The following is a 440,007-nucleotide window of genomic DNA, read 5'->3' on the forward strand; positions in this document are numbered from 1 at the left end:
CGAGCAAGCCGAGCGCGAGGCGAGCGCCGCGCTGGACAAGGCGCTGTCGGAAATCCCCAACACGCCGCTCGAGCAGGCGCCCTTCGGAAAAGACGAGCACGACAATGTCGAGGCGCTGCGCTGGGGCGTTCTGCGCAATTTCGACTTTCCGCCGAAGGAGCATTTCGACATCGGCGAAGGTTTGAAGCTCATGGATTTCGAGAGCGCGGCGAAATTGTCCGGCGCGCGCTTCGTCGTGAACAAAGGCCCGCTCGCGCGTTTGGAACGCGCCCTTGCGCAATTCATGCTCGATCTGCACACGGATCGGCACGGCTATTCGGAAGTCGCGCCGCCGCTGCTGGTGCGCGACGACGCGATGTTCGGCACGGCGCAATTGCCGAAGTTCCGCGACGATCAGTTTTCGGTGACGGCAGGCCGGCAGATCGGCAATGAGCGGTCGGATGCGGCCATGGCCGACTATTGGCTCATTCCCACCGCCGAAGTCCCGCTGACGAATCTCGTCCGCGAGTCCATCCTCGACGAATCGCAGCTCCCTCTGCGCTTCACCGCCGGCACCTATTGCTTCCGCGCGGAGGCGGGCGCCGCGGGGCGCGACACGCGCGGCATGATTCGGCAGCATCAGTTCTACAAGGTCGAGCTCGTCTCGATCACGACGCCGGAAAAATCGCTCGAGGAGCACGAGCGCATGACCGGCTGCGCGGAAAAAGTGCTGCAGCTCCTCGATCTGCCCTATCGCAAGGTCACGCTCTGTACGGGCGACATGGGCTTCGCCTCGCAGAAGACCTATGATCTCGAAATCTGGCTGCCGGGGCAGGGGAAATATCGCGAGATTTCGTCCTGCTCGGCATGCGGCGATTTCCAGGCGCGGCGCATGAACGCCCGCTATCGGCCCGCCGAAGGCAAGGCGACGCGCTTCGTGCATACGCTCAACGGCTCGGGCGTCGCGGTCGGCCGCGCGCTGGTCGCCGTGCTCGAGAATTATCAGGAGGCCGACGGCTCGGTCATCGTGCCGACGGTCCTGCGCCCTTACATGGGCGGGCTGGAGAAAATCGCGAAGGCGCGGTAGCGGGGCGCGCCCTTCTCCCGCTCGCGGGAGGAGGAGCGCCAACGATCGGCATCGAAGAGGCCATGCGCATCCTCATCACCAATGACGACGGCATTCACGCGGCGGGCCTCGCGCTCGCGGAGCGGGTCGCGCGCACGCTCACCGACGACGTCTTCGTCGTCGCGCCGGAGAGCGAGCAGTCGGGCGTCGCGCATTCGCTCTCGATCAATGATCCGCTGCGCCTGCGCGAAATCTCCTCGCGCCATTTCGCCGTCAAGGGCACCCCGACCGATTGCGTCATCATGGGCGTGCGCAGGCTGCTCGCCGACAGGCCGCCGGATCTCGTGATCTCCGGCGTCAACTCCGGCCAGAATCTCGCCGAGGATGTGAGCTATTCCGGCACCATCGCCGGCGCCATCGAAGGGACGCTGCTCGGGATTCCCTCGATCGCTCTGTCTCAGGTCTATGATTTCTTCGCCGGCCGACAGCACATTCATTGGGCCTGCGCCGAGACTCATGCGGCCTCGGTGATTGGGCGCCTGGTCGAGGCGGGCATTCCGCCGGGCGTGCTGATGAACGTCAATTTTCCCAATTGCCGCCCGGAGGAGGTGAAGGGAATCTCCGTCACCATGCAGGGACGGCGCAGCAACGATCTGATGCGGATCGAAGACCGCAAGGACGGTCGCGGCATTCCATATTACTGGATATCCTTCCAGCGCGGCAATTTCACGCCCGGGCCCGGCACCGATCTCGAGGCGGTCGAGCAGAACAGGATTTCCGTGACGCCCCTGCGCCTCGACTTCACCGATCATCCGACGTTGACGCGGCTCTCCGCCGCCTTCGAATAGGAGGCGCAATGGCGGAATGCGCAGACGGCCCCACGATCGAAGAGCGCGCCGCTCTGCTGCTGCAGCTGCGGCGCGTCGGCGTGCGCGACCTCGCCGTCATGCGCGCCTTCGAGACGACGCCGCGCGAGCTCTTCGCGCCTTATCGCTTTCGCGATCTCGCCGGGCGCAACATCGCTCTGCCGATCGGCTGCGGGCAGACGCTGCCCGCGCCGGCCGATCTCGCGCGGCGGCTCGAGGCGCTCGCCGTCGAGCCGCATCATCGCGTGCTGGAGATCGGAACGGGCTCTGGCTATGGCGCGGCCGTGCTGGCGCAACTCGCGCGCGCGGTCGTGACGATCGAGCGCTACGAGACTCTGGCGAGCGAGGCGCGGCTGCGGCTCGCCGAGCTCGGCGCCGGGAATGTCGAAGCGATGTTCGGCGACGGTCTGGCGGCGGGGGCGGCGTCCGGCGTCTTCGACCGCATCGTGCTGCATATGTCCTTTCGCGCGGGCGCGCCGCAATGTCTGCTCGACTCCCTGGCGCCGGGCGGCGTCGCTCTGTTCGGACGAATCGAGCCGGCGGAGAAGGCGGACGCGCGTCCGCAGGAGCGGCTGCGCCGGCTGCGCCGCGACGGCGGCGCGCTATGGAGCGAATCCGATCTCGGCTCCTGCCGGCTCGGCGCGGCGCTGGAGGGGACCGCTCGGGCGATGTGAGCGCTGCAATCGCTGGAATTTACTTAAATTCTCGTTGGCCGTCGTGAACGCGCATTCATCTTAAACGCTCCCTTAACCGTCGCATGGCTAGATGAACGCACTGAAGTCGCGTTCGAGTGTGGGTCGCGTCATGGCAATTGAGCGTCGTGTTTTCTTGTCGCGAGTCGCGTGGCGGCTCATGTTCGCCGCCGGCGCCGCCGGATTGCTCGCCGGCTGCTCCGATGCGACACGTTTTTCCGATCCGTTGGCCGATCCGTTCCAGGATCAGGCGCACGTCGATCGCGCGCCCACCGGGACCATCCCTCCGCGCACTTATGCCGAGGCCGCGCCGCCGCGCAGCGTGATCCAGTCGCGCCCGCTGCCTCCGCCGCAGCCGGCGCCTCAGGCCGCGCATTATGCGCCGCATACGCCGCCCGCTCCGGCGCCGGCCGCGCGCGTCGCCGGAAGCTATAATCATTGGAGCGCCGAGGGCGGAACGCCGATCGTCGTCTCCGACGGCGAGACCGCCGGCGTGGTGGCGACGCGTTACGGCGTGCCCGTCGACGCGCTGCTGCGCGTCAACGGCTTCTCGCGGCCGGCCGAGGTTCATCCCGGTTCGCGTCTCGTGATCCCCGTCTATCGCGCCGGCGCCGCGCCCGTAGCCGTCGAGCCGCGCGAGCCGGTCCGCGCTGCAGCGGATCTGCGCGACCGCGCCGGCCAAGGCCGCAGGCAGAGGGACGCCTCGGACGAGCGCAGCCGCGCGCCGGTCGCCGAGGCGCGCGCCGAGAAGCGCGCCGCCGAGCCGCGCAGCGTCAAGCCGGCGGCCGCGGAAGCGAAGAGCGAGAAGCCCAAGCCGCAAGTCTACGAGGCGAAGACCGAGAAGCCGAGGCCGGTCGAAGCGAAGGTCGAAAAGGCGAAACCCCAGGTCGCGGAGGCCAAGGCGGACAAGGCGAAGCCGCAGATCGCCCGTGCGGAGCCCGAGAAATCGGCGGCGCCGGCGAAGCAGGCCGCTCCCGCCGAGCCTGCGCGCAAGGCCCCGCACGAGGCCGCGCGCAAGCCCGAGGCCGAGCCTGCCCGCAAGACAGCGGCGGCGCGTGTCGAGCCCGCGCGCAAGGAGCCTGCCGCCGCGCCCAAGGAGATAGCGAAGGCCGAACCGCGCAAGGCGGAGCCCAAGGCGCAGCAGATCGCCAGGAAGGAGCCTGCGCCCGAGCCCAAGCGGCAGGTCGCGGCGGCGGAAAAGACCGAGAAGGTCGAGAAGCACGAGCAGAAGGTCGCCGCTGCGCCGCAGGCGCAGCGTGTCGACAGGACGCCGGTCGCCTCTCTGCCGCCGCAGCAGCAGGCGGAAGAGAAGCCCGCGCCGGCGCCTGTCGCCGCCGACGCGCGTCCCGAGTTCCGCTGGCCGGCGCGCGGCCGGATCATCCAGGGATTCAACTCGGGCGGCAATGACGGCATCAACATCTCCGTCCCGGAAGGCACGCAGGTGAAGGCGGCCGAGGGCGGCGTCGTCGCCTATGCCGGCAACGAGTTGAAAGGCTACGGAAATCTCGTGCTGATCCGTCACCCGAACGGCTTCGTCTCGGCCTATGCCCACAACGGCGAGCTCGAGGTGAAGCGCGGCGACCAGGTGAAGCGCGGGCAGACTATCGCCAAATCGGGCCAGTCGGGCAATGTCGGCTCGCCGCAGCTGCACTTCGAGCTGCGCAAGGGGGCGACCCCGGTCGATCCCACCAGCTACCTCGCGGGGCTCTGACCCCGCGCGCCGAGACCTCGGGCGTTCGCGAGACATCACGCCGGAGCAAGGGCGACGGGCGGCAAAGACGCCCGTCGCCCGTTTCCTTTCTTGCCCGAAGACTCTATGAGGGGCCGCTCGCCGGCCCGGCCCGGCCCGGCGTCGTTCACAGGGAACTGCGCGCAGTGAAATCCGGTCTCGCCTTCGCTTTCGCCCTTCTGCTCTCGACCCCTGCTCGCGCCGTCGATCCGACCGGCATTCCCGAATGCGACGCGCTGCTGAGGCGCTATGAGGAATGCTCGGTCGAGCTGCCGCGCGCGCAAGTGCACGCCGCGCAGAAGGAACTGCTCGAGGGCGCGATGAGCCTGCGCGCCAACGCCGCCAATCCCGAGCTGCGGCCGGCGCTGGAGAAGTTCTGTGTCGCGACCTTCGAGGACATGAAGACGAAGAGCGACATCAAGACCTGCATGTCGAAATAGCCCGCGGGCGACCCGCGTCGCCGAATTCGCGATCGCGAGCCCGCAGGCTCGCGTCTCGACTCGTCTGTTCGTCGCGCCGCTAAATCGCCTTAGCCGCGGCCAGCGCCGCCGCCGCATGGCCCGGCACTTTCACCTTGCGCCAGACTTTCGCGATCCGCCCGTCCGGGCCGATCAGGAAGGTCGAACGCTCGACGCCCATATATTTGCGGCCGTACATGCTCTTCTCCACCCACACTCCATAGGCTGCGAGCATCTCTTTCGTCTCGTCGCTGGCGAGCGGGAGGGTGAGATCGTATTTGGCGCGGAACTTGTCGTGCTTGGCCGGCGAATCGGGCGAAACGCCGACGACCGTCGCGCCCGTTTTGGCAAAATCTTTCATCAGCGCGTTGAACTCGATCGCCTCTTTGGTGCATCCGGAGGTGTCGTCCTTCGGATAGAAATAGAGAACGAGCTTCTTGCCGGCGAAAGACGCGAGCGACACGCGCTCTCCGCCGGCGCCCGGAAGATCGAAGGACGGGGCGGCGTCGCCCTCGCCCGGCACAGAAGTGGTCGCAGCCTCGCTCACCTTCGCCTTCCTTTCGTCTCATCGCGGTCTACATTCTCGAGCAAAGCAGACCGGCCACGCGCTTCGCAAGAGCGTCGCCGAAAAAACTCCGATTGCGCCCGGCCCGGGAAATGGCCATCACATCTCATTGCAGAATCGGCGCCGACGAGGCGCTCGGAACTCACTGAAAGGCGGGGGTGGGTGACGCAAGGCATCGACGAGGGCTCCCCGATGGGGCCGCGCCGCTCGCGGGCCTTCTCCCGGCTCGGGGCGTCCGAGGGGCGCACGGCGGTGCGGCTGCGCTCCTTCTGCCTCGGCCGCTGCCTCTCGGCGCTCGGTTTTTTTCTTCTGCTCCTCGTCGCTCTTTCCGTCGGCGCCTTTTTCGCCGCGCTCGCGCGCGGGCCGATCCGCTCCGACTGGCTGGTTCCCAAGATCGTCGAATCGCTCGACGATCTCTATGGCCATCGCTATGCGTTCACGCTCGGCTCGGCGGCGATCGACCATGGAAGGCTCGGCCTCACTCTGACCGTCGACCGGCTGGAGGTGAAAGACGGCGAGCGCACCATCATCGCCGCGCCGCGGGCGCAATTGTCGATCGATCCGCTGGCGCTCATGCTCGGCCGGCTGATGCCGCGGCGGCTCGAAGCGCTCGACCTCGAGCTGCGTCTGGCCGTCCGGCCGGACGGGGTCGTCGCCGTCTCCACTCCCGGCGCCGATCCGCTCGAGATTCCGCTCGAGCGCACGCCCCCGCCTCCGGCCGCGACAGTCGCCGCCGTCACGCCTATCGCGCGCCCCGCGCTGGCGCGGCAGGCGGGCGCCGCGGTGCGGGCGGTGATGGATTTCGTCACCGGACCCGACAGCCCGCTCGCCGCCATCGACCGCGTCGGCGTCTCCAATGCGACGCTGGTCATCGACGACCGCACCATCGATCGGACCACCGTCTATCGCGACGTCGCCGTGCGATTCGAGAAATCGGCGGGCGCGACGAATCTGACGCTCGGCGCGACGGGCCCGTCCGGGCGCGCGACCGCCGAGGCCAAGGCGGAAGGGCGACCCGGCGAGCGGCGCGCGATCGATGTGAAGATCCGCCGGCTCTCGCTCGACGAAATCTCTCTCGCCGCAGGGCTGCGCTCGCTTCCCTTCGACACCGACGCGCCCTTGTCGCTCGATCTCGGTCTCGCCGTCGACGGCGACGACCGCCTGCTCGAGGCGCGCGGACGTTTCTCTATGGGGGAAGGGTTCTTCCGGCTCCAGGAGCCGGACGCCGAGCCCTTCATGGTCGGCGCGCTCTCCATATCCGCGCGCTGGGACGAAGCGCGCCGCCGCATCGCCATCGAGCCGATCGAGATCGCGGCGGGCGCCGCGCGGCTCGCCTTCGCGGGCGCATTGACGCCGCCGGACGACCTCGGCGCCGAACATTCCGATCTCTGGACCCTCGCCGCCGCTCTCGCCAAGCCCGGCCGCTTTCTGCCGGACAGGCCGGGCGAGGCGCCGATGCTGATCGGCAGCGCGAGCCTTTCCGCGAGTTTCGATCTCGCCGCGCGGCGCGCGACGATCGAGCGAGTCGCGCTCGACGGGCCGGAGATTCACGCCTCCGCCTCGATCGCCTTCGACGGCGGCCGGCCGGACGGGCCGCATCTGACCTACCGCATCGAGGCGAAAGACACGCCGGTCCGCTCGGCGCTGCGCATCTGGCCGACCCATGTGGCGGCGCCGACGCGGGGCTGGATGGAGACGCATGTGCCCGCGGGCGTCCTGCGCTCGGGCTTGCTCACCGCCGATCTCGATCAGCAGGCCATGCTCGAGGGGCGCTATGAGCGGCCGCCTCCGGATGCGGCGCTGCGGGGCGATTTCGATCTCGAGAATGCGACGATCGCCGACGCCTTTCCGGGCCTGTGGCCGCTGACCGGGGTGACCGGCCATATCGCGCTCACCGGCCGCACCGTCGCCTTCGTGGCGACGGCGGGCGCGATGGAGAGCGCGGCCGGCCACAGGCTCGCCATCACGCAAGGAGCGTTCCGCGTGCCGGCGCTCGGCTTCGATCCGGCGCCGGCCTCGATCGACCTGCGCCTTTCCGGCAATGTCGAGGCCGTCGCCGACATTCTCTCGCTCGAAAGCATCGCCGCCGTCGCCGACGCGCCGGTCGACGCCGGCGCGCTGCATGGACAGGTCGACGGGCGCCTCCGCATCGCTTTCGAGCTGGGCAAAACGGCGAAAGACGAGAAGACCCGCGTCTCGATCGAGGCCGAAGCAACCAATGTGTCGATCGAGCGCTTCCTCGGCAGGGAGCGGCTCGAGGGCGGGACGATGAAAGTCGTCTCCGATGCGGAGGGCTTGCGCGTCGGCGGCTCGGGCCGCGTGTTCGGCGCGCTGGCCGCTTTCGAGATGCGTCGTCCGCCGGGCGAGAAGTCCAAGGCGCAGGCTCAGATATCGCTGCAGCTCGACGACGCGGCGCGCGCCAAGGCCGGCTACGCTGTCGCGGGCGTTTCCGGAATCGTGGGCGCGCAGGTCGCGACCAACCTGCCTTTCGAGGAGTCGGACGCACAGATCGAGCTCGATTTCCTCAAGGCCGCGCTGGACAATCCGCTGCCGGGCGTCGCCAAGCCCATGGGCAAGCCCGGCAAGGCGAGCTTCAAGCTGGTCAAGCGGCCGGACGGCTCGGCGCTGGAGCAACTGACCGCCGAGGCGGGCGGCGCGCAGCTGTCCGGCGTCGTCGAGTTCGCGCGCGACGGGGCGTTTCGGTCCGCGCGGCTCGCGCAGGCGCGTTTGTCGCCGGGCGACGACATGCGCGTCGAAGCGACGCGCGTGGGCGACGGGCTGAAGCTCGTGGTGCGCGGCGCCAATATCGACGCGCGCCCGCTGCTGCGCTATCTCGCGCGTCCCTCGGCCGAGCCGGCGGCCCCCTCCGAGGGCGGCGGCAAGCCGCTCTCCGACGATCTCGAGCTCGATCTGAAATCGCCGATCGTCACCGGATCGGGCCGGCAGATCCTCGCCAATGTCGCGCTCGACTATCGGCGCCGCGGCGGACGCCTCGAGCAATTGTCGCTGACGGGCAGCTTCGGCCGCGAGCCGCTGGCCGCGACGCTCGCGCGCCAGCAGAACGGCTCGCCGCTGATCGAATTGTCGACGAGCGACGGCGGCGCGCTGCTCTCCTTCCTCGATCTCTATCACCGCATGGAGAGCGGCGCGCTGACGGCGAGCGTGCTGATGGGGCAGGGGCGCTCTGACGGCGTGATCAAGATCAGCGACTTCTACCTGCGCAACGAGCCGGCCATGCGCCGCCTCGTCATGCAGGGGGCCGCGCGGACCGACGACAAGGGAGCGCTGCATTTCGATCCCGATTCGGTGAAATTCTCGCGCGTGCAATCGGGCTTCAGCTGGACGGGCGGACGGCTCGCCATGCGCGACGGCGTGATGTCGGGACCCGAGACCGGCCTCACCGTCGACGGCTATATCGACGTCGCGCGCGACAAGATCGACGTGTCGGGGACCTTCGTGCCGGCCTATGGGCTCAATAATCTCATGTCGAATATTCCGGTGATCGGCGTCGTGCTCACCGGCGGCGAGAACGAGGGCATGTTCGCGGTGAGCTTTCGCGTGACCGGCGCCTTCAGCGCGCCGGTGCTGACGGTCAATCCGCTGTCGGTGATCGCGCCGGGCCTCTTGCGCAAGCTGTTCGGCATATTGGACGGGACCGGCCGCCTGCCCGAGGCGGGAACGACGCGATAACGGCGTCGGTGCGCGGAGCGCAGCGACGAAGCAAGCCCGGAGCCGCCACACGGCTGAAGAATTGCTTCGCTCGCAATGACGCCGATGAAGCGCCGGCCGTCCCCGCGGAACGCGGCCAGCGGACGCGCTCTCGTCAGCGTTAACTGCGCTTATACCCTGTTCGGCGCAAGCTGCGGGCCCATGATGCTCCGCTTCGTCCTGCGCTCTCTGCTGTTCCCGGCGCTGCTCTATTGCGCGGCCGGGCTGGTCGCCGGCTATTTCGTCTGGCACGGCGTCAACGGCCAGCGCGGCCTCAAGACGGGCGAGGAATATGCCGAGCGCCTCGCCGAGCTCGACCGCGAGCACGCCGCGCTCGTGGCCGAGCGCAAGCAATGGGAGCGCCGCATCGCGCTCTTGCGCGGCGACGCCATCGACGCCGACATCCTGGACGAGCAGGCGCGCGTGACGCTCGGCCGCGTCCACCGCAACGAGGTGGTGATCCTCACGCCGCAGACGGGGAGGCGGGAGGAGGGGCGGTGAGTTAGGCCTTCCGAGCGCCGGTTCCCTTCCCTCGAAATCTATCCTATCCAGGCGCCATGACAGCGCCTCGTCCTCTCTTGCTCGCCGATGCGCGGCTCGTCGATCCCGCGACCGGCGTCGAGACCCGTGGCGGCCTGCTCATTCGCGACGGCCGCATCGCGGATCTCGGCCCCTCCGTCACAGCCGCGTCCGCGCCCGAGGGCGCGCGCGTCATCGCCTGCGGCGGCGACGTCGTCGCGCCGGGGTTGATCGACATGCAATGTTTCGTCGGCGAGCCGGGCGCCGAGCACCGCGAGACCATCGCCAGCGCCACCGCCGCGGCGGCCGCGGGCGGCGTCACCACCATCGTCGCCGCGCCCGAGACCTCGCCGCCGGTCGACGATCCGGCGGTGGTCGATTTCGTGCTGCGCCGGGCCCGCGACACCGGCCGCGTGCGCGTGCTGCCCATGGCGACGCTCACCAAAGGCCGCGAGGGCCGCGAGATCTCCGAGATCGGCCTGCTGCGCCAGGCCGGCGCCGTCGCCTTCTCCGACGGAAAGCGCTCGGTGCGCAACGCGCAGGTGATGCGCCGGGCGCTTACTTACGCGCGCGATTTCGGCGCGCTCGTCGCTCATTTCCCCGAGGATCGCGACCTTTCCGGCGAAGGCGTCATGAACGAGGGCGAATTGGCCGCGCGCCTCGGCCTCGCCGGCGTTCCGCGCGAGGCCGAAACTCTCGTTCTCGACCGCGATTTGCGGCTCGTCGCGCTCACCGGCGCGCGCTATCACGCCTCGATCGTCACCGCGGGGCTCTCGCTCGAGGCGATCGCGGCCGCGAAGGAGCGCGGGCTCCCCGTCAGCTGCGGGACCTCGATCAATCATCTGACGCTCAACGAGAACGACATCGGCGACTATCGCACCTTCCTGAAGCTGCGCCCGCCGCTGCGTCATGAGGACGAGCGCCGCGCTTTGGTCGAGGCGCTGGCCGGCGGCCTCGTCGACGTCATCGTCTCCGATCACGATCCGCAGGATGTGGAGACGAAGCGCCTTCCCTTCGCCGAGGCCGAGGCCGGCGCGGTCGGCGTCGAGACCATGCTCGCCGCCGGCCTGCGCCTCGTCCATTCGGGCGACGTCTCCCTCGCCGGCCTGCTGCGCGCCATGTCGACCCGGCCGGCGGAAATTCTCGGGCTGGAGCAGGGGCGCCTCGCCGAGGGCGCGCCGGCCGATGTGATCCGCTTCGATCCGGACGAGCCTTTCGTCGTCGATCCCGCCGAGCTGCGCTCGCGCTGCAAGAACACGCCTTTCGATACGGCGCGTCTGCAGGGTCGGGTTAAATCGACCATTGTCGCGGGAACAATCGTCTTCGAGGCTCGAGCGCCGAACCGGTGACGAGCGACGGTTGCGACGCGTTGCTCGGCCGAAATCGGGAAATTTCGGCAATTCAAAGGTGAAACTTTGCAATAGGCGCGGCGTCTCTTCACCCCTAATTTGCCCGAGCCGAAGGTCGCGGCGAGCGGAGCTGGCGTGCGCCTTCGGCAGAAGGGCCGATCGGGGGGATCGGCTCGCCGGAGATGGAAGAAGCAAAATGCCTGGGCGCCGTTCTCGAATTTCCCTCGTCGCGCTGCTCGCCGCCGCGACGTCCCCGCTCGCAGCGCGCGCTCAGGAGATATTGCCCGAGATCGAGATCGCGAGCGCGCCGGAAGCAGGGGCGAAGATCGAGAAATCGAAGATCTCGACCAATCCGATCACGCTCTCGCGCAGCGATCTCGATCGCGACCACGCCGTGCTCGTCACCGACACGCTGCTGCGGCGCAACGCCTCGGTCGAGTCGAGCGAGGTGGCGGGCAATCCCTTCCAGCCGGACATCAGCTATCGCGGCTTCGCGGCCTCGCCCGTTCCCGGCACGCCGCAGGGCCTCGCGGTCTATCAGGACGGCGTGCGCATCAACGAGGCCTTCGGCGACTCGGTCAATTTCGACCTGATCCCGACCGTCGCCATCGCCAACGGCGACATCGTCAGCGGAAATCCACTGTTCGGGCTCAACGCGCTCGGCGGCGCGCTGACCCTCGAGATGAAGAACGGCTTCACCTGGCAGGGCTATGAAGCGGACGGCCGCAGCGGCTCCTACGGGCGTCGCTTCGGCAGCATACAATATGGTCAGAAGTTCGACGATTTCGCCGTCTATTTCGCTTTCGAAGGGCTGGGCGAGAACGGCTGGCGCAAGCGATCGGGCTCTTCGCTGCTGCGCGGCTACGCCGACATCGGCTACAAGGGCGACAAGACCGAGTTTCATCTCAATTTCACCGGCGCGGGCACGCGGCTCGGCAATGCGGCGGCGACGCCGGTCGAGATGTTGCAGCGCGATTACGGCTCCGTGTTCACGACGCCGCAGAATTCCTACAACGATCTCGCCTTCGTGAACCTCAAGGGCGTCTATGAGGCGACCAATCATCTGAGGTTCAACGGCAACGCTTATTTCCGCCAGTTCCGCCAGCAGCACATCGACGGCAACCTCGCCGATGTCGAGACCTGCGGCGCCGACGATCAATGGCTGTGCCAGGAGACCGACGGATTCGCCGAGGAGCCGTCGTTCCGGCAGAGCGTCCTGCGCAATGTGTTCGGCGGGCGGATTCCCGCCTCCGTGCTGAACGACGGCGGCGTCGGCAGCCTCGACTATACGCGCGTCAATTCCCGCGCCTACGGATTTGCGTTGCAGGGAACCTACGACGAGCCGATCTTCGGCTTTGCGAACAAGCTCGTCATCGGCGCCTCGCATGATCGTCAGCATTCCGATTTCCGCGGCTATTCCGAGCTCGGAATTCTGCAGAACGACCTCACCGTCTCCGGGACCGGCCTCGACTATTCGAACCGCGTTCCGGAGGGGGGCTTCCAGCCGGTGCATGTCGGCGGCCGCAATTTCTATTGGGGCGTCTATGCGCTCGACACGCTCGAGGTGACGGACAAGCTCACGGCCACCGCGGGCCTGCGTTTCAACAGCGCCGACATCGCGCTGTTCGACCATCGCGGCGTCTCGCTCAACAGCAGCGCGCTCTATCAGCGGGTCAATCCGGTCGCCGGCCTCACCTATGCCTTCCTGCCCGAACTCACCGTCTACGGCAATTATTCGGAGGCCAACCGCGCGCCGACGGCGCTCGAGAACGGCTGCTCCGACCCGCAGCATCCCTGCATGATCGACAATTTCCTCGTCTCCGATCCGCCGCTGCGGCAGGTGGTGGCGCGGACCTGGGAGACGGGCCTGCGCGGTCGCCATGACTTCGGCGGCGACTACGGCCGCCTCGACTGGCGCGCCGGCCTCTTCCGCACCGACAGCGTCGACGACATTCTGTCTCTTCCTTCCGATGTGATCTTGGGCCGCGGCTATTTCGCCAATGTCGGGCAGACGCGCCGGCAGGGCGTCGAGGCGGGCGTCACCTGGCGCAACGACATTCTCCAGGTCTATGCGGATTATGCGCTCATCGACGCGACCTTTCGTAGCTTCCTGACGCTCAATTCGGGCGACAATCCCTATGCCGACGAGAATGGCCAGATTCACGTGCGTCCCGGCAATGTGCTGCCCGGCATTCCGCGTCATCGCGTGAAGCTCGGCTTCGACTTCAAGGTCACGCCGCAATGGACCTTCGGCCTCGACTATATCTTCCGCACCGGCGTGCATCTCGCCGGCGACGAGGCCAGTCTCGACAAGACGCTGCCGTCCTACGGCATCGTCAATCTGAAAACCTCCTACAAGATCACCGACAATATCGAGGTCTATGGCGTCGTGCAGAATCTGTTCGACCGCCGCTTCTACAGCTTCGGCACCTATTTCGAGCGCGACTCCGAGGCGATCGAGTTCCTCGGCCTCACCAATCCGCGCACGCTCGGTCCGGGCGCGCCGCTCGCCGCCTATGGCGGCGTGAAAGTGCGGTTCTGAGCGTCATCGAGCGGTCGCATCACGGTTCATGAATGGCGACGTCGAAGGTCGTGGCGGCAGACCGCCGCGGCCTCGCGCCGTCTCGGCCGGGCGATCGCACTTGAAGATTGCCGGCAACCGCCTTAAAGCCTCGCGCGCGGAATGCGAGGCGCGCCGCGACCACAGCTGGAAACGAAAAGCATGGCCAAGGAAAAGTTCTCACGCACGAAGCCGCATTGCAACATCGGCACGATCGGTCACGTGGACCATGGCAAGACGTCGCTGACGGCGGCGATCACCAAGGTTCTGGCCGAGACGGGCGGCGCGACCTTCACGGCCTATGACCAGATCGACAAGGCCCCCGAGGAGCGCGCGCGCGGCATCACCATCTCGACGGCGCATGTCGAATACGAGACGCAGAACCGCCACTACGCGCATGTCGACTGCCCCGGCCACGCCGACTATGTGAAGAACATGATCACCGGCGCCGCGCAGATGGACGGCGCCATTCTGGTCGTGTCCGCCGCGGACGGCCCCATGCCGCAGACCCGCGAGCACATTCTGCTCGCCCGCCAGGTCGGCGTGCCGGCGCTGGTCGTGTTCCTGAACAAGGTCGACATGGTCGACGACCCGGAGCTGCTCGAGCTCGTCGAGCTCGAAGTGCGCGAGCTCTTGTCGAAATACGAGTTCCCCGGCGACGACATTCCGATCGTCAAGGGCTCGGCGCTGTGCGCGCTGGAGAACAAGAATCCCGAGCTCGGCCATGACGCGATCCTGAAGCTGATGGCCGAGGTCGACGCCTATATTCCGCAGCCGGAGCGCCCGAAGGATCAGCCGTTCCTGATGCCGGTCGAAGACGTGTTCTCGATTTCGGGCCGCGGCACGGTGGTGACGGGGCGCATCGAGCGCGGCATCATCAAGGTCGGCGAGGAAGTGGAGATCGTCGGCATCCGCGCGACGACGAAGACGACGGTGACGGGCGTCGAAATGTTCCGCAAGCTGCTCGACCAGGGCGAGGCGGGCGACAATGTGGGCTGCCTGCTGCGCGGCACGAAGCGCGAGGACGTGGAGCGCGGCCAGGTGCTGTGCAAGCCCGGCACGGTGAAGCCGCACACCAAGTTCAAGGCCGAGGCGTATATCCTGACGAAGGAGGAGGGCGGCCGCCACACGCCGTTCTTCACCAACTACCGTCCGCAGTTCTACTTCCGCACGACGGATGTGACCGGCGTGGTGCAGCTGCCGGAGGGCGTCGAGATGGTGATGCCGGGCGACAATGTGGCGATGGAGGTGAGCCTCATCGTTCCGATCGCCATGGAGGAGAAGCTGCGCTTCGCCATCCGCGAAGGCGGCCGCACCGTCGGCGCCGGCGTCGTCGCGAGCATCATCGAGTAACGGGAGGAGCTTTGTGCAACTCTTCTCCCGTAAACGGGAGAAGGAGCGCGCCCGACCGGAGCCGACACTCAGGCGGCGAGGTCGTCCTCGAGGATCGCCGGGAGAGGCTGCTCTGGCGCCGGCGCCTTCTTCGGCTCGCTCGGATAGGTCATCACATCCAGCGCGGCGGCGACCGCGGACAGGCCGATCTCCCGATAGAGGCGTGCGAGCAGGTCATTGGGACGATCGCCGGCGCGCGACTCGCTGAAATCCTTCACGAAGATGTTGGACATGGCTCGAACTCTGCTACTCGAGTTTGCGGAGAATTTGATTTAAAGTCTCTCTTTCCCGCGTTAACGATCCGTAAAATTCCCGCACCCGTTCACATATGCGGCTTTGCTGGCGACGCCGCGGCGATCGGTGCTATATTTTCGGCATGCTGCGCCAGATTCCCGAGGAGCCGGTGTCCAACGCCGCCGTGTGGTGTCGGCGGCTGGGTCTGTTCTCCGTCCCGGTCGCGGCCATAGCGGTGGCGCTCGCGCGGGCGGGCGCGGTCGAGCCGCAAGCGAGCCTCGCCGTGCTCGGCGGAGCGATCCTCGTCGCGCTCGTCGCGATGCTGCTGTTCTTCGCCGCTTGCGTCGTCATCTGGCAGACCGGCCGCCGCGGCCTCGGCGAGGCGCTGATCGGCTTCGTCCTCGCCGCGCTGACGCTCGCCTATCCAGCCTATCTCGCCTTCGAGGCGGTGCGCTTGCCGGTGCTCGCCGACGTTTCCACCGACCTTGCCGATCCGCCGCAATTTTCTCTGTCGAAGGCTGCGCTCGAGGCCCGCCATTCCTATCGGCCGCGGCCCTATTCGCCGGATGCCGCGGAGGCGCAGCGCGCCGTCTATTCCGACATAGAGCCGATCGTCGTCGACCTCGAGGCGGACGAGGCGTTTCAGCTCGTGCTCGACACGGCGAAGAACCGCGGCTGGCGCGTCGTCGACCAGCGTCCGCCCAACGGGCGCTCCGGCGTCGGACATGTCGATTTCGTGGTCCGCACGCTGGTGATGGGTTTCGACGACGACGTCACCGTGCGCCTGCGCCCGCTCGCCGGCCAGACACGCATCGACGTGCGCTCCACGTCGCGTAACGGGCGCCACGACTTCGGCTCCAATGCGAAGCGGATCCGGCAGTTCGCGGAGGAGCTGCAGGAGGGATTGAACGAGAAGTGAGAGCGAATGGCGAGTAGCGAATGGAACGACTCGCTATTCGCTACTCGCTCGGAAATATCTCGCCCTCAACGTCGGCGGCCCGTCGCATGTCGCGAGCCCGCGCTCGACCAGATCCTCGAGATGGGCGAGCACCGAGAGCGCCGCCGCTCCGTGCAGGCGCACGTCGGTCCCTTCATAGATGCGCGCGACCATGTCGGGGATGCTCTCGTCACCGGCCTCGAGCCGTTGCAGTATGGCCTGCTCGCGCTGGCGGCGATGATGGACGAGCGCGCGCGCATAGCGCTGCGGCTCCGGCACCGGACCGCCATGCGCCGGCCAATAGACCGCATCGTCGCGCGTGCGCAGTTTCTCCATCGAGGCGAGATAATCGCTCATCGAGCCGTCAGGCGGCGCGATCACGGTCGTCGCCCAGCCCATCACGTGATCGCCGGTGAACAGCGCGCGCGTCTCGCGCAGCGCGAAGCAGAGATGATTGGTCGTATGGCCCGGCGTCGCCACCGCTTCGATCGTGAGGCCGCCGATCCCGATCGTCTCGCCGTCGCCGAGAATGCGGTCGGGCGCATAGGCGCGGTCGTGCGACGCGTCGAGGCCGGGGCCGGTCGTCTCGAGATCGGGCGGAGCGGAGTAGGGCGCGCAGCCCGCGATGATCGCGCCGGTGCGCTCCTTGAGAACGCGCGCGGCGGGGGAGTGGTCGCGATGCGTATGGGTGACGAGAATGGCGCGCAGCCGCTCCCGGGAGATCGCGGAGAGCAGCGCCTCGATATGAGACTCGACGGCGGGACCCGGATCGATGATCGCGACTTCGCCTTCGCCGACGATATAGCTGCAGGTTCCGGTGAAAGTGAAGGCGCCGGGATTGGGCGCGACGACGCGGCGCGTTCCGGGCGAGACGCGGATGAGCGCGCCGGGCGGCGCGTCGAACGACGTGAGGATGTCGGTCATGCCGGGCGGACAGTAGCAAAGGTTCGAGCAATCGTCGCCGGATCCGAGGATCGGCGCGATTCTTTCGATCCGAGGCATGGTCGCCCTCGTCGCGACAAAGGCGGGCCGTCCGGCGCAAATGACGCGAGCCGAGCAGTCCCCCCGCCGGCGGCGGCCCCCCGCCGGCGGCGGGACCGGCGTCTCTTCGCCGGCGGAGGCGGGCGCAGCAGACTGCGCCTCGCCGAAACACGCTCATGAGCCGCTTATTGCGGAACGCGCTCGAGCTCCTGCAGCGCGCGCTCGGCGATCGTCGTCGCCGCCTTGCGTTTCTTCTTGCCGAATTTAATCGTCTCCTTCAGACGAGCGATCGCCTTCTCCAGCGTCCGGTTCGCCTGCTCCTTCTGAGCCTCCGTCGCGTGAGCGAGCGCTTCGGTGGCGTGGATGACGAGGGCGCTCGGCTTGTTTTCGCGTCCCGCCGCGACGGCTTCTCGCGTGTGGGAAATGGCTTGCGACAAATGATCTTCTTCCTGCGCATAAGAGAGTTTCGGCGCCGCCGAGAAGGCGAGCGTCGCCGCGCACAGCAAGGCGATCATCAACCTGCGACTCGTCATATCAACCTCCCGTTTCGATGTGTTCGACGATCGCCCTCGCGACGTTGGCCCGGGGCGATCCCATGTGACTTAGGCACGACGCATCGAAGCGTCAACGCCGCGGCAACTGCGCCTTTCGGTTCAGGCGGGGATGGCGAAGATGCGCACGCCGCCGGCGACTGCTCGGGTGAGCGCGGTCCGTGCTCATTTCCTCGATTTTCTGCGCGATCATATGCGCGATGCCGGATACGATCCGTATGCGGCCTGTCGCCGCGACGCGCCGCGAGCCGATCATCTCCATGCGCCGGCTCGAGCAAATTCGGCCGGGCGATGATATTGGCGATTCCCGCCTCGTCCTCGATCGTCGGGGAGCCGACGCCACTCGCCGTCCTCGGCGCAACAACTCAATCCGACGACGGTCCCCCGTTCCGTCTCGAACCATCGCCCATTCGGCCATGCGCATTTCGATCTCCTTCGCGCATGGCGCGAGGAATGCGCGCGAGAGAGCGCAACGGCCCGATGCGTCTTCGCGTTTGGCGAACGCTGCGAGCGAATCGTCCGGCGACGAGCTCGACGACGATAAACGCGCGTGTCGAGGCAGAATGCGAGCGCGCCGATTTGCAAGAGCGCGGCTGGAGGCCTCGGAGGGAATCGAACCCCCGTACAAGGATTTGCAGTCCTCTGCGTAGCCACTCCGCCACGAGGCCCCGTGCGCCGACGTTCGACCAATGGCGTCGCTACGGGCAGGCCCGCTCTTACAGGAGCGCTCCGCGGACGGCAAGCGTCCGACCGAGGCTCTGTCCGAGTTGCTCGGGGCGGAATCTTCCGCTCCGCCCCGAGCCGTCATGCGTCACCAATGGCGCCCGCGGCGCCACGGGGGCGGGTGGCGGTAGGGCGGCGGCGGGGCCCAGCCCCATTTCGGCACGCAGCGCCCCCATCGATTGATGCGCCGGCCGGGACCGCAGGGCCAGGAAACGTCTTGCACGAGGGGCGCGAGTTCGGAAGCGCCGGGAGCGGGCGAAATGGGCATGGCCTGCGACGCGGGCGTGCTCGCCAGAGCCGCGCCCGCGGCCAGCGCCGCGGCGAATAAGAGTTGCGATGTCTTGATCATTATCTCCTCATCTCCTCCAGAGTGAAGCGGAGCGACGGCGCAATACTCACGCATCAGGCTTGAACGAGTCGTGAATGGCTCGTTAAGCGATCGTCAACCATCGAAATGCGACGCGCCGCGCGCATAAGCCTTTGTTCAGCTCCGCCGGCCAAGTTTCCGGCGTCTCCTTGCGTCCGTGGAGCTCCTGATGCGATTATCGCCTGCGTTCGGCCGTTTGCTCGCCTCGAGCGGAATCGTTCTTCTGGCGTTCGGTCTCACCGCGCCGCTCGCCGCCCAGCCGGCGCGTCGTGCGCCGAGAGGCGAGGCGACGGTCGACGAAATGGCGCCGCCGCGACGCGAGGGGTTCGACCGGATCATCGTGCAGCTGCCGCCGCTGGCGCCTGCCCGCCGCAACGCGGCCAAGGCCGCAGCCGCGGCTCCGGCCGAACCCGTCCGCGCGCAGCCGGCTGAAGCGTCGCCAGAAATCGACGCGCCCTCGGAGGCGGCGGCGGTCGCCGTCGCCCCGGCGCCGGAGAAAGCCGCCGAATCGCCTGCGCAGGAGCCGGAGGCGGCTTTGCTCGAAGCGCCGGCGCCTGAAACCCCGGCGGATTCTCCGCCTGCTGCGGAGACCGCTCCGGCGACGTCGGCGCAGTCTGCCCCGCCGACGGAGGTCGTCCCCGCCGCGGAGCCGACAATCGAGTCGGAGACTGCGCCTCGCGCCGAGGGACCTGAGAAGGCCGCGCCGCCGGAGTCGGCAGTCGAGGCCGCTCCCGCGCCTGCCGTCGAATTGCCGCTGCCGACGGCGACCAATGTGCAGGAGGAGGAGCAGGACTCCGGCTCATGGACCGATTGGGCGCTCATATTCGGCGCTTTGGCCTTCGCGAGCGTGGCGGCGGCGCATCGCATGAAGGCGCGGCGCGGGCCGGCCGCAGCCGCGCCGACGCCGCCGAAGCGCGGCCGGCTCCCGGCGCTTTTCGCCGTCATCCGCGAGAAGGGCGTTCCGGCGGCGCTCGCTCTGCTCGCATGGCTGCGCAATCTGCGGCGCGGCGAAACGCATGGCGATCGCGAGGCGCAGACCGCCGCCGAATGGGCGCAGATTTCCGCCACGCTGCGGACGCGGGCGGCTTCGGCGGTCGCTCCGTCGGCGGCGGCGCAGGCCGAGGACGCCGCCTCCGACGCGCCGGAAGCGCCTGCGCCGAGGGCCGATGCGCGCCGCTGGGATCAGGACAAGGAGGAGGGCGTCGAACTGCTTGAGCCGGGCTCCCCCGGCGCTCGCGCGCTCGTCATGAACGTCCGCCGCAAGCTGCAATCCGCCAGCCAGCGCTGATATCGTCAGCGGAACAAAAGGGCGTCACAAACTGGCGCCTCACGGCAGAATCGCTTATAGATCATCGATGATCGCGCGCGTCGTCCGAGGGACGGCGAGATCGCCGATGACGGGCCTCGACGGCGCGACCGACAAAGCGCCCGATATTCCCCGGCGCGGCTTCGGCGACGCTCGGCGCCCAAGGCGGCGAGGCGGCGGTTCTTCTCGAATAGGGGCGGCTGCGCTGCGACCCGTGGTCGGGCCGCAGATCATCGCCCGCGACGACTATCGGATTGGCGGAGCCCTTGGCCGACGACGACTCAGAGAAGACTGGAGCTGCCGCGCCCGGCTCCGACATTCGCCCGGTTTCGATCGCCGACGAGATGAAGCGCAGCTATCTCGATTACGCGATGAGCGTGATCGTGAGCCGCGCATTGCCGGATGTGCGCGACGGGCTGAAGCCCGTGCATCGCCGCATTCTGTTCTCGATGCACGAGAACGGCCATACGCCCGACAAGCCCTATGTGAAATCCGCCCGCGTCGTCGGCGATGTGATGGGTAAATATCACCCGCATGGCGACGCCGCGATCTATGACGCGCTGGTGCGCATGGCCCAGCCCTTCTCGATGCGGCTGCCGCTCATCGACGGGCAGGGCAATTTCGGCTCGGTCGACAACGACCCGCCGGCGGCGATGCGCTACACCGAGTCGCGCCTCGCCAAGCCCGCGCTCGCTCTGCTCGAGGATATCGACGAAGGCACCGTCGACTTCAAGCCGAATTACGACGACAAGGAGCAGGAGCCGACGGTTCTTCCGGCGCGCTTCCCGAACCTCCTCGTCAATGGCGCGGGCGGCATCGCCGTCGGCATGGCGACGAATATTCCGCCGCACAATCTCGGCGAAGTGATCGACGCGGCGATCGCGCTGGTCGACCGGCCCGATATGACCATCGCCGAGCTGATGGAGATCGTGCCCGGCCCGGACTTCCCGACCGCTGCGACGATCTTGGGCCGTGGCGGCATTCGCAACGCCTATGCGACCGGGCGCGGCTCGATCATCATGCGGGCGAAGGCGGAGATCGAGACCTCGCGCAAGGAGCGCGAGGCGATCGTCTTCACCGAGATTCCCTATCAGGTGAACAAAGCGGCGTTGATCGAGCGCATCGCCGAATTGGTGCGCGAGAAGAAGATCGAGGGCGTCGCGGATCTGCGCGACGAGTCCGACCGCGAAGGCATGCGCATCGTGGTGGAGCTCAAGCGCGACGCGGTCGCCGATGTGGTGCTGAACCAGCTCTGGCGCCACACCGCGCTGCAGACGAGCTTCCCGGCCAATATGATCGCGCTGAACGGCGGCCGTCCGGAGCTCTTGACGCTGAAGGACGTTCTCGTCGCCTTCATCGACTTCCGCGAGAGCGTCGTCACGCGCCGCACCAAGTTCCGCCTCGCCAAGGCGCGCGACGCGGCGCATCTGCAAGTCGGTCTCGCCATCGCCGTCGCCAATATCGATGAGGTGATCCGCCTGATCCGCACCTCGGCCGACGCCGCCACGGCGCGCGAGGCGCTGATGGCGCGCGAATGGCCGGCCAAGGACATGGCGCCGCTCGTCGCGCTGATCGCCGATCCGCGCCATGTTCTCACCGAGGATGGCGCGATCCGCCTCTCGGAGGCGCAGGCGCGCGCCATTCTCGATCTGCGCCTGCAGCGCTTGACCGCGCTCGGCCGCGAGGAGATCGCCGAGGCGCTGAACAAGCTCGCCGCAGAGATCGCCGAATATCTGGAGATCTTGCGCTCGCGCGAAAAACTGTTCGGGATCGTCAAGGACGAGATGCGCGCGGTCAAAGAGCAATATGCGACGCCGCGCCGCACGCAGATCGTCGAGGGGGACGGCGACGTCGAGGACGAGGACCTGATCGCCCGCGAGGACATGGTCGTCACCGTCTCGCACGCCGGCTACATCAAGCGCGTGCCCCTCTCGACCTATCGCGCGCAGCGGCGCGGCGGCAAAGGCCGCTCCGGCATGCAGACGAAGGAGGAGGATTTCGTCCACCGTCTCTTCGTCGCCTCGACGCATACGCCGGTGCTGTTCTTCTCCTCGCTGGGGCGCGCCTACAAAGAGAAGGTCTGGCGCCTGCCGCTGGCGGCGCCGCAGGCGCGCGGCAAGGCGCTGGTCAATCTTCTGCCGCTCGAGCAGAACGAGCGCATCACCACCATCATGCCCCTGCCGGAGGACGAAGCGAGCTGGGATACGTTCGACGCGATCTTCGCGACGACCCGGGGCACGGTGCGTCGCAACAAGCTCTCGGATTTCTCCGACGTGCGCCGCTCCGGCATCATCGCGATGAAGCTCGACGAGGGGGAGGCGATCGTCGACGTCGCCACCGCGACAGAGCAGGACGACGTGCTGCTGACGACGCGCGAGGGGCAGTGCATCCGCTTCCCCGTCACCGATGTGCGCGTATTTCAGGGCCGCACCTCCATGGGCGTGCGCGGCATTGCGCTTTCGGGCGAAGATCGGGTGATCTCGCTGTCGATCCTGAAGCATTTCGAGGCGAGCGGCGAGGAGCGCGCGGCCTATCTGAAGCGCGCGGCGGCGCAGCGTCGCGCCGGGGCGCTGGAGAACGGCCTCGAAGAAGGCGCGGCCGAGGCCGAGGAGGCGTCGGCCGCGATCGAACTGAGCGAGGCGCGCTTCCGCGAGATGGAGCAGGCCGAGCAGATCATTCTGACCGTCTCCGAGAACGGCTACGGAAAGCGCAGCTCCTCGTTCGAATATCGCATCACCGGCCGCGGCGGCAAAGGCATCGTCGCCATGGCGGTGAACGCCCGCAACGGCAAGCTCGTCGCGTCGTTCCCCGTGGGCAGCGGCGACGAGATCATGCTGGTGACCGACGGCGGCCAATTGATCCGCTGCCCGGTCGAGGGCATCCGCATCGTCGGCCGCGGCACGCAGGGCGTCATCGTGTTCGACACGGCCGAGGGCGAACGGGTGGTGTCAGTGGAGCATATCGGCGAGACCGGCGCCGAGGCGGAAGCGGCGGAGGAGTAGGCGCGCTCCTTCTCCCGCTCGCGGCGCAAGCGGGAGAAGGAACGAGCGCGGGCAATGCGCTGCCGAGTTTCGATCACCCCTTGCACGGGGGAAGAAGAGGCGCTTTTTTTCAGAACGCCAGCGGCGCGCGTCCGGCCCGTCCCGGCATCGGCGGAGGAATATTTCATGCTCACGATCTACGGACGGCGCAATTCCTTCAATGTTCAGAAGGTTCTCTGGCTCGTCGGCGAGCTCGGCCTCGACCACGCCCATGTGCCGCTCGGCGGCGCCTTCGGCGGGCTCGACGATCCGCAGTTCCGCTCGCGCAATCCGCATGGACGCATTCCCGTGATCGAGGACGAAGGCGTCACCGTCTGGGAATCCCATGCGATCCTGCGCTATCTCGCCGCGCGCTACGGCGGCGAGCGCTTCTGGCCGGCCGATCCCGCGACCCGCTCCTACCCCGATCGCTGGATGGACTGGGCCCAGACGAGCCTGCAGCCCGCCTTCGTCGACGGCGTGTTCGTCGCCTATTATCGCACGCCGGAGGAGAAGCGCGACTGGCCCGCGATCCGCGCCGCCGTCGCCCGCTGCGCGCTCCATTACAGCTTTCTCGATCATTGGCTGGCGGACCGGCCGTTCGTCGCCGGCGACGATCCGACGCTCGCCGACATTCCGGCCGGGACCACGCTCTATCGCTATTTCGAGCTGGACATCGAACGGCCGAAGGTTCCCAATGTCGAGGCTTGGTATGCGCGGCTGCAGGAGCGGCCGGCCTATCGCCAGCACGTGATGGTTCCCTTTGCGGATCTGAAGGGTTGAGCCGATGAGCGCGGTTCCGAAGCCGAAGATGAGCGCGGAGGAGTTCGTCGTCTGGGCCGAGACGCAGCCCGGGCGCTACGAACTGGTCGACGGCGAGGTCTTCGCGCAGGCGTCCGAGCGCGTCGCCCATGCGAAAGCGAAGCTCGCCGTCGCGCTCGCCTTGATGGACGCCGTACGGCTGGCCGGCGCGCCCTGTCATGTGCTGCCGGACGGCGTGGCGGTGCGCGTCGACGCTTCGACCGTGTTCGAGCCGGATGCGCAGCTCTATTGCGGTCCCGAGCTCGCGCCGGACGCGCTTCTCGTCCGCGAGCCGCTGATCGTCGTGGAGGTGCTCTCGCCCTCTAACGGCCGGAACGACGTGTTCCGTAAGCTCGGAGGCTACTTCCGCCTCGCGAGCGTCGTCCATTATCTCATCATCGACCCCGACAAGCCGCTCGTCGTCCACCATCGTCGCGGAGAGGGGAGCGATATTCTGACGCGCGTCCATTACGAAGGCGAGCTCATGCTGGAGTCGCCCGGCCTCCGCCTTCCGCTATCCGCGATCTATGGCGACGCGCGCTGAACGCGCGCCGAGAACAGCGCCGCGCAGCCGACGATCTGGATCGACACGTCCCGAAAGCGCGCCTCGAGCGCGCGGCGCAGTCCGTCGAGATCGTCTCGCTCGTTCGAGAACACGCCCTTGCGATTGTAGAAGGCCATCAGCCGGCGCGCCGCCGCCGGTTGCTCGACGCCGCCCTGCAGCAAGGTGGAGCCGAACAGGACCGCTCCCTCTGTCATCAGCGGCTTCAGATGATCGAAGACATTCGCCTTTTCCTCGATCGAGCCGGGCAGACAGTGCAGCAGATAGTTGACGCCGACCGAGTCGAAAGGCTCCGCGTCGAACGCGATCGGCTCCAGCACATTACGGCGATAGGATTGCGGCGCGTAACGCGCGACGCGGCGCGCCGTGAAGCGCAGCGCATTCTCGTTCAAATCCATCAGCGCGACGCGTGGCGCGGCGACCGGGAAGCGGCAGCGATCGAGGAAATAGCCCGTGCCGACGCCGACATCAATATGGTTCGCGGAAACATGCCGGTCGTAATGGACGACGAGGCGCGGCGTCGGGCATTTCCAGATGAAGCGGTTGGAGAGGCCGAGCACGAGCAAGTCGTAGAGCCGCAGCACGGCGGGCGTATAGACGGCCTGGCCGGCTTCGACTTCTTCGGGACTGGCGGTCATCTTTCGAAAGTCCTATTCGCTATGCCTTACGCATTTCGACCGGGAAGGATCGTCCATGCCCATCCTACGCTATTCCGCCGCCTCGCCCTATGCGCGCAAGGCGCGCATCGCGGCGGAGCTCTGCGGCCTCGGCGCGAGCCTGACGCTCGCCGGCGCCGATACGGCCGATCCCGCCGATTCGCTGCGCGCGCAGAACCCGCTCGGCAAAGTTCCGACGCTGATCCTCGACTCGGGCGAGACGATCTTCGACAGTCGCGTGATCTGCGACTATTTCGATCTCCTCGCCGGCGGCGGCAAGGTCATCCCCTCCGAGCCCGGCGCGCGCGTCGCGGCGCTGACGTTGCAGGCGCTCGGCGACGGGATCAACGACGCGGCGCTGCTCATCCGTTACGAGGTCACGCGTCCGGAGACTTTGCGCGATTCGAATTGGGTCGCGCTGCAGCAGGGCAAGATCGACCGCGCCCTCGCCGCGCTGAACGCGCATCCGCCGGCGGGACCCATCAATGTCGGCCATATCGCCGTCGCTTGCGCGCTCGGCTATCTCGATTTGCGCTTTGCCGGCGCCTGGCGCGCGACGCATCCTGCGCTCGTCGATTGGCTCGACGACTTCTCGCGCGCGGTCCCGGCCTTCGAGGCGACGCGCGTCGCATGAACGCGGCCAGAGCCGCGGAGCGCGCTCCGTATCGGCGGCTCACATCCTGGCCGGCAGCTTGTCCTCGTCGGCGAGATTGGAGAAGCGCGTCACTTCGGCCTCGAAGGCGAGAGTCACCGTGCCGGTCGGGCCGTGGCGCTGCTTGCCGATGATCGCCTCGGCGCGGCCATGTACGCGCTCCATCTCGTTCTGCCAGGTGATGTGTTCCTCCGTGCCTTCGCGCGGCTCGCGATTGCGCAGGTAATATTCCTCTCGATAGACAAAGATCACCACGTCCGCATCCTGCTCGATCGAGCCGGACTCGCGCAGATCCGAGAGCTGCGGACGCTTGTCGTCGCGCGACTCCACTTGGCGCGAGAGCTGCGACAGCGCGACGATCGGCACGGCGAGCTCCTTGGCGAGCGCTTTCAAGCCGGTGGTGATCTCGGTCAGTTCCTGCACGCGATTGTCGCCGCGCGTCTTGGAGCCGGACAGCAATTGCAGATAGTCGACGACCAGCAGATCGAGTCCGCGCTGGCGTTTCAATCGCCGCGCCCGCGCGGTGAGCTGCGCGATGGAAATGCCGCCGGTCTGGTCGATGAAGAAGGGGATGCTCTGCATCTCGCGCGCGGCTTCGGTGATGCGGCGGAAGTCGTCCTCGTTGATGTCGCCGCGGCGGATCTTGTAGGAAGGCACGCCCGATTGCTCGGCGATGACGCGTGTCGCCAATTGCTCGGCCGACATTTCGAGCGAGAAGAAGCCGACGATCCCGCCGTTCGTCGTCTTGTGCGAGCCGTCGGGCTCGACCGAATATTCATAGGCCTTGGCGATGTTGAAGGCGATGTTCGTCGCGAGCGCCGTCTTGCCCATGCCGGGACGGCCGGCGACGATGATGAGGTCCGACCTCTGCAGCCCGCCCATCTTCTCGTCGAGATCGACGAGGCCCGTCGCCGTGCCGGAGAGATGTCCGTCGCGCTGATAGGCGCTGCTCGCCATGTCGATCGCGGTGACGAGCGCGTCCGAGAAGCGCTGGAACCCGCCGTCGTAGCGGCCGGTCTCGGCGACCGAATAGAGCCGGCGCTCGGCTTCCTCGATCTGCTGGCGCGGCGTCGAATCGATCGGCGCGTCGAAGGCGGCGTTGACGATGTCCTCGCCGATCACGATCAATTCGCGCCGCACCGCGAGATCGTGGATCGTGCGGCCGTAATCCTCCGCATTGATGATCGTCGTCGCTTCGCGCGCGAGGCGGGCGAGATAGGCCTGCATCGTCTGGCCGCCGGGCAGTTCGACATCGCCGAGGTGGGTTTTCAGCGTGACGACCGTCGCGATGCGCCCGGCGCGGATGATCTGCGCGCAGACTTCGTAGATGCGCCTGTGCAGCTCCTCAGAGAAATGCGAGGATTGCAGAAAATCGGAGACGCGGTCGAAGGCGTCGTTGTTGACGAGTATGGCGCCGAGCAGGGCCTGCTCCGCCTCGATGTTGTGGGGGGGCGTGCGATAGCTCGGCGAGTCGAGCGGCGGCGCGACCTGCAACGTCCGCAGGCCCTGCAATTGTTCGATTGCTGGCATGGTCTCTCGAGTCTGGCGCTGAAAACGTCTTCGATGCCGTGTGACGCGACGCGACGAGCACTCGAAAGAACGAGTGCGACTTTGCCTGAACCAGAGCGCGGCGCCAATAGCAAATGAGGCGCGGCGGCGATATGGCGCGCTTGTGAGTCATTTCCACACGCCGGACGAAAATGATTCGGCCGTTGCGCGAAATGCGGTTGAGTGTGGCAGATCGGCAACGCCGCCGCGCAAAGGAAACGGCCGGAGGGAGAGCGCCTCCGGCCGTCGTCGATCCTCGTGTTGCGGCAGAGCGCGCCGCCGCGCGGCGGTCAGAGCTCCACGTCGCCCGCTTCGGCGAGCGCCGCGCCGACCTCGAGGCCGAGGTCGTCGAGCGTCGTCTCCTCGCGGGCCGCGGCCGCCTCGCCGCGCGCCTGACGCTCGGCCTCTTCCGCCGAACGGGCGACATTGACGACGATCCTCACTTCGATCTCGGGATGCAGATGCACCGGCACCTCGTGCAGGCCGAGCGCCTTGATCGGATGCTGCAGCACGATCTGATTGCGATTGAGCGAGAAGCCGCCGGCGGTTGCCGCATCGGCGATGTCGCGCGTCGCCACCGAGCCGTAGAGATGGCCGCTCTCGCCCGCCTGGCGGATGATGACGAAGCTCTGCCCCTCGAGCTTCTCGGCGACCTGCTCGGCCTCCTTGCGCGCGGTGAGGTTGCGCGCCTCGATCTGCGCGCGCTGCGTCTCGAAATGCTTCTTGTTCGTTTCCGTGGCGCGCAGCGCCTTGCCGCGCGCGAGCAGGAAGTTGCGGGCGTAACCGTCGCGCACCCGCACCGTGTCGCCCATCTGGCCGAGCTTGGCCACGCGCTCCAGAAGAATCACCTCGACCATCGTCTTCTCCTCATGTCTCTCGTTGTGGAACGCCGTCTGTGGCCTTCGCTCCGTCAGCCGCGTCGTTCATGCGCGGCCGCCCGCCTGCGGGCGCGGAACGAGAAGGCCGCGTCGGCGACGCCGACGGCGGTGAACAGAAGGATCGGCCAGCCGAACAGGCCGATCGTGAAATAGGCGACCATCAGCGCGACATTGCCGATCTTGGCGTCGCGCAGCAGCATATGCGCCACGGCGAGCCCCTGCAGCGCCAGAGCGAGGCCGAGCGTCTCCGCGACGATGAGGGCGATCTCGCCGGGGAGATCGCCGATCGCGGCGAGGGCGGCCGCGACGACGAACACGGGCGCGACGACGCGCGGCAGCGTGAATTCGGCGGCGATGTCCGGCCAATCGGTCGTCAGCAGGCCGGAAGCCTTCACCAGCTTTCCGGCGCCCCAGAGGTTGAGCGAATGGATCAGCAGCGCATAGCCCGCGACCGTCGCCGGAAAGGCGAAAGCCGCGACGCCGGAAAGCTGCTTGGCGTCGATGCGGTCGCCGAGGTCCTGGGCCCGGATCATGTCCTCGATGATCATATAGGCCTTGGCGCGCAGCGGGTTCAGAGCCTCGTCCAAGCTGCCGAAATAAATGGACGCGATCACGACGGCGGCGCCGAAAGCGGCCGCGAGCGCCAGGCCCGTGCTCAGCACGGCCATCGCCGCGCGATTGCTCGCGACGAGCTCCCGGCCGCGCAACGGCGCGCCCATGGCGACATAGCACGCGAGCGTCGCCGGAATCGCCAATATGCCGGCATAGGCGAGGCCGAAGGCCGGATTGGGCCAGATCGACAGCAGCCCGGTCGCGATCAGCGCCGAGGTCGCGCCATGGCGCAGCCCGAAGCCGAGCGCGACGATCATCAGCGGCAGAGGCGCGAGATGCGCCAGCAGCAGTCCGGCCAGCGTGCCCTTGGTCAGAACGGCGAAGACGGCCGCCGCCGCGACGCCGCCGCCGAGCGAGGCGAACATGTTCGGCAGGGAGATGTCGCCATTGTCCGGAGCAGGCGGCTTTTTGCGTTCTGGCAGTAATTGGGGCATGTCGGGCGACCCAGCTTCGAGGGCAAACGCGATCGTGTCGCGTCCAGCCTTCTGAACGCCGGTGAAGGCGCCCTTTTAAGGCGCATGCGCGCTTCGGGCAAGGGGCTGGCGCCGCAGTCCCCAAAACGCCGCCCTCATACCCTTCATCCCGAGTGGGCGATTACTCGGCATCCCAGCCGCCCCCGACCGCCTGTTCGCGGCAACGCCGAACTCGGCAGCTCGCTCTCTCGCAGAAGGTCTGAGCTCGGCGCGCCGTCGGCGCTCCATTCGCCGGCGGCGGGACGGCGCCTCCCCGAGAAGGGCAGCCGGCTCTCGAATCGATGCCGGCTGCGCTGAAGCTCAAGCGAGCAGCTCTCTTACGACATTCCCGTAGACGACGGTCGGACGCTCCGAGCGGCCGGCTCTCAGATAGGTCGTCTTCAGATGGTCGAGCCCGAGCAGTTGCAGCACCGTGGCGTGCAGGTCATAAGTGTCGACCGGCTTGTCGACGGTCTTCAGGCCGATCGCGTCCGTGGCGCCGTGGGTATAACCCGCTTTCACGCCGCCGCCCGCCAGCCACTGAGTATAGCCCCAGGGATTGTGATCGCGACCGTCGCCGCTCTGACCGAAGGAGGTGCGGCCGAACTCGGATGTCCACACGATCAGGGTCTGATCGAGAAGGCCGCGGGATTTCAGATCGGAGAGCAGGCCTGCGATCGGCTTGTCGACGGCGGCGGCGTGCGCCGAATGATTCCGATCGAGATTGGTGTGCGCGTCCCAGCTCTTGATATCGTCGCCCGCCGCGTCGATCGGACCGGAGACGACTTGAACGAAACGCACGCCGCGCTCGACGAGGCGCCGGGCGCGCAGAAGGATCGTGCCATATTCCTTCGTCGCGTCATTGTTCAGGCCATAGAGCTCTTTGGTCGCCTCGGTCTCCTTCTCGATGTCGACCGCTTCCGGCGCCGAGGCTTCCATGCGGTAGGCCAGCTCATAGGACCTCGCCCGCGCCAGCAGCTCGCTGTCCGCGGGACGCGTCTGCGAGACATGCTCGTTCAACTTCTTCAGCAGATCGAGGTTCTGCCGCTGCTCCGATTGCGAGATCAGCTCGGGTCGCTCCAGATGAAGAATGGGCGAGGCGCCCGGCCGGAAGGCGACGCCCTGGTGAACCGCCGGCAGGAATCCCGAGCTCCAGTTCACCGATCCCGCGGTCGGCTCGCGCTTGCCGCCGTAGAGGACGACATAAGGCGGCAGATGTGGATTGGCCGAGCCGAGCGCGTAGCTCACCCAGGCGCCGAGCGTCGGCCGCCCGGGGTTCACATCGCCGGTGTTGAGCTTCAGGATCGAGATGTCATGGGTCGCGCCGACCGTCACGCTCGACTTGACGAAGGCCAATTCGTCCGCCTGCTGCGCGAGATTGGGCAGCAGATCCGAGAACCATGCGCCACTCTGGCCATGCTGTTTCCAGGTCCGGTTCGATGCGAACACCTTGCCGACCCAGCCGCTGGTCTTGATCCCATCGAGAAAGGACGCCGGAACCTCCTGACCCGCGAGCCTGACGAGGTCGGGTTTGTAATCATAGAGGTCGAGCGTGCTCGGCGCGCCGTCCATATGAAGCCAGATGACCGACTTCACTTTCGGCGTGAAATGAGGCTCCTTGGGCGTGAGCGGATCGACGAGCGTCGCCGCATGCGCGAGAGGAACGGAGAACAGGCCGCCGCCGGGCATGACGCCCTCGAGCGTGAGGCCGCCGAGGCCGTAAGCGGCTCCGAAGAGCCAATCGCGTCGTGTCGAAGAAGTCATGGTCGTCACTTCCTTTTGCTCGAGCGTCACGATAAAAATCAGAAGCGGTAGATGAACTCGTTCGAGTTCACGACGGAGTGGACGAGATCGACGAAAGCCGAGGCGCGAAGCGGATCGCTCGTCGGAACGCCGGAGCCGACGGGAACGGCGAGCGACAAGCGGCCGTCGGCCGAGACCTTGGTCGGAACGATCTTGGGCTGATCGTTCAGGAATTCGAGCAGAGCGGCCTTCTCATATGCGTCCGGCTTGCGCGAGAACAGGATTTGATAGAGGCGCTCGAGCCGAGCCGCTTCGTCCTCGCCCGCTTCGCGGATCACGCGGCCGGCGAGGGCCTGCGACCATTGGAAGACCAGGTCGCTGTTGATCAGCGCGAGCGCCTGCAGCGGCGTCGTCGTCACGTCGCGCTTGCTGTGCGCCTGCTGCGTGTTGGCCATGTCGAACGTTTCGAGCAGCGGATAGGGAACGCTGCGGCGGGCGAACACATAGAGGCTGCGCCGGTGATGATCTCTCGGATCCTCCGAGGTTCTCCAGAAGCGATTGCCCTGGAAGTTCTCGCCGCCGTCCACGCCCTTCGGCAGAGGCGCATAGACGCTGGGGCCGCCGATCTTGTCCTCGAGCTTGCCCGAGGCGACGAGGAGCGAATCGCGTATCTGCTCCGCGTCGAGCCGCTTGCGCGGGAAAACCGCCAGCAGCTTGTTGTCGGGATCCTTGGCCGCCACGTCGTCGCGCGGCGCCGAGGACTGCCGGTAGACGCGCGACAACAGAATCTCGCGGTGCAGCTTCTTGACGCTCCAGCCGTCCTTGACGAATCGATCGGCGAGATAGTCGAGGAGCTCGGGATTCGCGGGTTTGTCGCCGGCCTTGCCGAAGTCGCTGACCGTGCCGACGATTCCCTTGCCGAAATATTCGTTCCATACGCGGTTCGCGAAGACGCGCGCAGTCAGCGGATTGCTCGGGTCGACCAGCCAGTTCGCGAGCGCGAGCCGGCGCCCCGTGGAGGTCGGCGTGGGAACGATCGTCGGAGTCTCGCTCGTCAGCGCCTCTGGGAAAGCGGGCTGCACTTCCTCGAGCGGACGTTCGTGATTGCCGCCGAAATAGACGTGAGTGGGCGGAGAGTCGGAGCGGCCGAGCTCGGTGACCGCTGTGATCTCGAGCGATCCCTTGGTCGGCTTCAGCTTATCGAACTTCTTCAATTCCTCGGAGAGCTTCCTATAGCGCTCCCATTTCTCCGCGATGGCCTTGCCGTCCGGGCTCTCCTTGTCGTCGCTCGCGAAGCGCAGATAGACGGTGAGCGCCTCGTCGTCGGTCACGCTCGCGACGCGATGATTGACCCAGCGGTCGAGCGCCGTCCAGTCCTTCTCGGGCTTGAAGATCGCCTGCCGGCTGTCGGTCAGATAGCGCTCCTTGTGATAGACGAGCGCCTTCTCGCGCACCGAATCGATGATCTCCTTCTGTTTCGCCTTGATGTCCTTGACGGCTTCCTCCCATTTGGCCTGGGCCGCCTCGAACTCGCGCTCCGCGTCGCCGCGCTTCGCCACCGGGATCTTGTCGTCGATGGAAGCGTTGGCGAAGAACGCCTGAAGCGAGAAATAATCCTTCTGGGTCAGCTTGTCCGACTTGTGATTGTGGCAGCGCGCGCAGCCGACCGTCGTGCCGAGGATCGCGGTCCCGATCGTGTCGGTGATGTCGGTGATGATCTGATAGCGTCGCTGGATCAGATCGCGGGAGTTGCTGTTGTCGGGAAAGCTGGTCAGGAAGCCGGTGGCGATCAGAGCGTTTTCGTCGCCGGGCGCGAGCTCGTCGCCGGCGATCTGCTCCTGGATGAATCGCGAATAGGGCTTGTCCCGATTGAAGGCGTCGATGACATAGTCGCGATAGCGATAGAGATTGGGACGCGTCGTGTCGACCTGGAAGCCCGAGCTGTCGGCGTAGCGCGCGAGATCGAGCCAGCGGCGCGCTTGACGCTCGCCATAGTGAGGGGAAGCCAGCAGACGGTCGACCAGCTTCTCATACGCGTCGGGCGACGCGTCCGCGACGAAAGCATCGACCTCCGCCGGCGATGGAATGAGCCCCAGCACGTCGAGCGTCGCCCGCCGAATGAAGGTGGCGCGGTCGGCGTCCGGCGAGGGCTCCAGCCCCTGGGCCTCGATCGCCGCCAGGATGAAAGCGTCGATCGGCGTGCGCGCCCAATTCTCGCGCCGGATGGCCGGCGTCGCGGGAGCCTTCACCGGCTGCCAGGACCAGGGAAGACGGGACGCCGCGCTCGCCTTGGCGGGCGCGTCGACGCTCTTGTTCTCCGCGGCGGCAATCGTCGCCGCGGACACGTTCATCAATAAGATCAGACATGCTCTCTTGATCGGTTTCGTCATAGCCCGCCCCTCGGTTCGCTCCATCATGAGTAGGATGCGACAGGATTGTCCTCTCGCCGCTTCGAAAACCTCCGACCGGCCCCGGCGCGCGCATCGTCGCCGTGTGAGTTCTCGATCTTCACGCAATCGTCGTCGACGGCGCCGGTCGAAATCCGCAGATCGGCGCGGGCCGTCACGCGGTCCGAGCCGAGAGCCTCTCGTCGGAGAGGCGATTACGCCGCATCGGCGGCGCTCGGCCGGGCGCCTCCGCCCGGCCGCGCTGCGTCCTCAGTACAGTTTGACGAGCAATGTCCCGCCGAAGGTTCGCGGCTGCGCGGGCAGTCCGATCGAGGCCGGATTGACGGCGTCGCCCTGATACCATCCGGCGGTGTTGCTGATCGGCGCGCCGATGAGCTTTCGTTCCTCGAAGACGTTCTTCGCCCAGATCGAAAGGCTGTATCGCTCATCGTCGGTACGAACGCCGAAACCGGCGTCGACGAAGGCGAAGGGCGGCTGCCAGTATTGAAACACCGACCGAGGATTGGTGAACTGCGTCTTGTCGAACCACGCGATATTGGTGTAGGCGAATGCGGTCAGGGACCCTTCGGCCCATGCTCCGAGCCCGAGGCCGCGCAGCGCGGGTCCGAGCGGATGCTCGTAATTGGCGCCGATGTTGAACGCCCATTTGGGAAGGTACTCCCAGCGCGTGTTCGATCGCGACAAGGTGAGCGGCGCCTTCACGAAGTCCGCCGGCGCATTGGCCGGGGTGGGCCAGAGCCAATCGGATGGCGGCGGCGCCTTCTCGAAGTCGAGGTATCGCGCCTCCGTGTACGCCGCAGAGAAATTGATCCACAATCGCTCGATCGGACTCCATCGGCCCGTGAGTTCGACGCCGCGAAGCCGAACATGCGGGACGTTGCCGACATAGACGAGACGCAGGACCTGACCGGTCGCATCCGTGTAATCCGTGTTCACCAGATCCGACTGGAAGTTGTAGATATCGTTCCAGTAGAAATTCACATTGGCGATCAGCTTGTTGTCGAACCAGCTCGTTTTCGCGCCGAGCTCGTAGTCCCAGGAGACCTCCGATTTGGTGAACAGGTCCTGATAGCCGACGATGTTCCCGTTGAGGCGGATCGGACGCGAATTGACGTTGACCGCCGGCGCTTTCTCTCCGCGCCCGATCAGGCCATAGAGAAGAACATTGTCGTTGAGCTTGTATTGCGGATTGATGATGCCGGTCAGCGCGTTGCTGCGGGTGGTGTGGCCGCCCGTGTCGAAGAAGCCGGCGCCGCCGGCGCCGCGAAGCGCGGCGTCGATCTGCTCGAATGTGAATTTGTCGCTCCAGAACTCTTCCCAGCCGAGGGCGGAGCCCGTGCGGGTCTCGTAGCTGTCGCGCAGCCCCAGAGTGAGCGCCCAATCGTCGTCGAAGTGATAGGTTCCCTGACCGTAGCCGGCGAGCTGGAAGTTCCCGGCTTTGGCGTCCAGATGGTTTCTGAAGCCGTTGAGAAGCTCCGGATCGGTCGTCGGCGTTCCGAACCAGCGGGCCGCGTCCGAGCCATAGATCGTCCTGCTATAGGCGAAGACTTTCTCGTAGAGCGAATAAAGTCCGATCTGCCATTCGAAAGGCAGCCCCCTCGGAGACGTCAGACGAAACTCCTGCGAGTATTGGTTCGTCCAGTTGTTGGAGTGGCCGTTCTGGATGTCGAGCAGCTGATTGCCGGTTGCGTTGCGGGGCAGAAGTCGAAACTCGCCGCCCGCCGTAATCGAAGTGAACGTATACTCGCCGATCTGCACATTCGCCTCGTTCGAGACGGTGAAGGATCGTTGGTGCAGAACGCCCTGGTTGACCATGTAGGGCTTATAGGGATCGAAGGTGAGAACCGGGCGGCCGAGCCTATTGAAAACAGTTTGGGAATAACGTGGAGCGACCGCGCCGTTCGCGAAGAGCTGGAACGAATCGGCGAATGGGCCGGAGTTGTTGTTGTTGTATTCGTTGGATTGTCCATAAGAGAAGATCAGGCGATCCGTCATGTCGTCGCCCACGAAGAGAAGCTGCCCGCGAACGCCCCAGCGGTTGTTGTCCAGATAGCTGGCTCCGGTCGCCTGGTCTCTGATCCATCCGTCGCCTTTGTCGAAATAGCCGGTGACGCGATAGGCCAGCCTGTCGTCTATGATCGGTCCGGTCACGTTCAGCTTCTCTATGATGTGGCTGTAGTTCGCGAATGACGTTTCGATCGTGGCTTTGCGCTCGAAGGACGGAAGCTGCGTGCGCAGGATGACATTGCCCACCGTCGTGTTCTTTCCGAACGCCGTTCCCTGCGGTCCGAGTCCGAGCTCGAACGATTCGAGGTCGACGAAGTTCGCCCATTGAAAGCCGACGGCCTTCCAGAACACATTGTCGACGACGAAACCCGTATCGGACTCCGATCCGAGCTGAACGCTCGAGCCCGAGCCGACGCCGCGTATGGCGGGCCGCCCCGTCTGCGGATTGTGCGTGTTCGGCCGGTAGTTCGGAACGCGCTGGGCGAAGTCGTCGAGACGGTTGAGATGCTCGCGCTCGGCGGCTTTCGGCGTCACGACGACGATCGGCCGGGACGCCGCTTGCGCCTTCTCCTCCCGGACCGAGGTCTCTCTGCCGACCTTGACGTCTTCGATTTGAACTTGCTGCGCCCGGGCGCGGTCTGCGAACAGGCCGCCGCCGAGCGCTATCGCCAGCGGCGCGATCGCGGCTCGGGAGAGCAGACGGCGGTCGAACGATCGGGGAAGGACGCCCACAGCGGATCTCCTATTTCATATAAATCAGGTAGACAATATAGACAAAGAGGCGGCCTGTAAAGGATCGTCGGGGCCGTCGACCACGCTCGTTATTCCTGTCTCGGCTGCTCGTTCTATCGCTGGCACAAGGCGGCTCCCGGCCGCCGCCCGAGGATCCGCCAGCTGCCGGCGAGGCCGAGCGCAATGGCGAAAATCATAGCTCCGAGAGTGGTTATTGCGACCGGCCAGGGCCGGAACACAAAATCCATCCGCATCAGAGTCGTCAGGATGAACGCCGCCGCGCCCGTTCCGGCGGCGACCGCGATCGCGCCCGCGACGGCGCCGAGCAGGGCGAATTCGATCGCATAGGCGCTGGTCAGAAAGCCGCGCGTCGCGCCGAGCGCGCCGAGAATCACGGCGTCCCGCAGCCGCGTCTCCTGCGAAGCGGCGACGGCGCTGCCGAGGGCCAGCGCCGCGGTGAGCATGGCGATGGCCGCGGCGCCCCGCGCCGCCGTGGTCAGCCGGTCGGCGATCTCGCCGGCCGCATCGAGCGCGTCCTTCACCCGCAGCGCGGCGATCGACGGAAAGCGCCGTGCGACCTCCCGCGTCAGCCGCGCGTCGCGGCCGTCGTCGCGGGCGTCGAAGGCGACCGTATACATTTGCGAATAGGGCGCGTCGGCGAAGGCTTCGGGCGAGAACACCATGACGAAATTAATGCCGAAGCTGCGCCAGTCGACGCGCCGCAGATTGGCGACGCGCGCAGTCACTTCCCGACCGAGCACATTCACTGCGATCTCGTCGCCGATCGCGAGGCCGAGCCCCTCGGCGACGCGCGCCTCCAGCGAGACGAGCGGAGAATCGGCCCGATCTTCCTCCGCTCGCCACCAGCTTCCCCCGGCGAGCGTCGAGCCTTCGGGCAGAGTCGAGGAGAAGGTGACGCCGCGGTCGCCTTCGAGCGCCCAGGCGATATCGTCCGGCGGCTTCAAAGTCTCGGCGCGCGCGCCCTTCACCGTGACGATGCGTCCGCGCATCATCGGCGCTTGCTCGAGCCGTGCGTCGGAGGCGAAGGAGGAGAGGAATTCGGAAAATTCCGCCGCCTGCTCCTTGGCGACATCTATAAAGAAGAAGCTCGGCGTGCGGCTTCTGTCCGTCGGAGCGAGTTCGGCGTGGACCGATGCCTCGACCAATGTGAGAGCGACGAGCAGCGTCTGCGTCAGCCCGATCGACAGCACCAGCGCCGCCGACAGATTCTTGGGGCGACGGATATTGGCGATCGCATGACGCAGCCCGAGGCTTCCAAAGGGCGGGGCGCGCGACGCGGCCAGAACCACCAGCGTGGCGACGCCGCGCAGCAGCACAAAGGCCGCTCCGGTCGCGGCAGCATAAGCGGCGGCGAGTTTGAGGTCGGCGGAGACCGCCATTACGGCGCCGACGAGCAGCGCCGCCGATATGATCGCGCCGGCGACGAAGCGGCGAGGGGTCTGCGCCTCCTCCGTCTCTTCTCGCAGCAGCCGGGCGACGGGCGTCGCATAGGCGCGGCCGAGCGGGCCGAGCGCGAAGATCAGCGTCACCAGCACGCCGCACAGCGCGCCGGCGGCGAGGCTGCGCAGATCGACCGAGGGCGCGAAGGGCAGGCCGACGGAGCTGGCGAGCGCACGATCGAGCAGGAAGGGGAGGGCCGAGCCGAGCGCGAGGCCGCCGGCGATGGCGAGAGCCGCGACCAGCAGCACCTCGGTCAGCGCGATGGCGAAGACGCGCGAGGCCGGCGCGCCGAGCGCCTTCAGAATGGCGAAGGAATCGCGCTTGCGGGCGACGAATCCGTCGACGGCGTTGGCGACGCCGGCGCCGCCGGCGACCAGCGCCGTCAGCGCGACCAGAGTCAGGAGCTGGGTAAAGCGCTGCTGATTGCGTGAGAATTGCGGCGAGACGGCGTCGCGCCGGCGCAGCTCCCAACCGGCGTCCGGAAAGGCGGCGGCGAGCCCATCGACGAAACTCTCGACCTCCGCGTCGCTCGCGACGATGTCGCCCGCGCCGAGCGCGACGCGGGCGACGCGGCGCAGGATCACGCCGGGCCGGTCGAGCCCTGTCGCCGCGAGGCCTGCCTCGCTCATCAGCACGCGCGAGCCGAAGGCGAGGCCGGCGGCGAGCTTGTCCGGCTCGGAGACGAGCTCCGCGCGCAATTGAAAAGAGGCGGCGCCGATCTTCAGCCGATCGCCGATCTTCAGATCGAGCCGTGCGATCAGCGTCGCATCGGCGGCGACGCCGAGCGCGCCCTCCTGTTCGCCGAGCGCCTTCTCCAGCGTCTGGGCCGGCGCGAGCGTCACGGTCCCGGCGAGCGGAAAGGCGGCGTCGACGGATTTGATCTCGATCAGCGCGGCCTCGCCCGCGTCCGAGCGCGCCATCGCCCGCACCAGCGCGATCTCGCCGACGCGTCCGGCGCGCTCGAGAAAGGCGCGCTGCTCCGGGGCGAGACGGCGCGAGGTGACGGCGAGGGCGACGTCGCCGCCGAGGATCGTCCGCCCTTCGCGGGCGAGCCCCGCCGCCAGCGAATGCGAGGCCGCCCCGACGCCGGAGATCGCCGCGACGCCGATGACAATGCAGGCGATGAAGACGGAAAATCCGCGCAGATCGCCCAGAAGGTCGCGCAGGGCGAAGCGCAGCGGCAGAGGCAGGCGCGAAACGGTCATTCGCGCGCCCCGGCCGTTTCCGCGGCCTCGATTCGCCCCGACCGCAGCCGCACGGCGCGATCGCAACGCGCGGCGAGCGCGGCGTCATGCGTCACCAGCACCAGAGTGGCGCCTCGCCGCGCCTGCTGGGCGAAGATGAGATCGATGATCGCCGCGCCGGTCTCCGAATCGAGATTGCCGGTCGGCTCGTCGGCGGCGAGGATCGCCGGGTCCGGCGCGAGCGCGCGCGCCAGGGCGACGCGCTGCTGCTCGCCGCCCGACAATTGCGCCGGATAATGGGCGAGCCGCTGGCCGAGCCCGACTGCGCCCAGCTCCTCCTTCGCGCGCGAAAATGCGTCGGCGCGGCCGGCGAGCTCCAGCGGGACCGCGACATTTTCCAGCGCGGTCATGGTGGGAATGAGCTGGAAGGATTGGAACACGACGCCCATGCTGCGGCCGCGGAAGCGCGCCAGCTCATTCTCCGAAAGGCGCGTCAGATCGGCGCCGTCGACGAGGACGCGGCCGGAATCCGGCCGCTCCAGCCCGGCGAGCGTCATCAGCAGCGTGGATTTTCCGGAGCCGGAGGGGCCGACGAGTCCCACGGACTCGCCTTTGTTGACAGTCAGGCTGATTTTTTTCAACACATGGGCGCGCGAAGCGCCCGCGCCGAGCGTGAGATCGACGTCCGCGAGTTCGATGATCGGCTGTGGCAGCAAGAGGATTCCCGAAGATGACGAGAGGCGCCGAAACAGGGCGCGCGCGCGGCGGCCGCGACGATCCGACTTATGCGAAGGCGCCGCTGATTTCCAGGACCGGCAGGCGCATTTCTGCTTTTCTCGCCCTCGGCGCCGGTCTGCTCGCCGCCGCGACGACCGCGCGGAGCGAGCCGTTGCGGATCATCGCCTTCGGCGACAGCCTCACCGCCGGCTATCAGCTGCCGGCGGACGCCGCCTTTCCCGCCGCGCTCGAGCGGCGGCTGCGCAAGGACGGCTATGACGTGAAGGTGATCAACGCCGGCGTCTCGGGCGAGACGACGGGGCAGGGGGCCGGGCGCATCGCCTATGCGCTGCGCGGGGGCGGCGATCTGCTCATTCTCGAGCTCGGCGCCAATGACGCCCTGCGCGGGCTTGATCCCGTGAGCGCCCGCGCCAATCTCGAGACGATCATCGCCGCCTGCGACGCCAAGGGAATTGCGGTGCTGCTCGGCGGAATGGTCAGCATCGCCAATTACGGCGACGATTACCGGCAGGCGTTCGACGCGATCTTTCCCGCACTCGCCTCGAAGCGCGGACTGCCTCTCTATCCGTTCTTCCTCGAAGGCGTGCTGGGCGTCGACGGCATGACATTGCCGGACGGGCTGCATCCGAGCCGAGCCGGGGTCGAGCGGATCGTCGCCGGGATCGCGCCTCTGGTCGAGAAGAGCCTCGACGCCATACGCGCGGAAAAATCGGCCGGGGCGGCGCGCTGAGCGGGACGTCGGCAGCGGCGCTAAGCTTCGGTCTGGACGAAAAAAAGCCGCGCGGCGCCTATAGGAGAGGCGCCGCGCCGCCGCCGTTCGGGATATAGTGGTTGCGGTTCCCCCCGCTGCGCGCGACGCACGAAATCTTTCAGGAGGCGCCCGCCAGAGCCGCTTCGATCCGCCGGGAGCGGCCCATCCGACGACGAGACAATCGCTATCGGCGACAATCCACGCCCGCGATCGACCAGGATGGAGGACCCATGCCGAGACTGTTCACCGCCCTCGAAATCCCGGCCCGGGTGGCCGCCGATCTCTCCATGCTGCGCGGGGGCCTTCAAGGCGCGCGCTGGATCGACGCCGAAAATTATCACATCACTCTGCGCTTCATCGGCGATGTGGACGAGGCTATGGCTCACGACGTGGCCATGACGCTCGCCGGCGTCCGCCGGCCGCCGGTGACGGTACAGCTCGACCGGCTGGATTCGTTCGGCGGCGACAAGCCGCGCGCCGTCATCGTCAAGGCGCGCGCCGACGCCGCGCTCGCCGAGCTGCAGGCCGAGCATGAGCGGCTGCTGCGGCGCCTCGGCGCGCCGCCCGAGCCGCGCAAATTCGTGCCGCATGTGACGCTGGCGCGGCTGCGCGGCGCGCCGAGCTCCGCAGTCGCCGCCTATCTCGGGACGCGCGGCTATTTCCCGCCGCTGCGCTTCGAGGCGCCGCGCTTCGTCCTCTATTCGTCGCGCGATTCGGTCGGCGGCGGGCCCTATATCGTCGAGGCGGATTATCCGTTGCGCGGCAAGGCCGCCGCAGCCTGAAGCAAGGGCGATCGGGCGACGGTCCTCATGCGGAGGGTCGCGCCCACGGCTTTGCTTTCGCTCGTCGAAGAAGGCGAAAAAGGTTTCCCTCGTCGCTCGACGGCGCCTTTCGGGGGCCGCGGTCATGCGCCGTGCCGGGTGTCTTCTCGCGCAGCGGACCGTCCAAAAGCGAGGAGCCCGCAGCGGTCGAGCGTCTTCGAAGCACGAGTTCACTCGATCGCCCTGCTTCCCCGGGGCGCGCGCATTGCGCCGCCGAAGCCACGAGTGGTATAGCGCGCAAACGACCTTGGAATGGAGCTCGCAAAAATGTCCGTCGATCAGGCGACCGTTCGCCGCATCGCTCATCTCGCGCGCATCGCCGTCGAGGACGAGGAGGTCGAGCGGCTCGGCGGGGAGCTGAACGCCATTCTCGCCTTCGTCGAGGAGTTGCGAAGCGTCGACGTCGAGGGCGTCGAGCCGCTGACCTCGGCGCTGCCCATGCAAATGAAGAAGCGCCGGGACGAAGTCACCGACGGCGGGCTCGCCGACGACGTTCTCGCCAATGCGCCGGAACGCGATGACCATTATTTCGTGGTCCCCAAGGTCGTCGAATAGATCATCGAGCGCATGGCCCCGCGAGCGGCGGGGCGGCGCCTGCGACGAAAGAGCGAAACAGCTTCATGTCCGATCCCACGCATCTCTCACTCGCCGAGGCGCGCGACGCGCTCGTCGCCAGGACGCTCTCGGCGGTCGAGCTGACGCGCGCCCATCTCGACGCCATCGAGAAGGCGCGCGCGCTCAACGCCTTCATCACCGAGACGCCGGAGCTGGCGCTCGCGGCCGCGCAGGAGAGCGACGCGCGTATCGCCCGGGGCGAGGGGCGGCCGCTCGAGGGCCTGCCGCTCGGCGTCAAGGATCTCTATTGCACTAAGGGCGTGCGCACGACGGCGGGAAGCCGCATCCTCGACGATTTCACGCCCACATATGAATCCACCGTCTCGGCCAATCTGTGGCGCGACGGAGCCGTAATGCTCGGCAAGCTCAATCTCGACGAATTCGCCATGGGCTCGTCGAACGAGACGAGCGCCTTCGGCCCCGTCGTCTCGCCCTGGCGGCGCAAGAAAGGCGATGGCTTCGACGAAGCGAAGATCGTTCCCGGCGGCTCCTCCGGCGGCTCCTCGGCAGCGGTGGCGGCGCGTCTCGCGCTCGGCGCCACGGCGACCGACACCGGCGGCTCGATCCGGCAGCCGGCCGCCTTTACCGGCACGGTCGGCGTCAAGCCGACCTACGGCCGGTGCTCGCGCTGGGGCATCGTCGCCTTCGCCTCTTCGCTCGATCAGGCCGGGCCGATCACGCGCACGGTGCGCGACGCGGCGATCATGCTGCGCTCCATGGCCGGCCACGATCCGAAGGACACGACCAGCGTCGATGCGCCGGTTCCCGATTACGAGGCGGCGGTCGGCGCCTCGGTGAAGGGACGGCGCATCGGCATTCCGAAAGAGTATCGGATCGGCGGTGGCGCCGAGATCAATGCGCTGTGGGATCGGGCCGCCGCCTGGCTGCGCGACGCGGGCGCCGAGATCGTCGAGATTTCCCTCCCGCATACGCGCTATGCGCTGCCAGCCTATTACATCATCGCGCCGGCCGAGGCCTCCTCCAATCTCGCCCGCTACGACGGCGTGCGCTACGGCCTGCGCCAGAAGGGCCGCGACATCGTCGACATGTACGAGAAGACGCGCGCAGCGGGTTTCGGCCCGGAGGTGCGCCGGCGCGTGATGATCGGAACCTATGTGCTCTCACACGGCTATTACGACGCTTACTATGTGCGCGCGCAAAAGATCCGCAGCCTGATCAAGCGCGATTTCGACGAGGCGTTCGCCGCCGGCGTCGACGCCGTGCTGACGCCGGCGACGCCGTCCACCGCCTTCGCGCAGGGCGAGAAGGGCAAGGCCGATCCGGTCGAGATGTATCTGAACGACGTGTTCACCGTGACGGTGAACATGGCGGGCCTGCCGGGCGTCGCCGTGCCGGGCGGGCTCGGCGCCGACGGATTGCCGCTCGGCCTGCAGCTCATCGGCCGCCCCTTCGACGAGGCGACCTTGTTCTCGCTCGCCGCCGCGCTCGAGAGCGCCGCGCCCAGAGTCGAACTCCCGCAGCCCTGGTGGACCGAGGCGAAATGACGCGCAGAGCAGAGGCCGCAAAGCTCGACCCGCGCGACGAGATGGCCGATGTGCGCGCGACGATCGACGCGCTCGACGACGAACTCGTCGCTCTGCTCGCCTGCCGCCAGCGCCAGATCGAGCGCGCCGCAGCGGTGAAGCCCGGCCTCGGCATTCCCGCCCGCGTGCCCGAGCGCGTCGACGAAGTGCTGGCGCGCGTCGCCGGGGCGGCGCGCAGTGAGGGCTTGTCTCCCGAGCTGGCGCAGAGTTTGTGGCGCGCGCTGATCGAATGGTCGATCGCGCATGAGGAGCGGCTGATGGGCGACGCTGCGCCGCAAGGCGAGGACGAGGCGCCTTCCCGCCCCTGAGCCGTCATCGTGAGCCGGAGGCGAAGCGATCCAGAGCCGCGGGCGGCCCCTGGATCGCATCGTCGCTGCGCTCCTCGCAATGACGGGCGCGGGCCTCTGATGTAGACTCCTTCCAATCGAAGACGCAGGTCGAGGACGAAGAGACATGAACACGCGCGAGACGCAGCCGAGCAAATTGATCAAAGGCGCGACGGGCGACTGGGAGGTCGTCGTCGGCATGGAGATCCACGCCCAGGTGACCAGCAAGGCCAAGCTGTTCTCCGGCGCCTCCGCCGAATATGGCGGCGAGCCCAACGACCATGTCTCGCTCGTCGACGCAGCCATGCCGGGCATGCTGCCGGTCATCAACGAGGAATGCGTCCGCCAAGCGATCCGCACCGGCCTCGGCCTGCAGGCGAAGATCAATCTGCGCTCGGTCTTCGATCGCAAGAATTATTTTTATCCCGATCTGCCGCAGGGCTATCAGATTTCGCAGTACAAGCATCCGATCGTCGGCGAGGGCGAGGTGGTCGTGGATGTGACGCCGACCGAGCGCATCACCGTCGGGATCGAGCGGCTGCATCTCGAGCAGGACGCCGGCAAGTCGCTGCACGACCTCTCCGCGACCGAGAGCCATGTCGACCTCAACCGCTCGGGCGTCGCGCTGATGGAGATCGTCTCCAAGCCCGACATCCGCTCGGCCGAGGAGGCACGCGCCTATGTCTCGAAGCTGCGCACCATCCTTCGCTACATCGGCTCCTGCGACGGCAATATGGAGCAGGGCTCGCTGCGCGCCGACGTGAACGTCTCCGTGCGCAAGCCGGGCGCGCCCTTCGGCACGCGCTGCGAGATCAAGAACGTCAACTCCATTCGCTTCATCGGCCAGGCGATCGAGGTCGAGGCGCGCCGGCAGATCGGCATTCTCGAGGACGGAGGCGTCATCTCGCAGGAGACGCGCCTCTTCGATCCCGGCAGGGGCGAGACACGCTCCATGCGCTCCAAGGAGGAGGCGCATGATTACCGCTATTTCCCCGATCCCGACCTTCTGCCGCTCGAATTCGATCAGCCTTATGTCGACGCGCTGAAGGCGGAGCTGCCCGAGCTGCCGGACGACAAGCGCGCGCGCTTCATCGCGCAGTACGGCTTGCCGCCCTATGACGCGGGCGTGCTGGTCGCCGAGCGGGCGAGCGCCGATTTCTTCGAGGAGGCGGCGAAGGGCCGCGACGCCAAGCTCGTCGCCAATTGGGTGATCAACGAGCTGTTCGGCCGTCTCAACAAGGAGGGGCTCGAGATTGCGCGCTCGCCGGTCTCCGCCGCGGCGATCGGCGCCATCGTCGACCTCATCTCCACCGGCGTCATCTCCGGCAAGATCGGCAAGGACGTCTTCGAGATCGTCTGGCGGGAGGGCGGCGATCCGCGCGCGATCGTCGAGACGCGCGGCTTGCAGCAAGTGACCGACGCCGGCGCGATCGAGAAGGCGATCGAGGAGATCGTCGCGGCCAATCCGGAGAAGGTCGCGCAAGCCAAGGCGAAGCCGACGATGCTCGGCTGGTTCGTCGGACAGGTGATGAAGGCGACTGGCGGCAAGGCCAATCCGCAAGCGGTCAACGAGCTGCTGAAGAGCCGTCTCGGCATCTGAATCCCGCGATTTCATATCCCCGGAGCGAATCGTCCGCTTTGGCGATTCGCGAAATCGAATGGCGTCGGCGACTGCGTCGACGCCATTCGTGCGTCTCGCGCCGACTCTTCGCACAATTTTTTTTTGCTTCCCGCGGATGCGTCTCGTCGCTGCGCGCACAAGTGGCTCCCGGCGTCGGGATTGCGCGCCGACGCGCGCCGAAAGACGTCGCGAGCGTCGACATAGGAAGACCGCGAGCCCGCCGCTCGCTTGCGAGCGCTGACGCGAATGCTGCGCGAGCGATTGCGCGCGCGGTCTTCATCAATAGCGAAAACAATGAATTGGCTGCCTCTCGGCGAGCGCGCTTCTGCGGCGTCGCGCCTTTGCGGAGATTGCGCATGCGACGTGTTCGACGCGGCTGCGATTGTTTCGACGACGGCTCCATCGCGACGCGCCTTGCGCACGAGCGGCGCGTTCTGTGCTCTCCCTCGCGCGCTGCGAAGCGTTGCGGTGATGCGTTTCGCCTTTCATCGCGCGCACAATTCGCAATGACGCCACTTGAACCGGTGATTAACCACGTTACGCTATTCACGCCTATTGTCCGGTGAAGCGACATTCCGGCGATTTGGGATCAAGGGGACTGACGATGGCGAAAGCAACGACGAAGCGTAAGCCGGCGAAGAAGGCCGCCGCGAAGAAGGGCGCCCGCAAGACGGCGACGAAGAAAGCCGCGACGAAGAAGAGGACGACAGCCAAGAAGACGACGCGCAAGGCCACGCGCAAGACGGCGACGAAGAAAGCCGCGACGAAGAAGAGGACGACAGCCAAGAAGACGACGCGCAAGGCGGCGACGAAGAAGCGCGGCGCGACGAAGAAGTCCACGAAGAAGGCCGCGCGCAAGGCCCCCGCCAAGCGCCGCGCTCCGCGAAAGGTCAAGGAGCCGACTCCGGCGCCGGAGGCCCCGGAGACGGAGTGACGCGCCGAACATCGGAGCCCGCAGTCCAGCCGGCTCGCGAGCGACGTTTCGCCAATCGACGCTGCGAGCCGTCAGAATCCCTCGCGACGCGCGGCCGATCGAATCCGTGGGAGCGTCGCTAGCGGCTGAGGCATTCGGTCGCGAATTCCCGCCATGTCGTTCCGCCCGTCTGCCGTTCCTGCCTGAGCTTCAGCCATTGCAGCGCGCAGAGCTTCATGCGCTCGCGCGAGGCTCGCGGGAGCGACGGCGGCGGCGCCGATGTGTCGAGCGGAGGCAATTCGGGCGGCGGCGCGGGCGACTGCTCGATCGCCACGGGCGGCGCAGAACGAGGCGGGGGCAGGGGAGCGCGCAGCTCGCGCTTCTCCGCGGGCGCGGCGCGGTGGCTGCGCTGCCGCGTGGATGGTGCGATGTCGGGAGCCGCTGCGGCCGCGACGACACAGCACCACACTGCGCCTGCGATCGCCGCGCATCGTTTCGGGGAGCTTCGTGAGCTGTCGCCCGCGCGGGCGTTGCGTCGGATGGCCATCCGCTTCCGTCGTGACGACGCCGCATAGCGAAGAGTTCTCTTGCGAGCGGCGCGTCCGCTCTAGACCGAAGCGATGGCGGGCGTCAACGCGGGGACGCTGCAGGCTTTCGCCTCTTTCGCCATCGTGTTAGGCAGAACGCGCCGCGACTTTTAGCGTCTGCGGCTGCGCTGGAGGCCGACGCCATGGCAGCTTTCGACACCGGGCCGGGCGGCGAGACGCGCGCGCCGCGACTGACGCTGGCGCAACGCCCGCGTCGCAATCGCAAGAGCGACTGGGCTCGGCGGCTCGTCCGCGAAACGCGCCTTTCCGTCGACGATTTGATCTGGCCGGTGTTTCTCGTCGACGGCGTCGGCCGCTGCGACGAAGTGGCCTCCATGCCCGGCGTGTTTCGCTATTCGCTCGACACGGCGGTCGAGGCGATCGAGGAGACGGCCTCGCTCGGCGTTCCCGCCGTCGCTCTCTTTCCCAACACCGATCCGGCCTTGCGCGACGCGCGCGGCTCGGCGGCGCTCGATCCGGAAAATCTCGTCTGCCGCGCCTGCCGCGCGTTGAAATCCGCCGTGCCGCACATCGGCGTGATCACCGACGTCGCGCTCGATCCCTATACGAGCCATGGCCATGACGGCGTTCTTGCCGGCGACGAGATCGCCAACGACGAGACGGTCGCCGTGCTCGCGGCGCAGGCGCTCAATCAGGCGCGCGCCGGCGCCGACGTGATTGCGCCCTCGGACATGATGGACGGCCGCGTCGGCGCGATCCGCGCCGCGCTCGACGCCGAGGGCTTCGAGAGCGTGCAGATCATGAGCTACGCCGCCAAATATGCTTCGTCTTTCTACGGACCGTTCCGCGAAGCCGTCGGCGCCGACAAGACCCTGCGCGGCGACAAGCGGACCTATCAGATGGACCCGGCCAATGGCGACGAAGCGCTGCGCGAAGTGGCGCTCGATCTCGAGCAGGGCGCCGATATGGTGATGGTGAAGCCCGGCTTGCCCTATCTCGACGTCGTGCGGCGCGTCGTCGAGGCTTTTCATGCGCCGACCTTCGCCTATCAGGTGTCGGGCGAATACGCGATGATCGAGGCCGCCGCCGCCAATGAGTGGATCGACGGCGAACGGGCGATGATGGAGAGTCTCCTCGCCTTCAAGCGCGCCGGGGCGGCCGGCGTCTTTACTTATTTCGCGCCGCGCGCGGCGGCGGCGCTACGACGCGGCTGACAAGCCCGAACCGGAAAGAAGGTTCGCCGTTGCGAGAGCGGGGCCGCCGGCGCTTCGCGAGCCTTGGATATGGCGCCCGAGTCCGCCTCCCTCTCCCGCTCGGCCGCCGCAAGGCCGAGGAGGAGGCGCGGAAGCATGCGCTTTCGCCGCGCGCCCGACGGAGCCTTTGCGGCGTGCAGCGCTCGCGCGGGGTGGACAAAGCCGCCGTCCCGTGGTTTGGCTGTGCGCCACGTCGCCCCGACGCGGCGCGAAGACGGCCGATCTTCCACGCAGCGACCTCCCATGTCCGGACGAATTGCCCCGACTGTAATCTTTTCGTTTTGGCTTTGCGCTACCACCGCGGCCGAGGCGGATTTCCGGTTGTGCAACAGCACGAGCAACCGGGTGAGCGTGGCGCTCGCCTATACGGATGGGCGCGGCTGGCTGTCGGAAGGGTGGTGGAACCTTCGCGCCTCCGCCTGCGAGACGCTGCTGCGCGGGCCGCTCGCGGCACAATATTACTATATCTATGCGATGGACGAACGCGGCGGCGAATGGAAGGGCAAGGCGTTCATGTGCACGCGCGATCGGGAGTTCCGCATCGACGGCCGCGAGGACTGCTTCGCGCGGGGCTTCGACCGCACCGGCTTCTTCGAGATCGACACGGGGCGCGACGCCAAGAATTGGACGGTGCAGCTCACCGACCCGACGCCTGCGGCCGCGAAGTGACGGCGAAGGCGGATACGGCTCGACAGAATGGGATGGCTCTTGAAATGAGAAGGTTGCGGCGCGTCAAGATCATCGCGACGCTCGGTCCGGCGAGCGTCGAGAAGTCGATCGTCGCCGGCCTGTCGACGGCCGGCGCCGACGTGTTCCGGATCAATATGAGTCACACGGATCACGCCGGACTTTCCGCCTATGTCCGCATGATTCGAGAGATCGAGGCCGAGACCGGCCGCGCCATCGGCATATTGGCCGATCTGCAGGGCCCCAAGCTGCGCATCGGCGCCTTCGCGGAAGGAGCCGTGCATCTGCGCAAGGGCGATCATTTCGTGCTCGACGCCGATCCGGCGCCGGGCGACGCTTCGCGCGTCCAGCTGCCGCATCCCGAGATTCTGAGCGCGCTGAAGTCGAGGGACACGATCCTCATCGACGACGGCAAGGTGCGGCTCCATGTCGTCGAGACGTCGGAGACGATGGCCCGCGCGGTCGTGGACGTCGGCGGCCGCATCTCCAACCGCAAGGGCGTCAGCCTGCCGGACACCGAGATCCCGATCACCTCGATGACCCCCAAGGATCGCGCCGACCTCGACGCGGCTCTGGCCGAGGGCGTCGATTGGGTGGCGATCTCCTTCGTTCAGCGGCCGGAGGACGTGCTCGAGGTCAAGCGCGTCGCCGGAAAGCGCGCGCAGATCATGGCCAAGATCGAAAAGCCACAGGCGATCGCGCGGCTCGACGAGGTGATCGAAGTCGCCGACGCGCTGATGGTGGCGCGCGGGGATCTCGGCGTCGAGGTGCCGCTCGAGAAGGTTCCCGGTCTGCAGAAGCGCATCACCCGCGCCGCGCGCCGGCTCGGCAAGCCGGTCGTCGTGGCGACGCAGATGCTCGAATCGATGATCCTCGCGCCGCTGCCGACGCGTGCGGAAGTGTCCGACGTGGCGACCGCGGTCTATGAGGGCGCCGACGCCGTCATGCTGTCGGCCGAGAGCGCGGCGGGCCAATATCCGATCGAGGCGGTGGCGACGATGAGCCGCATCGCCGAGGAGGTCGAGACCGACGCGGTCTATCGCTCGATCATCAACGCCCAGCGCGCCGCGGCGCCCGATCCGACCGCCGCCGACGCCATCGCCGTCGCTGCGCGCGACGTGGCGGAGACGTTGCATTCGGTGGCCATCTGCGCCTGGACATCATCGGGAGCCACGGCGCTGCGCATCGCCCGCGAGCGGCCGCGTCCGCCCATTCTGGCGCTGACGCCGAGTCGCGACACGGCCCGTCGCCTCGCGCTCGTCTGGGGCGTGCATGCGCTCGAGACACAGGACGCGCGCGATGTCGAGGACATGGCCGAGCGCGCTTGCGTGAATTCGGCGCGCGAAGGATTCGCCTCGCCCGGCGATCGCGTCATCATCGTCGCGGGCATGCCGTTCGGCTCGCCGGGCGCGACCAATATGGTGCGCATCGCCATCGTCGATCACGACTGAGAAGGCGGGACGCTCGTCCATTCCATGATGAGCGTCCGCCGGCCCGAGAGGCTCGGCGCGCCTTCGCCCTGAGAGACGAAGCCTTCGCGCTCGTAGAAAGCGAGGGCGCGGCGGTTGTCGGCGTTCACGTCGAGGCGCAGCCGTGCGGGCGAGACGCTGCGCGCCGCCTCGATCAGCGCTTCCGCCGCACCCGAGCCGAAGCGCGAGGGATGCACGCAGAGCTGGTCGAGCCAATGGGTCGCGGGGTCGATCACGACGAAGCCGATCGGCGCCGGCGGCGCGCCTTCGCGCAAGAGAAGCGTGTGCGAGCCGTCGCGCTCGAGGCGCAAAATCCGCTCCTGAAGCCAATCCCGGCGCGCTTCGAAATCAATGTCCGGACAGGTTGCGCGCCAGGCCGCGACCCAGAGCTCGAGCAGGGCGGCCCAATCCTCGTCTCGCCGCGCGGCGATGCGGGGACTGACGAGGCCCGGCCGCGTCATCGCCGTCAGACCTTCCGCAGCGTGTCGAGCAGGAGGCGGTGGATCGCCTCATTGCCCGCGCAAATGGCGTTCTTGAAGAGCATGTCGGAGCCGCCGTCGAGATCGGTGACGAAGCCGCCGGCCTCGCGCACCAGCACAATTCCCGCGGCGATGTCCCAGGTCTTGATGCCGCGCTCCCAATAGCCGTCGCAGCGGCCCGCCGCGACGAAGGCGAGGTCGAGAGCGGCGGCGCCGAGGCGACGGATGTTTCCGGTCTTCGCCATGACGGCGGCGAGCTCCGTCTGGAAGCGGGCGTGCCGCTCGATTCCGGCGAGCGGCGGAATGCCACAGGCGACGAGCGACTCGCCGAGAGTCTTGCGGGCCGAGACACGCATGCGCCGATTGTTGAAATAGGCGCCCTGTCCCTTCTCGGCCACGAACATCTCGTCGCTCGCCGGATTATAGACGACGCCGGCGACGAGCTGGCCCTCGCGCTCGAGCCCGATCGACACGGCGAAGATCGGGATGCCGTGCAGGAAGTTCGACGTGCCGTCGAGCGGATCGATATGCCAAGTATGGCTCTTGTCGGAGCCCTCGACCGCGCCGCTCTCCTCCATCAGGAATCCATAGCCCGGCCGCGCGCGCGACAATTCCTCGAACAAAGTCTTTTCCGCGCGCTTGTCGGCCGCGGTGACGAAATCGCCCGGGCCCTTGATCGACACCTGCAGATTCTCGACCTCGCCGAAATCGCGCTTCAAGCCGCGGCCGGCCTTGATGGCGGCGGCCGTCATCACATTCATCAGTGCGGATCGGATCATGGAGCCCTTGAAAAGCGCGGCGAGAGAAGGGAGGGCGCACAAATGCCCTGGCCGCCGCCGCGGCGTCAAGCGCGTTCGTGGCTCTGAGCAGGGCGCGCCGCGCCGAGATCTTCGCGCTTCGTCGTCGCGGCGGAAGATCGTCGCTTCGCGCGCCGACGCTTCGCGCTCTTTCTCCCGCGCGGCGCCGCGGGCGTCGACGGTTGCATGGTTTTCCACCGCGCGCTCCAGCGATTTTGCCTTCCGTCATATTGATGCTATGAGCACGCGCCAACCCGGAAGACGGCTCGCGCGCCGTTTTCACCGCCCCGAGGGAGTTGGCTCCATGACATCCTACGCACGACCGGCGTTGCACGAGGCCTTGACCTTCGACGATGTGCTGCTGCGCCCTCGCCATTCGCTGGTCGTGCCCTCGCAGGTCGATATCTCGACGCGCCTCACGCGCGAGATCACGCTCAACCTGCCGATCGTCTCCTCGGCCATGGACACGGTGACCGAGGCGCGGCTCGCCATCGCCATGGCCCAGGCCGGTGGGCTCGGCGTGATCCACCAGAATCTCACCCCCGCCGCCCAGGCCGCCGAAGTACGCAAGGTCAAGCGCTACGAGAGCGGCATGGTGGTCGACCCGATCACCATCTTCCCCGACGAGACGCTCGCCGACGCGCTGGCGCTGATGGCGCGCTACGGCATTTCCGGCATTCCGGTGGTCGAGCGCGGCGCCTCCGAGAAGCCCGGCAAGCTCGTCGGCATTCTCACCAATCGCGACGTGCGCTTCGCCGACGACATGTCGGAGCCCGTCGCCGAGCTGATGACGCGGGAGCTCATCACCGTGCGCGAAGGCGTGGATCAGGACGAGGCCCGCCGCCTGCTGCACCAGCACCGCATCGAGAAACTGCTGGTCGTCGACGAGGATTATCGCTGCGTCGGCCTCGTCACGGTGAAGGACATAGAGAAGGCGACGCTGCATCCCCACGCCGCCAAGGATTCCGAAGGGCGGCTGCGGGTCGCCGCGGCCTCGACGGTCGGCGACCGCGGCTATGAGCGCGCCCGGCATCTCATCGACGCGGGCGTCGACCTGATCGTCATCGATACGGCCCACGGCCATTCTCAAGCGGTTCTCGACCAGGTCGGACGCATCAAGAAGATTTCCAACAAAGTGTCGATCGTCGCCGGCAATATCGCGACGCGCGAAGGGGCGAAAGCGCTGATCGACGCCGGCGCCGACGCGATCAAGGTCGGCATCGGCCCGGGCTCCATCTGCACGACGCGCATCGTCGCGGGCGTCGGCGTGCCGCAGCTCACCGCGATCATGGACGCGGCCGAGGAGGCGCACAAGTCCGGCGTGCCGGTGATCGCCGACGGCGGCGTCAAATATTCGGGCGATCTCGCCAAGGCCATTGCCGCCGGCGCCTCGGCGGTGATGATCGGCTCGCTGCTCGCCGGCGCCGAGGAGGCGCCGGGCGACGTATTCCTCTATCAGGGCCGCTCGTTCAAATCCTATCGCGGCATGGGCTCCGTCGGCGCCATGGAGGCCGGTTCGGCCGCCCGCTATTTCCAGCAGGATGTGAAGGAGAGCCTGAAGCTCGTGCCGGAAGGCATCGAAGGCCAGGTGCCGTTCCGCGGCCCGGTCGCGCCGATCCTGTATCAGCTCGCCGGCGGCCTGCGCGCGGCGATGGGCTATGTCGGCGCGCCGACCATCACCGAGTTCCAGGCCAAGGCCGAGTTCGTGCGCATCACCAACGCGGGCCTGCGCGAGAGCCACGTCCATGACGTGACGATCACCCGCGAGAGCCCGAACTATCCGACCGGCGCCTGAGATGCGCATCGCGATCCTCGGCGCGGGCGGCGTCGGCGGCTATTATGGCGGACGCCTGGTCGAGGCCGGCGCCGACGCGACCTTTCTCGTTCGCGAGGGGCGGGCGCGCCGTCTCGCCGAGCGCGGGCTCGTCATCGAGAGCCCGCTCGGCGACGCGCGTCTCGCGGTGAAGACGGCGACGCGGGCGCATTCGCCTTTCGATCTCGTGATCCTCACCTGCAAGGCCTATGATCTCGACGCGGCGCTGGAGACGATGGCCGGCGCCGTCGGGTCGGGGACGGCGATCCTGCCGCTGCTCAACGGCCTCGCCCATTTCGAGCGGCTCGCCGCGCGCTTTCCCGATGCGAAGATATTCGGCGGCGTGGCGCAGATCAGCGCGACGGTCACGAATGACGGAGTCATTCACCATTTCGGCGAGCTGAACCGCATCATTTTCGGCGCGCGCGACGGCGTGGCGGACGAACGGCTCGCGGCGCTCGAAGGCGCCTTCGCGAAGACGCCGGTCGAGGCGCGTCTTTCCGACGACATCGAGCAGGAGCTCTGGGACAAATTCGTGTTTCTGGCGACACTCGCCGGAATCACCTCCTCGATGCGAGCGAGCATAGGAGCCGTCCTCGCTGTTCCTTCGGGCGAATCGCTGATTCTGCGCCTGCTCGCCGAATGCGAGGCGGTCGCGCGCGCCGAGACCCATGCGCCGGGGGTGGAGAAATTCGCCGGTTTCCGCGCCGAGCTGACCAAGCGCGGCTCGCCGCTGAAATCCTCCATGCTGCGGGACATGGAGCGGGGAGGGCGCACGGAGGGGGAGCATATTCTGGGCGACATGCTCGCGCGGGCCGAGCGGGCCGGCGTGGAGACGCCGGTGCTCGAGATCGCGCTCACCCACGTTCGCGCCTATGAGATCGCGCGGCGAGCCTCGGCGTGACGGCATGATATTCGCGTATTTCCGGCATGGCCGGCGACAGGCGCCGGCGAGCGGGGACGATCATCATGACCGAGCCGAGCGAGACCCTCGCCAAGGCGGAAGAAAAGCTCATCGCCGACGCGCGGCGCGTATTCGCCGGTTTCTTCCGCTGGGTCGCCTTTCTGGACGACATGATCAAGAAGGACATCGCGCCGAAGTTCGGCGTCGACGTGTCGTTGAAGGCGAGCGCGGTCGAGCAGAAAGTGATGGGGCTGCTCTATGTCACCCGGCCCCTGAAAGAGCCGCTGGCCATTCCCTTCGAGATCGATGGCGCGTCGATCGCGCTCGGCCACGCCAAATTCGAGCGCGAGGACGAGGCCGGGGAAAAGACCAGTCGCTACGACGTTTCGGCCCTCGACGACGTGAACCGAATTCTGGGCGACGTCGTGCAGGACTATATCGGCTGACACGGCGAGGCATGGCGCCGCGATTGCTACCATATTGTGAGACAGGCAATCAGGGGCCGTAGGGCGAGCTCGTGCGGGACGGGGGCGCTTCCACCTTCGAGGGGAGGGTGGGGCGCGCCGCCGAGATCGTCGCGGTCCTTTGTCGGAGATCGCACATGCTTCCGCAAGTCGTGATGGTCGATGGCGTTCCGCGATGCGTCATTCGGCCAACCGATCAGAAGGCGCTCGATCGATTCGTGCGCAACAGCAAAAAGTGGCTGCAGGCGGGCAATTCAGACGGTAAATGCACCTATCGGCCGGCCGACACGACGGAGACGGCCGTCTGGAAGGACGCCTTCGAGCTGCACAAGGCGTCCGGCGCGGATGACGAGAGCTTTTTCGGCATTCCGCTGATCGCGCCGGCGCCCGCCGCGGCGGAATAGATGGTCAATGCGGGCAGGGCGGAACGGTTTCCGCCCGCGCCAGCGCGGCGTGCGCGGCCGGACAATCGGAGCAATCATGGCCGGCGCAGCCGCTGCAGGGCGAAGGCGCCGCGACGGCCTGCGCGGGCGCGGGGGCCGACAGCTCTGCCTGCGTCTGCGCATCCTCCGTCTTCGGCGCAGCCATGGCGGCGCAGGCGACGAAGACGGCCGGCAAAGAGATCAGCAACGCTTTCTGCATGTGTCGCGCTCCTCAATGGACGCCGGGCGTGAGCTTCATGCCCCGCCGCTCGAATGTGATGTAGGAGACGAGCGCCGTCATCCGCGGATCGTCCGCGGCCAGATTCTGGCCCTGGAGCGGATTGCGAATGCACCAGTTCACCATCTCGAAAAGCTGCGCGACCTTGCCGAGCTGCTTCTGGAACTTCGGATAGGTTTCCGGATGGGTGTTGGCGGCGTTGGGATGGCATTGCGCGCAGGCGACGCCGTTGGTCCCGACCGAACCGCTGGTCCACAGCTCGCGGCCCTGCTTGGCGACGGCTTCATATTCCTTCTGATAGCGGTCGACGTCGGCGCGCGTGAATTCGTCGGCGCGAGCCGCTACGCCGAGCGCTGCGAATATGATGGCGAGAAGCAGTATCGAGCGACGCATCGCGAACTCCCGATCAATAATGGTTCTGGGGCAGACGGCGCTGTGTCGGCTCCTGATAGGCGACGTCGAGCGGATGGCCGGCCTTGCGGTCGTAAGCTACGGTGCGCGGCTCGTTGTCCCAGAGCTGATAGCGCGCCGTGACGCGGCCCGAGCCGATGTCGATCAGCTGCCAGCCGGTGGCGTCCCGCTCGAAGAAGGGATCGGCTCTGTTCATCGGAATGGTGAGCACGGGCAAATGGCTCTCGGCTTGCGCATAGCTCTGGGGATAGGGCCACGGCCAAGCCGTCGCCATCACCGAATTGAAGCTGATGGCGCCGATCTGGTTATATTGAATCTGATGCACATGGCCGTAGACGACGGTGACATTCTCGAAGGGCTGCAGCAGGGCCTGGACATCCTCCGCGTCCTCGGTCCAGAAATTCCAGCCCTTGTAGATCTTCTGCAGCGGCGAATGCGAGAAGACGACGAGCGGCGTCGCCTTGTCGACTTTGGCGAGATCGTCCGCGAGCCATTTGCGCTGCCTGTCGCCGACCATGAAGGGCGAGCCGTTGGGATTGTCGAGCCCGGCCATCTCGAGCATGCGCTGCTCGGCCGTGGGCCAGCGGTGGAAGGTCCATTGCTCGTTGGTCAGGATCGAGTTCAGAACGACGAAATGAACGCCCTTGTGGTCGAAGCTGTAGTAATGCGGACCGTAGAGCTTGCTCCAATAGTCTCCGAGGTCGAGATAATAATCGTGCTCGCCCATCACGCAGTAGAGCTTGCCCTTCAGCTTGGAGAGGATCTCGGCGCCGTGGTCGAGCTCTTCGCGCTTGCCGAGCTGGGCGAGATCGCCGCCGAACATCACGAAATCCGATTCCGGCTTCACCAGATTGGCCTCGGCCACGGCGCGCTTCAGACCCAGGTCCCAATTGCGCACGAAGGTCGCGCCTTTGATCTGCTGGATATGCGCGTCGGAAATATAGGTGAAGGTGAAGTCCTCGCGCGTTCCGCCGAAGGCGAGGGTGACCATGCTGATGGGCAAGGTCGTGATCGCCGCGCCGGCGCTCGCGCCGGCGAGCACGCTGCGCCTCGTGATCAATTCGCTCATCGGCTTCGTTCCTCTTTTCGTGACGGCGCCGTTCGGCGTCCTATCTGGTCTTCGCTCCGAAATAGGCGGGCGTGGTGAGCGTCTCCATGAAGGCGACGAGATCGTCCATCTGCTGCTCGGAGAGATTGAGCGGCCTGATGCCGCCCGAGAGATAGTCGTTGACCTGAGCCGGATCGCCCTCGCTGCGGCCGCCGTTGTTGTAATGGCGCACGACGTCCTTCAGCGTCTTCAGCGAGCCGTCGTGCATGTAGGGCGCAGTCACCGCGACATTGCGCAGCGTGGGCGTCTTGAAGGCGCCGATCACGTCGAACTGGTCGGTCACGGCGAAGCGGCCGAGCTCGGACGTCTTGGGATCGGAGAGCACCGTCTTGTCGACGTCGGCGCCTTTCGCTTTGGCGGTCAGGAACTCCGCCGAGAGGCGCGGGACGTCGAATTGCGCCCGATTGATGCCGACGCCGATATTGTGGAAGCGATTGTCGGTGAAGAGCGCCTGCGTCTCCTCGATGACATGGCACGAGACGCAGCGTCCCTGTCCGACGAAGGCCTCGAAGCCGCGCTTGGCGCTCTGCGAGATCGCATTCTCCTCTCTGCCGAAGCGCCAGCGGTCGAAAGGCGAGTCGCCCGAGACGATGGTGCGCTCATAGGCGGCGATTGCCTTCTTCACATCCTCCATGGTGATGTCGGCGCCGGCCTTGCCGAAAGCGCGCTTGAACAGCTCGAGATAGAAGGCGTCGGATCGGGCGACGTTCAAGATCGGCTCATGCGTCGGCAGGCCCATCTCGACCGGATTGAGGAAGGGATGCTGCGACTGATCCTCGAGCGAGGCGGAGCGGCCGTCCCAGAAAAAAGCGGTGAAATAAGCGGCGTTGATCACCGTCGGCGCGTTGCGCGTGCCGATTTTCCCGCCGATTCCCTTCGACGTGCGCAGGGGGCTGTCCGTGAAGGCCTTCTCGTCCGCGTGACAGGTCGCGCAGGCGACCGTGCCGTCGCTGGAGAAGCGCAGATCGTGAAAGAGGCGATTGCCGAGGGCGATCTTGTCGGTCGTCTGCGGATTGTCGGCGGGGATGGGAACAGGCGGAAGGCCGAGAGGCTCGGCGAGCGCCGCGCCCGAAAGGCAGAAGCAAGCCGCGAACGCCGTCGCGACGCGCGTGAGCACGGCCATGGTTTCCTCCCCTTGCGCGCCCGTCGGACGGAAGCCGTTTCTTTTTCGGCGCTAATGACGCGATATTGCTCCCAATCCCGCCGATCGGCAAGGCATGATCGCAACAAATCGCCCAGTCATCCTCGTAGATCCACTGCCGGAGACACAGTATCCTGGCTTGTGCAGCGCAGTAAATGCTTACGTGACAAACCTCACCACATGCTCGGTCGTGAGTGACGACTTCATCTCTGGCGTTCAACCGCAGAGGCTGTCATGGTGACGTCACAGATACTTGAAATTTCAAATTTAGCTGCAGTCGTTCGCCTTTGATCGCCGGCCGCGGTTGTGCTAGGCGGACGAGGCATCGAGCGGCCTCATTCGCACTGCACGCTCGACTCAATCCAGGGAGCCCGTCCAAAATGTCTCGTTCCTTTGTCGCGTCGCTGAGCGCGATGCTGTTGCTGCCCGCCGCCGCCGTGGCGGGCGATCTGAGGGCGGACGCCAACGCCCTGTTCACGCCGGTCACGCCGGCCGCCGCCGCCAAAGCGGTGAAGAACAATGAGATCACGCCCGCCAAGATCGAGCTCGGCAAGAAGCTCTTTTTCGATCCGCGCATGTCGGCCAGTCAGATCATCAGCTGCAACTCCTGCCACAATCTGAGCCTCGGCGGCGTCGACGCCGGCTCGACCTCGATCGGCCACGGCTGGCAGAAGGGTCCGCGCCGCGCGCCGACCGTGCTCAACGCCGTGTTCAATGTCGCGCAGTTCTGGGACGGCCGCGCCGAGGATTTGAAGGCGCAGGCCAAGGGCCCGGTGCAGGCCGGCGTCGAGATGAACAACACGCCCGCCAATGTCGAAGCGACGCTGAACTCGATCCCCGCCTATGTCGCCGAGTTCAAGAGGGCCTTCCCGAACGACTCGAGGCCGGCGAATTTCGACAACTTCGCCAAGGCCATAGAGGCCTTCGAGGCGACGCTGATCACGCCCGGCTCGCGCTTCGACAAATTCCTCGCCGGCGACGAGGCCGCGCTCGATGCGACCGAGAAGCAGGGCTTGCGCCTCTTCATCGACAAGGGCTGTGGGGGGTGTCACGACGGCGTCAATGTCGGCGGCGCCGGCTATTTCCCCTTCGGCGTCGCGCAGAAGCCGTCCGCAGACGTGCTGCCGGCCGCGGACAAGGGCCGCGCCGCGGTCACCAAGAGCGCGTCGGACGACTACGTGTTCCGCGCCGCGCCGCTGCGCAATGTCGCGCTCCGCGCTCCCTATTTTCACACGGGCAGCGTGTGGACGCTGGAGGAGGCCGTGTCGATCATGGCGGCCGACCAACTCGGCGTGACGCTTTCAGGCGACGAGACCAAGGCGATCGTCGCCTTCCTCGGCGCGTTGACGGGCGATCAGCCGCGCGTCGACTATCCTGTCCTGCCGGGACGCACGAACGACACGCCGCGTCCCACGCAGGGCGCGGCCACTGCGACGGCCAGCGGGCACTGACGCGCGCGAGCGCATGACGGAACGCCTTCGCGCCGACGGCGCGAAGGCGCAGCCGTCACGATTCTGTCTGCTTGTGTCCTCATTCTGAGAGGATCGACACGACAGCAGCCGGATCGCCCATGAGATTGTCGACTCTCCGTTCTTTCGCCGCCGCGGCGGCGCTGCTCGCCTTTGCGGCCCGTCCGAGCCCGGCTCGGCAGACGGCCAATCCTTTCGCCGAAATCGGGCACATCGTCGTCATCTACACGGAAAATCGAAGCTTCGACAATGTGTTCGGCCTGTTTCCGGGGGCTGACGGCCTCGGCCTCGCATCCGATCGTTTCGCCCAGGTCGACGCCGACGGCTCGATCCTGACGAAGCTTCCGCCCATTCCTGCGGGGAAAGGCGCCGACGGGCGCTTTCCGCCGACTCTCCCCAACGCGCCGTTCCCGATCGACGCCTTCGCGCCCAACGGCGAGAAGACCGCCGACCTCACCCATGACTTCTATCAGGAGCAGGAGCAGATCGACGGCGGCAGGATGGACCGCTTCGCGGCGGTCTCCAGCGCCGGCGGCCTCGTCATGGGCTATTACGACGGCCGCGGCCTCGCGCAATGGCGGCTGGCCGAGGAGTTCACCTTGGCCGATCATTTCTTTCACGCGGCCTTCGGGGGATCCTTTCTCAATCACATCTTCCTGATCTGCGCATGCGCGCCGATCTATCCGTCGCCGCCGCCGAGCCTCGTCGCCGAGCTCGACGAGACGACCGGCTTTCTGGCGCGGTCCGATCATTCGCCGAAGAGCGCGCTCGACGGTCCTCCGCGCTTTCGCAGGACCGGGCGCGTGACGCCCGACGGCTTTGCGGTGAGCACGCTGCAGCCGCCCGCGCCGCTTTCTCCGATCGACCTTCAGGTTCCCTCCGAGCTGACACTGCCTCCGCAGTCCGCGCCGACGATCGGCGACCGCCTCACCGAGAAAGGCGTGTCCTGGGCCTGGTATGCCGGGGGCTGGAACGATATGCGCGCCGGCCGCATCCGGCAGCGCGACGCGCCGGACCATTTCCAGACGCACCACCAGCCTTTCCTCTATTTCGAAAAATATGCGCCGGGAAGCGCCGGGCGCGAGCTGCATCTGAAGGACGCCGAGGATTTCTTCGCCGCCGCCGCCGCGGGAGCCTTGCCGGCGGTCTCCTTCTACAAGCCGATCGGCCGGGTGAACCAGCATCCCGATTACGCGGACCTGAAGAGCGGCGACGCGCATCTTTCCGAAGTCGTCGCGCGGCTGCGCGCGAGCCCGAATTGGAAGGACATGCTGATCATCGTCACCGCCGACGAGAACGGAGGGGCCTGGGACCATGTCGCGCCGCCCAAGATCGACAGATTCGGGCCGGGAGCGCGCGTGCCGACGCTGATCATCTCGCCCTTCGCCAAAAAGAGCTTCGTCGACCACACGGTCTATGACACGACCTCGATTCTGCGAACGATCGAGACGCGCTTCGGGCTCGCGCCGTTGACGGAGCGCGACGCGCGCGCCGCGGATCTGCGCAATGCGATGCTGCCGTCGTCGTCGCAGGCCGACAGCGCCGCCGCCCGCTGACGATCTTCCGCGCCCTCTCCGTGAGACCCCGGCGCCGCACCGCCGATACGGTCCCGTCAGCTCGCCCTATCGGGGCGGCTTTCGGGCGGGGAGCGAGCCGCGCCTGCGCCGAGAAAGAATCTTATTGTTTTTTAGTATATTATGAACAAGGCGGCCGGCGTCGCCGCTCTCGTCGGCGAGGTGGTTCGGGGAATTTTGCGGCGCCATATAAACAGCCTGAGAGGCTTTCTATTACCACTCGATAGATTACTTTAGCCTACCCTATCGGATATTGTCATTAGAGACGCGTACGGAAATGGTTGCGGCTCGCCGAACGAGGGTATGGGCGTGGCGTTTCGGGGTGGACCCGGAGTGTTTCGCCATTTGCATTCGTTCTGCGCGGCGGCTTGGGGACTTCGTCTTCGAGTAAGGAAGAAGAAAGCCGGGCTCGTGGCCTTTCGGGGGAGCGGGGACCGGCGCGACGGGAGATCGAAAGACGCGCCGGCGACGGCGCGCGCATTTCACGGAACCGGGAAGACGAAGGCGTTTCCACGCAGGGAGGGGGAACGCGAGGGGCCGCCCCTTGAGAATCCCTGGGAGCACTTAGGAGGATTGAGATGAGCGTAACAACAGAGACGACAGCCGGCGCAGCCGCCGGCTCGGACGCCATCGTGGATCTGCGTGGCATGTGGATCGGCGTTGCCGGCCTGAACATCTTCTATCTGATCGTCCGCATTTACGAGCAGATCTACGGCTGGCGCGCGGGCCTCGACTCGTTCGCTCCGGAGTTCCAGACGTATTGGCTGTCGATCCTGTGGACGGAGATTCCGCTGGAGCTGGTTTCGGGCCTGGCGCTCGCCGGCTGGCTGTGGAAGACGCGCGACCGCAACATCGACGCGGTGGCTCCGCGCGAGGAGCTGCGCCGTCACGTCGTGCTGCTTCAGTGGCTGACGGTCTACGCCGTGGCGATCTACTGGGGCGCGAGCTTCTTCACGGAGCAGGACGGCACGTGGCACATGACGGTGATTCGCGACACGGACTTCACGCCGTCGCACATCATCGAGTTCTACATGAGCTATCCGATCTACTCGATCATGGCGGTCGGCGCGTTCTTCTATGCGAAGACCCGCATTCCGTTTTTTGCGCACGGCTACTCGCTGGCGTTCCTGATCGTGGCGATCGGCCCGTTCATGATCATCCCGAACGTGGGTCTCAACGAGTGGGGCCACACCTTCTGGTTCATGGAAGAGCTGTTCGTGGCTCCTCTGCACTGGGGCTTCGTGTTCTTCGGCTGGATGGCGCTCGGCGTGTTCGGCGTGGTTCTGCAGATCCTGGGCGGCATCAAGCGCCTGCTGGGCAAGGACGGCGTCGCGGCCCTGATCGGCTGAGACGATTGAATTGGACCGCCCGTCTTTCGGGCCGGGCGGTCTGCAGCGACATCTCGCGATCCACAGTCTCCTGATGAACGGGACCTTCGTCCGAACGGCCGCGCGAGGCGCGGGGCCGGCTCGGGCGGGGTTTCGGGAGCGGCGGGGAGCGCGGGGCGAACGATAAGACAACTCGGCGCGAGAGAGCCGGGGACTGGTCGACGGCTGCGGCGGGAACCGCCGGGCGGACCGACACCAAGGAGAAGAGTGATGTCTACATCGAAGAGCGGGGGGGCGATCGGGCCTTTCCATTCGGTCGCGGAAGCGGCGGGATGCGTGAAGACCGCCGACTGGCTGATTCTGACGCTGCTGTTTCTGGCGGTTCTGGGCGGCTATCATATTCATTTCATGCTGACGGCGGGCGACTGGGACTTCTGGGTCGACTGGAAGGATCGCCGCATGTGGCCGACGGTCGTTCCGATCCTGGGCGTGACCTTCGCCGCGGCGACGCAGGCGTTCCTGTGGACGAACTTCAAGCTGCCGTTCGGCGCGACCTTCGCGGTTCTGGGCCTTCTGATCGGCGAGTGGATCAACCGCTATGTGAACTTCTGGGGCTGGACCTATTTCCCGATCAGCCTCGTGTTCCCGTCGGCTCTGGTGGTTCCGGCTCTGTGGCTGGACATCATCCTGCTTCTGTCGGGGTCCTATGTGATCACGGCGGTGGTGGGCTCGCTGGGGTGGGGCCTTCTGTTCTATCCGAACAACTGGCCGGCGATCGCGGCGTTCCACCAGGCGACGGAGCAGCATGGCCAGCTGATGACGCTGGCGGATCTGATCGGCTTCCACTTCGTCCGCACGTCGATGCCGGAATATATCCGCATGGTCGAGCGCGGCACGCTGCGCACCTTCGGTAAGGACGTCGTTCCGGTCGCGGCGTTCTTCTCGGGCTTCGTGTCGATGCTGGTCTACTTCCTGTGGTGGTTCGTCGGTCGGTGGTATTCGACCACCAAGGTGATCTCGAAGATCTGATCGAAGAGACGCGAACGAGCTTCTCTTTGGTCCCTCGGAAAAGAAGAGGAGCGGTTTCCCGCGGGGGGAGCCGCTCCGGAGAAGACGAGCGAGGCCGCCGGCGCGCTCATGCGGCACGGCGGGCTCTGTAGAGAAAACTGGGAGGTAGGTTCACATGAAAGCTTTGGAGAGAATGGCCGGGCTGGCGACCTCGCGGGTCGCGAAGCTCCTCGGCCTGAGCGTCGCGGCGGCTGTCGCGGCGACGGCGGCTTCGGTCGCCCCTGCGGAAGCGCACGGCGAGAAGTCGCAGCAGGCGTTCCTTCGCATGCGCACTCTGAACTGGTATGACGTGAAGTGGTCGAAGACCTCGCTGAACGTCAACGAGTCGATGGTTCTGTCGGGCAAGGTTCACGTGTTCTCGGCGTGGCCGCAGGCGGTCGCGAACCCGAAGGCGTCGTTCCTGAACGCGGGCGAGCCGGGCCCTGTCCTGGTCCGGACGGCGCAGTTCATCGGCGAGCAGTTCGCTCCGCGCTCGGTTTCGCTGGAGATCGGCAAGGACTATGCGTTCTCGATCGATCTGAAGGCGCGCCGCGCCGGCCGGTGGCACGTCCATGCGCAGATCAACGTCGAAGGCGGCGGCCCGATCATCGGACCCGGCCAGTGGATCGAGATCAAGGGCGACATGGCGGACTTCAAGGATCCGGTGACGCTGCTGGACGGCACGACGGTCGACCTCGAGACCTACGGGATCGACCGCGTCTACGCGTGGCACTTCCCGTGGCTGATCGCGGCCGCGGCGTGGATCCTCTACTGGTTCTTCAAGAAGGGCTTCATCGCCTCCTACCTGCGCATCAGCGAAGGCAAGGACGAGGAGCAGATCGGCGATGACGACCGCCGCGTCGGCGCGATCGTTCTCGCGGTGACGATCCTGGCGACGATCATCGGCTATGCGGTGACGAACAGCACCTTCCCGCGCACGATTCCGCTGCAGGCCGGCTTGCAGAAGCCGCTGACGCCGATCACGGAAGAGGGCACGGCGGGCGTTGGTCCGAAGCTGGTGACGACGGAGCTGAAGGGCGGCGTCTACAAGGTTCCGGGCCGTGAGCTGACGATCCAGGTGAAGGTGTCGAACAAGACCGACGAGCCGCTGAAGCTCGGCGAATATACGGCGGCGGGCCTTCGCTTCCTGAACCCCGACGTGTTCACGACGAAGCCGGAGTTCCCGGACTATCTGCTGGCCGACCGCGGCCTGTCGACCGATCCGACCCCGATCGCCCCCGGCGAGACGAAGACGATCGAGGTCAAGATCCAGGACGCCCGCTGGGACATCGAGCGTCTCTCGGACCTCGCCTACGACACGGATAGCCAGATCGGCGGTCTGCTCCTGTTCTTCGGCCCGAGCGGCAAGCGCTATGCGGCCGAGGTCGGCGGCCCGGTCATTCCGAAGTTCGTCGCCGGCGACATGCCCTGATCGACGCGACCCCTTCGATCCACAAATCACCCGGCCGGACCGAAAGGTCCGGCCGGTTTTCGTTCGAGGCCGGCAAAGCCGCCCGCACGGTTTATATCGCAATGCGATCGAATGCGGCGTTTCGACGCATGTGAAAAGGTCGCGTCTGCGTCCGAACACGCTTAGAATTTCTCTTGCGCAAGGACGCGCTGGCCGTCTTTCCCCTCGGCGGTGTCGCGCGATTTCATTTCGTATCGTTTTTGCACTATGAAAACGACGCGCCTACGTCTCGAAGGCCGCCGATATTTCGCGGACCTCGTCGACCGCGAGGCGAGTGACAGAAATGAAAGCGGCGCCCTCCTCCGATCGAGGAGCCGCATCGTTCAGAGGAAGAAAAGCGATGATCGTTCGGGCTATGAAATCATGTCTCTGGGCGCTGGCGCTATTCGTCGCGTCCCTGTCCGCGACTCCCGCCATGGCTGCGGCCGGCGACGGCCCTGAAGCGATGGTGATGGACAATATGTGCATGGTCATGTTCGGCTATGACATGATCCATATCACCGCCTACGAAGCGAATGGCGCGCGCGACCAGTATTGCGAGCATATCCCGGTCGTGGGCAGCACGATCTTCACCTTCGACATCGCCAATCCGGACTTTCGCGATTATCCGATCGAGGTGCGGATCATTCGCGATCCGCTCGTGCCGCTCTCGTCCGACGCCGATCTCGAGCCGCTCACCATCATTCACCTCCCGCCCAAGCTCTATAAGACGGGCACGTTCAATTTCGAGCATACGTTCACGGAGAAGGGTCATTTCCTCGGCTTCGTCACGCTCACGCGGCCAAACGGCGAGAAAGAGACGCAGCAGTTCAAATTCATGGTCGGGCAGACTTGGTGGGCCTTCGTGCCGCAGGCGCTCGGCGCAATTTTGATCGCGCTGATGGTCGCCGCCTATTGGCGGCACAGCCATCCCAAGCCGAAGGCCGCCGACGCCGCGAATGCTCTGAAGTCGTCTTGAACGAAGGCCGCGGCCCGACCAGATCATGATCATAACGCGCAAAGCGCGATAAACAGGGGAGGAGCCGAAGGATGAAGCCGAGATTTGGAGCCGGCCTCGTGGCTGCGGCGATCTGCCTGAACGCCGCGATGGCGCTCGCGCATTCCTTTCTGGTCGACGCGTCGCCTTCCGCGAAGGATCATGTCGCCGCTTCGCCGAAGTTCGTGAAGCTTCGTTTCGGCGGCGGCGTCGAGCCGGCCTATTCCTCGATCTCGATCCTCGACTCGACCGGCAAGGTCGTCGTCGAAGGGGCTAAGGGACAGCCGGACAAGCCGCGCGAGCTGACGCTCGACGCGCCCGAGCTCGCGGCCGGCGGCTATGTGGTGAAATATCGCGTTCTCTCCTCCGACGGCCACATCGTCGAGGGGAAATACGAGTTCACGGTCGACCCTCGCTAGCGCGTGCTCACGAATACATGAACTTCGGGCGGCGCCGAACGGCGGGGCGCCGCGTTCGCGAGCGTAACGGAAGTCGAAATCCATGGAATTGGCGACGCTTCGCTTCGTGGAGAGCCTGCTCTCCGCCCTCGCCGTCGGTCTGTTGCTGCTGCCGCGCCTCATCGAGGAAGACGGCAAGCGATTCGGCAAGGCGATCGCCGTAGCGGCGGTCCTGCGCGTGCTGTTCGGCTTCGGCCTGATCGTGGCGACGGCGCGCAACATCATTCCCGCGCAACGGCCGCTCGATTGGCCGACGCTGAGCCAGTTCGTCTCGGGAACGATGATCGGCAGGGCCTGGGTGGCGACGCAGATCCTCGTTGCGATCTTCGCCGCGGCGACGCTATTGCGCCTGCGCGTCCATAATCTCTGGCTGGATCGCGCCACGCTCGGGCTCGGCCTTCTGGCGCTCGCCGTCGTCTCCGTCACCGGCCATGCTGTGGACGACAGCCTGCCGATCTACACGCAGCTGAGCTTCCCTTTCCACACGCTGGCCGGGCTCGTTTGGGTCGGCGGCCTGCTGGGCCTCGTCTATTGGATGCTGACGGGACGCGAGAAGCCGCCCGAAGTGGCTTGGCGCATCGCGGAACGCTGGTCGCGCGTCGCCAAAGGCGCAATGCTCGTCGTGCTGATCAGCGGCCTCGTCATCGCGTGGGAGACTGTCGGGCTGTTCGGCTTCATGCTGGCGACGCCTTATGGTCGGCTGCTCTCGCTGAAGCTGCTTCTCCTCTGCGCGGCCTTGATGCTCGCCCTCTCGCTCGCGCGCTATTTGACGCTTCCGCACAGCAAGTCGCGTTTCGACGTCGCGTGGTATGCGAAGGTCGGCGGATATGAAGCCGGATGCGCGGTCTCGCTGCTGTTCATCGCCGGCTGGATCGCGACGATCACGCCGGCGGCGCATGAGACGAATGTCTATTGGCCGCTTCCCTTCCGCTTCACTTATGCGGGCACTTGGGGGCTGAAGGTCACGCCCTGGGGCGACCCGACCTGGAACTTCGGCGTCGCCGCGCTCGCGCTCGCGGTCGTCGCCGCGCTCGCCTGGTTCGTCCCACGGCTGCGTAGATGGCGGCGGTTCTCGACGCCGGCCGCGGGCGCCGGCGCGCTGATCTGCGGCCTCGTCTCGGTGTCGGTGCAGGCCTATCCCGAAACCTACACAGATCCGCCGATTCCTTATGTCGCGGCCTCGGTCAAGCGCGGCTTCGAGACGTTCCAGGCCAATTGCATCCCGTGCCATGGCGTGACCGGAGAGGGCAACGGCCCCTTGGCCAAGGGGCTGCCGGTCCCGCCGGCCGATCTCACGGCGCCGCATGTCGCGACGCATACGCTCGGCGATATTTTTCACTGGCTGACCTATGGCGGGCAGAGCGGCGTCATGCCGCCCTTCGCCGATGCGATCAGCGAGGACGAGCGCTGGGATCTCATCAACTATCTCACCGTTCTTTCGAACTCGAACCAGTCGCGCTTCCTGAGCCCGAAGGGCGTCATCCAATGGCTGGTCGCGCCCAATTTCGCCATCGACGATCCGAAGGGCGAGATCGTCGACGTCGAGAAGCTGCGCGGCGTGCCGACGCTCGTGTCCTTCGCACGCTGCACGGCGGATGATCCGGCCTTCGCGGAGAAGACGGCGAGCCTCGCGGCGGCGGCGGAGACGACCGCGGCGACGGGGGCGCATCATGTGACCGTCTATTTCGGCGATTGCCCGGCCGATCCACGCGCCTATCTGACGAGCCATCCCGACGCGGTGGAGCTCACCTATTCGATCATCAACCACTATCTGGACGAGCCGGTCGTCGACGAAATTCCGGAAGGACATTTCCTGATCGACCGCTCGGGCTATGTGCGCGCCCGCTTCCGCCATTTCGGCGCGGGCGATGGAAATGCCTCACTGCTGAAAGCGCAGATCGCTCTGACCGCTTCGGAGCCGGTCGTCTACGTCTCTCCGCACCAGCACTGAGCGGGACGGACCAACGCCATTCGCCGCATGGTCGCGATGCGGCGGACGAGGCCTTCGGGCCTCTCGTCGAGAAGAATGCGACGCGAGTCTGAACGGACCGACGAGACAGTCGGCCACGCAAGGGAGAATGCGAATGGTCATCAAGCGGCGTGATCTGTTGTCGGCGGGCGTTCTGTTGGGCGGAGCGTCGCTCTGCGCGCTGATCCCGGCGACGAGCGCCCGGGCGCATGAATATGATCTCGGCAAGCTCACTGTCGAACATCCCTGGGTGCGCGCGCCCAAGGACGGCGAGACGACGGCCTATTTCTACGCCTTCATCCACAACAAGGGCGATACGGCCGACAAGCTCATCGCGGTGAAATCACCCAATGTCGGCAAGGTCGCCTTGCATTCCGACGCCAAGCACACGCCGGCGGAAGGCGGCATAGCGATTCCGGCCGGCAAGACGACGACGCTCTCGCCCGAGAGCGCGCATGTCGTGCTCGCCGAGGTGAAGAAGATCAATCCCGTCGGCTGGGGAATAGAGCTGGTGCTGGTGTTCGAGAAAGCGGGCGAAGTGACCGTCGATGCGGCTGTCGACGCGCCCGACGCCAAGCATGCCCACGACGCGGAAGCGACGGCGCGCTGGGAGAAGGATCATCCCGACGGATACAAGTCCGCGCCGGCCGGAGAACGCCACGACCATCATGATCATGGCGAGCATCATCACGGGGATCACAAGGACGCGCACGACGCGTCGAAGAAGTAACCGATCCGCAATATCGACGGCTCGTCCCTGTGACGGGCCGTCTCATTTCCGGGAGCGACGTCGCCTCGAGTGGCGCTTCACTCGGCTTCGAATGTGACGAGCCGGCCGGAGAAAGCCCCGCTGTCGGACAAGGACGCGGGCGCGGGGGGAGTGCTGCGCGGCGCATTGAGCGGCAGAGCGAAGCCCAGAATGAAGGCGGCGAGCGCCATTGCGGCGACGAGCAGCAGTGACACGCGGAACTGGCGCCGGGCCGACTCGGGATCGAAGCTGCGTGTGAAGGCGGGCTCGAGCCGATCTTCGAATTTGTCCACTAACGACATGACGCTTCCTCTTTCGGGACGCTATTCACGAGGCTCTGCGCGCCGCAGCGGCCCCCACCCGCTGCGATTGCGCGCGCCGACCGATCGATCCGCCGCCAGATCGTTCGACGTAGCGATAACGGCGATGCGCCGTGGAAAGTTGCATCGGCGACGCCGGGCAATCGTGATTTTTTCGTGAAAACAGCGCGGCGAAATGCGCGAAAGATCGTATTCGAGCGATCGTCCGCTTCGTCGCCCGAGCGCAGCGCGTCGCGGAAAATGACGATGAAGAGGGCGGCGAGCGTCACAGCGCCGAGCGGCAGATCGGCGACGCTCGCGAATGGACGCGCGACGAGCGGAAGCACGAAAGCCGCGGCGAGCGTCGTCTTGACGAAGGGTCCGAAGCCGCGTTCCGCGCCGAGCGCCGCCATGAACGCGAGGGCCGGCGCGAGCGCCGCCATGTCATAGTCGAGGCAATAGGGCGTCGCGAGCAAAGCCGCGACAATTGTCGCGGCGGCCTTGGCGCGCTCGTCCGCCGCGGAGCGCCACAGCAGCGCGAGCGCGCCGACGACGAGCAGCGTCGTCGCCGATTGTGCAGCATAGGCGAGAGGCGCATCGCCGCCGACGAGACGCACGGCGGCGAAGACGCTCTGGATTTTCGCAAATCCCGCTGCGCCTTGCTCGAGCACGATCGACCGCGTGTCGGCGAGGCTGCGCACGAAAGCGATCCAGGTTTCGACGCCGAAGACGGCGGCGCTCGCGGCGATCATCACGGCTGTCGTCGCGCTCGCCGAGGCGATCGCCCTCCAGCAGCCGCCGGCGACGAGCGCAATCGGCAGGACGAGCGCGAATTGCGGCTTGTAGGCGAGCAGGCCGAAGCAGACGCCGGCGACGAGCGGATGCGGACGCAGGGCGAGAAAGCCGAAGCCGAGCAGAGCGGCTGTGAGGAAACCGTTCTGCCCATGGCCGAGATTGACGAGGGTCGCAGGAAAGGCGAGCGCCGTGAGAGCGACGCGCCAGGGAGCGACCGCCGTCCTGCGCAGAATCGCCAGAACGGCGGCAAGAGAGAGGAGGAGCGTCGCGAATTGCCAGAGCGCCAGCGCGTGCAGATAGGGCAGCGCGGCAAGCGCCATCGCGGGCGCGAGAAAGAAGGGCGGATAGTGCCAGCCATAGACATCGCTCGCCGCGCCGAATTCGGCGCGCTGGGCGGCGATGTGGCGGGAGAGATCGAATGGCGCCTCGGGCTTTCCGTGGAGCGCTTCGAGGCCGGCGACCCAGACTTGCGAGAAATCCGTGCCGAGTGGATGGCCGTTAGCGTCGAAGCGGCCCTCCGCCAGGGCGAGCGTCGCCGCGATCGCGACAACGGAGAGAACGAGGAACATCGCCGGATAGACGGCGAGGCGCTTCTCGTCCAGCCAGGCTCCGCTGCGCAGACTCCGCCACATCCGCATCTCTCCCGATCGGCCGCGACGCGAGCGCAGCCATGGGAAAGCTAGGACGCATGCGTATAGAAACCGGAAATCCGCGGACGTCGCGCCGGCCTGTCGCATGTCGCGTGGTGAATTTCGATTGAATGGCGCGCGGGCGGCGTCTATGGTCACGGTTCGAATTGTGCAGCGCACACTTCGCTCGCATCAGCACCGAACCGCTCTAGAGAGGAGCTCCGCCGATGGCCTTCATCGCCGACGCTTTGTCCCGCGTGAAACCTTCCGCCACGATCGCCGTGACGCAGAAGGCGCGGGATCTCAAAGCGCAGGGCAGGGAGGTGATCTCGCTCTCGGTCGGCGAGCCGGACTTCGACACGCCCACGCATATCTGCGACGCCGCGGTCGAGGCGATCCGCCGCGGCGAGACGCGCTACACGCCGGTGCTCGGCATCCCGCCGCTGCGCGAGGCGGTCGCCAGGAAGTTCGAGCGCGAGAACGGGCTCGACTACAAGGCGTCGGACGTCATCGTCGCCACCGGCGGCAAGCACATCCTGTTCAACGCCTTTCTCGCGACGGTCAATCCCGGCGACGAGGTGATCGTGCCGGCGCCCTATTGGGTGAGCTATCCGGAGATGGTGGCGATCTGCGGCGGAACCACCGTCTTCGTCGACACGACGATGGAGCACGGCTTCAAGCTGCAGCCGGAGGATCTCGAGCGCGCCATCACGCCGCGCACCAAATGGCTGGTGCTGAACTCGCCGTCCAACCCGTCCGGCGCCGCCTATGCGCATGACGAATTGAAGAAGGTCACCGATGTGCTGCTGCGCCATCCGCAGGTGCATATCCTCACCGACGATATCTACGAGCATCTCGTCTATGGCGATTTCAAATTCGCCACTGTGGCGCAGGTGGAGCCGAACCTGTTCGACCGCACGCTGACGATGAACGGCGTCTCCAAGGCCTATGCGATGACCGGCTGGCGCATCGGCTTCGCCGCGGGCCCGGCGCCGCTGATCAAGGCCATGGACATGCTGCAGGGCCAGCAGACGTCCGGCGCGTGCTCCATCGCGCAATGGGCGGCGGTGGCGGCGCTGGAAGGTCCGCAGGATCATCTCGCGACCTTCCGCAAGGCGTTCCAGGAGCGGCGCGACCTCGTCGTGTCCATGCTCGGCCAAGCGAAATATCTGCAGTGCCCCTCGCCAGAGGGCGCGTTCTACGTCTTCCCCTCCTGCGCCGGGGCGATCGGCCGCAAGACGCCTTCAGGAAAGGTCATCGAGAGCGATGTGGATTTCGTGACCGCCCTGCTCGAGGCGGAGGGGGTGGCCGTGGTGCAGGGTTCGGCTTTCGGAACAGGACCGAATTTCCGCGTGTCCTATGCGACGTCGAATGCGACGCTCGAGGACGCCTGCGGGAAGATCCAGAGGTTCTGCGCGAGCCTGACGTAACCGCGATCGTCGTTGCGGCGAAGCGAATCCAGGGCCTGCGGCCAGCCTCGCACGCCGGCGTGATCCGCGCTATATTGTCGCGCATAGCAAGCGGCGAGGGATCGATCCGGTGAGCGTCTCGTTCGACATGCTGAAATTCGTCGAGAAGCTCGAAGCGGGAGGCTTCACGCACGAGCAGGCCAAAGCGGCGGCCCGAGGCCTTCGCCGAAGCCACGAGCTCGCTACGAAAGCCGATTTGCGGGAACTCGAATTGCGCATGCCGATCAAGCTCGGCGGGCTTACGGTCGTCGCGACCGGCATGATTCTCGCGGCCATTCGCTACTTCTCGGGCGGACATTGAGGGTCCAAGCGCGCGGCGGCATTCAAACGATCGATTGGAATGCACGAGATGGATCGAAAGAGCGAGCTGAAGCGAGCCCACAAGGAAACGCCGAAAGAAATGGGCGTTTATCGCATATTGAACAAGACGTCTGGGCATTCGCTGCTCGAATGCGCACATCAGCGCGCCTCAACCGGCACATGACCGAGCTGCGATTCGGCTCGCGCGGGAGAAGCTCTACAATCCGTCGCGCGTCCGAGCAGGCCGAGCGTCGTCCTTCGTGTTCACGGCGGCGTCGCGTTCGCGTCGCCGCCGTATCGCGTTTATTTCAAAAGGCGGCGATCGTCACTTCGTCGCCGCCTCGAGACATTGCTCGACATATTCCCAGTTCACGACATGGTCGAGGAATGCCTTGAGGAAGTCGGCGCGGCGGTTGCGGTAGTCGATGTAATAGGCGTGCTCCCACACATCGGCGACGAGCAGCGGCTTGGCGCCATGAACGAGCGGGTTCTCGGCGTTCGGGGTCTTGCGCACGGCGAGCTTGCCGTCCTTGACCTCGAGCCACACCCAGCCCGAGCCGAATTGGCCGAGGCCCTGGGTCTGAAACTCCTCCTTGAACTTGTCGACCGAGCCGAAAGAATCGACGATCGCCTTCTCCACCTTGGCCGGAATCGCGCCGCCGCCGTTGGGCTTCAGCCATTTCCAATATTCGGAGTGGTTGTAGTGCTGCGCGACATTGTTGAACACGGGAACATTCTTGCCGAAGGAAGAGACGACGACATCCTCGATCGGCTTGCCCTCGAACTCTGTGCCCTTGATGAGATTATTGGCGTTGGTCACATAGGTCGCATGATGCTTGTCGTGATGATATTCGAAGGATTCCTTCGACAAATAAGGCTGCAGCGCGTCATAGGCGTAGGGGAGGTCGGGGAGGGTGAAGCTCATAATCCATGCTCCTGACTGGGGTTCGCGAGCGCAGCACGGACTCGTCGCGCTCGCCTCTACCTAGAACCCGGCAGGGCTCCAAGCAACTTCGCACACCCGCAGTCTTACAAATTTCATGCAAGGAGCGAACGACAAGCCGCCCGCAGTGAAAAAGCCCGCCCCGTACGGATCGGGGCGGGCTCGACCGTCATTCGGCCTGATGGAATGCGGCGACCGCATCCGCGGACTCTGCCGGTTTCGTCCTTCGCCAAGCGAGGCGCCACAGACCGGCGCTCAAAGCAGGAAGCCGATGACGTATAGAACGTAATCGATCGAGTTCCACAGGCTGAACACGCCCACCGTGAAGGGGAAGCGCGCGCTCCATTCCTGTCCGTCGCGGTCGGCGACTGTGATGATCGCGACATATCTCCCAGCCTTCTGGAAGTCGTGCTCGAAGGTCATCGTCGCATTGCGATGGATTTTCGGCGGCGCGTAGAATTGCGTCGCCGCGGCGATATCCGCCTTCTCCCTCGCTTCCCCGACATCCTTGACGATGCGCACGCCGATGGCGATCTCGCGCAGATCGACCGCCGACGCGGCCGGCGCCGGGGCGGGAGCCTGGTTCTCCACGATATAAGAGTCGGGGAGGCGTCCGGATTCGATGGCCGAGAGCGCGATCACCGTCGGACCGGTCTGGGCGATGTCCTCGCAGAATTCCTGTGGCTCGCCTTTGCGCTGATAGCCGATGAAATGGATCGTGACGGGTCCGACCTTCACCACGCAAGTGTCCTGCTCGAGCTTGACTCCCTCGTGAGCGAAGGCAGAGCCTGCCGTCACTATTACGGAAAGCAAAGCGAGCGCAAATATACTACGCCTCGATGAGCGCGTATCCATCGTGTTCGACTCCCCTCTATAGACGGATCGTTGACGCCGTTCCTTCAAAGAGACATTCGCCTCTTTCTCAGATGTCAGTATTCGACTTTACAGTTACGATGCGGCGTGGCGCCGCAGGCGGAACGACTCGACGTCGCCGACGGCGATGGGACCGCCGTCGAATCCCGGTGAGCGATCGAATTCCTGTCCGCAGAGCGCTCGTTTCGCGTCCTGGCCGCGCGGTTTCAGCCGCGTCTCCACAATCACGCCGAAATCTTCGCGCGGAATGCATATGATCGGCGCTCGGCCGCTTCGACGAGAAGCGCGCCGCCGGCCGGGCACGAAGGGACGAAAATGCGGCGCTGGTTGTTCTCTCTCTCACGTTGGGCGGTCGCCGCCGCCGGGCTGGCGCTCGCGGTCTGGGGCCCCATCGCCATGTGGAAGGGCTGGGAGACGATCCAGATCGAGCGCGGCTGGAGCCTGTTCATCGCCGGCGCCGTCGCGATCTCGGGCGGCCTCGTGACGCTGGCGCTCGGCGCGGTGCTGTCGCGGCTCGATCATGCGATCCGCATCGCCGAGCGGCAGGCCGACCAGGCGGCGGCCAAAGAGGGCGCCGCGGCTCGGGAAAATCTCGTGTCGCGGCTGCGTCCTTCGGCGGAGGACGGGCCGGTCGAGGTCGACCGCTATATCAGCGGCGGAGCGGTCTATGTGATGTTCTCGGACGGTTCGGTGGAGCTGCGCGGCGCCGGCGGCGCGAGGCGCTTCGCCTCGGTCGCCGAGCTGAAGGCGCAGGTCGGCGTCTGAGGACCTCAGACGGCGAGGGCGACCGTCACCGGCACATGGTCGGACGGGCGTTGCCAGCTGCGCGCCTCGCGCAGCACAGTCATCTCTTCGAGCGCGCCCGACAGCGCTCCGCTCGTCCAGATGTGGTCGAGCCTGCGGCCGCGGTCGGATTTCGTCCAATCGGCGGCGCGATAGCTCCACCAAGTGTAGAGCTTTTCCTGCTCGGGCACGAAGCGGCGCATGGCGTCGATCCAGGGGCCGGCGCTGAACACGGCGCCGAGCTTCTCCACCTCCACCGCCGTATGGCTGACCACTTGCAGCAGCGCCTTGTGGCTCCAGACGTCGTGCTCGAGCGGCGCGATATTGAGGTCGCCGACCAGCACGACGCGCCCGTCGGTGACGCGCTCGCGCACGACCCATTCCTTCATCTCGTCCAGAAAGCCGAGCTTGTGAGCGAATTTGGGATTGATCGTCACATCGGGCTCGTCGCCGCCGGCCGGCACATAGAAATTATGGATGGTGAGCGGCGTCCCGCCATTGGGCAGGCCGACCGAGACATGGCGCGCATCGCCCGTCTCGCAGAAGTCGCGGATCTCCAGCAACTCCAGCGGATGCTTCGAGATGATGGCGACGCCGTGATAGCCCTTCTGCCCATTGATGGCGAAATGCTCGTAGCCGAGCGAGCGGAAGTCGGAATAGGGAAATTCGGCGTTGCGGCACTTCGTCTCTTGCAGGCACAGCACGTCGGGCGCGTGCTGCTTCAGGAAGTCGACGACGAGCGGAATGCGCAGGCGAACCGAATTGATGTTCCAGGTCGTGATCTTCATCCGGCGGACATTTCTCGAACGAGTGACATTATGACGGCGGCGCGTCAGCCCTTGGCCTTGTCGCCGAACAAAAAGGGCGCCACATCGGCGACGCCGGGCGGCTTCTCGGCGCAGAAGGGCATGGGCCGGCAGACCGCCATGGCGGAGAGGCCGACGCGCGCCGTGAGAAGGCCGTTGAGCACCCCCTCGCCCAATCGGGCGGAGAGCTTGGCGGCGAGCCCGTGCCCGACCACCTGCTGCAGCAGCGAGTCGCCGATCGCCAGCCCTCCGGTGATCGCGAGATGGGCGCCGACGGAGCGCGCCAGCTTGAAGAAGCCGAGCAGCCCCGGCCGGCCGCCATAGATCTCCGCGATGCGGCGCGTCAGGCGGACCGCCTGGGCGGCGACGAACAGAACGTCGAGCAGGGCGCGCGGGCTGACCGTGGTCACGATCGAGACGCGCTTCGACGCCTCCGCGATCTCGCGGCGCGCCTGCGCGTCGAGCGGCAGGACGAGGTGGCGCTCCGCGAGATCGACGAGATCGCTGCCGTCGATGATCTCCTTGGAGAATTCGATCACCAGCGCCCGCGCCCGCCCGGTCTCGGGGCGATCCTCATAGATCTTGCACAATTCGACTACGCGCTCGCGCGCAGCCTTCACATCGTCGCGGCTGCGCGCCTCGGCCAGCGCCAGATGCAGCTGGGCGATCCGGTTCTGCCGCAGGATCGCGAAGCTCTCCCGGGTGAGCAGGGCGGCGAGGGCGACGCCCGCGACGCCGGCGAGAGCGAGGCCGATCGCGCCGAGCAGGGCCGAATGGGCGAAGAGATCCTCGACCAGATTGGTGAGCCACATTCCTGCGGCGAGGGTGACGAGGCCGAAGACCGAGGAGGCGAGAAGGCCGCCCCAGGAGAAGAGCAGGCTGCTGAGCACGCCGCTCTTCTGCGCCGCCTCGACAGCCTTCTCTTGCTCGGCCGGGTCGCGCGCCGGCTCCTCGAGCTCGAGAGAGAAGATGTCGGCTTGCGGCTCGATGAAGCTCGCCGGGGGGACGCGTTCCGGCTCCTGCGGGCGGGCGCTCCTGGGCGGAACGATCTGCTCGCCCTCCAATCGAAAGGCGCGCGGCCGGGGCCTTCGCTCTGCGTCGCTCATCTCTTGCTTTCGCTGTCCGTCGCCTCCGCTTTCTAGCGCAAGGCCGCCGATACCGCTCGGCATTTTCGTCGCCGCGTCGCCCGCGCCTGTGGACGACGGCGCGGCCGAGTTCGAGGCGGCTCGATTTCGCCGGCGGCGGCCTGTAGCGTCTGGTCTCCGCCGTCTCGGCGCGATTCGAAGTCTCATAGAGCCGTCGATGTCGGATTCGATCGCTTTGCGCGACGAGCGCCAGTTTTTTTTGGGCGTCGAGCGCTCGCTCTCCGGGCGCGCCTGGCGGCCGCGCCTCGAGGCGGCGGCGGAGGGGCAGGCGCTCGCCATCTCTCAGGTCCATGGTTTCGTCGACCTTCTCGCGCGCGTGCTGGCCGGGCGAGGGGTGACGCAGGAGAGCGCGCCCGCATTTCTCGACCCCACCTTGCGCGCGCTGATGCCCGATCCGCTCGTGCTCCAGGACATGGACGCCGCGGTCGATCGGCTCGCCCGCGCCATCGAGGCCGGCGAGCAGATCGCCGTCTTCGGCGATTATGACGTCGATGGGGCGGCCTCCAGCGCCCTCATGGTCGAGTTTCTGGAGGCGGCTGGCTGTCCGCGGCCGTTTCTCCACATCCCCGACCGCATTCTCGAGGGCTACGGCCCTAATGTCGAGGCGATCTCGGAGCTGAGGGCGAGGGGCGCGAGCCTTTTGGTCACGCTCGATTGCGGGACGACGAGCCATGACGCGCTCGCCCACGCTCGCGGCATCGGGCTCGACGTCATCGTCGTCGATCATCATCAGGCGCCGGAGCGCCTGCCGGACGCGATCGTCGTCAATCCGAACCGCGCCGACGATCTCTCCGGCCTCGGGCATTTATGCGCCGCCGGCGTCGCCTTCATGACCCTCGCCGCCCTCGCGCGCACGCTTCGCGAGCGCGGCTTCTGGACGAGCGCGCGTCCGCAGCCGGACCTGCTCGCCGGTCTCGACCTCGTCGCTCTCGCGACGGTCGCCGACGTCGCGGCGCTGCGGGGGCTCAACCGCGCCTTTGTGACCAAGGGGCTCATGGTGATGCGGGGGCGCCGGCGGGTCGGCCTCGCGGCGCTGCTCGACGCCGCGCGCGTCGACGGCCCGCCGCGTCCCTACCATCTCGGTTTCGCCCTCGGCCCGCGGATAAACGCCGGCGGACGGATCGGCGACGCCGCGCTGGGCGCCCGCCTGCTCACGCTGCGCGACCCGATCGAGGCGGCGCGGATCGCCGCCGAGCTCGATCGGCTCAACGGCGAGCGGCAGGCGCTCGAGAAATCGACGCTGGAGGAGGCCGAGGCCGAGGCCGACCGCCAACTGATGTGCTCCAACCGTCTCTCCTGCCTCGTCGTGGCGGCCGAGGGCTGGCATCCGGGCATTGTCGGAATCGTTGCATCACGGTTGAAGGACAAGTTTAAAATCCCTTCCTTTGTTATTGGACAAAAAGGGGAAGTCTGTTCAGGTTCAGGTAGAGCTTCAACGGGCGTCGACCTCGGCCGCGCGGTGCGGCGAGCGGTCGAGGAGGGGCTCGTCGAGAAGGGCGGGGGCCACAGGCTCGCGGCGGGCGTCACCCTCGCCCCGCAGCGGATCGAGGCTTTTCGCGCCTTCATGAATCTCGCGCTCGAGGAGGAGGTGGAGCGCGCTCGCGCCGGCGATGCGCTGCTGGTCGACGGCGCGCTGACCGCGCGCGGCGCCGACGCGGACCTCGCCCGGATGCTCGAGCAGGCGGGACCCTTCGGCTCGGGAAATCCGGAGCCGCTCTTCGTTTTTCCCGACCATCGCATCGTCGACGCCGGAATCGTCGGCTCCGATCATGTGCGGGTCCGGCTCCAGTCCGGGGACGGGGCGCGGATCGACGCCGTCGCCTTCCGCTCGGCCGGGACCGAGATCGGCGACGCGCTGCTGCGCAGCCGCGGCGAGCTCATGCATGTCGCCGCGCGGCTCGGCGCCCGCGTGTTTCGCGGGCTCGAGCGGGCCGAGACGCGGATCGTCGATCTGGCCCGACCCGTTCGGCTATCATCGTAAATGTCGCGTTACTCCTTGTGAAGCAGGAGGTTTTCCAATCTGTTTCCTGGGGATTGTCGCATTTTGGTCGCAATTGGCCGCTCTCATGGCCAAGCTCGAGAGTAGCGATGGGGCGCGGCGGCTTCGCGTTAACTTTTACGCAATTGCCTCGCGTCAAACTGGAGGAATGCGATTGCTGGAGACCGACGTTTCGGCGCGCGCGAGCGGCGCAAATCCGAATCCGGATAGTCCGAGGCGATTGCTTTTCACACGAGCGAATGCGCGAGACATCATGGTTCTGCGACCTGGACTGCCGACTTTTCGTCGCTCCCTCGCCCTTCTCGGCCTCTGCGCTCTGGCCGGCTGCTCCTCGGCGCCGCCGCCCGTTCAACGCCTGGCCCATCAACGCGGGCAGATCGATGCGCGCTATGGCGTCGCCCCGAGCCCCCGGGTCGTCGCGGACGGCGAGCCGGTGCCGCGCGGCGGCGGCTCTTATATGGTCGGCAAGCCCTATCAGATCGCCGGCAAGACCTATTATCCGAGTGAACGGCCTAATTCTTCGATCGGCCTCGCTTCGTGGTATGGCTCCGATTTTCACGGCCGCAGGACGGCCAATGGCGAAGTCTTCGACCGCGAGTCGATCAGCGCCGCCCACCCCACCATGCCGCTGCCGAGCTATGCGCGCGTCACCAATCTGCGCAACCAACGCTCGATGATCGTCCGCGTCAACGACCGCGGGCCCTATCACGGCGGCCGCGTCATGGACGTATCGCAGCGCGTCGCCGAGGCGCTCGATTTCCATCGCATCGGCACGGCGCGCGTGAAAGTCGACTATGTCGGCCGCGCGAGCCTCGCCGGCTCCGACGACGAGAAGCTGCTCGCGACGCTGCGCGACGACGGTCTTCCGGCGGCGCTGCCGGGCGCGGCGCCGATCATGGTCGCGAGCCGGCCGGAGCCGGTGCGCATGGCGATGCTCGAAGCGCCGCCGCCGCGCGCCGAGCGCGCCGCCGTCCCTCGCCGCGACACGCCCGAAGAGGCGGTCGCCGCTCCCGCGCCGATTTCGGCCAAGGCTCTCGCGATGGCGAAGAGCGCGCCGCTGCCGCCGTCGCGCCCCTTCGATCTCGGCGCCGCCTCGCACGGACGCATGAAGCAGGCCGCCAACTGACGCCCTTGCGCGTATTCAGGGCAATCGGGTGAAGGACCTTGGTCCTCGCCCTCATGCCGAGGAGCCCGCGGGCGTCTCAAAAGCACGAGGGCGAGCTCCAGATCACGGAACGGAGGTCTCCGCGCTTCGAGACGGCTCCTTCGGAGCCTCCTCGGCATAAGGAAACCTTCACCCGATCACCCTGCGCGCGTATCCCGCGCGGTTGCTTTCTGAAGCCGAACGCGCCACATTCCTGCGGACAGGCTCGCATCGGGCGCCTCCGCGCGCCGAGCGCGATCGAACGGAGGCGAGAGCGCGTGTTTCTTCTCCTTCCCAGTCCCCTCGTCCGCATCGTCCTGGCGCTCGCCGCGCTCGCGGCCATTCCTGCCTCGGCTCTCGCCGAAGGTTTTCAGACGAGCGTTCCGCACGCCATTCTGGTCGACGCCGGAACGCGCACCGTGCTGCTCGAGAAAGCCGCGGACGATCTCGTGACCCCCGCCTCGACGGTCAAGATCATGACCGCCGAGATCGTCTTCCATGAGATATCCGAAGGCCGCCTGAAGCTCGACGACGAGTTCACCGTGTCCGAGCACGCCTGGCGTAGCGGCGGCGCGCCGGCCGGCGGGTCGGCGATGTTCCTCGCGGTCAACAGCCGCGCGCGGGTCGAGGATCTCATCCGCGGGCTCGTCATCGTCTCCGGCAATGACGCCGCCATCACGCTCGCCGAGGGCGTCGCGGGGTCGGAGGAGGCTTTCGTCGGCCGCATGAACAAACGCGCCTCGGAGCTCGGCCTCGCCAAGTCGATCTTCGGCAATCCCTGGGGACAGGCCGGACCGGACCAGAAGGTGACGCCGCGCGAGATGGTTCATCTCGCCGCCTATCTGATCGACGCCTATCCGGACTTCTATCGCTATTTCAGCGAGAAGGAATTCGTCTGGAACAAGATCCGCCAGCAGAACCGCAACCCGCTGCTCACGATGAGCCTCGGCGCCGACGGGCTGAAGACCGGCAATATCGACGATTCCGGCTTCGGCCTCGTCGGCTCCGCCGTGCAGGACGGCCGCCGGCTGATCGTCGCCGTCTATGGCGCGAAGACGGCCAAGGAGCGCGCGGAAGAAGCGCGTAAGCTGCTGCAATGGGGATTCCGCAATTTCGAGGAGAGGGCGCTGTTCAAAGCGGGCGAGGTGATCGGCCAGGCTCAGGTCTACGGCGGCGATCACGGCTCCATCGACGTCGTCTCTCCGACCGACGTGAAGGTTCTTCTGCAGAGGGGAGGGACCGAGAAGCTCTCCGGCAAGATCGTCTATGAGGGGCCGCTGATCGCGCCGGTCGCCGCCGGCGCCAAGGTGGCGAAATTGGAGATTCGCCGCGGCGCGACGGTCGTGCTGGAGCAGCCGCTCGAGGCGGCGGAGAATGTCGACAAGGGCTCGCTGCCGAGCCGCGCCTTCGATGCGGCCTATGAATATGCGGCCGCCGCCATCCACAGCAAGCTCGCGAAGAAGCAATGAGCGCCGAACCGCCCTTCGGCTCGCACGGGCGGGACAAAGGCCGCCCCGGCCGCTTCATTACGCTCGAGGGCGGCGAAGGCGCAGGCAAGTCGACCCAGATGCGGCTCCTGCAGGAGAGGCTCGCCGGGCGCGGCGTCGAGGCGATCGCGACGCGCGAGCCCGGCGGCTCGCCGCATGCCGAGGCGCTGCGCGAGGCGCTGCTCGGCGGCAAAGCGGCGCCGCTCGGCCCGCTCGGCGAGGCGATCCTGTTCTCCGCGGCGCGCATCGACCATCTCGACCGGCTGATCAAGCCGGCTCTGGCGCGCGGCGCCTGGGTGATCTGCGACCGTTTCGCCGATTCGACCCGGGCCTATCAGGGCGCGCGCGGCGGCGTCGATCCGCGGCTCATCGCGCTGCTCGAGCGGGTCGCCCTTCTCGGCGCCAAGCCCGATCTCACCATCATCCTCGATATCCCGCCGGAGGTCGGCCTCGAACGCGCGAAGCGCCGCCGCCGGCCCGGCGAGGAGCCCGACCGTTTCGAGCGCGAGGGGCTCGCTTTTCACGAAGGGTTGCGGCGCGCCTATCTCGATATCGCCGCGAGCGAGCCCGGCCGTTGCTGCGTCGTCGACGCCCGCGCCCCGGAGCAGGAGGTCGCGCAGGCGATCTGGCACATTGTCGAGGCGCGCTTTTTTCGGCCCGAGGCGCCGTTCGCCGCCGCGAGCGCGACGGCGTGAAGGACGAAAGCGAGGGCCTGCCGGAAAGCGACCGCTTCGCCGGCGCCCCACATCCCAGGGAAACCACCGGCTTCTTCGGCCATGCGGAGGCCGAGCGCGAGCTGCTCGACGCTTTTCGGCGCGGCCGGCTGGCGCAGGCCGTGTTGATCGGCGGCCCCGAGGGCGTCGGCAAGGCGACGCTCGCGTGGCGTTTGGCGCGTTTTCTCGTCGCGCATCCAGATCCGTCCGCAGCGGCGGCGCAGGCCGCCGTCTCGCTCGACGTGCCGCCGCACTCGCCGGTCGCGCGGCGTATCCGCGCTCTGGCGCTGCCGGACGTGACGCTGCTGCGCAGGACTTGGAACGAGAAGAGCAAGAAGCATTACACCGAAATCCGCATCGAGGATGTGCGCCGGCTCATTCATCTGTTCCAGCAGAGCTCCGGAGCCGGCGGCTGGCGGATCGCCATCGTCGACAGCGTCGACGATCTCAACCGCTCGAGCGCCAATGCGCTGCTGAAGCTGATCGAGGAGCCGCCGGAGCGCTCGCTGTTCCTGCTGGTCGCGCACCGGCCCGGCCGCGTGCTGCCGACCATTCGCTCGCGCTGCCGCAAGCTGACGCTCGCGCCGCTTCTCGAAAGCGAGATCGTCGCGGCGGTGCGCTCGCTCGGCGCGCCGTGGAGCGAGCGTCCGGAGAACGAGCTCGCCGCTGCGGCGGCCGGCGCCGAAGGGTCCGTCCGCGAGGCGCTGCGCCTTCTCGACGGCGACGGCGTCGCCTTCGACTCCGCGTTGCGCGCAATGTTCCAGCGCCTGCCGCAGGTCGACTGGCTCGCGGTTCATGCGCTCGCCGACCGGCTGACCGGACGCGACAATGAGAGCGCCTATGAAACCTTCCTGACCGCCGTGTTCCGCTTCCTCGGCCGCGCCGTGCGCGCGAAGGCGGAGCAGGGCGCGGGCGCCGCGAGCCTCGCGCCCTATGCGCGCGCCTTCGAGCGCATCGACGAAGCGGCGCGCGCAACGGAGATCTATAATTTCGACAAGCGCGGTCTGATCCTCTCGATCTTCGCCGATCTGGAGGAGGCGGCGCGGGGCGGCCGGTGATCTCAGCGGTCCGGCGGCTTCGCGGCCGGCGCTTCGCGCGGAACCCAGACGGAAGCAAGCCGCGCGCGCCGGCGCGGCAGCTCGGCGACGATCCGCGCGCGCTGCTCCTCGGAGGCGTCGCGCCAAATGGCGATCTCGGCGGTCGTGCGCGCGCATCCGACGCAAAGGCCGGCGCGCGGATCGATGCGGCAGACGCCGATGCAGGGACTATCGACCATTGTGCGAGCGTGCGATCATGGCAGTCGGGACCGGCGACCGATAGCCGAGACTCGCCGTGAAGCAAAGGGCAAATCATGATCTGCCCGCAGCGAGGCGGAATGCTCGCTCTTTCTCCGCGGCTTCAGGGATGGCCGGCCGGAAGATGGCGAATGGCTGCGAGGAGGACGCCGACGGCGACAACCATGATCGAACCGAATCCGATTTTCAGATCGCGCACGGCCGTCTCGATCTTCGCGTCGAGTCGAAGCTCGGTTTCCCTCGGGTCCCCCTTCGTCGCCGGCTCCTGTCGCGTCGCCGCGGCCTTCGCCTGCGCATGGCTGAAGCCGCCGGCCTCCGGCGTTTCGACGAGTTTCAGCGTATCGAAAGGGACAGAGCCGCTCATGGGCTCGAAATAGGCGTTTCGACTTGCGCGATCAATCGACCATTTCGAAAGGCTTTCCGCCCGTCGCCGGCGCCGACGCCCGCATCCTGATTCTCGGCTCGCTGCCGGGGCGGGTCTCGCTGGCGCGCATGCAATATTACGCGCAGCCGCGCAACGCCTTCTGGCCGATCATGGGACGGCTGTTCGGCGCCGGGCCGGAACTGCCCTATGAGGAGCGGCTGTCGCGGCTCGTCGCGCGCGGCGTCGCCCTATGGGATGTCTGCGCTCGGGGGCGAAGGCCCGGCAGCCTCGACCAGAAGATCGATCCCGCGAGCGTCACGCCGAATGATCTGACCGCTTTTCTCGCCGGTCATCCGGGCGTGGGGCTGATCGCTTTCAATGGCGCCACGGCCGCGGCTCTCTTCCGCCGCAAGATCGCGCCGAGACTGCCGTCTCCCATTCCGCGGACGATCCGGCTCCCGTCGACCAGTCCGGCGCATGCCGCAATGTCCCTCGAGCGCAAGCTCGATTTGTGGAGGGAAGCGCTGCGCGAGCTGCTGTGAGCGAAAAACCGTCCCCGGGCGCGCCGGGGACGGTTCTGACGATCTTGCGAAGGCTGCTTCCATCACTTGACCTTCGGCGAGTCGACCGCGTCGGTCGAGGCCGTCGTCTCGTCCACGAGCTTGACCTTCGCCCGGTTCTCGTCGAGCCGGATGACCTGCGCCTTTCCGCCGAATGCGCTCTTGGCCGTGGTGGTGACGACGGCCTTGGCTTCGAAGGCGCCGTGATGGTCGAAGCCGGTATGCACGATGCGCACCTCGCCGGCGTCCTTCACCTCGCCGCCATAGCTCACGTCCTGGGCCGCGCTCTGGAAGGCGGAGCGCTCCGAGGGCGAGGCGAGCTTCGACTTCAAGGCCAGCGCTTGGCGCACCACGCTCGCCGGAATCGCAGGCCAGTAGGCCCCTTCGGTGATGACTTTGCCGTTCTTGTCGAAGGCGGCGAAGGCGTATGAATTCTCGACCGGAATGCCGTTCAGCTTGCGCTCGAGATGGGTGGTGTAGAACAAGAGCTGCGACTTGCTCGGCTGGACGCCGGCGGAGATCGGCCCGCCGCCGGCCATGGTGGTCGTGACATGCGTTCCGCCGACTTCCTTCGCCGGAACTCCCGCCTTCGTCAGATAGGTCTTGGCGACGGCGTTGTGCTTCACCGGATCGGTCGAGAGCGGCTGCGGCAGGGCGGGCAGCAGCGTCGACGATTCCGAGCGCTGGCCGACCGGGGGCTTCGGGATCGTGGGCGATGTCGGCACTGCGAGCGTCGCGCCCGTCACCGTATCCACCATGAACACGCCCTTGTCGCCGATGTGGCGCCGGTAGGGGCCGGTGGTCTCGACCCGCGCATTGGGGCCGAGGTCGAAGCGCGAGGCGGAGGCCTGGAGGGTGAAGGCGGCGCCAGCCGCCACGCCCGCTTCCGCCGCCAGGGCGGAGCCGCATCCGAACGCCGCGGCGGAGAGGCCGGAGAGCAGAGCGGCGGTGGTTGTCGAAACGAGTTTCATGGGAGTGTCCTTTCCTGTTCGCGCCTCGGGATCAGGGCAGAATGATGGGATGATTGTTGCAGTCGTAGTTGCAGGTGAAGATCCAGGACATCCATCCGGTCGGGCCATAGGCGTCATAGGACGGATTGCGCAGCTGCACCCAGGTTTCGGTGCGATTCTGCCATTCGGCCCATGTCCGCGTCTTCTCGGCCGAGATGATGATATGCGCGCCGCAGCCGACGATCCCGTGCTTGCCGCCGCCGAAAGCGCAGCTGGAGCCGCCGGTGACCGAGTTGATGGAGCCGGTCCAGGAAGAGCCGACCGAAGAGTTCGGATTGGCGACATAGCGATCCGCGAAGGCGCGGCCGCGGCCGGATACGTCGGCCGTGTCGCTGCCTTGGCGGGTCGGCATGATCGAGGCGATGCTGGAGATGCCGGCGAAGGCGTTCCAGAACTCCGCGACGTAGAGATCTGGCGTGACGCCGCAGCTGTTGTCGATGACGGCGAGATTGATGCCGCCGTTCGTGCCCGCGCCGGCCCATCCCGACGGACTCGAGGTCGTGCTCTCGCCCCAGCGCACCGGCCCGGTCGAATAATTGACCGACTGGCAGGATTTTCCCGTCTTGTCGACGATGATCTGGCGCGGCCGCGAATACATGCAACGGCCGGAAAGTCCGGAGCTTCCGTCCGTGTGACGCACACAGCGCTTCTGCAGTCCCGAAATGGTCGGGCAGCCCGCCGTCGTCGTGCAGCTCGTCGTCGTCTGATCGTTGCAGGTGCCGTGGCCGCTGAAATAGGCGATCGCGTCGCCGGCCCGATCGAAGTTGTAGGTGTCGGAGCCGCCGGAGACCTTCTGCGGATCGGTGAAGTCGGTCGGCCACACGAGGCCGTCCGTGTAGCGCACGCCCGCCGTATAGCCGGAGATCGAGAGCATGCGATTGCGGAAGCCGTCGACATTGGCCTTGTTCTGCGACAGCGCGCCGCAGGAATATTTGTCGACCGCTTCGATGGTGATGCCGGTGTCGGCCGCGAAAGCCGGCGCGAATCCGGCGAGCAAGCCGACAGTCCCTGTCAGCAAGCCGAATGCGAAATGTCTGAAGCTCATGACGTGTCTCCATCGGTGCCCCTCGTCGCGAGGGTGAGGAAATTGAAGTGCGCGCGCAGGATCGGCTCTCTCGAGGGCGTCGAGCGCACCAGCGTCGAAGCGAGTCGGTTCCTGTCGGAGAAACGGAACTGCTGTTGTGATTTTCCGATCGAGGAGTCTGTCCCTTTCGACCCACGTAATCTCGCCGAAGATCACGAGTGGCGCTGTGCGCTCGCGCATGTCTCGGCCGGTCGGCGTGTGGGAAATGCGCGCGCGTCGGAGAGGCGGCGCGCATGGTCGAATCCGGGGGATTCCGGAGAGCCGCAGCGATTCGTTCCCACTGCGCGTGGAGATGCAGAGGGTCTGTCGGCATTGCGGCGATCGCAGGAAAATCCTTCGGCTGCCGGCTCTTCTCACCAGTCGTTCACGAGCGGCGACATGCGATCGCCCGCGAGACGAATTCGTCGTTCGGAGCAAATGCGTCCGCTCGTCGCATCAAGGAGAACGACTCGCGTCATTCCCCGCTCGCGCCGAGGGCATGCGGAGCTCGTCGGTCGATCCGTGCGCTGCCGCACTCGCGATCGAAAAGATCGGGGCAGGGAAATCGAGGCGCGCCGTCAAGCTCAGGCTCGCTGCCGCCTTCGGCGACTCAGCGCGCGGCTTCGGCGACCGCCAGAAAATCTTTCGCGGTCAGCGAGGCGCCGCCGACGAGAGCGCCATCGACATGAGGCGCGCGCAACAATTCTCGCGCGTTGGACGGCTTGACCGATCCGCCGTAGAGAATGCGCGTGGGCGCGCTCGTCCCGGCGTCGAGCAGAGCGTCGAGACGCGCGCGGATCGCGGCGTGCATGGCGGCCACGTCCGCGGTTGTCGGCGTCAGTCCCGTGCCGATCGCCCAGACCGGCTCATAGGCGACGACGAGCCGCGGCGGCGCGACGCCGTCCGGCAACGAGCCGGCGAGCTGTCGCTCGACGATCTCGACGGCTCGCCCGGCGTCGCGCTCGGCGCGCGTCTCGCCGACGCAGACGATCGGCGTGAGGCCGGCGCGCAGCGCGGCGCTCGCCTTGGCGCGCACGAGCGCGTCGCTCTCGCCGTGATCGGCGCGTCGCTCGCTGTGCCCGACGATCACATAGGCCGCGCCGGCGTCGGCCAGCATTTCGGCGGAGAGATCGCCGGTATGCGCGCCCGACTCCGCGGGATGGCAATCCTGGCCGCCGAGCCCGAGGCCGAAGCGCGCCGCGATCGCGGCCGCCGCAGAAAGCAGCGTCGCCGGCGGACAGACCACGAGTTCGACGCGCCCGCCGAAGGCGGCATAGCCGGCGCCGATCGCCGCGATCTCCGCGAGCGCCGCCTTCAGCCCGTTCATTTTCCAGTTTCCGGCGACGAGCGGACGCGGATCGGAGGTCATGACCAGCCTTCCCTTCGAAGAAATCGGATCGGGCGCGAGGCGAGGCCATATCAGCGGCGCCGCGCTTCCGCAATTCGCGCGGACGGGCGAAGGTTCCGCGCGCCAGGGGTCGGCAGGCGCCGGCTGCGCCGCCGGACATTTCGCGAGGGGGCGGGTTGCCGCGTCTCCGGCCGCTCGCTATAAGCGCCGCGCTTCTTCAATTTCGACCCCGAACGGACGAGACGACGCGCTCATGGCGATCGAACGCACATTCTCCATCATCAAGCCGGACGCCACCAAGCGGAATCTGACCGGCAAAATCAACGCGCTGATCGAGGACGCGGGCCTGCGCATCGTGGCGCAGAAGCGCATCCGCCTGACGCGCGAGCAGGCCGAGACCTTCTATGGCGTCCACAAAGAGCGCCCGTTCTTCGGCGAACTGATCGACTCCATCACCTCCGGCCCGGTGGTCGTGCAGGTTCTGGAAGGCGAGGGCGCGATCGCCAAATATCGCGCCGTGATGGGCGCGACCAATCCAGCCAACGCCGATCCAGGCACGATCCGCAAGGAGTTCGCCGTGTCGATCGGCGAGAATTCGGTGCACGGCTCCGACGCGCCCGAGACCGCCGCGATCGAAATCCCGCAGTTCTTCTCCGGCAACGAAATCGTCGGCTGATCGCGCGCCGCGGCCTCATGCCGAAAATTTCGGAAAATAGGCCGAGAGCATGCGGTCGCGATAGGCGACGAGATTGGCTTTCGCCAGCGTCGCCGCGCGCAGCGGCGAATTGATCTCCGGGGAAAGCGTCTCCGCGACGAAGGCGAAGGCCGTCGCATCCGAGCCGCAGGGCGCGTCGCCGAACAGAAAGCGCTTGTCGCCGATGAGAGTGGCGAGCGCTTCGATGTCGCGCCGTCCGAGCTCGGCGATTTCCTCCTGCGAATGCCGGCCCATCCCATGCGCCTTCAGATTGGCGGAGATCTTCCTGCGCACGAGCGCCTTCGCCAGCGGCCGGATCGGCGCCGGAACGGCGGCGAAGAACTGCGCCGCGCTCCCCGCGAAATTGGCGTCGTCGATCCAGCGCGCGTGGACGAGCGCCCAATAATAATGATCCTCCAGCATCTTCTCGATCGCCCAGCCGCTCGCGCGCTGCTCGGCCGACAGTCCCGCGTCGAAATCGACGCCGTATTTCCGTTCGATATGGAAGCGGATGAAGGTCGAGTCGGCGACGATCGTCCCGTCGTCGTCGATGAAAGGCAGCTTGCCTTTCGGCGCGCGGGAGTAGCCGCCATGGTCCTCGACGTAACGCAGGCCGGCGAGCCGGAGCAATGTCATGGCCTTGAGTACGAAAGGGCTGGCGTCGGGGAGACCGAAGAACGGCCCGAACGAATAAAGGGTGATCATGGAAATCGTCCTCGATGGTTATGCGCATCGGTCGATATCAGAACAAAAGAGGAACTTCAAGCCTCGTTCGTACAGCGTGTCGAGAGGAGAATTCGAAAAGATCGGCGGCGCCGACCTCAAATCGAGCGCGAGCGACGAACGGGCGGATCGATGACGATTCGAGGACGATGGGCCTGGCGTTGGGGCGGCTCGGCGGCGCTCGCGGCGGTTCTGCTCGCGGCGCCGTCGGACGGGGCGCTCGATCTCGCGAAATTGCTGGCTTTGGGCGCCTATTTCTTCGCCTTTGTCGCGCGCAGCCCGTGCCGCAGCGGCGCGGCCTATCCATTCGGCCATGGATTTCGGCCGGGCGCCTCTTGCTCCCCCGCGCCTGCGAGGGAAGAAGGAACCAGTAGCGCCGGCGCGGCGGCAGGGACGGCGCCCAGCACACGATTGCCTTCCACCCGCACCGCGCCCGAGGCGACGAGCCGGAGCGCGCGCGGATAGAGCTTATGCTCCAGCTCGAGCACGCGCGCCGCGAGCGTCTCTTCCGTGTCGGCGTCGAGCACGGGTGCGGCGGCCTGGGCGACGATCGGCCCTTCATCCATCTCGGGAACGACGAAATGGACGGTGCATCCGTGGATCTTGACGCCATCGGCGAGCGCTCGTCGATGCGTGTGCAAGCCGCGGTATGACGGCAGGAGAGCAGGGTGGATGTTGAGCATGCGGCCGCGCCATTGCTCGACGAACCAGGGCGTCAGCAGCCGCATGAAGCCGGCGAGGCAGACGAGCTCGATGCGGTGGGTCGACAGCACGATCTGCAGCGAGCGCTCGAACTCCTCGCGCCCGGCGTAGATCTTGTGGTCGACCGCCGCGACAGCTAATCTCTGCGCTTTGGCTCTCGACAGGCCGGGAGCGTCCGGCCTGTTGGAGGCGACGAGCGCGATCTCCGCCGGAAAGTCCGGGTCGCGCGCGGCCTCGACCAGTGCGTCCATATTCGAGCCGCGGCCCGAGATCAGGATCGCCGCGCGGCGCCTCACAGGCGAAGCGTCCCGCGCGTTGCGACGCGGGGGCTGTCGCCTGCCTCCATGATCTCGCCGATCGCGATCGGGGCTTCGCCGGCCGCGCGCAGAGCCATGAGCGCGTCCTCGGCGCCCGTGCGCGTGGCCACGGCCACCATGCCGATTCCGCAGTTGAACGTGCGCAGCATTTCGGACTGCTCCACGCCGCCCTGCTTCGCCAACCAGGAGAACACGGGCGGAACCGGAAAGGCCGAGAGATCGAGCGCCGCGCCGAGGCCTTCGGGCAGCGCGCGCGGGAGATTGTCGGGGAAGCCGCCGCCGGTGATGTGGGCGAGAGCCAGAATCGCTTCGCTCGCCTTCAGCGCCGCGAGCAGCGGCCTGACATAGATGCGCGTCGGCGCGAGCAGGGCGCGGGCGAGGCTGCCGCCCGGTTCGAAAGGCGCTGGCGCGCCCCAGTCGAGGCCGGAGAGCGACACGATACGCCGAATCAGCGAGAAGCCGTTGGAATGGGCGCCGGAAGAGGGAAGTCCGAGCAGAATGTCTCCCGGCTTCACCTCGGCGCGCGGCAAGAGGCGCGTTCGCTCCGCCGCGCCCACCGCGAAGCCGGCCAGATCATAATCGTCGTTCGCGTAGAGGCCCGGCATTTCCGCCGTCTCGCCGCCGAGCAGCGCGCAGCCGGCTTCGACGCAGCCGGCGGCAATGCCTGCGACGACCGCCGCCGCGGCCTCCGGCGCGAGCTTGCCGGTCGCGTAATAATCGAGAAAGAACAGCGGCTCGGCGCCTTGCACGACGAGATCGTTGACGCACATGGCGACGAGGTCGATCCCGATCGTGTCGTGAAGGCCGGATGCGATGGCGATCTTGATCTTGGTGCCGACGCCGTCATTGGCGGCGACCAGAACAGGATCGGAGAAGCCCGCCGCCTTGAGGTCGAACAAGCCGCCGAACCCGCCGATCTCGCCGTCCGCGCCCGGCCGGCGCGTGGAGCGCACAGCGGGGCGGATGAGGTCCACCAGTCGATTGCCGGCGTCGATGTCGACGCCGGCCTGCGCATAAGTGAGGCCTTTTTCCGCCATGCCCTGTCCCGCGCTGGTTTCGAGCCAGCGGCCTAACGCCTAACGGGCGCCGGCGCAATCGGTTTCGGGGGCAGCTTTCGACTTCCTCTCTGGACGGGCGTCATCGCTTCGCGCTTCGCCTCCCGCGCTGACGGACAAGGCGTCAGCCGTGCAGATGCTTCTCGGCTTCGCTCTGATCGGCCGGGTGCAGCTCCACGCTCTCGCCGCAGCCGCAGGCCGAGGTCTGATTGGGGTTCTGAAACACGAAGCTCGACGAGAACATCGACGTCTCGAGGTCCATGCGCGTTCCGAGCAGATAGAGGACCGCCGCGCCGTCCACGATGACGCGCGCTCCCTTCTCCTCGATCACCTCGTCGCCCGGCGACGGCTCCGCGAGCTCCATCTTATAGGCCATTCCGGCGCAGCCGCTCTTCTCGAGCGAGATGCGCAGGCCGGCGCGAGGGTTCTCGTGCCCGCTGAGCAGTCCGCGCACGCGCTCCGCGGCGGCGTCGCTGAGGGTCATGACCGTCATCGTTCCTCTCCTTAGGTCCATTCGTCCGCAGCGCTTCGCGCGCTCAATAATTCGCCCAGAGGCCCGGTGAGGCGATCTCGACGAGATTGCCGTCGGGATCTCGGAAATAGAGACTGCGCCCGCCACGTGGCCAGTCCATCCGAGCCTCGATCGCCACTCCGACCTCGTCCAGGCGACGCTCCCACCTTTCGATGTCTTCAGCCCGCGTGGCGAGAGCAAAATGCAGTCGGCCGGACCCGTCATGCGGCGGGATCTCGCCGCCCGGCAATCTCACCGTCTCTTTGGTCGCCCCGCGCAAGAACAGCAGCAGAACGCTGCGCGGACCGCAATCGAAGGCGACGAGCCTCTCGTCCGAAACCATCGGAGAGAGGCCGAGCGTCGTCTCATAGAAGCGGGCGGCCCGCGCCAGATCGTCGACATAGATCGCCGTCTCGAGACAGCCGTCGATCCTCGGTGCGGGAGCGTCCATCGGCTCCTCCAAGTTTCACCACATGTAGAGGTCTCACCACATGTCGAGCGTCATGCGCGCTTCGTCGGACATGCGGCTCTGATCCCAGGGCGGATCGAAGACGAGTTTCACCACCACCGCCAGCACGCCCGGCACGAGGCTCACCGAGCTCTGCACCTGCTCGACGATCTGGCCGGCGACCGGGCAGCCCGGCGCGGTCAAGGTCATTTCGATATGAACCACGTCTTCCGGCGAGATGTCGATCTGGTAGACGAGGCCCAGCTCGAAGATGTCGGCCGGAATCTCCGGGTCCTGCACGGTTTTCAGCGCCGCGATGATGTCCTGCGTCAGCCGCTCGACCTGCTCCGTGCTGCGGCCGGGGGGCAGGGGAGCTTCCGAAAGGCCGGGGTCGCCGACGACTTCCGGCGGCTCCACCGCGTCATCCGTCTTGGTCACGCTCGTCGCTCCTCTCAGGAAAACAGCGCCTTCGCCTTCAGCAGCGCTTCCGCCAAGCGGTCCACCTCGTCGCGCGTATTATACATGGCGAAAGAAGCGCGGCAGGTGGAGGTGACGTTGAAGCGCTGCAGCAGCGGCATGGCGCAATGGGTTCCGGCGCGTACGGCGACGCCGGAGCGGTCGATGATCGTCGCAATGTCGTGGGCGTGCGCCTCCGGCATGTCGAAGGCGACGATCGGGCCCTTGCCCTTGGCGTGGCCGAAGATGCGAAGCCCCGGTAATTCGGAGAGGCGCTCATGGGCGTAGGCCGTGAGATCGGCCTCGTGGGCGCGGATCGCCGGCCGGCCGATCTTCTGCATATATTCGAGCGCTGCGCCGAGACCGGCGGCCTGCACGATCGGCGGCGTGCCCGCCTCGAAGCGATGTGGCGGCGTATTATAGGTCACATAGTCGCGCGTCACTGTCTCGATCATTTCGCCGCCGCCGGCGAAGGGCGGCAGGCTCTCCAGCCATTTGCGCTTGCCATAGACCGCGCCGATGCCGGTCGGTCCATAGAGCTTGTGGCCGGTGACGATATAGAAATCGACGTCCAGCGCGCGCACGTCGACATCGAGATGTACGGCCCCCTGCGAGCCGTCGACCAGCACCGGCACGCCATGGGCGTGGGCGACGCGCGCGACATCGGCGATCGGCGTCGGCGCCGCGAGCACATTGGACATATGCGTCAGCGCGACGATCTTGGTCTTCGGCGTGATCAGCTTCTCGAATTGCTCGAGCGAGAACACGCCGTCATCGTCGGTCTCGATCCATTTCAGCACCGCACCCTTGCGCTCGCGGAGGAAATGCCACGGCACGATGTTGGAGTGATGCTCCATGATCGAGAGAATGATCTCGTCGCCCTCGCCGATATGCGCCAGTCCATAGGACGACGCGACGAGATTGATGGCCTCCGTGGCGCCGCGCGTAAAAATGATCTCTTCGCGCGATTCGGCGTTGAGGAAGCGGCGCAAGGTCTCGCGCGCGCCCTCATAGGCGTCGGTCGCCGCATTGGCGAGATAATGCAGTCCGCGATGCACATTGGCGTATTCGTGCTCGTAGACCTGCGCGATGCGCTCGATCACCTGCCGCGGCTTCTGCGCCGAGGCGGCGTTGTCGAGATAGACGAGGTCCTTGCCATAGGGCTTTTCCGAAAGAATCGGAAAGTCGCGGCGGATGGCCTCCACGTCATAGGCCGCGGTCGCTTCAGTCAAGAGCGGCTGGTTCACTTGCCGTCCTCCCGTCTTCTTAGCCAGGAGCGGATTCGCGCGAGATAGGATTCGCGCGTCGCCTCGTCCGAAGTCGCCTCGACGATCTCCCCGGCGAAGCCTTCGATCAGCAGCGCCTCGGCCTCGCGCCGCGGCAGGCCGCGCGCCTCGAGATAGAAGAGCTGGTCGGCGTCGAGACGGCCGCAAGTGGCGCCATGGCCGCAAACGACGTCGTCGGCGAAGATCTCGAGCTCCGGCTTGTTGTTCATCGTGGCGTTTTCGCTGAGGAGAAGCGCCCGCGACTGCATCGAACCGTCGGTCTTCTGCGCGCCGGGACGCACCACGACCTTGCCTTGGAACACGCCGGTCGACTGGCCGTCGAGCACGCTGCGGAAGCGCTCGCGACTCCGGCAGTTCGGCGCCGCATGCTCGACGACGAGAGTCGCATCGGCGTGATCGCGCCCGCCGAGCAAGGCGACTCCGTCGAGCGCGACGCTCGCTTCCTCGCCCGCGAGCCGCACGAAAATCTGTCGGCGGACGAGGCCGCCGCCTTCGACGAAGCCGAGCGATTTGAACGAGGCCTTGGTCTGCGCCGTGACCAGCAGACTGAACAGGCGAATCGCCGATTCCGACTGCGGGCCGATGTCGGAGATATGTTCGACCTCGGCGCCGGCGCCGATCGAGAAGGCGAGAACGTGGTTCTCCTGCGCGCCGGAGGGCGAGAGCGCGACCGAGTTCTCGACGATCCCGACCTTGGCGCCGTCTCCGACCACGACGAGCGAGCGCGTGAACGCGGAGCGCGCCGCATCTCCAGAGGAGAGCAGCAGAATCTCGATCGTCTTCGTCACCTCCGTCGCGGGCGCGATGCGCAGCACGACGCCATCCTGCATCAGCGCGGCGTTGAGCGCGACCACTGCGTCGGCGCCGGCGTTCTCGGGCAGCCCGAGCGCCGTCAGCGCCGTGGCGTCCTCCTCGGCGAGGACGTCGGCGAGTGAGGCGAGCTCGACTCCGGCCGGCAACTCGGCGACGTCGGACAGTTCGGGACGAAACACGCCGTCGGCGACGACGAGGCGGACGCGGCCTTCGGCAGGCGCCGGGACGACGACCGTCCCCGGCGCGCCGAGTGGCGCGACCGAGCGCAGCGCGGCGCGCAGATCGGTATAGTGCCAGGATTCGACCCGCCGCGTCGGCAGGCCTTTGCGCGCGAAGAATTCCCAGGAGGCCTGCCGCAGCGCGGAGGCGCCCTTGCCCTTCATCGCCTCGAAGGCGCCGGCGAGCGCCGTCTCGGCTTCGCTCTTCTTGTCGATCGCCTGCACGGTCATGGTCGCCACCTCACGCCGCTTCGCCGATGTAATCGCGATAGCCGCTCTTCTCGAGCTCGAGGGCGAGCTCCGGCCCGCCGGTCTTCGCGATCTTGCCCTTGGCCATCACATGCACCGTGTCCGGCTTGATGTAGTCGAGCAGGCGCTGATAATGAGTGATGACGAGGAAGGAGCGCTCCGGCGAGCGCAGCGCGTTGACGCCTTCCGAGACGATGCGCAGCGCGTCGATGTCGAGCCCCGAATCCGTCTCGTCGAGAATGCCGAACTTCGGCTGCAGCAGGCTCATCTGCAGAATGTCCATGCGCTTCTTCTCGCCGCCCGAGAAGCCGACGTTGAGCGCGCGCTTCAGCATGTCCATGTTGATGCCGAGCTTGCCCGCGGCCTCGCGCACCATCTTCATGAATTCCGGGGTCTGCAGCTCCTCCTCGCCACGCGAGCGGCGCTGCGCGTTCACGGCCGCCTTGAGGAAGGTCATGGTCGCGACGCCCGGAATCTCCACCGGATATTGGAAGGCCAGGAACACGCCCTTGGCCGCGCGCTCATGCGGCTCGAGCCCGAGGATGTTCTCGCCGTCGAGCAGCACCTCGCCTTCGGTGACGTCATAACCATCGCGCCCCGAGATCACATAGGAGAGCGTCGACTTGCCCGTGCCGTTCGGACCCATGATGGCCGCGACTTCTCCGTCCTTCACCGTGAGGTTCAGCCCATCGAGAATTTTGCGCTCTCCGATAGAGACGTGGAGATTCTTGATTTCGATCATTTGCTCTGGTTCCTCTCGACGACGTTCCGTCTGGCGTTACGCTATGACCGCAATTACCGAACCGCGTTTTCCAGGCTCCGTCTCATGTGGATGTAACGAGTGACCTCCACTTGATCGGCTCCGATCCGATACAGCAGCAAATAAGATCCGCACACGGTGCTTCGCACTCCGACCGCTATGTCGTTCCTCTCGCGTCCGATGTTCCGGATACTCGCCGAGCAATCTGGTTTTCGCTCCAGTCGATCGAGCAAGCGATCCGCGGCGCTTTCGTCGTCCCGGGCCACATAGGCCCAAATTTCGATCGGATCCTCTCCGCGCGAGCCGATCGAACGACCCGCATCTAGCTTCTCTCGAGAGCGAGGCGGCGGCCCGCTTCGGCCTTGATGTCGTCGATCGACCATGACCGGCCGGCGCCGCTCTCGATCCCTTCCCGCCACAGGCGACGAAGCTCGTCGAGCCCCATCGTCTCCGCCAATCTCTGTGCTCGCCACTCGGCGACCGCATTGCGAATGACATCCTCTTCCGATGCATATTCGCCCGTGGCGACTTCCGCCTCGAGGTCGCTCGGCAAAGCGATAAGCATCTTTCGAGCCGTCATCCCACACTGCCTTCGAGGCTCACCGCGATCAGCTTCTGCGCTTCGACCGCGAATTCCATGGGCAGCTTCTGCAGCACGTCGCGCACGAAACCATTAACGATGAGCGCCGTCGCCTCTTCCTCCGAGAGGCCGCGCTGCATGCAGTAGAACAGCTGGTCCTCGGAAATCTTCGACGTCGTCGCCTCGTGCTCGAAGACGGCGGAGGCGTTCTTCGATTCGAGATAGGGAACGGTGTGGGCGCCGCATTTGTCGCCGATGAGCAGGCTGTCGCAGTTGGTGAAGTTGCGCGCGCCTTCGGCCTTGCGATGCGCCGACACCTGTCCGCGATAGGTGTTCTGCGAATGACCCGCCGAAATGCCCTTGGAGATGATGCGGCTCTTCGTGTTCTTGCCGAGATGGATCATCTTGGTGCCGCTGTCGACCTGCTGATAGCCGTTCGACACCGCGATCGAATAGAACTCGCCCTGCGAATTGTCGCCGCGCAGGATGCAGGACGGATATTTCCACGTCACCGCGGAGCCCGTCTCCACCTGCGTCCAGGAGATGTGCGAGTTCTTGCCGCGGCAGTCGCCGCGCTTCGTCACGAAATTATAGATGCCGCCCTTGCCCTCGCTGTCCCCGGGATACCAATTCTGCACCGTCGAATATTTGATCTCGGCGTCGTCGAGCGCGACGAGCTCGACGACGGCGGCGTGCAACTGGTTCTCGTCGCGCTTGGGCGCCGTGCAGCCTTCCAGATAACTCACATAGGAGCCGGCGTCGGCGATGATCAGCGTGCGCTCGAACTGGCCCGTGTTCTTCTCGTTGATGCGGAAATAGGTGGAGAGCTCCATCGGGCAGCGCACGCCCGGGGGAATGTACACGAACGAACCATCCGAGAAGACGGCGGAGTTCAGCGTCGCAAAGAAGTTATCGGTCACCGGCACGACCGAGCCGAGATATTTGCGCACCAGTTCCGGGTGCTCGCGCACCGCTTCCGAGATCGGGCAGAAGATCACGCCGGCCTTGGAGAGCTCCTCCTTGAAGGTCGTCGCCACCGAGACCGAGTCGAACACCGCGTCGACGGCGATCTTGCGCGTCTCGACGCCGGCCAGAATCTCCTGCTCGCGCAGCGGAATGCCGAGCTTCTCATAGGTGCGCAGCAGCTCGGGATCGACATCGTCGATCGACGTCGGCCCGGGCGTCGATTTCGGCGCGGCGTAGTAATAGAGGTCCTGATAGTCGATCGCCGGATAGTCGACGCGGGCCCATTTGGGCTCCTCCATCGTCAGCCAGCGGCGATAGGCCTCGAGCCGCCATTCGGTCAGCCATGCGGGCTCGTTCTTCTTGGCCGAAATGAAGCGGACGATGTCTTCGCTCAGGCCTTTGGGGGCCTTCTCCGATTCGATATCGGTGGTGAAGCCGTATTTATACGCGTCGACGTCGATCTCTTCGACGCGCGCGACCGTCTCCTGGCGAGCCGCCATATGTCCTCTCCTCGTCTCGACGGGTTCAAGGCCCGCCGGCCGAAATTTCGAGCCGCCGGGGCGGCCTGTTCAGGCGGCCGTCCGCCGCGCCCTGACCCTCTTCGCGATCCGTGCAAAAGCGATACCAAACAAATCTACATCCTCCGGCGTCGTCGACCAACCGAGACTTGCCCGCAGCGCTTCCGTTTCCTCGAGCCCCATCGCGGCGAGCACGTGCGAGCGCCTGACCTTTCCCGAGGAGCAGGCGGAGCCGGTGGAAAGGGCGACCCCTTCCATATCGAGCGCGATCAGCAGCGTATGCGCCTTCCCGCCCGGCGTCTGAAAGGCCGAGGTGTTGGGAAGGCGGGCGGCCGAGGCGCTCAGAAAAACGGCTTCCGGCCAGCTTTCCCTCACTTTTTCCTCGAGCAGGCCACGCAGCCGGATCAGCCGCTCGGCCTCCTCGGCCATGGCCTCTCTCGCGGCTGCGAAAGCCGCGGCGAAGCCGAGGATCGCGGCGAGATTTTCGGTGCCCGCTCGCCGGCCGCGCTCCTGTCCCCCGCCGCGCAGGAGCGCTTCCTTGATATGGAGAGACTCGCTCGCGAGCGCCAGGGCGCCGACCCCGGGAGGCCCCCCGAGCTTGTGTGAGGAAAAGAACAATACATCGGCCCCGGTCGTGGTGAATGTCGTCTCGATCCGCCCGACGGCCTGGGTCGCGTCGCAAATCAGCAGGCCGCCGGCCGCATGGACGAGCTCGGAGGCGGGGCGAGCCGGCTGCACGGCGCCGGTCTCGTTATTGGCGGCCTGCAAAGCGACTAGAACGCGCCGGCCTTTGTTGCGTTGCAACAAATCCGACAGGGCGTCGAGCGAGATCGTTCCGTCCGGAGTCAACGGGACGATTTCCACATGGCCCGGCGGGAAGCGGTGGCCCTGAAGCACGGCCGCATGCTCGCCGGCTCCCGTCAGCAGGAGGTCGAAAGGCGCGTCGTCCCGGCCCCGTTGTAAGAAAGGCGTCAAAATCAGATTGGCGGCCTCGGTCGCGCCCGAGGTGAAGACGAGATTTCCCGCGCTCGTCCCGACGCCGGCGGCAATCTGCGCCCGCGCCGTCTCGATCGCTGCGCGCGCGGCGCGCCCCTCGGCGTGAACGGAGGAGGGATTGCCGATCGTCTCCAGCGCCGCGAGCATGGCCGCGCGCGCCCGCGGTCGAAGCGGCGTCGTGGCGTTGTGGTCGAGATAGGCGCGCATCGATCTTCGCGAGGACTCCGGCTTCGCGCAGGTCCATTCTCTCATCGGGGCCGACCGCGAGCTTCAAAACTCTTGCCTATCGACCCGGCGTACATGCTAGAAGGCCCGCTCGGCCGACGGGCCGCGGGAGCCCGGGCGCGTCGGAGCGCGGCGCCCCGCCGGGACTGGTCCGGCCGGATCATAACGCATTTTCGGCTCCGGCGGAAACCGCCCGACCGAAATTGACGTTCTCGCGTCGGGACGACGAGGAGTTCCATGCCCGAAGTCATTTTCGCCGGTCCCGCGGGCCGGCTCGAAGGCCGCTTCCATCAGTCGGCGCAGCGCGGCGCGCCGATCGCCATCGTTCTGCATCCGCATCCGCAATTCGGCGGCACGATGAACAATCAGATCGTCTACCACCTCTATTATGCTTTCGCCGAACGCGGCTTTTCGGTGCTGCGCTTCAATTTCCGCGGCGTCGGCCGCAGCCAGGGCTCCTTCGACCATGGCGCGGGCGAATTGTCCGACGCCGCCGCCGCGCTCGACTGGGCGCAGGCGGTCAACCCGGAAGCGCGCGCCTGCTGGATCGCCGGCGTCTCCTTCGGCTCGTGGATCGGCATGCAATTGCTGATGCGCCGTCCCGAGATCGAGGGTTTCGTCTCGATCGCGCCGCCGGCCAACCGCTTCGATTTCTCGTTTCTGGCGCCGTGCCCCTCGTCGGGACTGTTCATTCACGGCGACCTCGACCGCGTCGCGCCGCTGAAGGAGGTCACAGGCCTCATCGAGAAGCTCAAGACGCAGAAGGGCATCGTCATCGAGCATGCGGTGGTGCAGGGCGCCAACCACTTCTTCGAGAACCGCATCGAGCCGCTGATCGCGGAGGTCGACTCCTATCTCGACCGCAGGCTCGGCAATCCGCCGCGCGTCGCCATACCCGCGCGGGGCGATTGACCAGAGCCCGGCCGCTCGCTTTGCGGGAGCGGCCGGGCCGGACGCGTCAGTATTTGACCGCGGAAGACGCCGAGTCGAAGAAGTTGAAGTGATAATTCACGCCTGCGCGCACGACATGGCCGTCGAAGCGGGCGGTCGACTGCGCCCAGGAGTTCTGCGCTCCGGCGTTATCGACGTAAGCGAAGGACGCGCCCGGCGTCGTCGCCTTGCCGAGATCGTAATAGAGATATTCGGCCTTGGCGCTCCAATGCGGCAGGAACAGCCATTCGAGGCCGCCGCCGACCGAATAGCCGACGAGCGTGTCGGAGAAGGAGGCGGCGCCCGTCGCCGTTCCGAAATAGCTCGCGCCGAGATTGGCCTGGCCATAGGCGAGGCCGCCGGTCGCATAGGCGAGCAGGGTCGGCGTCACGAGATAGCCGACGCGGCCGCGCGCGGTGCCGAGATAATCGAGGCCGCGCGAGATCGAGGTCGCGGCCGTCGCTCCCGCATAGTTCGCCGTGCGGCGGTCGGAGGCGACGCCCTGGATGTCCGCCTCGAGGCCGAGCACGAAGCTGTTGATCTGCGCATTATAGCCGATCTGGCCGCCGCCGACGAAGCCGTCGTCGCTGATCGACGAGGAGAAGGGGAAATTGCCGGCGAGCGCCTGGGCGCCGAAGCCGGCGGAGCCGGTGTCGAAATAAGACTGGGTCACCGTGTTGTTGTTCGACCAGCCATAGCCGGCGTTCAGGCCGACATAGAAGCCGGTCCACAGCGGCGGCGGCGGGGGCGGCGGCAGAAAGGCCGGGGCGTCCCTGCGCGACGGAAGGTCGGCGGCCGACGCCGAGCCCATCCCGATAGCCAAGGCGAGCGCGCTCGCGGCGACGACAGATTTCTTCATGATGCAGTCCTCACTCGATACCGTTTTCTCAACTCGCCCGGACGAGGCGGGGCGCCGACGCAGACCAGCGGCGAGCCGCGTCCGAGCCGCGACGGAGAGCGTCGATGAAGAAACTGTAGCTCGAGTGGATAAAATTCAAGTTAAATTTTAGCAATCGGGCCTAATTAACGAATTAGAAATGATATTTCTATGCTGTCGTGGCAGAGTCATCAATAAATACCCCTTCGACCATATTTTTGCCTTCTTCGATCATGATCGGAATCTGGTTGCAGTTCTGATCAGAATGCACGATCGACGATGAAATGATGCGCTCTATTCTCTATATTGTCGAGCTCTTCAGGCGGCTTTGTTCAACGCAGGCATCAATTGCGTCGCGACGATCTGCGGATCGAGCGGACCATGCAGCGCGAGTTCGATCCTCGGCCCGGGCCCGATCACGAAGGTCGTCGGCACGCCGCGCGCGCCGAGCGCGCGCTGCAGGAGCGCGCGACTGTCGAGGCCCACGGCGACGTAGGGATTGCCGTATCGCGTGAGATAATCGCGCAGATGGTCCGGCTCGTCGCGAACGGCGGCGCCATAGATCGGGACCGGCGAACCGGCGGCGAGTTCGACGAGGAGATGATGCTCCTCCCGGCAGGAGGGGCACCAGGACGCCCAGAAATTGAGGATCGATCGCCGGCCGGCGAGATCGGCGGAGGAAAGGCCGGGGAGGGGCCGGCCGTCGGCGCCGGCGAGCCCGGGAGCGGCGGCGAGTTCGAAGCTGTCGAGCGAGAAGGGGTTGAACAGGCGCGTCGCCACGTCCTTGCGGACGGCGACCGCCGCGGCCAGGCCGGCGCCGACCGCCAGCAATGCGCCCCGGCGGCCGAGGACGCCGGGCTCTTTCCTATTCACGTCATCCATTGTGGCGCTCCCGCTGTTTGCAGGAAGCTTGGCCGCAAAGTCTCGAGAAGTCGTCAACCGGCCGCGCGCGCCAGCACGCCGCCGGGCAGGGGCGCCGGCGCGCCGGTCGTCGTCGGGAAGGTGAGCGGCAGGCCCTGCAGCGATCGCGCGGCGAGAAAGGCGAAAGCCTGCGCCTCGATCGCCTCGCCCGACCAGCCGAAATCCTCCGCGCGTTTCACCTCGCAGGGCAGGCGCGCCGCCAGCGCGCGCATCAAGGTCGGATTGCGCGCGCCGCCGCCGCAGACGATCGCGAGGCGCGGCGCCGCCGGCAGCAGGGGAAACACCCGTCCGATCGAGGCGGCGGTGAAGGCGGTGAGCGTCGCCGCGGCGTACGCAGTCGCGAGGCGATCGACCGGCGCGAGCGAGAAATCATTGCGATCGAGCGACTTCGGCGGGGGCGCGTCGAAATAGGGATGGGCGAGCAGGCGCGCGAGCGCCGCCGCGTCGACGCGGCCCGCCTCCGCGGCCGCGCCGTCGCGGTCGAGCGGGGCGCCCGTGCGCGCCAGCATCAGATCGTCGATCAGCGCATTGCCGGGGCCGGTGTCGCAGGCGACCGGCTCGGCCGCGCCGTCGACGAGGGTGAGATTGGCGACGCCGCCGATATTCAGCACGGCGATCGGGCCCGCGAGCCCGCTCGCGGCGACCAGCGCGCGATGATAGACGGGCACGAGCGGCGCGCCCTGGCCGCCGGCTGCGACATCGGCGGCGCGTAGATCGTAGACGACGTCGATGCCGAGACGTCGCGCCAGCGCGGCGCCGTCGCCGATCTGCACGGTGAGACGCCGCTCGGGACGATGCAGGACGGTCTGGCCGTGGAAGCCGACCACGTCGATCGACGCGGCCTCGATCGCATTCTCGCGCAAGAAGGTCTCGACCGCCTCGGCGTGGCGCTCGGTCACCATCCGCTCGGCCTCGGCGATCGAGCCGGGCCGGGACGTCCGGTCGCGGAGCACGGCCGCTTGCGCCTGAGCCGCGCGCAGCAAGGCGCGGTCCTCGTCCCGATAGGGGACGAAAAATGTCGGCCCGAAGGAGAGTCGCGCGTCTCCATCGGTCTCGAGCAGAGCCAGGTCGACGCCGTCCATCGATGTGCCGGACATCAGGCCGATGGCGCGGACGATGGTCATGTCTGCTCTCCCCTATAGGAGCCGAGCGCGCGCATCCGCGACCCGATTTGCATTGAATGGCCGCGGAAAATCGCCCAAGACGGAGGTCCTGCGCCGCTCCTGGAGCCTTCTCGATGGACCGCCGGCCTCGTCGCTTCCGCTCGACCCTCCGACGCTTCCTCGACAGCGAGGCGGCGGGGGGAGTCATATTGATGGGCAGCGCCGCTCTGGCTCTCGTCCTCGCCAACTCGCCCTTCGCCGAAGCCTATCATCACGCGCTCGAGACGCCGATCGGCCCGCTGCCCGCGCTGCACTGGATCGACGACGGGCTGATGTCGATCTTCTTCCTCCTCGTGGGGCTCGAGATCAAGCGCGAATTGGCGGACGGCCATCTGCGCCAGTGGTCGGCGCGGATTCTCCCCGGCCTCGGCGCGCTGGGCGGCATGGCGGCGCCCGCTCTGATCTATGCGGCGTTCAACATTCATTCGCCCCGGACGCAGCGGGGCTGGGCGATCCCGTCGGCGACCGACATCGCCTTCACGCTCGGCGTGCTGTCGCTGCTCGGCGACCGCGTGCCTGCGGCGCTCAAGGTGTTTCTGGCGGCGCTCGCTATTCTCGACGATCTCGGCGCGATCCTGATCATCGCTCTGTTCTACGCCGGCCGGCCGGCCGCGGCGCCGACGCTCGGCGCCGGCGTCGCTCTGTTCCTCCTGCTCGGCCTCAATCTTTTCGAGGTGCGCCGGCTGACGCCTTATCTGCTGCTCGGCGCGATCCTCTGGTATTGCATCGAGAAGAGCGGCGTGCATGCGACGCTCGCCGGCGTGCTGCTCGCCGCCGCCGTTCCGCTGCGCGTCCCGGGAGCGGATCCGGACGAGCGCACGCCGCTGCATCGGCTGGAGAATGGGCTCGACCCCTTCGTCGCCTTTCTTATTCTGCCTCTGTTCGGCTTCGCCAATGCGGGCGTCGCAATCGGGGAAGGGGCATTCTCCGACGCCGCCGGCGCCGTCACGATCGGCGTCGCAGCGGGCTTGTTCGTCGGCAAGCAGTTGGGCGTCTTCTCGGCGCTCGCTCTCGCCATCTCCACGGGCCTCGCGGTTCGTCCGACGCGGTCGAGCTGGGCGCAGCTCTATGGCGTCTCGGCTTTATGCGGCGTCGGCTTCACCATGAGCCTGTTCATCGGCCAGATCGCCTTCGAAGCCGATCCGGGCGCGCTGCGCGCGACCAAGATCGGCGTGCTCGCCGGCTCACTGGCGTCGATCGCGCTGGGGGCGCTGACTTTGCGGCTGAGCTTCGCCGGCAAGGCGCGCGCCTCACGGCCGCCGGAGAACGCGGGCTGATGAACATGGGATAGAAGCGTGCGATTATGCGCGCGCTTTCCGGCCGCTCTTTCGCGAGGCTCGACCCATGCCGCTTTTCAAACTCCCCCTTTCCGGCGACGTGACCCAGACCATCAATCCGCTGACCGCCTTCTTCAGCCCCTATGGAAGCCAGCTCGGCCTCGTCAACATCAATCTCGGACGCTCCAGCGCGCCGCAAGTGGAAGAAGACGTGCTGATGGACGTCGGCAGTTACGGCAAGCAGCTCGGCCGGATCGGCGACGCGCTCGCCGTTCTGCTCGCCCATTTCGAGCCGCGCCGCGAGCTCACCGCCGCGGAGCGGAAGGCGATCGACGACGTGAAGAAAATGCTCACCGAGATCGACGTGGTGAAGAAGCGCCACGACCGGCCCGTCTGCGCGCCGTAAATTGCGCATGATCGCTTCGTCGCGGCGTCATCGCGAGCGAAGCGATCCAGGGCCGTGGGGCGGCCCCTGCTTCGTCGCTTCGCTCCTCCCGATGACGGCCCTCGGCAGGGGCGGCGCCGCATCGCCTTCCCGATGGCGCCCGCTTTGCCTCGCGCCGCTCGGGCGTTATAAGGCCGGGGCCTGACGCGGGAGAACTGGATGAGCAAGATCAAGGTCGAAAAGCCGGTCGTCGAGCTCGACGGCGACGAGATGACGCGGATCATCTGGGCCTATATCAAGGACAAGCTCGTCATCCCCTATCTCGATATCGAGCTGCTCTATTACGATCTCTCCATCCAGAATCGCGACGCCACCAACGACCAGGTGACGATCGACGCCGCCGAGGCGATCAAGCGCCATGGAGTCGGCGTCAAATGCGCGACCATCACGCCGGATGAAGCGCGCATGAAGGAGTTCGGCCTCAAGGAAATGTGGAAGTCGCCGAACGGCACGATCCGCAATATTCTCGGCGGCGTCATCTTCCGCGAGCCGATCATCTGCAAGAACGTTCCGCGCCTCGTGCCGGGCTGGACGCAGCCGATCGTGATCGGCCGCCACGCCTTCGGCGATCAATATCGCGCCGTCGATTTCCGCACGCCGGGCAAGGGCCGGCTCACCATCAAATTCGAGGGCGACGACGGGACGGTGATCGAGAAGGAGGTGTTCGAGTTCCCCGCTGCGGGCGTCGCCATGGCGATGTACAATCTCGACGAGTCGATCCGCGAATTCGCCCGCGCCTCGATGAACTATGCGCTCGCGCGCAAGTTCCCGCTCTATCTCTCGACGAAGAACACGATCCTGAAGGCTTATGACGGGCGTTTCAAGGACCTCTTCCGAGAGGTGTTCGACGCCGAGTTCAGGACGAAATTCGAGGCGCTCGGCCTCACTTATGAGCATCGTCTGATCGACGATATGGTCGCCTCGGCGCTCAAATGGTCGGGCGGCTATGTGTGGGCCTGCAAGAACTATGACGGCGACGTGCAGTCCGACACCGTGGCGCAGGGCTTCGGCTCGCTCGGCCTGATGACCAGCGTGCTGATGACGCCGGACGGACAGACGGTGGAGGCGGAAGCGGCCCATGGCACGGTGACCCGCCACTACCGCGAACACCAGAAGGGCCACGAGACGTCCACCAACTCGATCGCCTCGATCTTCGCTTGGACGCGGGCGCTCGCCCATCGCGGCAAGCTCGACGGCAATTCCGCCCTGACCACTTTCGCTCGAACGCTCGAGGACGTGTGCGTCTCGACGGTGGAGCAGGGCTTCATGACCAAGGATCTGGCGCTGCTCGTCGGCCATCGCCAGAAATGGCTGTCGACGACCGGCTTCCTCGACAAGATCGACGCCAATCTGAAATCGGCGCTCGCGGGACGCGTCTAGGGGACTTCCACTCTGATCGGATCGGAAACCGTTCACGCATTCCGTTCGGAGGGAATTCTGATCGCTCGACAATTCCGTTCGAGCGGAAAGCGCTCTAAAGCCCCTCGGACGGAAGTGATTGTGCTGCCAGGACGGCGCGGCTATATAGACGCCGCGTTCAGGCTGAGAGAGGATTCGAGGCCATGGCGGTGGATATAGACGAAAGCTACAAACCGTCCGACCAGGAAGCCTTCATGAACGAGCGGCAGCGCGAGTATTTCCGGCGCAAGCTGCTCACGTGGAAAGAGGAAATTCTGCAGGAGAGCCGCGACACGCTGGCTACTCTGCAAAGCGAGAACGAGAATCATCCAGACCTCGCCGATCGGGCGTCCTCGGAGACCGACCGAGCGATCGAGCTGAGGGCCCGCGATCGCCAGCGCAAGCTCATCGCCAAGATCGACGCGGCTCTGTCGCGTCTCGAAGACGGCACATATGGCTATTGCGAAGAGACCGGCGAGCCCATTTCCCTGAAGCGGCTCGACGCACGGCCGATCGCCACATTGTCGATCGAGGCCCAGGAGCGTCACGAACGCCGCGAACGGGTCTATCGCGACGACTGAAGGCGCTCGCCGCTCGCGGCCTCATGGCGCCCGCGGTCTTTCCGCAGGCGCCGCCGTTATGGCTCACTTCTTGTCGCTGGGTTCGGGCCGCCCCAGCAGCCGCGCCATTTCCGCTTCCAGCGAATCGAGTGGATCGACCTCCGCGCCCGACTTCGGCGCGGCCGCTGGAGCCGGCGTCGCCGGAGGCGCGGACGGGGGAGCCGCCGGCGCTGGGGGAGCCGCCGGCGCTGGTGGAAGCGGCGCAGCCGCGGCGGGCGGCCGCGGCGCAGGCGGACCCGGCGCGTGCGGCGTAATCTCGGCAGGCGCCTTCTCGGGCGGCGGCAACGGCGGCGCGGGAGCCGCGCCCTCGGCGCTTGGCGGGGACGCGGAGCGCTGCGTGCGCGAAAGGAAAGGCGGGGGCGGCGGCCGCGGAGTTCTCGGCGTCGGCGTGAAGCCGGGCCGCGGCGGCGGCGCGAAGCGGGAGGCCGCGGCAGGTCGAGGCGCGGCTGCCGGCTGACCTTCGCCTGCCGGCGACATGGGCGGCGCTGCGGGCGGCTTGACCGGTGGGGACGGTGGCGGCGGAGCGAACATGTCGGAGGGCAGCGGAGCGAGGCCGGGCGGCGGCGCGACCTCGGCGGGCCGCGCGCCGATCTCGGCAGGCGGCGGCGGGATCGGGCCGAGCGAAGACGGTGGCGGCGGAGCGAGCGGCCAGCCGGCCGCCGCCGGCGCCTCGCGCGGCCGCGCGTCGCGCGCCTCGACCCGTGTGATGGCGCCTTCGACCAGAAGATCGTTGGGACCGCCGATCAGCAGCAGATGCTCGACATTGTCGCGCCTCACGATGACCAGCTGGCGGTCGCCGTCGAGGTCGAACGTGTCGACGATGTCGAGCCGCCGCGGCCGATTGCGCGGTCCGGGCGCCTTGATGCGGCGTCCGAACAAGAGCCTGTAGATGTAGAGCAGCAGGAGCGCCGCGAACAGGAACGCCACGACCGCAGCGAGGATCGGCAGAAGCTGGGACTGGGTGATGCTGGGTGGCATGAATCGCTTTTTCTCTCGTCGTGACGCGGCGCGAGCATGCAATCTATCAGTTTTCGAAGCAAGCGCGCCCGAAAGGTTAATCAATGGTTAACGCGCGCGACGGAGAGGGCGCGGCGCACCGGGAAATCGGCGCGCGGGCGTTGCCATGCGTCGCGCGGAAGGTCATTGTCTAACGCGATTCACTTCAGCGCCGGCCCATTTCGCCGGGCGCGACCGAACGAGACTCCGTTCAGAATGCACGACAGGCTCGAAAGGCCGGCGCCGCCCGCCTACGACCGGACCGAACGACCCGGAAACATCGGGCTCGTCCTCGCGCTCGCGATCGGGCTCGTGGGCGCGATCGTCTTCGCTTCGCTCCTGCCGGCGTCCGTCGCGCCGAAATTCGCGGCCGGCCTGCTGGCGCTGCTCGCGGTCGGCGGCGTGTTCTCCGCCTTCGCTTATGCGGTCGGCTTCCTGCGCCTTCCGGCCGCTGCGGCGCGGCGCGACATCGCGCGGCAAATCGCCGACACCTTCTCGGAAGGGCTGCTCGTGACCGAAGGCGATTCCCAGATCGTCTACGCCAACGACGCCTATATGGAATTGTGCGGAGCGCGTGACGCGGCCGGTCTCGTCACCGTCGAACGTCTGTTTTCGGGCCCGGCCGATGTGTCCGAGGCGGTCTATCGTCTCGCCCAGGCCGCGCGCGCGCGGCGCCCGCATGCGGAAGACATTCGCCTCGCGCCGCCGCTCACGGGCGACGCGGACGTCGGCTGGTATCGCATCCGCGTGCGGCCCCTGGCGCGCGAGGGCGGCGACGTCGCCAATTTGTGGACCGTCGTCGACGCGACCGCCGATCGCCAGCGGCAGGAGAATTTCTTCCAGGAGCTTCAGCATGCGATCGATTTTCTCGACCATGCGCCCGCCGGCTTTTTCTCGGCCGCGCCGGACGGGGCGATCTCTTATATGAACAAGACGCTCGCCGGCTGGCTCGGCTATGATTTGACGCAGGTCGGCTCGGGCGGCGTCGCGCTCGCCGACATCGTGGCCAACAGCGGCTCGACGCTCATCACCTCGGTCGCCGGGGGCGCGGGCGAGGTGCGCACGGCGCAGATCGATCTCGATCTGAAGCGCCGCAACGGCCGCACGCTTCCCGTGCGCCTGCTGCATCGCGTCGCCTTCGGCCAGGACGGAACGCCCGGCGACTCGCGAACGCTCGTGCTGAACCGCGCCGCGGGCGAGGAGCCGGAGGAGGATCTTCGCGCCGCCGAGGTGCGCTTCGCGCGCTTCTTCAACTCGACGCCCATGGCGATCGCCGCGCTCGACCAGAACGGCCGCGTCACCCGCTCCAACGCGGCTTTCGCCAAGCTTCTGCCGCAGGCGATGAAAGGCGGCGCCGCTTGGCCGATCCTCGACGGCGTCGTCGAGCGCGATCGCCCGGCGCTGCGCGAGGCGATCGCCGCGGCGCTCGACAACAAGGGCGATGTGGAGGCGATCGACGCCGCTCTGGAGGAGAGCGAGGAAAGGCCGACGCGCTCGGCGCGCTTCTTCGCCACGCCGGCGGAGGACGCCGGCGGCAAGGGCGCGATGATCTATGCGCTCGACACGACCGAGCAGCGCAAGCTGCAGGAGGGCTTCGCCCAGTCGCAGAAGATGCAGGCGGTCGGCCAGCTCGCCGGCGGCGTCGCGCACGACTTCAACAATATGCTGACGGCGATCATCGGCTATTCCGATCTGCTGCTCGCCAATCACCGGCCGACCGATCCCTCCTTCCAGGACATCATCCAGATCAAGCAGACGGCCAATCGCGCCGCCGGATTGACCCGGCAATTGCTCGCCTTCTCGCGGCGGCAGACTCTGCGCCCGCAGGTGCTGCAGCTCGGCGACGTGCTCTCCGAGCTGCAATTGCTGCTGCGGCGCCTCGTCGGCGAGAAGGTCGAGGTCGATCTGAAGCACGGCCGCGACCTCTGGTTCGTCAAGGCCGACATCAATCAGTTCGAGCAGGTCGTCATCAATCTCGTCGTCAACGCCCGTGACGCCATGCCGGAGACGGGCGGCCGCATCACTCTGCGCACGCGCAATGTCCCCGCGGCCGAATGCGCGGGCTTCGGCGAGGCCTCGCTCACCGCCGCCGATTATGTGTCGATCGAGGTCGAGGACAACGGCTCCGGCATTCCGGCGGACGTGAAGGCGAAGATTTTCGAGCCCTTCTTCACCACCAAAGAGGTGGGCAAGGGCACGGGCCTCGGCCTCGCCATGGTGTTCGGCATCGTCAAGCAGTCGGGCGGCTTCGTCTTCGTCGAGAGCGAGGTCGGCCGCGGGACCGTGTTCCGCATCCTGCTGCCGCGGCATGTGCCGGAGGTCGGCGAGGTTCCGGCGAAGCAGGAAGGGCCGAAGCCCGCCGCCGATTATACGGGGCAAGGGCGCATTCTGCTGGTCGAGGACGAGGACGCCGTTCGCGCCTTCGCCGCCCGCGCCCTGGTCTCGCGCGGCTATAGCGTGCTGGAGGCGAGCTCCGGCGTCGAGGCGCTGGAAGTGGTGGATCGCGAAGGCCCGCGCATAGACCTCATCGTCTCGGATGTGGTGATGCCGGAGATGGACGGCCCCGCCATGTTCGCGGAGCTGCGCAAGCGCGGCGTGACGGCGAAGGTCGTGTTCGTCTCGGGCTATGCCGAGGAGGCGTTCGCGAAGAATTTGCCCGACGGCGATTTCGGCTTCCTGCCCAAGCCGTTCAGCCTGAAGCAGCTGATCGAGACGGTGAAGGCGAGTTTGGGGTGAAGCGCGGGTCGCGCCTGCGCGTGTTTCGTGACATCGAAGGCGTCATGCAGATCACTTTGACCGCACATCAAGAGGCATGGCTCCGCGCGCGCGTGGCGCGGGGCGATTTTGCGTCTCTGGAGGACGCCGTGAGCCGGCTCCTCGAGGAGCGCATCGCCGAGCGTGCGATCGACGAAAACGACTTGTCCTGGGCGAAGCCGCTGGTGGAGAAGGGCCTCCGGGCGCGTCGAGCGCGGAGAAGTCATCGCGCTCGACGCGCACAAGGAGCGCAACGCGGCCCGCCTCGCCGCTCTCAAAAGGTGATGGCGCGTGTCGTCGTCACCGACGTCGCCGACGGCGATCTCGACCAGATCCTGTCCGCTATTGCTCGCGAAGCCGGCGTCGCCGCGGCCGAAAAAATATATTGCCAAGTTCGAGAGCTTTTTCGATCGGCTGAGCGTCTACCCAAACAGCTGCCCGCTCCGGTCGAGTCTGGGCGAGCATCTTCGCGTTGGCGTCGTCTTTCCCTATCTGGTGGTCTACCGTCACAGGGACACAGAAGATTTAGTTTGCATTGTCTGTAGTTTACATGGGCGCCGAGAGGTCACGAGCGAAATTCTGCCCAGAACGTGACGCCGCGCTCGCGTCGAGCCTCGGACGGCGCCGCTTGCCTTCTCTCATAGGTTACGGATAGACGAAAATCGCCTATATCGCCTCCATGACCCGCTCCGCCCTCTACACCGGCTCCTTCGATCCGCTCACGCTCGGCCATCTCGACGTGATCCGCGCCGGCGCCGGGCTCTGCGACCGGCTGGTCGTCGCCATCGGCGCTCATCCCGGCAAGACGCCGCTGCTCACGCTCGAGGACCGCATCGCGCTGATCCGGGAAGTCTGCGCCGGGCTCGAAGGCTCCTTCGAGGTCGTCTCCTTCGACGGCCTCGCGGTGGACGCCGCCCGGGCGCATGGGGCGGAGATCATCTTGCGTGGATTGCGCGACAGCGCCGATTTCGACTATGAAATGCAGATGGCGGGGATGAATCTCGCCATGGCGCCGGAGATCAGAACCATTTTTCTGCCTTCGTCTCCGGCCGTCCGGCACATCACCGCGACGCTCGTGCGGCAGATCGCCTCGCTCGGAGGCGATGTCTCGCCCTTCGTCCCGCCGCAGGCGGCCGAGGCTCTGCGTCGCGCGCTCTCCAGCCGCCGACCATAAAGCAACAGGGAGGTTCCATTGCTCATCGATCGCCGCGCCTTCGCGCTCGCGGCCGCGCTCGCCGCCGCCGTTCCGACTTTCGGCCACGCCGCGGAGGCCGAGCCGCACACGCTCTATCTCGACACCAAGGACGGCCGCATCGTCATCAAGCTGCGCGCCGACATCGCGCCCAAGCATGCGGCCCAGATCGAGACCCTGGCCAAGCGCCATTTCTATGACGGCGTCGTGTTCCACCGCGTCATCGACGGCTTCATGGCCCAGACCGGCGATCCGACCGGCACCGGCATGGGCAAGTCCGACCTGCCCAACATCCCCGCCGAATTCTCCAAGGAGAAGTTTCTGCGCGGCACGGTGGGCATGGCGCGCAGCCAGGATCCGAACTCGGCCAATTCGCAATTCTTCATCTGCCTCGCGCCGGCGCGCTATCTCGAGGAGCAGTATACGGTGATCGGCGAGGTCGTGTCGGGCCTGGACGTCGTCGACAAGATCAAGAAGGGCGACAAGGCCGACAACGGCAAGGTCTCGAATCCCGACAAGATCATCAAGCTGCGCCTCGCCGGCGACGAGAGCTGAGCGGAGCGCGCCGTGATCCGGGGAGCCGCCGGCCCCCGGATTGCTTCGCCTCGCGACGAGAAACCGAACAGAACAGGAGCCGACATGAGCGACGCCGATACGTTGAAGCTCGAGACGACGAAGGGCGACGTGGTGATCAGATTCCGCCCCGATCTCGCCCCCGATCACGTGGCCCATATCAAGAAACTCGTGTCGGAAGGATTCTATGACGGGATCGTGTTCCACCGCGTCATCGAGGGCTTCATGGCGCAGACCGGCTGCCCGCACGGAACCGGCACGGGCGGCTCGAAATATCCGGACCTGAAGCAGGAGTTCAACGCGGAGCCGCATGTGCGCGGAACCTGCTCCATGGCGCGCGCGCAGCATCCCGATTCGGCCAATTCGCAATTCTTCATCTGCTTCGACGACGCCCGCTTCCTCGACAAGAAATATACGGTCTGGGGCGAGGTGATCTCGGGCATGGAGAACGTCGACAAGCTCGAGCGCGGAGAGCCGGTGAAGGACCCCGACAAGATCATCAAGGCGACGCTCGGCTGATAGGCGGCGGCGCCGCCCTTCTCCCGCTTTGCGGGAGAAGGTGGCCCGGCGAAGCCGGGTCGGATGAGGGCTCTCGACGTTTCGACTCGCTCGGTCGATGAGGCGGGGGCGTTCGAGAGTTCGCCCCCGCCTGCAGGACCCTCATCCGACCCCGCTTCGCGGGGCCACCTTCTCCCACGAGTGGGAGAAGGAGTCGCGCACGACGACTTCGCCTCAAAAAATCATGCGCGTCGATCTCTTCGATTTCGAGCTGCCTCAGGAGGCGATCGCGCTCAGACCCGCGAGCCCGCGCGACAGCGCACGGCTGCTCGTCGTCCCGCCGGAAGGCGCCTTCTCCGATCGTTCCGTCTCCGACCTTCCGCGGCTGCTCGCGCCGGGCGATGCGCTGGTCGTCAACGACACGCGCGTCATTCACGCGCGGCTTTCGGGCTCTCGCACGCGCGGAGATTCGCGGGCGCATATCGAAGCGACTTTGATCGAACGCGTCGGCGAGGATCGCTGGCGCGCGCTCGTGCGGCCGGCGAAGAAGCTCGCGGCCGGCGAGGACGTGACTTTCGGAGAGGCGGGACTCGACGCGCGCGTTCTCGAAAAGAGCGGGAACGGCGAAATCCTCTTCGCTTTCTCGCTCTCGGGCGCGGCCCTCGACGCCGCCGTCGAGGCGGCGGGCGTCATGCCGTTGCCGCCTTATATCGCCGGCAAGCGCGCCGCCGACGCGCGCGACGAAACGGATTACCAGACCCTGTTCGCCGCCCGCGCCGGCGCCGTCGCCGCTCCGACGGCGGGCCTGCATTTCACGCCGCGGCTCGTGGATGCGCTGAGCGAACGAGGCGTCGCGCTCCGGCATGTGACGCTGCATGTCGGCGCCGGCACCTTTCTTCCGGTCAAGGCCGAGGATACGGAGGCGCACGAAATGCACGCGGAATGGGGCGAGCTCGACGCCGCGACGGCCGATGCGCTGAACGAGACGCGCGCGCGGGGCGGCCGCGTCGTCGCGGTCGGCACGACGGCGCTGCGCGTCCTCGAGACCGCGGCGCGTGGAGATGGGAGCCTCGCGTCCTTCGCCGGCGAGACGGCGATCTTCATCACGCCCGGCTATCGCTTCCGCGCCGTCGACGCGCTGCTCACCAATTTCCATCTGCCGCGCTCGACCCTGTTCATGCTGGTCTCGGCCTTCTCCGGATTGGAGCGCATGAAGGCGGCCTATGCCCATGCGATAAGCTCCGGCTATCGCTTCTACTCCTACGGCGACGCCTGCCTGCTGCTGCGGCGATGAGCGACGCGCCCTTCCTCGATGTGCGCGTCCTCGCCCTGTGGCGCGATGATCGCACCGAATGCCCGCTGACTTTCGATCTGCGCATCGACGCCGCGAGTCGCCGCATCGTCTCGCATTGGGACAGCTTCGGCGCCTGCGATCTCGCAGGCGAAAAATGCCGGCCCTTCGTGCTGCGGCGCGACGGCGCGATCGATTTCGGCGCCGGCGCGAGCGAGCGCTGGCGGACGGATTTTCGAGACGCCGTCATGCGCGTCGGCGAGCGCTTCACGGTTCACTGGAACGAATGCGACCTCGGCCTGTATGAGATCGTCAAGGTCGCCGCGCTCGGCGCCAAGAACGGAACGGCGGACAAGACGGGAACGGGAGACGCATGACCGGGCAATTCGAGTTTCGCCTTCTCGCGAAGGACGGCGCCGCGCGGCGCGGCCTCGTCTCGACGCCGCGCGGAGACATTCGCACGCCCGCCTTCATGCCGGTCGGCACGGCGGCGACGGTCAAGGCGATGTTTCCCCAGGACGTGCGGACCGCGGGCGCCGATATCGTGCTCGGCAATGTCTATCATCTGATGCTGCGCCCCGGCGCGGAGCGGATCGCGGCGCTCGGCGGCCTGCATCGGTTCATGAACTGGCCGCGTCCGATCCTGACCGATTCCGGCGGGTTCCAGGTGATGTCGCTCGCAAAGCTCCGCAAGCTCGACGAAGAGGGCGTCGCCTTCCAGTCGCATATCGACGGCTCGCGCCATCTGCTGACGCCCGAGCGCTCGATGGAGATCCAGCGCCTGCTCGACTCCGACATTCATATGCAGCTGGACGAATGCGTGCGGCTGCCTTGCACGGGAGAGGAGGCCGAGCGCGCCATGCGCCTGTCTCTTCGCTGGGCCGAACGTTCGCGCGCCGCCTTCGGCGAGCAGAAGGGCAAGGCGATCTTCGGCATCGTGCAGGGAGCCGACTCTCCCGCGCTACGCGTCGAGAGCGCGCGGGCGCTGGCGGCGATGGATTTTCACGGCCTCGCCATCGGCGGGCTCGCCGTCGGCGAGCCGCAGGAGGTGATGCTGGCGATGCTCGAGACGGTCATGCCGCATCTGCCGGAGCACAAGCCGCGCTATCTGATGGGCGTCGGCGCGCCGGACGACATCCTGCAATCGGTCGCGCGCGGCGTCGACATGTTCGATTGCGTGATGCCGACGCGCGCCGGCCGCCACGGCCTCGCCTACACGCGCTTCGGCCGCGTGAACTTGCGCAACGCCCGCCACGCCGACGATCCGGCGCCGCTGGACGAGGAGTCTTCCTGTGAGCCGGCGCGCGTCTATTCGCGCGCCTATCTGCATCATTTGATGAAGGCCGGCGAAATCCTCGGCATGATGCTGCTGACGCAGATCAATGTCGCTTATTATCAAGAGCTGATGGCGGGCCTGCGCCGCGCGATCGAGGAGGGGAGGCTCACGGATTTCATCGGGGAGACGAGGGAAGGGTGGGCGAAAGGGGAGGGAGCAAGTCTATAGTCGGCGAGATACGAGGTGATTCATGCCGCACGCTTTCGCTCGACGATCGGTTTCGGAGACTGTCGACGACGATTCGGGGTCATCGTCGCTCGAGCGCGAGCTCATCGCCTTCGACGCTTTCGGCTCGCCGACGCGGCGCGTGGAGGAAGAAGGCGTCGTCTATCTCGTCAATGAATTCTGGACCTCCGCGCAGCGGCAAGCGCATTCGATCCACGAGATCAGCTATCGGGCCTGCTTCAAGCCGCAATTGCCGGAGTTCTTCATCTCTCGTCTCACCAAGCCGGGCGAGGCGGTGTTCGACCCTTTCATGGGGCGCGGCACCACGCCGGTGCAGGCGGCGCTGCAGGGCCGGCGGCCGGTCGGCGCCGACATCAATCCGCTCTCCATCCTGCTGACTCGTCCACGCCTCTCGCCGCCGAGCCTCGCCGCGATCGAGCGGCGACTCGCGGAAATTCCATGGGAGCGGGGGGAGATCGAGCGCGAGGACCTCCTCGTCTTCTACCACCCGGAGACTTTGCGGCGGCTCTGCGCATTGCGCCGCCATCTTCTCGACCGCGCGCCCCTCGGCGGCGAGCCCGATCCGGTCGACGACTGGATCAGAATGGTCGCCATCAACCGCCTCACCGGACATTCGCCGGGTTTCTTCTCGGTCTATTCGCTGCCGCCGAATCAGGCGGTCTCGGTCGAGGCGCAGGCCAAGATCAACGAAAAGCGCAGGCAGACGCCGCCGTTTCGCGACGTAGCGGCGCTGATCCTGCGAAAATCTCGGGCGCTGCTCGCCGATGGCGCGCCGCCGCCGCATCCGCCCGCGCTGCTCGCCACGGCCGAGGCTTGGCGCGCGCCCTTCCTCGGCGAAGGCGAGGCGCGGCTCGTCGTCACCTCGCCGCCTTTCCTCGACGTGGTGCATTATGCGAGCGACAATTGGCTGCGCAATTGGTTCGCCGGCGTCGATGCGAGCGAGGTGCGGATTTCCGCGCACCGGAGCGAAGCGGATTGGGAGAAGATGGTCCGCTCGTGCCTCGAGGAATTCGCCCGCGTCCTCGCGCCGGGCGGTCATGTCGCCTTCGAAGTCGGCGAGGTGCGCGGCGGCAGAGTGCTGCTCGAACGGCTGGCGTGGCGCGCCGCGGAAGGATTGCCATTCGAGCGCTCGTTCGTGCTCGTCAACAGCCAGAGCTTCACCAAGACCAGCAATTGCTGGGGAGTCGGCAACAATATCAAAGGCACGAACACCAATCGCGTGGTGACGCTCCGAAGGATGTGACGTACGCCCGTCGCCGCGATGCGCGCCGTTATCCGACGCTCTTGTTCGCCGGACGGCTCGTCTCGGCCGCGCTTTCGCGCTATCCTGCGAAGCGGCGGAGCGCTCGCCGCGACGCGGGTGGGGGAACGAGGGCTCGCGGATCGCCTCTCACGCTCCCAGATAATGTCGTCGGACCGACGGGGATGCGCGGCCATGCCGGCAGGGGAAAAGAACGACGCGAAATTCGCCGATGTCGCGGGGGCGGCGCAGGGCGCTCCCGCCGTGGACGGCGTACTGCAATTTTCGCGCGAGCAGGAGCTTTCCGCCTATCGCGCCATGCTGCTCATTCGCCGCTTCGAGGAGAAGGCCGGCCAGATCTACGGCATGGGTCTCATCGGCGGCTTCTGCCATCTCTATATCGGCCAGGAGGCGGTGGTCGTCGGCGCGCGCATGGCGGCGCGGCCCACCGATCAATTCATCACCGGCTATCGCGACCACGGCCATATGCTCGCCTGCGGCATGGAGCCCAAGCGTGTGATGGCGGAGCTCACCGGGCGCAGGAGCGGCTATTCCAAGGGGAAGGGCGGCTCCATGCACATGTTCTCGCGCGAGAAGAATTTCTACGGCGGCCATGGCATCGTCGGGGCGCCGGCGCCGCTCGGAGCGGGGCTCGCCTTCGCCGACGCCTATCGTGGGACCGATTCCGTCTCGCTGACCTTCTTCGGAGAGGGGGCCGCCAATCAGGGGCAGGTCTATGAGAGCTTCAACATGGCGGAGCTCTGGAAGCTGCCGGTGGTCTATATCGTCGAGAACAATCGCTACGCCATGGGCACGTCGGTCGAGCGCTCCTCGGCCCAGCGCGATTTTTCCAAGCGTGGCGAAGCCTTCAACATCGTCGGGCGGCAGGTCGACGGCATGGACGTGCGCGCCGTCGCGGCCGTGGCGACCGAGGCGCTCGACTGGTGCCGGGCGGGGAAGGGGCCCTTCCTGATCGAGGCCAAGACCTATCGCTATCGCGGCCACTCCATGTCCGATCCGGCGAAATATCGCTCGAAGGAAGAGGTGCAGAAGGTCCGCGAGGAGCAGGACCCGATCGAACAGGTGCGCGCGCGCCTGCTGGCCGCCGGGACGAGCGAGGACGAGCTGAAGCAGATCGACGCGGCGGTGCGCAAGGTCGTCTCCTACGCCGCGGATTTCGCGACCAATGACGCGGAGCCCGATCCGAGCGAATTGTGGACGGATGTCGTTCTATGAAGAGAGGGCGGAATCTTCGTTCTTCCCACCTTCTCCCGCTCGCGGGAGAAGGTGGCCCGGCGCAGCCGGGTCGGATGAGGGCTCTCTCCACATCCGGACGCTCGGAGATCTGTTCCGCCATCGACGAACGATATCGACGCTGCGTCGGACCCTCATCCGACCTCGCTTCGCGAGGCCACCTTCTCCCACAAATGGGAGAAGGAGGGCCGCGCCCTTCATTCTTTCGGCGGATAGATCCATGACCGTCAATGTCCTCATGCCCGCTCTCTCGCCCACCATGGAGCAGGGCAAGCTCGCCAAATGGCTGAAGAACGAGGGCGACAAGGTCAAGGCCGGCGACGTCATCGCCGAGATCGAGACCGACAAGGCGACGATGGAGGTCGAGGCCGTCGACGAAGGCGTGCTCGCCCGCATCCTCGTGCCTGGCGGCGCCGAGAATGTCGCGGTCAACACGCCGATCGCCGTCATCGCCGAAGAGGGCGAGGAGATTGGCTCCGTGGACGCCGCGCCGCCGTCGAGTGCGCCCGCCGCGGCTCCGGAAGCGCCCGCATCCGCTCCCGAACCCGCGGCTGCGACCGCTGTTCCGGCTCCCGCAGCGCCTCCGACCGCGCCTGCCGCCGCGGCGGAAATCCCGACCGACGCCACCTTCATCCCGATGACCATGCGTGAAGCGTTGCGCGACGCCATGGCCGAGGAGATGCGGCGCGACCCGGATGTGTTCGTCATCGGCGAGGAGGTCGCCGAATATCAGGGGGCGTACAAGGTCACCCAGGGCTTGCTCCAGGAGTTCGGCGCGCGCCGCGTCGTCGATACGCCGATCACCGAATATGGCTTCGCCGGCCTCGCCGTCGGCGCGGCCTTTGCCGGGCTGAAGCCGATCTGCGAATTCATGACCTTCAATTTCGCCATGCAGGCGATCGACCATATCGTGAACTCGGCGGCGAAGACGCTCTATATGTCCGGCGGCCAGGTCAATTGCCCGATCGTTTTCCGCGGGCCGAACGGCGCCGCCGCGCGCGTCGCCGCCCAGCACAGCCAGGATTATTCGGCCTGGTTCTCTCAGGTGCCGGGGCTGAAGGTGATCGCCCCGTCCAACGCCGCCGACGCCAAGGGGCTGTTGAAGAGCGCCATCCGCGATCCGAATCCCGTGGTCTTTCTGGAGAACGAGATTCTCTACGGAAAGCAGTGGGACACGCCGATTCTCGAGGATTTCCTTATCCCGATCGGCAAGGCGCGCGTCGCGCGGGCGGGCGCTCATGTCACGCTCGTCTCCTTCTCGATCGGCGTCGTCCATGCGCTCGCCGCCGCCGAGGCGCTCGCCAAGGAGGGGATCGAGGCGGAGGTGATCGATCTGCGCACGCTGCGGCCGATGGACGTCCCGGCCATCGTCGAATCGGTGAAGAAGACCGGTCGCTGCGTGGCGGTGGAGGAGGGCTGGCCGCAATGCGGCGTCGGCTCGGAGATCGCCGCCCGCGTGCAGGAGGAGGCCTTCGATTATCTCGACGCGCCGGTGCTGCGCGTAGCGGGAAAGGACGTGCCCATGCCCTATGCCGCCAATCTTGAGAAGCTGGCTCTGCCGTCCGTCGCCGAGGTGATCGCGGCGGCGAAGGCGGTTCTATACCGCTGACGGCTCGTCGGGCCAGAAGTCTTCGGCGATCAGCTCCTCGAAGGACCAGGGGCAGGCGTCCGGGAAGGCGGGTTTCGGCAGGCCGGTCTCGAGCATGGCGCGCAGAACCGCATCCCCATAAACCTTGGTCGAGATGCCTTCGATCAGCGGTTTCAGGCTCGGGTTGTCGTCGAGATGATCCTCGAGCTCGTGTTTCTGGACGGTGATCGATACTTTCCGGCTCGCAGTGCGCTTCAACGGCTGGAAACGCCATTTCAGGAGGTGGAGAATCAAAATCTCGAGGCGGCTCGCCAACTTGCGCTTCTCAGTCTTGCCCCCATGCTCTCGATTTCCTGCGCGATATGCTCGCTGTCGGCTTGCGCGAGCTTGCCTTCGCGCAGGAGAGTCGCCTGCTCATTGGCCCAGGCGTAGAAATCGCTGTCATAGAGCCGGCTCGTGGCCATTCTGTCCTCCCCGCGATGATCGATGTCGTTGCGGCTGGCGTTATGCTGAGAATATATCGTCGGCGTCTCGCCGCCAAAATCGGCTCGAAATTCTGAGGACATCGCAATGAACGCCGCGGCTCGCGCTCTGGATCATACGTCGGACGGCGGCGGGCGCATCTTCGCTTCGCCCCTGGCGCGGCGGCTCGCCGCGGAGAACGGGCTCGACCTCGCGTCGCTGACCGGCTCCGGCCCGCATGGGCGGATCATCGAGCGCGACGTGAAAGGCGCGCTCGGCGGCGCGCGTCCCGCAGCGGCGCCGTCCGCGCCGAGCGAGGCGCCGGTGGCGCTGTCCGACGCCGTGGCGCGCCAGCTTTTCGCGCCCGGCTCTTTCATCGAAATCCCGCATGATTCGATGCGCAAGGCGATCGCCCGGCGCATGACCGACGCCGTGCGAACCATCCCGCATTTCGCTCTGCAGACCGCCTGCGAGATCGACGCGCTGCTGCGCCTGCGCGAGGACTACAACAGCGTCGCGCCGGTCGGCGCGGATGGAAAGCCCGAGTGGAAGGTCTCGGTCAACGACATCATCGTGAAGGCCATGGCGCTCGCGCTGCAGCGCGTTCCCGACGCCAATGTCACCTTCACGCAGAGCGCGATGCTGAAGCACAAGTCGTCGGACGTGGGCGTCGCCGTCTCCATTCCGGGCGGCCTCGTCACCCCGATCGTGCGCAACGCCGAGACCAAGAGCTTTCGCGAGATCGCCATCGAAATGAAGGATTTCGCCACGCGGGCGAAACAGCGGAAATTGAAGCCGAGCGAATATGAGGGCGGCACGACCGCCGTCTCCAATCTCGGAATGTTCGGCGTCGAGAACTTCTCCGCCGTCATCAATCCGCCCCATGCGACCATTCTCGCGGTCGGCGCCGGCGAGCCGCGCATCGTCGCAAAGAACGGCGCGCCGGCGGTCGCGACGATCATGAGTGTGACGCTCTCGGTCGACCATCGCGCGGTCGATGGCGCCCTCGGCGCCATGCTGCTCGCCGAGTTCAAGCGGCTGATCGAGCATCCCGGAGCGATGCTGGCGCCGTGACGGCCCTTCCGCGATCCCGCCTTCGTCGATGAGCGAGGCGCCGCCGCCTTCGTCCGCGCGTCGAACATAGTTTAGAAAGAGAATAATTTGCAGATATCGTGTATCTGATGACAAATATTTCTCGATAGAAACAAATATCTAGCCTTCTTACAAAAATTCTCGATACGTACGTGTCACGTTGACTGTCGGACCGACTGCCGAATAGCTTCTACTTAGGTGAGGCTATTCAGTGGTGGCGGTCGAGATGATGGAATACAAGGGTTCTGCGATTCGTTGTCTTTGCTGTCGTTCCCCGCTTTCGGTGAGGAAGCCGCAGCTCGAGTCCGCAAGACACTTCGGCGTCGCCGCTCTGCTACTCTTCGGCTGCGAGTCCGTCGCGCAGGCGGAGCCCGGCGTCACGCCCTTGCCCGCCGTCGCGGTCGACGCGCCGCAGGAAAAGCCCCGGGCGGCCGTCCGCCGAAGCGCCACGCCGGCGCGCGCCGCGCATGTGCGGCCGGCGCGCGCGCCGCGGCCGACCCGAAGCCCGGCTCCGGCTCCGGTAGTGGTCCGGGCGCCTTCGAGCGAGGGCTTCAATCCCGCGCCGGCTCAGGCGGAGATCGGCAATCTGCCGAAGGAATATGCCGGCGGGCAGGTCGCGCGCGGCGCGCGGCTCGGCATGCTCGGCAATCGCGACATCATGGACACGCCGTTCAACGTGTCGAGCTACACATCCGCTCTCATCCAGAATCAGCAGGCGCGCACGCTGCAGGACGTCCTCGAGAACGATCCGTCGGTTCGCGTGACCACATCCGCCGGGCATATGCGCGAGAATTTCAGAATTCGCGGGTTTCAGGTCAATGGCAGCGAGTTCGCGCTCAACGGCATGTACGGGCTGGCGCCGGATGGGCATGTTCCCGTCGAGTTCCTCGAGCGTGTCGAGATCCTGAAGGGGCCTGGCGCCCTGCTCAACGGCATGGCGCCTTTCGGCGCGATCGGCGGCTCGATCAATCTCGTCACCAAGCACGCCGGCGACACGCCGCTCACCCGCATCACGGGCGACTATAGTTCGCATGTCCAGTTCGGCGCGCATGTCGACGTCGCACGACGCTTCGGCGACCATGGTCAGTTCGGCGTGCGCTACAACGGCGTCTACCGTGGCGGCGAGACCGCGCTCGACGCGCAGCGGAAAGAGCGTGGCTTGAACGCGCTCGGGCTGGATTTCCGGGAAGAACGTTTCAGATTGTCGCTCGACGCCTATCACAGCATAGAAAATTTCCAGAACGGCAGCTCGATGCTGGTGAGCTTCACGGGCCCGAGCGTCGCCGCGGCGCCGCATTCGAGCACGAATCTCTTTGTCGGCTCCAACAGCAGATATGAGAACGGAGCCGTCGTCGGGCGCGGCGAGCTCGACATCGCCGAGAATATCACCGTGTTCGGCGGCATCGGCTTCGCCAGCAATGATTACGGCGGCTTCACGAACGGCACTCAGGCGCAGAACGTGGACCTGCTGGGAGACTATCGCGGGACGATCGTCAACCTGCGCGGCTATCAGAATTCGCTGTCCTCGCAGGGCGGGCTGCGCGGGCAGTTCGACACGGGACCGCTGCGTCATCGGCTCGTGGTGAGCGCGTCGTCCTTGTCGTTCACCGCCGGCACGAGAAACAATCGTTCGGAGCCATATGCCTCGAGCATCTACGCGCCCAGCGTGCCGCCGATCGCGACCGATCCGGGCGATCCGACCAAGACCTCGCAGACGCATCTGGCGAGCTTCGCCGTCGCGGACACGATCTCGGCTTTCGACGAACGAATCCAATTCACGGGAGGCGTGCGCAGCCAGCGCGTGCAGACCAAGAACATCAACCCCGCCACGGGCGCGGTCGCCGTCGTCGGCGCTGCGCTCAACGAATATGACAAGCACGCCCTCTCGCCGGCCTTCGCGCTCATCGTCAAGCCGTGGGACGAGCGGCTGTCTCTCTACGCCAATTATATCGAGGGCCTGACGCAAGGCGACCGCGTGACCGATCAGACGGCGACCAATTACAATCAGATTTTCCCGCCGTTCAAATCGGAGCAGATCGAGACCGGCGCCAAGCTCGACCTGGGCGACATCACGAACACGATCAGCTTCTTCGAAATCACGCGGCCGACGCTGATGCGGGTGGACAAAACCTACAACGCCGACGGACGCCAGCGCAATCAGGGCATAGAATGGAATGTGTTCGGCGAGCCCATCGAAGGCGTCCGCGTGGTGGGCGGCGTCGCCTACACGATCGGCGTCCTCACGAGGACCACGAGTGGACAGCTCGACGGAAAAAACGCCTATGGCGTCCCGAGATGGCAGGTGAACCTCTATGGCGAGTGGGACATACCGTATCTCGCCGGACTTACGGCGGAGGGCCGTGTCGTCTATACGAGCGCGCAATATATCAATTCCGCGAACACGGCCAGGATTCCCGAGTGGGCGCGTCTCGATGCGGGATTGCGCTACGCGACCCGCATCTATGACACGGGCGTGACCTTCCGCGCCAATGTGACGAACCTGCTCGACCACAGCTATTGGTCTGGGACGTTCAACGATGGTTTCGCGACATTGAGCGCGCCGCGCACGGTGCTCCTCTCTGCGACAGTCGATTTCTGAGATGACCGCGACACTCCTCCTTTCGACGGCCGTGCTCGGCGTCCTCGTCGGCGCAATCTGTCTTTATGGCGGAACGTCGCGACAGCTCTTGTTCCCCCGTAGCCTCACGGCGGCGTCGAGCACGCTCGGCGCCGCCGTCTTTTTGCTCATCGCGGCCGCCGCTCTGCAGCGGCTCGTGGCGCCGCTCGCCGGATTCTTCACGGAGCTCGCGCTCCTGATGGCGCTGCTGATCGCCCTTCCGGCCGCGGCGGCTCTGCGGAAGGGAAGCGGCGGATGACGCCGATCCGACGCGACATTGCGAGCAAGAGCCTGGCGGGCGTTTTCCTCGGCTTCACCCTCGCCGTCGCGCTCGTCGGCCTTTTCGCTCATCTCGGCCCGGAAGGGCTCGAGGGCCGCAACAAATATCAGCTCGTCATGTGGCTCGTCGCGCCGATCTGGCTCGGCGTCCTCGGTCTCGTCTTTCTGTTCCGGAGCGGGCTGCGCGCATGGCTCTGGCTCGGTGGCGCGAGCCTTCTCGCCCATGGCGGGCTCTACGCCTGCCGGCTTTTCCTGCATTGAGGCGAGGATGCGCGCCGACGTACTGAGGCTCTACAAGACCGTCCATACTTGGACGGGAATCGTCTCCGGCATGCTGCTGTTCATCTGCTTCTACGCCGGCGCGCTCACGATCTTCGCCGAGCCGCTCGGCCGCTGGGCGACGCCGCCCGCCCGCGGCGCCGCGACGATCGCCGGGGCGGACGAGCTGATCGCCGCGACGCTCGCGGCGCGGCCGGATGCGGCGAAGGATTTCACCCTTCATCTCGCCGCCGAGGGGCGTCCGGCGCGAATTTCCTGGCGCAAGAGCCGCGGCGACGCGGTCGCCTGGTCGGCGTCCTTCGACGAAGGCGGCGAGCTGCGCGTCGAGCGTTCGCATCCCTCGACGATCGCGGCGGTCGTGGACACGGTTCATCGCACCGCCGGCCTTCCCGTCGGTCTCGAGATCGGCGAGAAAATCACGGGCGCGCTCTCCGCGCTCTATTTCGTCGCGCTCGTCTCGGGGCTCGTGCTGGTCCTGCCCTCGCTCGTCCGCGATCTCCTCGCCCTGCGCATCTCCGCCAATCTCAAGCGCATGTGGCTCGACGCACATAATCTCGTCGGCGTCGCGAGTCTGCCGTTCCACCTCGTCATCGCTTTGACGGCCTTCGTTTTCGGGCTGCATGATCCGATCTATGCGGCGCTCGATCGCGTCGTCTATGACGGAAAGCTGCAGACGATCATGCGCTCGACCGGCGCCTTCGCGGCGGTCGAGCGCGATGAGCGTCCGGCCGCGATGAAGCCCGTCGCCGAGCTCGCCGCCGCCGTGGAGGGGGCGTCGTCCGGCTTCACGCCGAAGAGCCTGCAATATCGCGACGCCGGAACGCGCGGCGCGCTGGTGCGGGTCTGGGGCGAGGATCCGCGCTTCCTCTCGCGCGGCGGAGGCTTCGCGGCGCTGAGCGGAACGACGGGGGCGGTGGTCGATGTCGACTATCTGCCCGAGACGCAGACCTCCTGGACGAAGATCGTCTCCGCCTTCTTCGCGCTGCATTTCGGCAGCTATGGCGGCGAGACCGTGCGCTGGACCTATTTCTTTCTCGGCCTCGCGGGCGCCTTCCTGTTCTATTCCGGCAATCTCTTGTGGATCGAGTCGCGTCGGCGGACCGCGCGCCGCCATGGGGACGGGGTCTCGCAGACGAGATCCACGCGCCTCATGGCGGCGGCGACGGTCGGCGTCTGCCTCGGCTGCGTCTGCGGATTGTCGATCGCCATGGCCTCGGTGAAATGGCTCCACGGCCATGTCGAGGACGCCGAAACGGCGAGCCGGGGCATCTATCATGCAGTCTCCGCGGTCGCGCTGGCCTATGCCTTCGTGCGCGGCGCGTCCCGAGCGGGCGTCGAGCTGCTGCGCGCCGCGTCGGCGGCGACGGCGGCGCTTCCGGCGACCAGCGCGCTCGCTGCGGCGGCGCCCGGCCTCGGCCCCTGGGCCTCCGCGGATCCTTCGAGCCTCGGCGTCGATCTCGTCGCCGCCGGCGCTGCGCTCGGCTTCGCGGCGATGGCGCGGGCGGCGCGTCGACGCGTCGAGGCCGGTCCGTCCGACAGCGTCTGGTCGGCGCGCCTCGCGAACTCGCGCGACGCCGAGATCGCAGACGCGGAGAGCGTCCAGACAGCTCCCGAGCCTCGCTGAGGACGCGCAGGCCGAGGACGGCTTGAAAAGCGCTTGCGGCGCGCAAGTTCGTAACGGTCCTACTCCGTGAACGAAAGGCGCAGTCCATGTCCGAGACGCTCATAAACTTGGTCATCCAGCTCATCTCCGGCGCGGTCGGCGGCGCGGGCGTCGGCAAGACGTCCAAGACTTTCGATCTCGGCCCGGCGGCCAACGCCATTGTCGGGGCGCTGGGCGGAGCGGGCGGCGGATCGATCCTCACATCGCTCATTCCGGCGCTCGCCGGAACCGCGGCCAATGGCGGCTTCGACATCGCCGTCTTCGCCGGGCAGCTGGTCGGCGGCGGCGTCTCCGGCGCGATCGTCACCGCGATCGTCGGTCTCATCCGCAACGCTCTCGTCCAACGCCAGAGGGTATGAGGGCCCGGCTTCGCACGCACTCTGGACGCATCGGCCTGATATCGGCATACCGATTGCGTAGAACGTTTCCAAAGACGCCCCTCGCGGGGGCGTCGGAGGCGGATCGTGCGAAGGGCGAAGACAGTGGCCGATGAAGCAGAAATATTGAAGGCGCTGGAGAGCGTCTCCGGCCCCGGCGGCAAATCGATTGTCGCGGCGGGCCTCGTCAGCGGGATCAATGTGTCGGGCGGGAAGGTCTTTGTCTCGCTCAGCGGCGATCCGGCGCGCTCCAAGGAGCTCGAAGTCCTGGCGGTGGCGGTGGAAGGCGCGGTCAAGACCGTGCCGGGCGTCGACACGGCGATCGTGACGCTGACCGCCGAGCGCGCGCAGCAACCCGCCGCTCCTCCGCCGGGCCAGACGCCGCAGCGTCGGCCGATCGCCGCGATCGAGAAGATCAAATACATCGTCGCCGTGTCCTCGGGGAAAGGCGGCGTCGGAAAATCGACGACGTCGGCCAATCTGGCGCTGGGTTTCGCTGCGCTCGGCTGGCGTGTCGGCCTGCTCGACGCCGATATTTTCGGCCCCTCGGCGCCGCGCCTGTTCGGCCTCGGCGGAAAGAAGCCCGAGGTCGCCGACAACAGGCTGGTTCCGCTCGAGGCCTATGGCCTGAAGATCATGTCGATCGGCTTCCTCGTCGACGAAAATGTGCCGATGATCTGGCGTGGCCCGATGGTGGTGCAGGCGCTGGGGCAGTTGCTCGGCGAGGTGGCTTGGGGCGAGCTCGACGCGCTCGTCGTCGACATGCCGCCCGGCACCGGCGACGTGCAGCTCACCATGGCTCAGCAGGTTCCGCTCGCCGGCGCCGTCGTGGTCTCGACGCCTCAGGATCTCGCGCTGATCGATGCGCGGCGCGGCGTGGCCATGTTCCAGCGCGTCGAGATTCCGATCCTCGGCATAGTCGAGAATATGAGCTATTTCCTGTGCCCGCATTGCGGCGGACGCACCGACATCTTCTCCCATGGCGGCGCGAGGCGCGACGCCGAAGCGCTCGGCGTGCCCTTCCTCGGCGAGGTGCCGCTCGATCTGGCGATCCGCCAGACCTCGGATGCGGGAACGCCGGTCGTCGCCGCCGATCCCGAGGGCCAATTCGCGGCGATCTATATCGAGCTCGCAGAAAAGGTGAAGACCGCGCTCGAGACGCGCACGCGCCGTGCGCCGCCGAAGATCGTGGTGGGGTGAGGCGAAAAGAGCTCGTGGCCTCTCGTCTCGTCGAGGGCCGCGAGCTCCCTCAGAGGCGATCCAGATGCGGAAGGAAGGAGTGATCGCCCGGATCGAACTTATAGGTCCAGCCGATCGTGAATTCGAGGCCGCGCAGCCACAGATTGATTCTGGCGTTCGGATTATAAGCGCCGAACGGGTTCTGCGCCGACTGCGGCAGCGCCTCGAAGCCGCTCACATTGTTCTTGAAAGCGTAAACGGTCGAGAAATCGATCGTCGAGTTCTTGGTGACCGCATAGCTGAAACCGCCGCTGACGTGATGCGCGTTGACGACGGGCGACAGCACGTTGAAGGTCACCGCGCGCGCGGGCACCGGATTGGTCGTATAATGATAGCCGGCGCGCAGGGCGAGAGCCGGGGTCGTCCGCCATTCGACGCCGAGCGCAGCCGAATCCGTGTCCTTCCAGTCGAACCCCGGTCCGCCCGGCGAGCCGAGCGAATTGAGCCGAAGCGGGAAGTTGGAATTGTGGAGCGCCGGCACGCCCGAGTAGAAGATGTGCCGCCAGTCGGCCATCACGGTCAGATCCGGCGTCACGTCATAGGCGAGGCCCGCGGTGATGGTCGCCGGAATGTCGAAGCGGCCGCCATCGGCGAAGAGGCCCGCGAACTTGCGGAAGGACGTCATATACATCGGCGTCGAGGCGGCGAGGCCGAAGCGCAGCTGCTCGGTGGCGCGCCATTGCAGGCCGATTTTGACGCCGCCGCCGACCGACCAGTCGTAGCCGCTGTCGGAAATATGCGCGGGATCGGAGGAATAGGGGCCGAACATTTTCAGGCCCTGGATGTTGAGCATCTGCACGGCGACGGTCGGCGCTACGCCGATCGAGAGCGCGCCGAACCTGCGCGCATAGCCGAAGGCGGTGAAGATCTGCGCGAGATCGACTCCCGCGAAGCCGCCGCCGAGAGGACCGCCGAGCGGGGGATGGTAATTGCCGAAATCATAGGCCGTGTTGATTCCGCCATTGGTGTAGGAGGCCGTGCCCCAGGCGGACTGTGAGTCGATCGGCGCCGCGAAGGCGTTGTCGGGGATCGGGAAGAAGGGTCGGCCGCTGCGCACGTCGCCCGGCGCGACGACCTTGGGCTGGCCCGTCGTCGAATAGCCGCGCTCGGGAAGAAGGCCGGTGAAGGTGAGCTGCAGCTCCCGCGGGACGTCGACGAGGCCCGCGGGGTTGATCGACAGCGCCATGGCGTCGCGCGAATCGGCGACGCCGGCGCCGCCGAGCGCCTTTTGCCGCGCGCCATAGCCGATGAGAAAATAGCCGTCCGCGGCGAGCGCCGGCGCGCAGAGCGCACACAGGGCCGCGGCCACGGACATGAGTCCACGTCGAGAAAATCCCGCCATCGTCGAGTCGCCCCGCCTCTTCGTTCAGTCGCCGCGCATCGGCTCGTCGAGGATCAGAAGCGGAACGCTTCTCGCTGGTCTGCGGATCATCGATTCGGACCCCCTTCGGCAAACTAGCAGAGCTGCCACGGGACGATAGGCCCCGGCGGTCGCCTCGCGGCGATATTTTTCCGATCTGTAACGAATCTGCCACAGGTGGCGAGCGCGGTCCTGTGGCGCATCTTATACGGGGCTTCACTGGTTTCCGGCTCGCTCGCCGGATCGGGCTCGGCGGGAGCTCTCTCTTCGAGCCCGCTCGACTCGCGAGCGCCGGCGCTCGGGTTGACGCACTCGTCGGCCCGGCCCTACACAAGGCCGCGATCGTCGGCGTGCGCGCGGGGAAGGGTGGCCGAGTGGTTTAAGGCAGCGGTCTTGAAAACCGCCGTGGGCGCAAGTTCACCGTGGGTTCGAATCCCACCCCTTCCGCCATTAAGCGTTGATTTAATTGATGTTTTTCGATTTGGGGAAATCCTACTCACGATCTACTACAGGAAAATCGGGCGGTAGGATCGGGGCTTTATGCCCACACTTGGCGGCGCGTGCGGCCGTTGCGATCACGCGGACGTGAACGACGGGCGAGGCGCGCAAGGGACGCTTGAAGCCTGCGTCCTTCGCCGAAAGTGCGGGCTGAACAAGATAGTAGGTGCGGCGAACCCACCACATAACTTCGCTACATGATCGGCTTTCCCGGCCCTGCGCCGCCGGGAAACTGCCCACCTATATGCGTCACGGTGTCTATGACGCTGCAAACCAATTCCACGACATGCCCCTGGAGGAGACGCTGACCTGGACAATGGGGCTCGATCCGACCGACGGCAAGATCATCTGGCTGCGCGCCTACGGCGAGCGTTGGAAGACCATCTTCTGGACCGTCGGACTGCAACGCTCCGCCGCCCACGAGCACTGGCTCTACGCTCTCTGCGTCATCGCCTGGCGCTTGAACCATCGTACCGTGCCAAAGCTCAGATCCAGACGCTATGTGATCGAAATGGTGCGACGGGCTTTCGACCCTTCGGAGCTGCCCCAAGAATAGCGTCTTGCGCGTCGTAGTAGTTGCGCGCAAACGGCCGGCGGCTACGGCAGCGTGTACCAGGTCGTTCGTCCCCCGCCTTGCCGAACCAGATGCCCCTTCTCGACAAGCTGGCGGAACTGCTGTTTCAGCGTGTTTCGGCTGGCGCCCGTCAATTTGATGATATCGCCCGCGCTCACACGGCCATGCTCACGGGCATGATCCAGAATGCGCAACGACAGTTCGGGCAGGCTAGGCAGCACCAGCTTTTCGCGCTCCACCTTGCTGGCCAGCCGCTTCATCTGCTGCTGCATGGCGCGCAGGAAGAAGGTCAGCCACGGCTGCCAGTTCGGGGTTTGGCTGCGGATCGAGCCCTGTGTCTGCCGAAGGGCGAGGTAGTACCCCTCCTTGCTCTGCTCGATCACGCTTTCGAGCGAGCTGTAGGGAACGTAGGCATAGCCCGCCTGCAGCAGAAGCAGCGTCGTCAGAATCCGGCTGAGCCGGCCGTTGCCATCCTGGAAGGGATGGATTTCGAGGAACACGACGGTGAACACCGCGATTACGAGCAGCGGATGCAGTCGTCGCTGCTCCCGCTCGGACGTCAGCCAGCCGACGAGTTCGGTCATCAGACGTGGCGTGTCGAAGGGCGTCGCGGTCTCGAAGACGATGCCGATCTGCTTGCCGTCCTCATCGAAGGCGGCGACGCTGTTCGAGGAGGTCTTGTAGTTGCCGCGATGCCAGGCGTCCTTCTCTCTGTGGACGAGCAGGACGCGGTGCAACTGCTTGATATGGTTCTCGGTGATCGTGATCTCTTCCCAGGCGCGGAAGACGAGTTCCATTACCTCGGCGTAGCCGGCCACTTCCTGCTCGTCGCGCGTAGCGAAGGATTTGATCTCCAGATTGGCGAGCAGCCGCTCGACGTCTCGATCCGAGAGCTTGCTTCCCTCGATGCGAGTCGACGATCCGATGCTTTCGATGGTGGCGACGCGCCGCAAAGCCGAAAGCCGCTCTGGCGCCAGCGTTCCCAAAGCGCGCCACGCCCCCTTGAACTCGTCGATCTCGGCAATGAGCGCGAGGATTTCCGGAGTGATCAGGATCGTGTCGATATTGATCGGGTTCTGTGCCATGCCCGAATATACACCCAATTACGCCCATTTAGGCAATGCCATTTCGACGCCCATTTACGCCCGAATGGGGTGAGCCGCTGACATCGCAGGTATCCGCGCAAAGCCCTGCGGAAGATGTCCGCCCACATCGCTGCATACCTTGAGCCGGTGGGGCCAAAGCGACTCGAATTGTTCAAAATGGTCGCCGACCTCTACAACGCGCGCTCGAAGGCTGCTCACTCAGCCCAAGATACGGAGGTCGCTGCCTTGGTACAGAGCTTCGTCATCCTGCGAAACGCCCTCATTCGGATGATCGACGAGGGAGCCGTGCCCACGCAGATTGATCTGGAAAAACGCTTGTTCTGCGGTGACAGGCAATGATCATCGACGGCGCGACGAACTGGGGTAAGGACGCTCCTCGCCCTGCCGCCGGGGGCTTCGACATGGAGGCGCGGTCGAAGTCGATTTATGAGTGGGTCCGGCAGTTGCGCGGCGGCGTCCTCGCTGGCGCGTTCACGGTCGAGCGGCACATCAACGCTGCCATCATTTACTTCATGCTAGGCGACCGGATCACAATTCCCGGCGTTCACGACGCCTTTGACGAGGGGCTACTTGGGCCGCTCACCTTTGAGCGCCGCATCAACGTGGTCATGCTGATCGCGCCGTACGTCCTCTCGCCAGAGGAGGTGGCGTCTCTGAAGGCTGACCTGAGCGAGCTACGGACTTTACGGAACGCGATGGCGCACAAGCCCTTCTGGTTCCATCCCGAACTGAACGACGAGGGCGAGGTCGTGAACCTAGTGCCGATGATCCAGCGTGGAAAAGCGCCCATTCCCCTGACGACTCCGTTCATGGAACAGGTTAATACGCTGATCGCTGGTTTGACGAAAGGACCTCCAGTCTGGCCGCCACCGTTACGAAGCGCTCGCCTTGATCTACGCATGTTGCGCTAGATTCTCAGGAGTCATTTTGGAGGGCTATAGCGTAGACTTAGTTCTCCGTTTCGTCGTTTTCGCCCGCCAGTCCGCTCACAACACACATAGCCGCGCATGGAGCGTCCGACCCGGGCGCATCGGGTCGCAGCTTTGGTCGCCATGCAACGTTCGGTCACGCTTGCTCTCGCCGTCGCCGTCTGTCTCGCGGCCGCCCTAGCGCCGCGCCTGTCGCGCTTCGTCATCGCCGCGATCTACGATCCGCGCTTTCTGCCTTCGCTCTCCGAGGACGCGCGCGTTCATTTCGAGCCGGCGGCGGAGAGCTGCGCCCGCGCCGTCGCGGCGGCTCTGCCGGAGGCGATGGGTGTCGTCGAGGCGGCGCACGGCCGCGTTTTCGCGTCGGCGCCGGCGGTCGGCGTCTACGCGTCCTACGACGCCTATTCGAAGGCGAATGGGTTCGGCGATTCGACCATCGCGGCCGTGACCCTGTCCGGGCGCATCGTGCTTTCGCCGACCCTGTGCGGGGCAGAGCGGGACCGCATGGTCGGCGTGCTCACTCACGAGCTGTCCCACGCTCATCTCTTCGGCTGGCGCGGCCTCGCGCCGAGCCGCCCGCCGAGCTGGTTCGTCGAAGGTCTCGCGGTCGTCGTTGCGAGCGGCGGCGGCGCGGAGGGCGTGAGCGAAGCCGATGCGCTGGCGCGCATGAAGGAAGGGTCTGCGCTCGTCATTCGCGAGGCGGACGTCTGGGCGGATTTCTCGTCCATCCGCTTTTCCGGCGAAGACGAAGGCGAGTTCCCGAAATTCGATCTCGCCTATCGCCAGAGCCTCGGCTTTCGGCAGGCCGCAATGTTCGTCGCTTGGCTCCGAGCGCGCGACCGAGGCGCTCTTCTCGCATTGCTGCGCCGCCTGGAGGCGGACGAAGCATTTCCCGCCGCTTTGCGGGCCGCTTTTGGCGCGGATTTGTCATCGCTGCTGCGCGCCTATCGCACAGAGCTCCCGGACTGACGGGCGTCAGCTCGCCTCGCTCGCCGAGCGCGGCGGCCTGACGGGGCCGACGTCGACCAGGATCTCGTCGCCCTCCACCCGCAGCTCATAGGGGTGAAGAGCGTTGCGGACGAGATGCGTCACGCATTTGCCGTTCATCCCGTCGAAGCCCCACATGTGATGCGGGCACATCACCGTCTTGCCGTTGAAGGTCGCCTCGGTCAGCGGCATGTCGGCATGGGGGCAGCGTCCGCGATAGGCCTTGAGCTCGCCGCCCGCCGGCCAGACCAGCAGCACGCTCTTGCGGCCGGCCTGGAACAGGCCCATGCCGCCCTCGCTCACGGCGTCTTTGCTGCAAATGGAGGTGAACGCCATCGAAGGTCGCCTTCTCGTCAAAGGAAAGTTCGTCCGACACGCAAGTTGCGGACCAGGCGGCCGCCCGCGACTCGACAGGCGTCGGCCGACGCCCTATTGCCGGGGACGCGCGCCGTCGATCCGTCGACGCGCCTGAGCAAATGGAAAGGGCGCTCTTGTCGTCGGATACGCCATCGGCGCGGACGAAAGGCGGACTGCTCGAAGCCTATGCCGCCGATCTCGCCGGCCTCGCCGCGCGGGACCGGCTGCGCGCGCTCGCGCCGCCTTCGGGCGTCGACTTCACCTCCAATGACTATCTCGGCCTCGCGCGTTCGAGCGCCTATGCGCAGGCCGCCGCCGCGGCGTTGGCGCGCGGCGTTCCGCTCGGCGCGGCCGCCTCGCGGCTGCTGCGCGGCGATCATTCGGAGCACGAGGCTCTGGAGGCTGAGGCCGCGGCCTTCTTCGGGGCCGAGAGCGCGCTCTATTTCGGCGCCGGATTTTCCGCCAATGTCGCGCTGCTGGCGACGCTGCCGCAGCGCGGCGATCTCATCGTTCACGACGCGCTCGTCCACGCCAGCGCGCATGACGGAATGCGCCTCTCCCGCGCGCGAAGCGTCGCCGCCGCGCATAATGACGTCGCGGCCTTCGAGGCGGCGATCCGGGCCTTTCGGCGCGATGGCGGGACGGGCCGGCCCTTCATCGTCGTCGAGAGCCTCTACAGCATGGACGGCGATTTCGCGCCGCTCGACGATCTCGCCGCGCTCGCTGAGCGTCACGAGGCCTTCCTCCTCATCGACGAGGCGCATGCGACGGGCGTCTTCGGACCCGGCGGACGCGGGCTCGCCGCGACGCTCGAGGGGCGCGAGAATGTGGTGACCCTGCACACTTGCGGCAAGGCGCTCGGTCTCGTCGGCGCGCTGGCGCTGCTCCCGCGTGTGTTGCGTGATTTTCTGGTCAATCGCTGCCGTCCTTTCATCTTCGCGACGGCGCCTTCGCCTCTGCTCGCCGCCTGCGTGCGTGCGGCGTTGCCGATCATCGAAACCGCGGAGGATCGGCGTGCGGCGCTACGCGCGCGCGTCACGCTGGCGGGCCGCGAGCTGCTGCGCCGAGGGCTCGCGGCGCCGTTCTCGCAGATCGCGCCGATCGTCGTCGGCTCCGATGTGCGCGCGCGCGCGCTCGCCGCCGCCATGCAGGCGAGGGGCCACGACATTCGCGCGATCCGGCCGCCGACCGTGCCCGAGGGAACGGCGCGGCTGCGCGTCACCCTCACGCTCAATGCGAGCGAAGCGCAGATCGTCGCCATGATCGCGGATCTCGCCGCCGAACGGGCGAGGCTCGCGCCATGATACGCCTCGTCGTCGTCGGAACGGACACCAATGTCGGCAAGACGATTTTTTCCGCCGCGCTCGCCGCCGCGCTCGGCGCATTTTATTGGAAGCCCGTGCAGTCGGGGCTCGACGGCGAGACCGACACGGAAACGGTCGCGCGCCTGTCCGGCCTGCCGCGTGCGAGACTTCTGCCCGAGGCCTATCGGCTGCGCGCGCCGGCGTCGCCGCATCTTGCCGCGCGGCTCGACGGCGTGGCGATCGACATCGAGCGGCTCGCTCCGCCGCCGCTCGCGCCGCTCGTCGTCGAAATGGCGGGCGGGGCGATGACGCCGCTGACCGAGACGCTGCCGACCGCCGATCTGCTCGCCCAATGGCGACTGCCCGCCGTTCTATGCGCGCGCACCGCGCTCGGCACGATCAATCACAGCCTCCTGTCGCTCGAGGCGCTGCGCCGTCGCGACATTCCCGTGCTCGGCGTCGCGTTCATCGGCGACGAGAACGAGGATTCGCGACGCATCATCGCGAAATTGTCCGGCGCACGCGATCTCGGCCGTCTGCCTCTGCTCGCGTCTCTGACGCCGGAAGCTCTGCGCGCGAGCTTCGGCCGAGCTTTCCGGCTCGGAGATTTTTCGCAAGGCGGCGAATGACTCCGCTCCGTCATCGCGAGCGCAGCGAAGCGATCCAGGAGTCGCCCGACGGCTCTGGATTGCTTCGCTTCGCTCGCAATGACGGTTCGACGCATTGGTGACACGATGAACTGTTCCGAAGCCTCTCCCATCTGGCGCCCCTTCACCCAGCACGCGCTGCAAAGGGAAGCGATCGAGGTCGCGCGCGGGGAGGGGGCTTGGCTGGAGACGGCGGATGGCCGGCGCATTCTCGACGCCATCTCGTCCTGGTGGGTCATCACCCATGGCCATCGCCATCCGCGCATCGTGCAGGCGATCAAGGACCAGGCCGATCGTCTCGACCAGGTGATTTTCGCGGGCTTCACGCACGAGCCGGCCGAGGCGGCAGCGCGCCGGCTGGTCGCGCTGACGCCGCCGGGCCTCGATCATGTGTTCTATTCCGACAGCGGCTCGACCTCGGTCGAAGTCGCGATCAAAATGGCGCTCGGTTATTTCCGCAATCGCGGCGAGCCGCGCGCGCGCGTGCTGGCGCTGGAGCATGGCTATCACGGCGACACGATCGGCGCCATGTCGACCGGCGCGCGCTCCGTCTTCAATGCGGCCTATGAGCCGCTGCTGTTCGACGTGACGCGCATTCCCTTTCCGCGCGAGGGGAGCGCGCAGGCGACGCTCGACGCGCTGGAAGCGGCGTGCCGCTCGGGGGACGCCGCCGCCTTCGTCGTCGAGCCGCTCGTTCTCGGCGCCGGCGGAATGCTCGTCTATCGTGCGGACATTCTGCGCGAGATGAGGCGCATCTGCGAAGCGCATGGCGTGCTGTTCGTCGCCGATGAAGTGATGACCGGCTTCGGCCGCACGGGGACGTTGTTCGCCTGCGAGCAGGCGGGAATCGTTCCCGACATCGCCTGTTATGCGAAGGGCCTGACCGGCGGCTCGCTGCCGCTCGCCGTCACAATGTGCTCGGCGCAGATTTTTCAGGCGCATTATTCGACGGACCGCGCGCGCACCTTTTTTCATTCGAGCTCCTTCACGGCCAATCCGATCGCCTGCGCGGCGGCGCTCGCCAATCTCGATATTTGGGAGAGCGAGGATGTGCGCGGCCGGATCGCGCGGCTCTGCGCGATGCAGGAGGAGCGACTGCGCCGCTTCGCCAATGATTCGCGTTTTTCCGATGTGCGGCGGATCGGCACGATAACGGCGCTCGACCTCTGCGTCGCCGACAGCGGCTATCTGGCGACGATCGGCCCGACGCTGCTCGATTTCTTCGTCTCGCGCGGCCTGCTGCTGCGCCCGCTCGGCAATACGATTTATGTTCTGCCGCCTTATTGCGTGGAGGCGAGCGAGCTCGACGCGCTCTATGCGGCGATCGACGAGGCGGCGGATCGATTCGGATGAGAGTTCGCGCTCTCCTTCTCCCGCAAGCGGGAGAAGGAGAGCGCGTCATGACTTGCGCGCCTCGACCTCTTCCCTCAGCACGCGGCGCAGCACCTTGCCGACATTGCTCTTGGGCAGGCTGTCGCGAAATTCGAAATGGCGCGGCGCTTTGTAACTCGTCAGCGTCTCGCGACAGAAATCATGCAGCTCCTCGCCGGTGACGCTCGGGTCGCGCGGCACGATGAAGGCGAGCGGCGCCTCGCCCGAATGGGGATCGGACACGCCGATGACCGCGGCCTCCTTCACCTTCGGATGCTGCGCGAGCACGTTCTCGACTTCGGTCGGATAGACGTTGAAGCCCGAGACGAGGATCATCTCCTTGAGACGATCGACGAGCTTCACCTGGCCGTCCGGCAGCATGATCGCCACATCTCCGGTGCGCAGGAATCCGTCCGGCGTGAAGGCCGCTTCGGTCTCGGCGGGCTTGTTCCAATAGCCCGCCATCACCTGCGGTCCCTTCACGCATAATTCGCCGCGCTCGCCCAGCGGGACCGCCTCGCCCGAGGGCGCGCGAATCGACACCTGCGTCGACGGATAGGGATAGCCGATCGAGCCGGAGAACTCCGCGAGGTCGGGCCGGTTGCAGGCGACGACGGGCGAGGTCTCGGAAAGGCCGTAGCCTTCGATGATCGGGCGGCCGGTGATCTCCTTCCATTTGCGCGCGACGACGTCCTGCGTCGCCATGCCGCCGGCGATGCAGAAGACGAGGCGGGAGAAATCCACCGCCGCGAATTGCGGATGATCGGCGAGCGCCGCGAAGAGCGTGTTGACGCCGGAGATCATCGAGAAGCGCGATTTGCGCAGCGTGCGCACGAAGCCCGTGATGTCGCGCGGATTGGCGATGAGCAGGCACGAGCCGCCGATGCGCACCAGGACGAGGAGGCACGCAGTGAGGCCGAAGATGTGATAGAGCGGCAGCGCCGCCACCATCTTTTGCGGCTGTTCATGGCCCGAGGCGTCCAGCAGAAACGGATGCAGCCATGCCGTCGATTGCGCGACATTGGCCGCGACGTTGCGGTGGAGCAGCATCGCGCCTTTGGCGACGCCCGTCGTGCCGCCCGTATATTGCAGAAAGGCGAGATCTTCCGGCCCGACTTCGGCGTCATGCGGCTCCTGCGCGGCGCCTTGCTTCATCACGTCGGAAAAGCGCAGGCTGCGCGGCAGACGATAGGGCCGCACGGCGCATTTGACATAGCGCGAGACGAAATCGACGAGTTTGCCCCGGAGCCCCAGAAGATCTCCCGGCGCGACGACGACGGCGAGGTCGATCGACATCGACGGCCACGCGGCTTCGACCGTATGGGCGAAATTTTCGAGCACGAAGAGGATGCGCGCGCCGGAATCGGCGATCTGAAAGGCGAGCTCGCTCGGCGTATAGAGCGGATTGACGTTGACCACCGCGCCGCCGGCGAGCAGCACGCCGAAGATCATCGGCGGATAGGCCATCACATTGGGCGACATGATCGCGACGCGGTCGCCCTTTTTCAACCCCTGCGCTTGCAGCCAAGCGGCGACGGCGCGCGCGGCGCGGCCGAATTGCGTGAATGTCAGCGTCGCGCCGAAGCTCTCGAGCGCCGTTCTGTCGGAGTGATCGGCGACGCTGCGGCGAAAAATCTCCACCAGCGTGTGCGGCTCGTCGGGGTCGATGTCCGGCAAGACGAAGGCGGGATAGGAGGTGAGCCAAGGACGCGCGGCGTAAGGATCGAGCGCGAGAGATGCGGCTGTCATGCATGGCCTCGTGACGCGCCGGCGACGCGGCGACGAAATGAGCGAATCTCCAGAACACATAGCGCGCATCGCTCGCCGGCGCAGCCCCACGCGCGCGGTATGATGTGCGGCGATGCAGCAATCGCGATGAGGGCGTTCGAGCTCGCAGCCGAAACGGCCCCGCTCTCACGACGAGGATTGCGCCTGCCACCCCACGAGCAGCGCAAGGCCGATGACGAGCACGAAGACGGCGGCGGCGAGTTCGGCGCCGCGAAGGATCATCGTCGCGCGTCGCGAGCTTTTTTGCGTCAATCGCGCCGCGGCGTCCTTGGCGAAGACGGCCGTCGCCGCCAGCGCGCCGGTGGTGATCGCCGTCCCCGTCGACATCAGCAGGATCGCGCCGGCGCCGGCGAGGAAGACCCCCTGCGAGAGCGCGAAGGCCAGCACGAGCAGGGCGCCGGAGCAAGGGCGCAGGCCCGCGGCGAGCACGGTCGCCAGCGCGTCGCCCCAGCGAAAGCCGGCGCCGAGGGTCGCAGGATCGACCATATGCGCATGTCCGCAGTCGGGGCCGTGGATATGGGTCGGGTCGTCGGCCCATCCGCAGGCGAAGGCGCGCGCCGGGGCGAGGGCGAGCGCCGGCTCCCGCAGCGCATCCGAGAAGGCGCGGCCCTTCACATAGACGAGCCTGGCGCCGAGCGCCGCGATGACGACATAGCTCGCGGCCTCGACGAGGCGCGCGGCATCGGTCATCTGCCGGGCGGTGGCGGCGAAGGCGACGGCCGCGACGCCGACGATGGCGATCGCCACCGCCCCCTGCAGAAGCGCCGCGAGCGCCGCCAATAGCAGGCCGCGCCGCAGCGCCGTCTCATTGGCGATCATATAGGAGGCGAGCACGGCCTTGCCGTGACCGGGCCCCGCCGCATGGAACACGCCATAGGCGAAGCTCCCGGCGGCCAGCGGGAAAAAGGCGCCGCCGTCGCTCTTCAACGCCCGCACGGCGCTCTGCAGCTGCAGCTGGAACTTGCTCTGCCAGGCGATGATCAATCCGGCGAGACCGCCCGTCGCGCCGCCGCTCTCGGCGGGCCCGACCGCGAAAGGATGGCGAGCGGCCTGGGCCAGAGCCGCGTCCTGCAGGAGCAGCAGCGCGGCGACCGCGACAGCGCATGCGGCCCATGCGTTTCCGCCCCCGTCATTGCGAGGAGCGCAGCGACGAAGCGATCCAGGGACCGCCCCACGGCTCTGGATTGCTTCGCTTCGCTCGCAATGACGGCCTGTGGCCGGCGGCGCGGCCTGACCCTGCGCGCCTCGTCTCACGGGCACGCCACTACGACGCGGGTCGCGAGCTTGATGCCGAAATCGGCCCCCGGCGACATATTGCTGAAGAAGGCTTCGCTGAGCTTCTGCGTCTCGGCGGCGAGCAGGGGCTTGGGCTGCACGAGGCTGGCGGAGCAGCCGGGCGGCGAGGCGGCGAGACCGACCGGATCTTGCTTCTCGAAATCGAAGGCGACGAAATAGGTCGGATCATAAACCTGAAAGGAGAAGGGCTTGTGCGCCGACACGGGCTTTTCCAGAGGCAGCATGAAACGCATGGTCACGATCTTCTTGTCGTCGGCTTCGAGAAAGACGTCCTCGGGCAGGCCGAAGCTCGCCTTGGCGTTGTCGTATCTGGCAAAAGTGAAATAGTCGAATTCGGCGAGGGATTCGGCGTTGGTCTTGGCGAGCGGCGCGAGCTCCTCGCGCGTCGGCGGCTTGCCGTCCTTGCCGAGGCCCTGCAGCGCGAAGGCCGAATACATTTCGTCGAAAGTCCAGGAATGGCGCACGCCGGCGATCTTGCCGTCCGGCGTGAACACGACCTCGCTGCGCACCGCGACCCAGACATGCGGATGCGCCTCGCCGAGGCCGGGAAAAAATATGACGAGAATCGCGATAATTCTGGGCAGTCTCGAACGCATGAACCGCGCACCTCCGGTTGGGACGATCGGGAACTCGACACGAATCGCCGTCAAAATAGCGCTCGAAGACGGCAATCCGGCGCCGGAAGGGTCCTCACGCTTCGGCGAAACCCGCCGCACGTCCCGGCCTCCGAGGCGACACGCCCGGGCGTCGCCCCTCGTCGGCCTCGCTCCGCGGGAGGAGGGAGACCGCCTCCTTCGGAGTCCACCTCGCTTGATGGCGTCCGCCGCGGCGCCGTATAATGCCACGGGCGAAGGTTCCGCGACAAGCCGAGAGGGGGCTCGCGGCCTCGCCCCGTCACGGCGAAGCCGTCGTTGTTCAGTACAGCGTAGCTCGAGGCAATGCGGAGCGCGACGCGCCCGCGCCGCGTCTTGCGTCGTGACCTGCAGGAGAGGATACGTATGGCGGATGTGATCGCCGGCCACAAAAAAACCGGCCCCGCCTCGGGCGATGTGTCTCTCGCCGACCGTTTCGACCTTTCCAAGCCCCTGGTGCTTCTCAACGGCACGCAGGCGATCGTCCGGCTGCTGCTGATGCAGAAGGAGCTCGACCGCCGCGCCGGCCTCGCGACCGCGGGCTTCGTCTCCGGCTATCGCGGATCGCCGCTCGGCGGCATGGACGCGCAGCTCCATCGCGCAAAGGCGCTGTTCGAGAAGAACGACATCCTCTTCATGCCGGGCCTCAACGAGGATCTGGCCGCGACCGCCATCTGGGGCGCGCAGCAGGCCGAAATGCGCGGCGAGGGGAAATATGACGGCGTCTTCTCGGTCTGGTATGGCAAGGGCCCCGGCGTCGACCGCTCGGGCGACGCGCTGCGCCACGTCAATCTCGCGGGAACCTCGCCGCGCGGCGGCGTGCTGGCGCTCATGGGCGACGACCACACGGCCGAATCCTCCACCACCGCGCATCAGTCCGAATATCATTTCGTCGATGTGATGATGCCGATCCTGGCGCCGGCCGGCGTGCAGGAAATTCTCGATTACGGGCTGCTCGGCTTCGCCATGTCGCGCTACGCCGGAGTCTGGGTCGGCCTGAAGCTCATCAAGGACACGGTCGAATCGACCGCCTCGGTCGACGGCTCGCTCGATCGCGTGCGGCCCGTCGCGCCGCTCGACTTCGTCATGCCGCCCGGCGGGCTCAATATTCGCCCGCGCGATCCGGTGCTGGCGCAGGAAGAGCGCATGCAGGAGAGCAAGCGCGACGCCATGCTCGCCTGGATCCGCTCCAACCGGCTCAACCGCATCGTCACATCGGGCGGTCCGAACGCCAAGATCGGCGTCGTCACCGTCGGCAAGTCCTATCTCGACGTGCGGCAGGCGATGGACGATCTCGGCGTCGACGAGGTCAAGGCAAACGAATATGGCCTGCGTCTCTACAAGATCGCTTGTCCCTGGCCGCTCGAGCCGCAAGGCCTGCGCGAATTCGTGCGGGGGCTCGATCTCGTCATCGTGGTCGAGGAGAAGCGCTCGCTGATCGAGCTGCAATTGCGCGAGGAGCTCTACGGCGCCGCGCATCAGCCGGTCTGCATCGGCAAAAAGGACGAAGAAGGCAAATGGCTGTTCCCGGTCAAGGGCTCGCTCGACGCCAATGACGTGGCGATCGCCATCGGCCGCCGCCTGTTGAACTATCACCGCAACGACGAGCTGGAGGCGCGCGTCGCGCGGCTGGAGCGGCTGCAGGCGCGGCGCGCGACGACGACCGACGTCGCCGTGCGGGTGCCGCATTTCTGCTCGGGCTGTCCGCACAGCACCTCGACCCATGTGCCGGAGGGCATGCGCGCCTATACCGGCATCGGCTGCCATTACATGGCGCAATGGATGGACCGCTCCACCGAGGGCTACACCCATATGGGTGGCGAGGGGGCGAATTGGATCGGCGAGGCGCCCTTCTCGAGGCGCAAGCACGTGTTCCAAAATTTGGGCGACGGCACCTATAATCATTCCGGCTCGCTCGCCATCCGCTTCGCGGTCGCCGCCAAGACCAACATCACCTTCAAGATTCTGTTCAACGGCGTCGTCGCCATGACCGGCGGGCAGAAGCACGAGGGCGAGCTCACGGTCGAGGCGATCGCCCATCAAGTCGCGGCCGAGGGCGTCGTGAAAATCGCGCTCGTCTCCGACGAACCGCACAAATATTCCGCGGACACCCGATGGCCGCCGGGCCTCGCCATCTATCACCGCAACGTCATCAATCGCGTGCAGAGCGAGCTCGCCGCGACTGAGGGCGTCACGGTGCTGATCTACGACCAGACCTGCGCGACCGAGAAACGGCGCGGGAGGAAGCGCGGAGAATATCCCGATCCCGATGTGCGCGTCGTCATCAACGAGCTCGTCTGCGAAGGCTGCGGCGATTGCGGCCGCGCCTCCAATTGCGTCTCGGTGCAGCCGCTCGAGACCGAGTTCGGCCGCAAGCGCCGCATCGATCAGTCGAGCTGCAACAAGGATCTCTCCTGCCTCGAAGGTTTCTGTCCGAGCTTCGTCACCGTGCATGGCGCGCGGATGAAGAAGGCCGCGCTGCCGAGCGAGACGCAATGTCCTGCGCCGCCCGACCCGATTCTGCCGGAGATCGGCCGCGCGCCTTATGGCGTGCTCGTCGCCGGCATGGGCGGCACGGGCGTCGTCACGGTGAGCGCCATTCTCGGCATGGCGGCGCATCTCGAGGGCAAGGGCGTCGGCGTCATCGACATGGCCGGCCTCGCACAGAAGGGCGGGGCGGTCTACTGCCATGTGAAGATCGGCCGCCGGCGCGAGGATGTGCATGCGATCCGCATCGCGGCCGGCGAGGCCGATCTCGTGCTCGGCTGCGATCTCGTCGTCTCCGGCGCGCGCCAAGTGCTGTCGGCGATCGAGGAGGGACGCACTTTCGCGCTCGTCAATCGCGCGCAGGTGTTTCCCGGCGATATCGAGCGCGATCCCGATTTCACTCTGCCGGCCGAGCGCATCGAGCAGGCGATCCGCGACGCGGCCGGCGAGCGCGCCGATTTCCTCGATGTGACGGAGCTGGCGCAGGCGCTGCTCGGCGATTCGATCGCCGCCAATATGTTCATGCTCGGCTACGCTTGGCAGAAAGGTTATCTGCCGCTCTCCGAGGCCGCGTTGTTGCGCGCCATCGAGCTCAATGGCGAGGCTGTGGCCATGAATCATTCGGCCTTCGCCTGGGGCCGGCGCGCCGCCCATGATCTCGGAAGCGTCGAGGCCGTGGTCGCTTCGTTGCGTGTGCGCGCGCGCAACGAGACGCGCGACCTCTCGCGCTCGCTCGACGAAGTGATCGATCGCCGCGTCGCTTTTCTCACCGATTATCAGAACGCTGCTTATGCGGCCCGCTATCGCTCGCGCGTGGACGCGGTGCGTCGGCTCGAGAAGGAGCGCGTGCCGGGCGCGAACGCGCTCACCGAGGCAGTGGCGCGCAGCCTCTTCAAGCTGATGTCGGCGAAGGACGAGTTCGAGGTGGCGCGGCTCTTCACCGACGGCTCGTTCAAACGGCAACTCGACGAGATATTCGAAGGCGATCTGCGCATGGAGCTGCATCTCGCGCCCAATGTGCTGTCCCTGCAGCGCAAGAACGACATCGGCGGCTCACGCAAGATCACCTTCGGCCCCTGGATGTTCCATGTGCTGAAATGGCTCGCGCGTCTGAAAGGTCTCCGCGGAACGATCTTCGATCCGTTCCGCCCGAACAGCGACCGCAAAGCCGAGCGCGAGGCGCTCGTCGATTACGAGGCGCTGCTCGATGATGTCCTCCCGCATCTTTCGCCTGTCAATCACGCGACGGCGATCGCCTTGGCGCGTGTTCCGGAGAAGATTCGCGGCTTCGGCCATATCCGCGCGCGAAACACCGAGGAGGCGAGAGCCGAGATGGCCCGGCTCCATGGCGAGTTCCACAATGCGCGAGCGGATGTGAAACTCGCGGCGGAGTAGAGGGCTTTCGCGAGCGGCGGAAGGAGAGCGCCGAGGCGCGTCACCGCACCCGCGTCCAATCCTCTGCGCCGCAGATCTTCGTTCCGGTGATGCAGCCCTCGAGGCGCAGCACGGCCTCGCCGCGCAAAGCGAGGTTCGCCGTGTAATTCTGGCCGTCTTTGGCGTTGTAGATCGTGCCCGTCCACAGATTGGCGCCCTTGGATTCGACGCTGAGGATCGACAGGCCGAGCAACGAACGGCCGCGCTGGCGCGGATCGGGATTGTTCTCGTCGACGCCCTTTTCGGCCATCCAGGCGATCTTGCCGCAGATGGCCTGACCGCAGCGGCTGATCTGGACATGCGCCGTGCCATCGGCCACGCGCCATTTGCCGATCGGATCGGCGTCCGCCGCGCCGGCCGCCGCGGGGGCCGCGAGGATCGACGCGCAAATCCAGAGCCGCTTCATTTAAAGCCTCCGTTCATACATTCCGGGCCGGCAGTATAGGGCCGAGCCACACTGCAGACCAAGCCGGCTGAATCAAACAAGCTTGCTGCGCCGCACAAGCCTGCATCGTTCGTCATGTGTCGGTTCCGGCGGCCGCCAGGCTGCGCGTCGGGGAGGACTCGATTGCGCCGCAGCATCACTCTTCGATTCGCCGTTTCCCGCACTCGATCCTCGAACGCGACCCCCTTTCGGTCGAGAACGAATTCTCCCTGATAATGCGGACACGCATGTTCGCATCGGCCTCGACGCGTCGCGCGCGGCGCCCCATTTCGAGCCGGCGGACCAGCAGGCGGTTTGCTCCTGTCGGCGAATGCGGCATATTGCCGCCTCGGTTCAGCCCGTCGGGCCTCGGAGAACGGAAATGGCGCCCGATGCGGAAAATGGCGGGGAGGGCAGAGGAGCGGAGGATCGGGACCTCGCCGAGGCCGCGCCCTTTTCCGCCGAGGACCGGGCTGCGGTCTATCGCGCCATTCACACGCGGCGCGACGTCCGCGACGAGTTTCTGCCGGACGATGTCCCCGACGAGACATTGCGGCGCCTTCTGGAGGCCGCGCATCACGCGCCCTCGGTCGGCTTCATGCAGCCGTGGAACTTCATCGTGATCCGCGACATCGCCCTGCGAGGCCGTGTGCGCGAGGCCTTCGAGCGCGCCGCCGCCGCGGAGGCGGAGATGCTCGAGCCCGAGCGGCGCGAGCGCTACCGCGGCCTCAAGCTGCAGGGGATCTCGAAGGCGCCGCTCAACATCTGCGTGACTTGCGACCGCGCGCGCCAGGGGCGAACCGGCCTCGGCCGCACCCAGCAGCCGGATGCGGATATTCTCTCGACCGCCTGCGCCGTGCAGAATCTGTGGCTTGCGGCGCGCGCAGAAGGCATCGGCGTCGGCTGGGTCAGCATTCTGCGCCATGCCGACCTGCGCGCGATCCTCGAAATCCCGCCGGATATCGCGATCGTCGCCTATCTCTGCGTCGGCCGGATCGCCCGCGCCTATGTCCGGCCCGAGCTCGAGGTCCGCCGATGGGCGAGCCGCCTGCCGCTCGACGAACTGGTCTTCGAAAATCGATGGGGCGCGCCACGGAGCCGGGAGTGAGAGGTCGGCTCGAATTTGGTCACATTCGGTTCAATACAATGTCACGAACGAATCGTCCTGGCGCTGTGGCCACGCTCGAGCGATTGGACGAGCGAGCGGATCGGCCTATAGTGCGTGCGGCGCAATACGGCGATTGCGCCTCGATTGCCGTAAAAGGCTCCAGTAACGGCACGAGTATTGCTTGAGCAGAGCCGCGGAAAGCGGGGTCAGATGATGAAGCCTGCGGATTATGAACGTGTATTCGACAAGGCTATGCCGCTTTCGAGCACGACCACCCTCACGGTGACGGAAGTGCCCGAACGGCTCGAAGATTTGCTGCAATTGCTCGGCAGCGCCATGATCGAGGGTTTCGGCAAGCAGAAGCGGCTGACGGAAATTCATCTGCCGATGGCGCGCTTTCCCGAGCTCGGCTCGAAATTCTGGCATGTGCCTGTCGAAGATTGCGGCGATCTTCACGTGCTGAGGCTATTCTTCGAGACGCCCCCTTCATCGGCGCACTGATAGCGCCTCGGGCTTTGGCGGGCTCCGTGGAGCGCCGACGCGGCCGACCGACGCCGCTGCAGCTTGCTCATCAGCAGATAGATCACCGGCGTGGTGTAGAGCGTCAGCGCTTGGCTGAGCAGCAGCCCGCCGACGATGGTGATGCCGAGCGGACGCCGCATTTCCGCGCCGACTCCCGTCGCGAAGGCGAGCGGCAGCGCGCCGAGCATGGCGGCCAGCGTCGTCATGAGGATCGGCCGGAAGCGCTCGACCGCGGCCTCCAGCGCCGCGTCATGCGGGGAGAGTCCCTTCTCGCGCTCCGCCTGCAGCGCGAAATCCACGAGCATGATGCCGTTCTTCTTGACGATGCCGATGAGTAGCAGAATGCCGATCAGCGCCATGATGGTGAATTCCGAGCCGAAGGCCTCGAGCGCCAGCAGCGCGCCGAGACCGGCCGACGGGAGGGTCGAGATGATCGTCACCGGATGGACGAGGCTCTCATAGAGCACGCCGAGAATGATGTAGACGGCGATCAGAGCCGCGACGATCAGCAATGCGACGCCGGAGGCCATTTTGGCGAGCTCTTTCGCGTCGCCGGCGAAATCCGCTTGGACGCTGCCCGGCAGGCGCAATTCGTTCGCCGCCCGGAGGACGGCGGCGTTGGCGGCTTCCAGCGAATGGCCCGGGGCGACATTGTAGGTGATCGTCGCCGCCGGCGAGACGCCCTGGTGGTTGACGACGAGCGGCATGAGGCCGCGCTCGACATGAGCGAGCGCGTCGAGCGGAACCTGGGTCCCGTCGGCGGCCGCCACGTAAACCCCTGCGAGGTCGCGCGGATCGCGCTGGCGCGACAAGGGCGCCTCGACGATGACGCGATATTGATTGCGCTGGGTATAGATAATGGAGTCCTGGCGCTGGCCGAAGGCGCTGTTGAGCGCGGAGTCGATCGAGCTGATCGCGACGCCCATGCGCGACGCCGCGGTGCGATCGATGACGACCTTCGCGCTGAGGCCGCCCTGCTGCTGGTCGCTCGAGACGTCGACGAGCTCGGGCGCGCGGCGCAGGCGCTCGATCAGCTTCGGCGTCCATTCCGAGAGCTCCCCCAGGGAGTCCGCCGTGAGCGTGAACTGATATTGCGCCTTGCTCGATCGTCCTCCCACGCTGACGTCCTGCGCGGGAAACAAGAAGACTTCGACCCCGGCGACGCGCGCGAAGGATTTGCGCAGTCGCGCCATGACCTCGTGGCTCGACGAATGGCGCTCGCCGATGGGCTTCAGGGCGACGAACAGGCGTCCTTCGTTGGAGGCCGAGCCCGAGCGCCCAGAGCCGATGAACGAGGCGACGTTCATGACATCGGGGTCCTCCTTGGCGACGGCGACGACCGCCTTCTGCAGACGAGCCATCTCCGAGAAGGAGACATCCGCGGCCGCCTGCGCCGAACCGTTGAGGAAGCCGATGTCGTCCTGCGGCAGATTGCCCTTCGGAATGGCGCCATAGAGGTGGATCGTCGCGGCGATGGTCATTACGATCACGGCGAGCGTGATCCGGGGATGATCGACGACCGGGCGCAGGCTCTGCGCATAGAGGCGGGCCGTCGCCGCGAGCGCGCCCTCGACCATTCTGTCGAAACGCGTCGGGCTCCGTGGACGGGAGGGCAGCCTGGCGCAGATCATCGGCGTCACGGTGAGCGAGACGATCGTCGAAATGACGATGGCGAAGGCGAGCGTGAAGGAGAACTCGCGCAAGAGCCGGCCCATGATCCCGCCCATGAACAGCAGCGGCACGAACACCGCGATCAGCGATAGGCTGATCGAAACGACGGTGAAGCCGATCTGGCGCGCGCCGGCGAGCGCGGCCTCCATCCGGCCCATGCCGCGCTCGACATTGGACTCGATCGCTTCGATCATCACGATCGCGTCGTCGACGACGAAGCCGACGGCGATGGTCAGCGCCATCAACGAGAAATTATCGGCCGAGAAGCCCGCCGCCCACATGGCCGCGCAGGCGCCGACCAGCGACAGCGGCACGGTGACGCCGGCCGCGAAAGTAGGTACGGCGCGACGAAGAAAGACGAAGACGACCGCCATCACCATGCCGATCGTCACGAAGAGCGTGCGCTTGATCTCGTCCACGCTGGCCCGAATCGTCTGCGTGCGGTCGGACGTGATCGCAATGTCGATGCCGCTCGGAATCCATCGCTGCAGCTCCGGCAGCAGCTCTTTCACCCGCTCGACCGTGGCGATCACATTGGCGTTGGCCTGCTTGGTGATGATGAGCAGCACCGCGGGCTGGCCGTTGTACCAGCCAGCGGCGAGCCGGTTGCGCACGCCGCGCTCGACCGTGGCGATGTCCCCGAGCTTGACGACGGCTCCATTCGCCGACGAGACGACGATCTGGCGGAAGTCTTCGGGCGTCGCGAGCTGATCGTCGACGCCGAGCGTCATTGCCGTCGCGCCGCCTTCGAGCGCCCCGACCGGCGCCAGCACATTGGCCGTGACGATCGCATTCGCGACCGCGTCCATGGCGAGCCCCATCGTCGCGAGCCGCGCCGGGTCGACCTGCACGCGGATCGCCGGCTGCTCGGCGCCGCCGATCCGCACCTCGCCGATGCCCGGAATCTGCGAGATGCGCTGGGCGACGACAGTGTCGGTCGCGTCATAGATGGCGCTGGTCGGCAGCGTCTTCGAGGTCAGCGCGAGCACCATGATGGGCGACGACGACTGATTGAACTTGCGAAAAAAGGGAAGGACCGGCAGATCGCCGGGCATGTCCGTCGCCGCGGCGTTGATCGCCGCCTGCACGTCGCGCGCGGCCGCGTCGATATCGCGGTCGATGTCGAACTGTGCGATGATCGAGGTGGAGCCGAGCGAACTCGCCGAGGTGAGCTGGTTGACGCCGGCGATGCGCGCGAGGCGCCGTTCCAGCGGCGCGGCGACCGTCGCGGCCATGGTCGCCGGATCGGCGCCCGGCCTCCCGGCGGAAATCCCGATCGCCGGAAAATCGACCGCGGGAACGCTCGCGACGGGAAGGAAGAAATAAGCGACCGCTCCGAGCAGGAAGACGGCCGTCGCGAGCAGGCTCGTTCCCACCGGACGGTGTATGAACGGAGCGCAGATGTTCACTCCGCCGCCTCCCTCCGGACCTCGACCTCCCGGACGCGAGCCGCCGGCGGTGCGGCGGGCGCCCCGCGCAGCCGGATCCGCAACCGCTCCACTGCGAGATAGATGACGGGCGTCGTATAGAGGGTCAGGAGCTGCGACAGCAGCAGTCCGCCGATGATCGAGACGCCGAGCGGGATGCGCAGTTCGCTGCCGGGTCCATGGGCGAGCGCCAGCGGCAGAGCGCCGAACAGTGCGGCGAGCGTCGTCATCAAGATCGGCCGGCAGCGCAGGCGGCAGGCGCGCACGATCGACTCCCGCGCCGAGAGCCGCTCGGCGCGCTCGGCCTCGAGCGCGAAGTCGATCATCATGATCGCGTTCTTCTTGACGATGCCCATCAGCAACACGACGCCGATCAGCGCGACGAGCGACATGTCGAGGCCGGTCGCCATCAGCGCCAGCAAGGCGCCGACGCCGGCCGAGGGCAATGTGGTCAGCACGGTGAAGGGATGAGCGTAGCTCTCGTAGAGAACGCCGAGCACGACATAGATGGCGATCGCCGCGGCGAGGATGAGCCAGGGCTCGCTCGCCAGAGACTTGCGGAACTCCTCGGCGTCGGCGCTGAACATGCCGATGATCGAGGAGGGCAGGCCGGTCCGCTCCTCGGCGCGGGCGATCGCCTCCACCGCGTCGCCGAGCGCGACCCCGGGGGCGAGGTCGAAGCTGATGGTCGCGGCCGGAAACTGCTCCTGATGCGCGATGGCGAGCGGCGCCGTCGTCTGCTCGATCGTGACGAAAGCCGAAAGCGGCGTCTGCGGTCCGCCGCCGGCCGGCGCGACATAGAGCTTGTCGAGCGCCGTGGCGTCGCGCCGATATTGCGGCGCCGCCTCGAGGATGACGCGATATTGGTTGGACTGCGCATAGATCGTCGAGATCTGGCGCTGGCTGAAGGCGTCGTTCAGCGTGTCGTCGACCATCTGCGTCGTGATGCCGAGCCGGCCCATCTTCTCGCGGTCGATGTGCAGGAAGGCGCGCAGACCGCCGTCTTGCGACTCCGCGGCGACATTGCGGAACACGCCGTCCGCGCGCATCTCGTCGAGAAGCGTCTGCGACCAGCGCTGCAGCTCGGCGGCGTCGGGCGCGGTCAGCGTATATTGATATTGCGAGCGGCTGGCGCGAGTCGTGATCTGAATGTCCTGCACAGGCTCGATATAGACGCTCGCGCCCGGGATCTGTTCGGCCGCCGCCTTCAGCCGCTCGGCGATGGCGTCGGCGCCGACGCTGCGAATGTCGCGCCCGCGCAGAGTGACGGTGAGATGACCGACATTGGTCGTGGCGTTGAGCGGTCCGACTCCGAGCACGGAGACGGTCCCGGTCGCTTCCGGATCGGCGTCGAAGATCTTCGCCACCTCCGCCTGCAGCCGCGTCATCGCCGCGAAGGAGGACTCCGGCGCTCCCTCGAGCACGACATTGAGCAGGCTCGTGTCCTGGCGCGGGAGAAAGCCCTTGGGAATGACGGCGTAGAGCAGGAGGGTGAGCGCCAGCGTGCCGAAGGTGAGCGCGAGCATCGGCTTCTGGTGGCGCAGGGCGAGCTCGAGCGTTCGCGCATAGAAGGCGTCGAGCTTCGCAGTGAAACCCTCCGATCTCCCGGAGCGATGGCCGCGGCCTCGGCCGGGCTTCAGCAATTTCGCGCAGAGCATCGGCGTCAGCGTCAGCGAGACGATCGCCGAGACGACGACCTGGGCCGTCAAGGTGAGCGCGAACTCGCGGAACATGCGGCCGACGAGTCCGGTCATGAACAGCAGCGGAATGAACACGGCGACGAGCGACACGGTGAGCGAGACGACCGTGAAGGCGATCTCGCGGGCGCCGTCGAGCGCGGCCCGATGCGGCGATTTGCCGAGCTCCATGTTGCGGACGATGTTCTCGATCATCACGATGGCGTCGTCGACGACGAAGCCGGCGCCGATGGTGAGCGCCATCAGCGACAGATTGTCGAGCGAGAAGCCGGCGAGCGCCATGACGGCGAAGGTCGCGACGATCGACAGCGGCAGGCTGACGCCGGCGATCAGCGTCGCGCGCCAGCTGCGAAGGAACAGAAGCACGACGAGAACGATCAGACCCGTGGCGATGACGAGGGTCGTCTCCACCTCCTCGATCGAGGCGCGGATCGTCTGCGTGCGGTCGCTCACCACATCGAGCGTCGCGCCCTCCGGCAGCGTGCGCCTGATCTTCGGCAACTCCTCGCGCAGCCGCTCGACCGTGTCGATGATATTGGCGCCCGGCTGGCGCTGTACGTCGAGGATGATCGCCGGCTCGCCGCGATACCAGCCGCCGACGCGGGAGTCCTCCAGCCCGTCGACGACATCGGCCACGTCGCGCAGCATGATCGGCGCGCCATTGCGATAGGCCACGACGATCGTCTCATATTGCCGCGCCGCTATCAGCTGGTCGTTGGCGTCGAGCGTGTAGGATTGATAGGGTCCGTCGAGCGCGCCCTTCGCGCCGGCCACATTGGCTCCGGCGATCGCCGCGCGCAGCTCCTCCATGCTCACGCGATTGGCCGCGAGCCGGGCGAGATCGGCCTGAATGCGCACGGCCGGACGCACGCCGCCTTCCACCGCGACATGGCCGACGCCGCGCGTCTCCGAGAGCTTCGGCGCAATCATCGTGTCGGCGAGATCGCTGAGCCGCCGCAGGCTGGCGTTCTTCGCACGCAGGGTGAGGGTGACGATCGGCGTGTCGGCCGGATTGACCTTCGCATAGACCGGCGGATAGGGCAGGCCGCGCGGCAGCGTCGACGAGGCCGAATTGATCGCCGATTGCACGTCCTGCGCCGCGGCGTCGATATCGCGGTCGAGCTCGAATTGCAGCGTGATCTGCGACAGGCCGTAGGAGCTCAGCGACGACATGGTCTGCAGCGACGGAATCTGTCCGAACTGCCGCTCGAGCGACGCCGTCACCAGCGAGGCCATCGTGTCTGGATTGGCGCCCGGCAATCGCGTCGTGACCTGAATAGTGGGAAAATCGACCTGCGGCAGCGGCGACACCGACAGACGGAAGAAGCCGAGCACGCCGAACAAGAGAACGGCGAGGCTCAGCAGCGAGGTCGCCACCGGCCGTTCGATGAAGGGCGTCGAGACGCTCATGGCCGCGCCGCGCCGGCGGCGGATTTTTCGCCGCGGCCGCGCCGTGGACGGACGGGCGGCGCATTTTCCGCGCTCGGCGCTTCGCCGCCCGCCGCCGGAGCGTCGAGCACGCGAACGCGCGATCCGTCGGCGAGACGCCCGAAGCCGCTCGTCACGACCTTCTCGGTCGACGCGAGGCCGGAGGCGACCACCGCCTGCGCCTCGTCCTGGCGGACGACGACGATCGGCCGCATCGTGACGGTCGATTCTTCGTTCAACACATAGACGAAGGGGCCGTTCGGGCCGCGCTGCACGGCGGCGCTCGGCACGACCTGCGCATTGTGGATCGTGTCGACGGTGAGGCGCACATTGACGAACTGGCCCGGCCACAGCGCGAGACGCATATTGTCGAATATCGCCTTTACCTTCACGGTGCCGGTCATCGGATCGATCTGGTTGTCGATCACCTTCACGACGCCCGCGTCGAGCGGCGTGGCATTGTCCGGGCCGAGCGCGACAGCGGGAGCCGGAGCCCGACTCTGCGCCTTCTGCGCGGCCGGAAGATGCTGCTGCGGGAGGGTGAAGACCACGTAGATCGGCTTCAGCTGGGTGATGACGACGATGCCGAGCTGGTCCGAAGGGTGCAGGATGTTGCCGACGTCGACGAGCCGGATGCCCGTGCGTCCGTCGATCGGCGAGCGGATGGTGGCGTAGTCCAGCGTCGCCTTGGCGTTGTCGATCGCGCCCTGATCGGCTCTGATCTGCGCCTCGAGCTGCGTGACCAGCGCCTTTTGCGTGGCGTATTGCTGCTGCGAACCGAAATTGCTGGCGGCGAGCTTCTGATACCGGCCGACGTCGACGCGCGCGTTGGCGAGATTGGCTTCGTCCTGCGCCTTCTTGGCCACGGCCTGATCATAGGCCGCTTGATAGAGCGTCGGATCGATTCGCGCGACGACATCGCCCTTCGCGACGTCCTGGCCTTCCTCGAAGGCGAGCTCGATCAGCCGCCCGTCGACCTGCGTGCGCACCGTCACCGTGTTGAGCGCCTGCGCCGTGCCGACCGCGTCGATCGTCACGGGGACGTCGGCGATTCGCGGCTCGGCCACGGTCACCACAGTCGGCCCGTCGAGACTGCGCCGCCCTCGCCGTCCGCGCCGTTCGTCCTCCGCCGACGTCTTGTCGCCCTGCTGCGTGGGCCACATGATGTAATACGCGCCTGTGAGCGTGAGAACGGCGAGCAGAGCGGCGATGAGACGAAGTCGATGTTTCGGCCAGCTCACGGCCAAGGCCCCTTGTCCGATTCATAGGCGGCGTCTTCCGCGGCGATCTCCAGCGCGCGCGTCCCGCCGGACCAGCCGCCGCCGAGCGCCTGATAGAGGCTCGTCGCCGCCTGGAAATAGGCGAGCCGCACCTGCGCGAGCACGTCTTGGCTCTGGAACAACGTCGTTTCCGTAGTCGACAGGGTGATGATGTCGATCGTGCCCTCGTGCAGCCGCGCTTCGGCGACCTCATAGGCCTTGCGCGCCGCCGTCACCGCCTCGCCCTGCAGCTTCAGCTGGCGGCGGGTTTCTTCTATGGCGATGAGCGCATTCTCCACATCGGAGAAGGCGGTCAGAATCTGTTTTGATAAACTTGCGCGAGCTCGGCGTATCTGCCTTTCTGCAGCAGCAGCTGGCCCTGCAGATTATAGCCGTCGAACACCGGCTGGGCGAGATTGCCGGCGATCTGCCAGGCGATCGCCTCGGGCCGGAACAGCGAACGCAGCGCGACGCTCTGCACGCCGTAATATCCCGTCATCTGGATCGACGGGAAAAAGGCCGCCCGCGCCTGGAGGACGGAAAACTCCGCCGCCTCGAGCCTGGCTTCGGCCTGGGCGATGTCGGGCCGGCGCAGCAGCAGCTCGGACGGCAGGCCGGGCTCGATCTTGGGGAAGCGCAGCCGCGTCAGGGAGCCCCCCTTGACGATGGAGGTTTCGGGCGGCAGCCCCATGAGGACGGCGAGCGTGTTCCTCGTCTGCCGCAACGTCTGCTCGAGCGGCGGGAGCGTCGCGCGCTGGGTCGCGACGACCGATTCCTGCTGCGAATAATCGAGCGCCGTCGCGGTGCCGACGTCGAGCCGCGCCTTGATCGCGGCGAGGACGGTCTCGGCGATCTTGATGTTGTCCTTGGCGATGCGGATGCGATCCTGGGCTGTCAGGACCTGGAAATAGCCGTTGACCAGCGCGGCGACGGTGGAAATTTCGACCACGTCGCGGTCGAAACGGCTCGCATGGGCGAGCAGGCGCGCGGCGTTGGACGCGTCCTGATTCTTTCCCCAGAAATCGATCTCATAGCTCGCATTGAGCTGCGCCTGGAAAAAATTGAAGCGGCGCGCGCGCAAGAAGCTCGAGGCGCCGGCGCCGGTCGTGGTGGTGACGTCGGTCATGGCCGAGGTGCTGGTGGCGGTGGTGACCGACGCTGGCGTCTGCGTGCGCCGCGCCATGCCGAGCGCCGCCAATGAGGGCCAGAGCGGCGCGCTGTCGATGCGCGCCTGGGCGTCGGCCTGCTCGATGCGCGCCACGGCCGCGGCGATGTCGAGGTTCTGGTCGAGCGCTTTTTGAACGAGCGAGGTCAGCTCCGGCGAAGCGAATTCGCGCGACCACTCGCGCCCCGCCGCGATCGGAGGCGCCGAGCGCGGCTTGCCCGCGGCGCGGAAGGCGGGCGGCGTCTCGACGCTCGCCTCCGGCTTCTCCCAGTCCAGCACGCAGCCGGAAAGGGCCGCGCAGGCCGCGATCGCGCAAGCGCCGCGCAAGAATCCGAGCGGCTGGAAGAAAGGTCTCGCAGGCGACAAGCAACAGGTTCCATTCAATTGGCCGCCCCGCGCCCCGGGGCGGGCGCGGCTCCCGCGAGCGCGGGAGAATCGAGGAATGGCGACGACGCTCGCGCGCGAATGCGCTCACATGATGGCGGGCCCGCGCCTCCAGCGGCTCCGGACGTCGACGACCCCCGACGCGGGCGTAAACTGTGGTTGACAGGACGAACGGTCAAGTTACGGATTGTTAACGCGTCGACGCGGAGTCGGGGTCTTCTGCGAGGGCGTTTCCACGGGGATTTTCGTCCAGCCCTCGCTCTGGCACAGGAACGCGATGAGGCAGCCGGTGAGCGTGAGCCGTGTCGGGCTGTCCAATGTGATCGTCCCCGAGTAGATCTTGCCGTTCTCGGGATTGAACAGATCGCCTTTCCAGCGGTTGGGCTCGATCCTGGCGGCATAGCGCAGAATCAGCGCGGGCTGCATGCCCGGCGGGGGAGGCGGGAACACGCCGCGCGCGCAGAGATGCCCTTCGCAGTCGAAGAACTCGAGCTTCTGATTATGGCCGTCGCGCAGCCAGACGCCGTAAATCGGGTCGGTCGCGCCGACGGGCGCCGGCGACGCGACCGCGAGGCCGGCCAGAAATGGGATCGTCGCCGTCTTCATGAACGCGAGCCTAGCACGTCGCGAGAGCGATGGACAGGCGCGCCGCTCTGCGCGCCACGCGTCTCCTCCTCTCGCGGCTGCGCCGCTTCCTCACGCGGCGGTCCGAGGAAAGCCGGAACGATCACGAAAGCGGCGAGCAGCGTGAAGAACAGCGAGATCGCGAGCAGCTCGCCCATGCTCGCCGTTCCCGGATGACTGGAGAGGAACAGGCTGCCGAAGGCGGTTCCCGTCGTCAGTGCGCTGAAGAAGATCGCGCGCGTGAGGCTCGAGGCCAGCATGTCGGCGACGCCCCTGCGCCAGGCGATCACATAATAGATGTGGAAGGCGACGCCGACGCCGAACATCAGCGGCAGAGCGATGATATTGGCGAAGTTGAGCGACATGCCCAGGAGATCGGCGGCCTCGAGGCTCATTACGCCGGCGAGCAGCAGCGGGCCGAGCGTCAGCGCCACATCCATCGGCCGCCGCAGCGTGAAGGCGAGAATCACGAAGATCGCGGCGAAGGCGAGCGCGCCCGCCTGAATGAAGGCGCGCACGACGGTCTTGCCGGCCTCCGCCACGATCACCGGCGGGCCGCTCGCGTCGGGGGCGAGCGCCTGAACCGATTCGGCGAAGGCGATCATCACGGCGCGGTCGTTGCTGTCGCCTTTCGGCGTCACTTCCACGCGCACCTCGCCATTATGCGAAATCCAGTCGTCGCGCAGATCGGCGGGCAGGGTCTCCGGCGTGATGCGCGAGACGTCGAGCGCCCGGCGCAGTTCGCCCATCAGCCGTTCGAAATCGGCGAGGGCGGCGACCCGCGCTTTTTCGCGCGTCTCGGGGCTCGCCTTGGCGAGCGCGTCGAGAGAATCGGCGAAGCGGCCGAGCGCCGGCGGCGCGCCCTGCGCCGCCCCGGCCTTGCGGATGGTCTTGGCGGCGCGCGTCAGCGCCTTTTTGGTTTCCTCCTCCGTGGGCGCGAGCTTTCGCGTCGGCTCCAGCACCTTGCGCAGCTGGAAGCGGGCGTTGTCGATCAAGGGCAGCTTCTGGTCCTGATCGGCGGGGATCAGCGCGTCGATGGTCGTGACGTGATCGACCTCCGGGAGGGCGGCGATCTTCCGGGCGAGCTCGCGCGCCGCCGGCAGCGAGGGCGCGAGCGCCTCGATCTTGTTCGGTGCCGTCTGCGGATTTTTCGACAGATCGAGGAACGTCGCCACCGATTCGACCTTTTGATCGCGCAGATTCATCGGATTGGAGTCGAAGGACAGATTGAGCAGGAACGGCGCTCCGCCGATCACGACGAATGCGGTGGCGAGCAGCACGAGGCGGCGATGCTTGGCGATCCAATGGTCGACCGAAGCGAGCGAGGCGACGCCGACCGGCTCCGCCTCTCCCTTGGGGTTGAGCAGCAGGATCAAGGCGGGCAGGAATGTGAGCGTCGCCACATAAGCGATGATCATGCCGAGGCCGGCGATGAGGCCGAGCTCGGCGACGCCGAGGAACTCGGTCGGCAGGAAGCAGAAGAATCCCGCGAGCAGCGCCACGGCCGCGAGCGTCAGCGACGAGCCGATGCCGCGCGTCGCGCCGAGCAGCGCGCCGCGCAGATCGTCGTTGTCGTGCCGCTCCTGGCGATAGCGCGTGGCGAATTGGATTCCGAAGTCGACGCCGAGGCCGATGAACAGCACGGCGAAGGCGACCGAGATCAGATTGAAACGGCCTATCAGCAATATGCCGAGGCCGGAGGTCATCGCGAGGCCGGCGAGGAGCGTCGCGAGCACGGCGAAGATCAGCCGTTTCGAGCGCAGCGCCGCCCACAGGATGAGCGTCACCACGCCGAGAGTGGCCGAGAGGTTCAGCCCCATATTCTCGGCGACCGTCGCAAACTCCTCGTCGGCCAGCGGCACCTGCCCGGTGAGGCGGACGGAAAATCCCTCGTCCTTCACGAGGCCGAGGCCGCTCGCCGTCTCACGCACCAGACGCACCGCGTCGCGGCCCGGCTCCAGCGCCGAAAAATCGATCACCGGCTTGACGAGCAGAATGCGCCGGGGCTCCTTGCTCGGCCCGAGCGAAGGCGGGGACGGCTCTTCGCCGCCGGAAAGGAGCTTCTCCCAGGACACCTGCGCGTGCTCGCCGGCGAGCACGCGGTCGAATGCGTCGGAGAATTGGTCGAGCCCCTTGGCGTAGGCCTCGAGGCCGCGCTCGCTCGTTCCGACCTGCTCGAGGCCGGACAGCAGCGCGCGCGTCAAGCCGCGCAGCGACGGATCCTCGGCGATCGGCTGCAGGATTTCGCGCTGGGCGATGAGCGAGCTCAGATTGCGGCGGATCTCCTCGACGCCGAGGAACAGAAATCCGTTCTTGCGGAAAAAGGCGTTGTCGTCCGGGCGCCAGACCTTGGAGATCAGCGGCTTTCCGGCGAGCCCGTCGCGCAGGGCGTCGGCGGCCTTGTCGGCGGCTTCGGGCGTCGGCGCGTCGATGACCGCGACGATGAGGTCCTCGAGCTCGGGGAAGGATTTGGTGAGGCGCGTCTCATTGGCGCGCCAGGGCACCTGGGGCGCGAACAAATGAGCGGTGTCGGTGTCGATGGCGAAGCGCGTCGCCGTCAGATAAACGCCGCCCGCGGTGAGCGCGAGCGTGACGATGACCACCATCCAGGGCCTGCGAAGGCACCAGCCCACGAGACTTTCCAGCATCTAGACTCCTCGAACGCGTGTGGCCGGCCCGGCCGGCAGGGACGAAGCGCGGCCGCAGAGCGGCCCGGCTCGTCAAAAGTCGCTGGCGATTCCCCTGGTCTCCCAGTCGCCGTAGCGGGCGGGATCGAGCCCTCCGCGCCCGCCGAGTTCTCGGGCGGGGGCGGTCTGCTCGGGGCGCCGGCGACGGCGCTCCTCGGCTTCGGCGAGCGCGCGACGCGCCTCGGGCGGAAGGCGCCGCGCTTCCGGCGCATCGGGTCCGACCCTGTGCTGCTCGTCCATGTCTCCTCCTCCGTTGCGCTCGCCCGGCGCCAGCTCCGCGTGTGATATAAACGACGATTCGATCCGCGTCGAAGGTGTGATTTGATCATGAGCGACAATAAGCCGATCTCCGCCAAGGCCAAGATCAAGTCGCGCGCCGCCTTCGTGCCTGCGGAGACGGCGCGGGAGGCGGAGGCGGCGCAGGTTCCCGGCCTCGCGGCGCGCATCGCGGCGGCCCATGTGATCGCCGATGTGGTGCAGGGCGGCCGGCGGCTCGACGAACGTTTCTCGCCCCAGGCCGTTCCCCAGCGGGTCGCCGGTCTCGACGCGCGCGACGCGGCGCTGGCGCGCTCGATCGCCGCGGTCGCGATCCGCAGGCTCGGCACGATTCGCCACGCGCTCGCGGCGCTGATGGAGAAGGGCCTGCCCAAGCAGGGCGCGCGGCTCGAATGGCCGCTCATCGCCGCCGCCGCGCAGATTTTCTTTCTCGACACGCCCGACCACGCCGCCGTCGATCTCGCCGTGCGCGCGGCCCGGCTCGAGCCGAAGACCGCGCCTTTCGCCGGGGTCGTGAACGGCGTGCTGCGCAATCTCGCGCGCCGGCGGGACGAATTTCTCGACGGCGACCCGCTGGACCGCGACACGCCCTCCTGGCTCGCCCAGCGCTGGATCAAGACCTATGGCGAAGCTTCGGCGCGCGCATTCGCCCGCGCCCATATGCTCGAGCCGCCGCTCGACGTGACGGTCAAGTCCGCGCCCGAGCGCTGGGCCGAGCGGCTCGACGGCGTCGTGCTGCCCACGGGCTCGGTTCGTTTGCGAAGCCAAGCTCCAGTCGCCGCGCTCGACGCATATGAGGAGGGCGAGTGGTGGGTGCAGGACGCGGCCGCGGCTCTGCCCGCGCGGCTGCTGCGCGCCGAACCCGAGGAGCGCATTCTCGACATGTGCGCCGCGCCCGGCGGCAAGACGGCGCAGCTCGCGCAAGCGCGCGCCCGCGTCACGGCGCTCGACCGTTCGGCCGAGCGTCTGAAGCTGCTCTCCGTCAATCTCCAGCGCGTCCGCCTGCACGCCGACATCGCCGTCGGCGACGCGACGACGTTTCAGGCGCGTCCTTTCGACGCAATTCTCATCGACGCGCCCTGCTCGGCGACGGGCACGATCCGCCGTCATCCCGACGTCGCCTGGATCAAGAAGCCGGGCGATCTCGACGCGCTCGCCGCGCTGCAGTCGAAGATGCTCGACCGGGCCGCCGCCCTGCTGCGTCCCGGCGGACGCATGGTCTATTGCACCTGCTCGCTGGAGCCGGAGGAGGGCGAGGCTCAAGTCGCCGCCTTCCTGCGCCGCCAGCCGGATATGCGCCGCACTCCCGTCGATGCGGAAGGCGAGGGGATTCCCGTCGAGTTCGTGACGGCGGAGGGCGATCTGCGCACGCTGCCCTCGCATTGGCCGGCGGACGAACCGCGCCTTTGCGGCCTCGACGGATTTTTTGCCGCGCGTTTTTCGCGGCGCGGCTGACGGCGCGCGGCAGCGATGGTAAGTGCTCGGCCTTCGCCGTTCGACCGCGTGCGAGCCACAATTGCGAACAATGCGGCGCCGAAACGACGGTCGGCGCGTGAGGAGGGCGCTCTGAGCGACACGGCCATCCGCTCCGGAATGAGGCTCGCGGGCCTCTTCGCCCAGAAGGGCGCCGTTTCCCTCGCGCGCGCCGTCCGGGCGCCCTATTACGCCGTTCAGGCCATGGGCCTGAGTGCGCCGGAGCGCCTCCATATCGCGCCACAGGACATACGCACCGCCGATCCGACCGTCGCCGACGAGATCTACGCCGGCTATTTCTCCTTCGCCGGCAAGATCGTCGAAACGCAGGGGCGCTCGCCCTTCGCGATCGATCCGCCCTCCGCCGCCTGGCGGCGCTCGCTCGCGGGATTCGCCTGGCTGCGCCATCTGCGCGCCGCCGACAAGGCGCTGGCGCGCGCCAACGCCCGCGCGCTCGCGGAGGATTTCCTCGCCATTCGCCGTCCCACGCCCGACGATCCCGCCTTCGAGCCGGCGGTGGTCGCGCGCCGCACCTTGTCCTGGCTCGCGCAATCGCCCATCCTGCTCGAGGAGGCGGATCAGGATTTTTATGACCGCTTCATGGAAGCGCTCGGCGGCAATGCGCGACGCCTTCTGCGCGCGCTCGCGGCGCCGCGGGCGGGGTCGGATCGTCTCGTCTGCGCGATCGCGCTCGCCGCCTTCGGCGTCTGCGCCGATGCGAACCGCAAACTCCAGGCGCGCGCCATCGATCTGCTCGACGCCGAGCTGGCGCGACAGATCCTCGACGACGGCGGTCATGTCTCCCGCAATCCGGAGGCGCCGGTCGAGCTGCTGCTCGATCTCCTGCCGCTGCGCCAGGCCTATGCAGCGCGCGGCCGGCGGCCGCCGGAGCGGCTGCTCGGCTCCATCTCCCGGATGATCTCCTTCCTGCGGCTGATGCAGCACGGCGACGGCTCGTTGGCGCTGTTCAACGGAATGGGACGCGCGCCGCCGGACCGGCTGGCGACAATCCTCGCCCATGACGATTCCCCCGGGCCGCCGCCGCTCGACGCGCCGCAGTCCGGCTATCGGCGCCTGCAGGCGGGCGAAGCGCTCGTCATCGTCGACGCCGGGCCGCCGCCGCCGCCGGTCTTCTCCGGAGCCGCGCATGCGGGTTGTCTTTCGTTCGAATATTCGATCGGCGCCGAGCGCATCGTCGTGAATTGCGGCGCGCCGCCGGCGAGCGCCGATCCGTCGCGCCGCCTCGCGCGCGTCACCGCCGCCCATTCGACGCTCGTCGTCGAGGACCGCTCCGCTTGCCGCATCCGCGCGCAGCGCGGCGAGGAGCGCATCCTCGCCGGGCCGCGCGACGTGCGGGCGACGCGACGTGCGACCGGCTCCAGCCGCGTGCTGGAGCTCGCCCATGACGGCTATGCGGCCGAGCTCGGCCTGACGCATGAGCGCATCCTGTCGCTGACGCACGACGGCGCGCAGCTGTTCGGCGAGGACAAGCTCGTCGCGGCCCGAGCGGGCGCGACAGCGCGCGATTTCGTGCTGCGATTTCATCTCCATCCCAGAGCGCAAGTCGCGCCGCTCGCGGAAGGGCAGGGCGCGCTGATTTCCTGCGGCTCCATCCATGTCGCCTTCGAGGCCGACGCGCCGGTCGCGATCGAGGACAGCGTGTTCTTCGCCGGCGCCGGCGGCGCGCGAAAATGCGCGCAGCTCGTCATCGCCGGCCGCGGTCGCGAGGACGCGCGCCTGCGCTGGTCCTTCACGCGGGTCGACGAGCACGGCGAGGAGTTGGTTTCCGCTCCCCGGGATATATGATAAGCGCCGGGCCGACCTCTCATCCGCGACGCTCGAGCTCGCCCCGAAAGGACCCGAATGCCGGTCGATCTGCGCCCCATCGCCAGAGCCCTCGTCTCTGTTTCCGACAAGACGGGCCTCGTCGATCTCGCGCGGGCGCTGGCCGTCCGCGGCGTTCAGCTCGTCTCCACCGGCGGCACGCGCAAGGCTCTCGCGGAGGCCGGCCTCCCCGTCAGCGATGTGGCGGACGTCACCGGCTTTCCCGAGATGATGGACGGCCGCTTGAAGACGCTGCATCCGAAAGTGCACGGCGGCCTCCTGGCGATCCGCGAGAATCCCGAGCACGAAGCGGCGATGCTCGCCCATGACATTCGCCCGATCGACCTGCTCGTCGTCAATCTCTATCCGTTCGAGGAGACGATGCGCGCCGGCGCCGCTTTCGAGCATTGCGTCGAAAATATCGACATCGGCGGTCCGGCGATGATCCGCGCCGCCGCCAAGAACCACGACGACGTCGCGGTGATCGTCGATCCGAGCGACTACGACTCGTTCCTCGCCGAGCTCGAAGCGAACAACGGCGCCGCGACTTTGGCGACGCGCCGCCGCCTCGCGCAAAAGGCGTTTGCGCGGACCGCCGCTTACGACGCGGCGATCTCCAATTGGCTCGCGGCGTCGCTCGGCGAGGCGACGCCGGCCTGGCGCGCCTTCGGCGGCAGACTCGCCGAGCCGATGCGCTATGGCGAGAATCCGCATCAGTCGGCCGGCTTCTATCTCACGGGCGACGCGCGCTTCGGCGTCGCGACGGCGCGGCAGGCGCAGGGCAAGCAACTCTCCTATAATAATGTGAACGACACCGACGCCGCCTACGAGCTGGTCGCGGAATTCGATCCGGCGCGCACGGCGGCGGTCGCCATCGTCAAGCACGCCAATCCTTGCGGCGTCGCCGAGGGCGCGACGCTCGCCGAAGCCTATGTCAAGGCGCTGCGCTGCGATCCCGTCTCCGCCTTCGGCGGCATCGTCGCCTTCAATCGGCGGCTAGACGCCGCGGCGGCGCGCGAGATCGTGAAGATTTTCACCGAGGTGATCATCGCGCCGGACGCCGACGACGAGGCGATCGCCATCATCGCGGCGAAGAAGAATTTGCGTCTGCTGCTCGCCGGCGGCCTGCCCGATCCGCGCGCGCGCGGCGTGACGTTCCGCAGTGTGGCGGGCGGCTTTCTGGCGCAGTCGCGCGACAACGCCGTCGTCGACGATCTGACGCTGACGGTCGTCACGAAGCGCGCGCCGAGCGAGCGCGAGCTGGCCGATCTCAAATTCGCCTTCCGCGTCGCCAAGCATGTGAAATCCAACGCCATCGTCTATGCGCGCGATCTGGCGACGGTCGGCGTCGGCGCCGGGCAGATGTCGCGCGTCGATTCGTCCCGCGTAGCGGCCGTCAAGGCGGAGGAGGCGGCGCGCGAGGCCGGCGTGACGGAGAGCTTCGCGGTCGGCTCGGTGGTCGCGTCCGATGCATTTTTTCCTTTCCCGGACGGGCTGCTGGCGGCGGCCTCGGCGGGGGCGACAGCGGTCATCCAGCCGGGCGGCTCGGTGAACGACAAGGATGTGATCGCCGCGGGGGACGAAGCCGGCCTCGCCATGGTGCTGACGGGCGTGCGGCATTTCCGGCACTGAGGGCCACTGTCGACGCGCGTGATTCTGCGTTCCCGCGGCCTCGGGCGAAGCGCGGGTGGGGCAGGGGTCCGGGACGCTCCGGCCCCGTCCGGCCGGTTGCGTGATGGTTTACGCCGGGTCCGGAGCGTCCCGCAACGCGGTCGTCGTCCTCGTCGACATCCCGAGGCTTCATCCGGACCCGCGAATCCTGGGGTTTCCCGTTCAAGACGCGATCGAGCCCGACGGCCTGGGATCACGAGCGGTTCTTGTTTCTCCCTATGGACGGGAGAAGAACGCCGCCCGGCGACGCGCATCCTGTCCGCGGACGGGGGTCGCCGTCCGGGATGGAGCCGCCCCCCGCCCGCGTTTCCCTGACCCGGGGAACGCCCCTTCATGGGCGGGAGCGGGACGGAAGATAGGAATATTTTCAGGGGGAGTCAAGGGGCGTTGCAAGAGGCAACAGGCGTCGCCCTGCGACTCTGGATCGCTTCCTTCGCTCGCGATGACGGCTCGGGCGTGGAAGTGGCGGTCGTGGAAATGGCGCCTTCGGACTTGCTCGGCCTCAAGAATAGAATCGCGTCCCTTCCCTTGCGCCGGATGAGGTCGAGCAGGACGAGAGCAGGGCCGCTCGGTCGTTTCGCGCCGTGCTCCAATTGCGAGACATAGCCGACGGTGAGATCGAGATAGCGCGAAGACTGCTTGGCTGAGCCGCGCTTTTTCCCGGAGGCTTCGGATTGCCTCGCCCGTGATCGGCGCAAGCTCGGGCGCGGCGTCTCTTCCCAGCCGACGCAAAGTGATCTTCTCATGCGTCGACTCGTCCATGAGTCCGAGGCGGCGCATGTCTTTGGCCGTTTCTCAGAACGGCTTCGAGCAACCGGCCAAGCGCGAATTTCTTCGTCATATCGCGCCTCCTCACTCACCCGTCACCTCGATCCCATTCTCCTCGCACCACTCCTTCAGCGCCTGTTTCTGCGCCTTCGCCTCGAAGTCGTACCAGGCGTCGAGCGCGCCTCTGCGCTCCAGCAGGCCCTTGAAACGGCGGTAGGCGCCTTTGCGACGGAAGATGTCGCGAATGTCGTCGAAATCATCCGGCAGGAACTCGCGTGCGAAATCGAGCACGAGCCGCTTGCCCAGATCGAGCTCACGCCGGCCGGGAATGGGGATGTATTTTTCCTCGTCCTCGATGTCGTCGGGCAGCTCCTCGAGGTCCTCGGCGAGGTCGGAGCGCCAATAGATCTTGCCCGACTCCCGGCAGAGAAAGGCTTCTGCGTCGCCTCCGTCGTCGCCGGCGAATTCATGGGCGAGAATCAGATCGTTCCAGTCGACGACGGGCATGGCGCGTTTCCGAAGCTTCGATGGGAGATCGATTATCGCGCAGGCCGACGGCTCGGTCGAGGCCGCGGCGAGACTTCGGCCGTTCTCCGCGCTTTCGCGCCGCGGCAAAGCGCGCTAGACCAGCGGCATGGCAGAGCGTCCGACCTACACGATCACTACCGCCATTCCTTATGCGAATGGCGCGCCCCATATCGGTCACGCCTATGAGCGGATCGCCACCGACGCCTTCGCGCGCTTCAAGCGGCTCGACGGCTTCGACGTGCTGTTCGTCACCGGCATGGACGAGCACGGCCAGAAGATGCAGCGCGCCGCCGAGCGCGAGGGGCTGACGCCGCTCGAGCTCGCCGACCGCACAGCGGCCCAGTTCCAGCACATGGGCGAGACGCTGAACGCGCTCGCCGACGACGTCGTGCGCACCACCCAGCCCCGCCATGCGGCGGCCGTGCTGGAGATGTGGCGGCGCATGGAGGCGGCGGGCGACATCTATCTCGCCAAATATTGCGGCTGGTACTCCGTCCGCGACGAGGCCTATTACGACGAGAGCGAGATCGCCGAGGTCGAGGGGAAGAAGCTCGCGCCGACCGGCACCCCGGTCGAATGGGTGGAGGAGGAGAGCTGGTTCTTCCGCCTCTCGGCCTATGCGGACAGGCTGCTCGCCCATTACGAGGCGCATCCCGATTTCATCACGCCGGAGAAATACAGGAACGAGATCGTCGCCTTCGTGAAGCGCGGCCTCTCCGACCTCTCGATCAGCCGCACCACTTTCGACTGGGGCATTCCCGTGCCGTCCAAGCCAGAGACCAACGCGAAGCATGTGATGTATGTGTGGGTCGACGCGCTCACCAATTACGTCACCGCCACGGGCTTTCTGACGGGGGAGGGGGATCGCGCGCGGTTCTGGCCGGCGAGCGCCCATGTCATCGGCAAGGACATCACCCGTTTCCACGCCATCTACTGGCCGGCGTTCCTGATGTCGGCGGGCGTTCCGCTGCCCGAGCAGATCGTCGTGCACGGCTTCCTCTTCAGCCGCGGCGAGAAGATGTCGAAGTCGCTCGGCAATGTCGTCGATCCGATCGGCCTCGCCGAGCGCTACGGCGTCGACCAGCTGCGCTATTTTTTCCTGCGCGAGATTCCCTTCGGCCAGGACGGCAATTATTCGCATGAGGCGATCGTCGCCCGCATCAATGCCGATCTCGCCAACGACCTCGGCAATCTGGCGCAGCGCTCGCTGTCGATGATCGCCAAGAATTGCGGCGGCGCGGTTCCGAGCCCGGGAGAATCGACCGAGGCCGACCGGGCGCTGCTCGCGGAGGCCACGGCCGTTCTGCCCAAGGCGCGCGAGGCGATGGACGATTACGAGCCGCATCTGGCGCTCGCGGAGATTTTCCGCGTCGTCGCCGAGGCGAACCGCTATTTCGCCGGCGAGGAGCCCTGGGCGAAGAAGAAGACCGACCCGAAGCGCATGGAGACGATCCTCTATGTGACGGCGGAGACGCTGCGGCGCCTCGCGATCCCGCTGCAGCCGTTCATTCCGAACGCGGCCTCGAGCTTGCTAGGGCTGCTCGGCATTCCGGCGGCGGCGCGCGACTTCGCCCATGCGGGCGAAGCGAATGCGCTCGCGCCCGGCGCGCCTCTGCCGGCGCCGGCGCCCATCTTCCCGCGCTATGTGGAGGAGGCGGAGGCGGCGGGCGAGAAGGCTTGAGGCGGGGAGCGGATCGTGAGGAATCGAGCGCGCGCGAGTTGGCTGGGCGCGGCGGCGATCGCCGCCACGCTGCATGCGGGAGCTCTCCATGCCGAGGGCTGGCGCAGCTACCGCAACGCGCGCTTCGGAACGACGGCCGATGCGCCGAAGGACTGGACCATGGGCGAAGCGCCGGAGAATGACGACGGCCGCGTCTTCACCTCGCCCGACAAGCAATCGCGGATCGTCGTCTACGGCGGGTTTCGGGTCTTCCAGAAGGAGCAGGAGATCGCCGACCGGCTCGCGCCGGGCGAGGGCGAGACCGTGACTTATCGCCGCCGCGGCAAGGACTGGCTCGCGGTCTCTGGAACGAAAGGCGATCGAATTTTCTATCGAAAATCGCTGCTCTCCTGTAATGGAGCGGTTTGGAACAACGTGTCCATCGATTATCCATCCGCGCAGAAGAAGAAATTCGACCCGCTCGTGACCCGTATCGCGCGTTCGCTCCGCGCCGGACAAAGCGACGCGCACATGACGGACTGTCCCTGACCAGGCGTTAGACGAATGCTCATCGACACACATTGCCATCTCGACTTCCCCGATTTCGCTCCCGAGCAGGAGGAGGTCGTCGCGCGCGGGCGCGCGCAGGGCGTCGCGCGCTTCGTCACCATCTCGACCCATGTCGGGAGATTCGCTGCGATCCGCGCCGTCGCCGAGCGCTATGACGACGTCTTCTGCACGGTGGGCACGCATCCCAATCATGCGCATGAGGAGCGCGAGGCGAGCGCCATGGAGCTCGTGGAGCTGGCGCGTCACCCCAAATGCGTCGGCATCGGCGAGGCGGGGCTCGACTATCACTACGACAAGGCGCCGCGCGAGCTGGCGCGTCGGGTGTTCCGCACCCATATCGCCGCGGCGCGCGAGAGCTCTCTGCCGCTCGTCATCCATTCCCGCGACGCCGACGCGGACTGCGCGGCTATTTTGCGCGACGAAATGGGGAAGGGGGCTTTCCCCGCCCTGCTCCATTGCTTCACCGGCTCGCGCGCGCTCGCCGAGACGGCGGTCGAACTCGGGCTCTACATCTCCTTCTCGGGCGTCGTGACCTTCAAGAACGCGCAGAACCTGCGCGACATCGCCCGCGACGTGCCGATGGAGCGGCTGCTGGTGGAAACCGACGCGCCCTTCCTCGCGCCCGCGCCGCATCGCGGCAAGCGCAACGAGCCGGCCTGTGTGGCGGATACGGCGCGCGTGCTGGCGGAAGTCAAAGGCGCGACCTTCGATGAAATCTCCGCACAGACGACCGCCAATGCGTTGCGGCTGTTCTCGAAAATGGCGCCGCCCGCGGCCTGGAGCCGCGCCGCGTGAGCCTCGTCGTCACCATCCTCGGCTGCGGCTCTTCGGGCGGCGTGCCGCGCGTCGGCCAGGGCTGGGGCGCATGCGACCCGACGAATCCCAAGAACCGCCGTCGCCGCTGCTCGATCCTCGCGACGCGGACGACGGACGACGCACGCACCAATGTGCTGGTCGACACCTCGCCCGATCTTCGCGAGCAATTGATCGACGCGGGGGTCGGCCGTCTCGACGCGATCCTCTTCACGCATCCGCACGCCGACCACACTCATGGGGTCGACGATGTGCGTGGGCTGGTGCTGGAGAGCGGGCGGCGCATTCCGGCCTATCTGGACGAGCCCACGGCGAAGATGCTGACCACGCGCTTCGACTATATCTTCGAGACGCCGCCCGGCAGCTTTTATCCGCCGCTGCTCGACGCGCATCGCATCCATCTCGGCCGTGAGATCGTCGTCGAGGGACCGGGCGGAACGATCGAGGCCATGCCGTTCCGGCTCGATCATGGCGACATGGACGCGCTCGGCTTCCGCATCGGCGATCTCGCTTACACGCCGGACCTCAATTCCGTGCCGAGGGAGAGCTTCCGCCATCTCGAGGGGCTCGATGTCTGGATCGTCGACGCTCTGCGCCACAAGCGGCACGGAACGCATTTGTCGGTGGGCGAAGCGCTGGAATGGATCGCCCACTTCAAGCCGCGCCGCGCGATCCTGACCGATCTGCACGTCGATCTCGACTATGACGCGCTCGCCGCCATGCTGCCTGCGCATGTGACGCCGGCCTATGACGGGCTGCGCGTCGAGCTCGGCTGACGCCGCGCGCCAATTTCCTTATCCATGATTCCAAGTCGGCGGCGATGGCGCGGCCGGCCATGGTAGCGTTCGGGCCGCATTATGGGCTCCGAGCCATATGGGCTCCAAGCCGTTCCGACGCCTCTAAGTTCCATAATATCGATTATGCGAATTTATCACACGCAGGCGGTTGAGTTTGCACGGGTTTTATTCTCGGCTCCACGTCCCGCCCCTGTTCGGAACGATGGACACGGAACGCGGGCGCGGGCGCCCCTCGGCGACCGGCGACATTCCGCCTACAGGGTTGAATTCAAAGACCACCAGGGCGTCGAGCCGAAGCGGAACCCAGGATTTTTCGGCGATTCAGCGAATTCAACTAGCCATGATGGCCCGTTTCCTGGTAAAAAGGCGATTGCGCGGGACTATATGGCATTCAACTGGCACAGTTACCAACGCAGCGGAACCGGCTCTCCGATAGAGGCCGGCGGCTTTGCGCGTCGTCGGGGCTTCGGCGCCCGGCGAGAGACCGTGCATGTGGCTATAGCGGTCTTCAGGCGGATGGCGGAGACGAGTACATACACATGAGCAGCAAAGGTCGAGATTTCCGGGGGCCCAGGAAGCGTGGGTTCGACGACGACGCCCCCTACAGCTATGACGCCCCGCGGCCGAGCCGGCCGCCGCGATCGCAGTTCGGAGGCGGCGGTTTTCCCGACGCGGCGCCTCCCACAGGCAACGAGCCCACCGTCGACGCAGTCGTCAAATGGTTCAAGCCCGAAAAAGGCTTCGGCTTCGTCGAGCTGGGCAATGGCACGGGCGACGCCTTCCTCCACATCGGCGCGGTCCAGGCGGCCGGCTATGAGGCGCTGCCTCCCGGCGCCAAGCTGAAGGTCACGGTCACCAGCTCGGTCAAGGGACAGCAGGTGTCGCGCGTGCTCGAGGTCGACCTGTCCAGCGCGAGCGAGCGGCCCGCGTCGTCGCCTCGCGGCTTCGACCGTCCGCCGCGGCGGCAGGCTCCCGATCCGTCGACGGCCGTGCCGGTCTCCGGCAAGGTCAAATGGTTCGACGAGACCAAGGGCTTCGGCTTCGTGCAGTCGAACGACGGCGGCAAGGACGTCTTCGTCCACATCTCGATCCTCGGCCCCTCCGGCGTCAATCATCTCGCCGAAGGCCAGCCGGTGACGATGCAGGTCGTCGACACCGCGAAGGGCCGCGAGGCTCTGTCGATCACGCTGGACTGATCGCGCCGCCGCCGTAGCCGACCCACGGGTCCGGCCTAGAGACCGACAAAAACGCTTCGGATTCGGGGAACGGGTCCGAGGCGCTGTCGTTGCAAGGCGGTTCGCCCCGGACCCTCGGATCGACTGCCTTTGGGCGGAAAGGCTGAGGGCGGGTCGATGCCGACGCGCCCATGTTAAAGCAAAATGCCGCGAATCCGCCAGCCATTCGACGCGCGCTCATGCGTCATAACACCGCGCCGCCGCCATTCTCCGCAAGACCGAACGGGAGCCCATGACGCAAGACCGTCTCGCGCGCCTCCTCGACATCATGGCCGCTCTGCGCGCCCCGGGGACGGGCTGCCCCTGGGACCTCGAGCAGAATTTTCGCTCCATCGCGCCTTACACGATCGAGGAGGCCTATGAGGTCGCCGATGCGGTCGAGCGCGGCGACCTCGACGACCTCAAGGAGGAATTGGGCGATCTGCTGCTGCAGGTCGTGTTCCACGCCCGCATGGCCGAGGAGCAGCAGGCTTTCGCCTTCGGCGACGTCGTCGACGCGATCGCCGGCAAGCTCGTGCGGCGCCATCCGCATGTGTTCGGCGACGGGAGCGCGGCGACGCCGGAAGCGGTGACGGCGCAATGGAACGAGATCAAGGCGCGCGAGAAGCTGGCGCGCGCCGAGCGTCGCGGAGAGGCCAGGGCGCCGAGCCGGCTCGACGGCGTGCCGCTCGCCCTGCCCGCTCTCGCGCGCGCCGTCAAATTGCAGCGCAAGGCGGCGGACGTCGGTTTCGACTGGGCCGACGCGCGGCTGGTGCTGGCGAAAATCCGCGAGGAGACCGAGGAGGTCGAGCAGGAGTTGCGCGACGGCGCGCCCTCGCCCGCCCTCGCCGACGAGATCGGCGATCTCCTGTTCGCCGTCGCCAATCTGGCGCGCCATGTGGACGCCGATCCCGAGCAGGCGCTGCGCGGCGCCAACGCCAAATTCGAGCGGCGCTTCCATTTCATCGAGCGGGCGCTGGACGAGAAAGGAAGGAGCCCGCAGGACTCCACGCTCGAGGAGATGGAGGCGTTATGGCGGGCGGCGAAAGAGTCCGAGCGGCGATAATTGCTCTCATCGAGGCGCCGCGACGCGCGCAGCGTCCTTCGACCACTCCATCAGCACGAACCAGGGCGCTCGCAGATAGGAGGCCACGCGATCGGGATCGCCGCCGCGTGGAGTCGGCTCCGAAAAATGCTCGAGCTCGAGACCCGCGCCGAGCAGCCACGAAAAATACGCTCCGAGCGGCCGATGCCAATTCTTCACGCATATGCCGGACCATTCCACCCAGATGGGCTTCTCCTCGAGATAATCGTCGATTCGAAAATGCAGCTTCTCGCCGCTCTCGCCCTTCGCCCATCCGAGGCCCGCATCCAATCCGGCGGTCTGAAAGTTGGAGAGATTGGCGATCAGCAAAGTCGCGCCGGGGCGCAGAACGCGCGCCATTTCCGAGATCGCGCGAGACGCGTCGTCTATGTCGACGAGGGTCAGGCAGCTCACGACGAGATCGAAGGATTCGTCGTCGAATTCGAGCGCCTCCGCCCGTCCGAGACGATAGTCGCCGAGCGGATCGCGCCTTCGCGCCTCGGCGATGAGCGCTTCGGTCGGGTCGACGCCGATCGCGTCGCCGACGCCGTTTTGTTTCAGCATTCGACACAGACGCCCTTCGCCGCAGCCGACGTCGAGAGCCCTCGGGAAGCGTCGGCCCGCGAGGCGTTCGCGCAACGCCGGATCGAGGATGAATTCGCGGGAGAAATCTCCCCGCTCTCCCAGCTCGGCGATCCAGGCCGTCGCCGATTCGCTCCAACCATTCGTCATTTCAGGCTCGCTCTCGTCCACGAAATTCGTCGGGCGAGCGATATCACTTTTCGAATTTTTCCAAGACCCATTCCTCGGCGCGGCCGCCCAGGAGCCATTGCCGATAGGCCGGCAGAGCGACGATCGCGCCGATATAGTCCTGCGCCTGCGACGAGACGTCGAGGCGATAGGTCGAGAAGCGGCAGACGACCGGCGCGAACATGGCGTCCGCCGCCGTGAAAGCGCCGAAGAGAAACGGCCCGCCCGTCCCGAAACGCGCGCGTGCGTCGCGCCAGGCCGCGTCGATGCGTGTGATATCGGCCCCGCCGCTTCCGGGCTCGGCGGCGCCGTATAGGACGGCGCGCGCCGGAAATTGGTGGGAAACTCGCTGCGCAGGGCCGCAAAGCCCGAATGCATCTCGGCGCCGAGCGAACGGGCGAGCGCGCGCGCCGCCGGATCGGCCGGCCATATGGCGAGATCCGGATGGATCTCGGCGAGATATTCGATGATGGCGAGCGAATCCCACACGGTGATCTCGCCGTGCCGGAGCGCCGGCGCCTTGCCGGCCGGCGAGAAGGCGAGCAGCGCCCGCTTCGACTCGGGGCGATAGAGCGGAACGACGATCTCGGTGAACGGAATCTCGAATTGCTTCATGGCCAGCCAGGGCCTCAGCGACCAGGACGAATAGGCCTTGTTGCCGATGAGCAGCTCCAATGTCATCATCCAATATCCCGATCAGTGCGTGCTGTCGGAAAAGAAGCCGAGCGTCACGACGCCGGCGACGATGAGGCCCATTCCGGCGAGCTCTCCCGCATTCAGCGTCTGGCGAAAGGCGAACCAGGCGACGGCGGCGATCAAGGCTTGGCCGACCCCGGACCAGATCGCATAAGCGACCGCGACCGGAATGCTGCGCAATGCGAGCGACAGCAGAAAGAACGACACGCCATAGCCGATCACGACGACGATCGAGGGCAGGAGCCTGGAAAATCCCTCGCTCGCTTTCAGCGCGGACGTGCCCGCGACCTCGGACAGGATGGCGATCGCCAGAAAAATGCGGTCCATTCGAAGACCCCTTCCGCATCGATGCGAGCCTCGAAAGCTCGCGCTTCGATCCGCTATCGACGCGCATGGCGCCGCTCGGGCGCGCCCGAAAAAACCTCGGCCTGCGGAAATCGCCGCGTCACATTGTCGAAACGTTCCGGCGCGACGCGCACGACGAGACGCGCGCGGCCGTCCGAGAGCGTCTCGCGGTCCAACACTTCCGTATGAGAGTGCAGCCACGCGAAACCTTCGCCGTCGGCGGGGTCGAGCGCGATCTCGAGCTCGACGCGTCCTTCGGCGAGACGCGACTCGATGCGCTCCAGCAGCGCGTCGAGCCCTTCCCCGGTCACCGCCGAGGCGAGCGAGGGACGCTCCCTGCCCTTCACACCCTCGGACGCGGCGCGTAGCGCGACGAGCCGCTCGGGATCGAGCGCGTCGATTTTGTTCCACACTTCGAGAATGCGCGCGCCGGCTTCGCCGGAAAGGCCGAGCTCTGCGAGGATCGCCTCGACATCCTCGGCCTGCGCCTCCCAATCCTCATGCGAGACGTCGCGCACATGCAGCACGACGTCGGCGAGCATCACCTCCTCCAGAGTGGCGCGGAAGGCGGAGATCAGCATGGTCGGCAGATCGGAGATGAAGCCGACCGTGTCCGACAACAGCGCGCGCGCCCCGTGCGGAAGGCGGATCTGCCGCAAGGTCGGATCGAGCGTCGCGAACAGCATGTCCTCGGCGAGCACGCCCGCCTTGGTCAGGCGATTGAACAAGGTCGACTTGCCGGCGTTGGTGTAGCCGACGAGGGCGACGACGGGATAGGGAACCTCGCGGCGCGTCTTGCGATGCAGGCCGCGCGTGCGCCTCACCTGTTCGAGGTCGCGCTCGATGCGCGCCATGCGCTCCTCGATGAGACGGCGGTCGGTCTCGATCTGGGTCTCGCCAGGGCCGCCGAGAAAGCCGAAGCCGCCGCGCTGGCGCTCGAGATGGGTCCAGCTGCGCACGAGCCGCGATTTCTGATAGGCGAGATGGGCGAGCTCCACCTGCAGCGCGCCTTCCCTGGTGCGGGCGCGGCGGCCGAAAATCTCGAGGATCAGCCCTGTGCGGTCGATGACCTTGGCGCCCCAGGCCTTTTCGAGATTGCGCTGTTGCACCGGCGAGAGCTGGCAATCCATCGTCACCAGCGTCGCCTCGGCGTTTTTCACCGTCTCGGCGATCTCCTCGACCTTGCCCTTGCCGAGAAAGGTCGACGGCCGCACCTGCGCGAGCGAGACGGCGACCGCCTCGGCGACGTCGAGCTCGATCGCTCGAGCCAAGCCGACCGCTTCGGCGAGGCGCGCCTGCGGATCGCGCGTCGCGCCGTCCGCCGCGCTGGCGCGCGCGACATAGGGCCCGACGACCAGCGCGCGCGTGCGGTCTCCGCCCTGCCCCGGCCCGGGGCCTTCGGACCCTCTATCGTTCAATCCATCCTCGACGATCTAGCGCTGTTTTTCGGGCGCGGCGTCGGAGTCGTCCCCCGGTTCGAACATATGGATCGGATGGCCGGGCATGATAGTGGAGATCGCATGTTTGTAGACTAGCTGCGAATGTCCGTCGCGCCGCAGCAAGAGACAGAAATTGTCGAACCAAGTCACAATGCCTTGAAGCTTGACGCCATTGACGAGGAAGATCGTGAGCGGAACCTTGTTTTTCCTCACGAAGTTCAAGAAAGTATCCTGCAGGTTCTGCGCGCGTTCCGAGGACATCGGCTATCCTGTTCTCTTTTTTCGTTTCCGGGCGACTTCCGCCGCTCATGTTCCATCCGAGCCGTCCGGCGCCGCATTAGAGACCGCGCCAGCGCAATGCGCAAGCCGTGAGCTGCGCGCCGCCCTCCTCCCGGCGGCGGCCGTGCGCTGCGGATCGTGGCCGACTGTTGCGACGCAACTGCGACGGCGAGCCCGGCCTCCACTAGAGCCAAATGGCGCGCGAGCCAATAGGAAAGTTTCGCAAGCTGTTGTAACGCCGCGGTTTGTGGACGGACCGTCGTTATTCGACGCCGAGCGACTTCAGCTTGCGATGCAGCGCCGAGCGCTCCATGCCGATGAATTCCGCCGTACGTGAAATATTGTTGCTGAAGCGGTTGAGCTGGGCGATCAGATATTCCCTCTCGAACACTTCGCGCGCCTCGCGCAGCGGCAGGCTCATCAGCTTCTCGCCGCGCACGCCGGCGGGCGTCGCCGGCACCAGCTCGCCGACGTCGGGAGGCAGCATGTCCGCGGTGATCTCGGCGTTGGAATCGCCCACGGCGAGGATCATCAGCCGCTCGACATTGTTGCGCAATTGCCGGATGTTGCCGGGCCAGTCGTGCAATTGCAGCACGGCGAGCGCGTCCTCGCTGATCCTGCGCCGCGCCATGCCGCTCGTGGCCGAGAGCTGCTCCATGAAATAATCGATGAGCTCGGGAATATCCTCGCGCCGCTCGGCGAGCGAGGGCACGCGGATCGGCATCACCGACAGGCGGTGGAAGAGATCCTCCCGCAGCGACCCCTCCTCGATCGCCGCGGGAAGATCGCGCGCGGAGGAGGAGATGATCCGCACGTCGACCTGCACGCGCGTGGCCCCCCCGACGCGCTGGAAGGTCTGCTGCTCGACGAGCACGCGCAGGATCTTGGACTGCGTGTCCTTGGGCATGTCGGCGATCTCGTCGAGGAACAGCGTGCCGCCATGCGCCTCCTCGAGCGCGCCGATCTTGGGCGGGCCCTCGCCGCCCTCGCGGCCGAACAGCTCGATCTCCATATTCTCGGGCGTGATGGTCGCCGCATTGATGACGACGAAGGGGCCGTCGGCGCGGGGCGACGCCGCATGGATGCAGCGCGCCGCGAGCTCCTTGCCGGAGCCCGGCCGTCCGGTGATCAGGACGCGCGAATTGACCGGCGCGACGCGGGCGATCAGCTGCTGCAGCTGATGAGCGGGCAGCGAGCTGCCGACGATGCGGTCCGAGGCGCCGGAGCGCTGGCGCAGCGCGCTGACCTCGCGGCGCAGCTGCGAGGCCTCCAGCGCCCGCTCGGCGACGAGCACCAGCCGGTCGGCCTTGAACGGCTTCTCGATGAAGTCATAGGCGCCGAGCTTGATGGCGCTGACCGCGGTCTCGATATTGCCGTGGCCCGAGATCATCACGACGGGCAGGCCCTTGTGCTGCTTCTGGATCTGCTCCAGCACCTGCATGCCGTCGAGCCGCGAGCCCTGCAGCCATATGTCGAGAAAGACGAGATGCGGCCGGCGCGACTCGATCGCCGCGAGCGCGGAATCGGAATCTTTCGCCGTGCGCACGCCATGGCCCTCGTCGCCGAGTATGCCGGCGACCAGCTCGCGGATGTCTTCTTCATCGTCGACGATGAGTATGTCGCTGACCATTTCTCTTCACCATTCACGTGGCGCGGCGCGGCGCCGGCTCCTCTCGCGCGGGCTCTCCGCCGAGCGGCAGGATCAGGCGCACGCAGGCGCCCCTGCCCGAGGGCGCGTCGAGCAATTCGAGCCGGCCGCCATGGTCCTCGATGATCTTGGCGACAATAGGCAGGCCGAGGCCCGTGCCCTCCGCGCGCGTCGTCATATACGGCTCGAGCAGCCGCTGCCGGTTGAAGGCCGGAAAGCCCTTGCCATTGTCGATCACGTCGATCTGCGCCATGCCCTCGCGCGCGGTCAGCGTGATCTCGATCCGCTTCGGCTCCGCCGCCGCGCCCTCGTCGCGCGCGGCGATGCTCTCCGCCGCATTCTTCACGATGTTGGTCAGCGCCTGCGACAGCAGCCGGCGGTCGAAGAAGGCGGGCGCCGGCTCGTCCGGCAGGTTCAAGGTGATTTCGACGTCATTGTGGGCGACGCGCTGCAGGAAGGCCGCCTGCCGCACGCATTCGCAGAGATCGTCGCGCTCGGGACGCGCCTTGGGCATGCGCGCGAAGGACGAGAATTCGTCGACCATGCGCTTGATGTCGTCGACCTGCCGCACGATCGTGTCGGTGCATTGGTCGAAGATGTCGCGGTCGACTGTGATGAGCCTTCCGTATTTGCGCTTCAGGCGCTCGGCGGAGAGCTGGATCGGCGTCAGCGGATTCTTGATCTCATGGGCGATGCGGCGGGCGACGTCCGCCCAGGCGGAGGTGCGCTGCGCGACGACGAGATCGGTGATATCGTCGAGCGTCACGACGAAATCGGAGCCCCTTTCCTCCGTCGCCGCCGAGGTCACGCGGACGGCGAAGGTCAATTCCTTGCCGCCGCGCCTTATCATGATCTGACGCTGAATCGGGCGCGGAAAGGCCTCGGCGGCGTCGGCGAGAATAGGCGCGATCTCCGGCAGCGCCTCGGCGGCCCGCTTGCCGATCGCCGCCGCGGCGGCGCTCTTCTGCCCGCCGACGAGCAGCTCCTCGGCGGAGCGGTTGAGCACATTGATCCGCCCCTCCGCATCCACGCCGAGCACTGCGGCGGGCACGCCCGACAGCACCGCTTCGGTGAAGCGGCGGCGCTCGTCGATCTGGCGATTGGCCGAGATCAGCCGCCGCTGCTGCTGCTCGAGCTCCGTGGTCATATTGTTGAAGACGTCGCCGAGATGGGCGAGATCGCCCTGCGAGCGCTCGACTTCGACGCGCACGTCGAGATTGCCCGCCGAGACCTGATCGGTCGCGGCGATCAGCGCGCGGATGGGCGCGACGAGCCGGTTGGCGAAATCGAGCCCGACCCAGACCGCGGACAGCAGCATGATCATCGCGAGCAGCGCATACATCACGACGAAGGCCTTCTTCACCGCGCCGCGATAGGCGTCGAAGGCGTCATAGGTCGCGATGAGGCTCGCCGCCTGCTCGGGGAACTGCACGCCGAAAGGATCGACCGGACGCGTCACATAGAGGAATGTGTCGGGATAGGACGACAGCGGCCGCAGCGCGACGAAGGTGCGGCCGTCGTCGATGACGAGACACAGAGGCTCGCCCTTGCGCGCGTCCTCGAAATCCGACTGCGGCGGCGCGATGACGATCGCCGAGCCGTCCTGCGCCACATCGACGCGCTCGACGATCTCGCCTTTGGCGGTGACGATCGCCGCGACCGAAAAGCCGAGAAAGCGCGCGCGCGAGGCGAAGAACTCGTGAAACAGGCCGCGGTCGGCGTTGAACATGGCGCGGGCGCGGTCGAGATCGGAGGCGGAGAGCTGCGCCTCCTGCAGCAGCGAGCGGCATTGCGTCTCGCGGAACACGCGCGCCGCCTCGGCCGTGCTGTGGACCGAGGTCTTGACCATGGCGAGGAATTTGGGATTGAGCGCGCGCTCCAGCGTGATCGAGCCGACGATCGCCAGAATGATCGCCGGCGCCAGCGCCAGCACCGAGAAGAAGCCGACGATGCGGATGTGGAGGCCCGCCGCCGCCTCGCCGCGCCGCCAAGCGCTGATGAGGGCGCCGGCCTTGACGAGCACAAGGCCGACGATCAGGACCAGCGCGGCGGCGTCGACGAAGAACAGCACGAAGACGACGTCGCCGGTCGGGGCGATCGGCGAGAGCTCGGCCATGATGAAGAAAGTGGCGAGCGCGCAGGCGACGGCGCCGACCACGGCGATCGGCCCGAACCACAGGCGCAGCGAGCGCCGCTCCGGCGAGGGCGGCGCGGCCCGGTCTAGGTCTCCCGCCATGGACATGCGCCTGTATAGGTCGCGATAGACATCGACGCAATCAGGCCCGACGCCCCCCACGTCGCCCGCCGCCCATGGAAGAATCTATTAATCGACCGGCCTGCGCGCCGCATGGCGGAAGCGCAAGATGACGATCTCGGAGTCGGTCGCTCGATAGTCGACCAGATAGGGGTAAGGCGTGACGGCGATGCGCCGCACTCGAGGATTGCTCGTTCTACGCCCCGCGAGCGGCCTTTCTTGCAGAAGTCCCAGAATCGCCAAAAGCCTCGAGCGGACATTGCTCGCACCACGGGGAGATTTTGCCGCCAAATAACCGAGCGCGGCATCGATTTGCGCGGCGGCCCGCGCGGTGAACCGAAGCTGCATCACTCATATTTCGCCCAGAGAGCGCGCATCTCCGCATCGGTTGCGAATTCGCCGCGCTCGGCTTCCGCCAGCGCCTCTGCGAGATCGCGTTCTTCCTCCTCCGACAATCGAACGAGAGGTTGCTCCTCCCCCGCGAGCTGCAGCAGCACATGGGCGAGCGCGTCCTGCTCGGCGTCTGGCAGACGACGAAGCTTTTCGACGGCCTGCTCAAGCAAGCGGGTCACGAGAGCCTCCTTCTTCTCTTTCCGGGTCTGTCGGATCATAAAGCGACGCGTTTCGCCTCACCTCGGCGAGCGCATCAATCTTATGTCGAGATCGTTGACCTTCTTGCGCAGCGTGTTGCGGTTGAGGCCGAGCAGCTCGGCGGCCTTGATCTGATTGCCGCGCGTCGCCGCGAGCGCGGCCGAGATCAGCGGCACCTCGATCTCGCGGATCACGCGATGATAGAGGCCGGGCGGCGGCAGGCGCTCGCCATGATCGCGGAACAGCTTGGCGAGATGCTGCTCGACCGATGTCGACAGCGTCACGTCCTTGTCGAGCGACCGCTCGCCGGCGGCTGCGGCCGCCGGCGAGCGGTCGCCGGGCGCGCCCTGGCGCATTTCGTGCTCGAGCTCGAGCTCCACCACCTGCTCGGTGATGACCTCCTGCGGATGCAGGGCGGCAAGCCGGCGGATCAGATTCTCGAGCTCGCGGATATTGCCCGGCCAGCGGTAGCGCTTCATCCGGTCGAGCGCCGGCTGCTCGATATATTTCTGCGGCAGGCCCTCATTGGCCGCGACCTTGAAGAAATGATGCACGAGGTCGGGAATGTCCTCGGTGCGCTCGCGCAGCGGCGGCAGGCGCAGCGGCACGACATTGAGGCGGAAATAGAGGTCCTCGCGGAAGAGGCCCTGCTGGATCAGCGCGCGCAGATCCTTGTTGGTGGCGGCGATGATGCGGACATTGGTCTTGATCGGCGTGCGGCCGCCGACGGTCGTATATTCGCCCTGTTGCAGAACGCGCAGCAGCCGCGTCTGCGCCTCCATCGGCATGTCGCCGATCTCGTCGAGGAACAGGGTGCCGCCCTCCGCCTGTTCGAAACGGCCGATCGAGCGCTGGCTGGCGCCGGTGAAGGAGCCCTTCTCATGGCCGAAGAGCTCGCTCTCGATGAGATCGCGCGGGATCGCCGCCATATTGATGGCGACGAAAGGCCCCTTCTTGCGCTTGCCGTAATCATGCAATGCGCGGGCGACCAGCTCCTTGCCGGTGCCGGATTCGCCATTGATCATGACCGTCAGATCGGTCTGCATCAGCCGCGCCAGCGAGCGATAGATCTCCTGCATGGCGGGCGAGCGGCCGACGAGCGGCATGCCCTCCATCTCGTCCTGCCCGTCGAGTTCGCCCTTCTTGCGCGGCTCGGCCATGGCGCGGCCGACAATGCCCACGAGCTCCTTCAGGTCGAACGGTTTCGGCAGATAGTCATAGGCCCCGCGCTCGGAGGCGCGGATGGCGGTCATGAACGTGTTCTGCGCGCTCATCACGATGATCGGCAGATCGGGACGGAGCTTCTTGATGCGGGGGAGAAGCTCGAAGGCGTTCTCGTCGGGCATCACGACATCGGTGACGACGAGGTCGCCCTCCCCCGATTGCACCCAGCGCCAGAGGGTCGCGGCGGTCCCCGTGGTGCGCACCTCATAGCCGGCGCGCGAAAGCGCCTGCGCTACGACCGTGCGGATCGCGGCGTCGTCGTCGGCGACCAATATCTCGCCGTGCGTCATCGGCATCGTCTCCAGCGGAACGTCATCATGAACGGCGGTCCTTCGACCGCTCCTCCTTCTCGGCGGCGGGGCCTCTCCGCGCGCGGCGCTCGTCGGCGCGCTTCTCGTCGTCCTTGCGATACATCGGCATGAGGATGCGGAAAGTGGTTCGCCTCGGGTGAGATTCGCATTCCACGATGCCGCCGTGGTCATTCACGATCTTGGCCACTAGTGCAAGTCCGAGGCCAGTGCCCGAGGATTTGGTGGTGACGAAAGGGTCGAACAGATGCGCCGCAATGTCCTCGGGAACGCCGCGGCCGTTGTCGCGCACGCAGAATTCGAGAGGGAGCCCGACCGGCCGCCCCTCTCCCATCGTTCTCAGGCTCACGCCCGGCCGATAGGCGGTCGAGAGCTCGATCTCGCCGTCCACCGCGTCGCCGATCGCCTCGGCGGCGTTCTTCACGAGATTGAGGAAGACCTGGACGAGCTGGTCGCGGCTCGCGGCGACCGGCGGGAGCGAAGGGTCGTAATTCTCGATGAAGCGGATGTGACGGGCGAAGCCGCTGCGCGCCACCCGCTTCACATGGTCGAGGACGATATGAATATTGACCTTGTCGCGTTCCGGCGGGCGCTGGTCGGAGAACACCTCCATGCGGTCGACGAGACGCACGATGCGGTCCGTCTCGTCGCAGATGAGACGCGTCAGCGCGCGGTCCTCGTCGCCGACCGAGCTCTCCAGCAATTGCGCCGCGCCCCTGATGCCGGACAGGGGATTCTTGATCTCGTGCGCGAGCATGGAGGCGAGCCCCGAAACCGAGCGCGCCGCCCCCCTATGGGTCAGCTGCCTGTCTATTTTATCGGCAATGGTGCGTTCCTGCAGCACGACGAGCACGCCGCCGTCGCTGTCGGGCAGCGGAGCGCAGTGCACGTCGACGCGCCGGTCGCCGTCGACGCCCGGCCGGCCGAGGTCGATGCGATATTCGTTGATCGCGGCGCCCCGCTCCCGCACCTGCTCGATCAGCGCCAGCAGCGGCGAGCCGAAGGCGAGCAGACGGCTCAGCTCCTGGCCGATCAGGATCGGCTTGCCGATCTCGAAAAAGGCCTCGGCCGCGGCGTTGGCGTCTGCGATCACGCCATCCTGGCGGATCGCCAGTATGATGCTGGGCAAGGCCTCGAGAATGCAGGCGCGGTTCTCCTCGGAGAGAATCCGCAGGCGAGCTCCGAGCAGGGGCGGAAGCGCGTCCCGACGCTTGTGCGGATTGGATTCGGCCGTCATGTCGTCCCCTCGAAACTCGTTACGCAGCGTCGGGAGTCGGTCCGCCCCCGGGTAAGACACGAGATCATCACGCGCACGCCGGCTCGCGCGGCGCGTCCAGACGGAACAGCCGCGCCAGCAGCCGCCTCGCCTCCTCGGGCGTCGCGGCGCCGACGAGGGCCCGGCGCAGCCCCTGCCGCTCGCCGGCGCCGTCGTCCGGCGCGTGATCGGCGTAAGCGGCGAGATGCTTGCGCGCATGGCGCAGCCCGGCCGACGCGCCCATGAGCGCGAGCAGGCCGTCCAAATGCTCGAGCGCCGCCTCCAGCCGTGCGACGCGGTCCGGCGGCGGCCGGCGGCGGCCGGTCGCGAGAAAATGCGCGACGTCGCCGACGAGCCAGGGGCGGCCGAGGGCCGCCCGGCCGATCATGACGGCGTCGGCGCCGGACAGCCGCAGCATCTCCGCGGCGTCTTCGGGGCTCTCGCAATCGCCATTGGCGACGACCGGGATCCGCAACGCGCGCTTGACCTCGGCGATCGCGGCCCAATCCGCCCTGCCCTCGTAGAATTGCGCGCGGGTGCGGCCGTGCACCGTCACCATCGCCGCGCCCTCGCTCTCGACGAGACGCGCGACCTCGGGCGCATTGCGCGCGGCGTCGTCCCAGCCGAGCCGCATCTTTACGCTGACCGGCACGCCGACCGCGCCGACCGCCGCGCGCGCCAGGGCTGCGGCGAGCGGCGGATCGCGCATCAGCGCCGCGCCGGCGAGGCCGCCGGTCACGCGCTTGCACGGACAGCCCATATTGATGTCGATGAGCTTCGCCCCCGCCGCCTCGGCGCGGCGCGCCGTCTCGGCGATCGCTCGCGGATCCCGCGCCGCGATCTGCACGATATGCGCGTCGAGCCCGGCGCCGTCGAGCCGCTGGCGGGCCTCGAGGTCGCCGCGCGCGAGCGCGCTGGCCCCGACCATCTCGCCGACCGCCGCCGACGCGCCGAAACGCAGCGCGATCCGGCGCATGGCGAGGTCGGTCACGCCGGCCATGGGCGCGAGCAGCGCGCGCCCGGGGAGACGAAGCGAACCGATGCGCAAAGGCGTGGCTCCCATAGTCTCGCCTATAAATTCATCAGTTTTCATCGTGCCTACACTATATGCACGCGGTCTTACGTACGCAATGAGTATAACCCCGTTGCGTCGGCGAAAATTGACGCGGAAGCGAAAACGCGAGACAGGAACGGCCCATGAGCGCCTCCTCCCCCATCGCTTTTCTGACCGTCGCCGGCGGCCGCGGCTCCCGGGCCGGCGACGGCCTTCCAAAACAATATCGTGCGCTGCTCGGCAAGAGCGTCCTGACGCGCACGCTCGAGGCGTTGCACGCGGCCGCGCCCGAGGCGGCGCTGCTGGTCGTCACCCATGCCGACGACGCCCTGCTCTACCGCGAGGCCGTCGCGCTTCTGGCGCCCGATGCGCAGGCGCGTCTGCTCGAGCCGGCGGCCGGCGGAGGGACTCGGCAGGAGAGCGTGCGCAATGGCCTCGAGGCGCTGGCGCGGCTCGCCCCGGCGCCCGAGATCGTGTTGATTCATGACGCAGCGCGGCCTTTCGTCGACGCCGGCCTCATCGAGCGCGCCATCGCGGCGGCGCGCGCGCATGGCGCCGCCGTGCCCGGCCTGCCGCCGACCGACACGGTGAAGCAGGTCGACGCCGCGGGGGTCGTCGTCGCGACGCCGGATCGCACCGCCCTGCGCAGCGTCCAGACGCCCCAGGCCTTCTCCTTTCCGCTGATCCTCGCCGCCCATCGCGCGGCCGGCTCCGGGACGGAACTCACCGACGACGGCATGGTTGCCGAGGCCGCGGGTCATGGAGTTCATGTCTTCGCCGGCGACACAGCCAATTTCAAGCTCACCACCGCGGAGGATTTCTTGCGCGCGCAGACGCAATTGCTCGGCGACCTCTCCGACATCCGCACCGGCCAGGGCTATGACGTCCACGCCTTCGGCCCCGGCGACAAGGTCTGGCTCGGCGGCGTTCCCGTGCCCTATTCACGAGGATTAGCCGGCCATTCGGACGCCGACGTGCTGGCCCATGCGGTCACCGACGCTCTGCTCGGCGCGCTCGCGGACGGCGACATCGGCAAGCATTTTCCGCCCTCGGACCCGCAGTGGAAGGGCGCCGCCTCCTCCATCTTCCTCGCTTTCGCGGCGAAGCGCGTGCGCGAGCGCGGCGGGATCGTCGCCCATGTCGACGCGACCATCGTCTGCGAAGCGCCCAAGATCGGCCCGCACCGCGACGCCATCCGAGAGAGCCTCGCGAAAATCATGGAGGTGGACGTGTCGCGCGTCGCGGTGAAGGCGACGACGACGGAGCGTCTCGGCTTCACCGGCCGGCAGGAAGGGATGGCGGCGCTGGCGCTGGCGACGGTGCGGCTGCCGACGTCTGCCATTTGAGCCGCCGCCCGACTATATTATCTCGACGCCCCTGGCGCTCCTTCGGAGTCTTCTCGATGGACGGGCTCGATCGCACAATCGACCCCGAGGTGATGGACGAACGCCCGTGCATTCGCGGCATGCGCATCACCGTGGGCATGATCGTCGGGCAGATCGCCGCCGACGTCTCATTCTACCGTGCCGACGATCCCAACCAGCCCTAGACCATGCCCCACCCCGATCTCCTCCGCCTCGCCGAACGCCTCCTCGACCTCTGCCGGGCGCAGAAGCTCCGTCTCGCCACGGCCGAATCCTGCACCGGCGGGCTCGTCGCCGGGGCGATCACCGCCATCGCCGGCTCCTCGGACGCCTTCGACCGCGGCTTCGTCACTTATTCCAACGCCGCCAAGGAAGAGATGCTCGGCGTCCCGCACGACATTCTCGAGCGCTACGGCGCCGTCAGCGCCGAGACCGCGCGGGCGATGGCGCATGGAGCGGTCGAGCGGTCTTTCGCCGATATCGCCGCGTCGATCACAGGCGTCGCCGGTCCCGGCGGCGGCAGCGCGGAAAAGCCCGTCGGGCTCGTCCATTTCGCCTGTCTGCGCAAGGGCTTCGGCGTCGAGCACGTCGAGCGGCGCTTCGGACCGCTGACGCGTGAGGCCATACGGGAGGCGTCGGTTCTCCAGGCGCTGGAGATGCTGGTCGAGGCCGCTCAGCGGCGCCCATAGACCTCGCCGGCTCGCTTCACGAAAGCGTCGGCATATTTGTGGAAGGCCTGGTCGAACATCGCGCCCATCACGAGGCCGAGCGTCCGGCTGCGGAACTCGTAGCTGATATAGAATTCGACCAGGGAGCGCGGCGCGCCGTCCGGGCCCTGCGGCTCGTCGACGAAGGTCCAGCGGTTCTCGAGCTTCTTGAACGGGCCGTCGATATATTCGACGAGAATTTCGCGTTTCGCCGCGTCGCAGGTGACGCGGCTGGTGAAGCGCTCGCACACCGCCTTGAAGCCGACCTCCATTTCCGCGACGATGATCTCCTTCCCCTCCTCGGTCGTGGTCCGCCGCTTGATGCGCAGCGCCTCGCAGAGCGGCACGAATTTCGGATAGGCCTCGACGTCCCTGACGAGGGCGAACATGTCGTCGGCGCGGAAATTCACGCGACGGCGGTTGCGGAAGCTCTTCATGGCCGACGCTAGTAGCACTATTGCGGAGGCCGGGAAAATGGTCCGGTCGCCGGCGCGCGCCGACGCCCTATTCTGACCGGCGCCGGGGCGAGATCGGGTTATGCGCCATGTTCAAGATCAAGCGAGCCTACGACCCGCCCGAAGCGGAGGACGGGAGGCGGATACTGGTCGATCGCCTCTGGCCGCGCGGGTTGTCGAAGGCGAAAGCCGCGCTCGACGAATGGGACAAGGAGATCGCGCCGAGCGAATCCTTGCGGCGCTGGTACGGCCACAGGCCGGACCGATGGGCGATGTTCAAGGCCCGATATGCGCAGGAGATAGAGGAGAACCACGCCGAGGAGGCGGCCCGCCTGCGCCGGCTCGGCCGGGAAGGCGTGGTGACTTTGCTGTTCGCCTCCCGCGAGCCGGCCATGAACAACGCCGCCGCGCTCAAGGAGATCATCACCGGCCGGCGGCGCGCGTGAGGGGTCACTCCGTGGTGAAGCCCTTGTCGTTCATATAGACGTTCCGGACGCCCTTGCACCAGTCGAGCTTGAAGTCGTCGGCGCCGTAATCGTCCCAGCTGACGCGGAACGGCACGACGCAGGCGCCCTCGTTGCTGAACCAGTCCAAAGCGACGGACTGACCCGGACGCACGCGATCGCGCAGCCAGTTCTCGCTCCAGCGGCCGTTCTGATAAGTGTAGAAGCCGTTGATCGTATATCCTTTCGCCCGGTTGTGGAGGCGAAAGGCGTAGTCACTGGCGAATGCGTCTGCGGCCCAAGCCGCGAGCGCCGTCGAGATCAGCGCCCCGATCGTCTTTTCGATTTCATTCTCACCCCCGAATCGCGCGAGAACCCTCGCGCGTCGGGAGATTAGGCCGGCTAAAGCGTCGGCGGCAACGCCGTTTCGCGCGCCGCCTCGTCGACGATCCCGACCGCCCTCGCGCCGCCGTCCGCCTGGATGAGATCGATCGTCGACAGCTCGGCGAAATCGTCCGACATGGTCTCGGCGTAGGACGCGAGCGCCTGCGCGGCCGAGACGGCGGCGGAATTCGCGGATGTCGAGGACGGCGCTCGCCCGGCGAGCCGCGCGGCTTCGGCGATCTGGTTCTGGATTTCGGCCTGGTTCGCCGCGAACGCCTCGGGGCTCGCGGCGCCGGCGCTGTCCAGCGCGAGGGCTCTGGCGCTCGCCAGCAACTCGTCGATGCTGTCCATCGCCCTCTGTCCCGTCTGAACGGTTTCGACCGTCTCGGCGGCGGAGTCGAGGGCCTCGTGTCGGCTCGAGACCTGCGCCCGCCGGGCCTCGCTCTCGACGAGCGACGCAGGACCATCTCCTCCGCGATCGATCTTCAGTCCGGCGGACAAGCTCTGGAGGCGCGAGTCGAGCGGGCCGACGCTGGTCGCGGCAGCGGAAACGCCGGAAAGAGGGGAAACCATTTCTTGCTCCATTGTCGTGAGCCGCGGCTCCGCGACCGAGGTCCGAAGGATTGATGGCGGGCGAGGCTCGAGAGATCCGGTCAGGCTCCGTAGCGCGGCGCGAGCAGGCTCGCGCTTCTCGGAAGAGCGCCCAGAGACGACGAGAGAAATCGTCACGTCGGGCTCCATCCGTTCGTGGCGGCCGCTGATTTAAGACAAATCTTTTAAGTCGCGGCGTCCGCCGCCACGGCAAATCTCGATGTTTCGGAAAGGCTTTGTTCAGCGGATACGACCCGAGGCCCTGCGCGCTTCTCTCAGCCGCTCGAAATCCGCGCCCGCGTGATGCGACGATCGCGTGAGCGGAGAGGAGGCGACCATCGCGAAGCCTTTCGCGAAGGCGATCGTGCGAAGGGAGTCGAACTCCTGTGGCGTGACGAAGCGCGCCACCGCATGATGCTTTCGGCTGGGCTGCAGATATTGGCCGAGGGTGAGGAAATCGACCTCCGCCGTGCGCAGATCGTCCATCACCTGGAGGATCTCGTTACGCTCCTCGCCGAGCCCGACCATCAGGCCGGATTTGGTGAAGACCGCGGGCTCGAGCTCCTTGACGCGCTGCAGCAGGCGCAGCGAATGGAAATAGCGGGCGCCCGGCCGCACCGTCACATAGAGGGACGGGACTGTCTCGAGATTATGGTTGAACACGTCCGGCCGCGCCGCGACGACCGTCTCGAGCGCGCCCGGCTTGCGCAGAAAATCCGGCGTCAGCACCTCGATCGTGGTCGCGGGACAGGCGGCGCGGATAGCGCGGATCGTCGCGGCGATATGGGCGGCGCCGCCATCCTCGAGATCGTCGCGATCGACCGAGGTGACGACCACATGGGAGAGGCCGAGCCGCGCCGTCGCCTCGGCGACCCGCTCGGGCTCCGAGGGGTCGAGCGGGCCGGGAAGGCCCGTCGCGACATTGCAGAAGGCGCAGGCCCTGGTGCAGACCGAGCCCATGACCAGGAAGGTCGCGTGCCTCTGCTCCCAGCACTCGCCGATGTTGGGACAGGAGGCCTCGCGGCAGACGGTCGAGAGCCCCTGCGCGGCGAGGATGGCGTCGGTCGCGCGGAAAGCGGCCGAGCCCGGCGCCTTGACCCGGATCCACTCCGGCTTGCGCAGGACGGGCGTATCGGGCCGATGCGCCTTCTCGGGATGGCGAGCCGCAGGTTCGCGCTTGCGCGGGTCGTCGTTCAACAGATCGAGAAGAACGGTCATGGGGACGTCCCGCGCGATGTCGGCCGAGGTTCGAAGGCCGGCGCCGTCACGCTTCAAGATAAGCGCGGTCGGCCCGGCCGAGAAGAGCGCGACGCCGCATGCGTGCGCCCCAGTCTTGAAGCTAAACATGAAGATGAAGTAATCTATCCAATTTTTCCAGATAGTTGCGCTCACTTTTTGAAGTTCTGCTTCAGTCTATCAGATATGCTCCACGGCGGTCACGCCGGGGATCGTCATCAATGCGCCGGCGATGTCGGGCGAGACCGAATAGCCTCCCGGCAGCTTGATCTCGATCTCGCTCGCAGCACGCTCCAGCGACACGACGAGCGAGATTTCGCCTTCGCCCCGGGCCGTGAGGCGCGACTTGATCCGGTCCAGAGGCGACGCGTCGCGCAGGAAAATGCGCAGCCCTTTTTGCGCCCGCGCGACCGCGGCGGCGAGCGGCTCGACGGCGGTGATGCGGGCGCGGACGTCCTCGCCGTCGATCGTCGCGCTCAGAGTCACCATGACGGTCGCTCCCTTCTCGAGGAGGTCGCGATATTGGGTCAGCCCCTCCTGGAACAGGATCGCCTCATATTGGCCGCTGTCGTCCGAGAGCAGGACGATGCCCATCTTGGAGCCCGATTTGGTGCGCCGCTCGGTGCGATCGAGCACCACGGCCGCGAGCCGGTCGGCCGTCGCGCCGCGCTTGACCGCCGCGGTGAACTCCGCCCAGCGCGACAGGCGCCGCCGCGCGAGGACCGAGGCGAAGGCGTCGAGCGGATGGCCCGTAAGGAAGAATCCGGCAGCTTCGAACTCGCGCTTCAGCTTCTCCGAAGCCGTCCAGGGCTCGGCCTTGGGCAGGACCAGCTCCTCGGCGGGACCGCCGCCGAACAGGGCGTTCTGGCCGAGCTGCCGGTCCTCGGCGCTGCGATTGGCGGCGGCGAGGATCGTCTCGATCGCCCCCGCCATGCGGGCGCGGTCGCTCTCCAGCTCGTCGAAGGCGCCGCAGCAGGCGAGATTTTCCAGCACTTTCTTGTTGACCTCGCGCGGATTGATCCTGCGCGCGAAATCCGACAGGCTGCGGAACGGCTCGCCGCCCCGCGAGCGCACGATCGATTCCGCCTGTCCCTCCCCGACGCCCTTGACCGCCGACAGCGCATAGCGGATCGCCAGCGCGCCGCCGGCGCCCGGTGCGACGTCGAAGTCGACGCCCGAGCGGCTGATGGAGGGGGGCTCCACGACGATTCCGAGCCGGCGCGCCTCATTGCGGAATTCGGCGAGCTTGTCGGTGTTGCCCTTGTCGAGGGTCATGGAGGCCGCGAGGAACTCGACCGGATAATACGCCTTGAACCAGGCCGTCTGATAGGCGATCAGCGCATAGGCGGCGGCGTGGCTCTTGTTGAAGCCGTAGTCGGCGAATTTGGCCAGAAGGTCGAAGATATCGCTCGCCTTGGCCGGCTCGAGGCCCCGCTCGACGGCGCCGCTCACGAAGCGCTCGCGCTGGGCGTCCATCTCGGCCTTGATCTTCTTGCCCATGGCGCGGCGCAGGAGATCGGCCTCGCCCAGCGAATAGCCGGAGAGGACCTGGGCGATCTGCATCACCTGCTCCTGGTAGATGATGACGCCGAAGGTCTCCTTCAGAATGTGCTCGATCTTGGGATGGATGTAGTTCGGCTCCTCGTCGCCGAGCTTCACCGCGCAATAGGTCGGAATGTTCGCCATCGGGCCGGGGCGGTAGAGGGCGACGAGGGCGATGATGTCCTCGAAATGATCGGCGCGCATGTCGACCAGCGCCTTGCGCATCCCTGCGCTTTCCAGCTGGAACACGCCCACCGTCTCGCCGCGCCCCAGCATCTCGTAAGTCTTCGCATCGTCGAGCGGTATGGCCGCGAGGTCGAAGTCCCCGACGCGCCGGCGCACGAGATCGACGGCGGTGGCGAGCACGGTCAGGGTCTTCAGTCCGAGAAAGTCGAATTTGATGAGGCCGGCCTCCTCCGCCCATTTCATGTTGAACTGGGTGGCCGGCATGTCGGACTTCGGGTCGCGATAGAGCGGGGCGAGCTGCTCGAGCGGGCGGTCGGCGATGACGACGCCGGCCGCATGGGTGGAGGCGTTGGAGTAGAGCCCTTCGAGCGCGCCGGCGATCTTGAACAGGCGCGCGACCTTCTCGTCCTCGGCGATCGCCTCGCGCAGCTTCTGCTCGCCGGCGACCGCATCGGCGAGGCTCACCGGCTTGGCCGGGTTCTGCGGCACGAGCTTCGCCAGCTTGTCGACCTGGCCGAGCGGCATCTCCAGCACGCGGCCGACGCTGCGCAGCACGCCGCGCGCGAGGAATGAGCCGAAGGTGATGATCTGCGCCACCCGCTCCGCGCCATAGCGGTCGCGGACATATTCGATGACCTCCTCGCGCCGCGACTGGCAGAAGTCCACGTCGAAATCCGGCATGGACATGCGCTCTGGATTGAGGAAGCGCTCGAAGAAGAGGCCGAAGCGCAGCGGATCGAGATCGGTGATGGTCAGCGCATAGGCGACGAGCGAGCCGGCGCCCGAGCCGCGCCCAGGCCCCACCGGAATCCCCTTGGATTTCGCATATTTGATGAAGTCGGAGACGATCAGGAAGTAGCCGGGGAAGCGCATCTTCTCGATCGTGTCGAGCTCGAAGGCGAGCCGGACCTCGTAATCCTCGCGCGTCTGGCCCGGCGCCGGCGGATGGGCGGCGAGCCGCGCGTCGAGGCCTTGGAGCGCCTGACGGCGCAATTCCCGCGCCTCGATCTCCTCGAGAGATTCGTCGCCCCCCTCCCCGTCCCGCATGAAGCGCGGCATGACCGGCTTGCGCTTCGTCGGCCGCACGGCCACGCGCCGCGCGATCTCCACGGTCGCGCCCGTCGCCTCGGGCAGATCGGCGAAGAGGTCGAGCATCTCCTCGCGCGTCTTGAAATAATGCTGGGGCGACAGCCGCCGTCGCTCGACGACGCTGGTCACCGTCCCTTCGGCGATGCAGAGGAGCGCGTCATGAGCCTCGAAATCCTCGGCAGTCGCGAAAAACGGCTCGTTGGTCGCAACGAGCGGCAGACCGCGCCGGTAGGCGAGATCGAGCAATTGCGGCTCGACGCGGCGCTCGTGATCGAGCCCATGGCGCTGCAGCTCGACATAGAGGCGGGCGTCGAACAGGCGCTCCAGCGCGGCGAGCCGGGCGCGCGCCTGCTCCGGCCGGCCGCGGGCGAACAGCGTATCGAGGCCGCCTTCCGGCCCGCCGGTGAGCGCGATCAGTTCGCCGCTGTTCGCCTCCAGATGGTCCAATGTCACATGCGGCGCTTCGCCGAGCTCCGGCCCCAGAAAAGCGCGGGTCGCGAGACGCATCAGATTGGCGTAGCCCGCCTCCGATTTGGCGATGAGGACGATATTGCCGCGCCCGTCCTCGGAGGCGCTCCGAGTCCCGTCGCTGAAATCGACGGTGAGCTGAAGGGCGGGAATGGGCTGGAGCCCGGCCTTGGCCGCCTTTTCGGAAAATTCCAGCGCGCCAAAGAGGTTATTGCTGTCGGTGATCGCCAGCGCCGGCATTTTGTCCCGCTCGGCGAGCGCGATGAGACGCGCGATCGTCAGCGCGCCTTCACGCAGCGAAAAGGCCGTGTGCACATGCAGATGGACGAAGCCGACCCCCGCGCCAGCGCTCATGCCTTCGCTCCCGACCCGATCCGACGCCGATTGTCATATCGCTCCGCAGCAGAGGGATTCGCAATCGGGGGAGCGGCGAGACGGCCGCTTACGCACAGGCTTCGGCCAGCCCAGAAACGACAATGCCGAGCCGGACGCGCCGGCTCGGCATTGTTCGGAACGCTTCGAGGACGCGTCGAGCCGCCGGCTCACTCGGCCGAGGTATAGACCTTGGACGCGGCCGTCTCGACCGGCTTGAACGCTTCCTTGGCGAGGCTGGAATAGAGCTCGCCCAGCTTCGTCGCCTCGGCGATGAAATCCTCATAGGCGCCTTTGGCGAAGTCCGACTGCAGCTGGATGGCCTCGTCGATCTTCTTGACGCCGATCAGCTTCTCCGCCAGCAGGCGGCTCTTCTCGAACGACTTTTTCGAATAGTCGGTGGCCTCGGCGGCGATCGTCTGCCAGCCCTTGGTCACGGCCGCGGCGGCGGCGGACACGGCCTCGAATTGCTCCTTGCCCAGCTGCTGAACGCTCTCGAATGTGGCAACCATCGGTGTCGTCCTCGTGTCGCTTGCGCGGCGCCGCCCCATGGCGAACGTTCCGCACGCTCTCATTGACGACGCGATCTTATATGCGATGCACAATCCAAGTCAATACGTATGTTGCGATGCAAAACCAGGCGAGAGAAATCATTTCGCCTTAACTCGGGGGTAACCTCACATTCCTAGCATTGTAATCATGTGTCTTTTCGGCAACGCAGCGACGGGCGGAGCCGAGACCGTGACAAATATCGGGATCGCGATCAATGACGAACGGCAATGTCGCCAGCCGGCTCATGCAGCGCAAATGGGCCGTTTTTCGTATCGCCGCCCTGGCGGCGCTCCTGGCCGCCGTCTTCTCTCTTCCGGCGGAAGCTCGTCGTCATCATGGACGCGGCCATCATGCGTCGGCCCTGCGGCACGCGGCTCATCATCGGGGGGGAGCACATCTCGCCCATGCGGCCCGGCGCGGCGGCGGTCCGGCCTTCGCGGCGATCGTCGTCGACGCCAATACGGGACGCGCGCTCTATGGCAGGAACGAGAACGAGCTGCGCCATCCCGCCTCCATCACCAAGGTGATGACCCTCTATCTTCTGTTCGAGCAGCTCGAGAAAGGCCGGCTGCGGCTCGACTCGCCGCTGGTGATCTCGGCCCATGCCGCGGCGCAGGCGCCGACCAAGCTCGGCCTCCCCCCGGGGCAGACGATCGACGTCGAGAACGCCATCAAGGCCGTCGTCACCAAATCGGCCAACGACATCGCCGTGGCCATCGCCGAGAACATCGCCGGAGACGAGGACACATTCGCCGAGCTGATGACACGCAAGGCGCATTCGCTCGGCATGAGCCGGACGCATTACGCCAACGCCTCCGGCCTGCCCAATGACGCGCAGGTCACCACCGCGCGCGACCTCGCGGTGCTGGGACGGGCGATCCAGGACCGCTTCCCCCGCTATTACCGCTATTTTTCGACCTACAGCTTCACCTACCGCGGGCAGTCGCACCGCAACCACAATCATCTGCTCGGACAGATCGAGGGCGTCGACGGCATCAAGACCGGCTACACGCGCGCCTCCGGCTTCAACCTGTTGAGCTCGGTGCGCCGCAGGGGGCGGCATATCGTCGCCGTAGTGCTGGGCGGAACCTCGGGACCCGCGCGCGACCGCATCATGGCCGGCCTCATCGCCGAGCATATCGGCGAAGGCGATCAGGTCCGCACCGCGCGCGCCGTCACCGAGACCGACGCGCCCGCGTCCGCCCCGGCGACGAGCGACGCGGCCGAAGAGGACCAAGGCGCGGCGCCCGCCCCGGCGCCCCGAGCCGCGGTCGTGGCTCCGCTGGCGCTGGCTCCCATTGCGGCGGCGCCGGCCGTTCCGACGCCGAGCAAGACCGACAAGATCCGCCCGGCCTTCGTGCCCGGCGGACAGAAGCGCGCCGAGGAGGCGGACGAAGCCGCGGGATCACGGCCCGGGCGCCGCGAGAGCGCGCATGCGGCGACGGACGGCTCGACCAACACGCGTCCCGGACGCATTCGCGAAGCGAACGCCGCGACCACCCCGGCCGCGACGCCCCGGGCTCCGGAAAAAGACGCCTCCGTCTCCGCGCATTCCGGCGAGGCCGCCGAGAGCCAGAAGGCCGAGACCCGGCGTCCGCCGAATGTCGGCTGGATGATCCAGATCGGGGCGACCGACGACGCCGACAAGGCGCAGGAACTGCTCTCCCGGGCTCGCGCCAAGGGCGTCCCGGCGACGGCCAAGCCCTTCACCGAGAAGGTTCACAAGGGAAAGGAGACCCTTTGGCGCGCCCGCTTCGCCGGGCTCGAGGAGAAGAGCGCGGAAAGCGCCTGCAAGACGCTGAAACGCTCTGGATTTTCCTGCTTCGCGACCAAGAACTGAGACCGTTCAGAACCAAACCATTTTCCGTAAGAAGCGTAAACGCGTGAGCACGAGAGCCGAGTTCAATGATGACGCCGCATGAGGACTTCCTTGGCTTCGTTGACCCGGGCCGCGAGATCGGTCGTCCCGCCATGGTCCGGATGAAGCTTCTTCATCAGATCGCGATGCGCCCGCGCAATGTCCTGGCGCGCCGCCCCTTTCTTCAGGCCCAGAATTTCATAGGCCTCATCTTCCGTAATCGTGCCGTTGCGGCGGCCCGGTCCGACGCCAGGCTCCGCGCCCCCAGAGTCGCTTCGACCGTCTCCTGTCTGACGCCATCCGGGAAACCGGCGGTCGAAATACACCTCTAGAAGGCGCGCGCCGTCCGCGTCGACGCCGCGGCAGGTGCGGTAGAGCTCCATCAGCGCCGACTTGGTCAGCGCGTCCAGGCGCTTGCCCTCGTCCTTTCCGGCGAGGATCACGCCGCGGACGGCGCCGCTCGCGTGATCGAGCTCCATCTCGATCATCGCCGAGCGCACGCGCGAGACGCCGGGCCCGGTCGTTCCGAAGCGCGTTACGCCGCGCGTCAGCGCGCCGATCACCCAGGCGCCGACCGAGATCAGGAACAGTCCGGCGTCGATGCGCCCGCGCAGGATGAAGAACAGGCCGAGCGCGACGGCCCCTGCGCCCCCCGCCTGCTTGACGAGCCTCGCCAGCGCCGCCGGCGGGCGCGCGGGTGAAGGCGCGAAGGGCGTAGAGAGTGACGACCAATGCGAGAAAACCGATCAGAATGGGCATCGAAGCGCGCTCCTCACCCCATCTGCGCCAACAGGAGCCGCGCCGCTTCTTCGCCGGCGCCGGCGCGGCGCTCGAGCGCCGGCCGGCCGCCCGCGGCATAGGCGGCGGCGGCGGCGAGAAGCTCGGCGAGACGGCGCGGCGCCGACGCGTCGAAAGCGGCGTAGGCGCCGCCGGAGAGCCGGGCGATCTCGCGGAAGGCGGCGCCCGCCGCAGCATCGCGGCCCTCGTGAAACATGAAGGCCTTCACGCCGACGAGGCCGAGACGCCCGGCGAGCACGCACAATCCGTCGGCGTTCTCCTCCATCGCGTCGCCGACATAGACGAGCGCGCCGACTCGCTGCGCGCCGGCTTCGTCCAGCGTGTGACGGAGAACCTTCCCGATCTGCGTCTGCCCGCCGCGGCAGGAGATCTTCGACATCAAAGACGCGAGCCCCCGCCCGCCGTCGACGAAATGCGACGCGCGGCATTCGCCGAAGCCGCGGAAGAACACGAGCTGCACGCGCAGGCCGCCGAGCGAGGCCGCCGTCTCGAACATGCGTCCCTGGATCGATTGCGCCAGATCCCAGGTGGGCTGGCGGCTCATGGTGGCGTCGAGCGCGAAGATCAGCCGGCCGCATTCGTCCGGAGCGCCGACGGCGACGCGCCGGGCCGTCTCTATGAACGCGTCCACCGCCTCCGAACCTGCGGAGCGCGGAAGCGTCGCCTTGCCCACGTCATCGATCACGGAAGTTCACGTCGCGTCTCTGAATGTCTATATCAGATCGGGCGAACCTGCGGAATGACAAGAGGCGCGAGCCTCGCCGAGACTTCATCCGCCGTCCCCGCCGGGGGAGGATAGACAAGAACCTCTTCTCCAGGAACAGAAAAATCGCGCCGTCTCGCGGCGCCGGACGAAAGCGATGACCGATCACGCCTCTCCTCATGCCGCGGCCCGCATCGCCGCCCTGCCCGGCGAGCCGAGCGCCGACATTCAGGCGCTGATGGCGCGGTTCGCGCGCCGCCTCGCGGATTCCGGCGCGCGCGTCGCCGGCGTCACGCAGACGCGCATCGTCGACTCCGCCACGGGGCGCAGCCGCATCGCGCTGCGCGACGTCGGCAGCGGCGCGCTCGCCGCCATCTCCCAGGATCTCGGGCCGGGCTCCGTCGCCTGCAATCTCGACTCGGGCGAACTGGCGCAGGCTTGCGCCGCGATCGAGCGCGCCGCGGCCTCGGGCCTCGATCTCGCCGTCATCAGCAAGTTCAGCAAGCAGGAGGCCGCGCGCGGCGGCTTCGCCGACGCCTTTCGCGCGGCGATCGCCGCCAAGGCTCCGGTCGTCACCGCGGTGTCCCCACATTATCTCGACGAGTGGCGCGATTTCGCCGGCTCGCTCGCCGAATTCCTCGAGCCCTGCGACGCGGCGCTGGAGAATTGGTGGCGGCGCCTTCGCGCGCCTCCCGTCGCATCGGTCCGAAGCGCCGATCCGACAGGCCGGAGGGACCTATGCCCAAGTCGATCGTCGTGACCGTGCCGCACGAGCTCGGCGCCGAAGTCGCCCGCAAGCGGGTGGCGGAGGGAATCGAGCAACTGCGCAGCGCCTATGTCGAAAAGATCGCCCATTCGGAAATCGTATGGGCCGGCGATCGCGCCGATCTGAAGGTCGTCGCCTTCGGCCAGACGACGACGGCGCGCATCGACGTGCTGAACGATTCCCTGCGCATCGAGGTGTTCCTGCCCTGGATCGTCTCGGCGCTCGCCGGACGCGTCCAGGAGGCGCTGGCCGCGAGCGCGGAGAACGCGCTGCGCATCGAGCACAAGCCGCCGAAAGGCTGAGCGCGCGTCAGCGCGCGGCCTCCCGCCGGCGATAATGCTGAACGCGCGTCGCGCGCAGCCCGGGCACGCCGTGCCGATCGATGAATTTGCGCCAGGTCTCGAATTCGTCGACCGTCAGCGCGTAGCGCCGGCAGGCCTCCTCCAGCGAGAGGCGGCCGTCGCGCACCGCCTCCACCACTTCCGCCTTGCGGCGAACGACCCATCGCGTCGACGGCGAAGGCAGCGCCGACGGCGGACTCGATATATCTCGGACGCCGGCGTCTTCGGCGCCGGCCGGAGGAAACGTCGTCATGCCGCCCATCCGCGCCTTCGCTCCGCATGACATCGCGGAGCCCTGTCGGTCGAACGATCATTTTCGTCAAAGGTGAATAATCATTTAAGCGAAGAGTTCGCTTAACCACGTTCGCCACGGCGACGTCCGCGCTCGCCGACGATCGACTAGGATGAGGGACGACACGCAGGAAAGGCTTTTTCTCATGCTCAAGATTCCGCTGATCGCCGCCGCGATTCTCGCCGCCTCTCCCGCCGCGGCGAACGACGCGTCCGGCGTCGGCGGGCCGGACGATCCCGTCCTCTCCGAGCCGCAGGCTCGCGTCACCGAGCGGCGCCGTCGCCGAGAGCCGCGGCGCCGCTCTCACGGCGCCGACGTCCTTCCCGGCTATGGCGCGGCCGACGCCTATTCGGGAGCGGCGGTCGGCGAGTGGAATTACGGCCGGCCGCAGCAGGAAGCGCCGGCGCCCTCGCCGCGCGGGCTGCACAATGGCCTCTGGTATTACTGAGCCGCGGCCGATCCGCCGCGCGGCATGCGGGCGACGGCGGCGCCGACGATCTCCAGCGCAATGGCGAGCAGCGCCTCCGCGTCATTGGGCTTGACGAAGACCTTGTCCGCGCCGGCGCGCATCGCCTCCTCGTGGATCGCGGGCGCCGTCGAGGTCGTCAGCACATAGACCGGCAGATCCTTGAGCAGCAGCGAGCGGCGCAGCGACTTCAGAAATTTGACGCCGTCGAGCCGCGGCATGTTGAGATCGAGCACCAGCACATCCGGAAGCTTGTCGGTGATCTCCTCGCGCGAGACCAGGAAGATCGCGTCCAACCCATTGTCCACCTGCTCGCATTCGATCTCGCGGTTCAGAATGGAGCGCGCCGAATCCAGCGCCCGCTTGAAAAGGAAGACGTCGTCCTGATCGTCCTCTATGATCAAAACCCGGCAAGCGCGTTCCTTCGTCTCGACAGGGGGCATCGGAATCACCATCTCCTAGGCGCGCTCGCTCCTTCGGCACGGACGAGAAAACGCGATCGCCCTCGGGCGGTTATCGAGCGCGAAGGGCCCGCACGGCAAGGGGTGCGCGATGAGTTTCGACAGTATAGGCGACGATCACTTCCGCCTCGCGGTAGAATCGGCGCCGGCGGCGATGATCGTCAGCGACGCCTGCGGAACGATCCTGTTCGTCAATGCCGAGACCGAGCGAATGTTCGGCTATGGTAGCGGCGAACTGATCGGAAAGTCCATCGATATTCTGGCGCCTCCGCGAATGCGCGCCGCACACGCCACTTTGCGCCAGAGCTTCCACGCCGCGCCCAGCAAGCGGCCGATGGGCGTCGGGCGAGACCTGAAGGCGGCCCGGCGCGACGGCAGCGAGTTTTCGGTCGAGATCGGGCTGACGCCGATCGAGACCGAGAGCGGCCTCGTGGTGCTCGCAACCGTGCTCGACATCACCGCGCGGCGAGAAGCCGAAAGCGCGCTGTCGCAGCGCGCGCTCGAGCTCGAGCGCGCCAACGAGCGGCTCGCGCAATTCGCCTATGTCGCCTCGCACGATCTGCAGGAGCCGCTGCGCAAGATCGCCGCTTTCTCCGACATTCTCGAGCACGCGATCGCCTCGTCCAACGAGACGGACATGACCTACGCCAATACTGTCATGCGCAGCTCGGCGCTCCGCGCCCGCGAGCTCATCGACGATCTGCTCACCTATTCGCGCGCGATCAACGACGCGCAAAATCTGCAGAGCCTCGACCTGCGCGAGGAAATCGAGCGCGCGCTCGACGACCTCTCCGAGGCGGTCGCCGAAACGCATGCGACGATCACGGTCGAGGCGCCGCATGTGGCCTTCGAGGCGGACCGCTCGCAATTTGTGCGGCTGACTCAGAACATCGTCTCCAACGCGCTCAAATATCGCAAGGAGGACGAGCCGCCGCGCGTGCGCATCTTCACGCGGTCGTCGGAGCCCGGCCTGATCGTGATCGGCTTTTCCGACAACGGCATCGGCTTCGAGAGCAAATATGAGCAGATCGTCTTCGAGCCGTTCAAGCGCCTGCATCCCAAGGCGCGCTATCCCGGCACGGGCATCGGCCTCGCGATCTGCAAATCCATCGCCGACCGCCACCGATGGAAACTGTCGGTCACGTCGCAGCCGGGAACGGGGTCGACGTTCTATGTGGCGATTCCGGTGAATGAGAAGTGAGCAGTGAGTAGGACGCCCACGCTCGCTACTCTCTACTCCAGAGAGGCTTCCATGATCGACCTCCACTACTGGCCCACCCCCAACGGCCACAAGATCACGATCTTTCTCGAAGAGGCGGGTCTGGACTATCGCATCGTTCCGGTCGACATCGGCAAGGGCGAGCAGTTCCGGTCCGCGTTTCTGGCCATCTCGCCCAACAACCGCATGCCGGCGATCGTCGACCATAAGCCCGCCGACGGCGGCGCTCCGCTCTCGGTGTTCGAATCCGGCGCGATCCTCGTCTATCTCGCCGAAAAGACCGGCCGCTTCCTGCCGAAGGACGCGCGTTCCCGCGCGGCCGTTCTCGAATGGCTGTTCTGGCAGGTCGGCGGCCTCGGGCCCATGGCCGGACAGAACCATCATTTCCGCAATTACGCGCCGGAAAAAATCCCCTACGCCATCGACCGCTACGTCAATGAGACAAACCGGCTCTACGGCGTGCTGGACCGGAGGCTGAAGGGCCGAGACTTCCTCGCCGAGGATTATTCGATCGCCGATATGGCCGCCTATCCCTGGATCGTTCCGTTCGAGGCGCAGGGGCAAAATCTCGACGATTTCCCCGATCTGAAACGCTGGTTCGAAGCCCTGCGCACACGGCCGGCCGTCGTCCGCGCTTATGCGAGAGGCGAGGCCCTTCGCCGTCCCTCCGCCTCGGGCTTCACCGAGGCGGAGCGCAAAATTCTGTTCGGCCAGACCGCCGCGAGCGTGCGGCGCGGCGAGTGACTTTTCACTCGCCGTTCTTCGCCGGGACGGCGAGGCGGCGCTTCTTGCGCCGCCAGGACACGAAGAAGATGCAGGCCACGACGACATTTGCGCCGATCATGGCTTTGTCGGACCAGGTCAGAAAGCCCCAGATCGTTTCTATAGTCGACACCTCTCCCTCCTCTCCGAACGCTTCGACGCGCTCTTCTCTTCGTTCTTCGCCGCCGCGCGGCGGCGCGCGAGACTACGCCCAACCGCGCGGCGGATAAAGGCCGCTCACCCGGCGCGCAGCAGCCGCACCGCCTCGTCGCGCTCGAACAGATAGAGGAGAATGCGCAGCGCCTCGCCGCGCGGGCTGGAGAGATCCGGGTCGCGCCGCAGGATCAGCTCGGCGTCGTCGCGGGCCGTGGCGAGCAGCCGCGCATGGGCCGAAATATCGGCGAGGCGGAAGCCCGGCAGCCCCGACTGGCGCGAGCCGAGGATCTCCCCCTCCCCGCGCAGGCGCAAATCCTCCTCGGCGATGCGAAAGCCGTCCTCGGTCTGGCGCAGCATGACGAGCCGCGCCTTGGCCGTCTCGCCGAGCGGACCCTTGTAGAGCAAGAGGCAGGAGGATTTTCCCGAGCCGCGTCCGACGCGGCCGCGCAGCTGATGCAATTGCGCGAGGCCGAAGCGCTCGGCGTGCTCGATCACCATCACCGTGGCCTCGGGCACGTCGACGCCGACCTCGATCACCGTGGTGGCGACGAGGATGCGCGTCGTCCCCTCCTCGAACGCCTCCATCGCCGCGTCGCGCTCCGCGCCCTTCATGCGGCCGTGGACGAGGCCGACGATCCCGCCGAAGATGCGGGTGAGATCGTCGTGGCGGTCCTGCGCGGCGGCGAGGTCGAGCTCCTCATTCTCCTCGACCAGCGGACACACCCAATAGACGCGCGCGCCGGAAGCGAGAGCGCGGCGCACGCCCTCCACCACATCGCCGATGCGCGAGACGGGCAGCGCGCGCGTGTCGACGGGCGTGCGGCCGGGCGGCTTCTCGTCGAGGACGGAATTGTCCATGTCGCCGAAACAAGTGAGCGCGAGCGAGCGCGGAATGGGCGTCGCGGTCATCACCAGAACGTCGGCCGCCTCCCCCTTGGCGCCGAGCGCGAGGCGCTGCTGCACGCCGAAACGATGCTGCTCGTCGACGACGGCGAGGCCGAGATCGGCGAAGGCGAGATCGCTCTGCACGAGCGAATGCGTGCCGACGACGATATCGACATCGCCTTTCGCGATCGTCTCGTGCAACCGTGCGCGCGCCGACGGCTTGGCGCGGCCGGTGAGCAGAACGAGGCGCAGGCCGGCGCGCTCGGCGAGCGGGGTCAAGCGTTCGTAATGCTGGCGCGCGAGGATTTCCGTCGGCGCCATCAGCGCCGCCTGCCGCCCGCATTCGACGACGCTCGCCATGGCGAGCAGCGCGACGATGGTCTTGCCCGAGCCGACGTCGCCCTGCAGCAGGCGCAGCATGCGCCGCGGCGAGCCGAGATCGGCGCGAATCTCCTCGAGCGCGCGCTTCTGCGCGCCGGTCAGCGCATAGGGAAGCGCCGCCTCGATCGCCCGCGCCAGGCGTCCGTCGCCGGCGTTCTCGCGGCCGGGCAAGCGCCGCATCTTGGCGCGCACGAGGCGCAGCGCCAGCTGTTGCGACAGCAGTTCGTCGAGCGCCAGGCGCTGGCGCGCCTTGCTCGTCGGCTCGATGTCGGCGCGGGACTTCGGATGCTGCGCCTCGCGCAGCGCGGCGGCGAAATCCGGCAGCTTGTTGGCCGCGAGCGCCGAAGGGTCCTGCCATTCGGGCAGAGGCGGCAGGCGCTCGAGCGCGCCCTCGACGGCGCGCTGCACGAAGCGCTCCTGCAGGCCTTCGGTGAGGCCGTGGACCGCTTCGGCGGGCGGCAGCCTGGCGATCCCCGCCTCGTCCAGCACGCGGTCGGGATGGACGATCTGCCGGCGTCCATCATAGAGCTCGAGCTTGCCCGACACCCAGCGCGTCGCGCCGACGGGCAGGCTGCGTTCGATCCAATCGGCGTTGGCGAGAAAGAAGACCAGCTCCGCATCTCCGGTGTCGTCCTCGACCAGCACCTTGAAGGGCGCCTTGGAATAACGCCCCTGCGGCTTGCGATGCTCGGCGACGCGCACCTTCAGCACGACGATCTGGTCACAGGGCGCCTCGGCGATGGTCGGGCGCAGGCTGCGGTCGAGCAGATTGATCGGCAGATGGAAGAGAATGTCGACGAGGCGCGTCTCCTTGCCCGGCGCGGCGAGCAGCCGGTCGAACAGCTTGGCGGTCTTGGGGCCGATCCCCGGCAGAGCGGCGGCGCGGCCGAACAGCGGATCGAGAATGGAGGGGCGCATGGCGCGCCTTTTTCCTCCATCGCCGGCGCTTTGTCATGCCTCGCGTGGCCGCTGCGAGATCCGAGGCCGGCATCGGCGCCCCTCTTCTCTACCCCATCTCTTGCTCGTGGCGCGCGATCTGCAAGCGCCGTCCGACCGCAGGAGGAAAGGTGACCCACGGCGTCGACCTGCTGACCACCATCGCCGCCGCGCTCGGCCTCGCTCTCGTCATGGGGCTCGTCGCGGTGAAGCTGCGGCTGTCGCCCCTCGTCGGCTATCTCGTCGCGGGCATGATGCTCGGCCCGGGCACGCCGGGATTCGTCGCCGACGTCGCGCTCGCCGACCAGCTCGCCGAGATCGGCATCATTTTGCTGATGTTCGGCGTCGGACTGCATCTCTCGCTCGCCGACCTGCTCTCCGTCCGCCGCGTCGCGGCGCCCGGCGCCTTGGCGCAGATGACGATCGCGACGGCGCTCGGCGTGGGCCTCGCCTCCGCCTGGGGCTGGAGTTTCGGCGCGGCGCTGGTGCTCGGCCTCTCGCTCTCTTGCGCTTCGACGGTCGTGCTGCTGCGCGCGCTCGACGAGCGCGACGAGCTGGAGACGATCGACGGCCGCATCGCGGTCGGCTGGCTCGTGGTCGAGGATCTCGCCACTGTGCTGCTGCTCGTGCTGCTGCCGGTCTTCGCGGATCTGCTCGGCGCGGCGAATGGCGCGAAACTCGATTTGTGGCCCATCGTCGGCATGACGCTCGCCAAGGTCGTGGCTTTTCTCGTGCTGATGCTGGTGATCGGACGGCGCTTGTTCCCGCGGCTGCTGTTCTGGGTGGCGGGCTCCGGATCGCGGGAATTGTTCACGCTCTGCGTCGTCGCCTCGGCGATCGGCGTCGCCTACGCCTCGGCCAAGATGTTCGACGTCTCCTTCGCGCTCGGCGCCTTCTTCGCGGGCATGATGATGCGCGAATCGGAGTTCAGCCATCGCGCCGCCGACGAGACTTTGCCGCTGCGCGACGCCTTCTCCGTGCTGTTTTTCGTATCGGTCGGCATGGCCTTCAATCCGCACGCCTTCGTCGACGAGCCGTTGCGCGTGCTCGCCGTGCTCGCCATCGTGATGATCGGCAAGACGCTGGCGGCGGTCGGCCTCACGCTGCTCTTCCGCTATCCGCTGGACACGGCGCTGACGGTCGGCGCGAGCCTCGCGCAGATCGGCGAGTTCTCCTTCATTCTCGCCGGCCTCGGCGTCTCGCTCGGCCTGCTCTCGCCGGAGGGGCGCAATCTCGTGCTCGCCGGCGCGCTCGTCTCCATCGCGCTCAACTCTTTCGTCTTTACGGCGATCGAACCGCTGCGCGCACGGCTCGGACGCAGCGCGAGGCGCGCCGATCCGCTCGCCGAACTGCCCGCGAGCATCGACGACTCGCGCCTTTCCGGCCAGATCGTGCTGGTCGGCTACGGCCACGTCGGCCGCCGCATCGGCGAGACCTTGCTGGAGTGGGGCGTCCCCTTCGTCGTCATCGAGCAGAACCGCGAGCTGGTCGAGGCTCTGCGCGCGCGCGACATTCCGGCCGTGTGCGGCGACGCTTCCGAGCCCGCTTCGCTCGTCCAGGCGCATATCGCGCGAGCGAGCGAGCTGATCGTCGCGACGACCACCGACACTTGCGATCTGCAGAACATGATCGCCGCCGCCCGCCGGGCCAATCCGATGCTGCGCGTCGCATTGTGCGCCCGCGACGAGGCGGAGGCGGAGCTCCTGGAGAGCGAGAAGATCGGCCGCGTGTTCATGCCGGAGACGGAGCTCGCGCTCGGCATATTGAACTATCTGCTCGACCGCCTCGAGAAGAAGGCGTGAGCGCCTATTCGCCTATTCGATCTCGACGTCGAAGCTCGGCGCGCCGGCTGCGCCGCGAAACGCGTAATGCCACCATTCGGTCGGCAGGTTTTCGAAGCCGTGGCGGCGCATCAGCGTTTCGAGCCGCCGGCGATGCTCGCGCGCCTCCTCGCTCACATCGGCGTTGGCGGTCCAGGAGCGCTCGTCGAAATAGTCGAAGGGCGTGCCGAAATCCCAGCCGAGGACGCCGAGGTCCACCGCGAGGCCGGTCGAATGAGCGGATCTTTCGGCTATATAGCCGCGCGCGAACAGGTCGCGCTTGTTCTCGTGCGGATAATATCGCGCCTTCATGCTCTCGTCCGGGCTCTTCGCCCAGTCGATGAACGCCGAGACGGCGCGGCGGGGCCGGTAGCAATCGTAGACGATCAGCTCGAAGCCTTGCGCTGTCGCCTCGGCCTGCGCTGCGACGAGCGCCCGCGCCGCATCCTCGCGCAACCAGCATTGCGGCGCCTTGTAGCCAGGCACGGGGCGGCCGGTGAAATTATCGGGCCCTGCATAGCGCATGTCCTGCACGATCCGCGGCGCGATGTCGGCGAGCCGAACGAAGCCCGGCGGCAGTGCGGCCGCGGCCGCGGAGCAGGCGATGCAGGCGCCGGCTGCGGCGGCGATGTCGCGGGTGGTTTTCGAGGTCATGCGGCGCGGGTCCGGCGTTGACGGCGGCTCGGCGCAGTCTTAACCCGAAGCCAAGAGAGATCAAAGGCCATCGCATCAAAGGCGAGATCGACCCATGCTCATTCGCGGCGAGGCGGCCGACGACTGCTCACGAATTCGCAGCGTCGTGGACGCCGCCTTCGAGCGCATGCCCTTCAGCAATGGGAAGGAAGGCGGGCTCGTCGACGCGCTGCGCGACGCCGGCGCCCTCACGTTCTCGCTCGTCGCCGAGGAGGCGGGCGCGATCCTCGGCCATGTCGCCGTTTCGCCGGTCTCGACGGCGCGTCGCTCGGCTGGTTCGGGCTCGGCCCGGTCGCGGTTCCGCCCGCGCGCCAAAATCGGCGCATCGGCTCCGACCTGATCGACGCCGCCTTGTCGAGGCTGCGCGCGTCGGGCGCGGCCGGATGCGTCGTCTTCGGCGAGCCGCGCTATTACGGCCGCTTCGGCTTCCGGACTCGTGCAGGGCTGTGCTTCGCCGGCGGTCCGCCGGAGCTCTTCATGGCGCTCGCCTTCCGGCCGCCGGCGCCGCTCGGCGTCGTCGACTATCATCCGCTGTTCGCCTTGGTCGCATGACCGCGTGGAGGCCGCGGGCGAAATCGAATCTCACTTCTTGTCGCCGCCGAACGCCGCGAAGCGCACCATCACGTCGGTCCCGTCGGCCGGCGGCGAGGCGAGCCGGGCGCGAAAGGCCATCGTTTCGCCGGGCGCGAGCCGCGACTTGGGCGGCGTCTCGGTCCAGACATAGCGGTCGCGCCCATCCGCGCCGCGCACGGCGAGCGCCACTTTCGGCACGCGATTGGCCTCCTGGCGCAGATTGACGATCTCGCCCTCGACGGTCAGCACCTTGCGTGAACCCTCCTCGGCGACCTTGGAGGTGACGGAGCGTAGATCGAGGCCGAACAAATTGACCTTCAGCCCCGCGGCCGAATAGAGCCCCGCCGCCGCCGGCGCGAGACGCACGATGCGCTCGCGCAAGCCGATGAGCCCCATGGCGCCGATCATCACGGCGATTGCGGCGGCGATCATCGGCAGGCGGCTCGGCCGGCGCTGTTGCCAGGGCTCCGCCTCCGGCGGCGGGGCGCGCCAGAGGCGCGCATGGGCGCGTTCCCAGTCCGCGAGCGCTGCTTGCGCGCTGGCGGGCTCGTTCGGCCCGAGGCCGTCGAGAGCCGGATAAAGGGGAATGGGACGCTGAGCGATCGGTTCGCGCATGGCCGGCCTCCGAGCCGCCGCCGGCGCGCAAAAATCGGGCGCCGGTCTTCTTCATTAGCGCGCGATATGGTTAAGAGCGCGTGAACTGCTAAGGTTCGACTGGTGATTCTGACGCCGCTTCGTTAACGGAAGGCGCTCTTGCTGAGCTTCGAAGACGTCGGGCTGCGGTATGGGACGGGAAACGAGATCCTCAGCGATCTCAGCTTCACCGTCGAGCCGCGCTCCTTTCAATTTCTCACTGGGCCGTCAGGCGCCGGCAAGACGACGCTGCTCAAGCTCGTCCTGATGTCGCTGAAGCCGACGCGGGGACGAATCACTCTGTTCGGCCAGGATGCTGCGACGCTCGACAAGGACGAGATAACCGACATCCGGCGGCGCATAGGCGTCGTCTTCCAGGACTTCCGCCTGCTCGATCATCTCTCCCTCTACGAGAATGTGGCGCTCCCGCTGCGCGTCATCGGCCGCGGGGAGGCGAGCTATCGCGCCGAGGTGCTGGAGCTGCTGCGCTGGGTCGGCCTCGACAATCGCATCACCGCTTTGCCCAGCGTGCTGTCGGGGGGAGAGAAGCAGCGCGCCGCGATCGCGCGGGCGCTGATCGTGCGGCCCGAGCTGCTGCTCGCCGACGAGCCGACCGGCAATCTGGACCCGACGCTCGCGCGCCGGCTCCTGCGCCTCTTCATCGAATTGCACAAGAGCGGCACGTCGGTGGTCATCGCCACCCATGATCTCGCGCTGATGGATCAATATGAGGCCGCGCGTCGGCTGGTGCTCGCCGACGGCCGCCTGCATGTCTTCGAGTGAGGCGCGCATGATTCGAGCGATCCTGGCGCGCCGGACGATGATCGAGACGAAGGACGAGGAAGCGGCCGTCCCACTCGACGAGGCGCTCGCGCGCGAGACGCCCCTCGTTCCGACCTTCTCGATCGCCGGGCGTTCGCTCGTCATCGTCATCGCCATCATGACCTTCCTCGCGGCCCTCGCCGCCGGCGCGGCGCTGCTCGTCGCCGACGCCAGCGTCGACTGGCGGCGCGAGGTGGCGCGCGAGGCGAGCGTGCAGATCCGTCCGGTCGCCGGCCGCGACGTCGAAGCGGATGTCGTGCGCGCGACGGCCATCCTCGTCGCGACGGAGGGCGTGCGCGACGTGAAGGTCTACACCAAGGCGGAATCGGAGGCGCTGCTCGCGCCCTGGCTCGGCCAGGGGCTCGACTTCGCCGAGCTGCCCGCGCCCCGCATGATCGTGCTCAAGCTCGACGAGGAGAAGCGCGCCGATCTCGATCATTTGCGCCGAGAGCTCGCCGAGCAGCTTCCCAACGCCGCGCTCGACGATCACAGACTCTGGGTCGAGCGTCTCGGGCAGATGGCGGGCGCCGCCGTCGCCGTGGCGGCGCTGATCTTCGCGCTGATCGTCGTCGCCGCCGGCCTCACCGTCGCCTTCGCGACGCGCGCCGCCATGGTGGGCAACCGCGAGATCATCGAGGTGCTGCATCTCGTCGGCGCCGCCGATCGCTATATCGCCCGCCAGTTCCAGCGGCGCTTCGTGGCGCTCGGCCTGCGCGGCGGACTGATCGGCGGCGGCTGCGCCATGGCCTTTTTTCTTCTCGCCGGCTATCTCGCCGATCATTGGACGGCGACGCCCGGCGGCGACCAGATCGAGGCCATGTTCGGCAGCGTCTCGCTCGGTCCGCTCGGCTTCGCCGTCATTGCGGCGATTTCGGCGGCGGCGGGACTGCTCACCGGATTCATGTCGCAGGAGATCGTATTCCGCCAGCTGCGACGGCTGCAGTAGTCGGCGGGAGTCGATCGCCCTCTGGACAGTCTCCGCCGTCGCTCACACATTTCGCCAAAGGTCGCATCGCGCGACGAATCTGGGACGGAACGCGCGTGGCAACTGCCTCCGGAGCGCAGAAACGACGGCGATCGGCAGCGCCGAAACGCGCCGCGACGCTGATTCTTTGTCTGACGGGCTTCATCGTCTCCGCCTTTGTCGCGGGCTTCATCGGCTTCGCCCTGTCGCTCGAGCGCGCCGAGCCGGTCCTCACCGTGCAGGCCGAAGGGGTGGTCGTTCTGACCGGCGGGTCCGACCGCATCCAGGAAGCGGCGGAGCTTCTCGCGCGCGGGCAGGCGCGCCGACTGCTCATCACCGGCGTGAACAAAACCACCCGCGGCGCCGAGATCGCCAAGCTCTTGCCGGTCTCGCGGCAATTGTTCGATTGCTGCGTCGACCTCGGCTATGAGGCGCTGGACACGGCGGGCAACGCCGCCGAGACGCGCGAATGGGCCGAAGCGCGCGGCATTCGCGGCTCGCTCATCGTCGTCACGTCCAATTATCACATGCCCCGCGCCCTGGTGGAGCTGTCGGCCGCCCTGCCCGGCGTCGAGCTCTACCCCTTTCCCGTGGTGAGCGGGCATGTGCGGGTCGCCGACTGGCTCGACGACATGAGCGTCGCGCGCCTCATCGGCGCCGAATATGTCAAATATCTCTATGCGCTGGCGCGCACCCGTCTGATCGATGGCGGATCCTCCGCCACGTCGGCCGCGCGGAGCGGAGCAATGGCCGAGGTCGACCCTGCCCCTGCGTCGCAGCCGCCGCCAATTTTGCCGCGGCCGGAAATGCGCTAGAGAACGCCTCGACCGGATCCACTCGTCAGGCGCCCAAATGCTGTTCCTGCGCTCGCTGCTGTTCAATATCGTCTTCTTCACCAATATGGCCGTGCTGATGCTGATCTGGCTCCCGGCCCTGGTCATGCGGCGGCACGCGTCCATGGCTCTCGGCCGCGCCTGGGGACGCACGTCTCTGTGGTGGCTGGAGAAAATCGTCGGGCTGAAGGTCGAGTTCCGAGGGCTCGAGAATATTCCGAAAGGCGCGGTCATCGTCGCCTGCAAGCATCAGTCGATCTGGGACACTTTCGTGCTGCCGCTGCACTTTCCCGACTTTTCCTACATATTGAAGCATGAGCTGGTCTATATTCCCTTCTTCGGCTGGTATCTTCTGGCCGCCGAGCAGATCGCCATCGATCGCGCCAAGGGCGGGCGGGCGCTGCCGCAGATCACGCGCAAAGCCAAGGCTTTGTTCGCCCAGGGCCGGCAATTGTTCATCTTCCCCGAAGGAACGCGCCGCCCGGTCGGGGCGCCGGCGCAATATAAGTTCGGCGTCGCGCATCTCTATCACGAGACCGGCGCGTCCTGCCTGCCCGTGGCGCTCAATTCCGGCCTGTTCTGGCCGCGCCGGTCCTTTCTGATCCGCCCCGGAACCGTCGTCCTCGAATATCTGCCGCCGATCGAGCCGGGCCTCGAGCCCAAGCTCTTCTTCGAGCGGCTGCAGGAGACGATGGAGGCCGCGACCGAGCGTCTGATCGAGGAAGCTGTCGCGCGCGACCCTGCTCTCGGCGAGATCGTCGCGCGCAACCGCGCCGCCGCGGCGACGGCCTGAAGTATTTTCGGAGCCTCGGGAAAGGCTGGGCGAAGGCGATGACCGATCTACGCACGCCTCTCGAAGAGCTGGCCGCGCTTCTACCCGCGAAGGGCCGGCTGATGGGGCTCGATGTCGGAACGAAAACCATCGGCCTCGCGCTCTCCGACGTGGAGCGCCGCCTCGCTTCGCCCTTGGAGACGATCCGCCGCGGCAAATTCGCGGCCGACGCCGATCGTCTCGGCGCGCTCGCAGCGCAATTCGACGTCGCGGCGTTGATCGTCGGCCTGCCGCTCAACATGGACGGATCCGAAGGCCCGCGGGCGCAAGCGACGCGGGCCTTCATGCGCAATTTCGGCGCGCGGAGCGCGCTGCGCTACGATTTCTGGGACGAACGGCTCTCGACCGCCGCCGTCACCAGAGAGCTGCTGGCGCAGGACGCCTCGCGCGCCAAGCGCGCCGCAGTCGTCGACCGCATGGCCGCCGCCTATATTCTGCAAGGCGCCCTCGACAGGCTCCGGCGCCTCGCGTCGCCCGGCTAGACGAGCCGGCTCACCACCAGCCGCCGCGACGCCAGCCCCAGCCGCCACCCCCCCAACCGGGCCCGCCCCAGCCGCCGCCGCCGCCGAAGCCGATGTTCAGCGCGCCGCCGAGCAGGCCGGCGCCGGCGCCGAGGATGCCGCCGCCGCCGCCGCCGTAGCCGCCGCCATAGCCCGGATAGGTCACCGCCACGACCGGCACCGCCACCGCCGTGGCGACCGGCGCCGCCACATAGGCCGTGCGGCGCTCGACGATGTAGCGCGTGCGCGGAACGACATAGGCCGTGCGGCGCTCGATGATCTTGCGCACGTAAACGGTCCGATGCTCGATCTTGCGCGGCGGGCAGTAATGGGCGGAGCGGCCGGCATAGGCCGAGCGGCCGCGATAGTGCACGGACTCGGTCGCCGCGGGCGGAGCCGCCATCGCCGCATCGGCGAGACCGACCGGACCCGCGAGAGCGGCGCTCCCGCCGGCGAAGCATATCACGGCGCCGGTCGCGCCGAGCATCGACAACTTGGCAATCTTGCTCATGACTGAGGCCTCCTCGTGTTGGCCAGGCTCTGCCCCCCGTCTCCCCGCCGCCCCGAGGGACGACGAGACCGCTGCTCGCGGCGCTCACCCATGCCGGCGACGCCGGCGGAGAGATCAGCGCCGGAGACGAAGATCCGATTGTCGACGATGACGCCGATGCGTCCGGGTCGCGGCCGCGGCGGAATGCGACGCGGCGGGCTCGCGAAAGCGCGAGACGATGCCGAAGCCCAAGCGAACACCCATATGAGACCCCCAAGCGCAGCTCTAGAAAAATCAAATCATCCCGGTTGCATCCCGTGAACGATGTCGCGGGTCACCGGGAACTAACGCGCCTCTCTCGCGCGTCCAGCCCCGGGGAGAATCGAAAGCGGCTGCGCCTGCCGGGCAGCTCCTCCCGAATTTCAATCATAGGTTGTATTTGAGACAGGGCCGCCGAGGCTCGCTCCAGTCAAAAACAAGGTGGCTCAGCGCAGCCTCGAGCGCGTTGACAAGTCGCCTCGCGGCTGGCAAATTTCGACTATAAGTTGAAAGTTGGATTGGCGCGGCGCCGCCGCGGAATGAAATGAGCGAGAACATGGACGTTCCTCCCGCACGCCCGGCCATGGAGACGACGACGGCGTCGCTCGCCTCCTACATCGCCGAGATGGCGGCGGAGCTCGCGACGATGGCGGAACGCGCCGATCTCGCGATGCTCGGCTATTTTCTCAGGCTCGCGCGCGTCGAGGCCGAGAACAGAGCGCGCGAACTCGCCTCGTCCGCGCCGACCGTCGACAAATCCGGCAACGCATAGCACGAGCGATCGAGGTCGCCTCTCGCCTCAGACGAGCGAGACCAGATTGCCGCCGTGCCGTGTAACGCGTCCGGCGAGATCGAGCTCCAGCAGCGCGGCATGGACCTCGCGCGCCGGCAGGCCGGCCGCGCGGATCAGCTCGTCGATCGTCACGGGCGCCGGGCCGAGCAGCGCGACGACATGGGCGAGCGCGTCGCCCGCGGGAGGAGGCCGCGGCTCCGCCGCAGGCGGCTCGGCGCGATCTCCGGCCAGCGGCGCGGGCTCCGCGGCAAAGCTCGGCGGCCGGCGCTCCTGAAACGAGAAGAGGTCGATCTCGTCCCATAGCGGCTCGTCTTCGACGGCCGGACGGTCGCTCTCGCCGAACAGATCGCGGCCCGGCGTCGCCGTCCTGGCGAGCGCGCGCGTCACATCATCCGGCCCCGTGCAGAACGTCGCGCCCTGGCGCAGCAAATCGTTGGTTCCTTCGGCGCGCGGATCGAGCGGCGAGCCGGGCGCGGCGAACACCTCGCGCCCCTGCTCGGCCGCGAAGCGCGCAGTGATCAGCGAGCCCGAGCGGCGCGCCGCCTCGACCACCACGACGCCGCTCGCGAGACCCGAGACGATGCGGTTGCGGCGCGGAAAGTCGCGGCCGCGAGGCTCCCATTCGATCGGCATTTCCGAGATGACCGCGCCGCCCCGCGCGGCGATCTCCTCGATCAGCGGCGCATGTTCGGCCGGATAGGGCCGCGCATGTCCGCCGGCGAGCACGGCGATGGCGCCGGTCTCGAGGCTCGCGCGATGGGCGGCGAGATCGATCCCGCGCGCGAGGCCGGAAACGATGACGTAATGCTCCCGCGCGAGGCCGCGGGCCAGACGCTCCGTGAAGGCGACGCCCGCGGCCGAAGCGTTGCGAGAACCGACGACGGCGACGCAAGGCCGCGCGAGAACTTCGGCCGAACCGAGCAGCGCGAGCAGCGGCGGCGCCGATTCGATCTGCCGCAGGAGCGGCGGATAATCGCTGTCGCCGGAGGCGAGAAAGCGCACGCCGAGCGCCGCCGCTTTGTCGAGTTCGGCGTGAATCTCGTCCGGCTCGGCGATGCGGATCTCGCGTCCCTGCGCGGAGCGCACAACCAGTTCGGGAAGGGCGTCGAGCGCCGCCTCGGCGCCGCCGAAACGATTGACGAGCTGGCGGAAGGTGCGCGGTCCGACATTCTCGGACCGAATGAGCCGCAACCAGTGGAACAGCTGCTCCGGCGTCAGTCGGACCGCGGACGACGGCTCGCTCATGCCTTCCGTCCGATGCGGCTCTCTCGGCCGGCGAGCAGCCGGCGAATATTGTCGCCGTGCTTCCACCACAGAAGCGCGGCCATGGCGGTGAATGCGGCGGCCTCCGGCAGCCGGCCGGCATAGGCGAGGAACAGCGGCGCGGCGAGGCTCGCCGTGAGCGCGGACAGCGACGAATAGCGAAAGAAGCCGGCGACGGCGAGCCACACCGCCGCAAAAACGAGTCCCGCCGGCCAGTAGAGGCCGAACAGCGAGCCGAGGAATGTGGCGACGCCCTTGCCGCCGCGAAAACGCAGCCAGACGGGCGCGACATGGCCGATGAAGGCCGCCGCCGCGGCGATCACGCCGCCCTCTGGCGCGATCTGCGCGCCGATCAGCGCGGCGGCGGCGCCCTTCAGCGCGTCGAGCAGCAGAGTCGCGGCGGCGAGATCCTTGCGTCCGGTGCGAAGCACATTCGTCGCGCCGATATTGCCGGAGCCGATCGTGCGAATATCCGTCGTGCCCGCGAGACGCGTCAGCAGCAGGCCGAACGGAATCGAGCCGAGAAAATAGCCGAGCGCGAGAGCGGCAAAGTCTTGAGCCGAAAAAGACACGAGGCGCTTGTTCCGATGACTGTCCGGCCCCTGCGCCGGACGCGAGAGACGTTAGTCGCGCCCGCCGTCGCCCGCAAGGCCGGATCGGCCGGTCAGCCCGCGTGCTCCAGCGCGCCTTCCCCGACCGCCGCTTCCGCCGTGTCGAATTGCAGCCTCGCGAGCCGCGCATAGAGGCCGCCGGCCGCGACGAGGCTCGCATGTGTCCCCGTCTCGACGACGCGGCCTTGCTCCATCACGAGAATGCGCGTCGCCTCGAGCACGGTCGCGAGACGATGGGCGATGACGAGCGTCGTGCGTCCCGCCATCACATCGTGCAGCGCCGCCTTCACGAGGGCCTCGTTCTCGGCGTCGAGCGCCGAGGTCGCCTCGTCGAGCAGCAGCACCGGCGCATCGGCGAGAATGGCGCGGGCGACGGCTAGTCGCTGGCGCTGTCCCCCCGACAGAGTGACGCCGCGCTCGCCGAGCTCCGTGTCATAACCCTGCGGCAGCGCCTCTATGAAGGAAGCCGCCTGGGCGCGCCGCGCCGCCATGACGATCTGCTCGCGCGAAGCGCCTTCGCGCCCATAGGCGATGTTCTCGGCGACCGTGGCGCCGAACACGACCGGGTCTTGCGGGGCGAGCGCAATCTTGCTGCGCAGTTCGTCGGGATCGAGCCGGCGCAGATCGACGCCGTCGAGCGTGACGGCGCCGCCGGTCACATCATAGAAGCGCTCGATCAGCTGGAACACGGTCGATTTGCCGGCGCCGGAAGGGCCGACGATGGCGACGCGTTCTCCCGGCTCGACGACGAAGCTCAAATGCTCCACCGCCGCGCCGCCCGAGCCCATGGGATAAGAGAAGCTCACATCGTCGAACACGATGCGGCCGCGCGTCGGGCGCGGCAGAGCGAGGGGCGCGTCGGGCGCGGCGATCGCCGCACGGATCGCCAATATGTCCCCGATGCGGCCCGCGGCGCCCGCGGCCGCCGTCACCTCGCTCCACACCTGCGACAATTCTCCGAGCGATGTCGCCGCGAGCACGGCGTAGAGCACGAATTGCGACAAGAGGCCCGAGGTCATGCGCCCCGAAAGCACGTCATGGGCGCCGAGCCACAGCATGGCGACGACGCTCGAGAACACGAGGAAGATCGTCACTGCGGTCACGAGCGCGCGCGCGCTCGTCGCCTCGCGCGCGGCGTCATAGGCGTCCTCCGCCGCGGCGGCGAAACGGCCGGCGGCCGCGTTCTGTGCGTTGCAGGCCTGCATGGTGCGCACAGCGGCGAGGCTTTCCGCCGCATAGGCGCTGGCCTCGGCGAGCTTGTCCTGCGCGTGGCGCGAGCGCCTGCGCACCGCGCGTCCGGAGAAAATGAGAGGCAGCACGATCAGCGGAATGGCGGCGAGCGCGACGGCGGAGAGCTTGACGCTCGACAGCGCCATCATGACGACCGCGCCGACGAAGAGGAACAGATTACGCAGCGCCACCGAGGCGGAAGCGCCGAACACCGCTTTCAATTGCGTCGTGTCGGCGGTGAGCCGTGACATCAGTTCGCCGGTCTTGGCGCCGTCGTAGAAACCGGCGTCGAGGCGCGTCAGATGGCGGAACAATGCGGCGCGCAGATCGGCGACGATGCGTTCGCCGAGCGTCATCACCAGATAATAACGCGAGGCCGAAGCGAGCGCGAGAATGGCGACCACGCCGACGATCGCGGCGAAATAGGCGTTGACCGCCGCCGGATCGTCGGTCGAGAAGCCATGGTCGATCATGCCGCGCACCGCGAGCGGCAGAGCGAGAGTCGCCAGCGAGGCGGCGGCGAGCGCGACGAATGCGAGACCGATTCGGACCCGATAGCGCAACGCGAAAGGCGCAACCCGCTCCAGAGGAGCGAGAATGCGGCGCCAGCGCGGGCCGGATTCAGGGGAGGTTTCGCCGGTCATCGCGGCGATATAGCCCGCAAACCGGACTCGTTCCAACTGATTTCGCCGCCGCGGCCTCCGCCCATGCGCACCCTGCGACGTCTTAGATACTTGACTTTGTTGAAAGTCGCGAAGGACCTCGGATGGCCGAACGCAATCGGGCGTGAGAGCGACTGGACAGTCGACAAGGTTATGTTAGGCTCTGCCTGTCGACAAGACGGCCCCGCAGCAACGGGGTTAGCGCGTACCCGCCACCCTACAAAAGATAAGGCGGGACGCTCTGGAAACCGGAAGGAGTGACAGCAATGGCCGAGAAAGAATTCGAACCCACACTCTCCACCAACGTCTACCTCTTCGCCGGCATCGGCGCCCTTCTACTCGGCGGCCTCGGCGCCGCTGGCCTCGGCGGCATCGCCAACACCGTCTCCGCCGCTGTCGTCGGCGGTCTCGCGGGCGGCGTCCTCGGCTTCTACTTCAAGTAAGCCGGCCCACACGCAGGTTCCGCTTCGCGTGTGAGCAATCCGCCTCAATCGTCCGCCTGAGCGGCTCTTGCCGCCGCGGAGCGGGTCGAACGTAACGCCGACGGTCGTCTCCGTCGGCGTTACGATTTCAAAGACGCCCGCCGCCGACATCTGCACCAAACCATGAAGCACGGGCGTCGGTAAATGCGCCACATTGTCGCGCCCCCCGCGCGACCGGCGCTCAGTCCTCGAAATCGATATTTTTCAGGCGGCCGAACACGCGGTCGGCGTCGAATTGGTCTTCCTCTGCCTCGACCGGCGTGGGGGCGCTCTTGCCGAACACGTCCTCGGTGGTCGTCGGCTCGTGGTAGGGTCTCGTGGTCACTTCGGCCGGCTGCAGCGTCTGGCCCTGCTCCTCGAGCGCCGGCGGGCGATCCTTGGCGGCGCGATTGACCTCGAAATCGAGATCGATCTGCGAGCAGAGGCCGAGCGTGACGGGATCCATCGGCGCCAGAGCGGCGGAGTTCCAATGGGTCCGCTCGCGCACCGCCTTCAGCGTGCTCTTGGTCGTGCCGACGAGGCGCATGATCTGCGCGTCCTTGAGCTCCGGATGATTGCGCACGAGCCAGAGAATGGCGTTCGGCCGGTCTTGGCGGCGGGAAAGCGGCGTGTAGCGCGGACCGCGGGCGCGCTTGATCTCGGGCACCTTCACCTTGGAGACCGACAGCGTCAGACGATGGGCGGCGTCGCGCTCGCCGCGGGCGATCTCTTCGCGCGTCAGCTGCCCGGAAGTGATCGGATCGAGCCCGCGAATGCCGGCGGCGACTTCGCCGTCGGCGATGCCCTTGACCTCGAGCGGATGCAGCTTGCAGAAGTCGGCGATCTGGTCGAAGCTCAGCGACGTGTTCTCGACGAGCCAGACGGCGGTCGCCTTGGGCATGAGCGGAGCGGTGCTGCTCATCTTCTGATTCTCCTTGACGTGCGATGGCGCCGCGGCGCGCTGGCTGCGCCGCCCGCCCGAGGCTTCGCGCCTCGTCACTCGATCACCATGCTGGGGGATAGTCGCTATATAACGCGCGAAGCCGCAGAGCGCAATGTGCGCGCCGCCTTCGCGGCACGGCTCGGCCGTCCTCCTTGCGAAGAGCGAAGCGACGCAGCGATCGAGGGGCCCGACGATTCTGGATCGCTTCGCTGCGCTCGCGACGACGGGCGCATGGCTCGCCTCACTGCCCGGTGCGCGAAAACCACTCCTCCTCGCTGATCACCTCGACGCCGAGTTCCTTCGCCTTGGCGAGCTTGGAGCCGGCGCCGGGGCCGGCGACGACGAGATCGGTCTTCTTCGACACGGAGGCGGAGATCTTCGCGCCGAAGCGTTCGGCCTGCGCCTTGGCCTCCTCCCGCGTCAAGCGTTCCAGCGCGCCGGTGAACACCACCGTCTTGCCGGCGACGGGCGAAGCGCTCTCGATCGTCGGCATCGGCTCCAGAGTCACATGCGCGAGCAGCGCGTCGATCTCGCGCTCATTGTGCGGCTCGGCGAAGAAATCATAGAGCGCCTCGGCGACGACGCCGCCGATTCCTTCGATCGATTCGATGCGCTCGCGCGCCTCGTTCCCGGGCGCGGCCTCGCGCGCAGTCTCGCGCAGGCTGGCGAAATCGCCGAAATGGCGGGCGAGCCGCCGCGCGTTCGTCTCGCCGACATGGCGAACGCCGAGCGCATAGAGAAAACGATTGATCGGAACGCTCCGCCGCGCGTCGATCGCCGCGAACAGATTGCGCACCGAAGTCTCGCCATAGCCCTCGCGGTTTTCGAGCCTCGTGAGGCTCGACTGGTCGCGCTCGGCGAGCGTGAAAATCTCGGAGGCGGTGCGGATCAGCCCCTCGTTGAAGAAATATTCGATCTGCTTGTCGCCGAGTCCTTCGATGTCCATGGCGTTGCGCGAGGCGAAATGCTTCAGGCGCTCGATCGCCTGCGCCGGGCAGACGAGCGAGCCCGTGCAGCGGCGCACCACATCCTCCACGCCCTTTTCGTCGATCTCGCGCACGGCCGCCGAGCCGCAGGCCGGGCAGACATGCGGGAAATCATAAGGTTTCGCCTCCTCCGGCCGCTTCTCGAGGACCACCTCGACGATCTGCGGAATGACGTCGCCGGCGCGCTGCACGACAACCGTATCGCCGATGCGGATGTCCTTGCGGGCGATCTCGTCCTCGTTGTGCAGAGTGGCGTTGGAAACGACGACGCCGCCGACCGTCACCGGCTCCAGCCGCGCGATCGGCGTCAGCGCGCCGGTGCGGCCGACATTGACCTCTATGCCGCGCACGATGGTCATGGCCCGCTCGGCCGGGAATTTATGCGCGACAGCCCAGCGCGGCGCGCGCGAGACGAAACCGAGACGGATTTGCAAGGAAATGTCGTCGACCTTGTAGACGACGCCGTCGATGTCATAGCCGAGCGTCGCGCGCAGCGCCTCTATGCTCCGATAGTGAGCGAGCAGTTCCTCGGCGCTTCCGCAGAGCTTCGTCAGCGGATTGGTCGGCAAGCCTAGGCGAGCGAATGCCTGCACCATGCCGAATTGCGTGTCGGCGGGCATCACGCTCACCTCGCCCCAGCCATAGGCGAAGAAGCGCAGGGGCCGGCTCGCGGTGACCGACGGATCGAGCTGGCGCAGCGAGCCGGCGGCCGAATTGCGCGGATTGGCGAAGAGCGGCTTGCTCGCGGCGGCCTGCCGCTCGTTGAGCGCGAAAAAATCCTCGCGGCGCATATAGACCTCGCCGCGCGCCTCGAGAATCTCGGGGATCACGTCGCCGCGCAGGCGCTGCGGGATCTCCTCGAGCGTGCGGATGTTGGCGGTGATGTCCTCGCCCTCATAGCCGTCGCCGCGCGTCGCGGCGGAGACGAGTTCGCTCTTCTCGTAACGCAGCGAGCAGGAGAGTCCGTCGATCTTCGGCTCGGCGGTGAAGAGGAGCGGCGCTTCGGCCGGAAGATTCAGGAATCGTCGCACGCGTGCGACGAATTCATGGACCTCTTCGTCCGCGAAGACGTTGCCGAGCGAGAGCATCGGCACGACATGCTTGATCTTGGCGAATTTCTCGGCCGGCGCCGCGCCGACCTTCTTCATCGGCGAGGCGTCGGAGGCGAGTTCCGGAAAGGCTCTTTCCAGCGCCTCGTAGCGCCGGCGCAATGCGTCATATTCGGCGTCGGAAATGGTCGGCGAATCTTCCTGATAATAGCGCCGGTCATGTTCGGCGATCTCCTCGGCGAGCCGCGAATGCTCGAGCTTGGCGCGGCGGGGCGAAAGCTCCTCGACCGGAGGGCGTTCTCTTTCGCCTCGCTTGCGGGCAGAGGGACGGACGTCGTCAGCGCTCATGACAATTTCGAGCTTTTTCGTCCAACGCGCGCACCTTCTCCCGCTCGCGGGAGAAGGTGGCCCCGCGAAGCGGGGTCGGATGAGGGTTCTCGCCGTCTCGTTTACGATCAATCGCTACGCGGCGCCAAGAGGGGGCGGCGGCGAGCATGTTCCGAGTCGGCGAGAGTTCGCGCGCAAGAAGACAGGGCTATTGTAGCGGCGAACTCCCTCATCCGATCTCGCTTCGCGGGGCCACCTTCTCCCGCGAGCGGGAGAAGGGAGCGCCCTCCCTTCGGGGGACTCGGCCCCGCCTACGCCGCTTCCGGCGCCGCGCCGATCAGCCGCCGCGCCTCCACCGGCGTGATCGGGCGGCCGAAGGCGTAGCCCTGCGCATAGGCGCAGCCGAGCTGATAGAGCTCGATCGCATCCGATTCCGTCTCCGCCCCCTCGGCGATCACGTCCATGCCGAGATCATTGGCGAGCGCGATCAGCGAGCGCAGGATCACCGCGCGCGAACCCCTGCCCGTCTGCCGGACGAAGGCGCGGTCGATCTTGATCGCGTCGAAGGGAAAGCGCTGCAGATAGGCGAGAGAGGAGTAGCCCGAGCCGAAATCGTCGAGCGCGAGCCCGGCGCCGAGCTCTTTCACCCGCGCCAGCATCTCGACCGCATATTCGGGATTTTCCATCACCAGGCTCTCGGTCAGCCCGAGCTTCAGGCTGCCCCTCGCGATATCGTTGCGCATCAGCACGCTCTTCACGTCGCGCAGCAGATCGTGGCGCAGCAATTGCCGCGACGCCACCTCGACCGTGGCGAAGATGGGCGGATCGACGGCGAGCGCCCTCTGCCAGGCGGCGAGCTCGCGCGCGGTGCGCTCCAGCGCCAATAGGCCGAAGTCCACGACGAGGCCGGTCTGCTCGGCGACCTGGCCGAATTCGCCCGGATCGAGCTGGCCGAGGCGCGGATGATCCCAGCGCAGCATGGCCTCGAAGCCGGCGATCGTGCGATCCTCGAGCCGCACCACCGGCTGGAAGAACACTTTGACCTCGCCGCGCTCCAGCGCGCGGCGCAGCTCGGCCTCGAGCGTCAGCCGGTCGGAGCGCTGCAGGCGCATCGCCGGGCGGAACACCTCGATGCGATTGCCGCCGTTGCGCTTGGCGTGGCGCAGCGCGATCTCGGCGTCCTCCAGCATGTCGTGATTGTCGGGATGCAGCTCCTTGTCGAACAGCGCGACGCCGATCGACACGGAGAGCGAGATTTCCCGATCGGTGAAGCGCACCGGCGTCGCCAGCGCGCGGCGCACGGAATCGGCGAGAGCGATCACATGATCGACATGGGTCTCGGAGACGAGAATGATGGCGAAACGGTCGCCGCCGAGCCGCGCCAGAGTGTCCTGCTTCTGCAGGAGGCGCGTCAGCCGGTGGGCGATGGTCAGCAGCACGGAATCGCCGGTGGCGACGCCAACCTGCTCGTTGATCTGGCGGAAGCGGTCGACGTCGATGCTCAGCACTGTCGGCCGCACGCCGGCGTCGAGCCCGGCGAAGACCAGCGCCGTGGCGAGACGGTCGGTGAACAATTCGCGATTGGGCAGGCCGGTCAGATTGTCGTGGACGGCGTCGTGCAGCAGCCGCTCCTGCGCATTGCGCATGTCGGTCACGTCGGTCAGCGTGCCGACGACGCGGATGACCTCGCCGTCCTGGCCGATCACCGGGCGCGCGCGCAACCGATAGCACAGGTAGTGGCCGTCGGCGCCGCGCAGGCGAAACTCCTGGTTGATGCGGCCGCGCCTCTGCTCGAGAACGGCGTCGAGGCAGGCGCGGTAGCGGTCGTGCTCGAAGGGATGCAGCAGCGCCAGCCAGGACGACGCCGAGCCCTCGAGCCCGCCGCGGTCCAATCCGAGCTGCTCCTCCACCTCCGGGCTGACATAGATGAAATCGGCCGGCACGTCCCAGTCGAAGACGATGTCATTGGCCCCGGTCAGGGCCAGCGCCTTGCGCTCGATCTCCGAGACCGCGCCATGGGCGAGGCCGCCGCTGGCGAAGGCATTCTGCATAACGGTGAAGCCGATCAGCATCACGATCAGCACCAGGCCGCCGACCAGCGCCGGCGAGACGAGGTCGTTGGTGAGCCAGCCGGCCACGGTGAAACCCGCCGCGCAGACCCACAGCAGCAGCAGGAACCACGTGGGGATGAGCATGATCGCGCGGTCGAAGCCGTGGGTGGCGAGATAGAGCACCAGCACGAAGCCGACCACCGCGACCGTGGCCAGCGAGATGCGCGCGACGCCCGCCGCGACCGGCGCGTCGAAAACGGCGAGGCCGACGAGATCGGCGAGGATCAGCAGCCAGAGCGCGGCGACATGCCAGGCGCGCACATGCCAGCGGTTGAGGTTGAGATAGGCGAAGAGGAACACGACGAGCGTCGCCGAGAGCACGGTCTCGGCGCCGGCGCGCCAGATGCGGTCGGCGTTGGGATCGGCGCCGAAAATTTTGGCCCAGAAGCCGAAATCGATGCACACATAGGCGAGCACGGTCCATGCGAGCGCGGCCGCGGCCGGAAAGATCACCGCGCCCTTGACCACGAAGACGATGGTCAGGAACAATGCGAGCAGGCCGGCGATGCCGATGACGATGCCCTTGTAGAGCGTGAGGCTCGTCACCTTGTCCTTGTACGCGTCCGGCTCCCAGAGATAGAGCTGGGGCAGATTGGGCGTGCGCAATTCGGCGACATAAGTGATGGTCGCGCCGGGGTCGATGGTGAGGCGGAAGACGTCCGCGTCGGCGCTGTCCTCGCGCTCGGGCGCAAAGCCCTGGCTCGCGGTGACCGCCGATATGCGTATCGCGCCGAGGTCGGGCCAGATGACGCCAGATCCCTGCAAGCGGAAATGCGGAGCGACGATGAGCCGCTCCAGTTGCTCGTCCGTATCATTGGTGAGCGCGAAGACGATCCAGCTCGGCCGCGTGCCCGGCTCCTTGGCGCCCACTTCGATGCGGCGGATGATGCCGTCCGAGCCCGGCGCGGTCGACACCTGCAGCCTGTCGCCCTGCGAGGAGTAGGTCTCCACCGCATGGGTGAGGTCGATCGCCGCCGCGTCCTGCGGCACGCGCACCGAATCTATGGCCAGCGCGCGCGGCGCCCAGATGACGACAAAAAGCAGAGCGATCAGATATCTGGTCGAGGGCACGAATCACGTCTCTGGCGCGATGGCCGAAGGGCCCGGGGCGAAGCGGGAGGCGCTCTCGGGCTTTCGGATTTCTTCTTGTCGGAACTTTGACTGGTATCGGCTGCGACGCCGCTCCGCAAGGCGATCGACACGGTATGGTCCTTGCGTGGGCCGGCGGCCGCGCGGCCGCGCTTGCGGAGGCGGAAAGAGGCCAATATACGCTCGTTCGGCACGGCGCGGAGATATTGGAACGGGTCTAAATCGTAGCGGGGTGCGCCTCTCGGCTCGCCTCCCGAAGGCATGTCGTCGGAACAGGAACTCTGGATGCGTAGCGCTCTCGGCGGACCCCGCTTGCTGCTCCGCCGTCTTCGCGAGGTGATGGCGGAGCCGGTGAGCGCCCAGGCGCGGCTCGACAAGATCGTCGTTCTGATCGCGTCCAACATGGTCGCCGAAGTCTGTTCCGTCTATGTCCAGCGCGCCGACCAGACGCTCGAGCTCTACGCCACCGAGGGTCTGAACCGCGAGGCCGTGCATCTCACCACCATGCGCACGAGCGAGGGCCTCGTCGGCCTCATCGCGCGCAGCGCCGAGCCGCTGGCCCTCTCCGAGGCGCAGGAGCATCCCGCCTACTCCTACCGGCCGGAGACCGGCGAGGAAATCTATCATTCCTTCCTCGGCGTGCCGATTCTGCGCGGCGGCAACACGCTCGGCGTGCTCGTCGTGCAGAACAAGGTGCGGCGCGTCTATTCGGACGAGGAGATCGAGGCGCTGCAGACGACGGCGATGCTCGTCGCCGAGATGATCGCCTCGGGCGAACTGCGCTCGATCGCCAAGGCGCCGGAGAGCTTCGCGCTCGACCGTCCGCTGGTGCTGAAAGGCGCGCCCATGTGCGAGGGCGTCGGCCTCGGCTATGTGGTGCTGCACGAGCCGCGCGTGATCGTCAAGCAGCTCATCGCCGAGGACGTCGCGGCGGAGACGCGCCGTCTCGACCAGGCCATCGAGGCGATGCGCGTGACGATCGACGAGCTCGTCGCCCATGGCGACCGCATGGGCGCCGGCGAGCATCGCGAGGTGCTGGAGGCCGTGCGCATTTTCGCCAATGACCGCGGCTGGGTGCGCCGGCTGCACGAGGCCGTGCTCAGCGGCCTGACCGCGGAGGCGGCGGTCGAGCGCGTGCAGAACGACGCGCGCGCCAAGCTGCAGCGCCAGACCGACCCCTATCTGCGCGACCGGCTGCACGATCTCGACGATCTCGCCAATCGCCTGCTGCATCAGCTCACCGGCCAGAGCTATGTCGCCGACCGCGAGCTGATTCCCGAGAACGCCATCGTCGTCGCCCGCAACATGGGCCCGGCCGCTCTGCTCGACTATGACCGCGCGCGGCTGCGCGGCCTCGTGCTGGAGGAGGGCGGGCCGGCGAGCCATGTCGGCATCGTCGCGCGCGCGCTCGGCGTCGCGACCGTCGGTCTCGCGCCCAATATCGCCGATCTCGTCGAGGCGGGCGACGCCATCATCGTCGACGGCGTCACCGGCGACGTGCATATTCGTCCGCCGCCGGACGTGCAGACCGCCTATGGCGAGAAGGCGCGGCTGCGCGCCCGCCGCATGGAGCAATACGCCAAGCTCCGCGATGTTCCGGCGGTCACCAAGGACGGCGTCGAGATCGCCCTGCACATGAATGCGGGCCTCATCGTCGACGTGCCGCATCTGCACGAGACCGGCGCGCGCTCGATCGGCCTCTTCCGCACCGAGCTGCAATTCATGGTGGCGCCGCGCTTCCCGCGCATGAACGAGCAATATCTGCTCTACAAGGCGGTGCTCGACTCCGCGCCCGGACGGCCGGTGACCTTTCGCACGCTCGACATCGGCAGCGACAAGATCCTGCCCTATATGGCGACGATCGAGGAGGAGAATCCCGCGCTCGGCTGGCGCGCCATCCGCATCGGGCTCGATCGGCCGGGACTCCTGCGCATGCAGCTGCGCGCCATGCTGAAGGCGGCCGCGGGACGCGACCTGCGCATCATGTTCCCGATGATCGCCAATGTCGCCGAGTTCGACGCCGCCAAGCAAATCGCGCAGCGCGAGCTCGCCCATCTCGAGCGGCACGGCCATGCGACGCCCTCCGATCTGCGGCTCGGCGCGATGGTCGAGGTGCCCTCGCTGCTGTGGGAGCTGGACACGATCGCCGCGCGCGCGGATTTTCTGTCGGTCGGCTCCAACGACCTCGTGCAATACATGTATGCGGCGGACCGCGACAACACGCGCGTCGCCAAGCGCTATGATCCGTTGTCGGCGCCCGTGCTGCGCGCGCTGGAGCGCATCGCCGACGCCGGCCGGCGCGCCGGCAAGACGGTCACGCTCTGCGGCGAGATGGGCGGGCGTCCGCTCGAGGCGCTGGCGCTGCTCGCCATCGGCTATCGCTCGCTCTCTATGTCGCCCTCTGCGATCGGCCCGGTGAAGGCGATGATCCTCGCGACCAATCTCGACGAGGCGCAGGTGTTCGTCGCGACGCTGCTCGCCGAGGAGGACGGCGCCCCGAGCCTGCGCGAAAAGCTGCGGGAGTTCGCGTTGTCGCGGGAAATTCCGATTTAGGCCAATCTCCAGCCCGCAAAGTCTCGGCGCCGCGCCCCTTCTCCCACTCGTGGGAGAAGCAAGGTGGCCCCGCGAAGCGGGGTCGGATGGGCTCGCCCCGCCGCCACGATCGCGAAAATGGATCGTCGCCCTGCCCGCACGCGTCATTCGGTTCGAAACATCTCGAAAATAATGTGTCCGGTGAAGCCTGAAGGCTCGCGGTAGAGGGGCGCGCAGGGACCACGAACCGAGCGCAATCAGTGGCCGATACGCACGCGGCGAGCGCGATCACATTATGACGCAGGATGCTGCGCCGTCGTTACCAGCGCGGCCGAGCCGTCGGAAAAGGCACCGTCCCCTTCGGAGCGCGGCCGCCGAGTCCGTCGACCTCGGCGGTCAGCTTCACCGTCTGGCCCAGTTCGCCGGATCGGGCCGGCTGGGCAGCCGCGTGCGCGACGCGCTCTCGGCGAAGGCCGGCGTCGCGAGGGCCAGAGGCAGAGCCGCGACGGCGAGAATTCTGAAAGCGCTCATATCGAAAACTCCCGAACAAGCTCAGACTCGACAATTCGCACGACGCGAGCAAGCGCGCCGACGCTCGCTTTGCGAGGGCCGGCGAGTCGACGCAGGCGCGCCGTCACGGGACGACGGTCTGCGACCACGACCCGGTCGACGGCGTATGAAAGGCGTCGCCGGGAAAGCTCGCCGTGAACGTATGAGTCCCGGCGCCGAGCCGGTTCGTCGACAAGCGCGCGCGGGCGCGGACGAGGGTCTTCAAGCCGGTGACGGGCGTGGGCGTCAGGCGTCCCGTGGTCGTTCCGTCGCCGAGTTCGCCATAGGCGTTCAAACCCAGTATTTCGGGGAGCCGACGCCGCTCAGCGTGCAGGTGTGCATGCCGCCCGCCGCAATCACGGCGACTCCGCTGGATAGGCGGTATACCGGCGCCGGGGCATTGCGATCAGTGGTCGTCCCGTCGCCGAGCTGGCCTTCATGGTTCCAACCCCAGCACTTCACCGCGCCGGCGCTGGTCAAGGCGCAGCTATGCCAAGCCCCTGCCGCGATCGCGACGACTCCGCTGGACAAGCCCGACACCGGCGCCGGAATCTTCCCATCCGAGGTCGCTCTCCCGAGCTGACCGTATGTATTATCACCCCAGCATTCGACCGCGCCGGAGGTGGTCAGAGCGCAGGTGTGGAACATGCCCGCTGCAATCGCGACGCCAGAGTTGGAAAGCCCGGCCACAGAGGTTGGAGTTGATCGGTACTCGGTCGTCCCGTCGCCCAGCTGACCGTAATCGTTCGTCCCCCAGCACATGACGGCGCCGGCGCTGGTGAGAGCGCAAGTGTGCATTTGGGGAGCTATCGAAAAATTTTCGCCGCCGCCCGCCGCGACAGCCGCCACGCCACTGGAAAGACCCGATATAGCGACCGGGGTCGCGCTGTAACCCTTCCCCCAGCATTGGACGGCGCCGGCGTCGGTCAACGCGCAGGTGTGACCGGCGCTCGCGGTGATCGCGAAGACGCCTGTCGATAATCCCGACACGGCGGTCGGAATGAAACGCTTCGTTGTCGTCCCATCGCCGATCTGCCCATATCTGTTGTCGCCCCAGCACACAGCGCCTCCGGTCCGCGTCAAGGCGCAGCTGCTCAAGCCGCCGCCCGCGAACGTCGCCTGTCCCACGCCATTAGGCGACAGCGGCGCCGTTCCCAGCGCGGCCGAGCCGTCGGAAAAGGTCACCGTCCCCCTCGCCGCGCCGTCGCCGAGGCCGTCGACCTCGACGGTCAGCTTCACCCTCTCCCCCGCCGGCGAAGGATTTGGCGGGGAGGCGAGCAGTCGCGTGCGCGACGCGCTCTTGGCGAAGGCCGGCGTCGCGAGGGCGAGAGACAAAGCCGCGACGGCGAGAATTCTGAAAGCGCTCATGATCGAAAACTCCCTTGAAGCAAACGCAGGCTAGACAATTCACGCAACACGAGCAAGAGCGCCGGCGCCGAGGCCATCGACCTCGGCCTGCAGCAGCGCCGCATCTCCGGCTCTCGACGGATCGGGCGAGGCGATGAGGCGCATACGCGACGCGCTCCCGGCGACGGCCGGCGCGACCGCCGGACACAGAGCCGCCACGACGAGAAGTCGGAAAGCGCGCATGGTGAAAATCTCCGCGAAGGACGCGAAGGCTGGACAATGCACGCCGTGCGGACGAGGTTCGACGCGAACGCATATGCGGACGCGCGCGAGGTTACGAGGCTTGCGGCGACGGCCGTCACGGGACGATGGTCTGCGCGCGCGATCCGCTCGACTGCGAATGCGCCGCGTCGCCCGAATAGGTCGCCCGCAGCGTATGCGTTCCAGCGCCGAGCGAATTCGTCAGCAGCGGCGCCCGCGCGCGGACGACCGCGGTCACGCCGGGGACGGGCGTGACGATGCTGCCGTTGCGGCTCCAGCATCGGACGCCTCCGGAGAGCATCGAGACGCAGGCGCCGCCCTCCACCGTCGTGACGACGCCTCGCGTATATCCTGACACAACGACAGGCGTGTGGCGGTCGTGGCGGCCCGTCGCACCCCAGCACAGAAGGGCGCCGTCGCCTTTCAGCGCACATGTCCGCCAAGGTCCGGCGTCGATTGCGACCACGCCGGTCGAGAGCGTCGCAACATCGACCGGCGTCAACCGTTTGTTTTGTGCGGTGCCATCGCCGACTTGGCCATGGTAGTTATATCCCCAACATTTGACGCCGTGGGCGCTGGTCAGCGCGCAGGTGTGACCGATTCCCGCCGAGATCGCGACGACGCCGCTCGATAGTCCCGACACAGAGACGGGGGTACGACGTTCTTCGGTCGTCCCATCGCCGAGCTGGCCGGAGCTGTTCGCCCCCCAGCATTTGACCGCCCCGGCGCTGGTCAGCGCGCAGCTATGGCCATCATTGGCCGTGATCGCGACAACGCCGCTCGAGAGATCCACGACGGCGACGGGGACGCGACGGATTTGATCCGTCCCATCGCCGAGCACGCCATACTGATTATTCCCCCAGCATTTGACGCCGCCGGCGCTGGTGAGCGCGCAGGTGTGATATCTCCCCGCGGCGATCGCGACGACGCCGGTCGACAGGCCGGACACGGAGACGGGAGTGTGACTCTCCTTGCGCGACCTGATGCCGAGCTCCCCATTATTATTGTAACCCCAGCATTTGACGCCGCCGCCGCTGGTCAGCGCGCAAGAGTGCGCGAATCCGACCGCTACCGCGACGGCGCCGCTCTCGAGGCCCGACGCAACGGCGACCGGCGCCTGGCGGTACGTCGTCGTTCCGTCGCCGAGCTGTCCATGATAGTTGAAGCCCCAGCACGCAACTCCACCGTCGGCCGACAACACGCAAGCGTGCCGGTCGCCCGCCGTCAGCGTCGCCTGCCCGGCGCCATAAGGCGAGAGAGTCCCCGCCCCGAGCGCGACGTCGCCATCGGTGAAATTCACCGTCCCCGTCGGCGCGCCGCCGCCGAGACCATCGACCTCGCCGACGAGCTTCACCGTCTGGCCGAGCTTCGCCGGATTGGGCCGGGTGAGCAGCCGTGTGCTCGACGCGCTCTCGGCGACTGCCGGCGCCGCGAGAGTGAGAGACAGGGCCACGACGGCGACTAATCTGAACGCGCTCATAATCGAAATCTCCGTTTGGCAACACGCCCGACGATCAAGGAGGCCGAGGGGTCCGGAGCGACACGCTTCGCCGTCACGGCGCGATGATCTGCGACGTCGACCCGCTCGACGGCGTATGAGTCGCATTGCCTGGATAGCTCGCCCGCAGCGCATGCGTCCCTACGCCGAGCGCGCTCGTCGACAGTCGCGCCCGGGCGCGAATGACGGGCGTGAAATTGGCGACCGGAGTCGGGTTGCGCTTGAACACGGTCGTTCCATCGCCGAGCTGCCCGAAGGAGTTGCGACCCCAGCATTTGACGCCGCCGATGGTCACCGCGCAGCTGTGACCATATTGCATCGAAATCGCGACGACTCCGCCCTCGAGCCCCTTCACAACGGCGGGAATAACCCGCGGCAAGAAGTTGTGATCGCTGTAGACCTCGGCGCCCCAGCATTCGGCGCCGCCGGCGCTGTTCACCGCGCAGCTGCGTTGGTCGCGCGCCTCGATCGAGACAACGCGGCTCGAAAGCCCCGACACGGCGACAGGCGTCGTATAGTAGTAGTCTCCGCCGATGCCGACACCCATCTGGCCAGACCCATTCGCGCCCCAGCATTCGACCGCGCCGGCGCTGGTCAACGCGCAATTGTGAGCGCCGCCCGCCGTGATGGCGACGACGTTGTTCGAAAGGCCCGACACGACGGCGGGAGTCGCACGAGGATAACGCGTCCCGTCGCCGAGCTGACCGTGTGAATTGTCGCCCCAACATAAGACCGCACCGTCTCTGGTCAGCGCGCAGCTGTGTCCGCCACCGGCGGCGACCGCGACGACGTCGCGCGAGAGGCCGGACACGGCGACCGGCCTCGCGCGATTGCCGATCGCGCCGAGCTGGCCATCGCCATTGTAGCCCCAGCATTTGACGCCGCCGCTGGCGGTCAACGCGCAAGTATGATCGCCGCCCGCGGAGATCGCCACGACGCGGCTCGAAAAACCCACGACGTCGACAGGCATGTTCCGCTGTGTTCGGGTCCCGTCGCCGAGCTGCCAGTAATAATTCGAACCCCAGCACTTGACCCCACCGGCGTCGGTCAGCGCGCAGGTGTGGAAGGCGCCCGCGGCGATCGCCACGACGCCGCTCGAAAGACCCATGACGTCGACAGGCGTGTTCCGCTGCATTCGGGTCCCGTCGCCGAGCTGCCACTTATTGTTCGAACCCCAGCACTTGACGCCGCCCGCGCTGGTGAGGGCGCAGCTGTGTAAGACGCCCACCGCCAGCGTCGCCTGCCCCGCCCCGGCGCGCGCCAGTTTCGCCGAGCCCAGGGAAACGCCGCCGTCGGTGAAGCTCACCACCCCCGACGGGCCGCTTCCGCGGCCGTCGACCTCGGCCTGAAGCAGCACCGATTGGCCCGCCGCAGCAGGATTGGGCAGAGTGAACAGCCGCGTGCGCGACGCGTCTTTGGCGAATGCGGGCGCCGCGAGGGCGAGAAACAGCGCGATGCATGAGAATTTGAAAGCATTGATGCATGAGAATTTGAAAGCATTCATGATCGATAATCCCCTGAACCGAGCGCAGCCTAGACATTTCGCGCGACGCGAGCAAGCGAGCCGGCGCTCGCTTCGCGAGGCCGAGCTTCGGTGAGAGTCGTCTCGGCTCCCGTCACGGGACGATGGTCTGCGCGCGCGATCCGCTCGACTGCCAATGCGCCGCGTCGCCCGAATAGGTCGCGCGCAGCGTATGCGTTCCGGCCGCCAGCGAATGCGTCAGCAGCGGCGCCCGCGCGCGGACGAGGGCCGTCACGCCGGGGACGGGCGTGGGGGCGAGGCGCGGCACATAGTAGTTATTCCCGCTGCCGAGCTGATAGTTGTCGTTGGCGCCCCAACAATCGACGACCCCGGTGACCATCGAGACGCAGGTGTGAGCTCTTCCCGCCGCGATCGCGGCGACGCGCCTCGTATGGCCGGGCACGGCGACTGGCGTATAGCGATCCGTCTTCGTCCTGTCGCCGAGCTGGCCGTTGTCGTTGAGCCCCCAGCAGACCAGCGCGCCGCCGCCCTTCAGCGCGCAGCTGTGAGATCCTCCGGCCGTGATCGCCACGACGCCGGTCGAGAGCGTCGCGACATCGACCGGCGTCAGTCGGCCGTCTTGCGCCGTGCCGTCGCCGACCTGGCCCTTGTCGTTGCGACCCCAGCATTTGACGCCATGGGCGCTGGTCAGCGCGCAGCTGTGGTCGGCGCCCGCCGAGATCGCAACGACGCCGCTCGACAGTCCCGAGACGGCGACCGGCGTATGCCGATCCGTCGTCGTCCCGTCGCCGAGCTGGCCGTCGGAGTTCCGCCCCCAGCATTTGACGGCGCCGGCGGTGGTGAGCGCGCAGCTCTGATTCAAATTGGCCGAGATCGCGACGACGCCTCTCGACAATCCCTGGACGGCGACCGGCGTGTCGCGATTCGTCGTCGTTCCGTCGCCGAGCTGGCCAGCGACATTATAACCCCAGCATTTGACGGCGCCGGCGCTGGTCAGCGCGCAGCTGTGATGGTCTCCCGCCGCGATGGCGACGATTCCGGTCGACAGTCCCGACACGGAGATGGGAATGAGGCTCCGTGTACGCGTTCCATCGCCGAGCTGGCCAGACGTGTTGTAACCCCAGCATTTGACGCCGCCGGCAGCGGTCAGCGCGCAAGTGTGAAATTTGCCGACCGTTATGGCGATGGCGCGGCCCGCGAGTCCCGACACGACGACCGGCCCCTCGCGCGCGCCGGCCCACCCGTTGCCGAGCCCTCCGTGAACATTGCTGCCCCAGCACGCGGCTCCGCCGTCGGCGGTCAAGGTGCAAGTGTGCCGCTCGCCCGCCGTCAGAGTCGCCTGCCCCGCCCCATATGGCGGCGACAGCGTCCCGGCTCCGAGCGTGACGTCGCCGTCGGTGAATTTCACTGTCCCCGTCGGCGCGCCGCCGCCGAGGCCATCGACCTCGCCGACGAGCTTCACCGTCTGGCCGAGCTTCGCCGGGTTGGGCCAAGTGAGCAACCGCGTGCGCGACGCGCTCTTGCCGAACGCGGGCGCCGCGAGGGCGAGAGACAGTGCTATGCAGCAGAATTTGAAAGCGCTCATGGTCACACACACTTCTCTCTGAACCGAGCGCAGGCTAGACATTTCGCGCAACGCGAGCAAGCGCGCGGGCCCATGCTTCGCAAGGGGCGTCAATTCGCCGCCGCCGTCAGGGCGCGACGGTCAGCGGCTGCGATCCGCTCGACGGCGCATGGAAGGCGTCGCCCGGAAAGCTCGCCTGCAGCGTGTGCGCGCCGACGCCGAGCGATCGGGTCGACCGACTTGCGCGGGCGCGGACGAGGGGCGTCAGGCGGGCGACGAGAATGGGGGCGCCCCCGTTCGTGGTCGTCCCATCGCCGAGCTGGCCGTGATAGTTCCCTCCCCAGCATATGGCCCCGGCAATGGTCACCGCGCAGGTGTGACCCTCTCCCGCGGCGATCGCGAGGGCGCCGTCCGAAAGCGTCGCCGTCGTCGGACTCGGATGGCCCCGTGCGCCGTCGCCGAGCTGGCCATAGAAATTATTGCCCCAGCATTTGACGGCGCCGGCGCGCGTCGCCGCGCAGCTATGGTAGTCGCCGGACGTTATCGCGACGATGTCGTTCGAAAGCCCCGACACGGCGACTGGAGTTCGGCGGTTCTTCGTCGTCCCGTCGCCGAGCTGGCCGAAGAAATTCTCGCCCCACCATTTGACGGCGCCGCTCGTCACGAGCGCGCAGGTGTGCCCGAATCCTGCTGTGATTGCGATGACGTCCCCGGCGAACCCCGAAACATTGACGGGCGTGCGCCGGTCCTTTGTCGAGCCATCGCCGATATGACCGACGGCGTTCCCGCCCCAGCACCTCACGCCGCCCGCCGCGCTCACCGCGCAGCTATGGCCATAACCCGCGGCGAACGCCGCCTGCCCCGCTCCCACACGCGAGAGCGTCGCCGTGCCGCGGGCGCCATCGGAAAAGCTCACAGTTCCCGTCGGGCCGCGGCCGCGGCCGTCGACCTCGGCCTGCAGCTGCACCATTTCACCCACATGCGCCGGATCGGGCCGAGCGAGCAGCCGCGTGCGCGACGGGCTCTTGGCGGAAGCCGGCGCCGCCAGCGCCAGAGACAGCGCCGCGATGGCGAAAGCTTTGAAAGCGCTCATGATCGAAATCTCCGTGATGCGAACGGATGAACGATGCCCTCGCGTCACGGGACGATGGTCTGCGTGCGCGACCCGCTCGTCGGCGAATGGAGCGCGTCTCCCGAATAGGTCGCCCGCAGCGTATGCGCGCCGACGCCGAGCGCGCGCGTCAATAGAGACGCGCGCGCTCGGACGAGGGGGTTCATGTCCAACACCGGCTTGGGAGCGCGGCGGCTGACGCCCGTCCCGTCGCCGAGTTCTCCATAGAAGTTCGCGCCCCAGCATCTCACGACTCCGGCGTCGGTCGTGACGCAGGTGTGGCCGCCTCCCGCCGCTATCGCGGCGACGCCTCTCGTGTGGCCGGGCACGGAGACGGGCGTGTAGCGGTCCGTATTCGTCCTGTCGCCGACTTGGCCCGAGTAGTTGTGACCCCAGCACAGCAGCGCTCCTCCGCCTTTCAGCGCGCAAGTGTGAAAGCTGCCCGCCGCGATCGCGACGACGCCGCTCGAAAGGCCGGATACAGAAGCGGGCTCGGGACGATCGATGGCCGTCCCGTCGCCGAGCTGGCCATACTGGTTCCCGCCCCAGCATTCGACGGCGCCGGCATTGGTCAGCGCGCATGTGTGATTCCAGCCCGCCGCGATTGCGACGACGCCGCTCGAAAGACCCGGCACGACGACGGGAGTGCGAGTGCCGCCCCAGCATTTGACGGCGCCGGAGTGGGTCAGCGCGCATGTGTGGCCGAGGCCCCCCGTGATCGCGACGACGCCGCTCGTGAGGCCCTTGATGGCGACGGGCGTCAGCGATTTCTGATCATAGCTGATCGCCCCCCAGCACCAGACGGCGCCGCCGCCGGTCACTGCGCAGCTGCGAGCGCCGTATTGAAAGCCGCCCGTCGCGATCGCGACGACGCCGGTCTCGAGACCCCGCACGGCGACAGGAGCTCGGCGGGTCGTCCGCGTCCCGTCGCCGAGCTGACCATCCGGGTTGTAGCCCCAGCATTTGACGCGGCCGGCGGTGGTCAGCGCGCAACTGTGCTCGCTCGCCGAAGAAGCGATCGCGACGACGCCGCTCGTAAGGCCCGACACATCGACGGGCGCGCGACTGTTCCCGGGAATTCCGTTGCCGAGCTGACCAATGGTGTTGGCTCCCCAGCATCTCACGCCGCCGACTGTGGTCAGAGCGCAGGTGTGACGGTCGCCCGCGACCAAAGTCGCCTGCCCCGCTCCATAGGGCGACAGAGTCCCCGCGCCCAGCGCAACGTCGCCGTCGGTGAAATTCACAGCGCCCGTCGGCGCGCCGCCGCCGAAACCATCGACCTCGCCGACGAGCTTCACCGTCTGGCCGAGCTTCGCCGGATCGGGCCGAGACAAGAGCCGCGTGCGCGACGCGCTCTTGCCGAACGCGGGCGCCGTGAGGGCGAGAGACAGGGCGATGCAGAAAAACCTGAACGCGTTCATGATCGAATTCTCCGCAATGGAACTGAATCGATGGAAGGCGCGAGGCGCGCCCGGAGCGAAGTCGGCCTCCCGGCCGCGCCGAGCCGCCTCAGGGGACGATGGTCTGCGGCTGCGACGCGCTCGACGGGTCATGCGCCGCGTCTCCCAGAAAGCTCGCCTGCAGCGTGTGCTCTCCGACGCCGAGCGAGCGCGTCGACAGAAGCGCGCGGCCGCGCACGACGGGCGTCAGGCGAAGGACCGGCGTGGGCGTCGGTCGATGTGTGTACGTGCCGTCGCCGATCTGGCCGAAGAAGTTCTGACCCCAGCATTGAAGCGCTCCGGCGCTGGTCAGCGCGCAAGTGTGGGAGCCGCCGGCGGCGACGACGCGGACGCCCCTCGAAAGACCTGTCACCGGCCCCGGGACGGGCCGGCTGCTCGGCGTCGACGCATCGCCGAGCGCGCCGAAAGAGTTCGACCCCCAGCATAGGACGGCGCCCGCGCTGGTCAGCGCGCAAGTGTGATATTCGCCCGCCGAGATGGCGACGACGCCGCTCGAGAGACCCGACACCGCAACCGGGGTGGAGCGATTTTCATACGTCCCGTCGCCGAGCTGGCCGTCGAAATTGGCTCCCCAGCATTTGACGGCGCCGGCGCTGGTCAGCGCGCAGCTGTGGAGCCCTCCCGCCGAGAATCCGACGACGCCGCTCGAAAGACCCGGCACGGCGACGGGCGCCGAGCGGTCCGACGTGGTCCCGTCGCCGATCTGACCATGGAAATTATAGCCCCAGCATTTGACGGCGCCGGCGCTGGTCACCGCGCAAGTGTGCTCTCTGCCTCCATCGATCGCGACGACGCCGCTCGCAAGACCCGATACGTTCACTGGCGTCGAGCGGCTCGACGTCGTTCCGTCGCCGAGCTTTCCGTAGCTGTTGCCGCCCCAGCATTTGGCGGCGCCGGCCCTGGTCAGCGCGCAAGTATGGCCGTCGCTGGCCGAGATGGCGACCACGCCGCTCGAAAGTCCAGACACGCCGACCGGCCTGAGGCGGTCCTTCGACGTCCCGTCGCCGAGAATGCCGGAATTGTTGACGCCCCAGCATTTGACGGCGCCGGCGCTGGTCAGCGCGCAGCTGTGCAGACCGCCCCCCGTGACCGCGACGATATCGCGCGAGAGCGCCTGCACATCGACGGGCGTCTTTCTTTCCCTGGTCGAGCCGTCGCCGAGCGCGCCGCGGTCGTTCCCGCCCCAGCATCTCGCGCCGCCCGCCGCAGACACCGCGCAGGCATGAGTCGCTCCCCCGGCCAAGGTCGCCTGCCCGGCGCCGATGCGCGACAGCAGCGCCGCGCCGACGACGACCGCCCCATCGGAAAAGGTCACCTTCCCTGTCGGCCCGAGGCCGCGCCCGTCGACCTCGGCCTGCAACAGCACGGTTCTCCCCATCTTCGCCGGATCGGGCGAAGCGAGCAGCCGCATGCGCGACGCGCTCTTGCCGAATGCGGGCGCCGCGAGGGCGAGCGACAGAGCGACGCAGAAAAATTTGAAAGCGATCATGATCGAAAACTCCGTGAAGCGAGAGGGCTGGAGGGTGGCGGGCCGCCGTCACGGGACGATGGTCTGCGACTGTGAGCCGCTCGAAGCCGTATGCGCCGCGTCGCCCGGATAGCTCGCCTGCAGCGCATGCGTCCCGACGGCGAGCGAACGCGTCCCGAACCGCGTGCGCGCGCGAAGGAGGGGCGTCAAGCCCGAGACCCGCACGGGAGTGAGGCGAAGGGTGGTCGTGCCGTCGCCGATTCCGCCATACTGGTTTTCGCCCCAGCACTTGACGGCGCCGCCGCTGAGCGCGGCGCAGGCGCGCACGCGCAACGAGATCGCGGCGACGCCGCTCGAGAGGCCGGCCACGGAGACAGGAACGAGGCGTTTCGTCGTCGTCCCGTCGCCGAGCTGACCATTGGAGTTGCCGCCCCAACATTTCGCGCCGCCGACGCTCGTCACCACACAGCTCGAATTGCCGCCTCCCGCGATCGCGACGACGCCGCTCGAGAGGCCGGTGACGGGCACGGGGACGAGCCGCAGCGTGGTCGTTCCGTCGCCGAGCGCGCCGTCGGCGTTCCTGCCCCAGCATTTGACCGCGCCCGCGGTCGTCAGCGCGCAGGTATGAAAGTCTCCCGCCGCGATCGCGACGACGCCGCTCGAGAGACCCGAAACGGCGACAGGGACGCGGCTCCCGATTCTCGTCCCGTTTCCCAATTGGCCGCGGACGTTCTCGCCCCAGCATTTGACAGCGCCGGCGTTGGTCAGCGCGCAGCTGTGCACGAAGCCCGCCGCGACCGCGAGGACGCCGCTGGAGAAACCCCTCACGGCGACCGGCGTATCCCGGTTCGTGGTCGTTCCGTCGCCGAGTTGGCCGACGTCGTTCCGTCCCCAGCATTTGACGCCTCCGGCGGTGTTCAGCGCGCAGCTGTGCGCCACGCCCGCCGCGATCGCGACGACGCCGCCCGACATGCCCGGAACCGAAACGGGGACGGAACGCTCGGCCCCTCCGCCGGAGCCGATCTGGCCGTAGTAGTTCCAACCCCAGCATTTGACCGATCCGGCGCCGGTCAGCACACAGCTATGCCAGGAGCCCGCCGCGATGGCGACGACGCCGCTCGAAAGACCCGTCACGTCGACGGGCGTATGCCGGTCCGTGGTCGTTCCGTCGCCGAGCTCGCCGTTGTCGTTCCGTCCCCAGCATTTGACGCCTCCGGCGGACGTCAAGGCGCAGCTCGCATATCCGCCGACCGCCAATGTCGCCTGCCCCGCCCCTTTGGGCGACAGCGTTCCCGAACCGAGCGCGACGGCGCCGTCGGTGAAGTTCACCGTTCCCGTCGGCGCGCGGCCGCCGAAGCCGTCGACCTCGGCCTGCATCCGCACGACCTCGCCCGCTTTCGCCGGATTGGGCCAAGTGACGAGCCGCGTGCGCGACGCGCTCTTTGCAAAAGCGGGCGCCGCGAGGGCGAAAAATGCGATCGCGACAGCGAAAATTCGCAAGGCGTTCATGATCGAAAACTCCGTGAAGCGAGAGGAGTCGGAGAATGCGGCGGCGAGCCGACGTCACGGGACGACGGTCTGCTCGCGCGATGCGTTCGAGTGGAAATGAAGCGCATCGCCCGGAAAGCTCGCCCGCAGCACATGCGCCCCGACGCCCAGCGAGCGCGTTTCGAGCTGCGCGCGCGACCGGACGAGGCCCGTCACGCCGGAAACGAGCACGGGCGCGCGCTCCCCCCACCCCGATCCGCCGCCGAGCTGGCCATCCCCGTTTGCGCCCCAGCATTCGACGGCGCCGGCGTTGGTCAGCGCGCAGCTGTGTTGATAGCCGCCCTCGATCGCGGCGACGCCGCTCGAAAGACCCGACACCGCGACCGGCGTGCTCCGGCTCGTTGTGGTCCCATCGCCGATCTGGCCGTCGTGGTTGGAGCCCCAGCACATGGCGGCGCCGGCGCTGGTCAGCGCGCAGCTGTGCGCGTATCCCGCCGTGATCGCGACGACGCCGCGCGTAAGGCCGGAGACATTGACCGCCATAGGCCGATGCTTGTTCGTTCCGTCGCCGAGCGCGCCGTACCAGTTCGAGCCCCAGCACAGAATGGCGCCGCCACTCTTCAGCGCGCAGTTGTGCGCGTATCCAGCCGCGATCGCGACGACGCCGCTCGAAAGGCGCTTCACGGAGAGGGGGGTCAGACGCTTCAACTTATAGGCGCGCGTCCCGTCGCCGATCTGTCCATACTGATTCCAACCCCAGCATTTGACGGCTCCGGCGTCGGTCAGCGCGCAAGTGTGATAGGCGCCCGCTGTGATCGCGACCACCCCGCTCGACAGATCGGACACGGCCGTGGGAACGAGTCGATTAGTGGTCGTTCCGTCGCCGATTGCGCCAAAAGAGTTAGCGCCCCAGCATTTGACCGCGCCGGCGATGGTCAGCGCGCAGCTGTGCCGATATCCGGCCGTGATCGCGACGATCCCGCTCGAAAGGCCCGACACCGCGACTGGCGTCTTCCGGTCCGTTTTGGTCCCATCGCCGACCTGGCCGGAGCCGTTGGCGCCCCAGCATTTGACCGCGCCGGCGCCGGTCAGCGCGCAAGTGTGAAAGCCGCCCGCCGCGATCGCGGCGACGGCCGAAAGGCCCGATACGGAGACCGGAGTGGCGCCTCCTATCGACCCTCCATCGCCGAGCGCGCCGGAGCCGTTCCAGCCCCAGCATTTGATGCCGCCGGCGCCGCTCAGCACGCAAGTGTGATGGTCACCGGCGGCCAGAGTCGCCTGCCCGGCCCCGTAGGGCGACAGCGTCGCCGCCCCCAGCGCGGCCGAGCCGTCGGCAAAGCTCACCGTTCCTGTGGGCGCGCCACCGCCCAGCCCGTCGACCTCGGCTCGCAGCAGCACCGACTGACCGGCCTTCGCAGGATTGGGCAGAGCGACGAGTCGCGTGCGCGACGCGCTCTTTGCAAAAGCGGGCGCCGCGAGGGCGAGAGACGAGATCGCGACAGCGAAAAGTCGTAAGGCGTTCATGATCGAAAACTCCGTGAAGCGAGAGGAGACAGAGGATGCCGCGGCGAGCCGCCGTCACGGGAGGACGGTGTGCGACTGCGTTCCGCTCGAGGGCGTGTGGGCCGCATCGCCGGGATAGCTCGCATGCAGCGCATGCGGCCCGACGGCGAGCGAGTTGATCAGCAAAGGCGCCCGCGCGCGGACGAGGGCCGTGAAATCGGGAATCGGCTTGGGGGCGAGGCGGCGGTTCTGGGTCGTCCCATCGCCGAGCTGACCCAGCCCGTTGCTGCCCCAGCATCTGACGACCCCGGAGCCGATCATCACGCAGGTGTGATCGCCGCCCGGCGCGATTGCGACGACGCCTCGCGTGTGGCCGGGCACGGCGACGGGCGTCGTCCGATCTGTCGTCGTCCTGTCGCCGAGCACGCCCTGCCCATTGTCTCCCCAGCACAGGACGGCGCCGTTGCCTTTGAGCGCGCAGTTATACCCGCCGCCCGCCGCAATCGCGACGACCCCGCTCGACAGACCCGACACTGCGACAGGAGTGTGACGGGTGATCGTCGTTCCGTCACCGATCTGACCCTTGGAGTTCTCGCCCCAGCATTTGACGGCGCCGGCCTTGATCAGCGCGCAGCTGTGGCCCCAGCCCGCCGCAATCGCGACGACGCCGCTCGCGAGGCTCGGCACGGCGACGGGCGTCGCGCGATTCGCCGTCGTCCCATCGCCGAGCTGGCCGTAGAAATTGTAGCCCCAGCACTTGACGGCGCCGGCGGTGGTCAGCGCGCAGCTATGCTGGGTTCCCCCCGCGATCGCGACGACGCCGCTCCGAAGCCCTGTCACCCCTATGGGGGTGCGATGATAGGTCGGCGTTCCGGCGCCGAGCTGTCCTGCGACATTCGAGCCCCAGCATTTCACCGCGCCGACGCTGGTCACCGCGCAGCTGTGTACGGCGCCGGATGCGATCGCGACGACGCCGCTCGAAAGACGCGTCACGACGCCCGGCGCAGACCGGTTCGGATAAGTCCCATCGCCGAGCTGCCCGACTTCATTCAAGCCCCAGCATTCGACAGCGCCGGCGCTGGTCAGCGCGCAGCTGTGACCCCAGCCCGCCGCAATCGCGACGACATCGCTCGGCAAACCCGACACCGAGACAGGACTGCTTCGGTGGACCATTGTTCCGTCGCCGAGCTGGCCATAATCGTTGCGACCCCAGCAGCGCACGCCGCCTGCCGCAGACAAGGCGCAGCTATGCTGATTGCCCATCGACAAAGTCGCCTGCCCCGCGCCATAGGGCGACAGCGTCCCCGCGCCGAGCGTGACCGCGCCCTCGGCAAAGCTCACCGTGCCCGTCGGCGCGCCGCCGCCGAGGCCGTCCACTTCCGCTATGAGCTTCACGGTCTGGCCTGCTTTGGAAGAGTAGGGCCGCGTGACGAGCCGCGTGCGCGACGCGCTCTGCGCGAATGCGGGCGCCGCGAGGGCGAAAGAGAGAAACGCGACGGCGAGCCATCGGGCGCCGATAAGCCACTGGGGCGACGCGGCTGCGCTCTGCGAGCGAGCCGACGCGGCCGCGATGGACCAGGTCATGCACGAAATTCTGAAAAAAGGCATGATGAAACCTCCCCCAATGAAAGCGGAAGCTAGAAAATAGCACTGTCGTGAACAAGCTGCGAACCCTGTTCGGCCCCGCGTTCTAACGACGCACCTGATGCTCTGGGCCTATTGCGCGTCGAGCCGCTATGCACGGCGTCGCCCGCTCGTTGGGCCGACGAGCGGGCACGGCGGTCCAGCGCCATTTTTCTCGCTTTCCGCCGGGAAGCGGCTAAAGGAGACGCTCGCAATCGCCTCGGACCGGACATGTTCGCACAAGACAAGCTCGACCTCATTCTACGCCGCCACGACGAGATCGGGGCCAGGCTCGCCGCCGGGCCCGATGCGGCGAGCTTCGTCGCTCTGTCGCGCGAGCTCGCCGTGCTCGACGATGTGGTCGCCAGGATCAGGGCCTATCGTGCGACCGGCGCCGAGATCGCCGGCCTCGGCGAGATGCTCGCCGATCCCGCGCTCGAGCCGGAAATGCGCGCATTCGTCGAGGGCGAGCTGAACGCCGCGGAAAGCGCGCTCGAAAACGCCGCGCATGAATTGAAGCTCGCCCTGCTGCCCAAGGACTCGGCCGACGAGAAGGGCGTCATTCTCGAGGTGCGCGCCGGCACAGGCGGCGACGAGGCGGCGCTCTTTGCCGGCGACCTTTTCCGCGCCTATCAGAAATACGCCGGCGCAAAGGGCTGGAGCGTCGAGATTCTGTCGGCGAGCGAGGGCGCGCTCGGCGGCTACAAGGAAATCGTCGCCGAGATCGCCGGACGCGGCGTCTATGCGCGATTGAAATTCGAATCCGGCGTGCATCGCGTGCAGCGCGTGCCGGCGACGGAGACGCAGGGGCGCATCCACACATCCGCTGCGACGGTCGCCGTGCTTCCGCAGGCGGAAGAAGTGGATGTCGCGATCGACGACAAGGATCTGCAGATCGAGACCATGCGCTCCGGCGGCGCCGGCGGCCAGCATGTGAACAAGACGGAATCGGCGATCCGCATCACGCACATCCCTTCCGGCATCGTGGTGATGATGCAGGAGGAGCGCTCGCAGCATCGCAACAAGGCGAAGGCGATGGAGGTCTTGCGCTCGCGTCTCTTCGACGCCGAGCGGCAGCGATTGGACAGCGCGCGCGCCGCCGACCGCAAGGCGCAGGTCGGCTCCGGCGACCGTTCCGAGCGAATCCGCACCTATAATTTTCCGCAAGGCCGGGTCACCGACCATCGCATCAATCTGACGCTCTACAAGCTCGATCGCGTGATGGAGGGAGACCTCGACGAGATCGTCGACGCGCTGACGACGGACCGCCAAGCCAAGCTCCTCGCGCAGAGCGAGGAGTGACGTCGCGGCGGTCGCCCGCGCGCCGTCGCCTCGGTCGCGTCACCAGCCGCCGCCGGCCGGACGTCCGCCGTAGCCCCTGTCTTTGCTGCTGCTCGGGCTCTCGCCCCAATGCCCCGACCTCCAAGCGAAGGCGTACGCCGGAAGGGCGACGGCCATCGTCGCCGCGGCCAGATAAGCGATGCTGTTTCTCGTCATTCTGGCTCCGATGTTCTCGACGACATCGGCGGGAAACGCGCGAACGTTCCGCCAGTCCTGACGCCGCTCCCGCGGTGGCGTCCGCGCCTGCGACGCCTTCGATGTGTGCGCCCGCGCACATCGCTGTCACAGTCCCGCTTCGTAAGGTCACGACGCTCGACGCAAACGAGCGAACGAAAATTTCGAGGAGCGCGACCATGAACAAGACGATTCTGACCGCCGGCCTCACGGCCCTCGCCCTCGCGGGCTCCACTCTCTCCGCCGACGCCCGTCCGTGGCGCCATCATTATCACGCGCCCGTGGCCGACGCTCTGGGCGCCCTCGCGCTCGACGAGATCACCGATTCCGATTGCTACATCGCCCACCGCCCGGTCACCGATCGCTGGGGCAATGTGATCTATTTCCACGACGTGACGGTCTGCGACTGAGCGCGAGAGATGATCGTCCCGTCGAAGGGCCGGCGCTCCGCCGGCCCTTGCGCTGCCGCGTCGCAGCAAAGACCGCGACGCACGACTCGGAAAATCGGGGAAACCATATCGGCGAGATTCGGGCGACGCGCCCTTCGGACCTCTCGGTTTCGCCTCGCCGGGGGGACTGGGCTTCACGCCTCCTCGAACACGAGCCCATGCCGCTCGCCGATCTGGGGCAGCTTCGCGAGATCGCGCGGCAGCTCCGTGACTTCCCGATCCACCTCCTTGAAAAAAGCCTCCGCATGCGCCGGGGCGTCGAAGGTCAACATGCGCGCCGGCTCCTTCGAGACGCCGTGAAAAGCGTGCGTGGCGCCGGCCGGAGCGAAGACGAACTCGCCCGCTCCGACGCGCTCGCGCTTTCCGCCGATCTCGAACTCCACCTCGCCGGAAATGATGTAATAGGCCTCGTCCCACGAATGGCGATGCGGCGGGGGGCCGGCGTTCTCGGGGATCACATTCTCCATCAGCGACCAAGCGCCGCGCGTATCCTCCGAACGGCAGAGGAAGCGCAGGGCCATGCCCACCACATCGAGAGTTTCGCCCTGCCCTCGGCGGATGATCAAAGGGGAAGAAGTCATCGGGTCTGCCTTTCGATATGCGAATTGAGCCGGGTGTCGAATTGAGCCGGCGTGACGAGCGCCATACTCTGAGACAATATGCCACCGAGCTCTGGATTATGTCAGACGGCTCGCCTGACGGGCGCGGCGCGGAGAACGCGTCAGAACCGCGCAAAGCCGCCGAGTGGCGGCTTGACACGATCCCACGCGCCGATTTAAGTCCACTCTCATGACCGTCATCCCCGCCGCGCCCTTCTACTGGTATTTCGGCTATCCCGCGCCGGCGGCGGAGGGAGCGATGCGGACGGTCGACATCCGACCGTAAGACCCGCGAAAGTCCCCAGGAGCCGCCAGACCCGCTGGCGGCTTTTTTTTGCGCCGCCGGCCTCGTTCGAACGAAGGAGCCGCGCCGTGCCGACCGAAACCGACGACCTGCGCATCGTCAAGATCAAAGAGCTGACCGCGCCCGCCGAGATCATGCGCGAGTTGCCGCGCAGCGAGAGCGCGAGCCGCGTCGTCGCCTCCGTCCGGGCGGCGTTGCGCGAAATTCTGCGTGGCCGCGACGACCGTCTCGCCGTCGTCATCGGCCCCTGCTCCATCCACGATGCGGACGCCGCGCTCGATTATGCGCGCCGTCTCGCGCAGGCGCGCCGCGAATTCGCCGACCGGCTCGAGATCATCATGCGCGTCTATTTCGAGAAGCCGCGCACCACGGTCGGCTGGAAGGGCCTCATCAACGATCCGCGACTCGACGGCAGCTTCGACATCGAGACCGGATTGCGCCTCGCGCGGCGCCTGCTGCTCGAGGTGAACGAACTCGGGCTGCCCGCCGGCTGCGAGTTCCTCGACATGGCGACGCCGCAATATATCGCCGATCTCGTCGGCTGGGGCGCGATCGGCGCGCGCACGACGGAGAGCCAGGTCCATCGCGAGCTGGCCTCCGGCCTCTCCTGCCCGATCGGCTTCAAGAACGGCACCGACGGCAATGTGCGCATCGCCCTCGACGCGGCGCTCTCCGCCGCGCAGCCGCATCATTTCCTCGCCGTCGCCAAGGACGGCCGCTGCGCCATCGCCGCGACCAGCGGCAATGAGGATTGCCACATCATCCTGCGCGGCGGAAAGACGCCGAACTTTGACGCGGCGAGCGTCGCTGCGGCCTGCGCCGAGGCGGAAAAATCCGGCGTCTCGCCCTATGTGATGGTCGACGCCTCGCACGCCAACAGCGGCAAAAAGCCGGAGAACCAGCCGCGGGTGATCGAGGATCTGGCGCGGCGGATCGAGGCCGGCGAACGCAGCGTCATCGGCGTGATGATCGAGAGTCATCTCGTCGGCGGCCGCCAGGACCTCGTTTCCGGGCACCCGCTCGTCTATGGCCAGAGCGTCACCGACGGCTGCCTCGATTGGCCACAGTCGCTCGGCTGCCTGCGCCGGCTCGCCGAAGCCGTCGAACGTCGGCGCGCCTCGGCTGCGAGAGAGCGGATGGATGCGGCGCTTTGACGGCGCGGGCGCGGGATGCGACAATCCGCCACATGGGCGACGCACCGAGGCCATGGGACAGACGCGGCGCGGTCGCAAAGCGCGCCCGCCAGGGCAGAGGGAATTGACTCTATGGAGATTTCTCTGGATCAGGCCGTCGAGATCCACGCCCGCGTGCTCACGCATCGGCTGGCGGGCGAAGCGCCCGCAAAGGCGAGAGAACGCGCCCTCGACCTGCAGCGCGCCGGCGACGAGGAGGGGCACGAGGTGTGGCTGAAAGTGGCCGACACGGCCGAGCGTCTGCTCGATGGGACGGCCGCCTCCTCGGCCGGCGCGACGCCGCTCCAGTAACGCCGCGACATACCGGCAGGCGCCTCGGACGGCGTCGCGCGCACGACGTCGTTCGTGGTTTCTTCAGACGCCGGCCGACGCCGAAAGTGCGGCGTCGAGAGCGGCGAGAACGCGCTCGACGACGGCGTTCTCCTCTTCGAAATAGGCGCGCTCCTGCCGCTCGAGCTCGTCCGCCCCTTCCGGCTCGCAGAGCTCGCGGCGAATGTCGCACAGGCGTTCCGCCCGCCGCCGCAACGCGCCGATGAGCGCTTCTGCATCGCTGCGCGCGAGCGTGAGCACGACGGTCTGTTCCATCTTCCCCTCCTCGGCAGAAAGAACAAATGGCGTCGGCGGCTTTTCTTTGCAACGACCCAGCCGCCTGGAGCGTTGAATCGTTCGCGAACGCGCTCCTAGCGGGAAGAAATTTTCCGAAAGCAACGGAGGAACGACAAATGGAACGCCGTCAATTCGTCGCCGCCATCGGCGCCGCCGCGGCCGCGGCGACATCCGCCCGCGCTTTCGCTCAGGCGACTGCGCCGGGCGCGCCTCTCCATCACCATCCGGCGAAATACCCCGCTCTGATGGAGACGAGCGCCAAATGCGTCTCCACCGGCAATGAATGCCTGCGCCACTGTTTCGGCATGCTGTCGATGAACGACACGAGCATGGCCGAATGCACCAAGGCGTCCTATGACCTCGTCGCCGCTTGCGCGGCGCTGGAGACGCTCGCCGCGGTCAATTCGCCCACGACGCCGGCGCTCGCCAAGACGGTCTATGACGTCTGCATGGCCTGCAAGAAGGAATGCGACCGCTTCCCGCAATATTCGGAATGCAAGAATTGCGGCGAGGCCTGCAAGGCCTGCGCGGACGAATGCCAGAGAGTGTCGAGCTGAGATGTGAGGGGCCGCTCGGAGATGGGCGTTTGTTCGTCCATTCCCGATGAACGCTCGGCCCTCAGCCGCGCGTGAGCATGCGCATCGCCGCGTCGTGGACGCGGCGATCTCCGGCCGCGACGATCGCGCCGCCCTGCGCCGCCGAGCCGCCGTCCCAGGTGGTGACGATTCCTCCCGCCCCTTCGACGATCGGGATCAGAGCGACAATGTCGTAAGGGTTGAGATTGGTCTCTATGACGAGATCGACGTGGCCCGCCGCCAGCGCGCAATAAGCGTAGCAGTCTCCGCCATAGCGCGAGAGGCGCGTGAGCGCCTCGACACGGAAGAAGGCGTCGCGCAACGACTCGTCGATGAGCTTGGGCGACGTCGTCATCAAGGTCGCCTCGGCGAGGCTCGCGCAGGCGCGGGCGCTCAGCCTGCGGCGCTCTTCGGCGGCAGGCTGCGCCTTCCATGCAGGCTCCGAATGGCGGCGCGCCGGCCCGCGCCAAAAGGCCGCCTCGCCGTCCCCCGAAAAGCGCTCGCGCGTGAAGGGCTGGTGCATCAGCCCGTAGCAGGGACGTCCGCGATGAGTGAGGCCGATCAGCGTGCCCCACACGGGCAGGCCGCAGATGAAGCTCTTGGTGCCATCGATCGGATCGAGCACCCAGACATATTCGGCGTCCTCGCGCAGATTGCCGAACTCCTCGCCGACGATCCCATGGCTCGGAAAGGCGCCCTCTATGAGCCGGCGCATGGCGAGCTCGGCGGCGCGGTCCGCCTCCGTGACCGGATCGAAGGCGCCGCCATGCGCCTTGTCCTCCGCCGCGAGGCTGGTGCGGAAGAAGGGCAGGATCGCTTCCCCCGAGGCGTCGGCGAGACGCTCGACGAATTTCTCGAAATCGACGGCGGTCATGCGCTCGCTCCTCGCGCGGCCTATTCGGCGGCGGCGCGCTGCTCGCGCGGTCCGACCGTCTGCGCGAGCAGACGCGCCAGCTCGCCGAGCCGCGCGACGAGGAGATCGAACTCGTCGTTGCGCACGAGATCCTCCTCGTTCATATAGAGATTGCGGGCGATCTCGATCTGCACCGCATGCGAGCCGGCGGCCGGCCGGCCGTAATGTTCGGTGATATAGCCGCCCGCATAGGGGCGGTTGCGCTGCACGTGATAGCCCCATTGCCCGAGCCGCGTCTCGATCGTCTCGACGATCTCCGCCGCGCAGCTGGCGCCGAAACGGTCGCCGAGCACGAAATCGGGCTTGCGCTTGTCGCCGCGCGGCGTCTGGCTCTCCTTGGCGACATTGGACGGCATCGAATGGCAATCGATGAGCAGGGCCACGCCGAAGCGCCGCCGCGCGCGCTGCATCAACCCGCGCAACGCCGCGTGATAAGGCTTGTGCAGCCTGTCGATGCGGCGCAGCGCCTCGCCGACGCGAAGGGGCGCGGCATAGATCTCGCGGGCGTCGGCGACGACGCGCGGGATGGTGCCGAGGCCCGCCGCCACCCGTAGGGAGCGCGTGTTGGCGAACTCCGGCAGCGTGTCCTCGAACATGCGGGGATCGAGCTCGTAGGGCTCGCGATTGAGATCGAGATAGGCGCGCGGGAAATGCGCCTTGATCAGCGGCGCGCCGGCCGCGGGCGCCAGACCGAACAGCGCATGCACATGCGCGTCCTCCGAGCGGCGCAGGCTCGCAATGTCGAGCCGCGAGCTGGCGAGAAAGCCCGCCGGGTAGATGTCGCCGGAATGTGGGGAGGAGAAGACGAGCGGCGAGACGAGTTCCTCGGGCTCGATCACCTCGAAAGCAACGCCGAGCTCGGAATCCGCCGCCTCGGCGCGCTCCTCTTCCTGCAACGGCTCGGAACTCATCGACTGACCTCGATCTCTCCGCGAATGGCCCGATCCGCCACCATAGACCGATCGGCTCCCGGATTCCCGAATTTTTATCGATATGCGAAACAAGGGCCACGGAAGGCGGCTCGACCGTCGGCGCGTCCGCTCGGTTTCACCCGATTTTTACCAAACTGCGCCCTTATGTTGCAAACAGCGAGGAATGATATGACCGAGAAGATTTCCGCGAAAATCCTGCTGGCGGAGGACGACAACGACATGCGGCGCTTTCTGGTGCGAGCGCTGCAGACGGCCGGATTCGCCGTCAAGTCGTTCGACAACGGCCTCGCGGCCTATGACCAGCTGAGGGTCGAGCCTTTCGAGCTGCTGCTCACCGATATCGTCATGCCGGAGATGGACGGCATAGAGCTCGCCCGCCGCGCGACCGAGCTCGACCCCGAGATCAAAGTGATGTTCATCACCGGCTTCGCGGCGGTCGCGCTCAATCCGGACAATCAGGCTCCGCGCCAAGCCAAGATTCTCTCCAAGCCCTTCCATCTTCGGGACCTCGTCAACGAGGTGCAGCGTCTGCTCGCCGCCTGAAGCGGTGAAGGCAAGAGACGCGCGCTTGCTCCTCGCCGCGCATTGCGCTAAGAGCGCCGCCAATTCCCGAAAGATCGCGAGGACGAGACGATGAAGAAAGAAATCCACCCCGATTATCATACGATCAAAGTCGTCATGACCGACGGGACGGAGTATTTCACCCGTTCGACCTGGGGCAGCGAGGGCGACATCCTCAATCTCGACATCGACCCCAAGACGCATCCGGCCTGGACCGGCGGCTCGCAGCAGTTGCTCGACCGCGGCGGCCGTCTGTCGCGCTTCAACTCGCGTTTCGGCAATCTGTCTTTCGGCAAGAAGTGAGCGACGAGCCGCCGTGCGCGGCTCTCACATTCCGGTCGCGAAGGCGTTGCGGAGCTTTTGCAGCTGCGCCTCGACCGGGCTCGGCCCGGCGCTCGACGCGGTGGTCGCGGTCACGCCGTAGATCAGCTGATCGAGATGGATGACGCGCGCCTGCAGGCGCAGCGAATGAATGGCGAGATCGCGCAGCTTCTCCGGCAGATGGGAGAAGATCTCCGGATTGGAGGCGAGCTCCTGCTGTGACAGCCTCACCTTGTGCTTGTCGCTCGCCGCCTGCGCCCTGGTGATCTCCCCCTGGTTGACTGCGCGTTGCAGCAGCAGCCACGAAGCGATCTGCATCAGGCGGGTGGTCAGCCGCATGCTCTCCGCGGCATAGGCCAGCGCCTCCGGTCGCGCCAGGGACTTGGCGTCGTCGCGGCCGGCGCCGTCGAGATAGGCGGCCGCCTCCTCGACCAGCGCCATGCCCTCCCGGAACAGGGCGCCGAACGCCTCCGAACCTGCGAGCCTTTCCGCAAAGGACACGGGAGGCTGCGCGCTTCCGACCAAATCCGACGCTTGCGCCATGTGTCACGCTCTCGAACGCTTTCGCTACGTCGCGGAGTCTCGTCGTCCGCGATCCGAACGGCTACCTATGTATCGCAATTTCGCCGGGCGCGCCTTATTAGGTTTTGCTTAACCTTAATCTTCGAGTCCGTACGTAATGCTCCGCCCGCGCCAGGCGGCGCCCGAGGAAACCGCTTCCGCCGGGGCCGGCCACATGCCGCGGAACGCCTGCGCCAACACCAGGCGATCGTTCGGAAACCGCCTTTGAATTAATGGTACGCCTGATTTTATCGGTTGACGTTCACTATCCGCGGAAGCGCTGCGGAGCTCTGCTCCCCCGCTTCGGCCCGCGGCGCCTGCGCTCTGGCCCCGCCGGCATGCAGGCCGGCGAGACAGGCGAAGCCGGCCGCCAGCAGCAGCGCGGCCCGCAGGACCTGCGCCGCCGACAGGGTAGCCAGCGGCCGACGCCGGCGCATCTCGACGGCCGCCTCGCGGCGCGATTGCCTCGTCTCGCGCATGTGCGCGGCCGGCCGACGGCCCGCCCCCTTCGCCGCATCCATCGCTTCCTCCCCGAGATCACATGACCACAATTTGTCCGCACAGCCTTTACGAAGCGTAAATCTACTTGCGTGCTCGCCGCGCGCCCCCGACGCCGGCGAACTTCCTTGCGCCGGCGTGCGAAACAGGCACGCTCACGCTATGTGCGAACCGATTCTCCTTCGCGCCGGCGCTCATGACCACGCGGCCGTCTCGCCGCTCGGCGCGCAATTATTGTCCTGGCGCGCGCAGGACGCCGATCTGGTCTGGTCGCCCGACCCCGCCGTCTGGAGCGAGACGGCGCCGATCCTGTTCCCCGTCGTCGGCTGGACGCGGAACGGCCGCGCGCGGATCGGGACCCGCGAATTTCCGCTCGGCCTGCATGGCTTCGCGCGGCGCAAGCGCTTCGCGCTCGCCGAGCGGTCGCGGGCGGCGGCGCGCTTCGTCCTCGACGCGGACGAGGAGACTCTGGCCCTCTATCCTTTCGCCTTCCGGCTCGAGGCGCGCTTCGCGCTGCGGCCGGGCGAAATCGAGATCGCGCTCGTCGCGACCAATCGCGGCGATCGGCCCCTGCCCTATGCGGCGGGCCTGCACCCCGGCTTCCGCTGGCCGCTCGCCGGCTCCTCCGCCGCCCATTCGATCCGTTTCGAAAGGGCCGAGCGCGCCGAAGTTCCGATCATCGCCCCGGGCGGCCTGTTCTCGGCGCGCCGCCGGCCCGTCCCGCTCGACGGCGGCGTGCTGCCGCTGACGCGCGAGCTGCTGGAGCGGGAGGCTTTGTGCTTCCTCGACGCCGCGAGCCGGCGCCTCGCCTATGACAATGGCGCCGGCCTGCGCCTCTCCATCGAGCTCGACGACTTTCCCCATATCGCCTTGTGGTCGCGGCCCCCGGCGCCCTTTCTCTGCATCGAGGCGTGGACCGGCCACGGCGACCCCGAGGATTTTTGCGGCGATCTTTTCGAGAAACCGTCGATGCGCGTTTTGCGCCCCGGCGAGAGCGCGACGCATCGCGCGATATTCCGTCTCGAAGGCCGCTTCGCGCGGGAGACGGAATAATCCTTGCTTCTCCCTTGGCTATAAGCTAGCGCGGCTCATCCCGCGCAGAGGAAAAGGCCCATGAAATTCGCCGGAAATGTCATCGAAGCGATCGGCGCCACACCGCTCGTCGAATTGCGCGCGGCCTCCGAGGCCACAGGCTGCCGCATTCTCGGCAAGGCGGAATTCATGAATCCCGGCGGCTCGGTGAAAGACCGCGCCGCCCTGTCGATCGTGCAGGACGCGATCGCCCGCGGAACGCTGAAGCCGGGCGGCGTCATCGTCGAGGGCACCGCCGGCAATACGGGGATCGGCCTCGCGCTCGTCGCCAATGCGCTCGGCTTTCGCACCGTGATCGTGATCCCGGAGACGCAGAGCCAGGAGAAGAAGGACACGCTGCGCCTGCAAGGCGCCGAGCTGGTCGAGGTTCCCGCCGTCCCTTACGCCAATCCGAATAATTATGTGAAGCTCTCCGGCCGGCTGGCCGAGCGTCTCGCCTCCGAGCGTCCCGAGGGAGCGATCTGGGCCAATCAGTTCGACAATGTCGCCAATCGCGACGCGCATGTGCAGACTACCGGGCCGGAGATTTTCGCCGACACCAATGGCGAGATCGACGGCTTCGTCTGCGCGGTCGGCACCGGCGGCACGCTGGCCGGCGTCGCGATCGCGCTCAAGGAGCGCAAGCCCTCGGTCAAGATCGCCATCGCCGATCCGATGGGCGCCGCGCTCTTTGCCTACTACACGACCGGAGAATTGCAGGCCTCCGGCTCCTCGATCACGGAGGGGATCGGCCAGGGCCGCATCACCGCCAATCTCGAAGGCGCGCCGATCGATCTCGCTTATCAGATCACCGACGAGGAGGCGCTGCCGATCCTGTTCGATCTCGCCGAGAACGAGGGGCTGCTGCTCGGCGGCTCCTCGGGCGTCAATGTCGCGGGGGCGATCCGACTCGCCAAGGAGCTCGGCCCCGGCCATACGATCGTGACGATCCTCGCCGATCTCGGCACACGTTACGCATCGAAGCTCTATAATCTCGACTTTCTGCGCGGGCTGAACCTGCCGACGCCGCGCTGGCTCGAGCGGACGAGCAAGATCGATCCGGGATTCGTGTGAACGAGCTACGGGCTCATGCAGATCGCATGATCCTCGCGATCGCTTCCGCCATATCGACATCTTCCGGCCGGTTCACATTGAAGAACGGGTCGAAGGGGGAGATGGGCCATTCGACGACGACATTGCGGTAGCGCTCGATGAAGCCGCTCACCTTGCGTAAATCCTCCTGCACCAGCGCGTGGCGCAGCTTCTCGCGCAGCGACACGGGCCAGAGGGCGACCGCATGATGCGTGCGCTCGCTCGATGATGCGACCGCAATCTGCGCCCCCGCCGCGGCGCGCGCGGCGGCGAGCCGCGCCACGAGATCGGCCGGAATGAACGGCGTGTCGGCCGGTACGCTCACAGCGAAGGGCGCATCGGGATGTTCCGCGGCGATATGGTCGAGCCCGGCCAGCACGCCGGCGAGCGGCCCTGCGAAGCCCTCGACCTTATCGGCGAGGACGGGCAAGCCGAAGGCCGAGAAACGCTCCGGCGCGCCATTGGCGTTGAGCGCGAGGCCGACACATTGCGGCGCGAGGCGGCGAACGACATGCTCGAGAATCGGCGCGCCGCCGATCTCGATCAGCGGCTTGTCGGCGCCGCCCATGCGGCGCGCCTGCCCTCCCGCGAGAATGATCCCGAAACAACGCGCCATTTTCTCTCGGCTCCCCGGCCGCCGTTCTCAAAATCTATACCATAGGGCGCCGACGAGGCCGCGCTCGGCCGAATCATTGACGCCGCGCAACGAGGCGCGCGCGCCGATCTGGACCGCGACCGTGCGGGAGAGGTCATAGACCGCGCTGAGCTGCAGCCGGTGAGAGGCGGTGAAGGCGCCGTCCAACGCCCAGGGCGCGACATAGAAGAAACCTTGGGCCAGCAGCAGCACATCCGCCGTCGGCCGCAGTCCCGTGGCGATCTCGCTGCGAATCTCGGCGCTGTTCTGACCGGCGGACCGATAGCCGATCTGCCCCTCGGCGAAGCCGGCCATGCCGAGCAGCTCGATCGGCGAGCCGATCAGCATGCGGCCGTCGAGCTGAAAATGCTCCCTCATGTCGAGGAATTTGCGTCCCTCGCCCACCGACGCGCGCAGGCTCGCCTGCGTGGACAGAACCACCGGCCCGAGCTGCAGCAGCCGAAGCCGAGCGCCCAGCGACTGGACGCCCGGACCCGCATAGCGCGCGCCGGAGCCGACGCCCGGCGGCAGGAAGAGCGGCGCGCCGGCGCGCGCCTGCTCGGTCAAGACAGCGAGCTGCTCGGCCTGCCTCTGCGCGCCGGAGCCGCGAAAGCGCAGGTAATTCGTTTCCGCGACGAGCGTCAGCTGCTCGAGCAGACCATATTCCGCATAGAGCTGCGCCTCGAGCTTGTCATAGGCCGGCGCGGCGACGAGCCGGCCGAGAGAGTCGTAGGCTCCTCGCGCTTCGGCGACGCCCATGGTGAAAATTACGACGCCCTCTCCCGGAGGTTGTAAAAAGGCGCCTGCAATGGCGGGCGTCGTGACCCACATCGACGCAAGGATCGCGTAACCCCAGTGGCCTGCCCACCCACGCATGAAACGACGCCGCGCGACAAAGTCAGAAACAATCGTAGAGACATAGCTGTCGACAAGCTATTGCGGTACAGGGCCAAGCGCAAGAGGCGCCGCGGGCGGAAGATGCGATCTCGCCCATGCGGGCCGCGCCGCCGCTCGCGAACGGGGGGAGTTCTCGACCGGCGGCGAGATGGACCACGCCATCATGGACATCCGGTACGAGAGTCGCGCCGGCCGGTCTAAGGCAATTCGAATCCGCTCTTGTCCGCAGGAATTCGGTATCGATCGAAAAGGTCCGGGCCGAGCTCGGAGGCGGCTTTGGAAGAGCACCTCGAGTTCCGGAGAAGCCGCCCGTTCTTTTCGACGGCGACGCCCGCCCGCTCCCGCCCGCGCGCGATGCTCGTATAGACGACGTAACGGAAGGGTCCGTTGAGGAAGGCGGCATAGGCTCCGCCGCCTCCGATCAATGTGAAGGCTCCCGCGCTGACGGAGTCGCGCCATCCGTCGTCCGCGGACGGAATGCTCAATTGCGGAACTCCCGACCGCAGAAACCGATATTGGACGCGCACGCTCTCGGGCGCGTCTCCGGCGCTGCAAATCGCCGCCGTGGCGCGTCCGATCCGGCAAGCGAACAGGACGCGCTCCGTGTCCTTGCATGGTCCGCTCGCCGCATGTCCCTGCGTCGAGAGCGACAACAAGGCGACGGGAAGCATCGCGAGCGCATTCGGCCTCGATGATCGAGGCCGTCCCCGAGCAATGTCACACGGAACGATCGTATGGCGCATTTCGGCGATCCGCCTCAACCGACCAGCGACCTGCCCGTCAGATAGGCTTCCCTGAATCGATCATAACCGTGCCTTCCGCCGTTCACCGTCCTCCGCGCGTCCAGCAGGTCGTCCCTCCGAAGAGCCGATCGAATCCGTCCTTCCGCGGACTTGAGAAAGGCGGCCAACAATTTCGCCGCTATTTCGGGATCGTTGGCCAGATCGGGATTGGACACCAGCTTCCCCTCCAGACCGAGCACCTGGTCGAATTTCGTATAGTTGAAACGTCCCGTGAGTTGCACGAAGCCGCGTCCCTTGAAAGCCGCTCCATCCGGCGCGCCGCGATTGCCGAGATCCTTGCGATTGTCGTAGAGGTCGAAAGGATGGCCGTTCGGGGACGTATTGTATTTGGACTTGAATTCACTGATCGGCGTGAAGCCGGCGGTTTCCGCGCGGATGGTGGCGAGGGCGACGAGGATCATGCCCCTGTCGCCGATCCCGAACTCGTTGAGCGCGGAAAGAATTTTCGGCAAATGCGTCTTGATGTTGCCGAGATGAGCGTCCGGAAAAATCTTGGAGACGACTTCCACGGTGACCGAGCCGGTGGCGTCTCGAAGGAGCTTGGAAACCGCCTCGGCCTCTGTGTCGGTCGAGAGCCCGAGCGCGATCGACGTCAGCGGCCCGACAATCCCGTCCGGTGTCAGTCCCTCGCTCTGCTGAAATGCGATGACTGCCGCCTCCGTGCCGGGACCGAAGTCTCCATCGACGAGGCCGGGGTCGAAGCCGTTTTTCTGAAGCGCTTCCTGGATCTCGACCACCTTCGGCCCCTTTGCGCCCACTCGCAACAAAGTCATGATCTCTCTCCAACACTCGCTGAAACAAAATCGTCGTCGGTTCAAATCGTCGTCGGTTCATATGACGTCTTCGAACCGCGCCGGGCCATGATATCTTCAATTTCGTCTTGCGGGCAAACACAATCCGTCGACGGCGGGAGCCGGCGCGAGGGTCTTTCGAACGCGTTCCGTTCTTTCCGTCACCCTTCGAATTTCTCGCCCTTGTAGGTCACGCTCTCGAGCCGCAGTTCGCCTTTGGCGTCGAAGGCGTCGGGGCGCAGGCGCAGTCGTCCGTCGATCATCTCGAGGCCGAGCAGCGCATAGGCGGCCGACAGCATGCGCGCCGCGGCGCCCGTGTACCAAGCCCAGCCGCCGCGGCCGTCATAGCCCGGCCCGTCGTAGACGTCGGCCGGTTGCTGATGCGGCGCCAGGCCGTAGATATCGGCCTGCGCGGGAGTCTGCAGCTTGGAGAGCGGCGAGATCGCCACCCAGGAGTCGAAAGCGCGCGCGAACAAAGCTCGGGCCTCCGCGCTCTCCCCATGCGTCGCCGCGTCGACCGCGAGCCGCGTCAGCGCGTCGACGAGCCAGGAGACGCCATGCGAATATTGGCCGCCGTTCTCGCGCACGCCCGGCGGATATTCCGCGCTGCGGCCCGGATAAGGGCTCGAATTCTCGTCGAAATGCGGCGTCACCAGAAGAATGCGGTCGGGCCGCGCGAGCTGCGCCAGCGCGGCGTCCAGAGCCTCCTTTCCGCGCGCGAAATCGACGGCGCCGGACAGCACGGGCCAGGAGGCCGTCATGGCGCTCATCGGCGCCACCTCGCGTCCGTCGTCGGCATAGGCGCGCAGATAGCGGTCGCCGCGCCAGCAGGCGTCGAGCGCGGCGCGCAGCGCCTGCGCACGCTCGCGATAGCGCGCCGCCCGCTCCGCTTGCCCGCGCGCTTCGAACAAAGGCGCGATGTCGGCGAGAACGCCGTGCAGGAAGAAGCCGACCCAGACGCTCTCGCCGCGCCCCTGCGCGCCGAGCAGGTTGAGCCCGTCGTCCCAATCGCCCGCGCCCATCAGCGGCAGTCCATGGGCGCCGAAACGATCGAGCGTGAAGTCGATCGCCCGCGCGCAATGGCCGAGAAGATCGTCCTTGTCGCGCGAGGTCAGCGGCACGCTCGCATGGCCTTCGCGATCGGGCGGCGTCGGCTCCGCCTCGAGGAAGGTTTCGACAGCGTCGAGAATGGCGAAGTCGCCCGTGCCCGCCACATAGCGAATGGTCAGGTACGGCAACCATAAATGCGGGTCCGAGGCATGGGTGCGATCGGCGATGCCGCAACCGCCGCCCGGGGCGTCGTGCCACCATTTGACCGCGTCGCCCTCGATGAACTGATGCGCCGCATGTTTCAAGATCTGCGCGCGCGCGAGCTCGGGCGCGAGATGAATGAGCGGCAGCACGTCCTGCAGCTGATCGCGGTAGCCGGTCGCGCCGGAGCGCTGGGCCGGGCCCGTGCGGCCCCAGAGGCGCGAGGCGAGCAGCTGATAGGGCAGCCAATCGTTGACGAGCCGATCGAATTCGGGACGGTTGGTCTTTATCCGCAACACGCCGAGCCGCTCGTCCCAGGCGCGCCGCGACTCTTCGAAAGCCTGCAAGGCGTACGACGGATCGCGCGCGCGGGCGGCGAGCGCTTTCGACACTTCGAGCGAACGCGTCTGACCGAGCGCGACGACGACCAGCGCCTCGCCCTCCGCCGGCGCGTCGATCGTCCCGGCGAAGCTCGCCACCTTGCGCTCGTGCTCTGGCGCGCCGGCGTCGGGGTGGCCGTGCTCGACCATATAGGGAAGCGTCGGATCGCGACTCTCGTGACCGAGGAAGCGGCGGCGCGACGTCTCTGCGAACTCCGCCGCAAGCGAGGTCGAGACGAAGGCCCAGCCGTCGACGAAATTATTGCTCGGATTGCGAAAGTAGAGCGCGCGCTTGTCGTCGCCGACGATCGCCTCGACACGGCCGAGACTGTCGTTCGGCGTCTCGGCGAGCACCATCTCCATCATCGGCACGATCTGCAGCAGCCGCTCGTGGTCGCGGCGGTTGCAGATGCGCAGCAGCCTGTATTCCACCGGCTCGTTCGGCGCGACGAAAACGGTGAGCTCGAGATCGAGCCCGTCACGATGCGCGCGATAGATCGCATAGCCGAGTCCGTAGACGACTTCATAACGCGCGTCGCGCCTGCGCAGCGGAACGAAGGTCGCCGCATGCGGGTCCTGACGCGCGAGGTCGTAGACATAAATCGCCTGTCCGGCCGGGGCCATGCGGCCCTCGCCCATGCGGAACGGCGTCAGGGCGTTGAGCCGTGAATTGCCGTGAAAGGAATAAATGTCGCCATGATTGCCGAGCACGGCGCCCTGGCCGAAGGCGTTGGCGATCACATGCGCGTAAGTGCGCGGCGTGTCGGGCGTCAGCGTGAGGCTGCGGCCGTCCTCGGCGAAGCGATAGCGATGCTCGGCCGGCGGCGTCGGATGAATGACGCCGCGCCTCTTGGCGAGCGCCGTCTCCACCGCGTCGAAATCGACGCCTTCGCGTCCGAGATGCTTCGCGATCGCGCGCGCGGCGGCGCGTATGTCCTCGGCCCAGCCATCGACGATGACGATCTCCGCCGCGCCGCCCGGCGCGATCTCGAGCTCCACGCGCAGGCTCGCGATCGGCTCGAAGCCATAAAGCAGGCCCTCGTCGGAGCGCTCGCGCGCGGCCGCGCCGTCGAGCAGGCTGTCGGGCGCGCCGGCGGGGCCCAGCCCGTAGAAGCGCGCCTTCACGTCCTCATAGCCGATGACGCGCAGATTTGTCCCTTCGCCCGCGCCGATCGCGTGAAAGCCGACCTCGGGCGACAGGCGCCGGTCGACGTCGCGGCGCGCGCCGCCCTTCAGCAGCCGGTTCTGCGCGATGACCGCATCGAGCGCGCCGACGAACCATGTGCCGATGTGGATGGCGTTATAGGCCGCGTCGCGCTGCTCGACGCCGGTCTCGTTCAGCACCCATTCGCGCAAGGTCGCGAGCGTCAGCCGGCGCGGGCGCCGCTCGAGATCGACGAGACGCAGGCGCGTGGTCTCGACCGCTTCGTCCGGCGCGAGCGAGATCTTCGCCTCGATCGCGAAGCCGTTCTGCTCGCTGAGGACGTAGAGGAAGGTGCAGCCTTCGCTCTCGAGCGAGATCTTCTCGCAGCGGGTGCAGGTCGGCGCGGAGCCCAGCGACCACAGCTCGCCGCCCTCCTCGCGAAAGAACAGGAAGCGGCCGCGCGGATGGGCCGGGTCGTCGGGACGGCGCGTCAGATCGATCGGCGGACCGCCGCGTGCGACGCCCTCGATGCGCATCGCGCCCTGCCCGTCCTCGAACCACTGGCTGGCGGCGAGGCCGTTGGTGAGCTCGAAGGGCTTGGATCCCGGGACGCCGCCGCGGCCGGTGACGCCTTCGAGCGGTAATTTGCCGGCGCGCGCCAGCTGCATGAGCAGGAAGACGACGAGCGCCAGCGCGAGCAGCGCCGCATAGGCGAGATAGCCGCCGAAGAGATAGGCGTAGGAGGGCGGCCGCAGAGTCGACATGCGCTCGGCGGCGCTCCAGGCGGAATCCCATTCCGCCCCGCGTGGAATGTAGAAGGGCAACAGGAGCGGCGCCCAGGTGCCGAAACGGCGGAGTCCTTCCGGGATCGCCCGGCTCTTCTGCGCCTTGCCGATGAAGCGCGCCGCGCTCTCGTCCGCTGCGTCGCCGCCGACGAAGGAGAGATTGACGAGCGTCGCGACGCGCAGCCCCATGTGATCGAACCAGATCACCACGCGCACGACGTCATAGGCGAGCAGAGCGGTGAAGATGTCGAGGCTCCAGGCGCGGAAGTCCTGATCCGGCAGCACATAGCTCATCCAGGCGGCGACGCCCGTGCGGATGAGGCCGTCCTGATTGTACCAGGTCGGATCCGGCGCAGCCTTGAGGAAGGAATAGATGACCGGCGCCATCCACAGGCCCCAGCGCAGCACGCGCACGGCGTTCTCGATCAGCATGTCGAGACCTTCCCAGCTCGCGAGTTGCCGCAAGGGCGCGAGGCTCCGCTTCACCAGCGCCGTGAGGAAGAACAGATTGATCGAGAACAGAGGCGCCGCGAACACCCATTGGATGACGCCCGAGAGCGACTCGTCGAAGAAGAGGCGCACGCCGCCGTCGACGGCGCCGAGATCGGTCGCGCCCCATTTCGAGAACAGCGGCCGGATCACATAGGCGTCGAGCGGACGGCCCTCCGCGGAATAGCTCAGCGCGATATAGGCGAAGAACTTGTCGGTGATCGTCTTCACCTGGCCGGCGTCGAGATACCAGCCGATCGCGCCGCCGACGAGGCCCCCGAGCAGAGCGCCGAGCGCATAGACGCGCCAGCTGCGCAAATGCTGGCGGCGGTCGTTCATCAACGCATAGAAATCGAAGGCCGCGTCGACGCCCGCATAGGCCAGCGCGCCGGCGGCGGCGCCGAACAGGAAGCGCGCGCCGCCGCCCTGATCCGGCAGAGCGACGAGCAGCGCTGCTCCGACCGCGGCGCCGGCGACGAGTCCGCGGGGGAAATTCTCGACGCGCCGATATTCGAGCCGGAGGCGCGCGAAGAAGGGCGGCGTCGAATCCGTGCTCTCGACGATGGCGCGCGCCAGCGGATAGGCCGCGGCGCCGAAGATCGCGCCGCCGATCGGGCCCGAGGCGGCGATTACGGCGAGCGCCGGCGGAAAGGACACGACGAGCCCCACGACGAGCAGCAGCGCCATGAAGACGAGGCCATAGACGGCGCCCTTGGCGGCGCCGGTGCGCCAGTCGTTGAACACGATCACCGGCAGCGAGGGCGTTCCGCGCAGCATTCCCGCCATGGACTGGGTGACGAGATAGGTCTCGCCCCAGAGGCCGGCCTGGGCGGCGGCGGCGAGCGCGGCGGCTGCGACGACGGCCACGGGGCCCGGCAGAGACGCGACATAGGGGGTCGAGGCGAGGCTCGCGATCTCGGGCGTGAGCGCGGCGATCAGCGCCGCGAGCGAGAGCACGCCGTGCGGGCGCCATTGGTGCGGAAGATAACGGCCGAGCGCCAGCGGCGCGCCGACGATCACCGCCTCGTTCAGCAGGAACAGGACCAGAGTGCGACCGACGACGACGCGGAGCCGCTCCGGGGCGCCGAAGCCGAGGAACAGCGCGCCGCCCAACTCGCCGATCACCGGCGAGCCGAGCGCAATCAGCAGACAGAATAGGAACGGAAGCCCGAACAGCGCCGCGCGCATGGCGAAGCGCGAGGCGCGAGGCGCGACGGCGACGCCCGCGAGATAGAGCGCTGCAGCGACGCTCGCTCCGACCGGCGTCAGCGTGAACAATTGGTCGAGCCGCGCCGGCGCCCGCCACAGAACGCCGGCAGGGTCGCAGAGAAGGGCGAACGCGCCGACCGCGGCGAAATCGAGCGCGAGATCGACGCCCTGACGCAGACGGCCGGCGGCCGGACGGAGTAGATGGACCGCCGTCGCGGCGAAAAAGCCGGCGACGACCAGACGATCCCACCCCCCGCCGACCTCGAAGGCCGCGACAGCCGCGCAGACGATTCCCGCGGCGAAGCGCTCCAAGCGCCCCATCGCGAAGGACGGGCCGACGTCGAATAGCGCCATAGAGAATTCTCCAACTTGCGCTCGGGCCGCTGCCGGCGCCGAGGTCGGAATCGCAGCCGCGCGCTGTCGCTGAGACTTGCCGGATGGAGCGGCAAAAGTCGACCCTCCCCGCCGCAGGACGAGAATCTGTCGGCGCAATAAGCGTTTTCACCGAGGCGACGCCGCCGTGCACGCGCCTATCGCCATGTTTTGTCCGCTATCTCGATCCAGAAACGCAAGAATCGCTCGCGATCCTGCGCCATGCCCGCGATCCCGCGGCGTGCGTCTCTCGGCGACGCTTTCCGGTCGCCAGCGACGCACGACAGGCTATAATGTCCAGGATGCGCCATGCGGCCCTCCGTGCGAATGAGCGAGATGGACGAATCCGAACGGCGCGGCCCGGGAGCCGCAATGAGCGAGTCCTCCGCCGCGGCGGCCCTCGCGGAGCGGCGCGCCCCACGGGCGCGGGTCGCCGCCGGCGCGCGCGCCGAGCCCGCGTCCGAGAATAAAGAGGCGCGGATCGCCAATCTGACCGGCGCGCTGCGGCGCGCCCGTCTCGCCAATGCGGAACGCTCCGACGTGCTCGCCGATCTGCGCGAAGCCGAGGTCGCCCGGCTGGAGATATTGCGCGACCATCTCGCGCCGGTGCTCGCGCAAGTGCCGAGGGATTGCGATCTGTTCGACGTTGGCCTCACCCATGGCGAACGTCCGCGCCTCTTCATCGACCATGTCGGTTTCGTCGAGATGGGGCGCGACCGCCGCGTCTATCGCTTCCTCCAGGACACGCGCCACGGCCGCGTCACCATCGGCGAGAGCGAGAATGTCGCCACTCTGGTCGACGCGATCACCGAATATATCGCGCATCGCCTGGTGGAGCGCGAGCGCGCCCTCGCCTTCGATTTCGCCGGAAGGGGCGGCGCCCGCGCCTTCGCCGCCGAGGCGCCGCGCGCCGCCGTCCCGCGGCGCGCGACGCCGAGCCTGAGCGAATCGGCCTATCGGTCGGTTCTGTTCCTCGCTCAGGGCGCGGGCGCGGCGGCCTTCTTCGGCCTCGCCTGGCTGCTCGCCGCCCATCTTCTCGAGCATTGGACGCGCTGATCTCGACAAGGGGCGCGATCCTTCTCTCGCAGGCGGCACGGTTGTCTGGGGGAATGAAGGACGGCAAGTCGCAGGAGATCGTCGTGCTCACCAACGACATGACGCCGTTCGGCGGTCGAGATCGCCGCGCTCTACAAGGCGCGCTGGAGCATCGAACTGCTGTTCCGCTGGATCGAGCAGCATCTCGACATCCGCAAGTTCCTCGGCGAGAACGAGAACGCCGTGCGGCTGCAGCTCATCGCGGCGATGATCGCCTTCGTGCTGCTGCGCATCGCCGCCCACCGTCACGACGTCGAGCCGCCGCACCTGCGGTTTTCGGAGCTCGCCGGCAGGTTCCTGTTCGAGCGGCGGCCGATCGGAAGGCTCGAGCGGCCACCGCCAAAATATCAGGCCGCCCCCCGCTGGGTATCCCCCGGACAACTCGAGAGAGCCTGTGCCCGACTTTCCCCGGACAGCCGTGCGCACAGCGGGAGAAGGGACGCGCGTCGAGATTCTTGCTTACTCTTACAGCCCCAGCGCCGCCTTCAGCTCCTTGAGCTGATCGAGCTTCTCGGCCGCCAAGCGCCGCGCCTCGTCGGACTTCGCGTCGGCGACATCCTCACTCGCATTCTTGATGTCCGCGTCGATCTTGGCGGCGTCGAGTTCGGCCACCGGAATCGCATATTCGGCGAGAATGGTGAAGCCGCTCTGCCCCACATCGGCGAAGCCGCCGCGCACGAATAATTTGTCCTTCTTGCCCGCCTCGTCGATCTCGACGACGCCGGGTTTCAGCACCGTCATCAGCGGCGCATGATCCTTCAGCACGGTGAACTGGCCGTCCGCGCCGGGCGCGACGACGGCCTCGACCTCTCCCGAGAAGAGGAGCTTCTCGGGAGAGACGAGCTCGAAATGGAACGTGGCCATGGCGGGCTTCCTGCCTCTATCTGTTCTCGGATCAAGCCGCTTCCTTGGCGAGCTTGGCGGCCTTCTCGACCGCTTCCTCGATGGTGCCGACCATGTAGAAGGCGGCCTCGGGGAGATGATCGTACTGGCCCTCGACGAGGCCCTTGAAGCCCTTGATCGTGTCGGCGAGCGCGACGAGCTTGCCCGGCGCGCCGGTGAACACTTCGGCGACGTGGAAGGGCTGCGACAGGAAACGCTCGATCTTGCGGGCGCGCGCCACGGTCAGCTTGTCCTCTTCCGAAAGCTCGTCCATGCCCAGAATTGCGATGATGTCCTGCAGCGACTTATAGCGCTGCAGCGTCGACTGCACCTTGCGCGCGACCTCGTAATGCTCCTCGCCGACAATGGCCGGAGAGAGCATGCGCGAAGTCGAGTCGAGCGGATCGACGGCCGGATAAATGCCCTTCTCGGCGATGGCGCGGTTGAGCACCGTCGTCGCGTCGAGATGGGCGAAGGAGGTGGCCGGCGCCGGGTCGGTCAGGTCGTCGGCCGGCACGTAGATGGCCTGCACCGAGGTGATCGAGCCCTTGGTCGTCGTCGTGATGCGCTCCTGCAGCGCGCCCATGTCGGTGGCGAGCGTCGGCTGATAGCCCACCGCCGACGGAATGCGGCCGAGCAGCGCCGACACTTCCGAGCCCGCCTGGGTGAAGCGGAAGATGTTGTCGACGAAGAACAGCACGTCCTGGCCCTTGTCGCGGAAGTCCTCGGCGACGGTGAGGCCGGTCAGGGCGACGCGGGCGCGGGCTCCCGGGGGCTCGTTCATCTGGCCATAGACCAGCGCGGCCTTGGAGCCGGCGGCGGAGCCGTTCTCGGGCTTCTTGTTGACGCCGCCCTCGATCATCTCGTGATAGAGGTCGTTGCCCTCGCGCGTGCGCTCGCCGACGCCGGCGAAGACGGAATAGCCGCCGTGCGCCTTGGCGATATTGTTGATGAGCTCCATGATGATGACGGTCTTGCCGACGCCCGCGCCGCCGAACAGGCCGATCTTGCCGCCCTTGGCGTAAGGCGCGAGCAGGTCGACGACCTTGATGCCGGTCTCGAGGATCTGCGCCTCTGTCGCCTGCTCGGCATAGGACGGCGCCGGCTGGTGGATGGCGCGCCTTGTCGCGGTCACGATCGGGCCGGCCTCGTCGACCGGTTCGCCGATCACATTGATGATGCGGCCGAGCATCTCGTCGCCGACCGGAACCGAGATCGGCGCGCCGGTGTCTGTCACCGCCTGGCCGCGCACGAGGCCCTCGGTCGAATCCATGGCGATGGTGCGCACAGAGCTCTCGCCGAGATGCTGCGCGACTTCGAGGACGAGGCGCGCGCCCTGATTGGTGGTCTCCAGCGCGTTCAGGATCTCCGGCAGATGACCGTCGAACTTCACGTCGACGACAGCGCCGATCACCTGCGTGATGTGACCCGTGGTCGTGGGGGTAGCCATTGTCTCGTCCTCTCGACTGTTGTTCTAAGTCAGAGCGCCTCGGCGCCCGAGATGATCTCGATGAGTTCCTTGGTGATGATCGCCTGGCGCGAACGATTGTAGAGCGTCGTCTGCTTCTTGATCATGTCGCCGGCGTTGCGCGTGGCGTTGTCCATCGCGCTCATGCGCGCGCCCTGCTCGGACGCCGCGTTCTCGAGCAATGCGCGGAAGATCTGCACCGATATGTTGCGCGGCAGCAGCACAGTCAGAATCTCGTCCTGGCCGGGCTCGTATTCATAGGACGGCTGCGCGCCGGCCGCGGCTTCGGCGTTCTCATTGACCGGAATTTGCGCCGGGATGAGCTGCTGCGCCGTCGGAATCTGCGCGATCACCGATTTGAACTGCGAGAAGAACAGCGTCGCGACGTCGAACTCGCCGCGCTCGAACAGGTCGATCACCTTGCGGCCGATCGCGTCGCCGTTGTCGAAGCCGATCTGGCGCAAGCCGCGCAGCTCGACGAGCTCCAAGATGTTTTTCTCGTAATTGCGGCGGAGCTGGTCATAGCCCTTCTTGCCGACGCAGAGAATCTTGACCGTCTTGCCCTGCCCTTGCAGACGATTGATATGCTCGCGGGCGAGACGCACGATCGAGGAGTTGAATGCGCCGCAGAGTCCGCGCTCGGCGGTGGCGACGATCAGCAGATGCGTCTCGTCACGCCCATTGCCGGCGAGCAGCAGCGGCGCGCCCGAGGAGACGCCGCCCGCGAGATTGGCCAGCACCTTCTCGATGCGCTCGGCATAGGGACGCGCCGCCTCGGCGGCGGCCTGGGCGCGGCGCAGCTTGGCGGCCGCGACCATCTGCATCGCCTTGGTGATCTTCTGCGTCGCCTTGACGGAAGATATGCGGTTTCGAAGATCCTTCAACGACGGCATGAGAGAACCCGTTTCATTCCGACCGGACCCGCGCCTTCGTCATTGCGAGGAGCGGAGCGACGAAGCAAACCAGGAGTCGCCCCGCGGCTCTGGATTGCTTCGCTTCGCTCGCAATGACGGGCCATCGTTTGCGGTCCTTGGTTGCGTGCGTCAGGCGAAGGACTTCGCGTAGGCGTCGAGCACGCTCTTGAGCTCCGCGGCCGTCGCGTCCGGCAGATCCTTCGTCGTGCGGATCGTCTCGAGGATATTCGCATGCTGCGTCCGCAGCAGCGTGAGCAGCCCGTCCTCGAAGGCGCGCACGCGACCCACCGGCAGCGGATCGAGATAGCCGTTGACGCCGGCATAGATCACCGCCGTCTGCTCTTCCATCTTCAGCGGCGAGAACTGCGGCTGCTTCAAGAGCTCGGTCAGGCGCGCGCCACGGTTCAGGAGGCGCTGCGTCACTGCGTCGAGATCGGAGCCGAACTGCGCGAAGGCCGCCATCTCGCGATATTGCGCGAGTTCGCCCTTGATCTTGCCGGCGACCTTCTTCGTCGCCTTGGTCTGCGCGGCCGAGCCGACGCGCGACACCGAGAGGCCGACGTTCACCGCCGGGCGGACGCCCTGATAGAAGAGGTCTGTCTCGAGGAAGATCTGGCCGTCGGTGATCGAGATGACGTTCGTCGGGATGTACGCCGAAACGTCGTTGGCCTGCGTTTCGATGATCGGCAGGGCGGTCAGCGAGCCGGCGCCGCGGTCGTCGTTGAGCTTGGCGGCGCGCTCGAGCAGGCGGGAGTGCAGATAGAACACGTCGCCCGGATAGGCTTCGCGTCCCGGCGGACGGCGCAGCAGCAACGACATCTGGCGATAGGCGACGGCCTGCTTGGAGAGGTCGTCGTAGACGATCACGGCGTGCAGGCCGTTGTCGCGGAAATACTCGCCCATGGCGCAGCCGGCGAAGGGCGCCAGGAACTGCATCGGCGCCGGATCGGAGGCGGTGGCCGCGACGATGATCGAATAGTCGAGCGCGCCGCGCTCCTCCAGCACCTTCACGAATTGGGCGACGGTGGAGCGCTTCTGGCCCACCGCGACATAGACGCAGTAGAGCTTCGCCTTCTCGTCGTCGCCGTCGTTCAACGACTTCTGGTTCAGGATCGTATCGAGCGCGACCGCCGTCTTGCCGGTCTGGCGGTCGCCGATGATGAGCTCGCGCTGGCCGCGGCCGATCGGGATCAGCGCGTCGATCGCCTTGAGGCCGGTCGCCATCGGCTCGTGCACCGACTTGCGCGGAATGATGCCGGGCGCCTTCACGTCGACGCGAGCGCGCGTCTCGGCGTTGATCGGGCCCTTGCCGTCGATCGGATTGCCGAGCGCGTCGACGACGCGGCCGAGCAGCGCCCTGCCGACCGGAACGTCGACGATCGCGCCGGTGCGCTTGACGGTCTGGCCTTCCTTGATGTCGCGGTCGGAGCCGAAGATGACGACGCCGACATTGTCGCTCTCGAGGTTGAGCGCCATGCCGGTGACGCCGTTCTCGAACTGGACAGTCTCGCCGGCCTGCACATTGTCGAGGCCGTAGACGCGGGCGATGCCGTCGCCGACGGAGAGGACCTGACCGACCTCGGTGACTTCGGCCTCATTGCCGAAATTGGCGATCTCGTTCTTGAGGATCGCGGAAATCTCTGCGGCGCGGATAGCCATCAGCCGACCTCTTTCATGCGTGTGCGAATGGAGTTGAGCTTGGTCTTCAGCGAGGCGTCGACCATGCGCGAACCGATCTTGACGACGAGGCCGCCGATGATCGTCGGATCGACCTTCACGTCGAGATCGACGGTCTTGCCGCCGGTGACGCCGGCGAGCGCCTCGCGCAATGCGCTCTCGTGATGATCGGCGAGCGCCGCCGCCGCCGTCACCTCGGCGCGCACGAGCCCCTTGGAGACGTCATGCAGCTTCTTGTAGGCGGCGATCATGTCGGGGAGGACGAACAGGCGGCGCTTGGAAGCAACGAGCCTGATGAAATTGGCGGCGATCCCGGAGATCTCGGCGCCGGCGAGAATGGGGCCGAGCGCCTTGATCTGCTCTTCGGCAGAGAACACCGGGCTCTTCACGAGCCGCTTCAGATCGGCGCTCTCGTCGATCAGCGCGCCGAACTCGGCGAGCGCTCGCGCCACCTCGTCGGCCGAGCCCCGCTCCGTCGCGAGATCGAACAGAGCCGACGCATATCGGCCCGCTACTCCGGAAAGATCGTCTCCGCCTGAAGCCACTTGGGTCTCACTCTCGGATCGACGTCGTTCGAAGCGGCTCGCGCGCATTGCGCGCGAGAAGGTTGCGAAGGGTCCCGCAATGGCCTCGAACAACGTATTGTCGGGGGAAGGAGCGAAGGCGGCGACGCCAAAGCTCCAAGGCGCCCGTCCCCTAACACGGACCATTTTGCGGCGCAACCCTGTGGCGATCGCGCGGCGGGCAGTTTTCCGCGCCGCCCAAAAAAACGCCACTCCCCCGCGCCGGCGACCAATGGCTCCGCCTCTGGCGAGCCCGAGCGGGCGCAACCGGGCGCGCGCAGCTCCGAATCGAGATCGAGCGATCGCCGCCGCACACGATACGACCGCCCGGTCGATCGGATGAGCGCCTTCCACCTCGCCGTTGGAAAGATTCTCATTCGCAGCGAGGCGCCGCTCGTCGATCATGGCGGGATTTGTCGGCAAAGCGCTGTCCGTGGTATCCGACGCCGCTCGAATGCGGGTGAACGAAATCCAGATCGTAGCGCCTCCGAACGCGCGAGCGGGAAGCGTGGAACAATCTGGAGCGTCTGAATCGACGAGAACCTGTCGACCTCCGCAGCTACGCAGAGACTGGAGCCCCGAGCGTTTTTACGGTGAGAAGCGAAAGCATCAAAGAAATGTTGCGGATTTTTTCACGAATATTCCGGCTACGCCGTGACGAAAGGAGTTATTTCGACGCTAAATATTATTTGAACGCCTATCCGGATGTCGCGAACGCCGGCATAGACCCGTATTTTCACTTCGACAATCATGGCTGGCGCGAGGGCCGCAACCCATCCTCCTCGTTTCATACACTTTTTTACAAAGATCGCAATCTGGACGGCCATCTGTCGGAAAATCCTCTGCGGCACTATTCACAGCACGAGAACGACGCCGATCTGCGCAGATTCCCCGAATCCGAGCAGGATCTCCTCGATGTGCAGCGCCGCGTGATCGAGCCAGAATTCGATCGGCGCTTCTATAGCAAACTCTATTCGGTTCCGATCGAATCGGCATTGGAGCATTATTTGACGATCGGCTGGCGCGAAGGGTTCGAACCCAATCGGATCTTCTCGACCGCCGCCTATTCGAGAGCGCATCCGCATATCGCCGCAGCGAACGTCAGTCCATTTTATCATTTCGTCACGACCAGGGCCCAAATGCGGAAGTCTCGCTCATTGTTCCCGCTCGTGCGGGAGCATCTCTGGGCTACGCCGATCGAGGTCGTTTTCGATGTCGGCGCGAATATCGGGCAGTCTGCTCGTGAAATGCACGAGGAGTTTCCCGATGCGACAATCTACTCATTCGAGCCCGTGCGGTCGACATTCGAAATGTTGAAGGAAAATGTCGGCCACATCTCATCCATCACGCCCTACAACCTCGCATTGGGCAAGCATTCGGGACAGGTCGAAATCACGAACGCGCCGGGCGCTCTGCACAACAGCGTCTCGAAACCCGCCAGGAATGCGAAACTCTCTGTCGATACGGTCGATATCTCGACCGGCGATCAGTTTTGCAAACGAAGCAAGATCGAGCATATCGATTATCTCAAGATCGATACGGAAGGCCTCGACATGGATGTCCTTCTCGGCTTTGCGGGAATGTTATCCGCCCAAGCCATCGGTCTGGTCGAAGTAGAGGCGTCGATGAATTTACGTAACAGACGCCATGTTCCATTCGAAAAAATGAAAGCTCTGCTGGAGTCGCTCGACTATAGCGTGTTCCACATCTACGAGATGGCGAGCGAGGCCGCTTTTTCCGGGCGCCCCTATATGCGTCGAGCCAATTTCGTCTTCGTTTCCGAGGCCGTGGTCGAAGCGAATTATAGACCCGATCGACGCGCCTGACCGTCGACCGCATCGCGCCACGGAGCGGCGCGGCGCTTGCGCCTTTGCAACGCGCATGGCACTGCGAAGTGAGAGTTCGAAGAGACGTCGGAGGGAAGTTCGAAATGGCGCGCGCGGTGGTCGGCATCATCGGGGGCTCGGGCGTCTATCACCTGCCCGGGCTGCACAACATTCGCGAGGAGCGGGTCGCGACGCCCTGGGGCGATCCGTCCGACGCGCTGCATTTCGGCGAGGTGGGAGAGACCGAGGTCGTATTCCTGCCGCGCCATGGACGCGGGCATGTCCTCTCGCCGTCCGGCATCAATTATCGGGCGAATATTTTCGCGCTGAAGCAGGCGGGCGTCACAGATCTCGTCTCGGTCTCGGCCTGCGGCTCGTTCAAATCGGAGCTTTATCCGGGACTCTTCGTGCTGCCGGATCAATTCGTCGACCGCACTTTCGGCCGGCAATCCTCCTTCTTCGGCAATGGCTGCGTCGCGCATGTGTCGATGGCGCATCCAGTCGCGCCTCTGCTCGCGGCGCGAATCGCCGCGGCGGCGGAGGCGGAGAGCATCGCCGCGACAAAGGGCGGGACCTATGTCTGCATGGAGGGTCCACAATTCTCCTCCTATGCGGAATCGCTGACCTACAAGGCGGCGGGCTATGACGTGATCGGCATGACGGCGATGCCGGAAGCCAAGCTCGCGCGCGAGGCCGAGCTCTCTTACGCGACCATCGCCATGGTGACCGATTTCGACTGCTGGCATCCCGAGCACGACGACGTGGACGTCGCGGCGGTCATCGAGGTCGTGCGCGCCAACGCCGACAAGGCGAGCCGCCTTTTGGCGCGCCTGCTCGCCGATTTTCCGAAGGAGCACGAGCCCTGCCCCATCGGCTCGGATCGGGCGCTCGACAACGCCATATTGACCGCGCCCGACGCGCGCGATCCCCAGCTTCTCGCCAAGCTCGGCGTTATCGTGGCGCGCGTGAACGGCGCGCCGAATTGACGCTGCGCTCATGCGCGAGCTTTGCTCGGTCTGGAGGCCGTCATGCGTAAACTTCCGCTTCTCGCCTGCCTGATCCTGGCGTCGCCGGCGCTCGCGCAGAGCGGCGGGCCGATCAGGGATTTTCCCGTCGTCGAGGTGCGCGGATCGGCGACCCAGGAGGTCGAGCCGGATCGCGCCGACGTCACGCTCGGCGTCTTCGCCGAAAAGCCGACCGCGGCGGAAGCGACCGCCGCGCTCGCGCGCCAGTCGTCGGGGCTGACGCAGGAGATCGAAGCGGCGGGGATTGCGCGCAAGGACGTGAAGACGACGAGCGTCGAGGTGACGCCGATCTACGCAGAGGCGCGCGAGCCGAAGACGCAGATCGTCAAGCAGACGCTCGCCGGCTTTCGCGCCTCGACGCAGCTCGTCGTCACCACGAGCGACATCGAGCATGTCGGCGATCTCGTCACGAAGCTCTTGTCGACGCACGCCAACCAGCTCGAGGGCGTCGCCTTTCGCGTGAGCGACCGCGCCGAGCGCGAGGACGCGCTGCTCGGCCGGGCGGTCGCCAATGCGCAAAAGCGCGCGCGGCTGCTCGCCGAGGGCGCGGCGATGAAGCTCGGCGATCTCGTCGAGATCGACGCCGGGCAGAGCGCGCCCATGGCCTATGCGTCTCCGAAGGCGGCGCGCGGAATGGCGGCGGAAGCGGCCGCCTCGGTCGCCGTCCGGCCGGGACTGGAGCGTCTCGAGGCGCATGTGCGCACGCTCTGGCGCCTCACGCCGAAATAGCCTTACGCCGGGGGCTCGGCGCAGCTCTCGAGCCACACATCCGTAAGCCCGCGTCGCTGGCACAAGCCCGCGAGATACTTCTCGATGCGGCGCACGCGCTCGGCGTTGGCCGGCGTGCCGGGGGCGTAGTCCCGTGGATTATTGTTGGTGGCGACGAGAGAAAGAAACTCGTCGTCGTTCAAATCGGCGAGCGGCTTGCCGAACCATTTGCGCGCTGCGGATTGCAGTCCATTCACGTCGATGAAGGCGGCGAGCTGCGCGTTCTTCGAGGCGAGCGGCCCGACGGCGAATTGCGCGATGAGCGTCTGGCGAATTTTCGCGAAACCCGGCTCGAAGTTCTCGAAATAGAGCTTCTTGACCACAGATTGCGCGACCGTCGTCGCGAGCGGCGCGGCCCAGTCGACGCCGTCGTCGCGCGTCCAGAATTCCGGGTCCTGCACTTCGAGCAGCGTCTCGATCCGCTCGCTCGAAAGTTCGGACGGCGGCTTCGCGCCATTGTCGGTGGCGGCCTCGTAGGGCGCGAACAAGCGCGGCGTGTCGGAGCGCGCGAGCGCGACAGAGAGCGCTTCATAGGCGATCGTCCCGGCGAGGAGCGCGCCGGCTCCGACCACGAGAACGCGCCCGAATCGAAAAGAAGCCATGAGAAAATCCCCCTGGATCAGTGACGGCGCGAATCTCGCGGGCGATGGCGGCGGCGAAATGGCGTCATCCGGGCGTTCTGCAGGCGCGCCCGAAGGTCGGATGTCTTTCCTCGCGCGATTGCGCTATGAATCGGCGTGACCGTCACCACCCGCAGAGTTTCGAACATGCCGCTCGCATCCGCCATCCGCACCATTCCCGACTACCCCAAGCCCGGCATCATGTTCCGCGACATCACGACGCTGCTCGGCGACGCCAAGGCGTTCCGCCGCGCCGTCGACGAGCTGGTGCAGCCCTGGGCCGGAACCAAGATCGACAAGGTGGCGGGCATAGAGGCGCGCGGATTCATCCTAGGCGGCGCCGTGGCGCATCAATTGTCGGCGGGCTTCGTGCCGGTGCGCAAGAAGGGCAAGCTGCCGCATACGACCGTGCGCATCGCCTATTCGCTCGAATATGGCGTCGACGAGATGGAGGTGCACGAGGACGCCGTCGCCGCGGGCGAGCGCGTCATTCTGGTCGACGACCTCATCGCCACCGGCGGCACGGCGGAGGGCGCGATCAAGCTCCTGCAGCAGATCGGCGCGGAGGTCGTCGCCGCCTGCTTCGTGATCGACCTGCCCGATCTCGGCGGCGCCAGGAAAATCGAGGCGCTCGGCGTGCCGGTGCGCAAGCTCGTCTCCTTCGAAGGCCATTGAGGCGCGAGACCTCTCGTCTCGCATTAGCCTTTTGTTTGCCTTGTTCGGGTTCTGTAATGCGTCGTGTCGATCGGGTTTCGTCGTAACGGGTTCCCATGAGGACCAGCAAGCCGCGCCTCTTCCTGCTGGCCGTCGCTCTGTCGTTCGGCCTCGTGGAGGCGTGCATGTTCGCGGCTCTCGCCTGGAACGCGCCTATCGACGACGCGCGCCCCGCCCCGCCCGCCGACCTCATGTCGATCAGCCGCGCGGATATGGGCGAGGCTGGCTCCCCTCCCGTCGGCGCGCCTCATGGCGCGCTGCTGCAGAATTTGGGCCCCCGACGGCCGGCGGCCGCTGTCGCCGCCCTCGAGCGCATCGCCTCGCCGGAGCCTTCCGCCGCCGCGCCATTGCCGCCGGCGCGGCCGATGGAATTCGCCTCTCTCGGCTATATCGAGGTGATTGCGCCGCAACCGCCGGCGCGTCCGCGTGAATTCGTGGCGCTCGCCGAGCCGCAGGGCGCGACGGCCGCAACGGCGCCGGAAACCGCCCGGCCGGCGCCGACGATCTCCCTCGCCTCGCTTCTGCCGGCAAGCGACGCGCCGGCGCCGCTGCCCCGCCGCGAGGACGGCAATTTCCGCCTCGGCGCCGCCGCCTATGTGCGCATCTTCAAGAAGGAGGGCGAGCTCGAATTATGGCTGAAGCGCGACGGCCGCTATTCGCTCTACAGGACCTATCCGATCTGCAAATGGTCCGGCCGGCTCGGGCCGAAGCTGCGCTCCGGCGATTATCAGTCGCCGGAAGGATTCTACAGCGTGTCGGCGCGCCAGCTCAATCCGAACTCCGCCTATCATCGCGCCTTCAATATCGGCTTTCCCAACGCCTATGACCGCCAGAACGGCCGCACCGGCGGCGCGCTCATGGTGCATGGCGCCTGCAAATCGGTCGGCTGCTTCGCCATGACCGACAAGGTCATCGACGAGATCTACGGCTTCGTGGAGGCGGCGCTGCACGGCGGCCAGCACGACGTGCCCGTGCATATCTTTCCCTTCCGCCTGACCGACGAAACAATCGCCAAAGAGACGCGCGGCGATTGGACCAATCTGTGGGCGGTCCCGCCGGAGCATCAGAAATGGGCCGGCTTCTGGCATAATCTGAAGGAAGGCTACGACTTGTTCGAGCGCACGGGCGAGCCGCCGACGGCCTATGCCTGCGGCGCGCGCTACGGCTTCGAGGCGAACGGCTCCTGCACGCGCATCGCCGGCTGGTGACGAAAGCGAAAACTGTGCGCGCCGCGCTCTGACGGTTGCGCGAGCTCTGCGGCCTGCCGATCCTCTGCGCAGGCGATTCGCGACTCTCGCGCGGATCGTCGGCGGAGATCGAGCACAATGGCCGGCAAGACCAGAGCGACGACCGGGACCTCCAGCCGCAAGCGCGGCGCCCGCCGCGGCGAGGAGGCGACGAAAACACGCAAAGGCAAAGCGAAAGCCGTGCTCGAACGGGTTGCAGCGGCCGGCTGGCGCACCAGCGACGACGATGAGATTGCCGTTCGGCGATGGCGCGGGCAGACGGAGATCGGCGAGGTCGTCGCGCTGGCGCCGGAGCCCGGCTTCTTCGGCGATTTCCGCGTCGGCTCGGCGGGCGGACGGGCCTATGAGGCGGAGATCCGGAGCCTTTCGGCGCTCGTCAACTCCTGCGGCTGCGTCGACCATGCGGTGAACGGCCTCGGAACCTGCAAGCACATCGAAGGCGCGCTTTTCGCCCTGCGGCGCGGAAAGAGCCGCGCCTTCCGCGCGGCGGCGGCGGAGGGAAGCCCCTTCGTCGAGGTTTTTCTCGACCGTCGCGGGGAAGCGACGCCCGCGATCCTCTGGCCCTCGGCGGACGACGACGCCGGCGTCGCGCAGGCTCGCGAATGGCTCGCGCCTTTTCTCGAACCGGACGGCCGGCCGAAAGCGGACCCGGAAGAGATGGCGCGCCTCGTCGAGAAGGTCGCCGAGGCGCCGGAGAGCGTGCGCGTTCGCTTGCGCGTCTCACGCAGCTTTGCGCAATGGATCGAGCGGGCGCGGCGCGATCGCGCGCGCGTCGACGCAGCCGCCGCCTTTCGCGCCGATCTCGCCGCCGGGCGCGAGACGCTCGACATTCTCACCCATCCGCTGCTGCCCTATCAGCAGGCCGGCGCGATCCATCTCGCCTTCGGCGAACGCGCTTTGCTCGCCGACGACATGGGCCTCGGCAAGACCATCCAGGCCATCGCCGCCTGCGAACTGCTGGCCCGCCGCAAGGGAATCACGAAGGTCCTCGTCGTCTGTCCGACCTCGCTGAAAGCGGAATGGGAAGAGCAGATCGCGCGCTTCAGCGGGCGCGCCTGCCGCCTCGTGTTCGGATCGCGCGTGCAGCGGCTCGCGGCCTATGGCGGCGCGCCCTTCTTCTTCACCGTCGTCAATTACGAGCAGGTGGCGAGCGACGCCGACGACATCATGCGCCTGCTCGCGCCCGACGTCGTCGTGCTCGACGAGGCGCAGCGCATCAAGAACTGGCGCACCAAGACCGCGCGCCAGGTGAAGGCGCTGCGCGCGCCTCATGCCTTCGTGCTCACCGGAACGCCGATCGAGAACCGCATCGACGAGCTCTATTCGATCGTCCAATATCTCGATCCGGAGGCGCTCGGCCCGCTGTTCCGCTTCAACCGCGACTTCTACGAGCTCGACGAGCGCGGACGGCCGGTCGACTACAAGAATCTCGCACTGCTGCGCGAGCGCGTCGCGCCCTTGATGCTGCGCCGCCGCAAGGCCGAAGTGGAGAAGGAGCTGCCCGGCCGCACGATCAAGACCTATCTCGTTCCGATGTGCGAGGAGCAGAAGCTCCGTTACGAGGATTACAGCATTCCCGCCGCGCAGCTCATCGCCAAGGCGCGCACGCGTCCGCTGCGGCAGGAGGAGTTCGACCGCCTGCAACAATTGCTCGCCTGCATGCGCATGGTCTGCGACACGCCGGCGATCCTCGATCCCGCCTGCCGCGTCTCTCCCAAGCTCGAGGAGCTGGAGAAGATCCTCGGCGAATTGCTCGAGGACGAGAGCCGCAAGATCATCGTCTTCTCGGAATGGGAGCGCATGCTGACGATGGTTCGCGAGCTCGCCGCCGAGATGGGCGTCGAAGCCGCCTGGCATACCGGCTCGCTGACGCAGGAGCGCCGGCGCGCCGAGATCAACCGCTTCAAGCGCGATCCGGCCTGCCGGCTGTTCCTGTCGACCGACAGCGGCGGCGTCGGCCTCAATCTCCAGGTCGCGAGCGCCGTCGTCAATGTCGACCTGCCGTGGAATCCGGCGAAATTCGAGCAGCGCGTCGCCCGCGCCTGGCGCAAGAACCAGCAGCGTTCGGTGAGCGTCGTCAATCTGGTCGCGGAAGCGACGATCGAGCACAATATCCTGCATCTCATCGGCCAGAAGCAGGCGCTCGCCGACGGCGTGCTCGACGGCGAGGGCGATCTCTCCGCGCTCAAAATGCCCTCCGGCCGCGCCGCCTTCATCGAGCGCATGCAGGCGATGATGGAGCGGCCGCGCATCGCGCCGCGCGTCGTCTCGGCGCAGGAGCTCTTCGTCGACGAGCTCGTGCGCCGCTTCGGCGAGCGGACGCTGCTCGTCGAGGAGCGGCGCAGCGCGGACGGCGTCGCGCGTCTCATCGTCGTGCTCGACGTCGAGGAGGAGGCGCTCGCCGCCGAGACCGCGCGCGTCGCGGCGCTGGAGGCGCTGGCGGTCGACGTCATGGATCTGCGGACTTGGCGCGCGATGCGGCGCATGGCGGAGGCGGGACTGCTGCGCTTCGCCGGCGAGGCGCGCGAGCTCCACCGCTCGCCCGCGCTCCCGCGCGAAGGCGCAGCGCCCGCGCAGCGTCGCGGCGGCGACGCCATGGCCGAGGCCGACCGCGCGCTGCGCATGGCGAAGACGCTCGCCGAAGGCGGCTTTCCGGAAGAAGCGCCGACTCTGTTGTCGCGCGCGCTGCGCACTGCGGCGCAGGCCTTGCTGGCGGCGCGCGGCGAGGACTGGGCCGCAGTGGACGACGAGGACGCCGATCTTCGGCGTCTCGTGGCCTGCGGCGCATTGCCCGAAGAGACGCTGCCGTTGCTCGAGGCGACGCGCGTGGTTCCGGCGGAGGCCGGTCTCGCGGAAATCGCGCCGCTCCTGTCGTCGGCCGCGCGCGTCATTGCGTCGGTCCGGCGCAACGAGCCGTCGCTCTGCGCCTGAGGCTGCGGCGGCGCGTCTGAACGCGCGAAACGCGCGCCCGACGGGATCGCGAGAGACTGCGGCGGTTCCCGATCCGCCGCCGACCCCGCGTCGCCATCGGACGCGCGAGCTTCCCCCTCGAGGGAAACCGGTCAGCGGAACAATTGCGTCAAGGAATGCATCAGGATCAGAAAGAATCCGAGCACACCGCCGATTCCCAACAACGCTTTGGCGACCGAGTTGCTTTTCGTCTGCATGATCGACGCTCCTTCCGATAGCGAGGGCCATCGACCATGACGCTAGCGGAACGGCCTGCGCCGGAAACCGCCAACAATGCGATTGCGAAGGGTCCAGGCGCTCTCTTCAGGCCCTCTCTTGACATTTTCGGCTCGGCCGAACGAAGCTCGCAGCGGCCCTGCGACAACAACGAAAAGCCGAAACGGAGGGGTCCAATGCTGCGTCCATGGACCTTCAACCTGTCCGAACGCATCGATCCGCGCCGCGGCGCGCCGATCTATTTGCAGATCGTCCACGCGCTGATTCACGAGATCGAGCGCGGACGCCTCGTGCCCGGCGCGCCTCTGCCGAGCAGCCGCGAGCTGGCGGCGACGCTCGGCGTCAACCGCAAGACCATCGTCCTCGCCTATGACGATCTCATCGCGCAGGGGTGGTTCTCGACCGACCGCACGCGCGGGACCTTCGTCTCCGCGCAACTGCCCGAGACCCGGCCCGCGAAGAACGGCGCGCGCGCCGATTCCCGCTCTGCGGAATTCGCCTTTCGCGCGCCGCCCGAGCCGAGACTGGTCTATGCCGGCCAGGATCGCGTCGTCATCGACGACGGTCTGCCGGACCCGCGCCTCTTCTCGATCGACACGCTCCTGCACGCGCATCGCGAGGCGGGACGGCGCGCCGCGCGCTCCGGCGGGCTCGGCTATGGCGATCCGCGCGGCGCGCTCGAGCTCCGGCGCATGATTGCCGAAATGCTCGCGAGCCATCGCGGACTCGTGGTCGGCGAGGACGAGCTCTGCGTGACGCGCGGCAGCCAGATGGGCATTTTCCTCGCCGCGCGCGTTCTGCTCTCGCCCGGCGACGCCGTGCTCGTCGAAGGTCTCTCTTATGCGGCGGCGCGCGACGCTTTCGTGGCCGCGGGCGCGCAGGTCGTCGGCGTCGGGCTCGACGCCGAAGGCGTCAGAGTGGACGATATCGAGCGCGAATGCGCGCGGCGTCCCGTGCGCGCCGTCTATTTGACGCCGCATCACCAGTTTCCCACCACGGTTTCACTCACGCCCGAGCGGCGGCTGAAGCTGCTGCGGGTCGCGGCCGAGCATGGCTTCGCCATCATCGAGGACGATTACGACCATGAATTTCATTTCGAGCGCCAGCCGCTGCTGCCGATGGCGAGCTATGCGCCCGGACGCACGATCTATATCGGCTCCATGTCCAAGCTGCTGCTGCCGGGCCTGCGCGTCGGCTATATCGCCGCGCCCGCGGCGGTCGCGCGCGCCATCTCCCATGCGGCGGCGACGATCGATCGGCAGGGCAATGCGCTGACCGAACTCGCCATCGCAGAGCTCATCCGCTCCGGCGAATTGCGCCGCCATGTGCGCAAGGCGCGACAGATCTATGCGCGCCGCCGCGACGCGTTCGGCGCGTCTCTGCGCAACGCCTTCGGCGATCTCGTCGATTTTTCCGTACCCGAAGGCGGCCTCGCCTATTGGGCGCGCTTTCGCGACGAGGCGACGCTCGACGCGCTCGAGGAGAACGCCGTGCGCAACGGCCTGCGCATGCTGCCCTCGACCTGCTTCGCCGCGCCGCCGCAGACGGGCCGCGGCCTGCGCCTCGGCTATGGCAGCCTGGACGAGGCGGAGGCCGAGCGAGCGCTCCGGCGGCTCGCCGGCGCCGCGCCGAGCGCAGAGCCGGCCGAACTGGACGAAGCGGCCGCGAGGCGCCACATATGACCGGCTTCTCGCGGCCGGCGGCCGCGCCGATTGTGATCGAGGACGCGCATGGACGCCAATGAACCGACCGATCGCGACGAGCCGCACGCACAGACGCGTGCGGATGTGCGCATCCTCGTCGCCGGCGACGCGCTGTGGGCGCATATCCGCCAGGAGGCGGACGCAACAATGGCGCGCGACGCCGCGCTGGCGAGCCTCGTCATGGCGGCCGTCGTCAATCGCCGGTCTTTCGAGGACGCCGTCATCCACAGAATCGCGGCGCGGCTCGGCAATGGCGCCGTCCCGGCCGATATCGTCGTCGACGCGTTTTCACGCGCGCTCGACGACGACGCCTCGATCGGGGACGCATTCCGCGCCGACATCAAAGCGATCGTCGAGCGCGATCCGGCCTGCGGCCGTTTCATCGAGCCGCTGCTCTTCTTCAAGGGATTTCACGCGATCGAGACGCATCGCCTCGCCCATTGGTTGTGGACGAAGGGCCAGGCCGACTTCGCGCTCTATCTGCAGAGCCGTTCTTCGGACGCGTTCCAGACCGACATTCACCCCGCCGCCCGCTTCGGACGCGGCGTATTCCTCGATCACGCGACCGGCCTCGTGGTCGGCGCCACGGCGGTGGTGGAGGACGACGTCTCCATCCTGCAGAACGTCACGCTCGGCGGCACCGGCAAGGAGAGCGGCGACCGCCATCCCAAGGTGCGGCGCGGCGTGATGATCGGCGCCGGCGCGAAGATTCTCGGCAATATCGAGGTCGGCGCCTGCTCGCGCGTCACGGCCGGATCGGTGGTGCTGCGTCCCGTGCCGCGCAATGTCACCGTCGCCGGCGTGCCGGCCACGGTGATCGGCGCCGCCGGCTGCGCGGAGCCCGCGCGAGACATGGACCAGCTGCTGAGCCGGCTGTCCTACGATTCCTTCACCTATTCGATCTGAGGGCGCTCGGGCTTGGCGCGGCCGACGCGCGCGGCGAGTTCGCTGAAGGAGTCGGCGCCTTCGCTCGCGCCGAGCGCGAGACGCAGGAAACGGGCGGGGAAGCAGATGGCGTCGATATTGGCCTCGCGCAGGCGGCGCGGATCGGAAACGAGACGCTCCTCGACGCCGGCGAGCAGAACGTCGATCTCGCCCTCCTCGAAGACGCCCTTTTCGCGCAGCGCGCCGAACAACGCCACGAGCGCGGCGTAGAGGCCTTCGAGCTGAAGATTGGCCGTGTTCATGATCGCCTCACTTGGTCGTGACCGATGAGAGACTAACCGCGAGTGCGAAGATTCGATCCCTTTCCAGAAGGATGAATCTCGACGCGCCCTCCTTCTCCCGCTCGCGGAAGGTGGCCCCGCGAAGCGGGGTCGGATGAGGGAACGATCCGCCGCAGCAATCTCCGAGCTTCGACCATGCTGCGAATCGCAGCGGCCCATCCGTCGCGCATTCGCGCGACACCTTCTCCCGCAGGCGGCACGGTTGTCTGGGGAATGAGTCGATAGGCCGCAGGCGCATGCCCGGTTCTTCCGCGGCGTCTTCGCCGATCTATTCGCGCCTCTTCGTTTCGCGCCCCGAGAGCAACACCCGCTTCGCCGAGGCCGCGGATCGGGATATGCAGGAGACGCGCGGCGAAGGCTACACCGTGCTGCGGGACTGCGAAGTCCGATTCGCCAGCAAGGACGATTCGAAGCTGCCGATGCGACCGCGTCGCCTGCACATTCGACGTGACGCGGCAGCCGCAGGAGATCGTCGTGCTCACCAACGACATGACGCGTTCGGTGGTCGAGATCGCCGCGCTCTACAAGGCGCGCTGGGGCATCGAGCTGCTGTTCCGCTGGATCGAGCAGCATCTCGACATCCGCAAGTTCCTCGGCGAGAACGAGAACGCCGTGCGGCTGCAGCTCATCGCGGCGATGATCGCCTTCGTGCTGCTGCGCATCGCCGCCCACCGTCACGACGTCGAGCCGCCGCACCTGCGGTTCTCGGAACTCGCCGGCAGGTTTCCGTTCGAGCGGCGACCGATCGGAAGGCTCCAACGGCCACCGCCCAAATATCGGGCCGCCCGCCGCTGGGTATCCCCCAGACAACTCGAGAGAGCCTATGCCCGACTTTCCCCGGACAGCCGTGCGCACAGCGGGAGAAGGAAACGCCCGTTCTGCTAGAGATCGAGCGGCCCCAGATCCTCGACCGTCTCGCGGCCTTCGCCGATGCCGCGTGAGCGGCCCGTCACGACGACACCCTGCTCGTTTCGTTCGATCGAATAGAGATTATAGGCGGCCGCCCGATAATGCGCGCCGGGCCTGGCCGAGGCGGAGGCGGTTCCGACCACCGGCGTCGGGCCGTCGCGGCCCGGCAGCCGATGCACGCTGATCGCATGATTGTGGCCGTGCAGCACCAGTTCGGCGCCGCAGCGGGCGATGACGGCCTCGAAGTCGCCGGCGTCGTCGAGGCCGCGCAGCGGGCGCGCGCCGCCCCGGTGCGGCGGATGATGCAGCAGCACGACGCGCGCGAGCCCCTCGCCCCGAGTCTGCTCGAGCAGCGCCCCGAGCCGTTCGATCTGCGCCGCGCCCAACCGCCCCGAGGCGACGAAAGGCGCCGTCGGCACGGCCGAATCGAGGCCGATCAGCGCAATGCCGTCACGCCGGCGCAAGTAGGGAAAGCCCTCGCCTTCCTCCGAACTCGTCCAGGGCGCGAAAGTCTGCGCGACGCGCGCCGCTGCGGCGCGCACATAGGCGTCGTGATTGCCGGGCGTGAAGCTCACATGCTCGGGCAGACCGAGAGCGGCGAGCCAGTCGCGCGCCGCTTCGATTTCGGCGTCGAGGCCGATATTGACGATGTCTCCGGTCATTACGACATGGTCGGGCTTCTGCGCCGCAATATCGGCGACGATGCGCTCCAGTACGCCCATGTCATGGAGCTGCGCGCGCTTGCTCAGCCAGTTGGCGTAGCCCGTGATCCGCTTGGAGACGAGCTCACCGAGACGAGGGCGCGGGATCGGGCCGATATGGGCGTCGGAGAGATGGGCGAGAAGGAAGGCCATTGTGGGACCTCAAGCGCCGCCGATCAGCACGCCGGCGGCCAGCACGATGGCGCCGCCGAGCACGATCTGAAAGACGGCCTGCAGGAAGGGCGTGTCCATATAGCGCGCGCGGATGAAGGCGATCGCCCAGAGTTCGACGAACACCACTGCGGCGGCGATGGTCGTCGCGATCCTGAAATGATCGGGAATCGAATCCGGCACGAGATAGGGCAATGTGTGGCCGAGGCCGCCGAGCGCGGTCATCAGCCCGCTGACGCCGCCGCGCAGCAGCGGCGAGCCGCGTCCGGTCAAGGACCCGTCGTCCGAAAGCGCTTCGGCGAAGCCCATGCTGATGCCGGCGCCGATCGAGGCGGCGAGGCCTACGAGAAACGTCTCCCAATTGTTCTGCGTGGCGAAGGCGGCCGCGAACAGAGGCGCGAGCGTCGAGACGGAGCCGTCCATCAGCCCCGCGAGCCCCGGCTGCACATATTGCAGGATGAAGAAGCGCCGATAGGCGACGTCCTCGTCCTTGCGCGCGCCAGGGGTGAGGATGGTCGCGCCGAGGCGCACGGCGAGCGACTCGTGCCCCTGCTCCGCCGCGGCGAGATCGCCGAGCAGCTCGCGCACGCCGACGTCGGTCGCCCGCTCCGCCGCCTTCTGGTAGAAGCGCGCGCTCTCATATTCCATCACCTCCGCTTCCTTGCGGATCGTGTCGAGCGGGAGGTTGCGGGTGAGCCAGATCGGCCGGCGGCGCAGAAAGCCCTTCACATCCTCGCGGCGGATCGGCGGCAGATTGGGGCCGAAGCGCTTGTGATAGAGGCCGAGCAGCGCGTGGCGGTGCGCGGCCTCCTGCTCGGCCATCTGCTCGAAGACGTTCGCCGAGGCGGGATAGCGCTCGGCGAGATCCTCGGCGAAGCTGAGATAGATGCGGCCGTCCTCCTCCTCCGAGGCGATCGCGACGGCGAGAATCTCGCGCTCGGTGAGTTGGGAAAGGGCTTTCAAGCGGAACGGCTCCTTGCGGGCGGCGCCGGATCGGGGCTAGGCAGGCGCGGGGCGATGCGACGAGATTGGAAGCCTTCTAGAATGAGCGCGACCGAAAGGCCAGCAGAGACCGCCTGCCGCGAGGGACGATGAGCGAAAGGCGCGACGCCCGGAACGGCGGCTTGCTGAGCCGGCTGACCACCCGGCTCATCACCTATGGCGCGCTGGCGGCCCGTCCGATGACGCTCGGCGTGCGCGGACTCGTCGTCGACCCGGACGGCCGCGTGCTGCTGGTGCGGCACACTTACGTCTCCGGCTATTACTTGCCCGGCGGCGGCGTCGAGGCGGGCGAGACGATCGAGCAGGCGCTGGCGCGCGAATTGTCGGAAGAAGGCAATATCGCGCTGGAAGGACCGGCCGAGCTGCGCGGACTTTATCTCAACCGGCGCGTGTCGCGGCGCGATCATGTCGCTTTGTTCGTCGTGCGCGCCTTCCGTCAGACCGCGCCGCGCGGTCCGGACGCGGAGATCGCCGAGGCCGGCTTCTTCGCGCTGGACGCTCTTCCGGAGGGAGCGACGCGCGCGACGCGCGAGCGGCTCGCCGAGGTTCTAAGCGGCGCGGCCGTCTCGCCTTATTGGTGATCGCAGAGCTTGGCGAGGTCGCGCCAGCAATAGGCGAGTTGCGCCGCGCCGCGCCGAGAGGTCTCGCGGCCGAAGCGTCGCCCCCCGATTGTTTCGTAGAAGCGGCGCGCCGGAATATTGTCGCGCAGCACGACGAGGCTCGCCCATTTCAGCCCTTCCCCGCGCATCTGCCGGGCCATGCGCCCCATCAGCGCGCGGCCGAGGCCGCGGCGCTGTGCGGCGCGGAGCAGATAGATCGCCGAAACCTCGGCCCCACGGCCGAGCCGCCCGCGGAACGCGAATTCTTGTGCGCGCCACGCCGAAAAGCCGGCCGCGGCGCCTTCGGCGTCGAACACGAGCAGCACATTCGATCGTTCCGCCGCAAAAGTCGCACGCCAATGCGCGCGGCGCTCGTCCAGCGTCAGCTCCGCCATCGTCTCATCGGGAATGAGGCCCGTGTAGGTCTCGCGCCAGCAGGAGAGATTCAGCACGGCGACGGTCTCGGCGTCCGGCGCCGCGGCGGAACGGATATGGAAATCTCTCACCAGGACCTCGCCGGGGACGGGTCGATCAGCAGGCCGAGATCGCGCCAGCCATAGGCGACCTCCGGCACGCCGCACCACAGGCCTTCGACGGCGATTTTGCGGCCGCCGAGCCTCTCGTAGAAGCGCCGCGCCGAGAAATTATGGCGCAGCACCCAAAGGCTCGCCCATTCGATCCCGCGCGCGCGCAAATCCTCCGCCATCCGCCGCATGAGCCGCCGCCCGAGGCCGCGGCGCTGCGCCTCTCTCAGCAGATAGATGGCCTGGAACTCGCCGGCATAGCCCCGCTCTGCGAGGACTTCGCTCTGCTGCGCGCCGCTGGCGCAAAAGCCGGCCGGAGCGCCGTCCTCGCGCAGCGCGAGAAACACGCTCGGCGCCGGCCGCCCCTCCTCCGCGTCGCGGAGCGTCCGCCGCCATTGGGCGAGTCGCATGTCGAGCGTATAGGCGGCGAGAACCTCCGCCGGCGCCAAAGTCGCATAGCTCTCCGCCCAGGCCGCGACATGGAGTCCAGCGATCGCATCGGCGTCGGCATATGTCGCCGGTCTGATCTCGAGGTCGCTCATGAGGGCGTTTCAGCAAGACCGAGGCCAGCGACGCTCTTTTCCAGCGGGCGCGGCGCATGTTATGCGCGCTCGTCATGATCGATCTCGTCATCCGCTTCTCGCCGCAGACGCCGTCCGACGCCCCCGCCATCGAAAGGCTCGAGGAGCGGGCCTTCGGTCCTGGCCGCTATGCGCGCACGGCCTATCGGCTGCGCGAGGGAGTCGAGGCCGATCTGGCGCTCTCCTTCGTCGCTCATGTCGGAACGCTTCTGGTCGGCGCCAACCGCATGACCGAAATATTGATCGATTCCACGCCTGCGCTGTTGCTCGGACCGCTGACGGTCGAGCCGGCCTTCCGCTCCCAGGGCCTCGGCGAGGCGCTGGTGAAGAAATCGCTCGACGCGGCGCGGGAGACCGGCCATGGTCTCGTTCTGCTCGTCGGCGATCTCGATTATTACGCGCGCCTCGGCTTCGGCCGCGTTCCGCGCGGCAAGATCGTGATGCCCGGCCCGGTCGATCCCGAGCGCCTGCTTTTTTGCGAGCTGCGCGAGGGCGCCTTGGCGGCGGCGAGCGGCCGGATGCGCCGGCTGTAAGAACCTCCCGGCCACCGAAACGATGACGACGCGTCGTCCCCTCCTCGCGCGATATGAAGCGCTCGTCGCCGACGGCGCGCTCGAGCGCGATCCCGCCCAGATCGCGGCGCTCGCACAGCTCGAGGCGCTGGCGCTGCGCTTGTCGGAGCCGGAGCCGGCGGGAATCGGCGCACGGCTGCGCGCCCTGCTGCCCGGCGGCGCGCGCGAGGCGCCGCGCGGCCTCTACATTCACGGGCTCGTCGGCCGCGGCAAGACGACGCTGATGGATCTGTTCTTCGACGCGCTCGCCGTCGAGGCGAAACGCCGCGTGCATTTCCACGCATTCATGGCCGAAGTCCATGCGCGCCTGTTGCGCGCGCGCCGCGGCGGAGACGTCGATCCGCTCGCACGCGTCGCCCGCGACCTCGCGCACGAGGCGCGCGTCCTGTGCTTCGACGAGTTCTCGGTAACCGACATCGCCGACGCGAGCATTCTCTCGCGGCTCTTCACCGCGCTGCTGGCGCGGCGCGTCACGGTGGTGGCGACCTCCAATGTCGAGCCGCGCCGGCTCTACGAAGGCGGACGCAATCGCGATCTGTTCCTGCCCTTCATCACGCTCGTCGAGACGCGGCTCGACATCGTGCGGCTCGACGCGCGCGCCGATTTCCGGCTGGAGAAGCCGGCGCTCGGTCAAATCTATTTCGCGCCGGCGGACGACTTCGCGCGCGCGGCGATCGACGCGCTGTTCGCCGAGATCGCCGGCGTCGCGAAGGGCGCGCCGACGTGGTTGCGCGTCGGCGGCCGCGACGTCGAGATTCCCGAGGCGGCCGAAAGAGTCGCGCGCTTCGACTTCGCGGACCTCTGCTCGCGCCCGCTCGGCGCGGCCGATTATTTCGCTCTCGCCGAGGCCTTCGACACGATCATGATCGAGAATATACCGGCGATGAATTTCGACCGCCGTAACGAGGCGAAACGCTTCATCACGCTCGTCGACATTCTCTACGAGACGAAGACGCGGCTCGTGCTCTCGGCCGAGACGAAGGCGGACGTGCTCTATCGCGCGCCGACGGGGCACGAGGCGCAGGAATTCGCCCGCACGGCTTCGCGGCTGATCGAGATGCGATCGGACGCCTATCTGTCGCAGCGGGCGCGCCCCGCGACGACCAGCCCGGCCTAGCGGCCCCGCCTCTCGCCGATCGGCGACGATTGCGCCGGCGGCGCGAATTGCCCTACACGGGACCCCATGCTCTCGATCGACGATCTCACCTACCGGCTCGGCGACCGGGTCTTGTTCGACAAGGCCGGCGTGTTCCTGCCGCCGCGCGCCCGCGCGGGCTTCGTCGGCCGCAACGGCGCCGGCAAGACGACGCTGTTCCGGCTCGTCTGCGGCGAGATCGCTCCCGAGAGCGGAACCATCTCCCTGCCCGCGCGGATCAGGCTCGGACGCGTCGAGCAGGAGGCGCCGGGCGGGCCGACCGCCCTCGTCGATTTCGTGCTCGCCGCCGACATGGAGCGGGCCGATCTGCTCGCGCGCGAGACGCTCGCGAGCGATCCGCACGAGATCGCCGAGATCCAGACGAGGCTCGTCGACATCGAAGCCCATGCCGCGCCGGCGCGGGCCGGCGCCATTCTCTCCGGCCTCGGCTTCGACGCGCAGGCGCAGCAGCGGCCGCTATCCGAATTCTCCGGCGGCTGGCGCATGCGGGTCGCGCTCGCAGCCGTTCTGTTCGCGCAGCCGGAGCTGCTGCTGCTCGACGAGCCGACCAATTATCTCGATCTCGAAGGGACGCTCTGGCTGGTCGACTATCTCTCGCGCTATCCGGCGAGCGTCATCGTCATCAGCCACGACCGCGACCTGCTCGACGCCGTCGCCACTCATATTCTGCATCTCGAGCGCGGCAAGCTCACGCTCTACAAAGGCGATTACAGCTCTTTCGAGAAGCAGCGGCGCGAGGCCCGAACGCTCGCGGCCAAGGCCGGCAAGAAGCAGGAGGAGCGCCGCCGCGAGCTGCAGGCCTTCGTCGACCGTTTCCGCGCCAAGGCCACCAAGGCGCGGCAGGCGCAGTCGCGCCTCAAAATGCTCGCCAAACTGGAGCCGGTCGCCGCCGTCGTCGACGACGAGATCCTGCCGATCCGCCTGCCCTCGCCCGAGAAGCCGCTGTCGCCGCCGATCATCGCGCTCGACAAGGTCGCGGTAGGATATGGCGACCGCACCGTGCTCGCGCGCCTCTCGCTCAGCCTCTCGAACGACGACCGCATCGGCCTGCTCGGCGCGAACGGCAACGGCAAATCGACCTTCGCCAAGCTGCTCGCCGGCCGGCTCGAAGCGAAGAGCGGCCACATGGTGCGCGCCGCCAGATTGGAGGCCGGCTTCTTCGCCCAGCATCAGATCGACGATCTGAACGAAAAGGACACGCCCCATTCCGTCTTCGCCGCCCTGATGCCCGGCGCGCCGGAGGCGCGCATCCGCGCCCGCGCCGCGCAGACCGGCTTCTCCGGCGCGCGGGCGGACACCAGGGTCGAGCATCTCTCGGGCGGCGAGAAGGCGCGGCTGCTGCTCGGCGTCGCCTCCTTCGGCGGCCCGCATCTGCTCATTCTCGACGAGCCGACCAATCATCTCGACATCGACAGCCGCGCCGCGCTGATCGAGGCGATCAACGCCCATGAGGGCGCGATCGTGCTCGTCTCGCACGACCGCTATCTGCTCGAGGCCTGCGCCGATCGTCTGTGGCTCGTCGAGGGCGGAACCGTTCAGGCCTTCGACGGCGATATGGACGATTACGCGCGATTGGTGCTCGGCCGCGCCGGCGGAGACGGCCGGAAGGACCGCGAGTCGCGGGAGGACTCATCGGCGGAGAGGCGCGGAAAGCCTCCGCGCAAGGACGCCGGGCAGGCGCGCCGGCGCCTCGCGGCCGCCGAAGAGCGCGTGCAGAAGCTCGGTGAGCTGCTGGCGCGCGTCGACGCGGCGCTCGCCGACCCGCAGGCTTTTTCGCGCAATCCGCAGGAGGCGAGCCGCCTCTCGCAGCAACGCGCCGAGCTCGCCGACGCGCTGGCCGGCGCCGAGGAGCAATGGCTGAGGCTCGCCGACGAGGCCGAGAGCGCCTCAGGCTGACCTGCGCGGCGCCGCCAGCAGATCGGCATATTCCGGGTGGCGGACGATGTAATCGGCGACGAACGGGCATTCGGGAACGATCTTCAGCCCGCGCGCCCGCGCCCAATCCAGCGCGCCGCGGACGAGCTGCGACGCGGCGCCCCGGCCGCGCAGCGGCTCCGGCGTGTAGGTGTGGACGAGAACGATGGCGTCGGGGGTGAGCCGATAATAGGCGACCGCCGTTCCCTCGTCGAAATCGAGCTCGAAGCGATCGAGCTCGACATTGTCGTGAATGGCGCCATGCGCCTTGCCGCTCGGGCGGTCCAGTCGGACGATCGAATTCATCGCGAAGTCTCCTGGATAAGCCCCTCTCCCCGTCGCCGAGCCCATGCTCAGCAAGACGCGGGCCACTGGAATGGAGGGGAGGCGAGGCGCCTCGCGGGACGGATATAGGAGGTCGACTGTCGATTTTCCGTCAACGGCGCGCGCATTTTCAGCCGCTCTGTCGCTCTTTCGACGATCCGTGACGCGACGACGTCGGCGCGGCTGTTGGCATTGCCGCCCGGCCGAGCTAAAGTCGGACGAATCCGTAAGGGGATTCGCGGAACGACGGCTCGGGGCGCGCATGAACAGACTTGCGGCGATGGCTTTTCTGTGCGCGACGCTCGCGTCTCCGGCTTCGGCCGCGACCAAGATCGGCGGCGCGACGGCGATCGAGAAGGATGTGCGCGGCGATTCGGGCGCCGGCGCGAAGAAGCTCGGCGTGGGCGACGCCGTCTATGCGGACGAGATCCTGACGACCGCGGCGGCGAGCCGCGGCAAATTCGTCTTCGACGACCGCACCAATCTGCAGATGGCGCCCTCATCGCGCGTCAAGCTCGACAGCTTCGTCTATTCCGGCGGCAAGGGCGTCGTGTTCAACGCGGCCAAGGGCGCTTTCCGTTTCGTCGGCTCCCCCAAGGGCGGCCACGACTATGATGTCCGCACGCCGACGGCGACGATCGGCGTGCGCGGCACCAGCTTCGCCGTGCGCGTGCTGGGCGGCCGCACCGACGCCGTGCTCTACGGCGGCGTGATCGAGGTCTGCAGCATCGCCACGGGCCAGTGCCGCACGCTCGATTCCGCCTGCACCTTCGTGACCGTCACGGGCTCGGGCGTCACTGCGCCGAAGACCGTCGGGAAGAAGGACTGGAGCTTCGATTCGACCTGCCGCGGCCCCGGCCGCCGGGGCGACAACGCGCCGCCCGCCAATGCGCCGCCGGCCGGTCCGGGCAGCCCCGGCGGCGAGCCGCCGGCGGTTCCGCCCTTCGAGTGGGGCGGGCCTTCCTTCGGCTTTACCGCGGGCACGGCCATCGGCGACGGCGAGTTCGCAGATCCGGTGCCGATGAAGGGCGCCGGATTCCTCGGCGGCCTGCGCCTCGGCTATGACTTCAAGCTCACGCCGGAGATAGTGGTCGGCTTCGAGACGGACGCGCAATATCGCAGCGACCTCGGCGGCGGCTCCAACGGCCACGGCTCGATCTCGGGCGTTCGCGGCGGCTATCTCGGAACCTTCCGCGGGAGGCTCGGCTATATTTTCGACCGCTGGCTGGTCTATGGGACGGGCGGCCTCGCCTACGGCCATATCCTCGCGCCGAGGACGTTTTCGGGCTCGGGCGTGATCAATTCCATCCCCACTTATGGAACGAGCCGGAGCTATGAGTTCCTGCCGGGCTGGACGGTCGGAGCCGGCGTGCAGTTCGCCCTCGCCCAAGGGCTCTCGCTGCGGGCCGAATATCTCTACACCCAGCTCCAGCACAGCAGTCCGACCTATCTGACGAGCGTCGTGCCCTATCCGGTCGACGTCTGCAACAAGACGGCGATGCACGGTCTGCGCGTCGGCGTCGATTTCGGCTTTTCGCTCGCCGATCTGCTGGCGCGTCCCGCGCGCTGAGGATATCCCGCGCCGGTTCGCGCGGGAGCGATTGCCGTCGCTCCCGCGAGCGCCTATAAACTCTCGGCGTCCCGCGGAGGCGGAACGCATTCGATTCCCCGCCGAGCCATCGAGACGACATGCCCTGGAGCAATCAAGGCGGTCCGCGCAAGCCCAATGACAACGGCCCCTGGGGCCAGCAGAATCCGTGGGGCGCCCCCGGCGGCGGCCCCCCGGATCTAGAGGAGCTGCTGCGCCGCAGCCAGGAGGGGCTGCGGCAAATTCTGCCCTCCGGCTTCGGCGGACGCGGCCTCGCGATCCTCACGCTCCTGACCCTGCTCGCTTGGCTCGCCAGCGGCTTCTACACGGTGGGCCCGAACGAAGTCGGGCTCAACATGATCTTCGGCAAATACCGCGGCAAGACGCAGGCCGGCCTCAACTACAATCTGCCATCGCCGGTCGGCTCCGTCGTCAAGCTCGCCGTCACCGACCGCAATGTCATCGACATCGGCTTTCGCGAGCAGCCCGCGACGCGGCGCGGCGGCCCCCAGAGTCCCGACGCGCCGGAAGAGAGCCTGATGCTCACCGGCGACGAGAACATCGCCGACGTGAAGTTCCGCGTGTTCTGGCAGATCGACCCCGCCAAGCCCGAAGATTTCGCCTTCAACGTCGCCGGTCCGCAGGCGACGGTGAAGGCGGTGGCCGAGAGCGCCATGCGCGAGATCGTCGGCCAGTCACAGATCCAGAAAATTCTCACCGCCGACCGCAAGCTGATCGAGCCGGCCTGCCAGCAGCTCATGCAGAAGGTGCTCGACGATTATCACAGCGGCGTGCTGGTGCTGCAGGTGCTGCTGTTGTCGGTCGACCCCCCCGCCTCGGTGATCGCCGCCTTCCGCGACGTGACGGCCGCCCAGCAGGACTTGCAGCGCCTCGGCAACGAGGCCGAGGCCTACGCCAATCGCGTCGTGCCGGAGGCGCGCGGCGCGTCGGCGCGCATCCTGCAGGAGGCCGAGGCCTATCGCGAGCAGATCGTCGCCGAGGCGCGCGGCCAAGCGTCGCGCTTCGACCAGATCTACGCCGAATATAAGAAAGCGCCCGCCATCACCCGCCAGCGGCTCTATCTCGAAACGATGGAGCGCGTGCTCGGCGGCGCCGACAAGGTGATCATCGACGAATCGGCCTCGGGCGCCGGCGGCTCGGGCGTGATCCCGTACCTGCCCCTGCCCGGCTTCGGCGCGCAAGGAGGCCGCAAGTGAGAGGCGTTTCCTTCCTCCTCGCCATTTTGATCCTCGCGGGGCTGATCGCCGCAGGCGGCGCGCTGTTCACCGTCGCGCAGACCGAGCAGGCGCTGGTGCTGCGCTTCGGCGAACCGGTCGCGGGCCGCGGCCTCGTCACCGAGCCCGGCCTGCACTATAAATTTCCGATCATCGAGAATGTCATCTATCTCGATAATCGCATCCTCGACGTGGAGAGTCCGAGCCTCGAGGTGCTCGCTTCCGACAACCAGCGGCTCGAGGTCGACAGTTTCATCCGCTATCGCATCGTCGATCCGCTGCGCTTCTATCAGTCGGTCGGCGGCATCGCCGGCGCCAACAACCAGCTCGCCTCGGTGCTGAACTCGGCGGTGCGCCGCGTGCTGAGCGAGGCCAATCAGCGCGAGATCGTGCGCGACGAGCGCGCCGGCCTGATGGTCAAGATCAAGGAGCAGGCCAATCTCGAGGCGCGCAAATTCGGCGTCACCGTCGTCGACGCGCGCATCCGGCGAGTCGATCTGCCTCAGCAGATTTCCGAGAAGGTCTATGGCAGAATGCAGACCGAGCGCGCGCGCGAGGCGGCCGAATATCGCGCGCAAGGCGCCGAGCAGGCGCAGAAGATCACCGCCAAGGCCGATCGCGACGTGATCGTGCTCAAGGCGGAGGCGCAGCGCGAGGCCGATCGGATCAAGGGCGAAGGCGACGCCGAGCGCAACCACATCTTCGCCGAAGCTTTCGGCAAAGACGCGGATTTCTTCTCCTTCTACCGCTCCATGCAGGCCTATGAGAGCGCGCTGAAGACCAGCGACACGCGATTCCTCATCGGCCCCCGCTCGGAATTCTTCCGCTATTTCGGCGCGGCGGGCGGCACGAGCCGCGAAGAGCCGGCGCCGCAGAAAAAGTAATTCCGGATTTCGTATCGAAAAGGTAAGGTAAAAAGTCGAATACGCCCAATTCTCGCCGCTTTGCTGGCAGAGTGCCAACAGCGCGGCGAAGCGGGCCCGCCCCGATGTCTCGGCCCTTTCCCCCGGCCGCCGCGCGGATGCGCAACGCCGATCGTGATACGAGTGGCGGGATCGGCCGAAGGCGAGGACGCGACGCGCCCGAACGGAAATCGCGTCTCAGGAGAGCAAGAGTTATGATATCAGCGGCCAGCGTTTGGATTTTCTCGGCGACCGGAGTCCGGCGCGCGCTCGCCGCGCTGCTCGTTCCCTGCTTCGCCGGCCTGCTGGCGATTGCGCCGGCGGCGGCCAAGGGCCCCGATACGCTCGCCGATCTCTCGGCGACGGTGCAGGACGCAGTGGTCAATATCTCCGCGACGCAGACCGTCGACCCCAAGAGCGCGCACAAGGGCGGCCCCGACTCCGGCCCCGGCGGTCCGCCCGGCACGCCTTTCGACGATCTGTTCGAAGAGTTCTTCCGCCGTCGCCAGCAGGGACAGGGCGCGCCGGAGCTGCCGCGCCCGCGCAAGTCGAGCTCGCTCGGCTCGGGCTTCGTCATCGATCCGGCCGGAATCATCATCACCAACAATCACGTGGTCGCCGACGCCAATGAGGTGACGGTGATCTTCACCGACGGCCAGAAGCTCAAGGCCGAGATCCTCGGCAAGGATCAGAAGGTCGATGTGGCCGTGCTCAAGGTGAAGCCCGACAAGCCGCTGAAGGCGGTCAAATTCGCCGACAGCGACAAGGCGCGCGTCGGCGACTGGGTGCTCGCCGTCGGCAATCCCTTCGGTCTCGGCGGCTCGGTGACGGCGGGCATCGTCTCGGCCCGCAACCGCAATATCGACAGCGGACCCTACGACAACTACATCCAGACCGACGCCTCCATCAACAAAGGCAATTCCGGCGGACCGCTGTTCAACATGGACGGCGAGGTGATCGGCATCAATACGGCGATCCTGTCGCCTTCGGGCGGCTCGGTCGGCATCGGCTTCGCAACGCCCTCCAACACGGTGCAGCCGGTCATCGAGCAGCTACAGAAATTCGGCGAGACGCGCCGCGGCTGGCTCGGCGTGCGCATCCAGAAGGTCGACGACGCCATCGCCGAGAACCTCCAGCTCGGCCAGCCGCGTGGCGCGCTGGTGGCCGGCGTCGACGACAAGGGACCGTCGAAATCCGCGGGCCTCAAGGCCGGCGACGTGATCGTCAAATTCGACGGCAAGCCGATCAAGGAATCGCGCGATCTGCCGAAGCTCGTCGCCGCGACGCCGGTCGGCAAGGAGGTCGAGGTCGTCATCATCCGCGGCGGCAAGGAGCAGGCCAAGGCGATCAAGCTCGGCCGGCTCGAGGACGGCGAGAAGATCGCTTCGAACGGCTCGCCCGACGGCGGCCCGGCGGACAAGTCCTCGTCGCAGAAGACTCTCGGCCTCGAGCTGTCGAGCCTCTCGGACGATCTGCGCAACCGTTTCCAGATCAGGGATACGGTGAAGTCCGGCGTTCTCATCACCGGCGTCGATCCGCGCTCGGACGCCGCCGACAAGCGCCTGCAGCCCGGCGAGATTCTGCTCGAAATCAATCAGGAGCCGGTCGCCGATCCGAACGACGCGGTCAAGAAGGTGAAGGCGCTGAAGGACGGCGGCAAGAAATCCGCGCTGCTGATCGTCGCCAATGGCCAGGGCGACACGCATTTCGTGGCGCTGACCATCGACTGACGCCGGCGGGGCGCCGCGCCCCTGCTCGCGCTTCGCGCCGCGACGTCGCTGCGCGAAGCGGGGTGGGGCGTGGTTCGTTTCTCTCCGGCCGGCCGACGCCGACTCTGCGGCCGCGCAACCGAACCGAGGCGCGCGGCTATTCCCCGCTCACCGATTCGATCTCGAAGCCTGCGCCCGGCCCTTGCGCGAGCCGCTCGGCGAGAAAGGCGGAGAGCACGCGCGCGTCGTGAGTGAAAGTGAAGGGCGGATTGACGACGATGAGCGACGTCCGACGCAGCTTCTGATCTTCCGCCGCGCCGCCGACCGAAAGGTCGAGCCGCAAAATCTTCTTCACGCCGCTGGCGCGCAGCCGCTCGACGAAGGCGCGCGACTGCGCCTCGTCCTTGATCGGCCGCCAGAGCGCATAGATCCCCGTCGGCCATTTGCGATGCGCCTCGAGAAAGCTCGCGAGCATCTTCTCGGTCTCGTCGCGCCGCTCGAAGGGCGGATCGACGAGCACGAGGCCGCGCCGCTCCTTGGGCGGCGTGAAGGCGGAGAGCCCGACATAGCCGTCGAGACGGATCGTCTTCACCCGTTTGTCGCGCGAGAAGCGCGCCTGCAGCGCCTCGAATGCGTCCGGCCGCAATTCGCAGAAGATGGCGCGATCCTGCGCGCGCATGAGACGGGCGGCGATCAGCGGCGAGCCGGGATAGGGCGCGGGCCGCCCCTCGGCGTCGAGCGGACCGACGACCTCGAGATAAGGCGCGAGCAATTCGCGCGTCGCGGCGTCGGCGGCGGAGAGATCGGCGAGACGTCCGACGCCGGAGCGCCATTCGCCGGTGCGCTCGGCCTCGTCGGCGGAAAGATCATAGCCGCCCTCCCCCGCATGGGTGTCGATCACGCGGAACGGCGTCTCCTTGCGCGTGAGATAGAGGATCAGGCGCGCCAGCAGAGCATGCTTGAACACGTCGGCGAAATTGCCGGCATGGAACCCATGGCGATAATTCATCGGCTCTAGAGCGGCGGCGGGACCGTGATCTCGCCGCCCCGGCAGGCCTGCCGGGCGACCTCGGGACAGGCGCGGAACTCGCGCAGATCACGCGACAGGCACAGTCGCACCTCCTGCAGCGCGCCCTTGCGGCAGGTGACGGCGAGCATCCCGGGCCTCAGCCGCGGATTGGCGGCGACGAAGGCGCGCTGAATGTCGAGCGGCGCGAAAGTCTGCGCGGCGGCCGGACGCGCGAAAGACGCCGGGATCACGACGCTCTCCCATGCGCGCCGCACGTCGGCGAAATAATCGCTGGGACTCTTGCCGGAGCAGCGACCGTGCTTGCGCCATTCGTAGCGCGCGAGCCCTTCGTCGGGAAAGAGGCCCTCGGCATGCGCCAACGCGAACCGGGAAGGCGAGACGGGGCCGTCGCAATCGCTCGGGAAGCCATGCTCATATTGCGGCCACAGGCCATGCACGACGAACCCCTTGCCGGCGCCCGGCGCGCATTGGCGACGGCGCCGCGCGCCGTCGGTCTCGCAATAGCCCGGCGACCAGGAGAGACTGAGGACATAGAAGTCGAATTCCCCGACGCCACGGGGGATCGGACCGACCGTCCCATCCGCGGGATCGCCTCGCGCCACTTCCGGCCCGGCGAAAGCGACCGGGGCCGCGGCGAAAAAAGCGACGAGCGAACCGACGATGATGGGTCTGAGCATTCGTACGCTCCCCGTCGACAAGGAGAAAAAACTGCCTCGCCCGTCACGATCGTGGAATGGCCCTGTCGCGACGTCCCGTGGAGTCGATTGATGCCGGAGCGCGCAGTCGCGCGTCAAGCAGGTTCCGCATTTTCGCGACGCTCGATCATTGACAGGTCAATAGCCCACCCAAATAATGGGAATATCGATCCCGTCGGTCCCGAAGACGGAAGGAGCAAGGCGATGCGAATTGCGACGGTCATGGCATGCGCCTTCGCCGCCGCGATGTGCGCCGGCTCGGCGCTGAGCAAGCCCGCGTGCGTCTATCGGCCCGCCGCATTGCGGTCCGGCCCCGCGCAGGGCGAATATCTGATCGGAGTCATCCCGGCTTTCTCGCCCATCGTGCTGGTGAGGCGCGGCGAGACCTGGAGCCTCGTCTCTTTCGACGGCGAGACGGGCTATCTTTCGACGCGCGCCCTCTCGCGCGCGCAGGAGAAAGACGCCTCTCCACGGCGTTTCGACGAAGCGCTCAATCCGGCTCGCACGCTCGTGCGGGAGATCGATCCACTGTTCGGCGGGCCGTGGCTCGACCGGATCGCCGGCCGGCGGTCGGCGTTTCCGCGCGCGAGCTATTTCACCGGCTTTCGCCGCGCGTCTTGGACCAATATGAGCGAGGCGCGCGCCTATTCCGCGCCGGCGCCGGGATCGCCATGCGCGATCGCTTCGACATTGGGAGATCGTCATGAGCGATGAATGGGAGTATCAAATCCGCCTCGACCTCGCGGACGGATTCGCCGAGATCGCGCGGACCGATCCGTCGAGCGAAGCCGTGAGGCCGCTCGCGGAGATATTGACGAGGCACAACGCGGCGCTGCGCAATCAGTTCGACGCCTTCGCCGATTATGTCGCCGAAGCCGAGAGAGAAGGCGTCGAGCATTTTCCGCTCTACAAATGGACCAAGGCGACGGTCGAGAATCCGGAGAAGCAGGCCAGATATTCGCGCTCCTTCTCGCTTTATGTCGACGGCCGCGAAGTCTATCCCAAGGCCGCGGCGGATGCGCTCGAAGCCGAGCTGACGCCGCTCGTCGGCGGCGGATTGGTGACGAAGCTCTCCAAATACGACTCCAACCCGGAGAATAATCCACAGGCCCCGGCGCATCTGCGCTGAGCCGTCGCGGCGGGCCGCCGGCGCTTCGGGCCTTGGTCGTCGCTTCATGTCCTCGCAGGACGGTCGAGGACATGGGGCGCGTCGCGTCGCTCCGCTCGAATTCACTCTCCCATCGTCCAGTTCACGCTTTCTTTTCGGAGCAGGGCCGTCGTCTCGCTTGTCCGTCGCGGCCATTGCCGTTTTCAGCGCATCCGTCGCCAGCGCCGCCGCACAGAGCGCCGTTGGTCCTCTGATCGGCGCGCCCGCTTCGCTTCAAGCATTGGCCGAGCAAGCGGACGCTTGGGCGACGGGCCGTTCCCAACGCCACGGCCGTAGCCGACTCGTTTCTGCTCGGCTACTTCCATCGGCGTCAATTTCGCATTCACGCCCGCGGCGCGGGCCGCCCTTCGCCGACTTGGTCTCCCACCCACCCACGGGCGGGAGCGATTTCCCATCCCCTCGCAAGGGCGCGGATCGAAAAGCGCGCGTGGGCGCGCTATAATGCGGCGCATGAGATCGCCCTTCCGTCTCCCGTTTCGCCGGTGCGGCGCGCTTCTCGCGCTCGCCCTGCTGCTCGTCTTCGGCGCCGACGCCGCGCGGGCGCAGGACCCGTTCGGCGATTTCCTGCAAGGCATATTCGGCGGAGGACCATCCCCGCGGCAGGCGCGTCGCCCGCCCAATGCCGAGAGTCCGCGCATGCGGCGCCTCGTGCCTCATCGCGAATATGGCGCGCCGGCCTATTGGCGCGGCCAGACGCGCTCGGCCAAGAAGGCCAAGCCTGAGCAGCCGAGCGATCCCAACGCGCCGATCTTCCAGGTCGCAGTGATCGGCGACACGCTCGGCCAGCAACTCGCCGACGGTTTGGAGGAAGCCTATGCCGACCGGCCCGACGTGCGCATCCTCCATCGGGGCAAGGAGAGTTCGGGTCTCGTACGCGACGATTTCTTCGACTGGCCGAAAGCGGTGCGCGATATGCTGGCGGGCGAGGAGAAGATCGACCTCGCCGTGGTCATGATCGGCAGCAACGACCGCCAGGCGATCCATGAGGGAGGCCAGAGCTACGAGGCGCTCTCGCCGCCCTGGCGCCAGCGCTACGCAGATCGCGTCGACGCGATCCGCGCCGCTTTCAAGGAGAAGAAGATTCCGCTCGTCTGGGTCGGCCTGCCGGTGACCAAGAACGAGCATTTCTCCGCCGACATGGCCAAGCTCAACGACATTTATCGCGACCGCGCCACTCTCGACGGCGCGCCCTTCATCGATATTTGGGAAGCTTTCGCCGACGAGCGCAACCAGTATCAGGCCTTCGGTCCGGACATCAACGGCCGCATCGTGAAACTGCGCGCCGGCGACGGCGTGCACTTCACCGACGTCGGCGCGCGCAAGGTCGCGCATTTCGTCGAGGGCGAGATCAAACGCGCGCTGGAGGCGGCCCGCCAGCCGGCCTCGCCCGAGGCCGCGCCGGCGGCGCCCGAGGCCACGCCCGCGGGGGAAGCGGCCCTACCGGCCGAGGGGCCGCCGCAGGCCGCCGAGCCCGCCCCACAGATCGTCGCGCCGGGCGCCCCCGTTCCGGTCGCGGCGCCGACGCTGCCCGAGCGGCCGGCAATCGGCCCGGTGCAGCCGCTGACGACGGCCGCCGCCGCCGCCGATGGCGAGCTCGCGCGACGCAGCCGGCCCGCCTCCCCGCCAGCGGACGCCCGCGCCGCCGCCGCCCGAGCGCTCGTCGACCACATCTATTTGGAGGGCGGCGACCAGCCGACCCACCCCGGCCGCGCCGATGATTTTTCTTGGCCGAGGCGCGCGCCGAAGGAGGCCGAGCCGAATTGAACGAAGGCGCGGCTGCGCTCAGCCGTACCACCCTCTTGCCGTCAGCGTCCGGCCGTCATTGCGTCGCGCCGTCGGCTCTGGGTCGCGTATGGGAGATTACGGATTCTGATGATTTTCATGCAACGGACATCTTGTCGTTTCGACAGCCGTGATCATCCGCTTCCCGCCGAAACTCTTCCATGAACTCCACCCCGCCGTCGCCCGCTTTTTCCTCAAAATGAGGCGCTGCGATCAATCGACGATTCGATCTGCCGACAACGAAATCCCGCGGCCGAGGAACGTGGGCCCGCGCGCGTCATTTTGCTCTCGCTTCACCAACCCTTTGGTCGAAGGGAGAATATCATGGCAAATTCTTTGCGTGCGGGGGCGGCGGCGCTCGTCCTCGCGCTCGCCTGCGCGGGCTCGTCCGCGCAGGCGTTCGAAAATCCGCTCGCGCTTCTCTTCGGCGGCGGCGCCTCCCGCGTCTCCTACAGCGATGCGCATCTCGGCGGGGACTATGGGTCCGGCACACGGGCGGTCGTCGACGATCCGACACGCAGCCGACCCGGAACCATCACCGTCGACACGCGCAACCGCTATCTCTATCTGTCGATGGCCGACGGACGCGCCATTCGTTATGGCGTCGGCGTCGGACGGCCGGGCTTCACCTGGCGCGGCCATACGCATATCGGCCGCAAGGAGTCCTGGCCCGCCTGGACTCCGCCCTCCGCGATGCTGCGGCGCCGGCCGGACCTGCCGCGCCATATGGTCGGCGGCGCCAGTAATCCGCTCGGCGCGCGCGCCATGTATCTCTATTCCGGCAAGCGCGACACGATGTTCCGCATCCACGGCTCGAACGAGCCGTGGACGATCGGCCAAGGGGTCTCCTCCGGCTGCATTCGCATGATGAACGGCGACGTCAGCGATCTCTACAATCGCGTGAAGGTCGGAACGACCGTCAACGTGCTGTGAACGAGAGCGAACGGGCGGCGGCGGGGCCTTTCCCGCCGCCGCCCGCGCGCGTCAGCTCACGCAGTTGAGATTGGTCGTCGTCGTCATGCCGATCTGCAGGACGACCCATGCGCCGATCAGCATCCAGGCGATGCGCTTCTGCTTCTGCCCGTAGAGATAGGCGCCGGCGAGCGGCAGAGCGAGCAGCACATAGGGCACGATCGAGTTTCCAATATTCTCGCAATACCACAACGCCATCGGCATCGAACGTCACCTCGGTAGGTTTGTGCCGCCCATCAGATAGTCGTCGACCGCGGCGGCGCACTGACGGCCTTCGCGGATCGCCCAGACGACGAGCGACTGTCCACGCCGCATATCTCCGCACGCGAATGTTTTTTCGCGCGACGCCGCATAGGATTTCGTATCCGCCGCCACATTGCCTCGCCCGTCGAGCGTGACGCCGAGCGTCTCCAGCAGTCCCTCGCGCACCGGCGCGACGAAGCCCATGGCGAGTAGCACGAGATCGGCGGCGAGCGTGAAGGAGCTGCCGGGAACAGGCTGCATCTTGGCGTCGACACGCTCGCAGCGCAGTCCCGCCACCGCGCCGTCGCGGCCGGCGAACTCGCGTGTCGTCACCGCGAATTCGCGCGTCGAGCCCTCGTCATGCGAAGAGGAGGTGCGCAGTTTCAGCGGCCAGTCCGGCCAGGTGACGAGCTTGTTCTCCTTCTCGGGCGGACGCGGCATGATTTCGAGCTGCGTCACCGACAGCGCGCCCTGGCGCACCGAGGTGCCGATGCAATCCGAGCCCGTGTCGCCGCCGCCGATCACGACGACATGCTTGCCCGAGGCGAGAATGGGCTCATTGGTCGCGAGCGGCTCGCCGGAGATGCGGCGGTTCTGCTGCGGCAGGAAATCCATGGCGAAATGCACGCCGCGCAGTTCGCGTCCGGGAATGGGCAGGTCGCGCGGCTGCTCGGCGCCGCCGGCGAGGACGACGGCGTCATGGCCGTCGAGCAGCGCATCCGACGCGAGATCGACGCCGACATGCACGCCATAATGGAAGACGACGCCCTCCGCCTCCATCTGCGCGACGCGGCGGTCGATCAGATGCTTCTCCATCTTGAAGTCGGGAATGCCGTAGCGCAGCAGGCCGCCGGCCTTTGCGTTCTTCTCGTAGACATGCGCCTCGTGGCCGGCGCGCGCGAGCTGCTGCGCGGCGGCGAGGCCGGCGGGACCCGAGCCGACGATGGCGATGCGCTTGCCGGTCTTGCGCTTCGGCGGCTCGGGCGCGACCCACCCCGCCTCGAAGCCGCGGTCGACGATGGCGCATTCGATCGTCTTAATGGTGACCGGCTGATCGACGAGGTTCAGCGTGCAGGACGCCTCGCAGGGCGCGGGGCAGACACGGCCGGTGAATTCGGGGAAGTTGTTGGTGGAGTGCAGATTGGCGAGCGCCCGGCGCCAGTCGCCGTGATAGACGAGATCGTTCCAGTCCGGGATCTGATTATTGACCGGGCAGCCATTGTGGCAAAAGGGAATGCCGCAGTCCATGCAGCGCGCGGCCTGATTGCGCGTCGCCTCTTCCGAAAGAGCGATGACGAATTCGTCGTAATGGCGGATACGGTCGGCGGCCGGCTTATATTTGCGGTCCTGCCGGTCGATCTCGAGAAAACCGGTCACCTTGCCCATATCGTCGCCAACCTTCCGGCCGAGGCCGCTCCCCCGCGGGCGCCGCGACGCGCCCGTTCCCCTGTCCGATTTCTAACATGAAGACGGAAGCCGCACGACGGCAAATTCTGAGCAGGCGAGCGTCGCCGCGAGCGACGCTCGCCTGCTCAGCATCTTTCCATCCGCAGGATTTTCATCGGGGAATCGGTCCCCGCTTTTCCGGAGTCCCGCTTCATGCCGCGGCAGCCTTCGGAACGACCTCGCGCGCATAATCCTCGACGAGCATGCGCGAGAGGGCGCCCGGCGTGAAGTGATAGGGCCCCGCCTCGGCGACCGGCGTCACCTCGGCGCCCGTGCCGCAGATGAAGCATTCGCTGAAGCCCGGCAGTTCCTCCGGCAGGATGCGCCGCTCGACCACCTCGATCCCGCGGCGCCGGGCGAGGTCGATCACAGTGCGGCGGGTGATGCCGTCGAGGAAGCAGTCGGCGAGCGGCGTGTGCAGCACGCCGTCCTTCACGAAGAACACATTGGCGCCGGTGCATTCGGCGACGCGGCCCTGCCAGTCCAGCATCAGCGCGTCGGCATAGCCGCGGCGCTCCGCCCGGTGCTTGGAGATGGTGCAGATCATATAGAGGCCGGCCGCCTTGGCGAGCGAGGGCGCGGTCTGCGGGTCCGGACGGCGATAGTCGGCGATGTCGAGACGGATGCCCTTCATCTTGGTCTCGACGTCGAACATGCTCGGCCAGTCCCACACCGCGATCGCCACATGGATCGTCGAATGCTGGGCCGCGACCGCCATCATCTCGCTGCCGCGCCAAGCCACCGGCCGGACATAGCAGTTGGTGAAGCCATTGGCGTCGACGACGGATTTCTTGGCGGCGTCGAGCTCCGCCACGGAATAGGGAATCTCGAAGTCGAGAATCTGCGCCGAGCGGCGGAAGCGCTCGGAATGCTCGGTCGATTTGAAGATGACGCCGCCATAGGCGCGCTCGCCCTCGAACACGCAGGACCCATAATGCAGTCCGTGCGAGAGCACATGCAGCTTGGCGTCCCGCCAGGGGAGAAGCGCGCCGTCGAACCAGATGTGGCCGTCGCGCTGATCGAAGGGCAAGACCGACATTGGACTCTCCGCTGGGCTGTCGCTGACCGCCGCTCTCGTCGTGACCACTAGCCATGCGTCAGAAATATGTCAATATAGCTGACGTATGAGCCGGGGTGATCGGGCGACGCGACAGCGCCGCCCTTCCAGTCGAGACGCCGCCCTCCCCTCGAAGGGAGGATGAGAGGCGCCGTCGGATTTTTCCGAGCGCTCGACGACGAATATAGAGCGGACGCTGACGTGAAGACGGCTCTCGAACGCAAACTCGTCCGGGGCGCGGCGTCTCAGCCGGCGGCGAGCCGCGCCGAGGCGGACGTCCAGAACGAGCCGATGGTCGACTTCATCGAGCTGTTCTTTTTCGCCTATCGGGATTTCGTCGGCGACGCGGACCGCCTGCTCGAGAATTACGGCTTCGGGCGCGCGCATCACCGCGTGCTGCATTTCGTCAACCGCCGGCCCGGCCTGCCCATAGCCGCCCTGCTCGACATTCTGAAGATCACCAAGCAGAGCCTCAATCGCGTCCTGAAGCAATTGCTCGACGCCGGCTTCGTCGAGGCGCGCCCCGGCGCGATCGACCGCCGCCAGCGCCTGCTGTTCGCGACGCCGAACGGCGCTCGGCTGGCGCAAGAGCTCGCCGTGCTGCAATCGGAGCGGTTCCGCCGCGTGTTCGGCGAACTGCCGCCCGACGCGCAGGACGCCGCGGCCGATTTCCTGCTCGCCATGGTGAACCCTCCGGACCGCGAGCGCGTGCGCGCCCATCTCTCGCCGCGCCGCCGGCAGCGGGACGACGCCGCGTGAGCACGCCGGCCGCGTCCTCGCCGGAGGAAGATCGCGCCCGGCGCCACATCCTCGTCGTCGACGACGACAAGCGCATCCGCACCCTGCTCACGCGTTATCTCGCCGCCGAGGGCTATCTGGTCAGCGCGGCCGCCGACGCCTCGGAGGCGACCGCGCGGCTCGCCGACATGGCGTTCGACCTCATCGTGCTCGACGTGATGATGCCGGGCGAGTCCGGCGTGCAACTCGCGCAGCGGCTGCGGCAGGAGGCGGAGCCGCTGCGATCGGCGCCGATCCTGATGCTGACCGCGCTCGGCGAGACGAGGGACCGGATCGAAGGGCTCGAAGCCGGCGTCGACGATTATCTCGCCAAGCCTTTCGAGCCGCGCGAGCTGTCGCTGCGCATCGCCGGAATATTGCGGCGCACGAGCCGCCCGGCTCGCCCGCGCGGCGTGAAGTCCGTCCGCTTCGGCGCCTTCGTCTTCGACCTCGAAAAGGGCCGATTGCAGGAGCATGACCATGTCGTCCATCTGACGACGCGCGAGAGCGAGATGCTGGCGGCGCTGGCGATGGAAACCGGCGCAATCGTCCCACGGCGACGGTTGGCGCAGCGCGCCGTCGATGGCAAGATCGAGTCTGCGGGCGAGCGCAGCGTCGACGTCGAGATCGCGCGGCTGCGCCGCAAGATCGAGCGCGGCGCCGACAGCCCGCGACATCTGCAGACGATCCGCGGCCGCGGCTATCGCCTGTGGGTCGACGAGATCATCGGCGAGGACGAGGAAAACGGAAGCAAGCCATGACTTTAGCCCTTCCCGCTCCGCTCGACGCGCCGCGCCGCCTGTGGCGCGGCTTCGCCGGCTGGCTGCATGAGCGCATGCCCAAAGGGCTCTACGCCCGCTCGCTGCTGATCGTCATTCTTCCCATCGTGCTGCTGCAGTCGGCCGTCGCTTATTTCTTCATGGAGCGTCATTGGCAGGCGGTGACCTCGCGCCTCTCGGCCGCCGTGGCGCGCGACGTTGCGGCGCTGGTCGATCTCTACGACGCCGTGCCGGAAGCGACGCGGCGCGAGACTCTCCAGCGCATCGCCGGCATGGACCTCAATGTCGAGCTGCAATTCCTGCCCCGGGAGCCGCTGCCGCCGCCGACTGGCAAGCCGTTCTTCTCGCTGCTCGACCACACGCTCTCGCGCGAGCTCTCGCGGCGCCTCGCGCGTCCCTTCTGGATCGATACGGTCGGGCGCTCGCACCTCGTCGAGATCCGCGTCGCCCTAGCGGACGCGAATATGCGCGTCCTCGCCAGCCGCACCTACGCCTACGCCTCCAATTCGGAGATTTTCTTCATCTGGACGGTGATCGCCTCGCTGCTCATCATCGCGATCGCCACGTCGTTCCTGCGCAATCAGATCCGTCCGATCCTGCGGCTCGCGCGGGCGGCGGAGGAATTCGGCAAGGGTCGCGAGGTCGCCTTCAGCCCGCGCGGCGCGCGCGAGGTGCGCCAGGCCGGCGCCGCCTTCCTCGAGATGAAGCGCCGCGTCGAGCGCGCCATGGAGCAGCGCAAGACCATGCTGAACGGCGTCTCGCACGATCTGCGCACCATCATCACCCGCTTCAAGCTGTCGCTGGCGCTGATCGGCGAATCGCCCGAATCGGCCGAGATGAAGAAGGACGTCGCCGAAATGGAGCGCATGGTCGAAGGCTATCTCGCCTTCGCGCGCGGCGACGCCGGCGAGACGACCGAGACGGTCGACGTCACCGCTTTGCTCGACGAGCTGACGGCGGAGTCGCAGCGGCTCGGATTGGGGGCGGAAGCGCGCTTCTCCGGCCGTCCGCAGGTCGCCGTGCGGCCTGCGGCCTTCCGCCGCTGCCTCGCCAATCTCGTCGGCAACGCCCAGCGCTATGCGAAACGCATCGCGCTCACGGGCGCGAACGACGGCGTTCGTCTCACCATCCACATCGACGACGACGGCCCCGGAATCCCCGAGGACAAGCGCGAGGACGCCTTCCGGCCCTTCTATCGGCTCGACGAGTCGCGCAATCAGGACGAGAGCCACTCGGGCCTCGGTCTCGCCATCGCGCGTGACATCGCGCATGCGCATGGCGGCAATGTGAAGCTCGCCGATTCCCCGCTCGGCGGCCTGCGCGCGACGGTCACCCTGCCGGTGTGAGCGCTCCCGGCGTCGCCTTTGCCCGGCCGAAAGGCGAGCCCTCACCTTGAGGAGCCCCCCGAAGCGGGCGTCTCTAAGGGTCGACGAACAGCGCCTCCTGGAGCATCCTTCGAGGCTTTTTGCGTTCCGCAAAAAGCGCCTCGGGATGAGGGAGCGCGGCTTCGATCCTCACGACTCCGGCGGACAGGATATCTCCTTGGTCACGCCTTCGAGAAAGGCTTTCATTCCCGCATTGGCGCGCAAAGGGCTCGGCTTCTTGTTTCCCTCGAAGGTCAGAAAGGTGACGATGCCGCGCGGATTGATGGCGATCACCTTGTATCGCTCCGACCCGCGCGTCGCATAGCACTTGCCTTCCTTTATGTCCTCGGCCGTCAGAGCCATCGTCGCTTCTCCTCTCGCGTGATCTCACATTCGTTCCGCAAGAGCCGTGCCGAAGCTCAGTGATCGTGGTCGTGATCCTCCGCGCCTTTCTTCTGAACGACATGCTCGGTCAGAAAATCGCCGGCGGCGACGATGCCGTCGTCATCGAGCGAATGGCCCAGTCCCTTGCGCGTCATCGACCACACGCGCCCGCCGCCCGCGGCGATCGCCGCCTCGGCCTCGCGCATGGCGGCGATCGGCGCGATGTCATCGGCGTCTCCATGGATCAATAGAATGGGCGGTCCGCCCTCGCATCGCGGCGCCGGCGCGCCAAAGGGACCGCCGGAGAAGGCGACGACCGCCTTGATCGGACCCGGCCGAGCGAGCCCGGCCAGCAGGGCGAGCGTCGCCCCTTGCGAGAAGCCGACCAGCGCCAGATGCGAGGGCGGAAGACGACGTTTCTCCAGCGCCGCGTCGAGAAATCGGTCGAGCGCCGCGAGGCCGCGCTCGAGCCCGCCCTCCTCCGCCGGGTCGAACCAGCGGCCGCCCGGCGCCTCGGCGGCGAGAAATTCGGCCTTGGGCAAGGTCGGGGCCCAATTGAGCGCCTGGTCGATGATCGATTGTCCGCTCTCCCCTTCCCCATGCAGCAGCACGACGAGAAAAGCCGGCTTGCCGCAGGACAGGGCGGCGAGCGCCGGCCCTTCGACGATTTCGGTCATGGCTCCTCCGGGCGGCGCCGGCCGCGCTGGCGCCCAATCTGCTTCTCGAGATTTGGCGCCGAAGAGGGATCGGCGCCGCTCGAGAACCGAAGCCGCAAAGCAAGAGGAGGACCGCGTGGCGGACTACAAAGTGACGGTCGAGGAGCAGCCCGACGGCAAATGGGCCTGCTTCCTGCATGTGCCCGGCGAGGAGCCATACAACCTCGGCAAGACGTTCAAGAACGAGGAGCGCGCCGAAGCTTGGCTCACCGTCGGCGAAGCCACGACCGCGATCGACATGGCGGTCGCGAAGCTCGCCAAGAAGTGAACCGCCGGAAGACGTCGCGACTGCGCGCTGTCGGATATCCGACAGGCGCATCCCGTCCTCCGTTCTCATTGTCCGACGCGGGAGGGGCGGGAAGCCGCCCTTCCGCAACAGAAACGCCACGGGAGCCTCGATGACGGTAGATCTCAAAGGTGATTGGACCGACGCCGATATTGCGAAACTCATCGGCTCGGTGACCGACGACCGTGACTGGCGCCTCGAGGTGAGCGCCGAGGGAATAGCCTCGCTCGCGGACAAAACCGCCCATCCGACCGACGCCGCCTATGACGACGCTCTCCACTGCTTCCTGGAGACATGGATGCAGGGCACGGATTTCGTCGGGCCTTCGGCCGCCGGCGACAAGGAGCTCGTCGGCAAGATCGCCAAGGCTCTGCGCGAGAATTATCCGACGCTGAAGGGCCCGAAATTCGTCTATGTCGCGCTGTGACCGCGACGCGCGCCTCCTTCTCTCGATCGCGGGAGAAGGAGACGCGCGCAGGGCCCTTCGTCGCTAACGGCCCGCTCCCGCCTCCCGCGCGGACAGCAGCTTCGTCACATCCTCGAGTCCCTTCTTCGCCGGAGCGAGATTCGGATCGAGCTGCAGCGCCTCTTCGAGATCGGCCTTCGCCGGCTCCAGCTCGCGCTTGCCGCGATAGGCGTTGGCGCGATTGAGATGAGCGCGCGCATATTTCGGATCGAGCTCGATCGCCTTGCCGAAGTCGGCGATCGCCTTGTCGAATTCGCCCTTGGCGTGAAGCGCGAGCCCGCGGTTATTGTAGGAGATCGCCTGCTTGCCGTCGCGCGCGATCGCCGCATCGTAATCGGCGAGGGCATGGTCGAGATCGCCTTTGGCCTGATAGAGCGCCGCGCGCTGGAGATAGGCCTGCGCCGATTTCGGCTCCAGCTTCACCGCTGCGTCGAAATCGGCGAGCGCCTGGTCGAGATCGCCCTTTGCTCGATAGGCGCGACCGCGACCGGCGAGCGCCGTCGCCGATTTCCTGTCGAGCTGCAGCGCCTTCTCATAGTCGGCGATGGCGTGGTCGAGATCGCCCGTGGTCTGGCGCACGTCGCCGCGGCCGACATAGGCGGCGGCCGATTTCGGCTGGAGCTCGATCGCCTTGTCGTAATCGGCGAGGGCGCCCGCCTGGTCGCCCTTGGCGCGCTTGGCGGCGGCGCGGGCGGCGAGAGCCGGCGCCGCGACTTTCGGATCGATCTGCAGCGCAATGTCGTAATCTGCGATGGCGCGGTCATATTGGCCCTTGGCGTGGAAGGCTCCGCCGCGGTTTATGTGGGCGATCACCTGATTGTGCGGCGTCTCCTTGCGGCCGCTGTCGATCACCTCGGTGCAGGCCGCGATGCGCGCGTCGGGATCGGACCCGCGGCAGCCGACCCAGGGATCGCTCTTGGCGGCGGCCGCGACGACGCCCGACAGGGAGAGGACCGTCGCCGCGCCGGCGAGGCGACGGAGCTGCGAAAGATCGAGAACGAGCGAAGGACGCGCCATTTGGCCGACGGGCTCCATAAAGTTGACTATTTCAGTATGATTTCATTTCGGCGGCCCGAGAGCAATCCGAAATCGCGCGCAAGCGCTCATTCGGCGAAGGCGGGCGCGCGTTTATGGGCGACGCGGCTTTGCAAGCGGCCGGCCGAATCGCGGGCGGAAAAGTTCCGTGCGCGGGCGTGGGCGGCCGCGGCCACAGGCTCGTGCTTCGAAATCAGCGGTGTGAACGCCTAATTCGGGCGAAAGCGCGCCGAGACTCTTCAGATCGGCGCGAAATTATTCTAAGACAGAGGTCGATGAGCCTCTTGACCTCGACCGAAGATCTCGCTGCGGCCTGCGCCCGCCTCTCCCGCCATCCTTTCGTGACCGTCGACACGGAGTTCCTTCGCGAGACGACTTTCTGGCCGAGGGTCTGCGTCATTCAGCTCGCCTCGCCCGAGGAGGCCTTCGCCGTCGACACCCTGGCCGAGGGTCTCGACCTTACCCCCTTCTTCGAGCTGATGGCCGACGAGCAGATCGTGAAAGTGTTCCACGCTGCGCGCCAGGACCTCGAGATCATCTGGCGCCTCGCCCGCCTCATCCCCACGCCTTTGTTCGACACTCAGGTCGCGGCCATGGTCTGCGGCTTCGGCGATCAGGCCTCCTATGTCGAGCTGGTCAAGGCCATCGCCAAAGAGAGCCTCGACAAATCGTCCCGCTTCACCGACTGGTCGAAGCGCCCGCTCTCGCCCGCGCAGATCGACTACGCCATCGCCGACGTGACGCATCTGCGGCAGATCTACACGCATTTGCGCGCACGGCTCGAGCGCTCCAACCGGCTCGACTGGCTCGTCGACGAGATGCGCACGCTCACCTCGCCGGAAACCTACGAGCAGAGCCCGGAGAACGCCTGGGAGCGCCTGCGCCACCGCGTGCGCAAGCCGCGCGACCTCGCCGTGCTGATCGAGCTCGCCGCTTGGCGCGAGGCGGAGGCGCAGGCGCGCGACGTGCCGCGCGCCCGGGTGCTGAAGGACGACATGCTGGTCGAGATCGCGCTCGCCGCGCCGCGCAGCCAGGAGGCGCTCGGCGAACTGCGCGCTTTCCCGCGCGGGCTCGAGCGTTCGCGCTCGGGCGCCGATATCGTCGCGGCGGTCGAGCGTGGTCTCGCCCGCGATCCGGCCGCCCTGCCCCGCATCGAGCGTGAGCGGCGCAGCGGCAACGGCGCAACGGTCGAGCTGCTGAAGGTGCTGCTCCGGCAGGTGGCGGAAGAGACCGGCGTCGCCACCAAAATGATCGCCACTGTGGAGGATCTCGAGGCCATCGCCGCGGACGACGCGGCCGATGTGCCGGCCCTCTCCGGCTGGCGGCGCGCCATTTTCGGCGAGAAAGCGCTGCAATTGAAGGCCGGTCGGCTCGCCCTCGCGGTCGAGAGGGGCAGGGTCGTCACCCTCGACTGGCAAGAGCTGGACGAGCCGGCCTCCCGCTGAGGCGCAAGCCCGTCCGGAAATTCCGGGAACAAGGTTCGAACTTAACCGCCCTTTCGGGTCGGTATGGGCGGGTCGTACCGGGCCCTTCTGCGCGCCTCGCCCCACCCGTTTTGCAGCGCAAAATACGTCATTTTCACGACAACAGATAGCATTTTCAAATGCTTCTATAGGCGCACGCATGCGACAATGCGCGCCTTGATTTGCGGAGTTTGCGGCGCAACATGAACGCATGTTGCAGCGCAACCAGGACTCGACGGGAGCCTGCGCCGGGCAGAGCCCGCGCTCCTGCGAATCGAGAAGGACGACATCATGAAAACTGCAGGAGACCGCATTTTCGCTCTGGCCCTCGGCGCCGTGGCGCTGAGCCTCGCGGGCGCGCCCCTGCGCGCCGAGCCCATCATGCTGAAGCCCCTCGCCGCCGCGAGCATAGACGCGGGACCCAAACACATGGTCGGCTATTTCATCGGTTCTGGAGGCGCCTGCCGGCTGACGCTGATGATCGCCGACGCCGCCAACCTCGAGCAGGCGACGCCGGCGACCGCGACCACGCGGCTCGTCGTGCCGATCGACAGCGGCAAGGCGGCGCAGGTCGACACTTCGGTCAGCAAGACGCTCCGATTCGCCTGCTCGCCAGACGGCGAAGCCATGACGGTGACGACGATCGACCGCAGCGGGCGCGCGGCCGACTGATCGGGGGGCGCGTGGCCGCGTTTCTCGCCTAGAGCGCCGCCGCCGCCTCGATGACGACCTCCGCGCCCAGCAGCCGGGCGAGCGCCTTCGCCCGGCTCGTCAGCCTTTCGCTGACGAGATCGGCGAATTCATCCGGAAGTGTCAGCGTCAGGCGCCCGTCCCGCGCGAGGATCGGCGTGCGCGGCAGCACGCCGGGCATCGCCGCCGACAGCAGATAGGCGACGCGGAGCGCCGCCGACAGCAGCCGCGCCCGCTCGAGCAGGCGCGTCGTCAAAAGGCCGCGCACCGGCAACACGCCCTCGCTGTCCGGCCCCGCATGGCGCAGCACCGCCACCAGAGCGAGAAACGCGCGCCCGGGATGGTCCACGGCGACGAAGGCCGAATTGGTGATGACATTCATCGACTGGCCGGCGCGATAGTCCGGGTGGGCGCGCCAGCTCACATCGGAGAGGAAGCAGGCGGCATGGCGCAGCCGCGTTTCTTCTCTCGTCTCGTCGAGCCCCGAAGAGAGGAGCAGCGCGTCGGTCCAGGCGATCAACTCGTCGCCATAGCCGGGCGCGCGCGCCATAGCCTGCTCCAGCTCGCGCGCCGCGAGCACGAGCGGGTCCGCCGCACGCGCCTTTTCCGACAAGCGCTCGTACAGCAGGCCCTCGCGCACGCCGGCCGCGGAGATCACGACCTCCTTGGGCTTGGCCCGCCGAATCACTTCGTCGAGCACGATCGCGCCATAGGCGAGCAACGGACGGCGCGCCGCCGACACCGAGGCGATGTCGGCCAGCGCCTCGCTGTCGACCCGCTCCAAGAGGCTCGCGAATTCGGCCGCGTCCTCGGCTGGGATGCGGTAGTTGTGCATCACGTCGAGCGGATAATTGTGCTGGCGCATATGCAGCCGCGCGAGCGCGCGCCAAGTGCCGCCGACCGCATAGAAGGCGCGCCCCCGGAGCCGCGCCAGCGGATGCGCCTCCTCGATCGCCTTGCGGGCGATGCGCACGGCGTGGCGCGTCGAACGGCTGGAGGCGTCCATCAGCGCGAGGCCGCCGAGCGGCAGAGTGACGCCGTCGCCCATGCGCCCGGCGTGGACTTCGATCAGCTCCAGCGAGCCGCCGCCGAGGTCGCCGACGACGCCGTCCGGCTCGTGAATGGCCGACATCACGCCGAGCGCCGACAGCTCCGCCTCGCGCCTGCCGGAGAGAAGCGAAATTTCGCGGCCGACCGCCCCGCGCGCCGCGTCGAGAAAAGCGGCGCCGTTGACCGCGTCCCGCGCCGCCGCGGTCGCGATCACGTCGACGTTGCAGATTTCCATGATCTCACAAAGCGAGCGGAAGCGGCGCAGCGCCTGCAGCGCTTTGCGCATTCCGTCCTCGGGCAGGCGGCCGGTGGTGACAACGCCGCGCCCGAGGCCACACATGACTTTCTCGTTGAAGACCGGCGTCAGCGCGCGCTCGAGCGCCGCATAAGCGACGAGGCGCACCGAATTGGAGCCGATGTCGACGATCGCGACCGGCGCGGCCGCTGCGTCCACGCTCGGCTCAGCCTTCTTCTCGGGGCTTGAGGAGAGAGCGAGGGCGCCATTCCTTGAGTGACTTGCCACGGCCGGAGAGACTCGGGTTGGTCATGAAGTATTTGTGGGCGTTGAACCGCTCTTCGCCCTCCGGGGGAGTTATGCGTAAGGACGAGCCGTCCGGCAAGACTCGGTAGCTCTGTTCGTTGTCGATGAGATTGGCCAGCATGATCTGGTCCAGCACCTGCTGATGCACGGTCGCGTTGGTGATCGGCATCAGAACCTCGACGCGCCGGTCGAGATTGCGCGGCATCAGATCGGCCGACGAGATATAGACATGGGCCTTCGCATGCGGCAGCGTATGCCCGCCGCCGAAGGCGTAGACCCGGGCGTGCTCGAGGAAACGCCCGACGATCGACTTCACCCGGATATTGTCCGAGAGGCCCGGCACGCCGGGCCGCAGGCAGCAGATGCCGCGCACGACGAATTCGATCGACACGCCCGCTTGTGACGCGTGATAGAGCGCGTCGATGATCTCCGGATCGACGAGGGCGTTGCATTTGCCCCAGATCGCCGCCGGCTTGCCCGCCTTGGCGAAGGCGATCTCCTGCTCGATATGCTCGAGCAGCCGCGTCTTGAGCGAGATGGGCGAGACGGCCATGCGCTCGAGCCCGGCCGGCTCCGCATAGCCGGTGATGAAGTTGAAGATGCGCGCGACGTCGCGCGCGATCGCCGGATCGGCGGTGAACAGCGAGATGTCGGTGTAGATGCGCGCCGTGACCGGATGGTAGTTGCCGGTGCCGATATGGCAGTAGGTGACGATGCCGCCGCTCTCGCGGCGCACGACCATCGACAGCTTGCCGTGGGTCTTCAGCTCGATGAAGCCGAACACGACCTGCGCGCCGGCGCGCTCGAGGTCGCGCGCCCAGCGGATATTGGCCTCCTCGTCGAAGCGCGCCTTCAGCTCGACCAGCGCCGTCACCGATTTCCCGGCCTCCGCCGCCTCCACCAGCGCGCGCACGATCGGGCTGTTGGCGGAGGTGCGGTAGAGCGTCTGCTTGATGGCGACGACATTGGGGTCGCGCGCGGCCTGCTGCAGGAACTGCACGACGACGTCGAAGGTCTCGTAGGGATGATGGACGCAGAGGTCCTTCTGCTTGATGGCGAGGAAGCAGTCGCCCCCATTGTCGCGCACGCGCTCGGGAAAGCGCGGGTTGTATGGCTTGAACTTCAAGTCCGGCCGGTCGAGCGCGACGAGCTCCGAAAGATCGTTCAAGGCCAGCATGCCGTCGAGCACGAAGACCTCGTCGTCGGTCACGTCGAGTTCTTCGGCGACGAGATGGCGCAGCGTCTCCGGCATGTCGGCGGCGACTTCGAGTCGGATCACCGAGCCGCGGCGGCGGCGCTTCAGCGCCGTCTCGAACAGGCGGACCAGATCCTCCGCCTCCTCCTCCACCTCGAGGTCGCTGTCGCGAATGAGGCGGAAAATACCCTGCCCGCGCAACTGATAGCCGGGGAAGAGCTTCTGCGCGTTGATGGCGATCAGCGTCTCGAGCAGCATGAAGCGCTCACGCCCCTGCCCTGTCCCTTGCGCGCTCGGCAGCTTCACGAAGCGCTCGATCTTCTGCGGCAGGCGCACCAGCGCATGCAGCGTCTTGCGGTCGCCCGGCCGCACCAGCTCCAGCGCGAGGGTGAAGGCGAGATTGGGAATGAAGGGAAAGGGATGGGCCGGATCGATGGCGAGCGGCGTCAGCACCGGGAAGACGCGCGCCATGAAATGCTCGTCGAGCCAGTCGCGATCGGGCTTGGACAGATTGCCCGGCTCCACGATGACGATGCCGACGTCCTCGATCTCGGCGCGCAACTCGCGCCAGCGCCGCGACTGCTCCGCGGTGAGAAGAGCGACGCGCTCCTTGATCTTGACGAGTTGCTCGGCGGGCGTGAGGCCGTCCTGCGAGGGCGTCGTGAGCCCTTCGCGCACCTGCCCGCGCAGGCCGGCGACGCGCACCATGTAGAATTCGTCGAGGTTGTTGGCCGAGATCGACAGGAAGCGCAGCTGCTCGAGCAGCGGATGGCTGCGGTTCGACGCCTCCTCGAGCACGCGGCGATTGAACTCGAGCCAGGACAATTCGCGATTGATGAAGCGCTGAGGAAGGGAGGCGAGCTCGCCGGGCCGCAGGAGCAGATCGCCCGGCTGATCCATCACCGGAATGTCCGCGCCGGTGCGTCCCGCCTCGAGATCGTCCTGAATGTGCTTCGTCATACTGACTCTCTTTCCGTCGCGTCGGCTCGATCTTGCCATGGTTCTCGCCGGCCACAGAAGCGCTCTCGCGCGGGTTTCACGACGACTGCAGCGCTTCGAGCAGTTCGCCCGCGAGCGCGCGCGTGACGCGGCGCCCCTGCGCCAGAGCCTCCTCGTCGAGCAGGCGGACGAAAGCGCGCGCGGCGTCGAGCGAGCGCTCGAGCCGCAAGGCGACATAATCGACCAGCCCGGGATCGACCAGGAGCTGGCGATCGCGAAACAGCTTCTCCAGCACGGCGCGAATCAGATCGTCGTCCGGCGCGCCGATCTCTACGACAGGCGCGCGACGTAAACGCGACAAGAGATCGGGCAGCGCAAAGGTCTCGCCCGACGGCGGCCGGCGCGCGGCGAGGAGCAGGCTCGACCCGCTTTCGCGTAAGAAATTCATCAGATGAAACAAGGCTGTCTCGTCCTCGACCGCATCGAGGCCGTCGAGCACGGCGGCCGCAGGCGGCGCCGAGGCGAGACGCTGGGGACCGGCGATCGCAGCAGGATCGACGCGGAGAGCGCCGCTGCGGCGCGCGAAGATCGCGCAGAGATGGCTCTTGCCCGCCCCCGCCGGACCGTTGAGCAACAGAGTGGGATCTGGCCAGTCCGGCCATCGGGCGATCATCTCGAAGGCCGCGCGATTGGACGGTGAAACGAGGAAGGCCTCCTCGTCGAAGCTCGGCGCGCCGGCGAGGTCGAGCGGCAGCTGTCCGCCGCGGCGGCGCGCGAACTCGTCCGTCCCGGCCATCATCCCTCCGCTCGCGCCGGCGCCTCGACGCCGAGATAGAAACTGCTCCGACGATAGCGGCGCACCAGGAAACGCAGCACGACGCCGATCGCCGCCGCGACCGGCGCCGCGAGCAGCATTCCCGTGAAGCCGAACAGCGAGCCGGCGACGAGCAGCGCGAACATCAGCCACACCGGATGCACGCCGATGGAGCCGCCGACGAGCCGGGGCGAGAGCACATTGCCGTCGAGAAAGAGGCCGACGCCCACGAGCGCCACCGCCTCCGCCGGCAGGCGCCAGTCCGGCCAGCCTTGCACCGTCGACACGACGATCGAGAGAGCGAAGGCTGTGATCGATCCGACATAGGGCACGAAGCTCAATATCCCCGCCGAGACGCCGATCAGAAAGCCGAAATTGACGCCGAGCAGCGACAGGCCGATGCTGTACCAGAGGCCGAGGAACAGGCACACGAGCGCCTGCCCCCGCACGAAGCCGGAGAGCGCCTTGTCGATGTCGCGGGCGACGGCGCGAATGTCCTCGCGATGGCGCGGCGGCGCCAGCGAATCGAGCGTCGCGACCATATTGTCCCAGTCCAGCAGAATATAGAAGGCGACAACGGGCGTGATGACGACGAGCGACGCCATATTGACCAGCGCCGCCCCGCCGGAGACGAGCGATTGCAGGAAGGCGGCGGCCATGCGCGTCGCCTCGCTGGTGATGTCGTTCACATATTTCTGCACGTCGGTGGGCGAGTCGGCCGGCGTGAGTCCGAGCTTCTCATAGAGGCTGCGCGCGAAATCGCCCGTCGCCTCGCGCGAGACGCGGGCGAGCAGCCCTTGCAGGGTCGTCAGATAGCCGGGCAGGCTCACGACGAAATCGGAGAGCTGGCGCGTGAGAATAGGCGCGGTGAAGAAGATCACCGCCGTCAGCATGACCAGGAAGATGGTGAGAATGCACAGCGAGGCGCCGAGACGCGAGAGACCGGCGCGCTGCAGCCGGTCGGCGACGGGATCGAGCAGATAGCCGAGCGCGAGACCCGCGACAAAGGGCGCGAGAACCGCGCTGACCATATGAATGAAGAATATGAACAGAGCGATTGCCGCCGCCCAGAGCGCGATCTGCCGCTCGAGCGCCAGCCCCGCGGTTCCCCCGCGCGTTTTGCGCGCCTGACGCTCCGTCATCTCACGGTCCCATGTTCTTGACCCATCTCCACAGATAAACGGCGGCGGAAACCGTGGTCAATGCCGCGACCACGGCCGAGAGAGCGACGACGGCTGCGCCGAGCGGCAGAGCGAAGGCCTCGGCGGCGAGCACGAGCGCGGCCAAGGCGAGCTGCGCAGCCGTCGTCGCCTTGGACACGGGCAGAGGCGAAAGATCGATCCGCCGCTGCAGCAGCCAGGACACGGCGACCGCGCCGATGATCAGCACGTCGCGCGAAATGACCAGCAAGGCGAGCCAGGACGGGAGCACGCCGACGAGGGCGAGCGTCGCATAGATCGAGACGATGAGCGCCTTGTCGGCGAGCGGATCGAGCACCGCGCCGAGCTCCGTGCGCAGATCGAAGCTCTTGGCGAGCCAGCCGTCGAGCGCGTCGGACGCGCCGGCGAGGGCGAAGACCGCGAAGGCGGCCGGCCAGTTCTCGGTGACGATCATATCGATCGCCGCCGGAGTGAGCACGAAGCGGCCGATGGTGATGAAATTGGGCAGCCAGCGGAAATAGAGGGAGCGCATGCTCTATATTTGGGGCGCGCGCCGACAAAGTCATGAGGGCAACCCCTCGAGGTCTATTCCCTTCTCCCACTCGTGGGAGAAGGCGGCCCCGCGAAAGCGGGGTCGGATGAGGGCCCTGACGATGAACCATGGCCTCGAAGGCCGGCGCGCGCCCTCCCCGGCAATTCTTCGATTTTTCCCGTAGCCGGATCAGCCCTCGTCCGACCCGACTTCGTCGGGCCCCCTTCTCCCGCTCCGCGGAAACCGCCTCAGGCCGTCGCATCGTCCTGGTGATGGCGGCGATCGGCGTGGTGGTGACGGCGACGCGCCTCCTCGTAATCCTCCTCGAGCCCCTCGTCGCGCTCGCGCGCGTGATGGCGCGCGTGGCGCCGGCGGCCGGTCACGCCGCGGAACACGGCGCGGGCCAGGCCGCGCAGAGGCGCGGCGAGACGCGTCACATCCTCGATCCGCTCGATGACCGCCTCGCTGCGCGACAGCTCGCGATCGAGCGCCGCCTTGGTGCGGCAGAGATCGACGTCACTGTCCTCGAACCAGACGCCGAGCACGCGCCACCAGGCGATGGCGAGGCCCTGCAGCTTCAACGCGCCGAGCGCGCCCTCGCTGTCGATGTCCGCCGCCTCGAGCATGAAGCGCATCGAATTGACCGTCTCGCGATTGAGCGCCGCCGCCGCCAGCGGATCGGTCGTCGCCCATTGCGAGACCGCTTCGAGCGCGTTGCGATAGGGCTCCAGCGCCTCGAGCCGCCGCAGCAGAACGTCGTAGAGACGCTCCTTGGCCGGCTCCGAGGCGTAGCGGCCGGAGAAATCGTCGAGCACCTGCCGGTCGATCTTGCGCGAGAAGGCCGCCAGCACAGCGCCTTTCGACGGGAAGCAGTCGCGGAAATCGGCGAGCGAGACGCCGGCCTCGTGGGCGATGTCGGCGATCGCGATATCATCGAAGGCCCGCCGCCCGGCGAGCCGCATCAACGCTTCGACGATCTTGTCGCGCGCCGAGCCGTCCGGCGCCGCCTTGCTCTCGGCGCCCGTGTCGCCGGTCTTGTCGTTCGTCGTCATCGTCGCCTCCTGAGCATCGCTCGCGACCCTATGCAACTTGGTTAATCTAGAGCGTTTTCGCCAAATCGGAAGCCGGCAGGCGTGGATCACGGCGGAAAAATTGCGCGCCGCGTCAGCCCGACAATTCCTCTGCGCGCCGCCGCGCCGCCGCCACGGCGCGCGCGACGAGCGGCGCCAGCCCGTCGTCGGCCATCAGCGTCGCCAGAGCCGCCGCCGTGGTGCCGCCGGGCGACGTGACATTCTCCCGCAATGTCGCGAGCGAAACGCCTTCGCTCCGTCGGAGCAACTCGCCGGCGCCGGCGACCGTCGCACGCGCCAGCCGCGCCGCGACATCCTCGGGCAGGCCGGCCTCGACGCCCGCCTTGGCGAGGCATTCGACGAAATAGAACACATAGGCCGGGCCGGAGCCTGAGACGGCAGTCACGGCGTCGATCAGCGCCTCGCTCTCGACCCATTCCACCGCGCCGACCGCGCCGAGCAGCGCCGCCGCGACCGCTCGCCGTCCGGCGTCGACCGCGGGGCCGGCGTAAGCGCCGGAAACGCCGCGGCCGATCGCCGCCGGGGTGTTGGGCATGGCGCGCACGATCATTTTCGCCCGCGGCAGGCGGGCGGCGAGATCGGCGACGCGCTTGCCGGCGAGAATCGACAGCACGAGCGTATCGGGACCGGCGTCGGCGGCGATCGACGGCGCGACGGCGTCCAGCATCTGCGGCTTGACGGCCAGCACCAGCGCCTCGGCGGGCGAGCGCGTTTCGGGGTTGAGCCGAAAGCCGCGCGCGGCCGCGAGCGCGGCGACCTCCGGCGAGGCCTGCGGCTCGAGAATGGCGACTCCCTCGCCGGAGAGCCCTCGAGCCGCCCATCCCTGAAGCAGCGCCGCTCCCATTTTTCCGGCTCCGACCAGAGTCACGGAGCCGGGCAATCCGACAAAAGCGCTCACGCCTCTCCCTTGGTCTCGAAAGTCGCGGTCTCCAGCGCCTCTTTGGCGCCCTTGCCGGCCCAGAGCACGAATTGGAACGCCTGATAATAGCGCTCGCAAGTCTCAAGCGCACGGTCGAGCAGCGCCGCGCATTGGAAGCCGGAGGGTTGCGCGCCGCCGGCGAGCAGCAGGCTCTGGCGATGCATCACCACGCCCTCGGCCGGCCACATGTCGAAATGGCCGACCCAGAGCTGCTCGTTGATGGTGCGGATCAGCGATTGCGCCTCTGCGCGCCGGCGCTCCGGCACGCGCAAATCGAAAGCGCAGCTCACATGCAGAGTCTCGAGCTCGCCGAGCCAGGTGAAAGCCACATGATAATCGGTCCACCCGCCCGCGACCGAGATCGAGATCTCGTCCTCGTCGTCGCGATCGAACGACCAGTCGTTGCTGGCCGCCAATTGCTCGACGATGTCGACGGGATGCCGGGGGCGGTCGAAGTCTTTATCCGGTGCGATCAACATGATGAGCGAAACCTATGTGAGGGTCGTCCTGACGCGGCGACGGACACTTTTGGACGGCGACGCTGAACGCATGCAGGCGAGCCGAGGCTCCCGCTGGTCTCGACGAGCGGGCGACGAATCACCCGGCCCGGTCACTATACTCCACACGCTTGAATCGCCGCCGATTTTCAGCGCCGATCGAAGTGCGCCGCGACCGCGGCGTGATTTCCCGCACAGTGGTGGATTCGGCCGCGCCGGTCTACTGGCGCGGCGTCCCCTTCCACAAGCTGAAGCTTTTCGCGCTGCAAAATATCTGGGACAAGTCTCGCCCGCGCGGCTTGCGTGAGGCTGCGCGGGCGGAGGGGTCAAGGCGTCATCACCACCGTCGTCCCGACGCTGACGCGCTCATAGAGGTCGACGACGTCCTCGTTGAGCATGCGAATGCAGCCGTAGGAGGCGGCCGTGCCGACGGAGGCGCGCATCTTGTTGGTGGTGCCGTGGATCGCGACCTGGTTGCGGTCGAGCGTCAGCGCCCGCACGCCCATCGGATTATGCGGCGAGCCGCCGCGGATGAAACTGGGCAGCTCGGGATGGTCGCGCTTGACCACCGTCGGCGGAACCCAGTCCGGATTGACGAATTTCCCGTCGATATGGGCGTAGCCGGACCACTCCTTGCCGGCCTTCGGCACCGCGACCGGATAGCGGATCGCCGTGCCATTGCCCATGACGAGGAAGAGGCTGCGCTGGCGCGCGCTGATGATCACCGTGCCCGCCTCCACGGCGGCGTTATAGGCGACGACGCTGCGCGCCGCGCCCGTCCCCGGCAGAGCGGTCAGGCCGGCGACGAGCGCGGCGCCCGCCATCATGCCGCGCGCCGCTGTCACTGTGCGCGCATGACGCGAAATACGCTGAATGAACGAAGTCTCCATGGCTCCATACCTTCTCCAGGGTCGGCGCTGGTTGCGACATGTGGCGGCATTCTAGCTTCGGCCATACTTACGGCGACGCGATCCTACAGTTGCGGTTACGGTTTAACACTAAGATTTGCTTAACCCGGCGCGGCAAATCACGAGCGGTTGCGTCCGCCGCCGCGCCCCCTTGCGCCTCGGCGCCCGCTCGAGGCATGACGGGCCATGGAGCCTGCGCCGCCGACGCCCCGGATTTTCGACCGCCGCCTGCTGCGCGCGCGCTTCGCGCGGGCGGCGCGCGGCGCGGCGCCGGACTTCCTGATGCTGCGCGCCGCCGACGACCTCGCGGACCGGCTCGCCGGAATCAGGCGCGCGTTTCCGCGCTCGCTCGACCTCGGCTCGCCGGCGCCTCATTTCGCCGGGGCCGTCGCGGCGAGCGGACGCGCGGCGCCCTTGCGCGCGGCGCCTCTGCCGGCGCCCGGCGTCGATGTCGTCGCCGAGGAGGAGGCCCTGCCCTTCGCGCCCTCTTCCTTCGATCTCGTCGTTTCCGGGCTCGCGCTGCAATGGGTGAACGACCTGCCCGGCGCGCTCGCGCAGGTGCGCCGCATGCTCGCGCCCGACGGTTTGTTTCTGGCCTGTTTTCCGGGCGGGGCGAGCCTCGTCGAGCTGCGCGCGGCGCTCGCCCAGGCGGAGGCGGAAATGTGCGGCGGCGCCAGCCCGCGCGTCTCGCCCTTCGTCGACCTGCGCGACCTCGGCGGACTGCTGCAGCGCGCCGGCTTCGCGCTGCCTGTCACCGATGTGGACAGTTTCGCGCTGCGCTATGATTCGATGTTCGCGCTCGTCGCCGAGCTGCGCGCCATGGGCGCCGCCAACGCCCTCTCCGAGCGCTCGCGCAAGCCCCTGCGCCGCGCCGTGCTGCTGCGCGCGGCGGAAATCTATGCGGAGCGCTTCTCGGACGCGGACGGGCGCGTGCGCGCGACGATCGAGCTCGTCTGGCTCTCCGGCTGGGCGCCGCACGAGAGCCAGCAGAAGCCGCTGCCGCCGGGCTCGGCCGAGATGCGGCTCGCCGACGCGCTGAAGCGGTCGTCGGGAGAATGACGTAAGGCCTCGCTGCGCGGTCGTTCGAATTTTCCGTATCGCTCTAACGAGCGACGGCGGCATGCTTACTGTCGCCACGGCTGTGTCGGAGCGTGTCGCCGCGCAGGTGACATTCCGCGGGCGAGGCGGGACGCGAGATTGCGGCGCATCCGCGCGCGGCGCCGCGCCGTGCTGCTGCGCGCGGCGGACTGAAGATCAAAGACCTCGTCGCCGAGAGGCGCTTGTGAGCGTCGTCCTGGGCGCCTCGCTGACCTTGACCTGGTATTTCGAGGACGAGGCCACGCCTCCGCTCGGGCGGATGGAGATCGTCAACGCCGGCTTGCCGCTCCTCGGCCGCTTGGAAGAAGCGGAGCGCCGCTCCTCCCATTCGGCCGTCGCCCTGTGGAAGCCACGCGGCGGCGCGTGTTATAGGTGATTTCATGCAAGAGGCCCCCACGCCAGTCTCCGCCAAGCCCTCGCTCGCCGGCGCCACGCGCGCCGGGCTGGCCGAGGCGTTGCGCGCCATCGACACGCCGGAGCGCGAGATCCGCATGCGCGTCGCGCAGCTCTGGCATTGGATCTATTTCCGCGGCGCGCGCGGCTTCGCCGACATGACGAATGTCTCGAAGATCGTGCGCGGCAAGCTCGCCGAGCGCTTCACGCTCCGTCTCCCCGAGATCGTCGCCGAGCAAGTCTCGACCGACGGCACGCGCAAATGGCTGCTGCGGCTCGATCCCGCCGACGCGGCGGACAAGGGCGCGGAGATCGAATGCGTCTATATTCCGGAGAGCGACCGCGGCACGCTCTGCGTCTCGAGCCAGGTCGGCTGCACGCTCGCCTGCAGCTTCTGCCACACGGGCACGCAGAAGCTCGTGCGCAATCTGACGACCCGGGAGATCGTCGCCCAGCTCCTCGTCGCCCGCTCCCGGCTCGGCGATTTCCCCGGCCTCGCGCCGCCGACCGACGGGCTCGTGCCCTCTGGCGAGGATGTGCGCGCCGTCTCCAACATCGTCTTCATGGGCATGGGCGAGCCGCTCTACAATCTCGATGAGGTCGAAGCCGCGATCGAGATCATGTCGGACGGCGACGGGCTGTCGCTGTCGAAGCGCCGCATCACCGTCTCCACCTCCGGCGTCGTGCCGCAGATCGAGCGATTGGGCGCCGAATGCGGGCCCATGCTCGCCATCTCGCTGCACGCCGTGCGCGACGAATTGCGCAACGAGCTGGTGCCGCTCAACAAGAAATATCCGATCCGGCGATTGCTCGACGCCTGCCGCGACTATCCGGGCGCCTCCAACGCGAGGCGCATCACTTTCGAATATGTGATGCTGAAGGGCGTCAACGACAGTCCGGCCGAGGCGCGCGAGCTGGTGCGGCTCTTGAAGGGCATACCCGCAAAGATCAATCTCATCCCCTTCAATCCCTGGCCGGGCGCGCCCTATGAGTGCTCGGATTGGGAGACGATCGAGCGTTTCTCCGACATCGTGTTTTCCGCCGGCTACGCGAGTCCCGTGCGCACGCCGCGCGGCCGCGACATTCTCGCCGCCTGCGGGCAGCTGAAGAGCGAGACGGAGAAGCTGCGCGCGCGAGCGCGGCTCGCGGCGGAGTGACGCGTCGGCAGATGGCGAACGGCGCCGAACCCAGATCCCGACGCACCGCACGAATTCGGGACGATCGGCTTACGCTTCGCCGCCGATCGGTGTAGAGAACGAGCTTGGTTCCTCACTCCTGTTCGGGGCGTAGCACATGTTGACGCGGTTGACGCGGGGCAAGCCGAGCATGCGCTCGCGGCTCGATCTGACCAATTCCTGGTTCGAGCTCTCGGCCCGGCCCGCCTGGGATCAATTGATTCCGAGCGTCTCGCCGAAGCGCATCCTCGAGGTCGGCTGCTATGAGGGGGCGAGCACATGCTACCTCATCGACACGCTCGCGGATTCGCACCCGCTCGAGATCCACGCGATCGACGCCTGGGACGGCGTTCTCGAATGGGAGGGCAAGAGCACGCCGCTCTCCGAAGTGGAGGCGCGCTTTCGCGCCAATACCGCGCTCGTGTCGGCGAATCGAAAGCATCCGGTCGAACTGACGATGCACAAGGGGAAGTCGGACGCCGTGCTGCCGTCGCTGCTGGCCTCCGGCAAGGCGGAGTATTTCGATTTCATCTATATCGACGGATCGCATCTCGCCTGCGACGTGCTGTTCGACGCGGTGCTCGCATTCAAGCTGGCGCGCAGCGGCGGCGTCATCGCCTTCGACGATTACGACTGGTTCGAGGACGAGACGCGCGATCTGCTGCGCATCCCCAAGCCGGCGGTGGATTGCTTCGTCAATCTGCACCTGCGCGAGATCGATATTCTGCCGGCGCCCAAGAACCAGTTCTACATCCGCAAGCGCCGCGAGCCGGTCGACCGCCTCTATCACGAAAACGCCTAGCCTCGGAACCATCCCTCGGCGTCCAAGGATCGGCCGCGCGCGTTATGTCGGGCGCCGCCGCCATCCCGACGCTGCGGCGGCGGCGAGCGCGGTCGAGATCAGGACATTCCAATTGCTGAGCGTCAGCCCCAGCACGAACAAGGTCGGCGCGTCGCAGCGCGGGACCTTCATCTTCTCGAGCTGACTGCGGAAATCGTCGAAGGAATGGGCCCTCTTCAGAGCGCCTGAACATTCGGTCGGTCCGGTGACAATCTTCAGCTCGACGCCGGAATGGTAGAGAGCGAGCGCCGCGCCGGCGACGAACAGCAGGCCGACGAGAGCGAAGCCGAGGCGGGCGAGACGCTCCGCCCCGCGCTGCGCCGCGAGCGCCGTGGCCGCGGCGAGCGGAATCGCTGCGTAATAGGGAATGCGCTGCTTCAGGCACAATTCGCAGGGCGCATGGCCGAGGGATTCGAAAATCCAGGCGCCGCCGATCGTCGCGACGGCGACGGCGAGGATCAGGAGCGCGAAGCCGGTCGGCGTGGCCCGGCGCCGGAAGTCGACGATCGCGCTCACAGCAGTTTCGCGGTGACGACGAAGCCGATCACGACGATGCTCGCGAGAGCGGTCATGAACAAGCCGAAATGCGCCTCGAGCTTCAGCCGAATCCAATCGCCGAAATGATTGATCGCCGCGGCGAGCAGAAAGAAACGCGCCCCGCGCGTGACCAGCGAGAGAGCGATGAACAGTCCGAAATTATAGTCGAGCAGGCCCGAGACGATGGTGACGAGCTTAAAAGGAATGGGCGTCAATCCCTTCAGCAGAATGAAGAACGCGCCCCATTGCGCATAGAAGGCGCGCAACGCCTCCATCTTGGCGCCGTAGCCGTAGAGCTCGATGAGCCAATGGCCGATCGTGTCGTAGAACAAGGCGCCGATGGCGTAGCCGAGCGCCCCGCCCGCGACCGATCCGATCGTGCAGATCGCCGCATAGCGCCAGGACTGCTTGGGCTCGGCGAGCGACATCGGCACCAGGATCACATCCGGCGGCACGGGGAAAAAGGAACTTTCCGCGAAGGCGATGGCGCCGAGAGCGACGGGCGCGTGCTTGCTGGCGGCGAGCGACATGGTCCAATCGTAGAGCTTCTTGAACATTTTCCACCGTGCCGGGAGATGAGGCCGCTCCGCATAGCATTTCGGGCGAGCCGAAGCGAGGCTCGGTCGATCGAATGCCGACGAATCGATTCACGGAATCACTACGTGGTTACGCTTAGCTAACGGCCGCGCTCTCGCCGGTGGCGAATAAATCTTCGAAGGTATTTTTATGTATTCACGTCTGGGGCTGCTTTCGGCGGTCCTCTGCGCCGGCTTTTCGGCGTGACCAATACGACGATGACTGCGGCCAATCCGATTCCCAACGGGTTCGGCTTTTTCGAAATCGACCCGCCCGGCATTCTGCTCCCGCCCAACGGCTCGGTCACCACGCAGACGATCTCGACGGTGATCTGATCCGACGCGGCGCGGGGCATGCAACGCGCGGCCATCGGTCTTACCTTACGCAATTAATGGTAAGGTTAACCACCCATTAAGCGTTCTCCCGCATTTTTCCTTCACTCGGCGTTGCGCCGAGGGCCGCCTCGCGGCCCCATTCTGTGAAGGGAAGACGTCATGGGCAGATCGAGAGCCCTTTTCACGGCGGCAGCGCTCGTCATCGGCGCAAACTCCGGCGCAGCCGCCGCCGACCTGCTTCCGCCGGCCCCGATGATCGCTCCGCCTCCGCCGGCGGCCGATTACGGCGGCTGGTATCTGCGCGGCGACGGCGGCGTCGGCATAAATCAGGTCTCCAATCTCCGCTCGACCTTCGATCCGACCGTCGTCGTTCCCGCCCCGCTGTTCGAATCCTATTCGATCGGCGACAGCGCCTTCGTCGGCGCCGGCGTCGGCTATCAGTTCAACAGCTGGCTGCGCGCCGACATCACCGGCGAATATCGCACGGCGTCGAACTATCGCGCGACGCAGAGCTACACCAATCTGTGGAACAATCTGTGCGGCGGCGCCGTCGGCGGACGCTGCCACGATCTCTACAACGCCCAGCACCGCGCCGCCGTGTTCCTGGCCAATGGCTATGTCGACCTCGGCACATGGTATGGGATCACGCCCTATGTCGGCGGCGGCGTCGGTTTCGCCGTCAACTTCCTCGGCAATGTGACCGATGTTGGCCCGGAGACCGGCGGCTTCGGCCACGCCTCGGACAAGAGCCAGACCAATTTCGCCTGGGCGGCGATGGCGGGCCTCGGCTATAATGTCTCGCAGAATCTGAAGGTCGAGGTCGGCTATCGCTATCTCGACCTCGGCCGCATCAAGTCCAATGTGATCGGCTGCCCGGTGAATTGCGCGGGCGAGCGCCAGTCCTTCGACCTCGCCTCGCACGATATCCGCCTCGGCTTCCGCTATGCGCTCGGCGGCCCGAGCCTCGCGCCGCTGATGGCGCCGCCGCCCGGCCCGCTGATCCGCAAATATTGAACTCGGGACAATCCTCCCCGACGCCTTCGGCGCGCGGCTCGAAAGGGCCCGCGCCGATTTCTTTTCTAGTCGCGCAAGAGCGCTGTGTTCTGCATGTCGGGCTGCTCGACGCCAGGACCATGCGCGAGTTCGATGCGGCTTGCGTCACTCCGATCGAGCCTCTCACCGGCAAGCAAATCTTGGAGTTGCGTGAGCGGGCGGGGATCAGCCAGGGCGTGTTCGCCCGTGTGCTCAATTGTTCGCCCGAAACTGATCAGCGAATGGGAGCGCGGCGAGAAAAAGCCCAGCGGCCCCTCGCTCGAGCTTCTCTCGATCGTCGAGGCGCGCGGGCTCGACGCGATCATCTGAAAGGCGCGGCGGATGTGATCGCCCCTCGCGGCGTGGGAGAAAATCCGCCATATCTCGCCCATGGCCAAGCGTCCGACCAGACCCGCCGACGAGACCTCGAGCGACGATCCGCCCCTGCCGATCGGCGCCCCCGCGCCTGCGAGCAATGTTCCCGAGCTCTCCGTCTCCGAGCTCGCCAACGCCTTGAAGCGCACGGTCGAGGACCGCTTCGGCCATGTGCGGGTGCGCGGCGAGATCACCAATTATCGGGGACCGCATTCCTCGGGCCATGTCTACTTCAGCCTGAAGGACCAGAACGCCCGGCTCGACGCCGTCATCTGGAAGACGACCTTCTTCCGCCTGCGGGTGAAGCCGCAGGAGGGGCTCGAGGTCGTCGCCGCCGGCAAGATCACCACATTTCCGGGCAAGTCCTCCTATCAGATCGTCATCGACACGCTGGAGCCGGCCGGCGCCGGCGCGCTGATGGCGCTGCTCGACGAGCGCCGCAAGCGCCTCGCCGCCGAGGGCCTGTTCGATTCCGAGCGCAAGAAGCCCCTGCCCTTCCTGCCGGCGGTCGTCGGCGTCGTCACCTCGCCGACCGGCGCGGTGATCCGCGATATTCTGCACCGGCTGCTCGACCGCTTTCCGCGCCGCGTCCTGCTGTGGCCGGTGCGCGTGCAGGGCGAGACCTGCGCGGCGGAAGTGGCGGCGGCGATCGAGGGCTTCAACGCCCTTCCCCCCGGCGGGCCGATCCCGCGGCCGGACGTGCTGATCGTCGCGCGCGGCGGCGGCTCGCTCGAGGACCTCTTCGGCTTCAACGAGGAGATCGTCGTGCGCGCCGCGGCGGCGAGCGCCATTCCGCTGGTCTCGGCGATCGGCCATGAGACCGACACGACGCTGATCGACTTCGCCGCGGACCTGCGCGCGCCGACGCCGACCGGCGCTGCGGAGAAATGCGTGCCGGTGCGCGCCGAGCTGATCGAGCAGACGGCGACGCTCGCGCGCCGCCTCGCCGGGGCAGAGCGCCGGCTGCTGGACGCGAATCGCCGCCATCTCGTCTCGCTGCAGCGCGTGCTGCCCGCCGGTCCGCAATTGCTGATGCACCCGTTCCAGCGCAGCGACCGCGCGGGAGAGCGCCTGCGCGCCGCGCTGCGCCGGGCGCTGGACGGCCGCCGCCTGCGGCTCTCGCATCTTTCCCATGTGCTCGCCCGCCACTCGCCGCAGGCGGAGCTGGCCCGCGCCTCCGAGCGGCTGAAGGGCCTGCACGCCCGCCTGCGCCAGGGCCTCGCCGCACGCATGGCGCTGGCCCGCCGCGAGGCCGAGGGCGCAAGGCGGCGCGTGGACCATGCCGAGCAGCGGCTGCGCTCGGCGTATTTCCGCATCATCGCCGACCGCCAGGCGCGGCTCGACCGACTGGACGAGCTCCGCCGCTCGCTCGGCTATGAGAGCGTGCTGGCGCGCGGCTTCGCCCTGGTGCGCGACGAGCATGGAATGTTGCTGCGCCATGCGAGCGACTCGACGCCGGGCATGCAGATGGACATCCAATTCGCGGACGGCTCCGTGCGCGCCCGCGCCGAGGGCGACGCCCCCGCGGAGCCGCCGGCCGCCGCATCGCGGCAAAAGCGCGCCAAGGACAGGAGCGGCGGCGGACAAGGAACACTGTTTTGAAACCACGAGACAATTTTTCTCGCCCCCCGCGGCGGCGCGCCGCGGCGGCGGTTGCGCGGCCAGACGGCGCTCGCCATATGCACGAAAAGGAGGCCCTGCCCATGTTTTCGCGCCGAGCGCCGCGCCGCACCGCCGGATTGAAGCTCCAGGCCATGGACGCCGAGGATCTGGCCTGCCTCTCCGCCCTCCTCCAAGACTCTCTCGTCCGGGTCGGCGATCTCGCCTTTCTGCCGGAGAAACGCCGCTTCGCCTTCGTCGGCTCGCGCTTCGACTGGGCGGCCGAGGCGAACGGGCGGCGCGAGCGCTGCCGCTCGGGCCTGCATTTCGAAGGCGTGCGGCGGGTGAAGCACAGGCGCATCGCCCGCGACAATCCCGACGCCATCCTCGAATTGCTGGCCCTCACCTTCGAGCCCTCGCAGGAGCCGCCGGGCGGCGTCGTCTCGCTGATTTTCGCGGGCGGCGCGGCGATCTCGCTCGAGGTCGAATGCGTCGAGGCGCGCCTCTGCGACCTCGGCCCGCGCTGGCGGGTCGCCGCCTGCCCCTCGCATGAGCTTGACGAAAACGGCGAGGCGAGGTCATGACAACCGGAGATTCCGGTTGGAGATGGGCATGACTTGGCGATTGGACGCTTCGGCGGCGGATTTCGAGGAGAGCTTCGCCGCCCTCCTCTCGACGAAGCGCGAGGCCTCGCAGGACGTCGACGACACGGTCCGCGGCATCATCGAGGATGTCGCGGCGCGCGGAGACGACGCGCTCGTCGACTATTCGCTGCGCTTCGACCATATCGATCTGCGCGAGACCGGCATTGCGCTGACCCGGGCGGAGATCGACGCCGCCGAGGCGCGCGCGCCGAAGGAGACGCTGGCGGCGCTCGACCTCGCCCATGCCCGCATAAGAGCCTTCCATGAGCGGCAGAGGCCCGAGGACCTGCGCTTTCGCGACGCGGCCGGGGTCGAGCTCGGCTGGCGCTGGAGCGCGCTCGAATCGGTCGGCCTCTATGTGCCGGGCGGCACGGCCTCCTATCCCTCCTCCGTGCTGATGAACGCCGTGCCGGCCAAGGTCGCCGGCGTCGAGCGTCTCGTCATGGTCGTGCCCGCCCCGCATGCGCAGATCGACCCGCTGGTGCTCGCCGCCGCCAAGCGCGCCGGCGTCGACGAGGTCTATCGCGTCGGCGGCGCGCAGGCGGTCGCGGCGCTGGCCCATGGCACCAAGACCATCCGGCCCGTCGCTAAGATCGTCGGCCCCGGCAACGCCTGGGTGGCGGCCGCCAAGCGCCGCGTCTTCGGCCTCGTCGGCATCGACATGATCGCCGGCCCTTCGGAAATCCTGGTGCTCGCGGATAAGACAGCAAATCCCGATTGGGTGGCGATCGACCTGCTCGCTCAGGCCGAGCACGACGAATCCGCGCAATCCATCCTCGTCACCGACGACGCCGCTTTCGCCGACGCGACGGCCGCGGCGGTGGAGCGCCAGCTCGAGACTCTGTCGCGCCGCGAGATCGCGACGCGCTCCTGGCGCGATTTCGGCGCGATCATCGTGACGAAGACGCTCGAAGACGCGATCCCGCTCGCCGACCGCATCGCCGCCGAGCATCTCGAGATCGTCTCGGAAAACGCCGAGGAGCTGGCGGCGAAGGTGCGCAACGCCGGCGCGATCTTCATCGGCGCCTATACGCCCGAGGCGATCGGCGATTATGTCGGCGGCTCCAATCACGTGCTGCCGACCGCGCGCTCGGCGCGCTTCTCCTCCGGCTTGAGCGTGCTCGATTTCGTCAAGCGCACCTCGATCCTCAAATGCGACGCGTCGTCCATTCGCGAGATCGGCCCTGCGGCCGTCGCGCTCGGCGACGCCGAACGTCTGCAAGCCCATGCCCGATCCGTCGCCGTCCGTCTCGATCAGCGCGGAGCGTGAGGTGGACGCGCGACAGCGTCTGATCTCGGTGACGCTCGACGAGCAATCGATCGGGCGCGGCACCGCGGATCAGGAGCATGAGCGCGCCATCGCCATCTATGATCTCATCGAGGACAACAGCTTCGCGCTGGAGGGCCACGACGGCGGCCCTTATGCGCTGATCATCGCGCTGCACGACGCGAAGCTCGTCTTCGACGTGCGCGACGAGACGGGCGCGACCATCGTCACGCATATTCTCTCGCTGACGCCGTTCAAGCGACTGCTGAAGGATTACTTCCTCGTCTGCGAGACCTATTACGCCGCGATCCGCACGGCGACGCCGAGCCGGATCGAAGCGATCGACATGGGCCGCCGCGGCCTGCACAACGAAGGCGCCGCGCTGCTCGCCGAGCGGCTGAAAGGCAAGATCCGCTGCGACGCCGACACGGCGCGCCGTCTCTTCACTCTGGTCACCGCCCTGCACTGGAAGGGCTGACGCGATGCCGGACGAAGGCGATTCCTCGCCGCGACCGAGAGCCGTATTATTCGCCTGCACGCAGAACGCCGTGCGTTCGCCGATGGCCGAGGCGCTGGCGCGCCATTATTTCGGCCGCGAGATCTATTTCGCCTCGGCGGGCCTGAAGCGCGGCGAGCCCGACGCTTTCGCCGTGGCGGCGATGGAGGAGATCGGCATCGACATCTCGCGCCACAAGCCGCATACGTTCGAGGATATCGAAGACTCCAATTTCGATCTGATCGTGACGCTGTCGCCGGAATCGCATCACAAGGCGCTGGAATTCACCCGCGCCATGGCGGTCGACGTCGTCTATTGGCCGACGCTCGACGCGACGGCGGCGACGGGCTCGCGCGAGACGATCCTCGACGCCTATCGCGCCGTGCGCGATTCCTTGTCGAAGCGCATTCTGGCGCTGTTGTCCGTCGAGGGGGGATCGGATCGGCTCTGACCATTTCAGCCATCGTCGAAATGCAACTTTTGCGATCGGCGCTTGCCTGCCGGCGAAATCGGGAGCATCCTCCGGCCATACAGGCATCCTCAGACGAAATCGCATTCGAATACGGTATTTGCGCAGCAAAGACGTGAACCCGTCCGACGTTCGGCGTTGCGGATCAGATTTGGAGAATTGCCATGACCGAAATGGGGCCGCCACCCGACGAGATAAAAAAGAAGAAGCCTCGCCAGCAGACCGATCCCATGCTGGATTTCATGCTCACGATGCTCGATACGCGGGTTCGCGGCCTGCAACCGAGACTGCAGAACGATCAGGAAAAACTGAAGGCCCTCGACGAGATCGAGAAAAATCTGCAGCAATTCTACGAGAATGCGGGTCCGGCGGGCCGTGACCCGACGCTGCATGAAACCTGGTCCTATGCCTATTATCTCGAGCGACGTCTGGCGTTGCTGGAGCCCGACGCCACATTGCCGATGGAAGTGGCGCGCCGAGTCGACGAGGCGCGCGCCCACAAGTCCTCGGCGGCCGACCGCCTCGCGGCGTTGTTCGACAAGGCTATGCAAGATTATGTCGTCACGCCGCAACCCGACCCCGACGCTCCTCCTCCGCCGCCAACGCTCAAACCGGGCGCGGCCGAGGCGTTCCGCAGTCTCTTGAACACGACGCTGGAAGAGCTTCATTGGACCTTTCAACGCAATTTCGTGGCCGAGGAGCGTCTGCGCAAAGCGACGACCGTGACTTTGGGATTCGCGGTCGGCGCGCTGACGCTCGTCGTGGCGCCGTATTTCATCCTCTATTTCATCAAGGCCTATGACGACCCGACCGGCTGGCCGTGGTTTCCGCTCTATGCGGCGCTTTCGGCAGGATGGTTCGGCGCCTTCTTCAGCCGCCTGCAGTATCTGCAGACCAACTCCGATCAGTTGTCGCTGAAGGAATTACGCAATGCGCGCGACTTCTGGCAAATTCTCTTGCGCGGCATCGTCGGCATGGGCGGCGCGCTGATCGTCTTCTTCTTTCTCCAGTCGGGCCTCTTCACCGGACGCCTGTTTCCGAGTTTCGAAGAGCTGGGATTCACGCGCGTCGTCTGGACTGGCAAGAAGCTGGCCACGCTCCCGCCCGTTCCGCCGGGCGGACAGGGCGCGGGCGCTCCGGCGCAGCCTGCGGCCGATCAACCTCGCCGTGACTCGACGTCGGCAGAGGCGTCCTCCGCCGCGAGATGGTTGATCGTTCTTCCCAACGAAGCTCTGGCGCTGCTGATCGTCTGGAGCTTCCTGGCCGGATTCTCCGAGCGGCTGGTCCCGAGCATTCTCACCACGACGGAAAAGAAGCTCGACGACGCCAGCAGCAAGTGATCCCCCGACATCAGCTCCGCTTCCACGAGCGCCCGACGAGCCCGGCCGCCGCGTCGATCAGCCGCCGGTCCGACCAGCGCGGGCCGACCAGTGAAATCCCCGAGGGCGGCGCGCCCTGCGGCCTCGGCAAAGGAAGACCGATCTGCGGCAGGCCGAAGAAGCTCGCGAAGAGGAAGGTGCGTAACATCAGATTGCGCTTGCGGTCGAGCTCGGCCTCGCTCTCCGTCAGCAGCGGCGAGACGAAGGGCGTCGTCGGCGCGACGAGCAGCGTGTTCCGCGGCAAGATCGCGTCGACCTGCGCGCGCGCCTCGCGGCGAAAGGCGTCGGCCTCCGCCTTTTCGCTCGCCGTGACTTTCGCCGCATAGACGAAACGCTCCGCGATGCCCGGCCCGAAGCGCGGCTTTTCGCGCTCGATCCAGTCTGCGTGAGCGCTCCACGCCTCGAACGCCTGCAGATTGCGGAAATGGCGCGAGCACGCCGACCAGAAGTCCTCGCCGATGGACGCCCCGCCGATGGAGAACATCTGCGCCAGCGCTTCTCGCGCGGGCTTCGCCGCCTCGATCGTCTCCGCGTCGCTCTGCGCGAAGGCTTCCTCCAGCGCCACGGCGCGCTCGAAAGAGCCGACGGAAAGATCGGCCGGCAGCAGCACCGCGCCGACGCGCGCGAGCATGTCGATGTCGCGCGCGAACCAGCCGATCGTGTCGAGCGATTGCGCGAGCGGAATGACGCCATTCGACGAGATTGCGCCATGCGAGGGCCGAAAGCCGAAAATCCCGCAGAAGGACGCCGGCGCCCGGCAGGAGCCAGCCGTATCCGTGCCCAGCGCGAAATCGGCGAGGCCCGCCGCAACGGCCACGGCCGAGCCGGACGACGAGCCGCCCGGATGCCGGTCCGGCGTGGCGGGGTTGAGCGGCGTTCCATAATGGGCGTTGGCGCCGAGCAGGCTATAGGCCATCTCGTCCATCTGCGCCTTGCCGACGAGCCGTGCGCCGGCCGCGAGCAGCCGGTCCACCGCGGGCGCGTCCTGCGACGCGGGCCGATGCGTCTCGGCCCATCGCGGATTGCCGTTGGTCGACAGGAGACCTGCGACGTCTATGTTCTCCTTGACGACGAAGCGCGCTCCCGCGAGCGGCCCCTCCGCCCTGTGTGAAATGTCGAGCGCGACGGTCGTGGCGCGAAATTTATCGGTCATGTCCTCGAGGCTCCGATCGACGCGGCGGATGATAGAGCTACACTCGGCGACATCAAAGCCCTGCGCGTGCTTGCCAGGGGCGATCGGGTGAAGGTCTCCGCGTGCTTCGAGACGGCTCCTTCGGGGAGCCTCCTCAGAATGCGGAAACTTTCACCTGAGCGCCCTCCGCGTTCTTGCGCGCGGCCGTTGCGAAGGAGGAGTTTCGATGCTTATCCGGTTCGTGTCCGCCGCGGCGCTCCTGTTCGGCCTCCCCTGTGCGGCCGAGGCCCAGACCGTCGATCTCGCCACCTCGAAAATTATCGATCTCACCCATGCTTTCGATGCGAAGACGATCTACTGGCCGACGTCGCCTTCGGGTTTCGAGCTGAAGCCTCTGTTCAACGGCCTGACCAAGGGCGGCTTCTTCTATGCGGCGAACAGCTTCTGCTCGCCGGAGCACGGCGGCACGCATCTCGACGCGCCGCGCCATTTCGCGCAAGGTCATTGGACGAGCGCCGATATTCCGGTCGAGCGCTTCGTCGGCCCGGCGGTGGTGATCGACGTCTCCGCCAAGGCCGCGGTGAATCGCGACTATCGGCTGCAGGTGGAGGACATAGCGGCCTTCGAGTCCGCGCATGGGCGGATCGCGGAGGGCGCGATCGTGCTGCTGCGCACGGGCTGGAGCGCGCGCTGGGGCGACCGCAAGGCCTATCTCGGCGACGACACGCCGGGGGACGCGAGCAATCTGCACTTCCCCGGCTTCGGCCCGGAGGCGGCGTCTCTGCTGGCGAACGAGCGCCATGTGCGGATGATCGGGCTCGACACGGCGAGCGTCGACCACGGCCCCTCGCGCGACTTCCCCGTGCACCGCATCGTGGCGGCGGTCGATGTGAGCGGGCTCGAGAATCTGACGAATCTCGAGCAATTGCCGCCGACGGGCGCGATCGTTTTCGCCCTGCCGATGAAGATCGCCGACGGCACGGGCGGCCCCGCGCGGATCATCGCCGTGGCGCCGCGCTGACGGGCTCCCGGATAGCGGCTGTCCGGGTTGAGAAAGAGATGCAGGTTTTCGGCCTGCCTTCTGACGTTATCCGAAACGCTGGGGCGGCGTCGCCTACCGAAAGGACGCAAGGCGAAGGCTCCCGGCGAGCTCGTCCAGATCGACACGCTCTTCGTCGACATCAGGCCCGACAAGCCGGTCGAGCATTTCACCGCCTATGATCCGGTCGCCAAATGGACGATCGGCCGCGTCAGCGGCGAAGCCTCCGCGAGCAGCGCCAAAGCCTTGCTCGAAAAGCTCCTGCGCGAGGCGCCCTTTCTCATCCGCGGCATTCAGGTCGGCGGCGGCGAGTTCAGAGCCGTCTTGGAGGAGGAATGCCGCGCCCGCGGCGTCGAGCTGTAATCATCACAGGCCTCATGACGCCCTTGGCGGACAAACCCCCTTCGAGTATCTCCAGGCCACCAGACGACGGGCCCCCTCCTCGTCTCATATGTCCTGAACCCGGACACAACCTTCTCGGCGCCGCCCGGCGGTGATAGGGTCCCGCCCTCCCCGGACCATCCCGAAAGCTCCGCATGTCCCTCACTCACAAGCCGATCGGCCCCGGCAGCCATGTCTTTCTCGTCGACGGCTCGTCCTTCGTCTTTCGCGCCTATTTCCAGTCGATCCGCCAGGACGCCAAATACAACTATCGCGCCGACCGCCTGCCGACCGGCGCCGTGCGCCTGTTCTGCGCCAAGCTGTTCCAATTCATCCGCGAGGGCGCGGCCGGCGTCATGCCGACTCATCTCGCCATCGTCTTCGACAAATCGGAAAACTCCTTCCGCAAGGAGATCTATCCCGACTACAAGGCGCATCGCCAGGAGCCGCCCGCCGATCTCGTGCCGCAGTTTCCGCTGATGCGCGCCGCCGTGCGCGCCTTCGGCCTGCTGCCGATCGAGCAGGACGTCTATGAGGCCGACGATCTCATCGCCACTTATGCGAAAGAGGCGCGCGCGCGCGGCGCCGATGTGCTGATCGTCTCCGCCGACAAGGATCTGATGCAGCTCATCGACGACAAAGTGTCGATGTATGATCCGGCCTCCGGAACGCGCGAGGAGCGGCGCATCGGCTATGATGAAGTCGTCGAATATTTCGGCGTGCCGCCCGAAAAGGTGGTCGACGTGCAGGCGCTCGCCGGCGATTCCACCGACAATGTGCCGGGCGCCAAGGGCATCGGCGTCAAGACCGCCGCGCAGCTCATCAATGAATATGGCGACCTCGACACTCTGCTCGCCCGCGCGGGCGAGATCAAGCAGCCCAAGCGCCGCGAGGCGCTGACCGATCCGCAGAGCGTCGCGCTGATCCGCATTTCGCAAAAGCTCGTCACGCTCGTCGACGACGCGCCGCTCGAGATTCCGCTGGACGATCTCGGCCTGCATCAGCCGGACGGCAAGACGCTCGTCTCCTTTCTGCATGCGATGGAGTTCTCGCAGCTCACGCGCCGCGCGGCCGAGACTTATGGCGTCGAGGCGAGCGAGATCGAGCCGGATCCGAATTTCGTCGGCCCCGCCGGCTGGCGCGCGCGCAATGGCGAGGTGGCGCAAGCGCCTGCCCTGCCTGCGCCGGCGGAGCCTGCCGCGGCATTGCCGGCGCCCGCCGAGACGGAGGTTCTCACGCCCTCCGCCCTCGCCGAGGCGCGTCGCGAGGAAGGCGTCGCGTCGAAGATCGACCGGTCGCTCTATGAGACGGTGACGAGCCTCGAGAGGCTCGACGCCTGGATCGCGGAAGGCTTCTCCGCCGGCGCCGTGGCGATGGATACGGAGACGACGTCGCTCGATCCGATGTCATGCGATCTCGTCGGAGTCTCGCTCGCCACGGCCCCCGGCCGCGCCTGCTATATACCGCTCCGGCATGTCGCGCCCGCGACGCCGGATCTTCTCGGCGCCGCCGAGCCGCCGCCCGCGCAAATTCCTTTCGCGGAGGCGCTCGCGCGCCTGAAGCCGCTGCTCGAGGCGAGGAGCGTGCTGAAGATCGCCCACAATATGAAATATGATCTCCTCGTTCTGGCGTGCTGCGGCATAGAGGTCGCGCCGATCGAGGACACGATGCTGATCTCCTACGTGCTCGACGCAGGACGCAACAATCATGGGCTCGACGAGCTTTCGAAAAAACATCTCGGCCATGAATGCATTCCCTTCTCGGCGGTCGCCGGCTCGGGCCGCACATTCATCGGCTTCGCGCGCGTTCCGCTCGACAGGGCGACCGAATATGCCGCGGAGGACGCGGACGTCGCGCTGCGCCTGTGGCGTGCGCTGAAGCCGCGCCTTCCCGCCGAGCACATGACCGGCGTCTATGAGACGCTGGAGCGGCCGATGGTCGGCGTGCTCGCCGCGATGGAGCGGCGCGGCGTCGCCATCGACCGCGATATTCTCTCGCGCCTCTCGGGCGAATTCGCGCAGGACATGGCGCGGCTCGAGGCCGAGATCTACGATCTCGCCGGCGAGAGCTTCAATCTCGGCTCGACCAAGCAATTGGGCGACATTCTCTTCGGCAAGATGGGCCTGCCCGGCGCGAAGAAGACCGCGACCGGCGCCTGGTCGACCTCGGCCAGCGTGCTCGAGGACCTGGCCGAGACCGGCAACACATTCGCCGCGCGCATTCTCGACTGGCGCCAGCTCGCCAAGCTCAAATCGACCTACACCGACGCGCTGCCCGGCTTCGTGAACAAGGCGACGCATCGCGTCCACACTTCCTACGCACTCGCGGCGACGACGACGGGGCGGCTCTCCTCCTCCGAGCCCAATCTGCAGAATATTCCGGTGCGCAACGAAGCGGGCCGCAAGATTCGCAAGGCTTTCGTCGCCGAGAGCGGCCATGCGCTGATCTCCGCCGATTATTCGCAGATCGAATTGCGTCTGCTCGCGCATATCGCCGATATTCCGCAATTGCGTCAGGCCTTCGCCGACGGGCTCGACATTCACGCGATGACGGCGAGCGAGATGTTCGGCGTGCCGGTGAAGGACATGCCCTCGGAAGTGCGGCGGCGCGCCAAGGCGATCAATTTCGGCATCATCTACGGCATATCCGCCTTCGGCCTCGCCAATCAGCTCGGCATTCCGCGCGAGGAGGCGAGCGCCTATATCAAGCGCTATTTCGAGCGCTTCCCCGGCATTCGCGATTATATGGACCAGACGAGGAGGATGGTGCGCGAGAAGGGCGTCGTCACCACCATCTTCGGCCGCAAATGCCATTTTCCGCGCATCGGCTCGTCGAACGCCTCGGAGCGCGCCTTCTTCGAACGCGCGGCGATCAATGCGCCGATACAGGGAGCGGCGGCCGATATCATCCGCCGCGCGATGGCGCACATGGACAAGGCGCTCGCGGCGGCCGGCGGCGGCGCGCGCATGCTGATGCAGGTGCATGACGAATTGGTGTTCGAGGCGCCGCTCGCGGAGATCGAGGCCACGATCGCCGTCGTCAAGCGCGTGATGGAAGGGGCGCCGCACCCGGCCGTCACGCTCTCCGTGCCGCTGCAAGTGGAAGCGCGCGCCGCGCAGAATTGGGACGAGGCGCATTGAATCCGCGACGGGCGCGACTCCTTACCCCCTATGGGAGAAGGAGCGCCCTTGCTTGAGAGCGATGCAGCGGCACCGAAGGCTCGGCCTGTGTCGCGCCCGGAATTTTCCCCGGACAATCGTGCTCCTACCGGGAACCGATGCGCGCCGTCCAGGCGTTCGCTCCTCAGTGCTTCTCCGCCCGGAACATCACCGGAACCTCGAAGCTGAGACCCTCGTCGGCGACCGCCGCCGGCGGCGGCGGCACGGGATCGGCGCGCTTCATCATGGTGAGCGCCGCCTCGTCGAAGGCGTGGTCGCCGGAGGTGCGCCGCACGCTCGTCGCAACCACATGGCCGAGCCGGTCGAGCGTGAAGGCGACCGCGACCTCGGCCGAACGCCGCCCGGCCCCGCTCGGATAGCGCTTGTGGCGGTTGAGATGCGCCATCAGCGTCTTCTGCCAGGTGAGCTTGGCGGCGCGCGCCGCCTTGTCCACGCCGGGCGCGGGCGCGACCGCATGGGGCGCCTCCTGCGCCACATCGGACTTGGGCGGCGCGGCCGCCTCGGACGCCGCCGATTCGGCCGAGACGACGGGCGTCGCCTCGTGCTTCAACGGCTCCTCGACCGGCTTCTCGTGCTTTTCGGCCTGCGCATAGTCCGCGTCCTCGGCCTCGACGCGGGCGATCTTGGGATCGTCGCTGTCCCTGGTCTGGGACGAGGCGACGGCCGGCGCCGCGGCGGCGGCCTCGTCGGCCTGAGGGCCGGGCGGCGCGTCGGGCGCCTCCTCGACATGCGGCGCGGCCGGCGCGAGCGAAATCTCGATCGCCGGCGCGCCCGTGTCCTCGTCCTCCGGCTCGACAGCGAAAGCGAACAGCGCCGCCCCCAGAGCGGCGACATGAAGCGCGAGCGCGGCGGCGCCCGCGAGGCTCCAGACGCGGCGATCGCCCCCCGACGAGCCGAGCAGCGCGGCGGCGCTCATTTCTGCGCTCCGCCGGCGTCGAGCGCGACGAGGGACACTTTGAGATAGCCGCCGGCGCGCAGGCGCTCGAGGATCGCCATCATCTCGCCATAGGGAACGGCGCTGTCGGCGCGAAGAAAAATGCGCTTGCCCTTGTCGCCATTGGCGAGCGAATCGAGCGAGGAGACGAGATCATTGCGCTTGACCGGCGTCTCGCCGAGCGCCAGCGCGAGATCGGCCTGAATGGTGAGATAGACCGGCTTATCGGGCTTCTCATGCGGCGCGGAATTGGCCGCCGGAAGATCGACGGGCAGATCGACGGTGGCGAGCGGCGCCGCCACCATGAAGATGATCAGCAGGACCAGCATCACGTCGATGAAGGGCGTGACGTTGATCTCGTGCGTCTCCTCGAGCGCGCCGCGCGGCGAACCGCCGATATTGCCGGCCATGGCGCTCACTCCGCCGCGCGCAGCGCGGCATGATGCGAAGGCTGCTGCGCGCCGCGATCGAGATCGCGCGAGACGACGCGCAGCAATTCGCCGGAGAGATTGGAGACGAGCTCGAGATAGGCGCCCGTCTGGCGCGCGAGATGATTATAGATCAGCACCGCGGGAATGGCGGCGAAGAGGCCGACGGCGGTGGCGAGCAGCGCCTCGGCGATGCCCGGCGCGACGACGGCGAGATTGGTGGTCTGCGCCTTGGATATGCCGATGAAGCTGTTCATGATGCCCCAGACCGTGCCGAATAGACCGACGAAGGGGCCGGTCGAGCCGACCGATGCGAGCAGGCCCGTGCCGCGACGAATGGAAAGGCCCTCGGCGCGCTCGAGCTCGGCGAAGCTCGACGCGACGCGCTCCTTCAGCCCGCCCGAGGCCGTGAGATCGGAGGAGAGGCGGAACTCGCGCAGCGCCTCGGCGATGAGCGCATTGGCGAGCGGATCGTCGGAGCCGAGCGCGACGCGCGCCTCGGCGAGGCCGCGCGCCTCCTGCAGGCGCTCGATCGAGCCGCGCACGCGGCGGCGCGCGCGATCGAGCTCGACGGTCTTGGCGATCAGCACCGTCCATGTGCCGATCGACGCGGCGAGCAGGCCGAGCATCACGATCTTCACGACGATGTCGGCGTTGAGGAACATGCTGGAGACGGAGAGATCGTGCGGACGATTGGCGATATCCACCTGCGCCGTCTCGGCGAGCGAGAGGCTCGGGAGCAAGAGGAACACCGAGGCCGCGACCGACGCCGTCAAAATCGAATGTTTCATGCTTCCGCCCATGTGCGAATGAGATTGTGATAGACGCCGGTCAGTCTGATGCAGGCGCTGTCGCCTGCTCCGAGCCGCGCCGTGAGGCTTTGGATCGTCTGGTCCAAATCGAAAAGCAACGACCGTACCATATTGTCGCGTATCATGCTCTGCAGCCAGAAGAAGGAGGCGATGCGCTCGCCGCGCTTCACCTCCCGCACGAGATGCAGACTCGTCGACGGATAGAGCACGAGATGGCCGGCCGGAAGCTTGATTTCCTGCGCGCCGAAATGATCCTCGATGACGAGTTCGCCGCCTTCATATTCATCCGGCTCGGAGAGGAACAGAGTGACCGAGAGATCGGTGCGGATGCGCACGGGCGTGCGCGGCACGCCGCGAATGGCGTTGTCGACATGCAGGCCGAAGCTCTGCCCGGCGCCATAGCGATTGAACAGCGGCGGGAAGATGCGATGCGGCAGCGCCGCCGAGACGAACAAGGGACATGCGGCGAGCGCGTCGAGCACCATGTCGCCGAGGCCACGCGCGGCGGCGCCGTCCTGCGGCAGCTGCAGATTATTCTTGACGAGCGAGGATTGCGCGCCCGCCGTCGTGCGCCCGTCCTCCCACGGCGACTGCGACATCACGTCGCGGAAATGGACGACCTGCTCCCGGGCGAGCACGTCGGGAATGCAGATCAGCATCGGGGCAAGGTCCTCATACCTCGCTCCAATGGCGGATCAGATTGTGATAGACGCCGCCGAGCTTCATCACATCCTCGTCGCGGCCGCCGAGACGCGGCGTCAGCTCCTGGATGGCGAGATCGAGATCATAGACGAGATCGCGCACGCCCTCCTGGCGGATCATGCTCTGCGCCCAGAAGAAGGAGGCGACGCGCACGCCGCGCGTCACCCTCGTCACCAAATGCAGATTGCTCGCGGGATAGACGGCGACCGATCCGGCCGCAGGCTTCAGGCTGTGCGAATCATAGGCGTCGTCGACGATCAGCTCGCCGCCGTCATATTCGTCCGGCTCCGACAGGAAGACGGTGACGGCGAGATCGGCGCGGATGCGCAGGCCCGTCGCGGGATCGCCGCGCACGGCGTTGTCGACATGCACGTCGAAATAATGTCCGACGCGATAGCGGTTGAACATGGGCGGATAGACGCGCAGCGGAATCGCCGCCGACACGAAGCCTGGATTGGCGACGACCGCCGAAAGCATGCGCTCGCCGAGGCGGCGCGACAATTCGCCGTTGGGCGGCAATTGCTCATTATTCTTGAGCTCGGCCGCGGCGCCTCCGGTCGACGCGCCGTCTTCCCATTCCGCAGCGTCGAGAGCGCTGCGGAACCAGGCGACCGTCTCCTTGTTCAGCACATCGGGAATGGAAACCAGCATGGGAGCGTCCTCGGCTCCACATCTTCCCATGCTTCGAGGAGGCATGGGAAGATGACGGTTCCTTGTTTGAAACATTTCCAAGGGAGGGCTGAGGATCCGTGGAGTCCCGTCTCAGAATTTGGCGCGCGCTTCGAGGAAGACGGTTCGCCCCGGCGCCACCAGAGTGTAGGGCGTCCCGGTCTGATAGAAGGCGTCGTAATAGGTCCGATCGAACATGTTCATGACGGACGCCTTCAGCGTGATGTTCTCCGTGATCTTCGCTTCGACGAAAGCGTCGAACCGCCAGTAGGAGGGGAGCTCCGTCGGCCAATTGACGAAGGGACTGGCCGGGGTCGGCGCCGGCATGCGCGTCGCGAAGTTGACCGCAGTGGCTCCATTGGCGATGATGTTGTTGCCGCCGTAGATTTTGGAGCGATAGATCGCCTGGCCGCCGAACTCCAGCCGATCCGGCTCGAGGCCGAAGAGATCGCCGAACTTGTATTTGCTCAGCAGGCTGAAGGATTCATGCGCGATATTGGCGAGCTGGAGGCCGACATTGGTTAAGATCCACGACTGCTTGACCTTCGACTCCATGATGACGACGCCGCCCGTCACGCTCCATTTGTCGGTGATGTTGCCGGCGATCTCGATGTCCGCGCCCTGCACGTAATAGGCCGCGTCGCCAGTGGTGAGGCTGCCGTTCACCTCGCGCGCGCCGCTCACATCGGTGCGGAACAGCGCCGCAGTGGCGAGCAGATGCCGGTCGAACAGCTCCCATTTGGCGCCGATTTCCTTGGCGTAGTTGCGCTGCGGCGCGAAGATCTGCGCGGCGGCGTTGAGGCCGCCGTAGTTGGCGGCGCCGCCGTCGAGCTCGGCGCCGACCGGATTGCTCGAGGTGGCGTAGGCCGCATAGAGGCTCACTTCCGGCAACGGCTTCACCACGAGGCCGGCGTTCCAATTGACCATGCCGGAGTGACTCGACGCGAAGGTCGTGCCCGTTTCGTTGCGGCTGGTGATGTTGTAATCATCGTAGCGAACGCCGGCGTTGGCGATTACGATGTCCTGGAAATTTGCCGTCTCGATCAGATAGCCCGCCTTGGTGTCGACCGCGATGCGGGTCACGTTCGGATTGCGGCCGGGCGCGACCGGAAACGGCAAGTCGCTGCAGGGCGCGAACAGATTGCAATTCAGCTGGCCGCCGATGACCAGATCTCCGTTCAGCTCCGACAAGAGGCCGACATAGTTGGTTCGCGTGACGCCTTCGCGGCCGAATTCCGCGCCGATGACCACCTCGTGCTTCACCGGACCGGTGACGAATTTCACATTGGCGTCGGTCTGATTCGCCAGCACATTGGTCACCTGATAACGGCTCTGCCCGCCGATTCTGACGGTCCCCGCCGTCAGATCGGCGCTCTGCGTCAGCGTGCCGATATAGTCGATGATCGAGCGGCCCTGGCGCAGGCGGCTGTTGAAAACAAGATTGTCGTCGACGCGATATTGCCCGGTGAAGGTGCCGAAATCCTGCTGATATTTCTGGAAGTCGCGATTGAGGAGGCCATACCAGGTGTAGCGGGGCGTGATTCCCTGCGAGAATGGCCGGTTGGCGGCGCGGTTGTAGGGAACGCCGAAGTCCGGCAGGCCGTCCTGATAGATGTGGGTGTAGCTCGCGGTGAGCGTCAGATCCTCGATCGGCTTGAAGACGACCGAGCCGGAGAAGCCATAGCGGTCGTCGGTGACGAGGTTGCGTCCCGCGACCTTGGAGTCCTGGTAGAGCCCGTTGAAGCGGACCGCGAGAATCGGGCTGATCGCGTGATTCAAGTCCACAGCCACGCGCTTGGAGTCGTCGCTCGGTCCGCCCCTGAACGTCAGATCGTAGAAGTCGACGTCCTTGGCCTGCTTGGTGACGACATTGATCGCGCCGCCGGCGGTGCCGCGGCCGGCGAAGCTCGATCCCGGACCGCGCAGGATCTCGACCTGCTCGGTGTAGAAATTCTCGCGCAGGCTGACGCCCGGATCGCGGATATTGTCGAGAAAGATGTCGTTGCGGGCGTCGAAGCCGCGGATGAAGAAGCGGTCGCCGAAGGCGTTGCCGCCCTCGCCCGTGCCGAGCGTCACGCCCGCCGTGCTGCGGCCGATTTCTTTCAGCGACGTCGCATTCTTGTCGGCCAGGGTCTCCTTGGTGAGAACCGTGACCGAGCGCGGCGTGTTGAGAATCGGCTGGGTGAATTTGTTCGACGACAGCCGGTCGGCCTTATAGGGCGCGGCGGGATCGGCGTAAGGATTGGCGTCGGCGGGCGCCGCGCCCCCCGCTCCGCCGACGGCGGCCTGCACGGTCACGGGCCCGGGCGCGCTCTGGCGATCGCCGGAATGCGCAGGCGCGCGGGCCGCACGGCGCGGCTTGGCGGCGTGACGGACGACCGGCGCCGCATGGACGACGGGCCGCGGCTTCTCGTTCGGCGCGTCGACGCGCACCGCCGGCAGCGGCTGGTTCGATTCCTGCGCCGTCGCGACGCCGACGCCCACGGCGATCACGGCGGCCGCGCCCAGAACCGTGGCCGACGGCCCGTCCATGCGCGCCACGGCGCCGCGACGAAGACTGCGAAGAGAGAGCGGCGCTTTGATCTTGCTCATTTTTTTGCCCCCGTGAAACGTCAGCCCCGCGGCGGGGACTAAGTTGTTTCATCATCAGTATTTTTTCATAGGGGCAACGTCAATGAACGAGCGCGCACACTGGAATTGTTTCAAACAACTATTCTTCGGAAAATTAGCGCGTGACCTTCTGTCTGCTTTCAAACATTGTTCGAAAGCGCCTCTTTAGAAGTATTCCATATATTTTGACCAGATAATGCTTGCGTGTGGCGCCGCTGCACAGGCCGCGCCGACTCGTTCGGCGCGCTATTTGCGCTCGATCGCCGCGCGCGCGGCGTCCCGCAGCAGCCGGCGCGCGTCCTCGCGCAGATAGGCCATGTGCCCGCCGGGAGTGGTGACGAGCTTGACGCGCGTCGCGCCGCCGAAGACCGGCAGCTGATCGATGAGCAGCTTGCTGACGAAATAGGGCGTCACCAGATCGGCGAGGCCATGCGCGATCGTGACCTCGAGCCGGCGGTCGAGCGCGAGCTCGTCGCGCAGGGTCGACACGGACTGCGCCTCGGCGCGGCCGCCCGGGCCGAAGTCCCAGTCATGCGCGACTCGATCGTTGAGGATCTCATAGCGCGCGTCGCCGACGGGCCATTGCAGCTTGTCGAACGTCACGCGGGTCATCGCGGCGCCGAGCGGCGCGCGCAGGCCGTCGAGCACCGGATCGGGCCACCGGCTCTCGCGCGAGAACGGTCGCGGATCGAAGCCCACGACCTCGCCGTCATAGGCGCTCGCCACCTCCCGCTGCGCGCGCTTGCGATCGCGCAGAAACGTCTTCAATTCGATGCGTCCTCCCTCCTCCGCGACGATGCGCGGATCGAGCCCGGTGAAGCGCGCCACATTCGTCTCGACCCGCCCCATCGCCTCCGCGTCGCGCGGGCCCTTCAGCAGATCGACGACGAACTCGCCGGAGGCGTAGGCCTCGACATCGGCGAGATCGGCGCGCTGGCGCGCCTCGCGCGCGACCGCCGCATAAGACGGAAGGCGTCCGGCGAGAGCGAGGAGGTTGCGCTCTCCGTCGAGCCAGCCGAAATCGAGCGCCGGCGAGATCAGCACCAGGCCCTCGACGCCGACGCTCTCGCGCTCGCGCAACGCGCGCAGCATCTCGACGGCGCGAAAGCCGCCATAGCTCTCTCCGACGAGGAATTTAGGCGAGCCGATGCGCCGATGCGCGACGAGCCATTTGCGCACGACGACGGCGAGCGCATCGGCGTCGCCCTTGGTCGAGAAGAAGGATTTCCGGGCGTCCGCGTCTTCGGTGAGGAATTTGCTGAAGCCCGTGCCGGGCGGATCGACGAAGACGAGATCGGCGAAAGGCAGCCAGCTCTCGGCGTTGTCGACGACCGCGGGTGGCGCCGAGGGCGAAGGCGGCTGCGGCCCGAGAACCAGCCGCCAGGGCGAAATTCCGCCGAGGGAGAGCCAAGCGGAGGCCGCGCCCGGACCGCCGTTGAAGACGAAGGCGATGGGCCGCGTCGCCGGATCGGCGTCCGACCGCTCATAGGAGACGAAGGCCACGTCGACGCGCGGCGCGCCGGTTCGGGCGTCGCGCAGCCGCACGGCGCCGGCGCGTGCGACGAAGCCGATCTTCTCGCCACGGATCGTCATCGTGTGATTGGTCGCGATCTCGGCCGGCAGGCCCTTGGCGTCGGCCGCCTCTTCCGTTTCCTTCCTCGGCGCGGCGGGTGGCGGCGGGGCCGCGGAAACGGAGAATGCGACGAGCGCGGCCGCCGCGGCGAACGCAATGCACGGCTTGGAAAGCATGACGGAGCCTCATTCGAAACGTCGAGCGATAGATAGCGCTTCGCTCGAGCGCGGCGAAGTTTTTGGAACCAAAGCCGCGCAAGAGAATTGATACCGAACCCGGCGCCGCGCGGCGAGTAGCGCGCGGCGAGAGACAGGAGTTGCACAATGGAATGGAACCAGATCCAGGGCAACTGGAAACAGGTCAAGGGCAAGATCAAAGAGAAATGGGGCGATCTCACCGATGACGATCTGACCAAGATCGAGGGCAACCGCGAGCAATTCGAAGGCGCCCTGCAGAGCCGCTACGGCAAGAGCAAGGAAGCGGTCCGCAAAGACATCGACGAGTGGTTGAAAACGCTGCACTGAGCAGCGCGGGACGGCCGGAACGCCGGCCGTCCCTTTCGCCGAGCGTCAGCCTTCCCGCCCGAACGCCTTGCGCAACTCGATCTTCGCGCGCTCGAGCACGCGGCGGCGCGGCTCCGGCAGCTCCTTGCCGGCGCGATTGATGTAGAACGTCAACATCGACATGGCCGAGCGGAACGGTTCGCTCTTGCGCCTGCGGCTGGCCTCGGCCGAGCGCTTCAGCGAGCGGGCGATGGCGCGCGGATCGTCGAGCGTGAACACATTCGGCTCGAGGTCGAGCGCGTCGCTGTGGCGGGTCACCTCGCCCGACCAATATTTCTCGTCGGTCACGCGGCGCGCTCGCTCTGGCAATGCGCGCCGCCGGGCTGCGCAATGCCGCGCAACGCGGCGCCAGACAGGCCCACATCCGGCTCCATCGCTATATCGGCGAGAGAGACGATGCCGACGAGGCGCTTGCTCCGATCGAGCACCGGCATCCGGCGCAATTGCTGCTGCGCCATATTCTCCGCCGCCTCTTCCACCTCGCGGTCCTCGTAGAGATATTTCACGTCCCGCGTCATGACGTCGCGCACCTTCGTCTCGGCGCTCTTGCCGGCGGCCACGGCGCGCAAGGCGATGTCGCGGTCGCTGATCATGCCGACGAGCCGGTCGTTCTCCCCGACCGGCAGCAGGCCGACATCGAGGTCGACCATTTGTTTGGCCGCGTCGCCGATCGATTGGTTCGGATCGACGATACAGACGTCGCGGGTCATGATGTCCTTGACCTTCATCTTTCGACTCCCTCGGTCTCGCCGCGGGAAGGAAACCCCCGGGGGCCGCCCATGGTTCCCAGGCGAAATCAGCGGCGCACGAGCAGCGAAGCCGCGCCGCAGAGGATCGCGAGAACCGAGACGATGGTCATGCGCCAGCCGGGTCGCGCGCCGCCGATCCAGAAGGTGAGCGCGCATTTGGACATGGTGTTGACCACGGCGGCGACGCCGATCGCGCCGGCCGCCGTCTCCAAAGGCAGCGAGCCGCGATCGAGGCCGGCCATCGACAGCGTGATCGCGTCGACATCGGCGAGGCCGGAGACCGCGGCGAGGACATAGGCGCCGGCGGCGCCGGCGAAGCGCGTCGCGAGCCGCGAGAGAATGGAGATCGTCGTCAGCAACAGCCCGAATTTCACGACGGCGCCGAGATCGAGCGGATTCTCCGGCGCGAAGCTCTCGCCCCGAGCGGGCGGCTCCATCGCCGGACGCATGAACCACAAGGCGGCGGCGATCATCACCGCGGCGGCGCAGGCGAAGGGAACGGCGAGCATGGACAGCATCGGCAGATCGACGGCCGCGACGACGGCGAGCACGCGGAGCGCCATTGTCGCGCCGGCGAAGAGCGCGCCGGCGACGAAGATCGAACGATGCTGCGCATGTTCGCGCGCGAGCTTCGCCATGGTGACGGTCGCGGCGGTCGACGAGGCGAGGCCGCCGGCGATTCCCGTGATGACCACTCCACTCGCGCCGCCGGTCGCCTTGATGACGACATAGCCGAAGAAGGAGAGGACGGCGATCATCACCGTCAGCATCCAGATGCGGAACGGATCGACCGCTCCCCACGGATCCACGGCGCGATCGGGCAGCAGCGGCAGCAGAACGACCGTCATGGCGAGCAGGATCAGGCCCGAGCGGAGCTCGTCCCAGCTGATGCGCCTCAGCCAGCCGTGGCTCGCCCGCTTCAGCGCCAGCAGCGAGGCCGTCGCGACGCCCGCCGCCCCCGCAACCTGGATGTCGCCGACGACGGCATAGGCGCCGAGCGCGAAAGCGAGCATGGCGCCGACCAGAGTCGTCGCGCCGAATGTCTCGTCGCGCTCGGTCTCCCGATAGCGAAACAAGGCGATCGACGCCGAATAGACCGCGAAGGCGAGTCCCAGCGACACGGCGCCGCCGACGCCTGTCTGGTCGCAGATCGCGCCCCAGACGGCGCCGAGCAGAGCGGCGAGCGCATGGGTGCGAAAGCCCGCGGCGCGCTCGCCCTCCTCGCCCTCGCGCGCCTGCCATCCCCGCTCCAGGCCGATCAGCAGGCCGATGGCGAGCGCCACCGACATGCGGCGAAACAATTCCAGCGTCTCCATGGCGGTCCTTCGTGAAAATCGACTGAAGTCTCATCGACGGTCGCCGGCGAACATGCGTAGCGCGGCCGGCGTGATGCTTTGCCGCAGATCGAAATAGCCGTCCCAGGGATCGCCGCGCAAGGAGACGAGGCGCCGCTCCATCGCCTCGATCGAATAGGCGTCGGCGCGCTCGATCCGCACGAGCTCGCCCCAGGCGACCGGCGCGGCGACCGTCGGCGCATCGCGGGCGCGGGGCGAGAAGGGCGCGATGGCCGTCGCCGCGCGCTCGTTGCGGCGATAATCGACATAGATGCGGCCGGCGCGGCGCGACTTCGTCATGATCGCGGTGAAGCGCGCGGGCTCCTCGGCGGAAAGCCGCATCGCCACGCCTTTGGCGAAGTCGGCGAGCGTCGCCCAGTCGAGCCCGGGCTCGAGAGGCGCGACGACATGCGCGCCCTTGCCGCCGGTGAGCATCACGAAGCTCGTGAGCCCGGCCGCGTCGAGCAGAGCGCGGAAGTCGCGCGCGGCCTGCTTGACCGTCTCGAAGCTCAGCGCTTCGTCCGGATCGAGATCGAAGGTCAGCCGGTCGGGCCGCTCGATCCGATCGACATGCGCGCCCCATATGTGCAGCTCCAGCGCGTCGATCTGCACGGCGGCGTCGAGCCCGGATCCGTCATCGAGCGTGAGAAACTCTTCCGTCTTTCCATCGCTCGACTCGATCGGCGCGGCGCGCAGGCCCGGCGGCAGGCCACGCGCATAGTGACGCTGGAAAAAGCAGGGCCGTCCGCCGCCCTTCGGACATCTGACGAGCGACAGCGGCCGGCCGGCGAGATGCGGAAGCGCGAAAGGCGCGACGCGCCGCCAGTAATCGAGCAGCCGCCGCTTGGTGACGTGGATCGAATCCGCATAGAGCGGCTTGTCGGGATGAGTGAGCCGGATCACCGCTTCTCTCCGCCCTCCCGAGTTGCGCTCACCTGCTTCGCCGGCTTGTCCTCGCGCAGCGCGACGAAGGAGGGATGGCGGAGCACGCCATCGCTCGTCTTTTCGGCATAGGCGACCTCGACGACGAGTCGCGGCTCGACGAAGCGCGCCGCGCGCGCGATGTCTCGCGGGAGTTCGACGAACGGCGAAGTCTTCCGTTTGCGCAATCTCGCCGCCACACGCGCGAGATCGCGATCGGAAAAGCCGGCGCCGACGCGGCCGCGATAGCGTAGGATCCCGCCCTCATAGTCGCCGAGCAGCAGCGAGGCGAAGGGCCGTCCTTTCTTCGTCGAGCGCCGGAAGCCGCCGACGACGAATTCGTCTCGTCCCATGCACTTCGTCTTGATCCATGAGAGCGTGCGGCCGGAAACGTAAGGCCGGTCGGCGCGCTTCGACACGACGCCCTCGAGCTTCATGCGACAGCATTCCTCGAGAAAGCGCGGGCCGTCGCCACGCAGGTGACCGCTGTAGCGGATCGCCGCCGGCGCCGCGCGCGTGAGCTCTTCGAGCCGCGCCTTGCGTTCGGCGAGGGACGCCTTCGAAATGTCCTCGCCGTCGATCTCGAGGAGATCGAAGACGTAGAAGATCAGGACATCGGCGCGCGTCTCCAACGCCTTCTGCAACCGGCCGAAATCGCTTCGCCCGCATTCGTCGGTCGCCACGATCTCGCCGTCGACGAGCCCGCTGCGCATCGGCAATTGCGCGACGGCCTCGGCGACGCGCGGAAATTTGTCGGTCCAATCGAGGCCGGAGCGCATGAACACCCGCGCCGCCCCGCCGGCCGAAGCGACGATGGCGCGATAACCGTCGAACTTGATCTCGTGCAGCCAGTCGCGGCCCGAAGGCGGCGCGGCGGCGAGCGTCGCGAGCTGCGGCGCGCGAAATTTCGGCAGACGCGCCGGCCGCTCGTCGTCCGCGGCGATCTCGGCGAAACCGCGCCCGCTCGCGACGCTCTTCGTCCATTCGCGGATCGGATCGCGATCCCGGTCCGCGAAGCGATCCTTCTCCTTGACGAGCAGCCAATTCTCGCGCCGCTCCCGGCCGCGCCGCGGCAGACGCATGAGCGCGAAGCCGCCCGTCAGCCGCTCGCCGGCGAGCGTGAATTTCAAATGCCCCTGCTCCAGGCCGCGGCGCGCGTCGCCCTGCGGCGACCAATGGCCGCGATCCCACAGCATCACTTCTCCGGCGCCATATTCGCCTTCGGCGATGTTTCCCTCGAACGTCCCATATTCGAGCGGGTGATCCTCTGTGCGCACGGCGAGACGTTTCTCGCTCGGATCGAGGCTCGGGCCGCGCGTCACCGCCCAGCTCTTCAGCACGCCGTCGAGCTCGAGACGCAAATCGAAATGCGTGCGCCGCGCACGGTGCTTCTGCACGACATAGGCGCCCCCCGCGGCGGCGTGCGTCGCCTCGCCGCGCGGCTCGCGCGTGCGTGAAAAATCGCGCTTGGTCCGATAGGCTTCGAGCGATGCCGCGGCGCTTCGCGCGATCATCCCGACATCTCCTCACGCGCGCCTTTTTGCAGTTCCCGCTTTCTTCGCGCCCGCGGCCGTCTTCGCGCGGCCTGCGCCGCGCGTCGGCGCCGGCTTCGCGCCGGACCTGCGCGGCGACGCCTCGGCTTCGCCGACGCTGCGTTTCAGCGCCTCGATCAGATCGATGACCTTGCCGGGACCGCGTCTCTCCTCCTCGCCCGTGGCGACGATCGCATGGCCTTCGCGCTTGCGCTCGACCAATCCCCTCAGCGCCTCCGCATAGGAATCCTTGAACGCCTTCGGATCGAACGGCCGCGTCTTGCGCTCGATGAGCTCGGTCGCGAGCGAGATCATCTCCGCATCGCCCGCGACGTCGCCGATCTCGGCGAAATAGGGCTCGGCTGCACGCAATTCGTTCGCATAGCGCAGGGTCTCGACCAGCAATCCCTTACCGAAGGGAACCACTGCGACGAGGTTCTCCCTGCCGCGCATGGTGAGACGCCCGAGCCCGATCCGGCCGGTGGACCGCAGCGCCTCGCGAATCACCACATAGCCTTCGGTCGAGACGTCGCCTTCCGGCGCCAGATAATAGGGCTTGTCGAAATAGCGCGGGTCGATCTCGTCGCGGTCGATGAATTGCACCAGCTCGATCGCGCGGCTGCTCTCGAGCTTGATCTCGTCGAGCTCCTCGGGCTCCAGCACGACATAGGCGTCGTCGCCGATCTCGAAGCCCTTGACGATGTCGCTCGCCTCGATCGGCCCGACGCCGGGCGCGACCTTCTCATAGCGCACGCGCTTGCCCGAAGGCTTGTGGATCTGATGCAGCGTGGTCTTCTCGCCGCTCGAGGCGGCCGCGTAGAGCACGACGCCGATGGAGACGAGCGAGAGGCGCAGATAGCCCTGCCAATAGGCGCGCGCGCGCGGAGCCGGAGCCATGGAGCGAGATCCTTCTTCGACCTCCGCTCATCTAGCGCCGCGACGCGCACGGGCGATGGCGGCGTTGAGCTCGCCGCCGTAAATGAAGATGACCGCGCTGAAATAAAGAAAGACGAGCGCGATCATCGCTGAGGCGAGTCCTGCATAAGTGAGCACATAGCGGTCGGCGAAGGCCGAGAGATAGCCGCCGAAGGCGGCGCCGGCGACGAGCCACAGCGCCAGCGTCACGACGACGCCCGGCGCCGTCTCGGAAAGCCGCCGGCGTCCCGCGGGAAGCCAATTGTGAACAGCGAACAGAGTCGCGGCCAGAACGAAAGTGGCGATGGCGAAGCGCGCCAGCGTGACGAAGGTCCAGAAGGGCGGAAACCAGCCGAGATAATGCGCCGCGATCTCGGTCGCGACAGGCCACAGCACGACCAGCACCGACAGGATCAGCAGCGCGACGGCGCTGCCGAGAACATAGAAGATCGATTCGAGGCGCAGCAGCCACCACGACCGCGTCTCCTGCGCTTCATAAGCGCGGTTGAGGCCGATGCGCAGGCTCTCGATTCCGCTCGAGGCGAAATAGACCGCGAAAAGCGCGCCGATGGTCAGCGCGCCGCCTTGCGGCGTCGTCGCGACGCGGCGGATCTCGCCGGCGATCGGCGCCGCCACCTGCGGCGGCCAGACGTCGAGCAGCAGGCGTCCGGCCTCGTCGGCGAGGCGCGTCGAGCCGACGAGGCCGGCGAGCGCCGTCACGACGATGAGGAAGGGAAACAGCGACATCAGCGTCGACAGAGCGATATGGCTCGCGATCGCGAAACCGTCGCCCTCGCTGAAATGCAGAAAGGCGTCGAGCGGGACGCGCAGAGGCGCGGGCAGCCGCTCCGCCCGTGACGCGAGCGGCCCGAGAGCGCGCTGGAAGGTCGTGTCGTCGATTTTGTCCAGAGCGGGCCTCTTCTTCGCGCAGAACGCCACATGCGCGCATATCGTTCCGGCGCGTCGCGGCGCCAGCCCTTCGCCTTCGCCTCGTCGGGGACGCGGCGCGGCGCACGATTCGCGACCCCGACCGGAACGCGCCGGCAACCTTCGGCGCCGAGGGACGTTGTGACACATATGCCAACGCGCAGAATCGGGAGTTCGGCGATGGGATCGAAAAATGGCGGTGGACTTCAGGACGAGCTGCAGAGCCTTCGCGACCATATGAGCGAACTGGCGAGCCGGCTGAGCGAGACCGGCGACGATGTCGCCGACGATGTGAAGGAACGCATGCAGAAAATCAGCGACGACATCGACGGAGCGATCTCGCAGGCGAAAGCCAAGGGACGCGAGGTCGTGCATCAGGCCGGGCTCGATACTGTCGGCGACACGGTCGGAAGCTCCATTCGCGAGCATCCCTTCGCGTCCCTGGCGATCGCCATCGGCGTGGGCGCTCTGGTCGGAAGCCAGCTGCGCCGCTGACGAAGAGCGAGGTCGCCGCCGTGCCGTCGTTCGTCGAGACCGCGAAACATGCGATCGAGATGCGCGCGAAGAGACTGGGCCTCGGCGTCGCGATCGATGCGGCGGCGGTCCTCTTCGCCGCGGTCGCGTTGTTCTTTTTCACTTATGCGGCGTTCGTGCTGGCGCAGCGCCGATTCGGGACCGTCGCGGCGAGTCTCGCGCTCGGCGGCGTCTATCTGACGCTCGCCGCGGTCCTCTATGTCTGGTCGCGCAGATTGGCGCATCGTTCCGCCGGCGCTCCCCGATCCGACGATCCGGGGAGATATCTGCTCGCGGCGGCGACCGGAGCCGACAAACGTCCGGACTGGATCGTCGCGCCGGCCCTCATCGCCGCCGGCATAGAAGTCTTGCGGCGTATCGGCGCTCACCGCCTCATTCCGCTGTTCGCGCTGAGCGCGGTGGCGGTGGCGGCGGCGCAGACGACCATGCGCTCCAAGCCGAAAGACGACGCCGACGCGGAAGAGGGAAAGAGCCGCCGCGCATGACCGACGCGGCGACCGGGCGGCCGCCGCGTCGGCGGTTCTTCACGCGCGTCCTCGCCTGACGAGACCGCCGATCAAGGCGATGACGAAGAGCACGATCGCCACCCAGAACAGGATGCGCGCGCCCTCGACCGCGGTGCCCGCGACGCCGCCGAAGCCGAACGCCGCCGCGATGATGCCGACCACGAGGAACACGATGGCCCAATACAGAAGACCGCCCACGGACGCCTCCAGATGTCGATCCCGGCCCGGCCGATAAACGCGGGAGCCTCGAAGCGGTTTCGCACCGGCGTTCGAATCTCCCTGCGCTCGCGCCGAAGGTGACGCCATGAGTCTCGACGCCGATCGCAGCTTCACGTTGAATTTCGGCCCGGTGCATCCGGCCGCGCACGGCGTGCTGCGCCTCGTGCTCGAGCTCGACGGCGAGATCGTGCGCCACGCCGATCCTCATGTCGGCTTCCTGCATCGCGGCACGGAGAAGCTCATCGAGGACAAGACCTATCTGCAGGCCCTGCCCTATTTCGACCGGCTCGACTATGTCGCGCCGATCAATCAGGAACACGCCTTCTGCCTCGCCGCCGAGCGTCTGCTCGGCCTCGAGCCTCCGCGGCGCGCGCAGCTGATCCGCGTGCTCTATTGCGAGATCGGCCGGCTCCTCTCGCATCTCCTCAACATCACGACACAGGCGTCCGACGTCGGCGCGCTCACGCCGAACCTCTGGGGCTTCGAGGAGCGCGAGAAGCTGATGGCGTTCTACGAGCGCGCCTCGGGCGCGCGCATGCACGCCTGCTATTTCCGCATCGGCGGCGTGCATCAGGACCTGCCGGAAGCGCTCGTCGACGACATCGAGGCCTTCTGCGACCCCTTTCTGAAAGTATGCGACGATCTCGAGGGGCTGCTCACCGACAACCGCATCTTCAAGCAGCGCAACGCCGACATCGCCGCCGTGACGCTCGAGGAGGCCTGGGGCCTCGGCTTCTCCGGCGTGTTCCTGCGCGCCTGCGGCGGCGCCTGGGACCTGCGCAAAGCGCAGCCCTACGAATGCTACGAGGAGATGGACTTCGACATTCCGACCGGCCGCCATGGCGACTGCTACGACCGCTATTGCGTGCGCATGGAGGAGATGCGGCAGTCGACGCGCATCATCCGCCAGTGCCTCGCCAAGCTGCGCGCGCCCGACGGAAAGGGCCCGATCGCGGTCGAGGACCACAAGGTCACGCCGCCGCGGCGGGAGGTCATGAAGCGCTCGATGGAGGCGACGATCGAGCATTTCAAGCTCTACAGCGAGGGCGTCCACGTTCCGGCGGGCGAAGTCTACGCCGCGGTCGAGGCGCCCAAGGGCGAGTTCGGCGTCTATCTCGTCTCGCGCGGCGGCAACAAGCCCTATCGCTGCAAAATCAGGGCGCCGTCCTTCGCCCATCTCGCGGCGGCCGATCGCCTGTCCTGCGGCCATATGCTCGCCGATGTCGCGGCCATCGTCGGCTCGCTCGACATCGTGTTCGGGGAGATCGACCGGTAGCGCCGATCGCGGCCCCGGATTGCTGCGCTGCGCTCGCAATGACGCAACGAGCATCGGAAGAACGACCATGCGCACTCTCGTTCTCGGCATCGGCAATCTTCTCTGGGCCGACGAAGCCTTCGGCGTGTGCGCCGTGTAGGCGTTCCATGCGCGCTTCGAGACCGGGGAGGACGTCGCCATTCTCGACGGCGGCGCGCAAGGGCTCTATCTGCTGCAGTTCGTCGAGACCTGCGATCAGCTTCTCGCGTTCGACGCCATAGGCTACGGCCTCGAGCCCGGGACCCTGCGCGTCATGCGCAGCGGCGATCGAGCCGGCGCTCACTGCTCCGGCGCGGACGCTCGCGGAATGGGGCGTCGAGCTGCGCCCACGCGGCGCGGGAAGCCTGCGAGAGCCTGCTCGCGCATGACCTCGACCATCGCCACTACGAACGGCGTCCGCGCGGCGCCGAAGAGGAGACGAGACCATGAAAGCAATTCGCAACGTCCTGGCGGCCGCCGTCTCGCTGGCCCCGGCGTCGGCCTTCGCCCATCCCGGCGACCATCCGGTAGACCTCGTTCATCTCTTCACCGAGCCCGATCATCTCATTACCATGGCCTTCGGCCTCGTCTGGGCGGGAATGGTCTTCGCCGTCGGCTATTGGTTCAAGCCATGGCGAGCCGACTCCTGGCGCTGACGCCCGCATCGGCTTTCCCATGACGGTGATCGAAGGCGACGCCTGCGAGGCGCTGCGCGAGCAGCGGCGCGTGTCGATGGCGCTCGTCGGCGCGCAGCCCGCCGGCGCGCGCGTGCTGGTGCATATCGATTCGGCGGTCCGGCTGCTCGATCTACTCGAGGCCGCGCAGATCGCCCGCCGCTGGCGCGAGACGGATTTCGGCCGCGACGCAGCGGCGGCGCTGCTGCAGGCGCGCATAATCGATCCCGAGACGGGACGCGGCGAATTATATCACTGGGCGCGGCTCGGCGCCGACGATAAGATCGCCGATTATGCGATCCTCGCTCCGACCGAATGGAACTTTCATCCGGCCGGGCCATTCGTGGCTATCACCGGGCTCGCAGCTCTGTTCGACCCTTGCGTCGCTTTTCATGTCGAGCTCGAGGAAGCGGCCCATGCATGAGCTCGCGCTGACCGAAAGCATCGTCGAGATGATCGAGGAAGAGAGCCGCAAACAGGGTTTCACGCATGTGCGCGTCGTAAGGCTCGAGATCGGCGCTCTCAGTCATGTCGAGCCCGAGGCGATCCGCTTCTGCTTCGAGGCCGTGGCGCGCGGCGGCGTGACCGACGGCGCGCGGCTCGAGATCATCTCCACGCCCGGCGAAGGCTGGTGCCTCGATTGCGGCAAAACCGTCGCGCTCTCCGAGCGCTTCGGCCCTTGTCCCGAATGCGGCGGCTATCATGTGCAGGTGACAGGCGGCGAGGATATGCGGGTCAAGGAACTGGAGGTCGATTGATGTGCACGGTCTGCGGCTGCGGAACCTCGAGCGTCGAAGGCAAGGACTCCCACTCCCACGACCATGGCCCTCACGGGCAGGGCCATGCTCATGCGCATGGCGAGCATGGTCATCATGATCATCCTCACGACCATGACCGCCATCATCATGGTCATGCGCATGATCACGACCATGAAGCCGGCTCGGTCATCGATTTCGGCGCGGGTCCGGCCGGCGTCCATGTCGCCGGCATGAGCCAGGAGCGGATCGTCCGCATCGAGCGGGACATTCTCGGCAAGAACAACGATCACGCCCACGAGAACCGCGTGCGCTTGGCGCGGAGCGGAACCTTCGCGCTCAATTTCGTGTCGAGCCCGGGCTCCGGCAAGACCGAGCTGCTCGTGCGCACGATCCGCGACATGAAGGATCGCTCGCCCATCGCCGTCATCGAGGGCGATCAGCAGACGTCGAACGACGCCGAGCGCATTCGCGCGACCGGCGCCCCGGCGATCCAGCTCAACACCGGCAAGGGTTGCCATCTCGACGCGCATATGGTCGGACATGCGCTCGACGAATTGCCGCTCGCGCCGGGCGGGTTGCTGTTCATCGAGAATGTCGGCAATCTCGTCTGTCCCGCCGCTTTCGACCTCGGCGAGGCGCACAAGGTGGTCGTGCTCTCGGTGACGGAGGGCGAGGACAAGCCGCTCAAATATCCCGAGATGTTCGCGGTCTCCGACCTGATGCTGCTCAACAAGGCCGACCTGCTTCCTCATGTGGAGTTCGACGTCGGCCGCTGTCTCGCCAATGCGCTGAGGATCAATCCCGATCTGCAGACGCTGGTCGTCTCGGCGCGCAGCGGCGAAGGCATGGCGGCCTTCTACGCCTGGATCGAGGCGCGCGCCGCGCGTCTCGCGCAGCGGCGCGGCGAAGCAGCGGCGGCGGCGACACGATAGGAGCGAGTTCCGGCCATGGCGTCTTCGGAGCCGGCGACGATATCGAGACTGCGTCTCAGAGTGACGGGCGCGGTGCAGGGCGTCGGCTTTCGCCCCTTCGTGCACGGGCTCGCCCATCGCCATGCGCTCGGCGGCTTCGTGCGCAACGACGCCCGCGGCGTTTTGATGGAAGTGGAAGGCGAGAATGTCGAGGCGTTCGTCACGGCATTGCGGCGCGAGCCGCCGCCGCTCGCGCGCATCGACAGCCTGACCTGCGAGACAATCGCGCCGATGCACGAATCCGCTTTCCGCATCGAGGACAGCCGCGACGGCCGCACGCTGACGCGCATCACGCCGGACGCCGCGGTATGCGAGGACTGCCTCGACGATCTGTTCGATCCGGCGAGCCGCTTCCATCTCTATCCTTTCGTCAATTGCACGCATTGCGGCCCGCGCTACACGCTGACGAAGCGTCTGCCCTATGACCGTGCGCAGACCTCGATGGTCCGCTTCGCCATGTGCGGAGATTGCGCGCGCGATTACGCCGATCCGGCGAACAGGCGCTTTCATGCGCAGCCGATCGCTTGCTTCGCATGCGGCCCCCGGCTCGACCATTCGATCGCCGAAATCGTCGCGACGATCCGACAAGGAGGGATCGTCGCGCTCAAAGGAATCGGCGGCTTTCATCTTCTCTGCGATGCGCGCAATGAAGCCGCCGTGGCCGAGCTGCGTCGCCGCAAGCAACGCGACGCCAAGCCTTTCGCGGTCATGGTCGCCAATGAAGCCTCCGCCGAGCGCATCGGACTCTTCGACGCCCGGTCGATGCGCCTGCTGCGCTCCGCCGCGCGGCCGATCGTCGTCGTCGAAAACTGCGCGCCGCTCGCGCCATCGATCACGCCGGGGCTCGGGCGCATCGGCGTGATGCTGCCCTACGCGCCGCTGCATCATCTGCTGTTTCATGCCGCGGCCGGCGCGCCCGACGGCCGCCGCCGGCGCAGCGAGCCGCAGGATTTCGTCATCGTTGCGACCAGCGCCAATCCGAGCGGCGAGCCCTTGATCATCGACGACGACGAAGCGCACGAAAAGCTCGCCTCGATCGCCGATCTCGTCGTCGGCCACGACCGCGCCATCGTCGCGCGCGCCGACGACAGCGTCGCGACCGTCATCGCCGGAGCTCCCGCGCTTCTGCGCCGCGCCCGCGGCTTCATCCCCGAGCCGATCGAGCTGCCTTCCGACGGCCCGGACGTGCTGGCTGTCGGCGCGCATCTGAAGACGACCGTCACGGTGACGCGCGGACGCGAGGCTTTCGTCTCGACTCACATCGGCGCGCTCGACAATCGCGCGACGATCGACTTCCATCGCGAGACCATCGCGCGCATGCTCGATATTCTCGACGTCGAGCCCGAGCGCATCGCCTGCGATCTCCACCCCGACCTCGCTTCCACGCGCTATGCGGAGGACTGTGGCGTCCCCCTGGCGCGCGTACAGCATCACGCCGCCCATGTCGCGGCGATCGCCGCCGAGCATGGCGTCGAGGGGCCGACCCTCGGCGCCGCGCTCGACGGCTACGGCTATGGCGACGACGGCGGCGCCTGGGGCGGCGAGCTGATGGTCGTCGAGCGTGGCGAATGGCGGCGTCTCGGCCATCTCACGCCGCTGCCGCTGCCGGGCGGCGACCGGGCCGCGCGCGAGCCCTGGCGCATGGGCGTCGCCGTCCTCGCCCGCCTCGATCGCTGCGGCGAAGTTTTCGACCGCTTCCCGCAATTCCCGCTCGCGGGCCGGGTCGCAATGCTCGCCTCCTCGCCTCACGTCGCGCGCACGACGAGCCTCGGCCGCATGTTCGACGCCGCCGCCACCCTGCTGGGCGTGTGTCACGTGCAGGCCTATGAAGGTCAGGCGGCGATGGAGCTCGAGGCGCGCTGCCGCGCGCCACTCGCGCTTCCGGGCGCCTTCCGCATTCGGGACGGCAATCTCGATCTCGCGCCACTCTTCGCCACTCTGCTCGAGCCCGGCCTCGACGCCGCGCGCGGGTCCGAGCTGTTTCACGGGACGCTGATCGAAGCGCTCGCCGCGTGGATCGGCGAAGCCGCCTTCGCCCACGGCCATGAGCGCGTCGCGCTCGGGGGCGGCTGCCTCATGAACAAGGTCCTCGCCGAGGGGCTCTCCCTGAGCCTTCGAGCACGCGGTCTGTCGCCCCTCGTCGCGCGAAAAATTCCCTCGAACGACGGCGGCCTGTCACTCGGACAGGCCGTCATCGCCCGCCAGAGAAAGGCCTGAGCATGTGTCTCGCCATCCCAGCGCGCGTCGTCGAGCTGCTGCCGGACGAAATGGCGCGCGTCAGCCTCGACGGCGTGAGCAAGATCATCTCGACCGCGCTGGTCGACGATCTTTCGATCGGCGACTATGTCGTCCTGCATGTCGGCTATGCTCTCGCCAAGATCGACGAAGCCGAAGCGCTGGCCACATTGGAGCTGCTGCGCGAAGCGGCGCAACTCGGAGCGGCGCCATGAAACATGTTGACGAATATCGTGACGGCGCGCTGGCGCGAGGCGTCGCGCGCCGCATCGCCGCAGAAGCGCGTCCCGACCGCGATTATCGCTTCATGGAGTTCTGCGGCGGCCATACGCATGCGATCTCCCGCTACGGCGTCGAAGACCTGCTGCCCGAAAATATCCGCATGATCCACGGACCCGGGTGCCCCGTCTGCGTGTTGCCCATGGGCCGCATCGACGACGCCATCCGCCTCGCCGCACGGTCCGAGGTGACGCTCTGCACCTATGCCGATCTGATGCGCGTGCCGGCCTCGGGCGGAACGAGCCTGATGAAGGCGAAGGCCGACGGCGCCGATATTCGCATGGTCTATTCGACGCTCGACGCGATCGCCATCGCCGAGAAAGAGCCGGATCGCGAGGTCGTGTTCTTCGCCATCGGATTCGAGACCACGACGCCGCCGACCGCTCTCGCCATTCGGCTCGCGCAGAAGAAGGGGCTGCGCAACTTCTCGATCTTCTGCAATCACGTGCTCACGCCGGCGGCGATGCAGGCTATTCTCGAAACCAGCGACGGCGTCGAGATCGAAGGCTTCGTCGGCCCCGCGCACGTCTCCACGGTGATCGGAATATCGCCCTATCGGCGCTTCGCGACCGATTACCGCAAGCCCGTCGTCATCGCCGGCTTCGAGCCGCTCGACGTCATTCAGGCGGTGCTGATGCTGGTGCGGCAGATCAACGAGGGCCGCAGCGAGATCGAAAATCAATATCGCCGCGCCGTCACCGAGACCGGCAACGGCAAGGCGATCGACGAGATGGCGGAAATTTTCGAATTACGCGAGAGCTTCGAATGGCGCGGCCTCGGCGAGATTCCGCAGAGCGCGCTGCGCCTGCGCAAAAAATATGCGCAATTCGACGCAGAGCGGCGCTTCTCCGTCGTAACTCTGCCTGCGCGCGACAATCCCGCCTGCGAGTGCGGCGCGATCCTGCGCGGGGCCAAGCGGCCGCAGGACTGCAAGCTGTTCGGAACCGCGTGCACGCCGGAGACGCCGATGGGCTCCTGCATGGTGTCCTCGGAAGGCTCTTGCGCGGCGTATTGGGCTTATGGAAGATTCCGCCGGCTCGAAAGGCGAAAGGCGTCATGAACAAGCACGAGGCGCTCGGGAGAAAGCTCGACCTTCGCAACGGCCGTGTCGACCTGTCGCACGGCTCTGGCGGCCGGGCGATGGCGCGGCTCATCGCCGATGTGTTCCACAGCGCCTTCGACAACGACTTTCTGCGCGCCGGCAACGACCAGGCGGCGTTCGACGTCGCCGCCGGGCGCATGGCGATGACGACCGACGGCTATGTCGTCTCGCCTTTGTTCTTCCCGGGCGGCGACATCGGCAAGCTCGCCGTGCACGGCACGATCAACGACATCGCAATGGCCGGCGCGAAGCCTCTGCACATGTCGGCGAGCTTCATCATCGAGGAAGGCTTTCCGCTCGCCGATCTTTCCCGCATCGCCCGGAGCATGGGCGACGCCTCGCGCGCGGCGGGCGTGCCGATCGTCACGGGCGATACGAAGGTCGTCGAGCGTGGCAAGGCCGACGGCGTGTTCGTCTCGACGACTTGCGTCGGCGTCGTTCCGCCGGGCCTCGATCTCTCCGGCGACAAGGCGCGGCCGGGCGATGCGATCCTGCTCTCGGGCTCGATCGGCGATCACGGCGTCGCGGTGATGTCGAAACGCGAGAATCTTTCTTTCGAGACCGAGGCCCTCTCCGACACGGCCGCCCTGCACGATCTCGTCGCGGCCATGGTCACGGCGGCCGGCCCCGCCATTCGCCTGATGCGCGATCCGACGCGCGGCGGCCTCGCGGCGACGCTGAACGAGATCGCCCATCAGTCGAAGGTCGGCGCACATATCGACGAATCCGCCATTCCCGTCGCCCCGCAAGTCGCGGCCGCCTGCGAGCTTCTCGGCCTCGATCCGCTGTTCGTCGCCAATGAAGGCAAGCTCGCCGCCGTCGTCGCGCCGGAGGTTGCCGACCATCTGCTCGCGGTGATGCGCGCGCATCCGCTCGGCGAGCGCTCCGCCCGCATCGGCGAGATCGTCGCGGACGATCACTGCTTCGTGCAGATGACGACGCGCTTCGGCGGCGGCCGTATCATCGACTGGCTCTCCGGCGAGCAATTGCCGCGCATCTGTTGAGCGACACGAATGAACGAGCGCGAAGATGCAACGCGACGCGCGCAAGGGCGCGACCGGCGCCACCGTGCTGCTCGTCGACGACGGGCGTCGAGTTCTTGACGCGCGTACGCGAGCGCTGGCCCGAGCCGTAAGCATACCATCTCCGGCTACACGGACTCCGAGGACATCATGCCGGCGTCACCGAGGCGCTTTCGCACATGCGGCGGGCCTTCCGATCTGATGGCGATCAATCGGTCGCCGCTGTTCAATTCCGGGACGGCCGCAGGCGCGGTCTTCACCGGCGACCGGTCGGCGAGCTGCGGCGCGCCTATGAGGCGCTGCATCGCGCCCATGTCGAGCTGAAGCAGGCGCAGTCGCGGCCGCGAATCTCGATCGCCCTCGTTTCGATCGCCACGCGCAAGAAGGCGAATTCGCCGTGGTCGAAATCGCCGACAATGACAAGGGCGTGCCGGAAACGCTGCACAACCGCATTTTCGAACCCTTCTTCACGACGAAGACGGCCGGTAAGGGAACCGGGCTCGGACTGTGGATCAGCAATTCGATCGTTCAAGAGCATAGTGGTTCGATCGATGTCGATGCGCCGTCCGGAGGCGGCGCCCGCTTCACCGTGCGCCTGCCGCGCGGGACCGATCGACACGCCCCGCAGGAGGTCGGGCGCCGATCAGCTCGGCTTGCGTAAAGCGCCGCGCAGCAAGATGTCTCCCGCGAGCCTTTTCGAGAACTGCAGCTCTTTCCGCTCGAGCACGCCGAGCGCCACGATCAGGAGAGCATAAACCGCTGCGCCGGCCGGTATCGCCAGAGCCAAGGCGGCCGGCGTCCGCCATTCGACGACGATCAGCCGCGCGACGAGCGCGCAGCCTGTCGCCGCGAGCACGATCTTGCAGAACGTCATCAGCGGGAACGGAAGATCGAAGACCTTCGCGATATAGAGGAAGCTCGACAAGGTTAGAAAGCTCTGCACCGCCGAGCGTGCCGAGACCGCGCCCATCACACCGAAAGCCGGGATCATCGTCACCCCGGCGAGGAGAGAGAAAATGACGCCGAGCATTCCCGTTCGCACGAGAAACGAGCTCTTCTCGCATGCGAGCAGAAGCGTCGAGGCGACCGTCGAGATCGATCCGAAAGCCTGCATGGCGACCAGAACGGTGGCCGACGCGCTCGCCTCGGCGAATTCGGGGCCGAACAACACCGGCAGGAACAGCGGCGCGATCGCCGCCATGCCGAAGCACGCGGGAAACAATACGAGAGCGACGAAGCGGATCGCCGAAGCGTAAGCGTCGCGCAGCCCGCTCTGATCCTTCAACGCATGTCTTTCGGCGAACAGCGGCAGCAACCCACCGGTCATCAACAACGGCGCCTGAGCGGCGAGATTGCAGAGCGTATAGGACACGGCGAACAGCCCGGCTTCCTTGGCGCCGCGCCAATAGTCGAGAAAACCGATTTCGATGCGCGACCACACGATCACCGAAATCAGGCCGACGCCCCAATTGTTGAAGGCGAAACGCCATGCGCGCCGTCTCAGATCCTCCGGAAGGCCGGTGGTCGACCGCGCATATTGCAGCGCCACGCCCGCGCAGGCGAGGCTTCCCGTCGCATAGCCGACGAGCGCACCCTCCGCCCCGGCGTAGAGACATCCTACCGCGGTGGCGACGAGCTGCAGGGGAAGCCCGATCGCCGTCAACTTCGCCGCCACGTCGAAGCTCTGCCGCCCGCGCAGCACCGACAGACCGAAGTTATTCAAAGCCTGAACAGCGAACACGAAAGCGATCACGAACCAGATGGAGTCCGGAGACTCGCTGAATATGCGCAGCCGCAAACTGTCACGGATCCATTCCGCGCCGCCGAGCGCGAGCTCGCCGAAGAGTCCGACGACGATCATGGTCGAGACGAGGATCGGCCGAAAGAAACAGGGGCCGATCTCATCGGCATAGGCGATCTCGCCTCGCGCCATCAGCTCCGGCGTGAATCGCGCGATGGTGAGAGGGAGCCCGAGGTCGGCGAAAGTGACGGCCATGCCGGTGAGCCATATGCCGATCGCGACGGTTCCCGCCCCGACGGGACCGAGAATGCGTCCCACGATGACGAGGCCGAGAAAGCTTCCGAGCGACGAGTTCAGACTGGCGATCAGCCCGAATATGGTGTTGCGTGTGAATGTGTTCAGCGACATGTCAGGCCTATCGAAGCGCGAGCGTTCCGTCTCATCGTCCAGAAAGGCGGGCCGGTCTTCTCGAGACAGGCGCCCTCCCTTCGACTTCCGCCGAGCAATCCCGGCGCCGGGGCGCGTCTGTCCCAACTCCCGCGGCATGAGACGTGCGGATCGAACCCAACGCCTCGCGATAGGCGTCGAAATAGGCAGCTGCGACGCGCGGCCAAGCGAATTCGCCCGATAGGTCGATCGCGGCCTTTCTGATCCGACCTGCCGAAGTATCCAGTTCGGCGAATGCGCCTGCGATCGACCGGGCCGCCGCGGCCGGATCGCAAAAATCCGTGATATGGATCAGTCCTCGTCGCGACGAGAAGGCCTGATAGGCGTCGTTCGCGTGAACGACCGGCAAGAGCCCGGCGCTGAGCGCCTCGATGAGCGCTATGCCGAAACCCTCATATTCGGACGCGCTCACAAATAGGCTCGAGCGTCCGATCAGCCTGGCGACGGCGCTCGCGTCGAGCCCGACATGAACCTCGACATGCGTCTCGAGAGAGCACTGTGCGATCGCCTCGGTCAATCGCTCCTTGTTCCAATCGGACTCGATTCCGGCGATATCGAGACGCCATTGCGCGTCTTGGGCTACCAACGCGCGCATCGCGTCGAGCAGACGGTCCAGCCGCTTGTTGACCGAAAATCGCCCGATGGTGATCAGCGATCTCACCGGAGCCGGGCTCGACGCATCGGCGAATTTGTCGATGTCGACGCCGTTTTCGACGAGCCACAGATTGTTCGGCGAGATCGTCGCGAACATCTCGTAATCGCTGTCGCTGCAGGCGGCGACGACCTGGTAGCGGCGCGCCGTGAATCGCGTGACCGCGCCGAACCACAGGCGCTTCAGCCCCGAATGCGCCGCGGTGTGGAAAAATCCGCCGTGCGTCGTCGCGATGATCTGGCTTCGCGCGAAGAGCGACGCCAGGGCGACGAAGTCGAAGAAAAAATCCACCGCGTGAACATGCACGACGTCGGCGTCGCCGATATGCGCGAGCACGCCGGGCGCGATGGGATAGCGTGTCGAACCGACAAAAGGAATCCGACGGATTTCAATTCCGTCGAGAACGTCTCTTTCAGGGAGGGCGACCCGTCGATCCGTGAACAGACGATCTAGCGTCACGATCCGCACCTGCGCGCCGGCGTTCGACTGTTCTCGCGCGAGCCGATAGACGAATTCCTCGAGGCCCCCCCGCGAAGGCCAGAACTGCCGAACGACATGGACGATCTTCATCGGACGACCTTTGGTTCCCGAGCCTCGCACTCCACTCTCCGTCGCGCAGCTTAATGACTCATTAACCACGCGCCGGCTAATTCTCGGCAGCTTGCTCGCAGGATTCGACGATGACGCAGCGGACATATCTCCAGGATCGGGGCGCGGAGAGCGAACCTCCGACGCTGTCGCTCATCGTCTGCACAGTCGGCCGCGTCGATCCGCTCGCACGCCTCTTTTCGTCCCTCGTCGAGCAGACGAGCAGAGACTTCGAGATCGTTCTCGTCGATCAAAATCCGCCCGGAACGCTCGACGCGGCGCTGGCTTCGGTCGTCGATCGCCTGAAGATCCTGCATGTTACTTCTCCGCGTGGCCTCTCTCGCGCGCGCAACGCCGGCCTGCGCGAAGCGAGCGGCGCCCTCGTCTGCTTCCCGGACGACGACTGCTGGTACGCGCCGAACCTCGTCGAAGACGTGATCGGGCGCTTTGCGCGAGAGCCCGGCCTCGATCTCCTCATGGGACGCACCGTCGACGCCGATGGCGCGGATTCCCTGGGATTGTTTCTTTCCGACACCTGTCCCGTCGATCGCCGCAATGTCTGGTTCGCAGGCAATTCGAACGGTCTGTTTCTTCGCGCGGAAACGGCGAGACGGATCGGCGGCTTCGACGAGAGTCTCGGCGTCGGCGCCGACACGCCGTTCCGATCCGGAGAAGAAACCGATTATGTGCTGCGTGCGCTCGCGCTCGGAGCTCGATGCCGGTTTCATCATGACCTGACCGTCTTTCACGATCAGGCGCCGGAACGCAGCGCCGCCGCGATCGACCGAGCCAGCGCTTATGCGCCGGGTTTCGGCCGCGTGCTGAGACTGCATTACGATATCCTCTATCTCGCAGAGCGCCTCATGCGCACTCTCGGCCGCGCCGCCTTGTCGGCGCTCATTCTCGATCTCGCCACGGCGCATTACAAGCTCGTCTGGGGCCTCGGCACGATCAGGGGGTATTTATCGCCTTGTGGAGGTGAAAGAACACGATTGCCAGGGCGAAGGTGAACGCTCCGACCGTGTAGCGATAGGCAGGCCTGCGCGGTTCTCGAATCTCGCTCCACAGCCATCCCAGCCGCTCGACGCGCTGCAGCTGGAAAAACGCCAGCGCGAGCGCGAAAGTGAACGCGCCGACGGTATATCGACGAGCCAGTCGGCGCGGTTCTCGCCACAGTCTGAACAGCCATTCCAACCGCGCGCGTCGGATCCATGCCGGAGCGCGCGGCGTGGCCTCCGAGATGAAGTCGAACAAAGCGCCGACTCCGAACACGACCTTGGTGTTCAGCACATCGCGATGTGCGTCCATGAACAGTTCCTGTCGCGGATTGCCCATGGCGACGAGCAATACATCCGGGGCATGGCCGGCGATTTCCGCGACGACCGCCGCTTCTTCTTCAGGCGAGAAAAAGCCGTGGCGATAGCCGACGACCACGTGCCGCGGATAGCGCGCCATAAGATTGGCCGCCGCGCGCTCGACGACCTCGGGCCTCGCCCCGAGCAGATAGATGCGCAGCGGCCATTCGCTGCTCGCGAAAAACCTCGGAACGAAGTCCGTCCCATTCAGATTTCCGGGAAAGGCCGCGCCCGTCGTCAATTTCGAGGCGACATCGAGCGCGACGCCGTCATTCAAGACCAACATATGCGACAAGGCCCGGCGAAAAGCCGCATCGAAAAACGCATTGCTCGCCGTATGCGCATTGCAGAATGCAATGTGTCGGGATCCGGCTCCTCGAAGCGCGGCTTCGATGTGACGCAACGCCTCTTCGAAGGTCAAGTGCTCGATGCGAATCGGACCGAGAATCAATGCACGCTTCATCCCAGACCTCTCGAGAGACGATTTCTATCTCACGAGAAGAACAAGCGCCGACATCACCAAGAATATCTGAACAGATCAAAGTCCAATCTATTCTTGGTTTTTCAGTTCATATCGAAACAATTACAATTCGATTCAAACTCTGCCGAAGCCGCCCGGCCCCGCTGCGCGAGGCGCAACAGCCTACCGCCGCGACTGAAACATGGCGCAGAGGATGATCGCCCCGAGAGACAGCGGCCAGAGCGCGTGAGCGAAGACGAACAGCACGGGAGAAAGTCTTCGGCTCTCGTTCCAATTCATGGAAAGCGAAATGAGAGCGATGCCGCAGCCGATCGCCAGATAGACGTAAATGAAGGCGTCGAAACCCCACATCGGTCGCTCCCGCGTCGCTCGCCGCAGACATCGACGCCGAATCCTCGCGTCGACGCAGCGTCCAGCGTCGACATTAACATAAGCTTAAGGATAACATCCTCTATATTGGCGACGCATCCGTCCTTCGCGGCCTCGCGCGACGACCAGGAACAAAGCGTCCATGAACCGAATTCGCTCCGGCGGCGAGCCGCAGATGGATCCGAACGGGTCCCGCTCGTCCGAGCGCAATGCGGGCGCCTCCGCCGCCATGGAGTTCGACTTCGCCGAATATATTCGCTTCGTGCGGCGGCACGCCAAATGGATGCTGACGATCGCCACGATCGCCTTGATCCTCGGACTCTGCTTCTATCTGCTCATGCCCGCGCGCTATCGCTCCGTCGCCGAGATTTTGCTCGATCCGCGCGGCGTCGCGCTGGCGAAGACCGATCTCGCGTTTCAGAGCCTGGGAGCCGACAGCAATCTGCTCGATCTCGAGACGCAGCGCTATCTCATCGTGTCGAGCAGCGTGCTCGGCACGCTCGTCGACGAGGAAAAGCTCACCGAAGATCCCCAGTTCACGCGCGTCGGCCTCATCGGCAGGCTGCTCGGGACCAAGGCCAACGAAAGCAGGGAAGCAGCCATCGAAAAGCTCGCGGCGATGATCGAGGTCGTGAGAGGCGAGCGCGCGCTGATCCTCGACATCGTCGTGGTCAGTCCAGACCCTCGACTTTCGGCGCGACTCGCGAACGCGGCCGCACGCGTGTTCTTTTCGCAGAACGGCGCCGCCCAGCGCGAAGCCGCGCGGCGGGCGGGCCTCGCTCTGCAAGGCCGCGCCGAGCAATTGGCGCAGGAGCTGAAGGACGCCGAAGCGAAAGTCGAACGCTACAAGTCCGAGCATGATCTCTCCGAGACGGCGGGCAAGCTCACCGCGGAGCAGCAGCTCGCCGATCTCAGTTATCAGCTCGGCCTCGCGCGATCGCAGGTCGCGCAGACGCGCGCGCGCTATGAGGAGGTCGCGAAGCTGCAGCGTTCGAAAGCCAATGTCGATCAATTGTCCGACGCGGTGCATTCCAACACGATTTCCGGCCTGCGCACGCAATATGCGACGCTCGTCCAGCAGAAGTCGGCGATAGAGATGCAGTTCGGTCACAAATATCCGCCGCTGATGGATGTCCAGCGCCAGATCCAGGAAGTCGGCAGGCTGATCGACGCCGAGCTCGCGCGGATCGCCGGCGCCGCGCTCAGCGATCATCGCCGCGCGCAGGCGACGGAAGCCGATCTCGAGAAGCGGCTCGCGGAGCTGAAGCAGCGGTCGTTCCAGCTCAATGAAACAATGGTCGGTCTGCGCGCGCTCGAACGCAGCGCCGAAGCGATTCGCAATCTCTATCAATCTTCGCTGAAGCGCGCGAAAGAGCTCGAGGAAACGCAGGAGGTCGACAGCTCCACATCGCGGATCATCACCGAGGCCGTGCCCAGCGACAAGAAAGCCGGCCCTCCCCTGCCCCTCGTGCTCGGCGGCGCCCTGATCTGCGGGATCGGTCTCGGAAGCGCCGCCGGATATTTCCGCGACCGCATGGATGCGAAAGCGGACGATCCGGCGGAAACCTTTCGCGGATTGTTCGACCTTCCCATTCTGGCCGAGTTCCGCTTCGCGGAAACTATGAGGCCGAGCGCCTCGAAGCCCGAGTCCGAGCAGCCCTCGATGTGGCTGCTGCATTGGATTCTCGGCGTCGCCGGAGACGATGGGCCGCGAACCATCTTCTTTCTCGGTCTCGACGAAGATGGCCGCAAGCCGAAGGTCATGTTCGAGATCGCGCTCGCCGCGCTCGAGCGCGGACAACGTGTCATTGCGCTGGACGCGGATCGATCCGACGGCGCAGCATGCCGTCACTGGCGAAAGGAAGCCGTTCGATTGCTGCGCAATGGATCACGCCGCCATGACATCGAGCTGGCGACGCGCTGGCCGCACGACTCCTGTTTCGCTCTTCACGACCGCTCCCGAGGCAGCGCCGAGTTCGTCTCGATCGCGGAAGTGCTCGATTGCGACGCCCTCGAAACGCCGCCTCGACGCTTCTGGAGCGCTTTCCGAGACAGGATCCGGGCCTTCCAGAGCGCCGACATGATTCTGGTCAGCGCCAATGCGCAGGACTACGAAGCCTTCGCCGTCGACAGCTGTTCGGACGCTCTGCTCGCGCTCGTCGACGGCGATCGTCCCGAGCGGGGCGTTCTCACCCGCCTCGCCCGATCGATCGGAGCCCACATCCCGAATTCGGCCGGAGTGGTTCTCGTCGGAGAAAGGGCGGCCGCATGAGCGACGTCGCCATTTCGAGCTTTGCCGCGATCGAGGAACGAACGGAGACGACCAGGCTCCTCGCGGCGGCTCTGGTTTTCGGCGGCGTCATTTTCAATTTCGTGCTCTGCATCGTCAATGCAAAGGCCTTCTCCATCAATCCGGCGATCGTCATGCTCGCGGAGATGGGTCTCATCGGCGCGAGCCTCATGCTCATGGCCAAGGATGCGACTGTGCTGGCGGTCATCCTCGTCGGATTCCTGTCCTATGCAGCGTTTCTCAGCGCAATGAGAGCGTCGGTCGACATGAAAGCGATTCGCGACGTGATCATTCCGATCACATTCTTCTTTCTCGGCCGTCGCTTCGGCGACGCATCCATGGGCGACCGCCTCGTCAAGCTCTGCGTCTGGACGGTCCTGATCGTCGGTGCGTGCGAGTATAGCTTCTTGACGCAATATCTGAAGATCGTCGACATCCGGGCCTATTATGTCGCGCGCGGCACGGTCGATCCGGCGTCGATCGACACGACTGGAACCGGCCTCTTCGCGAGCGGCATTCGTCCGGAAGGCAGAACCCTGCTGCCCTTTCTCGGCGCCCATCGCGTTTCCTCCATCTTCCTCGAGCCGGTGTCGATGGGCAATTTCGGAGCGGTCGCATTTTCCTGGATCGTGCTGCGCAATTTCTCGAACCCGCGCAGGCTCGTGGTCGCGCTGATCCCCGCCGTCGCGGTCTTCGTCATGGCGGATGCGCGCTTCGGGCTGATGGTGTCCTCGATGGCCTTCATCATCTATCCGGCGTCGCGATACGTCGGCCGCGTCATCCTGCTTCTCGCGCCCTTCTTCGTCATTTTCGTGCTGACGGTGAACGGTTTCCTCAACGCCGACGTGATCTGGGACAATGGCCTGCAAGGGCGAATGATCCTTTCGGGACAGATGCTGTCGCGCCTCGATTTCTGGGAGGCGATGGGCTTCATTCCGGTGACGCGCTTCGTGTCCGATTCCGGCTACACATACACGCTCGCGAAATTCGGCCTCCTCGGCTGCATCGGACTCTGGAGCCTGTTCACGCTGACGCCGACGGCCAACGAGCTCGCGTGGCGTTATCGGCTGTTCGTAGGATTCTACATCACAGCGCTTCTGATCATCAGCGACTCCGTCTACTCGATCAAGACGGGAGCGCTGGTCTGGTTCTTGTCGGGTTGCCTCGAGGCTCCCGACCCTCGTGACGATTTGCATGAAATGGAACAGCGAGCGCGACGCATATGACGGAAGGGCCTCGATCATCCGCGGGAGGAACGCCGATCGCCTTCGACGGCTGTGCGGGATTCTATCATCCCGGCAGCTCCTGCATGGCGGTGCTGATCTGCAGTCCGTGGGGTCATGAAGAGCTGAGCATGCGCGCGAGCCTGCGCGAGCTCGGGGATCGTCTCGCGGATGCGGGATTTCCCACATTGCGCTTCGATTATCCGGGAACCGGCGATTCGCTCGGCGCGAACGAGCATCCCTGGCGACTCGAGAATTGGGTCGAGGCCACGAAATCCGCGGCGGCGTTGCTTCTCGATCTTTCGCGCGCGCAACGTATCGTCGTCGTCGGCCAAGGGCTCGGCAGCGCGATCGCGATCTGCGCGGCGAAAGAATTGGAGACTGTCGCTGGCCTCGCGCTTCTCGCGGGCTTCGCTCGCGGCGCGCTTTATCTGAAGCAGCTGAAGGTGAGCGCCGCCATGCTCGCCGACGCGGCCGGACTCTCGTCCGCCGCGAAGGCGAACGAAGGACTCGATCTGCTCGGCTTCAAACTGCCCGAGTCATTCGTCTCGGATGTGAAGCAGCTCGATTTTCTGACGCTCGCGCACGCGCCGGCGCCGGCGGCGCTCGTCGTCGGCCGCCCCGGCGATCGCCAGAGCGAGGCGCTCGCCGGCCATCTCGAGCGGCTCGGCGCCGCAGTCGAGAAACGGGATTACGACGATTATGAGCAACTGACGACCAATCCGCCCATAAAGACGATTCCGCTCGAGACATTCGATGCGGTAAGGTCCTGGATGCAAGCGATCGGCGGCGCCCGCGACGCCGACGCGGACTCGCCGCTCGGCCTGCTTCCCGCTGAGGTCCGCCTCGAGGACGAATGGTTCCGGGAGACGCGCTTCCGCTTCGGTCCACGCGAACTTTTTGGAGCTTTTTGCGAACCGAAAGGACAGCGCCGCGGACGAACCTTGCTGTTCCTGAATTGCGGCGCCAATCCACATGCCGGCTGGCGTAGAATGACGGTCGAGCAGGCCCGGTTTCTGGCGCAGCGCGGAATAGCCTCCTTGCGCATCGACACGTCCGGAATCGGCGACAGCCCGGCTCGGCCCGATGCGGCGACCAAGATCTATTCGCCGCACCAGGTGGAGGAAGCTCGCGCCGCCATCGACTGGCTCATCGAGCGCGGCGCGCGCGAGATCACTCTGGTCGGCGTCTGCTCCGGCGCGTACCAGGCTTTTCATACGGCTCTGGAGGATCGGCGGGTCGACGATCTCGTGATCGTGAATCCGGCGGTCTATGTGTGGGACGACAATTACCAAGTCGAGGAATATGTGAAGTTGTTTTCGCGGAGCAATCTCTCCTATTTTTCACGCCTCGCCGAGGCGGATGGTCTGATGAAGCTGCTTCGCGGGCGCGTCGCTGTGGGCCGGCTGGCCGGCGTCGTCGCCGAACGCGTTCTCGACAAGATCAAAGCGCATCTGACGGCGATGGTCCCGTGGCTTCAGGGGCCGATCGGACGGGAGGTTCATCGACTCTTCGGCCGCTTGAGAGCGCGCGACGTCCGCATCTCTCTCGTCACCTGCGAGAATGATCTGAGCGAGGACGAGTTGGCCAAGCATTTCGGCCGAGGCGGAGCGCGGCTGCGCGCCTATCCCAATGTGTCGCGATCGCGCATTCCGAAGGCGGATCACAATCTCACCACGGATGCGAGCGTCGCATGGCTGACCGATCATCTGTTCGCGCGCGCGACGGCGAGCCGCGGCGGGCCGACGCGCCACATCGTGACGGAATGCGCCGCGAAGCGTCCGCTCGAAGGAATGACGTGAACCGCCTCGCCGCGATCCTCTTCGCTTCGGTCCTCTGGTCTGCGCAGGCGCCGGCGCAGCAGCGCGCGCCCTCCGTCGCGAGCGCGACGCCGCAGATCGGCGTCAACATTTCGGGCGCCGAGCTCAATCCGGGCAAGAACCGGCGCAATTTCGACTATGTGTTTCCGACCGAGGCGCAAATCGACTATTTCGTCGCGAGGGGAATTCGCACGTTTCGCATCCCCGTGCTCGCCGAAAGGCTCTTCGCCCCGGCGCGTCCGGGGAACGAGAAGACGCAAGACTGGCCGCTGCTGCGGAAGCTGATCGACCACGCGCGCGAGATCGGCGCCACGATCATCGTCGATTTCCACCAATATGGGCGCATGCGCGCCGGCGTGATCGGCCGGGACGGCCCCGCGACGCGCGAATTCGCCGCGGCCTGGGGCGAGACGGCGCGGCGTCTGCGGCGCCATCGCAATGTGATTTTCGGCTTGATGAACGAGCCGCACGAACAGAGCGCGGCGGAGTGGCTGACAGGCGCGAATGCCGCCATCGCCGCCATTCGCGCGGCGGGTGCGCGCCAGCTGATCCTGGCGCCTGGCTCCTATTGGACGGGCGCCCATTCCTGGACGACGACCGACAATGGCGAGGTGATGAAAGGGATCGTCGATCCAGAGCGCAATTTCGCCTATGAGGTTCATCAATATCTCGACGCCGATAGTTCGGGGACGAAGCCGGAGGTCGTCGGGGGAGCCGGCGCGTCGCGCCTCGCCGCCTTCACCGCTTGGGCGCGCGCCAACGAGGCCCGCGCCTTTCTCGGCGAATTCGGCTTCGCGGCGACGCCGCAGGCGCTCGCCGAGGGCGCGGCGCTGCTCCGCTACATGGCGCAGAACAGCGATGTGTGGATCGGCGGCGCCTATTGGGCGGCGGGACAATGGTGGGGCGACTATATGTTCTCGATCGAGCCGAAGGGCGATCGCGACCGGCCGCAGCTGGATGTCCTGCTCGGAAAATGACGCGCGAGAAAGCTATGACGGAGCCGTGTGTTTCAGGGCTCTTGAAGCCGGACCGAGATTCGGATTATTCGTTTTTCCGGTCTCGGGCGCGCGCGCCGCGGGACCACAGGCAATCTCCCGGTAGCTCAGCAGGATAGAGCAACGGTTTCCTAAACCGTAGGTCAGGGGTTCGAATCCCTTCCGGGAGGCCATAGAAATCAATGCGTTATCGAAAGCATTCACGGCCCATCGCGTCCTCGGGGTATCGCTGGGGTAACTTTCGGGCAAAGAGGGGACCCTGCCGATTTTTTTGCGGCCTGGGCGCTCGGGCCAGATCGGGACGGATAGCCCGACGCGCTGAGCCTGTTCATCCGAGGTCGGGGCGTTTCACTGCGCAGTCAGGAGGGGCCGCGCTATTGATGTAGGAGGAACGGGAAACCTCCGACCCCCTCGTTCGGGACGAGGGGCGCTACCAAGCTGCGCGACATTCCGACGGAAAGAAAAAGGCCCCGTAGAAGCGTCTCTCGGGGGCCCATGCGTTGGCCTTCGCGAAGCGCCCGGAAAATCCGGCGACGGCTTCGCCTGTTGACGTGACGGCTCACGAGCGCCTGATATCGCCCCCGCCGGATCAGCAAGCCGCGGGGAGCCGATCTCCGTTTCTTCCCGAACTGTTGCGCCGCCCGAACGCCCGCAAACTCACGCCCGAGAACGGGAACAGTTCGCCGAGCGAGGACCTTATGCGCAGCTTGAACGGATGGCAGAGGATCGGCGTCGTTCTGTCGACGCTCTGGTTCCTGTTGGTAACGACGCTCGTCGGCGCCATTTGCGGACGGGCATTGCTGGAAACCAATTTCGCCGCGCTCTGGGACGTCGAGACGGCGATGAAACGTGAGGTTTCGAAGCAGCAGGCGAATGAAAAAGCGTCACCTGCACTAGGGTCTGTAGACATTTAGGCGATTGCGTGCAATGCGGCGGAGAGTTGGACAAAAGCAGCAAAGCTGGCGTCGGTTTTATCGTAGCGGGTTGCGATGCGCCGCCACTCCTTCAGGCGTTGGATGCAGTTCTCGACCAGATGGCGCCATTTGTACATTTCGGCGTCATGCGGGATAAGCTGTTTGCGATCAGCTTTGGAAGGGATGACGGCGAGAGCGCCTTGCTGCTTCAATCGCAGACGCAGGGCGTTGTTATCGAAGGCTTTGTCGGCAATGAGCGCGGCAACGTCGACATCCTCGATCAAGGGCGCAACGCCGACGCTGTCATGGCGCTGCCCCGGTAACAGGATGAAGCGCGCCAGATAGCCCAAAGCATCGACCAAAAGGACGATTTTCGTGTAAGCGCCGTTGCGACCCCATTGATTCTTCGGGTTCGGAAGGATTTTCGGATGTGAGATTCTTCTGAGGGACAGCCATGTCTCTGGAAGGATCCGAAGATGAACGAGAATGCGACGATCGAAACGGCTTTTGGCGCAGGATTTGTCGGACGTGTGGATTTTCGTCGTTCACGTTCGGGCAATCGGCTGTGGTCGAAGGAGCTGAAGGGCCGGATCGTACGAGAGAGTCTCGCGCCTGGAGCGCGCGTCGCCGACGTGGCCCGCAAATATCGGATATGCGCGCAGCAATTGACGCAGTGGCGCCGCCAGGCGCGCACCGGGCGGCTCGCGCTGGTGACCGACGGTCCCGCGGAGTTCGTGGAGATCGAGCTCGAGCAGCCCTCCGTTCGTAACGAGAGCGATGCGAAGATCGAGATCGTCGTCGGCAAGGTCGTGTTACGGCTGGATCAGGACACCGCGTCGACGCGCATCGCCGAGATCATGACGGCGCTGGAGCGCGGCGCGTGATCATTCCGTCGCAAGGGTTGCGGATCGTGCTCGCCGTGCGTCCCGTCGATTTCCGCTGCGGGCATGACGCGCTGGCCGCTCTCGTGCAAAACAAGCTCGGACTCGATCCGCATTCCGGGCTCATCGTCGTGTTCCGCTCGAAGCGAATGGATCGCTTGAAGATTTTGCTGTGGGACGGAACCGGACTCGTGCTCGTCTACAAGCGTCTCGGCGATAGCCGCTTTTCTTGGCCGCAGATCAGCGACGGCGTCCTGCAATTGAGCCGGGTGCAATTCGAAGCTCTATTCGACGGGCTCAACTGGAAGCGCGTCGGCGAGCGGATCGTGGCGACGCCGACCGCGGCGAACTGATCGCAACTTCGGCTTCATTCGGCGCCTCGCTTGCGATAGATTCGCCGACGTGACGCCGAGCTTCGATCCCTCCAGACTCGCAGAGCTGCCTGCCGAACTACGCGCATTGTTCGAAGCTCAGCGCGCCATGCTCGAAGCCGAACGCATCCGCGCCGATCATGAGCTCGCCGCGCGCCTTCACACCGAGAGCGAGCTCGCAGCGTCGAAGGAGACGGTCGAACGTCTGCAATTGCTCGTCAAGGAATATGAACGCGCGCGTTTCGGCAAGCGTTCGGAGAAACTCGATCCCGATCAGTTACAGCTCGTTCTGGAAGATATCGAGATCGCCATTGCCGAAGTCCAGGAGCGGGAAGACGATCGCGCGCGCCGCTCGGGGCGCCCGGCGACCAGGGAGCGCGCCGCCCGCGCCGCGCGCGCCTTTCCTGCTCATCTGCCGCGCGTCGAGCGCGTGATCGAGCCAGAAAGCCTCGCCTGTCCCTGCGGCTGCGGCCTGATGGTTCGGATCGGCGAGGACCGCTCCAGCCGCCTCGACGTGACGCCGGCGCAATATCGCGTCATCGAGACCGTGCGGCCCCGCTACGCCTGTCCGACAGGATGCGCGGGCGTCGCCCAGGCGCCGGCTCCTGCGCATCTGATCGAGGGCGGCGTTCCCACCGAGGCGCTGCTGGCGCAAGTGGCGGTCGCCAAGTTCAGCGAGCACATGCCGCTCTACCGTCAATCGCAGGTCTTCGCGCGCCACAGGATCATGCTCGACCGCGCCGTTCTGGCCGATTGGATGGGAACGACGGCCTTCCACCTCGCGCCGATCGTCGAGCGCATGAGCGCGCTGATGAAGCTGTCCGGCCGTCTATTCATGGACGAGACTCGGGCGCCGGTTCTCGATCCCGGCCGCGGCCGGACGAAAACTGGCTATCTCTGGGCGGTTCTGCGCGACGACCGCGGGCACGGCGGCGCCGATCCGCCGATCGTGGTCTATCATTACGCGCCGGGTCGCAGCGGCGAGCACGCCGAGCGGATGCTCGAAGGATTCGACGGCGTTCTCCAGGTCGACGGCTATGGCGGCTATCATCGTCTGGCGCGCGCCGAGCGCAAAGGTGGCGCCCCACTGCGGCTCGCCTGGTGTTGGAGCCATGGCAGGCGCGAGATCATCGCCGCCACGCCGAAAGCGGGCTCGCCCATCGCCGAGGCGATCCTGGCGCGCATCGCCGCGCTCTATGCGATCGAGGCGGACATCCGGGGCAAAGAGGCGCCGATCCGGCAGAGCGTTCGCGCCGAGCGGTCGCGGCCTCTTGTCGTCGAGCTCGAAGAGTTTTTGCGCGCCAGGCCGCTCGCCTCTCCGGCCGCAGCGACATGGGCAAGGCGGTCGCCTATCTTCTGAATCATTGGGCCGGGCTGACCCTGTTCCTCGACGATGGACGCGTCGAGATGGACACCAACCTCGTCGAAAATCAGATTCGGCCGCTGACTCTCACGCGCAAGAATGCGTTATTCGCGGGGCACGATGAAGGTGGACGTTCCTGGTCACGTCTCGCTTCGCTCATTGCGACATGCAAGTTGAACAGCGTCGATCCCTATGCCTGGATGAAGGCGACGCTCGAGGCGATCGCCGATGGCCATCCGCAGTCGCGCATCGACGAGCTGATGCCCTGGGCCTTCAAATCCTCGTCGCCGACGCCAGCCGCCTGATCGCTCACCATTGCGCTGAACCAATCGCTGACAAAGCTTTGCGCCAAAGGCTTGCAATGCCTTGTCGCAACGAATTGCAAGCTATTCTTCCATTCCAGCGGCAATGGGACGACAACGGCGCTTACATTTTCGTCGTCAGCCCGCCGCGCGAGCGGCCGATGGCCTGACTTTGAGTCCCCCTTTTGCGCCGGTTCCGTGCCGGTGAACTTTGATGATTGTGCCGTCGATCATCGCATATTCAAAATCAGGATCGCCCGAGAGCGCCATAAAAATCTGATCGAAGACATCCTTCAACGCCCAGCGGCGGAAGCGTTTCCACACCGAGGACCACTTGCCGAAACAATCGGGCAAATCACGCCAGGGTGAACCGGTACGGGCGATCCACAACACCCCCTCCAAGAACAGACGATTGTCTTCGCCGCTACGGCCCGGATCGCCTGCCTTGCCAGGAAGCAGCGGCGCTATCGTTTCCCATTGCTCATCCTTCAATGCCAAGCGAATCAAGGCTAACCTCCATTTTTCAGCCTTGAATCAAAATTTCAGCCTTGCGGGAATCCCCTTCCTACTCGAATGTCTACAGACCTTAGCACAATCGACGAAGCGCAGCGACCTAACGATGTTGCTGGGCTCTCCCAATTGCCGTGTCGTCGACGACTTCTCTACTGCTCTGTACCACGTGGCGTGGGCAGGGCGCCGAGCATTGACATGAGGGTCCTGCTTTTCTCCGGTGGCGTAGAGTCCACCGCACTTGCCTACTGGCGACGGCCAGACCTTCTGCTCACCATCGACTACGGGCAACGCCCGGCCGCCGGAGAACTGAGGGCCGCATCACACCTGGCTCGACAGCTTGACCATCAGATAGTGACAGCGAACGTGGGCGCCTTGGGCGCTGGGGACATGGTCGGCCGAAGTATGGCGTCTCACTCCAAGGTTAGTGAGGCGTGGCCTTTTCGGAACCAATTCCTTGTAACGGTAGCCGCCATGGCATGTGCGGATCGCGGCTTGAAGGAAAGTAAGCGCCGTTGTCGTCCCATTGCCGCTGGAATGGAAGAATAGCTTGCAATTCGTTGCGACAAGGCATTGCAAGCCTTTGGCGCAAAGCTTTGTCAGCGATTGGTTCAGCGCAATGGTGAGCGATCAGGCGGCTGGCGTCGGCGACGAGGATTTGAAGGCCCAGGGCATCAGCTCGTCGATGCGCGACTGCGGATGGCCATCGGCGATCGCCTCGAGCGTCGCCTTCATCCAGGCATAGGGATCGACGCTGTTCAACTTGCATGTCGCAATGAGCGAAGCGAGACGTGACCAGGAACGTCCACCTTCATCGTGCCCCGCGAATAACGCATTCTTGCGCGTGAGAGTCAGCGGCCGAATCTGATTTTCGACGAGGTTGGTGTCCATCTCGACGCGTCCATCGTCGAGGAACAGGGTCAGCCCGGCCCAATGATTCAGAAGATAGGCGACCGCCTTGCCCATGTCGCTGCGGCCGGAGAGGCGAGCGGCCTGGGCGCGCAAAAACTCTTCGAGCTCGACGACAAGAGGCCGCGACCGCTCGGCGCGAACGCTCTGCCGGATCGGCGCCTCTTTGCCCCGGATGTCCGCCTCGATCGCATAGAGCGCGGCGATGCGCGCCAGGATCGCCTCGGCGATGGGCGAGCCCGCTTTCGGCGTGGCGGCGATGATCTCGCGCCTGCCATGGCTCCAACACCAGGCGAGCCGCAGTGGGGCGCCACCTTTGCGCTCGGCGCGCGCCAGACGATGATAGCCGCCATAGCCGTCGACCTGGAGAACGCCGTCGAATCCTTCGAGCATCCGCTCGGCGTGCTCGCCGCTGCGACCCGGCGCGTAATGATAGACCACGATCGGCGGATCGGCGCCGCCGTGCCCGCGGTCGTCGCGCAGAACCGCCCAGAGATAGCCAGTTTTCGTCCGGCCGCGGCCGGGATCGAGAACCGGCGCCCGAGTCTCGTCCATGAATAGACGGCCGGACAGCTTCATCAGCGCGCTCATGCGCTCGACGATCGGCGCGAGGTGGAAGGCCGTCGTTCCCATCCAATCGGCCAGAACGGCGCGGTCGAGCATGATCCTGTGGCGCGCGAAGACCTGCGATTGACGGTAGAGCGGCATGTGCTCGCTGAACTTGGCGACCGCCACTTGCGCCAGCAGCGCCTCGGTGGGAACGCCGCCCTCGATCAGATGCGCAGGAGCCGGCGCCTGGGCGACGCCCGCGCATCCTGTCGGACAGGCGTAGCGGGGCCGCACGGTCTCGATGACGCGATATTGCGCCGGCGTCACGTCGAGGCGGCTGGAGCGGTCCTCGCCGATCCGAACCATCAGGCCGCAGCCGCAGGGACAGGCGAGGCTTTCTGGCTCGATCACGCGCTCGACGCGCGGCAGATGAGCAGGAAAGGCGCGCGCGGCGCGGGCGGCGCGCTCCCTGGTCGCCGGGCGCCCCGAGCGGCGCGCGCGATCGTCTTCCCGCTCCTGGACTTCGGCAATGGCGATCTCGATATCTTCCAGAACGAGCTGTAACTGATCGGGATCGAGTTTCTCCGAACGCTTGCCGAAACGCGCGCGTTCATATTCCTTGACGAGCAATTGCAGACGTTCGACCGTCTCCTTCGACGCTGCGAGCTCGCTCTCGGTGTGAAGGCGCGCGGCGAGCTCATGATCGGCGCGGATGCGTTCGGCTTCGAGCATGGCGCGCTGAGCTTCGAACAATGCGCGTAGTTCGGCAGGCAGCTCTGCGAGTCTGGAGGGATCGAAGCTCGGCGTCACGTCGGCGAATCTATCGCAAGCGAGGCGCCGAATGAAGCCGAAGTTGCGATCAGTTCGCCGCGGTCGGCGTCGCCACGATCCGCTCGCCGACGCGCTTCCAGTTGAGCCCGTCGAATAGAGCTTCGAATTGCACCCGGCTCAATTGCAGGACGCCGTCGCTGATCTGCGGCCAAGAAAAGCGGCTATCGCCGAGACGCTTGTAGACGAGCACGAGTCCGGTTCCGTCCCACAGCAAAATCTTCAAGCGATCCATTCGCTTCGAGCGGAACACGACGATGAGCCCGGAATGCGGATCGAGTCCGAGCTTGTTTTGCACGAGAGCGGCCAGCGCGTCATGCCCGCAGCGGAAATCGACGGGACGCACGGCGAGCACGATCCGCAACCCTTGCGACGGAATGATCACGCGCCGCGCTCCAGCGCCGTCATGATCTCGGCGATGCGCGTCGACGCGGTGTCCTGATCCAGCCGTAACACGACCTTGCCGACGACGATCTCGATCTTCGCATCGCTCTCGTTACGAACGGAGGGCTGCTCGAGCTCGATCTCCACGAACTCCGCGGGACCGTCGGTCACCAGCGCGAGCCGCCCGGTGCGCGCCTGGCGGCGCCACTGCGTCAATTGCTGCGCGCATATCCGATATTTGCGGGCCACGTCGGCGACGCGCGCTCCAGGCGCGAGACTCTCTCGTACGATCCGGCCCTTCAGCTCCTTCGACCACAGCCGATTGCCCGAACGTGAACGACGAAAATCCACACGTCCGACAAATCCTGCGCCAAAAGCCGTTTCGATCGTCGCATTCTCGTTCATCTTCGGATCCTTCCAGAGACATGGCTGTCCCTCAGAAGAATCTCACATCCGAAAATCCTTCCGAACCCGAAGAATCAATGGGGTCGCAACGGCGCTTACGATTTTCCGGAGGGTGATAATCTGATCTGACTGCCTCAGCGAAGGGGGCAACGTCCAGTGAACTCGCGCCACACCTCAAGCCTTTCGGGCTTCATGCTCCGCAACGATCGCCGCCCTTACTGCGTCCTGCGGCAACCGGTGCCTCGCCAAGGTGTAGCACGACAAGATACGCCGCTTAGAGTTTCCCTCGATTGTGACGAGACATAGGCCCGCGTCGATTTCGCGTTCCCCTCGAGGTCCGGCTCCTCCTCGAAATCCGCGTCGCCCGTCGAGCTCGTCGAGAAGAAGCAGGAGCGACTCGATCGCCTCTTCGATCAATCGGCGCATTCCGAGCGGCAATTCGATCACCCTGGCCGTGCTCATTTCGAAAGCCCCTCGTTCGCAATGTCAGGATGAAAAAACGAGAGCGGCCCGACAACAATGGCCGGACCGCTCACAGGTAATTGCCCGGCCTACGCCGCCGACTCCTTCCCGTCGACCAGAGCCTGAATCTTCTGGCGCAGCTCGGGGTCCAGCTTTTTCAGCTCCACAAGCGCGCTCGGCGGAGGGCATGCGCCGGGATTGCTCAGCAGCTCGATGTGAAAGAACTGTTGCGCGGGAACGTCCTGCAACGCGCCGAGCGCCGACCCGGCGATTTGCCCGTTGTGGTCGACCACAGTCGTCGGCCGGCCGCGCTCGGCGAGATGTTCCGCGAAGCTCTTCCTCTTCGCCGCGTCGCCGCCGATCTACGCGCCCTGCGGCTTCTTCTCCGGCGTCTTGCCCTCCGTGACGAAGAAGAACATGCCGTTGGCCCGTTCGAGAACATGCTCGTGGCCGTAGCTCGCATACGTGTCGAGCGCCAGACGCAGGCATTCCATTCTGATATCTATGTTGCCCATAACGTTCCCTTTCACTGAATTGCGAGCGGCGAGCCAATCCCGCCGCTCGGAACGCGCGCCATGGTGGCGCGTGTCACTGGCGGCCCCCTCCGTTGGTCTGCGGGGCAACCGTGATTGTCACGCTGCCGGGCGGATGCGGGATGTCCAGCATGTCGCCCTGGGACAGGGCCGACGCCATCGCCGGGACCCAATCCAGCCCGAGCTTCACCCACAATTGTGCGCCGGCACGCTCGCCGAAGCACTTCACCGCCGTGTTGACCTTTCTCAGCTTCAAGCCGTCCGGCGATTGCTCGTCGCCATCCGCGGACTCGGAACTCGGACGCCCGCCGATCGACCGGCCGTAGAAGTGGCTGAACAGGACCGCGTAGCACTCGCGCTTATAGGCGAGGACCCGCTGGCGTGTTTCCTTGTCTTTCACGCGGCTCTCGTCGATCGTGAAGAGCCAGCCGTTCACCAGATCGAGGCGGAGGCAGGTCGTCTCCTGTGCGCCGCCCGGCGAAGGTATCCCTGTGACGAGGATACCTTCCGAGAGAATCGCATCTCTGGTGAGACGCTCATGCTGACTGCTCCATTTCAAGCCCAGGGAGTCGCAGATCGGCTTGACGGCTACGAACACCCCGTCGTCGCGCTCGACGGCGAACAGCGTGTCGTTTCGGAAGTCCACGGTTACGATCTTACCCATGGTTACAGTCCTCCTCGGAGCGCCGGCCCGCCAAGACCCGTGTGCGCTCAGGTGGTCGCAAAGCGACCGCCGGGCTCCGAGGAAGCTCGGTCAGTCGCACAATCCCCATGGCGGTGGGGAATTCGAATGTCAGTGGTTCAGGCGGTCTTGAAGACGCCGGCCGCGGCGCGGATCGCGGGCGCGCATTCGCCGCCCCAGTTCGGCTCGATCACTTCAGCAATGACCAGAAGCAACGCCGCGGCGCCAACCGCCGTCGTCGGCTGCGCTTTGAACAGAACAGCCCGCTCGAACTCGCACACGGCGCCGACGGCGCGGCCTTGCGCTTCATCGGCCTCTTCTGTTCCGAGACGGTCGTTTTCGTGGATCGCAGCGATGTGCGCGGCCTCGAGGCGGCGCCATTCCTCGATCACCGCGAAGACCGGATCGGCCTCCGCCGTATCGGCAACCGCCCCGGCCACAGAGCCCGCCGAGAGCGCGGCGGCGCCCGCCAGAATGCGACGGCGGGACGGATTCGTGTTAGGATTTTCAACAGCCATTGTTGGCGTTCCTGTCGCTTGCGATGGTTAGGGCCGCCTTGGGAGTTCCAGTCCCTTGGCGGCCTGATTTTTTTGTGATACCCCTAATTCATGAGCCAGTCAATACAGGATATCCCAAAAAAGAGAGGTCGGCCAAGAACAACAGGCCGGGGTGAGGGGGTAATGCTTCGCCTTCACCCTCCTATCCTCGACGCTCTCGACACCGTTATTGCCTCGCACCCGCCAGAGGATCGCCCCTCGCGCCCTGACCTGATCCGCACTATTTTGCGGGAGTGGTTGATTTCTAACGGATATTTGCGAGAAGAGGATCGAAAGCCGTGAGCCTTGTTCACAATGAGAGGGTCAAGCTGCTCGCTACGGCCCTCAACACGGCGGCAGGCTCATCCTTCACCGTTGGGGTCCTCGCGCCGATTGCAGCCGCGTTCTACAATGTCAGCGGAACAGCCGGCGTCCCGCTCCTCACCATCGTCGCCGGTGCCGCCATTTGGCTTTTGGCCGCAGCGGCGCTACATTTGGCCGCTAGGCGGGTTCTCGGAGGATTGAAGGAATGACCGGGACACAGCTTTTCGCTTTTGTAATCCTGCCCATCGTTGTCGCGGCCCTCGGGTGGATTGTCGCGCTCGCCGCAGAGCGATACGGCCAGAATCATTAATGGCCGCCGCCGCCATCCGCTATCTGCCGGCCGCGCACCAATGACCGACGACATCGATACCCTCTTCGCGGAGATCAGGTCCGACCTGCGCATCATGAGGTGGATGCTCGTAGCCACGATCGCGCTCTCCATGGCCGTGGCCTGGAAGGTGTTCTGCTGCTGACTCACAGCCCGCTCGGATCGAAGCCTTGCTCTTGCATTTGCCGCACGACGTCGGCGCGATCCATTCCGTTGGCGATCATTTCCTGCGCCTTCGAAACAAGCCCCGCCGGAGCCGGTTTCAGATTGCTCGGCGCGCTCTTCTCCGCCGGCTTCTGCGGCGTCCCGCCGGCCGGCGCAGGCTTTCCCGACGCGAACGCCTTGAAGCTCTCATAGGGGCTCGGCAGAGCCTGAATCTTCTGGCGCAGCTCGGGGTCCAGCTTTTTCAGCTCCCTACGCGCACGAGCCACGCTCTCGATGGCGAACGCCGCCCAGCCGACGCGAATGAAGCGACGCGCAATTGCACGAGCGCGAATTGCGTGGACATCAAATGGCAATTGGTCTACGAAACTTTCGTCAGCAATTGCAGCGCATGACGACGAATTCGAGCCCCGGGCCGTCACCAGCGGACCCGGGGTTTTGCGTCCGCCATCAGGCCACTTTCACCACCCTGCCAGCGAGTCGTCGCCCGATCGTGCGGCGACCGAAACCCAACTCTTTCGCTGCGTCGCCGGCGTTCACGAGTTCCTCGCGTTCCGGGCCCGGCAAAGGCTCGCCGGGCTTGACGACTCCGGCGGCGACGAGCACGCCACGCTTGTAAAGTTCGAGATCGTGCCGGCGGAAAAAGAGCCGCCCGCGAAGACGGATCGGCGTAGGGAAGTCAGGAATATTGGACATTGGAGCCCTCGTCTCGATTTGACGAGGGCAGGATGGCGCACTCAGTAGCGCAGTCACAATGCAGTCAATTCGATTAATTGACTACCGAAGTGAAAATTATATTTATTTTCAATATATTATTGCTCGCTAAGTTAGCGCGTCTCGCCCAGCTCTCGGTTTGCGCGCTCGGCCTCTTCAATTTCACGCGCTATCCGGTCGTATTCTTCCATCGGCTTCAAATAATTCTCTCTAAGCATTTTCGGTGAAATGTTTATCTCCGGACGAAGCGCCAGTAGCTTCTCGGCAGAAATATAACCCGGATTGTCATCAACTATTTTTCTTATTTTATTAAACATATCCCAGTCTATTTGTGATGTAGGATTTCCGCGATTTCGCCTTTTTGCAGTCAATTTGAATGGAGTTCGTTTATTTGCGTCCAGCATGTCAGCGATAAAGTTCGCCAATTCAGCATCTAAATCACCGCTCCGCAGCCTGCCTATGAGGCCATCTCGCAACTTTTCCGACGATTTGCACAATGCCGTGGAAAAAGTGACTTCTGGTGGTAGTTTCGCCATGGTTCAACCCCTTGCCTTTGCCAGCTGGATGACATTGCTGGCAGCCGGCGCGCCCGTCACGATCGCGTCGACGCGTGCGGCCCATGCATCGAGCGCTCGGCGCATTTCGTCCGCATAGGAATGCCGCTGATAAACGGCGACGATCCCGGCGAAGGAGCCCGAGACATGGTTCAGCAGCGCTCGACGACATGCAGCTCGACGCCGATCGCAGCCATGCCGGACGCCGCGCTTCGGCGGATATCGTGCAGCGTCCAGGCAGAAGGCGCTTCGACTTCCTTGACGTTGTCGCCCCGCTCGCTCGCGGCCTTGCGCAGCGCCTCGAGGATCGCAGCGTCAAGGCGATCCTTCGCCCGGCTGAAACCAGACGGCGCCGTCTCGCCCGGCGAGAAAACGAAATCTGTTTCGCCCTTCTTTCGCGTGAAGCGGGGCAAGCCCTTCAAGATTGAAACGGCCGCGTCCGACAGAGGCACTTCGTGCGCGCGGCGGTTCTTCGATCGCTCGGCCGGGATGCGCCAAAACGCCTTTTCGAGGTCCAGCTCGCTCCAAATCATCCCGCCGACTTCGGACTTGCGCTGTCCTGTCAGCATAAGGAGCCGCGTGATCGGCCCGAACGGAAAACCGATCGTCCCGGCCGCATTCCAGACGAGGAGCAGTTCGTCCGCGGAGAGTACACGGTCGCGTGATTGCTCGCTCGACGGCGGCTTGACGCCCTCACAAGGGCTGCGCTCGATAATTCCCCGCTCGACGGCCCAAGCGCACATCTTCCGCAGTTGAGCGAATGTTCGATTCGCGCCGACTGGCGCGCCGCGGTCGACTATAGAGTCGAGTAGATCGCGCACATCCGAGCGCGTCACATCGGCGAGCCGACGCCCTTTCCATCTCGGCACTACGTCCTTGTCGAGCAGCCGCTTCGTCTCGCGCCAATCGCGTGTTTTCACCTTGGCGTGGCGATCGATGAATTGCTCGGCGACACGCTCGATGAGGTCGGTCTCGCGCGCCTTCTCTTCGCGCGCTGCGGCCTTCTGTTCAATTTTTTCAACCGCCGGGTCTACTCCACGCGCCAATTTCACCGCGGCTTCCTGCGCCAACGCGCGGGCCGTGCCGAGCGCGATTGCCGGATACGCGCCGATCGTCAGTTTCTTCGGCTTGCCCGCGAACCGATAGCGCCAAGCCCACGACCGAGCCCCGCTCGGTTGAAGCTGAAGGTAGAGCCCTGGGATTTTCCCGTCCGGCACTTCGCGCCGCGTCGAGCTAGGTTCGAGGCTTTTGATCCCGATCTTGGTCAGTGCCTTCGCCATGCGCTACCCCGTTACCCCGCAATCCTTCAGGGTAACGGAAAATGCCCGTCTGGCGCTGTTCCCCGCGTCTTGGACATTACCAGACAATCGCACATCATGCAATAAATACTTGGGCATTTTCGATTACGGATGTCCGGACTTGTCTGCTCGCGTCTCGGGACAACAACGGTTTCCTAAACCGTAGGTCAAGGGTTCGAATCCCTTCCGGGAGGCCACAATGTAGAGCGCGGCGAACCCGCCGGAACTGCCGCTCGATCGAGCTCAGACGGGAGCGATAGGCGGGAATGAAATGCAGTTCTAACCGTCTCCCGGCTGCGCGAGCCACTCTTGCACGAGAACGGCATGAGCGATGAGCCCCGAGCGGGCTCTCACAGACGACGCCGAATTCGCGTTCGATATAGGGCGCCGGCCTCGCACGCGGATCGCGGCAATTCAGTTGCGCCAAGCCGAGAGCGATAGGGACCGACGAGAGAAGCCGCGGCGTGGACGTGGCCGCGCGTCCTCCCGTCACTGCGTCGGCGTGCGCTCGCGCCGTCGGATCGATCTCGAGGCGCCGAACGCGCCCGACAATCGCAGCGCGCTCAAATCCGTCGTCGCCAATCTCGTCGACAACGCCCTGCGCGCCGAGCCCGAAGGCGAAAATCGCCGCGCGGGTCAGCGAATCTGCAGGTTCCGCTCGATCGACGCCAGCTTCTCGGGCAGGCCGGCCACCGTATCCGCGAGCGCCGCGGCGAGCAGGCTCTCAGCCACGTCGTGCTTGCATTCGTCGAGCAGATTATCGAGCGCGACGTAGGAATCGTCGATGATCGGCCGCGCCAGCGCGGAGGCCGCATGCGTCGAGACATTGCGCGCGATGAGGTCGAAGCGCGCCTTGGTCGGCTCGGGCAGCATGGAGAGAACCGCGCGCTCATAGGCGCCGTCGAACATGTCACGCAAAGAAAGAAGGGCTCGCGTCAAGCGATAGAGCTCGATGACCTCGAGACTGTCGGAGTTCGGCAAAAATCTTTCCATGTCGCAATCTCTTTTCGTCGCTAAGGAACAAGCGCGCGCGACTTGACCGCGACAGCTGGCGGTTGTCAAGCGGCTTGCTCCATTCAAATTACCCGGCGTCCGGCGCCCGGCCCTCGCCCCCGGCGGCGCGTCTCTTGCTTCGATGGCGCCCGCCCTCCCGGCGCCCTATCTGCCGCCTCGCCGCCATAGCGTCCGGAGGCCGGATTGGACACAGATTATCTCGTTTCGGCCTTCGTCACCCTGCTCGTCGTCGTCGAGCCGCTCGGCCTCGCGCCGGTGTTCGTCTCGGCCACTTCGGGGCTCGGCGCCGCGATGCAGAGGGCCGTCGCCTTTCGCGCCTCAGTCTATGCGCTCGCCATTCTGGCCGGCGCGGCGCTCATCGGCCAGCGGCTGCTCGGCGCCATGGGCATATCCCTCCCCGCCTTCCGCATCGCCGGCGGCTTCCTCTTGTTCTCGATCGGCTCGGAAATGGTGTTCGGCGTACGGCTGCAGCGCGACTCCAAGGCCGCGGAAAAGGCGCTCGCCGAACATGTGCACAACATTGCCGCCTATCCGCTCGCCATTCCGCTGATGGCCGGGCCGGGCGCGATCACCGCCACCGTGCTGCTCGCCGGGGACGCCCGTGGGAACGTCGCCATGCTGGCGACGCTCATCGCCGTCATCGCCGCGATCATGACGATCTGCTTCGTCTTCTGCCTGATCGCCGGCCGGGTGGCGCAATTCTTCGGCACGGCCGCCAATCTCGTTCTGACCCGACTGCTCGGCGTGCTGCTCGCCGCTCTCGCGGTGCAATTCGTCGCCGACGGCGCCGGCGCCCTCTTGGCCAAGTGAGCGGCCGAGCGAGCGCGCATACGCAAAAAAGACGTCCCGCATGCGGGACGCCTCGTCGAACGGTCCTCGAAGGGAGAGCCGCTCAGGCGGCTCGCGCCTCGACCGTCTGCATCGGCGCGCCGCCGCCGATCTCGATGCGCCGCGGCTTCTGCGCCTCGGGGATCCGGCGCACGAGGTCGACATGCAGCAGGCCGTTGGCGAGGCTCGCCTCGGTCACGACCATATGGTCGGCGAGCTGAAAGCGCCGCTCGAAGGCCCGCGCGGCGATGCCCTGATGCAGAACTTCGCGCTTTGCGCCCGCCGGCTCGGCGTGCTCCTTGGCGCCCTTGATGGTGAGCGTGTTCTCGCGCGTCTCGATCGAGAGATCCTCCCGCGCGAAACCGGCCACCGCCAGCGTCACGCGATAGTCGTTCTCGCCGGTGCGCTCGATATTATAGGGGGGATAGGCGGAGGCCGCATCCTGCGTTCCGACCTGATCGAGCAGGGAGAAGAGGCGGTCGAAGCCGACGGTCGAGCGGTAGAGCGGCGAAAGATCGAAGTGACGCATGATATAGTCCTCCATTGGAAGCGACATGTATGGCGCGATCGGGATTGCGGTCCCCGCTCGCGCCGGGGAGTGAGCGCGTCCATTGCGGCCCGCGCGGTTCTCGATGTGGGGGGCCGCCCAGCGCCGTGCAAGAGGGCGCGCGCGGCCAGGTCGCAGGTGTCGCATTTTTGTGACGGCGCGGGGATTTTTGTTCCGACGCGACCTCGGGCGTTGACGGGCAAATCCTCCCCGCCCTAGGCTGCCCGAATGGCGACGTCCTTGTCAGGCGGATGGTTCTCCCGGCGCATGCTGCTCGCGGCGCTCGGGATGGCGCTGCTCGGCCTGCAGATGCTCGCGACGGTTCCGGCGGCTCGCCACGCGGCCGTCATGGCCGCAGGCGCCTCGGCGCTCTGCGAGCCGCATACCGACGACCGGGCTCCCCCGCCGGCGCGCGAGGACCACGCGCCTTGCTGCCTCTATTGCGCCGCCGGCCGCGACGGGCCGCCCCTGCTGCTCGCCGATCTCGCCGAAGGCGAGGCGCAGCCCCCCGCCGCCTCTCCATTCTCCCGCCTCGCCTATGACGTGGACGACGGGCCGAACGGCCGCCCCATCGGTTGGGCGAGCTCCTGGTCGTCGCGCGCGCCGCCTCTGGCCCGACGCCGCGCCTAAAGCGCGAAACGTCGCCTCGAGGAGTCCGGGCGGAACGCCCGGCGGACGCCGACGGATGTCGCCCATGTCCGATAGCAAATTCAATTCGATCCGCGAGCTGTTCGCGCGCTCGCGATGCGATCTCATGCGGCTGCTCGTGCGCCGGGTCGGCCACGACGACGCGCCTGATCTGCTTCAGGAGACGTTTCTGCGCGTGATGCATCGCGAGGCGGAAACGATCATCGACCCCGGCGCTTATCTCCGCCGCACCGCCGTCAATCTGGCGATGGATTTTTCGCGCCGCCGCCGGCTCGAGACCAAGCTCTTCGTCCCGGAGGACGCGGCGCCCGAAGCGCCCTCGCAGGACGCTTCCGCCGAGCAATCGCTCGAGGCCGGCCGGCGCGCCGAGCTGCTCACGCGAGCGATCGCGTCGCTGCCGCCCAAATGCCGCGAAGTGTTCGTCATGCGCATGCACGAGGAGCTGCCGCAAGACGAGATCGCCCGCCGTCTCGGCATATCGCGCAATATGGTCGACCGGCATTTACGCATCGCCATCCGGCGCTGCCGCCAGTCCGTGAGCTAGATTTTTGTCGCGCGAACATCCCCGCCCGAGAGGCTCGATCGTCTGAGTAGAGTGACAGGCGTAGCGACGAACGGCCGAATGAACGAAGAGAACGACAGGAACGAAGAGCCGGACCTCTACGACGCGGCCGCCGCCTGGTGGGTGCGACGCGACGCGGGCCCCATCTCGCGGGCGGAGGAGCGGGCGTTCACGGCCTGGCTCGCCGCCGATCCGGCCAACGCCGCCGCCTATGAGGAGATCGCCGCTTTGTGCGGCGAGGTGCGCGCGCTGCGCCCGCGCGTCGTGGCGGCGAAAGCGCGCCCTCGCCAGCGGCGAATAGTCGTCGCGATGACGGCGCTCGCCGCTTCGTTCGCTTGTGTCGCCGCATTCGACCAGCTGGCGCTCGCATGGCGCGCCGACGCGCGAACCGGCATCGGCGAGACGCGCGTGATTCGCCTCTCCGACGGCTCGCGGGTGACGCTCGCCGGCCGATCGGCGATCACCATCGATTACCGCGAACGGCGACGCTCCATTACGCTGCTCGGGGGCGAGGCTTTCTTCGAGGCGGCGCCGGACGCCGAGCGCCCCTTCGTCGTCACGGCGGCCGGAGCGAGCGTGACCGCTCTCGGCACGGCCTTCGACATCGCGCTCGACTCCTCCGGCGCACGCGTGAGCGTCGCCGCGCACGCGGTCTCGGTGGAGAGCGGCGGCCGCGCGACGCGCGTGGACGAAGGAAGCCAGACCGCCTTCGTCGAGGGCGCGCCGGCGAGTGCGCCTTCCCCTGTCGCTGTCGACGATCTCACGGCCTGGCGACGCGGTCGGCTCATCTTCGTCGACCGGCCGCTCGGCGAGGTCGTCGACATTCTCGCGCGCTATCACCGCGGCCATATCGTCGTCGCAAGCGACGCGCTGCGGCGCCTGCGCGTCACCGGCGTGTTCGACGCGAAGGATCCGATCGGCGCGCTGCGCGCGATCGAAGCCTCGCTCGGTCTCGACGCCATCCACCTCACCGACTATCTCGTGCTGCTGCGCCGATGAGACGGATCGACGCCTTGCGCGCGCGAGACGCTGCGACATTTTTTCACGCTTCCGGCACGCGAATTTTTTCGGCTCGCACATGCGTGTTTTTTGCCTTCGCTCGTCTGAGACGGGAGAGGGACTGCTTCGTCCCGACGAAGGAAGTGGAGAACGACGAATGGCGCGGCGCAATTCTCGTCCAGAGTGTGGCGGCATGGGCGCGACGGCTCTCGCAACGGCGCTGAGCGCCTTCTTCTTCGGCGCCGACGCGCCGGCGGCGGCGCATATCGCCATTCCCGCCGACGAACTGTCGGCGGCGATGAAATCCTATGAAATTCCCGCGGGCTCGGTGACGGCGGCGCTCAATCGTCTCGCCGACTCCAATGGCGCGCAGCTCGTCTACAAATCGCGTCTCACGCTCGATCTCGCGACGAAAGGCGTCATGGGCCGATACACGCTGGAGGGAGCGCTGGACAGGCTGCTCGCCGGCACGGGCCTGCGCTATCGCCTCGACCGCAAGGGCTCGAGCGTCGCCATCGTGCTCGCGCAGAACGACCTGGTCGTCAGCGACGCGGGCGCGACCCCGCTGCCGCCGATCGACATCGCCGCCGAACGACGTGGGCGCAACGCGAATGCGAAAGGGCTCTCGAGCCCGCTGCACTCTTCCGAGCTCCCCGAAGAGAAGCTCTATACGGCGCGCCCGACGGCCAGCGACACGGCGCAATTGCTGAGCGAGGCGCCGGGAGTCGGACTTTATGAAGCGGGCGGCGTGTCGCGGCTGCCGTCCTTGCGCGGCCTCGCCGACGATCGCATCAAAATATTGCTCGGCGGCGGCGAAGTCACATCGGCCTGCGCCAATCACATGAATCCGCCGCTCTCCTACATCGACCCGAACAATGTCGGAAAGATCGAGGTGCTCTCGGGCGTGACGCCGGTCAGCAAGGGCGGCGATTCGATCGCGGGCACGATCATCGTCGAGCCGAAGGCGCCCGTCTTCGCCGGACAGACGGTTCCGACGCCGCAGGGACTGTCTCCCTGGAAAAGCGACAAGCTCGTCGCATCGGGAACGATCTCGGCCTTCTGGCGCAGCACCAACAACGGGATCAGCGTGTCGGGAACGGCGAACGCCGCGACCGAGCATTTCAGCCTGCTCTATAATGGCGGCTACACGCGCGGGACCGATTATCACGCCGGCGGCAACGGGCCGAAAGTGCTCTCGACCAGCTTCATCGCCGAAAATCATTCGGCGACGCTCGCCTATCAGAACGAAGGACATTTGTTCACGCTGCAGGGCGGCTATCAGAACATTCCCTATCAGGGCTTCGTCAATCAGCGCATGGATATGACCGGCAACCGCGCCTATTCGGCGAACGCCGGCTACAAGGGCGCGTTCGAATGGGGGCGGCTCGAGGCCAGCGCCTATTGGCGGCATGTCTCGCATATGATGGGCTTCCTCTATGACAAGCAGCCCGCCGATATGCCGATGAAGGCTTCCGGAACCGACTACGGCTATTCGATCAAGGCGGAAATCCCGCTCGGGCCGAGCGATCTCCTCCGCATCGGCAACGAGTTCCACGGCAACCATCTCGACGACTGGTGGCCGCCCGTCGCCGGCAGCATGATGATGGGGCCGAACACCTATTGGAACATCAATGGAGGCCAGCGCGACCGCGTCGGAACCCATGCCGAATGGGAGGCCGAATGGACGCCGCAATGGTCGACGCTGCTCGGCGTGCGCAACGATGTCGTGTGGATGAACACGGGCGATGCGCAGGCCTATGATCCGCGCGATCCGATCCCGATGGACATGGGCATGGGCATGGGCATGGGCATGGGCATGGGCATGGGCATGATGATGGGCATGGCCAATCCGGACGCCACTGCGGCGAAGCGCTTCAACGCCCGCGACCATCGCCGCACCGACGTCAATTTCGACATGACGGCGATGGTGCGCTATCGGCCGGACGAAGAGAGCTCCTATGAACTCGGCTATTCGCGCAAGACGCGCTCGCCCAATCTCTACGAGCGCTACGCCTTCGGCGTCGGCGGCATGGCGAGCAGCATGGTCGGCTGGTTCGGCGACGCCAATGGCTATGTCGGCAATCTCGATCTGAAGCCGGAAGTCGCGCATACGGTGAGCGTCACCGCCGCCTGGCGCGATCCGGGCCAGGACTGGGAAGTGAGGGCGACGCCCTATTTCAGTTTTGTCGAGAATTTCATCGACGTGGACCGCATCGGCGGCTTCACCGACAAGAACGGCGGCTGGTTCCCCATCCTGCAATTCCGCAATCACAAGGCGCAGCTCTACGGCTTCGACCTCTCCGGCCGCGCCAAGCTCTACGAGACGCCGGAGATCGGCCGTTTCGATCTCTCCGGCGTCATTGGCTATGTCTATGGCGAAAACCTCGACCGCGGCGACGGGCTCTATCATATCATGCCGCTCAACGCCCGCTTCGCGCTCGAGCACAGGCTGGGCGGCTGGAGCAGCGCCGTCGAGGTGCAGGTGGTCGACAGCAAGACTCATGTGAGCGTCGCGCGCAACGAGTGGCGGACGCCGTCGTATGCGCTCGTCAATCTGCGCTCCGCCTACGACTTCGGAACCGTGCGCGTCGATCTCGGCGTCACCAATCTCGGCGACGTGCGCTATTACTCCCCGCTCGGCGGATTCGACTATGCCGGCTACAAGAGGACGAGCGTTCCCGGCCCGGTTCCCGGCCCCGGCCGCACCTTTTTCGCGGGCGTGACCGTGCGGTTCTGAGCCCCGGAGCGCTCCCCCTTCCCTTCGGAATCCCCGAGGGGAGTCGGAGCGCCGTAAAGCCCAGCGCTTCGCGCTTCCCATTCGCGCGCGCGGCGCATAAATCTGCGGGCATGAGCGACGACAAGCCCGACCTGCCCGACACTCTCGACGAGGAGGAAGACCTCGGCGCGGAGAGCATGCCGGCCGAGCTCGACGCAGAGGTCGCCGAGAGCGCGCCCGAGAGCGTGAAGCGCGGCGTCGCGGTCATCAAATCCTATTGGAGGAACGCCCCCAACGGCCCGGGCGTCTATCGCATGATCGCCGAGAACGGCGAAGTGCTCTATGTCGGCAAGGCCAAGAACGTCAGGAAGCGCATCGCGAGCTACACGCGCCTCGCCGGCCATGTGAACCGCATCGCGCGCATGATCTCGGCGACCGCCTCGATGATGTTCATCTCGGTCGAGACCGAGACCGAGGCGCTGCTGCTCGAGATCAATCTCATCAAGCAGATGAAGCCGCGCTTCAACGTCTTGATGCGCGACGACAAGAGCTTTCCCTACATCCTCGTCGCGCGCGACCATGAAGCCCCGCAGATCACGAAACATCGCGGCGCGCGGGCGCGAAAGGGCGATTATTTCGGCCCCTTCGCCAGCGCCGGCGCGGTGGGGCGCGCGCTCAACGCGCTGCAGCGCGCCTTTCTGTTGCGCTCCTGCACGGATTCCTTCTACGAGAACCGCACGCGCCCGTGCCTCCTCTATCAGATCAAGCGCTGCGCCGGACCCTGCACCGGCGAAATCTCGATCGAGGATTATTCGGTGCTGGTGCAGGAGGCGCATGATTTTCTCACCGGCAAGAGCCGTTCCGTGCGCGAGCAGCTCGCGAGAGAAATGACCGGGGCGGCGGAACGCCTCGAATTCGAGCGCGCGGCGCGGCTGCGCGACCGCATCTCGGCGCTGTCGATGATCCAGGGAACGCAGGGAATCAATCCGCGCGGCGTCGAGGAGGCCGATGTCTTCGCCATCGCCAAGGAGGCCGGGCGCTTCTGCATCGAGGCCTTCTTCTTCCGCGCTTTTCAGAACTGGGGCGACCGCGCCTATTTTCCGCGCGCCGATCAGAGCCTTTCAGAAGAAGAAGTCCTCGGCTCCTTCGTGGCGCAATTCTATGGCGAGCATCCGCCGGCGCCGCTGGTGCTGCTCTCCCATGCGATCGAGGATCGCGAGGTGTTGGCCGAGGCTCTGTCCGGCAAGCTCGGCCGCAAGGTGGAGGTGGCGACGCCCCAGCGCGGCGAGAAGCGCGAGCTCATCGACCATGCGCTGACCAACGCCAGGCAGACGCTCACGCGAAAGCTCACCGAGGATGCGAGCCAGGAGAAATTGCTCGCCGCGCTCGGACAAATGTTTGGCATGGAGAAGCCGCCGCGGCGCGTCGAAGTCTACGACAATTCCCATACGGGCGGACAACAGGCGATCGGCGCGATGATCGTCGCCGGGCCGGCGGGCTTCATGAAGACGCATTACCGCACCTTCAACATCAAAGGCGCGGAGATCACGCCCGGCGACGATTACGCAATGATGCGCGAGGTGCTGCGGCGGCGCTTCGCCCGCATCGCCAAGGAGGCGGAAAAGGAAGAGACCGCCGACGCCTTTCCGACGACGCCCGACCTCGTGCTGATCGACGGCGGGCGCGGCCAGTTCGACGCGGCCAGAGCAGTCGCGGCCGAGATCGGGCTCGAGGGCGTGACCCTCGCCTCCATCGCCAAGGGCGCCGACCGCAACGCCGGCCGCGAGACATTCTTCGTCGAGGGACGGGAGCCCTTCCGCTTGCCGCCCCACGATCCCGCTCTCTATTTCGTCCAGCGCCTGCGCGACGAGGCGCATCGTTTCGCCATCGGCACGCATCGCGCGCGGCGCAAGAAGGAATTCGCCAAGAACCCGCTCGACGAGATCCCCGGAATAGGGCCGTCCCGCAAGCGCGCGCTGCTGCTCGCCTTCGGCACCGCCAAAGCCGTCGCCGGAGCCGCGCTCTGCGACCTCGAGAAGGCGCCTGGGATCAACAAGGCGACGGCGCGTCTGGTCTATGACCATTTCCAGCGCGGCGATGCTTAAATTTTGCGCGGGGCGCGAGACCGGGAGCGGGCGGAACAGAGCAAACGGGTGCTTTTACCGAGATTTCCCGCCGAACGGCCCGCAGCCGACCCGCCGACCGGAGCGCTGGAGGACGCGGCGCGACGGAGTCTCGTCTATTGACAAGGGAGGCGCTCGCCATGTTCCCTCCGGGCATGACTTCGACGGCCATACCTCCGCCGCGCCGACGGCACGCCTTCTCCCTGCCGAATATCCTCACCTATGGGCGCCTGGTCGCGGTTCCCGTCGTCGCCGGGCTGCTGCAATGGCCCGACGAATTGTGGATGCGATGGACGGCGCTCGGCGTCTTCGCCGCCGCTGGCGTCACCGATTTCCTGGACGGATATCTGGCCCGCGCCTGGGCGCAGCAGTCTTCGCTCGGGGCCATGCTCGATCCGATCGCCGACAAGCTGCTGGTGGCGGCGACGCTGCTGATGGTGGTCGCCGACCAGACCATCGCGGGCTGGACCATCTGGGCGGCGATCATCATCCTGTGCCGCGAGATCCTCGTTTCCGGCCTGCGCGAATATCTCGCCCAGCTCAAAGTGCCGGTGCCGGTCTCGGCCATCGCCAAATGGAAGACGACGCTGCAGCTCGTCGCGCTCGGCTTCCTGATCGCCGGACGGGCGGGCGAGATCGTGCTGCCGGGCACGGTGACCATCGGCTGCGCCCTGCTGTGGATCGCGGCCGTTCTCACGCTCTACACGGGCTTCGACTATATGCAGGCCGGCTGGGTCCATATGGGGGACGAGGACGGATGAGAGCGCTCTATTTCGCCTGGGTGCGCGAGCGCGTCGGCCGCGCCGAGGAGGAACTCTCCCCTCCTCCGTACGTCGCGACGATCGGCGAGCTGATCGACTGGCTGAAGACGCGCGACGAGACTTACGCCCACGCCTTCGAGAACGCCGCCGTCATCCGCGCGGCCATCGACAAGGCGCACGCCCGCCATGACGCGACGATCGCGGGAGCGCGGGAAATCGCTTTTTTTCCGCCGATGACGGGAGGATAGGCGAGTAGCGAATGGACTATTCGCTACTCGCCACTCGCTATTCGCGTCATGACCCCTACCCTCCGCATCCAATCCGCTCCCTTCGACCCGGCCCATGAGGCCGCGCTGATCGAGGCCGGCCGCCGCGACATCGGCGCGATCGTCTCCTTCACCGGGCTCTGCCGCGACGAAGGCGGGACGCTCGCGGCGCTCGAGCTCGAGCATTATCCGGGCATGGCGGAGGCGGAGATCGCCCGCGTCGCCGAGGAGGCGCTGGCGCGCTGGCCGCTGCAGGCGCTGACCGTCGTCCATCGTCATGGCCGCATTCGGCCCGGCGAGAAAATCGTGCTGGTGATCGCCGCCGCCCGCCATCGCGGCGAAGCTTTCGCGGCGGCGGAATTCCTGATGGATTATCTGAAGACCAGAGCGCCCTTCTGGAAGAAGGAGCATCACGCCGACGGTTCGGCCGGCGACTGGGTCGAGGCCAGGGCGAAGGACGACGCGGCGGCCGAGCGCTGGAGCAAATGAAAAAGGCGGCCCGCAGGCCGCCTTCATTATTCCGTGAACGCCAGGGCGCCGTCCGGCAATTGCTCCTCGACGCCTCTGTAGCGGCTCGAGCGCTGGCCCATCATCGCCTCGAAGGCCTCATGCACTTCGCCGACGGACTTCGGCTGCATCTTCTTGCCTTTGCGGGCGTAGAAGATCGGCTTGTTGGCCCGTGCGGGCCTCGGCAGGAGCTTCGCCGCCGGCGTCTCCGGCGCCTCCTCGACCGTCTGCATGAAGCGCGCGGCGTCGTCGGGCCCGAGGAAGTGGATCAGATAGGTCTCGCCCGCCGTCAGCGGCCGTCCGATGCGCTCGGCGATTTTATCGCCGTCATATTTCAGCATCTCGGCGGCGAGCGCGGCGGAGAGATAAGGGTCGTTGCGCATGGCGAGGATCGCGGTGCGCTTCTGCGGAGCGACGCGCAGATCACCGCCCTTGACCTCGATCGCTTCGGCCGCCTCCTGCTGGCCGTGGCGCCAGCCGAACATGCGCACGGCCTTGAGCCAGGTCGAGTCGATGAACTGGAACAGGCCGCTCGCCGAGGAGGTGCTGGCCTTGGCCTTGGGCGAAAAACTCGATTCCTTGTCGGCGATGGCCATCAGCAGCGCCGGGTCCGAGCCGGTGGTTTTGGCCGCGTCCACGACATGCTCCACGATGGCGCGCGCGACGCGCACCGGTCCGAACTGGAGGACGCCCGAGCTCTCGGCCTTCGCTTCCGTCCGTCCTGTCGACGACCAGGCGCGGACCGCGTCGCTCGCCGAAAAATCGGCGTCGAGCGCCACGTCGTCCTGTTTCGCGACCTTCATCGGCGTCGTCGACGCGCCGCGGCCGCGCGCGGCCATGTCGCGGCCGGAGCGCGACGCAGCCGTCTTGGCGGTCGGACCGACATCGGGCGCCGAGAACAGAATGGCCGCCAGCGCGCAAGTCGAGGCCGCTGCGACGGCCAGGGCGCGAAGGAGCATGGGGGCCGAACGGCCCGCGCCGAGAAACGGCCCGTCCGCCGCGGCGCGGGCAATGAGAACTCGAAGAAAGCGCGGCTGCTTCGGCGCAGACGCTTCCAGGCCGCGAGCGGCAGGAGCAATCGCCTCGTAAGTCACTCTGTTTCGTTCCTCTCCTGTTGTCGGGACGGGAAGGAACGCTAGCAGGGGCGAGGGGCGAAAAATCGGCCGCGTGCGTCATGCGCGCGTCACAATCCGCACGCGCGCCACGGCGCGCCGAAGCCTTGCAAAGCAAGGCTCGAACTACGTACGGGCTCCCGGCTGCGGCGACGGCGCCACAATCGCGCCCCGGGTAGTTGCTGTGAAGCCCACGCTCTTGGTCAGAAGCTCAGCAGCTTGGCGAACATGCTGCGCAGGAACTGGAACTCGGCGCCTGCGCTCGGGGTCGTGCGGGTGAGGAAGTCCACCACCTTGCCGTCCTTCAGCCCATAGTCGGCGAGGCGCTGAACATTCTTGGACTTGTCGAAATAGACGGCGAAGATGCGCTGGTCGGCGACCTCCTGCGGCATGAAGGCGAGCTGGCGCTCGAGCCGCTGGCTCACATAGTACCAGGCGTCGCCGCCGACGGTGGAGGTCGTCGAAGGCGTGCCGAGCAGCGCCAGCACCTGCGGCGCCGGCATGCCGACCTTGATCTGAGCGACCTTGCGCTCCTCGATCACGGCGCCGCGATTGATGACGCCGTCATAGCCGAGGCAGCCGGCCAGCGTCGCCGCGAGCACGGCGACGGCCGCGACGCGCCGCGCGCGAGTGGGAAGGACGACGCGCGAATTCTCCGACGCCATATCGATCTCCGCCCTGCGCCTCGTCGCCGAGGCGAGCCCTCTTGGAAAGAATGATTTGCCGATGCCTACCCTTCGCCTGGAGCGAAAGCAAGCAGCCGCGCCCACGGAGGGGGGCCGATGTTCTTTCCGCCCGCTCGATGGCTGGAAAAAGGCGAAGCTTGCAGCAGAGCGCGCGCGCACGTCTATATTCCACCCAGAGACGACGACGAGAGGAGCGGCCGATGACGCATGACGAGGACCAAGGGCGGGAGTCGGCCTTCTCCAGGCCGCTGGCGGCGGCGGACGTTCCCGAGGAGGGTTTCGATCTCCACATTGCCGCGCGCCCCGACGAATGCGCCGCGCTGGCGGCGGCGGACGGCCTCGCCGCTTTGACGCGGCTCGAGGCCGATCTGCGCGTTCGGCGCGAAGACGCCGGCGGATTGCGGGTGCAGGGCGAGCTCCGCGCCGACCTGCGTCAGACCTGCGTGGTCTCGCTCGACGAGTTCGACGCGACGCTCGTCGAGCCGATCGACGTCGCTTTCGCTCCGGAGCCGGCGCCGCGCCTCCTTTCCGAGCCGAGCCGCCGCGCGCGACGCGCGGCCGATCCCGACGATGCGGGACCCGGCCGCCATTTCGTCGATCTCGAGGAGGACGAGCCCGATCCGCTGATCGACGGACGAATCGATCTCGGCGCGATCGTCGCCGAATTTCTGGCGCTCGCGCTCGACCCCTATCCGCGCAAGCCGGGCGCGAGCTTCACGGCGCCGCCCGCGGAGGGAAACGCCGCGCCCGCTCGCTCGCCCTTCGCCGGGCTCGGCGAGGCGCTGCGCAAAGGCCGCGGCAACTGAGGAAATGCCTTGCGCCGGCGCGGCGCAAATGGCAAGTCGTTGCCGCCGACGCGGGGCGACGGGCGGCCGGCTTGCTTCCCCGCCCGCGTCCGAGCGGCCGCTCGACGTTCGTCGATGAGCGACGCCGACAGCGACGCCTCCCACGGGCCGCTCGCTCGGATCCCGCAACAAGCCAGGAGTGGATGAGGAATGGCGGAGCCCATTCGGATAGCGCTCGACGCCATGGGCGGCGATTTCGGTCCGGCGGTCACCGTGCCGGGCGCGGCCCTCGCGCTGGAGCGCCGGGGCGACTGCCGCTTCCTGCTGTTCGGCGACGAGGCGGCGATCCACGCCGCGCTCGCCGAACATCCGCGCCTCGCCGCGGTTTCGAGCGTTCGCCATTGCGACGTCGCCATCCGCATGGACGACAAGCCGAGCCAGGCGCTGCGCGCCGGCCGCCGCGTCTCCTCCATGTGGCAAGCGATCGACGCGGTGAAGAAGGGCGAGGCCGACGCCGCCGTTTCCGCCGGCAACACCGGCGCGCTGATGGCCATGGCCAAGATCTGCCTCCACACAATGGCGAACATCGACCGGCCGGCGCTGGCGGCCCTCTGGCCGACGGCGCGCGGCCAGTCGATCGTTCTCGACGTCGGCGCCTCCATGGGCGCGGACGCCAAGCATCTCGTCGACCTCGCCATCATGGGCTCGGCGATGGCGCGCGTGCTGTTCTCCGTCGAGCGGCCGACCGTCGGCCTGCTCAATGTCGGCGCCGAGGAGATCAAGGGCGTCGACGAGGTGAAGGGCGCCTCGCGCGCGCTCAAGGAGGCCGATGTCCCGCATCTCGACTATCGCGGCTTCGTCGAGGGCGACGAGATCGGCAAGGGCGTCGTCGACGTCGTCGTCACCGAAGGCTTCTCCGGCAATATCGCGCTGAAGACCGCCGAAGGCACGGCGCAGCAGATCACCGATTATCTGCGCGAGGCGATCCGCCGCTCATGGCTCGCCAAGCTCGGCTATCTGCTGGCGAGGAGCGCCTTTCGCGAGCTGCGCGACAAGCTCGACGTGCGCAATGTGAATGGCGGCGTCTTCCTCGGGCTCGAGGGCGTCGTCATCAAGAGTCATGGCGGGGCCGACGCGCATGCTTTCGCGCGCGCCGTCGAGATCGGCTATGAGATGGCGCATCAGGGGCTGCTGACGAAAATCCGCGACACGATGGCGGTCATCACCCACGACACGCCCGTCGCTCGGAACGAGGCTCCGATCTCCTCCCCTCCCCGGGAAGCCGCGCAGTGACATCCACGCTCTCTCCCTTGCGGTCCGTCGTCCTCGGAGTCGGCTCCTATCTGCCCGAGCGCGTGCTCTCCAACGAGGAGCTCGCGACGCTCGTCGACACGAGCGACGAGTGGATCGTTCAGCGAACCGGGATCAAGGAGCGGCGCATCGCCGCGCCGGGCGAGACCACCTCCCTGCTCGGCGAGCGCGCCGCGCGCGCCGCCCTCGCCGATGCGGGCCTTTCGCCCGAGGACGTCGATCTCATCGTCGTCGGCACATCGACGCCCGACTACACCTTTCCCTCGACCGCGACGCAGATCCAGGCGGCGCTGGGCATTCATCACGGCGCGGCGTTCGATCTGCAGGCCGTTTGCTCGGGATTCGTCTTCGCTCTGGCGACGGCGGACAAGTTCCTGCGCTCGGGCTCGCACATGCGCGCGCTCGTCATCGGCGCCGAGACCTTCTCGCGCATCATCGACTGGACCGACCGCACGACCTGCGTCCTGTTCGGCGACGGCGCCGGCGCGATCGTCCTGGAAGCGCGCGAGAGCCGGGGCTCGATGGACGAACGCGGCGTGCTCACGACGCATCTGCGCTCGGACGGGCGTCATCGCGCCAAGCTCCATGTCGACGGCGGCCCGTCGACGACTGGAACGGTCGGCCATCTGCGCATGGAGGGCAAGGAGGTGTTTCGCTTCGCCGTCGGGCAGGTGACCGACGTCGTGGTCGACGCCTTCGCCGCGACCGGCTACACGGCGAAAGATCTGCAATGGTTCGTGCCGCATCAGGCCAATCGCCGCATCATCGACATGTCGGCGGCCAAGCTCGGCATCGCTCCCGGGAAGATCGTCGCGACCGTGCATCTGCACGGCAACACCTCGGCCGCCTCCATCCCGCTCGCGCTCTCCGTCGCGGCCGGGGACGGACGCATCCAGCGCGGCGATCTCGTGATGCTGGAGGCGGTCGGCGGCGGCTTCACCTGGGGATCGGCGCTGATCCGCTGGTAGCTGCGCGCGCATGCGCGACGTTCGACAGCTCCCGGGCGCAGTCGCGCGCCGGGCCTAACCGCGGCGCGCGCCTGCACCCGGCGCTTGATTTCCTCCGTTCTTTCTGAAAAATAACCGAATTGAGTTTATCGCCTCCTCGCCCACGCGACGTCTTGCCCGCCGATTGCGGTCGAAAGCGACGAACCCTTCTCGCGCGACGGTTGTCACAAAGGACCATCTCCCGCTTGTTATTGATGTTTTCTCCGTATCGATAAGGCCTAACATGTCGCAGAAGCTTTCCGAGAAAGGGGCCCCGACGATCGACGCGCCGCCCGAAGAGCCGCTGGCGGACGCGTCGCCGCGCACCATCACGCGTGCGGACCTCGCCGACGCGATCCATCGCCGCATCGGCCTGTCCCGCGCGGAATCCGCCGAATTCGTCGAGACGGTGTTGGCGGAGATTTTTCAGGCCATTGTCTCGGGCGAGGATGTGAAGCTGTCCTCTTTCGGCGCCTTTCATATCCGCTGGAAGAACGAGCGCGTGGGCCGCAATCCCAAGACGGGCGCCTCCGCCCCGATCTCGGCGCGGCGGGTCGTGATGTTCAAGGCCTCCAACGTCCTTCGCGCGCGCATAAACGGCCATCGGCCGATCGGCAGGAAGAGCTGATCTCCCGTTTCGCGCTTGCCGCGACGGCGCGCGGCGACGTAGAAGCGCCCCCATGAGCGAGCGAGACGCCGATGCGGCGACGATGATCCGCAGCGCCGCGCGCATGCCCGGCGCCGTCTGGGCGCTCGGCCTCACCTCTTTGTTCATGGATTGCTCGTCGGAGATGATCCACGCTCTGCTTCCCGTCTATCTAACGGGAACGCTCGGCCTCGCCGTGGCCGAGATCGGCTGGATCGAGGGCGCCGCGGAGGCGACGGCGCTGGCCGTGAAAGTCGTCTCCGGCCACCTTTCGGATCGGATCGGCCGGCGCAAGGGCCTCGCTCTGTTCGGCTATGGTCTCGCCGCGGCGACGAAGCCGGTTTTTCCGCTCGCTTCCGGCGCGGCGGAGGTGATCGCGGCGCGCGTCGTCGACCGCGTGGGCAAAGGCGTGCGCGCCGCGCCGCGCGACGCGCTGATCGCCGATGTGACCGCGCCCGAGCTGCGCGGCGCCGCCTATGGCCTGCGCCAGGCGCTCGACACGGTCGGCGCCGTCATCGGCCCGCTCGTCGCCATCGCGTTGATGCTCGCGACACATGACGACGCGCGTCTCGTGTTCTGGGCCGCCTGCGTTCCGGCGCTCGCCTGCGTGCTCGTGCTGGCGCTGTTCGTCCGCGAGCCGGAGGAGACGCGCCCCCCGCCCGCCGGGCGCGGCCCGCTGCTCGCGGGCTTTCGCGAGCTGCCGCGCGCCTTCTTCCTGCTGACCGCATTCGGCGCGCTTCTGGCGGCGGCGCGCGTCGGCGAAGCCTTTCTCGTGCTGCGGGCGACCGGCGCCGGCCTCGCGATGGCCTTCGCGCCGCTGACCCTCGTCGCAATGTCCTTCGTCGCGGCGCTCGCGGCCTATCCGGCGGGGAAGATCGTCGACCGCTGGAGCGAGCGGCGGCTGCTCGTCGCGGCGAGCCTCACTCTGGCGATCTCGGAGGCCGTCCTCGCCGCTTCCGCAGATCTGCCCGCCGCCTTCGCCGGCGTCGCGCTCTGGGGAGCGCACATCGCCCTCGCCCAGGTCGCCTTTTCCACGCTGGTGGCGAGAACCGCGCCCGCGCATCTGCGCGCCACCGGCTTCGGCGTTTTCGGCCTCGCCAACGCCATTGCGGTGATCGTCGGCAATGTGGCCTTCGGCGTTCTCGCGGAACGGGGCGGAGAAGGCGTCGCCTATGGCGTCGCCGCCGTCACAGCGCTGGCGCCGCTCGCGCTCGTATTCGCAATGCCGCGACGCGAGCGCAGCGCTCATGGCTAAGACCCGCGCCACCTTCGTCTGCCAGAGCTGCGGCGCCGTCACGAGCCGCTGGCAGGGGCGCTGCGAATCCTGCGGCGAGTGGAACACGATCGTCGAGGAGACCGGCGCCGCCGCCGGCTTCGGCCCGCCGGCCGCGCGCGGCGGGCGCGGAAAACCCTTTGCGCTGGAGTCCCTCGCCGGCGAGGCGCGGCCCGCGCCGCGCATCGCCACCGGAATCGAAGAATTCGACCGCGTGACCGGCGGCGGCTTCGTGCCGGGCTCCGTGGCGCTGCTCGGAGGCGAGCCCGGCATCGGCAAGTCCACGCTGCTGATCCAGGCCTGCGCGGCGCTCGCCGATCGCGGCGAGCGGGTGATCTATATCTCGGGCGAGGAGGCCGCCGCCCAGGTGCGGCTGCGCGCCGAACGTCTCGACCTCGCCGAGGCGCCCGTCGAGCTCGCCGGCGCGACGCAGGTCGAGGATATTCTCGCCACCTGCGCCACAGGCCGCAAGCCGGCGCTGGTCGTCATCGACTCGATCCAGACCATGCATACGGAAGCGGTCGACTCCGCGCCCGGCACGGTGACCCAGGTGCGGGCCAGCGCCCAGGCGCTGCTGCGCCACGCCAAGCTCGGCGGCTCGACGATCATTCTCGTCGGCCATGTGACCAAGGACGGACAGGTCGCAGGTCCCCGCGTCGTCGAGCACATGGTCGACGCCGTGCTGTCCTTCGAGGGCGACAGCGCGCATCACTTCCGCCTGCTGCGCGCCTCCAAGAACCGCTTCGGCGCGACCGGGGAGATCGGCGTGTTCGAAATGACCGGCTCCGGCCTCGCCGAAGTGCCGAACCCTTCCGCCCTCTTCCTCGCCGGCCGCGACGCCGCGGCGCCCGGCGCCGCCGTGCTCGCCGGCATGGAAGGCCAGCGCCCCATGCTGGTGGAGATTCAGGCGCTGGTCGCGCCGACCTCGCTCGGCACGCCGCGCCGCGCCGTCGTCGGCTTCGACTCCAATCGCCTCTCCATGATCCTCGCCGTGCTCGAGGCGCATGGCGGGCTGAGACTCGGCCAGCACGACGTCTATCTCAATGTCGCCGGCGGCCTGCGCGCCGACGAGCCCGCGGCCGACCTCGCCGCCGCCGCCGCGCTCGTCTCCTCGCTCACCGGCGCCCCCCTGCCCGCCGAGCGGGTCTATTTCGGCGAGATCGCGCTGTCCGGCGCGGTGCGGCCCGTCATCCACGCCGGCGCGCGGCTCAAGGAGGCCGGCAAGCTCGGCTTTCGCCGCGCCGTGCTGCCGCAGGCGCAACAGGCGACCGACGAGGATGCGGGCGGCGGCGTCGCGCTCTCGCCCTGCGGCCATGTCGCCGCGCTCGTCGCGGAAATTGCCCAGGGCTCGGCGCAGTCCTCCCCCGGCCGGCGCGACGGCCCGCGGCGCGCCCCCCCGCGGAGCCCGGCCGAGGACTGATCGCCCGTCCGCGCGTCAGCCCGGCGCAACATCGGCCGCGCACCCTTCAGGGTCGCGGCCGATTCGCAAGCAGGCGCTGCGTAGTTCTACTTGCGAGATAGAAGCAACTCCCGCGATTCGCATGCGCGAATACATAAAAATCGGTGAAGGCGTCGAAGCCCGCGGTTGCAGAAAATTAACCATCGGCAATAATCATCGTCGTTCGACGAATCACGCGTTTGCCCGCGCCATGAGGCAGAAGATGCAATCTCGGGAATTTGCGGAGACGAGCAGAGAGATCGCGCGCTGGAGTGAACCTTTGGTGGCGGATCGTATATTCGGCGTCTATGAAGCTTGGTTTCGTGGACGTAGACAGATGTGGGACGCTCTCGGGCGCCAGCATTGCAGAATGTGGCGCAGTCTGCTCGAGGGCGAGACTGTTCTGGCGCGCGACGCGCGCAGCGATCTCGTGAAGCTGGCGCGTCGCGCCAATGTCGACGAGCGCTCGCTGGAGGCCATCGACGAATCGGTCATGGACGAGCTGTTCCGCGTCATCCTGCGCCGCTGGCAGGGTCGCGACGAGGCCCGCCTCAACGGCATGGCGCTGATGATCGCGGCCTCGACGCTCGGCGAGATCCGACGGGCGGCATGATCGCGCCTCCCCCTTGACGGCCGAGCCTTCTCGCTATCGCCGCATTCTCGGCGTCCGGTCCCGCGCGCCACGCGCGGGCCGGGAGCCGATCCCGCGGGCGTGACGAACAAAGACCGCTCCCTTATACTCGGCGATGAGAATCTGACGGCGACGCGAGCGCCGGCGTCCGAGCCTTCGCCGGGCGGCCGCATTCCCCCATGCGGCCGCCCGGCGAAGGCTCGGACGCATCGAGGGTTGTAGAACGACCAACACGAAGAGGCTTTCGAAATGCCGTCTTATCTCGATCTGACCGTCACCGTCGTCGTGCTGGTGTCGGGCCTGCTGGCGCTGCTGCGCGGCTTCACGCGCGAGGTGCTCGCCGTCCTCTCCTGGGTCGCGGCGGCGGCGGCGGCCTATTATTTGCATCCGCTCGTCGTGCCATATGTCAAACCCTATGTTCCGAAGGAAAACCTCGCCGTCTACGCGGGCGCGGCCGTCGTGTTCTTCGCGACGCTGATCGTCGTGTCGCTCGTCACCGTCAAGCTCTCCGATCTGATCCTCGATTCGAAGATCGGCGCGCTCGACCGCACGCTCGGCTTCCTGTTCGGGGCGGCGCGCGGACTGCTGCTCGCGGTGGTCGCCTTCCTGTTCTATGACTGGCTGGTGCCGGAGACGAGCCAGCCCGACTGGATCAAGACCGCCCGCACCAAGCCCGTGCTGCAGGCCTCGGGCGACCGTCTGCGCGAATTCCTGCCCGACGATATCGACGGATTGGTCGCCAAGCTGAAGACGAAGAAGGGCGGCGGCGCGACCGAGGAGCCTCCGAGCGAGCCGGAAAGCGATGCGGCGAAGCCTTCGGATGCGGGCGAGGCCGCCGCCGACAAGCGGACGGAGCTGACAAACCCGTCCACAGGCGCCAAATATGGCGAGAGCGACCAACAAAAGCTGGACGCCCTGGCGGCGGGGCGAAAATTGCGCTGACAACCGCGCCGGAGCCGGAAAGATGAACCATTCGCGCACGACAGATCAAACCGACGACCCGGACGGCGATCGTCTGCGCGAATATTGCGGCGTCTTCGGCATTTTCGACCACCCCGACGCGACGATCCTCACGGCGCTCGGCCTGCACGCGCTGCAGCATCGCGGACAGGAAGCGGCCGGCATCGTCGCCTTCGACGGCAAGCGCTTCAATTCCGAGCGCCGTCTCGGCCTCGTCGGCGACCATTTCTCGAAAGAGAGCACGATCCGCCGCCTGCCCGGCAATTCGGCGATCGGACATGTCCGTTATGCGACGACGGGCGAAACGATCCTGCGCAACGTCCAGCCCCTGTTCGCCGAGCTCAACACGGGCGGCTTCGCGGTGGGCCACAACGGCAATCTCACCAACGCCCAGACCTTGCGCCGCGAACTGATCGAGGAAGGGGCGATCTTCCAGTCCACCTCCGACACCGAGGTGATCCTCCATCTCGTCGCGCGCAGCCGCAAGACGCGGCTCGTCGAGCGCTTCATCGAGGCGCTGCGCTCGATCGAGGGCGCCTATTCGCTCGTCGTCCTCTCCAACAAGAAGCTGATCGGCGCGCGCGATCCGCTCGGCATTCGCCCGCTCGTCATCGGCGAACTCGACGGCAAATATATTCTCGCCTCGGAGACCTGCGCGCTCGACATCATCGGCGCGCGCTTCGTTCGCGACGTGGCGAACGGCGAGGTCGTCGTCATTTCCGAGGAGGGTCTCGAGAGCCTGCGGCCGTTTCCGGCGCAGCCGATGCGGCCCTGCATCTTCGAATATATCTATTTCGCCCGGCCGGATTCGATCGTCCACGGACGTCCGGTCTACGACGTCCGCAAGTCGATGGGCGCCGAACTCGCCCGCGAGCAGAAGATCGACGCCGATGTGGTGGTGCCGGTGCCGGATTCGGGCGTTCCGGCCGCGCTCGGCTATGCGCGCGAATCCGGCATTCCCTTCGAGCTCGGCATCATCCGCAATCATTATGTCGGCCGCACCTTCATCCAACCGACCCAGTCGGTGCGCGAGATCGGCGTGCGCTTGAAGCACAGCGCCAATCGCTCGGTGGTCAATGGCAAGCGGGTGATCTTGATCGACGATTCGATCGTGCGCGGCACTACTTCGGTCAAAATCGTGCAGATGATGCGCGACGCCGGCGCGCGCGAGGTGCATTTCCTCATCTCCTCGCCGCCGATCACTCATCCCGATTATTACGGCATCGACACGCCGCAGAAGGAGAAACTGCTCGCCGCGACGCACAGCCTCGAGGAGATGCGGCGATATATCGGCTCGGACAGCCTCGCTTTCCTGTCGATCGACGGCATCTACCGCGCGATGGGCGAGGAGCGGCGCGATCCCTCGCGCCCGCAATTCACCGACCATTGCTTCACCGGCGAATATCCGACGACGCTGACCGATGTGACGGAAGAGCGCGTGAAGGCGCAGCTGTCCCTGCTCGCCGAGGCGAGCTGAAGCGGCTCGAACCGCTCCGCGTCGAGGCGGAGACGCCATCCCGCGGAGCGCAGGCCATTCGCTTCCTTTCGATCGCCGCGGCCATCGGCTCGCGACGGCGCCGCCTACGCCGTCGCCCTCCCTGCGCAGGCCAGCGCAAAAGCCCATTCCAGCGCCACTTCCTCCAGCCGCTCGAACCGCCCCGACGCGCCGGCGTGGCCGGCTTCCATGTTCGTGCGCAACAGAACAGGTCCCCCGCCGGCCATCCGCTCGCGCAGGCGCGCGACCCATTTGAGCGGCTCCCAATAGGTCACGCGCGGGTCGGTGAGGCCGGCGAGCGCCAGTATCGCCGGATAGCGTTGCGCCGCGACATTGTCATAGGGCGAATAGGATGAAAGCCGGTCATAGGCGGCGACGTCCGCGATCGGATTGCCCCATTCCTCCCACTCGGGCGGCGTCAGCGGCAGATCGTCGCGCAGCATGGTGTTCAGCACGTCGACGAAGGGCACGCCGGCGATGATCCCGGAGAAGAGCTCCGGCGCCTGATTGGCGATCGCGCCCATCAGCATGCCGCCGGCGCTCGCGCCTTGGGCGATGACGCCGCCCTCCTTCGCATAGCCGGTCGCGATCAGATGACGCGCCACGGCGATGAAGTCGGAGAACGTATTGGGCTTATGCTCGAGCTTGCCGCTCTCGTACCAATTCCAGCCCTTGTCGGTTCCCCCGCGCGTATGAGCGAGCGCATAGACGAATCCGCGATCGACCAGCGACAGCGCATGGCTGTCGAAGCCCGCCGAGAGAGGATGCCCATAGGCGCCATAGCCGTAGAGCAAAGTCGGCGCGCCAGCCCCCGGCGTCAGATCGGAGCGATGCAGCAGAGTGACCGGAACCTGCGCGCCATCGGCGGCGGTCGCGAACAGCCGCCGGGTCACATAATTCTTCGGATCGTGACCCGAAGGGATTTCCTCGCGCTTCAACAGCGCGCGCGCGCGCGCGCGCATGTCGTAGTCATAGGTCTCCTCGGGCGTCGTCATCGAGGAATAGGTGAAGCGCAGAATATCGGTGTCGAATTCGAGGCCGGGCAGCAGATAGAGCGCATAGGCCTCCTCCTCGAAGGCGATGGCGTGCTCCTCGCCGTTCGCGAGCTCGCGGATCACGATGCGCGGCAGGCCGTTCTCGCGCTCCACCCAGACGAGATGACGCGCATAGACCGTGCCCATGACGATGAGACGTCCCGCGACATGCGGCGCGACCAGGCGCCAATCGGCGCGCGAGGCGCTGGTCAGCGGCGCGCGAAAAATCGCGAAATCCTCGGCGCCGTCGGCGTTGGAGCGGATGTAGAGATCATCGCCGTGCGGCTCGACGTCATAGCGCAGCTTCGGCTCGCGCGGCGCGACGAGACGCGGCGTCGCCGTCTTGTCGCGAATGTCGATCAGATGGCATTCGCTGGCGTCATGGCCGCGAATGGAGACGATGGCGAAACGTTCGCAGCGGCTGCGGTCCAGGGACACGAACCAGGCCGGATCGCGCTCCTCGACGATGAGCGCGTCGGTCGCGGGATCGGCGCCGACGTCATGGCGGAACACCTGCGCGGTGCGATGATTCTCGTCGACGCGCACATAATAAAAACTCTTCGAATCCGCGCTCCATACCAGCGAGCCGTCGGTGTGCGGCACGACGTCCGCCCGGTCCTTTCCGCCGGCGAGCGCGCGGGTGCGGATCGAATAATATTCCGAACCCTTGTCGTCGACACTCCAGGCGATCTGCGCATGATCGGGCGAATGGTCGATCTCGCCGATGTCGAAGAAATGCGCGTCGCCGGCCTCTTCGTCGCCATCGAACAGAACGCGCTCATCGCCGCCGCCGCGCGGCGTGCGGCAATAGAGCGCATGCTCGCCGCCTTCACGATAGCGCTCGAAGTAGGCGAAAGGGCCGTCCGGCCAGGGCGGCTCGCTGTCGTCCTCCTTGATGCGGCCGCGCAGCTCCGCCTGCAGCTTTTCGCGCAAGGCGCCGAGGGGAGCGATCACGGCTTCGCAATAGGCGTTCTCGGCCATCGCCAGCGCGGCGATGTCGACCGGCAGCGTCGCGGGATCGCTCAGCACGTCGCGCCAGTTCTCGGCGGCGAGCCAGGAATAGGGATCATCGAGGACGCGCCCGTGGATGACGCGGCGCGTCGGCCGCTTCGCGGCGATGGGCGGCGTCGCGGCGGAAAGGGCGAAGGCGGTCTTGGGATCGGCGGCGTTCGCCATTGGACTTTCCTTCTCGACAGCGTTGACTGAATTTCGAGCCCCTCACCCCGAGCGAGGAGCCCGCGTAGCGGACGTCTCGAAGGGTGGCGCCGCGCGCGCTCCGGAGCATCCTTCGAAACTTTTTGCCTTCGGCAAAAAGCGCCGCGGGATGAGGAGGCTGGGAATTCGGGCGGGCTCGGCCTGCATTTGCCGGCTCCAGCCGGAGAATAGAATTGAGGCGCTTCGATGTCTCGACTTCCGACGCCGCGGCTGATAGGCATAGCGCGCGACGCGGCCTCCGGCGAGAGGGCGCGCCGCTCTTGCCTTCGCTCGCGGCCGCGCGCCCCGGGCGGACAAAAAAGGCGCGGGCGCAAACCCGCGCGCGGGTGGAAACATCGGTTGAGGCAATGAGCAACGCGACGCTCGACGGCAAATCCATTTCTTCCGAAGACGCCTACGAACAAGCCGCGAAAATTCTGCAGGGGGCGAATTTTCCCCTGGTGGCCGGGCTCGGCGCCGATGTCGCCGGGGCGCAGGCGGCGATTCTGCTGGCCGAGCGGCTGCGCGGCGCCTTCGACCATCTCGCGTCGCGCGATTCGCTGACCGATCTCGAGGTGCTGCGCTCCGCCGGCGTCTTCGTGACGACGCCCAACGAGGCCCGCGTGCGCGCCGATGTGGTGCTGCTGGTCGGCCCGGGCCTCCCCTCCTATTGGCCGGCGATCTTCGAGCGCCTGGCGCTGGACAAGGAGACCGTCCACGGCGGCCGCACCCCGCGCAAGGCGCTGTGGATCGGGCCGAAGCGCAACGAGGCCAAGCCCGAGGGCGTCGACGTCGAGACGGTCGCGGCGACGGAACAGGAGCTGCCGGGCGTGCTCGGCGCGTTGCGCGCTCGCGTCGGCGGCCGGCCCGTCGCGGTCGGCGCCGCCGCGCTCAAGAAGCTGGACGCAACCGCTGAGACGCTGAAGGCGGCCCGTTTCGGCGTCGCGGTCTGGGCTTCCGCGGGACTCGATCCGCTCGTCGTCGAAATGCTGCAGGGCCTAATCGCCGAGCTCAACGCGACGACGCGCTTCACCGGCGTGCCGATCGGCGGCCGCGCCGGCGCCACCGGCGTGCTGCAGACCTCCGCCTGGATGACCGGCTTTCCGCCTCGCACCGGCTTCGGCCGCGGCTATCCGGAGCACGACACCTGGCGCTTCGAGGCCGCTCGTCTCGTCGAGAGCGGCGAGGCCGACGCGGCCTTGTGGATATCCGCCTATGACGGCGAACCGCCGCCCTGGAAGAGCGTGGACATACCGCTCGTCACGCTCGGGCCGCCGGGCGCAGCGACAAAGCGCGGGCTCTTCATCGCCGTCGGCAAGCCCGGCGAGAACTATGACGCGGTGGAGTTCGCGCAGGAGACGAGCTCGATGGTGCTGCGGCGGGCGAGCGCCCCGGCCGAGCTGCCGAGCGTCGCGGAGGCGATCGCCGCCATCAGCGCAAAATTTTCGGAGGACCTGCCGTGCTGATCTCGCTTCGCGGCGGCCATGTCGTCGATCCCGTCAACGGCGTCGACGCCGTGGGCGATCTCTTCTTCGAGGACGGCCGCATCGTCGCGCCGCCGGAGGGCCGCACGCCGGATGTCGAGCACGACGTCTCCGGCCATGTGGTGATGGCCGGCGCGATCGACATCCACTCCCACATCGCCGGCGGCGGCGTGAACACGGCGCGGCTGCTGCTGCCCGAGGCGCATCGCGGCCATCGCCCGCGCCCCGCCGACACGCCGCTGTCGACGGCCGGCTGGTCGACCTTCGAGACCGGCCGCCTCTATGCGCAAATGGGCTACACCACGGTCATCGAGCCGGCGGTGTCGCCCCATCACGCGCTGCACGCCCACCTCGAGCTCGCCGATATCCCGATCATCGACAAGGGTTTCTTGACGGTGCTCGGAAACGAGGACTTTCTGCTCTCGGCTTTCCGCGACGGGGCGAGCCAGGATTCGGTCGTCGATTACATCGGAGCAACATTGGAGGCGACGCGGGCGATCGGCGTCAAATGCGTCAACGCCGGCGGCGTCGACGCCTTCAAGCAGAACATCCGGCATTTCTCGCTCGACGACGTCGTGCCGGAATACGGCCTCTCGTCTCGCCAGATTTTCCAGAAGCTGCAGCAGGCGGTGCACGCCACCAAGATCCGCCATCCGCTGCATCTGCACATGAACAATCTCGGCCTGCCCGGCAATGTCGAGACGGCGCTTTCGACGATCGACGCCTCGCAGGGCCTGCCGCTGCATCTCGCCCATGTGCAGTTCTATGCTTACGGCACGGAGGGCAAGAACGGCTTCTCCTCGGCGGCGGCGCAATTCGCCGAGAAGATCAACGCCAACAAGAATGTCACCGTCGACGTCGGCCAGGTGATGTTCGCGGAGATCGTGACGATCTCCTCCGATGTGATGAAGCAGTTCAACAGCCTGCCCGGCGGACGGCCGAAGAAGGGCGTCATCTTCGACGGCGATTCGAACGGCCTCGGCGTCGTGCCCTATGCCTATCGCGTGTCGGACTTCTTCAATGCGGTGCAATGGGCGGCGGGCCTCGAGCTGTTCCTGCTCTGCAATGATCCGATGCAGGTGTTCTTCACCACCGATCATCCGAACGGCGCGCCCTTCACCACTTATCCGGAGGTGTTCGCGCTGCTGATGAGCGCCGACCGCAGAGCGCAATATTGCTCGCGCCTGCCGGCCGAGGTGCTGGAGCTCACCAATCTGCCGTCGATCAAGCGCGAATATTCCTTCTACGAGATCGCGACCATGACGCGCGCCGCGCCGCGCCGGCTCTATGGCTTCGAGGACCGCGGCCAATTGGCGCCGGGCTCGGTCGCCGATATCGCGGTCTACAAGCCGCAGACCGACAAGGCCGCCATGTTCCGCAATGCAGCTTACGTCTTCAAGGACGGCAATCTCGTCGTGCGCGACGGCAAGGTCTCGCATTACACCAAGGGGAGGACGCTGCGCGTGCGGCCGGACTACGACCGGGCGATCAACAGCCGCCTCGACAAATATTACGACGGACTCTACGGCCTGCCGCGCTCTCTGTTCGAAGTGCAGGACGCCGCGCTTCCCGCGACGGCCGGCTTCGCGGAGGTCCCATGCCGCAGCTGATCCGCAAGGGTATCCGCATCGACGAGAGCTTCGCCGAGGCTTTCCCGATGACCGGCTCCGGCGTCGTGATCACGGCGCCGACCCGCAAATGGGCGCTGCAGGCCGCGACCACCATGACCGGATACGCCACTTCGGTCATCGGCTGCGACTGCGAGGCCGGCATAGACTGCGAATTGGCGGGCCGCGACACGCCGGACGGACGTCCCGGCGTGCGCGTGCTGCTGTTCGGCTTCTCGCCGAAGAGCGTCGAGAAGGCGCTGGTCAATCGCATCGGCCAATGCGTGCTGACCTGCCCCGGCAGCGCCGTTTTCTCCGCCTTCGACGGCGAGGCGAAGATAAAAGTCGGCGATTCGATGCGCCAATTCGGCGACAAATGGCAGACGTCCAAGGCGATCGACGGGCGCCGCTATTGGCGCGTGCCGGTGATGGACGGCGAATTCCTGGTCGAATCGCAGGTCGGCCTCACCAAGAAATCGGTCGGCGGCGGCAATCTTCTCGTGATGGGCGAAGACTGGGCGAGCACCATGCGCGCGACCGAAGCGGCGGTCGAAGCCGTCCATGCGACGCCCGACGCCATCGCCCCTTTCCCCGGCGGCGTGGTGCGCTCCGGCTCCAAGGTCGGCTCGAAATACAAGGGCATGGGCGCCTCGACCAATGACGCCTACTGTCCCACCTTGCGCGGCGCGACCAACAGCGCGCTCGACGCCGATATCGGCTGCGTGCTGGAGATCGTCATCGACGGCCTCACGACGGAGGCCGTCTCGGCGGCGATGCGCGCCGGGCTGAAGGCGATCATCGCGCTCGGCTCGAAGACCGGCGCCAAGCGCGTCGGCGCCGGCAATTATGGCGGGAAACTCGGCCCCTTCCACTATCATCTGAAGGATCTCGTGTAAGTGAAGCCGCTTCTCTTCACGCTGAAAGCCGAGCCCGGCCAGCGGCTCGACCTCTCCGGCCTCACGCCGGACCGTCTCGTGCGCCGCACGGCCAAGGAGATCGAGGAGATTTCCCTCGGCACGACGCGCACGCCCGTCAAGGTCGGCGATCTGTTCAAGGTGAAGCTCGGCGAGGCGACCTCGGTGCGCTTCGACGGCGGCTCCGACCGATTCGACCTTCTCGGCGCGAAGCTCCTGCCGGGCTTCGAGATTCACGTGGAAGGCGATGTCGGCGCGCAGCTCGGCCGCGGCGCCAAGGGCGGCGTCATCACGGTGGCGGGAGACGCCGGCCCCTACGCCGCCTCGCAATCCTCGGGCGCGCATATCGACATTTACGGCGACGCGGGGGATTTTCTCGGCGCGCCGCTCGCGGGCGAAATTCCCGGAATGTCCGGCGGACGCGTCATCGTGCGCGGCAGCGTCGGCGCGCGCGCGGGGGACCGGCTGCGCCGCGGAATCATCATCGTCGAAGGCGACGCGGGGGACGATCTCGGCTCCAGAGCCATCGCCGGCACGATCATCGTGCTCGGCCAGGCGGGCGAGCGGGTCGGCTATCTCAACAAGCGCGCCTCGATCGTAATGGCCGAATCACGCGCGCTCGGCCCGACCTATGTCGACTGCGGCGCGTATCATTTCGGCTTCGCCAGGCTCTTCGCCAAGTCGCTCGCCGCGGAAAGCCGCGGGGCCTCGCGCCTGCTCTCCCGCCGGCTGCAGCGCTACGCCGGCGACACGGCGGTCTATGGCAAGGGCGAGATTCTGGTCCCGGCCTGACGGCCGCCACGGATCCGATGCGTCGCTCGCACGGCGCGCGAGCCGCGTCCTTCGATCGCCTCCACCGCTCCAGAATCCCATCGCGCAGCACGGAAATTTGCCCATCGTGCGGCCTGAAAGCGCGGGCTTGCGGGGGCGCTCTCACGACGTTTCCGAGCTTTGCGGTTCCAAACGGGAAAATTTGACGTAGGCGTGTCTCAAAATGCCGAATTGCGCGAAAAGGGCCTTCATGCTACTTCTCGGCCCAGCTCAAACCTGCCGCCTCATGCGGAAACACCGAGAGAAGCAGGATGAGGCAGCGTCCCGAAGGGACGAATTCTTCAAATGGAGGAAATGACATGGCCTGGACCGCCCCGGTGATCGTCGAAGTCTGCGTCGGCATGGAAATCACCAGCTACGAGTCCGCCGAGATTTAATATCTCGGCGCGAGCCGGCCTCACGACGGGCCGGTTAGATTTTTCGAGCCGGTAAGAAGCCTGCTTCCTCGAGGCGCAGGCTTCTTACCGGCTCGCTGTTTTTGAATGGCCGGAACTGAAGACTTCGGGACGACGATGGAACGCCGTCGCCGCGCGGCGGCGCGCGCTTTAGGGCAAGACGTAAGTCCCGTGGCCCCGGCCCTCCAGAATGGCGCGGATCGCCCCGTCGGCGGCGATCGAGAAGACCACGATCGGGATCTTGTTCTCGCGGGCGAGCGCGAAGGCGGCCGTGTCCATCACCGCGAGATTTTTCGCGATCGCCTCGTCGTGGGTGAGCGTCTCGTAGCGGCGGGCGTCGGGATCGCGCTTGGGGTCGGCGGTATAGACGCCGTCGACCTGCGTCGCCTTCAGCACGGCGTCGGCCGAGAGCTCCGCCGCGCGCACCACGGCCGGCGTGTCGGTGGTGAAGAAGGGCAGGCCCGTGCCGCCAGCGGCGATCACCACCCGCCCCTTGGCGAGATGATGCAGCGCCGCGCGGCGCGAGAAGGATTCGCACAGCGACGGCATGGGCACGGCCGAGAGGCAGCGCGCCTGCCGGCCTCGGGCTTCGATCGCCTGCTCCAGCGCGAGGCCGTTCATGACGGTCGCCAGCATGCCGATCGAATCGGCGCGCGCTCGCTCGATCCCCTTGTCCGCGCCCAGAATGCCGCGGAAGAAATTGCCGCCGCCGACGACGACGGCGATCTGCGTCCCGAGCTCGGCCGAGGCGGCGAGATCGGCGGCGATGCGCTCCAGTGTCGGCGCATGCAGGCCGTGCGGAGCATCGCCCATCAACGCCTCGCCCGAGAGCTTGACGACGACCCGTCTCCATTTCGGCAGATTTGATGGGTTCGTCATTCCCGCGCCTCTCCGTTTCGCCGATCGGATCGATCGCCGGTCTTGATAGGCGACCGACGCCGGCCGGGCAAGGACGGGTCGCGGGCGCTCGCCGAAGCCTCAAAGATCGCCGATGAAATCGTCGATCGTTTCAAAGAAATGCGCCGCCTCCCGCCGCGGAAACGCCGCGAGGCTCCGCACCGCCGCCGCGCGCCGGCGCGACCCCGGCTCGCAATAAGCGAGAACAGCGTCGCGCCAGCCGAGGCCGTCCAGCGGATCGACATAGTCCAGCGAATCGGCGGCGATCTCCCGAAACGTCTCGATGTCGGCCGCGATGATCGGCGCGCCGCAGGCGGCCGCCTCGGCGACCGGCAGGCCGAAGCCCTCGCCGAAGGAGGCGGCGAGCGCCGCGCGGGCGCCGGCCAGGAGGCTCCGCAGGGCGGGCGTCGAGAGGCCGGAGGCTTCGATCACATGGGGGCGCAGCGCCGCGCAGCGCTCCAGGAGATCGAGCACATTCTCATTGTGCCAGCCGCGCTTGCCGACCAGCACGAGCTTCGGCGTCGCGGGGCCGAGGCGCTCGGCGAGATCGCGCCAGACGGCGAGCAGCGTCATATGGTTCTTGCGCGGCTCGATCGTCCCGCAGGCGACGAAATAGTCGCGGCCACAAAGGCGCGGATCGGCGGGCGGGCCGTCCACAAACACCTCGGCGACCGGCAGGCCGGCGAGGCGGAGGGGCAGATCCGCCCGGCCTTCCTGCGCCGCGAAGGCGCGCACGCGCCGCGCCACCGCCTCCGAGCCGACGATCACGCCGGCCGCGAGCCGCACGATATTGCGCATGGCGCGAAGATGCTTGCCCTGCTCCGCCGGCCGGAAAAATTCCGGCGCGTCGAGCGGCAGCAGATCATGGACGAAGAAGACGGGCCTCACATCCGGCCGCCGCCCGAGCCAGCGGATATGCCAATCCTTGTCGAGCGGAAATTGGCTGGCGTTCACATAGACGGCGCCCTCCGGCGCCTCCTGTGTGGCGCGGCCGAGGCGAAAGGCCCAGCGGCGCATGGCGCGCCAATTTTCCGCCATCACGTCGAGCCCCGAGCGTTTCACCCGCGCCGCCCCGCCTTTCGAAGGCGGCGCGTCGAAGGCGCGGATCAGCGCCTCGAACACCGGGTCGGCGGTCGGCTCGATGAACTCGTTCCAATAGGTCTCTATGTCGACGAGCGTGCGAAAGGCGTCGGGGGCGCAGGCGAGCCGCGGCCCGAGCGCGGCGCAGGCGAGCGCGACATTTCCACCGTGCTGCGCGCCGAGAAAATGGCGCGCCAGGGCGAAATCGACCCGGTCGATGCCATTGGGCGTGCGGTTCAGGGCGCGCGTGACGAGGCGCGTCACATCATAGACGACCTTGCGCCGCGCCGATGCAGTGGTCATCGCCGGCATCGCTCGCCGAAGCGCTTGCAGCGCCAGCCGTCGATCACCTCGTTCGACTGCGCCACCGCGCGCTCGCTCTCATGCGCGAGACATTCGCGATAGCGGAACACCGAACCGACATAGGCCTCCATCTCGCCGTCGCAGGACGCGACCGCTTTGACGGCGAGGGCGCAGGCCGGGGGCTGCGGCGCGACGCATAGAGTGAAGCCGGGCGACGCCTGCGAGAAGGCGGCCGTGGGCCATGCGGCGGCGGTGACGAGAACGCAAGCGCGAACCGCCGCCGCGGGCGGAACGCGCCGCGCGCTCCGAACGAGAAACATGATCGCTCTCTAGCCGAGGATGAGTTCCCGCGAGAATTGCCTTTTCGCCGCGCTTCGCGCAAGGGCGCAGCCGCGCTCGCGCCGATCTAATCGCGCAGAACGCCGTCCGGCGCGCCGCGCGCCTCGCCGAGCACGCGCGGCTCCGTCTTCGTGCGCGCGCGGAACCAGTCGACAGCGTCGGCGAGCGCCTGGCCATAGGGGCGCGGGCGATAGCCGAGCTCGCGCTCGGCCTTGCCGTGATCGAAGAACATGGTCGTCGCCGAGAGGCGCAGGCTCTCGACATTGAGGAAGGGCTCACGCCCGGTGACGCGGGCGAGCGCCTCATTGGCGTGGGCGAGCGGGAGCAAGGGCCAGCGCGGCAATCTCACCCGAGGCGGCCGGCGGCCGGAGAGGCGGGCGACCTCGGCGAGCAGGGTCGAGAGCGCGAGATTGTCGCCGCCGAGAATATAGCGCTCGCCGACGCGGCCGCGGCGCAGAGCGGCGAGATGCCCGGCGGCGACGTCGGCCACATGGACCACGGCGAGGCCGGTGTCGACATAGGCGGGCATATTGCCGCGCATCGCCTCCAAAACGATGCGGCCGGTCGGCGTGGGCCGCACGTCGCCCGGGCCGAGCGGAGCAGAGGGGTTGACGATGATGGCCGGGAGCTTGTCCCGCTCGATCATCTCCTCCACCAAGCGCTCGGAAAGCAGCTTGCTGCGCTTATAGGGTCCGAGCCGCGCGTCGCAGGCGAGCCGGCGCGTCTCGTCGCAAAGTCCGCTGGCGTCCGGCGCCAGCGTCGCGACGCTGCTCGTATGCACGATGCGCTCCACGCCGGCGCGGAGCGCCTCCTCCATCACGAGACGCGTCCCGTCCACATTGGTGCGCAGGATCGTCTGCGGGTCCCTGGCCCATAGCCGATAATCGGCCGCGACATGGAAAACGCAGCACGCCCCCGCCATTGCCTCCCGCACGCTGTCGCGATCGGTCACATCGCCTTCGACGACCTCGAACTGCGGACGCAGGTTGGTTTTCGGGCTGCTGCGCCGGACGAGCGCGCGCACCGCAAAGCCCTGCTCGAGAAGCAGAGAGGCGACGGCGCCGCCGATGAACCCGCTCGCGCCCGTCACGAGGGCGATGTCGCGACTGTCGCTTCTCATGCCGAAAACGCCGTGAATGCTCTCCTGGGCGACGCCCGCCGCGCCAGCCCTTCAGCCGACGAACTGGCGCTCGAAATCGAAAAAACAAGGAGCCTCCGGAACAGGCCGCGTGCGCGCCGCTGCGTCGTGGCGTCTACCTCAGTGAGACGCCCTGGAGCTGAGGGGCGGGCTCGGGCGGGGGCGGCAGGGCCTGAGGCTCGGCCGTCTCGCGCCGGCGCGCGGCGAGCCGGTGGATCGTCGCGCTCGGAGCCGCCTCCCGGTCGTCCTCCGCGTCCATCTGCGCCAGATCGCGCCGAACCATCATAACGAACAGAGCGAAGGCCAGCGCAGAAAGCCCCCCGACCGTCACATCGATCCAGGCGAACCGCAAGACCCGCGCCTCGATCAGACCGGGACCCGCCCAATGCGCGATCACCGCCCAGGCCGCGACCAGCAGCCGGAACTCCGTCGCCCCCATCCCGCCATAGGACAGACGATGCACCCCCTCCGTCGCAACCCGAAGATAGGTGTAGGAGCTCATCAACAAATAAAGCGACAGCACGAACAGCGCCGACGGCATCGTGAAATAGGGCGACGCCCCGAGCCCCACCACGATCAGGCTCTGCGCGATCAGATCGCTCGAATGATCCAGCAGGAAGCCGTAGCGCGGCCGCTCGATCGAACGGTGCCGCGCCAGCGTCCCGTCCAGCGAATCGCCGAACCAGTTCGCCGCCAGGCCCGCCACCACCGCCGCCAGGAACCACCCCGACCAATGGCACAGCAGAAACCCCGCCGCCGTCACCCCCGCTCCAAGGAGCCCGACCGCCGTCAGATGGTCCGGCGTCACCGATACCGGAAGGCGCGACACGATCGCGCCCAATAGCCGCTGCTCGAAAGCCGCAAGCACGCTCGTGTTCAATCGGTCCGCCAAGAAGCCCCCTCGAGTAGTTGAGGCGCCCCGCGCCTCGCGACGCCAAGCGATCCGCGCGCCTCATCGGCGCCGAACTCGGAAAAACCCGAACCCGATCCTCACAGTCCACGCCGCCGGCCGCCAGGCCCCGCATCCCGCGATCTCCGTCGATCGCCTTTCCGCTTGCGGCGCCGCAACATCCGGCGACCTTCAGCTTGCCTGCGTCGCCCCGCCCCGTCAACCGATTATCGCCGCCCCCGCGCCTGTTTTCGGCCTCATCTGATCCGCGACTGGACCGTGAACCCCTGGATCGCAGGCTGCGTCAGCAGCGACACCAGCCGAAGCACCTTCGTCGCCTCCGTCAGCGCCGCGTTCGAAACGAACAGAATATCCTTGTCGCGCATCGCGAACCGCCGCGCCGCGAACAGCGCCTGCGGGTCCCGCATGTCCAGGTGATAGGCCACCGGAACCTGCGGCCGCGACGCCAGTTCCGGCGCCGCCGCCGGGAATTCCGCGACGATCGCGCTCGGCTCATACCGCAGCACATAGAGCCCGGACGGATCGGCCCGCTGGTCCTCGATCCCCCCGGCCTTGCCGATCGCCTCCTCCAGCGTGAGGCTGCGCGCCCCGAACTCGAGGACCGAATTCGACCCCGTCGCGCCCGCCACCGTGAAGGTCTGCGGCGTGTGCTCCACCGTCACCACATCGCCCGGCCGCACATAGATGTTCTCGCGCGGCGTCGCCAGCAGCGCCCCGAGCGGAACGCGCGCCGTCCGGTCGCCCCGCGTCAGGCTCACGAAAGTCTCGTGGATCGGCGTGCGGAACCCTCCCGCCGACGCGATCACATCCATCACACGGTCGCCCCGCAAAGTCAGCGGAACCCGCGCCCCCTGCCCGACCTCGCCGGTCACCGTCGCCATATTGCTGATGTTGTGCGTCACTGTCACCAGCGCCTGCGGCTCGATCGCCTTGCCGCGCAGACGCTCCACGATGACCGCCTCCACCTCCTGCTGGCTGCGGCCCGCCACCTGGATGCGCCCCGCATAGGGCACCGTCACCGAGCCGTCGCGCCCCACCGTCTGCTCGGGAATGGTCGCCGAGCGCGACCCGGGGCTCGTGCGGTCGCCCCCGCCCGAGGAGAACAGCCCGCCCCCAGCCGCCTCCCACACCGTGATCTGCAGCGCGTCGCCGACCCCGATCGGCTGCGTCGCCGGCGGCCGATGATCGCCGAAGGAGCCCCGCAGCGACGGTTCGCGCCGCCGCGCCAGCACGTCGAGGGAGAATGCGTCGATCTCCACCCCGACAAAGGCGGGAACGGCCGCCGTCCCCGCCTCCGCCATCGAATCGCCCGACGGACCGCTCCCCGGAAGTAGCGAGCACCCCGACAGGAGCGCTACGCCCAAAAACGTCACAACCAACAGAAATCGCTTCGAATCCACTGCAGCCTCGACCTTGCCAGGACGCGCCGGTGCGAACCGCCGGCCGCCCATGTCGGACACAAACTGAGGCATAGAACACGGCAAAGGCAAGGCCATGCGAGGGACGCCGCCGAAATAATTCCGCCGACGTGACGGAATTGCCGCACCGATGGTTAACGCCGCCGTCGTCGCGACTCGTGCGGCGAGACTGCATGGCGAGGCTTGCGCCATCGGGCCGACCTGAGTCAAAATAGAGCGCGGCGGGCTCTAAAACTCCCGAGGCGAGAGCAACCGGAGCTTCTCTTGAAATGACGACCGCTGGGAACCGATCGCGGCATCACCAGAGCTTTCTCGCGTCTGGCGAGCAAAAGCTCGTGCGAACGATCATCGCCGAAATGCCCGCGCGGATCACGCCGCTTTTTTTGACGAAGCTCGGCCTCTTCGGCGCCGCCGTCGCCGCCGCGGCGCTGATCGGCTGCCGATGGTCCCTGCTGTGGCTGCCGCTCGTGCCCGTCGGCGTCTTCCTGAACTGGTTCGGCATCGCGCTGGACGGCCCGCTCGCGCTCCATCGAGGCGAGGCGCGTCCACGGCTCGGCCTCGTCGAGCACACCTACGATCTGTTCTCGCAGATCCTGATCATCGTCGCCTTCGGCCTGTCGCCGTTCCTCACCATCGAATCGGCCTTCATCGTCCTGATCTGCTATCTGTTGTTTTCGGCCTACACCTATATCCGCGCGGTCGCGCGCCATGTTCAGCAGATGGCCTATATCGGCGTCGGCGCGACCGAATTTCGAATTCTGATGGTGGTCTGGGCCTTCGCGGCCCACTCACTGGGAATCGACGCGACGGCGGACCAGGGCGTGCCGAGCCTCGACGCCGCCATCGCCATCCTCGCGATCATCGCCGTCTGCGGCCTCGCGATCAAAGCCTTCTCAGACGCCCGCTGCGTCGCGATGGACGAGAACGGCCGCGGCGTCTAACGCGCGAGCGGCCGCATCGCGAAAGAGGGGCCGGCGCGGCGCAACCGCCCCGTGAGACGAGCATATCGAGAATTTTATTCGTAACGGGATGGACGCGAGCGCGGTGTAGGGGAAAATACGTCGGCGCTCGCCGTTCGATTCGATTTTTCGTCGAAACGGCGCGGGCCGCGGTCTCGCGGCGCGCGGAGGCGATTGGATTCTTGCGGGACGCCCCTCGCGCGCTCGAACGATGAGACGAAAGATGAGGCTGAATTCGACACTCGCGGCTTGGTTCGGCGCGGCCGCCGCCCTCGCGCTGGCCGGCGGCCTCATTGCGAGCCGGGTCGGATTCTTCGCTCCCCCCGACGTCTCCGCCCTGTGGTCGTGGTCGTTCGAATCCTGGGAGAGCACCGCCGTCTCGCCGTCCGGCGAAGTGCTGCGGATCGTCCATGAGCCGCTGGCCCTCGCCCGCAATCTCGCCCTCGCCTCCTTCGGCTTCGTCGGTCTGGCGCTGAGCGCGCCGCGCCTCATCGAAATATTCAGACGCGCCTCGGACGTTTCGGGGGACGGCGCCGACATGGGTCGGATCCTCTCTGCGCGCAAGCAGCTCGACAGCGAACTCGACACGATCCTGACGCTGGTGCGCGCCCATCTCGAGAGCAACCAGACCTATTCCGCGGCCCTGCGCAAAGGGCATAACGAGATCGTCTCCCCGGCGGCGAGCCCGGACCAGGTCCGCGCCGCCATCATCCTGCTCATCGCTGAAAATCAGAAGATGCTGCGCGAGACCGAGGAATATGCGCGCATCCTCGACGACTCGCGCCGTCAGATCGACGAGCTGCGCGCGACGCTGGCGGAAACGCAGGAGCTCAACGTTCGCGACGCTCTCACGCAAGTCTACACGCGGCGCTATTTCGACACGACGCTCGACCGGGAGGTGCGGGAGGCCGCCGCCAATGACGGCGAACTCAGCCTGATCATGGCCGACATCGACCATTTCAAGAAGATCAACGACACGCATGGCCATCTGATCGGCGACGAGGTGCTGAAGAATTTCGCCCGCACCATGTCTGGCCATGTCGAGGAGAAGGATACGGTGGCCCGCTATGGCGGGGAGGAGTTCGCGATCATCCTGCCCGCGACGAGCGTCGCACAGGCGCGGCTTCTGGCCGAGCGCATCAGAAGCGAGTTCGAGACCAAGAAATGGGCGATCAAGGGCGGGCCGCCGATCGGCCGCATCACCGCCTCCTTCGGCGTCGCGCGGCTGCGTCTCGGCGAAAGCTCGGCCGGCCTCATCGAGCGCGCGGACGCCAAGCTCTACGTATCGAAATCAGGCGGACGCAACCGCGTTTCTACGGACGAAACCTGAACCCGCGGCGACGCGCCACGCCTGCGAGCAGGGCCACGCCGGCGGCGCCGACCGCGAGCCCCGCGCCGAGGCCCGTCACACTCGCCAGGCTGTCGATCAGCCGTGGTCCCCGATCCGGGACGAAATTCTGCAAGAGTTCGAACGCCCCGGCCCCGAACGCGAAAGGAAGCGCCATCAGCAGACGCATGCGCGTCGTGCGAAAGGCGACCGCGATCGTCGCGCCGGCGATCCCATAGGCGAGCGCATGCTCCAGCTGCCCGGAGTGGAGGGCGTGCGGACGGTCCGCGCCGGGGAGGAGCGAAAGGACCGTGATCCCGGCAAATTCGATCGCGACGCCGACGACGGCGAGAGTCTTCAGCTGCGCGAACAGGCGGCCGTATTGCTCTCGTGCTCGCGCCTCCCGGCCGGAGCCGAGGGGCGCAGGCGGCGCGATCTCGGGCGCATTCGTCGAGGTCATGATTTCTCTCTCCCGCGTCGATGGCCTGCAAGCATGCGTCTCATGGCGCATGGTTCTCGCCGATCCGAGCGGCAAATGTTCGGCGAGCGTCCACATTGAAACTTTCTATACGAATGGTAGATTTCGGCGACGGCGGCGCGCTGGCGCGTCGTGCAGGCGGAGCCCGACGCGATGGACGCGACCCGGTTCGGCGAGACGCGCGACGGCGCGGCGACCTTCGCCGATCTCTTCTTCCTGAAGCCGACGGACAGCAAGCCCGTCTCCTACACTTTCGAGCCGCCGCCGGGAACGCCGCGGCAGAGCGGGGAATACGAGCCGCGCCGCGCGCGGATCGTCGACGCGCGACGCGCCGGCCTCGACGCCTCGATCGACCGCGAAGGCTTCGCACTCGTCGATGCGCCGACGATGGTCGAGGATTTCTGGGACGAGCGCCAGCGCAGAGCGGTCTATTATCCTGAGACGGAAGCTCTGCTGAGACGCGCGATCGGCGCCCGCGCGACGCATATATTCGATCATACGCTGCGGCGCCGCGGGCGGCCCGGGCCGTTGAGCTTCCGCCGCTCGGTCGAGGGCTCGCCGCGCGAGCCCGTCGGCCGCGTCCATGTCGATCAGACCGCGGCGTCCGGCCCGAAACGGCTGCGCGAGATCCTCGGAGCCGAGGCGGAGACCTTCGCGCGCGGACGCTTCGCCATCGTCAATGTCTGGCGCCCGCTGTTCGGCCCGATCGAGGATGCGCCGCTCGCCGTCTGCGACGCGCGCAGCGTGCGGCGGGACGATCTCGTCGCCTGCGATCTCGTGTTTCGCGACCGGGTGGGCGAAACCTACGCGCTCGGCTATTCGCCCGATCAGCGCTGGTTCTATTATCCACGCATGCGCAAAGGCGAGGTCCTGCTGTTGAAATGCTATGATTCGCGTGAAGATGTGGCGCAGTTTTCGCCTCACACGGCCTTCGACGATCCGGCGACGCCGAGCGACGCCCGCCCGCGTGAGAGCATAGAGCTGCGCTGCTTCGTCTCGCTGCCGGATTGAGGCTGGCCCGCCGACGACCGACCGAGGACAGAATGAACGACATTCCCTATCGCGCCGCCCTCGTCATCGGCGCCGGCCCCGGCGTCGGCGCCTCGCTGGCGCAGCGGTTCTCCGCCGCCGGGCTGAAGGTCGCCGTCGCCGCCCGCAGCGCGCCGAGCCTCGCGGCGATCGCCGCCGAGACCGGCGCCGAGGCCTTCGCCGCCGACGCCACCGACCCCGCCTCGGTCGCGAAGCTGTTCGAGGCCGCCGAGGCCAGGCTGGGGGAAATCGACGTCGTCGTCTACAATGTCGGCGCGCGCATCCGCGGGCCGCTCGCCGAGCTCGACCCTCAGGCCGTGAGGCAGTCTTTCGAGACCAACGCCTTCGGCGGCTTCCTCGCCGCGCGGGAGGCGGCGAAGCGTCTCGCCCCGCGCGGCCGCGGAGCGCTCGTCTTCACCGGCGCGACAGCGAGCCTCAAGGGCTATGCGATCTCGGCGCCTTTCGCCATGGGCAAATTCGCCCTTCGGGCGCTGGCCGAGAGCGCCGCGCGGGAGCTGGGGCCGAAGGGCGTGCATGTGGCCCATGTCGTCATCGATGGCGTCATCCGCGCCGCCGGCCAGAGCGACGCCGGCGATTCGACGCTTCATCCGGACGATATCGCCGACGCCTATGTCGACCTGCTGCGCCAGAAGCGGAGCGCATGGTCCTTCGAGGTCGCGGTGAGGCCGTGGGTCGAGAAATTCTGACGGCCGAGGCCACGCAAAGGGCTGTGCAGCCGAGCAATTGTAAAAAAACCGTCAACCGTGTGCGTCGCCGCGACAAAATGTCGCAAAGCCGACGAAAGGGTGCTACAGTGAGCGCGTCGACCGGGACGGATGTCCGCTGAGCGGTCGTTCGCCCCCCATAACGACGAAAAATGGGGAATGCGCTCATGAACACGATCACGGCTATTCTTTCGATCGTCGCGACCTGCGCCGCCGCCGCCGCGGCGATCACGGCTTTCGCGAACCTTTGACGTAGCGTCGATCCGAGGGCTGCAGGAGTTCGGCAGCCCGCCCCACAAGGTCCTCGCCGACGCGGAACGAGCGCCGGCGAGGATGTCGGCATCGGCCGGCTCTGCGTCTACGGATACGAAGTCTGGGGAGGCGAGCCTTTGGGCTCGCGCGCGCCAAGCCCGTCATTACGAGCAGAGCAAAGCAATTCAGTCGCGGGCGGCACGCTTCGCCGCCGCGCTCTTCGCAATGACCAACCGGTCAGGGAATTTCGTCCAAATCCATGAGCCAGGCGCTGGCGTTCGCGTCGCTCGGGGCGCGCCAGTCGCCGCGCGGCGACAGCGAGCCGCCGGAGCTGACCTTCGGCCCATTGGGCAGAGCCGTGCGCTTGAACTGGCTCGTCACGAAAAAGCGCCGCGCGAACACGCCGAGCCAATGCTTGATCTCGCCGAGATCATAGGCGCGCCGTTTCGCCTCCGGAATGTCGCTCGGCCAGCGGCCGGCGCCCGCGTCGCCCCAGGCGTGAAAGGCCAGGAAGGCCGTCTTCGACGGCGAGAAGCCGTAGCGCGTCGTGTAGAACAGGTTGAAATCCTGCAGCGCGTAAGGACCGACGACGTCCTCGGTGCGCTGCGTCGTCTCGCCCGGCACGAGCTCCGGCGAAATCTCCGTGTCGAGAATGTCGCGCAGCACGGGCGCAGTCTCGGCGCCGAAATGCGCGTCGCGCGCGCACCAGCGGATGAGATGCTGGATCAGCGTCTTCGGCACGGAGGCGTTGACATTGTAATGCGACATCTGATCACCGACGCCATAGGTGCACCAGCCGAGCGCGATCTCGGAGAGATCGCCGGTGCCGAGCACGATGGCGTCATGATGATTGGCGAGACGGAACAGAAGCGACGTGCGCGCGCCGGCCTGCACATTTTCGTATGTGATGTCGTAGAGCGCTTCGCCGCGCGCGGCGGGATGGCCGATGTCTTCCAGCATCTGCCGGCAGGCGGAGCCGATGTCGATCTCGTTCGCTGTGACGCCCAGCGCGCGCATCAACCGCCAGGCGTTGCCCTTGGTGCGGTCGGAAGTCGCGAAGGCCGGCAGCGTATAAGCGAGAATGTTTGCGCGCGGCAGGCGGAGTGCGTCGAAGGCCGCGACGGCGACGAGCAGCGCATGAGTGGAATCGAGTCCCCCGGAGACGCCGATCACGATTCGGTCGATCTTCGCAGCCTGCAGGCGCTGGCGCAGGCCGTGCGACTGGATGTTGAAGGCTTCGAAGCAGAGCTCGGCCAGCCGCGCCTCGTCCGCTGGAACGAAGGGGAAGCGCGGAATGTCGCGAATAAGCCCGAGGTTCCTGTCGCGCGGCGCCTCGAGATCGAAGCGCACGCGGCGAAAGCGCGTCGCGCCGGCTTCGATATCGGCGCAATCGCCGAAGCTGCCCTGCCGCATGCGCTCGGCCGTGAGACGGCCGATGTCGAGATCGGCGAAAATGAGCTGCGGAGTCTCGGCGAACCGCTCGGCGCCGGCGAGGCGCGCGCCGTTCTCGTAGATCATCGCCTCGCCGTCCCAGGCGAGATCGGTGGTCGATTCCCCCTGTCCCGCCGCCGAATAGAGATAGGCGGAAAGGCAGCGCGCCGAATGGGCGGCGCAGAGCGTCGCGCGATAATCGGATTTGCCGACGATGGCGTCGCTCGCCGAGAGATTGAGCAGCACGGTCGCCCCGGCGAGCGCGGCGCGCGTCGAGGGCGGGATCGGGACCCAGACGTCCTCGCAGACTTCCGCATGGATGACGAGACCTGGAAAGTCGCGCGCCTCGAGCAGCACATCGGAGCCGAAGGGCGCGACGCGCCCGGCGACCTCGATCTCCTCGCCGGCGACGAAAGCGCCGGAGGCGAAATGGCGCTTCTCGTAAAATTCGCGATAATTGGGCAGATAGATTTTGGGCGTGACGGCGAGAATCTCGCCGCGGCGCAGCAGCACGGCGCAATTATAGAGGCGGCCGCGCCAGCGCAATGGCGCGCCGACCGCGAGAATCGGATGAAGCGCGCGGCTCGCCTCGAGAAGCTCGCCGAGCGCGCCCTCGACGGCGGCGAGCAGCGCATCCTGATGCAACAGGTCGTCGATCGCGTAGGAGCTGACTCCGAGCTCGGGAAACAGCACGATCGAGGCGCCTCGCGCATCCGCCTCGCGCGCCATCTCGATCGTGCGCGCGATATTGAACGCGGGATCCGCGACTCGCGTGCGCGGGCCGCCGACCGCGACGCGGACGAAGCCATGGCTGTGGAGCGAGAAGAACGGGTGAGTCATGAGGAGATTATAGGCCGGCGGCGGCCGATGCAGAAATGGCTCGGAGAGATCGGCCAGTTCTCCAGGAAAAGCGATCGCTTCTCGCCGCCGTCCGCTCGGCGCTGGCGCGGCCGTCGGTTTTTCGCCGCCTTCGTCGTAGAAGAAAGATCGCGTCTTTCGTCGGAGGAAGAAAAATGTCGTTCCGTCGCCGCTTCGTCCTCGGCCTCGCCGCTCTGGCGCTGACCGCAGCGCCGGCTCTCGGCCAATATTACTATTGGCCCGACGGCTCCAACGGCCGACGGGACGCCTATGATCTCTGGGACGACGACCGCGAGGACGACGCCCGCCCGCGGCGCGGCCGCGATCCCTGGCGCGAGGACCAGCGCGACCGCCGCCCGGCCCCATCCGGCGCGGCGCGCGACAAGGGCGCCAAGGTCGCGGCGCTGCCGCCCGACGCCGATCCCGATTATTCGACGCCGATCGACTATGACCATCAGGTCGATATGCGCCGGACGCGCCGCCGCTTCGTCGCGGATCGCACGGGCGAAACGCCCGGCACGCTGACCATCGACACGCGCGCGCGCCGGCTGCTTCTTTCGCTCGAGGACGGGCGGGCGGTGGAATATGCGATCGGCGTCGGCCGCACCGGTTTCGCCTGGAAGGGCGAGGCGCAGATCGGCCGCAAGGCCTTCTGGCCCGGCTGGACGCCGCCGCCGGAAATGCTGGAGCGCCGCCCCGACCTGCCGCCGCATATGGACGGCGGGCTCGACAATCCGCTGGGGGCGCGGGCGCTCTATCTGTTCCAGGGCGCCAAGGACACTCTGTTCCGCATCCACGGCACCAATGAGCCGGAGAGCATCGGCCATGCTGTGTCCTCGGGATGCATTCGCATGCTGAATGCGGATGTGATCGATCTCTATCAGCGCGTCGCCAAGGGCGCGCGCGTCGTCGTGCGCTAACCTATGACGGGAGCGGTCGGGTTCGATTCATGTCACGCCGCCCGTAGCCGGCCGGCGTCCGCGCGCAGCGCGTCGAGCAGGGAGGCGATGGCGCCGATCGTCGCCATGCTGCGGCGGTTGAGCATCGACTTGGGGAATTCGACGGCCAGCAGGCGCTCGAGCTCCAGCATCACCTGAATGGCGGCGAAAGGCGAGAGCCCGGCCGCATAGAGGTCGGCGTCGAGCGGAAGGCTCGCGACGCTCAAACGGCCCTTGTCCTCGATGGCGCGGCGGATGGTCTCGATCATGGCGGCGGCTCCCTGAATTGGCGTTTCCCCGCTCGTATCGGCGAGCGTTCGGACCCTAGCCGGGAGCACGCCCGTCTTCTGTGCGCCGCCGCACATGCGGATTGCCGCGAAGCAGCGTCCGCCTATATGCGCCCTCGTCGACGGCGCCCGGCCGTCGCTGATCGAGGACGCCCCATGGCCGATCCGGCTCTCGCTCTGCCGCCGCCGGACACGCGGCGCGCAGAGAACGATCTTTTCGCGCATCTCGTCGCGACGCGCGACTTGACGCTCGAGCTCGCCTGGCCGCTGGAGCCGGAGGACATGGTCGCCCAGGCGATGGAGGAAGCGAGCCCGACCAAATGGCACCTCGCCCATACGACTTGGTTCTTCGAGACCTTCGTCCTTTCCCCCTTTCTCCCCGGCTACCGCCTGTTCGATCCGGCTTTCGGCTATTGCTTCAACTCTTATTACGAGGCCGCGGGCGCGCGTCAGCCGCGGCCGAAGCGCGGCCTGCTGACCCGCCCTACGCTCGAACGCGTGCTCGCGTTCCGCCGCCACGTCGACGCGGCGCTGCAGACGCTGCTGGAGCGCGGAGCGGATGAGGAGGTGGCGCGGCGGATCGAGCTCGGCGTCCACCACGAGCAGCAGCATCAGGAGCTACTGCTCACCGACATTCTAGCGCTGTTTGCGGCCAATCCGCTGCGGCCGGCCTATCGCGCGGCTCGGCCGCGCCTCGCCGGGCGTGCGCCGGAGCCGACGCGCTGGCTCTCTTTCGCCGGCGGCGCGGCGCGCATCGGGCGTCACGGCCCGGGCTTTTCCTTCGACAACGAGACGCCGCGGCACGACGCGCTGATCACGCCTTTCGCCCTCGCCGACCGGCCGGTCGCCAATGCCGAATGGCTCGAATTCATCGAGGACGGCGGTTACTTCACGCCGACGCTCTGGCTCTCCGACGGCTGGGACGCCGTCCAGCGGGAGGGCTGGCGGGCGCCGGCCTATTGGGAGCGGCGCGACGGCGAATGGCTGGCCATGACGCTGGAAGGCCTCGCTCCGCTCGCGCCCGACGCGCCGGTCGCACATGTCAGCCTCTACGAGGCCGACGCCTTCGCCCGCTGGGCGGGCAAGCGCCTGCCGACCGAATTCGAATGGGAATTCGCCGCGGCCGCCGCGCCGCTCTCGGGCAATCTGCTCGCGAGCGGCGCGCTGCGCCCGCTGGCGCCGGCCGAGCCTTTCCGCCGCCGTCCGCGGCAAATGTTCGGCGACGTGTGGGAATGGACGGCGAGCGCCCACCTGCCCTACCCCGGCTATGAGCCTTCGCCGGGCGCGCTCGGCGAATACAATGGCAAGTTCATGTGCGACCAGCATGTGCTGCGCGGCGGCTCCTGCCTCACGCCGCAGGGCCATATCCGGCCGAGCTATCGCAATTTCCTCTACGCTCGCCAGCGCTGGCAATGTTCCGGCCTGCGCCTCGCGGCGGAGACGCGCCGATGAGAAACGCCCTCGCCTGCGCCGCTTTCGCCCGGCCGAGCGGCTTCGCCGCTGATGTGATCGACGGTCTTTCTCGACCGTGCAAGACTCTCTCTTCCCGCTACCTGTACGACGCGGCGGGAAGCAGCCTGTTCGACGAGATCACCCGCCTGCCCGATTATTATCCGACCCGCGCCGAAACCGCGATCCTCGAGGCTCACGCAGCCGAGATCGTCGACGGCGCCGGAGAGGACACGACGCTCGTCGAATTCGGCTCGGGCTCCAGCCGCAAGACCGAGATCCTGCTGGAGCGCTGCCGCCGCCTCGCCGCCTATGCGCCGATCGATATTTGCGCAGAAGCGCTGGAAGCGGCCCGCGCGCGGCTCGCGCGCCGCTTCCCCGAGCTCCGCGTGCGGCCGATCGTCGCCGATTTCGCCGCGCCTTTTGTACTCCCCCGCGAGATAGCCGGCCGCCGGGTCGTCGGCTTCTTCCCCGGCTCGACGATCGGCAATTTCACGCCGGCCGAGGCGGGCCGCCTGCTCGCCGCTCTCGGTCTCGCGCTCGGCGCCGGCGGGCGGCTCGTCATCGGCGTCGATCTGAAGAAGGACCCGGCCCGGCTCCTCGCCGCCTACAACGACGCGCGCGGCGTCACCGCCGCCTTCAACCTCAATTTATTGGCGCGCATCAATCGCGAACTCGACGGTGGTTTCGATCTCGACGGCTTTTGCCACCAGGCGATCTATGACGAGGCCGAGGGGCGCATCGAAATGCGCCTCGTGAGCCGCCGGCGCCAGGAGGCCGAGGTCGCGGGCCACGCCTTCCGCTTTCGCCGCGGCGAGGCCATCCACACGGAGAATTCCTACAAATACGCCGTCGACGAATTCCGCGAGACAGCCCGCGCCGCCGGCTGGTCGCCGCGGCGGGCATGGACGGACGAGGCGGGCCTGTTCAGCGTCCACGAGCTGCTTTCGCCGTGAGGCGCGTTCTTCCCCGCGAGGGAGGAGGACAATCGGGATCAGTGCGCCTTTTCCCAGATCTTGCGCTTCGTGAAATAGACCAGAGTCGAGAGCACGATCAGGAACAGCACGACGCGCAGGCCGATCTCCTTGCGCGCGTCCAGATGCGGCTCGGCCGTCCACATCAGAAAGGCGCTCACGTCCTTCGCATATTGGTCGAGCGTCTGCGGCGCGCCGTCCTCATAGGTCACGACGCCGTCGGAGAGCGGCGGCGGCATGCCGATGCGATGGCCGGGCATATAGACGTCGAAATATTGCCCGGCCGGCAGCTCGACGCCTTCGGGCGCATCCGCGTAGCCGATGAGCACTGCGACGATATAGTCGACGCCGTGCTCCTGATAGGAAAAGCCCGGCAGCGCGTCGGCGAGGAACAGCGGAAAGCCGCGCGAGAAACCGCGCGCCTTGGCCAGCACGGACATATCCGGCGGATAGGCGCCGTTGAAGGCCGCGCGCGCCGCCTGCTCATTGGCGAAAGGCGGCGGGAGGCGATCGCTGAGCCGGCCCGGACGCTCGAAATAATCGCCCGAATCATTGGGCCCGTCCTTGATCTTGTAGCTCTCGGCGAGCGCTTTCGCCTCCGCCTCGGAGAATTGCGGACCGCCCTTCTCCGCGAGATTGCGGAAGGCGAGCCTATGGATCGAATGACAGGCGGAGCAGATCTCCTTGTAGACCTTGAAGCCACGCTTCAATTGCGCGGCGTCATAGCGGCCGAACATGCCGGCGAAGCTCCATTGCTGGCGCGGCGGATTGGGCTGCGAATGTGCGCCGTCTGAAGCGAGCGCCGGAAGGGCGAGCGCGAGGCCGGCGCAAAGGCCGAAGGCCGAACGGCGGAACGTCGCAGACACCACGGTCGCCATCCGAAAGCGCGCGTCACGCATGAGCCCTCTCCCCGCTGGCGAGCGACGCCTCGATCGACTTGGGCTCCGGCAGAGGTTTCTCATATTTGCCGAGCAGCGGCAGAACCACGAGGAAATAGAGGAAATAGCAGGCGGTCAGAATGCGCGCGGCGATCAGATACACGCCCTCGGCCGGCTGCGCGCCGAGATAGCCGAGACCGATCGAAACCGCGACGAAGGCCCAGTAGAATTTCTTGAACTGCGGCCGATAGACGCCGGAGCGCACTTTCGACGTGTCGAGCCAAGGCAGCGCCGCGACGATCAGGATCGAGGCGAACAGAGCGATGACGCCGACGAGCTTGCTCGGGATCGCGCGCAGGATCGCGTAGAAGGGCAGGAAATACCATTCCGGCACGATATGCGGCGGCGTCACCAGCGGATTGGCCTCGATGTAATTGTCGGGATGGCCCGTGTAGTTGGGCACGAAGAAGGTGAGCCAGGCATAGAGGACGAGGAAGACGGCGATGCCGACCGAATCCTTCAGCGTCGCATAGGGCGTGAAGGGCAGCGTCTCCTTCTTCATGTTCTTCACTTCGACGCCGGTCGGATTGTTCTGCCCGGTGACATGCAGCGCCCAGACATGCAGGCCGACCACGGCGACGATGACGAAGGGCAGAAGGTAGTGCAGCGCGAAGAAGCGGTTCAGCGTGGCGTTGTCGACCGAATAGCCGCCGAGCAGCCAAATGGTGATCGAATTGCCGACGACGGGAATGGCTGTGAAGAGATTGGTGATGACCGTCGCCGCCCAGAACGACATCTGTCCCCAGGGCAGCACATAGCCGAGGAAGCCGGTCGCCATCATCAGCATGAAGATCACGACGCCGAGAATCCACAAGACCTCGCGCGGCTCCTTGTAGGAGCCGTAATACATGCCGCGGAAGATGTGGATATAGACGGCGAGGAAGAACATCGAGGCGCCGTTGGCGTGCGCATAACGCAGCGCCCAGCCCCAATTCACATCGCGCATGATGTGCTCGACCGAGTCGAAAGCGAGCGTCGTCTCCGGCGTGTAGTGCATGGTCAGCACCACGCCGGTCACGATCTGCGCCACCAGCATGAACGACAAAATGGCGCCGAAGGTCCACAGATAGTTGAGATTTTTCGGCACCGGATAGGCGACGAAGGACTCGTGGATGAAGCCGAGGATCGGCAGGCGCCGCTCGAGCCAGCGCGCGAAGCCGCTCTTCGGCGTATAAGTCGAATGTCCGCTCATGAGGGTCGTCTCGGGAAGGTCTTGCTGTGACGGGACGGCGCGCCGCGCTCAGCCGATCTTGATCTTCGTGTCGGTGAGGAAAGCGTATTGCGGCACATCGAGATTGGTGGGCGCCGGGCCGCTGCGGATGCGCCCCGAAGTGTCGTAGGTCGAGCCGTGGCAAGGGCAGAACCAGCCGTCGAACTCGCCCTCGTGGCCGGTCGGAATGCAGCCGAGATGCGTGCAGACGCCAATGACGACGAGCCATTCCGGCTTCTGCACCCGCGCCGAATCGGGCTGCGGATCGGGCAGCGCGGCGAGGCTGACATTCTGCGCCGACTCGATCTCCTTCTTGGTGCGATGGCGGACGAAGACCGGCTTGCCGCGCCATTTCACCGTGACGATCTGCCCCTCGGGAATGGCGGAGATGTCGAGCTCGGTCGACGCCAGGGCCAGAGTGGAGGCGTCGGGATTCATCTGCGCGATCAGCGGCCAGACCGCCGCGCCCGCGGCGACCGCCGCGCCCGCGCCGGTGGCGATGAACAATATATCCCGGCGGTTCGGCTCCGCCTTCGTCGCATTGCTCACTTCAACACCCTCTCTCGCGAGTTCGATCCCGTTTCCTCTCGGCCGAGGCCCATGGCGGCTCCACGGCGCAAATGGAAAATCCACTCGCCCCCGGCGCGCCCGTTCTTCGGGCGTTCCGCTTCGAACCGCTGGCGCCCCCCGGCGCGCGCCGATCAGTGGCGTGGATCGCGACACTTGTCCACAAACGGCCCCCGGGAAAATTTGTCAACCGCCGGAATCGATTGCGCCCGGCGACGCGCGGGTTCGCCGGGGAAAAACCGCGCTCGGCCGCGACGACTCGCCGCGGCCGCGGGAGCGGCCTGCGCCGCCCCCCGAGCCGCATCGTCGCCGAGGCGGTCCTGCGCAATTCCCACAATCGCGCATGCCGAGCTTTCGGCGCTAGCGTTCCTTCGGTTCATCGGACGTCTCGATCGCCGGTGGCCAGAGACGCGCGAAAGCGGAGAACCGGCATGGGCGTCTACATTGCTCATACCAGGCGCAAGATCAAACCGTCCAAGGCCGAATGCGCAGACGCGGTCGACGCCGAGGCGCTCGCCGCCCGCGAGCGGGAACTCGCCGCGAGGCGCGAGCTGCAGCGGGCCGCCGAAGAGCGCGCCAGGGCCGAGAAGGCCGCGCGGACGCTGCTACGGGCCGTCGAGAAGCGCATGTCGCCGGCCGAACCCGACGTGTCCGGGCGCCGGCGCACCGCCGTGCGCGCCGCCGGAATCGTGCTGATCTCCGCGACCGGCGGACTGCGGACCGAGAGCGTCGCGCTGCATCGCCTGCCGGGCAGCGTCGGCTCCGAGCTGTGGCGCGCCGACGTTCGCTTCGAGACCGAGAAAGGCGTCACCCATTACATCAACGATCCCGGCTCTCCCGCCGATCTCGACGCGCTCCACGCGATGCGCGCCCTCGCCCCGCGAATCGCCGAGCATCTGTTCATGGGGCCGCCTTTCGACGATCACATCGACTCCAATAATCTCGTCACGGCGCAGCGTCTCGCCGAATCCTTCATGCACAAGTCGCATTACACCGCCTCCCTCGGCGAAATGCAGAAGCGCGAGCTGTGCAGATCGATCTTCGACCAGCTGCGACATGTCGCGGCGATGCGGCTTCGCCACTTGGGCGGCTCGGCGGAGCGCATCGTCGACGTCTTGATGCACAAGACCAGAATGTCGCGCTCGGAGTTGAACGCTCTCCTCGCCCCGATCTACGACGGCTATGAAGAGTTCCGCCGCGCCGAGGCGCGGCTCGGCCCGCCGCCGGGCCCTGTCGGAGAGCCGCCGGCCGAAGCGGAGCGCCCGCTCGAAGAGGAGCGCCGCTCGGCCACCGGCACGCACGGATTCTGATCCGTCGGACCATCGCGAGATGAGACCATCGCGAGAAAGGCGCCGAATCCGGCGACGATCAGCAGCAGCGCCGCGGGAGCGACGAGTTCGATGCGGCCGACGCTCGCCGGATGAGTCTGCGAATCGTCGAGCAGACGCCGCGTGTGGACGAAGCGCCATATGGCGATGGCGATGAGCGCGATCCCGTCGAGCGCCCGACCGGCCCGGAGAGGCGCTCGAGCCGGCGCGCGATCCAGGCTCCGGCAGGGCCTTGGAGCGCGATCGAACCGCCGACCGTCAGCACGAACAGATTGAACTTCTCGATCACGAAGTCGAGCGCCATCACCGCGATCCCGGTGCGCACCCAGGCGAGAAATGTCCGCTCGCTGGCGGCGTGATTTGAATAGTCGCGAATCATTTCGGTCTCTCCCGACGAAGAGGGGCGCGCGCCGCGTCGCCTGGACGGGATCGACGGTCTCATCGGAAAAGCAAGCGCGTCCGTCGGCCCCGGCCCGGGATTCGTCGGGGATCTTCTCTCTGCGTTCGAGGTCGCGAACTCGTCCCCGCGTCGTGCCGGCGACGAGCCGACCCGCATTCCCATAGACCCGCGCGCGTCGAACGCTATGTGATTTCGCCAGGGCGGGCGGAGGCGCGGGGATCGATCGATGAAGAGGCTACTTTCCGCCGTGATGTTCATCGCCGTTCCGGGAACGAGCGCCGCAATCGAGCCGAGATGCCGCCAAGGGGACGACGCCGGAAAAGCCTTGTGCGTCGCGGGGGTGCTCTTTCGCTGCGCCTGCCGCGAGGTTTCGGGCGCCACTGTCTGCAGTTGGAACAACGCCGCCTCGGCTTGCTCGGCGCTCACCGCGAAGGAAGGCGACACGCAGCCGATCCTGGTCGGCCGGCCTTTCCCGCCGATGGAGAACTAGAGCGGGCTGCGCCGCAGCCGTACGCCGCGAAGCGGTTCGTGCGCTCGCCGTGACGCGCAGCGGTGCGCACTGAGATGCGCTCCACGATGGAATTTGATCTTCACGGGCGGACAAGCTGGAATTGCCGGGGACGAATTTCTTTGGAGCGCGACATCTTCGGAGCGCGACTCAGGGGAATCGGGTGAAGGATTTTCAGGCTGCGACGAGGCTTGCGAGGAATTCGTCGTCCCAGGCGGCGGTCATTCGCTCGAGGCGCTGGGAGTCTTTTCCGGGCGCTTTGCGGATCAGATTATTGGCCATGTGCTCGAGCGTGGTGAAATTTGCCGGGGCGTTTTCGGTTCGCACGCGGCATTCGTCGTCGCGGAAGACCATGTCCAGGACCCAGCGCAGGCTGTTCTCGATCGCCCAGTGATCGCGGATCATCGGGCCGGCCAGAGCGGCGGCGAGCGTCGACGAGGTAATGTAGAACCTCGTTTCCTGCGTGCTCTCGCCGTCGATCTCACGCCGGCTCTCGACCATGACCACGCCTTCGAGGACCACGCCTTCGAGCCTCGGCCAATCGTGTCTCTCTTTCAGCCAACCGATGTCGTGGAACGCCGTATAGCGACGCGTCTCGATGCGGCCATGCTCGCCGTCGAGCGTCTCGTGGCGGCTGACCGTGGCGTCCCCGAATCCATTGGCTTTCTGCTCGGCGGCGAACAGCTTTACGTCTTCATGGAGCGTTCCCTGATTGCCTTTGAGCGCAATGATGTAATCGGCCTTCTTGTCCTTGATCTTCTTGGCGATGGCGTGCTGGCAGCCCATCGCGTCGATGGTCACGACGGCGCCTTCGATCGCCATCATGTCCAAGAGCGCGGGAATGGCGACGATCTCGTTGGATTTTTCCGCCACGGCGACCTGCCCCAGGACCAGACGCTGCCTGGCGGCGAAAGCCGAGACCATGTGGATCGGCTGCTTGGAGCTCTTCTTCGCCCCGGACCGGCGCGAGGTCTTGCCGTCGATGGCGATGACATCGGCGGGCGCCTTGGTCAGCGCGGCGGTCCAGGCGACAAAGCAGCGCTGGAACGCCTCGGCGTCGAGCGTGGCGAAGATGTCGCCGAGGTGATCATGCGCCGGCGCGCCGTTTTTGAAAGGCCGGAAGCGACGCAAAAGATCGAGCTTCTTCTCGCCGAAGCGCGCGATGTCGGTGAAGGCCTCCGCCCCGGCCAGCACGGCGAGCAGGCACAAGAGCAAGATCTCGTCGAGCGGATACATCACCTTGCCGGGCCGCCGTTCGTCCGGCATGTCGTTAAAATAGTGCAGGAACACCGTCGTCTCGGCCAAAGCCGCGCAATCCGACCCGCTCTCGTCCATCGACCTGACCTCCTGCCCGAATCACAGGAGGTCGACTGATTCAGCACGAAAGCGATCTGTCACCTACTTCTTCACCCGATCGCCCTGGAGCGCGACTCTTGCCCGGTCGAACGTAGCGGTTTATAGACCTCTCGTCGCTCCCTTCGTCTAGCGGTCTAGGACGTCGCCCTCTCACGGCGAAAACAGGGGTTCGAGTCCCCTAGGGAGCGCCATTTGCGTATAAAACCGCGAACACCCTTGCCGATTTGTTCTCCGGCGACGAATGGCCTGTTCGAGGCTGGTTTTCGAGCCGTGAATGCGGATGACGTGGTCGTCGGCCTCGACGACCGCCCGCAAATAGGCCCTGCGGAACGACGTTTCGCCGACTGTGATCTTCTCGCGCATGAAGGCCCCGAATCGCTCGAGCTGGTCCGGTCCGAGCTGGATTTGCGGCGCGGCCTGGGCTTTGATCCGCTCCAGCGCGGCTTTCTCCCGCTCCGACTTGAGCGCGGCGAGACGTTCTCGAAGCAGATCGTCCATGTCGGTGACGCATCCTCGACCATTTTGTAGAGGCGCTTGATCTTGCCCTCGGCTTGGGCGATTTCCGCTTGGAGAGCTTCAACTCGATTGCAGACCTCGTCGTCGCCGGCGGCGCGCTTCTGGGCCAGGGACGT

General features: G+C 67.0%; 431 protein-coding genes, 6 tRNA genes and 7 pseudogenes (1 of these 444 running past the window's edge). 232 read left to right on the forward strand and 212 right to left on the reverse strand.

The window, feature by feature from the left end; translation table 11 throughout:
* The 5 genes from serS to AC6IW9_RS16520 form a co-directional block, all read left to right on the forward strand.
* Positions 1-1,066: the 3' portion of a serine--tRNA ligase gene (gene serS, locus AC6IW9_RS16500; protein ID WP_497765177.1), read on the forward strand. Its footprint begins 260 nt before the window's first position; the window shows 1,066 of its 1,326 coding nt (coding positions 261-1,326); its start codon lies beyond the left edge, outside the window; the stop codon is at positions 1,064-1,066.
* Between the two features lie 62 nt (positions 1,067-1,128).
* Positions 1,129-1,893, forward strand: a complete 765-nt coding sequence (gene surE, locus AC6IW9_RS16505; protein ID WP_497765178.1) for a 5'/3'-nucleotidase SurE — start codon at positions 1,129-1,131, stop codon at positions 1,891-1,893.
* Between the two features lie 8 nt (positions 1,894-1,901).
* Complete coding sequence (locus tag AC6IW9_RS16510; RefSeq protein WP_497765179.1) at positions 1,902-2,585, forward strand: protein-L-isoaspartate O-methyltransferase family protein; 684 nt, start codon at positions 1,902-1,904, stop codon at positions 2,583-2,585.
* Positions 2,586-2,763: 178 nt separating this feature from the next.
* Positions 2,764-4,314 carry a peptidoglycan DD-metalloendopeptidase family protein gene (locus AC6IW9_RS16515; protein WP_497765180.1) on the forward strand — a complete coding sequence of 517 codons (1,551 nt, stop codon included), beginning with the start codon at positions 2,764-2,766 and terminating at the stop codon, positions 4,312-4,314.
* A 164-nt stretch (positions 4,315-4,478) separates the two neighbouring features.
* The gene (locus AC6IW9_RS16520) at positions 4,479-4,772 is read left to right on the forward strand and encodes a hypothetical protein (RefSeq protein WP_497765181.1); all 294 of its coding nucleotides are present in this window, start codon (positions 4,479-4,481) and stop codon (positions 4,770-4,772) included.
* Positions 4,773-4,851: 79 nt separating this feature from the next.
* On the opposite strand, the gene AC6IW9_RS16525 is transcribed toward AC6IW9_RS16520, so the two are convergent.
* Positions 4,852-5,337, reverse strand: a complete 486-nt coding sequence (locus tag AC6IW9_RS16525) for a peroxiredoxin (protein ID WP_497765182.1) — start codon at positions 5,335-5,337, stop codon at positions 4,852-4,854.
* A 180-nt stretch (positions 5,338-5,517) separates the two neighbouring features.
* Between AC6IW9_RS16525 and AC6IW9_RS16530 the strand changes: the two genes are divergently transcribed.
* From AC6IW9_RS16530 to tuf, 5 genes are all read left to right on the forward strand, one after another.
* On the forward strand, positions 5,518-9,045 hold the full coding sequence (locus tag AC6IW9_RS16530; protein WP_497765183.1) for an AsmA-like C-terminal region-containing protein: 3,528 nt from the start codon (positions 5,518-5,520) through the stop codon (positions 9,043-9,045).
* A gap of 180 nt (positions 9,046-9,225) precedes the next feature.
* On the forward strand, positions 9,226-9,564 hold the full coding sequence (locus tag AC6IW9_RS16535) for an FtsB family cell division protein (protein ID WP_497765184.1): 339 nt from the start codon (positions 9,226-9,228) through the stop codon (positions 9,562-9,564).
* Positions 9,565-9,620: 56 nt separating this feature from the next.
* Entirely contained in the window at positions 9,621-10,931 is a 1,311-nt protein-coding gene (locus AC6IW9_RS16540; protein ID WP_497765185.1) for a dihydroorotase, read from the forward strand.
* 196 nt (positions 10,932-11,127) lie between these two features.
* Positions 11,128-13,473 (forward strand): TonB-dependent receptor, encoded by a 2,346-nt coding sequence (locus AC6IW9_RS16545; RefSeq protein ID WP_497765186.1) that lies wholly within the window; start codon positions 11,128-11,130, stop codon positions 13,471-13,473.
* A gap of 180 nt (positions 13,474-13,653) precedes the next feature.
* On the forward strand, positions 13,654-14,844 hold the full coding sequence (gene tuf / locus AC6IW9_RS16550; RefSeq protein ID WP_497765187.1) for an elongation factor Tu: 1,191 nt from the start codon (positions 13,654-13,656) through the stop codon (positions 14,842-14,844).
* Between the two features lie 68 nt (positions 14,845-14,912).
* On the opposite strand, the gene AC6IW9_RS16555 is transcribed toward tuf, so the two are convergent.
* A complete protein-coding gene (locus AC6IW9_RS16555; RefSeq protein ID WP_497765188.1) occupies positions 14,913-15,116 on the reverse strand; it encodes a hypothetical protein in 204 nt (67 codons plus the stop codon).
* A gap of 143 nt (positions 15,117-15,259) precedes the next feature.
* Here AC6IW9_RS16555 and AC6IW9_RS16560 point away from each other — a divergent pair, with 143 nt between their 5' ends.
* Positions 15,260-16,036 (forward strand): DUF1499 domain-containing protein, encoded by a 777-nt coding sequence (locus AC6IW9_RS16560; RefSeq protein ID WP_497765189.1) that lies wholly within the window; start codon positions 15,260-15,262, stop codon positions 16,034-16,036.
* Positions 16,037-16,069: 33 nt separating this feature from the next.
* On the opposite strand, the gene AC6IW9_RS16565 is transcribed toward AC6IW9_RS16560, so the two are convergent.
* The 5 genes from AC6IW9_RS16565 to AC6IW9_RS16585 form a co-directional block, all read right to left on the reverse strand.
* Complete coding sequence (locus AC6IW9_RS16565) at positions 16,070-16,978, reverse strand: MBL fold metallo-hydrolase (RefSeq protein WP_497772545.1); 909 nt, start codon at positions 16,976-16,978, stop codon at positions 16,070-16,072.
* Positions 16,979-17,220: 242 nt separating this feature from the next.
* A complete protein-coding gene (gene smbP, locus AC6IW9_RS16570) occupies positions 17,221-17,568 on the reverse strand; it encodes a small metal-binding protein SmbP (RefSeq protein WP_497765190.1) in 348 nt (115 codons plus the stop codon).
* A gap of 91 nt (positions 17,569-17,659) precedes the next feature.
* The gene (locus AC6IW9_RS16575; protein WP_497765191.1) at positions 17,660-17,848 is read right to left on the reverse strand and encodes a hypothetical protein; all 189 of its coding nucleotides are present in this window, start codon (positions 17,846-17,848) and stop codon (positions 17,660-17,662) included.
* A gap of 332 nt (positions 17,849-18,180) precedes the next feature.
* Positions 18,181-18,254 (reverse strand) — tRNA-Cys (locus AC6IW9_RS16580).
* 143 nt (positions 18,255-18,397) lie between these two features.
* Positions 18,398-18,658, reverse strand: coding sequence for a hypothetical protein (locus AC6IW9_RS16585; protein WP_497765192.1), 261 nt, complete (start codon positions 18,656-18,658; stop codon positions 18,398-18,400).
* Between the two features lie 187 nt (positions 18,659-18,845).
* Between AC6IW9_RS16585 and AC6IW9_RS16590 the strand changes: the two genes are divergently transcribed.
* The 4 genes from AC6IW9_RS16590 to AC6IW9_RS16605 all read left to right on the forward strand — a co-directional run bounded on the left by AC6IW9_RS16590 (position 18,846) and on the right by AC6IW9_RS16605 (position 24,347).
* On the forward strand, positions 18,846-19,964 hold the full coding sequence (locus AC6IW9_RS16590) for a hypothetical protein (RefSeq protein ID WP_497765193.1): 1,119 nt from the start codon (positions 18,846-18,848) through the stop codon (positions 19,962-19,964).
* Between the two features lie 284 nt (positions 19,965-20,248).
* A complete protein-coding gene (gene gyrA / locus AC6IW9_RS16595; RefSeq protein WP_497765194.1) occupies positions 20,249-22,984 on the forward strand; it encodes a DNA gyrase subunit A in 2,736 nt (911 codons plus the stop codon).
* Between the two features lie 165 nt (positions 22,985-23,149).
* Entirely contained in the window at positions 23,150-23,785 is a 636-nt protein-coding gene (locus tag AC6IW9_RS16600) for a glutathione S-transferase family protein (protein ID WP_497765195.1), read from the forward strand.
* Positions 23,786-23,789: 4 nt separating this feature from the next.
* Positions 23,790-24,347: a Uma2 family endonuclease gene (locus AC6IW9_RS16605; RefSeq protein ID WP_497765196.1), complete on the forward strand. Its 558-nt coding sequence runs from the start codon at positions 23,790-23,792 to the stop codon at positions 24,345-24,347.
* Here AC6IW9_RS16605 and AC6IW9_RS16610 read toward each other — a convergent pair.
* Positions 24,329-25,003 (reverse strand): class I SAM-dependent methyltransferase, encoded by a 675-nt coding sequence (locus AC6IW9_RS16610; RefSeq protein WP_497765197.1) that lies wholly within the window; start codon positions 25,001-25,003, stop codon positions 24,329-24,331. The genes AC6IW9_RS16605 and AC6IW9_RS16610 overlap by 19 nt on opposite strands.
* 55 nt (positions 25,004-25,058) lie before the next feature.
* Here AC6IW9_RS16610 and AC6IW9_RS16615 point away from each other — a divergent pair, with 55 nt between their 5' ends.
* Positions 25,059-25,655, forward strand: a complete 597-nt coding sequence (locus tag AC6IW9_RS16615) for a glutathione S-transferase family protein (RefSeq protein WP_497765198.1) — start codon at positions 25,059-25,061, stop codon at positions 25,653-25,655.
* 39 nt (positions 25,656-25,694) lie between these two features.
* Here the strand turns inward: AC6IW9_RS16615 and AC6IW9_RS16620 are convergent, their stop codons facing one another.
* The 8 genes from AC6IW9_RS16620 to AC6IW9_RS16655 form a co-directional block, all read right to left on the reverse strand.
* The gene (locus tag AC6IW9_RS16620) at positions 25,695-27,203 is read right to left on the reverse strand and encodes a replicative DNA helicase (protein ID WP_497765199.1); all 1,509 of its coding nucleotides are present in this window, start codon (positions 27,201-27,203) and stop codon (positions 25,695-25,697) included.
* 308 nt (positions 27,204-27,511) lie between these two features.
* Entirely contained in the window at positions 27,512-28,078 is a 567-nt protein-coding gene (gene rplI / locus AC6IW9_RS16625; RefSeq protein ID WP_497765200.1) for a 50S ribosomal protein L9, read from the reverse strand.
* Positions 28,079-28,131: 53 nt separating this feature from the next.
* Positions 28,132-29,145: a DUF2232 domain-containing protein gene (locus tag AC6IW9_RS16630; RefSeq protein ID WP_497765201.1), complete on the reverse strand. Its 1,014-nt coding sequence runs from the start codon at positions 29,143-29,145 to the stop codon at positions 28,132-28,134.
* A gap of 339 nt (positions 29,146-29,484) precedes the next feature.
* Positions 29,485-30,927 (reverse strand): DUF1501 domain-containing protein, encoded by a 1,443-nt coding sequence (locus AC6IW9_RS16635; RefSeq protein ID WP_497765202.1) that lies wholly within the window; start codon positions 30,925-30,927, stop codon positions 29,485-29,487.
* A 38-nt stretch (positions 30,928-30,965) separates the two neighbouring features.
* Complete coding sequence (locus AC6IW9_RS16640) at positions 30,966-33,257, reverse strand: DUF1549 and DUF1553 domain-containing protein (RefSeq protein WP_497765203.1); 2,292 nt, start codon at positions 33,255-33,257, stop codon at positions 30,966-30,968.
* A gap of 306 nt (positions 33,258-33,563) precedes the next feature.
* The gene (locus AC6IW9_RS16645; RefSeq protein WP_497765204.1) at positions 33,564-36,053 is read right to left on the reverse strand and encodes a TonB-dependent receptor; all 2,490 of its coding nucleotides are present in this window, start codon (positions 36,051-36,053) and stop codon (positions 33,564-33,566) included.
* A 113-nt stretch (positions 36,054-36,166) separates the two neighbouring features.
* The gene (locus AC6IW9_RS16650; protein WP_497765205.1) at positions 36,167-38,719 is read right to left on the reverse strand and encodes an ABC transporter permease; all 2,553 of its coding nucleotides are present in this window, start codon (positions 38,717-38,719) and stop codon (positions 36,167-36,169) included.
* Positions 38,716-39,414 (reverse strand): ABC transporter ATP-binding protein, encoded by a 699-nt coding sequence (locus AC6IW9_RS16655; protein ID WP_497765206.1) that lies wholly within the window; start codon positions 39,412-39,414, stop codon positions 38,716-38,718. The genes AC6IW9_RS16650 and AC6IW9_RS16655 overlap by 4 nt, the downstream gene beginning before the upstream one ends.
* Positions 39,415-39,428: 14 nt before the next feature.
* Between AC6IW9_RS16655 and AC6IW9_RS16660 the strand changes: the two genes are divergently transcribed.
* From AC6IW9_RS16660 to AC6IW9_RS16690, 7 genes are all read left to right on the forward strand, one after another.
* Entirely contained in the window at positions 39,429-40,166 is a 738-nt protein-coding gene (locus AC6IW9_RS16660; protein ID WP_497765207.1) for an arylesterase, read from the forward strand.
* Positions 40,167-40,417: 251 nt separating this feature from the next.
* Positions 40,418-40,969 carry an RNA 2',3'-cyclic phosphodiesterase gene (gene thpR, locus AC6IW9_RS16665; protein ID WP_497765208.1) on the forward strand — a complete coding sequence of 184 codons (552 nt, stop codon included), beginning with the start codon at positions 40,418-40,420 and terminating at the stop codon, positions 40,967-40,969.
* A gap of 306 nt (positions 40,970-41,275) precedes the next feature.
* Positions 41,276-41,563 (forward strand): Asp-tRNA(Asn)/Glu-tRNA(Gln) amidotransferase subunit GatC, encoded by a 288-nt coding sequence (gatC, locus tag AC6IW9_RS16670; RefSeq protein ID WP_497765209.1) that lies wholly within the window; start codon positions 41,276-41,278, stop codon positions 41,561-41,563.
* Positions 41,564-41,628: 65 nt separating this feature from the next.
* Positions 41,629-43,128 (forward strand): Asp-tRNA(Asn)/Glu-tRNA(Gln) amidotransferase subunit GatA, encoded by a 1,500-nt coding sequence (gatA, locus tag AC6IW9_RS16675; protein WP_497765210.1) that lies wholly within the window; start codon positions 41,629-41,631, stop codon positions 43,126-43,128.
* Positions 43,125-43,475 (forward strand): chorismate mutase, encoded by a 351-nt coding sequence (locus AC6IW9_RS16680; RefSeq protein WP_497765211.1) that lies wholly within the window; start codon positions 43,125-43,127, stop codon positions 43,473-43,475. Before gatA ends, AC6IW9_RS16680 begins: the two co-directional genes overlap by 4 nt.
* A gap of 145 nt (positions 43,476-43,620) precedes the next feature.
* Positions 43,621-45,093, forward strand: a complete 1,473-nt coding sequence (gatB, locus tag AC6IW9_RS16685) for an Asp-tRNA(Asn)/Glu-tRNA(Gln) amidotransferase subunit GatB (protein WP_497765212.1) — start codon at positions 43,621-43,623, stop codon at positions 45,091-45,093.
* 625 nt (positions 45,094-45,718) lie between these two features.
* Positions 45,719-46,048 carry a hypothetical protein gene (locus AC6IW9_RS16690; RefSeq protein ID WP_497765213.1) on the forward strand — a complete coding sequence of 110 codons (330 nt, stop codon included), beginning with the start codon at positions 45,719-45,721 and terminating at the stop codon, positions 46,046-46,048.
* A gap of 118 nt (positions 46,049-46,166) precedes the next feature.
* Here AC6IW9_RS16690 and AC6IW9_RS16695 read toward each other — a convergent pair whose 3' ends face one another.
* On the reverse strand, positions 46,167-46,574 hold the full coding sequence (locus AC6IW9_RS16695; protein ID WP_497765214.1) for a hypothetical protein: 408 nt from the start codon (positions 46,572-46,574) through the stop codon (positions 46,167-46,169).
* Positions 46,575-46,757: 183 nt separating this feature from the next.
* Here AC6IW9_RS16695 and hemB point away from each other — a divergent pair, with 183 nt between their 5' ends.
* The 3 genes from hemB to pyk all read left to right on the forward strand — a co-directional run bounded on the left by hemB (position 46,758) and on the right by pyk (position 49,966).
* Entirely contained in the window at positions 46,758-47,789 is a 1,032-nt protein-coding gene (gene hemB / locus AC6IW9_RS16700) for a porphobilinogen synthase (protein WP_497765215.1), read from the forward strand.
* A 282-nt stretch (positions 47,790-48,071) separates the two neighbouring features.
* Positions 48,072-48,497, forward strand: a complete 426-nt coding sequence (locus AC6IW9_RS16705) for a DUF1036 domain-containing protein (protein WP_497765216.1) — start codon at positions 48,072-48,074, stop codon at positions 48,495-48,497.
* Between the two features lie 44 nt (positions 48,498-48,541).
* Positions 48,542-49,966 carry a pyruvate kinase gene (gene pyk / locus AC6IW9_RS16710; protein WP_497765217.1) on the forward strand — a complete coding sequence of 475 codons (1,425 nt, stop codon included), beginning with the start codon at positions 48,542-48,544 and terminating at the stop codon, positions 49,964-49,966.
* On the opposite strand, the gene AC6IW9_RS16715 is transcribed toward pyk, so the two are convergent.
* Both AC6IW9_RS16715 and AC6IW9_RS16720 read right to left on the reverse strand, forming a co-directional pair.
* Positions 49,957-50,445 (reverse strand): GNAT family N-acetyltransferase, encoded by a 489-nt coding sequence (locus AC6IW9_RS16715; RefSeq protein WP_497765218.1) that lies wholly within the window; start codon positions 50,443-50,445, stop codon positions 49,957-49,959. The two genes, pyk and AC6IW9_RS16715, sit on opposite strands and share 10 nt — an antisense overlap.
* 5 nt (positions 50,446-50,450) lie before the next feature.
* Positions 50,451-51,242, reverse strand: a complete 792-nt coding sequence (locus tag AC6IW9_RS16720; protein ID WP_497765219.1) for an inositol monophosphatase family protein — start codon at positions 51,240-51,242, stop codon at positions 50,451-50,453.
* Between the two features lie 322 nt (positions 51,243-51,564).
* Here AC6IW9_RS16720 and guaB point away from each other — a divergent pair, with 322 nt between their 5' ends.
* The 4 genes from guaB (at position 51,565) to AC6IW9_RS16740 (ending at position 54,845) form a co-directional block, all read left to right on the forward strand.
* Complete coding sequence (gene guaB / locus AC6IW9_RS16725; RefSeq protein WP_497765220.1) at positions 51,565-53,055, forward strand: IMP dehydrogenase; 1,491 nt, start codon at positions 51,565-51,567, stop codon at positions 53,053-53,055.
* A gap of 1 nt (position 53,056) precedes the next feature.
* Positions 53,057-53,977: a ketopantoate reductase family protein gene (locus AC6IW9_RS16730; protein WP_497765221.1), complete on the forward strand. Its 921-nt coding sequence runs from the start codon at positions 53,057-53,059 to the stop codon at positions 53,975-53,977.
* Positions 53,978-54,042: 65 nt separating this feature from the next.
* The gene (locus tag AC6IW9_RS16735) at positions 54,043-54,423 is read left to right on the forward strand and encodes a hypothetical protein (protein WP_497765222.1); all 381 of its coding nucleotides are present in this window, start codon (positions 54,043-54,045) and stop codon (positions 54,421-54,423) included.
* Positions 54,424-54,578: 155 nt separating this feature from the next.
* Positions 54,579-54,845 (forward strand): hypothetical protein, encoded by a 267-nt coding sequence (locus AC6IW9_RS16740; protein WP_497765223.1) that lies wholly within the window; start codon positions 54,579-54,581, stop codon positions 54,843-54,845.
* A 4-nt stretch (positions 54,846-54,849) separates the two neighbouring features.
* On the opposite strand, the gene AC6IW9_RS16745 is transcribed toward AC6IW9_RS16740, so the two are convergent.
* From AC6IW9_RS16745 to AC6IW9_RS16760, 4 genes are read right to left on the reverse strand one after another with little or no spacing between them, the layout of a single operon-like run.
* Positions 54,850-55,083 (reverse strand): hypothetical protein, encoded by a 234-nt coding sequence (locus AC6IW9_RS16745; RefSeq protein ID WP_497765224.1) that lies wholly within the window; start codon positions 55,081-55,083, stop codon positions 54,850-54,852.
* 12 nt (positions 55,084-55,095) lie between these two features.
* Positions 55,096-55,494: a cytochrome C gene (locus AC6IW9_RS16750; protein WP_497765225.1), complete on the reverse strand. Its 399-nt coding sequence runs from the start codon at positions 55,492-55,494 to the stop codon at positions 55,096-55,098.
* A gap of 13 nt (positions 55,495-55,507) precedes the next feature.
* Positions 55,508-56,581 (reverse strand): metallophosphoesterase family protein, encoded by a 1,074-nt coding sequence (locus AC6IW9_RS16755; protein WP_497765226.1) that lies wholly within the window; start codon positions 56,579-56,581, stop codon positions 55,508-55,510.
* 40 nt (positions 56,582-56,621) lie between these two features.
* Positions 56,622-57,743, reverse strand: a complete 1,122-nt coding sequence (locus AC6IW9_RS16760) for a cytochrome-c peroxidase (protein WP_497765227.1) — start codon at positions 57,741-57,743, stop codon at positions 56,622-56,624.
* A 398-nt stretch (positions 57,744-58,141) separates the two neighbouring features.
* Between AC6IW9_RS16760 and AC6IW9_RS16765 the strand changes: the two genes are divergently transcribed.
* The 9 genes from AC6IW9_RS16765 (at position 58,142) to AC6IW9_RS16805 (ending at position 68,783) form a co-directional block, all read left to right on the forward strand.
* Positions 58,142-59,212, forward strand: coding sequence for a cytochrome-c peroxidase (locus tag AC6IW9_RS16765; RefSeq protein WP_497765228.1), 1,071 nt, complete (start codon positions 58,142-58,144; stop codon positions 59,210-59,212).
* Positions 59,213-59,331: 119 nt separating this feature from the next.
* Positions 59,332-60,786, forward strand: a complete 1,455-nt coding sequence (gene acpA / locus AC6IW9_RS16770; RefSeq protein WP_497765229.1) for an acid phosphatase — start codon at positions 59,332-59,334, stop codon at positions 60,784-60,786.
* A 596-nt stretch (positions 60,787-61,382) separates the two neighbouring features.
* Complete coding sequence (amoC, locus tag AC6IW9_RS16775) at positions 61,383-62,153, forward strand: bacterial ammonia monooxygenase, subunit AmoC (protein ID WP_497765230.1); 771 nt, start codon at positions 61,383-61,385, stop codon at positions 62,151-62,153.
* Positions 62,154-62,402: 249 nt separating this feature from the next.
* Positions 62,403-63,161 (forward strand): bacterial ammonia monooxygenase, subunit AmoA, encoded by a 759-nt coding sequence (amoA, locus tag AC6IW9_RS16780; protein ID WP_497765231.1) that lies wholly within the window; start codon positions 62,403-62,405, stop codon positions 63,159-63,161.
* Positions 63,162-63,315: 154 nt separating this feature from the next.
* Positions 63,316-64,611, forward strand: a complete 1,296-nt coding sequence (gene amoB / locus AC6IW9_RS16785; RefSeq protein ID WP_497765232.1) for a bacterial ammonia monooxygenase, subunit AmoB — start codon at positions 63,316-63,318, stop codon at positions 64,609-64,611.
* A 379-nt stretch (positions 64,612-64,990) separates the two neighbouring features.
* Positions 64,991-65,608, forward strand: a complete 618-nt coding sequence (locus AC6IW9_RS16790) for a hypothetical protein (RefSeq protein ID WP_497765233.1) — start codon at positions 64,991-64,993, stop codon at positions 65,606-65,608.
* A 71-nt stretch (positions 65,609-65,679) separates the two neighbouring features.
* Positions 65,680-66,045, forward strand: a complete 366-nt coding sequence (locus AC6IW9_RS16795) for a copper resistance CopC family protein (RefSeq protein ID WP_497765234.1) — start codon at positions 65,680-65,682, stop codon at positions 66,043-66,045.
* An 82-nt stretch (positions 66,046-66,127) separates the two neighbouring features.
* Positions 66,128-68,035 carry a c-type cytochrome gene (locus AC6IW9_RS16800; protein ID WP_497765235.1) on the forward strand — a complete coding sequence of 636 codons (1,908 nt, stop codon included), beginning with the start codon at positions 66,128-66,130 and terminating at the stop codon, positions 68,033-68,035.
* Positions 68,036-68,168: 133 nt separating this feature from the next.
* Positions 68,169-68,783 carry a copper chaperone PCu(A)C gene (locus tag AC6IW9_RS16805; protein WP_497765236.1) on the forward strand — a complete coding sequence of 205 codons (615 nt, stop codon included), beginning with the start codon at positions 68,169-68,171 and terminating at the stop codon, positions 68,781-68,783.
* 77 nt (positions 68,784-68,860) lie between these two features.
* On the opposite strand, the gene AC6IW9_RS16810 is transcribed toward AC6IW9_RS16805, so the two are convergent.
* Both AC6IW9_RS16810 and AC6IW9_RS16815 read right to left on the reverse strand, forming a co-directional pair.
* Positions 68,861-69,103: a hypothetical protein gene (locus AC6IW9_RS16810; RefSeq protein ID WP_497765237.1), complete on the reverse strand. Its 243-nt coding sequence runs from the start codon at positions 69,101-69,103 to the stop codon at positions 68,861-68,863.
* The gene (locus AC6IW9_RS16815) at positions 69,094-70,527 is read right to left on the reverse strand and encodes a glycosyltransferase family 87 protein (RefSeq protein ID WP_497765238.1); all 1,434 of its coding nucleotides are present in this window, start codon (positions 70,525-70,527) and stop codon (positions 69,094-69,096) included. The genes AC6IW9_RS16810 and AC6IW9_RS16815 overlap by 10 nt, the downstream gene beginning before the upstream one ends.
* 224 nt (positions 70,528-70,751) lie before the next feature.
* Here AC6IW9_RS16815 and AC6IW9_RS16820 point away from each other — a divergent pair, with 224 nt between their 5' ends.
* The 3 genes from AC6IW9_RS16820 (at position 70,752) to AC6IW9_RS16830 (ending at position 72,477) form a co-directional block, all read left to right on the forward strand.
* Positions 70,752-71,954, forward strand: a complete 1,203-nt coding sequence (locus tag AC6IW9_RS16820; RefSeq protein WP_497765239.1) for a pyridoxal phosphate-dependent aminotransferase — start codon at positions 70,752-70,754, stop codon at positions 71,952-71,954.
* Positions 71,955-72,063: 109 nt separating this feature from the next.
* Complete coding sequence (locus AC6IW9_RS16825) at positions 72,064-72,294, forward strand: DUF1640 domain-containing protein (protein WP_497765240.1); 231 nt, start codon at positions 72,064-72,066, stop codon at positions 72,292-72,294.
* A 39-nt stretch (positions 72,295-72,333) separates the two neighbouring features.
* Positions 72,334-72,477, forward strand: a complete 144-nt coding sequence (locus AC6IW9_RS16830) for a hypothetical protein (RefSeq protein WP_497765241.1) — start codon at positions 72,334-72,336, stop codon at positions 72,475-72,477.
* A gap of 141 nt (positions 72,478-72,618) precedes the next feature.
* On the opposite strand, the gene AC6IW9_RS16835 is transcribed toward AC6IW9_RS16830, so the two are convergent.
* Both AC6IW9_RS16835 and AC6IW9_RS16840 read right to left on the reverse strand, forming a co-directional pair.
* A complete protein-coding gene (locus AC6IW9_RS16835) occupies positions 72,619-73,218 on the reverse strand; it encodes a superoxide dismutase (RefSeq protein WP_497765242.1) in 600 nt (199 codons plus the stop codon).
* Positions 73,219-73,491: 273 nt separating this feature from the next.
* Positions 73,492-74,034 (reverse strand): hypothetical protein, encoded by a 543-nt coding sequence (locus tag AC6IW9_RS16840; protein ID WP_497765243.1) that lies wholly within the window; start codon positions 74,032-74,034, stop codon positions 73,492-73,494.
* A 390-nt stretch (positions 74,035-74,424) separates the two neighbouring features.
* Between AC6IW9_RS16840 and AC6IW9_RS16845 the strand changes: the two genes are divergently transcribed.
* Positions 74,425-74,874, forward strand: a complete 450-nt coding sequence (locus AC6IW9_RS16845; RefSeq protein WP_497765244.1) for a hypothetical protein — start codon at positions 74,425-74,427, stop codon at positions 74,872-74,874.
* A gap of 5 nt (positions 74,875-74,879) precedes the next feature.
* On the opposite strand, the gene xth is transcribed toward AC6IW9_RS16845, so the two are convergent.
* Complete coding sequence (xth, locus tag AC6IW9_RS16850) at positions 74,880-75,680, reverse strand: exodeoxyribonuclease III (protein ID WP_497765245.1); 801 nt, start codon at positions 75,678-75,680, stop codon at positions 74,880-74,882.
* A gap of 44 nt (positions 75,681-75,724) precedes the next feature.
* On the reverse strand, positions 75,725-76,804 hold the full coding sequence (locus AC6IW9_RS16855) for a YcjF family protein (protein WP_497765246.1): 1,080 nt from the start codon (positions 76,802-76,804) through the stop codon (positions 75,725-75,727).
* Positions 76,805-77,000: 196 nt separating this feature from the next.
* On the opposite strand from AC6IW9_RS16855, the gene recJ reads away from it, so the two are divergent.
* The 5 genes from recJ (at position 77,001) to AC6IW9_RS16880 (ending at position 83,244) form a co-directional block, all read left to right on the forward strand.
* The gene (recJ, locus tag AC6IW9_RS16860; RefSeq protein ID WP_497772546.1) at positions 77,001-78,824 is read left to right on the forward strand and encodes a single-stranded-DNA-specific exonuclease RecJ; all 1,824 of its coding nucleotides are present in this window, start codon (positions 77,001-77,003) and stop codon (positions 78,822-78,824) included.
* A gap of 271 nt (positions 78,825-79,095) precedes the next feature.
* A complete protein-coding gene (locus AC6IW9_RS16865; protein ID WP_497765247.1) occupies positions 79,096-79,968 on the forward strand; it encodes a septal ring lytic transglycosylase RlpA family protein in 873 nt (290 codons plus the stop codon).
* Between the two features lie 296 nt (positions 79,969-80,264).
* Positions 80,265-81,455 carry a D-alanyl-D-alanine carboxypeptidase family protein gene (locus AC6IW9_RS16870; protein WP_497765248.1) on the forward strand — a complete coding sequence of 397 codons (1,191 nt, stop codon included), beginning with the start codon at positions 80,265-80,267 and terminating at the stop codon, positions 81,453-81,455.
* Positions 81,452-82,168, forward strand: coding sequence for a dTMP kinase (gene tmk, locus AC6IW9_RS16875; protein ID WP_497765249.1), 717 nt, complete (start codon positions 81,452-81,454; stop codon positions 82,166-82,168). Before AC6IW9_RS16870 ends, tmk begins: the two co-directional genes overlap by 4 nt.
* Positions 82,165-83,244 (forward strand): DNA polymerase III subunit delta', encoded by a 1,080-nt coding sequence (locus tag AC6IW9_RS16880; protein ID WP_497765250.1) that lies wholly within the window; start codon positions 82,165-82,167, stop codon positions 83,242-83,244. The genes tmk and AC6IW9_RS16880 overlap by 4 nt, the downstream gene beginning before the upstream one ends.
* A gap of 2 nt (positions 83,245-83,246) precedes the next feature.
* Here AC6IW9_RS16880 and AC6IW9_RS16885 read toward each other — a convergent pair whose 3' ends face one another.
* Positions 83,247-83,462 carry a DUF1289 domain-containing protein gene (locus AC6IW9_RS16885; RefSeq protein WP_497765251.1) on the reverse strand — a complete coding sequence of 72 codons (216 nt, stop codon included), beginning with the start codon at positions 83,460-83,462 and terminating at the stop codon, positions 83,247-83,249.
* Positions 83,463-83,584: 122 nt separating this feature from the next.
* Complete coding sequence (locus AC6IW9_RS16890; RefSeq protein ID WP_497765252.1) at positions 83,585-83,845, reverse strand: DUF1640 domain-containing protein; 261 nt, start codon at positions 83,843-83,845, stop codon at positions 83,585-83,587.
* A gap of 23 nt (positions 83,846-83,868) precedes the next feature.
* Between AC6IW9_RS16890 and AC6IW9_RS16895 the strand changes: the two genes are divergently transcribed.
* Positions 83,869-84,387 carry a DNA-deoxyinosine glycosylase gene (locus AC6IW9_RS16895; protein WP_497765253.1) on the forward strand — a complete coding sequence of 173 codons (519 nt, stop codon included), beginning with the start codon at positions 83,869-83,871 and terminating at the stop codon, positions 84,385-84,387.
* A 62-nt stretch (positions 84,388-84,449) separates the two neighbouring features.
* Here AC6IW9_RS16895 and AC6IW9_RS16900 read toward each other — a convergent pair whose 3' ends face one another.
* From AC6IW9_RS16900 to tpiA, 3 genes are all read right to left on the reverse strand, one after another.
* Complete coding sequence (locus AC6IW9_RS16900) at positions 84,450-85,376, reverse strand: hypothetical protein (protein ID WP_497765254.1); 927 nt, start codon at positions 85,374-85,376, stop codon at positions 84,450-84,452.
* Between the two features lie 31 nt (positions 85,377-85,407).
* Positions 85,408-86,460, reverse strand: coding sequence for a hypothetical protein (locus AC6IW9_RS16905; protein WP_497765255.1), 1,053 nt, complete (start codon positions 86,458-86,460; stop codon positions 85,408-85,410).
* 628 nt (positions 86,461-87,088) lie between these two features.
* Positions 87,089-87,847: a triose-phosphate isomerase gene (tpiA, locus tag AC6IW9_RS16910; RefSeq protein ID WP_497765256.1), complete on the reverse strand. Its 759-nt coding sequence runs from the start codon at positions 87,845-87,847 to the stop codon at positions 87,089-87,091.
* Positions 87,848-88,079: 232 nt separating this feature from the next.
* Between tpiA and ndk the strand changes: the two genes are divergently transcribed.
* Positions 88,080-88,502, forward strand: a complete 423-nt coding sequence (gene ndk, locus AC6IW9_RS16915; protein ID WP_497765257.1) for a nucleoside-diphosphate kinase — start codon at positions 88,080-88,082, stop codon at positions 88,500-88,502.
* 15 nt (positions 88,503-88,517) lie between these two features.
* Here ndk and AC6IW9_RS16920 read toward each other — a convergent pair whose 3' ends face one another.
* Positions 88,518-89,225: a glutathione S-transferase family protein gene (locus AC6IW9_RS16920; protein WP_497765258.1), complete on the reverse strand. Its 708-nt coding sequence runs from the start codon at positions 89,223-89,225 to the stop codon at positions 88,518-88,520.
* Between AC6IW9_RS16920 and AC6IW9_RS16925 the strand changes: the two genes are divergently transcribed.
* A complete protein-coding gene (locus AC6IW9_RS16925) occupies positions 89,218-89,379 on the forward strand; it encodes a hypothetical protein (protein ID WP_497765259.1) in 162 nt (53 codons plus the stop codon). The genes AC6IW9_RS16920 and AC6IW9_RS16925 overlap by 8 nt on opposite strands.
* Before the next feature lie 163 nt (positions 89,380-89,542).
* Here AC6IW9_RS16925 and purN read toward each other — a convergent pair whose 3' ends face one another.
* The 12 genes from purN to AC6IW9_RS16985 form a co-directional block, all read right to left on the reverse strand.
* On the reverse strand, positions 89,543-90,241 hold the full coding sequence (gene purN, locus AC6IW9_RS16930; protein ID WP_497765260.1) for a phosphoribosylglycinamide formyltransferase: 699 nt from the start codon (positions 90,239-90,241) through the stop codon (positions 89,543-89,545).
* Entirely contained in the window at positions 90,238-91,299 is a 1,062-nt protein-coding gene (purM, locus tag AC6IW9_RS16935; RefSeq protein ID WP_497765261.1) for a phosphoribosylformylglycinamidine cyclo-ligase, read from the reverse strand. Before purM ends, purN begins: the two co-directional genes overlap by 4 nt.
* A 142-nt stretch (positions 91,300-91,441) precedes the next feature.
* Positions 91,442-91,810 carry a HesB/IscA family protein gene (locus AC6IW9_RS16940; RefSeq protein WP_497765262.1) on the reverse strand — a complete coding sequence of 123 codons (369 nt, stop codon included), beginning with the start codon at positions 91,808-91,810 and terminating at the stop codon, positions 91,442-91,444.
* A gap of 43 nt (positions 91,811-91,853) precedes the next feature.
* On the reverse strand, positions 91,854-92,279 hold the full coding sequence (locus tag AC6IW9_RS16945) for a VOC family protein (protein ID WP_497765263.1): 426 nt from the start codon (positions 92,277-92,279) through the stop codon (positions 91,854-91,856).
* A gap of 33 nt (positions 92,280-92,312) precedes the next feature.
* Positions 92,313-92,714, reverse strand: coding sequence for an iron-sulfur cluster assembly protein (locus AC6IW9_RS16950; protein WP_497765264.1), 402 nt, complete (start codon positions 92,712-92,714; stop codon positions 92,313-92,315).
* Between the two features lie 14 nt (positions 92,715-92,728).
* Positions 92,729-93,979 carry a cysteine desulfurase gene (locus AC6IW9_RS16955; RefSeq protein WP_497765265.1) on the reverse strand — a complete coding sequence of 417 codons (1,251 nt, stop codon included), beginning with the start codon at positions 93,977-93,979 and terminating at the stop codon, positions 92,729-92,731.
* Positions 93,976-95,280 carry a Fe-S cluster assembly protein SufD gene (sufD, locus tag AC6IW9_RS16960; RefSeq protein WP_497772547.1) on the reverse strand — a complete coding sequence of 435 codons (1,305 nt, stop codon included), beginning with the start codon at positions 95,278-95,280 and terminating at the stop codon, positions 93,976-93,978. The genes AC6IW9_RS16955 and sufD overlap by 4 nt, the downstream gene beginning before the upstream one ends.
* Before the next feature lie 10 nt (positions 95,281-95,290).
* Entirely contained in the window at positions 95,291-96,040 is a 750-nt protein-coding gene (gene sufC, locus AC6IW9_RS16965; RefSeq protein WP_497765266.1) for a Fe-S cluster assembly ATPase SufC, read from the reverse strand.
* Positions 96,041-96,093: 53 nt separating this feature from the next.
* A complete protein-coding gene (locus AC6IW9_RS16970) occupies positions 96,094-96,441 on the reverse strand; it encodes a type II toxin-antitoxin system RelE/ParE family toxin (RefSeq protein WP_497765267.1) in 348 nt (115 codons plus the stop codon).
* On the reverse strand, positions 96,381-96,623 hold the full coding sequence (locus AC6IW9_RS16975) for a ribbon-helix-helix domain-containing protein (RefSeq protein ID WP_497765268.1): 243 nt from the start codon (positions 96,621-96,623) through the stop codon (positions 96,381-96,383). Before AC6IW9_RS16975 ends, AC6IW9_RS16970 begins: the two co-directional genes overlap by 61 nt.
* An 11-nt stretch (positions 96,624-96,634) precedes the next feature.
* Positions 96,635-98,104 carry a Fe-S cluster assembly protein SufB gene (gene sufB, locus AC6IW9_RS16980; RefSeq protein ID WP_497765269.1) on the reverse strand — a complete coding sequence of 490 codons (1,470 nt, stop codon included), beginning with the start codon at positions 98,102-98,104 and terminating at the stop codon, positions 96,635-96,637.
* Between the two features lie 69 nt (positions 98,105-98,173).
* Complete coding sequence (locus AC6IW9_RS16985) at positions 98,174-99,325, reverse strand: cysteine desulfurase family protein (protein WP_497765270.1); 1,152 nt, start codon at positions 99,323-99,325, stop codon at positions 98,174-98,176.
* 255 nt (positions 99,326-99,580) lie between these two features.
* On the opposite strand from AC6IW9_RS16985, the gene AC6IW9_RS16990 reads away from it, so the two are divergent.
* Positions 99,581-100,255, forward strand: coding sequence for an alpha/beta hydrolase (locus AC6IW9_RS16990; RefSeq protein WP_497765271.1), 675 nt, complete (start codon positions 99,581-99,583; stop codon positions 100,253-100,255).
* 46 nt (positions 100,256-100,301) lie between these two features.
* Here the strand turns inward: AC6IW9_RS16990 and AC6IW9_RS16995 are convergent, their stop codons facing one another.
* The 3 genes from AC6IW9_RS16995 to AC6IW9_RS17005 form a co-directional block, all read right to left on the reverse strand.
* Positions 100,302-101,132, reverse strand: coding sequence for an outer membrane protein (locus AC6IW9_RS16995; protein ID WP_497765272.1), 831 nt, complete (start codon positions 101,130-101,132; stop codon positions 100,302-100,304).
* A 336-nt stretch (positions 101,133-101,468) separates the two neighbouring features.
* The gene (locus AC6IW9_RS17000) at positions 101,469-102,032 is read right to left on the reverse strand and encodes a redoxin family protein (RefSeq protein ID WP_497765273.1); all 564 of its coding nucleotides are present in this window, start codon (positions 102,030-102,032) and stop codon (positions 101,469-101,471) included.
* Positions 102,033-102,085: 53 nt separating this feature from the next.
* Complete coding sequence (locus AC6IW9_RS17005) at positions 102,086-103,195, reverse strand: anhydro-N-acetylmuramic acid kinase (protein WP_497765274.1); 1,110 nt, start codon at positions 103,193-103,195, stop codon at positions 102,086-102,088.
* A 113-nt stretch (positions 103,196-103,308) separates the two neighbouring features.
* Here AC6IW9_RS17005 and nhaA point away from each other — a divergent pair, with 113 nt between their 5' ends.
* From nhaA to dksA, 4 genes are all read left to right on the forward strand, one after another.
* Positions 103,309-104,511 (forward strand): Na+/H+ antiporter NhaA, encoded by a 1,203-nt coding sequence (gene nhaA, locus AC6IW9_RS17010; RefSeq protein WP_497765275.1) that lies wholly within the window; start codon positions 103,309-103,311, stop codon positions 104,509-104,511.
* Between the two features lie 67 nt (positions 104,512-104,578).
* Positions 104,579-104,917, forward strand: coding sequence for a hypothetical protein (locus AC6IW9_RS17015; protein ID WP_497765276.1), 339 nt, complete (start codon positions 104,579-104,581; stop codon positions 104,915-104,917).
* A gap of 198 nt (positions 104,918-105,115) precedes the next feature.
* The gene (locus tag AC6IW9_RS17020) at positions 105,116-106,336 is read left to right on the forward strand and encodes an NADP-dependent isocitrate dehydrogenase (RefSeq protein WP_497765277.1); all 1,221 of its coding nucleotides are present in this window, start codon (positions 105,116-105,118) and stop codon (positions 106,334-106,336) included.
* Positions 106,337-106,518: 182 nt separating this feature from the next.
* On the forward strand, positions 106,519-106,935 hold the full coding sequence (dksA, locus tag AC6IW9_RS17025; RefSeq protein WP_497765278.1) for an RNA polymerase-binding protein DksA: 417 nt from the start codon (positions 106,519-106,521) through the stop codon (positions 106,933-106,935).
* A 63-nt stretch (positions 106,936-106,998) separates the two neighbouring features.
* Here the strand turns inward: dksA and AC6IW9_RS17030 are convergent, their stop codons facing one another.
* Complete coding sequence (locus tag AC6IW9_RS17030; RefSeq protein WP_497765279.1) at positions 106,999-107,952, reverse strand: hypothetical protein; 954 nt, start codon at positions 107,950-107,952, stop codon at positions 106,999-107,001.
* A 234-nt stretch (positions 107,953-108,186) separates the two neighbouring features.
* Between AC6IW9_RS17030 and cckA the strand changes: the two genes are divergently transcribed.
* The 11 genes from cckA (at position 108,187) to AC6IW9_RS17085 (ending at position 119,903) form a co-directional block, all read left to right on the forward strand.
* A complete protein-coding gene (gene cckA / locus AC6IW9_RS17035) occupies positions 108,187-110,706 on the forward strand; it encodes a cell cycle histidine kinase CckA (protein WP_497765280.1) in 2,520 nt (839 codons plus the stop codon).
* 309 nt (positions 110,707-111,015) lie between these two features.
* Positions 111,016-111,318 carry a type II toxin-antitoxin system RelE/ParE family toxin gene (locus AC6IW9_RS17040; RefSeq protein WP_497765281.1) on the forward strand — a complete coding sequence of 101 codons (303 nt, stop codon included), beginning with the start codon at positions 111,016-111,018 and terminating at the stop codon, positions 111,316-111,318.
* A gap of 85 nt (positions 111,319-111,403) precedes the next feature.
* Positions 111,404-111,898 (forward strand): pantetheine-phosphate adenylyltransferase, encoded by a 495-nt coding sequence (gene coaD, locus AC6IW9_RS17045; protein ID WP_497765282.1) that lies wholly within the window; start codon positions 111,404-111,406, stop codon positions 111,896-111,898.
* An 18-nt stretch (positions 111,899-111,916) separates the two neighbouring features.
* Positions 111,917-112,471: a peptidylprolyl isomerase gene (locus AC6IW9_RS17050; protein ID WP_497765283.1), complete on the forward strand. Its 555-nt coding sequence runs from the start codon at positions 111,917-111,919 to the stop codon at positions 112,469-112,471.
* An 84-nt stretch (positions 112,472-112,555) separates the two neighbouring features.
* On the forward strand, positions 112,556-113,008 hold the full coding sequence (locus AC6IW9_RS17055) for a peptidylprolyl isomerase (RefSeq protein ID WP_497765284.1): 453 nt from the start codon (positions 112,556-112,558) through the stop codon (positions 113,006-113,008).
* Positions 113,009-113,231: 223 nt separating this feature from the next.
* Positions 113,232-114,281, forward strand: a complete 1,050-nt coding sequence (gene queA, locus AC6IW9_RS17060; protein ID WP_497765285.1) for a tRNA preQ1(34) S-adenosylmethionine ribosyltransferase-isomerase QueA — start codon at positions 113,232-113,234, stop codon at positions 114,279-114,281.
* On the forward strand, positions 114,278-114,655 hold the full coding sequence (locus AC6IW9_RS17065; protein WP_497765286.1) for a hypothetical protein: 378 nt from the start codon (positions 114,278-114,280) through the stop codon (positions 114,653-114,655). Before queA ends, AC6IW9_RS17065 begins: the two co-directional genes overlap by 4 nt.
* Positions 114,652-115,782, forward strand: a complete 1,131-nt coding sequence (gene tgt, locus AC6IW9_RS17070; protein WP_497765287.1) for a tRNA guanosine(34) transglycosylase Tgt — start codon at positions 114,652-114,654, stop codon at positions 115,780-115,782. Before AC6IW9_RS17065 ends, tgt begins: the two co-directional genes overlap by 4 nt.
* 22 nt (positions 115,783-115,804) lie before the next feature.
* Positions 115,805-117,043: a DNA methyltransferase gene (locus tag AC6IW9_RS17075; RefSeq protein WP_497765288.1), complete on the forward strand. Its 1,239-nt coding sequence runs from the start codon at positions 115,805-115,807 to the stop codon at positions 117,041-117,043.
* Positions 117,044-117,235: 192 nt separating this feature from the next.
* Positions 117,236-118,276 (forward strand): pyruvate dehydrogenase (acetyl-transferring) E1 component subunit alpha, encoded by a 1,041-nt coding sequence (gene pdhA / locus AC6IW9_RS17080; protein ID WP_497765289.1) that lies wholly within the window; start codon positions 117,236-117,238, stop codon positions 118,274-118,276.
* Between the two features lie 238 nt (positions 118,277-118,514).
* Positions 118,515-119,903: a pyruvate dehydrogenase complex E1 component subunit beta gene (locus tag AC6IW9_RS17085; protein ID WP_497765290.1), complete on the forward strand. Its 1,389-nt coding sequence runs from the start codon at positions 118,515-118,517 to the stop codon at positions 119,901-119,903.
* Here the strand turns inward: AC6IW9_RS17085 and AC6IW9_RS17090 are convergent.
* Together AC6IW9_RS17090 and AC6IW9_RS17095 are read right to left on the reverse strand one after the other, a co-directional pair.
* A complete protein-coding gene (locus AC6IW9_RS17090) occupies positions 119,892-120,197 on the reverse strand; it encodes a DUF29 domain-containing protein (protein ID WP_497765291.1) in 306 nt (101 codons plus the stop codon). The genes AC6IW9_RS17085 and AC6IW9_RS17090 overlap by 12 nt on opposite strands.
* Complete coding sequence (locus AC6IW9_RS17095) at positions 120,173-120,346, reverse strand: DUF29 family protein (protein WP_497765292.1); 174 nt, start codon at positions 120,344-120,346, stop codon at positions 120,173-120,175. Before AC6IW9_RS17095 ends, AC6IW9_RS17090 begins: the two co-directional genes overlap by 25 nt.
* A gap of 106 nt (positions 120,347-120,452) precedes the next feature.
* Between AC6IW9_RS17095 and AC6IW9_RS17100 the strand changes: the two genes are divergently transcribed.
* The 7 genes from AC6IW9_RS17100 (at position 120,453) to AC6IW9_RS17130 (ending at position 127,851) form a co-directional block, all read left to right on the forward strand.
* Entirely contained in the window at positions 120,453-121,418 is a 966-nt protein-coding gene (locus tag AC6IW9_RS17100; RefSeq protein ID WP_497765293.1) for a 2-oxo acid dehydrogenase subunit E2, read from the forward strand.
* A 301-nt stretch (positions 121,419-121,719) separates the two neighbouring features.
* On the forward strand, positions 121,720-124,035 hold the full coding sequence (locus AC6IW9_RS17105) for a TonB-dependent receptor (protein WP_497765294.1): 2,316 nt from the start codon (positions 121,720-121,722) through the stop codon (positions 124,033-124,035).
* Between the two features lies 1 nt (position 124,036).
* Positions 124,037-124,312, forward strand: a complete 276-nt coding sequence (locus AC6IW9_RS17110; protein ID WP_497765295.1) for a hypothetical protein — start codon at positions 124,037-124,039, stop codon at positions 124,310-124,312.
* Positions 124,309-124,593 (forward strand): hypothetical protein, encoded by a 285-nt coding sequence (locus AC6IW9_RS17115; protein ID WP_497765296.1) that lies wholly within the window; start codon positions 124,309-124,311, stop codon positions 124,591-124,593. The genes AC6IW9_RS17110 and AC6IW9_RS17115 overlap by 4 nt, the downstream gene beginning before the upstream one ends.
* A gap of 7 nt (positions 124,594-124,600) precedes the next feature.
* The gene (locus AC6IW9_RS17120; RefSeq protein ID WP_497765297.1) at positions 124,601-126,235 is read left to right on the forward strand and encodes a PepSY-associated TM helix domain-containing protein; all 1,635 of its coding nucleotides are present in this window, start codon (positions 124,601-124,603) and stop codon (positions 126,233-126,235) included.
* Between the two features lie 86 nt (positions 126,236-126,321).
* Positions 126,322-126,633 (forward strand): hypothetical protein, encoded by a 312-nt coding sequence (locus AC6IW9_RS17125; RefSeq protein ID WP_497765298.1) that lies wholly within the window; start codon positions 126,322-126,324, stop codon positions 126,631-126,633.
* 123 nt (positions 126,634-126,756) lie between these two features.
* A complete protein-coding gene (locus AC6IW9_RS17130) occupies positions 126,757-127,851 on the forward strand; it encodes an Mrp/NBP35 family ATP-binding protein (protein ID WP_497765299.1) in 1,095 nt (364 codons plus the stop codon).
* Between the two features lie 49 nt (positions 127,852-127,900).
* On the opposite strand, the gene AC6IW9_RS17135 is transcribed toward AC6IW9_RS17130, so the two are convergent.
* A complete protein-coding gene (locus AC6IW9_RS17135) occupies positions 127,901-129,205 on the reverse strand; it encodes an OmpP1/FadL family transporter (RefSeq protein ID WP_497765300.1) in 1,305 nt (434 codons plus the stop codon).
* A 405-nt stretch (positions 129,206-129,610) separates the two neighbouring features.
* Here AC6IW9_RS17135 and AC6IW9_RS17140 point away from each other — a divergent pair.
* Both AC6IW9_RS17140 and AC6IW9_RS17145 read left to right on the forward strand, forming a co-directional pair.
* Positions 129,611-129,700, forward strand: a tRNA-Ser gene (locus AC6IW9_RS17140).
* A 292-nt stretch (positions 129,701-129,992) separates the two neighbouring features.
* Positions 129,993-130,304, forward strand: a complete 312-nt coding sequence (locus AC6IW9_RS17145) for a DUF6362 family protein (RefSeq protein ID WP_497765301.1) — start codon at positions 129,993-129,995, stop codon at positions 130,302-130,304.
* Between the two features lie 41 nt (positions 130,305-130,345).
* Here AC6IW9_RS17145 and AC6IW9_RS17150 read toward each other — a convergent pair whose 3' ends face one another.
* Positions 130,346-131,407, reverse strand: coding sequence for a Fic family protein (locus tag AC6IW9_RS17150; protein WP_497765302.1), 1,062 nt, complete (start codon positions 131,405-131,407; stop codon positions 130,346-130,348).
* Positions 131,408-131,521: 114 nt separating this feature from the next.
* On the opposite strand from AC6IW9_RS17150, the gene AC6IW9_RS17155 reads away from it, so the two are divergent.
* From AC6IW9_RS17155 to AC6IW9_RS17165, 3 genes are all read left to right on the forward strand, one after another.
* Positions 131,522-131,767 (forward strand): hypothetical protein, encoded by a 246-nt coding sequence (locus AC6IW9_RS17155; protein WP_497765303.1) that lies wholly within the window; start codon positions 131,522-131,524, stop codon positions 131,765-131,767.
* Positions 131,764-132,339: a hypothetical protein gene (locus tag AC6IW9_RS17160; protein WP_497765304.1), complete on the forward strand. Its 576-nt coding sequence runs from the start codon at positions 131,764-131,766 to the stop codon at positions 132,337-132,339. Before AC6IW9_RS17155 ends, AC6IW9_RS17160 begins: the two co-directional genes overlap by 4 nt.
* 141 nt (positions 132,340-132,480) lie before the next feature.
* Entirely contained in the window at positions 132,481-133,323 is an 843-nt protein-coding gene (locus AC6IW9_RS17165) for a hypothetical protein (protein WP_497765305.1), read from the forward strand.
* Positions 133,324-133,329: 6 nt separating this feature from the next.
* Here the strand turns inward: AC6IW9_RS17165 and AC6IW9_RS17170 are convergent, their stop codons facing one another.
* The gene (locus AC6IW9_RS17170) at positions 133,330-133,677 is read right to left on the reverse strand and encodes a Rieske 2Fe-2S domain-containing protein (protein WP_497765306.1); all 348 of its coding nucleotides are present in this window, start codon (positions 133,675-133,677) and stop codon (positions 133,330-133,332) included.
* Positions 133,678-133,871: 194 nt separating this feature from the next.
* Here AC6IW9_RS17170 and AC6IW9_RS17175 point away from each other — a divergent pair, with 194 nt between their 5' ends.
* From AC6IW9_RS17175 to AC6IW9_RS17185, 3 genes are all read left to right on the forward strand, one after another.
* A complete protein-coding gene (locus AC6IW9_RS17175) occupies positions 133,872-135,002 on the forward strand; it encodes an aminotransferase class I/II-fold pyridoxal phosphate-dependent enzyme (protein ID WP_497772548.1) in 1,131 nt (376 codons plus the stop codon).
* Complete coding sequence (bioD, locus tag AC6IW9_RS17180; RefSeq protein ID WP_497765307.1) at positions 134,999-135,631, forward strand: dethiobiotin synthase; 633 nt, start codon at positions 134,999-135,001, stop codon at positions 135,629-135,631. The genes AC6IW9_RS17175 and bioD overlap by 4 nt, the downstream gene beginning before the upstream one ends.
* A gap of 105 nt (positions 135,632-135,736) precedes the next feature.
* A complete protein-coding gene (locus AC6IW9_RS17185; RefSeq protein WP_497765308.1) occupies positions 135,737-137,002 on the forward strand; it encodes an adenosylmethionine--8-amino-7-oxononanoate transaminase in 1,266 nt (421 codons plus the stop codon).
* 45 nt (positions 137,003-137,047) lie between these two features.
* Here AC6IW9_RS17185 and AC6IW9_RS17190 read toward each other — a convergent pair whose 3' ends face one another.
* From AC6IW9_RS17190 to AC6IW9_RS17200, 3 genes are all read right to left on the reverse strand, one after another.
* Positions 137,048-138,769 (reverse strand): AMP-binding protein, encoded by a 1,722-nt coding sequence (locus tag AC6IW9_RS17190; protein ID WP_497765309.1) that lies wholly within the window; start codon positions 138,767-138,769, stop codon positions 137,048-137,050.
* Between the two features lie 165 nt (positions 138,770-138,934).
* The gene (locus AC6IW9_RS17195) at positions 138,935-140,062 is read right to left on the reverse strand and encodes a nickel/cobalt transporter (protein WP_497765310.1); all 1,128 of its coding nucleotides are present in this window, start codon (positions 140,060-140,062) and stop codon (positions 138,935-138,937) included.
* Positions 140,059-140,700: a DUF1007 family protein gene (locus AC6IW9_RS17200; RefSeq protein WP_497765311.1), complete on the reverse strand. Its 642-nt coding sequence runs from the start codon at positions 140,698-140,700 to the stop codon at positions 140,059-140,061. Before AC6IW9_RS17200 ends, AC6IW9_RS17195 begins: the two co-directional genes overlap by 4 nt.
* A gap of 402 nt (positions 140,701-141,102) precedes the next feature.
* Here AC6IW9_RS17200 and AC6IW9_RS17205 point away from each other — a divergent pair, with 402 nt between their 5' ends.
* Complete coding sequence (locus AC6IW9_RS17205; RefSeq protein ID WP_497765312.1) at positions 141,103-144,618, forward strand: indolepyruvate ferredoxin oxidoreductase family protein; 3,516 nt, start codon at positions 141,103-141,105, stop codon at positions 144,616-144,618.
* Positions 144,619-144,658: 40 nt separating this feature from the next.
* Here the strand turns inward: AC6IW9_RS17205 and AC6IW9_RS17210 are convergent, their stop codons facing one another.
* Positions 144,659-145,063, reverse strand: a complete 405-nt coding sequence (locus AC6IW9_RS17210; protein WP_497765313.1) for a DUF2147 domain-containing protein — start codon at positions 145,061-145,063, stop codon at positions 144,659-144,661.
* Positions 145,064-145,463: 400 nt separating this feature from the next.
* Between AC6IW9_RS17210 and bluB the strand changes: the two genes are divergently transcribed.
* Positions 145,464-146,189: a 5,6-dimethylbenzimidazole synthase gene (gene bluB / locus AC6IW9_RS17215; protein WP_497765314.1), complete on the forward strand. Its 726-nt coding sequence runs from the start codon at positions 145,464-145,466 to the stop codon at positions 146,187-146,189.
* A gap of 210 nt (positions 146,190-146,399) precedes the next feature.
* Positions 146,400-146,690, forward strand: a complete 291-nt coding sequence (locus tag AC6IW9_RS17220; protein ID WP_497765315.1) for a hypothetical protein — start codon at positions 146,400-146,402, stop codon at positions 146,688-146,690.
* On the opposite strand, the gene AC6IW9_RS17225 is transcribed toward AC6IW9_RS17220, so the two are convergent.
* The 7 genes and pseudogenes from AC6IW9_RS17225 to AC6IW9_RS17255 all read right to left on the reverse strand — a co-directional run bounded on the left by AC6IW9_RS17225 (position 146,642) and on the right by AC6IW9_RS17255 (position 159,293).
* Positions 146,642-149,791, reverse strand: a complete 3,150-nt coding sequence (locus AC6IW9_RS17225) for an efflux RND transporter permease subunit (RefSeq protein WP_497765316.1) — start codon at positions 149,789-149,791, stop codon at positions 146,642-146,644. The genes AC6IW9_RS17220 and AC6IW9_RS17225 overlap by 49 nt on opposite strands.
* Entirely contained in the window at positions 149,788-152,916 is a 3,129-nt protein-coding gene (locus tag AC6IW9_RS17230; protein ID WP_497765317.1) for an efflux RND transporter permease subunit, read from the reverse strand. The genes AC6IW9_RS17225 and AC6IW9_RS17230 overlap by 4 nt, the downstream gene beginning before the upstream one ends.
* Positions 152,913-154,175, reverse strand: coding sequence for an efflux RND transporter periplasmic adaptor subunit (locus AC6IW9_RS17235; protein WP_497765318.1), 1,263 nt, complete (start codon positions 154,173-154,175; stop codon positions 152,913-152,915). The genes AC6IW9_RS17230 and AC6IW9_RS17235 overlap by 4 nt, the downstream gene beginning before the upstream one ends.
* A pseudogene (locus tag AC6IW9_RS17240) lies at positions 154,172-155,637 on the reverse strand (efflux transporter outer membrane subunit). The gene AC6IW9_RS17235 and the pseudogene AC6IW9_RS17240 overlap by 4 nt, the downstream one beginning before the upstream one ends.
* A gap of 285 nt (positions 155,638-155,922) precedes the next feature.
* Positions 155,923-156,348 (reverse strand): DUF2147 domain-containing protein, encoded by a 426-nt coding sequence (locus AC6IW9_RS17245; protein WP_497765319.1) that lies wholly within the window; start codon positions 156,346-156,348, stop codon positions 155,923-155,925.
* A complete protein-coding gene (locus AC6IW9_RS17250) occupies positions 156,345-159,014 on the reverse strand; it encodes an MMPL family transporter (protein WP_497765320.1) in 2,670 nt (889 codons plus the stop codon). The genes AC6IW9_RS17245 and AC6IW9_RS17250 overlap by 4 nt, the downstream gene beginning before the upstream one ends.
* A gap of 72 nt (positions 159,015-159,086) precedes the next feature.
* A complete protein-coding gene (locus tag AC6IW9_RS17255; protein WP_497765321.1) occupies positions 159,087-159,293 on the reverse strand; it encodes a DUF1674 domain-containing protein in 207 nt (68 codons plus the stop codon).
* Positions 159,294-159,380: 87 nt separating this feature from the next.
* Here AC6IW9_RS17255 and AC6IW9_RS17260 point away from each other — a divergent pair, with 87 nt between their 5' ends.
* The 3 genes from AC6IW9_RS17260 to purH all read left to right on the forward strand — a co-directional run bounded on the left by AC6IW9_RS17260 (position 159,381) and on the right by purH (position 164,258).
* On the forward strand, positions 159,381-160,784 hold the full coding sequence (locus AC6IW9_RS17260) for an RsmB/NOP family class I SAM-dependent RNA methyltransferase (protein ID WP_497765322.1): 1,404 nt from the start codon (positions 159,381-159,383) through the stop codon (positions 160,782-160,784).
* A gap of 138 nt (positions 160,785-160,922) precedes the next feature.
* Entirely contained in the window at positions 160,923-162,608 is a 1,686-nt protein-coding gene (locus tag AC6IW9_RS17265) for a heparinase II/III family protein (RefSeq protein WP_497765325.1), read from the forward strand.
* A gap of 57 nt (positions 162,609-162,665) precedes the next feature.
* Positions 162,666-164,258, forward strand: coding sequence for a bifunctional phosphoribosylaminoimidazolecarboxamide formyltransferase/IMP cyclohydrolase (gene purH / locus AC6IW9_RS17270; protein WP_497765328.1), 1,593 nt, complete (start codon positions 162,666-162,668; stop codon positions 164,256-164,258).
* Between the two features lie 891 nt (positions 164,259-165,149).
* Here purH and AC6IW9_RS17275 read toward each other — a convergent pair.
* Positions 165,150-165,572 (reverse strand): UPF0158 family protein, encoded by a 423-nt coding sequence (locus AC6IW9_RS17275; protein WP_497765331.1) that lies wholly within the window; start codon positions 165,570-165,572, stop codon positions 165,150-165,152.
* Between the two features lie 127 nt (positions 165,573-165,699).
* On the opposite strand from AC6IW9_RS17275, the gene metG reads away from it, so the two are divergent.
* The 6 genes from metG (at position 165,700) to mazG (ending at position 171,713) form a co-directional block, all read left to right on the forward strand.
* Positions 165,700-167,274, forward strand: coding sequence for a methionine--tRNA ligase (gene metG, locus AC6IW9_RS17280; RefSeq protein ID WP_497765333.1), 1,575 nt, complete (start codon positions 165,700-165,702; stop codon positions 167,272-167,274).
* A 15-nt stretch (positions 167,275-167,289) separates the two neighbouring features.
* Positions 167,290-167,802, forward strand: a complete 513-nt coding sequence (locus AC6IW9_RS17285) for a hypothetical protein (RefSeq protein ID WP_497765336.1) — start codon at positions 167,290-167,292, stop codon at positions 167,800-167,802.
* Between the two features lie 15 nt (positions 167,803-167,817).
* On the forward strand, positions 167,818-168,618 hold the full coding sequence (locus tag AC6IW9_RS17290) for a TatD family hydrolase (protein ID WP_497765338.1): 801 nt from the start codon (positions 167,818-167,820) through the stop codon (positions 168,616-168,618).
* Positions 168,615-169,412, forward strand: a complete 798-nt coding sequence (locus tag AC6IW9_RS17295; RefSeq protein WP_497765340.1) for an MBL fold metallo-hydrolase — start codon at positions 168,615-168,617, stop codon at positions 169,410-169,412. Before AC6IW9_RS17290 ends, AC6IW9_RS17295 begins: the two co-directional genes overlap by 4 nt.
* Before the next feature lie 560 nt (positions 169,413-169,972).
* Positions 169,973-170,629, forward strand: a complete 657-nt coding sequence (locus tag AC6IW9_RS17300; RefSeq protein ID WP_497765342.1) for a cold-shock protein — start codon at positions 169,973-169,975, stop codon at positions 170,627-170,629.
* 271 nt (positions 170,630-170,900) lie between these two features.
* Positions 170,901-171,713: a nucleoside triphosphate pyrophosphohydrolase gene (mazG, locus tag AC6IW9_RS17305; protein ID WP_497765344.1), complete on the forward strand. Its 813-nt coding sequence runs from the start codon at positions 170,901-170,903 to the stop codon at positions 171,711-171,713.
* A 6-nt stretch (positions 171,714-171,719) separates the two neighbouring features.
* On the opposite strand, the gene AC6IW9_RS17310 is transcribed toward mazG, so the two are convergent.
* The 12 genes and pseudogenes from AC6IW9_RS17310 to dusB all read right to left on the reverse strand — a co-directional run bounded on the left by AC6IW9_RS17310 (position 171,720) and on the right by dusB (position 183,568).
* Positions 171,720-172,463, reverse strand: a complete 744-nt coding sequence (locus tag AC6IW9_RS17310; RefSeq protein ID WP_497765347.1) for a class I SAM-dependent methyltransferase — start codon at positions 172,461-172,463, stop codon at positions 171,720-171,722.
* A 43-nt stretch (positions 172,464-172,506) separates the two neighbouring features.
* A pseudogene (locus tag AC6IW9_RS17315) lies at positions 172,507-173,162 on the reverse strand (glutathione S-transferase family protein).
* 15 nt (positions 173,163-173,177) lie between these two features.
* Positions 173,178-173,504, reverse strand: a complete 327-nt coding sequence (locus tag AC6IW9_RS17320; protein WP_497765350.1) for a DMT family transporter — start codon at positions 173,502-173,504, stop codon at positions 173,178-173,180.
* 53 nt (positions 173,505-173,557) lie between these two features.
* Complete coding sequence (gene hflX, locus AC6IW9_RS17325) at positions 173,558-174,940, reverse strand: GTPase HflX (RefSeq protein ID WP_497765353.1); 1,383 nt, start codon at positions 174,938-174,940, stop codon at positions 173,558-173,560.
* A gap of 15 nt (positions 174,941-174,955) precedes the next feature.
* Positions 174,956-175,222, reverse strand: coding sequence for an RNA chaperone Hfq (hfq, locus tag AC6IW9_RS17330; RefSeq protein WP_222573984.1), 267 nt, complete (start codon positions 175,220-175,222; stop codon positions 174,956-174,958).
* Between the two features lie 280 nt (positions 175,223-175,502).
* Positions 175,503-176,870, reverse strand: a complete 1,368-nt coding sequence (gene ntrX, locus AC6IW9_RS17335) for a nitrogen assimilation response regulator NtrX (protein ID WP_497765357.1) — start codon at positions 176,868-176,870, stop codon at positions 175,503-175,505.
* Between the two features lie 13 nt (positions 176,871-176,883).
* A complete protein-coding gene (locus tag AC6IW9_RS17340; protein WP_497765360.1) occupies positions 176,884-179,124 on the reverse strand; it encodes a sensor histidine kinase NtrY-like in 2,241 nt (746 codons plus the stop codon).
* Positions 179,125-179,211: 87 nt separating this feature from the next.
* Entirely contained in the window at positions 179,212-179,490 is a 279-nt protein-coding gene (locus AC6IW9_RS17345; RefSeq protein WP_497772549.1) for a type II toxin-antitoxin system RelE/ParE family toxin, read from the reverse strand.
* Positions 179,490-179,714, reverse strand: a complete 225-nt coding sequence (locus tag AC6IW9_RS17350; protein ID WP_497765363.1) for a hypothetical protein — start codon at positions 179,712-179,714, stop codon at positions 179,490-179,492. The genes AC6IW9_RS17345 and AC6IW9_RS17350 overlap by 1 nt, the downstream gene beginning before the upstream one ends.
* Before the next feature lie 57 nt (positions 179,715-179,771).
* A complete protein-coding gene (gene ntrC, locus AC6IW9_RS17355; protein WP_497765366.1) occupies positions 179,772-181,247 on the reverse strand; it encodes a nitrogen regulation protein NR(I) in 1,476 nt (491 codons plus the stop codon).
* A gap of 25 nt (positions 181,248-181,272) precedes the next feature.
* A complete protein-coding gene (locus AC6IW9_RS17360; protein ID WP_497765369.1) occupies positions 181,273-182,502 on the reverse strand; it encodes a two-component system sensor histidine kinase NtrB in 1,230 nt (409 codons plus the stop codon).
* 67 nt (positions 182,503-182,569) lie between these two features.
* A complete protein-coding gene (dusB, locus tag AC6IW9_RS17365; RefSeq protein ID WP_497765371.1) occupies positions 182,570-183,568 on the reverse strand; it encodes a tRNA dihydrouridine synthase DusB in 999 nt (332 codons plus the stop codon).
* 149 nt (positions 183,569-183,717) lie between these two features.
* Here dusB and AC6IW9_RS17370 point away from each other — a divergent pair, with 149 nt between their 5' ends.
* Genes AC6IW9_RS17370 through AC6IW9_RS17380 form a run of 3 tightly spaced genes read left to right on the forward strand, consistent with a single transcriptional unit; the run spans position 183,718 to position 185,627 of the window.
* Positions 183,718-184,920, forward strand: a complete 1,203-nt coding sequence (locus AC6IW9_RS17370) for a bifunctional 2-C-methyl-D-erythritol 4-phosphate cytidylyltransferase/2-C-methyl-D-erythritol 2,4-cyclodiphosphate synthase (protein ID WP_497765373.1) — start codon at positions 183,718-183,720, stop codon at positions 184,918-184,920.
* A gap of 56 nt (positions 184,921-184,976) precedes the next feature.
* Positions 184,977-185,123, forward strand: coding sequence for a DUF433 domain-containing protein (locus tag AC6IW9_RS17375; protein ID WP_497765375.1), 147 nt, complete (start codon positions 184,977-184,979; stop codon positions 185,121-185,123).
* A 3-nt stretch (positions 185,124-185,126) separates the two neighbouring features.
* Entirely contained in the window at positions 185,127-185,627 is a 501-nt protein-coding gene (locus AC6IW9_RS17380; protein WP_497765377.1) for a CinA family protein, read from the forward strand.
* Here AC6IW9_RS17380 and AC6IW9_RS17385 read toward each other — a convergent pair.
* Positions 185,612-186,082, reverse strand: coding sequence for a type II toxin-antitoxin system RatA family toxin (locus AC6IW9_RS17385; RefSeq protein ID WP_497765380.1), 471 nt, complete (start codon positions 186,080-186,082; stop codon positions 185,612-185,614). The two genes, AC6IW9_RS17380 and AC6IW9_RS17385, sit on opposite strands and share 16 nt — an antisense overlap.
* A 107-nt stretch (positions 186,083-186,189) precedes the next feature.
* On the opposite strand from AC6IW9_RS17385, the gene AC6IW9_RS17390 reads away from it, so the two are divergent.
* The gene (locus AC6IW9_RS17390) at positions 186,190-186,546 is read left to right on the forward strand and encodes a DUF488 domain-containing protein (RefSeq protein WP_497765382.1); all 357 of its coding nucleotides are present in this window, start codon (positions 186,190-186,192) and stop codon (positions 186,544-186,546) included.
* Positions 186,547-186,550: 4 nt separating this feature from the next.
* Here AC6IW9_RS17390 and AC6IW9_RS17395 read toward each other — a convergent pair whose 3' ends face one another.
* The 5 genes from AC6IW9_RS17395 to AC6IW9_RS17415 all read right to left on the reverse strand — a co-directional run bounded on the left by AC6IW9_RS17395 (position 186,551) and on the right by AC6IW9_RS17415 (position 192,923).
* Positions 186,551-186,718, reverse strand: coding sequence for a hypothetical protein (locus tag AC6IW9_RS17395; RefSeq protein WP_497765385.1), 168 nt, complete (start codon positions 186,716-186,718; stop codon positions 186,551-186,553).
* A gap of 227 nt (positions 186,719-186,945) precedes the next feature.
* On the reverse strand, positions 186,946-187,500 hold the full coding sequence (locus AC6IW9_RS17400; protein WP_497765387.1) for a flagellin N-terminal helical domain-containing protein: 555 nt from the start codon (positions 187,498-187,500) through the stop codon (positions 186,946-186,948).
* Between the two features lie 258 nt (positions 187,501-187,758).
* Positions 187,759-188,736: a lipoyl synthase gene (gene lipA, locus AC6IW9_RS17405; RefSeq protein WP_497765389.1), complete on the reverse strand. Its 978-nt coding sequence runs from the start codon at positions 188,734-188,736 to the stop codon at positions 187,759-187,761.
* Between the two features lie 198 nt (positions 188,737-188,934).
* Positions 188,935-192,393 (reverse strand): DNA polymerase III subunit alpha, encoded by a 3,459-nt coding sequence (gene dnaE / locus AC6IW9_RS17410; protein WP_497765391.1) that lies wholly within the window; start codon positions 192,391-192,393, stop codon positions 188,935-188,937.
* Between the two features lie 188 nt (positions 192,394-192,581).
* Entirely contained in the window at positions 192,582-192,923 is a 342-nt protein-coding gene (locus tag AC6IW9_RS17415) for a phasin family protein (protein ID WP_497765393.1), read from the reverse strand.
* Positions 192,924-193,177: 254 nt separating this feature from the next.
* Here AC6IW9_RS17415 and AC6IW9_RS17420 point away from each other — a divergent pair, with 254 nt between their 5' ends.
* The gene (locus AC6IW9_RS17420) at positions 193,178-194,803 is read left to right on the forward strand and encodes a serine hydrolase (protein ID WP_497765395.1); all 1,626 of its coding nucleotides are present in this window, start codon (positions 193,178-193,180) and stop codon (positions 194,801-194,803) included.
* A gap of 62 nt (positions 194,804-194,865) precedes the next feature.
* Here the strand turns inward: AC6IW9_RS17420 and AC6IW9_RS17425 are convergent, their stop codons facing one another.
* Together AC6IW9_RS17425 and AC6IW9_RS17430 are read right to left on the reverse strand one after the other, a co-directional pair.
* Entirely contained in the window at positions 194,866-195,384 is a 519-nt protein-coding gene (locus tag AC6IW9_RS17425; RefSeq protein ID WP_497765397.1) for a DnaJ domain-containing protein, read from the reverse strand.
* Positions 195,385-195,593: 209 nt separating this feature from the next.
* Complete coding sequence (locus AC6IW9_RS17430; RefSeq protein WP_497765400.1) at positions 195,594-196,304, reverse strand: VWA domain-containing protein; 711 nt, start codon at positions 196,302-196,304, stop codon at positions 195,594-195,596.
* A gap of 175 nt (positions 196,305-196,479) precedes the next feature.
* Here AC6IW9_RS17430 and AC6IW9_RS17435 point away from each other — a divergent pair, with 175 nt between their 5' ends.
* Positions 196,480-197,082, forward strand: coding sequence for a DUF2478 domain-containing protein (locus AC6IW9_RS17435; protein ID WP_497765402.1), 603 nt, complete (start codon positions 196,480-196,482; stop codon positions 197,080-197,082).
* Positions 197,061-197,390, forward strand: a complete 330-nt coding sequence (locus AC6IW9_RS17440; protein WP_497765404.1) for a polyhydroxyalkanoic acid system family protein — start codon at positions 197,061-197,063, stop codon at positions 197,388-197,390. Before AC6IW9_RS17435 ends, AC6IW9_RS17440 begins: the two co-directional genes overlap by 22 nt.
* Positions 197,391-197,397: 7 nt before the next feature.
* On the opposite strand, the gene sciP is transcribed toward AC6IW9_RS17440, so the two are convergent.
* Positions 197,398-197,682: a CtrA inhibitor SciP gene (gene sciP / locus AC6IW9_RS17445; protein ID WP_497765406.1), complete on the reverse strand. Its 285-nt coding sequence runs from the start codon at positions 197,680-197,682 to the stop codon at positions 197,398-197,400.
* A gap of 184 nt (positions 197,683-197,866) precedes the next feature.
* Here sciP and AC6IW9_RS17450 point away from each other — a divergent pair, with 184 nt between their 5' ends.
* Positions 197,867-198,169, forward strand: coding sequence for a hypothetical protein (locus AC6IW9_RS17450; protein WP_497765408.1), 303 nt, complete (start codon positions 197,867-197,869; stop codon positions 198,167-198,169).
* Here the strand turns inward: AC6IW9_RS17450 and AC6IW9_RS17455 are convergent.
* Positions 198,163-198,642, reverse strand: coding sequence for a response regulator (locus AC6IW9_RS17455; RefSeq protein ID WP_497765410.1), 480 nt, complete (start codon positions 198,640-198,642; stop codon positions 198,163-198,165). The genes AC6IW9_RS17450 and AC6IW9_RS17455 overlap by 7 nt on opposite strands.
* 97 nt (positions 198,643-198,739) lie before the next feature.
* On the opposite strand from AC6IW9_RS17455, the gene AC6IW9_RS17460 reads away from it, so the two are divergent.
* Together AC6IW9_RS17460 and AC6IW9_RS17465 are read left to right on the forward strand one after the other, a co-directional pair.
* Positions 198,740-199,849, forward strand: a complete 1,110-nt coding sequence (locus AC6IW9_RS17460; protein WP_497765412.1) for a sensor histidine kinase — start codon at positions 198,740-198,742, stop codon at positions 199,847-199,849.
* Positions 199,850-199,900: 51 nt separating this feature from the next.
* The gene (locus AC6IW9_RS17465) at positions 199,901-200,611 is read left to right on the forward strand and encodes a glutathione S-transferase N-terminal domain-containing protein (RefSeq protein WP_497765414.1); all 711 of its coding nucleotides are present in this window, start codon (positions 199,901-199,903) and stop codon (positions 200,609-200,611) included.
* A gap of 4 nt (positions 200,612-200,615) precedes the next feature.
* On the opposite strand, the gene AC6IW9_RS17470 is transcribed toward AC6IW9_RS17465, so the two are convergent.
* Together AC6IW9_RS17470 and recG are read right to left on the reverse strand one after the other, a co-directional pair.
* Positions 200,616-200,762, reverse strand: a complete 147-nt coding sequence (locus AC6IW9_RS17470) for a hypothetical protein (protein WP_497765416.1) — start codon at positions 200,760-200,762, stop codon at positions 200,616-200,618.
* Positions 200,763-200,866: 104 nt separating this feature from the next.
* Entirely contained in the window at positions 200,867-202,969 is a 2,103-nt protein-coding gene (gene recG / locus AC6IW9_RS17475; RefSeq protein ID WP_497765418.1) for an ATP-dependent DNA helicase RecG, read from the reverse strand.
* 209 nt (positions 202,970-203,178) lie between these two features.
* Here recG and AC6IW9_RS17480 point away from each other — a divergent pair, with 209 nt between their 5' ends.
* Positions 203,179-204,789, forward strand: coding sequence for a cation:proton antiporter domain-containing protein (locus tag AC6IW9_RS17480; protein ID WP_497772550.1), 1,611 nt, complete (start codon positions 203,179-203,181; stop codon positions 204,787-204,789).
* Positions 204,790-204,801: 12 nt separating this feature from the next.
* Here AC6IW9_RS17480 and AC6IW9_RS17485 read toward each other — a convergent pair whose 3' ends face one another.
* Entirely contained in the window at positions 204,802-205,461 is a 660-nt protein-coding gene (locus AC6IW9_RS17485; RefSeq protein WP_497765420.1) for a M15 family metallopeptidase, read from the reverse strand.
* Positions 205,462-205,555: 94 nt separating this feature from the next.
* Between AC6IW9_RS17485 and AC6IW9_RS17490 the strand changes: the two genes are divergently transcribed.
* Positions 205,556-205,840 carry a GNAT family N-acetyltransferase gene (locus AC6IW9_RS17490; RefSeq protein ID WP_497765422.1) on the forward strand — a complete coding sequence of 95 codons (285 nt, stop codon included), beginning with the start codon at positions 205,556-205,558 and terminating at the stop codon, positions 205,838-205,840.
* Positions 205,841-205,851: 11 nt separating this feature from the next.
* Positions 205,852-206,052: a hypothetical protein gene (locus AC6IW9_RS17495; RefSeq protein ID WP_497765424.1), complete on the forward strand. Its 201-nt coding sequence runs from the start codon at positions 205,852-205,854 to the stop codon at positions 206,050-206,052.
* 30 nt (positions 206,053-206,082) lie between these two features.
* Here the strand turns inward: AC6IW9_RS17495 and AC6IW9_RS17500 are convergent, their stop codons facing one another.
* A complete protein-coding gene (locus tag AC6IW9_RS17500) occupies positions 206,083-206,688 on the reverse strand; it encodes a hypothetical protein (RefSeq protein WP_497765426.1) in 606 nt (201 codons plus the stop codon).
* A gap of 138 nt (positions 206,689-206,826) precedes the next feature.
* Between AC6IW9_RS17500 and ftsE the strand changes: the two genes are divergently transcribed.
* The 5 genes from ftsE to ruvX all read left to right on the forward strand — a co-directional run bounded on the left by ftsE (position 206,827) and on the right by ruvX (position 210,639).
* A complete protein-coding gene (gene ftsE / locus AC6IW9_RS17505; RefSeq protein ID WP_497765428.1) occupies positions 206,827-207,489 on the forward strand; it encodes a cell division ATP-binding protein FtsE in 663 nt (220 codons plus the stop codon).
* A 7-nt stretch (positions 207,490-207,496) separates the two neighbouring features.
* A complete protein-coding gene (locus AC6IW9_RS17510; protein ID WP_497765430.1) occupies positions 207,497-208,474 on the forward strand; it encodes a cell division protein FtsX in 978 nt (325 codons plus the stop codon).
* 95 nt (positions 208,475-208,569) lie between these two features.
* Positions 208,570-209,307, forward strand: a complete 738-nt coding sequence (locus AC6IW9_RS17515) for a YdcF family protein (RefSeq protein WP_497765434.1) — start codon at positions 208,570-208,572, stop codon at positions 209,305-209,307.
* Between the two features lie 37 nt (positions 209,308-209,344).
* A complete protein-coding gene (locus AC6IW9_RS17520; protein ID WP_497765437.1) occupies positions 209,345-210,118 on the forward strand; it encodes a lysophospholipid acyltransferase family protein in 774 nt (257 codons plus the stop codon).
* A 38-nt stretch (positions 210,119-210,156) separates the two neighbouring features.
* Positions 210,157-210,639: a Holliday junction resolvase RuvX gene (gene ruvX, locus AC6IW9_RS17525; RefSeq protein WP_497765440.1), complete on the forward strand. Its 483-nt coding sequence runs from the start codon at positions 210,157-210,159 to the stop codon at positions 210,637-210,639.
* Between the two features lie 10 nt (positions 210,640-210,649).
* On the opposite strand, the gene AC6IW9_RS17530 is transcribed toward ruvX, so the two are convergent.
* A complete protein-coding gene (locus AC6IW9_RS17530) occupies positions 210,650-211,168 on the reverse strand; it encodes a hypothetical protein (protein WP_497765443.1) in 519 nt (172 codons plus the stop codon).
* A gap of 574 nt (positions 211,169-211,742) precedes the next feature.
* Here AC6IW9_RS17530 and AC6IW9_RS17535 point away from each other — a divergent pair.
* The gene (locus AC6IW9_RS17535; protein ID WP_497765446.1) at positions 211,743-211,958 is read left to right on the forward strand and encodes a hypothetical protein; all 216 of its coding nucleotides are present in this window, start codon (positions 211,743-211,745) and stop codon (positions 211,956-211,958) included.
* 27 nt (positions 211,959-211,985) lie between these two features.
* Here AC6IW9_RS17535 and dprA read toward each other — a convergent pair whose 3' ends face one another.
* The 3 genes from dprA to AC6IW9_RS17550 form a co-directional block, all read right to left on the reverse strand.
* Entirely contained in the window at positions 211,986-213,224 is a 1,239-nt protein-coding gene (gene dprA, locus AC6IW9_RS17540; protein ID WP_497765449.1) for a DNA-processing protein DprA, read from the reverse strand.
* Positions 213,221-213,814, reverse strand: coding sequence for a glycerol-3-phosphate 1-O-acyltransferase PlsY (gene plsY / locus AC6IW9_RS17545; protein ID WP_497765452.1), 594 nt, complete (start codon positions 213,812-213,814; stop codon positions 213,221-213,223). The genes dprA and plsY overlap by 4 nt, the downstream gene beginning before the upstream one ends.
* A gap of 92 nt (positions 213,815-213,906) precedes the next feature.
* On the reverse strand, positions 213,907-215,727 hold the full coding sequence (locus AC6IW9_RS17550) for an ABC transporter transmembrane domain-containing protein (RefSeq protein WP_497772551.1): 1,821 nt from the start codon (positions 215,725-215,727) through the stop codon (positions 213,907-213,909).
* 284 nt (positions 215,728-216,011) lie between these two features.
* Here AC6IW9_RS17550 and AC6IW9_RS17555 point away from each other — a divergent pair, with 284 nt between their 5' ends.
* Positions 216,012-216,188, forward strand: a complete 177-nt coding sequence (locus tag AC6IW9_RS17555; protein ID WP_003610889.1) for a hypothetical protein — start codon at positions 216,012-216,014, stop codon at positions 216,186-216,188.
* 220 nt (positions 216,189-216,408) lie between these two features.
* Here AC6IW9_RS17555 and AC6IW9_RS17560 read toward each other — a convergent pair whose 3' ends face one another.
* The 3 genes from AC6IW9_RS17560 to AC6IW9_RS17570 form a co-directional block, all read right to left on the reverse strand.
* Positions 216,409-217,128: a DUF1013 domain-containing protein gene (locus tag AC6IW9_RS17560; protein WP_497765457.1), complete on the reverse strand. Its 720-nt coding sequence runs from the start codon at positions 217,126-217,128 to the stop codon at positions 216,409-216,411.
* Positions 217,129-217,390: 262 nt separating this feature from the next.
* Positions 217,391-219,532, reverse strand: coding sequence for an NAD-dependent DNA ligase LigA (ligA, locus tag AC6IW9_RS17565; protein ID WP_497765459.1), 2,142 nt, complete (start codon positions 219,530-219,532; stop codon positions 217,391-217,393).
* 290 nt (positions 219,533-219,822) lie between these two features.
* Positions 219,823-222,693, reverse strand: coding sequence for an EAL domain-containing protein (locus tag AC6IW9_RS17570; protein WP_497765462.1), 2,871 nt, complete (start codon positions 222,691-222,693; stop codon positions 219,823-219,825).
* A gap of 303 nt (positions 222,694-222,996) precedes the next feature.
* On the opposite strand from AC6IW9_RS17570, the gene ptsP reads away from it, so the two are divergent.
* Positions 222,997-225,264, forward strand: coding sequence for a phosphoenolpyruvate--protein phosphotransferase (gene ptsP, locus AC6IW9_RS17575; protein ID WP_497765464.1), 2,268 nt, complete (start codon positions 222,997-222,999; stop codon positions 225,262-225,264).
* A 381-nt stretch (positions 225,265-225,645) separates the two neighbouring features.
* Here ptsP and AC6IW9_RS17580 read toward each other — a convergent pair whose 3' ends face one another.
* The 13 genes from AC6IW9_RS17580 to AC6IW9_RS17640 all read right to left on the reverse strand — a co-directional run bounded on the left by AC6IW9_RS17580 (position 225,646) and on the right by AC6IW9_RS17640 (position 240,559).
* Complete coding sequence (locus tag AC6IW9_RS17580) at positions 225,646-225,774, reverse strand: hypothetical protein (protein WP_497765467.1); 129 nt, start codon at positions 225,772-225,774, stop codon at positions 225,646-225,648.
* Between the two features lie 103 nt (positions 225,775-225,877).
* Entirely contained in the window at positions 225,878-226,087 is a 210-nt protein-coding gene (locus AC6IW9_RS17585) for a hypothetical protein (protein ID WP_497765470.1), read from the reverse strand.
* The gene (locus AC6IW9_RS17590) at positions 226,084-227,160 is read right to left on the reverse strand and encodes a chromosome condensation regulator RCC1 (protein WP_497765474.1); all 1,077 of its coding nucleotides are present in this window, start codon (positions 227,158-227,160) and stop codon (positions 226,084-226,086) included. The genes AC6IW9_RS17585 and AC6IW9_RS17590 overlap by 4 nt, the downstream gene beginning before the upstream one ends.
* A 39-nt stretch (positions 227,161-227,199) precedes the next feature.
* Entirely contained in the window at positions 227,200-227,382 is a 183-nt protein-coding gene (locus AC6IW9_RS17595; protein ID WP_497765478.1) for a hypothetical protein, read from the reverse strand.
* Positions 227,383-227,497: 115 nt separating this feature from the next.
* On the reverse strand, positions 227,498-228,880 hold the full coding sequence (locus AC6IW9_RS17600; RefSeq protein WP_497765481.1) for an RCC1 domain-containing protein: 1,383 nt from the start codon (positions 228,878-228,880) through the stop codon (positions 227,498-227,500).
* A 73-nt stretch (positions 228,881-228,953) separates the two neighbouring features.
* A complete protein-coding gene (locus AC6IW9_RS17605) occupies positions 228,954-230,402 on the reverse strand; it encodes an RCC1 domain-containing protein (protein ID WP_497765485.1) in 1,449 nt (482 codons plus the stop codon).
* A gap of 112 nt (positions 230,403-230,514) precedes the next feature.
* Positions 230,515-231,966 carry an RCC1 domain-containing protein gene (locus AC6IW9_RS17610; RefSeq protein ID WP_497765489.1) on the reverse strand — a complete coding sequence of 484 codons (1,452 nt, stop codon included), beginning with the start codon at positions 231,964-231,966 and terminating at the stop codon, positions 230,515-230,517.
* Between the two features lie 106 nt (positions 231,967-232,072).
* Positions 232,073-233,038, reverse strand: a complete 966-nt coding sequence (locus AC6IW9_RS17615; RefSeq protein ID WP_497765491.1) for an RCC1 domain-containing protein — start codon at positions 233,036-233,038, stop codon at positions 232,073-232,075.
* A gap of 44 nt (positions 233,039-233,082) precedes the next feature.
* Positions 233,083-234,477, reverse strand: coding sequence for a chromosome condensation regulator RCC1 (locus tag AC6IW9_RS17620; RefSeq protein WP_497765494.1), 1,395 nt, complete (start codon positions 234,475-234,477; stop codon positions 233,083-233,085).
* A gap of 88 nt (positions 234,478-234,565) precedes the next feature.
* Positions 234,566-236,005: an RCC1 domain-containing protein gene (locus tag AC6IW9_RS17625; RefSeq protein WP_497765497.1), complete on the reverse strand. Its 1,440-nt coding sequence runs from the start codon at positions 236,003-236,005 to the stop codon at positions 234,566-234,568.
* 48 nt (positions 236,006-236,053) lie between these two features.
* Positions 236,054-237,493: an RCC1 domain-containing protein gene (locus AC6IW9_RS17630; RefSeq protein WP_497765500.1), complete on the reverse strand. Its 1,440-nt coding sequence runs from the start codon at positions 237,491-237,493 to the stop codon at positions 236,054-236,056.
* 54 nt (positions 237,494-237,547) lie between these two features.
* Positions 237,548-238,996, reverse strand: a complete 1,449-nt coding sequence (locus AC6IW9_RS17635) for an RCC1 domain-containing protein (protein WP_497765502.1) — start codon at positions 238,994-238,996, stop codon at positions 237,548-237,550.
* A 54-nt stretch (positions 238,997-239,050) separates the two neighbouring features.
* Entirely contained in the window at positions 239,051-240,559 is a 1,509-nt protein-coding gene (locus tag AC6IW9_RS17640; RefSeq protein WP_497765504.1) for an RCC1 domain-containing protein, read from the reverse strand.
* Positions 240,560-240,829: 270 nt separating this feature from the next.
* On the opposite strand from AC6IW9_RS17640, the gene prfA reads away from it, so the two are divergent.
* Complete coding sequence (gene prfA, locus AC6IW9_RS17645; protein WP_497765506.1) at positions 240,830-241,900, forward strand: peptide chain release factor 1; 1,071 nt, start codon at positions 240,830-240,832, stop codon at positions 241,898-241,900.
* 39 nt (positions 241,901-241,939) lie between these two features.
* Here prfA and AC6IW9_RS17650 read toward each other — a convergent pair whose 3' ends face one another.
* Positions 241,940-242,095, reverse strand: coding sequence for a hypothetical protein (locus AC6IW9_RS17650; protein ID WP_497765510.1), 156 nt, complete (start codon positions 242,093-242,095; stop codon positions 241,940-241,942).
* Between the two features lie 197 nt (positions 242,096-242,292).
* On the opposite strand from AC6IW9_RS17650, the gene AC6IW9_RS17655 reads away from it, so the two are divergent.
* Positions 242,293-242,523 (forward strand): hypothetical protein, encoded by a 231-nt coding sequence (locus AC6IW9_RS17655; protein WP_497765513.1) that lies wholly within the window; start codon positions 242,293-242,295, stop codon positions 242,521-242,523.
* Positions 242,524-242,696: 173 nt separating this feature from the next.
* On the opposite strand, the gene AC6IW9_RS17660 is transcribed toward AC6IW9_RS17655, so the two are convergent.
* Positions 242,697-243,143, reverse strand: a complete 447-nt coding sequence (locus AC6IW9_RS17660; protein WP_497765517.1) for a cupin domain-containing protein — start codon at positions 243,141-243,143, stop codon at positions 242,697-242,699.
* Positions 243,144-243,533: 390 nt separating this feature from the next.
* Here AC6IW9_RS17660 and AC6IW9_RS17665 point away from each other — a divergent pair, with 390 nt between their 5' ends.
* Together AC6IW9_RS17665 and AC6IW9_RS17670 are read left to right on the forward strand one after the other, a co-directional pair.
* On the forward strand, positions 243,534-244,619 hold the full coding sequence (locus AC6IW9_RS17665) for a 3-deoxy-7-phosphoheptulonate synthase (protein WP_497765520.1): 1,086 nt from the start codon (positions 243,534-243,536) through the stop codon (positions 244,617-244,619).
* A gap of 111 nt (positions 244,620-244,730) precedes the next feature.
* Positions 244,731-244,949: a hypothetical protein gene (locus AC6IW9_RS17670; protein ID WP_497765522.1), complete on the forward strand. Its 219-nt coding sequence runs from the start codon at positions 244,731-244,733 to the stop codon at positions 244,947-244,949.
* 63 nt (positions 244,950-245,012) lie between these two features.
* Here the strand turns inward: AC6IW9_RS17670 and AC6IW9_RS17675 are convergent, their stop codons facing one another.
* Positions 245,013-245,243 carry a hypothetical protein gene (locus AC6IW9_RS17675; RefSeq protein WP_497765525.1) on the reverse strand — a complete coding sequence of 77 codons (231 nt, stop codon included), beginning with the start codon at positions 245,241-245,243 and terminating at the stop codon, positions 245,013-245,015.
* Between the two features lie 137 nt (positions 245,244-245,380).
* On the opposite strand from AC6IW9_RS17675, the gene AC6IW9_RS17680 reads away from it, so the two are divergent.
* On the forward strand, positions 245,381-245,821 hold the full coding sequence (locus AC6IW9_RS17680; RefSeq protein ID WP_497765528.1) for a four-helix bundle copper-binding protein: 441 nt from the start codon (positions 245,381-245,383) through the stop codon (positions 245,819-245,821).
* A gap of 61 nt (positions 245,822-245,882) precedes the next feature.
* Here the strand turns inward: AC6IW9_RS17680 and hisN are convergent, their stop codons facing one another.
* Together hisN and AC6IW9_RS17690 are read right to left on the reverse strand one after the other, a co-directional pair.
* Positions 245,883-246,713, reverse strand: coding sequence for a histidinol-phosphatase (hisN, locus tag AC6IW9_RS17685; RefSeq protein ID WP_497765531.1), 831 nt, complete (start codon positions 246,711-246,713; stop codon positions 245,883-245,885).
* A 20-nt stretch (positions 246,714-246,733) separates the two neighbouring features.
* Complete coding sequence (locus AC6IW9_RS17690) at positions 246,734-247,663, reverse strand: N-formylglutamate amidohydrolase (protein ID WP_497765534.1); 930 nt, start codon at positions 247,661-247,663, stop codon at positions 246,734-246,736.
* A 189-nt stretch (positions 247,664-247,852) separates the two neighbouring features.
* Here AC6IW9_RS17690 and cpdR point away from each other — a divergent pair, with 189 nt between their 5' ends.
* On the forward strand, positions 247,853-248,227 hold the full coding sequence (cpdR, locus tag AC6IW9_RS17695; RefSeq protein ID WP_003610918.1) for a cell cycle two-component system response regulator CpdR: 375 nt from the start codon (positions 247,853-247,855) through the stop codon (positions 248,225-248,227).
* Between the two features lie 90 nt (positions 248,228-248,317).
* Positions 248,318-248,548, forward strand: coding sequence for a 50S ribosomal protein L31 (gene rpmE, locus AC6IW9_RS17700; protein ID WP_497765538.1), 231 nt, complete (start codon positions 248,318-248,320; stop codon positions 248,546-248,548).
* 24 nt (positions 248,549-248,572) lie between these two features.
* Here rpmE and rcdA read toward each other — a convergent pair whose 3' ends face one another.
* Complete coding sequence (gene rcdA / locus AC6IW9_RS17705) at positions 248,573-249,109, reverse strand: protease adaptor protein RcdA (RefSeq protein WP_497765541.1); 537 nt, start codon at positions 249,107-249,109, stop codon at positions 248,573-248,575.
* A gap of 266 nt (positions 249,110-249,375) precedes the next feature.
* Positions 249,376-249,648: a hypothetical protein gene (locus AC6IW9_RS17710; RefSeq protein WP_497765544.1), complete on the reverse strand. Its 273-nt coding sequence runs from the start codon at positions 249,646-249,648 to the stop codon at positions 249,376-249,378.
* Positions 249,649-249,787: 139 nt separating this feature from the next.
* On the opposite strand from AC6IW9_RS17710, the gene AC6IW9_RS17715 reads away from it, so the two are divergent.
* Positions 249,788-250,678 carry an aldose 1-epimerase family protein gene (locus AC6IW9_RS17715; RefSeq protein ID WP_497765547.1) on the forward strand — a complete coding sequence of 297 codons (891 nt, stop codon included), beginning with the start codon at positions 249,788-249,790 and terminating at the stop codon, positions 250,676-250,678.
* A 60-nt stretch (positions 250,679-250,738) separates the two neighbouring features.
* Positions 250,739-251,770 carry a cysteine synthase A gene (locus AC6IW9_RS17720; protein ID WP_497765550.1) on the forward strand — a complete coding sequence of 344 codons (1,032 nt, stop codon included), beginning with the start codon at positions 250,739-250,741 and terminating at the stop codon, positions 251,768-251,770.
* Positions 251,771-251,783: 13 nt separating this feature from the next.
* Here the strand turns inward: AC6IW9_RS17720 and mobA are convergent, their stop codons facing one another.
* The 5 genes from mobA to AC6IW9_RS17745 all read right to left on the reverse strand — a co-directional run bounded on the left by mobA (position 251,784) and on the right by AC6IW9_RS17745 (position 260,525).
* Positions 251,784-252,404 (reverse strand): molybdenum cofactor guanylyltransferase MobA, encoded by a 621-nt coding sequence (gene mobA / locus AC6IW9_RS17725; protein WP_497765553.1) that lies wholly within the window; start codon positions 252,402-252,404, stop codon positions 251,784-251,786.
* 27 nt (positions 252,405-252,431) lie between these two features.
* Positions 252,432-253,298 (reverse strand): hypothetical protein, encoded by an 867-nt coding sequence (locus tag AC6IW9_RS17730; RefSeq protein ID WP_497765556.1) that lies wholly within the window; start codon positions 253,296-253,298, stop codon positions 252,432-252,434.
* 218 nt (positions 253,299-253,516) lie between these two features.
* Complete coding sequence (locus AC6IW9_RS17735; RefSeq protein ID WP_497765559.1) at positions 253,517-253,990, reverse strand: hypothetical protein; 474 nt, start codon at positions 253,988-253,990, stop codon at positions 253,517-253,519.
* Positions 253,991-254,076: 86 nt separating this feature from the next.
* Positions 254,077-254,895, reverse strand: a complete 819-nt coding sequence (locus AC6IW9_RS17740) for a peptidoglycan-binding protein (protein ID WP_497765562.1) — start codon at positions 254,893-254,895, stop codon at positions 254,077-254,079.
* A 179-nt stretch (positions 254,896-255,074) separates the two neighbouring features.
* Positions 255,075-260,525 carry a GH36-type glycosyl hydrolase domain-containing protein gene (locus AC6IW9_RS17745; protein ID WP_497765565.1) on the reverse strand — a complete coding sequence of 1,817 codons (5,451 nt, stop codon included), beginning with the start codon at positions 260,523-260,525 and terminating at the stop codon, positions 255,075-255,077.
* 390 nt (positions 260,526-260,915) lie between these two features.
* Between AC6IW9_RS17745 and AC6IW9_RS17750 the strand changes: the two genes are divergently transcribed.
* Positions 260,916-261,599, forward strand: a complete 684-nt coding sequence (locus tag AC6IW9_RS17750; RefSeq protein ID WP_497765568.1) for a hypothetical protein — start codon at positions 260,916-260,918, stop codon at positions 261,597-261,599.
* A 77-nt stretch (positions 261,600-261,676) separates the two neighbouring features.
* Positions 261,677-261,924: pseudogene (locus tag AC6IW9_RS17755) on the forward strand (transposase); the annotation flags it as partial.
* 179 nt (positions 261,925-262,103) lie between these two features.
* Here AC6IW9_RS17755 and AC6IW9_RS17760 read toward each other — a convergent pair.
* The 5 genes from AC6IW9_RS17760 to AC6IW9_RS17780 all read right to left on the reverse strand — a co-directional run bounded on the left by AC6IW9_RS17760 (position 262,104) and on the right by AC6IW9_RS17780 (position 267,172).
* On the reverse strand, positions 262,104-262,502 hold the full coding sequence (locus AC6IW9_RS17760) for a F0F1 ATP synthase subunit epsilon (RefSeq protein WP_497765572.1): 399 nt from the start codon (positions 262,500-262,502) through the stop codon (positions 262,104-262,106).
* Between the two features lie 31 nt (positions 262,503-262,533).
* Positions 262,534-263,970, reverse strand: a complete 1,437-nt coding sequence (gene atpD, locus AC6IW9_RS17765) for a F0F1 ATP synthase subunit beta (RefSeq protein ID WP_497765574.1) — start codon at positions 263,968-263,970, stop codon at positions 262,534-262,536.
* A gap of 29 nt (positions 263,971-263,999) precedes the next feature.
* Positions 264,000-264,881 (reverse strand): F0F1 ATP synthase subunit gamma, encoded by an 882-nt coding sequence (locus AC6IW9_RS17770; RefSeq protein WP_497765576.1) that lies wholly within the window; start codon positions 264,879-264,881, stop codon positions 264,000-264,002.
* Between the two features lie 150 nt (positions 264,882-265,031).
* Positions 265,032-266,561 (reverse strand): F0F1 ATP synthase subunit alpha, encoded by a 1,530-nt coding sequence (atpA, locus tag AC6IW9_RS17775; protein WP_497765579.1) that lies wholly within the window; start codon positions 266,559-266,561, stop codon positions 265,032-265,034.
* Positions 266,561-267,172: a F0F1 ATP synthase subunit delta gene (locus AC6IW9_RS17780; protein WP_497772552.1), complete on the reverse strand. Its 612-nt coding sequence runs from the start codon at positions 267,170-267,172 to the stop codon at positions 266,561-266,563. Before AC6IW9_RS17780 ends, atpA begins: the two co-directional genes overlap by 1 nt.
* 659 nt (positions 267,173-267,831) lie before the next feature.
* Between AC6IW9_RS17780 and AC6IW9_RS17785 the strand changes: the two genes are divergently transcribed.
* The 3 genes from AC6IW9_RS17785 to AC6IW9_RS17795 all read left to right on the forward strand — a co-directional run bounded on the left by AC6IW9_RS17785 (position 267,832) and on the right by AC6IW9_RS17795 (position 270,722).
* A complete protein-coding gene (locus tag AC6IW9_RS17785) occupies positions 267,832-268,968 on the forward strand; it encodes an FkbM family methyltransferase (RefSeq protein ID WP_497765582.1) in 1,137 nt (378 codons plus the stop codon).
* Between the two features lie 104 nt (positions 268,969-269,072).
* Positions 269,073-269,954: an S-methyl-5'-thioadenosine phosphorylase gene (locus AC6IW9_RS17790; RefSeq protein WP_497765584.1), complete on the forward strand. Its 882-nt coding sequence runs from the start codon at positions 269,073-269,075 to the stop codon at positions 269,952-269,954.
* A 42-nt stretch (positions 269,955-269,996) separates the two neighbouring features.
* Entirely contained in the window at positions 269,997-270,722 is a 726-nt protein-coding gene (locus AC6IW9_RS17795; protein WP_497765587.1) for an SIMPL domain-containing protein, read from the forward strand.
* 2 nt (positions 270,723-270,724) lie between these two features.
* Here the strand turns inward: AC6IW9_RS17795 and AC6IW9_RS17800 are convergent, their stop codons facing one another.
* Positions 270,725-271,363 (reverse strand): transglycosylase domain-containing protein, encoded by a 639-nt coding sequence (locus tag AC6IW9_RS17800; protein ID WP_497765589.1) that lies wholly within the window; start codon positions 271,361-271,363, stop codon positions 270,725-270,727.
* A 165-nt stretch (positions 271,364-271,528) separates the two neighbouring features.
* Here AC6IW9_RS17800 and AC6IW9_RS17805 point away from each other — a divergent pair, with 165 nt between their 5' ends.
* The 5 genes from AC6IW9_RS17805 (at position 271,529) to cysE (ending at position 279,137) form a co-directional block, all read left to right on the forward strand.
* Positions 271,529-272,056, forward strand: coding sequence for an adenine phosphoribosyltransferase (locus AC6IW9_RS17805; RefSeq protein ID WP_497765592.1), 528 nt, complete (start codon positions 271,529-271,531; stop codon positions 272,054-272,056).
* A 95-nt stretch (positions 272,057-272,151) separates the two neighbouring features.
* A complete protein-coding gene (locus tag AC6IW9_RS17810; RefSeq protein ID WP_497765595.1) occupies positions 272,152-273,303 on the forward strand; it encodes a L,D-transpeptidase family protein in 1,152 nt (383 codons plus the stop codon).
* A gap of 117 nt (positions 273,304-273,420) precedes the next feature.
* Positions 273,421-276,273 (forward strand): DEAD/DEAH box helicase, encoded by a 2,853-nt coding sequence (locus tag AC6IW9_RS17815; RefSeq protein ID WP_497765598.1) that lies wholly within the window; start codon positions 273,421-273,423, stop codon positions 276,271-276,273.
* A gap of 431 nt (positions 276,274-276,704) precedes the next feature.
* Entirely contained in the window at positions 276,705-278,210 is a 1,506-nt protein-coding gene (pdxR, locus tag AC6IW9_RS17820; protein ID WP_497765601.1) for a MocR-like pyridoxine biosynthesis transcription factor PdxR, read from the forward strand.
* Positions 278,211-278,258: 48 nt separating this feature from the next.
* A complete protein-coding gene (gene cysE / locus AC6IW9_RS17825; protein WP_497765603.1) occupies positions 278,259-279,137 on the forward strand; it encodes a serine O-acetyltransferase in 879 nt (292 codons plus the stop codon).
* On the opposite strand, the gene AC6IW9_RS17830 is transcribed toward cysE, so the two are convergent.
* Positions 279,125-279,418 (reverse strand): hypothetical protein, encoded by a 294-nt coding sequence (locus AC6IW9_RS17830; RefSeq protein WP_497765607.1) that lies wholly within the window; start codon positions 279,416-279,418, stop codon positions 279,125-279,127. The two genes, cysE and AC6IW9_RS17830, sit on opposite strands and share 13 nt — an antisense overlap.
* A gap of 444 nt (positions 279,419-279,862) precedes the next feature.
* Here AC6IW9_RS17830 and AC6IW9_RS17835 point away from each other — a divergent pair, with 444 nt between their 5' ends.
* Positions 279,863-280,342 (forward strand): transposase, encoded by a 480-nt coding sequence (locus tag AC6IW9_RS17835; RefSeq protein WP_497772553.1) that lies wholly within the window; start codon positions 279,863-279,865, stop codon positions 280,340-280,342.
* Here the strand turns inward: AC6IW9_RS17835 and AC6IW9_RS17840 are convergent.
* Positions 280,339-281,220: a metallophosphoesterase family protein gene (locus tag AC6IW9_RS17840; RefSeq protein ID WP_497765610.1), complete on the reverse strand. Its 882-nt coding sequence runs from the start codon at positions 281,218-281,220 to the stop codon at positions 280,339-280,341. The genes AC6IW9_RS17835 and AC6IW9_RS17840 overlap by 4 nt on opposite strands.
* 9 nt (positions 281,221-281,229) lie before the next feature.
* The gene (mbfA, locus tag AC6IW9_RS17845; protein ID WP_497765614.1) at positions 281,230-282,201 is read right to left on the reverse strand and encodes an iron exporter MbfA; all 972 of its coding nucleotides are present in this window, start codon (positions 282,199-282,201) and stop codon (positions 281,230-281,232) included.
* Positions 282,202-282,329: 128 nt separating this feature from the next.
* On the opposite strand from mbfA, the gene AC6IW9_RS17850 reads away from it, so the two are divergent.
* Positions 282,330-282,821 carry an NUDIX domain-containing protein gene (locus AC6IW9_RS17850; protein WP_497765617.1) on the forward strand — a complete coding sequence of 164 codons (492 nt, stop codon included), beginning with the start codon at positions 282,330-282,332 and terminating at the stop codon, positions 282,819-282,821.
* Here AC6IW9_RS17850 and AC6IW9_RS17855 read toward each other — a convergent pair.
* Complete coding sequence (locus tag AC6IW9_RS17855; RefSeq protein ID WP_497765620.1) at positions 282,812-283,345, reverse strand: GNAT family N-acetyltransferase; 534 nt, start codon at positions 283,343-283,345, stop codon at positions 282,812-282,814. The two genes, AC6IW9_RS17850 and AC6IW9_RS17855, sit on opposite strands and share 10 nt — an antisense overlap.
* Complete coding sequence (locus AC6IW9_RS17860) at positions 283,342-283,905, reverse strand: GNAT family N-acetyltransferase (protein ID WP_497765623.1); 564 nt, start codon at positions 283,903-283,905, stop codon at positions 283,342-283,344. The genes AC6IW9_RS17855 and AC6IW9_RS17860 overlap by 4 nt, the downstream gene beginning before the upstream one ends.
* 74 nt (positions 283,906-283,979) lie before the next feature.
* On the opposite strand from AC6IW9_RS17860, the gene AC6IW9_RS17865 reads away from it, so the two are divergent.
* The 3 genes from AC6IW9_RS17865 (at position 283,980) to AC6IW9_RS17875 (ending at position 287,568) form a co-directional block, all read left to right on the forward strand.
* Positions 283,980-284,477: a GNAT family N-acetyltransferase gene (locus AC6IW9_RS17865; RefSeq protein ID WP_497765626.1), complete on the forward strand. Its 498-nt coding sequence runs from the start codon at positions 283,980-283,982 to the stop codon at positions 284,475-284,477.
* Positions 284,478-284,499: 22 nt separating this feature from the next.
* Positions 284,500-285,633 carry a cell division protein ZapE gene (gene zapE, locus AC6IW9_RS17870; protein WP_497765629.1) on the forward strand — a complete coding sequence of 378 codons (1,134 nt, stop codon included), beginning with the start codon at positions 284,500-284,502 and terminating at the stop codon, positions 285,631-285,633.
* 66 nt (positions 285,634-285,699) lie between these two features.
* A complete protein-coding gene (locus AC6IW9_RS17875; RefSeq protein ID WP_497765632.1) occupies positions 285,700-287,568 on the forward strand; it encodes an ABC-F family ATP-binding cassette domain-containing protein in 1,869 nt (622 codons plus the stop codon).
* On the opposite strand, the gene AC6IW9_RS17880 is transcribed toward AC6IW9_RS17875, so the two are convergent.
* On the reverse strand, positions 287,560-287,892 hold the full coding sequence (locus AC6IW9_RS17880; RefSeq protein WP_497765640.1) for a GNAT family N-acetyltransferase: 333 nt from the start codon (positions 287,890-287,892) through the stop codon (positions 287,560-287,562). The two genes, AC6IW9_RS17875 and AC6IW9_RS17880, sit on opposite strands and share 9 nt — an antisense overlap.
* 280 nt (positions 287,893-288,172) lie before the next feature.
* Here AC6IW9_RS17880 and AC6IW9_RS17885 point away from each other — a divergent pair, with 280 nt between their 5' ends.
* The 4 genes from AC6IW9_RS17885 (at position 288,173) to AC6IW9_RS17900 (ending at position 293,365) form a co-directional block, all read left to right on the forward strand.
* Complete coding sequence (locus AC6IW9_RS17885; RefSeq protein WP_497765646.1) at positions 288,173-289,480, forward strand: FecR domain-containing protein; 1,308 nt, start codon at positions 288,173-288,175, stop codon at positions 289,478-289,480.
* A gap of 119 nt (positions 289,481-289,599) precedes the next feature.
* Positions 289,600-290,715 carry an FtsH protease activity modulator HflK gene (gene hflK, locus AC6IW9_RS17890; RefSeq protein WP_497765648.1) on the forward strand — a complete coding sequence of 372 codons (1,116 nt, stop codon included), beginning with the start codon at positions 289,600-289,602 and terminating at the stop codon, positions 290,713-290,715.
* Entirely contained in the window at positions 290,712-291,617 is a 906-nt protein-coding gene (gene hflC / locus AC6IW9_RS17895; RefSeq protein WP_497765650.1) for a protease modulator HflC, read from the forward strand. Before hflK ends, hflC begins: the two co-directional genes overlap by 4 nt.
* A gap of 233 nt (positions 291,618-291,850) precedes the next feature.
* Positions 291,851-293,365: a Do family serine endopeptidase gene (locus AC6IW9_RS17900; protein WP_497765652.1), complete on the forward strand. Its 1,515-nt coding sequence runs from the start codon at positions 291,851-291,853 to the stop codon at positions 293,363-293,365.
* 136 nt (positions 293,366-293,501) lie between these two features.
* Here the strand turns inward: AC6IW9_RS17900 and AC6IW9_RS17905 are convergent, their stop codons facing one another.
* Together AC6IW9_RS17905 and AC6IW9_RS17910 are read right to left on the reverse strand one after the other, a co-directional pair.
* Positions 293,502-294,353, reverse strand: coding sequence for a 23S rRNA (adenine(2030)-N(6))-methyltransferase RlmJ (locus tag AC6IW9_RS17905; protein WP_497765655.1), 852 nt, complete (start codon positions 294,351-294,353; stop codon positions 293,502-293,504).
* A gap of 5 nt (positions 294,354-294,358) precedes the next feature.
* The gene (locus AC6IW9_RS17910) at positions 294,359-295,051 is read right to left on the reverse strand and encodes a ribonuclease T2 family protein (protein WP_497765658.1); all 693 of its coding nucleotides are present in this window, start codon (positions 295,049-295,051) and stop codon (positions 294,359-294,361) included.
* Between the two features lie 222 nt (positions 295,052-295,273).
* On the opposite strand from AC6IW9_RS17910, the gene AC6IW9_RS17915 reads away from it, so the two are divergent.
* From AC6IW9_RS17915 to AC6IW9_RS17930, 4 genes are all read left to right on the forward strand, one after another.
* The gene (locus AC6IW9_RS17915) at positions 295,274-295,783 is read left to right on the forward strand and encodes an SH3 domain-containing protein (protein ID WP_497765661.1); all 510 of its coding nucleotides are present in this window, start codon (positions 295,274-295,276) and stop codon (positions 295,781-295,783) included.
* Entirely contained in the window at positions 295,773-296,198 is a 426-nt protein-coding gene (locus AC6IW9_RS17920; RefSeq protein ID WP_497765664.1) for a hypothetical protein, read from the forward strand. Before AC6IW9_RS17915 ends, AC6IW9_RS17920 begins: the two co-directional genes overlap by 11 nt.
* A 489-nt stretch (positions 296,199-296,687) precedes the next feature.
* Positions 296,688-298,001 carry an SGNH/GDSL hydrolase family protein gene (locus AC6IW9_RS17925; protein WP_497765668.1) on the forward strand — a complete coding sequence of 438 codons (1,314 nt, stop codon included), beginning with the start codon at positions 296,688-296,690 and terminating at the stop codon, positions 297,999-298,001.
* Between the two features lie 342 nt (positions 298,002-298,343).
* Positions 298,344-298,952: a L,D-transpeptidase gene (locus AC6IW9_RS17930; protein WP_497765670.1), complete on the forward strand. Its 609-nt coding sequence runs from the start codon at positions 298,344-298,346 to the stop codon at positions 298,950-298,952.
* Positions 298,953-299,003: 51 nt separating this feature from the next.
* Here AC6IW9_RS17930 and AC6IW9_RS17935 read toward each other — a convergent pair whose 3' ends face one another.
* The 3 genes from AC6IW9_RS17935 to AC6IW9_RS17945 all read right to left on the reverse strand — a co-directional run bounded on the left by AC6IW9_RS17935 (position 299,004) and on the right by AC6IW9_RS17945 (position 301,719).
* The gene (locus AC6IW9_RS17935; protein WP_497765673.1) at positions 299,004-299,195 is read right to left on the reverse strand and encodes a hypothetical protein; all 192 of its coding nucleotides are present in this window, start codon (positions 299,193-299,195) and stop codon (positions 299,004-299,006) included.
* A gap of 6 nt (positions 299,196-299,201) precedes the next feature.
* The gene (locus AC6IW9_RS17940; RefSeq protein WP_497765676.1) at positions 299,202-300,620 is read right to left on the reverse strand and encodes a glutamate synthase subunit beta; all 1,419 of its coding nucleotides are present in this window, start codon (positions 300,618-300,620) and stop codon (positions 299,202-299,204) included.
* Between the two features lie 211 nt (positions 300,621-300,831).
* Complete coding sequence (locus AC6IW9_RS17945) at positions 300,832-301,719, reverse strand: branched-chain amino acid aminotransferase (protein WP_497765679.1); 888 nt, start codon at positions 301,717-301,719, stop codon at positions 300,832-300,834.
* A gap of 219 nt (positions 301,720-301,938) precedes the next feature.
* Between AC6IW9_RS17945 and AC6IW9_RS17950 the strand changes: the two genes are divergently transcribed.
* From AC6IW9_RS17950 to AC6IW9_RS17960, 3 genes are read left to right on the forward strand one after another with little or no spacing between them, the layout of a single operon-like run.
* Positions 301,939-302,496: a MarR family winged helix-turn-helix transcriptional regulator gene (locus tag AC6IW9_RS17950; protein ID WP_497765682.1), complete on the forward strand. Its 558-nt coding sequence runs from the start codon at positions 301,939-301,941 to the stop codon at positions 302,494-302,496.
* Positions 302,493-303,275: a response regulator gene (locus AC6IW9_RS17955; RefSeq protein ID WP_497765685.1), complete on the forward strand. Its 783-nt coding sequence runs from the start codon at positions 302,493-302,495 to the stop codon at positions 303,273-303,275. Before AC6IW9_RS17950 ends, AC6IW9_RS17955 begins: the two co-directional genes overlap by 4 nt.
* Entirely contained in the window at positions 303,272-304,639 is a 1,368-nt protein-coding gene (locus AC6IW9_RS17960) for an ATP-binding protein (protein ID WP_497765688.1), read from the forward strand. The genes AC6IW9_RS17955 and AC6IW9_RS17960 overlap by 4 nt, the downstream gene beginning before the upstream one ends.
* Before the next feature lie 168 nt (positions 304,640-304,807).
* Here the strand turns inward: AC6IW9_RS17960 and AC6IW9_RS17965 are convergent, their stop codons facing one another.
* Together AC6IW9_RS17965 and AC6IW9_RS17970 are read right to left on the reverse strand one after the other, a co-directional pair.
* A complete protein-coding gene (locus AC6IW9_RS17965; protein ID WP_497765691.1) occupies positions 304,808-305,020 on the reverse strand; it encodes a hypothetical protein in 213 nt (70 codons plus the stop codon).
* Positions 305,021-305,076: 56 nt separating this feature from the next.
* Positions 305,077-305,718 carry an alpha/beta hydrolase gene (locus tag AC6IW9_RS17970; RefSeq protein WP_497765694.1) on the reverse strand — a complete coding sequence of 214 codons (642 nt, stop codon included), beginning with the start codon at positions 305,716-305,718 and terminating at the stop codon, positions 305,077-305,079.
* A 115-nt stretch (positions 305,719-305,833) separates the two neighbouring features.
* On the opposite strand from AC6IW9_RS17970, the gene AC6IW9_RS17975 reads away from it, so the two are divergent.
* Together AC6IW9_RS17975 and AC6IW9_RS17980 are read left to right on the forward strand one after the other, a co-directional pair.
* The gene (locus AC6IW9_RS17975; RefSeq protein ID WP_497765697.1) at positions 305,834-306,025 is read left to right on the forward strand and encodes a hypothetical protein; all 192 of its coding nucleotides are present in this window, start codon (positions 305,834-305,836) and stop codon (positions 306,023-306,025) included.
* Positions 306,026-306,155: 130 nt separating this feature from the next.
* Complete coding sequence (locus AC6IW9_RS17980) at positions 306,156-306,470, forward strand: hypothetical protein (protein WP_497765699.1); 315 nt, start codon at positions 306,156-306,158, stop codon at positions 306,468-306,470.
* Positions 306,471-306,533: 63 nt separating this feature from the next.
* Here AC6IW9_RS17980 and AC6IW9_RS17985 read toward each other — a convergent pair whose 3' ends face one another.
* Complete coding sequence (locus tag AC6IW9_RS17985) at positions 306,534-307,526, reverse strand: tetratricopeptide repeat protein (protein ID WP_497765702.1); 993 nt, start codon at positions 307,524-307,526, stop codon at positions 306,534-306,536.
* 293 nt (positions 307,527-307,819) lie between these two features.
* Between AC6IW9_RS17985 and rnd the strand changes: the two genes are divergently transcribed.
* Both rnd and AC6IW9_RS17995 read left to right on the forward strand, forming a co-directional pair.
* On the forward strand, positions 307,820-308,989 hold the full coding sequence (rnd, locus tag AC6IW9_RS17990) for a ribonuclease D (RefSeq protein WP_497765704.1): 1,170 nt from the start codon (positions 307,820-307,822) through the stop codon (positions 308,987-308,989).
* A 309-nt stretch (positions 308,990-309,298) separates the two neighbouring features.
* Complete coding sequence (locus AC6IW9_RS17995; RefSeq protein ID WP_497765706.1) at positions 309,299-309,679, forward strand: hypothetical protein; 381 nt, start codon at positions 309,299-309,301, stop codon at positions 309,677-309,679.
* Between the two features lie 28 nt (positions 309,680-309,707).
* Here the strand turns inward: AC6IW9_RS17995 and ppx are convergent, their stop codons facing one another.
* The 9 genes from ppx to AC6IW9_RS18040 form a co-directional block, all read right to left on the reverse strand.
* Positions 309,708-311,201: an exopolyphosphatase gene (gene ppx / locus AC6IW9_RS18000; RefSeq protein WP_497765708.1), complete on the reverse strand. Its 1,494-nt coding sequence runs from the start codon at positions 311,199-311,201 to the stop codon at positions 309,708-309,710.
* Between the two features lie 7 nt (positions 311,202-311,208).
* Positions 311,209-313,443, reverse strand: coding sequence for an RNA degradosome polyphosphate kinase (locus AC6IW9_RS18005; protein WP_497765710.1), 2,235 nt, complete (start codon positions 313,441-313,443; stop codon positions 311,209-311,211).
* Between the two features lie 76 nt (positions 313,444-313,519).
* Positions 313,520-314,218 carry a P-loop NTPase family protein gene (locus tag AC6IW9_RS18010; RefSeq protein WP_497772554.1) on the reverse strand — a complete coding sequence of 233 codons (699 nt, stop codon included), beginning with the start codon at positions 314,216-314,218 and terminating at the stop codon, positions 313,520-313,522.
* Entirely contained in the window at positions 314,218-315,378 is a 1,161-nt protein-coding gene (locus tag AC6IW9_RS18015) for an AI-2E family transporter (protein ID WP_497765712.1), read from the reverse strand. Before AC6IW9_RS18015 ends, AC6IW9_RS18010 begins: the two co-directional genes overlap by 1 nt.
* 1 nt (position 315,379) lies before the next feature.
* Complete coding sequence (locus AC6IW9_RS18020) at positions 315,380-315,928, reverse strand: CDP-alcohol phosphatidyltransferase family protein (RefSeq protein ID WP_497765714.1); 549 nt, start codon at positions 315,926-315,928, stop codon at positions 315,380-315,382.
* A gap of 248 nt (positions 315,929-316,176) precedes the next feature.
* Positions 316,177-316,980, reverse strand: a complete 804-nt coding sequence (locus AC6IW9_RS18025; protein WP_497765716.1) for a TetR/AcrR family transcriptional regulator — start codon at positions 316,978-316,980, stop codon at positions 316,177-316,179.
* A gap of 112 nt (positions 316,981-317,092) precedes the next feature.
* Positions 317,093-317,917: a pyrroline-5-carboxylate reductase gene (gene proC, locus AC6IW9_RS18030; protein WP_497765718.1), complete on the reverse strand. Its 825-nt coding sequence runs from the start codon at positions 317,915-317,917 to the stop codon at positions 317,093-317,095.
* Positions 317,914-318,417, reverse strand: coding sequence for a type III secretion system chaperone family protein (locus AC6IW9_RS18035; protein ID WP_497765720.1), 504 nt, complete (start codon positions 318,415-318,417; stop codon positions 317,914-317,916). The genes proC and AC6IW9_RS18035 overlap by 4 nt, the downstream gene beginning before the upstream one ends.
* A 344-nt stretch (positions 318,418-318,761) precedes the next feature.
* Complete coding sequence (locus AC6IW9_RS18040) at positions 318,762-319,325, reverse strand: L,D-transpeptidase (RefSeq protein ID WP_497765722.1); 564 nt, start codon at positions 319,323-319,325, stop codon at positions 318,762-318,764.
* Positions 319,326-319,529: 204 nt separating this feature from the next.
* On the opposite strand from AC6IW9_RS18040, the gene AC6IW9_RS18045 reads away from it, so the two are divergent.
* The 4 genes from AC6IW9_RS18045 (at position 319,530) to AC6IW9_RS18060 (ending at position 322,811) form a co-directional block, all read left to right on the forward strand.
* Positions 319,530-320,402: a methyltransferase domain-containing protein gene (locus tag AC6IW9_RS18045; RefSeq protein WP_497765724.1), complete on the forward strand. Its 873-nt coding sequence runs from the start codon at positions 319,530-319,532 to the stop codon at positions 320,400-320,402.
* Positions 320,403-320,625: 223 nt separating this feature from the next.
* Positions 320,626-320,817: a hypothetical protein gene (locus AC6IW9_RS18050; RefSeq protein ID WP_497765726.1), complete on the forward strand. Its 192-nt coding sequence runs from the start codon at positions 320,626-320,628 to the stop codon at positions 320,815-320,817.
* 4 nt (positions 320,818-320,821) lie between these two features.
* Complete coding sequence (gene rlmN, locus AC6IW9_RS18055; RefSeq protein ID WP_497765728.1) at positions 320,822-321,991, forward strand: dual-specificity RNA methyltransferase RlmN; 1,170 nt, start codon at positions 320,822-320,824, stop codon at positions 321,989-321,991.
* Between the two features lie 136 nt (positions 321,992-322,127).
* Positions 322,128-322,811, forward strand: coding sequence for a class I SAM-dependent methyltransferase (locus AC6IW9_RS18060; RefSeq protein ID WP_497765730.1), 684 nt, complete (start codon positions 322,128-322,130; stop codon positions 322,809-322,811).
* A gap of 42 nt (positions 322,812-322,853) precedes the next feature.
* On the opposite strand, the gene AC6IW9_RS18065 is transcribed toward AC6IW9_RS18060, so the two are convergent.
* Both AC6IW9_RS18065 and AC6IW9_RS18070 read right to left on the reverse strand, forming a co-directional pair.
* Positions 322,854-323,366, reverse strand: a complete 513-nt coding sequence (locus tag AC6IW9_RS18065) for a disulfide bond formation protein B (RefSeq protein ID WP_497765732.1) — start codon at positions 323,364-323,366, stop codon at positions 322,854-322,856.
* A complete protein-coding gene (locus AC6IW9_RS18070) occupies positions 323,363-323,944 on the reverse strand; it encodes a YqaA family protein (RefSeq protein ID WP_497765734.1) in 582 nt (193 codons plus the stop codon). Before AC6IW9_RS18070 ends, AC6IW9_RS18065 begins: the two co-directional genes overlap by 4 nt.
* Positions 323,945-324,166: 222 nt before the next feature.
* Here AC6IW9_RS18070 and AC6IW9_RS18075 point away from each other — a divergent pair, with 222 nt between their 5' ends.
* A complete protein-coding gene (locus tag AC6IW9_RS18075; protein ID WP_497765736.1) occupies positions 324,167-324,298 on the forward strand; it encodes a hypothetical protein in 132 nt (43 codons plus the stop codon).
* A gap of 159 nt (positions 324,299-324,457) precedes the next feature.
* A complete protein-coding gene (locus tag AC6IW9_RS18080; protein ID WP_497765738.1) occupies positions 324,458-325,312 on the forward strand; it encodes an outer membrane protein in 855 nt (284 codons plus the stop codon).
* A 65-nt stretch (positions 325,313-325,377) separates the two neighbouring features.
* Here AC6IW9_RS18080 and AC6IW9_RS18085 read toward each other — a convergent pair whose 3' ends face one another.
* Positions 325,378-325,722: a hypothetical protein gene (locus AC6IW9_RS18085; protein WP_497765740.1), complete on the reverse strand. Its 345-nt coding sequence runs from the start codon at positions 325,720-325,722 to the stop codon at positions 325,378-325,380.
* Between AC6IW9_RS18085 and xseA the strand changes: the two genes are divergently transcribed.
* The 6 genes from xseA to AC6IW9_RS18115 all read left to right on the forward strand — a co-directional run bounded on the left by xseA (position 325,721) and on the right by AC6IW9_RS18115 (position 331,520).
* A complete protein-coding gene (gene xseA, locus AC6IW9_RS18090) occupies positions 325,721-327,307 on the forward strand; it encodes an exodeoxyribonuclease VII large subunit (protein WP_497765742.1) in 1,587 nt (528 codons plus the stop codon). The genes AC6IW9_RS18085 and xseA overlap by 2 nt on opposite strands.
* A 101-nt stretch (positions 327,308-327,408) precedes the next feature.
* On the forward strand, positions 327,409-327,888 hold the full coding sequence (locus tag AC6IW9_RS18095; protein ID WP_497765744.1) for a DUF2948 family protein: 480 nt from the start codon (positions 327,409-327,411) through the stop codon (positions 327,886-327,888).
* A gap of 28 nt (positions 327,889-327,916) precedes the next feature.
* Positions 327,917-329,218: a histidinol dehydrogenase gene (gene hisD, locus AC6IW9_RS18100; protein WP_497765746.1), complete on the forward strand. Its 1,302-nt coding sequence runs from the start codon at positions 327,917-327,919 to the stop codon at positions 329,216-329,218.
* Positions 329,175-329,693 (forward strand): UPF0262 family protein, encoded by a 519-nt coding sequence (locus AC6IW9_RS18105; protein WP_497765748.1) that lies wholly within the window; start codon positions 329,175-329,177, stop codon positions 329,691-329,693. Before hisD ends, AC6IW9_RS18105 begins: the two co-directional genes overlap by 44 nt.
* Before the next feature lie 4 nt (positions 329,694-329,697).
* Entirely contained in the window at positions 329,698-330,162 is a 465-nt protein-coding gene (locus AC6IW9_RS18110; protein WP_497765750.1) for an arsenate-mycothiol transferase ArsC, read from the forward strand.
* 182 nt (positions 330,163-330,344) lie between these two features.
* Positions 330,345-331,520, forward strand: a complete 1,176-nt coding sequence (locus AC6IW9_RS18115; protein WP_497765752.1) for a hypothetical protein — start codon at positions 330,345-330,347, stop codon at positions 331,518-331,520.
* 10 nt (positions 331,521-331,530) lie between these two features.
* On the opposite strand, the gene AC6IW9_RS18120 is transcribed toward AC6IW9_RS18115, so the two are convergent.
* Positions 331,531-332,712 carry an amidase gene (locus AC6IW9_RS18120; protein ID WP_497765754.1) on the reverse strand — a complete coding sequence of 394 codons (1,182 nt, stop codon included), beginning with the start codon at positions 332,710-332,712 and terminating at the stop codon, positions 331,531-331,533.
* A gap of 205 nt (positions 332,713-332,917) precedes the next feature.
* Here AC6IW9_RS18120 and AC6IW9_RS18125 point away from each other — a divergent pair, with 205 nt between their 5' ends.
* The 3 genes from AC6IW9_RS18125 to polA all read left to right on the forward strand — a co-directional run bounded on the left by AC6IW9_RS18125 (position 332,918) and on the right by polA (position 337,251).
* A complete protein-coding gene (locus AC6IW9_RS18125) occupies positions 332,918-333,712 on the forward strand; it encodes a cyclase family protein (RefSeq protein WP_497765757.1) in 795 nt (264 codons plus the stop codon).
* 27 nt (positions 333,713-333,739) lie between these two features.
* Positions 333,740-334,093 carry a hypothetical protein gene (locus AC6IW9_RS18130; protein WP_497765759.1) on the forward strand — a complete coding sequence of 118 codons (354 nt, stop codon included), beginning with the start codon at positions 333,740-333,742 and terminating at the stop codon, positions 334,091-334,093.
* A gap of 173 nt (positions 334,094-334,266) precedes the next feature.
* Entirely contained in the window at positions 334,267-337,251 is a 2,985-nt protein-coding gene (gene polA, locus AC6IW9_RS18135) for a DNA polymerase I (protein ID WP_497765761.1), read from the forward strand.
* Between the two features lie 163 nt (positions 337,252-337,414).
* On the opposite strand, the gene AC6IW9_RS18140 is transcribed toward polA, so the two are convergent.
* The 7 genes from AC6IW9_RS18140 to AC6IW9_RS18170 all read right to left on the reverse strand — a co-directional run bounded on the left by AC6IW9_RS18140 (position 337,415) and on the right by AC6IW9_RS18170 (position 345,194).
* Positions 337,415-338,206 carry an energy transducer TonB gene (locus tag AC6IW9_RS18140; RefSeq protein WP_497765763.1) on the reverse strand — a complete coding sequence of 264 codons (792 nt, stop codon included), beginning with the start codon at positions 338,204-338,206 and terminating at the stop codon, positions 337,415-337,417.
* Positions 338,203-338,634, reverse strand: a complete 432-nt coding sequence (gene exbD, locus AC6IW9_RS18145; RefSeq protein WP_497765766.1) for a TonB system transport protein ExbD — start codon at positions 338,632-338,634, stop codon at positions 338,203-338,205. Before exbD ends, AC6IW9_RS18140 begins: the two co-directional genes overlap by 4 nt.
* A 5-nt stretch (positions 338,635-338,639) precedes the next feature.
* Entirely contained in the window at positions 338,640-339,443 is an 804-nt protein-coding gene (exbB, locus tag AC6IW9_RS18150; protein WP_497765768.1) for a tonB-system energizer ExbB, read from the reverse strand.
* Positions 339,440-340,123, reverse strand: a complete 684-nt coding sequence (locus AC6IW9_RS18155) for a Fe2+-dependent dioxygenase (RefSeq protein WP_497765771.1) — start codon at positions 340,121-340,123, stop codon at positions 339,440-339,442. Before AC6IW9_RS18155 ends, exbB begins: the two co-directional genes overlap by 4 nt.
* A 13-nt stretch (positions 340,124-340,136) precedes the next feature.
* Complete coding sequence (locus AC6IW9_RS18160) at positions 340,137-340,817, reverse strand: Fe2+-dependent dioxygenase (protein ID WP_497765774.1); 681 nt, start codon at positions 340,815-340,817, stop codon at positions 340,137-340,139.
* Between the two features lie 111 nt (positions 340,818-340,928).
* The gene (locus tag AC6IW9_RS18165; RefSeq protein WP_497765777.1) at positions 340,929-343,427 is read right to left on the reverse strand and encodes a TonB-dependent receptor; all 2,499 of its coding nucleotides are present in this window, start codon (positions 343,425-343,427) and stop codon (positions 340,929-340,931) included.
* A gap of 264 nt (positions 343,428-343,691) precedes the next feature.
* Positions 343,692-345,194 carry a S10 family peptidase gene (locus AC6IW9_RS18170; protein WP_497765780.1) on the reverse strand — a complete coding sequence of 501 codons (1,503 nt, stop codon included), beginning with the start codon at positions 345,192-345,194 and terminating at the stop codon, positions 343,692-343,694.
* A gap of 147 nt (positions 345,195-345,341) precedes the next feature.
* Here AC6IW9_RS18170 and AC6IW9_RS18175 point away from each other — a divergent pair, with 147 nt between their 5' ends.
* Positions 345,342-345,542, forward strand: coding sequence for a CsbD family protein (locus tag AC6IW9_RS18175; RefSeq protein ID WP_497765782.1), 201 nt, complete (start codon positions 345,342-345,344; stop codon positions 345,540-345,542).
* A gap of 45 nt (positions 345,543-345,587) precedes the next feature.
* On the opposite strand, the gene AC6IW9_RS18180 is transcribed toward AC6IW9_RS18175, so the two are convergent.
* From AC6IW9_RS18180 to AC6IW9_RS18210, 7 genes are all read right to left on the reverse strand, one after another.
* Positions 345,588-345,869: a DUF3175 domain-containing protein gene (locus tag AC6IW9_RS18180; protein WP_497765784.1), complete on the reverse strand. Its 282-nt coding sequence runs from the start codon at positions 345,867-345,869 to the stop codon at positions 345,588-345,590.
* The gene (locus AC6IW9_RS18185) at positions 345,866-346,309 is read right to left on the reverse strand and encodes a CBS domain-containing protein (RefSeq protein WP_497765787.1); all 444 of its coding nucleotides are present in this window, start codon (positions 346,307-346,309) and stop codon (positions 345,866-345,868) included. The genes AC6IW9_RS18180 and AC6IW9_RS18185 overlap by 4 nt, the downstream gene beginning before the upstream one ends.
* Before the next feature lie 68 nt (positions 346,310-346,377).
* Positions 346,378-347,646 carry an MgtC/SapB family protein gene (locus AC6IW9_RS18190; protein WP_497765790.1) on the reverse strand — a complete coding sequence of 423 codons (1,269 nt, stop codon included), beginning with the start codon at positions 347,644-347,646 and terminating at the stop codon, positions 346,378-346,380.
* Between the two features lie 30 nt (positions 347,647-347,676).
* Entirely contained in the window at positions 347,677-348,567 is an 891-nt protein-coding gene (gene ligD / locus AC6IW9_RS18195) for a non-homologous end-joining DNA ligase (protein ID WP_497765793.1), read from the reverse strand.
* On the reverse strand, positions 348,564-350,099 hold the full coding sequence (gene ligD / locus AC6IW9_RS18200) for a non-homologous end-joining DNA ligase (protein ID WP_497765796.1): 1,536 nt from the start codon (positions 350,097-350,099) through the stop codon (positions 348,564-348,566). Before ligD (AC6IW9_RS18200) ends, ligD (AC6IW9_RS18195) begins: the two co-directional genes overlap by 4 nt.
* 12 nt (positions 350,100-350,111) lie before the next feature.
* Entirely contained in the window at positions 350,112-351,014 is a 903-nt protein-coding gene (gene ku / locus AC6IW9_RS18205; RefSeq protein ID WP_497765799.1) for a non-homologous end joining protein Ku, read from the reverse strand.
* Positions 351,015-351,041: 27 nt separating this feature from the next.
* Complete coding sequence (locus AC6IW9_RS18210; protein WP_497772555.1) at positions 351,042-351,863, reverse strand: YihY/virulence factor BrkB family protein; 822 nt, start codon at positions 351,861-351,863, stop codon at positions 351,042-351,044.
* Positions 351,864-352,139: 276 nt separating this feature from the next.
* Here AC6IW9_RS18210 and AC6IW9_RS18215 point away from each other — a divergent pair, with 276 nt between their 5' ends.
* The gene (locus tag AC6IW9_RS18215; RefSeq protein WP_497765802.1) at positions 352,140-352,454 is read left to right on the forward strand and encodes an ElaB/YgaM/YqjD family protein; all 315 of its coding nucleotides are present in this window, start codon (positions 352,140-352,142) and stop codon (positions 352,452-352,454) included.
* Between the two features lie 20 nt (positions 352,455-352,474).
* A complete protein-coding gene (locus AC6IW9_RS18220; RefSeq protein WP_497765805.1) occupies positions 352,475-352,978 on the forward strand; it encodes a phage holin family protein in 504 nt (167 codons plus the stop codon).
* A 39-nt stretch (positions 352,979-353,017) separates the two neighbouring features.
* Here AC6IW9_RS18220 and AC6IW9_RS18225 read toward each other — a convergent pair whose 3' ends face one another.
* The gene (locus tag AC6IW9_RS18225; protein WP_497765808.1) at positions 353,018-353,197 is read right to left on the reverse strand and encodes a DUF1328 domain-containing protein; all 180 of its coding nucleotides are present in this window, start codon (positions 353,195-353,197) and stop codon (positions 353,018-353,020) included.
* Positions 353,198-353,303: 106 nt separating this feature from the next.
* On the opposite strand from AC6IW9_RS18225, the gene AC6IW9_RS18230 reads away from it, so the two are divergent.
* The 10 genes and pseudogenes from AC6IW9_RS18230 to hypE all read left to right on the forward strand — a co-directional run bounded on the left by AC6IW9_RS18230 (position 353,304) and on the right by hypE (position 361,535).
* A complete protein-coding gene (locus AC6IW9_RS18230) occupies positions 353,304-354,494 on the forward strand; it encodes an NADH-quinone oxidoreductase subunit D (protein WP_497765810.1) in 1,191 nt (396 codons plus the stop codon).
* A gap of 178 nt (positions 354,495-354,672) precedes the next feature.
* A pseudogene (locus tag AC6IW9_RS18235) lies at positions 354,673-354,735 on the forward strand (HyaD/HybD family hydrogenase maturation endopeptidase); the annotation flags it as partial.
* A gap of 223 nt (positions 354,736-354,958) precedes the next feature.
* Positions 354,959-355,168 carry a hypothetical protein gene (locus AC6IW9_RS18240; protein WP_497765812.1) on the forward strand — a complete coding sequence of 70 codons (210 nt, stop codon included), beginning with the start codon at positions 354,959-354,961 and terminating at the stop codon, positions 355,166-355,168.
* Between the two features lie 19 nt (positions 355,169-355,187).
* On the forward strand, positions 355,188-355,610 hold the full coding sequence (locus tag AC6IW9_RS18245) for a hypothetical protein (protein ID WP_497765814.1): 423 nt from the start codon (positions 355,188-355,190) through the stop codon (positions 355,608-355,610).
* Positions 355,603-355,944, forward strand: a complete 342-nt coding sequence (gene hypA / locus AC6IW9_RS18250) for a hydrogenase maturation nickel metallochaperone HypA (RefSeq protein WP_497765817.1) — start codon at positions 355,603-355,605, stop codon at positions 355,942-355,944. Before AC6IW9_RS18245 ends, hypA begins: the two co-directional genes overlap by 8 nt.
* Positions 355,944-356,876 carry a hydrogenase nickel incorporation protein HypB gene (gene hypB, locus AC6IW9_RS18255; protein WP_497765820.1) on the forward strand — a complete coding sequence of 311 codons (933 nt, stop codon included), beginning with the start codon at positions 355,944-355,946 and terminating at the stop codon, positions 356,874-356,876. Before hypA ends, hypB begins: the two co-directional genes overlap by 1 nt.
* A 15-nt stretch (positions 356,877-356,891) precedes the next feature.
* A complete protein-coding gene (hypF, locus tag AC6IW9_RS18260; RefSeq protein ID WP_497765823.1) occupies positions 356,892-359,132 on the forward strand; it encodes a carbamoyltransferase HypF in 2,241 nt (746 codons plus the stop codon).
* 2 nt (positions 359,133-359,134) lie between these two features.
* Positions 359,135-359,365, forward strand: coding sequence for a HypC/HybG/HupF family hydrogenase formation chaperone (locus AC6IW9_RS18265; RefSeq protein ID WP_497765825.1), 231 nt, complete (start codon positions 359,135-359,137; stop codon positions 359,363-359,365).
* A complete protein-coding gene (hypD, locus tag AC6IW9_RS18270) occupies positions 359,362-360,489 on the forward strand; it encodes a hydrogenase formation protein HypD (RefSeq protein WP_497765827.1) in 1,128 nt (375 codons plus the stop codon). The genes AC6IW9_RS18265 and hypD overlap by 4 nt, the downstream gene beginning before the upstream one ends.
* Positions 360,486-361,535, forward strand: a complete 1,050-nt coding sequence (hypE, locus tag AC6IW9_RS18275) for a hydrogenase expression/formation protein HypE (protein ID WP_497765830.1) — start codon at positions 360,486-360,488, stop codon at positions 361,533-361,535. Before hypD ends, hypE begins: the two co-directional genes overlap by 4 nt.
* A gap of 146 nt (positions 361,536-361,681) precedes the next feature.
* Here hypE and AC6IW9_RS18280 read toward each other — a convergent pair whose 3' ends face one another.
* Positions 361,682-361,858 carry a hypothetical protein gene (locus AC6IW9_RS18280; protein WP_497765832.1) on the reverse strand — a complete coding sequence of 59 codons (177 nt, stop codon included), beginning with the start codon at positions 361,856-361,858 and terminating at the stop codon, positions 361,682-361,684.
* 92 nt (positions 361,859-361,950) lie between these two features.
* Here AC6IW9_RS18280 and AC6IW9_RS18285 point away from each other — a divergent pair, with 92 nt between their 5' ends.
* Entirely contained in the window at positions 361,951-362,214 is a 264-nt protein-coding gene (locus AC6IW9_RS18285) for a sensor histidine kinase (protein WP_497765835.1), read from the forward strand.
* Here the strand turns inward: AC6IW9_RS18285 and AC6IW9_RS18290 are convergent.
* Together AC6IW9_RS18290 and AC6IW9_RS18295 are read right to left on the reverse strand one after the other, a co-directional pair.
* Positions 362,197-363,702, reverse strand: coding sequence for a lipopolysaccharide biosynthesis protein (locus tag AC6IW9_RS18290; RefSeq protein WP_497765837.1), 1,506 nt, complete (start codon positions 363,700-363,702; stop codon positions 362,197-362,199). The genes AC6IW9_RS18285 and AC6IW9_RS18290 overlap by 18 nt on opposite strands.
* A gap of 31 nt (positions 363,703-363,733) precedes the next feature.
* Positions 363,734-364,993 carry a glycosyltransferase family 4 protein gene (locus AC6IW9_RS18295; RefSeq protein WP_497765840.1) on the reverse strand — a complete coding sequence of 420 codons (1,260 nt, stop codon included), beginning with the start codon at positions 364,991-364,993 and terminating at the stop codon, positions 363,734-363,736.
* An 80-nt stretch (positions 364,994-365,073) separates the two neighbouring features.
* Here AC6IW9_RS18295 and AC6IW9_RS18300 point away from each other — a divergent pair, with 80 nt between their 5' ends.
* Entirely contained in the window at positions 365,074-365,991 is a 918-nt protein-coding gene (locus AC6IW9_RS18300; protein ID WP_497765843.1) for a glycosyltransferase family 2 protein, read from the forward strand.
* Here AC6IW9_RS18300 and AC6IW9_RS18305 read toward each other — a convergent pair.
* Together AC6IW9_RS18305 and AC6IW9_RS18310 are read right to left on the reverse strand one after the other, a co-directional pair.
* Entirely contained in the window at positions 365,933-366,799 is an 867-nt protein-coding gene (locus AC6IW9_RS18305) for a WecB/TagA/CpsF family glycosyltransferase (protein ID WP_497765845.1), read from the reverse strand. The two genes, AC6IW9_RS18300 and AC6IW9_RS18305, sit on opposite strands and share 59 nt — an antisense overlap.
* Before the next feature lie 180 nt (positions 366,800-366,979).
* A complete protein-coding gene (locus tag AC6IW9_RS18310) occupies positions 366,980-367,168 on the reverse strand; it encodes a hypothetical protein (protein WP_497765848.1) in 189 nt (62 codons plus the stop codon).
* A gap of 160 nt (positions 367,169-367,328) precedes the next feature.
* Here AC6IW9_RS18310 and AC6IW9_RS18315 point away from each other — a divergent pair, with 160 nt between their 5' ends.
* The 5 genes from AC6IW9_RS18315 to AC6IW9_RS18335 all read left to right on the forward strand — a co-directional run bounded on the left by AC6IW9_RS18315 (position 367,329) and on the right by AC6IW9_RS18335 (position 373,687).
* Positions 367,329-369,458: a GumC family protein gene (locus AC6IW9_RS18315; RefSeq protein WP_497765851.1), complete on the forward strand. Its 2,130-nt coding sequence runs from the start codon at positions 367,329-367,331 to the stop codon at positions 369,456-369,458.
* A complete protein-coding gene (locus AC6IW9_RS18320) occupies positions 369,455-370,702 on the forward strand; it encodes a surface polysaccharide polymerase (protein WP_497765853.1) in 1,248 nt (415 codons plus the stop codon). The genes AC6IW9_RS18315 and AC6IW9_RS18320 overlap by 4 nt, the downstream gene beginning before the upstream one ends.
* Positions 370,699-372,501, forward strand: a complete 1,803-nt coding sequence (locus AC6IW9_RS18325) for an alpha/beta fold hydrolase (RefSeq protein WP_497765855.1) — start codon at positions 370,699-370,701, stop codon at positions 372,499-372,501. The genes AC6IW9_RS18320 and AC6IW9_RS18325 overlap by 4 nt, the downstream gene beginning before the upstream one ends.
* Positions 372,498-373,496, forward strand: coding sequence for a glycoside hydrolase family 5 protein (locus AC6IW9_RS18330; RefSeq protein ID WP_497765858.1), 999 nt, complete (start codon positions 372,498-372,500; stop codon positions 373,494-373,496). The genes AC6IW9_RS18325 and AC6IW9_RS18330 overlap by 4 nt, the downstream gene beginning before the upstream one ends.
* Before the next feature lie 114 nt (positions 373,497-373,610).
* Positions 373,611-373,687: transfer RNA gene (locus AC6IW9_RS18335), tRNA-Arg, on the forward strand.
* Between the two features lie 184 nt (positions 373,688-373,871).
* On the opposite strand, the gene AC6IW9_RS18340 is transcribed toward AC6IW9_RS18335, so the two are convergent.
* Positions 373,872-373,961: transfer RNA gene (locus AC6IW9_RS18340), tRNA-Arg, on the reverse strand.
* A 53-nt stretch (positions 373,962-374,014) separates the two neighbouring features.
* On the opposite strand from AC6IW9_RS18340, the gene AC6IW9_RS18345 reads away from it, so the two are divergent.
* Positions 374,015-374,428, forward strand: a complete 414-nt coding sequence (locus tag AC6IW9_RS18345) for a hypothetical protein (protein ID WP_497765861.1) — start codon at positions 374,015-374,017, stop codon at positions 374,426-374,428.
* Here the strand turns inward: AC6IW9_RS18345 and AC6IW9_RS18350 are convergent.
* A pseudogene (locus AC6IW9_RS18350) lies at positions 374,425-374,820 on the reverse strand (IS5 family transposase); the annotation flags it as partial. The gene AC6IW9_RS18345 and the pseudogene AC6IW9_RS18350 sit on opposite strands and share 4 nt — an antisense overlap.
* Before the next feature lie 84 nt (positions 374,821-374,904).
* Between AC6IW9_RS18350 and tnpA (AC6IW9_RS18355) the strand changes: the two are divergent.
* The 4 genes and pseudogenes from tnpA (AC6IW9_RS18355) to AC6IW9_RS18370 all read left to right on the forward strand — a co-directional run bounded on the left by tnpA (AC6IW9_RS18355) (position 374,905) and on the right by AC6IW9_RS18370 (position 377,348).
* Positions 374,905-375,312, forward strand: a complete 408-nt coding sequence (gene tnpA / locus AC6IW9_RS18355; protein ID WP_497763764.1) for an IS66-like element accessory protein TnpA — start codon at positions 374,905-374,907, stop codon at positions 375,310-375,312.
* Positions 375,309-375,662: an IS66 family insertion sequence element accessory protein TnpB gene (gene tnpB / locus AC6IW9_RS18360; RefSeq protein ID WP_497763765.1), complete on the forward strand. Its 354-nt coding sequence runs from the start codon at positions 375,309-375,311 to the stop codon at positions 375,660-375,662. Before tnpA (AC6IW9_RS18355) ends, tnpB (AC6IW9_RS18360) begins: the two co-directional genes overlap by 4 nt.
* Positions 375,663-375,789: 127 nt before the next feature.
* Positions 375,790-377,117 (forward strand): annotated as a pseudogene (tnpC, locus tag AC6IW9_RS18365) (IS66 family transposase); the annotation flags it as partial.
* 126 nt (positions 377,118-377,243) lie between these two features.
* On the forward strand, positions 377,244-377,348 hold the full coding sequence (locus AC6IW9_RS18370) for a transposase domain-containing protein (protein ID WP_497772537.1): 105 nt from the start codon (positions 377,244-377,246) through the stop codon (positions 377,346-377,348).
* Positions 377,349-377,472: 124 nt separating this feature from the next.
* Here the strand turns inward: AC6IW9_RS18370 and AC6IW9_RS18375 are convergent.
* Positions 377,473-377,852 (reverse strand): annotated as a pseudogene (locus AC6IW9_RS18375) (IS5 family transposase); the annotation flags it as partial.
* Between the two features lie 201 nt (positions 377,853-378,053).
* Here AC6IW9_RS18375 and AC6IW9_RS18380 point away from each other — a divergent pair.
* Positions 378,054-378,404 carry a 7-cyano-7-deazaguanine synthase gene (locus AC6IW9_RS18380; protein ID WP_497765864.1) on the forward strand — a complete coding sequence of 117 codons (351 nt, stop codon included), beginning with the start codon at positions 378,054-378,056 and terminating at the stop codon, positions 378,402-378,404.
* An 81-nt stretch (positions 378,405-378,485) separates the two neighbouring features.
* Here AC6IW9_RS18380 and tnpC (AC6IW9_RS18385) read toward each other — a convergent pair whose 3' ends face one another.
* The 7 genes from tnpC (AC6IW9_RS18385) to AC6IW9_RS18415 form a co-directional block, all read right to left on the reverse strand.
* On the reverse strand, positions 378,486-380,123 hold the full coding sequence (gene tnpC / locus AC6IW9_RS18385) for an IS66 family transposase (RefSeq protein ID WP_497763766.1): 1,638 nt from the start codon (positions 380,121-380,123) through the stop codon (positions 378,486-378,488).
* Between the two features lie 49 nt (positions 380,124-380,172).
* The gene (gene tnpB / locus AC6IW9_RS18390; protein WP_497763765.1) at positions 380,173-380,526 is read right to left on the reverse strand and encodes an IS66 family insertion sequence element accessory protein TnpB; all 354 of its coding nucleotides are present in this window, start codon (positions 380,524-380,526) and stop codon (positions 380,173-380,175) included.
* Complete coding sequence (tnpA, locus tag AC6IW9_RS18395; RefSeq protein ID WP_497763764.1) at positions 380,523-380,930, reverse strand: IS66-like element accessory protein TnpA; 408 nt, start codon at positions 380,928-380,930, stop codon at positions 380,523-380,525. The genes tnpB (AC6IW9_RS18390) and tnpA (AC6IW9_RS18395) overlap by 4 nt, the downstream gene beginning before the upstream one ends.
* A 551-nt stretch (positions 380,931-381,481) precedes the next feature.
* On the reverse strand, positions 381,482-381,685 hold the full coding sequence (locus tag AC6IW9_RS18400; protein ID WP_497765867.1) for a hypothetical protein: 204 nt from the start codon (positions 381,683-381,685) through the stop codon (positions 381,482-381,484).
* 69 nt (positions 381,686-381,754) lie between these two features.
* Positions 381,755-381,886 carry a hypothetical protein gene (locus AC6IW9_RS18405; protein ID WP_497765870.1) on the reverse strand — a complete coding sequence of 44 codons (132 nt, stop codon included), beginning with the start codon at positions 381,884-381,886 and terminating at the stop codon, positions 381,755-381,757.
* A gap of 94 nt (positions 381,887-381,980) precedes the next feature.
* On the reverse strand, positions 381,981-382,589 hold the full coding sequence (locus AC6IW9_RS18410; RefSeq protein ID WP_497765873.1) for a phage antirepressor N-terminal domain-containing protein: 609 nt from the start codon (positions 382,587-382,589) through the stop codon (positions 381,981-381,983).
* 137 nt (positions 382,590-382,726) lie between these two features.
* Positions 382,727-383,125, reverse strand: coding sequence for a hypothetical protein (locus tag AC6IW9_RS18415; protein ID WP_497765876.1), 399 nt, complete (start codon positions 383,123-383,125; stop codon positions 382,727-382,729).
* Positions 383,126-383,442: 317 nt separating this feature from the next.
* On the opposite strand from AC6IW9_RS18415, the gene AC6IW9_RS18420 reads away from it, so the two are divergent.
* Together AC6IW9_RS18420 and AC6IW9_RS18425 are read left to right on the forward strand one after the other, a co-directional pair.
* Entirely contained in the window at positions 383,443-383,676 is a 234-nt protein-coding gene (locus AC6IW9_RS18420; RefSeq protein WP_497765879.1) for a hypothetical protein, read from the forward strand.
* A 141-nt stretch (positions 383,677-383,817) separates the two neighbouring features.
* The gene (locus AC6IW9_RS18425) at positions 383,818-383,940 is read left to right on the forward strand and encodes a hypothetical protein (RefSeq protein WP_497765883.1); all 123 of its coding nucleotides are present in this window, start codon (positions 383,818-383,820) and stop codon (positions 383,938-383,940) included.
* A 1-nt stretch (position 383,941) separates the two neighbouring features.
* Here AC6IW9_RS18425 and AC6IW9_RS18430 read toward each other — a convergent pair whose 3' ends face one another.
* From AC6IW9_RS18430 to AC6IW9_RS18445, 4 genes are all read right to left on the reverse strand, one after another.
* Entirely contained in the window at positions 383,942-384,226 is a 285-nt protein-coding gene (locus AC6IW9_RS18430) for a hypothetical protein (protein WP_497765886.1), read from the reverse strand.
* A gap of 181 nt (positions 384,227-384,407) precedes the next feature.
* A complete protein-coding gene (locus AC6IW9_RS18435; RefSeq protein ID WP_497765890.1) occupies positions 384,408-384,653 on the reverse strand; it encodes a hypothetical protein in 246 nt (81 codons plus the stop codon).
* A gap of 131 nt (positions 384,654-384,784) precedes the next feature.
* Positions 384,785-385,207 carry a hypothetical protein gene (locus AC6IW9_RS18440; RefSeq protein ID WP_497765893.1) on the reverse strand — a complete coding sequence of 141 codons (423 nt, stop codon included), beginning with the start codon at positions 385,205-385,207 and terminating at the stop codon, positions 384,785-384,787.
* Positions 385,208-385,377: 170 nt separating this feature from the next.
* The gene (locus AC6IW9_RS18445; protein ID WP_497765896.1) at positions 385,378-386,505 is read right to left on the reverse strand and encodes a tyrosine-type recombinase/integrase; all 1,128 of its coding nucleotides are present in this window, start codon (positions 386,503-386,505) and stop codon (positions 385,378-385,380) included.
* A 146-nt stretch (positions 386,506-386,651) separates the two neighbouring features.
* On the opposite strand from AC6IW9_RS18445, the gene AC6IW9_RS18450 reads away from it, so the two are divergent.
* A tRNA-Arg gene (locus AC6IW9_RS18450) sits at positions 386,652-386,720 on the forward strand.
* A 439-nt stretch (positions 386,721-387,159) separates the two neighbouring features.
* Here AC6IW9_RS18450 and AC6IW9_RS18455 read toward each other — a convergent pair.
* Entirely contained in the window at positions 387,160-387,516 is a 357-nt protein-coding gene (locus tag AC6IW9_RS18455) for a hypothetical protein (protein WP_497765900.1), read from the reverse strand.
* 204 nt (positions 387,517-387,720) lie between these two features.
* Between AC6IW9_RS18455 and AC6IW9_RS18460 the strand changes: the two genes are divergently transcribed.
* A complete protein-coding gene (locus tag AC6IW9_RS18460; protein WP_497765903.1) occupies positions 387,721-388,347 on the forward strand; it encodes a MarC family protein in 627 nt (208 codons plus the stop codon).
* 82 nt (positions 388,348-388,429) lie between these two features.
* Here AC6IW9_RS18460 and AC6IW9_RS18465 read toward each other — a convergent pair whose 3' ends face one another.
* The gene (locus tag AC6IW9_RS18465; protein WP_497765906.1) at positions 388,430-388,894 is read right to left on the reverse strand and encodes an Hsp20 family protein; all 465 of its coding nucleotides are present in this window, start codon (positions 388,892-388,894) and stop codon (positions 388,430-388,432) included.
* 246 nt (positions 388,895-389,140) lie between these two features.
* Between AC6IW9_RS18465 and AC6IW9_RS18470 the strand changes: the two genes are divergently transcribed.
* From AC6IW9_RS18470 to AC6IW9_RS18505, 8 genes are all read left to right on the forward strand, one after another.
* Positions 389,141-389,542 (forward strand): hypothetical protein, encoded by a 402-nt coding sequence (locus AC6IW9_RS18470; RefSeq protein ID WP_497765909.1) that lies wholly within the window; start codon positions 389,141-389,143, stop codon positions 389,540-389,542.
* Positions 389,543-389,606: 64 nt separating this feature from the next.
* Positions 389,607-390,104 (forward strand): RNA polymerase sigma factor, encoded by a 498-nt coding sequence (locus AC6IW9_RS18475; protein ID WP_497765912.1) that lies wholly within the window; start codon positions 389,607-389,609, stop codon positions 390,102-390,104.
* A 78-nt stretch (positions 390,105-390,182) separates the two neighbouring features.
* A complete protein-coding gene (locus AC6IW9_RS18480; RefSeq protein ID WP_497765915.1) occupies positions 390,183-391,121 on the forward strand; it encodes a FecR family protein in 939 nt (312 codons plus the stop codon).
* Positions 391,122-391,314: 193 nt separating this feature from the next.
* Positions 391,315-393,858: a TonB-dependent receptor gene (locus AC6IW9_RS18485; protein ID WP_497765918.1), complete on the forward strand. Its 2,544-nt coding sequence runs from the start codon at positions 391,315-391,317 to the stop codon at positions 393,856-393,858.
* 110 nt (positions 393,859-393,968) lie between these two features.
* Positions 393,969-395,942, forward strand: a complete 1,974-nt coding sequence (gene uvrC, locus AC6IW9_RS18490; RefSeq protein WP_497765921.1) for an excinuclease ABC subunit UvrC — start codon at positions 393,969-393,971, stop codon at positions 395,940-395,942.
* Between the two features lie 158 nt (positions 395,943-396,100).
* Positions 396,101-396,721 (forward strand): CDP-diacylglycerol--glycerol-3-phosphate 3-phosphatidyltransferase, encoded by a 621-nt coding sequence (pgsA, locus tag AC6IW9_RS18495; protein WP_497765923.1) that lies wholly within the window; start codon positions 396,101-396,103, stop codon positions 396,719-396,721.
* On the forward strand, positions 396,718-396,969 hold the full coding sequence (moaD, locus tag AC6IW9_RS18500) for a molybdopterin converting factor subunit 1 (RefSeq protein ID WP_497765926.1): 252 nt from the start codon (positions 396,718-396,720) through the stop codon (positions 396,967-396,969). Before pgsA ends, moaD begins: the two co-directional genes overlap by 4 nt.
* Before the next feature lie 48 nt (positions 396,970-397,017).
* Positions 397,018-397,476 carry a molybdenum cofactor biosynthesis protein MoaE gene (locus AC6IW9_RS18505; protein ID WP_497765928.1) on the forward strand — a complete coding sequence of 153 codons (459 nt, stop codon included), beginning with the start codon at positions 397,018-397,020 and terminating at the stop codon, positions 397,474-397,476.
* A gap of 26 nt (positions 397,477-397,502) precedes the next feature.
* Here the strand turns inward: AC6IW9_RS18505 and AC6IW9_RS18510 are convergent, their stop codons facing one another.
* On the reverse strand, positions 397,503-398,588 hold the full coding sequence (locus AC6IW9_RS18510; RefSeq protein WP_497765930.1) for a transglycosylase SLT domain-containing protein: 1,086 nt from the start codon (positions 398,586-398,588) through the stop codon (positions 397,503-397,505).
* 221 nt (positions 398,589-398,809) lie between these two features.
* A complete protein-coding gene (locus tag AC6IW9_RS18515; RefSeq protein WP_497765932.1) occupies positions 398,810-399,271 on the reverse strand; it encodes an outer membrane protein assembly factor BamE in 462 nt (153 codons plus the stop codon).
* Between the two features lie 221 nt (positions 399,272-399,492).
* On the opposite strand from AC6IW9_RS18515, the gene AC6IW9_RS18520 reads away from it, so the two are divergent.
* From AC6IW9_RS18520 to purF, 9 genes are all read left to right on the forward strand, one after another.
* Entirely contained in the window at positions 399,493-400,098 is a 606-nt protein-coding gene (locus tag AC6IW9_RS18520; RefSeq protein WP_497765934.1) for a YceD family protein, read from the forward strand.
* 189 nt (positions 400,099-400,287) lie between these two features.
* Positions 400,288-401,370, forward strand: coding sequence for a phosphate acyltransferase PlsX (plsX, locus tag AC6IW9_RS18525; RefSeq protein ID WP_497765936.1), 1,083 nt, complete (start codon positions 400,288-400,290; stop codon positions 401,368-401,370).
* Complete coding sequence (locus AC6IW9_RS18530; RefSeq protein ID WP_497765939.1) at positions 401,367-402,356, forward strand: beta-ketoacyl-ACP synthase III; 990 nt, start codon at positions 401,367-401,369, stop codon at positions 402,354-402,356. Before plsX ends, AC6IW9_RS18530 begins: the two co-directional genes overlap by 4 nt.
* 262 nt (positions 402,357-402,618) lie before the next feature.
* Positions 402,619-403,002 carry an integration host factor subunit alpha gene (locus tag AC6IW9_RS18535; RefSeq protein WP_497765942.1) on the forward strand — a complete coding sequence of 128 codons (384 nt, stop codon included), beginning with the start codon at positions 402,619-402,621 and terminating at the stop codon, positions 403,000-403,002.
* 52 nt (positions 403,003-403,054) lie between these two features.
* Positions 403,055-404,275, forward strand: a complete 1,221-nt coding sequence (locus AC6IW9_RS18540; protein ID WP_497765945.1) for an MFS transporter — start codon at positions 403,055-403,057, stop codon at positions 404,273-404,275.
* On the forward strand, positions 404,268-405,713 hold the full coding sequence (radA, locus tag AC6IW9_RS18545; RefSeq protein WP_497765948.1) for a DNA repair protein RadA: 1,446 nt from the start codon (positions 404,268-404,270) through the stop codon (positions 405,711-405,713). Before AC6IW9_RS18540 ends, radA begins: the two co-directional genes overlap by 8 nt.
* A 121-nt stretch (positions 405,714-405,834) precedes the next feature.
* Positions 405,835-406,344: a hypothetical protein gene (locus AC6IW9_RS18550; protein WP_497765951.1), complete on the forward strand. Its 510-nt coding sequence runs from the start codon at positions 405,835-405,837 to the stop codon at positions 406,342-406,344.
* Between the two features lie 267 nt (positions 406,345-406,611).
* Positions 406,612-407,304 carry a CvpA family protein gene (locus tag AC6IW9_RS18555; RefSeq protein ID WP_497765955.1) on the forward strand — a complete coding sequence of 231 codons (693 nt, stop codon included), beginning with the start codon at positions 406,612-406,614 and terminating at the stop codon, positions 407,302-407,304.
* A 22-nt stretch (positions 407,305-407,326) separates the two neighbouring features.
* Entirely contained in the window at positions 407,327-408,799 is a 1,473-nt protein-coding gene (gene purF / locus AC6IW9_RS18560) for an amidophosphoribosyltransferase (protein ID WP_497765958.1), read from the forward strand.
* A 104-nt stretch (positions 408,800-408,903) separates the two neighbouring features.
* Here the strand turns inward: purF and AC6IW9_RS18565 are convergent, their stop codons facing one another.
* A complete protein-coding gene (locus tag AC6IW9_RS18565; RefSeq protein WP_497765960.1) occupies positions 408,904-411,027 on the reverse strand; it encodes a S9 family peptidase in 2,124 nt (707 codons plus the stop codon).
* A 386-nt stretch (positions 411,028-411,413) separates the two neighbouring features.
* Here AC6IW9_RS18565 and AC6IW9_RS18570 point away from each other — a divergent pair, with 386 nt between their 5' ends.
* The 5 genes from AC6IW9_RS18570 (at position 411,414) to pqqA (ending at position 416,258) form a co-directional block, all read left to right on the forward strand.
* Positions 411,414-412,511, forward strand: a complete 1,098-nt coding sequence (locus tag AC6IW9_RS18570) for a formylmethanofuran dehydrogenase (RefSeq protein WP_497765962.1) — start codon at positions 411,414-411,416, stop codon at positions 412,509-412,511.
* Positions 412,505-414,139, forward strand: a complete 1,635-nt coding sequence (locus tag AC6IW9_RS18575; protein WP_497765965.1) for a formylmethanofuran dehydrogenase subunit A — start codon at positions 412,505-412,507, stop codon at positions 414,137-414,139. The genes AC6IW9_RS18570 and AC6IW9_RS18575 overlap by 7 nt, the downstream gene beginning before the upstream one ends.
* A complete protein-coding gene (gene fhcD / locus AC6IW9_RS18580; RefSeq protein WP_497765967.1) occupies positions 414,127-415,032 on the forward strand; it encodes a formylmethanofuran--tetrahydromethanopterin N-formyltransferase in 906 nt (301 codons plus the stop codon). The genes AC6IW9_RS18575 and fhcD overlap by 13 nt, the downstream gene beginning before the upstream one ends.
* Positions 415,033-415,842 (forward strand): formylmethanofuran dehydrogenase subunit C, encoded by an 810-nt coding sequence (locus AC6IW9_RS18585; protein ID WP_497765968.1) that lies wholly within the window; start codon positions 415,033-415,035, stop codon positions 415,840-415,842.
* 338 nt (positions 415,843-416,180) lie between these two features.
* Complete coding sequence (pqqA, locus tag AC6IW9_RS18590) at positions 416,181-416,258, forward strand: pyrroloquinoline quinone precursor peptide PqqA (protein WP_099831855.1); 78 nt, start codon at positions 416,181-416,183, stop codon at positions 416,256-416,258.
* Between the two features lie 168 nt (positions 416,259-416,426).
* On the opposite strand, the gene pyrH is transcribed toward pqqA, so the two are convergent.
* The 6 genes from pyrH to AC6IW9_RS18620 form a co-directional block, all read right to left on the reverse strand.
* Positions 416,427-417,155, reverse strand: a complete 729-nt coding sequence (gene pyrH, locus AC6IW9_RS18595) for a UMP kinase (RefSeq protein ID WP_497765969.1) — start codon at positions 417,153-417,155, stop codon at positions 416,427-416,429.
* A 99-nt stretch (positions 417,156-417,254) separates the two neighbouring features.
* Positions 417,255-418,556: a glycosyltransferase family 4 protein gene (locus AC6IW9_RS18600; protein ID WP_497765972.1), complete on the reverse strand. Its 1,302-nt coding sequence runs from the start codon at positions 418,554-418,556 to the stop codon at positions 417,255-417,257.
* Entirely contained in the window at positions 418,553-418,876 is a 324-nt protein-coding gene (locus tag AC6IW9_RS18605) for a hypothetical protein (RefSeq protein ID WP_497765975.1), read from the reverse strand. Before AC6IW9_RS18605 ends, AC6IW9_RS18600 begins: the two co-directional genes overlap by 4 nt.
* A gap of 86 nt (positions 418,877-418,962) precedes the next feature.
* Positions 418,963-420,015 (reverse strand): hopanoid-associated sugar epimerase, encoded by a 1,053-nt coding sequence (gene hpnA, locus AC6IW9_RS18610; protein WP_497765978.1) that lies wholly within the window; start codon positions 420,013-420,015, stop codon positions 418,963-418,965.
* A gap of 133 nt (positions 420,016-420,148) precedes the next feature.
* The gene (locus AC6IW9_RS18615) at positions 420,149-420,925 is read right to left on the reverse strand and encodes a CDP-alcohol phosphatidyltransferase family protein (RefSeq protein ID WP_497765981.1); all 777 of its coding nucleotides are present in this window, start codon (positions 420,923-420,925) and stop codon (positions 420,149-420,151) included.
* Positions 420,926-421,179: 254 nt separating this feature from the next.
* On the reverse strand, positions 421,180-422,244 hold the full coding sequence (locus tag AC6IW9_RS18620; protein WP_497765984.1) for a polysaccharide biosynthesis/export family protein: 1,065 nt from the start codon (positions 422,242-422,244) through the stop codon (positions 421,180-421,182).
* Between the two features lie 452 nt (positions 422,245-422,696).
* Here AC6IW9_RS18620 and AC6IW9_RS18625 point away from each other — a divergent pair, with 452 nt between their 5' ends.
* Positions 422,697-423,302: a CDP-alcohol phosphatidyltransferase family protein gene (locus AC6IW9_RS18625; protein ID WP_497765987.1), complete on the forward strand. Its 606-nt coding sequence runs from the start codon at positions 422,697-422,699 to the stop codon at positions 423,300-423,302.
* Between the two features lie 241 nt (positions 423,303-423,543).
* Entirely contained in the window at positions 423,544-424,650 is a 1,107-nt protein-coding gene (locus AC6IW9_RS18630; protein WP_497765989.1) for a GGDEF domain-containing protein, read from the forward strand.
* On the opposite strand, the gene AC6IW9_RS18635 is transcribed toward AC6IW9_RS18630, so the two are convergent.
* Positions 424,634-425,107 carry a VanZ family protein gene (locus AC6IW9_RS18635; protein WP_497765992.1) on the reverse strand — a complete coding sequence of 158 codons (474 nt, stop codon included), beginning with the start codon at positions 425,105-425,107 and terminating at the stop codon, positions 424,634-424,636. The genes AC6IW9_RS18630 and AC6IW9_RS18635 overlap by 17 nt on opposite strands.
* A gap of 171 nt (positions 425,108-425,278) precedes the next feature.
* On the opposite strand from AC6IW9_RS18635, the gene AC6IW9_RS18640 reads away from it, so the two are divergent.
* Together AC6IW9_RS18640 and AC6IW9_RS18645 are read left to right on the forward strand one after the other, a co-directional pair.
* Positions 425,279-426,136, forward strand: a complete 858-nt coding sequence (locus AC6IW9_RS18640) for a CmcJ/NvfI family oxidoreductase (protein ID WP_497765994.1) — start codon at positions 425,279-425,281, stop codon at positions 426,134-426,136.
* 32 nt (positions 426,137-426,168) lie between these two features.
* Entirely contained in the window at positions 426,169-426,861 is a 693-nt protein-coding gene (locus AC6IW9_RS18645; RefSeq protein ID WP_497765996.1) for an SDR family NAD(P)-dependent oxidoreductase, read from the forward strand.
* A 507-nt stretch (positions 426,862-427,368) separates the two neighbouring features.
* Here the strand turns inward: AC6IW9_RS18645 and AC6IW9_RS18650 are convergent.
* Positions 427,369-429,402, reverse strand: a complete 2,034-nt coding sequence (locus tag AC6IW9_RS18650) for an NAD(+) synthase (RefSeq protein ID WP_497765998.1) — start codon at positions 429,400-429,402, stop codon at positions 427,369-427,371.
* 173 nt (positions 429,403-429,575) lie between these two features.
* Here AC6IW9_RS18650 and AC6IW9_RS18655 point away from each other — a divergent pair, with 173 nt between their 5' ends.
* Positions 429,576-430,340: a L,D-transpeptidase gene (locus tag AC6IW9_RS18655; protein WP_497766001.1), complete on the forward strand. Its 765-nt coding sequence runs from the start codon at positions 429,576-429,578 to the stop codon at positions 430,338-430,340.
* 32 nt (positions 430,341-430,372) lie between these two features.
* Here AC6IW9_RS18655 and AC6IW9_RS18660 read toward each other — a convergent pair whose 3' ends face one another.
* Positions 430,373-430,627, reverse strand: coding sequence for a phosphopantetheine-binding protein (locus AC6IW9_RS18660; RefSeq protein ID WP_497766004.1), 255 nt, complete (start codon positions 430,625-430,627; stop codon positions 430,373-430,375).
* A gap of 174 nt (positions 430,628-430,801) precedes the next feature.
* On the opposite strand from AC6IW9_RS18660, the gene egtB reads away from it, so the two are divergent.
* Positions 430,802-432,097, forward strand: coding sequence for an ergothioneine biosynthesis protein EgtB (gene egtB, locus AC6IW9_RS18665; RefSeq protein ID WP_497766007.1), 1,296 nt, complete (start codon positions 430,802-430,804; stop codon positions 432,095-432,097).
* Complete coding sequence (egtD, locus tag AC6IW9_RS18670; RefSeq protein ID WP_497766010.1) at positions 432,094-433,050, forward strand: L-histidine N(alpha)-methyltransferase; 957 nt, start codon at positions 432,094-432,096, stop codon at positions 433,048-433,050. Before egtB ends, egtD begins: the two co-directional genes overlap by 4 nt.
* A 38-nt stretch (positions 433,051-433,088) precedes the next feature.
* Here egtD and AC6IW9_RS18675 read toward each other — a convergent pair whose 3' ends face one another.
* From AC6IW9_RS18675 to petA, 3 genes are read right to left on the reverse strand one after another with little or no spacing between them, the layout of a single operon-like run.
* Positions 433,089-433,967, reverse strand: a complete 879-nt coding sequence (locus AC6IW9_RS18675) for a cytochrome c1 (protein WP_497766012.1) — start codon at positions 433,965-433,967, stop codon at positions 433,089-433,091.
* On the reverse strand, positions 433,960-435,198 hold the full coding sequence (locus AC6IW9_RS18680) for a cytochrome b (protein WP_497766015.1): 1,239 nt from the start codon (positions 435,196-435,198) through the stop codon (positions 433,960-433,962). Before AC6IW9_RS18680 ends, AC6IW9_RS18675 begins: the two co-directional genes overlap by 8 nt.
* A 48-nt stretch (positions 435,199-435,246) precedes the next feature.
* Positions 435,247-435,765, reverse strand: a complete 519-nt coding sequence (gene petA, locus AC6IW9_RS18685) for a ubiquinol-cytochrome c reductase iron-sulfur subunit (protein WP_497766018.1) — start codon at positions 435,763-435,765, stop codon at positions 435,247-435,249.
* Positions 435,766-436,214: 449 nt separating this feature from the next.
* On the opposite strand from petA, the gene AC6IW9_RS18690 reads away from it, so the two are divergent.
* Entirely contained in the window at positions 436,215-437,093 is an 879-nt protein-coding gene (locus tag AC6IW9_RS18690; RefSeq protein ID WP_497766020.1) for a hypothetical protein, read from the forward strand.
* A 58-nt stretch (positions 437,094-437,151) separates the two neighbouring features.
* Here the strand turns inward: AC6IW9_RS18690 and AC6IW9_RS18695 are convergent, their stop codons facing one another.
* A complete protein-coding gene (locus tag AC6IW9_RS18695) occupies positions 437,152-437,490 on the reverse strand; it encodes a YidH family protein (RefSeq protein WP_497766023.1) in 339 nt (112 codons plus the stop codon).
* A 247-nt stretch (positions 437,491-437,737) separates the two neighbouring features.
* Between AC6IW9_RS18695 and AC6IW9_RS18700 the strand changes: the two genes are divergently transcribed.
* Positions 437,738-438,001 carry a hypothetical protein gene (locus AC6IW9_RS18700; RefSeq protein WP_497766026.1) on the forward strand — a complete coding sequence of 88 codons (264 nt, stop codon included), beginning with the start codon at positions 437,738-437,740 and terminating at the stop codon, positions 437,999-438,001.
* A gap of 192 nt (positions 438,002-438,193) precedes the next feature.
* Here AC6IW9_RS18700 and AC6IW9_RS18705 read toward each other — a convergent pair whose 3' ends face one another.
* Positions 438,194-439,354 (reverse strand): ISAs1 family transposase, encoded by a 1,161-nt coding sequence (locus AC6IW9_RS18705; RefSeq protein ID WP_497766028.1) that lies wholly within the window; start codon positions 439,352-439,354, stop codon positions 438,194-438,196.
* A 136-nt stretch (positions 439,355-439,490) separates the two neighbouring features.
* On the opposite strand from AC6IW9_RS18705, the gene AC6IW9_RS18710 reads away from it, so the two are divergent.
* Positions 439,491-439,566 (forward strand) — tRNA-Glu (locus AC6IW9_RS18710).
* 94 nt (positions 439,567-439,660) lie between these two features.
* The gene (locus AC6IW9_RS18715) at positions 439,661-439,903 is read left to right on the forward strand and encodes a hypothetical protein (RefSeq protein WP_497766031.1); all 243 of its coding nucleotides are present in this window, start codon (positions 439,661-439,663) and stop codon (positions 439,901-439,903) included.
* The last annotated feature ends 104 nt before the right edge of the window (positions 439,904-440,007 follow it).

This window comes from Methylosinus sp. shoA, from assembly GCF_059718125.1.

What these genes read in the sequence shown, in the direction of transcription:
- surE (WP_497765178.1), top strand. Translation starts at nt 1,129, where the DNA reads ATGCGCATCCTCATCACCAATGACGACGGCATTCACGCGGCGGGCCTC.
- AC6IW9_RS16510 (WP_497765179.1), top strand. Translation starts at nt 1,902, where the DNA reads ATGGCGGAATGCGCAGACGGCCCCACGATCGAAGAGCGCGCCGCTCTG.
- AC6IW9_RS16515 (WP_497765180.1), top strand. Translation starts at nt 2,764, where the DNA reads ATGTTCGCCGCCGGCGCCGCCGGATTGCTCGCCGGCTGCTCCGATGCG.
- AC6IW9_RS16535 (WP_497765184.1), top strand. Translation starts at nt 9,226, where the DNA reads ATGATGCTCCGCTTCGTCCTGCGCTCTCTGCTGTTCCCGGCGCTGCTC.
- AC6IW9_RS16540 (WP_497765185.1), top strand. Translation starts at nt 9,621, where the DNA reads ATGACAGCGCCTCGTCCTCTCTTGCTCGCCGATGCGCGGCTCGTCGAT.
- AC6IW9_RS16545 (WP_497765186.1), top strand. Translation starts at nt 11,128, where the DNA reads ATGCCTGGGCGCCGTTCTCGAATTTCCCTCGTCGCGCTGCTCGCCGCC.
- tuf (WP_497765187.1), top strand. Translation starts at nt 13,654, where the DNA reads ATGGCCAAGGAAAAGTTCTCACGCACGAAGCCGCATTGCAACATCGGC.
- AC6IW9_RS16555 (WP_497765188.1), bottom strand. Translation starts at nt 15,116, where the DNA reads ATGTCCAACATCTTCGTGAAGGATTTCAGCGAGTCGCGCGCCGGCGAT.
- AC6IW9_RS16560 (WP_497765189.1), top strand. Translation starts at nt 15,260, where the DNA reads ATGCTGCGCCAGATTCCCGAGGAGCCGGTGTCCAACGCCGCCGTGTGG.
- AC6IW9_RS16565 (WP_497772545.1), bottom strand. Translation starts at nt 16,978, where the DNA reads ATGACCGACATCCTCACGTCGTTCGACGCGCCGCCCGGCGCGCTCATC.
- smbP (WP_497765190.1), bottom strand. Translation starts at nt 17,568, where the DNA reads ATGACGAGTCGCAGGTTGATGATCGCCTTGCTGTGCGCGGCGACGCTC.
- AC6IW9_RS16575 (WP_497765191.1), bottom strand. Translation starts at nt 17,848, where the DNA reads ATGGAGATGATCGGCTCGCGGCGCGTCGCGGCGACAGGCCGCATACGG.
- AC6IW9_RS16585 (WP_497765192.1), bottom strand. Translation starts at nt 18,658, where the DNA reads ATGATCAAGACATCGCAACTCTTATTCGCCGCGGCGCTGGCCGCGGGC.
- AC6IW9_RS16590 (WP_497765193.1), top strand. Translation starts at nt 18,846, where the DNA reads ATGCGATTATCGCCTGCGTTCGGCCGTTTGCTCGCCTCGAGCGGAATC.
- AC6IW9_RS16600 (WP_497765195.1), top strand. Translation starts at nt 23,150, where the DNA reads ATGCTCACGATCTACGGACGGCGCAATTCCTTCAATGTTCAGAAGGTT.
- AC6IW9_RS16605 (WP_497765196.1), top strand. Translation starts at nt 23,790, where the DNA reads ATGAGCGCGGTTCCGAAGCCGAAGATGAGCGCGGAGGAGTTCGTCGTC.
- AC6IW9_RS16610 (WP_497765197.1), bottom strand. Translation starts at nt 25,003, where the DNA reads ATGACCGCCAGTCCCGAAGAAGTCGAAGCCGGCCAGGCCGTCTATACG.
- AC6IW9_RS16615 (WP_497765198.1), top strand. Translation starts at nt 25,059, where the DNA reads ATGCCCATCCTACGCTATTCCGCCGCCTCGCCCTATGCGCGCAAGGCG.
- AC6IW9_RS16620 (WP_497765199.1), bottom strand. Translation starts at nt 27,203, where the DNA reads ATGCCAGCAATCGAACAATTGCAGGGCCTGCGGACGTTGCAGGTCGCG.
- rplI (WP_497765200.1), bottom strand. Translation starts at nt 28,078, where the DNA reads ATGGTCGAGGTGATTCTTCTGGAGCGCGTGGCCAAGCTCGGCCAGATG.
- AC6IW9_RS16630 (WP_497765201.1), bottom strand. Translation starts at nt 29,145, where the DNA reads ATGCCCCAATTACTGCCAGAACGCAAAAAGCCGCCTGCTCCGGACAAT.
- AC6IW9_RS16635 (WP_497765202.1), bottom strand. Translation starts at nt 30,927, where the DNA reads ATGACTTCTTCGACACGACGCGATTGGCTCTTCGGAGCCGCTTACGGC.
- AC6IW9_RS16640 (WP_497765203.1), bottom strand. Translation starts at nt 33,257, where the DNA reads ATGAACGTGTCCGCGGCGACGATTGCCGCCGCGGAGAACAAGAGCGTC.
- AC6IW9_RS16650 (WP_497765205.1), bottom strand. Translation starts at nt 38,719, where the DNA reads ATGACCGTTTCGCGCCTGCCTCTGCCGCTGCGCTTCGCCCTGCGCGAC.
- AC6IW9_RS16660 (WP_497765207.1), top strand. Translation starts at nt 39,429, where the DNA reads ATGACGAGAGGCGCCGAAACAGGGCGCGCGCGCGGCGGCCGCGACGAT.
- thpR (WP_497765208.1), top strand. Translation starts at nt 40,418, where the DNA reads ATGCCGAGACTGTTCACCGCCCTCGAAATCCCGGCCCGGGTGGCCGCC.
- gatC (WP_497765209.1), top strand. Translation starts at nt 41,276, where the DNA reads ATGTCCGTCGATCAGGCGACCGTTCGCCGCATCGCTCATCTCGCGCGC.
- gatA (WP_497765210.1), top strand. Translation starts at nt 41,629, where the DNA reads ATGTCCGATCCCACGCATCTCTCACTCGCCGAGGCGCGCGACGCGCTC.
- AC6IW9_RS16680 (WP_497765211.1), top strand. Translation starts at nt 43,125, where the DNA reads ATGACGCGCAGAGCAGAGGCCGCAAAGCTCGACCCGCGCGACGAGATG.
- gatB (WP_497765212.1), top strand. Translation starts at nt 43,621, where the DNA reads ATGAACACGCGCGAGACGCAGCCGAGCAAATTGATCAAAGGCGCGACG.
- AC6IW9_RS16690 (WP_497765213.1), top strand. Translation starts at nt 45,719, where the DNA reads ATGGCGAAAGCAACGACGAAGCGTAAGCCGGCGAAGAAGGCCGCCGCG.
- AC6IW9_RS16695 (WP_497765214.1), bottom strand. Translation starts at nt 46,574, where the DNA reads ATGGCCATCCGACGCAACGCCCGCGCGGGCGACAGCTCACGAAGCTCC.
- hemB (WP_497765215.1), top strand. Translation starts at nt 46,758, where the DNA reads ATGGCAGCTTTCGACACCGGGCCGGGCGGCGAGACGCGCGCGCCGCGA.
- AC6IW9_RS16705 (WP_497765216.1), top strand. Translation starts at nt 48,072, where the DNA reads ATGTCCGGACGAATTGCCCCGACTGTAATCTTTTCGTTTTGGCTTTGC.
- pyk (WP_497765217.1), top strand. Translation starts at nt 48,542, where the DNA reads ATGAGAAGGTTGCGGCGCGTCAAGATCATCGCGACGCTCGGTCCGGCG.
- AC6IW9_RS16715 (WP_497765218.1), bottom strand. Translation starts at nt 50,445, where the DNA reads ATGACGCGGCCGGGCCTCGTCAGTCCCCGCATCGCCGCGCGGCGAGAC.
- AC6IW9_RS16720 (WP_497765219.1), bottom strand. Translation starts at nt 51,242, where the DNA reads ATGATCCGATCCGCACTGATGAATGTGATGACGGCCGCCGCCATCAAG.
- guaB (WP_497765220.1), top strand. Translation starts at nt 51,565, where the DNA reads ATGACATCCTACGCACGACCGGCGTTGCACGAGGCCTTGACCTTCGAC.
- AC6IW9_RS16730 (WP_497765221.1), top strand. Translation starts at nt 53,057, where the DNA reads ATGCGCATCGCGATCCTCGGCGCGGGCGGCGTCGGCGGCTATTATGGC.
- AC6IW9_RS16735 (WP_497765222.1), top strand. Translation starts at nt 54,043, where the DNA reads ATGACCGAGCCGAGCGAGACCCTCGCCAAGGCGGAAGAAAAGCTCATC.
- AC6IW9_RS16740 (WP_497765223.1), top strand. Translation starts at nt 54,579, where the DNA reads ATGCTTCCGCAAGTCGTGATGGTCGATGGCGTTCCGCGATGCGTCATT.
- AC6IW9_RS16745 (WP_497765224.1), bottom strand. Translation starts at nt 55,083, where the DNA reads ATGCAGAAAGCGTTGCTGATCTCTTTGCCGGCCGTCTTCGTCGCCTGC.
- AC6IW9_RS16750 (WP_497765225.1), bottom strand. Translation starts at nt 55,494, where the DNA reads ATGCGTCGCTCGATACTGCTTCTCGCCATCATATTCGCAGCGCTCGGC.
- AC6IW9_RS16755 (WP_497765226.1), bottom strand. Translation starts at nt 56,581, where the DNA reads ATGAGCGAATTGATCACGAGGCGCAGCGTGCTCGCCGGCGCGAGCGCC.
- AC6IW9_RS16760 (WP_497765227.1), bottom strand. Translation starts at nt 57,743, where the DNA reads ATGGCCGTGCTCACGCGCGTCGCGACGGCGTTCGCGGCTTGCTTCTGC.
- AC6IW9_RS16765 (WP_497765228.1), top strand. Translation starts at nt 58,142, where the DNA reads ATGTCTCGTTCCTTTGTCGCGTCGCTGAGCGCGATGCTGTTGCTGCCC.
- acpA (WP_497765229.1), top strand. Translation starts at nt 59,332, where the DNA reads ATGAGATTGTCGACTCTCCGTTCTTTCGCCGCCGCGGCGGCGCTGCTC.
- amoC (WP_497765230.1), top strand. Translation starts at nt 61,383, where the DNA reads ATGAGCGTAACAACAGAGACGACAGCCGGCGCAGCCGCCGGCTCGGAC.
- amoA (WP_497765231.1), top strand. Translation starts at nt 62,403, where the DNA reads ATGTCTACATCGAAGAGCGGGGGGGCGATCGGGCCTTTCCATTCGGTC.
- amoB (WP_497765232.1), top strand. Translation starts at nt 63,316, where the DNA reads ATGAAAGCTTTGGAGAGAATGGCCGGGCTGGCGACCTCGCGGGTCGCG.
- AC6IW9_RS16790 (WP_497765233.1), top strand. Translation starts at nt 64,991, where the DNA reads ATGATCGTTCGGGCTATGAAATCATGTCTCTGGGCGCTGGCGCTATTC.
- AC6IW9_RS16795 (WP_497765234.1), top strand. Translation starts at nt 65,680, where the DNA reads ATGAAGCCGAGATTTGGAGCCGGCCTCGTGGCTGCGGCGATCTGCCTG.
- AC6IW9_RS16800 (WP_497765235.1), top strand. Translation starts at nt 66,128, where the DNA reads ATGGAATTGGCGACGCTTCGCTTCGTGGAGAGCCTGCTCTCCGCCCTC.
- AC6IW9_RS16805 (WP_497765236.1), top strand. Translation starts at nt 68,169, where the DNA reads ATGGTCATCAAGCGGCGTGATCTGTTGTCGGCGGGCGTTCTGTTGGGC.
- AC6IW9_RS16810 (WP_497765237.1), bottom strand. Translation starts at nt 69,103, where the DNA reads ATGTCGTTAGTGGACAAATTCGAAGATCGGCTCGAGCCCGCCTTCACA.
- AC6IW9_RS16815 (WP_497765238.1), bottom strand. Translation starts at nt 70,527, where the DNA reads ATGTGGCGGAGTCTGCGCAGCGGAGCCTGGCTGGACGAGAAGCGCCTC.
- AC6IW9_RS16820 (WP_497765239.1), top strand. Translation starts at nt 70,752, where the DNA reads ATGGCCTTCATCGCCGACGCTTTGTCCCGCGTGAAACCTTCCGCCACG.
- AC6IW9_RS16830 (WP_497765241.1), top strand. Translation starts at nt 72,334, where the DNA reads ATGCACGAGATGGATCGAAAGAGCGAGCTGAAGCGAGCCCACAAGGAA.
- AC6IW9_RS16835 (WP_497765242.1), bottom strand. Translation starts at nt 73,218, where the DNA reads ATGAGCTTCACCCTCCCCGACCTCCCCTACGCCTATGACGCGCTGCAG.
- AC6IW9_RS16845 (WP_497765244.1), top strand. Translation starts at nt 74,425, where the DNA reads ATGCGGCGCTGGTTGTTCTCTCTCTCACGTTGGGCGGTCGCCGCCGCC.
- xth (WP_497765245.1), bottom strand. Translation starts at nt 75,680, where the DNA reads ATGAAGATCACGACCTGGAACATCAATTCGGTTCGCCTGCGCATTCCG.
- AC6IW9_RS16855 (WP_497765246.1), bottom strand. Translation starts at nt 76,804, where the DNA reads ATGAGCGACGCAGAGCGAAGGCCCCGGCCGCGCGCCTTTCGATTGGAG.
- recJ (WP_497772546.1), top strand. Translation starts at nt 77,001, where the DNA reads ATGTCGGATTCGATCGCTTTGCGCGACGAGCGCCAGTTTTTTTTGGGC.
- AC6IW9_RS16865 (WP_497765247.1), top strand. Translation starts at nt 79,096, where the DNA reads ATGGTTCTGCGACCTGGACTGCCGACTTTTCGTCGCTCCCTCGCCCTT.
- tmk (WP_497765249.1), top strand. Translation starts at nt 81,452, where the DNA reads ATGAGCGCCGAACCGCCCTTCGGCTCGCACGGGCGGGACAAAGGCCGC.
- AC6IW9_RS16885 (WP_497765251.1), bottom strand. Translation starts at nt 83,462, where the DNA reads ATGGTCGATAGTCCCTGCATCGGCGTCTGCCGCATCGATCCGCGCGCC.
- AC6IW9_RS16890 (WP_497765252.1), bottom strand. Translation starts at nt 83,845, where the DNA reads ATGAGCGGCTCTGTCCCTTTCGATACGCTGAAACTCGTCGAAACGCCG.
- AC6IW9_RS16900 (WP_497765254.1), bottom strand. Translation starts at nt 85,376, where the DNA reads ATGAAACTCGTTTCGACAACCACCGCCGCTCTGCTCTCCGGCCTCTCC.
- AC6IW9_RS16905 (WP_497765255.1), bottom strand. Translation starts at nt 86,460, where the DNA reads ATGAGCTTCAGACATTTCGCATTCGGCTTGCTGACAGGGACTGTCGGC.
- tpiA (WP_497765256.1), bottom strand. Translation starts at nt 87,847, where the DNA reads ATGACCTCCGATCCGCGTCCGCTCGTCGCCGGAAACTGGAAAATGAAC.
- ndk (WP_497765257.1), top strand. Translation starts at nt 88,080, where the DNA reads ATGGCGATCGAACGCACATTCTCCATCATCAAGCCGGACGCCACCAAG.
- AC6IW9_RS16920 (WP_497765258.1), bottom strand. Translation starts at nt 89,225, where the DNA reads ATGATCACCCTTTATTCGTTCGGGCCGTTCTTCGGTCTCCCCGACGCC.
- purM (WP_497765261.1), bottom strand. Translation starts at nt 91,299, where the DNA reads ATGGCGGAAAAAGGCCTCACTTATGCGCAGGCCGGCGTCGACATCGAC.
- AC6IW9_RS16940 (WP_497765262.1), bottom strand. Translation starts at nt 91,810, where the DNA reads ATGACGGTCATGACCCTCAGCGACGCCGCCGCGGAGCGCGTGCGCGGA.
- AC6IW9_RS16945 (WP_497765263.1), bottom strand. Translation starts at nt 92,279, where the DNA reads ATGGACGCTCCCGCACCGAGGATCGACGGCTGTCTCGAGACGGCGATC.
- sufD (WP_497772547.1), bottom strand. Translation starts at nt 95,280, where the DNA reads ATGACCGTGCAGGCGATCGACAAGAAGAGCGAAGCCGAGACGGCGCTC.
- sufC (WP_497765266.1), bottom strand. Translation starts at nt 96,040, where the DNA reads ATGATCGAAATCAAGAATCTCCACGTCTCTATCGGAGAGCGCAAAATT.
- AC6IW9_RS16970 (WP_497765267.1), bottom strand. Translation starts at nt 96,441, where the DNA reads ATGGTCGATCGACGACATCAAGGCCGAAGCGGGCCGCCGCCTCGCTCT.
- AC6IW9_RS16975 (WP_497765268.1), bottom strand. Translation starts at nt 96,623, where the DNA reads ATGCTTATCGCTTTGCCGAGCGACCTCGAGGCGGAAGTCGCCACGGGC.
- sufB (WP_497765269.1), bottom strand. Translation starts at nt 98,104, where the DNA reads ATGGCGGCTCGCCAGGAGACGGTCGCGCGCGTCGAAGAGATCGACGTC.
- AC6IW9_RS16985 (WP_497765270.1), bottom strand. Translation starts at nt 99,325, where the DNA reads ATGCGCGCCTATCTCGACCACAACGCCACGACGCCGCTTCGACCGCGG.
- AC6IW9_RS16990 (WP_497765271.1), top strand. Translation starts at nt 99,581, where the DNA reads ATGCCCGAAGTCATTTTCGCCGGTCCCGCGGGCCGGCTCGAAGGCCGC.
- AC6IW9_RS16995 (WP_497765272.1), bottom strand. Translation starts at nt 101,132, where the DNA reads ATGAAGAAATCTGTCGTCGCCGCGAGCGCGCTCGCCTTGGCTATCGGG.
- AC6IW9_RS17000 (WP_497765273.1), bottom strand. Translation starts at nt 102,032, where the DNA reads ATGGATGACGTGAATAGGAAAGAGCCCGGCGTCCTCGGCCGCCGGGGC.
- AC6IW9_RS17005 (WP_497765274.1), bottom strand. Translation starts at nt 103,195, where the DNA reads ATGACCATCGTCCGCGCCATCGGCCTGATGTCCGGCACATCGATGGAC.
- nhaA (WP_497765275.1), top strand. Translation starts at nt 103,309, where the DNA reads ATGGACCGCCGGCCTCGTCGCTTCCGCTCGACCCTCCGACGCTTCCTC.
- AC6IW9_RS17015 (WP_497765276.1), top strand. Translation starts at nt 104,579, where the DNA reads ATGCCGCTTTTCAAACTCCCCCTTTCCGGCGACGTGACCCAGACCATC.
- AC6IW9_RS17020 (WP_497765277.1), top strand. Translation starts at nt 105,116, where the DNA reads ATGAGCAAGATCAAGGTCGAAAAGCCGGTCGTCGAGCTCGACGGCGAC.
- dksA (WP_497765278.1), top strand. Translation starts at nt 106,519, where the DNA reads ATGGCGGTGGATATAGACGAAAGCTACAAACCGTCCGACCAGGAAGCC.
- AC6IW9_RS17030 (WP_497765279.1), bottom strand. Translation starts at nt 107,952, where the DNA reads ATGCCACCCAGCATCACCCAGTCCCAGCTTCTGCCGATCCTCGCTGCG.
- cckA (WP_497765280.1), top strand. Translation starts at nt 108,187, where the DNA reads ATGCACGACAGGCTCGAAAGGCCGGCGCCGCCCGCCTACGACCGGACC.
- coaD (WP_497765282.1), top strand. Translation starts at nt 111,404, where the DNA reads ATGACCCGCTCCGCCCTCTACACCGGCTCCTTCGATCCGCTCACGCTC.
- AC6IW9_RS17055 (WP_497765284.1), top strand. Translation starts at nt 112,556, where the DNA reads ATGAGCGACGCCGATACGTTGAAGCTCGAGACGACGAAGGGCGACGTG.
- queA (WP_497765285.1), top strand. Translation starts at nt 113,232, where the DNA reads ATGCGCGTCGATCTCTTCGATTTCGAGCTGCCTCAGGAGGCGATCGCG.
- AC6IW9_RS17065 (WP_497765286.1), top strand. Translation starts at nt 114,278, where the DNA reads ATGAGCGACGCGCCCTTCCTCGATGTGCGCGTCCTCGCCCTGTGGCGC.
- tgt (WP_497765287.1), top strand. Translation starts at nt 114,652, where the DNA reads ATGACCGGGCAATTCGAGTTTCGCCTTCTCGCGAAGGACGGCGCCGCG.
- AC6IW9_RS17075 (WP_497765288.1), top strand. Translation starts at nt 115,805, where the DNA reads ATGCCGCACGCTTTCGCTCGACGATCGGTTTCGGAGACTGTCGACGAC.
- pdhA (WP_497765289.1), top strand. Translation starts at nt 117,236, where the DNA reads ATGCCGGCAGGGGAAAAGAACGACGCGAAATTCGCCGATGTCGCGGGG.
- AC6IW9_RS17085 (WP_497765290.1), top strand. Translation starts at nt 118,515, where the DNA reads ATGACCGTCAATGTCCTCATGCCCGCTCTCTCGCCCACCATGGAGCAG.
- AC6IW9_RS17095 (WP_497765292.1), bottom strand. Translation starts at nt 120,346, where the DNA reads ATGGCCACGAGCCGGCTCTATGACAGCGATTTCTACGCCTGGGCCAAT.
- AC6IW9_RS17100 (WP_497765293.1), top strand. Translation starts at nt 120,453, where the DNA reads ATGAACGCCGCGGCTCGCGCTCTGGATCATACGTCGGACGGCGGCGGG.
- AC6IW9_RS17110 (WP_497765295.1), top strand. Translation starts at nt 124,037, where the DNA reads ATGACCGCGACACTCCTCCTTTCGACGGCCGTGCTCGGCGTCCTCGTC.
- AC6IW9_RS17115 (WP_497765296.1), top strand. Translation starts at nt 124,309, where the DNA reads ATGACGCCGATCCGACGCGACATTGCGAGCAAGAGCCTGGCGGGCGTT.
- AC6IW9_RS17120 (WP_497765297.1), top strand. Translation starts at nt 124,601, where the DNA reads ATGCGCGCCGACGTACTGAGGCTCTACAAGACCGTCCATACTTGGACG.
- AC6IW9_RS17125 (WP_497765298.1), top strand. Translation starts at nt 126,322, where the DNA reads ATGTCCGAGACGCTCATAAACTTGGTCATCCAGCTCATCTCCGGCGCG.
- AC6IW9_RS17135 (WP_497765300.1), bottom strand. Translation starts at nt 129,205, where the DNA reads ATGTCCGTGGCCGCGGCCCTGTGTGCGCTCTGCGCGCCGGCGCTCGCC.
- AC6IW9_RS17145 (WP_497765301.1), top strand. Translation starts at nt 129,993, where the DNA reads ATGCGTCACGGTGTCTATGACGCTGCAAACCAATTCCACGACATGCCC.
- AC6IW9_RS17150 (WP_497765302.1), bottom strand. Translation starts at nt 131,407, where the DNA reads ATGGCACAGAACCCGATCAATATCGACACGATCCTGATCACTCCGGAA.
- AC6IW9_RS17155 (WP_497765303.1), top strand. Translation starts at nt 131,522, where the DNA reads ATGTCCGCCCACATCGCTGCATACCTTGAGCCGGTGGGGCCAAAGCGA.
- AC6IW9_RS17160 (WP_497765304.1), top strand. Translation starts at nt 131,764, where the DNA reads ATGATCATCGACGGCGCGACGAACTGGGGTAAGGACGCTCCTCGCCCT.
- AC6IW9_RS17165 (WP_497765305.1), top strand. Translation starts at nt 132,481, where the DNA reads ATGCAACGTTCGGTCACGCTTGCTCTCGCCGTCGCCGTCTGTCTCGCG.
- AC6IW9_RS17170 (WP_497765306.1), bottom strand. Translation starts at nt 133,677, where the DNA reads ATGGCGTTCACCTCCATTTGCAGCAAAGACGCCGTGAGCGAGGGCGGC.
- bioD (WP_497765307.1), top strand. Translation starts at nt 134,999, where the DNA reads ATGATACGCCTCGTCGTCGTCGGAACGGACACCAATGTCGGCAAGACG.
- AC6IW9_RS17185 (WP_497765308.1), top strand. Translation starts at nt 135,737, where the DNA reads ATGAACTGTTCCGAAGCCTCTCCCATCTGGCGCCCCTTCACCCAGCAC.
- AC6IW9_RS17190 (WP_497765309.1), bottom strand. Translation starts at nt 138,769, where the DNA reads ATGACAGCCGCATCTCTCGCGCTCGATCCTTACGCCGCGCGTCCTTGG.
- AC6IW9_RS17200 (WP_497765311.1), bottom strand. Translation starts at nt 140,700, where the DNA reads ATGCGTTCGAGACTGCCCAGAATTATCGCGATTCTCGTCATATTTTTT.
- AC6IW9_RS17205 (WP_497765312.1), top strand. Translation starts at nt 141,103, where the DNA reads ATGGCGGATGTGATCGCCGGCCACAAAAAAACCGGCCCCGCCTCGGGC.
- AC6IW9_RS17210 (WP_497765313.1), bottom strand. Translation starts at nt 145,063, where the DNA reads ATGAAGCGGCTCTGGATTTGCGCGTCGATCCTCGCGGCCCCCGCGGCG.
- bluB (WP_497765314.1), top strand. Translation starts at nt 145,464, where the DNA reads ATGGCGCCCGATGCGGAAAATGGCGGGGAGGGCAGAGGAGCGGAGGAT.
- AC6IW9_RS17220 (WP_497765315.1), top strand. Translation starts at nt 146,400, where the DNA reads ATGATGAAGCCTGCGGATTATGAACGTGTATTCGACAAGGCTATGCCG.
- AC6IW9_RS17230 (WP_497765317.1), bottom strand. Translation starts at nt 152,916, where the DNA reads ATGAGCGTCTCGACGCCCTTCATCGAACGGCCGGTGGCGACCTCGCTG.
- AC6IW9_RS17245 (WP_497765319.1), bottom strand. Translation starts at nt 156,348, where the DNA reads ATGAAGACGGCGACGATCCCATTTCTGGCCGGCCTCGCGGTCGCGTCG.
- AC6IW9_RS17250 (WP_497765320.1), bottom strand. Translation starts at nt 159,014, where the DNA reads ATGCTGGAAAGTCTCGTGGGCTGGTGCCTTCGCAGGCCCTGGATGGTG.
- AC6IW9_RS17255 (WP_497765321.1), bottom strand. Translation starts at nt 159,293, where the DNA reads ATGGACGAGCAGCACAGGGTCGGACCCGATGCGCCGGAAGCGCGGCGC.
- AC6IW9_RS17260 (WP_497765322.1), top strand. Translation starts at nt 159,381, where the DNA reads ATGAGCGACAATAAGCCGATCTCCGCCAAGGCCAAGATCAAGTCGCGC.
- AC6IW9_RS17265 (WP_497765325.1), top strand. Translation starts at nt 160,923, where the DNA reads ATGAGGCTCGCGGGCCTCTTCGCCCAGAAGGGCGCCGTTTCCCTCGCG.
- purH (WP_497765328.1), top strand. Translation starts at nt 162,666, where the DNA reads ATGCCGGTCGATCTGCGCCCCATCGCCAGAGCCCTCGTCTCTGTTTCC.
- AC6IW9_RS17275 (WP_497765331.1), bottom strand. Translation starts at nt 165,572, where the DNA reads ATGCCCGTCGTCGACTGGAACGATCTGATTCTCGCCCATGAATTCGCC.
- metG (WP_497765333.1), top strand. Translation starts at nt 165,700, where the DNA reads ATGGCAGAGCGTCCGACCTACACGATCACTACCGCCATTCCTTATGCG.
- AC6IW9_RS17290 (WP_497765338.1), top strand. Translation starts at nt 167,818, where the DNA reads ATGCTCATCGACACACATTGCCATCTCGACTTCCCCGATTTCGCTCCC.
- AC6IW9_RS17300 (WP_497765342.1), top strand. Translation starts at nt 169,973, where the DNA reads ATGAGCAGCAAAGGTCGAGATTTCCGGGGGCCCAGGAAGCGTGGGTTC.
- mazG (WP_497765344.1), top strand. Translation starts at nt 170,901, where the DNA reads ATGACGCAAGACCGTCTCGCGCGCCTCCTCGACATCATGGCCGCTCTG.
- AC6IW9_RS17310 (WP_497765347.1), bottom strand. Translation starts at nt 172,463, where the DNA reads ATGACGAATGGTTGGAGCGAATCGGCGACGGCCTGGATCGCCGAGCTG.
- AC6IW9_RS17320 (WP_497765350.1), bottom strand. Translation starts at nt 173,504, where the DNA reads ATGGACCGCATTTTTCTGGCGATCGCCATCCTGTCCGAGGTCGCGGGC.
- hfq (WP_222573984.1), bottom strand. Translation starts at nt 175,222, where the DNA reads ATGTCCTCGGAACGCGCGCAGAACCTGCAGGATACTTTCTTGAACTTC.
- ntrX (WP_497765357.1), bottom strand. Translation starts at nt 176,870, where the DNA reads ATGGTCAGCGACATACTCATCGTCGACGATGAAGAAGACATCCGCGAG.
- AC6IW9_RS17340 (WP_497765360.1), bottom strand. Translation starts at nt 179,124, where the DNA reads ATGGCGGGAGACCTAGACCGGGCCGCGCCGCCCTCGCCGGAGCGGCGC.
- AC6IW9_RS17345 (WP_497772549.1), bottom strand. Translation starts at nt 179,490, where the DNA reads ATGCAGCTTCGGTTCACCGCGCGGGCCGCCGCGCAAATCGATGCCGCG.
- ntrC (WP_497765366.1), bottom strand. Translation starts at nt 181,247, where the DNA reads ATGACGCACGGCGAGATATTGGTCGCCGACGACGACGCCGCGATCCGC.
- AC6IW9_RS17360 (WP_497765369.1), bottom strand. Translation starts at nt 182,502, where the DNA reads ATGACGGCCGAATCCAATCCGCACAAGCGTCGGGACGCGCTTCCGCCC.
- AC6IW9_RS17370 (WP_497765373.1), top strand. Translation starts at nt 183,718, where the DNA reads ATGAGCGCCTCCTCCCCCATCGCTTTTCTGACCGTCGCCGGCGGCCGC.
- AC6IW9_RS17375 (WP_497765375.1), top strand. Translation starts at nt 184,977, where the DNA reads ATGGACGGGCTCGATCGCACAATCGACCCCGAGGTGATGGACGAACGC.
- AC6IW9_RS17380 (WP_497765377.1), top strand. Translation starts at nt 185,127, where the DNA reads ATGCCCCACCCCGATCTCCTCCGCCTCGCCGAACGCCTCCTCGACCTC.
- AC6IW9_RS17385 (WP_497765380.1), bottom strand. Translation starts at nt 186,082, where the DNA reads ATGAAGAGCTTCCGCAACCGCCGTCGCGTGAATTTCCGCGCCGACGAC.
- AC6IW9_RS17390 (WP_497765382.1), top strand. Translation starts at nt 186,190, where the DNA reads ATGTTCAAGATCAAGCGAGCCTACGACCCGCCCGAAGCGGAGGACGGG.
- AC6IW9_RS17400 (WP_497765387.1), bottom strand. Translation starts at nt 187,500, where the DNA reads ATGGTTTCCCCTCTTTCCGGCGTTTCCGCTGCCGCGACCAGCGTCGGC.
- lipA (WP_497765389.1), bottom strand. Translation starts at nt 188,736, where the DNA reads ATGACCGTTCTTCTCGATCTGTTGAACGACGACCCGCGCAAGCGCGAA.
- dnaE (WP_497765391.1), bottom strand. Translation starts at nt 192,393, where the DNA reads ATGAGCGCTGGCGCGGGGGTCGGCTTCGTCCATCTGCATGTGCACACG.
- AC6IW9_RS17415 (WP_497765393.1), bottom strand. Translation starts at nt 192,923, where the DNA reads ATGGTTGCCACATTCGAGAGCGTTCAGCAGCTGGGCAAGGAGCAATTC.
- AC6IW9_RS17420 (WP_497765395.1), top strand. Translation starts at nt 193,178, where the DNA reads ATGACGAACGGCAATGTCGCCAGCCGGCTCATGCAGCGCAAATGGGCC.
- AC6IW9_RS17435 (WP_497765402.1), top strand. Translation starts at nt 196,480, where the DNA reads ATGACCGATCACGCCTCTCCTCATGCCGCGGCCCGCATCGCCGCCCTG.
- AC6IW9_RS17440 (WP_497765404.1), top strand. Translation starts at nt 197,061, where the DNA reads ATGCCCAAGTCGATCGTCGTGACCGTGCCGCACGAGCTCGGCGCCGAA.
- sciP (WP_497765406.1), bottom strand. Translation starts at nt 197,682, where the DNA reads ATGACGACGTTTCCTCCGGCCGGCGCCGAAGACGCCGGCGTCCGAGAT.
- AC6IW9_RS17450 (WP_497765408.1), top strand. Translation starts at nt 197,867, where the DNA reads ATGCTCAAGATTCCGCTGATCGCCGCCGCGATTCTCGCCGCCTCTCCC.
- AC6IW9_RS17455 (WP_497765410.1), bottom strand. Translation starts at nt 198,642, where the DNA reads ATGGTGATTCCGATGCCCCCTGTCGAGACGAAGGAACGCGCTTGCCGG.
- AC6IW9_RS17460 (WP_497765412.1), top strand. Translation starts at nt 198,740, where the DNA reads ATGAGTTTCGACAGTATAGGCGACGATCACTTCCGCCTCGCGGTAGAA.
- AC6IW9_RS17465 (WP_497765414.1), top strand. Translation starts at nt 199,901, where the DNA reads ATGATCGACCTCCACTACTGGCCCACCCCCAACGGCCACAAGATCACG.
- recG (WP_497765418.1), bottom strand. Translation starts at nt 202,969, where the DNA reads ATGCGCCCCTCCATTCTCGATCCGCTGTTCGGCCGCGCCGCCGCTCTG.
- AC6IW9_RS17480 (WP_497772550.1), top strand. Translation starts at nt 203,179, where the DNA reads ATGGGGCTCGTCGCGGTGAAGCTGCGGCTGTCGCCCCTCGTCGGCTAT.
- AC6IW9_RS17485 (WP_497765420.1), bottom strand. Translation starts at nt 205,461, where the DNA reads ATGACCTCGAAAACCACCCGCGACATCGCCGCCGCAGCCGGCGCCTGC.
- AC6IW9_RS17490 (WP_497765422.1), top strand. Translation starts at nt 205,556, where the DNA reads ATGCTCATTCGCGGCGAGGCGGCCGACGACTGCTCACGAATTCGCAGC.
- AC6IW9_RS17500 (WP_497765426.1), bottom strand. Translation starts at nt 206,688, where the DNA reads ATGCGCGAACCGATCGCTCAGCGTCCCATTCCCCTTTATCCGGCTCTC.
- AC6IW9_RS17510 (WP_497765430.1), top strand. Translation starts at nt 207,497, where the DNA reads ATGATTCGAGCGATCCTGGCGCGCCGGACGATGATCGAGACGAAGGAC.
- AC6IW9_RS17520 (WP_497765437.1), top strand. Translation starts at nt 209,345, where the DNA reads ATGCTGTTCCTGCGCTCGCTGCTGTTCAATATCGTCTTCTTCACCAAT.
- ruvX (WP_497765440.1), top strand. Translation starts at nt 210,157, where the DNA reads ATGACCGATCTACGCACGCCTCTCGAAGAGCTGGCCGCGCTTCTACCC.
- AC6IW9_RS17530 (WP_497765443.1), bottom strand. Translation starts at nt 211,168, where the DNA reads ATGAGCAAGATTGCCAAGTTGTCGATGCTCGGCGCGACCGGCGCCGTG.
- AC6IW9_RS17535 (WP_497765446.1), top strand. Translation starts at nt 211,743, where the DNA reads ATGGACGTTCCTCCCGCACGCCCGGCCATGGAGACGACGACGGCGTCG.
- dprA (WP_497765449.1), bottom strand. Translation starts at nt 213,224, where the DNA reads ATGAGCGAGCCGTCGTCCGCGGTCCGACTGACGCCGGAGCAGCTGTTC.
- AC6IW9_RS17550 (WP_497772551.1), bottom strand. Translation starts at nt 215,727, where the DNA reads ATGACCGGCGAAACCTCCCCTGAATCCGGCCCGCGCTGGCGCCGCATT.
- AC6IW9_RS17555 (WP_003610889.1), top strand. Translation starts at nt 216,012, where the DNA reads ATGGCCGAGAAAGAATTCGAACCCACACTCTCCACCAACGTCTACCTC.
- AC6IW9_RS17560 (WP_497765457.1), bottom strand. Translation starts at nt 217,128, where the DNA reads ATGAGCAGCACCGCTCCGCTCATGCCCAAGGCGACCGCCGTCTGGCTC.
- ligA (WP_497765459.1), bottom strand. Translation starts at nt 219,532, where the DNA reads ATGAGCGCTGACGACGTCCGTCCCTCTGCCCGCAAGCGAGGCGAAAGA.
- ptsP (WP_497765464.1), top strand. Translation starts at nt 222,997, where the DNA reads ATGCGTAGCGCTCTCGGCGGACCCCGCTTGCTGCTCCGCCGTCTTCGC.
- AC6IW9_RS17580 (WP_497765467.1), bottom strand. Translation starts at nt 225,774, where the DNA reads ATGAGCGCTTTCAGAATTCTCGCCGTCGCGGCTCTGCCTCTGGCCCTC.
- AC6IW9_RS17590 (WP_497765474.1), bottom strand. Translation starts at nt 227,160, where the DNA reads ATGAGCGCTTTCAGAATTCTCGCCGTCGCGGCTTTGTCTCTCGCCCTC.
- AC6IW9_RS17595 (WP_497765478.1), bottom strand. Translation starts at nt 227,382, where the DNA reads ATGCGCGCTTTCCGACTTCTCGTCGTGGCGGCTCTGTGTCCGGCGGTC.
- AC6IW9_RS17600 (WP_497765481.1), bottom strand. Translation starts at nt 228,880, where the DNA reads ATGAGCGCGTTCAGATTAGTCGCCGTCGTGGCCCTGTCTCTCACTCTC.
- AC6IW9_RS17605 (WP_497765485.1), bottom strand. Translation starts at nt 230,402, where the DNA reads ATGAATGCTTTCAAATTCTCATGCATCAATGCTTTCAAATTCTCATGC.
- AC6IW9_RS17610 (WP_497765489.1), bottom strand. Translation starts at nt 231,966, where the DNA reads ATGAGCGCTTTCAAATTCTGCTGCATAGCACTGTCTCTCGCCCTCGCG.
- AC6IW9_RS17615 (WP_497765491.1), bottom strand. Translation starts at nt 233,038, where the DNA reads ATGAGCGCTTTCAAAGCTTTCGCCATCGCGGCGCTGTCTCTGGCGCTG.
- AC6IW9_RS17620 (WP_497765494.1), bottom strand. Translation starts at nt 234,477, where the DNA reads ATGAACGCGTTCAGGTTTTTCTGCATCGCCCTGTCTCTCGCCCTCACG.
- AC6IW9_RS17625 (WP_497765497.1), bottom strand. Translation starts at nt 236,005, where the DNA reads ATGATCGCTTTCAAATTTTTCTGCGTCGCTCTGTCGCTCGCCCTCGCG.
- AC6IW9_RS17630 (WP_497765500.1), bottom strand. Translation starts at nt 237,493, where the DNA reads ATGAACGCCTTGCGAATTTTCGCTGTCGCGATCGCATTTTTCGCCCTC.
- AC6IW9_RS17635 (WP_497765502.1), bottom strand. Translation starts at nt 238,996, where the DNA reads ATGAACGCCTTACGACTTTTCGCTGTCGCGATCTCGTCTCTCGCCCTC.
- AC6IW9_RS17640 (WP_497765504.1), bottom strand. Translation starts at nt 240,559, where the DNA reads ATGACCTGGTCCATCGCGGCCGCGTCGGCTCGCTCGCAGAGCGCAGCC.
- prfA (WP_497765506.1), top strand. Translation starts at nt 240,830, where the DNA reads ATGTTCGCACAAGACAAGCTCGACCTCATTCTACGCCGCCACGACGAG.
- AC6IW9_RS17650 (WP_497765510.1), bottom strand. Translation starts at nt 242,095, where the DNA reads ATGACGAGAAACAGCATCGCTTATCTGGCCGCGGCGACGATGGCCGTC.
- AC6IW9_RS17655 (WP_497765513.1), top strand. Translation starts at nt 242,293, where the DNA reads ATGAACAAGACGATTCTGACCGCCGGCCTCACGGCCCTCGCCCTCGCG.
- AC6IW9_RS17660 (WP_497765517.1), bottom strand. Translation starts at nt 243,143, where the DNA reads ATGACTTCTTCCCCTTTGATCATCCGCCGAGGGCAGGGCGAAACTCTC.
- AC6IW9_RS17670 (WP_497765522.1), top strand. Translation starts at nt 244,731, where the DNA reads ATGGAGATTTCTCTGGATCAGGCCGTCGAGATCCACGCCCGCGTGCTC.
- AC6IW9_RS17675 (WP_497765525.1), bottom strand. Translation starts at nt 245,243, where the DNA reads ATGGAACAGACCGTCGTGCTCACGCTCGCGCGCAGCGATGCAGAAGCG.
- AC6IW9_RS17680 (WP_497765528.1), top strand. Translation starts at nt 245,381, where the DNA reads ATGGAACGCCGTCAATTCGTCGCCGCCATCGGCGCCGCCGCGGCCGCG.
- hisN (WP_497765531.1), bottom strand. Translation starts at nt 246,713, where the DNA reads ATGACCGCCGTCGATTTCGAGAAATTCGTCGAGCGTCTCGCCGACGCC.
- AC6IW9_RS17690 (WP_497765534.1), bottom strand. Translation starts at nt 247,663, where the DNA reads ATGAGTTCCGAGCCGTTGCAGGAAGAGGAGCGCGCCGAGGCGGCGGAT.
- cpdR (WP_003610918.1), top strand. Translation starts at nt 247,853, where the DNA reads ATGACCGAGAAGATTTCCGCGAAAATCCTGCTGGCGGAGGACGACAAC.
- rpmE (WP_497765538.1), top strand. Translation starts at nt 248,318, where the DNA reads ATGAAGAAAGAAATCCACCCCGATTATCATACGATCAAAGTCGTCATG.
- rcdA (WP_497765541.1), bottom strand. Translation starts at nt 249,109, where the DNA reads ATGGCGCAAGCGTCGGATTTGGTCGGAAGCGCGCAGCCTCCCGTGTCC.
- AC6IW9_RS17710 (WP_497765544.1), bottom strand. Translation starts at nt 249,648, where the DNA reads ATGGATGCGGCGAAGGGGGCGGGCCGTCGGCCGGCCGCGCACATGCGC.
- AC6IW9_RS17715 (WP_497765547.1), top strand. Translation starts at nt 249,788, where the DNA reads ATGTGCGAACCGATTCTCCTTCGCGCCGGCGCTCATGACCACGCGGCC.
- AC6IW9_RS17720 (WP_497765550.1), top strand. Translation starts at nt 250,739, where the DNA reads ATGAAATTCGCCGGAAATGTCATCGAAGCGATCGGCGCCACACCGCTC.
- mobA (WP_497765553.1), bottom strand. Translation starts at nt 252,404, where the DNA reads ATGGCGCGTTGTTTCGGGATCATTCTCGCGGGAGGGCAGGCGCGCCGC.
- AC6IW9_RS17730 (WP_497765556.1), bottom strand. Translation starts at nt 253,298, where the DNA reads ATGCGTGGGTGGGCAGGCCACTGGGGTTACGCGATCCTTGCGTCGATG.
- AC6IW9_RS17735 (WP_497765559.1), bottom strand. Translation starts at nt 253,990, where the DNA reads ATGCTTCCCGTCGCCTTGTTGTCGCTCTCGACGCAGGGACATGCGGCG.
- AC6IW9_RS17740 (WP_497765562.1), bottom strand. Translation starts at nt 254,895, where the DNA reads ATGACTTTGTTGCGAGTGGGCGCAAAGGGGCCGAAGGTGGTCGAGATC.
- AC6IW9_RS17745 (WP_497765565.1), bottom strand. Translation starts at nt 260,525, where the DNA reads ATGGCGCTATTCGACGTCGGCCCGTCCTTCGCGATGGGGCGCTTGGAG.
- AC6IW9_RS17750 (WP_497765568.1), top strand. Translation starts at nt 260,916, where the DNA reads ATGAGCGAGTCCTCCGCCGCGGCGGCCCTCGCGGAGCGGCGCGCCCCA.
- AC6IW9_RS17760 (WP_497765572.1), bottom strand. Translation starts at nt 262,502, where the DNA reads ATGGCCACGTTCCATTTCGAGCTCGTCTCTCCCGAGAAGCTCCTCTTC.
- atpD (WP_497765574.1), bottom strand. Translation starts at nt 263,970, where the DNA reads ATGGCTACCCCCACGACCACGGGTCACATCACGCAGGTGATCGGCGCT.
- AC6IW9_RS17770 (WP_497765576.1), bottom strand. Translation starts at nt 264,881, where the DNA reads ATGCCGTCGTTGAAGGATCTTCGAAACCGCATATCTTCCGTCAAGGCG.
- atpA (WP_497765579.1), bottom strand. Translation starts at nt 266,561, where the DNA reads ATGGCTATCCGCGCCGCAGAGATTTCCGCGATCCTCAAGAACGAGATC.
- AC6IW9_RS17780 (WP_497772552.1), bottom strand. Translation starts at nt 267,172, where the DNA reads ATGCGCGCGAGCCGCTTCGAACGACGTCGATCCGAGAGTGAGACCCAA.
- AC6IW9_RS17790 (WP_497765584.1), top strand. Translation starts at nt 269,073, where the DNA reads ATGGCGCGCGCGGTGGTCGGCATCATCGGGGGCTCGGGCGTCTATCAC.
- AC6IW9_RS17795 (WP_497765587.1), top strand. Translation starts at nt 269,997, where the DNA reads ATGCGTAAACTTCCGCTTCTCGCCTGCCTGATCCTGGCGTCGCCGGCG.
- AC6IW9_RS17800 (WP_497765589.1), bottom strand. Translation starts at nt 271,363, where the DNA reads ATGGCTTCTTTTCGATTCGGGCGCGTTCTCGTGGTCGGAGCCGGCGCG.
- AC6IW9_RS17805 (WP_497765592.1), top strand. Translation starts at nt 271,529, where the DNA reads ATGCCGCTCGCATCCGCCATCCGCACCATTCCCGACTACCCCAAGCCC.
- AC6IW9_RS17810 (WP_497765595.1), top strand. Translation starts at nt 272,152, where the DNA reads ATGAGGACCAGCAAGCCGCGCCTCTTCCTGCTGGCCGTCGCTCTGTCG.
- AC6IW9_RS17815 (WP_497765598.1), top strand. Translation starts at nt 273,421, where the DNA reads ATGGCCGGCAAGACCAGAGCGACGACCGGGACCTCCAGCCGCAAGCGC.
- pdxR (WP_497765601.1), top strand. Translation starts at nt 276,705, where the DNA reads ATGCTGCGTCCATGGACCTTCAACCTGTCCGAACGCATCGATCCGCGC.
- cysE (WP_497765603.1), top strand. Translation starts at nt 278,259, where the DNA reads ATGGACGCCAATGAACCGACCGATCGCGACGAGCCGCACGCACAGACG.
- AC6IW9_RS17830 (WP_497765607.1), bottom strand. Translation starts at nt 279,418, where the DNA reads ATGAACACGGCCAATCTTCAGCTCGAAGGCCTCTACGCCGCGCTCGTG.
- AC6IW9_RS17840 (WP_497765610.1), bottom strand. Translation starts at nt 281,220, where the DNA reads ATGGCCTTCCTTCTCGCCCATCTCTCCGACGCCCATATCGGCCCGATC.
- AC6IW9_RS17850 (WP_497765617.1), top strand. Translation starts at nt 282,330, where the DNA reads ATGAGCGAAAGGCGCGACGCCCGGAACGGCGGCTTGCTGAGCCGGCTG.
- AC6IW9_RS17860 (WP_497765623.1), bottom strand. Translation starts at nt 283,905, where the DNA reads ATGAGCGACCTCGAGATCAGACCGGCGACATATGCCGACGCCGATGCG.
- AC6IW9_RS17865 (WP_497765626.1), top strand. Translation starts at nt 283,980, where the DNA reads ATGATCGATCTCGTCATCCGCTTCTCGCCGCAGACGCCGTCCGACGCC.
- zapE (WP_497765629.1), top strand. Translation starts at nt 284,500, where the DNA reads ATGACGACGCGTCGTCCCCTCCTCGCGCGATATGAAGCGCTCGTCGCC.
- AC6IW9_RS17875 (WP_497765632.1), top strand. Translation starts at nt 285,700, where the DNA reads ATGCTCTCGATCGACGATCTCACCTACCGGCTCGGCGACCGGGTCTTG.
- AC6IW9_RS17880 (WP_497765640.1), bottom strand. Translation starts at nt 287,892, where the DNA reads ATGAATTCGATCGTCCGACTGGACCGCCCGAGCGGCAAGGCGCATGGC.
- AC6IW9_RS17885 (WP_497765646.1), top strand. Translation starts at nt 288,173, where the DNA reads ATGAACAGACTTGCGGCGATGGCTTTTCTGTGCGCGACGCTCGCGTCT.
- hflK (WP_497765648.1), top strand. Translation starts at nt 289,600, where the DNA reads ATGCCCTGGAGCAATCAAGGCGGTCCGCGCAAGCCCAATGACAACGGC.
- AC6IW9_RS17900 (WP_497765652.1), top strand. Translation starts at nt 291,851, where the DNA reads ATGATATCAGCGGCCAGCGTTTGGATTTTCTCGGCGACCGGAGTCCGG.
- AC6IW9_RS17905 (WP_497765655.1), bottom strand. Translation starts at nt 294,353, where the DNA reads ATGAATTATCGCCATGGGTTCCATGCCGGCAATTTCGCCGACGTGTTC.
- AC6IW9_RS17910 (WP_497765658.1), bottom strand. Translation starts at nt 295,051, where the DNA reads ATGCTCAGACCCATCATCGTCGGTTCGCTCGTCGCTTTTTTCGCCGCG.
- AC6IW9_RS17915 (WP_497765661.1), top strand. Translation starts at nt 295,274, where the DNA reads ATGCGAATTGCGACGGTCATGGCATGCGCCTTCGCCGCCGCGATGTGC.
- AC6IW9_RS17920 (WP_497765664.1), top strand. Translation starts at nt 295,773, where the DNA reads ATGAGCGATGAATGGGAGTATCAAATCCGCCTCGACCTCGCGGACGGA.
- AC6IW9_RS17925 (WP_497765668.1), top strand. Translation starts at nt 296,688, where the DNA reads ATGAGATCGCCCTTCCGTCTCCCGTTTCGCCGGTGCGGCGCGCTTCTC.
- AC6IW9_RS17930 (WP_497765670.1), top strand. Translation starts at nt 298,344, where the DNA reads ATGGCAAATTCTTTGCGTGCGGGGGCGGCGGCGCTCGTCCTCGCGCTC.
- AC6IW9_RS17935 (WP_497765673.1), bottom strand. Translation starts at nt 299,195, where the DNA reads ATGCCGATGGCGTTGTGGTATTGCGAGAATATTGGAAACTCGATCGTG.
- AC6IW9_RS17940 (WP_497765676.1), bottom strand. Translation starts at nt 300,620, where the DNA reads ATGGGCAAGGTGACCGGTTTTCTCGAGATCGACCGGCAGGACCGCAAA.
- AC6IW9_RS17945 (WP_497765679.1), bottom strand. Translation starts at nt 301,719, where the DNA reads ATGTCGGTCTTGCCCTTCGATCAGCGCGACGGCCACATCTGGTTCGAC.
- AC6IW9_RS17960 (WP_497765688.1), top strand. Translation starts at nt 303,272, where the DNA reads ATGACTTTAGCCCTTCCCGCTCCGCTCGACGCGCCGCGCCGCCTGTGG.
- AC6IW9_RS17965 (WP_497765691.1), bottom strand. Translation starts at nt 305,020, where the DNA reads ATGGCTCTGACGGCCGAGGACATAAAGGAAGGCAAGTGCTATGCGACG.
- AC6IW9_RS17970 (WP_497765694.1), bottom strand. Translation starts at nt 305,718, where the DNA reads ATGACCGAAATCGTCGAAGGGCCGGCGCTCGCCGCCCTGTCCTGCGGC.
- AC6IW9_RS17980 (WP_497765699.1), top strand. Translation starts at nt 306,156, where the DNA reads ATGACGGTAGATCTCAAAGGTGATTGGACCGACGCCGATATTGCGAAA.
- AC6IW9_RS17985 (WP_497765702.1), bottom strand. Translation starts at nt 307,526, where the DNA reads ATGGCGCGTCCTTCGCTCGTTCTCGATCTTTCGCAGCTCCGTCGCCTC.
- rnd (WP_497765704.1), top strand. Translation starts at nt 307,820, where the DNA reads ATGAGCCTCTTGACCTCGACCGAAGATCTCGCTGCGGCCTGCGCCCGC.
- AC6IW9_RS17995 (WP_497765706.1), top strand. Translation starts at nt 309,299, where the DNA reads ATGAAAACTGCAGGAGACCGCATTTTCGCTCTGGCCCTCGGCGCCGTG.
- AC6IW9_RS18005 (WP_497765710.1), bottom strand. Translation starts at nt 313,443, where the DNA reads ATGACGAAGCACATTCAGGACGATCTCGAGGCGGGACGCACCGGCGCG.
- AC6IW9_RS18010 (WP_497772554.1), bottom strand. Translation starts at nt 314,218, where the DNA reads ATGGCCGGGACGGACGAGTTCGCGCGCCGCCGCGGCGGACAGCTGCCG.
- AC6IW9_RS18015 (WP_497765712.1), bottom strand. Translation starts at nt 315,378, where the DNA reads ATGACGGAGCGTCAGGCGCGCAAAACGCGCGGGGGAACCGCGGGGCTG.
- AC6IW9_RS18020 (WP_497765714.1), bottom strand. Translation starts at nt 315,928, where the DNA reads ATGCGCTCCCTCTATTTCCGCTGGCTGCCCAATTTCATCACCATCGGC.
- AC6IW9_RS18025 (WP_497765716.1), bottom strand. Translation starts at nt 316,980, where the DNA reads ATGACGACGAACGACAAGACCGGCGACACGGGCGCCGAGAGCAAGGCG.
- AC6IW9_RS18035 (WP_497765720.1), bottom strand. Translation starts at nt 318,417, where the DNA reads ATGTTGATCGCACCGGATAAAGACTTCGACCGCCCCCGGCATCCCGTC.
- AC6IW9_RS18040 (WP_497765722.1), bottom strand. Translation starts at nt 319,325, where the DNA reads ATGGAGACTTCGTTCATTCAGCGTATTTCGCGTCATGCGCGCACAGTG.
- AC6IW9_RS18045 (WP_497765724.1), top strand. Translation starts at nt 319,530, where the DNA reads ATGGAGCCTGCGCCGCCGACGCCCCGGATTTTCGACCGCCGCCTGCTG.
- rlmN (WP_497765728.1), top strand. Translation starts at nt 320,822, where the DNA reads ATGCAAGAGGCCCCCACGCCAGTCTCCGCCAAGCCCTCGCTCGCCGGC.
- AC6IW9_RS18060 (WP_497765730.1), top strand. Translation starts at nt 322,128, where the DNA reads ATGTTGACGCGGTTGACGCGGGGCAAGCCGAGCATGCGCTCGCGGCTC.
- AC6IW9_RS18070 (WP_497765734.1), bottom strand. Translation starts at nt 323,944, where the DNA reads ATGTTCAAGAAGCTCTACGATTGGACCATGTCGCTCGCCGCCAGCAAG.
- AC6IW9_RS18080 (WP_497765738.1), top strand. Translation starts at nt 324,458, where the DNA reads ATGGGCAGATCGAGAGCCCTTTTCACGGCGGCAGCGCTCGTCATCGGC.
- xseA (WP_497765742.1), top strand. Translation starts at nt 325,721, where the DNA reads ATGGCCAAGCGTCCGACCAGACCCGCCGACGAGACCTCGAGCGACGAT.
- AC6IW9_RS18085 (WP_497765740.1), bottom strand. Translation starts at nt 325,722, where the DNA reads ATGGGCGAGATATGGCGGATTTTCTCCCACGCCGCGAGGGGCGATCAC.
- AC6IW9_RS18095 (WP_497765744.1), top strand. Translation starts at nt 327,409, where the DNA reads ATGTTTTCGCGCCGAGCGCCGCGCCGCACCGCCGGATTGAAGCTCCAG.
- hisD (WP_497765746.1), top strand. Translation starts at nt 327,917, where the DNA reads ATGACTTGGCGATTGGACGCTTCGGCGGCGGATTTCGAGGAGAGCTTC.
- AC6IW9_RS18105 (WP_497765748.1), top strand. Translation starts at nt 329,175, where the DNA reads ATGCCCGATCCGTCGCCGTCCGTCTCGATCAGCGCGGAGCGTGAGGTG.
- AC6IW9_RS18110 (WP_497765750.1), top strand. Translation starts at nt 329,698, where the DNA reads ATGCCGGACGAAGGCGATTCCTCGCCGCGACCGAGAGCCGTATTATTC.
- AC6IW9_RS18115 (WP_497765752.1), top strand. Translation starts at nt 330,345, where the DNA reads ATGACCGAAATGGGGCCGCCACCCGACGAGATAAAAAAGAAGAAGCCT.
- AC6IW9_RS18120 (WP_497765754.1), bottom strand. Translation starts at nt 332,712, where the DNA reads ATGACCGATAAATTTCGCGCCACGACCGTCGCGCTCGACATTTCACAC.
- AC6IW9_RS18125 (WP_497765757.1), top strand. Translation starts at nt 332,918, where the DNA reads ATGCTTATCCGGTTCGTGTCCGCCGCGGCGCTCCTGTTCGGCCTCCCC.
- polA (WP_497765761.1), top strand. Translation starts at nt 334,267, where the DNA reads ATGTCCCTCACTCACAAGCCGATCGGCCCCGGCAGCCATGTCTTTCTC.
- AC6IW9_RS18140 (WP_497765763.1), bottom strand. Translation starts at nt 338,206, where the DNA reads ATGAGCGCCGCCGCGCTGCTCGGCTCGTCGGGGGGCGATCGCCGCGTC.
- exbD (WP_497765766.1), bottom strand. Translation starts at nt 338,634, where the DNA reads ATGGCCGGCAATATCGGCGGTTCGCCGCGCGGCGCGCTCGAGGAGACG.
- exbB (WP_497765768.1), bottom strand. Translation starts at nt 339,443, where the DNA reads ATGAAACATTCGATTTTGACGGCGTCGGTCGCGGCCTCGGTGTTCCTC.
- AC6IW9_RS18155 (WP_497765771.1), bottom strand. Translation starts at nt 340,123, where the DNA reads ATGCTGATCTGCATTCCCGACGTGCTCGCCCGGGAGCAGGTCGTCCAT.
- AC6IW9_RS18160 (WP_497765774.1), bottom strand. Translation starts at nt 340,817, where the DNA reads ATGCTGGTTTCCATTCCCGATGTGCTGAACAAGGAGACGGTCGCCTGG.
- AC6IW9_RS18165 (WP_497765777.1), bottom strand. Translation starts at nt 343,427, where the DNA reads ATGAGCAAGATCAAAGCGCCGCTCTCTCTTCGCAGTCTTCGTCGCGGC.
- AC6IW9_RS18170 (WP_497765780.1), bottom strand. Translation starts at nt 345,194, where the DNA reads ATGCTTTCCAAGCCGTGCATTGCGTTCGCCGCGGCGGCCGCGCTCGTC.
- AC6IW9_RS18175 (WP_497765782.1), top strand. Translation starts at nt 345,342, where the DNA reads ATGGAATGGAACCAGATCCAGGGCAACTGGAAACAGGTCAAGGGCAAG.
- AC6IW9_RS18185 (WP_497765787.1), bottom strand. Translation starts at nt 346,309, where the DNA reads ATGAAGGTCAAGGACATCATGACCCGCGACGTCTGTATCGTCGATCCG.
- AC6IW9_RS18190 (WP_497765790.1), bottom strand. Translation starts at nt 347,646, where the DNA reads ATGGAGACGCTGGAATTGTTTCGCCGCATGTCGGTGGCGCTCGCCATC.
- ligD (WP_497765796.1), bottom strand. Translation starts at nt 350,099, where the DNA reads ATGATCGCGCGAAGCGCCGCGGCATCGCTCGAAGCCTATCGGACCAAG.
- ku (WP_497765799.1), bottom strand. Translation starts at nt 351,014, where the DNA reads ATGGCTCCGGCTCCGCGCGCGCGCGCCTATTGGCAGGGCTATCTGCGC.
- AC6IW9_RS18215 (WP_497765802.1), top strand. Translation starts at nt 352,140, where the DNA reads ATGGGATCGAAAAATGGCGGTGGACTTCAGGACGAGCTGCAGAGCCTT.
- AC6IW9_RS18230 (WP_497765810.1), top strand. Translation starts at nt 353,304, where the DNA reads ATGAGTCTCGACGCCGATCGCAGCTTCACGTTGAATTTCGGCCCGGTG.
- AC6IW9_RS18240 (WP_497765812.1), top strand. Translation starts at nt 354,959, where the DNA reads ATGAAAGCAATTCGCAACGTCCTGGCGGCCGCCGTCTCGCTGGCCCCG.
- AC6IW9_RS18245 (WP_497765814.1), top strand. Translation starts at nt 355,188, where the DNA reads ATGACGGTGATCGAAGGCGACGCCTGCGAGGCGCTGCGCGAGCAGCGG.
- hypA (WP_497765817.1), top strand. Translation starts at nt 355,603, where the DNA reads ATGCATGAGCTCGCGCTGACCGAAAGCATCGTCGAGATGATCGAGGAA.
- hypB (WP_497765820.1), top strand. Translation starts at nt 355,944, where the DNA reads ATGTGCACGGTCTGCGGCTGCGGAACCTCGAGCGTCGAAGGCAAGGAC.
- hypF (WP_497765823.1), top strand. Translation starts at nt 356,892, where the DNA reads ATGGCGTCTTCGGAGCCGGCGACGATATCGAGACTGCGTCTCAGAGTG.
- AC6IW9_RS18265 (WP_497765825.1), top strand. Translation starts at nt 359,135, where the DNA reads ATGTGTCTCGCCATCCCAGCGCGCGTCGTCGAGCTGCTGCCGGACGAA.
- hypD (WP_497765827.1), top strand. Translation starts at nt 359,362, where the DNA reads ATGAAACATGTTGACGAATATCGTGACGGCGCGCTGGCGCGAGGCGTC.
- hypE (WP_497765830.1), top strand. Translation starts at nt 360,486, where the DNA reads ATGAACAAGCACGAGGCGCTCGGGAGAAAGCTCGACCTTCGCAACGGC.
- AC6IW9_RS18280 (WP_497765832.1), bottom strand. Translation starts at nt 361,858, where the DNA reads ATGCAGCGCCTCATAGGCGCGCCGCAGCTCGCCGACCGGTCGCCGGTG.
- AC6IW9_RS18290 (WP_497765837.1), bottom strand. Translation starts at nt 363,702, where the DNA reads ATGTCGCTGAACACATTCACACGCAACACCATATTCGGGCTGATCGCC.
- AC6IW9_RS18300 (WP_497765843.1), top strand. Translation starts at nt 365,074, where the DNA reads ATGACGCAGCGGACATATCTCCAGGATCGGGGCGCGGAGAGCGAACCT.
- AC6IW9_RS18305 (WP_497765845.1), bottom strand. Translation starts at nt 366,799, where the DNA reads ATGAAGCGTGCATTGATTCTCGGTCCGATTCGCATCGAGCACTTGACC.
- AC6IW9_RS18310 (WP_497765848.1), bottom strand. Translation starts at nt 367,168, where the DNA reads ATGTGGGGTTTCGACGCCTTCATTTACGTCTATCTGGCGATCGGCTGC.
- AC6IW9_RS18315 (WP_497765851.1), top strand. Translation starts at nt 367,329, where the DNA reads ATGAACCGAATTCGCTCCGGCGGCGAGCCGCAGATGGATCCGAACGGG.
- AC6IW9_RS18320 (WP_497765853.1), top strand. Translation starts at nt 369,455, where the DNA reads ATGAGCGACGTCGCCATTTCGAGCTTTGCCGCGATCGAGGAACGAACG.
- AC6IW9_RS18325 (WP_497765855.1), top strand. Translation starts at nt 370,699, where the DNA reads ATGACGGAAGGGCCTCGATCATCCGCGGGAGGAACGCCGATCGCCTTC.
- tnpA (WP_497763764.1), top strand. Translation starts at nt 374,905, where the DNA reads ATGAACGAGAATGCGACGATCGAAACGGCTTTTGGCGCAGGATTTGTC.
- AC6IW9_RS18370 (WP_497772537.1), top strand. Translation starts at nt 377,244, where the DNA reads ATGAAGGCGACGCTCGAGGCGATCGCCGATGGCCATCCGCAGTCGCGC.
- AC6IW9_RS18380 (WP_497765864.1), top strand. Translation starts at nt 378,054, where the DNA reads ATGAGGGTCCTGCTTTTCTCCGGTGGCGTAGAGTCCACCGCACTTGCC.
- tnpA (WP_497763764.1), bottom strand. Translation starts at nt 380,930, where the DNA reads ATGAACGAGAATGCGACGATCGAAACGGCTTTTGGCGCAGGATTTGTC.
- AC6IW9_RS18405 (WP_497765870.1), bottom strand. Translation starts at nt 381,886, where the DNA reads ATGGAATGCCTGCGTCTGGCGCTCGACACGTATGCGAGCTACGGCCAC.
- AC6IW9_RS18410 (WP_497765873.1), bottom strand. Translation starts at nt 382,589, where the DNA reads ATGGGTAAGATCGTAACCGTGGACTTCCGAAACGACACGCTGTTCGCC.
- AC6IW9_RS18415 (WP_497765876.1), bottom strand. Translation starts at nt 383,125, where the DNA reads ATGGCTGTTGAAAATCCTAACACGAATCCGTCCCGCCGTCGCATTCTG.
- AC6IW9_RS18425 (WP_497765883.1), top strand. Translation starts at nt 383,818, where the DNA reads ATGACCGACGACATCGATACCCTCTTCGCGGAGATCAGGTCCGACCTG.
- AC6IW9_RS18435 (WP_497765890.1), bottom strand. Translation starts at nt 384,653, where the DNA reads ATGTCCAATATTCCTGACTTCCCTACGCCGATCCGTCTTCGCGGGCGG.
- AC6IW9_RS18440 (WP_497765893.1), bottom strand. Translation starts at nt 385,207, where the DNA reads ATGGCGAAACTACCACCAGAAGTCACTTTTTCCACGGCATTGTGCAAA.
- AC6IW9_RS18445 (WP_497765896.1), bottom strand. Translation starts at nt 386,505, where the DNA reads ATGGCGAAGGCACTGACCAAGATCGGGATCAAAAGCCTCGAACCTAGC.
- AC6IW9_RS18455 (WP_497765900.1), bottom strand. Translation starts at nt 387,516, where the DNA reads ATGGAAAGATTTTTGCCGAACTCCGACAGTCTCGAGGTCATCGAGCTC.
- AC6IW9_RS18465 (WP_497765906.1), bottom strand. Translation starts at nt 388,894, where the DNA reads ATGCGTCACTTCGATCTTTCGCCGCTCTACCGCTCGACCGTCGGCTTC.
- AC6IW9_RS18470 (WP_497765909.1), top strand. Translation starts at nt 389,141, where the DNA reads ATGGCGACGTCCTTGTCAGGCGGATGGTTCTCCCGGCGCATGCTGCTC.
- AC6IW9_RS18475 (WP_497765912.1), top strand. Translation starts at nt 389,607, where the DNA reads ATGTCCGATAGCAAATTCAATTCGATCCGCGAGCTGTTCGCGCGCTCG.
- AC6IW9_RS18480 (WP_497765915.1), top strand. Translation starts at nt 390,183, where the DNA reads ATGAACGAAGAGAACGACAGGAACGAAGAGCCGGACCTCTACGACGCG.
- AC6IW9_RS18485 (WP_497765918.1), top strand. Translation starts at nt 391,315, where the DNA reads ATGGGCGCGACGGCTCTCGCAACGGCGCTGAGCGCCTTCTTCTTCGGC.
- uvrC (WP_497765921.1), top strand. Translation starts at nt 393,969, where the DNA reads ATGAGCGACGACAAGCCCGACCTGCCCGACACTCTCGACGAGGAGGAA.
- pgsA (WP_497765923.1), top strand. Translation starts at nt 396,101, where the DNA reads ATGTTCCCTCCGGGCATGACTTCGACGGCCATACCTCCGCCGCGCCGA.
- moaD (WP_497765926.1), top strand. Translation starts at nt 396,718, where the DNA reads ATGAGAGCGCTCTATTTCGCCTGGGTGCGCGAGCGCGTCGGCCGCGCC.
- AC6IW9_RS18505 (WP_497765928.1), top strand. Translation starts at nt 397,018, where the DNA reads ATGACCCCTACCCTCCGCATCCAATCCGCTCCCTTCGACCCGGCCCAT.
- AC6IW9_RS18515 (WP_497765932.1), bottom strand. Translation starts at nt 399,271, where the DNA reads ATGGCGTCGGAGAATTCGCGCGTCGTCCTTCCCACTCGCGCGCGGCGC.
- AC6IW9_RS18520 (WP_497765934.1), top strand. Translation starts at nt 399,493, where the DNA reads ATGACGCATGACGAGGACCAAGGGCGGGAGTCGGCCTTCTCCAGGCCG.
- plsX (WP_497765936.1), top strand. Translation starts at nt 400,288, where the DNA reads ATGGCGGAGCCCATTCGGATAGCGCTCGACGCCATGGGCGGCGATTTC.
- AC6IW9_RS18535 (WP_497765942.1), top strand. Translation starts at nt 402,619, where the DNA reads ATGTCGCAGAAGCTTTCCGAGAAAGGGGCCCCGACGATCGACGCGCCG.
- AC6IW9_RS18540 (WP_497765945.1), top strand. Translation starts at nt 403,055, where the DNA reads ATGAGCGAGCGAGACGCCGATGCGGCGACGATGATCCGCAGCGCCGCG.
- radA (WP_497765948.1), top strand. Translation starts at nt 404,268, where the DNA reads ATGGCTAAGACCCGCGCCACCTTCGTCTGCCAGAGCTGCGGCGCCGTC.
- AC6IW9_RS18550 (WP_497765951.1), top strand. Translation starts at nt 405,835, where the DNA reads ATGCGCGAATACATAAAAATCGGTGAAGGCGTCGAAGCCCGCGGTTGC.
- AC6IW9_RS18555 (WP_497765955.1), top strand. Translation starts at nt 406,612, where the DNA reads ATGCCGTCTTATCTCGATCTGACCGTCACCGTCGTCGTGCTGGTGTCG.
- purF (WP_497765958.1), top strand. Translation starts at nt 407,327, where the DNA reads ATGAACCATTCGCGCACGACAGATCAAACCGACGACCCGGACGGCGAT.
- AC6IW9_RS18565 (WP_497765960.1), bottom strand. Translation starts at nt 411,027, where the DNA reads ATGGCGAACGCCGCCGATCCCAAGACCGCCTTCGCCCTTTCCGCCGCG.
- AC6IW9_RS18570 (WP_497765962.1), top strand. Translation starts at nt 411,414, where the DNA reads ATGAGCAACGCGACGCTCGACGGCAAATCCATTTCTTCCGAAGACGCC.
- fhcD (WP_497765967.1), top strand. Translation starts at nt 414,127, where the DNA reads ATGCCGCAGCTGATCCGCAAGGGTATCCGCATCGACGAGAGCTTCGCC.
- pqqA (WP_099831855.1), top strand. Translation starts at nt 416,181, where the DNA reads ATGGCCTGGACCGCCCCGGTGATCGTCGAAGTCTGCGTCGGCATGGAA.
- pyrH (WP_497765969.1), bottom strand. Translation starts at nt 417,155, where the DNA reads ATGACGAACCCATCAAATCTGCCGAAATGGAGACGGGTCGTCGTCAAG.
- AC6IW9_RS18600 (WP_497765972.1), bottom strand. Translation starts at nt 418,556, where the DNA reads ATGACCACTGCATCGGCGCGGCGCAAGGTCGTCTATGATGTGACGCGC.
- AC6IW9_RS18605 (WP_497765975.1), bottom strand. Translation starts at nt 418,876, where the DNA reads ATGTTTCTCGTTCGGAGCGCGCGGCGCGTTCCGCCCGCGGCGGCGGTT.
- hpnA (WP_497765978.1), bottom strand. Translation starts at nt 420,015, where the DNA reads ATGAGAAGCGACAGTCGCGACATCGCCCTCGTGACGGGCGCGAGCGGG.
- AC6IW9_RS18620 (WP_497765984.1), bottom strand. Translation starts at nt 422,244, where the DNA reads ATGGCGGAGGCGGGGACGGCGGCCGTTCCCGCCTTTGTCGGGGTGGAG.
- AC6IW9_RS18630 (WP_497765989.1), top strand. Translation starts at nt 423,544, where the DNA reads ATGAGGCTGAATTCGACACTCGCGGCTTGGTTCGGCGCGGCCGCCGCC.
- AC6IW9_RS18635 (WP_497765992.1), bottom strand. Translation starts at nt 425,107, where the DNA reads ATGACCTCGACGAATGCGCCCGAGATCGCGCCGCCTGCGCCCCTCGGC.
- AC6IW9_RS18640 (WP_497765994.1), top strand. Translation starts at nt 425,279, where the DNA reads ATGGACGCGACCCGGTTCGGCGAGACGCGCGACGGCGCGGCGACCTTC.
- AC6IW9_RS18645 (WP_497765996.1), top strand. Translation starts at nt 426,169, where the DNA reads ATGAACGACATTCCCTATCGCGCCGCCCTCGTCATCGGCGCCGGCCCC.
- AC6IW9_RS18650 (WP_497765998.1), bottom strand. Translation starts at nt 429,402, where the DNA reads ATGACTCACCCGTTCTTCTCGCTCCACAGCCATGGCTTCGTCCGCGTC.
- AC6IW9_RS18655 (WP_497766001.1), top strand. Translation starts at nt 429,576, where the DNA reads ATGTCGTTCCGTCGCCGCTTCGTCCTCGGCCTCGCCGCTCTGGCGCTG.
- AC6IW9_RS18660 (WP_497766004.1), bottom strand. Translation starts at nt 430,627, where the DNA reads ATGATCGAGACCATCCGCCGCGCCATCGAGGACAAGGGCCGTTTGAGC.
- egtB (WP_497766007.1), top strand. Translation starts at nt 430,802, where the DNA reads ATGGCCGATCCGGCTCTCGCTCTGCCGCCGCCGGACACGCGGCGCGCA.
- egtD (WP_497766010.1), top strand. Translation starts at nt 432,094, where the DNA reads ATGAGAAACGCCCTCGCCTGCGCCGCTTTCGCCCGGCCGAGCGGCTTC.
- AC6IW9_RS18675 (WP_497766012.1), bottom strand. Translation starts at nt 433,967, where the DNA reads ATGCGTGACGCGCGCTTTCGGATGGCGACCGTGGTGTCTGCGACGTTC.
- AC6IW9_RS18680 (WP_497766015.1), bottom strand. Translation starts at nt 435,198, where the DNA reads ATGAGCGGACATTCGACTTATACGCCGAAGAGCGGCTTCGCGCGCTGG.
- AC6IW9_RS18690 (WP_497766020.1), top strand. Translation starts at nt 436,215, where the DNA reads ATGGGCGTCTACATTGCTCATACCAGGCGCAAGATCAAACCGTCCAAG.
- AC6IW9_RS18695 (WP_497766023.1), bottom strand. Translation starts at nt 437,490, where the DNA reads ATGATTCGCGACTATTCAAATCACGCCGCCAGCGAGCGGACATTTCTC.
- AC6IW9_RS18700 (WP_497766026.1), top strand. Translation starts at nt 437,738, where the DNA reads ATGAAGAGGCTACTTTCCGCCGTGATGTTCATCGCCGTTCCGGGAACG.
- AC6IW9_RS18705 (WP_497766028.1), bottom strand. Translation starts at nt 439,354, where the DNA reads ATGGACGAGAGCGGGTCGGATTGCGCGGCTTTGGCCGAGACGACGGTG.